425 protein-coding genes, 3 pseudogenes and 2 other annotated features (2 of these 430 cut by a window edge) are annotated in these 461,373 nt (G+C 52.2%); of the genes and pseudogenes, 338 read left to right on the top strand and 90 right to left on the bottom strand.

The window, feature by feature from the left end:
- The 18 genes from NSQ46_RS19110 to NSQ46_RS19025 form a co-directional block, all read left to right on the top strand.
- Positions 1 to 128: the final stretch of a menaquinone biosynthesis protein gene (locus NSQ46_RS19110; RefSeq protein ID WP_007129822.1), read on the top strand. It extends 736 nt beyond the left edge of the window; the window shows 128 of its 864 coding nt (coding positions 737–864); its start codon lies beyond the left edge, outside the window; the stop codon is at positions 126 to 128.
- Positions 125 to 1,099, top strand: a complete 975-nt coding sequence (locus NSQ46_RS19105) for a polyprenyl synthetase family protein (RefSeq protein WP_342574394.1) — start codon at positions 125 to 127, stop codon at positions 1,097 to 1,099. The genes NSQ46_RS19110 and NSQ46_RS19105 overlap by 4 nt, the downstream gene beginning before the upstream one ends.
- Positions 1,100 to 1,208: 109 nt before the next feature.
- Positions 1,209 to 1,652 (top strand): nucleoside-diphosphate kinase, encoded by a 444-nt coding sequence (gene ndk, locus NSQ46_RS19100; protein WP_028403634.1) that lies wholly within the window; start codon positions 1,209 to 1,211, stop codon positions 1,650 to 1,652.
- 54 nt (positions 1,653 to 1,706) lie between these two features.
- Positions 1,707 to 2,507, top strand: coding sequence for a protein-glutamate O-methyltransferase CheR (locus tag NSQ46_RS19095; protein ID WP_342574393.1), 801 nt, complete (start codon positions 1,707 to 1,709; stop codon positions 2,505 to 2,507).
- A gap of 250 nt (positions 2,508 to 2,757) precedes the next feature.
- Positions 2,758 to 3,927 carry a chorismate synthase gene (gene aroC / locus NSQ46_RS19090; protein WP_077565432.1) on the top strand — a complete coding sequence of 390 codons (1,170 nt, stop codon included), beginning with the start codon at positions 2,758 to 2,760 and terminating at the stop codon, positions 3,925 to 3,927.
- A gap of 1 nt (position 3,928) precedes the next feature.
- On the top strand, positions 3,929 to 5,029 hold the full coding sequence (gene aroB, locus NSQ46_RS19085; RefSeq protein WP_342574391.1) for a 3-dehydroquinate synthase: 1,101 nt from the start codon (positions 3,929 to 3,931) through the stop codon (positions 5,027 to 5,029).
- On the top strand, positions 5,026 to 5,412 hold the full coding sequence (gene aroH, locus NSQ46_RS19080; RefSeq protein ID WP_007129828.1) for a chorismate mutase: 387 nt from the start codon (positions 5,026 to 5,028) through the stop codon (positions 5,410 to 5,412). Before aroB ends, aroH begins: the two co-directional genes overlap by 4 nt.
- 367 nt (positions 5,413 to 5,779) lie before the next feature.
- Entirely contained in the window at positions 5,780 to 7,333 is a 1,554-nt protein-coding gene (gene trpE / locus NSQ46_RS19075) for an anthranilate synthase component I (protein ID WP_251536859.1), read from the top strand.
- Positions 7,334 to 7,352: 19 nt separating this feature from the next.
- Complete coding sequence (gene trpD / locus NSQ46_RS19070) at positions 7,353 to 8,393, top strand: anthranilate phosphoribosyltransferase (RefSeq protein WP_028403632.1); 1,041 nt, start codon at positions 7,353 to 7,355, stop codon at positions 8,391 to 8,393.
- A complete protein-coding gene (trpC, locus tag NSQ46_RS19065; RefSeq protein ID WP_342574387.1) occupies positions 8,383 to 9,189 on the top strand; it encodes an indole-3-glycerol phosphate synthase TrpC in 807 nt (268 codons plus the stop codon). Before trpD ends, trpC begins: the two co-directional genes overlap by 11 nt.
- 14 nt (positions 9,190 to 9,203) lie before the next feature.
- Positions 9,204 to 9,878 (top strand): phosphoribosylanthranilate isomerase, encoded by a 675-nt coding sequence (locus NSQ46_RS19060; RefSeq protein ID WP_341033829.1) that lies wholly within the window; start codon positions 9,204 to 9,206, stop codon positions 9,876 to 9,878.
- Positions 9,875 to 11,074 (top strand): tryptophan synthase subunit beta, encoded by a 1,200-nt coding sequence (gene trpB, locus NSQ46_RS19055; protein ID WP_342574384.1) that lies wholly within the window; start codon positions 9,875 to 9,877, stop codon positions 11,072 to 11,074. Before NSQ46_RS19060 ends, trpB begins: the two co-directional genes overlap by 4 nt.
- Complete coding sequence (trpA, locus tag NSQ46_RS19050; RefSeq protein WP_342574383.1) at positions 11,071 to 11,898, top strand: tryptophan synthase subunit alpha; 828 nt, start codon at positions 11,071 to 11,073, stop codon at positions 11,896 to 11,898. The genes trpB and trpA overlap by 4 nt, the downstream gene beginning before the upstream one ends.
- A gap of 53 nt (positions 11,899 to 11,951) precedes the next feature.
- Positions 11,952 to 13,049: a histidinol-phosphate transaminase gene (hisC, locus tag NSQ46_RS19045; RefSeq protein WP_342574382.1), complete on the top strand. Its 1,098-nt coding sequence runs from the start codon at positions 11,952 to 11,954 to the stop codon at positions 13,047 to 13,049.
- A gap of 69 nt (positions 13,050 to 13,118) precedes the next feature.
- The gene (locus tag NSQ46_RS19040) at positions 13,119 to 14,213 is read left to right on the top strand and encodes a prephenate dehydrogenase (protein ID WP_342574380.1); all 1,095 of its coding nucleotides are present in this window, start codon (positions 13,119 to 13,121) and stop codon (positions 14,211 to 14,213) included.
- Between the two features lie 402 nt (positions 14,214 to 14,615).
- Entirely contained in the window at positions 14,616 to 15,209 is a 594-nt protein-coding gene (locus tag NSQ46_RS19035; RefSeq protein WP_028403627.1) for a sigma-70 family RNA polymerase sigma factor, read from the top strand.
- Complete coding sequence (locus tag NSQ46_RS19030; protein WP_144871492.1) at positions 15,206 to 15,808, top strand: zf-HC2 domain-containing protein; 603 nt, start codon at positions 15,206 to 15,208, stop codon at positions 15,806 to 15,808. The genes NSQ46_RS19035 and NSQ46_RS19030 overlap by 4 nt, the downstream gene beginning before the upstream one ends.
- A 34-nt stretch (positions 15,809 to 15,842) precedes the next feature.
- On the top strand, positions 15,843 to 16,463 hold the full coding sequence (locus NSQ46_RS19025; RefSeq protein WP_341033822.1) for a histidine phosphatase family protein: 621 nt from the start codon (positions 15,843 to 15,845) through the stop codon (positions 16,461 to 16,463).
- A 113-nt stretch (positions 16,464 to 16,576) separates the two neighbouring features.
- Here NSQ46_RS19025 and NSQ46_RS19020 read toward each other — a convergent pair whose 3' ends face one another.
- Positions 16,577 to 17,335 (bottom strand): methyltransferase domain-containing protein, encoded by a 759-nt coding sequence (locus NSQ46_RS19020; RefSeq protein WP_342574376.1) that lies wholly within the window; start codon positions 17,333 to 17,335, stop codon positions 16,577 to 16,579.
- Positions 17,336 to 17,830: 495 nt separating this feature from the next.
- Between NSQ46_RS19020 and NSQ46_RS19015 the strand changes: the two genes are divergently transcribed.
- The 8 genes from NSQ46_RS19015 to NSQ46_RS18980 all read left to right on the top strand — a co-directional run bounded on the left by NSQ46_RS19015 (position 17,831) and on the right by NSQ46_RS18980 (position 23,869).
- The gene (locus NSQ46_RS19015) at positions 17,831 to 18,967 is read left to right on the top strand and encodes a hypothetical protein (RefSeq protein ID WP_342574374.1); all 1,137 of its coding nucleotides are present in this window, start codon (positions 17,831 to 17,833) and stop codon (positions 18,965 to 18,967) included.
- A gap of 111 nt (positions 18,968 to 19,078) precedes the next feature.
- Positions 19,079 to 19,258, top strand: coding sequence for an IDEAL domain-containing protein (locus NSQ46_RS19010; protein ID WP_007129842.1), 180 nt, complete (start codon positions 19,079 to 19,081; stop codon positions 19,256 to 19,258).
- 104 nt (positions 19,259 to 19,362) lie between these two features.
- Complete coding sequence (locus NSQ46_RS19005) at positions 19,363 to 19,779, top strand: DUF2487 family protein (protein ID WP_342574371.1); 417 nt, start codon at positions 19,363 to 19,365, stop codon at positions 19,777 to 19,779.
- A gap of 194 nt (positions 19,780 to 19,973) precedes the next feature.
- Positions 19,974 to 20,519: a ubiquinol-cytochrome c reductase iron-sulfur subunit gene (locus NSQ46_RS19000; protein ID WP_007129844.1), complete on the top strand. Its 546-nt coding sequence runs from the start codon at positions 19,974 to 19,976 to the stop codon at positions 20,517 to 20,519.
- Positions 20,520 to 20,534: 15 nt separating this feature from the next.
- Positions 20,535 to 21,206, top strand: coding sequence for a cytochrome b6 (locus NSQ46_RS18995; protein WP_006209500.1), 672 nt, complete (start codon positions 20,535 to 20,537; stop codon positions 21,204 to 21,206).
- Positions 21,207 to 21,227: 21 nt separating this feature from the next.
- Positions 21,228 to 22,112: a menaquinol-cytochrome c reductase cytochrome b/c subunit gene (locus NSQ46_RS18990; RefSeq protein WP_007129845.1), complete on the top strand. Its 885-nt coding sequence runs from the start codon at positions 21,228 to 21,230 to the stop codon at positions 22,110 to 22,112.
- 183 nt (positions 22,113 to 22,295) lie between these two features.
- On the top strand, positions 22,296 to 22,931 hold the full coding sequence (locus NSQ46_RS18985; RefSeq protein WP_028403620.1) for a DUF1405 domain-containing protein: 636 nt from the start codon (positions 22,296 to 22,298) through the stop codon (positions 22,929 to 22,931).
- 68 nt (positions 22,932 to 22,999) lie between these two features.
- On the top strand, positions 23,000 to 23,869 hold the full coding sequence (locus NSQ46_RS18980) for a sporulation protein YpjB (RefSeq protein WP_342574353.1): 870 nt from the start codon (positions 23,000 to 23,002) through the stop codon (positions 23,867 to 23,869).
- Positions 23,870 to 23,931: 62 nt separating this feature from the next.
- On the opposite strand, the gene NSQ46_RS18975 is transcribed toward NSQ46_RS18980, so the two are convergent.
- Positions 23,932 to 24,801, bottom strand: coding sequence for a YitT family protein (locus NSQ46_RS18975; RefSeq protein ID WP_342574352.1), 870 nt, complete (start codon positions 24,799 to 24,801; stop codon positions 23,932 to 23,934).
- Positions 24,802 to 25,027: 226 nt separating this feature from the next.
- Between NSQ46_RS18975 and NSQ46_RS18970 the strand changes: the two genes are divergently transcribed.
- The 30 genes from NSQ46_RS18970 (at position 25,028) to NSQ46_RS18825 (ending at position 55,511) form a co-directional block, all read left to right on the top strand.
- A complete protein-coding gene (locus tag NSQ46_RS18970; protein WP_028403617.1) occupies positions 25,028 to 25,357 on the top strand; it encodes a nucleotide pyrophosphohydrolase in 330 nt (109 codons plus the stop codon).
- Between the two features lie 51 nt (positions 25,358 to 25,408).
- A complete protein-coding gene (locus NSQ46_RS18965) occupies positions 25,409 to 25,975 on the top strand; it encodes a tetratricopeptide repeat protein (protein WP_342574350.1) in 567 nt (188 codons plus the stop codon).
- Complete coding sequence (gene dapB, locus NSQ46_RS18960) at positions 25,965 to 26,768, top strand: 4-hydroxy-tetrahydrodipicolinate reductase (protein WP_342574348.1); 804 nt, start codon at positions 25,965 to 25,967, stop codon at positions 26,766 to 26,768. The genes NSQ46_RS18965 and dapB overlap by 11 nt, the downstream gene beginning before the upstream one ends.
- A gap of 17 nt (positions 26,769 to 26,785) precedes the next feature.
- Positions 26,786 to 27,208: a methylglyoxal synthase gene (gene mgsA, locus NSQ46_RS18955; protein WP_028403615.1), complete on the top strand. Its 423-nt coding sequence runs from the start codon at positions 26,786 to 26,788 to the stop codon at positions 27,206 to 27,208.
- A complete protein-coding gene (gene bshB1 / locus NSQ46_RS18950; RefSeq protein ID WP_341033814.1) occupies positions 27,205 to 27,912 on the top strand; it encodes a bacillithiol biosynthesis deacetylase BshB1 in 708 nt (235 codons plus the stop codon). Before mgsA ends, bshB1 begins: the two co-directional genes overlap by 4 nt.
- Positions 27,913 to 27,944: 32 nt before the next feature.
- Positions 27,945 to 29,108 carry an N-acetyl-alpha-D-glucosaminyl L-malate synthase BshA gene (gene bshA, locus NSQ46_RS18945; RefSeq protein WP_342574344.1) on the top strand — a complete coding sequence of 388 codons (1,164 nt, stop codon included), beginning with the start codon at positions 27,945 to 27,947 and terminating at the stop codon, positions 29,106 to 29,108.
- 49 nt (positions 29,109 to 29,157) lie between these two features.
- On the top strand, positions 29,158 to 30,456 hold the full coding sequence (locus tag NSQ46_RS18940) for a CCA tRNA nucleotidyltransferase (RefSeq protein ID WP_342574342.1): 1,299 nt from the start codon (positions 29,158 to 29,160) through the stop codon (positions 30,454 to 30,456).
- Positions 30,443 to 31,432: a biotin--[acetyl-CoA-carboxylase] ligase gene (locus NSQ46_RS18935; protein ID WP_342574341.1), complete on the top strand. Its 990-nt coding sequence runs from the start codon at positions 30,443 to 30,445 to the stop codon at positions 31,430 to 31,432. The genes NSQ46_RS18940 and NSQ46_RS18935 overlap by 14 nt, the downstream gene beginning before the upstream one ends.
- Before the next feature lie 291 nt (positions 31,433 to 31,723).
- Positions 31,724 to 32,602, top strand: a complete 879-nt coding sequence (panB, locus tag NSQ46_RS18930) for a 3-methyl-2-oxobutanoate hydroxymethyltransferase (RefSeq protein WP_007129857.1) — start codon at positions 31,724 to 31,726, stop codon at positions 32,600 to 32,602.
- Entirely contained in the window at positions 32,599 to 33,489 is an 891-nt protein-coding gene (panC, locus tag NSQ46_RS18925; RefSeq protein ID WP_342574338.1) for a pantoate--beta-alanine ligase, read from the top strand. The genes panB and panC overlap by 4 nt, the downstream gene beginning before the upstream one ends.
- A complete protein-coding gene (gene panD / locus NSQ46_RS18920) occupies positions 33,482 to 33,865 on the top strand; it encodes an aspartate 1-decarboxylase (RefSeq protein ID WP_007129859.1) in 384 nt (127 codons plus the stop codon). The genes panC and panD overlap by 8 nt, the downstream gene beginning before the upstream one ends.
- Before the next feature lie 110 nt (positions 33,866 to 33,975).
- The gene (locus NSQ46_RS18915; protein WP_007129860.1) at positions 33,976 to 34,605 is read left to right on the top strand and encodes a hypothetical protein; all 630 of its coding nucleotides are present in this window, start codon (positions 33,976 to 33,978) and stop codon (positions 34,603 to 34,605) included.
- A gap of 228 nt (positions 34,606 to 34,833) precedes the next feature.
- Entirely contained in the window at positions 34,834 to 37,701 is a 2,868-nt protein-coding gene (gene dinG, locus NSQ46_RS18910) for an ATP-dependent DNA helicase DinG (protein ID WP_342574336.1), read from the top strand.
- A 68-nt stretch (positions 37,702 to 37,769) separates the two neighbouring features.
- Positions 37,770 to 38,432 carry a redox-sensing transcriptional repressor Rex gene (locus tag NSQ46_RS18905; protein WP_007129862.1) on the top strand — a complete coding sequence of 221 codons (663 nt, stop codon included), beginning with the start codon at positions 37,770 to 37,772 and terminating at the stop codon, positions 38,430 to 38,432.
- Positions 38,410 to 39,708, top strand: coding sequence for an amidohydrolase (locus NSQ46_RS18900; protein ID WP_341033806.1), 1,299 nt, complete (start codon positions 38,410 to 38,412; stop codon positions 39,706 to 39,708). Before NSQ46_RS18905 ends, NSQ46_RS18900 begins: the two co-directional genes overlap by 23 nt.
- 28 nt (positions 39,709 to 39,736) lie before the next feature.
- A complete protein-coding gene (locus NSQ46_RS18895; RefSeq protein WP_342574333.1) occupies positions 39,737 to 40,255 on the top strand; it encodes a DUF5590 domain-containing protein in 519 nt (172 codons plus the stop codon).
- 263 nt (positions 40,256 to 40,518) lie between these two features.
- Complete coding sequence (locus NSQ46_RS18890) at positions 40,519 to 41,052, top strand: hypothetical protein (protein WP_342574331.1); 534 nt, start codon at positions 40,519 to 40,521, stop codon at positions 41,050 to 41,052.
- On the top strand, positions 41,045 to 42,547 hold the full coding sequence (locus NSQ46_RS18885) for an AAA family ATPase (RefSeq protein WP_007129866.1): 1,503 nt from the start codon (positions 41,045 to 41,047) through the stop codon (positions 42,545 to 42,547). The genes NSQ46_RS18890 and NSQ46_RS18885 overlap by 8 nt, the downstream gene beginning before the upstream one ends.
- Positions 42,548 to 42,906: 359 nt before the next feature.
- Entirely contained in the window at positions 42,907 to 43,779 is an 873-nt protein-coding gene (locus NSQ46_RS18880) for a 3-hydroxyacyl-CoA dehydrogenase NAD-binding domain-containing protein (protein WP_007129867.1), read from the top strand.
- On the top strand, positions 43,776 to 44,984 hold the full coding sequence (locus NSQ46_RS18875) for an acetate kinase (protein ID WP_341033805.1): 1,209 nt from the start codon (positions 43,776 to 43,778) through the stop codon (positions 44,982 to 44,984). The genes NSQ46_RS18880 and NSQ46_RS18875 overlap by 4 nt, the downstream gene beginning before the upstream one ends.
- Before the next feature lie 29 nt (positions 44,985 to 45,013).
- Positions 45,014 to 46,309: an asparagine--tRNA ligase gene (asnS, locus tag NSQ46_RS18870; RefSeq protein WP_007129869.1), complete on the top strand. Its 1,296-nt coding sequence runs from the start codon at positions 45,014 to 45,016 to the stop codon at positions 46,307 to 46,309.
- Positions 46,310 to 46,327: 18 nt separating this feature from the next.
- Entirely contained in the window at positions 46,328 to 47,074 is a 747-nt protein-coding gene (locus NSQ46_RS18865) for a DnaD domain-containing protein (RefSeq protein WP_342574330.1), read from the top strand.
- 416 nt (positions 47,075 to 47,490) lie between these two features.
- Positions 47,491 to 47,763, top strand: coding sequence for a CD3324 family protein (locus NSQ46_RS18860; protein WP_007129871.1), 273 nt, complete (start codon positions 47,491 to 47,493; stop codon positions 47,761 to 47,763).
- Positions 47,764 to 47,899: 136 nt separating this feature from the next.
- A complete protein-coding gene (locus NSQ46_RS18855) occupies positions 47,900 to 48,925 on the top strand; it encodes a phosphotransferase (RefSeq protein ID WP_341341752.1) in 1,026 nt (341 codons plus the stop codon).
- A 238-nt stretch (positions 48,926 to 49,163) separates the two neighbouring features.
- Positions 49,164 to 51,689, top strand: coding sequence for a xyloglucanase (locus NSQ46_RS18850; RefSeq protein WP_342574327.1), 2,526 nt, complete (start codon positions 49,164 to 49,166; stop codon positions 51,687 to 51,689).
- Between the two features lie 279 nt (positions 51,690 to 51,968).
- Positions 51,969 to 52,775: a CPBP family intramembrane glutamic endopeptidase gene (locus tag NSQ46_RS18845; protein WP_342574326.1), complete on the top strand. Its 807-nt coding sequence runs from the start codon at positions 51,969 to 51,971 to the stop codon at positions 52,773 to 52,775.
- A gap of 361 nt (positions 52,776 to 53,136) precedes the next feature.
- The gene (locus tag NSQ46_RS18840; RefSeq protein ID WP_342574325.1) at positions 53,137 to 53,748 is read left to right on the top strand and encodes a sigma-70 family RNA polymerase sigma factor; all 612 of its coding nucleotides are present in this window, start codon (positions 53,137 to 53,139) and stop codon (positions 53,746 to 53,748) included.
- Positions 53,745 to 54,200, top strand: a complete 456-nt coding sequence (locus NSQ46_RS18835) for a hypothetical protein (RefSeq protein WP_007129876.1) — start codon at positions 53,745 to 53,747, stop codon at positions 54,198 to 54,200. The genes NSQ46_RS18840 and NSQ46_RS18835 overlap by 4 nt, the downstream gene beginning before the upstream one ends.
- A 25-nt stretch (positions 54,201 to 54,225) precedes the next feature.
- A complete protein-coding gene (locus NSQ46_RS18830; RefSeq protein ID WP_028403596.1) occupies positions 54,226 to 55,341 on the top strand; it encodes a hypothetical protein in 1,116 nt (371 codons plus the stop codon).
- A 29-nt stretch (positions 55,342 to 55,370) separates the two neighbouring features.
- On the top strand, positions 55,371 to 55,511 hold the full coding sequence (locus tag NSQ46_RS18825; RefSeq protein WP_007129878.1) for a hypothetical protein: 141 nt from the start codon (positions 55,371 to 55,373) through the stop codon (positions 55,509 to 55,511).
- Between the two features lie 64 nt (positions 55,512 to 55,575).
- Here NSQ46_RS18825 and NSQ46_RS18820 read toward each other — a convergent pair whose 3' ends face one another.
- The 8 genes from NSQ46_RS18820 to NSQ46_RS18785 all read right to left on the bottom strand — a co-directional run bounded on the left by NSQ46_RS18820 (position 55,576) and on the right by NSQ46_RS18785 (position 63,425).
- Positions 55,576 to 55,869 (bottom strand): SdpI family protein, encoded by a 294-nt coding sequence (locus tag NSQ46_RS18820; RefSeq protein WP_007129879.1) that lies wholly within the window; start codon positions 55,867 to 55,869, stop codon positions 55,576 to 55,578.
- A 128-nt stretch (positions 55,870 to 55,997) separates the two neighbouring features.
- A complete protein-coding gene (locus tag NSQ46_RS18815; protein ID WP_007129880.1) occupies positions 55,998 to 56,663 on the bottom strand; it encodes a methylthioribulose 1-phosphate dehydratase in 666 nt (221 codons plus the stop codon).
- Position 56,664: 1 nt separating this feature from the next.
- Entirely contained in the window at positions 56,665 to 57,345 is a 681-nt protein-coding gene (locus NSQ46_RS18810; RefSeq protein WP_342574323.1) for a 2-hydroxy-3-keto-5-methylthiopentenyl-1-phosphate phosphatase, read from the bottom strand.
- Entirely contained in the window at positions 57,342 to 58,556 is a 1,215-nt protein-coding gene (locus tag NSQ46_RS18805) for a 2,3-diketo-5-methylthiopentyl-1-phosphate enolase (protein WP_342574322.1), read from the bottom strand. The genes NSQ46_RS18810 and NSQ46_RS18805 overlap by 4 nt, the downstream gene beginning before the upstream one ends.
- Complete coding sequence (gene proC / locus NSQ46_RS18800; protein ID WP_342574320.1) at positions 58,553 to 59,422, bottom strand: pyrroline-5-carboxylate reductase; 870 nt, start codon at positions 59,420 to 59,422, stop codon at positions 58,553 to 58,555. The genes NSQ46_RS18805 and proC overlap by 4 nt, the downstream gene beginning before the upstream one ends.
- A gap of 42 nt (positions 59,423 to 59,464) precedes the next feature.
- Positions 59,465 to 60,712, bottom strand: a complete 1,248-nt coding sequence (locus NSQ46_RS18795) for a glutamate-5-semialdehyde dehydrogenase (protein ID WP_210094614.1) — start codon at positions 60,710 to 60,712, stop codon at positions 59,465 to 59,467.
- Between the two features lie 47 nt (positions 60,713 to 60,759).
- The gene (gene proB / locus NSQ46_RS18790) at positions 60,760 to 61,863 is read right to left on the bottom strand and encodes a glutamate 5-kinase (RefSeq protein WP_245255921.1); all 1,104 of its coding nucleotides are present in this window, start codon (positions 61,861 to 61,863) and stop codon (positions 60,760 to 60,762) included.
- 371 nt (positions 61,864 to 62,234) lie between these two features.
- Complete coding sequence (locus NSQ46_RS18785) at positions 62,235 to 63,425, bottom strand: pyridoxal phosphate-dependent aminotransferase (RefSeq protein ID WP_210094612.1); 1,191 nt, start codon at positions 63,423 to 63,425, stop codon at positions 62,235 to 62,237.
- 281 nt (positions 63,426 to 63,706) lie between these two features.
- Between NSQ46_RS18785 and NSQ46_RS18780 the strand changes: the two genes are divergently transcribed.
- Positions 63,707 to 64,519: a carbon-nitrogen family hydrolase gene (locus NSQ46_RS18780; RefSeq protein WP_028403590.1), complete on the top strand. Its 813-nt coding sequence runs from the start codon at positions 63,707 to 63,709 to the stop codon at positions 64,517 to 64,519.
- 118 nt (positions 64,520 to 64,637) lie between these two features.
- A complete protein-coding gene (locus tag NSQ46_RS18775; protein ID WP_007129888.1) occupies positions 64,638 to 64,823 on the top strand; it encodes a hypothetical protein in 186 nt (61 codons plus the stop codon).
- A 195-nt stretch (positions 64,824 to 65,018) separates the two neighbouring features.
- Here the strand turns inward: NSQ46_RS18775 and NSQ46_RS18770 are convergent, their stop codons facing one another.
- A complete protein-coding gene (locus tag NSQ46_RS18770; protein WP_028403589.1) occupies positions 65,019 to 65,948 on the bottom strand; it encodes a LysR family transcriptional regulator in 930 nt (309 codons plus the stop codon).
- A 182-nt stretch (positions 65,949 to 66,130) separates the two neighbouring features.
- Between NSQ46_RS18770 and leuC the strand changes: the two genes are divergently transcribed.
- The 20 genes from leuC (at position 66,131) to NSQ46_RS18670 (ending at position 96,051) form a co-directional block, all read left to right on the top strand.
- Complete coding sequence (gene leuC / locus NSQ46_RS18765; RefSeq protein WP_028403588.1) at positions 66,131 to 67,555, top strand: 3-isopropylmalate dehydratase large subunit; 1,425 nt, start codon at positions 66,131 to 66,133, stop codon at positions 67,553 to 67,555.
- A 19-nt stretch (positions 67,556 to 67,574) separates the two neighbouring features.
- Positions 67,575 to 68,177 (top strand): 3-isopropylmalate dehydratase small subunit, encoded by a 603-nt coding sequence (leuD, locus tag NSQ46_RS18760; protein ID WP_028403587.1) that lies wholly within the window; start codon positions 67,575 to 67,577, stop codon positions 68,175 to 68,177.
- Positions 68,178 to 68,434: 257 nt separating this feature from the next.
- Positions 68,435 to 69,865, top strand: a complete 1,431-nt coding sequence (locus NSQ46_RS18755; RefSeq protein ID WP_007129892.1) for an N-acetylmuramoyl-L-alanine amidase family protein — start codon at positions 68,435 to 68,437, stop codon at positions 69,863 to 69,865.
- A gap of 130 nt (positions 69,866 to 69,995) precedes the next feature.
- On the top strand, positions 69,996 to 70,697 hold the full coding sequence (locus NSQ46_RS18750; protein ID WP_028403586.1) for a GerMN domain-containing protein: 702 nt from the start codon (positions 69,996 to 69,998) through the stop codon (positions 70,695 to 70,697).
- A 202-nt stretch (positions 70,698 to 70,899) separates the two neighbouring features.
- Positions 70,900 to 72,279, top strand: a complete 1,380-nt coding sequence (locus NSQ46_RS18745) for an N-acetylmuramoyl-L-alanine amidase family protein (RefSeq protein WP_028403585.1) — start codon at positions 70,900 to 70,902, stop codon at positions 72,277 to 72,279.
- Between the two features lie 38 nt (positions 72,280 to 72,317).
- Entirely contained in the window at positions 72,318 to 72,914 is a 597-nt protein-coding gene (locus NSQ46_RS18740; protein ID WP_028403584.1) for a GerMN domain-containing protein, read from the top strand.
- Between the two features lie 77 nt (positions 72,915 to 72,991).
- Positions 72,992 to 75,718, top strand: a complete 2,727-nt coding sequence (locus NSQ46_RS18735) for an S-layer homology domain-containing protein (RefSeq protein ID WP_028403583.1) — start codon at positions 72,992 to 72,994, stop codon at positions 75,716 to 75,718.
- A 92-nt stretch (positions 75,719 to 75,810) separates the two neighbouring features.
- Positions 75,811 to 76,497 (top strand): endonuclease III, encoded by a 687-nt coding sequence (gene nth, locus NSQ46_RS18730; RefSeq protein ID WP_007129897.1) that lies wholly within the window; start codon positions 75,811 to 75,813, stop codon positions 76,495 to 76,497.
- A 25-nt stretch (positions 76,498 to 76,522) separates the two neighbouring features.
- Positions 76,523 to 76,804: a hypothetical protein gene (locus NSQ46_RS18725; RefSeq protein WP_007129898.1), complete on the top strand. Its 282-nt coding sequence runs from the start codon at positions 76,523 to 76,525 to the stop codon at positions 76,802 to 76,804.
- A 996-nt stretch (positions 76,805 to 77,800) separates the two neighbouring features.
- Positions 77,801 to 81,454: a dynamin family protein gene (locus NSQ46_RS18720; protein WP_342574316.1), complete on the top strand. Its 3,654-nt coding sequence runs from the start codon at positions 77,801 to 77,803 to the stop codon at positions 81,452 to 81,454.
- A 753-nt stretch (positions 81,455 to 82,207) separates the two neighbouring features.
- Positions 82,208 to 83,986 (top strand): ABC transporter ATP-binding protein, encoded by a 1,779-nt coding sequence (locus tag NSQ46_RS18715; RefSeq protein ID WP_007129900.1) that lies wholly within the window; start codon positions 82,208 to 82,210, stop codon positions 83,984 to 83,986.
- Positions 83,983 to 85,848 (top strand): ABC transporter ATP-binding protein, encoded by a 1,866-nt coding sequence (locus NSQ46_RS18710; protein ID WP_144879101.1) that lies wholly within the window; start codon positions 83,983 to 83,985, stop codon positions 85,846 to 85,848. Before NSQ46_RS18715 ends, NSQ46_RS18710 begins: the two co-directional genes overlap by 4 nt.
- Before the next feature lie 142 nt (positions 85,849 to 85,990).
- Entirely contained in the window at positions 85,991 to 86,452 is a 462-nt protein-coding gene (locus tag NSQ46_RS18705; RefSeq protein WP_007129902.1) for a GNAT family N-acetyltransferase, read from the top strand.
- A 232-nt stretch (positions 86,453 to 86,684) separates the two neighbouring features.
- Positions 86,685 to 87,425 (top strand): CAP domain-containing protein, encoded by a 741-nt coding sequence (locus NSQ46_RS18700; RefSeq protein WP_342574314.1) that lies wholly within the window; start codon positions 86,685 to 86,687, stop codon positions 87,423 to 87,425.
- A gap of 144 nt (positions 87,426 to 87,569) precedes the next feature.
- A complete protein-coding gene (locus tag NSQ46_RS18695) occupies positions 87,570 to 88,466 on the top strand; it encodes a GDSL-type esterase/lipase family protein (RefSeq protein ID WP_342574313.1) in 897 nt (298 codons plus the stop codon).
- A gap of 48 nt (positions 88,467 to 88,514) precedes the next feature.
- Positions 88,515 to 89,483, top strand: coding sequence for an ABC transporter ATP-binding protein (locus tag NSQ46_RS18690; RefSeq protein WP_028403577.1), 969 nt, complete (start codon positions 88,515 to 88,517; stop codon positions 89,481 to 89,483).
- Positions 89,476 to 90,465, top strand: coding sequence for an ABC transporter permease (locus NSQ46_RS18685; RefSeq protein ID WP_342574312.1), 990 nt, complete (start codon positions 89,476 to 89,478; stop codon positions 90,463 to 90,465). The genes NSQ46_RS18690 and NSQ46_RS18685 overlap by 8 nt, the downstream gene beginning before the upstream one ends.
- A gap of 243 nt (positions 90,466 to 90,708) precedes the next feature.
- Positions 90,709 to 92,688 carry a DNA topoisomerase IV subunit B gene (gene parE / locus NSQ46_RS18680; RefSeq protein WP_028403576.1) on the top strand — a complete coding sequence of 660 codons (1,980 nt, stop codon included), beginning with the start codon at positions 90,709 to 90,711 and terminating at the stop codon, positions 92,686 to 92,688.
- Positions 92,689 to 92,699: 11 nt separating this feature from the next.
- Entirely contained in the window at positions 92,700 to 95,159 is a 2,460-nt protein-coding gene (gene gyrA, locus NSQ46_RS18675) for a DNA gyrase subunit A (RefSeq protein WP_028403575.1), read from the top strand.
- A 460-nt stretch (positions 95,160 to 95,619) separates the two neighbouring features.
- The gene (locus tag NSQ46_RS18670; RefSeq protein ID WP_028403574.1) at positions 95,620 to 96,051 is read left to right on the top strand and encodes a MarR family transcriptional regulator; all 432 of its coding nucleotides are present in this window, start codon (positions 95,620 to 95,622) and stop codon (positions 96,049 to 96,051) included.
- Positions 96,052 to 96,218: 167 nt separating this feature from the next.
- On the opposite strand, the pseudogene NSQ46_RS18665 reads toward NSQ46_RS18670, so the two are convergent.
- The 5 genes and pseudogenes from NSQ46_RS18665 to NSQ46_RS18645 all read right to left on the bottom strand — a co-directional run bounded on the left by NSQ46_RS18665 (position 96,219) and on the right by NSQ46_RS18645 (position 102,427).
- A pseudogene (locus NSQ46_RS18665) lies at positions 96,219 to 97,579 on the bottom strand (lytic polysaccharide monooxygenase).
- A 466-nt stretch (positions 97,580 to 98,045) separates the two neighbouring features.
- Complete coding sequence (locus NSQ46_RS18660; RefSeq protein ID WP_144869464.1) at positions 98,046 to 98,780, bottom strand: RNA pseudouridine synthase; 735 nt, start codon at positions 98,778 to 98,780, stop codon at positions 98,046 to 98,048.
- Positions 98,781 to 98,784: 4 nt separating this feature from the next.
- Positions 98,785 to 99,648 (bottom strand): class I SAM-dependent methyltransferase, encoded by an 864-nt coding sequence (locus tag NSQ46_RS18655; protein ID WP_007129912.1) that lies wholly within the window; start codon positions 99,646 to 99,648, stop codon positions 98,785 to 98,787.
- A gap of 165 nt (positions 99,649 to 99,813) precedes the next feature.
- The gene (locus NSQ46_RS18650) at positions 99,814 to 100,332 is read right to left on the bottom strand and encodes an N-acetyltransferase (RefSeq protein ID WP_342574309.1); all 519 of its coding nucleotides are present in this window, start codon (positions 100,330 to 100,332) and stop codon (positions 99,814 to 99,816) included.
- A 76-nt stretch (positions 100,333 to 100,408) separates the two neighbouring features.
- Positions 100,409 to 102,427 (bottom strand): DNA mismatch repair protein MutS, encoded by a 2,019-nt coding sequence (locus tag NSQ46_RS18645; RefSeq protein ID WP_213615289.1) that lies wholly within the window; start codon positions 102,425 to 102,427, stop codon positions 100,409 to 100,411.
- Positions 102,428 to 103,026: 599 nt separating this feature from the next.
- Here NSQ46_RS18645 and pepF point away from each other — a divergent pair.
- Positions 103,027 to 104,826 (top strand): oligoendopeptidase F, encoded by a 1,800-nt coding sequence (pepF, locus tag NSQ46_RS18640; RefSeq protein ID WP_342574306.1) that lies wholly within the window; start codon positions 103,027 to 103,029, stop codon positions 104,824 to 104,826.
- Between the two features lie 57 nt (positions 104,827 to 104,883).
- Here pepF and NSQ46_RS18635 read toward each other — a convergent pair whose 3' ends face one another.
- Positions 104,884 to 107,913: a PAS domain S-box protein gene (locus NSQ46_RS18635; RefSeq protein WP_342574305.1), complete on the bottom strand. Its 3,030-nt coding sequence runs from the start codon at positions 107,911 to 107,913 to the stop codon at positions 104,884 to 104,886.
- Positions 107,914 to 108,331: 418 nt separating this feature from the next.
- On the opposite strand from NSQ46_RS18635, the gene NSQ46_RS18630 reads away from it, so the two are divergent.
- The 4 genes from NSQ46_RS18630 (at position 108,332) to NSQ46_RS18615 (ending at position 110,804) form a co-directional block, all read left to right on the top strand.
- Positions 108,332 to 108,676, top strand: coding sequence for a hypothetical protein (locus NSQ46_RS18630; RefSeq protein ID WP_007129917.1), 345 nt, complete (start codon positions 108,332 to 108,334; stop codon positions 108,674 to 108,676).
- A gap of 268 nt (positions 108,677 to 108,944) precedes the next feature.
- Complete coding sequence (locus tag NSQ46_RS18625) at positions 108,945 to 109,400, top strand: VOC family protein (RefSeq protein ID WP_007129918.1); 456 nt, start codon at positions 108,945 to 108,947, stop codon at positions 109,398 to 109,400.
- The gene (locus NSQ46_RS18620; RefSeq protein WP_342574303.1) at positions 109,367 to 110,191 is read left to right on the top strand and encodes a DNA alkylation repair protein; all 825 of its coding nucleotides are present in this window, start codon (positions 109,367 to 109,369) and stop codon (positions 110,189 to 110,191) included. Before NSQ46_RS18625 ends, NSQ46_RS18620 begins: the two co-directional genes overlap by 34 nt.
- Positions 110,192 to 110,219: 28 nt before the next feature.
- Positions 110,220 to 110,804 (top strand): TetR family transcriptional regulator, encoded by a 585-nt coding sequence (locus tag NSQ46_RS18615; RefSeq protein ID WP_007129920.1) that lies wholly within the window; start codon positions 110,220 to 110,222, stop codon positions 110,802 to 110,804.
- Positions 110,805 to 111,009: 205 nt separating this feature from the next.
- Here the strand turns inward: NSQ46_RS18615 and NSQ46_RS18610 are convergent, their stop codons facing one another.
- On the bottom strand, positions 111,010 to 111,963 hold the full coding sequence (locus tag NSQ46_RS18610) for an aldo/keto reductase (protein ID WP_007129921.1): 954 nt from the start codon (positions 111,961 to 111,963) through the stop codon (positions 111,010 to 111,012).
- Positions 111,964 to 111,985: 22 nt separating this feature from the next.
- Entirely contained in the window at positions 111,986 to 112,981 is a 996-nt protein-coding gene (locus tag NSQ46_RS18605; protein WP_040738639.1) for a Gfo/Idh/MocA family oxidoreductase, read from the bottom strand.
- Between the two features lie 126 nt (positions 112,982 to 113,107).
- Here NSQ46_RS18605 and NSQ46_RS18600 point away from each other — a divergent pair, with 126 nt between their 5' ends.
- Positions 113,108 to 113,944, top strand: coding sequence for an AraC family transcriptional regulator (locus tag NSQ46_RS18600; protein ID WP_007129923.1), 837 nt, complete (start codon positions 113,108 to 113,110; stop codon positions 113,942 to 113,944).
- A 163-nt stretch (positions 113,945 to 114,107) separates the two neighbouring features.
- Positions 114,108 to 114,698, top strand: coding sequence for a hypothetical protein (locus NSQ46_RS18595; protein WP_007129924.1), 591 nt, complete (start codon positions 114,108 to 114,110; stop codon positions 114,696 to 114,698).
- A 203-nt stretch (positions 114,699 to 114,901) separates the two neighbouring features.
- Here the strand turns inward: NSQ46_RS18595 and NSQ46_RS18590 are convergent, their stop codons facing one another.
- Positions 114,902 to 115,714, bottom strand: coding sequence for a hypothetical protein (locus NSQ46_RS18590; RefSeq protein ID WP_007129925.1), 813 nt, complete (start codon positions 115,712 to 115,714; stop codon positions 114,902 to 114,904).
- Between the two features lie 217 nt (positions 115,715 to 115,931).
- On the bottom strand, positions 115,932 to 116,546 hold the full coding sequence (locus NSQ46_RS18585; RefSeq protein WP_007129926.1) for a DUF1796 family putative cysteine peptidase: 615 nt from the start codon (positions 116,544 to 116,546) through the stop codon (positions 115,932 to 115,934).
- Between the two features lie 469 nt (positions 116,547 to 117,015).
- Between NSQ46_RS18585 and NSQ46_RS18580 the strand changes: the two genes are divergently transcribed.
- From NSQ46_RS18580 to NSQ46_RS18540, 9 genes and pseudogenes are all read left to right on the top strand, one after another.
- Positions 117,016 to 118,401, top strand: coding sequence for an MATE family efflux transporter (locus NSQ46_RS18580; protein WP_040738595.1), 1,386 nt, complete (start codon positions 117,016 to 117,018; stop codon positions 118,399 to 118,401).
- Between the two features lie 179 nt (positions 118,402 to 118,580).
- Positions 118,581 to 118,841 (top strand): metal-sensitive transcriptional regulator, encoded by a 261-nt coding sequence (locus tag NSQ46_RS18575; protein ID WP_007129928.1) that lies wholly within the window; start codon positions 118,581 to 118,583, stop codon positions 118,839 to 118,841.
- Positions 118,842 to 118,977: 136 nt separating this feature from the next.
- Positions 118,978 to 119,205: a sulfurtransferase TusA family protein gene (locus tag NSQ46_RS18570; protein WP_007129929.1), complete on the top strand. Its 228-nt coding sequence runs from the start codon at positions 118,978 to 118,980 to the stop codon at positions 119,203 to 119,205.
- A 63-nt stretch (positions 119,206 to 119,268) separates the two neighbouring features.
- The gene (locus NSQ46_RS18565; RefSeq protein ID WP_028403563.1) at positions 119,269 to 119,754 is read left to right on the top strand and encodes a DsrE/DsrF/DrsH-like family protein; all 486 of its coding nucleotides are present in this window, start codon (positions 119,269 to 119,271) and stop codon (positions 119,752 to 119,754) included.
- Between the two features lie 145 nt (positions 119,755 to 119,899).
- Positions 119,900 to 120,487, top strand: a complete 588-nt coding sequence (locus NSQ46_RS18560) for a sulfurtransferase TusA family protein (protein WP_251536819.1) — start codon at positions 119,900 to 119,902, stop codon at positions 120,485 to 120,487.
- A gap of 101 nt (positions 120,488 to 120,588) precedes the next feature.
- Positions 120,589 to 121,716: pseudogene (locus tag NSQ46_RS18555) on the top strand (MBL fold metallo-hydrolase).
- A 105-nt stretch (positions 121,717 to 121,821) separates the two neighbouring features.
- The gene (locus NSQ46_RS18550; protein ID WP_007129933.1) at positions 121,822 to 122,604 is read left to right on the top strand and encodes a sulfite exporter TauE/SafE family protein; all 783 of its coding nucleotides are present in this window, start codon (positions 121,822 to 121,824) and stop codon (positions 122,602 to 122,604) included.
- 174 nt (positions 122,605 to 122,778) lie between these two features.
- Positions 122,779 to 123,384 (top strand): class I SAM-dependent methyltransferase, encoded by a 606-nt coding sequence (locus NSQ46_RS18545; RefSeq protein ID WP_213615138.1) that lies wholly within the window; start codon positions 122,779 to 122,781, stop codon positions 123,382 to 123,384.
- Between the two features lie 58 nt (positions 123,385 to 123,442).
- Positions 123,443 to 124,444 carry a phosphotransferase gene (locus tag NSQ46_RS18540; protein WP_213615287.1) on the top strand — a complete coding sequence of 334 codons (1,002 nt, stop codon included), beginning with the start codon at positions 123,443 to 123,445 and terminating at the stop codon, positions 124,442 to 124,444.
- 407 nt (positions 124,445 to 124,851) lie between these two features.
- Here NSQ46_RS18540 and NSQ46_RS18535 read toward each other — a convergent pair whose 3' ends face one another.
- The 6 genes from NSQ46_RS18535 to NSQ46_RS18510 form a co-directional block, all read right to left on the bottom strand.
- Positions 124,852 to 125,457: a YjgB family protein gene (locus NSQ46_RS18535; RefSeq protein ID WP_213615134.1), complete on the bottom strand. Its 606-nt coding sequence runs from the start codon at positions 125,455 to 125,457 to the stop codon at positions 124,852 to 124,854.
- Between the two features lie 367 nt (positions 125,458 to 125,824).
- Complete coding sequence (locus NSQ46_RS18530) at positions 125,825 to 126,103, bottom strand: YxcD family protein (protein ID WP_007129937.1); 279 nt, start codon at positions 126,101 to 126,103, stop codon at positions 125,825 to 125,827.
- Between the two features lie 3 nt (positions 126,104 to 126,106).
- Positions 126,107 to 126,574, bottom strand: coding sequence for a hypothetical protein (locus NSQ46_RS18525; protein ID WP_213615132.1), 468 nt, complete (start codon positions 126,572 to 126,574; stop codon positions 126,107 to 126,109).
- Positions 126,575 to 126,654: 80 nt separating this feature from the next.
- Positions 126,655 to 127,212: a PadR family transcriptional regulator gene (locus tag NSQ46_RS18520; RefSeq protein ID WP_028403557.1), complete on the bottom strand. Its 558-nt coding sequence runs from the start codon at positions 127,210 to 127,212 to the stop codon at positions 126,655 to 126,657.
- A gap of 203 nt (positions 127,213 to 127,415) precedes the next feature.
- A complete protein-coding gene (locus NSQ46_RS18515) occupies positions 127,416 to 127,985 on the bottom strand; it encodes a carbonic anhydrase (protein WP_007129940.1) in 570 nt (189 codons plus the stop codon).
- Between the two features lie 34 nt (positions 127,986 to 128,019).
- A complete protein-coding gene (locus NSQ46_RS18510) occupies positions 128,020 to 128,349 on the bottom strand; it encodes an iron-sulfur cluster biosynthesis family protein (RefSeq protein WP_007129941.1) in 330 nt (109 codons plus the stop codon).
- Between the two features lie 135 nt (positions 128,350 to 128,484).
- Between NSQ46_RS18510 and NSQ46_RS18505 the strand changes: the two genes are divergently transcribed.
- The 24 genes from NSQ46_RS18505 to NSQ46_RS18390 all read left to right on the top strand — a co-directional run bounded on the left by NSQ46_RS18505 (position 128,485) and on the right by NSQ46_RS18390 (position 156,817).
- Positions 128,485 to 130,002: a carboxypeptidase M32 gene (locus NSQ46_RS18505; RefSeq protein ID WP_251536817.1), complete on the top strand. Its 1,518-nt coding sequence runs from the start codon at positions 128,485 to 128,487 to the stop codon at positions 130,000 to 130,002.
- Between the two features lie 249 nt (positions 130,003 to 130,251).
- The gene (locus NSQ46_RS18500) at positions 130,252 to 131,259 is read left to right on the top strand and encodes an ABC transporter substrate-binding protein (protein ID WP_251536815.1); all 1,008 of its coding nucleotides are present in this window, start codon (positions 130,252 to 130,254) and stop codon (positions 131,257 to 131,259) included.
- A gap of 40 nt (positions 131,260 to 131,299) precedes the next feature.
- Positions 131,300 to 132,073 carry an ABC transporter ATP-binding protein gene (locus tag NSQ46_RS18495; protein ID WP_251536813.1) on the top strand — a complete coding sequence of 258 codons (774 nt, stop codon included), beginning with the start codon at positions 131,300 to 131,302 and terminating at the stop codon, positions 132,071 to 132,073.
- Between the two features lie 5 nt (positions 132,074 to 132,078).
- Entirely contained in the window at positions 132,079 to 132,918 is an 840-nt protein-coding gene (locus NSQ46_RS18490) for an ABC transporter permease (RefSeq protein ID WP_007129945.1), read from the top strand.
- A gap of 121 nt (positions 132,919 to 133,039) precedes the next feature.
- Positions 133,040 to 134,020, top strand: a complete 981-nt coding sequence (locus tag NSQ46_RS18485) for an aromatic acid exporter family protein (protein ID WP_251536916.1) — start codon at positions 133,040 to 133,042, stop codon at positions 134,018 to 134,020.
- 129 nt (positions 134,021 to 134,149) lie between these two features.
- Positions 134,150 to 134,716 (top strand): outer spore coat protein CotE, encoded by a 567-nt coding sequence (locus NSQ46_RS18480; RefSeq protein ID WP_007129947.1) that lies wholly within the window; start codon positions 134,150 to 134,152, stop codon positions 134,714 to 134,716.
- A 107-nt stretch (positions 134,717 to 134,823) separates the two neighbouring features.
- Positions 134,824 to 136,080: a hypothetical protein gene (locus NSQ46_RS18475; RefSeq protein ID WP_342574296.1), complete on the top strand. Its 1,257-nt coding sequence runs from the start codon at positions 134,824 to 134,826 to the stop codon at positions 136,078 to 136,080.
- A 59-nt stretch (positions 136,081 to 136,139) separates the two neighbouring features.
- Positions 136,140 to 138,944, top strand: coding sequence for a DNA mismatch repair protein MutS (gene mutS / locus NSQ46_RS18470; RefSeq protein WP_213615128.1), 2,805 nt, complete (start codon positions 136,140 to 136,142; stop codon positions 138,942 to 138,944).
- 278 nt (positions 138,945 to 139,222) lie between these two features.
- Positions 139,223 to 141,202: a DNA mismatch repair endonuclease MutL gene (gene mutL, locus NSQ46_RS18465; RefSeq protein WP_251536807.1), complete on the top strand. Its 1,980-nt coding sequence runs from the start codon at positions 139,223 to 139,225 to the stop codon at positions 141,200 to 141,202.
- A gap of 17 nt (positions 141,203 to 141,219) precedes the next feature.
- A complete protein-coding gene (locus tag NSQ46_RS18460) occupies positions 141,220 to 141,999 on the top strand; it encodes a class I SAM-dependent methyltransferase (protein ID WP_007129951.1) in 780 nt (259 codons plus the stop codon).
- Positions 141,989 to 142,936: a tRNA (adenosine(37)-N6)-dimethylallyltransferase MiaA gene (gene miaA / locus NSQ46_RS18455; RefSeq protein ID WP_007129952.1), complete on the top strand. Its 948-nt coding sequence runs from the start codon at positions 141,989 to 141,991 to the stop codon at positions 142,934 to 142,936. Before NSQ46_RS18460 ends, miaA begins: the two co-directional genes overlap by 11 nt.
- 54 nt (positions 142,937 to 142,990) lie before the next feature.
- Complete coding sequence (hfq, locus tag NSQ46_RS18450) at positions 142,991 to 143,230, top strand: RNA chaperone Hfq (protein ID WP_007129953.1); 240 nt, start codon at positions 142,991 to 142,993, stop codon at positions 143,228 to 143,230.
- A gap of 262 nt (positions 143,231 to 143,492) precedes the next feature.
- Positions 143,493 to 146,174: a PBP1A family penicillin-binding protein gene (locus tag NSQ46_RS18445; protein WP_251536805.1), complete on the top strand. Its 2,682-nt coding sequence runs from the start codon at positions 143,493 to 143,495 to the stop codon at positions 146,172 to 146,174.
- 101 nt (positions 146,175 to 146,275) lie between these two features.
- A complete protein-coding gene (locus NSQ46_RS18440) occupies positions 146,276 to 146,833 on the top strand; it encodes a DUF402 domain-containing protein (protein ID WP_028403546.1) in 558 nt (185 codons plus the stop codon).
- A complete protein-coding gene (locus NSQ46_RS18435) occupies positions 146,833 to 147,492 on the top strand; it encodes a YdcF family protein (RefSeq protein ID WP_028403545.1) in 660 nt (219 codons plus the stop codon). The genes NSQ46_RS18440 and NSQ46_RS18435 overlap by 1 nt, the downstream gene beginning before the upstream one ends.
- Before the next feature lie 82 nt (positions 147,493 to 147,574).
- Complete coding sequence (locus NSQ46_RS18430; RefSeq protein ID WP_213615124.1) at positions 147,575 to 148,558, top strand: AAA family ATPase; 984 nt, start codon at positions 147,575 to 147,577, stop codon at positions 148,556 to 148,558.
- A 126-nt stretch (positions 148,559 to 148,684) separates the two neighbouring features.
- A complete protein-coding gene (gene hflX / locus NSQ46_RS18425; RefSeq protein ID WP_213615122.1) occupies positions 148,685 to 149,971 on the top strand; it encodes a GTPase HflX in 1,287 nt (428 codons plus the stop codon).
- A gap of 449 nt (positions 149,972 to 150,420) precedes the next feature.
- Positions 150,421 to 151,674 (top strand): methionine gamma-lyase family protein, encoded by a 1,254-nt coding sequence (locus NSQ46_RS18420; protein ID WP_251536803.1) that lies wholly within the window; start codon positions 150,421 to 150,423, stop codon positions 151,672 to 151,674.
- Between the two features lie 82 nt (positions 151,675 to 151,756).
- On the top strand, positions 151,757 to 152,167 hold the full coding sequence (locus NSQ46_RS18415; protein WP_007129961.1) for a MerR family transcriptional regulator: 411 nt from the start codon (positions 151,757 to 151,759) through the stop codon (positions 152,165 to 152,167).
- A gap of 51 nt (positions 152,168 to 152,218) precedes the next feature.
- The gene (glnA, locus tag NSQ46_RS18410; protein ID WP_007129962.1) at positions 152,219 to 153,547 is read left to right on the top strand and encodes a type I glutamate--ammonia ligase; all 1,329 of its coding nucleotides are present in this window, start codon (positions 152,219 to 152,221) and stop codon (positions 153,545 to 153,547) included.
- Between the two features lie 339 nt (positions 153,548 to 153,886).
- Positions 153,887 to 154,420 (top strand): RNA polymerase sigma factor, encoded by a 534-nt coding sequence (locus NSQ46_RS18405; RefSeq protein ID WP_007129963.1) that lies wholly within the window; start codon positions 153,887 to 153,889, stop codon positions 154,418 to 154,420.
- Positions 154,417 to 155,232 (top strand): hypothetical protein, encoded by an 816-nt coding sequence (locus NSQ46_RS18400; RefSeq protein ID WP_007129964.1) that lies wholly within the window; start codon positions 154,417 to 154,419, stop codon positions 155,230 to 155,232. Before NSQ46_RS18405 ends, NSQ46_RS18400 begins: the two co-directional genes overlap by 4 nt.
- Positions 155,233 to 155,515: 283 nt before the next feature.
- Positions 155,516 to 156,580, top strand: coding sequence for a YeeE/YedE family protein (locus tag NSQ46_RS18395; RefSeq protein WP_342577010.1), 1,065 nt, complete (start codon positions 155,516 to 155,518; stop codon positions 156,578 to 156,580).
- Positions 156,581 to 156,592: 12 nt separating this feature from the next.
- Positions 156,593 to 156,817: a sulfurtransferase TusA family protein gene (locus NSQ46_RS18390; RefSeq protein ID WP_007129966.1), complete on the top strand. Its 225-nt coding sequence runs from the start codon at positions 156,593 to 156,595 to the stop codon at positions 156,815 to 156,817.
- Between the two features lie 206 nt (positions 156,818 to 157,023).
- Here NSQ46_RS18390 and lexA read toward each other — a convergent pair whose 3' ends face one another.
- Positions 157,024 to 157,650 carry a transcriptional repressor LexA gene (gene lexA / locus NSQ46_RS18385; protein ID WP_007129967.1) on the bottom strand — a complete coding sequence of 209 codons (627 nt, stop codon included), beginning with the start codon at positions 157,648 to 157,650 and terminating at the stop codon, positions 157,024 to 157,026.
- A gap of 177 nt (positions 157,651 to 157,827) precedes the next feature.
- Between lexA and NSQ46_RS18380 the strand changes: the two genes are divergently transcribed.
- From NSQ46_RS18380 to NSQ46_RS18360, 5 genes are all read left to right on the top strand, one after another.
- Positions 157,828 to 158,199: a LysM peptidoglycan-binding domain-containing protein gene (locus NSQ46_RS18380; protein WP_342574288.1), complete on the top strand. Its 372-nt coding sequence runs from the start codon at positions 157,828 to 157,830 to the stop codon at positions 158,197 to 158,199.
- A 273-nt stretch (positions 158,200 to 158,472) separates the two neighbouring features.
- Positions 158,473 to 158,679, top strand: coding sequence for a DUF896 domain-containing protein (locus NSQ46_RS18375; protein WP_007129969.1), 207 nt, complete (start codon positions 158,473 to 158,475; stop codon positions 158,677 to 158,679).
- A 216-nt stretch (positions 158,680 to 158,895) separates the two neighbouring features.
- Positions 158,896 to 159,420: a hypothetical protein gene (locus NSQ46_RS18370; protein WP_007129970.1), complete on the top strand. Its 525-nt coding sequence runs from the start codon at positions 158,896 to 158,898 to the stop codon at positions 159,418 to 159,420.
- Between the two features lie 39 nt (positions 159,421 to 159,459).
- Positions 159,460 to 160,251, top strand: coding sequence for an HAD family hydrolase (locus NSQ46_RS18365; RefSeq protein WP_342574285.1), 792 nt, complete (start codon positions 159,460 to 159,462; stop codon positions 160,249 to 160,251).
- 278 nt (positions 160,252 to 160,529) lie between these two features.
- Positions 160,530 to 160,934 (top strand): FixH family protein, encoded by a 405-nt coding sequence (locus NSQ46_RS18360; protein WP_007129972.1) that lies wholly within the window; start codon positions 160,530 to 160,532, stop codon positions 160,932 to 160,934.
- A gap of 108 nt (positions 160,935 to 161,042) precedes the next feature.
- Here the strand turns inward: NSQ46_RS18360 and NSQ46_RS18355 are convergent, their stop codons facing one another.
- On the bottom strand, positions 161,043 to 161,579 hold the full coding sequence (locus NSQ46_RS18355) for a cupin domain-containing protein (RefSeq protein WP_007129973.1): 537 nt from the start codon (positions 161,577 to 161,579) through the stop codon (positions 161,043 to 161,045).
- 168 nt (positions 161,580 to 161,747) lie between these two features.
- On the opposite strand from NSQ46_RS18355, the gene metH reads away from it, so the two are divergent.
- The 24 genes from metH (at position 161,748) to NSQ46_RS18235 (ending at position 187,484) form a co-directional block, all read left to right on the top strand.
- On the top strand, positions 161,748 to 165,188 hold the full coding sequence (gene metH, locus NSQ46_RS18350) for a methionine synthase (RefSeq protein ID WP_007129974.1): 3,441 nt from the start codon (positions 161,748 to 161,750) through the stop codon (positions 165,186 to 165,188).
- Between the two features lie 87 nt (positions 165,189 to 165,275).
- Complete coding sequence (gene rnz / locus NSQ46_RS18345) at positions 165,276 to 166,205, top strand: ribonuclease Z (protein ID WP_007129975.1); 930 nt, start codon at positions 165,276 to 165,278, stop codon at positions 166,203 to 166,205.
- A gap of 413 nt (positions 166,206 to 166,618) precedes the next feature.
- Positions 166,619 to 167,407 carry a TIGR01457 family HAD-type hydrolase gene (locus NSQ46_RS18340; RefSeq protein ID WP_007129976.1) on the top strand — a complete coding sequence of 263 codons (789 nt, stop codon included), beginning with the start codon at positions 166,619 to 166,621 and terminating at the stop codon, positions 167,405 to 167,407.
- 53 nt (positions 167,408 to 167,460) lie between these two features.
- Positions 167,461 to 168,279 (top strand): DNA-formamidopyrimidine glycosylase, encoded by an 819-nt coding sequence (mutM, locus tag NSQ46_RS18335; RefSeq protein WP_007129977.1) that lies wholly within the window; start codon positions 167,461 to 167,463, stop codon positions 168,277 to 168,279.
- Positions 168,269 to 169,117, top strand: coding sequence for a deoxyribonuclease IV (locus NSQ46_RS18330; RefSeq protein WP_007129978.1), 849 nt, complete (start codon positions 168,269 to 168,271; stop codon positions 169,115 to 169,117). The genes mutM and NSQ46_RS18330 overlap by 11 nt, the downstream gene beginning before the upstream one ends.
- 18 nt (positions 169,118 to 169,135) lie before the next feature.
- Positions 169,136 to 169,477 (top strand): cyclic-phosphate processing receiver domain-containing protein, encoded by a 342-nt coding sequence (locus NSQ46_RS18325; RefSeq protein ID WP_007129979.1) that lies wholly within the window; start codon positions 169,136 to 169,138, stop codon positions 169,475 to 169,477.
- The gene (locus tag NSQ46_RS18320; RefSeq protein WP_007129980.1) at positions 169,474 to 169,821 is read left to right on the top strand and encodes a thioredoxin family protein; all 348 of its coding nucleotides are present in this window, start codon (positions 169,474 to 169,476) and stop codon (positions 169,819 to 169,821) included. The genes NSQ46_RS18325 and NSQ46_RS18320 overlap by 4 nt, the downstream gene beginning before the upstream one ends.
- Positions 169,818 to 170,591 (top strand): ATP-binding cassette domain-containing protein, encoded by a 774-nt coding sequence (locus NSQ46_RS18315; protein WP_007129981.1) that lies wholly within the window; start codon positions 169,818 to 169,820, stop codon positions 170,589 to 170,591. The genes NSQ46_RS18320 and NSQ46_RS18315 overlap by 4 nt, the downstream gene beginning before the upstream one ends.
- A 5-nt stretch (positions 170,592 to 170,596) precedes the next feature.
- Positions 170,597 to 171,661 (top strand): SAM-dependent methyltransferase, encoded by a 1,065-nt coding sequence (locus NSQ46_RS18310; protein WP_007129982.1) that lies wholly within the window; start codon positions 170,597 to 170,599, stop codon positions 171,659 to 171,661.
- Positions 171,662 to 171,816: 155 nt separating this feature from the next.
- Complete coding sequence (locus NSQ46_RS18305; protein ID WP_007129983.1) at positions 171,817 to 173,280, top strand: serine/threonine-protein kinase; 1,464 nt, start codon at positions 171,817 to 171,819, stop codon at positions 173,278 to 173,280.
- 27 nt (positions 173,281 to 173,307) lie between these two features.
- Positions 173,308 to 174,399, top strand: a complete 1,092-nt coding sequence (locus NSQ46_RS18300) for an SAF domain-containing protein (RefSeq protein ID WP_007129984.1) — start codon at positions 173,308 to 173,310, stop codon at positions 174,397 to 174,399.
- Between the two features lie 41 nt (positions 174,400 to 174,440).
- Positions 174,441 to 175,148, top strand: a complete 708-nt coding sequence (locus tag NSQ46_RS18295; protein ID WP_007129985.1) for a hypothetical protein — start codon at positions 174,441 to 174,443, stop codon at positions 175,146 to 175,148.
- On the top strand, positions 175,145 to 175,996 hold the full coding sequence (locus tag NSQ46_RS18290) for a hypothetical protein (RefSeq protein ID WP_007129986.1): 852 nt from the start codon (positions 175,145 to 175,147) through the stop codon (positions 175,994 to 175,996). The genes NSQ46_RS18295 and NSQ46_RS18290 overlap by 4 nt, the downstream gene beginning before the upstream one ends.
- A complete protein-coding gene (locus NSQ46_RS18285; RefSeq protein ID WP_342574276.1) occupies positions 175,983 to 177,887 on the top strand; it encodes an ATPase, T2SS/T4P/T4SS family in 1,905 nt (634 codons plus the stop codon). Before NSQ46_RS18290 ends, NSQ46_RS18285 begins: the two co-directional genes overlap by 14 nt.
- Positions 177,877 to 179,658 carry a hypothetical protein gene (locus tag NSQ46_RS18280; protein WP_342574274.1) on the top strand — a complete coding sequence of 594 codons (1,782 nt, stop codon included), beginning with the start codon at positions 177,877 to 177,879 and terminating at the stop codon, positions 179,656 to 179,658. The genes NSQ46_RS18285 and NSQ46_RS18280 overlap by 11 nt, the downstream gene beginning before the upstream one ends.
- Entirely contained in the window at positions 179,640 to 179,948 is a 309-nt protein-coding gene (locus NSQ46_RS18275) for a hypothetical protein (protein WP_342574273.1), read from the top strand. Before NSQ46_RS18280 ends, NSQ46_RS18275 begins: the two co-directional genes overlap by 19 nt.
- Positions 179,949 to 180,025: 77 nt before the next feature.
- Positions 180,026 to 180,484, top strand: coding sequence for a hypothetical protein (locus NSQ46_RS18270; RefSeq protein WP_007129989.1), 459 nt, complete (start codon positions 180,026 to 180,028; stop codon positions 180,482 to 180,484).
- A gap of 22 nt (positions 180,485 to 180,506) precedes the next feature.
- Positions 180,507 to 180,902: a hypothetical protein gene (locus NSQ46_RS18265; RefSeq protein ID WP_007129990.1), complete on the top strand. Its 396-nt coding sequence runs from the start codon at positions 180,507 to 180,509 to the stop codon at positions 180,900 to 180,902.
- Between the two features lie 6 nt (positions 180,903 to 180,908).
- Complete coding sequence (locus tag NSQ46_RS18260; protein WP_007129991.1) at positions 180,909 to 181,463, top strand: hypothetical protein; 555 nt, start codon at positions 180,909 to 180,911, stop codon at positions 181,461 to 181,463.
- The gene (locus tag NSQ46_RS18255; RefSeq protein ID WP_251536780.1) at positions 181,450 to 182,448 is read left to right on the top strand and encodes a hypothetical protein; all 999 of its coding nucleotides are present in this window, start codon (positions 181,450 to 181,452) and stop codon (positions 182,446 to 182,448) included. Before NSQ46_RS18260 ends, NSQ46_RS18255 begins: the two co-directional genes overlap by 14 nt.
- A gap of 114 nt (positions 182,449 to 182,562) precedes the next feature.
- Positions 182,563 to 184,116, top strand: coding sequence for an ABC-F family ATP-binding cassette domain-containing protein (locus tag NSQ46_RS18250; protein WP_007129993.1), 1,554 nt, complete (start codon positions 182,563 to 182,565; stop codon positions 184,114 to 184,116).
- Positions 184,117 to 184,521: 405 nt separating this feature from the next.
- Positions 184,522 to 185,319 carry an aminoglycoside phosphotransferase family protein gene (locus tag NSQ46_RS18245; RefSeq protein ID WP_244152697.1) on the top strand — a complete coding sequence of 266 codons (798 nt, stop codon included), beginning with the start codon at positions 184,522 to 184,524 and terminating at the stop codon, positions 185,317 to 185,319.
- A 127-nt stretch (positions 185,320 to 185,446) separates the two neighbouring features.
- Positions 185,447 to 186,511, top strand: coding sequence for a ThiF family adenylyltransferase (locus NSQ46_RS18240; protein WP_341342625.1), 1,065 nt, complete (start codon positions 185,447 to 185,449; stop codon positions 186,509 to 186,511).
- A 253-nt stretch (positions 186,512 to 186,764) separates the two neighbouring features.
- On the top strand, positions 186,765 to 187,484 hold the full coding sequence (locus NSQ46_RS18235; RefSeq protein WP_007129998.1) for a response regulator transcription factor: 720 nt from the start codon (positions 186,765 to 186,767) through the stop codon (positions 187,482 to 187,484).
- A 36-nt stretch (positions 187,485 to 187,520) separates the two neighbouring features.
- On the opposite strand, the gene NSQ46_RS18230 is transcribed toward NSQ46_RS18235, so the two are convergent.
- Positions 187,521 to 188,018 carry a C40 family peptidase gene (locus tag NSQ46_RS18230; protein ID WP_341033765.1) on the bottom strand — a complete coding sequence of 166 codons (498 nt, stop codon included), beginning with the start codon at positions 188,016 to 188,018 and terminating at the stop codon, positions 187,521 to 187,523.
- A gap of 269 nt (positions 188,019 to 188,287) precedes the next feature.
- On the bottom strand, positions 188,288 to 188,932 hold the full coding sequence (locus tag NSQ46_RS18225) for a thiamine diphosphokinase (protein WP_341033764.1): 645 nt from the start codon (positions 188,930 to 188,932) through the stop codon (positions 188,288 to 188,290).
- A gap of 135 nt (positions 188,933 to 189,067) precedes the next feature.
- Between NSQ46_RS18225 and NSQ46_RS18220 the strand changes: the two genes are divergently transcribed.
- Positions 189,068 to 189,709, top strand: coding sequence for a trimeric intracellular cation channel family protein (locus NSQ46_RS18220; protein ID WP_007130001.1), 642 nt, complete (start codon positions 189,068 to 189,070; stop codon positions 189,707 to 189,709).
- 93 nt (positions 189,710 to 189,802) lie between these two features.
- Entirely contained in the window at positions 189,803 to 190,267 is a 465-nt protein-coding gene (locus NSQ46_RS18215) for a low molecular weight protein-tyrosine-phosphatase (protein ID WP_007130002.1), read from the top strand.
- A 326-nt stretch (positions 190,268 to 190,593) separates the two neighbouring features.
- Here the strand turns inward: NSQ46_RS18215 and NSQ46_RS18210 are convergent, their stop codons facing one another.
- Positions 190,594 to 191,322 (bottom strand): alpha/beta hydrolase-fold protein, encoded by a 729-nt coding sequence (locus NSQ46_RS18210; RefSeq protein ID WP_007130003.1) that lies wholly within the window; start codon positions 191,320 to 191,322, stop codon positions 190,594 to 190,596.
- Between the two features lie 256 nt (positions 191,323 to 191,578).
- Here NSQ46_RS18210 and pdhA point away from each other — a divergent pair, with 256 nt between their 5' ends.
- The 8 genes from pdhA (at position 191,579) to NSQ46_RS18170 (ending at position 202,356) form a co-directional block, all read left to right on the top strand.
- Positions 191,579 to 192,646 carry a pyruvate dehydrogenase (acetyl-transferring) E1 component subunit alpha gene (gene pdhA, locus NSQ46_RS18205; protein WP_028403525.1) on the top strand — a complete coding sequence of 356 codons (1,068 nt, stop codon included), beginning with the start codon at positions 191,579 to 191,581 and terminating at the stop codon, positions 192,644 to 192,646.
- 149 nt (positions 192,647 to 192,795) lie between these two features.
- Complete coding sequence (locus NSQ46_RS18200) at positions 192,796 to 193,773, top strand: alpha-ketoacid dehydrogenase subunit beta (RefSeq protein WP_007130005.1); 978 nt, start codon at positions 192,796 to 192,798, stop codon at positions 193,771 to 193,773.
- Positions 193,774 to 193,803: 30 nt separating this feature from the next.
- A complete protein-coding gene (locus NSQ46_RS18195) occupies positions 193,804 to 195,129 on the top strand; it encodes a dihydrolipoamide acetyltransferase family protein (RefSeq protein WP_007130006.1) in 1,326 nt (441 codons plus the stop codon).
- A 3-nt stretch (positions 195,130 to 195,132) separates the two neighbouring features.
- A complete protein-coding gene (lpdA, locus tag NSQ46_RS18190; protein ID WP_007130007.1) occupies positions 195,133 to 196,548 on the top strand; it encodes a dihydrolipoyl dehydrogenase in 1,416 nt (471 codons plus the stop codon).
- Between the two features lie 191 nt (positions 196,549 to 196,739).
- Positions 196,740 to 197,534, top strand: a complete 795-nt coding sequence (gene thyA / locus NSQ46_RS18185) for a thymidylate synthase (RefSeq protein WP_028403523.1) — start codon at positions 196,740 to 196,742, stop codon at positions 197,532 to 197,534.
- 112 nt (positions 197,535 to 197,646) lie between these two features.
- The gene (locus NSQ46_RS18180; protein ID WP_342574265.1) at positions 197,647 to 198,138 is read left to right on the top strand and encodes a dihydrofolate reductase; all 492 of its coding nucleotides are present in this window, start codon (positions 197,647 to 197,649) and stop codon (positions 198,136 to 198,138) included.
- A 327-nt stretch (positions 198,139 to 198,465) separates the two neighbouring features.
- Positions 198,466 to 199,953, top strand: a complete 1,488-nt coding sequence (locus NSQ46_RS18175) for a glutamate synthase subunit beta (RefSeq protein WP_007130010.1) — start codon at positions 198,466 to 198,468, stop codon at positions 199,951 to 199,953.
- 120 nt (positions 199,954 to 200,073) lie between these two features.
- Positions 200,074 to 202,356, top strand: coding sequence for a type IA DNA topoisomerase (locus tag NSQ46_RS18170; protein ID WP_028403521.1), 2,283 nt, complete (start codon positions 200,074 to 200,076; stop codon positions 202,354 to 202,356).
- Between the two features lie 108 nt (positions 202,357 to 202,464).
- Here the strand turns inward: NSQ46_RS18170 and NSQ46_RS18165 are convergent, their stop codons facing one another.
- Together NSQ46_RS18165 and NSQ46_RS18160 are read right to left on the bottom strand one after the other, a co-directional pair.
- Positions 202,465 to 203,202, bottom strand: coding sequence for an HAD family hydrolase (locus NSQ46_RS18165; RefSeq protein WP_028403520.1), 738 nt, complete (start codon positions 203,200 to 203,202; stop codon positions 202,465 to 202,467).
- 60 nt (positions 203,203 to 203,262) lie between these two features.
- Positions 203,263 to 204,180, bottom strand: a complete 918-nt coding sequence (locus tag NSQ46_RS18160; protein ID WP_213615075.1) for a helix-turn-helix domain-containing protein — start codon at positions 204,178 to 204,180, stop codon at positions 203,263 to 203,265.
- A 129-nt stretch (positions 204,181 to 204,309) separates the two neighbouring features.
- On the opposite strand from NSQ46_RS18160, the gene NSQ46_RS18155 reads away from it, so the two are divergent.
- The 6 genes from NSQ46_RS18155 to NSQ46_RS18130 all read left to right on the top strand — a co-directional run bounded on the left by NSQ46_RS18155 (position 204,310) and on the right by NSQ46_RS18130 (position 210,423).
- Positions 204,310 to 205,488 (top strand): MFS transporter, encoded by a 1,179-nt coding sequence (locus NSQ46_RS18155; protein WP_341341779.1) that lies wholly within the window; start codon positions 204,310 to 204,312, stop codon positions 205,486 to 205,488.
- 87 nt (positions 205,489 to 205,575) lie between these two features.
- The gene (locus NSQ46_RS18150) at positions 205,576 to 206,295 is read left to right on the top strand and encodes an ATP-binding cassette domain-containing protein (RefSeq protein WP_007130015.1); all 720 of its coding nucleotides are present in this window, start codon (positions 205,576 to 205,578) and stop codon (positions 206,293 to 206,295) included.
- Between the two features lie 53 nt (positions 206,296 to 206,348).
- On the top strand, positions 206,349 to 207,677 hold the full coding sequence (locus NSQ46_RS18145) for a hypothetical protein (RefSeq protein ID WP_342574261.1): 1,329 nt from the start codon (positions 206,349 to 206,351) through the stop codon (positions 207,675 to 207,677).
- Between the two features lie 3 nt (positions 207,678 to 207,680).
- Positions 207,681 to 208,376 carry a response regulator transcription factor gene (locus tag NSQ46_RS18140; protein WP_007130017.1) on the top strand — a complete coding sequence of 232 codons (696 nt, stop codon included), beginning with the start codon at positions 207,681 to 207,683 and terminating at the stop codon, positions 208,374 to 208,376.
- Positions 208,376 to 209,827, top strand: a complete 1,452-nt coding sequence (locus NSQ46_RS18135) for a sensor histidine kinase (RefSeq protein ID WP_007130018.1) — start codon at positions 208,376 to 208,378, stop codon at positions 209,825 to 209,827. The genes NSQ46_RS18140 and NSQ46_RS18135 overlap by 1 nt, the downstream gene beginning before the upstream one ends.
- A gap of 65 nt (positions 209,828 to 209,892) precedes the next feature.
- Positions 209,893 to 210,423 (top strand): GNAT family N-acetyltransferase, encoded by a 531-nt coding sequence (locus NSQ46_RS18130; protein WP_213615071.1) that lies wholly within the window; start codon positions 209,893 to 209,895, stop codon positions 210,421 to 210,423.
- 175 nt (positions 210,424 to 210,598) lie between these two features.
- On the opposite strand, the gene NSQ46_RS18125 is transcribed toward NSQ46_RS18130, so the two are convergent.
- Complete coding sequence (locus NSQ46_RS18125; RefSeq protein WP_341341780.1) at positions 210,599 to 211,813, bottom strand: glucose-1-phosphate adenylyltransferase; 1,215 nt, start codon at positions 211,811 to 211,813, stop codon at positions 210,599 to 210,601.
- A 225-nt stretch (positions 211,814 to 212,038) separates the two neighbouring features.
- Between NSQ46_RS18125 and glgB the strand changes: the two genes are divergently transcribed.
- Together glgB and glgA are read left to right on the top strand one after the other, a co-directional pair.
- Positions 212,039 to 214,099, top strand: a complete 2,061-nt coding sequence (gene glgB, locus NSQ46_RS18120) for a 1,4-alpha-glucan branching protein GlgB (protein WP_342574256.1) — start codon at positions 212,039 to 212,041, stop codon at positions 214,097 to 214,099.
- Positions 214,096 to 215,529, top strand: a complete 1,434-nt coding sequence (glgA, locus tag NSQ46_RS18115) for a glycogen synthase GlgA (RefSeq protein ID WP_213615064.1) — start codon at positions 214,096 to 214,098, stop codon at positions 215,527 to 215,529. The genes glgB and glgA overlap by 4 nt, the downstream gene beginning before the upstream one ends.
- 108 nt (positions 215,530 to 215,637) lie before the next feature.
- Here the strand turns inward: glgA and NSQ46_RS18110 are convergent, their stop codons facing one another.
- Positions 215,638 to 217,386: an alpha-glycosidase gene (locus NSQ46_RS18110; RefSeq protein ID WP_007130023.1), complete on the bottom strand. Its 1,749-nt coding sequence runs from the start codon at positions 217,384 to 217,386 to the stop codon at positions 215,638 to 215,640.
- A 658-nt stretch (positions 217,387 to 218,044) separates the two neighbouring features.
- Between NSQ46_RS18110 and NSQ46_RS18105 the strand changes: the two genes are divergently transcribed.
- The 3 genes from NSQ46_RS18105 to NSQ46_RS18095 all read left to right on the top strand — a co-directional run bounded on the left by NSQ46_RS18105 (position 218,045) and on the right by NSQ46_RS18095 (position 221,101).
- Entirely contained in the window at positions 218,045 to 219,487 is a 1,443-nt protein-coding gene (locus NSQ46_RS18105) for an ABC transporter permease subunit (protein WP_341341781.1), read from the top strand.
- Positions 219,474 to 220,196: an amino acid ABC transporter ATP-binding protein gene (locus NSQ46_RS18100; RefSeq protein WP_341341782.1), complete on the top strand. Its 723-nt coding sequence runs from the start codon at positions 219,474 to 219,476 to the stop codon at positions 220,194 to 220,196. Before NSQ46_RS18105 ends, NSQ46_RS18100 begins: the two co-directional genes overlap by 14 nt.
- Positions 220,197 to 220,468: 272 nt before the next feature.
- Positions 220,469 to 221,101: a 3D domain-containing protein gene (locus NSQ46_RS18095; RefSeq protein WP_050954027.1), complete on the top strand. Its 633-nt coding sequence runs from the start codon at positions 220,469 to 220,471 to the stop codon at positions 221,099 to 221,101.
- 203 nt (positions 221,102 to 221,304) lie between these two features.
- On the opposite strand, the gene NSQ46_RS18090 is transcribed toward NSQ46_RS18095, so the two are convergent.
- Positions 221,305 to 222,162 carry a polysaccharide deacetylase family protein gene (locus tag NSQ46_RS18090; protein WP_342574253.1) on the bottom strand — a complete coding sequence of 286 codons (858 nt, stop codon included), beginning with the start codon at positions 222,160 to 222,162 and terminating at the stop codon, positions 221,305 to 221,307.
- Positions 222,163 to 222,324: 162 nt separating this feature from the next.
- Between NSQ46_RS18090 and NSQ46_RS18085 the strand changes: the two genes are divergently transcribed.
- The 7 genes from NSQ46_RS18085 (at position 222,325) to mobB (ending at position 227,970) form a co-directional block, all read left to right on the top strand.
- The gene (locus NSQ46_RS18085) at positions 222,325 to 223,347 is read left to right on the top strand and encodes an NADH:flavin oxidoreductase/NADH oxidase (RefSeq protein ID WP_251536772.1); all 1,023 of its coding nucleotides are present in this window, start codon (positions 222,325 to 222,327) and stop codon (positions 223,345 to 223,347) included.
- An 84-nt stretch (positions 223,348 to 223,431) separates the two neighbouring features.
- Positions 223,432 to 224,103 carry a PspA/IM30 family protein gene (locus tag NSQ46_RS18080; RefSeq protein WP_007130029.1) on the top strand — a complete coding sequence of 224 codons (672 nt, stop codon included), beginning with the start codon at positions 223,432 to 223,434 and terminating at the stop codon, positions 224,101 to 224,103.
- Positions 224,104 to 224,236: 133 nt separating this feature from the next.
- Positions 224,237 to 224,641, top strand: a complete 405-nt coding sequence (locus NSQ46_RS18075; protein WP_342577009.1) for a DUF350 domain-containing protein — start codon at positions 224,237 to 224,239, stop codon at positions 224,639 to 224,641.
- Positions 224,642 to 224,671: 30 nt separating this feature from the next.
- A complete protein-coding gene (locus NSQ46_RS18070; protein WP_007130031.1) occupies positions 224,672 to 225,178 on the top strand; it encodes a DUF4178 domain-containing protein in 507 nt (168 codons plus the stop codon).
- An 11-nt stretch (positions 225,179 to 225,189) separates the two neighbouring features.
- Entirely contained in the window at positions 225,190 to 225,921 is a 732-nt protein-coding gene (locus NSQ46_RS18065) for a DUF4247 domain-containing protein (protein ID WP_251536770.1), read from the top strand.
- A 256-nt stretch (positions 225,922 to 226,177) separates the two neighbouring features.
- The gene (glp, locus tag NSQ46_RS18060) at positions 226,178 to 227,467 is read left to right on the top strand and encodes a gephyrin-like molybdotransferase Glp (protein ID WP_341033753.1); all 1,290 of its coding nucleotides are present in this window, start codon (positions 226,178 to 226,180) and stop codon (positions 227,465 to 227,467) included.
- Entirely contained in the window at positions 227,464 to 227,970 is a 507-nt protein-coding gene (gene mobB / locus NSQ46_RS18055; RefSeq protein WP_007130034.1) for a molybdopterin-guanine dinucleotide biosynthesis protein B, read from the top strand. Before glp ends, mobB begins: the two co-directional genes overlap by 4 nt.
- An 11-nt stretch (positions 227,971 to 227,981) precedes the next feature.
- Here mobB and xerS read toward each other — a convergent pair whose 3' ends face one another.
- On the bottom strand, positions 227,982 to 229,067 hold the full coding sequence (gene xerS, locus NSQ46_RS18050; RefSeq protein ID WP_007130035.1) for a tyrosine recombinase XerS: 1,086 nt from the start codon (positions 229,065 to 229,067) through the stop codon (positions 227,982 to 227,984).
- A gap of 223 nt (positions 229,068 to 229,290) precedes the next feature.
- Between xerS and NSQ46_RS18045 the strand changes: the two genes are divergently transcribed.
- The 7 genes from NSQ46_RS18045 to NSQ46_RS18015 all read left to right on the top strand — a co-directional run bounded on the left by NSQ46_RS18045 (position 229,291) and on the right by NSQ46_RS18015 (position 235,930).
- A complete protein-coding gene (locus tag NSQ46_RS18045; protein WP_342574249.1) occupies positions 229,291 to 229,803 on the top strand; it encodes a GNAT family N-acetyltransferase in 513 nt (170 codons plus the stop codon).
- Positions 229,804 to 229,878: 75 nt separating this feature from the next.
- A complete protein-coding gene (locus NSQ46_RS18040) occupies positions 229,879 to 230,652 on the top strand; it encodes a 3-oxoacyl-ACP reductase family protein (protein WP_007130037.1) in 774 nt (257 codons plus the stop codon).
- Positions 230,653 to 230,774: 122 nt separating this feature from the next.
- Complete coding sequence (locus tag NSQ46_RS18035) at positions 230,775 to 231,662, top strand: aldo/keto reductase (RefSeq protein WP_007130038.1); 888 nt, start codon at positions 230,775 to 230,777, stop codon at positions 231,660 to 231,662.
- A gap of 466 nt (positions 231,663 to 232,128) precedes the next feature.
- A complete protein-coding gene (locus tag NSQ46_RS18030) occupies positions 232,129 to 233,475 on the top strand; it encodes an extracellular solute-binding protein (RefSeq protein WP_007130039.1) in 1,347 nt (448 codons plus the stop codon).
- 119 nt (positions 233,476 to 233,594) lie between these two features.
- A complete protein-coding gene (locus NSQ46_RS18025; RefSeq protein WP_007130040.1) occupies positions 233,595 to 234,452 on the top strand; it encodes a sugar ABC transporter permease in 858 nt (285 codons plus the stop codon).
- 21 nt (positions 234,453 to 234,473) lie between these two features.
- On the top strand, positions 234,474 to 235,346 hold the full coding sequence (locus NSQ46_RS18020) for a carbohydrate ABC transporter permease (protein ID WP_007130041.1): 873 nt from the start codon (positions 234,474 to 234,476) through the stop codon (positions 235,344 to 235,346).
- A gap of 167 nt (positions 235,347 to 235,513) precedes the next feature.
- Positions 235,514 to 235,930, top strand: a complete 417-nt coding sequence (locus NSQ46_RS18015) for a MerR family transcriptional regulator (protein WP_007130042.1) — start codon at positions 235,514 to 235,516, stop codon at positions 235,928 to 235,930.
- Positions 235,931 to 236,001: 71 nt separating this feature from the next.
- Here the strand turns inward: NSQ46_RS18015 and NSQ46_RS18010 are convergent, their stop codons facing one another.
- Positions 236,002 to 236,919, bottom strand: coding sequence for an NAD(P)-binding domain-containing protein (locus tag NSQ46_RS18010; RefSeq protein ID WP_285852552.1), 918 nt, complete (start codon positions 236,917 to 236,919; stop codon positions 236,002 to 236,004).
- Positions 236,920 to 237,326: 407 nt separating this feature from the next.
- Positions 237,327 to 237,788 (bottom strand): Hsp20/alpha crystallin family protein, encoded by a 462-nt coding sequence (locus tag NSQ46_RS18005; protein WP_251536766.1) that lies wholly within the window; start codon positions 237,786 to 237,788, stop codon positions 237,327 to 237,329.
- 119 nt (positions 237,789 to 237,907) lie between these two features.
- Here NSQ46_RS18005 and NSQ46_RS18000 point away from each other — a divergent pair, with 119 nt between their 5' ends.
- The 6 genes from NSQ46_RS18000 to NSQ46_RS17975 all read left to right on the top strand — a co-directional run bounded on the left by NSQ46_RS18000 (position 237,908) and on the right by NSQ46_RS17975 (position 240,479).
- Complete coding sequence (locus NSQ46_RS18000; protein ID WP_007130045.1) at positions 237,908 to 238,129, top strand: spore germination protein; 222 nt, start codon at positions 237,908 to 237,910, stop codon at positions 238,127 to 238,129.
- A gap of 17 nt (positions 238,130 to 238,146) precedes the next feature.
- Complete coding sequence (locus NSQ46_RS17995; protein WP_040738616.1) at positions 238,147 to 238,374, top strand: spore germination protein GerPB; 228 nt, start codon at positions 238,147 to 238,149, stop codon at positions 238,372 to 238,374.
- Positions 238,375 to 238,415: 41 nt separating this feature from the next.
- On the top strand, positions 238,416 to 239,030 hold the full coding sequence (gene gerPC / locus NSQ46_RS17990; protein WP_341033749.1) for a spore germination protein GerPC: 615 nt from the start codon (positions 238,416 to 238,418) through the stop codon (positions 239,028 to 239,030).
- A complete protein-coding gene (locus NSQ46_RS17985; RefSeq protein WP_007130047.1) occupies positions 239,008 to 239,193 on the top strand; it encodes a hypothetical protein in 186 nt (61 codons plus the stop codon). Before gerPC ends, NSQ46_RS17985 begins: the two co-directional genes overlap by 23 nt.
- Positions 239,190 to 239,609 (top strand): spore germination protein GerPE, encoded by a 420-nt coding sequence (locus NSQ46_RS17980; protein WP_341033748.1) that lies wholly within the window; start codon positions 239,190 to 239,192, stop codon positions 239,607 to 239,609. The genes NSQ46_RS17985 and NSQ46_RS17980 overlap by 4 nt, the downstream gene beginning before the upstream one ends.
- Before the next feature lie 243 nt (positions 239,610 to 239,852).
- Entirely contained in the window at positions 239,853 to 240,479 is a 627-nt protein-coding gene (locus NSQ46_RS17975; protein ID WP_342574241.1) for a LysE family translocator, read from the top strand.
- 78 nt (positions 240,480 to 240,557) lie between these two features.
- Here NSQ46_RS17975 and tlp read toward each other — a convergent pair whose 3' ends face one another.
- Positions 240,558 to 240,782: a small acid-soluble spore protein Tlp gene (tlp, locus tag NSQ46_RS17970; RefSeq protein WP_007130050.1), complete on the bottom strand. Its 225-nt coding sequence runs from the start codon at positions 240,780 to 240,782 to the stop codon at positions 240,558 to 240,560.
- Between the two features lie 212 nt (positions 240,783 to 240,994).
- Between tlp and NSQ46_RS17965 the strand changes: the two genes are divergently transcribed.
- From NSQ46_RS17965 to NSQ46_RS17915, 11 genes are all read left to right on the top strand, one after another.
- Complete coding sequence (locus NSQ46_RS17965) at positions 240,995 to 242,290, top strand: hypothetical protein (RefSeq protein WP_342574239.1); 1,296 nt, start codon at positions 240,995 to 240,997, stop codon at positions 242,288 to 242,290.
- 222 nt (positions 242,291 to 242,512) lie between these two features.
- Positions 242,513 to 242,911, top strand: coding sequence for a DUF2500 domain-containing protein (locus tag NSQ46_RS17960; RefSeq protein WP_342574238.1), 399 nt, complete (start codon positions 242,513 to 242,515; stop codon positions 242,909 to 242,911).
- 65 nt (positions 242,912 to 242,976) lie between these two features.
- Complete coding sequence (locus NSQ46_RS17955; protein WP_342574236.1) at positions 242,977 to 243,726, top strand: glucose 1-dehydrogenase; 750 nt, start codon at positions 242,977 to 242,979, stop codon at positions 243,724 to 243,726.
- A gap of 373 nt (positions 243,727 to 244,099) precedes the next feature.
- A complete protein-coding gene (locus tag NSQ46_RS17950; RefSeq protein ID WP_341033745.1) occupies positions 244,100 to 246,427 on the top strand; it encodes a helix-turn-helix domain-containing protein in 2,328 nt (775 codons plus the stop codon).
- Positions 246,428 to 246,558: 131 nt separating this feature from the next.
- A complete protein-coding gene (locus NSQ46_RS17945) occupies positions 246,559 to 248,181 on the top strand; it encodes an extracellular solute-binding protein (RefSeq protein ID WP_007130055.1) in 1,623 nt (540 codons plus the stop codon).
- A 112-nt stretch (positions 248,182 to 248,293) separates the two neighbouring features.
- On the top strand, positions 248,294 to 249,235 hold the full coding sequence (locus NSQ46_RS17940) for an ABC transporter permease subunit (RefSeq protein ID WP_050954030.1): 942 nt from the start codon (positions 248,294 to 248,296) through the stop codon (positions 249,233 to 249,235).
- 11 nt (positions 249,236 to 249,246) lie between these two features.
- Positions 249,247 to 250,128: a carbohydrate ABC transporter permease gene (locus NSQ46_RS17935; RefSeq protein ID WP_007130057.1), complete on the top strand. Its 882-nt coding sequence runs from the start codon at positions 249,247 to 249,249 to the stop codon at positions 250,126 to 250,128.
- Positions 250,129 to 250,142: 14 nt separating this feature from the next.
- The gene (locus NSQ46_RS17930; protein ID WP_251536756.1) at positions 250,143 to 251,270 is read left to right on the top strand and encodes a glycoside hydrolase family 88 protein; all 1,128 of its coding nucleotides are present in this window, start codon (positions 250,143 to 250,145) and stop codon (positions 251,268 to 251,270) included.
- A 355-nt stretch (positions 251,271 to 251,625) separates the two neighbouring features.
- Positions 251,626 to 252,291, top strand: coding sequence for a copper resistance CopC family protein (locus NSQ46_RS17925; protein ID WP_028403483.1), 666 nt, complete (start codon positions 251,626 to 251,628; stop codon positions 252,289 to 252,291).
- Positions 252,291 to 253,379, top strand: a complete 1,089-nt coding sequence (locus NSQ46_RS17920) for a CopD family protein (RefSeq protein WP_144878233.1) — start codon at positions 252,291 to 252,293, stop codon at positions 253,377 to 253,379. The genes NSQ46_RS17925 and NSQ46_RS17920 overlap by 1 nt, the downstream gene beginning before the upstream one ends.
- Positions 253,380 to 253,545: 166 nt before the next feature.
- A complete protein-coding gene (locus NSQ46_RS17915) occupies positions 253,546 to 253,995 on the top strand; it encodes a GNAT family N-acetyltransferase (protein WP_251536754.1) in 450 nt (149 codons plus the stop codon).
- Between the two features lie 102 nt (positions 253,996 to 254,097).
- Here NSQ46_RS17915 and NSQ46_RS17910 read toward each other — a convergent pair whose 3' ends face one another.
- Positions 254,098 to 254,391 carry an RNA polymerase alpha subunit C-terminal domain-containing protein gene (locus NSQ46_RS17910; protein ID WP_251536752.1) on the bottom strand — a complete coding sequence of 98 codons (294 nt, stop codon included), beginning with the start codon at positions 254,389 to 254,391 and terminating at the stop codon, positions 254,098 to 254,100.
- Positions 254,392 to 254,553: 162 nt separating this feature from the next.
- On the opposite strand from NSQ46_RS17910, the gene NSQ46_RS17905 reads away from it, so the two are divergent.
- The 4 genes from NSQ46_RS17905 (at position 254,554) to NSQ46_RS17890 (ending at position 258,596) form a co-directional block, all read left to right on the top strand.
- The gene (locus tag NSQ46_RS17905) at positions 254,554 to 256,257 is read left to right on the top strand and encodes a GAF domain-containing sensor histidine kinase (protein WP_342574226.1); all 1,704 of its coding nucleotides are present in this window, start codon (positions 254,554 to 254,556) and stop codon (positions 256,255 to 256,257) included.
- Positions 256,250 to 256,894 carry a response regulator transcription factor gene (locus NSQ46_RS17900; RefSeq protein ID WP_007130065.1) on the top strand — a complete coding sequence of 215 codons (645 nt, stop codon included), beginning with the start codon at positions 256,250 to 256,252 and terminating at the stop codon, positions 256,892 to 256,894. Before NSQ46_RS17905 ends, NSQ46_RS17900 begins: the two co-directional genes overlap by 8 nt.
- A 171-nt stretch (positions 256,895 to 257,065) precedes the next feature.
- Entirely contained in the window at positions 257,066 to 257,686 is a 621-nt protein-coding gene (locus NSQ46_RS17895) for an FMN-dependent NADH-azoreductase (RefSeq protein ID WP_342574224.1), read from the top strand.
- A 79-nt stretch (positions 257,687 to 257,765) separates the two neighbouring features.
- Positions 257,766 to 258,596 carry an NAD(P)H-binding protein gene (locus NSQ46_RS17890; RefSeq protein ID WP_007130067.1) on the top strand — a complete coding sequence of 277 codons (831 nt, stop codon included), beginning with the start codon at positions 257,766 to 257,768 and terminating at the stop codon, positions 258,594 to 258,596.
- Between the two features lie 261 nt (positions 258,597 to 258,857).
- Here NSQ46_RS17890 and NSQ46_RS17885 read toward each other — a convergent pair whose 3' ends face one another.
- A complete protein-coding gene (locus tag NSQ46_RS17885) occupies positions 258,858 to 259,760 on the bottom strand; it encodes an AraC family transcriptional regulator (protein WP_007130068.1) in 903 nt (300 codons plus the stop codon).
- 197 nt (positions 259,761 to 259,957) lie between these two features.
- Here NSQ46_RS17885 and NSQ46_RS17880 point away from each other — a divergent pair, with 197 nt between their 5' ends.
- The 6 genes from NSQ46_RS17880 to NSQ46_RS17855 all read left to right on the top strand — a co-directional run bounded on the left by NSQ46_RS17880 (position 259,958) and on the right by NSQ46_RS17855 (position 267,905).
- Entirely contained in the window at positions 259,958 to 262,636 is a 2,679-nt protein-coding gene (locus NSQ46_RS17880; protein WP_210094595.1) for a glycoside hydrolase family 78 protein, read from the top strand.
- A 317-nt stretch (positions 262,637 to 262,953) separates the two neighbouring features.
- Positions 262,954 to 263,178: a hypothetical protein gene (locus NSQ46_RS17875; protein ID WP_040738618.1), complete on the top strand. Its 225-nt coding sequence runs from the start codon at positions 262,954 to 262,956 to the stop codon at positions 263,176 to 263,178.
- A 1,422-nt stretch (positions 263,179 to 264,600) separates the two neighbouring features.
- The gene (locus NSQ46_RS17870; RefSeq protein ID WP_007130406.1) at positions 264,601 to 265,023 is read left to right on the top strand and encodes a cell wall hydrolase; all 423 of its coding nucleotides are present in this window, start codon (positions 264,601 to 264,603) and stop codon (positions 265,021 to 265,023) included.
- Positions 265,024 to 265,074: 51 nt separating this feature from the next.
- On the top strand, positions 265,075 to 265,503 hold the full coding sequence (gene gerQ, locus NSQ46_RS17865) for a spore coat protein GerQ (RefSeq protein ID WP_007130405.1): 429 nt from the start codon (positions 265,075 to 265,077) through the stop codon (positions 265,501 to 265,503).
- A 425-nt stretch (positions 265,504 to 265,928) separates the two neighbouring features.
- Complete coding sequence (locus tag NSQ46_RS17860) at positions 265,929 to 267,248, top strand: hemolysin family protein (RefSeq protein ID WP_342574216.1); 1,320 nt, start codon at positions 265,929 to 265,931, stop codon at positions 267,246 to 267,248.
- Positions 267,249 to 267,560: 312 nt separating this feature from the next.
- Positions 267,561 to 267,905: a hypothetical protein gene (locus tag NSQ46_RS17855; protein WP_232239339.1), complete on the top strand. Its 345-nt coding sequence runs from the start codon at positions 267,561 to 267,563 to the stop codon at positions 267,903 to 267,905.
- Between the two features lie 72 nt (positions 267,906 to 267,977).
- Here the strand turns inward: NSQ46_RS17855 and NSQ46_RS17850 are convergent, their stop codons facing one another.
- The 4 genes from NSQ46_RS17850 to NSQ46_RS17835 form a co-directional block, all read right to left on the bottom strand.
- Positions 267,978 to 268,793: a DUF4367 domain-containing protein gene (locus tag NSQ46_RS17850; RefSeq protein WP_342574214.1), complete on the bottom strand. Its 816-nt coding sequence runs from the start codon at positions 268,791 to 268,793 to the stop codon at positions 267,978 to 267,980.
- Positions 268,771 to 269,361, bottom strand: a complete 591-nt coding sequence (locus NSQ46_RS17845) for a sigma-70 family RNA polymerase sigma factor (RefSeq protein WP_007130401.1) — start codon at positions 269,359 to 269,361, stop codon at positions 268,771 to 268,773. Before NSQ46_RS17845 ends, NSQ46_RS17850 begins: the two co-directional genes overlap by 23 nt.
- A 366-nt stretch (positions 269,362 to 269,727) precedes the next feature.
- The gene (locus tag NSQ46_RS17840) at positions 269,728 to 270,957 is read right to left on the bottom strand and encodes an aminopeptidase (protein ID WP_342574212.1); all 1,230 of its coding nucleotides are present in this window, start codon (positions 270,955 to 270,957) and stop codon (positions 269,728 to 269,730) included.
- 177 nt (positions 270,958 to 271,134) lie between these two features.
- Positions 271,135 to 272,367 (bottom strand): aminopeptidase, encoded by a 1,233-nt coding sequence (locus NSQ46_RS17835; protein ID WP_007130399.1) that lies wholly within the window; start codon positions 272,365 to 272,367, stop codon positions 271,135 to 271,137.
- 152 nt (positions 272,368 to 272,519) lie between these two features.
- Here NSQ46_RS17835 and NSQ46_RS17830 point away from each other — a divergent pair, with 152 nt between their 5' ends.
- Positions 272,520 to 272,804, top strand: coding sequence for a hypothetical protein (locus tag NSQ46_RS17830; RefSeq protein WP_007130398.1), 285 nt, complete (start codon positions 272,520 to 272,522; stop codon positions 272,802 to 272,804).
- A gap of 139 nt (positions 272,805 to 272,943) precedes the next feature.
- On the opposite strand, the gene NSQ46_RS17825 is transcribed toward NSQ46_RS17830, so the two are convergent.
- Positions 272,944 to 274,296, bottom strand: a complete 1,353-nt coding sequence (locus tag NSQ46_RS17825; RefSeq protein ID WP_342574210.1) for a TrkH family potassium uptake protein — start codon at positions 274,294 to 274,296, stop codon at positions 272,944 to 272,946.
- 79 nt (positions 274,297 to 274,375) lie between these two features.
- Between NSQ46_RS17825 and NSQ46_RS17820 the strand changes: the two genes are divergently transcribed.
- From NSQ46_RS17820 to NSQ46_RS17790, 7 genes are all read left to right on the top strand, one after another.
- Positions 274,376 to 275,293, top strand: coding sequence for a DMT family transporter (locus NSQ46_RS17820; protein ID WP_342574208.1), 918 nt, complete (start codon positions 274,376 to 274,378; stop codon positions 275,291 to 275,293).
- A 120-nt stretch (positions 275,294 to 275,413) separates the two neighbouring features.
- Positions 275,414 to 276,550 carry an alcohol dehydrogenase catalytic domain-containing protein gene (locus tag NSQ46_RS17815; RefSeq protein ID WP_342574206.1) on the top strand — a complete coding sequence of 379 codons (1,137 nt, stop codon included), beginning with the start codon at positions 275,414 to 275,416 and terminating at the stop codon, positions 276,548 to 276,550.
- Positions 276,551 to 276,740: 190 nt separating this feature from the next.
- Positions 276,741 to 277,466 (top strand): AzlC family ABC transporter permease, encoded by a 726-nt coding sequence (locus NSQ46_RS17810; RefSeq protein ID WP_342574204.1) that lies wholly within the window; start codon positions 276,741 to 276,743, stop codon positions 277,464 to 277,466.
- Positions 277,457 to 277,783, top strand: a complete 327-nt coding sequence (locus NSQ46_RS17805; protein ID WP_007130393.1) for an AzlD domain-containing protein — start codon at positions 277,457 to 277,459, stop codon at positions 277,781 to 277,783. The genes NSQ46_RS17810 and NSQ46_RS17805 overlap by 10 nt, the downstream gene beginning before the upstream one ends.
- Before the next feature lie 206 nt (positions 277,784 to 277,989).
- Positions 277,990 to 278,706: a glycosyltransferase gene (locus NSQ46_RS17800; protein ID WP_342574201.1), complete on the top strand. Its 717-nt coding sequence runs from the start codon at positions 277,990 to 277,992 to the stop codon at positions 278,704 to 278,706.
- An 11-nt stretch (positions 278,707 to 278,717) separates the two neighbouring features.
- Positions 278,718 to 279,944: a glycosyltransferase family 4 protein gene (locus tag NSQ46_RS17795; RefSeq protein ID WP_342574199.1), complete on the top strand. Its 1,227-nt coding sequence runs from the start codon at positions 278,718 to 278,720 to the stop codon at positions 279,942 to 279,944.
- Positions 279,945 to 279,963: 19 nt separating this feature from the next.
- Positions 279,964 to 280,128 carry a hypothetical protein gene (locus tag NSQ46_RS17790; protein WP_007130390.1) on the top strand — a complete coding sequence of 55 codons (165 nt, stop codon included), beginning with the start codon at positions 279,964 to 279,966 and terminating at the stop codon, positions 280,126 to 280,128.
- A 93-nt stretch (positions 280,129 to 280,221) separates the two neighbouring features.
- Here the strand turns inward: NSQ46_RS17790 and NSQ46_RS17785 are convergent, their stop codons facing one another.
- Complete coding sequence (locus NSQ46_RS17785; RefSeq protein ID WP_007130389.1) at positions 280,222 to 280,848, bottom strand: DUF1796 family putative cysteine peptidase; 627 nt, start codon at positions 280,846 to 280,848, stop codon at positions 280,222 to 280,224.
- Between the two features lie 196 nt (positions 280,849 to 281,044).
- Here NSQ46_RS17785 and NSQ46_RS17780 point away from each other — a divergent pair, with 196 nt between their 5' ends.
- Together NSQ46_RS17780 and NSQ46_RS17775 are read left to right on the top strand one after the other, a co-directional pair.
- Complete coding sequence (locus tag NSQ46_RS17780; protein WP_007130388.1) at positions 281,045 to 281,380, top strand: hypothetical protein; 336 nt, start codon at positions 281,045 to 281,047, stop codon at positions 281,378 to 281,380.
- 12 nt (positions 281,381 to 281,392) lie between these two features.
- Complete coding sequence (locus tag NSQ46_RS17775) at positions 281,393 to 282,460, top strand: glycosyltransferase family 4 protein (RefSeq protein WP_210095280.1); 1,068 nt, start codon at positions 281,393 to 281,395, stop codon at positions 282,458 to 282,460.
- A 371-nt stretch (positions 282,461 to 282,831) separates the two neighbouring features.
- Here NSQ46_RS17775 and NSQ46_RS17770 read toward each other — a convergent pair whose 3' ends face one another.
- The gene (locus NSQ46_RS17770) at positions 282,832 to 283,749 is read right to left on the bottom strand and encodes an NAD-dependent epimerase/dehydratase family protein (RefSeq protein WP_210095281.1); all 918 of its coding nucleotides are present in this window, start codon (positions 283,747 to 283,749) and stop codon (positions 282,832 to 282,834) included.
- A gap of 190 nt (positions 283,750 to 283,939) precedes the next feature.
- Here NSQ46_RS17770 and NSQ46_RS17765 point away from each other — a divergent pair, with 190 nt between their 5' ends.
- The 6 genes from NSQ46_RS17765 to NSQ46_RS17740 all read left to right on the top strand — a co-directional run bounded on the left by NSQ46_RS17765 (position 283,940) and on the right by NSQ46_RS17740 (position 290,460).
- Positions 283,940 to 285,856: an LTA synthase family protein gene (locus NSQ46_RS17765; protein WP_342574195.1), complete on the top strand. Its 1,917-nt coding sequence runs from the start codon at positions 283,940 to 283,942 to the stop codon at positions 285,854 to 285,856.
- Positions 285,857 to 286,269: 413 nt separating this feature from the next.
- A complete protein-coding gene (gene bioB, locus NSQ46_RS17760) occupies positions 286,270 to 287,265 on the top strand; it encodes a biotin synthase BioB (RefSeq protein WP_342574193.1) in 996 nt (331 codons plus the stop codon).
- A 142-nt stretch (positions 287,266 to 287,407) separates the two neighbouring features.
- On the top strand, positions 287,408 to 287,797 hold the full coding sequence (locus NSQ46_RS17755) for a rhodanese-like domain-containing protein (protein WP_342574190.1): 390 nt from the start codon (positions 287,408 to 287,410) through the stop codon (positions 287,795 to 287,797).
- A gap of 179 nt (positions 287,798 to 287,976) precedes the next feature.
- The gene (locus tag NSQ46_RS17750; protein WP_007130382.1) at positions 287,977 to 288,315 is read left to right on the top strand and encodes an antibiotic biosynthesis monooxygenase; all 339 of its coding nucleotides are present in this window, start codon (positions 287,977 to 287,979) and stop codon (positions 288,313 to 288,315) included.
- 170 nt (positions 288,316 to 288,485) lie between these two features.
- Positions 288,486 to 289,736: an oligoribonuclease gene (locus NSQ46_RS17745; RefSeq protein ID WP_028405512.1), complete on the top strand. Its 1,251-nt coding sequence runs from the start codon at positions 288,486 to 288,488 to the stop codon at positions 289,734 to 289,736.
- Between the two features lie 181 nt (positions 289,737 to 289,917).
- Positions 289,918 to 290,460: a GrpB family protein gene (locus tag NSQ46_RS17740; protein ID WP_210095284.1), complete on the top strand. Its 543-nt coding sequence runs from the start codon at positions 289,918 to 289,920 to the stop codon at positions 290,458 to 290,460.
- 246 nt (positions 290,461 to 290,706) lie between these two features.
- On the opposite strand, the gene qoxD is transcribed toward NSQ46_RS17740, so the two are convergent.
- From qoxD to NSQ46_RS17715, 5 genes are all read right to left on the bottom strand, one after another.
- Entirely contained in the window at positions 290,707 to 290,994 is a 288-nt protein-coding gene (gene qoxD / locus NSQ46_RS17735) for a cytochrome aa3 quinol oxidase subunit IV (RefSeq protein WP_028405513.1), read from the bottom strand.
- A 1-nt stretch (position 290,995) separates the two neighbouring features.
- Complete coding sequence (gene qoxC / locus NSQ46_RS17730) at positions 290,996 to 291,592, bottom strand: cytochrome aa3 quinol oxidase subunit III (RefSeq protein WP_028405514.1); 597 nt, start codon at positions 291,590 to 291,592, stop codon at positions 290,996 to 290,998.
- Entirely contained in the window at positions 291,589 to 293,532 is a 1,944-nt protein-coding gene (gene qoxB / locus NSQ46_RS17725) for a cytochrome aa3 quinol oxidase subunit I (RefSeq protein WP_007130377.1), read from the bottom strand. The genes qoxC and qoxB overlap by 4 nt, the downstream gene beginning before the upstream one ends.
- Before the next feature lie 64 nt (positions 293,533 to 293,596).
- Positions 293,597 to 294,598, bottom strand: a complete 1,002-nt coding sequence (gene qoxA / locus NSQ46_RS17720) for a cytochrome aa3 quinol oxidase subunit II (protein WP_342577008.1) — start codon at positions 294,596 to 294,598, stop codon at positions 293,597 to 293,599.
- Positions 294,599 to 295,214: 616 nt separating this feature from the next.
- Positions 295,215 to 296,684 carry a PLP-dependent aminotransferase family protein gene (locus tag NSQ46_RS17715; RefSeq protein WP_034273380.1) on the bottom strand — a complete coding sequence of 490 codons (1,470 nt, stop codon included), beginning with the start codon at positions 296,682 to 296,684 and terminating at the stop codon, positions 295,215 to 295,217.
- Between the two features lie 140 nt (positions 296,685 to 296,824).
- Between NSQ46_RS17715 and NSQ46_RS17710 the strand changes: the two genes are divergently transcribed.
- Positions 296,825 to 297,445: a LysE/ArgO family amino acid transporter gene (locus NSQ46_RS17710; protein WP_007130373.1), complete on the top strand. Its 621-nt coding sequence runs from the start codon at positions 296,825 to 296,827 to the stop codon at positions 297,443 to 297,445.
- Between the two features lie 277 nt (positions 297,446 to 297,722).
- On the opposite strand, the gene NSQ46_RS17705 is transcribed toward NSQ46_RS17710, so the two are convergent.
- Both NSQ46_RS17705 and NSQ46_RS17700 read right to left on the bottom strand, forming a co-directional pair.
- Positions 297,723 to 299,483 (bottom strand): ABC transporter ATP-binding protein, encoded by a 1,761-nt coding sequence (locus tag NSQ46_RS17705; protein ID WP_232239343.1) that lies wholly within the window; start codon positions 299,481 to 299,483, stop codon positions 297,723 to 297,725.
- Positions 299,484 to 299,604: 121 nt separating this feature from the next.
- Entirely contained in the window at positions 299,605 to 301,341 is a 1,737-nt protein-coding gene (locus NSQ46_RS17700; RefSeq protein WP_028405517.1) for an ABC transporter ATP-binding protein, read from the bottom strand.
- A gap of 204 nt (positions 301,342 to 301,545) precedes the next feature.
- Between NSQ46_RS17700 and NSQ46_RS17695 the strand changes: the two genes are divergently transcribed.
- The 3 genes from NSQ46_RS17695 to NSQ46_RS17685 all read left to right on the top strand — a co-directional run bounded on the left by NSQ46_RS17695 (position 301,546) and on the right by NSQ46_RS17685 (position 303,563).
- Positions 301,546 to 302,475: a M15 family metallopeptidase gene (locus tag NSQ46_RS17695; protein WP_342574186.1), complete on the top strand. Its 930-nt coding sequence runs from the start codon at positions 301,546 to 301,548 to the stop codon at positions 302,473 to 302,475.
- Positions 302,475 to 302,996, top strand: a complete 522-nt coding sequence (locus NSQ46_RS17690; RefSeq protein WP_144870112.1) for a VanZ family protein — start codon at positions 302,475 to 302,477, stop codon at positions 302,994 to 302,996. Before NSQ46_RS17695 ends, NSQ46_RS17690 begins: the two co-directional genes overlap by 1 nt.
- A 159-nt stretch (positions 302,997 to 303,155) precedes the next feature.
- A complete protein-coding gene (locus NSQ46_RS17685) occupies positions 303,156 to 303,563 on the top strand; it encodes a hypothetical protein (RefSeq protein ID WP_007130368.1) in 408 nt (135 codons plus the stop codon).
- Between the two features lie 159 nt (positions 303,564 to 303,722).
- Here the strand turns inward: NSQ46_RS17685 and NSQ46_RS17680 are convergent, their stop codons facing one another.
- Entirely contained in the window at positions 303,723 to 304,631 is a 909-nt protein-coding gene (locus tag NSQ46_RS17680; protein ID WP_007130367.1) for a phosphotransferase, read from the bottom strand.
- A gap of 230 nt (positions 304,632 to 304,861) precedes the next feature.
- On the opposite strand from NSQ46_RS17680, the gene NSQ46_RS17675 reads away from it, so the two are divergent.
- Positions 304,862 to 305,803 (top strand): aminoglycoside phosphotransferase family protein, encoded by a 942-nt coding sequence (locus tag NSQ46_RS17675; RefSeq protein WP_210095291.1) that lies wholly within the window; start codon positions 304,862 to 304,864, stop codon positions 305,801 to 305,803.
- A gap of 7 nt (positions 305,804 to 305,810) precedes the next feature.
- Here NSQ46_RS17675 and mraY read toward each other — a convergent pair whose 3' ends face one another.
- The 3 genes from mraY to NSQ46_RS17660 form a co-directional block, all read right to left on the bottom strand.
- A complete protein-coding gene (mraY, locus tag NSQ46_RS17670; RefSeq protein ID WP_028405522.1) occupies positions 305,811 to 306,761 on the bottom strand; it encodes a phospho-N-acetylmuramoyl-pentapeptide-transferase in 951 nt (316 codons plus the stop codon).
- 338 nt (positions 306,762 to 307,099) lie between these two features.
- Positions 307,100 to 307,969, bottom strand: coding sequence for a cation diffusion facilitator family transporter (locus NSQ46_RS17665; RefSeq protein WP_007130364.1), 870 nt, complete (start codon positions 307,967 to 307,969; stop codon positions 307,100 to 307,102).
- Between the two features lie 248 nt (positions 307,970 to 308,217).
- Complete coding sequence (locus tag NSQ46_RS17660) at positions 308,218 to 310,170, bottom strand: TetM/TetW/TetO/TetS family tetracycline resistance ribosomal protection protein (RefSeq protein ID WP_007130363.1); 1,953 nt, start codon at positions 310,168 to 310,170, stop codon at positions 308,218 to 308,220.
- Positions 310,171 to 310,471: 301 nt separating this feature from the next.
- Here NSQ46_RS17660 and NSQ46_RS17655 point away from each other — a divergent pair, with 301 nt between their 5' ends.
- The 11 genes from NSQ46_RS17655 (at position 310,472) to NSQ46_RS17605 (ending at position 323,037) form a co-directional block, all read left to right on the top strand.
- Positions 310,472 to 310,915, top strand: a complete 444-nt coding sequence (locus tag NSQ46_RS17655) for a GNAT family N-acetyltransferase (RefSeq protein ID WP_007130361.1) — start codon at positions 310,472 to 310,474, stop codon at positions 310,913 to 310,915.
- A 231-nt stretch (positions 310,916 to 311,146) separates the two neighbouring features.
- The gene (locus NSQ46_RS17650) at positions 311,147 to 312,952 is read left to right on the top strand and encodes a sensor histidine kinase (RefSeq protein WP_007130360.1); all 1,806 of its coding nucleotides are present in this window, start codon (positions 311,147 to 311,149) and stop codon (positions 312,950 to 312,952) included.
- A complete protein-coding gene (locus NSQ46_RS17645) occupies positions 312,942 to 313,715 on the top strand; it encodes a response regulator (protein ID WP_007130359.1) in 774 nt (257 codons plus the stop codon). The genes NSQ46_RS17650 and NSQ46_RS17645 overlap by 11 nt, the downstream gene beginning before the upstream one ends.
- A gap of 209 nt (positions 313,716 to 313,924) precedes the next feature.
- On the top strand, positions 313,925 to 314,842 hold the full coding sequence (locus tag NSQ46_RS17640; RefSeq protein WP_007130358.1) for an ABC transporter permease subunit: 918 nt from the start codon (positions 313,925 to 313,927) through the stop codon (positions 314,840 to 314,842).
- 51 nt (positions 314,843 to 314,893) lie between these two features.
- Positions 314,894 to 315,769 carry a carbohydrate ABC transporter permease gene (locus NSQ46_RS17635; protein WP_007130357.1) on the top strand — a complete coding sequence of 292 codons (876 nt, stop codon included), beginning with the start codon at positions 314,894 to 314,896 and terminating at the stop codon, positions 315,767 to 315,769.
- A gap of 36 nt (positions 315,770 to 315,805) precedes the next feature.
- Positions 315,806 to 317,434, top strand: a complete 1,629-nt coding sequence (locus NSQ46_RS17630) for an extracellular solute-binding protein (protein ID WP_007130356.1) — start codon at positions 315,806 to 315,808, stop codon at positions 317,432 to 317,434.
- Complete coding sequence (locus NSQ46_RS17625) at positions 317,431 to 318,318, top strand: DUF6528 family protein (RefSeq protein ID WP_007130355.1); 888 nt, start codon at positions 317,431 to 317,433, stop codon at positions 318,316 to 318,318. Before NSQ46_RS17630 ends, NSQ46_RS17625 begins: the two co-directional genes overlap by 4 nt.
- Before the next feature lie 32 nt (positions 318,319 to 318,350).
- Positions 318,351 to 319,223, top strand: a complete 873-nt coding sequence (locus NSQ46_RS17620) for a sugar phosphate isomerase/epimerase family protein (RefSeq protein WP_007130354.1) — start codon at positions 318,351 to 318,353, stop codon at positions 319,221 to 319,223.
- 25 nt (positions 319,224 to 319,248) lie between these two features.
- Positions 319,249 to 320,283 carry a DUF6528 family protein gene (locus tag NSQ46_RS17615; RefSeq protein WP_007130353.1) on the top strand — a complete coding sequence of 345 codons (1,035 nt, stop codon included), beginning with the start codon at positions 319,249 to 319,251 and terminating at the stop codon, positions 320,281 to 320,283.
- Between the two features lie 161 nt (positions 320,284 to 320,444).
- A complete protein-coding gene (gene infC, locus NSQ46_RS17610) occupies positions 320,445 to 320,933 on the top strand; it encodes a translation initiation factor IF-3 (RefSeq protein ID WP_007130352.1) in 489 nt (162 codons plus the stop codon).
- A gap of 65 nt (positions 320,934 to 320,998) precedes the next feature.
- Positions 320,999 to 321,265, top strand: a binding site (T-box leader).
- A gap of 74 nt (positions 321,266 to 321,339) precedes the next feature.
- Complete coding sequence (locus NSQ46_RS17605; RefSeq protein WP_342574180.1) at positions 321,340 to 323,037, top strand: glutamine--tRNA ligase/YqeY domain fusion protein; 1,698 nt, start codon at positions 321,340 to 321,342, stop codon at positions 323,035 to 323,037.
- A gap of 74 nt (positions 323,038 to 323,111) precedes the next feature.
- Here NSQ46_RS17605 and NSQ46_RS17600 read toward each other — a convergent pair whose 3' ends face one another.
- Entirely contained in the window at positions 323,112 to 323,969 is an 858-nt protein-coding gene (locus NSQ46_RS17600; RefSeq protein WP_342574179.1) for a pentapeptide repeat-containing protein, read from the bottom strand.
- 199 nt (positions 323,970 to 324,168) lie between these two features.
- Between NSQ46_RS17600 and NSQ46_RS17595 the strand changes: the two genes are divergently transcribed.
- The 10 genes from NSQ46_RS17595 (at position 324,169) to NSQ46_RS17550 (ending at position 332,758) form a co-directional block, all read left to right on the top strand.
- Positions 324,169 to 324,594 (top strand): DMT family transporter, encoded by a 426-nt coding sequence (locus tag NSQ46_RS17595; protein ID WP_007130349.1) that lies wholly within the window; start codon positions 324,169 to 324,171, stop codon positions 324,592 to 324,594.
- 44 nt (positions 324,595 to 324,638) lie between these two features.
- On the top strand, positions 324,639 to 325,340 hold the full coding sequence (locus NSQ46_RS17590; protein ID WP_007130348.1) for a Crp/Fnr family transcriptional regulator: 702 nt from the start codon (positions 324,639 to 324,641) through the stop codon (positions 325,338 to 325,340).
- Positions 325,341 to 325,387: 47 nt separating this feature from the next.
- Entirely contained in the window at positions 325,388 to 325,867 is a 480-nt protein-coding gene (locus NSQ46_RS17585; RefSeq protein ID WP_007130347.1) for a DMT family transporter, read from the top strand.
- A gap of 2 nt (positions 325,868 to 325,869) precedes the next feature.
- Positions 325,870 to 326,274 carry an NUDIX domain-containing protein gene (locus tag NSQ46_RS17580; RefSeq protein ID WP_007130346.1) on the top strand — a complete coding sequence of 135 codons (405 nt, stop codon included), beginning with the start codon at positions 325,870 to 325,872 and terminating at the stop codon, positions 326,272 to 326,274.
- A gap of 258 nt (positions 326,275 to 326,532) precedes the next feature.
- Positions 326,533 to 327,777, top strand: coding sequence for an MFS transporter (locus NSQ46_RS17575; RefSeq protein ID WP_251535212.1), 1,245 nt, complete (start codon positions 326,533 to 326,535; stop codon positions 327,775 to 327,777).
- A 218-nt stretch (positions 327,778 to 327,995) separates the two neighbouring features.
- Positions 327,996 to 328,448 carry a hypothetical protein gene (locus NSQ46_RS17570; RefSeq protein WP_007130344.1) on the top strand — a complete coding sequence of 151 codons (453 nt, stop codon included), beginning with the start codon at positions 327,996 to 327,998 and terminating at the stop codon, positions 328,446 to 328,448.
- A gap of 27 nt (positions 328,449 to 328,475) precedes the next feature.
- Complete coding sequence (locus NSQ46_RS17565; RefSeq protein ID WP_007130343.1) at positions 328,476 to 329,102, top strand: TetR/AcrR family transcriptional regulator; 627 nt, start codon at positions 328,476 to 328,478, stop codon at positions 329,100 to 329,102.
- Entirely contained in the window at positions 329,099 to 329,560 is a 462-nt protein-coding gene (locus tag NSQ46_RS17560) for a DUF2269 family protein (protein WP_007130342.1), read from the top strand. The genes NSQ46_RS17565 and NSQ46_RS17560 overlap by 4 nt, the downstream gene beginning before the upstream one ends.
- Positions 329,561 to 329,836: 276 nt before the next feature.
- Positions 329,837 to 331,051 (top strand): Bcr/CflA family efflux MFS transporter, encoded by a 1,215-nt coding sequence (locus NSQ46_RS17555; protein ID WP_007130341.1) that lies wholly within the window; start codon positions 329,837 to 329,839, stop codon positions 331,049 to 331,051.
- Between the two features lie 60 nt (positions 331,052 to 331,111).
- A complete protein-coding gene (locus tag NSQ46_RS17550) occupies positions 331,112 to 332,758 on the top strand; it encodes an alkaline phosphatase family protein (protein WP_342574175.1) in 1,647 nt (548 codons plus the stop codon).
- Between the two features lie 16 nt (positions 332,759 to 332,774).
- Here the strand turns inward: NSQ46_RS17550 and NSQ46_RS17545 are convergent, their stop codons facing one another.
- Positions 332,775 to 334,193 carry a PLP-dependent aminotransferase family protein gene (locus tag NSQ46_RS17545; RefSeq protein ID WP_028405535.1) on the bottom strand — a complete coding sequence of 473 codons (1,419 nt, stop codon included), beginning with the start codon at positions 334,191 to 334,193 and terminating at the stop codon, positions 332,775 to 332,777.
- A 120-nt stretch (positions 334,194 to 334,313) separates the two neighbouring features.
- On the opposite strand from NSQ46_RS17545, the gene NSQ46_RS17540 reads away from it, so the two are divergent.
- Both NSQ46_RS17540 and NSQ46_RS17535 read left to right on the top strand, forming a co-directional pair.
- Positions 334,314 to 335,288, top strand: coding sequence for a DMT family transporter (locus NSQ46_RS17540; protein WP_341341805.1), 975 nt, complete (start codon positions 334,314 to 334,316; stop codon positions 335,286 to 335,288).
- 201 nt (positions 335,289 to 335,489) lie between these two features.
- Positions 335,490 to 335,840: a DUF2512 family protein gene (locus NSQ46_RS17535; RefSeq protein WP_007130337.1), complete on the top strand. Its 351-nt coding sequence runs from the start codon at positions 335,490 to 335,492 to the stop codon at positions 335,838 to 335,840.
- 103 nt (positions 335,841 to 335,943) lie between these two features.
- Here the strand turns inward: NSQ46_RS17535 and NSQ46_RS17530 are convergent, their stop codons facing one another.
- Positions 335,944 to 336,450: a DUF3231 family protein gene (locus NSQ46_RS17530; protein ID WP_007130336.1), complete on the bottom strand. Its 507-nt coding sequence runs from the start codon at positions 336,448 to 336,450 to the stop codon at positions 335,944 to 335,946.
- A gap of 183 nt (positions 336,451 to 336,633) precedes the next feature.
- On the opposite strand from NSQ46_RS17530, the gene NSQ46_RS17525 reads away from it, so the two are divergent.
- On the top strand, positions 336,634 to 337,488 hold the full coding sequence (locus NSQ46_RS17525; protein ID WP_007130335.1) for a manganese catalase family protein: 855 nt from the start codon (positions 336,634 to 336,636) through the stop codon (positions 337,486 to 337,488).
- Positions 337,489 to 337,735: 247 nt separating this feature from the next.
- Positions 337,736 to 338,257: a Crp/Fnr family transcriptional regulator gene (locus NSQ46_RS17520; protein ID WP_007130333.1), complete on the top strand. Its 522-nt coding sequence runs from the start codon at positions 337,736 to 337,738 to the stop codon at positions 338,255 to 338,257.
- Here the strand turns inward: NSQ46_RS17520 and hmpA are convergent.
- Positions 338,221 to 339,429, bottom strand: coding sequence for an NO-inducible flavohemoprotein (hmpA, locus tag NSQ46_RS17515; RefSeq protein WP_007130332.1), 1,209 nt, complete (start codon positions 339,427 to 339,429; stop codon positions 338,221 to 338,223). The two genes, NSQ46_RS17520 and hmpA, sit on opposite strands and share 37 nt — an antisense overlap.
- A gap of 338 nt (positions 339,430 to 339,767) precedes the next feature.
- Here hmpA and ric point away from each other — a divergent pair, with 338 nt between their 5' ends.
- The 11 genes from ric to NSQ46_RS17460 all read left to right on the top strand — a co-directional run bounded on the left by ric (position 339,768) and on the right by NSQ46_RS17460 (position 353,541).
- Positions 339,768 to 340,466 (top strand): iron-sulfur cluster repair di-iron protein, encoded by a 699-nt coding sequence (gene ric, locus NSQ46_RS17510; RefSeq protein WP_007130331.1) that lies wholly within the window; start codon positions 339,768 to 339,770, stop codon positions 340,464 to 340,466.
- Between the two features lie 270 nt (positions 340,467 to 340,736).
- A complete protein-coding gene (locus tag NSQ46_RS17505; RefSeq protein ID WP_007130330.1) occupies positions 340,737 to 344,411 on the top strand; it encodes a nitrate reductase subunit alpha in 3,675 nt (1,224 codons plus the stop codon).
- Positions 344,401 to 345,936: a nitrate reductase subunit beta gene (narH, locus tag NSQ46_RS17500; RefSeq protein ID WP_007130329.1), complete on the top strand. Its 1,536-nt coding sequence runs from the start codon at positions 344,401 to 344,403 to the stop codon at positions 345,934 to 345,936. Before NSQ46_RS17505 ends, narH begins: the two co-directional genes overlap by 11 nt.
- On the top strand, positions 345,929 to 346,498 hold the full coding sequence (gene narJ, locus NSQ46_RS17495) for a nitrate reductase molybdenum cofactor assembly chaperone (protein ID WP_040738713.1): 570 nt from the start codon (positions 345,929 to 345,931) through the stop codon (positions 346,496 to 346,498). Before narH ends, narJ begins: the two co-directional genes overlap by 8 nt.
- Positions 346,495 to 347,187 carry a respiratory nitrate reductase subunit gamma gene (gene narI, locus NSQ46_RS17490; protein ID WP_007130327.1) on the top strand — a complete coding sequence of 231 codons (693 nt, stop codon included), beginning with the start codon at positions 346,495 to 346,497 and terminating at the stop codon, positions 347,185 to 347,187. Before narJ ends, narI begins: the two co-directional genes overlap by 4 nt.
- Before the next feature lie 50 nt (positions 347,188 to 347,237).
- Complete coding sequence (locus NSQ46_RS17485) at positions 347,238 to 347,708, top strand: GAF domain-containing protein (protein WP_007130326.1); 471 nt, start codon at positions 347,238 to 347,240, stop codon at positions 347,706 to 347,708.
- The gene (locus NSQ46_RS17480) at positions 347,705 to 348,784 is read left to right on the top strand and encodes a sensor histidine kinase (protein ID WP_007130325.1); all 1,080 of its coding nucleotides are present in this window, start codon (positions 347,705 to 347,707) and stop codon (positions 348,782 to 348,784) included. The genes NSQ46_RS17485 and NSQ46_RS17480 overlap by 4 nt, the downstream gene beginning before the upstream one ends.
- Complete coding sequence (locus NSQ46_RS17475; RefSeq protein ID WP_007130324.1) at positions 348,781 to 349,428, top strand: response regulator transcription factor; 648 nt, start codon at positions 348,781 to 348,783, stop codon at positions 349,426 to 349,428. The genes NSQ46_RS17480 and NSQ46_RS17475 overlap by 4 nt, the downstream gene beginning before the upstream one ends.
- Before the next feature lie 172 nt (positions 349,429 to 349,600).
- The gene (locus tag NSQ46_RS17470; protein ID WP_342574166.1) at positions 349,601 to 351,124 is read left to right on the top strand and encodes an MFS transporter; all 1,524 of its coding nucleotides are present in this window, start codon (positions 349,601 to 349,603) and stop codon (positions 351,122 to 351,124) included.
- Positions 351,125 to 351,256: 132 nt separating this feature from the next.
- Positions 351,257 to 351,979 (top strand): YwiC-like family protein, encoded by a 723-nt coding sequence (locus NSQ46_RS17465; RefSeq protein ID WP_040738711.1) that lies wholly within the window; start codon positions 351,257 to 351,259, stop codon positions 351,977 to 351,979.
- Positions 351,980 to 352,221: 242 nt separating this feature from the next.
- Positions 352,222 to 353,541 (top strand): MFS transporter, encoded by a 1,320-nt coding sequence (locus tag NSQ46_RS17460; protein ID WP_007130321.1) that lies wholly within the window; start codon positions 352,222 to 352,224, stop codon positions 353,539 to 353,541.
- Between the two features lie 227 nt (positions 353,542 to 353,768).
- Here the strand turns inward: NSQ46_RS17460 and NSQ46_RS17455 are convergent, their stop codons facing one another.
- Together NSQ46_RS17455 and NSQ46_RS17450 are read right to left on the bottom strand one after the other, a co-directional pair.
- A complete protein-coding gene (locus NSQ46_RS17455) occupies positions 353,769 to 354,686 on the bottom strand; it encodes an aldo/keto reductase family oxidoreductase (RefSeq protein ID WP_213616859.1) in 918 nt (305 codons plus the stop codon).
- 174 nt (positions 354,687 to 354,860) lie between these two features.
- Positions 354,861 to 356,123, bottom strand: a complete 1,263-nt coding sequence (locus tag NSQ46_RS17450; protein WP_213616857.1) for a cytochrome P450 — start codon at positions 356,121 to 356,123, stop codon at positions 354,861 to 354,863.
- 246 nt (positions 356,124 to 356,369) lie between these two features.
- On the opposite strand from NSQ46_RS17450, the gene NSQ46_RS17445 reads away from it, so the two are divergent.
- Entirely contained in the window at positions 356,370 to 356,879 is a 510-nt protein-coding gene (locus NSQ46_RS17445) for a GyrI-like domain-containing protein (protein WP_342574160.1), read from the top strand.
- Between the two features lie 187 nt (positions 356,880 to 357,066).
- Here the strand turns inward: NSQ46_RS17445 and NSQ46_RS17440 are convergent, their stop codons facing one another.
- On the bottom strand, positions 357,067 to 357,687 hold the full coding sequence (locus NSQ46_RS17440; protein ID WP_341341814.1) for a flavin reductase family protein: 621 nt from the start codon (positions 357,685 to 357,687) through the stop codon (positions 357,067 to 357,069).
- Between the two features lie 99 nt (positions 357,688 to 357,786).
- Here NSQ46_RS17440 and NSQ46_RS17435 point away from each other — a divergent pair, with 99 nt between their 5' ends.
- Positions 357,787 to 358,488, top strand: a complete 702-nt coding sequence (locus NSQ46_RS17435; RefSeq protein ID WP_342574158.1) for a helix-turn-helix domain-containing protein — start codon at positions 357,787 to 357,789, stop codon at positions 358,486 to 358,488.
- Positions 358,489 to 358,601: 113 nt separating this feature from the next.
- Here the strand turns inward: NSQ46_RS17435 and NSQ46_RS17430 are convergent, their stop codons facing one another.
- Positions 358,602 to 359,144 carry an NADPH-dependent FMN reductase gene (locus NSQ46_RS17430; protein ID WP_007130315.1) on the bottom strand — a complete coding sequence of 181 codons (543 nt, stop codon included), beginning with the start codon at positions 359,142 to 359,144 and terminating at the stop codon, positions 358,602 to 358,604.
- Between the two features lie 267 nt (positions 359,145 to 359,411).
- Between NSQ46_RS17430 and NSQ46_RS17425 the strand changes: the two genes are divergently transcribed.
- Positions 359,412 to 360,584: a GNAT family N-acetyltransferase gene (locus NSQ46_RS17425; protein WP_341341816.1), complete on the top strand. Its 1,173-nt coding sequence runs from the start codon at positions 359,412 to 359,414 to the stop codon at positions 360,582 to 360,584.
- A 50-nt stretch (positions 360,585 to 360,634) separates the two neighbouring features.
- On the opposite strand, the gene NSQ46_RS17420 is transcribed toward NSQ46_RS17425, so the two are convergent.
- Positions 360,635 to 361,342, bottom strand: coding sequence for a DUF421 domain-containing protein (locus NSQ46_RS17420; protein ID WP_007130313.1), 708 nt, complete (start codon positions 361,340 to 361,342; stop codon positions 360,635 to 360,637).
- Between the two features lie 210 nt (positions 361,343 to 361,552).
- Positions 361,553 to 362,371: a TerC family protein gene (locus tag NSQ46_RS17415; RefSeq protein WP_007130312.1), complete on the bottom strand. Its 819-nt coding sequence runs from the start codon at positions 362,369 to 362,371 to the stop codon at positions 361,553 to 361,555.
- 517 nt (positions 362,372 to 362,888) lie between these two features.
- On the opposite strand from NSQ46_RS17415, the gene NSQ46_RS17410 reads away from it, so the two are divergent.
- Positions 362,889 to 364,625: an ABC transporter ATP-binding protein gene (locus NSQ46_RS17410; protein ID WP_007130311.1), complete on the top strand. Its 1,737-nt coding sequence runs from the start codon at positions 362,889 to 362,891 to the stop codon at positions 364,623 to 364,625.
- A 353-nt stretch (positions 364,626 to 364,978) separates the two neighbouring features.
- A complete protein-coding gene (locus tag NSQ46_RS17405; protein ID WP_007130310.1) occupies positions 364,979 to 365,539 on the top strand; it encodes a pyridoxamine 5'-phosphate oxidase family protein in 561 nt (186 codons plus the stop codon).
- An 18-nt stretch (positions 365,540 to 365,557) separates the two neighbouring features.
- Here NSQ46_RS17405 and NSQ46_RS17400 read toward each other — a convergent pair whose 3' ends face one another.
- Entirely contained in the window at positions 365,558 to 366,919 is a 1,362-nt protein-coding gene (locus tag NSQ46_RS17400; protein ID WP_007130309.1) for a PD40 domain-containing protein, read from the bottom strand.
- A 42-nt stretch (positions 366,920 to 366,961) separates the two neighbouring features.
- Positions 366,962 to 367,159, bottom strand: coding sequence for a DinB family protein (locus tag NSQ46_RS17395; RefSeq protein ID WP_342577007.1), 198 nt, complete (start codon positions 367,157 to 367,159; stop codon positions 366,962 to 366,964).
- 235 nt (positions 367,160 to 367,394) lie between these two features.
- Between NSQ46_RS17395 and NSQ46_RS17390 the strand changes: the two genes are divergently transcribed.
- From NSQ46_RS17390 to NSQ46_RS17350, 9 genes are all read left to right on the top strand, one after another.
- Positions 367,395 to 368,759, top strand: a complete 1,365-nt coding sequence (locus NSQ46_RS17390; RefSeq protein ID WP_007130307.1) for a helix-turn-helix domain-containing protein — start codon at positions 367,395 to 367,397, stop codon at positions 368,757 to 368,759.
- A gap of 108 nt (positions 368,760 to 368,867) precedes the next feature.
- Positions 368,868 to 369,278 (top strand): VOC family protein, encoded by a 411-nt coding sequence (locus tag NSQ46_RS17385; protein WP_050954036.1) that lies wholly within the window; start codon positions 368,868 to 368,870, stop codon positions 369,276 to 369,278.
- 223 nt (positions 369,279 to 369,501) lie between these two features.
- Positions 369,502 to 369,942, top strand: a complete 441-nt coding sequence (locus NSQ46_RS17380; RefSeq protein WP_040738708.1) for a DUF4652 domain-containing protein — start codon at positions 369,502 to 369,504, stop codon at positions 369,940 to 369,942.
- 243 nt (positions 369,943 to 370,185) lie between these two features.
- Positions 370,186 to 372,294 (top strand): BglG family transcription antiterminator, encoded by a 2,109-nt coding sequence (locus NSQ46_RS17375; RefSeq protein WP_342574149.1) that lies wholly within the window; start codon positions 370,186 to 370,188, stop codon positions 372,292 to 372,294.
- A 22-nt stretch (positions 372,295 to 372,316) separates the two neighbouring features.
- On the top strand, positions 372,317 to 372,748 hold the full coding sequence (locus tag NSQ46_RS17370) for a PTS sugar transporter subunit IIA (RefSeq protein WP_007130303.1): 432 nt from the start codon (positions 372,317 to 372,319) through the stop codon (positions 372,746 to 372,748).
- Positions 372,749 to 372,796: 48 nt separating this feature from the next.
- Positions 372,797 to 373,060, top strand: coding sequence for a PTS sugar transporter subunit IIB (locus NSQ46_RS17365; RefSeq protein ID WP_007130302.1), 264 nt, complete (start codon positions 372,797 to 372,799; stop codon positions 373,058 to 373,060).
- Positions 373,061 to 373,082: 22 nt separating this feature from the next.
- Positions 373,083 to 374,381 (top strand): PTS ascorbate transporter subunit IIC, encoded by a 1,299-nt coding sequence (locus NSQ46_RS17360; protein ID WP_007130301.1) that lies wholly within the window; start codon positions 373,083 to 373,085, stop codon positions 374,379 to 374,381.
- Between the two features lie 58 nt (positions 374,382 to 374,439).
- Positions 374,440 to 375,432, top strand: a complete 993-nt coding sequence (locus NSQ46_RS17355) for a phosphotriesterase (protein ID WP_007130300.1) — start codon at positions 374,440 to 374,442, stop codon at positions 375,430 to 375,432.
- Positions 375,433 to 375,442: 10 nt separating this feature from the next.
- Positions 375,443 to 376,189, top strand: a complete 747-nt coding sequence (locus NSQ46_RS17350; protein ID WP_007130299.1) for a creatininase family protein — start codon at positions 375,443 to 375,445, stop codon at positions 376,187 to 376,189.
- Between the two features lie 99 nt (positions 376,190 to 376,288).
- Here the strand turns inward: NSQ46_RS17350 and mscL are convergent, their stop codons facing one another.
- Both mscL and NSQ46_RS17340 read right to left on the bottom strand, forming a co-directional pair.
- A complete protein-coding gene (gene mscL / locus NSQ46_RS17345; protein ID WP_208604299.1) occupies positions 376,289 to 376,681 on the bottom strand; it encodes a large conductance mechanosensitive channel protein MscL in 393 nt (130 codons plus the stop codon).
- 383 nt (positions 376,682 to 377,064) lie between these two features.
- Positions 377,065 to 378,858 (bottom strand): hypothetical protein, encoded by a 1,794-nt coding sequence (locus NSQ46_RS17340; protein ID WP_007130297.1) that lies wholly within the window; start codon positions 378,856 to 378,858, stop codon positions 377,065 to 377,067.
- Between the two features lie 823 nt (positions 378,859 to 379,681).
- Here NSQ46_RS17340 and NSQ46_RS17335 point away from each other — a divergent pair.
- Both NSQ46_RS17335 and NSQ46_RS17330 read left to right on the top strand, forming a co-directional pair.
- On the top strand, positions 379,682 to 382,408 hold the full coding sequence (locus tag NSQ46_RS17335) for a carbohydrate binding domain-containing protein (RefSeq protein WP_245256117.1): 2,727 nt from the start codon (positions 379,682 to 379,684) through the stop codon (positions 382,406 to 382,408).
- A 372-nt stretch (positions 382,409 to 382,780) separates the two neighbouring features.
- Positions 382,781 to 383,458, top strand: a complete 678-nt coding sequence (locus NSQ46_RS17330; RefSeq protein WP_007130294.1) for a hypothetical protein — start codon at positions 382,781 to 382,783, stop codon at positions 383,456 to 383,458.
- 146 nt (positions 383,459 to 383,604) lie between these two features.
- On the opposite strand, the gene glsA is transcribed toward NSQ46_RS17330, so the two are convergent.
- The gene (gene glsA / locus NSQ46_RS17325; RefSeq protein WP_007130293.1) at positions 383,605 to 384,546 is read right to left on the bottom strand and encodes a glutaminase A; all 942 of its coding nucleotides are present in this window, start codon (positions 384,544 to 384,546) and stop codon (positions 383,605 to 383,607) included.
- A gap of 180 nt (positions 384,547 to 384,726) precedes the next feature.
- On the opposite strand from glsA, the gene NSQ46_RS17320 reads away from it, so the two are divergent.
- The gene (locus NSQ46_RS17320; RefSeq protein ID WP_342574145.1) at positions 384,727 to 385,140 is read left to right on the top strand and encodes a YugN family protein; all 414 of its coding nucleotides are present in this window, start codon (positions 384,727 to 384,729) and stop codon (positions 385,138 to 385,140) included.
- 404 nt (positions 385,141 to 385,544) lie between these two features.
- Positions 385,545 to 387,938 carry a polyprenyl synthetase family protein gene (locus NSQ46_RS17315; protein WP_007130291.1) on the top strand — a complete coding sequence of 798 codons (2,394 nt, stop codon included), beginning with the start codon at positions 385,545 to 385,547 and terminating at the stop codon, positions 387,936 to 387,938.
- A 23-nt stretch (positions 387,939 to 387,961) separates the two neighbouring features.
- Here the strand turns inward: NSQ46_RS17315 and NSQ46_RS17310 are convergent, their stop codons facing one another.
- Positions 387,962 to 388,084, bottom strand: a complete 123-nt coding sequence (locus tag NSQ46_RS17310; RefSeq protein ID WP_279615613.1) for a hypothetical protein — start codon at positions 388,082 to 388,084, stop codon at positions 387,962 to 387,964.
- Positions 388,085 to 388,159: 75 nt separating this feature from the next.
- Between NSQ46_RS17310 and NSQ46_RS17305 the strand changes: the two genes are divergently transcribed.
- Both NSQ46_RS17305 and NSQ46_RS17300 read left to right on the top strand, forming a co-directional pair.
- Positions 388,160 to 388,987, top strand: coding sequence for a MerR family transcriptional regulator (locus tag NSQ46_RS17305; protein WP_210095294.1), 828 nt, complete (start codon positions 388,160 to 388,162; stop codon positions 388,985 to 388,987).
- A complete protein-coding gene (locus tag NSQ46_RS17300) occupies positions 388,984 to 390,162 on the top strand; it encodes an MFS transporter (RefSeq protein ID WP_007130289.1) in 1,179 nt (392 codons plus the stop codon). Before NSQ46_RS17305 ends, NSQ46_RS17300 begins: the two co-directional genes overlap by 4 nt.
- Positions 390,163 to 390,316: 154 nt before the next feature.
- Here the strand turns inward: NSQ46_RS17300 and NSQ46_RS17295 are convergent, their stop codons facing one another.
- Positions 390,317 to 390,592, bottom strand: a complete 276-nt coding sequence (locus NSQ46_RS17295) for a hypothetical protein (protein ID WP_007130288.1) — start codon at positions 390,590 to 390,592, stop codon at positions 390,317 to 390,319.
- Positions 390,593 to 390,708: 116 nt separating this feature from the next.
- Complete coding sequence (locus NSQ46_RS17290) at positions 390,709 to 391,575, bottom strand: protein kinase (protein ID WP_007130287.1); 867 nt, start codon at positions 391,573 to 391,575, stop codon at positions 390,709 to 390,711.
- A 468-nt stretch (positions 391,576 to 392,043) separates the two neighbouring features.
- On the opposite strand from NSQ46_RS17290, the gene metE reads away from it, so the two are divergent.
- From metE to NSQ46_RS17260, 6 genes are all read left to right on the top strand, one after another.
- Positions 392,044 to 394,332, top strand: a complete 2,289-nt coding sequence (gene metE, locus NSQ46_RS17285; RefSeq protein ID WP_210095295.1) for a 5-methyltetrahydropteroyltriglutamate--homocysteine S-methyltransferase — start codon at positions 392,044 to 392,046, stop codon at positions 394,330 to 394,332.
- Between the two features lie 76 nt (positions 394,333 to 394,408).
- Positions 394,409 to 394,721: a binding site (T-box leader), on the top strand.
- 194 nt (positions 394,722 to 394,915) lie between these two features.
- Positions 394,916 to 396,001, top strand: a complete 1,086-nt coding sequence (gene asd / locus NSQ46_RS17280; RefSeq protein ID WP_077565737.1) for an aspartate-semialdehyde dehydrogenase — start codon at positions 394,916 to 394,918, stop codon at positions 395,999 to 396,001.
- A gap of 254 nt (positions 396,002 to 396,255) precedes the next feature.
- Complete coding sequence (gene ytxJ / locus NSQ46_RS17275) at positions 396,256 to 396,594, top strand: bacillithiol system redox-active protein YtxJ (protein ID WP_007130284.1); 339 nt, start codon at positions 396,256 to 396,258, stop codon at positions 396,592 to 396,594.
- A 26-nt stretch (positions 396,595 to 396,620) separates the two neighbouring features.
- On the top strand, positions 396,621 to 396,956 hold the full coding sequence (locus NSQ46_RS17270; RefSeq protein ID WP_007130283.1) for a thioredoxin family protein: 336 nt from the start codon (positions 396,621 to 396,623) through the stop codon (positions 396,954 to 396,956).
- A gap of 213 nt (positions 396,957 to 397,169) precedes the next feature.
- The gene (locus NSQ46_RS17265; RefSeq protein ID WP_007130282.1) at positions 397,170 to 397,331 is read left to right on the top strand and encodes a hypothetical protein; all 162 of its coding nucleotides are present in this window, start codon (positions 397,170 to 397,172) and stop codon (positions 397,329 to 397,331) included.
- Positions 397,332 to 397,525: 194 nt separating this feature from the next.
- On the top strand, positions 397,526 to 398,893 hold the full coding sequence (locus NSQ46_RS17260; RefSeq protein ID WP_007128374.1) for an MFS transporter: 1,368 nt from the start codon (positions 397,526 to 397,528) through the stop codon (positions 398,891 to 398,893).
- A 133-nt stretch (positions 398,894 to 399,026) separates the two neighbouring features.
- Here the strand turns inward: NSQ46_RS17260 and NSQ46_RS17255 are convergent, their stop codons facing one another.
- Positions 399,027 to 399,896: an AraC family transcriptional regulator gene (locus tag NSQ46_RS17255; RefSeq protein WP_007128373.1), complete on the bottom strand. Its 870-nt coding sequence runs from the start codon at positions 399,894 to 399,896 to the stop codon at positions 399,027 to 399,029.
- Between the two features lie 203 nt (positions 399,897 to 400,099).
- On the opposite strand from NSQ46_RS17255, the gene NSQ46_RS17250 reads away from it, so the two are divergent.
- From NSQ46_RS17250 to NSQ46_RS17235, 4 genes are all read left to right on the top strand, one after another.
- Positions 400,100 to 401,182: a glycoside hydrolase family 172 protein gene (locus NSQ46_RS17250; protein ID WP_007128372.1), complete on the top strand. Its 1,083-nt coding sequence runs from the start codon at positions 400,100 to 400,102 to the stop codon at positions 401,180 to 401,182.
- A gap of 225 nt (positions 401,183 to 401,407) precedes the next feature.
- On the top strand, positions 401,408 to 401,941 hold the full coding sequence (locus NSQ46_RS17245) for a hypothetical protein (RefSeq protein ID WP_007128371.1): 534 nt from the start codon (positions 401,408 to 401,410) through the stop codon (positions 401,939 to 401,941).
- 13 nt (positions 401,942 to 401,954) lie between these two features.
- Positions 401,955 to 402,701 carry a type I methionyl aminopeptidase gene (gene map / locus NSQ46_RS17240; RefSeq protein WP_007128370.1) on the top strand — a complete coding sequence of 249 codons (747 nt, stop codon included), beginning with the start codon at positions 401,955 to 401,957 and terminating at the stop codon, positions 402,699 to 402,701.
- 109 nt (positions 402,702 to 402,810) lie between these two features.
- The gene (locus NSQ46_RS17235) at positions 402,811 to 404,409 is read left to right on the top strand and encodes an amidohydrolase (RefSeq protein WP_007128369.1); all 1,599 of its coding nucleotides are present in this window, start codon (positions 402,811 to 402,813) and stop codon (positions 404,407 to 404,409) included.
- A gap of 171 nt (positions 404,410 to 404,580) precedes the next feature.
- On the opposite strand, the gene NSQ46_RS17230 is transcribed toward NSQ46_RS17235, so the two are convergent.
- Positions 404,581 to 405,528: a 2-dehydropantoate 2-reductase N-terminal domain-containing protein gene (locus NSQ46_RS17230; protein ID WP_007128368.1), complete on the bottom strand. Its 948-nt coding sequence runs from the start codon at positions 405,526 to 405,528 to the stop codon at positions 404,581 to 404,583.
- A gap of 277 nt (positions 405,529 to 405,805) precedes the next feature.
- Between NSQ46_RS17230 and NSQ46_RS17225 the strand changes: the two genes are divergently transcribed.
- From NSQ46_RS17225 to bahA, 4 genes are all read left to right on the top strand, one after another.
- Positions 405,806 to 406,378, top strand: coding sequence for a TetR/AcrR family transcriptional regulator (locus NSQ46_RS17225; protein ID WP_007128367.1), 573 nt, complete (start codon positions 405,806 to 405,808; stop codon positions 406,376 to 406,378).
- Positions 406,379 to 406,512: 134 nt separating this feature from the next.
- Positions 406,513 to 407,226 (top strand): response regulator transcription factor, encoded by a 714-nt coding sequence (locus tag NSQ46_RS17220; RefSeq protein ID WP_007128366.1) that lies wholly within the window; start codon positions 406,513 to 406,515, stop codon positions 407,224 to 407,226.
- Positions 407,223 to 408,389 carry a HAMP domain-containing sensor histidine kinase gene (locus NSQ46_RS17215; RefSeq protein ID WP_007128365.1) on the top strand — a complete coding sequence of 389 codons (1,167 nt, stop codon included), beginning with the start codon at positions 407,223 to 407,225 and terminating at the stop codon, positions 408,387 to 408,389. The genes NSQ46_RS17220 and NSQ46_RS17215 overlap by 4 nt, the downstream gene beginning before the upstream one ends.
- Before the next feature lie 96 nt (positions 408,390 to 408,485).
- Positions 408,486 to 410,744: a bacitracin amidohydrolase BahA gene (gene bahA, locus NSQ46_RS17210; RefSeq protein ID WP_007128364.1), complete on the top strand. Its 2,259-nt coding sequence runs from the start codon at positions 408,486 to 408,488 to the stop codon at positions 410,742 to 410,744.
- A 130-nt stretch (positions 410,745 to 410,874) separates the two neighbouring features.
- On the opposite strand, the gene tatC is transcribed toward bahA, so the two are convergent.
- The 3 genes from tatC to NSQ46_RS17195 are packed head-to-tail and all read right to left on the bottom strand — an operon-like array spanning position 410,875 to position 412,491.
- A complete protein-coding gene (tatC, locus tag NSQ46_RS17205) occupies positions 410,875 to 411,606 on the bottom strand; it encodes a twin-arginine translocase subunit TatC (RefSeq protein WP_007128363.1) in 732 nt (243 codons plus the stop codon).
- Entirely contained in the window at positions 411,603 to 411,788 is a 186-nt protein-coding gene (gene tatA / locus NSQ46_RS17200; RefSeq protein ID WP_007128362.1) for a twin-arginine translocase TatA/TatE family subunit, read from the bottom strand. The genes tatC and tatA overlap by 4 nt, the downstream gene beginning before the upstream one ends.
- Before the next feature lie 19 nt (positions 411,789 to 411,807).
- Entirely contained in the window at positions 411,808 to 412,491 is a 684-nt protein-coding gene (locus NSQ46_RS17195; protein ID WP_007128361.1) for a hypothetical protein, read from the bottom strand.
- Between the two features lie 193 nt (positions 412,492 to 412,684).
- On the opposite strand from NSQ46_RS17195, the gene NSQ46_RS17190 reads away from it, so the two are divergent.
- The 12 genes from NSQ46_RS17190 (at position 412,685) to NSQ46_RS17135 (ending at position 423,699) form a co-directional block, all read left to right on the top strand.
- Positions 412,685 to 413,392, top strand: coding sequence for a gluconate 2-dehydrogenase subunit 3 family protein (locus NSQ46_RS17190; protein WP_100085178.1), 708 nt, complete (start codon positions 412,685 to 412,687; stop codon positions 413,390 to 413,392).
- Between the two features lie 33 nt (positions 413,393 to 413,425).
- Positions 413,426 to 415,141 carry a GMC family oxidoreductase gene (locus NSQ46_RS17185; protein WP_007128359.1) on the top strand — a complete coding sequence of 572 codons (1,716 nt, stop codon included), beginning with the start codon at positions 413,426 to 413,428 and terminating at the stop codon, positions 415,139 to 415,141.
- A 42-nt stretch (positions 415,142 to 415,183) separates the two neighbouring features.
- Positions 415,184 to 415,594 (top strand): cytochrome c, encoded by a 411-nt coding sequence (locus NSQ46_RS17180; RefSeq protein ID WP_007128358.1) that lies wholly within the window; start codon positions 415,184 to 415,186, stop codon positions 415,592 to 415,594.
- A 174-nt stretch (positions 415,595 to 415,768) separates the two neighbouring features.
- Positions 415,769 to 416,551, top strand: a complete 783-nt coding sequence (locus tag NSQ46_RS17175; RefSeq protein WP_007128357.1) for an SDR family oxidoreductase — start codon at positions 415,769 to 415,771, stop codon at positions 416,549 to 416,551.
- A gap of 543 nt (positions 416,552 to 417,094) precedes the next feature.
- Positions 417,095 to 418,177, top strand: coding sequence for a Gfo/Idh/MocA family oxidoreductase (locus tag NSQ46_RS17170; RefSeq protein ID WP_007128356.1), 1,083 nt, complete (start codon positions 417,095 to 417,097; stop codon positions 418,175 to 418,177).
- Positions 418,178 to 418,326: 149 nt separating this feature from the next.
- Complete coding sequence (locus NSQ46_RS17165) at positions 418,327 to 418,716, top strand: VOC family protein (RefSeq protein WP_342574132.1); 390 nt, start codon at positions 418,327 to 418,329, stop codon at positions 418,714 to 418,716.
- 125 nt (positions 418,717 to 418,841) lie between these two features.
- Positions 418,842 to 419,366 (top strand): DUF3189 family protein, encoded by a 525-nt coding sequence (locus NSQ46_RS17160; RefSeq protein WP_342574131.1) that lies wholly within the window; start codon positions 418,842 to 418,844, stop codon positions 419,364 to 419,366.
- 145 nt (positions 419,367 to 419,511) lie between these two features.
- A complete protein-coding gene (locus tag NSQ46_RS17155; protein WP_251535165.1) occupies positions 419,512 to 420,501 on the top strand; it encodes a glycosyltransferase family 4 protein in 990 nt (329 codons plus the stop codon).
- Positions 420,501 to 421,073 (top strand): methyltransferase domain-containing protein, encoded by a 573-nt coding sequence (locus tag NSQ46_RS17150; RefSeq protein WP_007128352.1) that lies wholly within the window; start codon positions 420,501 to 420,503, stop codon positions 421,071 to 421,073. The genes NSQ46_RS17155 and NSQ46_RS17150 overlap by 1 nt, the downstream gene beginning before the upstream one ends.
- A gap of 39 nt (positions 421,074 to 421,112) precedes the next feature.
- A complete protein-coding gene (locus tag NSQ46_RS17145; RefSeq protein WP_342574130.1) occupies positions 421,113 to 422,219 on the top strand; it encodes a class I SAM-dependent methyltransferase in 1,107 nt (368 codons plus the stop codon).
- 30 nt (positions 422,220 to 422,249) lie between these two features.
- Positions 422,250 to 422,984 carry a galactosyltransferase-related protein gene (locus NSQ46_RS17140; protein ID WP_034272760.1) on the top strand — a complete coding sequence of 245 codons (735 nt, stop codon included), beginning with the start codon at positions 422,250 to 422,252 and terminating at the stop codon, positions 422,982 to 422,984.
- A complete protein-coding gene (locus NSQ46_RS17135; RefSeq protein ID WP_342574127.1) occupies positions 422,950 to 423,699 on the top strand; it encodes a glycosyltransferase in 750 nt (249 codons plus the stop codon). The genes NSQ46_RS17140 and NSQ46_RS17135 overlap by 35 nt, the downstream gene beginning before the upstream one ends.
- A 107-nt stretch (positions 423,700 to 423,806) precedes the next feature.
- On the opposite strand, the gene NSQ46_RS17130 is transcribed toward NSQ46_RS17135, so the two are convergent.
- Complete coding sequence (locus NSQ46_RS17130; RefSeq protein ID WP_342574126.1) at positions 423,807 to 426,290, bottom strand: glycosyltransferase; 2,484 nt, start codon at positions 426,288 to 426,290, stop codon at positions 423,807 to 423,809.
- 361 nt (positions 426,291 to 426,651) lie between these two features.
- On the opposite strand from NSQ46_RS17130, the gene NSQ46_RS17125 reads away from it, so the two are divergent.
- Both NSQ46_RS17125 and NSQ46_RS17120 read left to right on the top strand, forming a co-directional pair.
- Complete coding sequence (locus tag NSQ46_RS17125) at positions 426,652 to 427,071, top strand: hypothetical protein (protein WP_007128347.1); 420 nt, start codon at positions 426,652 to 426,654, stop codon at positions 427,069 to 427,071.
- Between the two features lie 27 nt (positions 427,072 to 427,098).
- Complete coding sequence (locus tag NSQ46_RS17120) at positions 427,099 to 427,299, top strand: hypothetical protein (protein WP_007128346.1); 201 nt, start codon at positions 427,099 to 427,101, stop codon at positions 427,297 to 427,299.
- A gap of 8 nt (positions 427,300 to 427,307) precedes the next feature.
- On the opposite strand, the gene NSQ46_RS17115 is transcribed toward NSQ46_RS17120, so the two are convergent.
- Complete coding sequence (locus NSQ46_RS17115) at positions 427,308 to 428,627, bottom strand: glycosyltransferase family 2 protein (protein WP_007128345.1); 1,320 nt, start codon at positions 428,625 to 428,627, stop codon at positions 427,308 to 427,310.
- Positions 428,628 to 429,125: 498 nt separating this feature from the next.
- Here NSQ46_RS17115 and NSQ46_RS17110 point away from each other — a divergent pair, with 498 nt between their 5' ends.
- From NSQ46_RS17110 to NSQ46_RS17070, 9 genes and pseudogenes are all read left to right on the top strand, one after another.
- On the top strand, positions 429,126 to 430,415 hold the full coding sequence (locus NSQ46_RS17110) for a M20/M25/M40 family metallo-hydrolase (protein WP_007128344.1): 1,290 nt from the start codon (positions 429,126 to 429,128) through the stop codon (positions 430,413 to 430,415).
- The gene (locus NSQ46_RS17105) at positions 430,412 to 431,206 is read left to right on the top strand and encodes a DUF3100 domain-containing protein (protein WP_007128343.1); all 795 of its coding nucleotides are present in this window, start codon (positions 430,412 to 430,414) and stop codon (positions 431,204 to 431,206) included. The genes NSQ46_RS17110 and NSQ46_RS17105 overlap by 4 nt, the downstream gene beginning before the upstream one ends.
- A complete protein-coding gene (locus NSQ46_RS17100) occupies positions 431,206 to 431,688 on the top strand; it encodes a hypothetical protein (protein ID WP_083832588.1) in 483 nt (160 codons plus the stop codon). Before NSQ46_RS17105 ends, NSQ46_RS17100 begins: the two co-directional genes overlap by 1 nt.
- A gap of 324 nt (positions 431,689 to 432,012) precedes the next feature.
- Complete coding sequence (locus NSQ46_RS17095) at positions 432,013 to 432,621, top strand: TetR family transcriptional regulator (protein ID WP_007128340.1); 609 nt, start codon at positions 432,013 to 432,015, stop codon at positions 432,619 to 432,621.
- A 19-nt stretch (positions 432,622 to 432,640) separates the two neighbouring features.
- Positions 432,641 to 433,664, top strand: a pseudogene (locus NSQ46_RS17090) (2,3-butanediol dehydrogenase).
- A 226-nt stretch (positions 433,665 to 433,890) separates the two neighbouring features.
- A complete protein-coding gene (locus NSQ46_RS17085; RefSeq protein WP_342577006.1) occupies positions 433,891 to 435,006 on the top strand; it encodes a type III polyketide synthase in 1,116 nt (371 codons plus the stop codon).
- On the top strand, positions 434,993 to 435,706 hold the full coding sequence (locus NSQ46_RS17080) for a methyltransferase domain-containing protein (protein ID WP_007128336.1): 714 nt from the start codon (positions 434,993 to 434,995) through the stop codon (positions 435,704 to 435,706). The genes NSQ46_RS17085 and NSQ46_RS17080 overlap by 14 nt, the downstream gene beginning before the upstream one ends.
- Positions 435,707 to 435,789: 83 nt before the next feature.
- A complete protein-coding gene (locus NSQ46_RS17075) occupies positions 435,790 to 436,941 on the top strand; it encodes an FAD-dependent oxidoreductase (RefSeq protein WP_007128335.1) in 1,152 nt (383 codons plus the stop codon).
- A 285-nt stretch (positions 436,942 to 437,226) separates the two neighbouring features.
- A complete protein-coding gene (locus NSQ46_RS17070) occupies positions 437,227 to 437,772 on the top strand; it encodes a DinB family protein (RefSeq protein WP_007128334.1) in 546 nt (181 codons plus the stop codon).
- 75 nt (positions 437,773 to 437,847) lie between these two features.
- Here NSQ46_RS17070 and NSQ46_RS17065 read toward each other — a convergent pair whose 3' ends face one another.
- The 3 genes from NSQ46_RS17065 to NSQ46_RS17055 form a co-directional block, all read right to left on the bottom strand.
- Positions 437,848 to 438,504, bottom strand: a complete 657-nt coding sequence (locus NSQ46_RS17065; protein WP_007128333.1) for a YitT family protein — start codon at positions 438,502 to 438,504, stop codon at positions 437,848 to 437,850.
- A gap of 219 nt (positions 438,505 to 438,723) precedes the next feature.
- Positions 438,724 to 439,590, bottom strand: a complete 867-nt coding sequence (locus tag NSQ46_RS17060; protein WP_342574121.1) for a phosphosulfolactate synthase — start codon at positions 439,588 to 439,590, stop codon at positions 438,724 to 438,726.
- 110 nt (positions 439,591 to 439,700) lie between these two features.
- Complete coding sequence (locus NSQ46_RS17055; protein ID WP_007128331.1) at positions 439,701 to 441,008, bottom strand: MFS transporter; 1,308 nt, start codon at positions 441,006 to 441,008, stop codon at positions 439,701 to 439,703.
- Positions 441,009 to 441,316: 308 nt separating this feature from the next.
- Here NSQ46_RS17055 and NSQ46_RS17050 point away from each other — a divergent pair, with 308 nt between their 5' ends.
- The 9 genes from NSQ46_RS17050 to NSQ46_RS17010 all read left to right on the top strand — a co-directional run bounded on the left by NSQ46_RS17050 (position 441,317) and on the right by NSQ46_RS17010 (position 452,486).
- On the top strand, positions 441,317 to 442,030 hold the full coding sequence (locus NSQ46_RS17050; RefSeq protein WP_251535137.1) for a 2-phosphosulfolactate phosphatase: 714 nt from the start codon (positions 441,317 to 441,319) through the stop codon (positions 442,028 to 442,030).
- A 197-nt stretch (positions 442,031 to 442,227) separates the two neighbouring features.
- Positions 442,228 to 442,890 carry a TetR family transcriptional regulator gene (locus tag NSQ46_RS17045; RefSeq protein WP_341341834.1) on the top strand — a complete coding sequence of 221 codons (663 nt, stop codon included), beginning with the start codon at positions 442,228 to 442,230 and terminating at the stop codon, positions 442,888 to 442,890.
- Positions 442,891 to 442,967: 77 nt separating this feature from the next.
- The gene (locus tag NSQ46_RS17040) at positions 442,968 to 443,336 is read left to right on the top strand and encodes a DUF4180 domain-containing protein (RefSeq protein WP_028404586.1); all 369 of its coding nucleotides are present in this window, start codon (positions 442,968 to 442,970) and stop codon (positions 443,334 to 443,336) included.
- Between the two features lie 17 nt (positions 443,337 to 443,353).
- Positions 443,354 to 444,031: an SUMF1/EgtB/PvdO family nonheme iron enzyme gene (locus tag NSQ46_RS17035; protein ID WP_342574117.1), complete on the top strand. Its 678-nt coding sequence runs from the start codon at positions 443,354 to 443,356 to the stop codon at positions 444,029 to 444,031.
- Between the two features lie 239 nt (positions 444,032 to 444,270).
- A complete protein-coding gene (locus NSQ46_RS17030) occupies positions 444,271 to 445,032 on the top strand; it encodes an SDR family oxidoreductase (RefSeq protein ID WP_007128326.1) in 762 nt (253 codons plus the stop codon).
- 417 nt (positions 445,033 to 445,449) lie between these two features.
- Positions 445,450 to 446,019, top strand: a complete 570-nt coding sequence (locus tag NSQ46_RS17025; protein ID WP_028404589.1) for a TetR/AcrR family transcriptional regulator — start codon at positions 445,450 to 445,452, stop codon at positions 446,017 to 446,019.
- A 139-nt stretch (positions 446,020 to 446,158) separates the two neighbouring features.
- On the top strand, positions 446,159 to 448,336 hold the full coding sequence (locus tag NSQ46_RS17020) for a cation-translocating P-type ATPase (protein ID WP_342574114.1): 2,178 nt from the start codon (positions 446,159 to 446,161) through the stop codon (positions 448,334 to 448,336).
- A gap of 406 nt (positions 448,337 to 448,742) precedes the next feature.
- A complete protein-coding gene (locus NSQ46_RS17015; RefSeq protein WP_342574112.1) occupies positions 448,743 to 451,922 on the top strand; it encodes a cytochrome P450 in 3,180 nt (1,059 codons plus the stop codon).
- A gap of 201 nt (positions 451,923 to 452,123) precedes the next feature.
- Positions 452,124 to 452,486 (top strand): helix-turn-helix domain-containing protein, encoded by a 363-nt coding sequence (locus NSQ46_RS17010; RefSeq protein WP_342574110.1) that lies wholly within the window; start codon positions 452,124 to 452,126, stop codon positions 452,484 to 452,486.
- Between the two features lie 82 nt (positions 452,487 to 452,568).
- Here the strand turns inward: NSQ46_RS17010 and NSQ46_RS17005 are convergent, their stop codons facing one another.
- Complete coding sequence (locus tag NSQ46_RS17005; RefSeq protein ID WP_342574108.1) at positions 452,569 to 453,132, bottom strand: NAD(P)H-dependent oxidoreductase; 564 nt, start codon at positions 453,130 to 453,132, stop codon at positions 452,569 to 452,571.
- A gap of 280 nt (positions 453,133 to 453,412) precedes the next feature.
- Here NSQ46_RS17005 and NSQ46_RS17000 point away from each other — a divergent pair, with 280 nt between their 5' ends.
- The 6 genes from NSQ46_RS17000 to NSQ46_RS16975 form a co-directional block, all read left to right on the top strand.
- A complete protein-coding gene (locus NSQ46_RS17000; RefSeq protein WP_007128320.1) occupies positions 453,413 to 454,228 on the top strand; it encodes a ZIP family metal transporter in 816 nt (271 codons plus the stop codon).
- Positions 454,229 to 454,334: 106 nt separating this feature from the next.
- Positions 454,335 to 454,970 (top strand): hypothetical protein, encoded by a 636-nt coding sequence (locus NSQ46_RS16995; protein WP_213613968.1) that lies wholly within the window; start codon positions 454,335 to 454,337, stop codon positions 454,968 to 454,970.
- 335 nt (positions 454,971 to 455,305) lie between these two features.
- A complete protein-coding gene (locus tag NSQ46_RS16990) occupies positions 455,306 to 456,214 on the top strand; it encodes a DUF4097 family beta strand repeat-containing protein (protein ID WP_007128318.1) in 909 nt (302 codons plus the stop codon).
- Between the two features lie 216 nt (positions 456,215 to 456,430).
- Positions 456,431 to 456,904: an IS200/IS605 family transposase gene (gene tnpA, locus NSQ46_RS16985; protein WP_213613863.1), complete on the top strand. Its 474-nt coding sequence runs from the start codon at positions 456,431 to 456,433 to the stop codon at positions 456,902 to 456,904.
- A 380-nt stretch (positions 456,905 to 457,284) separates the two neighbouring features.
- On the top strand, positions 457,285 to 460,521 hold the full coding sequence (locus NSQ46_RS16980) for a M60 family metallopeptidase (RefSeq protein WP_342574104.1): 3,237 nt from the start codon (positions 457,285 to 457,287) through the stop codon (positions 460,519 to 460,521).
- Positions 460,522 to 460,750: 229 nt separating this feature from the next.
- On the top strand, positions 460,751 to 461,373 hold the beginning of the coding sequence (locus NSQ46_RS16975) for an ABC transporter substrate-binding protein (RefSeq protein WP_340900652.1). 985 nt of this gene lie beyond the right edge of the window; 623 of the gene's 1,608 nt are visible here — the first part of the coding sequence; its start codon is at positions 460,751 to 460,753; the stop codon falls past the right edge of the window.

The raw sequence follows: 461,373 nt of genomic DNA, 5'->3' as shown, positions 1-461,373 counted from the left end.
ATTTTGATGAACGACAACAGGAAGGACTTCGCTTATATTTCAAATTCGCTTATGAGCTCGGCCTGCTGGATCATGTCGTCGTGCCGGAGCTGTGGAATGAGAAACGAAGCGTGCGGGTGAAGAAATGAAACGATTTGATATATTCGGAACTCTTAAAAAAGATATGGATGTCATCGAAAAAGAGCTTTACCGCAGTGTCGAAGGCGACAGTCCCGAACTGACGGAGACCTCGCTGCATCTGCTCCGGGCGGGCGGCAAGCGGCTTCGTCCCGTATTTGTTCTGATGGGCGGCAAGTTCGGCAGCTATGACATTGAGAAGCTGAAGCATGTCGCCGTGCCCCTGGAGCTGATTCACAGCGCTTCTCTGGTGCATGACGATGTGATCGACGATGCCAGCACGCGCCGTGGAAAGCCGACGGTGAAGGCGAAATGGGACAATCGGATCGCTATGTACACCGGTGATTACATATATGGCAAAGCGTTGGATTTGACCACCCGGCTAAAGCAGCCGGAAATTCATCAGATTCTGGCGAAAGCGATGGTGGAGATGTCTATCGGCGAGATGGAGCAAATCCGTGATTTCTTTAACGTCTCGCAGGATGTCAGAAGGTATCTGCTGCGTATCCGGCGCAAAACCTCTCTTCTGATCGCGATCAGCTGCCAGCTTGGAGCGCTGGCTGCCGATGCGGACCGGAGAATCGCTGCCAGTCTGTACCGTTTTGGATACAACGTCGGGATGGCTTTTCAGATCCAGGACGACCTGCTGGACCTGTGCGGCAGCGAGAAGCAGATCGGCAAGCCGCCGGGAAGCGACATGCGCCAAGGGAATATTACGCTCCCGGTCATCTATGCCCTCGAGGATCCCGAGCGCAGGGAGCCGCTGCTGAAGGAGCTGGACCGCATTCATGCGATGAACGGCCAGTGCGATGTCTCCGAGGCCGTTAAGCTTGTGACGTCGAGCAGCGGAATCGTCAGATCGGAAGCGCTGGCGGACCGGTATATTACCAAGGCGCTTGACGCCTTGTCGGACCTCCCGGACATCAAGACGAGAAAACAGCTGAAGGATATCGCACATTTTATAACCAAGCGGTCATATTAGTCATATCGACACGAGAAGCTTTCTGTTAAAATAAGGGTACACATGTAACATCACATGAGCATGATAAGATTGTTCAATATCCTGGCAGGAGAGGAAAGTGATGAGGGCTATGGAACGTACTTTTTTAATGATTAAGCCGGATGGTGTCCAGCGGGGACTGATCGGCCGCATTGTCGGCCGTTTGGAGGATAAAGGCTTCAAAATGGTCGCGGGCAAGTTTCTGCAGATATCGGACGAGCAGGCGAAGCGCCATTATGCCGAGCATGAAGGTAAGGATTTTTACGATAACCTCGTCGGCTTTATTACGTCGGGACCGGTATTCGCGATGGTATGGGAAGGCGATGACATTATTGCCCTGTCCCGTCAGGTCATCGGCAAAACGAATGTGAAGGAAGCGCAGCCGGGAACGATCCGCGGCGACTTCGCCTCCCACACGCCGCATAATCTGATCCACGGATCGGATTCGCCTGAAAGCGCTAAGCGCGAGATCGCCAACTTTTTCGATGAGTCGGAGCTCGTTCAATATGAGAAAACGCTTGCTCCTTGGCTGTAGCCGATAAGCGGAAGTTAAGCAAATTATAATAATTTACAGTAACAGGATGATAAGATGACGGAACATGGATTATTGCCGGAGGACCAGGATTATGTCGGCTTTGTTCGCAGCATCGAGCGGAGCACGGGAATTAATCTGGCGGATTACAAAGAAGCGCAGATGAAACGGCGGCTGACGACACTGCGTAACAAGAAGGGCTACTCGACCTTTGCGGCATTTTATGAAGCGATGATGAAGGACAAGCCGCTATTTCATGAATTTCTGGACCGGATGACGATCAACGTGTCAGAGTTTTGGCGGAACCCGAACCGGTGGGAAATTTTGAAAGAGAAGATCCTGCCTTCGATTACCGAGCAGAACCCGGGTACGCTTAAGCTGTGGAGCGCTGCCTGCTCCACGGGCGAGGAGCCGTATACCCTGGCGATGATCTTGGCGGAGAAGAAGCTGCTGAACCGGGCGCGCATTATGGCAACCGATATCGATGAGGGAGCGCTGCAAAAGGCGAAGGAAGGAATGTATCTTGAGCGTTCGTTAAAGGACGTGCCGCCGCAGGTGGCCTCACGGTATTTCACGGAAGAAGGCGCCTTGTACCGGTTCAGCGACAGCTTGAAGAAGGAGATCGTTTTTCAGAAGCAGAACCTGTTGACGGACCGGTTCGATACCGGCTTCGATCTGATCGTGTGCCGAAATGTCATGATTTATTTTACTGAGGATGCCAAGCATAAGCTGTATATGAAGTTTGCTGCAAGTTTGAAGCCCGGCGGATTTCTGTTTGTGGGCAGCACCGAGCAAATCTTCAATCCGGGCCAATACGGCTTGGAGAGCAACGAAACGTTTTTTTACCGGAAGCTCTAGCTCACTGTGTGCGAAGCGGCAGCCGGAGCGAACAGCCGGCATAAGGATCGATAACATCCAATCATGGCCCGCATCGCTATTGCGAGCAGGCTGACCGTATAGGCGAAGCGCTTTTCCATCCGGGGATGAGAGGCGCTTTTGCTGTATAGAGGGATTCTTGTCAAAGCGTATTAGCTATACTATAATGATCAGAAGATATTTACGGATTTTAGCGTTTTAACGCTTAAAAGTTTAAAGGGGGAAAAGCATCATGAGTTTACGTTTTCTAACGGCGGGAGAAACGCACGGGCCTCAGCTGACTACGATTATCGAAGGGCTTCCGAGCAATATGAAGATCGATTTCGATGCGCTGAATTTTCAGCTGCACCGGCGCCAGAAGGGGTACGGCCGCGGACGCCGCATGCAGATCGAGAAGGATACGGCCCAGATTCTCGGAGGGGTGCGCCACGGATATACGACCGGCGCGCCGGTTGCGCTTGTCGTGGAGAACAAGGACTGGACGCACTGGAGAAACATCATGAACGTGGAGCCGATCGAAGGCAATGACGAAGCGAAGCGGCGTGTGCACCGCCCAAGACCCGGCCATGCGGATCTGAACGGCGGATTGAAATATAATCTGAAGGATTTGCGCAACGTGCTGGAGCGCTCCAGCGCGCGGGAGACGACCGTACGGGTAGCCGTCGGCGCCATCGCCAGACAGTTTCTGGAGCAGTTCGGCGTGAAGGTTGCGGGACAGGTCATCCGAATCGGCGAGATTGAGGCGCCTCCGCACAATCTCCCCATTGACGAGCTGATCGAGCGCACGGAGGCCTCCTCGGTCCGTGTCGTCGACGCTGAGACGGAGAAGAAGATGGAAGCCTACATCGACCAGATCAAGCAGGAGGGCGATTCCATCGGCGGCGTTGTCGAGTGCATTATCGAGGGATTGCCGGTCGGTCTTGGCAGTCATGTGCAGTATGACCGCAAGCTTGACGGCCGCATCGCCCAGGGCGTGATGTCGATTAATGCCTTTAAGGGCGTCGAGGTCGGCATCGGATTCGAAGCCGGAGAGCTTCGCGGTTCCCAAGTGCATGATGAGATCATGTACAGCGAGGAGCGCGGCTACTACCGCGCAACCAACCGCTTGGGCGGCTTCGAAGGCGGGATGACCAACGGCATGCCGATCGTTGTCCGCGGCGTCATGAAGCCGATCCCGACGCTGTACAAGCCGCTTCAAAGCGTGGATATCGATACGAAGGAGCCTTTTACCGCCCAGGTGGAACGCTCGGATGCATGCGCGGTTCCTGCGGCTAGCGTCGTCATGGAGCATGTGGTGACTTGGGAGGTAGCAAAAGCGTTCCTGGAGAAATTCGGCGGCGATTCGATGGAGGAGATCCATGCGAATTACCAAAACTACCTGAAGCAGCTGGAGAGCTACTAAGATGAGGACGCTGCGAGTTGAATTGGGAGAGCGCTCATACCCCATTTACATCGGCTCCGGGATTTTGGATTCGATCGGTGAACTGAGCAGAAAGCACGGCATTAGCGTCAAGAGCCCCCAGCTGATCGTGACGGATGACAAGGTGGCGCCTCATTACTTGGCCCAGGTAGAACAAGCGCTGGTGTCGGAAGGCTATTCGGTTGTTACGCATACCGTACCGTCCGGGGAATCCTCCAAATCGCTGCAAGTGTATGAAGAGGTCATGACGACCGCGATCCGCGGCAAGCTGGACCGCAGCTCGGCGGTGTTTGCCCTCGGCGGAGGCGTCGTCGGCGATCTAGCCGGCTTCGTTGCGGCTACGTATATGCGCGGAGTCACGTTCGTGCAGATCCCGACGACCATTCTCGCCCATGACAGCAGCGTGGGCGGCAAGGTTGCGGTCAACCACCCGCTTGCCAAAAACATGATCGGTGCCTTCCACCAGCCGGCGATGGTGCTCTACGACGTGGATACGCTGAAGTCACTCCCGCCGCGCGAGGTCTCGTCCGGGCTCGCCGAAATGGTGAAGCACGGACTCATTTTGGACCGTGATTTCGCGTATTGGTGCAGGGCGCATGCCGAGGAGCTGCTCGCCCTTGTACCGGAAACATTGATCTACGGCTTGGAGCGTGGCTGTGCCATTAAAGCCGATGTCGTCTCCAAGGACGAGCGGGAAGGCGGCCTTCGCGCCATTCTGAATTTGGGCCACACGATCGGCCATGCGATTGAAGCAGTCGGCGGTTACGGGCGTTTCCTTCACGGGGAGGCGATTGCGATCGGAATGGCCGGCTCGGCTAAGCTGGCCGGCATGCTGGGAAGAGACCAGAGCCTGTATGCCGAGACGGTCGGCATGCTGCAGGCATTGAATCTCCCGGTGACGCTTCCTGCCGATATCAAGGTCGAGGACATTATGGACGCGATGCAGCACGACAAGAAATTCGCCGAAGGCCGGATGGTGTTTATCGTCCCCGAGGCCATCGGGTCAGTCAGCATCGTCAAGGATGTACCGGTCGATGCTGTTCGAACGGTCGTTGAACAGCTGAAGGGAGAGGTTAATACATGATGAATCGGGGAATCCGGGGAGCCACGACGGTGACCCGCAATGAAGAGCAGGAGATTTTGCAGGAGACGCTCCGCCTGTTGGAAGAGATCGTTAGGCGCAACGACCTTCAGCCGGAATATATAAGCAACATCTGGATTACGATGACGCAGGATTTGGACGCGGCGTTCCCTGCTCGCGCCATCCGCCAGCTGGAGGGCTGGGACCTCGTGCCTTTGATGTGCTCCGTCGAAATACCGGTGAAGGGCAGTCTTCCGCGCTGTATCCGCTTCATGGTGCAGGTCAATACCGACAAGAGCCAGAGCGAGATCAAGCATGTGTATTTGAACGAAGCGAAGCGGCTTCGCCCGGATTTGTCCGGCGCGGGCGCCGACAAGCAAAATTAAGGGTTGCAGATTACCGCCATCATCCTGTATAGTGGTATCAGAATATAGCTGAGTAGAGTTTAGGTTTCACAGATGAGTTGAGTTGAGAAGAGCAGAGTTAAGCATCCTAGGCAATTTCATATCGGGATTAGGAATCCGTGGTTCATTGATGATGATTGGGCTATTCTACCTTGTGCGGAAGGGATGCCGGCAGATGCCGTATTCTATGACGCGTCAGGTATACGAACAGCACGGCATTGGATTTGGTGAAGCCTTTGGGGATTTCTGTACCGTGCTCTTAATAAACAATTCTCATATGCAGACGAACCAAACCTCTACTTCGGTAGAGGTTTTTTTTGTATTTGATAATCATGAAGGAGGGTTTGGCATGGCACATCCATCGATGGAGCAAGTGGTGGCAATGGCAGGCGAATATAATCTGATTCCGGTAGCGATCCGGCTGTTGGCCGACATGGAGACGCCGATTCGCTTATTTCAGCGGTATGCGGAGCGGAAGCGGGCATTTTTACTTGAAAGCGTAGAGGGCGGCGTGCAATGGGCGCGCTATTCGTTCATCGGAACAGATCCCTTCTTGATGATTCGGGGCAAAAAAGGCGGCATCGAAATCGAAATGAACGGCGAGCGTTCCGTGCTGAAGGGAAAGCCGGTAGAGGAGCTCAAGGCGCTTCTGCGAAAGTACCGCAGCCCGCAGCTTAAGGATATGCCTCCCTTTACAGGCGGGGCGATCGGATTCTTCGGGTATGATCTGCTGCAGTATTACGAGAAGCTGCCGGCCCATGCGCTGGACGATTTGGGCATGGATGATATAAGGTTTATGTTCTGTGACCAGGTGATCGTGTTCGACCACGTGAAGCAGCAGATCATGCTCATCGGCAACGTGCACACCAAGCCTGGGGATACGGACGAGGACATCCGTCAGAAGTATGACCATGTGCGGCGCAAGCTCGAGGCGGCAGCGGAGCAGCTGCAGGAGGACGGGCCGAAGGAGAATGTAAATTCCAGAAGCATCCCGGCAGATATCGAGCTGGGAGACATTCAATCGAACATGACCAAAGAGAAATACATGGACAATGTAGAGAAGGCGAAGGAGTATATTCGGGCGGGCGATATTTTTCAGGTCGTGCTGTCCCAGCGGTTTCATATTGAGACGGACGTAACGCCGCTTCACGTCTATCGCGTGCTTCGCACGCTGAATCCTTCGCCGTATATGTATTACCTCAAATTGGACGACGACATTATCGTGGGAACCTCCCCTGAAGCGCTGGTCAAGGTTGACGGCCGGCGCGTAGAGACGAGACCGATTGCAGGAACCCGGCCAAGAGGCATCGACGAAGCCGAGGATCAGCTGCTGGCTGAGGAGCTGCTGCAGGACGAGAAGGAGCGGGCGGAGCATCTGATGCTGGTGGATCTGGGACGAAACGACCTCGGGCGCGTGTCGGAGTTCGGCTCGGTGAAATGCGACACCTTTATGGAGATTGAAAAATACTCGCATGTCATGCACATGGTATCCGGGGTTTCCGGACGCCTCAGCGAAAATAAGGACTTCTTCGATGCGTTCCTTTCCTGCCTACCGGCCGGAACCGTGTCAGGCGCGCCGAAGCTGAGAGCGATGGAGATCATTGCGGAGCTCGAGCGGGAAGCCAGGGGCGTTTATGCCGGAGCGATCGGATATCTCGGTTTTGGCGGCAACATGGATTCCTGCATTACGATCCGGACGATTATATTCCGCGGGGGAAAAGCATATGTTCAGGCCGGCGCCGGCATCGTATGGGATTCCGTACCCGAGAAGGAGTATGAGGAGACGGTCAATAAAGCCAAAGGCATGCTGAAAGCGATCCGGGTAGCGGAAGCGATGTTCCCTGCTAACAGCGGCGCTGAGGATTTCATTAATCAGGATTATCTGTATCAATACACACCTTAACTCAGAGGAGGAGAATGAGATGAACGTTATGGAACCGATGCAATCCAGCATTTCCAAGCTGATTGAAGGCCAAGACCTGAGCCGTGAAGAAGCGCGCGGGGTGATGCAGTCCATTATGGACGGGCAGGCCACTCCTTCTCAGATCGGAGGACTGCTGACCGCCCTGCGGATCAAAGGGGAGACTGTCGATGAAATCACCGGCTTTGCCGAAGCGATGAGAGGCGCCGGCGGGCGAGTCGTCACGGAGCGCAACCGGCTGCTGGATACCTGCGGAACCGGGGGGTCGGGCATTCATAAATTCAATATTTCAACGGTATCGGCCATCATATCCTCCTCGGTATCGGTCCGGGTGGCGAAGCACGGCAACCGCTCCGCCTCCGGGCGCGCCGGGAGCGCGGACGTGCTGGAAGCGCTGGGGGTGAACATTCACCTGACGCCGGAGCAGGCCAAGGCTTGCCTTGACGATATCGGCATCTGCTTCCTGTTCGCCCAGATCTACCATCCGTCGATGAAGCATGCGGCAGCGCCGCGGAAGGAGCTCGGGGTCCGGACGGTGTTCAATATGCTGGGGCCGCTGACGAATCCGGCCGGGGCGGACCGGCAGATGCTCGGGATATATGACATGAGCAAGACGGAAACGATCGCCCATGTACTGAAGGAGCTCGGATTGAAGAGAGCGATGGTTGTCACAAGCCATGACGGTTTGGATGAAATCAGCGTTTCGGCTCCGACCCGAGTATCCGAGCTTCGGGGCGGCGAAGTGCGGACCTACGATATACATCCTGCCGACCTTGGTTTGCAGGTCCATCCGATGGACGCGATTCTCGGCGGTGATGCCAAAGAAAATGCCGCGATTATCGGCTCGGTGCTCCGTGGAGAGAAAAGCGCGTACCGGGATATCGTCCTGGCGAATGCGGGAGCCTGCATCTACGTATCCGGGCTCGCCGACAGTCTGAAGGAAGGTGTGCAGCAGGCTGCGCACGCTATTGATTCAGGGCTTGCCCAGGCAAAACTGGAGCAGCTTATTATACGGACGGGGGAATTAAGCTATGTATCTTGATCGAATCGTAGCCACTAAGAAGCAAGAGGTCGCGAAGCTGCGCGAAACATTTTCCGCTGCGGAAGCGGAAAGCCGGATTCAGGAGCTGCCGCCGACTCGCGGATTTGCTAGGGCGCTTGCGGAAGGACGCAAACGCAGCATGGGCTTGATCGCCGAAGTGAAAAAGGCTTCGCCGTCCAAGGGGTTGATCCGGCCCGATTTTGATCCGGTCATGATCGCGAAGGCCTACGAGGCCGCCGATGCCGATTGCCTTTCCGTCCTGACGGATCGGGAGTACTTTCAGGGGAGCGGAGAATATTTAAAGGCCGTTCGCGAGGCCGTCCGTTTGCCTCTGCTTCGCAAGGATTTCATTATCGACGAGACGCAAATTTATGAAGCGCGCTTGCTTGGCGCCGATGCGATCCTGCTCATTGCTGCAATTCTTACGCAGGAACGAATGGCGGAATTTACGGACCTGGCCGCTTCCCTAGGACTTGACTGCTTGATTGAGGTCCATGACCGCGAGGAGCTCCAGACGGTCCTTAAGCTGAATCCGTCTTTGATCGGCATTAACAATCGGAACTTGCGTACATTCGAAACCTCGCTGGAAACGACGGCCGATCTGGCAGGCGAGGTGCCTAAAGACGTGACGCTTATTAGCGAGAGCGGCATATCGCGGCCTGCGGATATCTCGTATTTGCATTATGTAGGCGCACATGGCGTGCTGGTCGGAGAACATTTCATGAGACAGCCGGATGTATTCCGTGCCGTTAATGATTTGATGGGACCGCTGCCGGTGGCCGCTGACTCGGAGTAAAGGGGAGCAGCTGGATGAAAGATACGGCCGTAAAAATATGTGGACTTCAAAGCGTTGAAGTGCTAAAATCTATGATAAACTTACCTGTGGATTATATCGGATTTGTATTTGCCAAGAGCCGGCGGAAGGTGACGCCTCAGCAAGCCGGGGAGCTGATCGGCATATTAAAGGAGTGGAGCCCGGGACAGGCACCCGCCGCCGTCGGCGTGTTGGTTAATCCTGATTGGAGCGAGCTTGAGGAGCTGCTTTCGCATGCCCCGCTCGATATCGTACAGCTGCACGGTCAGGAAACGCCGCAATTTTGCCGGGAAGTGAAGGAGCGCTTCCCGGTTTCCGTTTTTAAAGTGGTATCGATCGGCGGGGAGAAGAGCGATGAAGCACGAATGGCTGCGCTGGATTCGTATGCAGGCTGCATTGACGGACTGCTCGTCGATACCTTCGATCCGGAATATGGCGGGGGATCGGGCAAGACATTCGCCTGGGACCTCATTCCGCCATACCAAGACTGGGCCAAGCAGCATGGAATTCCGCTCTTCGTGGCCGGAGGGCTCGATGCGGATAATGTATCGCAATTAATCAGCCGGTACGCTCCCGATGGCGTGGATGTATCCAGCGGCGTCGAGAGCGAGCCGGGCGTGAAGGACATACAGAAAGTGAAAGCATTCGTGGAAAGGGTGAAGGGCATATGAGAACAGAGCTTCCTGACGTTAATGGACGTTTCGGGGTGTTCGGCGGACGGTTTGTACCGGAAACGCTGATGAACGCCTTGATCGAGCTGGAGCAGGAGTATAACCGCTACGCGGAAGATGCTGAATTCAAGGAGGAGATCGCCTATCTGCTGAAGCAGTATTCCGGCAGGGAGACTCCGCTGTATTACGCCGAGCGGTTCAGCCGTCATCTCGGCAAGGCCAAAATTTATTTGAAGCGGGAGGACCTGAACCATACGGGCGCCCATAAGATTAATAATGCCATTGCCCAAGGCGTGCTCGCCAAACGGATGGGCAAGACCAAGGTAATCGCAGAGACCGGCGCCGGCCAGCATGGAGTGGCTACGGCCACCGTTGCCGCGCTGCTTGGACTGGAATGCAAAGTATTTATGGGCGAAGAAGACACGAAGCGGCAGCAGCTTAACGTATTCCGGATGAAAATGCTTGGGGCCGAGGTTATACCGGTCACGTCCGGAAGCCGCACGCTGAAGGATGCCGGCAACGAAGCGCTCCGATACTGGGTCAGCAACGTGGAGGACACGTTCTACGTGCTCGGTTCGGCTGTGGGGCCGCATCCGTACCCGATGATGGTACGCAACTTTCAGCGAATCATCGGAGACGAGACGCGCAGGCAGATTCTGGAGAGCGAAGGTCGTCTGCCAAGCATGATTTTGGCACCGGTCGGCGGCGGCAGCAATGCGATCGGTATGTTCTATCCGTTTCTGGAGGATAGCGAGGTCCGGCTGGTCGGCGTCGAGGCGGCCGGCAAAGGCGTTGAGACCGAGTTCCATGCCGCCACGATGACCAAGGGAACCCAGGGCGTATTCCAAGGCTCGATGAGCTATTTGCTGCAGGATGAGTACGGCCAGGTTCAGGAGGCGCACTCGATCTCGGCCGGCCTGGATTATCCAGGTGTCGGCCCAGAGCACTCGTATTTGAAAGATATTGAACGGGTTCAATATGAGCCCATCACCGATGCGGAGGCGCTGGAAGCACTACAGCTGCTGTGCCGGACCGAGGGGATCATTCCGGCACTGGAGTCCGCGCATGCGCTGGCTCAAGCCGTGAAGATGGCCCCGCAATGGACCGAGGGGGATCTGATCGTCATCAATTTGTCGGGTCGCGGGGACAAGGACGTAGAATCCATTATGGCATACACGGGAGGGAAGACGATATGAACCGGATCGATCAGACGTTTGAAACTTTGAAATTGCACAACAAAACGGCGCTCATCCCATATCTGACCGTTGGCGATCCCGACCCGGAAACGACCCTGGACATCATCGCCGAGCTTGAAAGCGCCGGCGCCGACATCATTGAGCTGGGCGTGCCGTATTCGGATCCGCTGGCGGACGGACCGGTGATCCAGCGGGCTTCCGAGCGGGCGCTCAAGAACAAAGTCACGATCCGCACCTGCATGGACATCGCGCTAAAGGCTCGGGAACGCGGCAGCCAATTGCCTTTCATCCTGTTCACTTATTATAACCCGGTGCTGCAGATGGGCCTGGACACCTTCTTCGAGGAGGTGCTGAAGCACGATATCAGCGGCCTGATCATCCCGGATCTGCCCGTGGAGGAATCGGCGGAGATCCGTAAGCGTTCAGCGGCGGCAGGGGTTCACCTCATTCCGTTAGTGGCACCAACCTCCCATGAACGGATCGCTACCATTCTTTCGGAGGCGACCGGCTTCGTATATTGCGTGTCCTCGCTCGGCGTAACGGGTGAACGTACGGATTTCTATTCCGGCGTTGAGGCATTCCTTGAGACGGTGAAGGAATACAGCCGTGTGCCGATCGCGATCGGCTTCGGTATTTCTACGGGGGAGCAGGTGGCCAGATTCTCCAAGATCTGTGACGGCGTCGTTGTCGGCAGCGCGATCGTGCGTACGATCGAATCGAATATTCCGCTGCTGGAGCGTGAGGAGACCCGCAGCCAAGGGCTTTCGCAAATCGGACAATTTGTGGCACAATTAAAAGGTGCGAAGCTTGCCCTAGACCGTTAGGGTGATTACAGAGTTAAGTTTAGAGTAGATATGAAAGGTGAGGCGAATATCAAATGAAACCAAAAGCGCAAATCGTGGATCTTCCCGTCTACCAGCCGGGAAAACCGATCGAAGAGGTGAAGAAGGAGCTTGGGCTGGATCACGTGATCAAGCTGGCTTCGAACGAAAATCCATACGGCTGCTCGCCGCTTGCAAGAGAAGCGATCACGGCGGAGCTGGAAACGCTCAGCCTGTATCCGGACGGCAGTGCAGCGGAATTGACAGCTGCGCTGGCGGAGCATTTGAACGTTGCAAGCCCTCAGATTATTTTCGGCTGCGGCTCCGATGAGATCATCGCGCTCATTATCCGGGCGTTCCTCGTTCCAGGCGACGAAACGATCATGGCCGATCAGACTTTTTCGGTATATAAAACGAACGCCGAGATTGAGGGTGCGGTCAGCATCGAGGTTCCGCTTGTCGATGGAAAACACGACCTTCAAGGCATGCTCGACGCGATCACGGATAAGACCAAAATCATCTGGGTATGCAATCCGAACAACCCGACCGGCACCATCGTTTCGGAGGCGGAGCTTGTTCAGTTCCTTGACGCCGTTCCTGAGCACATTATGGTTGTTCTTGATGAAGCTTATTTCGAATACGTCACCGATGCTTCGTACCCGAACAGCATCCCGCTGATGGGTCGCTACGCGAATCTGGTCATCCTCCGCACCTTCTCCAAGATTTACGGGTTGGCGGCGATGCGGATCGGATACGGGGTTGCTCAAGAAGAGGTGATCTCCCTCATCAACCGTGTACGGGAACCGTTCAATACGGGACGTCTAGCGCAGGCAGCAGCCAAGGCAGCGCTGAAGGACCAGGCGTTCGTGGCCGAGTGCCGCAAGCGGAATGAAGAAGGGATCAAGTACCTTCAAGGAGAACTGGACCGTCTCGGGCTGTCGTATTTCCCGGCACACGGCAACTTCATCATGATCGATGTGAGAAGATCCGGAAAGGATGTCTTCCAGTCACTCCTCAGAAAGGGCATTATTATCCGCCCGGGATTCGAGCGGTATCCGAATTGGATTCGGGTGACGGTCGGGTCGAAGGAACAGAACGATGCCTTTATCGGAGCGCTTGAGCAGGTAATCGCTGAAGTTAGCCCTGTCGTGTAACATTCAAGGAACAGATTAAAAATATTCATAATCAGCTTAAACATCGCAGTTTGAAACGAGTGAGAGAACATGACCATGCATATATCCATATTTGGTGTCGGCTTAATCGGCGGATCGCTGGCATTATGCTTTAAAGGCAAGCCGGGGATCACCGTTACGGGCTACGCGCATACCGAAGCCTACGCCGATCAGGTGAGGGCCAAAGGCGTAGTAGACCATGTTACATTATCGGTGGAGGAGGCTGCCCGGGACGCAGACGTTATTTTCCTATGCGTCCCGGTGGGCAGCTTAGAATACTACCTGAAACAGTTAAACGAAATTCAATTAAAGCCCGGCTGTATCATAACCGATGTGGGAAGCACGAAAGCAAGCATTGCCGAGTGCGCCTCGCAGCTTGAGCTAAAGGATGCCTGCTTTATCGGCGGACATCCGATGGCCGGCTCGGAGCGCTCCGGCGTCGGGGCGGCTTCGACGCTGCTGTTCGAGAATGCGTACTATGTGCTTACCCCGTCGGATAATGTCCCGGAAGAGAAGCTGGATACCCTTGCACGTCTTCTGGCACATACCCGGGCACATATCGTACGGGTCGAGCCTCGGCTGCATGATGAAATTGTGGGTGCCATCAGTCATCTGCCTCATATCATTGCTGTCGCGCTTGTCAATCAGATAAGCGCTTATAACGACGATAATGCGCTGTACCGCACGCTGGCTGCCGGAGGCTTCCGCGATATTACGCGGATTGCTTCGAGCGACCCGGTCGTTTGGCGGGATATTCTGCTGAATAACCGGAGCGTCATGCTGCCGCTGCTCCGTGATTGGAACGAGGGAATTCAGCGATTTATGGACATGCTGGAGGATGGCGACGGATCTGCCATAGAAGAGGCCTTCCGCAGAGCGGGCGAATTCCGCAGCGTGCTGCCGGAAAGACCCAAAGGCATGATTGTATCCCAGTATGACCTGTATCTGGATGTGCCTGACCATCCGGGAATTATCGGCCGTATTGCGACCGAGCTCGGGGCCAACAGCATCAACCTGAGTAATATTCAAATCATCGAGAGCCGGGAAGACGTGCCGGGTGTAATGAGGCTGTCCTTCCGAAATGAAGTGGACCAAGAGCGGGCGAAAGAGCTGCTGTTATCGAAAGGGCATCCCGTTTATCAATAGCTGCTGCGGTTGTTTTCAAACAACCGCAAATAAATACGTTTACAGTATTGACAAAATGAAAACGTATACATATAATAAAAGTACAGTATGGTTTCTCTCCACTCCTATCCAAAATATTGCACTATGTGCGGCCGTCTTCGGATGAAGGCGGTTTTTTTTTGTCATTTTCCTGAACATGCCATGAAATCTGGCATAAAACTGATTCTTTCTCCAATATGTGCTATAATGCTAGAGTGCTAGTGTAGAAGATTTGGGGAAATTGCCAAATACATAGAATAGTCAGTCACCAAGAGGCGTAACTATATATGGTTTGACGGTACTTTTACAGATCCTAATTGATCGTTTCCTTGGACATTCAAGGAAGTTGAGGCACCGATGGGAGAAGGAGGAACGAAAAATCATATGACGGATTCCCAGTTAATACAAGAAATCAAGCAGGGCAATACCGAGCTGTACTCGGAGCTTATGCGGCGCTACCAGAGAAAAATATTGGCATTTGTCTATCATATGTTAAAGAGCTCCAACATGGAGCTGATGGCGGAGGATTTATGCTCCGAGACATTCTATAAGGCTTTCCGCAGCCTGCATTCGTTTCGCGAGGTGGATGCATCGTTCTCGACGTGGCTGTATACCATTGCGCGAAATACGGTGCTGAGCGAGCTCCGGAAGCATCGCAGCGGTACGCTGCCGCTGGAGGAGAGCGGGGTCGTTCCCGTGGCGCCGATTGAGGTCGCGCCCGAGCAGGCGATTTTACGAAGCGAACGCGTACATATGGTAAGGGAAGCTATAAATAATTTACCGGAGAAGCAGCGGTCAGCGCTGATTCTCCGGGAATACGATCAGCTCGACTATCAGGAAATCGCAGACATATTAGGTCAAAGCGTCAGCTCCGTCAAATCCCTTCTGTTTCGAGCCAGAGGCAGTGTCAAAATTCAGCTCGAGCCTTATTTCTATGAACCGGTCTTGGAAGAGCTGAGAGGGATGAAGAGCAAATGAATTGCGAAGAAGCCCGAGAGCTGATGGAAAGTGTCTGGGATTTGCCTGACGAAGATCCGCGGCGACAGCGGCTGAATGCGCATGTAAAAACCTGCAGCGCGTGCGCGGCGGAGCACGAATTGTGGCTTCAGAGCTTGAACATGGTCCATGCTTTGGAGGAGGAGGATATTCCGGGGATCGACAGCGAACGAATCAACCGCAATGTCATGGACCGTATTTATCGGGATTTTCCTTGGCTGGTCGAGGAGACCTCAAAGAGCCGCGCAATAAGCCGAGTATTTCGCAAGCGGCTGACCTTATGGATTGCCGGATTTTTGGCACTGTTCGTGTGCAGCTTCATCTATTTTGCCGTCATCGGAAGTCCGGCCGAGCCGAAGCCCGAGGCTGTCGCTACCGGAATTATCCCGACGGGAATCGCCGATACCGGTCAAAGCCTGACAGCGAAGGATTATAACATTCCGAAGACCAACAGCGGAATTATCGATCCGTTTGTGGTTGGAATGAGTCCTACCGAGCCGCAGTATTGGATGCTGCTGTCGCTTCTGGGTGTGGGGCTGGCCATGTATTTCCTGATGAGGCTGAATCGGGTCAGACGATAGCGAATGCATCGAAATATACAAGAGGAGGAAGATCATGCTGATAGGGTTGGTTCGCCACGGTTTAACGGACTGGAATGCGATGGGCAAAATACAGGGACAGACGGATATTCCGCTGAATGAGGAAGGACGGCGGCAGGCACGGCTGCTTGGCGAGCGGCTTCGTCAGGAGCCCTATCATTGGGACTTTGCGATCAGCAGCGGTCTTTCCCGTGCCGAAGAAACCGCCCAGATCATCGCGTCCATGCTCGGCATTCCGGTAGCTGAGCCGGATCCCCGTGTAAGGGAGCGGAGATACGGCCAGGTGGAAGGGCTCACGGCGGAGGAGCGGGAGGCCCGGTTCGGAACCGACTGGCATCAGCAGGATTTGGGCCAAGAGACCGATGTGGAGCTGATGTCCAGAGGACTTGTCTTTTTGGACGATATGGCGATCAAGCATCGGAACAGCAATATCATCGTCGTAAGTCACGGCGGTTTCCTGGCACAGCTGTATAAGCTCGTCTGCCGCGGTCAACTGAGCCAGCGTATCGGAAATCTGTCGCTGACGATCGTGGAACGCAAGGATGATGACTGGTCGCCGCTGCTCTATAACTGCACCAAGCATTTGTTGACGGAACCAGCGGAAGGCCAGGACACGAATGTGCTGCCGACGAAGTAATAACCCTCGATACAGAATACGCCCCTGATCCGATGACTCAGCAGGTCATCGATCAAGGGCGATTTTTTTATTTAAAATGAGTTCGGCAGGGGGAAACCCTCCACAATATCAGTTTACAACGAGGCAATCATAATAAAACGATGCTGCCTCACCTCGAAGTAGCCCTGCGATTGGATCATCACGTGTATGTGGTGCAGCTCATCCCTAAAACGATCCACCGTGAAATCCGGGACCTGCCACGGAATGGCTGAAAGGTAGTAAATGAGCGCGCCGATATCGTAAAACCGCTGGACGGGGTAATCCTCGCGCGCGAACGTGACGTTAAACCCGTGATCCCGAAGCTCTGAGGCTGCGTAATCGAGGTTCCAATGGGCAAACTCGGCATTGAGCGGAACGCCGAACAGATCATTGATCTGGTAGCAATAGGTTCCGCCGACTTGCTGGGTAATAAATACGCCCTGCTCGGCCAGGATTCTCCGAATCTCGGACGGCGCATACGATTCGTGCTGGTTCATGACCACATCGAACAATCGATCAGGCAGCGGAAGCTTATCATCGTCTTCTACATATACGACTTGAACGCCGAGCGGCTCCAGCTTGCGGCGCGCAACAGGCACAATCGGGGGGTACCCTTCCGTGGCATAGGTGATCTTCGGGAACGGCTGCAGCGTCGATAAAAACTCTCCGCCTCCCGTTCCCATATCAAGCAGACTTCGCGCATCGCGGAAATAAGGGATCAAAATGCTTCCCAGCGACCAAGGAAGCAGCTGCGTCTGCATCCGGCCTGACCCGGTTATATAGGAGAAATCCCAGCCGGAGAATGCCCGTTGGGCTTCATTTAAGTATTGTTCAAAACGATCATCGATCTTCATTTTTATTCGAACCTCCATATGTTCATCACTAGATATTGTCGGCTGGCTGCTTGATGGACATAAAGCAGGGGGCCGTCGTCCGGAGGTCCTCGAATTCTGAATACGCGTTGTTATGTTTCGTGTTCCCGGGTCGCCATGACGGATCACCTCTTTCGTTCGCTAACCGTATTCGTGCATCTCATCGTTAACCATTCGTTGAGTCAAATATCCGTTACATGCACGGGCAGATGTTGTAATCCAGCTTATCATATATTCCCTTTCATTGAGAATATCCCAGATTCTATCATGGATTAAGAGGGCATAGAAATAGTATAAAAAAATACGCAATCTCACGTTTATGAAGCCGCTATTCCGTTAAAAATGATAAAACCACCATACAGATCAGTTTGATTCCGACGCTTACTAGGGACATGAAACTTCATGAAACGAGAGAGAAGAGGTATCAAATGATCGAAACATTCCCATAATGGATGTAAAACGGCGAGGCGATGAACGATGAATCTAGCGGATATGCTCACTTATGCCGATATTGGTCAGCTCAGCAGCATCGCGAATCACTATCAATGCGACGCCAAGAGAAACTCGAAGCATGAATTAATCCAGAGTATCTTAAGCAAGCTTGGAGGAAGGGAATTTTTAGAGGAGCAGATCGGCAGCTTGTCCCTGAGCGATCTCCGCTTTCTGAACCATCTGGTATTTGACGCCAGGAGCGGTTACAGTCTGGAAGAGCTGACGGCGGCCATCCGCCAAGCTGCGGATGTCAACAGCGACAATCCGCAGGGGAAGAGCGCAGCGGGACAAACCGAAAGCCCTCGCGAAGCCGTAGCGCGTTACCGCAGAAGCGGCTGGCTGTTTAACGGATTCACCCATTCCACGAAATATATGTTCCAGGTTCCTTCCGATTTGAAGCTGCGCTTCAGGGAAGTGCTGCGCGAACGCCTTCTTGAACCGCTGCAGCGGCTGCCGGGCGATCCGGAGGCCTACCGGGACGAGCAGGGGCTGATCGTGGATGATTTGCTGCTGATGCTCAAGTATATCGGCGGCCATGACATCGAGCTGAACCTCGAAGGTTTTATGTATCGGCGGAACCAACAACAGCTTATGGGCATGCTCCACATTGATGAACCGCTCTTAGCCAAAGGGGCGTGGAGGTTCGGATACGGCCGATCCTGCATTGCCTATCCCGACCGGCTAGCTTTGTTATACGATTATGCGTATGCAAGGCAATGGGTCAGGGAGAACGGCAGCCGGCTGGTGCTTACCGACAGCGGGGCCTCGCTTCTCGATGAAGGAAATCAAGTTAGCGTGATGCAGATATTCCGCTTTTGGTTAAGACTTTATAAAGGCGCAATTCCCAATATTACCTCGCTTGTATACTGGATCAGTCAATGCACACGGGATTGGGTAAGTGCCGCATCGCTCTACGAATCGCTGGGATGGCTCGTCCGCCCGTTCTATTATGACAGCCCGCAAAGCATTCTCGAACAGCGGCTGATTCGGATGCTGATGCATCTGGGCTTGCTGCGGATCGGGGAAAGCACGGCGCACGGCACAGCGTACAAGATGACAGCGCTCGGCTTAAAGGCAGCGGAGGCTTGCATCCACATCAACGATTCAAAAGAGTTGAAGTAAAGGCAGGAAATGGCCGTCCGGGTGACGCATGATATGGTGGTCGAAGGAGATTAGGAAAGCGAAATACGTGGAAAATTACTTATTTAAAATTTGGTTTGGAGGTGCATCCTAATGGATAAAATGAAGGTTACTTACGAAGTTATGTTAGGTCTGGCTGCTGAAATGGTATGGGACGAGGCATTGCGTAAGCATCGGAGTGAAGAACTGTATAAGGAAATCGACGCAGCGCTGGCATCCGGAGATGAAGTGGCTTTCAAAAACCTGACGGATGAACTGAGGACTTTGAACTGAAGAAATGCCTCCATGCATTTCTTCTTTTTTTTGCCTTACCTGGGCTCTCACTCGTATAATGATGTAAAAAGCGTTTGGCGTGAGAGAAAGGATGTAACTTTTAGATGAAATTTAGTGAAGTGGACGAGCAGACATGGCCGGAGCTGCAGCCCTATTTTGACACCTGCTTAATACCGTTCACCGGTTTGACCGGCCAGGAGCCTCCATGGGAAGCAACCAGCGCGCTCGAGAGACTGCGAGACTTCATGGATTTGGCGGAAATTCCGTTTAAGGGCAGAATCGTTACATATCCTGCCGTGCAATATGGAAAGACTGAGGATACGACGCTTTTAAATGAAGTATGTCACAATGTTAAAAAGGCCGGATTCAGATATGTCGTCGTTATGACGGCGGACGGTGATCTTAGCCCCGAGGATGTCCCCGAGAGTACGCTTGTGCTGTCCCGGCGCAGGATTGAGGAGGAAGGAAGCAAGGCCGCCGCAGCCGTTTCAGCGGGCATCAGTGAAATGTGGCAGGGGTAGTGAAAAACGGTGCATGAAATTGTGACAAAATACCAACAATTTATGAGAGGCCTGTTGGAAGCGAACCCATTTTTGGCCTTCACATTCTTGACGGTCTTGGGTGCCTAATATATTATTAGTATGTCCTAGTACGTCGTGTGATTTTAATCATTGATGACACTTAAGAACGGTTGACAAAGGGGGTTGAACACAGAATGAGCAGCAACCACAATGACGAGCATGAAGAATCGCACAATCCACCCCGCCGGAAAGAGATGTCCCGCAGACAATTTCTTACATACACGTTGGGCGGTGCCACAGCTTACATGGCTGCTGGGGTAGTTTTGCCAATGCTCCGTTTTGCCGTGGATCCAATTCTTCAGAACAAGGAAGAAGGAGCTTTCGTTAAGGTCGTAGAGGAGAGCAAAATTACCAACGAACCACAAGAGTTCCATTTTGAGCTGCAGCAGCAGGACGGCTGGTACAACAGTACAGCTACGCTGACGGCGTGGATTCGCAAGAATGATCAGGGTGAGATTATAGCGCTTTCGCCGATTTGTAAGCATCTGGGATGCCTTGTCGGATGGAACAGCAACAAGAATTTCCCGGATGAGTACCACTGCCCTTGCCACGGTGCACGTTATACGCCGGACGGCAAGAACCTTGCAGTCGCGCCGAAGCCGCTTGACCAGTACGAGACGAAAGTGGAGAACGGCTGGATTTACCTCGGCGAAATTGTACCAAATACCGTAGTATCATAGGAGGCGTAGATTCGGATGTTGAAGAATGTCTACAACTGGATTGACGAGCGTCTCGATATCACGCCGATTTGGAGAGATGTTGCGGACCACGAGGTCCCTGAGCACGTAAACCCTGCACACCATTTCTCCGCGTTTGTGTACTGTTTCGGCGGCTTGACGTTTTTCATCACAGTCATCCAGATTTTGTCGGGAATGTTCCTGACGATGTATTATGTGCCCGATATTATCAACGCGTACAACAGTGTTGAATATCTGCAGACGCAGGTCGCCTTCGGGCAAATCGTCCGTGGTATGCACCACTGGGGTGCTAGCTTGGTTATCGTCATGATGTTCCTGCATACGATGCGCGTGTTCTTTACAGGCTCTTACAAAGCGCCTCGTGAAATGAACTGGGTAGTCGGCATGCTTATTTTCTTTGTTATGCTTGGCCTTGGCCTGACAGGCTATCTGCTGCCATGGGATAACAAAGCTTACTTTGCAACAAAGGTTACACTCGAAATTGCGAACTCCGTGCCTTGGCTCGGTCCGATCATTAAAGAATTGCTGCAGGGCGGTACCATTGTAGGCGCCGAAACGCTCACACGTTTCTTCGCCATCCATGTATTCTTCCTCCCGGCTGTGCTCCTGGCCCTACTGGTAGGACACTTTATCATGATCCGCAGACAGGGTATTTCCGGACCACTATAAGAAGAAGGGAGGCGCAAATTTATGGCACATGGTCATAAATCTGATGAGAAAGTTGTTTTTGTCGGTGATTCCCGTGTACGCAAGGGCAACGGCTGGGTCGTACCGCCGGATTACACCGCTTACCCTGGCAAATCAGAAGCGTTCATTCCTAACTTCTTGTTGAAGGAATGGATGGTTGGTGTTGTCGTTCTGGTCGGTTTCTTAGTGCTGACCATATCGGAGCCGGCGCCGCTCGGTTATCCGGCTGACCCGGGGGCATCCGTAATTCCGATGCCTGACTGGTACTTCTTGTTCCTTTATGAGTATTTGAAGCTTCCGTACGCTTCCGGCGATTATGTGGTGCTCGGAACGATCGGCGTGACCGGTATTGCATTCGGCTCACTGCTGCTCGCGCCATTCCTGGATACAGGCAAGGAACGCCGCTTCTATAAGCGTCCGATCGCTTCATCGCTCATGATTTTGTCACTGATTTCCATCGTCTATCTGACGAACTCGGCATGGACGCACTATCAGCATGAGCTGAAAGAATCCGGTCAGAAGCCTGAGCATATTCAGCGGGAAGAAGAGGCTGAAGAGAAGCATGCCGCAGGTCTGCCGACTTCGAATGCGAAGCAGCCTGAGGACAGCGTGGTTGCGATTGTCGACAAGGACAATCCGGCCATGGAGACGTTCAAGACGGCTACATGCATCTCATGTCACGCAGCTGACCTGAAGGGAGCATCCGGTCCATCGCTGCGCGGTGTCGGTGATACCCATACAAAGGAAGAGATCGTTGCCATTATCGAGAAAGGTCAAGGCTCGATGCCTCCGATGAAAGACACTGCACTTAATGCCGGTGTAACGGAAGAGGAGCTCGACCAATTGGCCGAATGGCTTGCAAGCCAGAAGGCTGAAGCGGCCGAATAGCACAAAGCCAGAACCTGATCGCATCTTGCGGTCAGGTTTTTTTCTTTGAAAGGCTATCATTGATGATCCCGTGCGGTTGAACCGGAAACGAACTGCGACAGGTGAAAAAGAGAGTTAGATAGGTTATAATACCCGTTAGTCGCGAACAGCGAATGTATGTTAACACTTTGAGGGGGACGGAGATTGTCACTATCATATTTTTGGAGCAGGGAATTCATCGGAAAACGGCCGTTCCTGTGGCTGCTGCTGATATGCAATGTGCTCGGTACGATTTATGGATACATATGGTATGGCCATCAAATTTCCGACACGTTGAGCCGGGGCCAGATTTGGCAGGTCATCTTCGTGCCCGACAGTCCCACGGCCAGCTTGTTCTTCAGCATTGCGATCTTGCTGCTGCTTTATCCACCTAGGACGGCCTTAGGCGCGATGGTGCAGCAATGGATCGAAGCGCTGGCGGTCGTTACGTCGGTGAAGTACGGGATCTGGGCGGTCGCGATCATCTTCGCGGGACAAGCCCAAGGGGATGTTCTGGTGTGGCAGGACTGGATGCTGGTCGTATCCCATACGGCGATGGCGGTGGAAGCGCTCCTGTTCGTAAGGCTGTTTCATTATCGCTGGACCGCCCTTACCGGGGCGATTGCTTGGACATTCCTGAACGATACGGTGGATTATTCTTTTGGTGTTTTCCCTTGGCTGCCGGGTCAGCTGTACGACAACTTGTCGGCCGTTGAGCTGTTCACCTATCTGCTTACGCTGTTTAGCGGTCTTGCTGCTTGGTTGTCCAGGAAATACGCATTGCAAAAATCGAGCATGTAACCCAAGGCACCTTTCGGGTTCTATGGACATCCCTCCTGCCATAACATATACGGTAGGAGGGATGTCCCATGATACGAATCATGCCCAAACTGAGCCGATACGTGCCTGCGTTTCTTGTTCTGCTCATATTAGCGATCGGTACGGGGAATCCGATATGGGCGGGGTCGGCCGCTGTTAATGATGCAGACGAAACCTCACCTGCTGCCCCGATTCAAGCGAAGGCATTTAATAAGGAAGTGGAGCTGCTGTACCGCTACGTTGAGGAGGGCAATATCCAGGCGGTTTTGGAGCAGGTCAGGAAAGTCTCCGGCTTGTTCGAGTCCTCTTCCTTTCAGGGCATAGCCGGAGTTGAAGGCATTCATGTGCTGGCCGAGAGCATCATTGAAATGAAAGAAGCGACTGCGCATGCCTCCCAGGATCCGCAGCACTGGATGTTGACCGCGGGGAAGCTTCGGTTGGCCGCGGACAGCCTGACCCATACGAATGACGCGCTGTGGCTGCAGTATTTTAAGGTTGTGAGAGAAGACTTGGATAAGATGAGGGAGCTTGCGGGTAAACAGGATAAGGAGGGAATGGCGAGCGCATTCGAGAGCCTGCAGGGGCATTATGAGCTGATTCGTCCTTCGGTCATCATTCAGCGCAAGCCGGATGAAGTCAATATGGTCGAGTCCTGGCTATCTTATGCGGGGGGACTCGTGTCGTCCGGCGATACCGAGGGGGTTTTGCGGATCGTTCCGCAAGGGGAGGAACTTGTGAATACCTTATTCGGTAAAAAGAGGGATGAGCCTGCCCTGGCTCCGCTTGGCGAGGTAAAGGAGCCGTGGACCTGGCAGGTCATCATAGGCGCAATCATCCTGGCTGCATTAACCTTTGCAGGGTACCGGAAATACCAGGGACAACTGAACAGTACGAAGCCGCTGTTTCCGCCCAAGGTTTAAAAGCCTGGGAGCCGGGGGCAGATTGAATGAAAGCAATCAAGAGTAGCCCGGCGAAAGCCGGGCTATTCTTCTTTAAATCCTTCCCCATGCACATCATTGACATCGTTTATGATCATAAATGCTTGCGGGTCGACGGATTTCACGATCCCGGACAACCGCCTGATTTCCTGCCTGGAAACGACGCAGTAAATGATGTGCTTGGCTTTTTTGGAGTATACGCCAATCGCCGGGATCAATGTAACTCCCCGCTCCATGTCAACGGTGATGCGATCGGCGATTTTCTCCGCTTGATCGCTGATGATGGTAAAGGCCTTCGCGGCATATGCCCCCTCCTGGATAAAATCGATCACCTTGGAAGCGATGAATACGGCAACCAGGGTGTACAGAATTCGTTCAAGCGGGATAAAAAACAAGGACAGTCCGATGATAAGGATATCCAGACTGAGGATCACCTGCCCCATGCTAAAACCAAATTTGCGGTTAACGATTCTGGCGATAATATCGGAGCCCCCGGTCGTTCCGCCAAAACGAAAAACGATCCCGAGTCCTGCCCCGAGCGTGACTCCGGCGTAAAGGGAGGCGAGAATATAATCATGCTCCGTCCGGAAGGGGAGAATCCAGCCCTTGTCGATCAGAAGCTCGAACAGCCAGAGAAACAGCGTTAAGGACGCGATTCCGAGCCCGGTATAGATGGATTGGCGCTTGCCGAGAATTTTCATCCCGAGCAGAAACAGCGGGATGTTGATGACCATCGTAGAGATGGAGGGGGCGATATTAAACGCATAATTAAGAAGTACGGTAATGCCGGTAACGCCGCCTTCCATCAGTTCGTTCGGAATGATAAAGTACAGCAATCCGAAAGCATAGATCGCCGTCCCGAACATAATCGGGATGATCAACTGAAGCTGCCCGAGCCATTTGCTTGATCTCATATTACCCCTCGCATTCTGGTCTGTAATGTTCCGATATGATCAGGTTTCCAGATTAACCCGACTAGTATGTACCGATCGGGGAAGGGATAAAAAATATTTGTTTTCAAAACCGCTTTACGATAACATAGGTTTAAAACAATCTTGGGATCCCTTCATGGAATGAGGCGGATTCGGGAAGATTGGGCAAAGCCTGGAAGAAAACGAGCATTGAAGGGAGTTAATGATCTTGGGAAAATCAATGGCTGAAATGCAGCAGGAAGTCGATCGCTACATCTCGCAATTCAAAGAAGGCTATTTCAGCCCGTTGTCCATGATGGCCCGGATGTCGGAAGAGGTTGGCGAGCTGGCACGGGAGGTTAACCACCAATTCGGCGAGAAGCCGAAGAAAGCGGAAGAAGCGGACAATTCCATTGAGCTCGAGCTTGGCGATATTTTGTTCATCACGATATGCTTCGCCAATTCGCTTGGCATTGATTTGACCGAAGCCCATAATAAAGTGATGCACAAATTCACGACGCGTGACGCCGACCGGTGGACGAAAATAAACACCGATTAGGCCGCTGTTACATATGCTGTACCAAAACCCGCTGCGGGGGAGGGACAGCCAGTGAAATCGGAAACTTATATACAAAAAGCTTATCGATGCATACTTCAAAATGATTTCGAAGAGGCGCTCCGCTGGTTCGAAGAAGCGATCCAGGCCAATCCCGGGGATGCTGAGGTTCATTACCGCTGCTCGATCACGTACGGCCGGAGCAACCGACTGGAAATGGCAATCTCCCACGCGGAGGAAGCGGTGCGGCTTCAGCCGGACAAACCTGAATACACCCTTCACTTGCAGCATATAAAGGCAGCTGAGCTGGTTCAGAGGGCGAGAAGAATGGTTGAGGGACGTACGGATGTCACCAAGTCGGAGCTGTATCAGGCGGTTTCGCACCTAAAGTCAGCTGTCGCGATGGATCCCTTACACTCGCAGGCCTATGTATGGCTGGCCCTCGTTTATAGCGAGCTGAATGAACATGCCATGGCCATTGCCACCTTGAAGGAAGTGATTGCTTTATATCCGCAGGAGAGCAGTCTGCAGCATATTATGGAAGAGCTTAAGCAGCGTCTGAGATCATATTTGGAAGAACCGGCATCGGACGGAAAGAGAGGACATGAAAATGGCAGATAAAATATCGGTAATCGTTGTCGGCGCCGGCGGCCGGATGGGTAAAGAGGTTGTGAAGCTGGTGCTGGGGGATCCCGGACTTGAACTGGCGGCTGCCGTCGGGCGGTCGGATGCGGGCAAGGATGCGGGGACCCTGGTAGGTCTTCCGGCCTGCGGTATTGAAGTGACGTCGGATTTGGAAATGGCGCTGGTGGAGTCGAAGCCTGACGTTATGGTTGATTTTACGGCGCCTCAGTTCGCATACAGCAATACGGCGCTGGCGATTAAGCACGGTGTCCGTCCGGTCATGGGCACTACCGGCTTCACGCCGGAGCAGATCGAAGAGCTGGACAAGCAGTGCGAGGAGCGGGGAATCGGCGGTTTGATCGCGCCGAACTTCTCGATCGGCGCCATTCTGATGATGAAGTTTGCCGCCCAAGCGGCCAAGTACCTGCCGCATGTTGAAATCATCGAAACGCATGGCGATCAGAAGCTGGACGCACCGTCCGGGACATCGATCAAGACGGCCGAGATGATAGCCGCTAACCGCGAGGAAATCCGGCAAGGCAATCCGCAAGAGGAAGAGGTTATCGAAGGCGCAAGAGGCGGTTATTACAAAGGCTTCCGCATCCACAGCTTGCGGCTCCCGGGCGTATTTGCGCAGCAGGAGGTCATATTCGGCGGTTACGGACAAAGCTTGAAGATCCGTCACGATTCCTATGAGCGTGCAGCCTATATGCCGGGCGTGAAGATGGCAATCGAGAAGGTAATGGGATATACCGGATTAATCTATGGATTTGATCATTTTATCGACTAACATAGGGGAGAAATCAGATGAATATTGCATTTATCGCACATGACCGTAAAAAAGAAGAGATGGTCAACTTTGTTATCGCCTATGAGGGCGTTTTTAAAGACCATAACCTATATTCGACCGGCACGACAGGTACGCGCATTATGGAGCAGACCGAGCTGAGCATTCACCGTTTCGCTTCCGGCCCGCTTGGCGGCGATCAGCAGATCGGGGCGCTCGTGGCGGACAACGAAATGGATCTTATCATCTTCCTGCGCGATCCTTTAATGGCTCAGCCCCATGAACCGGACATTAACGCGCTGCTTCGCTTGTGCGATGTCCAGGGAATTCCGCTTGCAACCAATGTGGCGACAGCTGAAATTTTGGTCAAAGCACTGGACCGTGGAGATTTTGCATGGCGGGAGCTTGTTCACAAGTATAAGCCGGGCGTGGACGGACAATGAGCGACAAGCTGGATATTTTAATCTTCGGCGCGCATGCGGATGATGCGGAGATCGGCATGGCCGGCACGATCGCGAAGCATGTCGCGGCAGGACGGTCTGTCGGCATATGCGATCTGACGCAGGCGGAGATGTCGTCCAATGGAACGGTGGAGATCCGCCGGGGGGAAGCGGAGCAAGCAGCCGAGGTGCTGAACCTTAAGGTCCGGACAAACTTGGGACTGCCGGATCGCGGTTTATTCGCAACGCCCGAGCATGTCGAGCGGATAACGGCCGAGATTCGTAAGCATGCTCCGTCCATCGTGTTTGCTCCGTACTGGGAAGACCGCCATCCGGATCACGTGGCTGCCAGCCGGCTTGTTGAGGAAGCGGTGTTTAATGCGAAGCTGCGGCGGTATTTGCCTGAGCTTCCGCCAGTCAAAGTGGACGAGCTCTATTTTTACTTCATTAATGATATCGGCAGAACGGATCTGATCGTGGACGTGACCGAGCATTACGGGACGAAGGAACGGGCACTCTCCTGCTACCGCTCGCAATTTGAGAAGACGGACGAGAATGCGGTGTCCACTCCGTTAACCGAGGGTTATATCGAACGTGTGCGGGCCAGGGATTCGTTATTGGGCGCGCGCAGCCTTATTCCTTATGCGGAAGGCTTTGCCTCGAAAAGTCCGTATACCGTTCATCTATTCGGCTCCAAACAGGCATAATATACAGAAGGTGACGTTGAAGGAGGCCTTATATGAAACAGCAACCATTAAAAATAGGGATTACCTGCTATCCTTCATTGGGCGGGTCTGGCGTGGTGGCGACGGAGCTTGGGAAGCTTCTGGCGGAGCAAGGCCATCAGGTTCATTTTATAGCACACAGCATTCCGTTTCGTTTAGGCTCCTTTCATAAAAATATTTTTTATCATGAGGTAGAAGTAAACGATTATTATGTATTCCGGTACCCTCCTTATGATCTGTCGCTGGCGACCAAGATGGCGCAGGTGGCGAACATGCAGCAGCTTGACGTGCTGCATGTTCATTACGCGGTTCCGCATGCCGTCTGCGCTTTCCTCGCGAAGCAGATGGTGGGGGACCAGCTTAAAGTCGTAACAACGCTTCACGGGACCGACATTACGGTGCTGGCCCAAGACGAATCGCTGAAGGACTTGATCCGATTGGCGATCAACGAGAGCGATGCCGTAACGGCGGTTTCGGAGGATCTGATCCGGGAGACAAGGGAGCTGCTCGACATTACCCGCGACATCGATCTGACCTATAATTTCGTTGATCCGAGAGTGTATTACCCACGACATTCGGAATCGCTCCGAAGGGATTACGCCAACCCGGCGGAGAAGGTTCTGATGCATATCTCCAACTTCCGCCCGGTTAAACGGGTAGGGGACGTGCTGGATATATTCGATCGGGTCCAGCGGAACATGCCTGCGAAGCTGCTGCTGGTAGGGGAAGGGCCGGAGCTTCCGAAGATCCAATGCCGCATCAAGGAGATGGGGCTGGAAGATAAGGTTCATTTCCTCGGCAAGCAAGACGAAATAGCGCATGTCATCTCCATGGCCGATGTGCTGCTGCTTCCATCCGAGAAGGAAAGCTTCGGCCTCGTTGCGCTGGAGGCGATGGCCTGCGGCGTGCCGACGGTAGGCTCTACGGCCGGAGGGATTCCAGAACTGGTTACGCACGGCGAGACGGGGTTCTTGGCCCCGATCGGCGATACGGCGGCGATGGCGGAGCATGTGCTTACCATATTCAAAGATGCGGAGCTTGCGGAACGGATGCGCAAGGCTTGCATGCAGCGCGCCACAACGATGTTCTGCAATGAGTTGATTCGCGGCAAGTATGAGCAAATCTATTACCGAGTATTGGGGCGGGAGGTTAACGAGCTGAAGCCGATATGCGGCTGAAGCTCAGATCCTCTCGTCTATTTTTCGGATAAAGAAGGAACGTCAAATCATGAGAAATGGGCAGAAATCAATACAATGGCAATATGCGGATCAGGCGATGGCGGATCGGAGCGCGGAAGTCATCCGGACGCTGCTTCAGCATGGCTATGAGGCATATTGGGTCGGCGGTTGCGTTCGCGATGAGTACATGGGCCGCCGGGTCAGCGATATGGACATCACGACCTCTGCCCGGCCGGAGATAACGGCCTCGTTGTTCCCCAAAGTCATTCCGACCGGCATCCAGCACGGAACGGTGACGGTTCTGATGGAAGGGGAGGCCTTTGAGGTGACGACCTTCCGGATCGAAGGCGGATACGAGGATCACCGTCATCCGACGGAGGTGGCTTTTGTCGGGGATGTCGAGCAAGATTTGAGACGGCGGGATTTTACGATGAATGCGATGGCGATCGGGCTCGACGGTACATGGGTGGATCCGTTCGGCGGCCGGGCGGATATCGACCGGCGCAGGATCCGCTGCGTGGGCGAAGCATCCTTGCGCTTTCGGGAAGACGCGCTCCGCATGGTTCGGTGCATTCGGTTCGCTTCGGTATTCGGCTTCTCGATCGCGCCGCGAACGTGGAAGGGGATCCTTGCGGAGAGAGATACGCTGAGCTTTATCGCCATGGAACGGATCCGGAGCGAATTTGAAAAAATCATGACCGGTCCTTCGCCGCTGCGGGGCTTAAGCATGTTCGTCCGCAGCGGGCTTTATTCACGGATGAAGGCGCCGTTCCCTTATACCGGCCATGATGACAGCATGTTATCGGCGATCCCGCTCATTGACCCGGAGCATGCGTACATCCGTTGGTCGCTCCTCCTGCTGGCTTGCGATATCCGGTCCCAAGCCGCGGATGAGCTGCTGCGGGGATGGACGTTCTCCAACAAGCAGCGGCAGGAAATCGTGAGTCTGATGTCCATTCAAGAAGAGTGGCTTAAAATCACCGGAGCCGATAAAGATGGAATGGATAAGCTTCCATGGGTTCGCCTTGTGCTCACCCATGGGAAGGCGTCGGCTGGAGGCTGGCTGCGAATGCAGCATGCGCTTCATCATTCCGGTGCCGCAGCGACGACGGAGACTGCAAACAGGCAGCTTGCCGAATGGCTGGAGGAGATGCAGATCCAGAGCCTGAAGGATTTGGCAGTGACCGGCAATGAGCTGGTTCAGGTGCTAGGCAAACGCGGCGGCCCATGGCTTGGCGAGCTGCTCGGGCAGCTGCTGCTTCTTGCAGCGGCCGGCAAGATTAACAATGATAAAGAATCGTTGATTGATGAAGCAAAGCGGGTGGTAATGAATCATGAAGGATCATGATCAAGGGTATTCCTTGCTCCGTATGTTTCAGGAGCATCCCGGTCAGTTCCTGTCGGGAGAAGAAATCAGCCGCAGGCTGTCCATCAGCCGGACGGCGGTATGGAAACAGATCAACAAGCTGCGAAGCCTCGGCTATGAGTTCGAAGCGCTTCCGAGGCTCGGCTACCGTATGGTGGACGAGCCCGACGTGCTGGATGAACAGCTGCTGGGAGCCGGAATGAAGAGCCGCTACTTCGGCAAGCAGATCAAGCTGCTGGACCGAACCATATCGACGCAGGAGGATGCCCGGGAGTTGGCGGAGGCAGGCGCGCCTGAAGGTACGCTCGTCATCTCGGAAGAGCAGACCGGCGGGCGCGGCCGGATGGGGCGCAAATTCCATTCGCCCCGCGGCAAGGGCATCTGGATGAGCTTGATCCTGAGACCGAAGCAGCCGCTGCATTTAACCCAGCAGCTGACCCTGCTCACGGGGGTGGCGGTATGCCGCGCAATCGGAAAATCAGCGGGTGTGCAGACACAAATCAAGTGGCCTAACGATATTTTATATGAAGGCAAGAAGGTTTGCGGCATTCTGCTGGAATCCACCGCGGAGGACGGGCGGATCCGTTATTGCGTAGCGGGAATCGGGATCAGCGTAAACCTGAAGGAGACCGATTTTCCGGAGGAGCTGCGAAGCGTGGCGACTTCGGTAAGGATGGCTGGCGGGAACGTCGTCAACCGGACAGAGCTGATTCAAACGATCATGCAGGAAATGGAAGTTCTCTACGAATTATATAATGAGCAGGGTTTTGAGCCTATCGCCTCCGCATGGGAGGCGCTGTCGGGCACGGTCGGGCGCGAAGTCCGGGTACAGTCGGGGCAAGGAGATTTCACGGGAACAGCTACCGGCTTGAATAAGGACGGCGCCCTTATGGTGCGCAGCGACGCAGGTGAAATGGTTCCGGTGTACTCCGGCGAAATTCTTTTCAATACCAGGTAAATCAAACAGGGTGAAAAAATTTTCGGACTTTGTTATACTATAGCCAGAGGCGGTATCGCGATCGATTGCGAGCTGCACTCTTGGCAAGTAGCGTTAGGAATCATGCATTATTTTAGAACACCTTCATAACTGTTATGCCGGTTACGTTGGATTCTGCTCTGAGCCGAAAGGACCGAGACAGAAGGGACGATCGCGAGTGACTCTTTTTTGCCTTTCGGACCTTTTTAGCAAGCTGTGCTAAAAGGTTTTTTTGTTGTGCTTATACTTTTACGACAGGGAGGCTGTGTCACAATGACAGGCAAGCAACCATTGAACATTGTTAAGATGAGGAATATGAAGCGGGACGGCAAGCCGATCAGCATGCTGACCGCATACGACTACCCGTCCGCAAAGCTGGCGGAAGAGGCGGATATCGATATGATCCTGGTCGGGGATTCCCTCGGCAACGTCGTGCTGGGCTACAATTCAACGATTCCGGTTACGCTGGATGACATGGTGTACCATACGCGTTCCGTAGCCCGCGGTGCGGAGAATACGTTCATCGTTGCCGATATGCCGTTTATGACGTATCACGGGGGAATCGACGAAAGCCTGAAAGGCGTGCGCAGACTCATGCAGGAGGGACATGCACATGCCGTCAAGCTCGAAGGCGGCGCTGAAATCGCCGATACCGTCAAACGGATCGTTCAGTCGGGCGTGCCCGTGCTCGGTCACATCGGCCTGACTCCGCAGTCGGTCAACCAGATCGGCGGCTACCGGATTCAAGGCAAGGACGCCGAGGATGCCAAGCGGCTGATGAACGATGCCAAGGCGCTCGAAGCAGCCGGCGCATTTGCGGTCGTGCTGGAGCTAGTCACGGAAGAGGCCGCAGCCGAAATTACGAAGGCATTGAGCATTCCGACCATCGGGATCGGCGCCGGCCGATATTGCGACGGTCAGGTGCTTGTGTACCATGATATATTGAAATACGCTTCCCCCTACCGTGACAAACGGTTTGTCAAAACTTACGCGGACATCGGATCCGTCATCCGTGACGGAATCGCCCAATATGTAAGAGAAGTCAAGGACCGCTCGTTCCCGGCCGAGGAGCATGTATTCAAATCCGAGAATAAGCAAGCCTCCGAACCGGCGCTCTACGGCGGCAATAAGGAAAAGGTGGGCACTTCATGAACGTCATTCGCACCATAGCGGAAGCAAGAGCATTTATCCAAGCAAGACAACACGAAGGAAGCGGAGCCGTCGGACTTGTACCGACCATGGGCTATCTGCATGAAGGACACGCCAGTCTGATGCGCAAGGCCCGGGAAATGTGCGGAACGGTCGTTGTCAGCATATTTGTCAACCCGATCCAGTTCGGACCGGGCGAGGATTATGAGACCTATCCGAGAGATGAAGCGCGGGACCTTGCCTTGGCGGAAGCAGAAGGGGTGGATGCCGTATTCATCCCGTCCGTTGAGGAAATGTATCCGCAGCCAACGAGAACGAAGATAACCGTTGCGGAGATTACCTCGCTGCTCTGCGGCGCTTCGCGTCCGGGGCATTTTGACGGGGTGACTACCGTTGTATCCAAGCTGTTTCATATCATAAAGCCGGCCTATGCCTTCTTCGGGATGAAGGATGCCCAGCAGGTAGCCGTCATTGAGCAGATGGTTCGGGATTTGAACATGGACGTGAGCATCGTTCCTTGCCCGATTATTCGCGAACAAGACGGTCTCGCCCTAAGCTCCCGCAACGTTTATCTCAGCCCGGAAGAGCGGAAGCAGGCGCTCGTCTTGTCCGGCTCCCTTAGGGCGGCGCAGGCGATAGTTGAGCAGAACCACGAGGTGACGGCAGGCGAGATTCGTACGCTGCTTCGGGAGCATATTACGCAGTCGCCGCTGGCCGACATCGATTACGCGGAAGTGCTCACGTTCCCGGAGCTTTCTCCTATTGCGGATTCTGAGCAGGCTTTAGGGACAGATCGTGGAGTCATTATGGCGCTCGCTGTGCGGTTCGGCCGTACGCGCCTGATCGATAATGCGTTAATTCAACCGAAAGTGGGGGATTCCCATGTTTAGAACGATGATGAAATCCAAAATCCACCGTGCGACCGTAACGGAAGCGAATTTGAACTATGTGGGCAGCATTACCATCGATGAGAATCTTATGGAAGCGGCAGATTTGCTGGAGAATGAAAAGGTTCAAATCGTGAATAATAACAATGGCGCCCGTCTGGAGACCTATGTCATTAAAGGAGAGCGCGGCAGCGGCGTGATTTGTCTTAACGGAGCTGCGGCACGGCTCGTGCAGCCGGGGGACAACGTCATCATTATTTCTTATGCCATGATGTCCAAAGAGGAATATGAGAACCATACGCCGACGGTCGTAATCGTTGACGAGAACAATAAGCCTGTAACGACTTCATACCGGGAAGTACACGCAGCTGTGCTGTAATGACCAAAATGTGTCGGGAACGCAAAGGGATGAAAAGGACCACTTCTACAAAAAATGAGTTCAGGTCGACGCACTGATCTCATTTTTTCGCTAAGGGTGGGATGCACGCTATGTTTCAACATGTATTCGCCGAAATGAACAACATGTTAGATGAAATTGTGAAGCATTACCCTACCGCAAATGGCCCTAAAAAGCAGGCGCTTGTACAAAACTGGAATATGCTGAAGAGCATGAGCGACGGCATTATTGAGGAATGGCTCCGTTTCGAGGAACGGATGGCCGTCTTCCGTGAAAATGCCGTATCTCCTCCGGTTTTTCCGCCGACCGAGGCGCCTGAGCTGCAGCATGATGCCTTCATCCGGGGACAAGGGTATTATAAGCTGCTGATGTTTGAGCCGGCGATCGCGCAGTTCAAGCTCGCTGCAGCTGTGTATCCGGATAGTCTCTTGATCAAGCTGTACATTGCATTATCCCAGCTTCACTTGGGGGAGACTTCCCAGGCATCCGACGTGCTCATGTCCATCCTGCCGATGGCTGAAGACCGGAAGCTGCGGGCCATGGTGTATAACGCGCTCGGCTGCATTCAAGCCTTAAACGGATGCCAGGCGAAGGCAGAGGAATGTTTTACCCTTGCGATTCACAGCGACCCGACATTACCCGACCCGATAATCAATCTAGAGGTTTGCAAGAAAAACCGGGGTGATCTGCAGTACGGCAGTCAGCTGATCTCGCTGCTGTAAGCAGCAGTCTGAACAAGAAGCGATGCTAAGGCTCAGGGAATGAGCTGTTCAGCATCGCTTTTTTCCGTTGTTATAGAAGTACTGAATGCCTCTAGGGACATGCCAGAAATGTGAATTCCATGCAGGAGTCCGGGTCATGAGGAGCCGGTATTCTGTATGCCGGAATGTTCAAAAGCCGCAACTTCTGGTATGCTGTTAATTAGTCTGGAAGAAAGGGATTTTAACGAAATGAAATTTGCCGTATTGGATTTTGAAACCACGGGCAACCAGTCTGCCGATGAAATTATCCAGGTCGGGCTGGCCATCATCGAAGAGGATCGGGGCATCTCCCGCGTGTACGGCACGTACGTCAATCCCGGGATTCCGATTCCTCCGTTTATTACCGGTCTGACCGGAATTTCCGACAGCGATGTAGCCGATGCGCCGTCTTTGGAGGAAATGATGATGGAGCTCGTGCCCATGCTGGACGATGTGGTTCTGGTCGGGCACAATGTGGCTTTCGATTTTAACTTTTTGCAAAACGCGCTGGATCGCTGCGGTTATTTACCGTTCAGCGGCCGGATTTTAGATACGATGCACTTTTTGAAAATATGCTTCCCCTCGCTGCCATCTTATCAGCTCGGCATGGTTTCCTCGCATTTCGGCCTCGAGCATGACCGTCCGCACCAAGCGGACAGCGATGCGCTTGCCACAGCGAATGTGCTGCTGAAATGCCTGGAGGAGATCGATGAGCTTCCTCTGCTGACCATCCAGCGGCTGAGCGATCTGTTTGCGGAAGAGGACAGCGATTTGGCCTGGTTCTTTGACGGCATCCGTGTGGAGCGCGAGATGCAGGCCGTCCAGGATGGCAGCATTCATACCTACTACCGCCAATTCGCATTAGGCGTTGAGGATTGGACGGACATCGCTCCGGTCCGCGATGAAGCGGAGCCCAATCCGCTGGCGAACATGAGCTTTGATGAGTATATGGATGAGGTTCGGAGACGTTTGAAGGAAGTGCTTCCACAATATGAGAGCCGGGATGCGCAGGACATCATGTTCCAGGAAGTGATGCAGGCGCTTGATGAGGACAAGCATCTGTTGATCGAAGCCGGCACCGGTACTGGAAAATCGCTCGGATATTTGCTCCCGTCCATTTACCAAAGCGTCAAGCAGGAGCAGAAGGTGATGGTCAGCACGCATACGATCAACCTGCAGGAACAACTTCGAGACCGCGACATTCCTCTGCTTACCCAGGTAGTGCCGTTCCCTTTTAAAGCAGCCATCTTTAAGGGAAGAGGTCATTATTTGTGTTTGAGAAAATTTGAACATAAAATAAATAGGAGAGATTTTCATTCGCCGAAGGAGGACGTCATTACGGCGGCCCAAATGCTGGTATGGCTCACACAGACCGAAAGCGGCGATGATGAGGAGCTGAATCTCGGCGGCCGCGGAGGCGATTTCTGGGAAACGATCGCCAGCGATTCCGATTCATGCCTTGGACGAGGCTGCCCGTGGTTCCGCAAGTGCTACTACCATCGGGCGAAGCATGAGGCCGGCATTGCGGATGTTGTCATCACGAATCATTCCAAGCTGTTTACCGATGTAAAAGCGAACCACCAGCTGCTTCCGAGCTACGAGCGGCTCGTCATCGACGAAGCCCATCATTTGGAGGATGTGGCCGGCAAGCATCTCGGGCTGCAGATGAAATATTTTACGGTGGTTCATACATTGACGCGTCTATACAAGGACAGCCGAAGCGGGCAGCTCCCTGCGCTGCGGCAGCTGCTCCAGGCTTCTCCCCATGAGAAATCCGGGGAATGGTCGGCGGTCATCGACCGGATCTATCCTGATCTGATCACGGTGAAAGAAACTTGGGACCGACTCAGCGACCAGCTGTTCGGCCTGCTTCCGGAACGCGGCGATGCTTCTCCTGGAGATGCCGGGCAATACACGCTGCGGCTCTCGCCTGCGAAGAAGCCGAAGGATTGGGGAGCGCTCGCCGAGCTGGAACAGCAGATTCACGTGACGCTGGGAGACGTCGTTCGCAAGGGAGACAAGCTGATCGCCGAGATGAAGGAAGAGCTTGACGATTACAGTGCGGACAGCCTGCTGACTGACCTGTCGGGCTTGTTTAAGGATCTGGCTGCGCATCGCGAGGATTTGCGGTCCTTCATGGCTCTGAATGACGAAGGCACCGTATACTGGATGGAGGCCAACGGCAATTTCCGCAGCAAGTCGCTGCAGCTCTATGCCGTGCCCGTTGATGTGAGCAAGCATTTGAAGGAATTGTTTTTTGACAAGAAGCGGAGCGTGATTCTGACATCGGCGACGCTGTCGGTCGATAAATCGTTTCAATTCATGATCGATAATCTAGGGCTCCAGGAGGCGGCGGACGCAGGGAATCTGAACACGGTTCAGCTGCCGTCCCCGTTCAATTACAGGGAGCAGGCGCTTCTTGTCATTCCGCGGGATTTTCCAAGCGTGAAGGGCTCCGTGGGGGATGCGGTATTTGTGGATACGCTCGTGAAGTCGCTCTCTGAAGCGGCAATAGCTACCCAAGGTCGTATGCTCGTCCTGTTTACGTCGTACCGGATGCTTCGTCAGGTGCACGAGCCGCTGAAGGAAGCGCTGGCTGCCAGCGATATTACGGTGCTTGGTCAGGGAATGGATGGTACGAGCCGTACGAAGCTGATACGCCGGTTCCAGGATAGCAGCGCGTCGGTTCTGCTCGGGACCAGCTCCTTCTGGGAGGGTGTTGACATTCCCGGAGAAGCGCTGACCTGCCTGGCGATTGTCCGGCTGCCGTTCCAGCCGCCCAACCATCCGCTGGTCGAGGCGAAGAGCGAGCTGCTGCAGCAGCAGAAGAGGAACCCGTTCATGAAGCTGTCGGTGCCGCAAGCGGTCATCCGTTTCAAGCAGGGCTTCGGGCGGCTTGTTCGGACCGCCCACGATAAGGGAATCGTGATCGTCTACGATACCCGGGTAATCGAATCGTATTATGGAAAATACTTCTTGTATTCCCTGCCCGGACCGAAAATGGAGCATATGCCGACCGAGGGGATCGTCCCCCGTATTGCGCAGTGGCTTGAGGAAAGGGAGAATGAAAAAGAGTGAACCTAAAGGGGAGCAAGGCTTTATATTGGAAGCGATGAACTATCATCCTATTAATAGGGGGAGCATGCATGAAATCGGATAAAATTTCAGAGGCCGTAGTCCGCAGATTGCCAGTCTATTTGCGCTATTTGAATGAGCTTCATAAGCGGGAGGTGTCCACCGTCTCCTCACAGGAGCTTGGGCAGAAGCTCGACCTGAACCCGGCCCAAATCCGCAAGGATTTGGCCTATTTCGGGGATTTCGGCCGGAAGGGCATCGGTTATGATGTCTCCTATCTCATTGAGAAAATCCGCCAAATCTTGAAGCTAGACCAGAAGATCAACGTAGCGCTGGTGGGTGCGGGCAATCTCGGACATGCGCTATCCAATTACAACGCGTTTCTGAAAGATAATATGAAGATTGTGGCGATTTTCGATTCGTATCCTCCGAAAATCGGGCTGAAGATCAATAACTTGACGGTGCAGCCGATGGAAGAGCTGGACAAGACGGTCCAGGAATACGGCATTCGAATCGGGATCATTACGGTACCGGATTTTGAAGCGCAAAACGTAGCCAATCAGCTGATCAACGCCGGAATCGAGGCGATTTTGAATTTTGCCCCGACGATTCTGAAGGCGCCGCCTCATATCCGCATTCACACCGCGGATTTTACGACGGATCTGCAAAGTCTGGCTTACTATTTGGACAATGGGAAGGAGGATGCGCAGCATGACAACGAAGTGGATGGTTAAGAACGGAACATTTGCCGTGCTTCAGGAAGGACAGCCGGTTCTCCGCGGGTATATGGTTGTGGAGGACGACCGCATCACGTATTTGGGGGAAGAGGAGCCTCAGGTCGATGCAGAAACCCAGGTGATGGACGGAACGCATCTGTTATTCCTTCCAGGGCTGGTCAACACGCATGGACATGCAGCCATGTCGCTGCTTCGCGGTTTTGGCGATGATCTGGCCCTGCAAGTTTGGCTGCAGGAGAAAATGTGGCCGATGGAAGCGAAGTTTACGGCCGACGATGTATTTTGGGGCACTTCGCTCTCGGTGCTCGAGATGCTGAAGGGCGGTACGACAACCTTCGTTGACATGTATGACCATATGGATCAGGTCGCCAAGGTTGTCCAAGACTCCGGAATGCGGGGAGTGCTGACAAGAGGCGTCATCGGGCTGTGTCCTCCGGAAGTACAGAAGCAGAAGCTGGATGAGGCGATTGCCTTTGCAAAGGACTGGCACGGTCAGGCGGAGGGCCGGATTACGACGATGATTTCGCCGCATGCGCCTTACACCTGCCCGCCAGACTTCATTGAGAAATTCGTTCAAGCGGCGCATGATTTGAATCTGCCGATTCATACCCATATGTCCGAAACGGCAGCCGAAGTGCAGCAGAATGTGAATGACTACGGACAGCGTCCGGTGGCCCATCTAGAGAAGCTCGGCGTGTTCTCGCGTCCGACGCTGGTCGCGCATGCGGTGCATTTGACGGACGAAGAGATTGAAATATTGGCTAAGCATGATGTCGCGGTATCCCATAACCCCGGCAGCAACCTGAAGCTGGCCAGCGGTGTTGCGCGTGTTCCCGAGCTGTTGAAAGCAGGTGTGACAGTGTCCCTTGGAACCGATGGACCAGCGAGCAATAACAACCTGGACATGTTCGAAGAAATGCGCCTGGCCGCCCTTATCCACAAGGGCGTCAGCGGCGATCCGACGGCTATTCCGGCAGCCGAAGCGCTTCGAATGGGAACCGAGTATGGAGCACGGTCGGCATTTCTTGATAACGTAGGCAGATTGGCCGTCGGGATGAAGGCGGACATGATCGCACTGGATACCGATCAAGCGCATTTCCTGCCGCGCACGGACTACATTTCGCATTCAATTTACTCGGCCTCCGCCAAGGATGTGGAGCATGTATGGGTTGACGGCAAGCAGGTGGTTAAGCACGGCTCCTGCCTCACGCTGGATGAGGAACGGATCCGCCGTGAAGCCCAGCGTTCATTCGAGCGTCTTTCGACCCTTTAGGTCAGATTAAGGGGGAGGATCAGACGGTTTGAAAAAGAGAACAAAGTGGATTTTGCTTAGTATATCCGGGCTGCTGCTGGCGCTGCTATGCGTGCAGCTGTACTATTCCTACGTCATGAAGGACACGTGGAATGAGGAGAGCCTGGCGGTGCAAGCCGCTCGTCAGCATGGCAGCCTGGTGACGAAGGATAAGACCTACAAATCGGTATGGGGCGAGAACAACAATTATTGGGTCATCACGGGAACGAATCAGGACCAGCAGCAGATTATGGTCTGGGTGAAGTTTACGGATGATAACCTTCCTGTTGAAGGCAAGGATGCGGTTCAGGCCGTGCTGCTCAGCAGCGGATTGTCCGAGGAGCAGATGCGCGAGCAGATTCGCAATGAGATGCCGGGTGCTGTGATCAAGCGGCTACTCCCCGTCATGTATGAAGGCGAGTATACATGGCAGCTCCAATATGAGAATCAGGGCCAATTAGGTTATCGCTTCTATCGCTTCCAGGACGGACAGGCGATCGGAGAGGACATTATTCTTCCAAATCAATAAATCAGTTATACAGGAAAGAGGCTTTCTTGTACGCGATTGTACAAGGAAGCCTCTTTGTTTTGGGTTTGTAAGCGCTGTCTGAAAAATATGGAAAAACTGTTCTTAATATTTTCACAGGAAGGCATGAAAAAGTATAGATTATGTGATATACTCATTGTTGTACTCATTAGACAGAAAACGATCTATTAGTCATAGCATATGATACTGTATATAAATGTGATTTATTCTAATCTACAAATTACTACTACTGAAGGAGGCACTTCATGAAACTACGCATTGTCCCTATCATGCTGACGGTTGTCATTTCGGCATTGGTGCTCTTCGGCGGATGGTTTCTATATCAGCGTTTCGCTGTCCAGAGTCCGCTGGCCGATGTTGTTTCTCAATATGAAGGCGTGAAAAGTTCTCATATAGATATTAAACATGATGCCGTATCTTTGAAACTCGATTTGGCTCCGGACACGAATTTGCAGGGCTTGGTTCAACATATCAAGCGTGAAGGCAAATCCGTGATCGGCAGCCGGGAGCTTAAAATTCAAGTCGAGGACCACTCCTCGGAGGCGTTGGACGAGTGGTGGGAAAAGGCGATGCTGTCTGTTGCTGAGGCAATGGATAACAAGCAATACACCAACATCCAGAAATCCCTGGATCGGCTGGCCGCCGGTACGCCGAATCTGAGCGCAAAAGCGACGATCGACGACAACAATGTCTACATCAGCCTGTCGGATGGAAAGTCTGGTAAATTCATCATCCTGCCGCGTCAGCCCGGAACAATGGAGGTGTGGAGCCATGCCTAAATGGACGAAAGAAGTAGCGATCGGCTTTGTCCCGGTATTGCTGGTATTCCTGGCTTTTATCGGGGTGAATATCGTGCCGGTTATCATCGCGGTTGCTCTCGTAGGCGGATTGCTGTTCATCGCGAAGATGAGAGGCGGGATCGCCGTCGGAGCAGGCAATGAACGCAAACGCAAGAAAGCGGGCCCCTCGAAGCTGACCTTTGAGGAGATCGGCGGGCAGGACAATGCCAAGCAGGAGCTTCGGGAGGCGCTTGATTTTCTGATCCGTCATGAAGATATCAAGAAATTCGGAATCCGTCCGCTCAAGGGCATTCTTCTCACCGGTCCTCCGGGGACGGGGAAGACGCTCATGGCCAGAGCGGCAGCCCATTACACCAATTCCGTATTCGTGGCTGCATCGGGCAGCGAATTCGTTGAAATGTACGTCGGCGTCGGAGCTGGACGCATCCGGGATTTGTTTAAGGATGCCCGCACCCGGGCCGAGAAGGAGAATAAACAGAGCGCAATTATCTTTATCGATGAGATCGACGTCATCGGTGGGAAGCGTGAAGGCGGGCAGCAGCGCGAATATGATCAGACGCTGAACCAGCTGCTGACCGAAATGGATGGGATCTATTCGACCGAGGCGCCGCGTATTCTCGTCATCGCCGCCACGAACCGCAAGGAGATGCTGGATAGCGCCCTGCTTCGTCCGGGAAGATTTGACCGCCATATTCAGGTGGATCTGCCGGATAAGAAGGGACGAGCCCATATTCTAAGACTGCATGCGGCCAACAAACCGCTGCATGAGGATGTGGACCTTGAGAAAATCGCCGAGGAAGCGTACGGCTTCTCGGGCGCCCAGCTGGAAAGCGTCATGAACGAAGCGGCGATTTACACGATGCGAGAGAATGAGCAATTCATTCACCAGCGCCATCTGTCCATGGCCATCGATAAGGTCATGATGGGTGAGCGGTCAGACCGCGAATCCAATATCGAAGAGAAGAAGCGGGTGGCGATCCATGAGCTGGGTCATGCCATTATGGCGGAGCTCGTACGCCCCGGCAGCGTGAAGCAGGTGGCGCTCAGCCCCCGCGGCAAAGCTCTTGGCTATGTGCGTCACAATCCGCAGCAGGAGCAGTATCTCTATACGAAATCGTTCCTGGAAGAGCAGATTATGATCGCGCTTGGCGGAGCCGCCGCGGAAGAAATCTATTACGGCGGGCGGAGCACCGGCTCCAGCAATGACTTTGAGCAATCGCTTAACATTGTGGAGACGATGATGAAATCCGGTTTAACCTCGCTTGGCATCATCAACATGAATATGGTTACGACCGAGGAATTGATGCGCGAGAACAATATGATCCTAGAAGAGCTCATGTCCCGGACGAAAGGCCTGTTGGAACGGAATCGGGCGATATTCGACAATTCGCTTGACATCCTGATGAAAGAGGAAATTTTGTCCGGTGAGCAATTTCGTTGTCAATTTCGTGAAAACGCGCTTTTACCAGCATAATTTGTTATGCTGGTTATTTTTTTTTACTTTTTTCTCATGCTAAGATATTATTATATTTTGTGCTCTAAAAATGCATGTTCAAAAAAATCGGGTTTTCAGCACCAAGAAGGTTGGAAGAAGCTAGGGATTGAGGAGCGGAGCGTACGTACTGGGTACGTGAGCACCTGAAATGTTTTCGCAGAAAACATGCTTCGGAAGCTGCTACTTAAGCCCGGCTGAATTCAAGATTCGATGCCGAGTTTCTTCTTGAATCACTTCGTGATCAAAAGACGATTTTTTGGACAACCTCTAAAAATGCATTTTTCGACAAATAGGGGTACAATACTGTATAGAGATAAGGAAAGGGTGGAGTAGAAACCATGTACTTCAAAAAAATCGGCGTTGTCGGCGGCGGTACGATGGGGCAGGGCATTGCGGAAATGCTCGCCGCCAAAGGGCTCGACGTGCTGCTCGTTGAGAAATCTCCAGAGAGATTGGACTATTCATACCGCATGATCGAAACCAGTCTGGATAAACAGCTGGAGAAATGGGGCATCACGCAGGCGGAGAAGAAACTTATACTTAGCCGGATTCAGAAAGTGACGCATATCAAGGAGCTTGGCACCTGCGATATGGTCATCGAGACGATTATAGAAGATTTGGATGCAAAAAAAGAAGTATTTGAACAGCTTGACCAAGTATGTCCGAGCAATGTCATCTTGGCGAGCAATACATCCACGCTCAGCTTGACGGAGCTTGCCAGCTCCACGAAATATCCGGAGCGTGTTATTGGCATGCACTTTATACATCCCGTATCCAAGGTGGATCTCGTTGAAATTATTCGCGGCTTGAAAACGTCCGAACAGACGTTTACCGAAACGAAGCGTTTTGTCGAGGAAGTGGCTGACAAGAAGGGCATCATGGTCTATGAATCTCCGGGCTTCGTAACGACGCGCATGATTACGCTGATGATCAACGAAGCGCTGCATCTGCTACAGGAAGGCGTTGCGTCCGCGGAGGATATCGACGACGCGATGCGAATCGGCTACAACTTCCAGCACGGGCCGCTCGAGATGGCGGACCGTTTCGGTCTTGACTCCATTCTTGCCGCGCTCGAACGCATGTTCCGCGAATACGGCGAGCTGAAATACCGTCCGTCCATCGTGCTTAAGAAGATGGTGCGTGCCGGACAGCTTGGCGTGAAGACCGGCGAGGGCTTTTTCAAGTACGACAAGGATGGTGACCGGATATGAATATTCTCGTAATTAACGCGGGCAGTTCCTCGCTTAAATATCAGCTGTATAACATGACGGATGAATCCGTGCTGGCCAAAGGCCTGGTGGAGCGGATCGGGATGGATTCCTCGATTCTGACCCATAAGCCGACCGGGAAACAGGAAGTGACCGAGGTCAGTGAAATATTGGAGCATACGACCGCGATCCGCAAAGTGCTCGGCATGCTGACGAATGAAGAGCATGGCGTCATCGAATCCATCGATAGCATTCAAGCCGTCGGCCATCGGGTCGTACACGGCGGCGAGTCCTTCAAGGAATCGGCCCTGGTGGACAGCGAAGTCAAGGCGGAAATCCGCCGCCTCTTCGACCTGGCTCCGCTTCATAATCCCGCTTCCATGATGGGGATCCGGGCAGCGGAAACGAATATGCCGGGCGTTCCGCAGGTCGTTGTGTTCGATACCGCCTTCCATCAGACGATGCCGGAAAAATCATACCTGTACGCTATCCCGAGAGTTCTTTATAATAAATATAAAGTACGTCGTTACGGTGCGCACGGTACGTCCCATGCTTATGTCAGCCAAGCGGCAGCCGAGTTTCTGAACCGTCCGATCGAGGAGCTCAAGATCATTACCTGCCACATTGGCAACGGGGCTTCGCTGACTGCCGTAGACGGCGGGAAGTCGGTCGATACATCGATGGGGATGACGCCGCTTGAAGGCTTGATGATGGGGACGCGCAGCGGCGACCTGGATCCTGCCATCGTTCCTTTTGTCATGAATAAGGAAGAGCTTACCGTCAATGAAGTGAACTCGATGCTGAACAAGCACAGCGGTTTGCTCGCGATTTCCGGAATCAGCAGCGATATGCGCGAAATTACGGAAGGCATGGAAAAAGGCGAGCCGAATACGACTCTGGCATTCAACATGTACGAGTACCGGCTCCGTAAATATATCGGGTCCTACGCTGCGGCAATGAACGGCGTGGATGTCATCGTATTTACGGCAGGCGTAGGGGAAAACTCGATCGTCCTCCGCAAAAAGGTGCTTGAGCAGCTTACCTATCTCGGCGTAGAATTGGATGAGGAGCTGAACAGCATTCGTTCCGGCGAGCCTCGCCGCATTTCCACGGCGAATTCAAAGGTCGAGGTGCTTGTCATTCCTACCAATGAGGAATTGGTTATCGCTCGGGATACGCATCGTATCGTACAAGCTTTATACCGTTAATTCGCAGTGATAAAGGGAGAGATTTTAGCATGGCCACCAAAAGTGTGATTCGTCACGTCAGCCAGCATGTCGGTGAGACGGTAACCATCGGCGCCTGGATTAACAACAAGCGTTCCAGCGGCAAGATTCAATTCCTGCAGCTTCGGGACGGTACCGGATATATTCAAGGCGTAGTCGTTAAGAATGAAGTGTCCGAGCAGGTATGGAATGATGCAAAAAGCCTGACGCAGGAGAGCTCGCTCTATGTAACGGGCGTGATCCGCGAGGAGCCCCGCAGCCAATCCGGTTATGAGATGACGGTAACGGGCATCGAAATCATCCATCTGACAGAGAATTATCCGATTACGCCTAAAGAACACGGCGTCGATTTCCTGATGGATCATCGCCATCTGTGGCTTCGTACGCAGAAGCAGCGCGCGATTATGGTCATCCGCGCGGAAATTATCCGTGCGATTCAGGAGTACTTTGATACGAACGGATTTACGCTGGTGGATCCGCCGATTTTGACGCCGACATCCGCGGAAGGAACGACGAACCTGTTCCATACGAAGTATTTCGACGAGGATGCCTACCTGACGCAAAGCGGACAGCTGTACATGGAAGCGGCCGCCATGGCGCTCGGCAAGGTCTATTCCTTCGGTCCGACATTCCGGGCAGAGAAATCCAAAACCCGCCGTCACCTGATCGAGTTCTGGATGATCGAGCCGGAAATGGCCTTCACGGATCACGAGGAGAGTCTGAAGGTACAGGAGCAGTTCATCGCTCATGTCGTGCAATCGGTCGTTAAAAACTGCCGCCAGGAGCTGGAGGCGATCGGCCGCGATATTTCCAAGCTGGAAGCGATCCAGGCTCCGTTCCCGCGGATTACGTATGACGAGGCCATCGAATTCCTGCACACGCAAGGCTTCGATATTCCTTGGGGTGAGGATTTCGGCGCGCCGCATGAGACGGCCATTGCCGAAAAATACGATAAGCCGGTCTTTATTACGCATTATCCGGCCGGCATCAAGGCTTTCTACATGAAGCCGGATCCGAACCGTCCGGAAGTCGTGCTGTGCGCGGACATGATCGCCCCGGAAGGCTATGGCGAGATCATCGGCGGTTCGCAGCGGATCGACGATCCGCAGCTGCTGGAAGAGCGTTTCAAGGAGCATGACCTGTCGATGGACACCTATCAGTGGTATATGGATCTGCGTAAATACGGAACGGTTCCACATTCCGGCTTCGGGCTTGGACTGGAGCGGACGGTAGCCTGGATCTGCGGTCTGGATCATGTGCGTGAAACGATTCCGTTCCCAAGAACATTGTATCGGTTGTATCCATAAGCCGTGAGAGGTGAGTCTATGGATCACGGCAACGCCGGAGGCAACCGGGGATCGTGGGCCGATGGCGCGGCAGCGGGAATGAGCCAGGGCATGGCGATTATTCCGTATTCGCTCCTTCGCCACTACCGGAAGCTGGGCCTGACGGACCGGGAGGCGATGCTGCTGATCCATTTGATCGGATTTCAGCAGGTCGAATTCAAGGCATTTCCGTCCCTGGAGGAGCTGTCGGATGTAACCGGCATTCCGGCCGCGTCGATCGCGCCCAGCCTGCAGCGGCTCATGAAGGATGGGCTGCTCGGTATCGATGAGTACGTCGACGGAGCGCAAGGAATCCATTATGAGCGGTACAACCTGAACGGGTTGTACAAGAAGCTGGCGGATTGCATGGCCGAAGAGGATATGACCCCTCAGCCGGACCGTATCAAACCGCAGTCCCCGCTCTCGGGCCGGGGAGGGTCCGCGCCGATGGATCCCGCAGGAGCCTGGACGGTTCCGGAGAAGGAAGAGCGCAATCTGTTCACCATTTTCGAGAAGGAGTTCGGCCGCCCGCTGTCTCCGATGGAACTCGAGACGATTTCCGGGTGGGTGGATGCGGACCGTTATCCGGATGAGCTGATCCTGCTGGCCTTGAAGGAAGCGGTGTTTGCCGGAAAGCTGCATTTCCGCTACATCGACCGGATTCTGCTGGAATGGAGCCGCAATCGCGTGCGCACGGCCCAGGATGCTAAAGCCTATACGCAGAAATTCAGAAATATCGGAAGATAGACAAGCAGCACGTCCTTAGCGGGCGTGCTGTTTTTGTTTTGTGCGGGCAATCGATGCATTATTGGGGGTGGAAGTACAATTTCTTGAAAGAGCCGCCACATTCGTTTCATGAACCATGCATGGCACATGTGTTGATCCCGAGCAAGCCGTCTCAATCACTCATGTGTACTTCGGGCACGGATTTCGCTATAATGAACGTAACCTGTCGGAATTCCATTATCTTGAAGGGAGGGGCCAAATATGAAGAAGTTGACAGTGTGCTCTATGCAAAGTCTATTTGATGAACAACGGCGGTTGTTTGCATGGAGCGAGAAGATGGTTACCGCCTGATTTCCTCTTGGTGAAAAGAGGCCGTTTATCACGTGGACTTTGCATCCTTAAAATTTCGAACTTACATTTTAAGGAGCAAGGATGCCATGAAATATATAAACGCGGATATTATACTTCCTGAGGAGTTGCTGAAGGAAGTGCAGAAATATGTGCAAGGCAAGATGGTGTACATCCCGAAGCCCGAGGGGCTGCGGAAGAAATGGGGAGAGAACTCCGGAAGCAGGGCCTATTTGAAAAATAGGAACGAGGAAATCCGCCGGAAATTCACGGAGGGTGCTTCCATCGACGATCTGTCCTCACAATATTGCTTGTCGTGCGATTCGATCAAGAAAATCGTTTATACCAAAAACAACAAGTAAGCGCAAGTCACATTAGATCCACGTTCTAATGTGGCTTTTTTGTGTTTACATTGGTTCAACTCATTTGCTGCATATCCCTGGGCATGGTTGGCCGGTTAGAATCGATGATGAAGAACCGGGACGAAGAGGTGTAGATATGGAGCATGATATAAAAGTGGGGGCGGAAGAAACACGGGCAGCTTTACTGAACCAGGCTCAGAAGCTGGCAGGGTCCGCGTGCAAGCATTATGAATTGGAAGGCGCCGATGTGGAGTTTATCGGATTTTCCGAGCATGCAACCTACCGTATTCGTACGGCAGGGGAGGACAAGCATCTATTGCGGATCCACTTGGATGAGCGAAGCCAAGCGGAGATCCAGTCGGAGCTGCTCTTTCTCGAAGCATTACAAGGAGTCGAGAGCATACACGCACCCTCAGGTGTTCCTGACCGAAACGGAGAAACCGTGATAGAGCTTCGTACGGACGATGGCAATGCCTCTTCATATATAACGCTGATGAAATGGGTTGATGGGCAACCTGCTGAAGGGAGGCTCACGGATCGGCAGGTGCATAACATCGGTAAATTGCTTCGCAGCCTTCATCAGGCTGGAGAGCAGTTCGTTCCTCCATCCGGTTTTATCCGGCCGCACTGGGGAAGACAAAGCTTTGACATGGCAATGACCAGACTCTCGCGATACTACAGCAGCTTTTTAACGAAGCCGGATTGGCGTTTGTATGGACAAGCTGCAGCAAAGATCCAAACAGAGCTGGCAGGGATGAAGAAGGACAGGCATAGCTATGGACTGATCCATGCCGATCTGCACATTGGAAATATCGTATTCGACGAGGATGACCCTCGTCCGATCGACTTCGGAAGATGCGGCTCTGGATATTTTCTGTACGATACGGCAGCAATCCTGCTCGCACTGGGGCCCGAACAGCGACGGGATTTGCTCCGGGCATATGATGAAGCCCGCGAAGTGCGCCAGGATGAAGTGAGGAAATTGGAGTGCTTTTTTATCATGACGATGATGGAGAACTATAGTCACCACGCTCCCAATCCGCTGGAGTGGGAAGGCATGCGGGCTGAACAGCCGTACGCCTTGGCCTATATTCAGGCGTTTCTAAAGGGTGAGTCCTTTCTGTTCCGCAAGCTAGAACCGGTGAGAAGGCAGGATCACTAATTTTCACATGAAAATATATCCAAAATGGCAGGTGTTATTGCGGCTCCATTCCATATAGAATAGGTGGCGTAATACACAGCCGTCCTTTTTGGCAAGCGCTTTCAATTTATACAGCGCATTTGGATTTCAACCAGTCATGAATGGCGCAATAAGAGGGGGGAGCATCGAACCGATTCAACGAAAAGTTATCGAAAGGCTCGCAGTTTATGGTCGTCTACAACGGTACAGGAGGGATTTCATGTTCAAAAAGCTATGTAATATCACCTTAGCCGCTTCGCTGTCATTCTCGGTCGGTGGAGCTGCTTTCGCAAGCTCGCCGGGAGATCAGGCCAAGGAAGCACCAGGAAGGAAAGGCATCCAGGAACAAGCTTACAGCTGGGACCGCGCAAAAGTGGTCGGCGGCGGCTTCATTCCGGGCATTGTATTCAATCCGAGCGAGAAGGACCTCATCTATGCACGTACCGATATTGGCGGTGCTTATCGCTGGAATCCGGAGACCGGCTCCTGGATTCAGCTAATGAATTTCGTAGGCTTCGACGAATGGAATATGCTCGGTGTGGAAAGCTTGGCAACGGACCCTGTGGATCCGGACCGATTGTATATCGCGGCCGGTACATACACGAACGACTGGACGGATATGAACGGTGTGCTGCTTCGATCGAAGGACCGCGGCGACAGCTTCGAGCGTACAGCGCTTCCATTCAAGCTTGGCGGCAATATGCCGGGCCGGTCCATGGGTGAGCGGCTCGCGATTGATCCCAACGACAATCGGGTCCTGTATTTGGGGGCGCGCAGCGGAAACGGGCTGTGGAGAAGCACAGATTACGGGAAAACCTGGGGCAAGGTGGCCAGCTTCCCGAATGACGGCAGCGCAAAGGATTATTATGGCGATATCGTCGGACCGGTATGGATTACATTCGACCCGACAACGGGCAGCCGGGGAAAAGCAACGCAGACCATTTACGTCGGAGTTGCCGATACGGTCAACAGTATTTACCGGAGCACTGATGGCGGCCAGTCATGGGAGCTGCTTCCCGGGCAGCCGCGGCAAAATTTCTTTCCGCATCACGGCGTATTAAGCTCAAATGGGAATTTGTATATTACGTATAATGAGTTTATCGGTCCATATGACGGCGGAACGGGAGCCGTATGGAAGTACAATACGAAGACGGGCCAGTGGACGGATGTCAGCCCGACAGGCAGCACCGAGCATCCGTATGGAGGCATCTCAGTGGATGCCAGACATCCGGATACGCTGATGGTGGCGACGATGAACAAGTGGTGGCCGGACGAGTTCATCTACCGCAGCACGGACGGTGGCAAAACATGGACATCGCTATGGACGCTTGACTATTCGAAGGATCCGGTAAGAGAAAACCGGTTTACGATCGATTACGCGATATCTCCATGGCTGGACTGGGGAGAGAAGAAAGCGCTGCCCGAAATTTCGCCTAAGCTGGGCTGGATGATCGGCGATCTGGAGATCGATCCGTTCGATTCGGACCGCATCCTGTATGGTACGGGGGCGACGCTATACGGGACCGATAACATGACCGCACTTGATCGGGGGCAGAACGTCAACATTTCCGTGCAGGCGAACGGGATCGAAGAAACGGCGATTCTCGGCCTGATCAGTCCTCCATCGGGAGCCCCGCTGCTGAGTGCGATGGGGGATATCGGGGGCTTCCGGCATGAGGATTTGACAAAAGCGCCGCAGATGATTACCAATCCGTATCTGGGTACCAGCACCGATATCGACTATGCGGAAAAGAACCCCAACATCATCGTTCGGGTAGGGAATGCGGAAGGAACGGCCCCAAGAATGGGCGTTTCTATGGATAACGGGAAGACCTGGACACCGGCCGCCAATGCCTGGCCATCGGCCGAGGGCGACAAAACCGAAGGCGGATGGGTGGCCGTCGGCGCGGACGGAAGCCGGATTGTCTGGAGTCCGATAAGCAGTTCATCCGAGAGCGTACGCCCTGTAAGCTACACCAAGGACCGGGGAGTTACCTGGCATGCTTCGCAAGGGATACCGGAAGGAGCGATCATTTCTTCCGATCGGGTAAATCCGAGCAAGTTCTATGGCATAGCCAACGGCAAGTTCTATATCAGTAACGATGGCGGCGCAACCTTTACAGCCTCTCAGGCGACGGGGCTGCCGCAGACCTTGACCAGCAAATTCAAAGCGGTTCCGGGAGCGGAAGGGGAAATATGGATTGCGGCGGCCAAAGACAACAGCAACACGCAAAGCGCTTATGGTTTATGGCACTCCACGGATTCCGGCAATAGCTTCGTCAAGCTGGAGGGTATCCAGGAAGCGGCTACCATCGGCTTCGGCAAGGCTGCACCTGGACAAAACGTGATGGCGCTATACAGCTACGCCAAAATAAACAACAAGTACGGGGTTTACCGTTCGGACAACGGGGGAGCCAGCTGGATTCGAATCAATGACGATGAGCATCAATTCGGATCGGCCAATCGCGCCATAACCGGCGATCCGCGGGTATACGGAAGGGTGTACATCGGGACCAACGGTTTGGGCATCGTGGTCGGAGATATCCAGTCCGATTCCAAAGGAAACGCGAAGCCTGGCAAACAGGATAAAGACAAAGACAAGGATAAAGATAAAACAGAAAAGCAGGACGATAAAAATAACAAGGACAATAAGAACAATAAGAACAATAAGAACAGTAAAAACAATCAAGGGAATAAGAACAACGGCAAAAATAACAAAAACAACAACGGCAATAAGAACAACTAGCAATAAGGTCTTCAGCAACATTAACAAAAACAGTTGAGCGTTAGACGAAACGTCTACGCGCAGCGGGCCGGGAAGGTATTCCTTCCTCGGCCTTTATTTTTTGGCAGCTGTTCGAATTAAGATTTAAGTTTTGACTAAACCTGCTTCATCCTATCCATGAATACGCAAGCTGCTGCCTGATCGTCGAAGGCGAATGCCAACATTTGCTTAGTGTATTGAATATGAGCCGCTTCAAGCGTATCATGAAAAGACGACAGTATTTCGGATGGGGAGAACAGTTTGCTGCATAAGAAAAGATCAGGCGAATGGACCGCCTGTTTGTTATTGATGGTTATTACCATCATAGGTGCCCAGATGGCTGCACCTGGAATGGCATGGCTATGGGGACTGGGCCTCATTCTGGCGGGTTATGCTCTCCGTAACGCCTCGGAGGAGTTAGGCAGAGCCACGATAACAGCTGCTTGCATTACGTTTGGATACCGGATGTACAGCGCGCTGGGAGACTACATAAAAGAATGGCTCGCCGATGACATGGGACTGGCAGTGGGGTTGTCAAGGCTAAGTTTAATCGCGTTCATTCTGCCCATGGCCATCTTCAGCTGCTTCCAAAAGAGCAAGCCCCGTTATATGGCCGTAGGGAAATGGAGCAATCCGATCTATTTCCCATGGATCATGCGAGGGTTATACAAGGAACCGATCTGGCGATTTATCCTCATATTTACGGCCGTAACGGGAGCCGTGTTTGCCTTCCTCATCGATTGGGGGCAGCCTGGACTCATCGCTCTGATCGGATATGCGCTCCTATTCGCATCCATCAATGCCGTTCTGGAGGAGCTGCTGTGGCGCGGTTATATTCTAAGCCGCCTAACGGAAGACTTCGGCGAAATCCAAGGACTGGTGATTGCCGGAGCTGCCTTCGGTTTCTACCATCTGCACTTGGGCTTCCCGTGGATCGTCTGCCTGTTATTTTCCTTCTTTGGCATGATGATGAGCGGCGTAGCCATCCGCTCACAGGGTCTGGCTCCGGTCATCACCATGCATTTCGTCATGAATATGTGGTTTGTTCTCAGCGGGATGATCCTCTGACGGCAGCCGGTGCAAGGAATAGACGGTTAACAGCTGCGGCCGGAATCTCAAATCGAACGATTCTCCATTTCATGCCATTGTCATCGCGGACAAAATGCTTGCGGAATCATCCGGCAATTGAACATGAATTAACCGAAATCGAAAATAGCGGCAGATCTAGGGCGCCTTCGGGCCGCCCTCTTTTTATGGAGTCCGGACTCTGCGTCCAAGCACATCCTGCAATATGGTCGATTCCGTCTGTCTGAGACAAACTAGGCGCTTACTGGCAGTGCAAGCTTCTGCTTCCACGCCAAAGGGGAGACTAATTTCCCCTGTCTTGACGCACGATTTTTAGAAGTAACGAAAAATTTTTTTAAAAAAGTTGCAGGGGCAGGCATGTAGTCTTGCGTCAATTGATATTGGGAAGGAGGGGAGAGTTATTGAAGCTGAACGATTAATAAGACGCATCCTTCAAGGCGAGCAGGAGGCCTTTCGGGAGCTGGTTGATACGTACAGCCAGCATGTGTTCCATACCGCATACTCGGTGCTTCGAGATATCAAGGATGCGGAGGATGCGTCGCAGGAAGTCTTCATCCAAGTCTATAGAGCTCTCCCCCAATACCGTTCCGAAGGCTTTAAGACCTGGATCACCCGCATTGCCTTAAATAAAGCGATCGACATGAAACGTAAGCGGGATCGTAAACCGCCTGAGCATGGGGCGGGCGGAAGTGAAGAAGTATTAGACAAGCTCCCCTCCGCGGAAGAAGATACCGTTACTTTGCTCATTCATAAGGAGCGTAGGGAGACGCTGCGGGCGCGAATTGATGAGCTGCCTGCCAATCACCGGGAGATCATATCGGCATTTTATTTGGAAGAGAAGAATTATGAGCAGATTAGCTCCGAGCTGAACGTTTCGGTCAAAACGGTGGAATCAAAGCTGTACCGGGCCCGGCAATGGATCCGGACGCACTGGAAGGAGGAAGAGTGGAAATGACATGGTCGATTCAAGAGCGCAAAGCAATGACAGAGCGTTATATAAAAGGGGAAGCCGCCCCGGAAGAACGGGCTTTGTATGAAGAGCGCCTGTTGTCGGACGATTCGTTGCTTGAGCTCTATATGGAGGCGCTTAGCCGCCAAGACGGACTGCCGGATCTGCCGGACCCGGCCTTATTCGCGGATCGAGTCATGAATCACGAAAAGATTAAGCCGTATCCGCGAAGAGCAGCCGCATACGCATCGGACCGGCCGAAGCGATGGTATGAGAAGGCGATCGTTCACTATGCGATTGCCGCATCCGTCACACTGCTGTTCCTGTTTACCGGTGCGTTCGAAAGACTGCAGTCGGTCAGTCCGGAGCAAGGGGCGCCGCTTTCCCAATCGCCGTCCTACAGCGATCAGCTGGTAGAAAAAACATCGGGCTGGATTGACAGCCTGCTGCCCAAATAAGGATTTTTGGAAAGGAAGATGAACTGTGCAACCGCAGCGTAGCAAAATGCTTGCATTCATATTGAATTTTGTCCCTGGCCTCGGCCACTATTACTGGGGGAGAAACGGACGGGCAGTCCTCTATCCGCTGCTCTTCTTCGGCGGCTTGTTGGGAGGATTGGTGCTCACGTTTATGGCTGGCTCCAATACCGTGTTTGTCATGAGCATCCTTGGCGCATTGCTGATCTGGGGCATCAGTATGCTCGATTTACTAATGGCTCTGCTTCGTTACACGCCGGTTTCCTACGTTTATGATGAATATGGCCGGCCCATGGAAGTGCCGAACGAACGAAGCGACGATTCCGAACGCTTCTTCACGATCCTGCTGTCGTTTATACCCGGGCTGGGACATTTCCAGCTTGGCTTGATGCAGCGCGGATTGTCTTTTCTGATCGCATTCTTCGGGCTTGGCACCATCCTGGTGTTTCTGACCGGATTGACGCACGAGTCGGTATTTCTGCTCTTTCTGGGCATCTTGCCGGTGATCTGGCTGTACTGCATGTTCGATGTCGTTCAGCTCCTTAACCGTAAGCAGGCAGGAGAGTTCTTGATGGACCGGACGCTGTTCGAAGAGCTGGAGAGCGGTCGTGAGAGCGGACGGCGCAGCAAAGTGTTTGCTACGATGCTGTCTGCATTCCCTGGAGCGGGGCAAATGTACCTCGGACTGCAGAAGCGGGGCCTCCAGCTGATGATCCTGTTTCTGGGCAGCATCTATGTGCTGGATGTGCTTAGACTGTCCTTGTTTCTGTTTATGATTCCGCTGATCTGGTGCTATGCCTTTTTCGACGGCCTGCAGCAGGTCAGCCGCTACGGCCGGGAGCCGCTGCGCGACCGGCCGATCATCGCCAGCACATCCGGCCAGCAGCGCTGGCTCGGTTTAGGACTTGTGCTGCTGGGCATTTACTTCGTATTTTCCAGTGTGGTCCTGCCGTATCTCGAGACGCTGTTCCCGAATCTGTACCTGGATTCCCGGATCCGGGATTTCATGAAGACGGCGATCGTTACGGTGCTGCTGATCGGCGGCGGCATCAAGCTGATGATGGCACCGAAGCAGGGAGCACGGTTCGAGGACCGGCCTTACGATGATTTCGACCGCGATTAATCGGCGGAAGGGATGAGGAGGAGATATTTGTGGTTAAAAATTTGGCGTATGTGCTGTACATTTTACTGTTTGTGGTGACATGCCTGTTCGTCGTAAACCATTACCTGCCATCGGATCCGGAGCCGTATGCGAGGATTTCCTACGTAGAGTATGAGCAGGGACATTTATAAAGGCATCCGTTAGTCATATCCAAGAAGCAAAAAACATGTAAAACGATCCTGGAGAAGGATCGCTTTACATGTTTTTTAATTTGCGTTCAACCAGGATGTAAATCAGGATAAACACGACGAGCGTTGCAATACCCGTAGCCGTAAAGCTGCCGGTCAGCCTCGCGATGGCGAGCAGGACGACCCCGAAGATCATGAGCAGCAGGCTGACGTAGGCGTTGGCGACTTTAAAACGCCGCTCGCTTTTAAGCGAAGACGTTGTTTTGTAGGCATAAAAGCTCTTGATGCTCTTGGGAGGAACCAGGTATAGGAGCAATCCATACAAAATAAAGATGATGCCTATGGCTAATCCTTGAATCACGGAATACACACTCCTCAGGAAAATGATGCCCGCTCTGTGCCCCGAGCGTCTAGAAACAATCGGGGCGCAGCGGACTTAGCGTAAAGCGGTTTGCCCGGCGTCCGGGCTCGCTCACTTAGGGTTAGGGTTTACCTTGCCTGGTTACTGCCTGCAGCGTTCAGGAGAAGGCGGCGGTAGGTGTATTCAAAAATAAATTCAAACGCCTCCAGATGCTTCTTCGCCTCGAAGGCGTTCCGCCCCCAGGCATAGATGCCGTGATTCCGCAGAAGGATCCCGGGCACGGAGGGATCAAGAGCATCCGGGACAAGCGCCGCGATTTTCGGGATGTCCGCATAGTTGGGCAGAATCGGTATGGAGATGGCGGCATCCTCTTCCCAAATATTGAACGCCTTGATCAGCTCGATGCCCTGCGCAGGAACGAAGCCCTGATCACCGTACCATTCGCTGACCAGGTTGTTGTCGATCGTATGCACATGGAAAATGGCCCCGCAGCCGGTCTTGCGATAAATTTCGCAGTGGATCAAGGTTTCGGCGCTAGGCTTGAGCCCGGTCGTCTCGCACGGCTTCCCGTTACGGTCAACAAACAGATAATCCTCCGGCGTATGTACGGACTTGTCCTTTCCGCTCGCGGTTATAGCAAAGTAAAACTCCTCGGGCGTAAAGTCGCCGACGCGGACCGAGAGATTTCCGCTTGTTCCGGGAAACCAGTTGCGCGAGGCAAAAAGCTCCTTGACGCCGCGCAGGTCGTCAAGGGCTGCTTGTTTTTGTTCCAGCAGGATATCGGCAAATGCCATATCACAGCACCCCCTGTTTCAGCTTGTCGTTCAGATCGGCATAGATGTCGGTAAAGGTCTCGAACGGCACATGATGCACGCCCAGCTTCCGGCACTGCTCCGTGAGCGTGGAGCGCGAGTACACCAGATCGGCCTGCTTGGCCCCTTCGAAATCGGTGAGGCTGTCTCCGATCAGAATCCGGTAATATTGATCCGCCGGGAATCGGTCCATCACGGTAACCTTGCACATGCCGCAATCGTTCGTGCACGAATCCTTGCATGGATGCGGCCATGTAATCTCGATCGTGTCCCCCTCAAAATTGGAGCCGTTGCAGAATATATGGTCTGCCGGAATGCCGTACGGCTTCAGGATCGGATCGACGAAGAAATCGATACCGCCGCTCGTGACGAAAAACTCGATGCTTTCTTGCTTCAGATACTCAAGAAAAGCGTCGAAGCCTTCGCGGATGCCGGCATGCTCGAGCACGAAGGATGTAATCTCCTCTTTCATGGAGGAAGGGAAGAGGGCGAACATCCGCCCGACCCCTTCCCGGATCGAGATCGTCCGCTCGACCGTATCCTTCATGATTCCCTCATAGCCTTCCGGTTTGAAATGCTTCATAATGGCTACAATATTGTCGTTGTTCGTGATCGTTCCGTCAAAATCGCAAAAAATGACGGGCGTTTTTCCTTGAGCTGTCATGCTTCTCCTCCCCAGATGTCCAGCGCGGCTTTCAGTTCTTCATGCTCCTCCGCATAGTGGGCAAGCGGCACGGATTTCATCGTCGCTTCGATCGCCTGAACGAAGGCTCTTCCGCCGGCTTCAGTGCCCAGCGGATGGCCGTGTATGCCTCCGCCGGCATTCACCACGACATCTGTTCCGAAGTCGCGGATAATGCGCGGTACGAGTCCAGGATGGATGCCTGCCGACGGAACCGGCATGCTCCGCTTGACGCCGAGCTTGACGGTATGCAGCTCGTCCCGAATGCCGAGGTTCTCTTCCCGCGGCATCGTGACCGAGCCGTAAGGCGACGGGAACAGGACCAGGTCGGCGCCGGCGATCCGCATCAGCTGGCCGAGCAGAACCGGCGCGGCGATTCCGTGATGCGGAGACGGGTAGATGGCCCCTGCCAAAGCCGGATGAGCTTCGATCGGCACGTTGATGTCCGGATCGGAGCTGAGCTCGTGCAGGACGTCATATCCGTAGGACAGGACGTTGAACAGCAGCGCGTTGGCGCCGGCGTCGATCGCTCGCAGCGCCTGATCCCGCAGCTTCGAAGTATGTCCTGTCAGATTGGCTGCATACAGCAGCTTTTTGCCCGTCTGCTGCTCGACCTCGCGGGCAGCTTCGATACATAAGCGAACCCGTGTCTCGATCGGGGTCAACTCATTTTCGAACAGGATTTCATCATCCTTAATCAGGTCAACGCCGCCGAGGGCCTGGCGAATGAATTGCTCCCTAAGCTCATCTGCGCTTAGCCCGATCACCGATTTGAAGATGCTCATCAAGAGCGGACGGTCATGAACTCCGAGCAGGTCGCGCACGCCGTCGATCCCAAATTTCGGCCCCGGGAATGCTGACAGGAAATCCGGCGAAAGATCCAGGTTGGTCAGCTTGATGCGGCCGTCCATGGATATCTTGCCGAATACCGTCACAAGCAGGGCTGGAATGTCCCGGCTGAAGTTGATATCCGGATAGGCGATGCTGATATCGGCATAACGGCTGCCGGGCTCCCAGCCTTCATGGACCTGGATGTCCACCACTTCGCCTAGATGCTTCTGCATGGCTTCCTGCTTGGCCGCAGGCAGCTCGGTCCAGCTCCCGACCGTCATGCCAACGGCGATGGAGGTCGCCTTTTTACGAAAATCCGCCTGGTCGTCATAAATTCTGTAGGTTGCGATTGAACGGCTCATAGGGCTTGCTCCTTCAGCATCGCGCCCATTTCTTTGGAGCGCTCTGCGCAGCGGTTGACGGCAGCGATGACCGTCTCAAAGAAATCGCCGCGGTCCAGCGTTTCAAGGGCTGCTTGCGTGGAGCCGTTCGGCGATGTGATTTTTGCCCGTAGGGCTGCCGGCTGCTCGCCGGTTTGCTGCACCATTCGGGCTGCGCCCAGAATCGTCTGGAGCGTCAGGTCGCGGCTTTGTTCAGGCGATAAGCCGCCGCGGATGCCGGCAGCCGTCATCGCTTCCATCATATAGTAGAAGTAAGCTGGACCGCTTCCCGAGATGCCGGTAAGAATGTCCATTTTCTCCTCTTCAATGACGGTCACCTGGCCCACCGCTTCAAATAATGTTAGGACGAGCTGGCGCTGCTCCTCGCTGATTTCCTTGGAGAAGGAGATGCCGGTCGAGCCCAGTCCGATCGAAGCGGACGTATTCGGCATCGTGCGTGCTATTGGCTGATTCGTGCCGAGCAGCGTTTGGGTCGTATGAATCGAGAGGCCGGCAATGACCGAAATGATCAGCTGATCGGCGGACAGGATCGACCCTAGCTCCTTCAATACCTTTGCAGCATCCTTTGGTTTCATGGCCAGCACGATGACTGGGGAGGTTTTGAGAATTTGATGCTTCGCGTCCGCATCGCTGTTAAACTGGACGCCGTAGCGTTGACTGAGCTCCTCGAGACGCTGGACATTGCTGCGGTTCAGCATCGTAATGCGCTCGGGCTGTACGACATGGCGGGTTACAAGGCCCTTCACGATCGCTTCAGCCATCGAGCCCGCCCCGTAAAATGTAATGGCTTTATCGATCAGCGGGCGGTTCTGTGGGGTTTGGCACATAGTAGGTTTCCTCCTTCATGGATGATATGAATGAATGTATTTTTATTCTCGTATTTGGCCACTACCGATAATAACATATTTGGAGGAAGTAAGCGCAGGAAGGCCCATAGGTCCCCGGGCGTGCAGCTTCTGGGTGCTGATACCGATTTCGGCCCCGAAGCCGAATTCGAATCCGTCGGTAAAGCGCGTCGACGCATTATGATACACGGCGGCGGCATCGACTTCCTGAAGGAAGCGCTCGGCATTCTGCCCATTCTCCGTCACAATGCATTCGGAATGCTTGGTGCCGTATTCTGCAATGTGCGCGAGAGCCTGATCGAGATCGTCCACGATTTTAACATTTAAAACATAGTCGTTGTACTCGGTCGCATAATCCTCGGAAGAGGCTTCGCGGGCCCAAGGTGCATAAGACAGCGTGCGCGCGCAGCCGCGAAGCTCTACATTCCGTTCCTTGAAGGCTTCGGCCAAGGAATGAAGATGGGATTTGGCAAACGCCTCATGGACGAGCAGCGTCTCCATCGCATTGCAGACCGAAGGGCGCTGAACCTTGGCATTGAGGCTGATCGCGGCAGCCATGTCGGGCTGAGCCGACTCGTCGATATACGTATGGCAGATGCCGGCACCTGTTTCAATGACGGGCACGGTGGAATTCATAACGACATTCTGAATCAGCGAGCTGCCTCCGCGAGGAATAATGACATCGAGCAGCCCGTTCAGCTTCAGCATCTCGTCAACGGACGAGCGGTTCGCGTCCTCGATGAGCTGCAGGGATGCCGCAGGGAGCGCGGTCCGCTCCATCGCTTCGTGGAGGACCTCCACGATTTTGCGGTTGGACGAGAGAGCGGAGGAGCCCCCGCGGAGCACGACGGCGTTGCCCGTCTTTAGACAGAGTCCCGCCGCGTCCACCGTTACATTCGGGCGGGCTTCATAGATGATGCCGATGACGCCGAGAGGGACGCGTTTCTTTACAATATGCAGGCCGTTCGGACGCTCAATCGTCTCGAGCGTGTCGCCGATCGGGTCCGGAAGCTCCACGATCTGCCGCAGCCCCTCGGCAATGCCGAGGATCCGTTCTTCATTCAGCGCAAGCCGGTCCAGCAGGGAGGAGGACGTTCCGTTCTCCTTGCCGCGCCGGAGGTCTTCGGCATTCGCCTCCATGATATCACTGGCGCGCGCGATCAGCGCGTCGGCCATTTCAAGCAGAGCCTTATTCTTTTCATTCGTGGTCAGCTTGCCGAGCACGGCGGCGGTTTGTTTGGCAAGCTGTGCTTTTTCCCTTACTTCACTCACGGTTCATTCCTCCTTATAATCAAGCGATCGTTATGATCCAATCATCGTTATTTCAGGGTAATCCATTCGTCCCGGTGAATCACCTCAAGCCGGTGCACGTCGCCGATCAGCTCGAACACGCGGCTGCTCGGCAAGCCGATGACGGCCTGCAGCTGCTCCTCGTCATAATTGACGATGCCCCTTCCGAGCCGTTCCCGGTTCATGTTCAGCACTTCGACGACATCTCCGGCATGGAAGCTGCCTTCCAGCCGCTTGATGCCGACCGGCAGCAGGCTGTGCCCGCCGTGAAGGAGCGCTTCCTCCGCGCCCTCATCGACGATGATCCGTCCCAAGGGAGATGACATAAAGCCTAGCCACTGTTTTTTCATCGGCAGAGAGGAGAGTTGTGTTGCGAAATACGTGCCCTTCCCCTGATGCTCGTAGGCCAGCAGCAGATCTCCCGCCGCGTCCGCTCTTCCGATGAAGACCGGAACGCCGCCGCGCGTTGCGATTTTGGCTGCGTCGATCTTGGAACGCATCCCGCCGGTACCGACGCTGGTGCCTGCGCCTCCGGCCATGCCGTATATCTCTTCGGTAATTTCCTCGATCTCCTCATACCGGGTGGCATCGGGAGATTTGCGCGGATCCGCCGTATACAACCCGTCGGTATCCGTCAGGATGATGAGCTGCTGCGCTCGAACGAGGTTAGCCACGAGGGCGGAAAGCGTATCATTGTCTCCGAATTTCAGCTCATCAATCGAGACGGTGTCATTCTCGTTAATGATCGGTATGATGCCCTGCTTCAGCAGCTCCGAAATGGTCATATTCGCATTGTTCATGCGCTTCCGGTTCGCAAAATCAGTCCGGGTCAGCAAAATCTGCGCCGCCTTCAGCCGGTGCTCCGCTAGGGCATTCTGGTATGCCCTCATCAGCAGCGCCTGGCCGAGCGCAGCCGCGGCCTGCTTCTCATGAAGCAGCTTCGGCCTGCTCTCATAGCCGATCTCCCGGAAGCCTGCGGCAACCGCGCCGGAGGTCACGAGGAGAACCTCATGGCCGGCACCGCGCAGGGCTGCCAGCTCGGCAGCGAAGAAGGCGACGGAATCCAGATTCAAGCCGCCTTCCTCGGTTGTGAGGGAGCTGCTTCCGATCTTGACGACGATGCGTGAGCTCATCGCAATCACTTCCTTGTACGTATTTTTAGTCTCTAGCATTGATGGATGCATGATCATAGAAATAAAAAAACTTCCGTCCTTGAAAAAGGACGAAAGCTAGTCTTCCGCGGTACCACCTTTATTGATGAGCTATTTCATGCCCATCCGGCTTTGGCCTTGTAACAGAAGGCGCTGTCCTGCTTGAAGCAGGCCGCTCGGGGGTAGGTTTCGGAAAGGGGCCGCGCCGAGCCCTCTCAGCCAGTGGAGCTCGTTCTCTGGTTTGCGCGCCGTATGCTTTCGTACTGGTCCCGTCATCGCGTTTGACGATTCAATGTTCATGTATTGCAAGAATATCATATTGATGCCGTTTTTTCAAAGCAAAAACGAAGCTTCTAGAAGAGGCCCAGCTTGCCGATTCGATATGCCGCTTCCTGCATCCGCTCCTCACTGCTCAGCAGACCGACGCGGACATACCCTTCGCCGTGATCGCCGAAACCGACTCCCGGGGCAACGGCAACCTTGGCTTCCTCAAGGAGCAGGTTTGCAAACGCAACGGACGTATAGCCCTTGGGAACAGGCAGCCAGCTAAAGAACGAGCCTGCCGGCTTCGGCGCATCCCAGCCGATCTCCGACAACGCTGCGAAGAATGCGTCCCGCCGGCTTTGATAACGGCTTACCAGCGTTTGGACGCAATCCTGGGGGGCAGTCAGGGCAGTAGCCGCTGCTGCCTGAATTCCTCCGAACAAGCTGACGTAAATATGGTCCTGAAGCAGGTTGATCAACGAGATGATCTTCGCGTTCCCGAGAGCGAAGCCAACCCGCCAGCCGGCCATATTATACGTTTTGGACAGCGTATAGAACTCCACGCCGACGTCCTTGGCTCCCTCAGCCTGCAGAAAGCTGACAGGCTGCTTGCCGTCGAAGCCGATCGCGCCGTAAGCGAAATCGCTGGCCACAACGATTCCGTGCTTTGCGGCAAAGTCCACGGTCTCCTCGTAAAAGGACAGGGGAGCTACCGCCGAGGTCGGGTTGTTCGGATAGTTCAGGAACATCAGCTTAGCCCGCTCCCGGTCGGACGGGGCGATGCGGCTATAATCGGGAAGAAAGCCGTTGTCCGCCGTAAGCGGCATAAACTTCATTTCAGCGCGGGCAAGAGCAACGCCGGACCAGTAATCCGGATAACCCGGATCGGGCACGAGACAGACGTCCCCGGGATTAAGGAGCACTTGCGGGAGCTGGACGAGCCCGGTCTTTCCGCCGAACAGAATGGCGACCTCGGTTTCCGGATCCAGATCCACGTTATAATCCTCCTTATAACGATGGGCAATCGCTTCCTTAAGAAACGAATAGCCGGTAAACGGCGAGTATTTATGATATTGAGGATTGTCGGCTGCCTCCTTCAGGCTTGCCACGATATGAGGAGGCGTCGGCTGATCGGGATTCCCCTGGCCGAGATTAATGACGTCGTGACCCTGGGCCACCTGCCTGTTGACATTCGAGACCAGCGTCGCGAAAAACTGGGTCGGCAGCGTCGGCATTATCTCGGCCGGCTCGATATGGAATGGTTGATTAGGTTTGCTCATGGCGGATTCATCACTCCGGTTATTGAATTGCGCTTGATTCCCCTTCATTATGCATGGTTGTATCAGCGGTCTTAAAACAATTAGCATTAATTTATCACGATTTATCCGGGGTGTATAGAGGGAAATGGCGTACAGGGTTGCGGCGGCAGGCCCTTCGGGGCTATGATGATGTCAAGAACAGCCGAGGGTTCGTTTGGACAAGGACCGCTTGCGCTAAACCATGAGTATTTGACCTGATTCCTAATTCAAAAGAATATAGGCATGACAAGGGGGAACCGAAAGTGACTGGAGGAGCTAAGCCTCAATTGAATATCGCGCTCATTCAAGCTTATATCGAGATAGGCGAACCGGGCGCCAATACGAACCATTTGGCGGCGATGATGGAGAAGGCCGTATCCGCAGAAGAAAGGCCGGACGTGATCGTGCTGCCGGAAATGTGGAATACCGGGTATGCGCTGGACCGGATTGGAGAGCTTGCCGACCCGAACGGGGAGGAGACGAAGCGGCGGCTGAGCGACTTCGCCAAGCGGCATGGCGTTCATATCGTAGGCGGATCGGTAGCGGAGAAGATCGGCGATCGGATATACAACACGATGTACGTATTTGGAAGGGATGGCGAGATTACCGCAAGGTATTCGAAAATGCATCTGTTCCGTTTGATGGATGAAGAGAAGTTTCTTCATGCCGGAGAGGAAGCGGTCACCTTTGATCTGGAGGGCTTGAAAGCCGGGGCATCGATCTGCTATGACGTCCGATTTCCTGAGCTGTCCCGTACGCTGGCGCTGGCAGGCGCGAACGTGTTGTTCGTTCCGGCCGAGTGGCCGCATCCGAGACTCCATCACTGGAGGACGCTCCTGACGGCCCGGGCTATCGAGAATCAAATGTATGTCGTTGCCTGCAATCGGGTCGGCCGCAGCGGAGAGACGGAGTTTTTCGGGCATTCCTTGCTGATCGATCCTTGGGGTGAAGTGATTGCCGAAGGCGGTGAAGAGGAATCCATCGTCACCGGCACGCTGGATTGCACCCTACCAGGTGAAGTGAAGGGGCGGATTCCGGTGTTCGAGGACCGGAGGCCTCACTTGTATTTTAAGTAAGGTTTTTGCAAAAATCCAAAGCAAAAGAAAGCAAGGATGCGCACCTGAAATTTCAGTTTCATATGCGGTCAGGCGGGTATACTATGGGTAATCCGACTGAGAGGAGGTTTTCGAACGCATGGCAGAGAACAACCAATTCGACAGCCGCGGCATTGAGCAGGAAGATCAGAAGGCGCAGTTTCGCAGCTTCGTCGAGCAAGTAACGGGCGGCGGAAGCAACAGCAGGAACGAGTCCTTACAAGATCAATCGCGCACGGCGGATGAGCAAAATCGGATGATCGACCAGCACAATCTGCGAAAATAGCTCGCCGATCAAAATTCACGGCAGCTGACGCTCTTTCGCAGGTTAGGATGGCAGGCACGGTACTAGGACAGAGAAAAATAAAAAAAGCAGGCCCTTGTTATAGGTCATTGACCTTGGCAAGGGCCCTTTGCTGCGGGTTTATACGAATAGAAGGAACCCGTTTCCGATTTCGGATGAATCAGGACGGACTCCCGATTACTCACGTACGCTTTCCACCACGAGTTTATCCATGACCTGCTTGAAGGTATCGATGAAGGCGTCCGCCGCCTTCGACAAATACCGTCCATTGCGGAAGGCAACGACGAGCGTCCGGCTGGGGACCGGCTCGGCAAGCGGCAGATAGACGGGGATAAACTCGCTTCGCTTCGCTCTGGCAATGAATCGCGGGACTAGCGTAACCCCCATGCCCGTCGCGACCAGGGACTGCAAGGTTTCGATGTTATTGCTCTCGAACACCACCTTCGGCTCGAAGCCTGCTTCGCGGCAAATATCGAATGTAAGCTTCCGAAAGCCCTGACCCTTCTTCAGCACCACGAATTCCTCGTCCCGGATTTCATCAAGGGAAATCGGCCGGACCGGGTCATGCGCCGCCCGCCGTGCCAGCTTATGCTGCGGCGGAACCGCGAGATCGATCATCTCTTCGCCGATCGGAATCCAGGATAGCGAAGGCTCGGTGAGCGGGAGCGCCAACAGGCTCAGATCAGCCTTGCCGCTCGCCGTCAGCTTCTCCAGGTTCATGGAGGAGTCCTCCAGGAGCGTGATTTCAATATCCGGATACCCTTTCTTGAACGCCGGCAGCACCCTTGGCAGCAGATGGGACCCCGTGATCGGCATGCTGCCGACGACGACCTTGCCTTTGCGAAGCTGGGAAATGTCGGACATCTCCTGCTTCAGCTGCTCGACCGCGTCCATGATCTTCTGGGCATGCTCCACAAAGCTTGCGCCTGCGTGCGTCAGCTCGACCGAGCTGGTGTTGCGCTGAAACAGCAGAACGCCAAGCTCCTTCTCCAGCTTGGACAGCTGCTGGCTCAGCGAGGGCTGGGCGATGTGGAGCTTCTCCGCGGCCCGGGAAAAGTTCTTGTCCGCTGCGATTTGCAGCGTATATTGCAGTTGTCTAAGTTCCATGAAGATCATCACCCCGTTATAGCTGTATCCTATTACATCTATAGTTATTATATCTTGGAACAATGAAGATGGAAATGATATATTACTATCAACGTAAGGATGATGCGCTGCAAAGCTTGTACCACAAGGCGATCAAGGGCGGTCATCCTGTCAATGGACGATAGAACAATGGGGTGATATTGATGGGTAAGAAGACAATGTTCGAGAAGATTTGGGATAATCACGTTATTCATCAGGAAGAGGGTAAACCGGGCATTTTGTACATCGACCTGCATCTCGTTCACGAGGTGACTTCGCCGCAGGCGTTCGAGGGACTGCGTCTCAGCGGCCGCAAAGTGCGCCGTCCGGAGCTGACATTCGCTACGATGGACCACAACGTGCCGACTAAGGACCGCTATAACATTACGGATCCGATCTCCAAGCAGCAGATCGATACGTTGACCAAGAACTGCCAGGACTTCGGCGTAACGCTGTTTGATCTGGACACCATCGATCAGGGCGTCGTTCACGTCATGGGACCGGAGCTGGGACTGACGCATCCGGGGAAAACGATCGTGTGCGGCGACAGCCACACCTCCACGCACGGGGCATTCGGAGCGCTAGCTTTCGGGATCGGCACAAGCGAGGTTGAGCATGTGCTTGCAACGCAGTGCCTTCAGCAGGCGAAAGCCAAGACGATGGAAGTGCGCTTTGTAGGCAAACGCAATCCAGGCGTAACGGCTAAGGATATGATTCTTGGCGTCATCGCAAAATACGGAACGGATTTTGCGACCGGATACGTCATTGAATACACGGGCGAGGCGATCCGGGAGCTGTCGATGGAAGAGCGGATGACGGTCTGCAACATGTCGATCGAAGGCGGAGCGAGAGCAGGGATGATCGCACCGGATGAGACGACCTTCGAATATTTGCGCGGACGTCAATACGTGCCGCAAGGCGAAGCCTTTGATGAGGCTGTAGCAGCTTGGAAAGAGCTCGTAACCGACGAGGGTGCCGAGTTCGACAAGGTTGTGGAATTCGACGTTGAATCGCTGATTCCGCAAGTAACCTGGGGAACAAGCCCGGGCATGGGAACCGACATTACGTCAACCGTTCCGAATCCGGCCGATTTCAAGACGGAAAACGAACGGAAAGCTGCTGAAAAGGCGCTTGAATACATGGCGCTCGTTCCTGGTACGCCGATGTCGGAAATTCCGATCGATTACGTGTTCATCGGCTCCTGCACCAACGGACGCATCGAAGACCTGCGTGCAGCGGCGGCGGTTGCCAAAGGCCACAAAGTGGCGGATAACGTGACGGCAATCGTCGTTCCGGGCTCGGGACGCGTCAAGCTCCAAGCCGAGAAGGAAGGGCTTGACAAAATTTTCATCGAAGCCGGTTTTGAATGGCGTGAAGCGGGCTGCAGCATGTGTCTTGCGATGAACCCGGACGTGCTTCAGCCAGGACAGCGCTGCGCTTCGACGTCGAACCGGAATTTCGAAGGACGTCAAGGCCGCGGCGGCAGAACGCATCTCGTATCTCCTGCCATGGCGGCAGCGGCGGCCGTGAAAGGCCATTTCGTTGATGTTCGCGACTGGAATTTTGTTGCTGAAGAAGTTGTAAGCTAAGAGGACGGAGGAGAAACGTATGCAAGCATTTACGAAATTAACCGGTATCGTGGCGCCTGTCGACCGCGTGAATGTCGATACCGACGCAATTATACCTAAGCAATTTCTGAAACGGATCGAGCGCACAGGGTTTGGGCAGTTCCTGTTCTATGAATGGCGCTTTGACGAGCAGGGGGAGGAAATTGAAAGTTTCCCGCTTAACCAGCCGCGTTATCAAGGCGCTTCGATCCTGATTTCGCGGGCAAACTTCGGCTGCGGTTCCTCCCGGGAGCATGCGCCTTGGGCAATCCTGGATTACGGCTTCCGCGTTGTCATTGCACCGTCGTTTGCCGATATTTTCTATAACAACTGCTTCAAGAACGGCATTCTGCCGATCAAGCTTTCCGAGGAGCAGGTGGAAGAGCTGTTCCAGCGCACCGATGCCAATGCCGGTTATCAGCTGAACGTCGATCTTGAGAGCAAGACGATTACCGATAATCAAGGATTTCATATCGACTTCGACCTTGATGAGCACCGCCGCCAGTTTCTGCTTCAGGGCTTGGACGATATCGGCTTGACGCTCCAGCACGAGAGCGAGATCGACGCTTACGAGAAGAAGCACGCATCCCGTCTGTTTGCCTAATTGCGAAGGTTTGCTCGTCAAAAGATTACAAGATTATTAAACTTCCATTTCTTATGTAGGAAATGGAAGTTTTTTTTGGTATGATGGAAGTAATATGCAGCAATTGTTCACAGAAGAGCGTGAATGTCGGTATTTGTCCGGTACATTTTTTCTCCGAAAATGCCGATTTACATAAATGATAGATTGTAAGTGGCGGTTTGTCGGTATGTCGGTTCTATATGTAGAAAATTCAATCATGGGATGATCGAGGTGGATTCATGAAGAAGTTAGGTTTTTTGTTGGCGCTGATTCTATGTTTGCTGGTGTTTCCTAAGTCCGTGGACGCGGCTTCTTCCGGCGCAGCCATTTATCTGGACGGACAGCAGCTGAATTTGTCGTCCGGCGTCAAAGTCGACAACATCAAGGGAAATGTGATGATACCGATCCGGGTCGTATCGGAGAACCTCGGATTTGACGTGCGCTGGGACAAGTCCTCGCGGTCGGTGACGGTGTCGAGTAGCGACAAGAGCGTGCGCATGGTTGTCGGCAACGCTCAAGCGGAGCTGGACGGCGAACTGGTCGATTTAAATCTTCCTCCGGTATTAAGCGGGGACACGACGCTGGTCCCGCTGCGCTTCGTCAGCCAACAAATGGGCCTGGACGTCAAGTGGGACAACGCAGCAAAAGCGGTCTACCTGACATCGCCCGTTCCTTCGTCTCCGGATGCAGGTACCTCGCCGGGGAGCGGAGGAGGTTCGGGGACGGACTCGTCTGCTCCTGGGAATAACGCCGATTTATCGACCTTGACTGGGATTTCTTTCAGCGACAATCGTTTGATGATCTCCACAGAGGGAACGGTTGCTCCGAGTGTATTTCCGATGAAGGGGCCGGACCGCATCGTGGTGGATTTGCCGAATACGGCATTTTCCGAAGCCTTTCTGGCCGATCACGTAATGAATCCCAGCAGCGGCGGCGAGATGGCCGTAACGGATTATCCCGACGTAGCCAAGATCCGGTTTGCGCTTTTCAGCCATAGCCCGTCAACAGTACGGGTTGTCATTGATTTGAACGGACCCGCGAGCTACGGGGTGACTCATGAATCGGGGCTGACGATCGTGGATCTGAATGCAGAGGGAGATATGGTGATACCGCCTGTTCCTCCGGTATCCGGAAGCGGCAAGAAGATTGTGGTCATCGACGCCGGACATGGCGGCAGTCAGCCGGGGGCGACCAGCGTGACGGGCAAATCGGAGAAGGTCATGAACCTTGACCTGGCACTCAAGGTTGAGGCCCTGCTTAAGAATGAGAAGAACATTGAAGTCGTGATGACGCGCAGCAATGATTCCACGCTAGGACTCAAGGATCGGGTGAAGATCGCCAACGATTTGAAAGCGGACATTTTCGTCTCGATCCACGGCAACAGCAGCACGTCCAGCAGTCCGAACGGCACGGAAACATATTATACGAGAGATGCGAGCAAACAGCTCGCCAATGTGATCCACAAGCATTTGGCCAAAGCGACTGGGCTGTTCGACAGGGGCGTTAAATACAGCAGCCTGCATGTAACCCGGGAAACGAAGATGCCGGCGGTCCTCCTCGAAATCGGCTTCCTGAGCAATAAGGGTGATGAAGCCCAGTTGTTTAACGAAGATTTTCAGAATCGTGTTGCACAAGGTATTGTTGAGGGTATAAAAGAATATCTTAAGTGAGGTTTTTACTTGAGGCTCATCGAACCGCAGCTACTTACATAGGACGGATAAAAAAATGATGAGACCTGAATACTTCCTTCACGTACAATTACCTGTACAAGATTTTATGAACCTAGAGGGGGACACAACGATGAACAAGAAATATTGGATGACAGGAATGCTGGCGCTGCTGCTTGTTTTTAGCGCAGGCTGCGGCCAGAAGCCGGCTGCAGCCCCCGCCGATACTCCGGAACAGACCGTGGATGCGGATCAGGCGGATCCAGGCGATCAGGCGGCTGGCCAAGATAACGAGGATGAGGCAGTAGAACCGGTTAACGCTGGAGTACCGGAGGGAACAGGCCAGACTGCGTCCGGCGGGGAAAGCACAACACCACCGGCCAGCGGAAAGGATACGCCTCCGACTGAACCTGAGAAGGTAGATGCTGCCGTCAACCCTGAGAATAAGTCGAGCATCAAGCTCTACTATACCGACCCGGAGGTAATGGAGCTTAAAGAGGCAAGCCGTGAGATCACCTACTCGGGTGACGAGGATAAGTATAAAAAAGCATTCGAGGCTCTCCAAACGAGCTCTGACGCATCCCTTAACCCGTTATGGTCGGATAAAATTACGTTGAAATCGTTAAAGTTCGATCAAGGTGCATTGACGCTCGACATCAGCAAGCCGGCTGAGGCGAATCTGGGCGCGGGAGGTGAAATGTTCGCCATTGACGCCTTGCAGAAGACCTTTTTCCAATTTGAAGAGGTCAAATCGATCGAACTGCTGGTCGACGGACAGCAGATCGAAAGCTTGATGGGGCATGTGGAGATTGAACATCCTATGACTCGAAAATAATACTGTTGAACTACTTGGTTTCTCATATATGAAAGCCGAAACTCCTATTTCAGTGATGAAGTAGGAGTTTTTTTTGGTAATATGGGAACAATTTCGCAACTTTCAGCCAGGGTCAGCGTCTAAAGTTTGTCAGGTAATGTCGGACAGGCCGATTGCAGAAACGCCAATCTATGGCAAAATAATAGGATGGTAGGGGTGAAGGATGAAGAAGTTCGGTTTTTTATTGTTTCTGGTTGTCATGATGATTGCGTTTCCTAAGATGGCGGATGCAAGTTCGTACAGCGCAAAAATTTACCTGGACGGTCAACAAATCAATGTGTCATCGGGTGCCAAGGTGGAAAACATCAATGGGACGGTCATGGTGCCGATTCGAATCGTATCCGAGAATCTTGGCTTTCAGGTTGATTGGAGTAAGGCAACCAAAACGGTAACTGTCCAAGACGGATCCCAGAAAGTAACGATGACTATCGGAAGCCAGTATGCCGACATCAACGGGCAGCGGGTCCAAATGACCAAAGCGCCGGTTCTTCGAGGCGGGACGACGATCGTTCCGATTCGATTTGTCAGTGAACAGATGGGGATGCAGGTTCGATGGGACAACGGGACAAAATCGGTGCATTTGACTTCCGGCAATGCAGGAAGCAACCCGGATGGAGCCGATGGGGCCCACACGGCCACGGTAGACGGCATAAGCTTCAGCGACAATAAACTGATGGTTGCTGTCACAGGCAATGCCAAACCGAGCATTTCGAAGCTGGGCAATCCGGACCGTATCGTCATCGATATGGTCAATACGGAGTTTTCTGACAGCTTCGGCACCATGAACGATTATGACGAAGTGAACAAATTCGGACAGATGGCGGTGTCCGGGTACTCCGACGTGAAGTCGGTTCGTTATTCGCTCTATAACAGCAGCCCTCTCACGGTTAGGATCGTGCTTGATCTGAACCAACCGGCAAACTATACGGTTTCCGGGCTTGAGAACGGCTCCGGGATCTTGACCGTGGCACTGACTGCTGCTACAGATCCATCACCGGGTACAAGCGGCAAAAAGATCGTCGTGATTGATGCCGGTCATGGGGATCATGATCCGGGGGCAATCGGCGTCACGAAGAAGAGGGAGAAGGATTTCAACCTTGCCATGGCGCTGAAGGTCGAGAAGCTGCTTGCGAATGAACCGAATATTGATGTTGTGTTGACCCGAAGCACGGATAAATTTCTCGAGCTGAAGGATCGCGCAAAATTGGCGAACGATCTGAAAGCGGACGTTTTCATATCGATACATGCGAACAGCGGCCCTTCCGCCGCAACGGGCACGGAAACGTATTATTACGACCAATCCGACAAAGCGCTGGCAGCCGCCTTGCACAAAGAAATCGTCAAGGCCATGGGCTTGAAGGACCGCGGAGTAAGATACGGCAATTTCCATGTCATTCGCGAGACGAAGATGCCGGGAGCGCTGCTGGAAGTCGGCTTCATGAGCAACAAGACCGATGAGAGCAAGCTGTTTGATCCCGCAACCCAGGATCGTGTGGCAGCGGCCATTGTTCGCGGTATTAAAAATTATTTGAATGTGAATTGATGAGACGAGTCCAGTGTAATTTGCAGGAGGTGGCGATTTTGAACAAAAAAATATGGTCGGCCGGATTTCTGGCAGCCGTCATGCTGATCGGCGCCGGCTGCGGACAGAAGCCCGGAGCTGCGCCGGACGACACGCCGGAGCAGGTAACTCCTGCACCCGAAGATCAGACAGGCCATGGAAGCGGCGGCGTGACGAACGGCTCGGGCGGGACGTCAGGAGCCGGAAACGAAGCGACTGCGCCCGAAATGAAGACGGAGAGCATCAAAGCGTATTATACCGACCCCGAGATGATGGAGCTGGTCGAAGGTAGAGCTGAGATTTCCTATAAGGATGAGCTTGGGAAATACGAGGCCGCATTCAAGACGCTCCAGCAGAGCAGCGATGCGGACAAGCTTCCGCTGTGGGAGAAAATCCAGCTTCATTCGGTACAATTCGAAAGCGGCAAGCTGACGATTGATGTAGCCGTTCCGGACGAAGCCAATCTGGGGGCCGGCGGAGAGTCGTTTGCTGTCGATGCGCTCAAGAAGACATTTTTCCAGTTCGACGAGGTGGAATCGATCCAGCTTCTCGTCGACGGACAGCAGACGGAGTCCTTGATGGGGCACGTCGATATGGAAAATCCGATGACTCGGTAATGATGGTTGAAGGAGATCACGATCTGCTGTCGAATAGTAGTATATGATGAAGCAGTAGTTAGGAGAGGGGAAAGAGAATGGTACTTAGACACAGCAAACATATTCATTCCAAAAAAGTGGTCTCCGCCGTCATGGCCGGACTTATAGCATTGGGGGGCGGCGCTTCCGCCGTATCAGCAAATGAAACGTCGGGAGGCACGGCAGCAAGCACAACGCAATCAAGCCTAAGAGCATTCAGTGATGTCGCTGCAGGCTATTGGGGAGAAAAGTACATTTATCAGTTGGCGGCACAAGGGATCGTTACGGGGAGTAGCGGAAAGTTCAGACCGAATGATCCGGTTACACAGCAGGAAGCTGTGACGATGGCGATCCGCTTTTTAAGCATGCAGGATCAGCTAGGCAGCGGCGCTGCGACATTACCGACAAATATTAAAGTTAACGATTATTTCACGCAGTACGTTCAACTGGCTTTTCAGCAAAGCCTGCTCGACAAGCAAAAGGAGTCCGGTTATTCGGACGAAAAGGTCATCTGGGGTGCGCAGAAAGCATCGCGGGAATGGGTTACCGAAATGCTGGTGCGTTCCATCGGACGTACCGCGGAGGCAAATGCCGCCAAGAATAATGCGACAGGCTTTGCAGATAATGCCAAAATTTCTCCGGATCGCCTTGGCTATGTGAACGTAGCGGTAGAGTTAGGGCTGGCCCAGGGCGTCAACGGCAATAAGTTCGATCCGCAAGGAGCTGTGACGAGAGCCCAGCTGGCAACGTTCTTCAGCCGTGCGCAAGCGTATATCGATACGAAATATGTCAACCAATACGAAGGCTATATCGCTTCCTTGGATAATGGCAAGCTCGAATTGTACGTTGACGGCAAGCTGCACTCGTTCAAGCTGGATGCATCGACCGCGTACTTTACTTCGGATTCCGCGAAGAGACAGCAATTCTCCGATCTGAAACCTTATACGAAGGTTGTGGTCGTAGCGAATAACGGAACTGCGGCTTATGTGGAAACCAAGGATCCTGCACAGCAAGTGGAGCGTTTCGAGCGTACATATGCACGACTGTCGCCAAATCATGTCATTTGGTTCGATACAGGCAGCACCTTTGAGGAGCTGAGCTATGATGCCAATACGCTGTTCCTCGATCAAAACGGGAATAAAATTGATCCGAAGACCCTTGCAGCAGGCAGCCTGCTTACCATTGAACGCGAAACCTTCAGCCCGCAAAAACGAATCGTATCGATTCGCGTTAAGAGCGGGCTGGTGAATAAGTCGTCTGAGGGCGTCATCACGAGCATCGACACCGTAAATAAGACGATCACTCTGAAGGACAGCACAGGATACGAGGATACGTTTGCCTGGGACGAGAAGACCGTGATCCGTTACCAGAATCAAATTCTGACTCCGGCTGAGCTGAAGGCGGGCTACACGGTGAAATTCTTGGTGGAGAACAGCGTTCTTCAGTCCGTGGAAGTTGCGCAAAGCGTAGAACGTACCGTTCAAGGCATGCTGTATGCGGTTGAAGAGAACGGCAAGACGATCACCTACAAGCGGAATGGCAGCACGCAGCTCGAAACGAAGTTTTTGGCTGACAAGCCTGAGATTATCGTCAGCGGCGTAGCGAAGCCGGTTCTCTCGGATCTGCTGGCAGATGCCGTTTCCGGAGACAAGGTTTTGCTGACGATCAATGGGGAAGAGCAAGTGACCAAGATTGAGGTAACCGGCCGGCAGATGGAACAGCTCGATGCCGCTACCATCGTGAACTATGATCCAAAGACGCGTTGGTTGACCGTTCGTGATGCGAATAACCAGCCGCGGGTCATCATTTTGGATGAGAAGACGAAGCTCGAAGCAAGCACGGGAACGACGCTCGATAAAGTGGAGCCGCTCTTGGGCGCAGGACGCAAAGTGAGCGTGTCGGTTATCGGGACCCGGGCACTGTCGCTGGAAGTTGTATACAAGGTCGAAGGCAAGGTCAGCAGCATCAATACGTCCAAGAAAATCATCTCGATTGTGGACGCGAACGGTAAAGTGGAAGAAATTCCGTATAACACCACGCTGATCGTTGAAATTTTCGGCAAATCTTCCGCATCGCTGGCGGATGTCCGAGTAGGTGACGAAGTGTCAGCTCAATTGTCGACTAACCAGGATTATCTGCAGACGTTAAAAGTGAAGACGGCAGCCCAGTTCGAGGTTGTCTTTACGGAGCCTTCGAAGAACCGGATTCGTGTAAAAGCAAACGGAACGACCAGCGATATTTATACCGATAAAGCAACGCTGACGGGCGAGAGCGGACAAGCTATCCTGCTTGCCGACCTCCGTCCGGGCACGCTGGTCAACATATCCCTTCAAGGTAACACGGCCGTGGCCATATCTGAAGTGAAGCTGACGCTTGGCGAGATCACGAATGTGGACGCATCCGGTAATGTGGTGACCGTGAAGGATTATGCCGGCAACAGTCAAGCCATTGGGGTAAGCGCAGGAGTGAAGGTCGTCCGCAACGGCTCGACGGCTACGAACTTGAGCACGCTTGCCGCTTCAGATCGCGTTGAAATCCGTAAGGATATTCAAGGCGTGACGATTATTAATGTGATGGAAAAGCTGGAGCGCTCCTTCTGGCAGTCCAGCAATTCCGAAATCCAGGTGAAGCGCAAATCGATCAACGATAACTATCGCTTCGCCCTGTCGGATAAAGTATTTGTTCATCAAGGTGACACGACTTTATCCGTGCAATCCCTGAAGGAAAATGATAATATTGTACTGTACCTGAACAACGGTGTCGTTGTGGAGATTGTAAAACAGTAGGATTTATCATCCGGGGATTACTTGAGACACACCGTCTTGATGCGGGGGCTTCTTCGCATCAAGATTTTTTTTTGCGGGAGGGAATTCATATTATGAATGCGGCAACGGTACGTCATATTCTGGATACAATGGCAACGATGTTTCCGGATGCACACTGCGAACTGAATCACAGCAATGCGTTTGAGCTGACCATCGCTGTGCTGCTGTCCGCCCAGTGTACGGATGAAACCGTGAATAAAGTGACCAAGGATCTGTTTCAGAAATACAAAACTCCGCTGGATTACGTATCGGTGCCGCTCGAGGAGCTGGAGCAGGATATCCGGCGGATCGGCTTATACCGTAATAAGGCGAAGCATATTCAGAACCTGTGCGCGATCCTGATCGAGCAGTACGGCGGCGAGGTGCCGGAAGCTCATGACGAGCTGGTCAAGCTGCCGGGCGTTGGACGGAAGACGGCGAATGTCGTCGTATCGAATGCTTTCGGCGTTCCGGCCATCGCTGTGGATACGCATGTCGAGCGAGTGTCCAAGCGTCTTGGTCTGGCTGCGTGGAAGGACTCGGTGCTGGAGGTGGAGAAGAAGCTGATGAAGCGGGTGCCTCGTGAGGAATGGACGATAACGCATCATCGGATTATTTTCTTCGGCAGGTACCACTGTAAAGCACAAAATCCGCAGTGCCAGATTTGCCCGCTCCTTGATGTCTGCCGTGAAGGAAAGAAGCGTATGAAAACATCGGCAGTCAGGAAGAATAAGGAACAGCCGAGAGTAAGCAAGACATAGACAAGATAAGAGGATGGGATAACACATGAAATGCATCTCCGTTTATACCGACAACTTTGAATTGTTCTCCGATATTTTCGAGCATGTGGTGGAGAGCCAAAACCAACTGAACGAGAATGAAGAGCAAGAGGTGGAAGGCGTGACCTTCAGCCATTCCGGGGACGCGCCGGAACACTATTTGGAAAGAATGTCGCAAAAGCCCGAAGTCGTGGTTATGCGCGACAAATCCCGCGGTTTAACGATTCTGCAGCACGGCAGCGTGTTTGAAATTTTGATTCCGGCGGAAGACGGAACCGTAGTATCGTAAAGCTCGTTTGACTGCGCTTCGCAATTTGGTTCATTTAAGCTGAGCACAGCGGCACGGATTTTCATAAGCGATACTTCTTCAGGACCTCAGGAAGGCGCCTGAGAGAACTTCGGGTAGCGAAAGGCGGCAGGGCATTGCTGCTAACCGTTCCCGATGTTTACGAGTGAGGTATCCAATCGATCCGATGTTTGACAAGAGGCTGTCCCGTAAGGTCTATGACCCGGGGTAGCCTTTTCGTATGTTGAGGAAGCAACGGGGGAAATGCTTGCGGGGGATATGACGTATCGTTCACCCGATGACGTAATCTCGAAGAAGCAAACGGGCACGGGGAACGAGAGGAGCATGTCGGTTAATTAGAGTCCTCTCCGGATGCGTTGTTTTCTTTCATTAATATAAGAATATAATAAGATGATCTCTGGACCGAAGGAATCGTAAACAACGGACATGTGGATAGAAAGCCGGATACATACACATCGAACAGGAGATCGGAAGACGATGAGTTAGAACCATACGAATGATTATAACGAACGGTAAGCGAGCACTGTATCTGAAGAAGGGAATAGCTTTTCCGTCGCATTCCGAACAGAAGGCAGCGACCGGAAGCATAGACTTTCGTTCGCTTTTGCAGGCGGATATCCCCACCTCCGTAACAACAGGAATCGGAAGAACCATTCATGCATCTCCTTAACATAGGGGAGTGAAATCAACCACCGCATGTAGTGCATTGTACTTTAAAGTCACAAGCAAGTAGTTCACCCACCATCCACGGGGGATCAGGCTGCATAATTTTTGATAACGAGGCATGTCCGCTTCACGAAGCATGAAAGGATGGATTCGGGGAGGAGCTTAACGTGTTCTTCGCTCATGAAATGTCGCAAAATCGCAGCGGGATCGAAATGCGATGATTCCTTTAATGCCCAAGCGATGATACAATAAAAAGATGTGAATAGAATGTGTCAGAAATATAAGATTCATGGATTGGAGCGAGAAAGGACATTGAAGATAGCCGAACGTGAACTGGGAGCCCATGAGCTTAGCAAGACGATGACAACGGTTAAGGACCGCTTTTTGGATTGGAATGACGAATCATCAGCGGCTCTAGCCGAGGATTTGATACGCAAGGGAGCGAGCGGGGAGCTGACGCTGGCGTTTTGCGGCCACTTCTCGGCCGGCAAGTCCAGCATGATCAATGCGCTCTGCGGCAAACCAGTGCTGCCATCCGGTCCGGTGCCGACCAGCGCCAATATCGTCACGATCCGCAGCGGCACACCGAAAGCCCTCATTCATCGCGCAGCCGATGATCATGGCGAGCCGATGACGGTGACGATCGAGGAGCTGGCTGATTATTGCAAAGAGGGCAGAGCCTATTCAGCCATTGAGGTATGGGAGGACATTCCGCTGCTCGGGGAATCCGGCGTTCTGATGGATACGCCGGGGGTAGACTCAACGGATGACGGTCACCGTTTGGCTACCCACTCCGCGCTTCATATGGCCGATGTCGTTTTTTACGTGATGGATTACAACCATGTGCAGTCGGAGAGCAATCTCTTGTTTGCGAAAAGCTTGTCGGATTGGGGAAAGCCGCTGTATCTCATTGTGAATCAGGTCGATAAGCATCGGGACCAGGAGCTGTCGATAACGGATTATTTGCAGGACGTGAAAAAGGCCTTTGCGCAGTGGAAAATTGCCTATAAAGGACTTCTCTGCACGTCGCTTAAGGTGAAGGAGCATCCTTATAACCAATGGGAGCGGCTCAAGTCGCTGATTCGTGAACTTATCGCGATTAAAGATCCGCTTCTTGGCTACAGCGTATCCTGCTCCATGCATCATGCGGCGGATCAGCATGTGGACGCTTTCGCCCGCTCTCTCCAGCCCGAGAAAGAACGGCTGCTTGAGGAAATGGGCGGTGAGGAGGCGGCAGCGGCCCTTAAGGCGCGCCTTGAAGAGCTGGAGTCACGGAAGCGGGAGGCGGAATCGCTGCCCGGAACTGCCCGCCAAGCGCTTCGCAGCGAGGCGGATTCTCTTCTTGCCAATGCGAACTTAACGCCAGCGGATGTGCGCGAGCTCGCCCGCCTGTTCTTGGAGAGCCGCCGCAGCGGGTTCAAGGTCGGATTCCTATTCTCGGGCGGAAAGACCGAAGAAGAGAAGCGCCGCCGTCTGGAAGCGTTCCATGCCCGATTGAAGGAACAGATCTCCGCTCAGGTCGATTGGCATGTCCGGCATTTGTTCCGCAGCATCACCGAGAGCTATACGGAGTGGAATACGGAATGGGAAAGCATGCTGGATCATGAGCTGCCGACGGTTCAGGAGGATATGGTTACAGGCGGGATCCAGTCGGATGCGATTGTTTCCGGGGAGTATGTGCTGAACTATTGCCGGGAGCTGGCCGAGCGCATCAAGGCCAGCTATCGCCGTGCCGTGTCGGAGCTGGCCGACCGGCTGCAGGCGGTGCTGACGGACGCTTCAGCCGTTCGTCTGCAGGAGCTGGGGCGCCAGCAGGAGGAGCTGCTGGCGCAATCAGCGGCTTCCGCCCGCTATGCTGCGCTGCAGCAGGCGGAAGCCGCCCGCGCGGCGGAGCTGGCGCAGCTGCTCCCGCCGCGCGCCTCCCTCACCCCCGGCCTCCTGCCGGAGGTGAGGGAGCCGGAAGGGCAGCCCGCCCAGGCGGCTGCCCAAGGCGGCGCCCCGGCTGCGCAGCCGGGGCAGGGGCGCACCGCGCCGCGCCGCAGCAGCGCTGCGCCGGGGGCGCCCCAGCGGCGCCAGCAGCTTGACGCTGCGGCAGCGCAGCTGCAAGCGGCCGCCGCGCTGCTGGCGCCGTACCCCGCGCTGGGCTCCGCCGCGCGGGATTTGACCGCCCGCGCCGAGGCGCTCGCGGGCGGCTCGTTCACGATGGCGCTGTTCGGAGCGTTCAGCGCCGGCAAATCCTCCTTCGCCAACGCCTTGCTTGGCGAAGCGGTGCTGCCGGTTTCACCGCACCCGACGACGGCAGCGGTAAACCGCATTCTCGCGCCGGCTGAAGGAAAGCCTCATGGGACCGCAGCCGTGCGCATGAAGACCCGCGAGATGTGGTGGGACGATCTGAAGTATTCCTTCAGCGTGCTGGGATTGCCAGAGCCGAGCCCGGACCGCTGGCGGGCGGCAGCGGAACAGCTGACACCATCGGGGCTGCATCCGGCAGCTTTGCCGCATTACGGATTTCTGAAGGCGGCGGCCGCCGGCTGGGAAGAGATGGAGGGCAGGCTCGGGACGACGGAGCTTGTGCAGCTGCCGGAATACCGCGGATATGTCGCCGATGAGCGGAAATCCTGCTTCGTGGACGGGATTGATCTGTATTACAGCTGCCCGCTCACCGAGCAGGGGATCGTCCTGGTCGATACGCCGGGAGCAGACTCGCTGCATGCCCGGCATACGGGCGTCACGTTCAGCTATATTAAAAACGCCGATGCGATTGTCTATGTGACGTATTATAATCATGCCTTTTCCAAAGCGGACCGCCAGTTCCTGTCCCAGCTCGGACGGGTGAAGGACAGCTTCGCGCTTGATAAAATGTTCTTTATCGTAAATGCCGCCGATCTTGCCCAGTCTGAAGAGGAGCTGGGGGAAGTCATCAAGCACGTGCGCAGCAATTTGACGGCGAACGGCGTCGGCAGTCCGCATCTTTATCCGGTGTCGAGTCAATCGGCCTTAACCGGGAAGCTGCAGAACGATGAGGAAGTCCTCGCCGTATCGGGGTTTCCGGCATTCGAGGAGGCGCTTGGGCGCTTTGCCGCGGTTGAATTGCCGAAGCTGTCGCTGCGCGCCGGGTATGATGAGGTGGCTTCCATCCGGGACCGGATTCGGACATGGGCCGAGCTGGCCGCTCAGGACGCTACGACGCGCCAGCAGAAGATCCAAGCGATGGAAGAAGTGCGAAGACAGGCGCTTGTTCGGCTAGAGCGGTTAACGGAGGATACGATGGCCCGCGATATAACGCAGGAATGCAGCGAGCTGTTGTTCCATGTGCGGCAGCGGCTCGATTACGCGATGAACCGATTCTTCCAGGAATCGTTCAACCCGTCCGTCCTCCGCGAAGACAGCGGAAATATGAAATCGGCATTTGCCGCGTGCGGCCAGGATTTGCTGCGTACGCTGTCCCTGGAGCTGGATCAGGAGCTGTGGGCGACAACGCTACGTTTGGAGCAGGCGGGACGCAAGCTGACCGAAGGCGCAGCCGGAAAAGCGGCAGCCGATATTCAAGCGATGGAGGAGGGATTGGCGCTCACCCTCCGGCGGGAGCCGGATTGGCCGTCTCCGGAGCTTGCCGAAACGGAGCTTTTGATCGACGGAGGCTGGCTGGCATTCTGGTCCTTGTTCAAAAATCCGAAGCACTTTTTTGAGGGCAGCGGCAGCGTCAAGCTCCGCGAAGCGGCCGAGCCGAAGGTGAAGGAGGCGATCGCCGCCGTCGTCAGCAAGCGCGAGGAGCAGCTGGCGGAGCATTATGCCCGCATGGTCGCCAACTCCTTGCGCCATCATGCAGGAGCGCTTGAGGAACAGCTTCAGGAGTCGGTTGAAGCCATCATCGACTCGCTGAAGGACGGGCAATCCCCGCAAGTGTGGAATAAGCTGGCTGACGATTTGCAGGAGCTGACGGCGGCCGGACCTCTTCAAGGCTGATTCCGGCATCCTTGTTTCAACCGAGTGGGGACGATATTCCCAAGCCAATTGAACAAATACGGGTCACGGATAAATCCGAGCCAAGTATGTTCCAGGTTTTGAATGGATGACGGTAGGTCCGTAAAAACGTTACACGCACCGAACGGAACATGCAATGGTGCGTAAAAACGGTCCATTGCTTTGCAGAATAAACATCCATAGCGCAGACGTCTTCCGAGCCATGCATCATGGCGGCGGAGGCGTCTCTTTTTATGGAACCGTGAATTACCTTTTTATGTAACTTTATTTCGCGTGATTGAAGAGCAATGGCTGCACAAACCCCATGTATTTGGCGCCTGCCCCTGCACTTGCCATGTTCTAATGATGACTGCTGCCGATTAACAGCGTCGACTAATGACTGCTGTACGATCAACAGATCAACAGCGTCGACGTTCGGACGACAAGCATAGATGCTGGCTCCTGGGGACAGAAATCATAGAAAACCAACCTTCCGATACCCTTCTCCAAAAAGTCCTGAACCGGGACGAAATGCACAGTGGCTGCCCGAAGCGGTCGCTTCCGGGAGAAAGAGTAGCATAGGTGAGAATTAACGATTATTTAATCAGTAAACAAAGATAAGTTTAACTATTTGCCTTCATTAGGTCCTTTTGGCTCATTTATGACCGTTATTTCTCTTTGCCGCCCGTTCAGGTCGATGATAAACTTCATAAATGCTACATAACCTGAACGAAAAAAATCCTACGGAGGAAAATCATGAATGTTCTTAGGCAACTGCAGGGCTTCTTTTGGGAGAAACGGAGTTATCTCTTTCTCTCCATTCTCTGTCTGGCGATTGCAACGGCGCTGGGACTTGTGTACCCGTACCTCTTGCAAGTCCTGATTGACGATGCGATCAAGATGGAGAACTTCGGCATGGTTCCGCAGCTGGCACTGACCGTATTGGGGGTTGTCATCCTCAAAGCCTCCATGCAGTTTCTGCACGGCTTTTTTGGAGGGAGGCTGGGCAACTACCTCGCCTACTCGCTGCGTAACGCCTGCTACGAAAAATTGCAATTTTTATCGTTCCGTTACTATGACACGGCACGCACCGGGGACTTGATGTCGCGGCTGACCGGCGATCTGGAAGCGATCCGGATGTTTATCGGCTTCGGCTTCGCCCAGCTGCTCAATCTGGTGCTGATGGTCACCTTCGGGTCCATCATGATGTTCACGATCAGCTGGAAGCTGACGCTGATCACGCTTGTCGCGATGCCGTTTCTCGTCGTCGCCGCGCTCAAATTCGAATCGAAAATTCATCCGGCGTTCCAGGAGATGCGGCTTGCGCTCAGCTCGCTGACCACGGCCGTACAGGAGAACATTACGGGTGTCCGCACGGTCAAGTCTTTCGCCCGCGAGCCGCATGAAGTCGAGAAGTTCTCGGAGCGCAACGAACGCTACAAGACGAATCAGATCTTTGCATCTTCCTTGTGGGCACGCTACTTCCCGATGATGGAGCTGTTCGCAAACATCAGCGTCGTTATATTGCTCGGCGTCGGAGGAAGCCTGGTCATTAACGGATCGATGTCGGTCGGACAGCTGGCGGCATTCTTTACCCTGATTTGGTACATCATTGGACCGCTGTGGGGGATCGGCTTCCATATCAACAACTATACGCAATCGAAGGCGTCCGGCGAACGGGTGCTGGAGCTTCTGAATCAGCCGATTGACGTGAAGGACCGCGAGAATGCCGTGGATTTGGTGCCTAGCGAAGTGAAGGGGCATGTCGAATTCAACGAAGTGACTTTCGCATACGGAAACAAAATGGCGGCTGTCAAAGACATTAATTTGAATGCGCCTCCAGGCTCGGTAATCGGCCTGCTGGGCGGAACCGGATCCGGCAAATCGACGATCATTCAGCTGCTTATGCACGCGTACAACGTGAACCAGGGGACCATCACGCTGGACGGCATCAATATTAATGACATCAAGGTGCGCAGCCTGCGAAGCCAGATCGCTACCGTATTCCAGGAGACCTTCCTGTTCTCGTCGAGCATTCGCAACAACATCGCTTACGGCATGAAAGACGTGAGCATGGAGGATATCATTCGGGCTGCAAAGCTGGCGAAGGCGCATGATTTTATTATGGAAATGAAGGACGGCTACGATACGATCGTAGGCGAGCGGGGCATGGGGTTATCCGGCGGCCAGAAGCAGCGGATCGCGATTGCCCGCGCCCTGCTGAAAAATCCAAAGATTCTGATACTGGACGATGCGACGAGCGCGGTCGATATGGAGACCGAGCATGAAATCCAATCCGGTTTCCAGGAGGTCATGAAGGGAAGAACGACCTTTATTATCGCCCACCGCATCTCCTCGCTGCGCCATGCCGACGAAATTCTCGTTCTCGACGAAGGCCGGGTCGTTCAGCGCGGCAAGCATGAGGAATTGATTGCAGTACCGGGGCCATACCAGGATGTATACAAAATACAATATGCGGACCTTATCGCGAGGCAGGCTCAAGCGGGAGGGAAGCAAGGGCAGGTGCAAGCATGAACGCCAACGTAAATACAGAACCCCATCATAGGAGAAAGGCTCCCAAGTCCGAACAGGACCCGGGAGCGAAGAACGAACGCTTTGTATACAAGGATGACGATGCGATCGAGAAACCGTTTAACTGGAAGCAGCTGACGCGGTTGATCTCGTACATGAAGCCTTACGCTAAGCAAATTTTGCCGCTGGTCGGGCTGATGATGATCATCGGAACGATCACGAAGCTGGCGATTCCTTTTCTGACAAGTCAGGCCATTGACCATGCCATCGAGCCGGAAAACGGAAGTCCGAGCCTGACGCTGCTCTATCAGATTACGATAGCCGTGCTGGCCATGTACGTGATTCAATGGATCGCAGGCATCTTCCGGATCAAGTACACGAATATTATCGGGCAGCGGGTCATTTACGATCTTCGCGCCGACTTGTTCAGGCACATTCAGCGGCTTTCCTTTAACTTCTTTGACAAACGGCCGGCAGGATCGGTGCTCGTGCGGGTGACGAATGACGTCAACTCGCTGCAGGATCTGTTCACGAACGGGGTCGTCAATCTGATCATCGACTGCGTTCAGCTCGTCGGCATTGTCGTTATTCTGCTCGTTATTAACTGGAAGCTCGGTCTTGCGGTAATCGTTACGGTGCCGATCATGTTCTTCATTTCCACGAAGCTTCGCGTACGGATCCGCCGGGCGTGGCAGGACGTGCGGATCCGGAACTCCCGCATCAACTCCCACTTGAACGAGTCGATTCAAGGGATCCGGGTGACCCAGGCGTACACGCAGGAAGAAGAGAACATGAAGTTCTTCGATCATATGAACCTGGACAGCAAAAAGTCTTGGGATAAGGCCTCGGCCATGAACCAGTCCTTCGGTCCGCTGATTGAAATAACGGGCGGCTTCGGAACGCTGATACTTTTCTGGCTCGGTGCAACGCTTATACAGCAAGGAGAGCTGACGATCGGTCTCTTGATCGCCTTTACCCAATATGTCGGTAACTTCTGGGAGCCGATCAACCGACTCGGTCAAATGTATAACCAGCTGCTGGTTGCCATGGCTTCGTCGGAGCGAATCTTCGAGTTTATCGACGAGAAGCCGAGCATCGATGATAAGCCGGGCGCAGTCAAGCTGCCGAAGATTCAAGGGGACATCAAGCTTGAGAACGTTGTGTTTGAATACGAGAAGGGCCGCCAGGCGCTGAAAGGAATCAACCTGGACGTAAAGGCCGGGCAATCGATCGCCCTCGTCGGTCACACCGGCTCCGGCAAGAGCACCATTATCAATCTGCTGAGCCGTTTTTACGACATTACGGACGGCAAGCTTACCATCGACGGCTATGATATTCAATCGGTCACGGTGGAGAGTCTGCGCAACCAGATCGGCATCGTGCTTCAAGATACGTTTATCTTTTCCGGAACGATTCGGGACAATATCCGTTTCGGCCGGCTGGATGCAACGAACGAGGAGATCGAGCAGGTGGCCAAAGCCGTCGGCGCTCACGAATTCATCGTTCAAATGCCGAGCGGCTATGACACCGAGGTCGAAGAACGCGGGAACATGCTGTCCATGGGTCAGCGCCAGCTGCTGTCCTTCGCCAGAGCGCTCCTTGCCGATCCGAGAATCCTGATTCTGGATGAGGCGACGGCGAGCATCGATACGGAAACCGAGCTCAAAATTCAGGAAGCGCTAAAAGTCCTGCTTAAAGGCCGCACCTCCTTCATCGTGGCGCACCGTCTCTCGACGATCCGGCATGCGGATCATATCGTCGTTCTGGACCACGGACGGATTATCGAGGAAGGGAACCATAACCAGCTTATGCAGAAGCAGGGAACCTATCATGGACTTATTGAAGCGCAATACCGCTTTTTGTAAAAACGTCTTAACAAAGGTTTAACAAAACCGACACAAATGTAAAAAAAATGTCGCCTGACACTTGCAATCTTCTTCATAAACTTACAAAATAGAAATAGAGTGATTCAAGAATTTCATAGAAGAAGGGAAGCATGAGGGTATAATGAGCATCGAAAGCGTATTGTCTGCGCCTGCACTGCTGATTCGAAACTTTGAGAAGAATGATTTGGAAGCTGTCACATCCTTGATGCGAGAACTGAATTATCCGACCACGCTGAATGTGATGCGTGAACGGATGGAGAACATGTCGTGCAATCCGCTGTACTGCAATATGGTTGCTGAATTGGACGGAACCGTCGTCGGCATGATCATGCTTCGTCAAGTCAAATCCTTCGTTATGACCGAACCGGTCACTCAAATTACTTCGGTTATTGTAACCTCAAGCTGCCGCCGCCAAGGCATTGGCAAACGATTAATTCAAGCTGCAGAAACTTGGGCAAGACAGCAGGGCAGCGACCTCTTGTTTCTCACGAGCGGCAACCGGGAAGAATTAGCCCCGGCACATGCATTTTATGAACATATCGGATTTGAAAAGGCAGGCTATCAGTTTAACAAAAAGCTGTAGCCGCATCCCTTTTGTTAACCCATCCCGGGCACGGGATGGGTTTTTTCTTGTTTGATCTGAAGGATTTCCAACAATTGTGCACTTGTCGCGGGTATCAATTATGTTACAATGTGTTCGTAGATGGTTACAAAAATGTTACCAACGCTTGATCCTCTGACACCAAGAACTCACCCTCTAGAATCTATGAGGATCAAGCGGCCCAACAACAAGACTACAGGAGATGATGAATTTCATGAATAAGCAATGGATGAAGAAAGTCGCAGGCGGCAGTATCGCCGCGGTAATGGCCGTAGGCATCATGCTTCCTACAACAGCTTCCGCTGCACCGGCTGAGAACAGCCATGTTGTAAGCTGGCAGCAAAAGATTCAGCAGTTTCTGGAGTCCCAAGGCTGGGAAGGACAGTTCAAATGGGTAACTCAAATGCCTCAGGCAGAAAAGCCTGAAACCTCGAAACCAGCGGTGCCTAAACCGGAAGCGTCCAAGCCGGAAGACGAGAAGCCGCAAACTCAGCAGCCTGCGGAGAAGCCGCAAACGAGCAAGCCGGGAACAAGCACGCCGGCGAAGCCGTCCGAACCATCCGGATCGACGGGCACGAGCGAGCAATCGAGCTTTGCTTCCCAAGTTGTCGAGCTCGTTAACCAAGAACGCGCGAAGGCAGGCTTGAAGCCACTTACCGTACATGCTAAGCTGACGACAGTTGCGCTGGATAAAGCGAAGGATATGAACAATAACAATTACTTCAGCCATACTTCCCCAACCTACGGCTCGCCGTTTGATATGATGAAAGCTTACGGAATCTCTTACGGCTATGCCGGCGAGAATATTGCTAAAGGCCAGCGTTCGCCGCAAGAAGTTATGGATGCATGGATGAACAGCCAGGGACACCGTGAAAATATTTTGTCTCCGAACTTTACGATGATCGGGGTAGGATACTACAACGGTTACTGGGTGCAAGAATTTATCAGCCAATAATACGGAATAATCTACAGGGGACTGTCCTGATCGCGAGAGCCTGCTCTTGCGTTTCGGGACGGTCTTTTTTTGGCTTTATGATTTGCAAATTTTTGAAAGAAGTTTTATGGTAGAGTACATGAGGATTTTTGCAGGGGGAGAGTCATGAGAACATCGTCATGGATATGGAGGATTACCGCTTGCGCCTCGGCATTGGCAACCATTGTGCTCGTCATTGGCTTTATATATGCATGGAATGATATCAACTATCCACAAGGAGAGCCTCTTGCCGCAGGGAGCGATTCGGGATCCGAATCACCCTCAGCGCCTGGTGCCGTGCCGGGGAATGGAGCCGGGGCGGATCAGGAGGAGCAGGCGGGCAAGGACGAAGACACGACGACTGCACAGCCGCTGCCGGATCACCTGAACGTCACGGCGATCGGCGATTCTCTTGCCAAGGGAACGGGGGACAATACCGGGAGCGGGTTTGTCCGGCGGAGCATCGATCAGCTGAACGGGGACGGGCGATCGGCCAAGCTGCTTGCTAACTTGGCGATCAACGGGATGACAACCGAGGCGCTTCTGCCCAAGCTCGACGACAAAGGCATCCGTTACGCCCTGCAGCGGGCAAACGTAATCATGCTGTCGATCGGCGGCAACGATTTGTTTCAGAACAGCGGCCTTTTGAGCGAAGAGACCGACCCGGATGCGCTCGAGATCGACCCGGTCAAGCTGATGGCTTCGCTGCCTGAGGCCTCCGAGCGCCTGCAGTCGATTCTGCAGAAGCTTCGGGCCATTAATCCGGATGCCCGCATCATTTATGTCGGGCTGTACCACCCGTTCGCTGATTTGAAGGAGTTGCAGATCCCGGGGAATATCGTCGTATCGACATGGAATCATAGCGTAATGGAAATCGTGAATCAGGACCCGAATATGACGCTGGTCCCCACGTTTGATCTGTTTCAGCACAAGCTGGATGCCTATTTGTCATCCGACCATTTCCATCCGAACGGTGCGGGATATCAGGCCATTGCGGACCGGATCGTACAGGGCTTGAAGTAAAACGGGGATACAGGGAACCCATCGATTCATAGAAGGAGTTGGGGCCGCTTGAATGACCATTTCTCGGAAATCGTGTTATCTGTAAAGAATGTGACGAAGAAAATCGGACGAAAATGGATTATACATGATGTGACCTTCGACGTTCGCAAAGGGGAAATTTTCGGATTTCTTGGCCCGAACGGAGCGGGGAAGACGACAACGATTCGGATGCTCGTCGATCTGATCAAGCCGACCTCAGGAACGATCAAGGTGTGCGGCTATGATGTCAACCGGCAGCAGGAGCAGGCGCTGCGTCACATCGGTTCCATCGTTGAGAATCCCGAGATGTATTCTTTTCTGACCGGCTGGGAGAATCTCGAGCATTTTGCGCGCATGCAGCAGGGAATCGACCGTCAGCGGATCGCCGAAGTGGTGGATATTGTCCGGCTGGAACGGAGAATACATGATAAGGTAAGCACGTATTCGCTCGGCATGAGGCAGCGGCTTGGAATCGCACAGGCGCTGTTGGGAAGACCGAAGCTGCTTATCCTGGACGAGCCGACCAACGGACTGGATCCGAAAGGCATTAAGGAGATGCGCCATTTCATTCAACAGCTGGCGGAGGAAGGCCTCGCGGTATTCGTTTCAAGCCACCTGCTGAGCGAGATCCAGCTGCTGTGCGACCGGGTTGCCATCATTAGCGGAGGACGAGTGCTCGCCGTCGGCGAAGTCGATGCACTGATCTCCGGGAGCAACGATTATGTCGTATGGGAGCTGAAACCGGCTGCGCAAGGGAAGCGGATACTGTCAGGGCTGGAATACTGCGACATCGTGGAAGAGCCTGAGTCGGTGCTCGATGATAACCTGCTGGCAGGCATGTCGGCTGAGGCGATCGTAACGCTCATTTCTCCCGAGCATACCTTCCGCGCGGTCGAGCGGCTGGTTGCCTCAGGGGTAGAGGTTCGGGAAGTCCACCGCATGAATCCTACACTGGAGCAGCTGTTTCTCCAAATGACGGAGGGGGAGAGCCTTGAGTAACCTTGTCCCGTTGATACAGAACGAATGTTTGAAAATTATGAAAAGGAAGCGTTTTTACGGCGTCCTGCTCGTCCTGCTCGTTCTGGTGCCGATGTTTACCTATGCGCAGATGAAGGCGGCGGAGCGGAGCCAGGAGAAGTTCAACAGTGACTGGCGCCTGGAGCTTCAGCAGCGGATCACGGACAATGAAAACTCGCTCAGCAGCGATCGGGTGCCGGATGAATGGAAGAGATACCGGCAAATTTTTATTCAGCAAATGCTGTATTATTTGGAGCATGATGTGAATCCTAATCATCCAAACGGGGTTACCTTTACCCGGGAGTTCCTGAATAATGCGATATCATTATTCATTCCGCTATTGATTATGGCGATCGCATCGGATATCGTATCCGGAGAGCGCACGTCAGGAACGATCAAAATGCTGCTTACGCGGCCGGTAAAACGGTGGAAAGTGCTTCTCAGCAAGCTGGTCGCCCTGCTGATGTTCGTGTCGTTGATCGTCTTATCAACGTTTATCATCGCCTATCTCATTTCGGGACTGGCTTTCGGATATAAAGGCTTTGACATCCCTGTATTTACCGGTTTTCGGATTGTCGGCTCGGAAGTGGATATGACCGGGGTGCATGCGGTGCCGCAGTGGATGTATCTGCTGATGCAAGGCGGCTTGGTTTGGTTTGTCGGCATTTGCGTGGCCATGCTGGCGTTTATGGTTTCGGTCCTTGTCCGGAGCACGGCGGCGAGCATCGTCATCATGATGGCGGCCCTGATCGCCGGCAATATCCTGACCAATATGGCCTCTGCATGGAGCAGCGCAAAATATTTGTTTATGGTAAACCTGAATTTAACGGATTATTTGGCCGGCAATTTGCCCCCGATCGAAGGGATGTCGCTGAATTTCTCCCTTGCCGTACTGGCGGTCTGGGCAGTCTGTGCGGTGATCGTTTCATTCAGCGTCTTTACGAGAAGGGATATCTTGAATTAAAATGGACAAAGCACGAAACATTTGTTTGCATTTTTACGGGAGGATATTGCAAATACCCAAAGCACGGCTTTCAATCCGCAATATATACACGAATTGGTTTGGTTCGTCTGTATATTGTACACTGGAGCGGCTGGATTCGAATTTTGCATGATCCTTGACCGAAGCATTTAAAGCTTGGTGTAAACGGATGGCACAATGAATAGAACTGAACATGATACGCGAAAATTTGAAGGAGGAGCATGAATGGTCGAACAGATCGATTTGTTTGCAGAGTCATCACCGAATGGCGGTGAAAGCCGTTCAGGATACGATGCTGACGACATTCAAGTGCTCGAAGGCCTTGTTGCGGTACGCAAACGGCCAGGCATGTACATAGGGAGCACAAGCTCGTCGGGCTTGCATCATCTAGTGTGGGAAATTGTAGATAACGCTGTCGACGAGCATTTGGCCAAGTACTGCTCGAGAATTGAACTTACATTGCATAAAGACGGGTCCGTTACCGTGTATGATAACGGACGGGGCATTCCGACCGGCATGCATAAGACCGGCATTCCAACGCCGCAGGTCGTATTTACGATCCTGCATGCGGGCGGCAAGTTCGGCGGCTCCGGATACAAGAAGTCCGGCGGCTTGCACGGTGTCGGCGCTTCGGTAACGAACGCATTATCCGAGTGGCTGGAAGTGGAGATTTACCGCGAGGGCAAGATCCACCGCCAGCGTTTCGAATATTGGCAGGACAAGAAAGGGAAAGAGCATGTCGGGGAGCCGGTTACCGGACTTGAGGTGCTTGGCAATACGTCGAAGACCGGAACGAAAGTTACGTTCAAGCCGGATGCGCGCGTTTTCTCGTCCGGCATCCAATTGAATTACGACACGCTTGCGGAGCGGCTGCAGGAGATTGCGTTCCTGAACTCGGGGCTTCGCATCGTCTTGAAGGATGAGCGCAGCGGAAACAGCGACGAGTTTTTCTACGAAGGCGGGGCCAGCCAATTCGTTCAGTTCCTGAACGAGGGCAAGGATGTGCTGCATGACGTCATCCATTTCTTTGCCGAGAAGGACGATATTGAGGTGGAAATTGCCCTTCAATATAACGCAGGTTATACGGAGACGCTGGCATCGTTCGTCAACTCGATTCCAACGCGCGGCGGCGGCACGCATGAGACCGGCTTCAAGACCGCATATACCCGCGTAATGAACGATTATGCCCGCAAGAATAATCTGTTGAAGGAAAAGGACAAGAATCTTGAAGGCAACGATCTGCGGGAAGGCATGATGGCCGTCATCAGCGTGAAGATGGCCGAGGTGGAATTCGTCGGGCAGACGAAGGACCAGCTCGGGAGCGCTTCGGCGCGCAGTGCGGTTGACAGCATCGTCACCGAGAAAATGCAAATCTTCCTCGAGGAAAATCCCCAGGTTGCCCAGACGCTGCTCAGGAAGGCCATCCAGGCTTCGAAGGCGCGCGAAGCGGCGCGGAAAGCCCGGGATGAAATGCGAAGCGGCAAGAAGCGGAGCGAAAGCTCGAATCTTGGCGGCAAGCTGACGCCGGCGCAGTCGAAGGATTTTTCAAGAACCGAGCTGTTCATCGTCGAAGGCGATTCGGCGGGCGGTTCGGCGAAGCAGGGGCGCGATTCGAAGATCCAGGCCATCCTGCCGCTTAAAGGAAAGCCGATGAATCCGGAAAAATCAAAGCTGGCCGACATTTTGAAGAATGAAGAGTACCGGGCCATCGTTTCGGCGATCGGCTCAGGAATCGGCAATGAATTTTCCTCGGCGGACAGCAATTATTCCAAGATCATTATCATGACGGACGCGGATACGGACGGCGCCCATATTCAAGTGCTGCTGCTGACGTTCTTCTACCGGTACATGAAGCCGCTGATCGACGAAGGCCGTGTCTACATCGCACAGCCTCCGCTGTATAAAATCGCCAGCAAATCCGGCAAACTGGAAACGGTCCGTTATGCGTGGACCGAAGAGCAGCTTGCGAACTACTTGAAGGAATTCAAAAATTACGAGCTGCAGCGTTATAAGGGACTTGGCGAGATGAATCCGGAGCAGCTGTGGGAAACGACGATGAATCCCGAGACGCGGACGCTGCTTCAGGTGCAGATCGAGGATGCGGCCAAGGCGGAAAGACGCGTATCAACCCTGATGGGAGATAAGGTCGATCCCCGCAAACGTTGGATCGTAGAGAACGTTAATTTTGCGGAGTTTGAGGAATAGAAGGTGGAAGCATGAGTTTATCTGAACAATTTTTGCCGGCTTACCTGGAAGAGGTTGTAGGGGACCGCTTCGGCCGGTATTCGAAATATATTATTCAGGACCGGGCGATCCCCGATGTTCGCGACGGCCTGAAGCCGGTTCAGCGCCGCATTTTGTATGCGATGTACGACTCCGGCAACACGCCGGACAAGCCCTACCGCAAATCCGCCAAGACCGTCGGTGACGTCATGGGTAATTATCACCCGCACGGTGATTCGTCCATTTACGAGGGTATGGTCCGGATGGCCCAGCCTTGGAAGATGGGGCATGTACTGGTCGACGGACATGGCAACTGGGGCTCCCAGGACGATGACCCGGCTGCAGCGATGCGTTATACCGAGGCGCGGCTCTCGCCGATCGCGATGGAGCTTCTGCGCGATATCGAGAAGCGGACCGTGCTGTTCAAGGATAATTTCGACAATACGGCGAAGGAACCGGTCGTTCTGCCGTCCCGGTATCCGAATCTGCTTGTCAACGGGGCAAGCGGAATCTCGGCGGGCTTTGCGACGGAGATTCCGCCTCACAACTTGCGGGAAGTAATTGATGCCTGCATTGCGGTCATGCAAAAGCCCGAGATCGAGCTGTCGGAAATTATGACCTTTATCAAGGGACCGGACTTTCCGACAAGCGGCATCATCATGGGCGGCGAAGGCATCCTGGATGCCTACCGCACCGGCAAAGGCCGCGTTTACCTTCGCTCCAAGACGGAGATTGAATCGCTTCGCGGCGGCAAGCAGCAGATCGTCATTACGGAGATTCCGTATCAGGTCGTCAAGTCGAGACTGGTAACCGCGATGGAAAACATCCGGCTGGAGAAGAAGGTCGAGGGCATTGCCGAAGTGAGAGACGAGAGCGGACGCGAAGGGCTCCGCATCGTGGTTGAGCTGAAGAAGGACGCCGATGCGAACGGCATTCTTGCTTATTTGTTCAAGAAAACCGATCTGCAGATTACGTACAATTTCAATATGGTGGCGATCGTAAACAAAACCCCTCAACAGCTGGGCCTTAAAGCGATGCTGGAGGCATACATTGAGCACCAGCGCGAGGTCGTCACGCACCGAACGCAGTATGAGCTGGAGAAGGCGGAGGACCGGGCGCACGTATTGGAGGGCCTGGTCAAGGCGCTGAACATTTTGGATGAGGTCATCGCGGCGATCAAAGCATCCAAGAACCGCCAGGATGCACAGAATAACCTGCAGTGGATGTTCGGCTTTACGGAGCGCCAGGCGGATTCTATTCTAACTTTGCAATTATATCGCCTAACGAATCTTGAGATCCATTCGCTGCAAAAAGAGCTGGACGAGCTCATGAAGAAAATCGACAACCTGCGCGGCATTCTCGCCAGCGACAAAAAGCTGATCGGGGTAATCCGCAAGGAGCTGCTCGAAATTCGCGAGAAATACGGTGTGGACCGCCGCTCCCTCATCCAGGAAGAAGTGGAAGAGATCAAGGTGAATCTTGAGGTGCTCGTCAATGCGGAGGACGTGCTTGTTACGATGTCCCATGACGGGTACATTAAGCGGACCAGCATGCTCTCCTTTACGCGAAGCGGTGGCGAGCTGGAGAGCTCAGGTATCAAGGAAGGGGACCACATCACCCGTTTATTCGAAGTGAACACGCTGGACAACCTGCTGCTGTTCACAAGCCGCGGGCAATATTTCCTGCTGCCGGTTCACCAGATACCGGAATATAAGTGGAAGGATGCCGGAACGGCGATCGTCAATGTCATCCAGCTTCCGAAAGAGGATTCGATCGTATCCGCCATTCCGGTAACGAATTTCGAAGAGCCTGGAAAATCGCTCGTCTTCGTTACCCGTAAAGGGCAGTTGAAGCGAACCGAGCTGAAGGATTATGTCACCAAACGATCAGGAGCCGTCGCCGCAGCGAAAGTCGCAGCGGATGACAGCGTCATCCAGGTCGTGATGAGCGACGGAACGAAGGATATTGTGCTCATCTCCAAAGACGGCATGAGCATTCGCTTCAAGGAGCAAGAGGTGAACCCGATGGGACGCGTGTCCGGGGGCGTCCGGGGGATCCAGCTCCGTGAAGGGGACGAGGTGGTGTCCGCCCTGTGGGTGGAAGAGGATGAAGGCGAAATCTTGACGATTACCGATCTCGGTTACGGCAAACGCAGCCTGCTGATTGATTATCCGGTCCAAAGCCGAGGCGGCAAAGGAATCGCCACATTCGAGTTCAAGGAAGGCAAGCGGGTGAAGCCGAACGGCAGCACCATCGCCGGAGCATTCTATTGCAGAGAACCGATCGACATTACGGCCTACGCTGATGACGGGCAAGCCTATCCGATTCATTCCGAGAAGGTTCCGATCGCTGAACGGAAATCGACAGGCAAGCTTCTGGCCGATGTCGGCAAAAAAGGACAGATTGTGAGTCTGGTCCATTTGCCTAACAACGGACAGGACAAAGAAGTTTAGTTTCGCTAAGCTTTTGATGTAGACAAAGCATCCCTTGCGGGTCACATGTGCGTCTCTATGCGCAAGTGCGATTCGTGAAGGGATGTTTTTAATATTTTGATTTGAAGCACCGAGCGCTCCTAGGAAGTATAGACAGGGGATAACTAGATAGCGGAAAAGTTACTCGCTGTGGCTTTTTAATTTATACTTTTTGACATATGTCTTGCCATGTCGAAGGAATGTGATTATTGAAAAATGCCGTCATATCAAGGCTGGTGGGTTTTGTCGCATCGTTGGAAATTATATTTTTTAACGAAAAAAGAAGGATATTGGTAGGCGATCCGCGAACAATTAATCCAATAAACGACTTAGGAGAGTTGGCAGCCCGCACCTAACAACCGGCGGTCCATGGAGATGAGATGCAGATATCGAATGATTTCGAATCAGGTTCGATCAGACATAGCAGAAGGGATGGATGAACATGCATACTGCTGAATTCGCGAAGGTATGGTCCAAGCTGGCCAAGGATTATAAGCTTCATATGGAGGCCGGACTGGCGCCTACGTTGACCGAAGCGCAATTGACCGTGCTGGAGGTGCTTCAGGAACAGGAGCGGATGAAGCCCTCGGATTTTATCCCGTATATGGCCACCAGTCCGGCTGCGGTCACGATGCTTCTTGATCGCATGGAGAAGAATGGCTTGATCAAGCGGGAGCGTGATGAGCATGATCGGCGCATTGTGTGGGTTACGATTTCCTATAAAGGAAGCGAGGAATACAGCCGGGGCATGCGGGTGCGGGATGAGTATCTGTCACAGGTGTTGAATCGCATTTCATCGCATAATCAGCAGCTGCTGGTATATTTGCTCGGTAAGATCAGCACGTCTCCGCAGGAAGCTTTAGTGGAGGTATAGCGGCTAGCCTATCATTCGGATGACGCTATCATCCGGATGATCCTCACGCCGGCTGAAATGAAAGCAGCCCCACCCGTGTCGAGCCGAAAACGGTTCGCGAATGGGGGGCTGCTTCTTTTTTGCTCTATGCGCTGCCAGATTTTACTCTAGCGGCCATTTAGCATCCATTATTTCAGGAGCCATAAAGCAGGGACATTGGCTGGCTCCCAGCCCGGAAGAGACGTATGGGCTTGGCGGCATTCATACGTTTTCCCGTCATAGGTTACAAGCGCCCCCTGCTGATAGGAGGTATTTGGAGCCCATGCAGGGATTTCCGGTGCCGACCCGTCCAGCGTCGTTACCTCCAGCGAATTGCTGGCGGCCGATACATTGCCGGCAGCATCGCGTGCTTTCACGGTAAACGTATAGGCTGTACTCGGCGTCAGGCCGGTGACCGTGTACTGAGGGCGGTGCCGGAAACGGTCGTAACCAAAGCGTCTCCGCGGTATACTTCGTACCCGGTTACGCCGACATTATCGGTTGCCGCATTCCATGCCAGCGATACGCTGGTCGATGTAAAGCCGGCGGCTCTCAGATTGGCTGGTGCGGAAGGAGCCTGCGTGTCGGGGAGCGGATCGCTTGTCGAGGCGGTCAGCGGAGCGCTTGCGGCCGAGACGTTGCCTGCCCCGTCGTGCGCCTTCACGGTAAACGTATAGGAGGTTCCTGCTTGTAACCCCGTAACCGTATGGCTCAGGGTAGTCCCGGATACCGTGGCGACCCGGGAGGAGCCTTGGTAGACTTCATAGCCGGTTACACCGACATTGTCCGTTGAGGCGTTCCAAGCGAGCGAGATAGAGCTGCTGGTCGCTCCGGTCGACCGAAGGCCGGTCGGGACGCTCGGAGGCTGTGTATCCTGATTGCCACCGCCATTGTTCAAATTCACGTCGATGACGTTATAGAAGGCGTTGCCCGTATCGGCGATTTCCCATACGGCGAGAATCAGATAGTAGCCGCTGCGGTCGTTCGGAACGTTGCATGTATGCGTTACCGTGTTCGGCGGTCTTTTGCCTCCGTCATTGAAGGAGCAGAACAGCTCGAGATCGGCTCTTGCCAGCGGCTTGTTGGAATCCCAGCCCTTCTTCGTAATATAATACTTCCAATCGGATGTCGCATGCGGGGCAGTCAACACCCATTTAAAAGTGTTCGGACCGCCGTTCATGTTCACTTTGCTCCAGCGGGTCGGGGTTTGCTCATAGAGCTCGGTAAATATGCCTGCGCCCGTGATTTGCCCGTCAGCCGGTCCGCCCGTCGGGAAATTTCCTTTCCCTTCCAGGGACTGCGGTTCATAAATAATCCGGCCGCAATTTTTATTCTCGCCGAGCTTGCATTTGTAGGCACGACTGGCAGGCGATTCGATATAGCCATGTGCGGATGCAGTATTCGCCGTGAAGACCATCACGAGGAAGAACAGCAGCAAACTTCCGAGAAAAATCCACAGCGGTTTCAACGACAGGCGGCGTGGAGCTTGAACGTGAACGTTTTGAATCATGAAAATCCCTCCTTCAACATGTGTACTTCTTTATGAATAGTCTGGTTGCAAGCTTCAGCCATTCTTAGGTCAAGTGCAGCGCTTTGATAACGACCAACGATGCAAATGACAGGCTGACTTCGGATCTCTCACCTCCTTAAAAATTGAATTCTATATAAACTCAAAGGGAATGAGTTTATACCATGATTGTACAAATTAACTAAATAATGTTAAACTATTCTGATTACTATTCTTCGTTATTCCTCGGGTCGTGTAAAGGATAATATTGTATTTTTGAGGGATAAAATATTTGAGTTTGATCGGGTGGCCATATAAAAAGACGAGATCCGCTTCGAAGTGAGCAGCGGATCTCGTCTTTTATGTCCAGCATGGAAAGCCGTTGGTCATGCTGTTGGTTATCATCAAATATTTCTTGTCCAACGATTCAAACGAAAGGAAATGAGCTTGATAGAGTTCCTTCTTACGATCATTGGCTTTGGAGCGTTCGCATCAACGCATCCATGGAGAACTGGGACCATGGATGAACGGCAGGGGGCGTCGATAAAATGTTAACTTCGTCTTTGGTGGTAGGGTGGGGGAATCCGACCCGTACAGACCAGAGCGCAATTTGCTGCCCGGCTTGATTCACCTTGCTGCCGTATTTTTGATCCCCATAGAGGGGGTTTTCCGCATGGCTGAATTGCACGCGGATTTGATGCGGCCGGCCCGTGTGCAGCTCGATCAGCACAAGACTTAGGCCATTCTTGGATTCAAGGACGGTGTAATCCAATAGCGCTTCCTTCGCTCCATCCGTGCCTTTGGGAACGACCCGGACCGTGTTTGTCTTCGTATCCTTCAACAGGTAATCGTGAAGCCTTCCGGAAGGCTTTGACGGAATACCGTGAACGATGGCCGCATACTGCTTATGAAAGTTCCTTGAGCGGACGGCTTCCGATAAACGGGAGGCTGCCTTGGAGGTTTTGGCAAACACCATGGCTCCTCCGACCGGACGGTCCAAGCGGTGCACCAATCCCAGATACACATTGCCCGGTTTGTTGTACCGTTCTTTGATGTCCTGCTTCAGGATGGTCAGCATATCGGGATCGCCCGTAGCATCCTCTTGGGACGGCACATTGACCGGCTTGGCTACACCGAGCACATGATTATCCTCGAAGAGAATCGGTACGCTCGGGTGCACGCGGTTAGAATCCCGGTTACTCATCGCATCAGGACTCCCATCTGCCGAGAATGCCGCATGGGAGGTTCAGTCCGGAGCGTGTGATCGGAAGACCGATTTCACCGGCGCTGATCGTACCGCCATACTTGGGCTTCATCGTCATGGAGAGCATATTGTGCAGAACGGTCGGTGAAATGCCGGTCGTATAGGAATTGATCAGCATAAACAGCGGCTGATCGGAGACGATGCTCATGCAGCTTTCGAGGAACGGGTACAGGCTCTGCTCGAGCTTCCATGTTTCGCCTCCCGGTCCGCGGCCGTAGGACGGCGGGTCCATAATGATCGCATCATATTTGTTGCCGCGGCGCTGTTCCCGCTGCACGAATTTAAATACATCATCGGTGATGTACCGAATCGGCTTATCGGCAAGGCCGGATAGAGCGGCATTTTCTTTTGCCCACTGGACCATGCCCTTCGCCGCATCGACATGCACGACCTGGGCGCCGGCATAGGCTGCCGCTACGGTTGCACCGCCGGTGTATGCGAATAGATTAAGCACCCGAATCGGCCGCTTGGCCGCTTGGATTTTGTCCATCATCCAGCGCCAGTTCGCCGCTTGCTCCGGGAACAGGCCCGTATGCTTGAAGTTCGTCGGCCGGATGTGAAATTTTAATTGATCATAGGAGATCGTCCAGCGTTCCGGCAGCTGCTTCTTCATCTCCCACTGGCCGCCTCCGGACGAGCTGCGGTGGTAGTGGCCGTGCACGTTCCGCCATAATCCGTCCTCCCGTTCGATAGGCCAGATGATCTGCGGATCCGGGCGCCGAAGAATAACATCGCCCCAACGCTCCAGCTTCTCGCCGCCGCCGGTATCAAGAACCTCGTAGTCTTGCCAATCCTGAGCTACATACATGTTGAAATCCATCCTTCAAATAGTCATTTAGATTTTATTGTACAACAAACAGGAAGCCGAATGCCACCTAGTACAGCCGGTGAGCGTGAAGGGATAGTGCTTGCTTTTACGGCCTGCTGGAATAGACGGCGCGATCCTGTCCGGTGCGCGGCTTCCGTGCTTTTTTTAGCCGAGTTCTTCGAATGCAGAGTGGAAACGAAATTCCCCCTGCATCGATTCAAGAACGCCTCGTTGAAGCTCTGCTACCATAAAGACCTCGTCGGGCACCGTAAATTGGTTGATCTCGAAGCCGTGGGCTCTGGCCTGAACAAAGCCAAACCGCGGGTAATAGTCCTTGTGGCCGAACAAGAAGACGAGCGGATAACCGTGTGCGCCGCATCGTTTCTTGCCTTCTGCGATAAGCTGTCGGCCGACGCCCCGCCGCTGGTATTCGGGAAGAACCGCAAGCGGTCCGAGGGCGGCCACCTTATGCATCGTCCCCCCGTCATCCAAGGTGGCAGGACTGAACATAATATGGCCTATCAAGATGCCGTCATCTTCAGCAACGATGGATAGCTCGGGGTCTATTTCGGGATCCTTGCGCAGCCGTTCCATTAATATTATCTCCTGCTGGCCGCCAAAGGCACGCTGCAGAAGCTGGTGGACGCTTTCGATATCGCCTTTGTTCTCCGTACGAATCATCATATCAAAATCTCTCCCTATCAGCGTTGGAATCGGTTCAATGCTCTATACTTGGTTGACGGTAACTCCGCCGGCATATTTATATTTCATCCGGCTTTGTTTCGATTGTAAGTCCATCAACATGTTTCCGTTTCATTAAATTTCGTTTCTTGCGGTTCTCTTTGCTCTCAAATACGATGTCGAGATCATAGTCATCCGGATACAATTCTTCAGCGGCGATGAACGGCTTCAGCCGCTTGTGGTTGATCCGATGCTTAGCCTGCTGGATCATTACGCCGACATTCCCCTTGGCATCCATCGTCTCATACACCGTGCCGCTTCGCTTCAAATAAGGCACATAGACCCGGTCACCGAGGCGGAAAAGGGGAGGAGAGTCGGCCTCTACGTTCTCCGCTGCTGTCGCTCTAGTGCCTGAACCCGAGGACGCTGGGGCCGTAGTCGAAGCTTCATCTGCCTCTGCAATCTCCGGAGCCTCTGTGGATGCCGAGCCTGCTTGTGGCAAGGCAGCTGCAGAGTCGATCTCAGCGGCTTCAGCGCTCGTCTCCCCGGCTTCCGCGATGCGGGCCGTTACCGCTTTGGCCTCCGTAATTTCACGGGATCTCACGATAATCGATTCCGGAATCCCGAGTTTTGCCGCGATAACAAAGGCATAGCTGTGACCTGCCTCGCCAATGCGCAGCCGGTACAGCGGCTCCAGCGTCTCGGTATCGAATTCCATGCGCGCATTTTCAAATCCCGGGGTGCGTGCGGCAAAGTTTTTAATCTCGGTAAAATGGGTGGTTACGACTACAGTTGATTGACGCTTATGAAGTTCCTCCAATATGGCGATCGACAAGCCGACTCCTTCTCCGGGATCTGTCCCTGAGGCCATTTCATCCAGTAAGATCAACGTGGAGCGGCCGGCGGTTTGGAGGATCTCCCGGATGTTGCGAATATGCGCAGAGAAGGTGCTGAGCGCATGCTCGAGGCTTTGCCCGTCTCCGATATCGACCGCAACCTCGTCGAAGACGGCGCACTGGCTGCCTTCTCCAACGGGAACGAGCAGCCCTGATTGCACCATCAGCGTAATGAGTCCGACGGTTTTAAGCGCCGATGTTTTTCCGCCGGTATTGGGGCCTGTAATGATTAACGTCTTATACCGATCGCCGATCGCAAAATCCAGCGGCACCATGGAAGCGCCGATCAGTGGATGCGTGGCGCTCCGGAGCCGGATCAAGCCTTCCTGATTGATGCCGACGTTCCTGCCACCGATGGACAATGCATATTTGCCTCTGGCGATAATGAAATCATATATGCCGACGGTATCCGCATTCATTCTCAGCTCGTGCTCATACTGCTCGGTCATCGAGGTCAGCTCGCTCAGCACTTTGGTCTCCTCACGGGCTTCATCGGCATGCAGCAGATTCAGCTCCATCTGCAGCGTTTGGAGCTCGGAGGGCTCGATAAACACCGTTTGGCCGCTCGCGGATTCATCCAGCACGCTGCCATTCAACATTTTCCGGAACTCCTTCTTGATCGGCAGGACATACCGGTCGCCGCGCTTACTGATGACATGCTCCTGCATGATCCCTTTATAACGGCTGACAAGACTGTCGAGCTTGCGCTTGATCCGTTCTTCGGCAACAAGGATTTTCTTGCGGATTTTGGCCAAATCTTTGCTGGCGCCGTCAACTACCCGGCCGGCATGGATGCTGCGCTCAAGCTCGGACAGCAGCGGCTTCAGCTCATGCATGGAGGAGGCGTAAGAGCTGACGGTCGGTGCGATGGCGCTCTTGTTCTCCATATATTTGATCAGCTGACGGCAGCTGCGAAGGAACTGGATCAGATGCCCGAAATCCCGTTCGGTTAGCACATACCCGGTACCGATCAGGTCGAGAATCAGCTCGATCCCTTCAAGCGACGGTATGGGTACGCTGGCACCCGCATTCAGCAGCGCACGGGCTTCCTCGGTTTCATCCAGCCTGTGGCGAATGGCTTTCAATTGCGTGAGCGGAGTCATGTTCCGGATATGCTGGATACCCAGATACGACATAGCGAAGCGTTCAAGCTCGCCCTGGATCCGGTAATACTCTAATTTGTTTAATGCGGCAGGATTCATGTTCTTCGATTCTCCTTTTTTGTTCATAATGGCTAGGCAAGGCTTGGTGATCGTCTCACGGGAAACGCAAATAGGGCGGAAAGTGAACATGGGGTTCACTCTCCGCCCGGGCGTGAGGCTATTCCGATTCGGTATGCTCTTAAGCTGCGCCTAAATAACCCTTGGCCTAGGCAAGGGATGACGAACCCAAAAAATCCACGCCAAAACTGCAGCGCGGATGAGCATAGCATATCTGAATAAAGCCTAAAGGGGCTTCAATTGATATCCGCAGTTCTTAACTAATTCACCGGAGGAAATGTAGATACGCATCAAGAAATAAACATTAACCTCTACAGGTTATGTCCATTATTTACCAATCTTGACGATCATGCATTCCATCCATATGAAATTGGCTTAGTTAAGAACAACCACCGACATCAAAATCTCTCCTTTAGATAAGGTATGGTCCTACTATAAACATATTCCAGATTAATTGTCAAGGGGCAGGAGGGAAATGGCTGTGTTGGTCGAAACTGTGATATGATGAAAATGGTTTCTTAAACGAAAGATGAACAGACGGGATCCATTCGATCGCACAACATGTGAGAGGAGCTGTAGCCATGGGGAAAATGCTGGCTAGAAATGAGGTTAAAGTCGAAGCAACCTGGAATCTGGACGATTTATTCGCGTCGGAGGAGGAATTCGAATCAGGCTTGCAGGACGTGGAAGCGCAGGCGGCCCGATTGACGCGGTTTAAAGGGAGACTGGGCGAGGGGGCGCATGTGCTTCTTGAATGCTTGAACGAGCATGAAGCGCTTATGGAGCGAATCGGGAAGATATCGGCCTATGCCCATCTCCGGCAATCGGAGGATGGGACCAATCCGGCGAATCTTGCGAGAGCTGCCAAGACGGGCGACTTGGTATCGCGGATCAAATCCTCGCTGACATTCCTTGAATCGGAGCTGCTGGAGCTAGAGGAAGGCGTCATCGATACATATATCCATCAGGAGGAAGGGCTTAAGTCGTATGCTCGCAGCCTGGGGCTGCTCCTGGAAACGAAGCCGCACCGGCTCAGTCCCGAATCGGAGCGCGTTCTTGCATCGCTTAGCGAAGTGCTTGGAGCCCCGTACCGTATTTATTTGCGGGGCAAGCTGTCGGATATGACGTTCGACGATATTTCGGTACGGGAAGAAACGATGCCGGTTTCGTTCCGTTTATACGAGAACGCGTATGAGATGTCGGAGGATACCGAGCTCCGCCGTGAAGCGTATGCTTCGTTCACCAAGTCGCTCCTAGGCTCCCGGCACACATTTGCCGAAGCTTACGCGACCGAGGTGAAGAAACAGGTCGTGCTGTCCCGCTTGCGCGGCTACGAGTCCGTGACGGACATGCTCCTGCAGCCGCAGCAGGTGACCAAGGAGATGTACAATCATATCCACGATACGATTCTTTCCGAGCTTGCTCCCCATATGCGCAGGCTCATGGCCCTGAAGAAGCGGGTGCTCGGTCTGGACCGCATGCTGTTCTGCGACTTGAAGGCGCCGATGGATCCGGACTTCAATCCAAGCATAACCTATGAGGAAGCATGTGCTGCAATTACCGATTCCCTGGCGATTCTGGGTTCTGAATATACGGATATCGTCGAGACCGCATTTGCGAACCGCTGGGTGGATTATGCCGACAACATCGGTAAGTCGACGGGGGCCTTCTGTTCCTCGGTTTACGGCGTGCATTCCTATATTCTGGTGACGTGGGCGGACAACATGCGAGGCGCCTTTACGCTGGCGCATGAGATCGGCCATGCCGGCCATCTGATGCTGGCGGCCCGCAACCAGCGCATGACCAATGCTCGGCCTTCCATGTATTTTATCGAAGCCCCGTCAACGATGAACGAGCTTCTGTTGGCAGACCATCTGATGAGCAAATCCCAGGATAAGCGGATGCGCCGCTGGATCATTCTTCAGCTGCTCAGCACCTACTATCACAATTATGTTACGCATCTGCTGGAAGCTGAATTGCAGAGAAGAGTATATGCGCATGCGACGGCGGATCAGCCGATCACAGCAGATACGCTCTCGTCTTTGAAAGGCGCCGTGCTGTCCGACTTCTGGGGAGATGCGCTGGAGCTGGACGAAGGCGCTAAGCTGACCTGGATGAGGCAGCCGCATTACTATATGGGCTTGTACCCGTATACCTATGCGGCAGGTCTGACGGCTTCGACGGCCGCGGCACAGCTCATTCGCGAGGAAGGGCAGCCTGCGGTCGATCGCTGGCTGCAAGTGCTTAAGGCTGGCGGCAGCATGACGCCGCTGGAGCTGATGTCACTCGCCGGAGTCGACATGACGACATCCGAGCCGATCTCTAGAGCCGTAGCCTATGTCGGATCGCTGGTGGATGAGCTGGGGTCCTTATACGCTTAAGCTATCACAAAAAAAAGGAGAACCGAAGGCGCGTCTCATGCCAATCGGTTCTCCTTTTTATTCATATGCTTCCTCAACGGGAGTGAGGGACGTGTCCTTTGGCTCTACGGCCCGTGTCGGTATGGAGAAATAGAACGTGGAGCCGCCGAATTCCCGGCTGTCTACCCCGATGATACCGCCCATGAGCTCGACAAGCTTCTTGCTGATCGCGAGTCCCAGCCCGGTGCCGCCGTACTTGCGGTTTAACGATGGATGGAGCTGTGAGAAGGAGAGGAACAGCTGATGCTGACGGTCGGCCGGAATGCCGATCCCGGTATCCGTAACTCGAATCGTCAGCGTAAGCTCACGGGTGCCGATGCGCCGGACGGCGTCGGCAGTCAGCGTCACGCTGCCTTGCTCCGTAAATTTGATGGCATTGCTGATCAAATTGACGAGCACCTGTCGCAGCCGCAGAGGATCCGCAACAATGACATCAGGGACGCTGACTTCGTTCACGCTCCATGAAAGGGTTAGTCCTTTCTCGCTGGCTTTGGCATTGAACAAGTCTACGACGCTTCCCAGCAGGCTGCGGACATCGATCGGTTCCTCGCCAATCGACATTTTACCGGTCTCGATCCGGCTAAAATCGAGGATATCGTTCAAAATATGCAGGAGCGATTCACCGCTCTCCTTAAGAATGTCCGTATAATTTGCCTGTTCTTCATCGAGGTCGGTCGTCTTTAGGAGATCGATCATCCCCATTATGCCGTTCATCGGCGTACGAAGCTCATGGCTCATCATCGTCAAAAACTCCGTCTTGGCCTGATCTGCCCGCTCAGCCGATTCTTTGGCGCGTATGATCTCTTTCTCATCGGTAATATCGCGGAATACCATCACGGCACCTTTGCGCTCGCCCCGATCCCAGATCGGATTGACTTGGTAATTGGCCAGGAAGCTGGTTCCATCGCGCCGCCACAGCACGATTTCGGTTCGAAGGAGAGGCGTTCCTTGCAAGAGAGCCATCTCAAGGGGGGAGTTCCTCCCGCGGTAAAAGCTGCCGTCATGCCGAATCTCCCTGATGATTTGATCGCAGGATCTGCCGATGACATCACCCGCATCTTCCCCCAGCATGGACGCACCGGCCGGATTGATGAAGGCGACTTTGCCGTTAATGTCCAGCCCGATAATGCCTTCGGACACCGTGTTCAGCAGCAGCGTGAGCTCGCGGCTCAGCTTCTTGATCTCCTCCATCGAACGGTTGCGCTCCGTAATGTCCCGGGTAATTCCATAAACGCCGACAACCTCTTCATCCACGATGATCGGAATGTTAACGGTATTGATTTCGATCGGATGACCATCCTTGTGAATGATCGACAGGTCATAGCTCTGCGGGTTTCCTTCCTTCGCTTGGTTAAAATGGTACTGCGTCCGCGGCAGATCCTTATCCGCCACGATGGGACCGTAATACATGCCGACAAGCTCGTCCAGCGAATAACCGGTTAATTTCTGCAAATTCGGATTGGCCGTCAAATACTCGCCTTCCAGATTCATGGAGTAGACGGCAAGCGGATTGTACTCGAACAGCGATCGATACCGCTGCTCGCTTTCCTTCAGCTTGAATTCGATACGCTTCCGTTCGGATATATCGCGGGCGATGGAGATGATTTCACGATGCCCGTCCTGTCCCGTAATGAACTTGCAGTTCACTTCGAACCAAATGTGCCTGCCGTCTTTATGTAAGTAACGGAAGGTGATCGGGGTAAGGGAGGTCTCGTCTAAGGTTCGCTGCAAATACGCTTTGAGCGGCCCGATGTCCTCCGGATATACGTAATCGAATGCACTGGTCCCCACAAGCTCTTCAGGATTATAACCGAGGAGCGAATAACAGGAAGGTGAGCAGTATAGAAAGGTACAGTCGTCAATCGTATTCCGCGATATGAAATCCAGCGAATTTTCCGTGATCAGCCTGTATTTCTTCTCGTTCTCAACCAATTGCTGCGCGATCAGTGATTCTTCGGTAATATCCTGGGCCATTCCGACCAGTTCGATCGGTTTGCCTTCGCTTCGGGCCGATACTTCCCACTGTGCCCGGAGCGTACGAATGGTGCCGCCTTCAACCTGAATCCTGTAAATAATCTCGTCGGGTTGTCCCTTGATTGCCGACAGGATCGCACGCCGGAGACGTTTGCGGTCTTCGGTGACAACCGCGGAAAGAAGGGATTTATGATCACGCTCAACCGGCTCCAGTTGGTAGCCGTAAATTCGGCGTATTTCTTCGCTGAAGGATAATGTCCGGGTCACAAGATCCCATCTCCAGGAACCGATTTTGGCGATCCGCTGGGCACGGGCGAGCGTGTCTTCATCGATTTTGCGCTTGGTAATATTGCGTGCGATCGCCAGCACCTTTGTTATTTGACCTTCGGCCCCCCGGATGACGTGGAAGGAGGTTTCAAACCATAGATAGTGTCCGTCTTTATGGCGGATACGCCTGTTGAATATTTCGCTATCCGAGAACAGCTTTCCGGGCTGTTTCATTTCTTCGGAGTCGGCCGAATGGTAAAACTCGGCGCGATGCCTGCCAACCATCTCTTCCTGACGATATCCTAACAAGTGGGTTGCGGAAGGGGAGATGTATTCAATGATTCCATCGGCATTGCTGATCGAGATGAGATCTTGTCCGCTCTTCAGGATGAGCGCAAGCAGCTCCTCCTGACCGATCATCGGCAAGGGGGCTTCCTTGATCTCCGCTCGGTCAATGCAGCACAGGATGAGCGGTTCTTTCCCGTTTGCCGATGACGCCAAGAGAGAGAACTCCGCGGTTATGGACATTGCCCGTCCATCCGCGGACTGAAATGAAATCGTCTCCTGAAGTCCATTGGCGACATCAAAGCTTTCAATTCGCTGCAAAGCTTTTTGGGAGAGGCCCTTCAGAACCAGGAGCTCGCGAGGTTTTCGCGTCAGCAGCTCGGAACGCGTGGATCCAAGGATTTCGCAGAAGCGTTCGTTCATCATCACAATCTGCTCTGTCTTTAAGGATATCAAAACCGCCCCGACAGGCAGTTTGTTAAACATGGGTTCCCAGAACCAATCTTCCGTAAAATTCCTCATATCATAGGCTGCCTCCCTGAGAAATGCTCTACCACTTGATCATAGTGGATCGTTCATTGTTCTAGCAATAGATAAAAGGATACAAATCAACATGACAAAACTTATGCGAAAGAGCTTACCGGTAAGCCCTGCGCGTACGAGGTTTGGTGCAAATATGTAGGATGGTACCGAACATGCTCGCCTTTAGCGGGTATTGACACATTTTTATGGGAACCTCCGGTTTCCGCCCTTCAGAAAATAGCTCCTGCGTCTTGTGATAATCCCGCATATGTGTGCTTATACAATTCGTAACCTCCTTGTTTGGTTGTACTATACCCGTATCATTCTGCGTTTAAACTGCTTTTCAGTTGTAGGCTAACACCCTATGCGGGCTAATTGCATACTATGCAGGGTAGAAGATAACGAAGGAGGAAGTTTCATGAACACATATCCATCTCAACAACAAATGCTGTTTCAATGCGATCATCATATGGCCCATTCCATGAAAAAGCATAAGGAGAACGCCCATGCTGCCTTGAAAAAGGCGATGAAGCACAAAGTTCGCGTAGAGACGCTGGATGATGAAGTCTTCGAGGGGGTCATCATCAATGTAGACGCTAAATACGTATATATCCAGATCGAGCAGGAAGGAAGCAGAGGCTTTTATCCCGGCTATCCATATCCGAGACCGCCGTTTGCGCCGTATCCGTACAATCCGTATTACAGCAACGTTATCCTGCCATTGGCGTTGTTTGACCTGCTGGCCGTCAGCCTGCTGTGGTAATTATTCATTAGTGCGCGGGGTGCTCCTGAAGGTTCTTGGACCTGGTGCACCCCTTATTTGATAGAGCGATGAAGATCGGCACCCCGCGTGTCAGTGAATAATGGCATTGACGAAAAATACGAGAAAACTGCCGTTGGTTCACGCAGCTTCTCCTCCATCTAGCGTCGATTTTTTGAAGGGAACAGAAAAAAAATAATTTCAGCTATTTACATACATGCTGTATGTATGTTAAATTTAAGCCAATCATGAATAAGGAGTTGTTGATCCAGTGAACGTACAAGGCTTTTACCCGGTTATTATGTCCGGGCACATGGAGGAGAGTAAGGATTTTTATACCCGTTTATTTGGCTTTGAGGTTGTCTTTGAAGCGGACTGGTACATAAGCTTGAAAAGAAATGCCGGACCGGACAAGCTGTACGAGCTCGCCGTATTGTCTTGGAATCATGAAACGGTGCCGGCTGCTTTTCAGAGAGAGGTGCAGGGATTGATTCTCAATTTTGAGGTGGACAATGTCGACGCTGAATACGACCGGCTGATCAAGCAAGAGGGTCTCCCGCTTCATTTGGACATTCGCGACGAGGCGTTTGGCCAAAGGCATTTCATCACAAGCGACCCGAGCGGCGTGCTGATCGACATGATCCAGATTATTCCGCCATCCGAGGCCTTTGCGGACAATTACAAGGAAGACGTATGGACCGATCCGGAACCCAAGGCCGTCCAATGACACAATCCCAACCCTTAAAGAATTATTTCGGGAGGGAGCTTGCCCTGATCCTATCGGATTTGATTCAGCCGCTCGTTGCCCGGTTTCCAGCCGACTCCTTCGTGGAGGCCGTAACCCGGCAATCCGAATCCCTTGAGCTCAAAGGGAGAGTTGCGATGATCGCGGCCGAGCTTCATCAAGCGCTGGCCATGCCGTATAAGGGCAGTCTGGAAGTGCTGCTGGACATCCTCGGCCCGGAAAATGAAACCGAGCAGGGCATGTTCACGAACGGCTATTTTTTAATGCCGGTTGCGTACTATGTCGAGCGTTACGGACTTCAGCATTTTGAACTATCCATGCATGCCTTATATGAAATCACGAAGCGGCATACTTCGGAGTATGCCATCCGCCCTTATTTGCTGAAGTATGAGGATCAGTGCCTTGAACGATTGAAAGCGTGGAGAACGGATTCCAGCCTGCATGTCCGCCGACTCGTCAGCGAGGGGACACGTCCCCGTCTCCCTTGGGCTAAGCGGATTCCGGTTATAAAGGGGGATCCTTCGCATCACCTTGCTTTGATCGAGCCGCTGCTGAATGATCCATCGTTGTATGTCAGAAAATCCGTGGCCAATCATCTGCACGACCTAAGCAAGGATTACCGGGATTTCGTCATTACTTGGCTGGCGGAGCGACAGCACAGCGGCGGGGAGCATTTTCCTTGGATCGTCCGGCATGCGTGCAGATCATGGATGAAGGGCAGCGAAATGAAGAGCATGCACGAGCTTTTCTCTTCTGCTATATTTACAACATAGAATGAAGATTTGAAGAGAGGCATTTACGATGAAAAGAAGCAAGACGGAAGCGCAGGAGACGATGGAACGTCTGCTGCAGGTTGCAAGAGAAGAGTTCGCGGACAAAGGCTATGCAGACACCGCACTGGAGATGGTCGCGGATATCGCCCAAGTAACCCGGGGCGCGCTCTATCATCATTTTAAGAATAAAAAAGGGCTGTTTCTCGCCGTCCTGGATCTCGTACAGCGCGAAGTTTCAGAACGCGTCGCCTCGGAGGCGGGCCGTTCAAGCGAACCCTGGGAGCAGCTTCTGCTGGGCTGCCGGGCTTTTATCGCCGCGGCGGTAGAACCGCAGAACATGCGGATCATGCTGATCGATGGTCCGGCAGTCGCCGGCTGGGAGACTTGGCGCCAGATGGACGAAATCCATTCGATGCGTCATCTGCGGGAACAGCTGGATGGGATGCAGCAGAAGGGGGAGATGAAACAGCTGCCCGTCGATGCGATGACCCATGCGTTATCTGGCGCAATGAATGAATGCTCGTTGTGGGTGGCGGAAGCGGAGGATACGGCTCAGGCAGCTGATGATTCGATGCGGATTATTGAAACGATGCTGACGGGATTTAGGCGCTGACAGGCCATACTCCGATCGCGGATATCGAAATAGGAGATAAGCAGCCGGCCGGCAAGGAAAAAGCACCCGAATGGAGGGGTTCTCCAAAGTTCGGATGCTTTTTTTTTAAAAAAAATTTATGCTCAGCAGAATTATGTGTGCTGCGAGGGAGGCTCAGGTCTGCAGCGTTCGAAAACCTCCTGCTGCCCTTCATCCATCCGGTCGATCAGCTTAACGATAGAGGGAGTTGTTCGCTCGTAAGATCAAGCCAATCCAATTCTTCCCGCGTCAGCTTGATCTTCGCTCCCTCATCACAGGATTTTAGTTCTTCCGCGTTTTGGGCGCCGATCAGCGCGCAGGTCGGGAAGGGCTGATTCAGGACATAAGCGAGTGCGATCTGAATCGTCGTAACCTGCTTGGCTTCGGCAAGCTTCTTGGCCCGCTCGAGCCGCTCCCAGTTGGCATCGCTATAGAACACACGGACCAGATCTGCGTTGTCCCGCACCTCGGGAGTGAATCGCCCCGTGAAAAATCCTCTGGCCTGCGACGACCAGGACAATAGCGGGAATTGCTCGGCTTCATGCCATGCGCATGTCTCTGCATCCGCAGATACGCAGCCTTTCCAGAAAGGCTCATTCGGTTTCGCAAGGCTCAAATTCGGACTGCTGAAGGAGAAGCCGACGAGTCCGTTCGCTTCCGCATATTGATTTGCCTCCCGGATCCGTTCCCAGGTCCAGTTGGACACGCCGATCGCTTTCACGGTTCCGGATTCGATATATTCGTTGAGCGCCTCCACTACCTCGCCAGCCGGAACATTCGGATCGTCGCGATGCAGTGCGTACAGATCGATATAGTCGGTCTGCAGCCGCTGCAGGCTGTCGGTGATGTCATTCTTGATATCCTTCCGGGTCACGCGCGGTCCGTTCTGGTCGTGGTGAGCGCCCTTGGTCAGAATAACAAGCTGCTCCCGGTTGCCACGCTCCTGCATATAACGACCGATCACTTCCTCGCTTTGGCCGCCGCAATAAATATGGGCCGTATCGATCGAATTGCCACCGATGGCCAGAAATGCGTCCAGATTGGCAGCTGCCCGCTCGTAGGAATCATGGTAGAAGTAGTCCGATCCTTTCATCAGCACGGAGACGGGTTTGTTCAATCCCTTGATTGAAATATACTTCATGTTCATACCTCCTTTAAAAATGTCACAGTACGATTCTTGACCGCTCATGGGCGGATTTCAGACATGCGTCAATGACCCTCATATTACGGACGGCATCTTCTGTTGTGTATCGGAGCGGCTTGCCGTCCAGTACCGCTTCGGCGATACGGTCACCCTGCTCGCTGTATGCGTTGGCGGAAGGAACCTCGATTTCCTTCCGGCCTTCACCGGTCGTCAAGAAGAAATTGGCCCCGTTCTCGGGCAGGCTGTATGCATACGGCACCTCGATTAGCCCTTCGGTCCCCACGATTTCAAGCGGATTACGGTAGGCGGCCCACATGCCGCAGTCAAAGGTCAGCGATACGGCACCTTCAAATTCGACCAGTCCGGATGCCATCATGTCGACATGATCATGCTCCGGCGAGAAGAAGGCCTGGACGGTAACGGCTTCAGGCTCTTTATCGAGCAAAATCCGGGCTGCGTTAATCGGGTAACAGCCGACGTCATAAATGGAACCGCCGCCCCAGTCCTTACGGAACCGGACGTTGCCTTGGTTGGCCGAGCTGTTAAAGGTGAAGGCGCTGCGGATGCCTCGGATCTCGCCGATCGCTCCGGATGCGATATATTCCTTCAAGATATCGTACCGCGGGTGGTAACGGTACATGAACGCTTCGGCCAGAATCACGCCGGCCTTCGCTGCGGCATCAGCCATCTCGGCGGCTTCGGCCTCCGTCAGCGCGATCGGCTTCTCGCAGAGCACATGCTTTCCGGCTTCGGCCGCTCGGATGCTCCATTCTTTATGTAAATGGTTAGGAAGGGGAATGTAGACCGCATCAATGTTAGGATCCTCGAGCAGGGCTTCATAGCTTCCATACGAGATATTTATGTTAAGCTCTTCGGCGAGTTGCCTTGCTTTATCCTCCTGCCGGCTCGCGATGGCTGCAACTTCATTGCGACGGGATTGCTGGAGTCCGGGAATGACCGCACGCTTGGCGATGCTGGCGCAGCCCAAAATGCCCCACCGTAGTTTCTTGCTCATCTTCATCAGTTCCTCCTTCGTTACTTGAGTAAGATTATATTGCGATTATAAGAGAGAATAATTAAAATTAATATAATATTATTTTGTATTGGATTAAAACAATATTGTCATCGAGGAGACCTAGGAATGAAACGCCAAATCCACTTGCTGACCCTGCCGGAGATGCCGTTCTTCTGCTTTCCCGAATCGGTGGGCATTTACCGGGAGGAGCCGGAGCACTCGGTTACGCGGGCTGCCGGGGCACTGAACAATTTCAACATTCATTACGTCGCTTCCGGTACGGGGTATGTGGAAATCGATCAGCAAGTGCATACGCTGGGGCCCGGCGAAGCCGTCCTGTATTTCCCCATGCAGGCACAGCGTTATTACAGCAGCGAAGATGACCCATGGGACGTCCGCTGGTTCCATTTTTACGGGAGCGGGCTGCAAAATTATTTGATCGAACGGGAATTTCATCGCAGTCCGCTGTGGAGTGTCCGTCAGCCTGCTGCATTTGAGGAGGCGCATGAAACGCTGTTAAAGGAGGCGGAGAGGCATCGGATGCTGAACCCGGCCCAGCTGTCGACGCTAACCTATTCGCTGCTGACGGTCTTCGTGGAGCAGGCATCCGCGCTCTCTGACCATAAATCCAGCAACTCGGGCAGCCGTATTCTCGAATTGCTGCCGATCATTCAGCAGGAAGCCGCCAAGCCGTTTATACTGGAGGAATGGGCATCAAGGATCGGGGTAAGCACCTATTACTTCTGTAAGCTCTTTCGAAACGTCATGGAAATGACGCCGATGGAATTCGTCACCAGGTGCCGCCTGCAAATGGCCAAGCAATGGCTGCTGGAACACAAGGACAAGACGATCGGACAAATTGCCGTTGAGGCTGGATATCCGAGCGTCAGCTACTTTAATAAGCGGTTTATGGAGCATGAAGGGATGACGCCGTCTTCCTACCGGCGCTTGCACGGAGGATAGTCTGGTCGTCCTGTTCCCACGTACGGGAACGAGCCCGACTTAGGTCCAGGTTCTAATCACTTCTAGAGTCGGTTTTGGCTTTGGTTTAACCGGATTACAATGGAGTTAACGAGGGATTTGACGAAATCCTGACCGATGATCAAGTTAAACGGGGGAAAGACCAATGTCCGATACAAAGAACTTATATATATTGCTAACCGATACGGGAACGATGTTTACGAGGCTGATCAAGCGAATTACGGCTGCGCCGTATAACCACGCTTCCATTGCATTGGATGGCCAGCTTAATGAGGTGTTCAGCTTCGGCCGGAAATGTGCCGATAATCCTTGGGTGGGAGGCTTTGTGGAGGAAGACGTATATGAAGGAACCTTCAGCCATTTTCCGGGTACGCGATGCGCGTTATTGCGCTTTGAGGTGACTCAGGAGCAATATGATCAGGTCCGCGCGGTGATCCAGCGCTATAAAGACGAGGAGGACGCCTACCGGTATAATCTGATCGGATTGTTCGGTGTTCTAATGAGGCTGGATATTACGAGAGAGCGGTCCTACTTCTGCTCTCAATTCGTTGCCGAGACGTTGCGCCAGAGCGGGATTCGCCTGTGGGACCGTTCGTCCACGCTGGTGACGCCGCATGATTTTCTGCTGCACCCCTCGATGGAGGTAGTGTATGAAGGCATGCTGTACGACTATCCGCTTCTAGATCAGACGAGACTGGCAAGCTTCCATCATCCGCTTCAATCGGCGGCACAGTAGAAGGCATCCTGAGGTGCTTGGCATACAGTTGGATAGGATAACGATCATCCTCTGCCGTCCGGCAGAGGATGATTTATTGTGGCCGCTACTCTCCAATGGGAGTCGAGCCGATCCTCATTCGAATCGTGTCCATACTTTCCTATTGAAGTTGTGTCGATACTTTTCAAGCTTGATTCGTCACTAGCCCATAGACAGGGATGCCGTTATTTGATGTGACCATTAGCCTGCCGGATTATCGTTTCGATCCGCTGTTCGTGTTGGAAAACGCTCTTCTTCTTCGCCAGAATTTGGCCGGAGAGGGTGAGCATCCGTGCCAAGGTATCCGATGTCCGTGACGGATCCTGCGACTTTACGGCGGCTTTAAAGTTCTTCCATTCGGTGTTCAACAGCTTGTTCGGGGTCGAGATCGCACTCTTGTCGCTTTTGATTTTGCTCTTATACGGCTCGATCCCGGATAGCACGGACCGCACTTTGGCCGCCTTGCCGGTACGTTCCTTCTTGGCTGCCGTCAGCGCCGCTTGCTTCTGCTTGATATCCTGCCTCCCAATATTCACCAGCAGCTTCATGCTGTTAGCCTGCGTCTGCAGCATCTTGGATAACGTCTTGTCCTTCAATTTCTTGGCTGCCGCAACCTGCCTGTTTAGCGCCGTGTAGCTGTCGAATAAAGGCTGATATTTACGCTTCGCCGCATTCAGCTGTTCCTCCAGATTGCGGATCTTGTCTTTATCCAGATCGCTGATCCTTCTGCGCACTTCCGAAGCCTTGGCTTCGTTGGCATAATGCAGCGAAGCGATTTTATCATCCCATTCCATGGTCTCTTTCCGTTCGGCTTTAAACGTATCATACTGCTTGAGCAGCCTGGTACCGCCCGACCCGCCGGCACGGCCTGCGGTTTCGCTTAGCTGATGGTTGATCGCATCCGTGAATTCGATCGCTGCGGCCGCGGCCTCCCGGACCGGCACTAGACCAATTATCAATTGCATCGCAAGATAGATCATGAACATTTTCTTCATCATGACAGTAATGCCCCTTCCATCCATTGGATTCGTTCCGAAAAGCCGCTCGTAAGCTCATACGAAGTCCGGGTAACAACGCAAAAAAGCACCCGGGCAGCAGGCGTCAATGCCTGGCTTACGGGTGCTTCCTTCGTAAGAATCCAGAATTAGTTTAGTAAAATATACAATATATAACCTATATTTGTCAATCATGTCTATGGTAAATTCTTTAAAAAGTTTAAGCGAGTCGAATCTTTGACAGAATCGCTGCCCATGCTTCCGTATCGCCTTCCCACGTCCTGCCTTTCGGGATGCGAACAAGCCTGGCATCTTCAGCGAACGAAGGCAGCTCCACGATGTCCGAGTCTTCTCCATGAAGAATAAATAGCATGGAAATATGGGGATTGGCATACGTTTCATGGATGGAGGCATAGATGGCTTCGGCATCCTGCTGATGTTGAATGATCCGCACGAGAAGAACGCTTTGGCCGGATGCCAGGCAATCATTAAACCGTGCGATTCTTCGATCCAGCCGTTCCCGAAATTCGGCATAGTCGTGTAGCGGCGGCTGGTCGGGCGTATTTTTAAAATCGTGAAATGACAAACAGGTTGACTGCCGATCGCGCACATAGTAGGTGTTTACGGATTTGCCGTAGATCTCCAAATGCTCGAGCTGCATAAAGCCTTCAAGCCGTCTGCGGATCATGCCGCAAAAATCGGCGGTCGATGCGAAATTGAACCAATCCCAGGGACCTGCCTGACGCCGCAGACCGTTTCGCTTGAGCTGAGCGGCAACCTGGCAGTTATGCCCTAGGCTGAAAATTGCCTCGTACCGGTACGGTTGTGTCTCCATTTCGAAGACCTCCCTTCCAATCTATCATTTCTTATTCTATGTTGATTGATAGAAAGGGTAAGGGCGCAGGAGAATTACAAGGAGCGCTTTAACCTCCTTAACCAACCGTCACAGGTAATTGTTTCGGTAAGCGGATGCGGACCGTTTCGGGCAATCTTCTTTCATTTCCGGCATTTGCATTATTGTGATAGCGGGAAGCTCCCATATACGGCGGTTTACGGTCTATTACTATGGAGCCGGCTCATTGACAGGAGTAGAGGTCAGGTGATATTCTCCAATCAAACACGGGGTTTATCCGGGAAGACAACGAAACGATCCGAATCTGCCCCCTTGCCGCGGGCCCTGCTCCGGCTTGTGAGGTCGGTTACGGCGGCAGCGAATATACCGTTAACCAGAAGCTCTTCACTTACGAAGAGTTTTTTTCATGGCGGAAGAACCGTGTACTACAGCGAAAAGAATGTGATGACAGATGTTGGTTCGACTACGAACCCGAATGAACGGTTTACTACAAAATCATTTTTCCGGAGAGTCGATGGACTACCGGCAAATCTTTGCACTCATGCTTCCGATTCTGATCGACCAGGCTTTTATCATCGGCCTTAACTTGGTCAACACGGCGATGATCAGTTCCTCGGGAGTGGCGGCGGTCAGTGCCGTCAACATGGTCGATGCGCTGAATATTTTTCTGATCAACGTATTCGTAGCGGTGGCTACCGGAGGTACGGTCGTGGTCGCACAGTATAAAGGCAGCGGCAATGGGCAGATGGTGTCCAGGGCTTCTGCGGCTACGGTCACCTCGGTGACGTTTATTGCACTAGCGATCGCGCTGCTTATCATCGGGCTGCATAATCCGATACTCCAGCTTCTGTTCGGCTCCGCTTCGCCGGAGGTATTGGAGAGTGCCCGGATCTACCTGATCGGCAGCGGAACATCCTTTCTAGGAATTGCGGTCGTACAGGCGGTATGCGGAGCGCTCAGGGGCATCGGAAAGACGCGGGCCTCGCTTGCGCTGTCGCTGATTATGAATCTGCTGTATGTGGTGCTGAATATTTTATTTATTACGCTGCTGCATATGGGGGTCTTCGGCATGACCCTGGCCATTAACATTGCCCGTTTTGCGGGCGCGGCCTGCGCGCTGTATTATTTATTCAAGGTCGACGCAACGCTGCATATCCGGCTGAAGGACTTGTTTCATTTTCCATTGTCGATGCTTCGCAAAATCATGTTTATCGGCCTTCCGTTCGCGGCAGAGCAGATGTTCTTCAACGGGGGAAAGCTGCTGACGCAGGTGTTTATCGTAAGCTTAGGCACCTATGCGATCGCTACGAATGCGATCGGCGGATCACTCGCGATGCTGACGCAAATACCCGCGAGCGCCTTGTCGCTGACGATCGTAACGGTAGTCGGCCAATGTATCGGCCGGGGGGATATTGCGGATGCCCGGAAGTTCATCCGGTCATTTCTATGGCTGGGTGCCATCTCTCTGGCGGTAATGGGACTTATCCTGATCCCGCTGTTCAATCCGCTCGTCGGATTGTTTAATCCGCCGCAGGAAATCGTGCATGAACTGTTCGTTGTCATGCTGATCAACGTGATCATTCAGGTCCCGCTGTGGTCGATCAGCTTCATACTCCCCTCCGCACTCCGGGCGGCGGGAGATTCACGGTTTACTTCCATTACCTCCATGATGACCATGTGGCTGTTTCGGGTCATCCTCGGTTACATCATGGGGATCGTGCTCGGCTGGGGCATTCTCGGCGTCTGGCTCGCCATGAACTGCGAGTGGGGCGTGCGAGGCGCGCTCTTCCTATGGCGGTTCCGCGGCAAAAAGTGGTATGCGCATAAACTGATTTAGCTATCATCCCTATATGAGCTAAGCCCCTATCGTGGGGCTTTTTTTATTTCTTCGGCTGACCTGGATCATTTTTCTAACTTGACTATATACCCGGTGGGGTATATATTATAAGCGTGCCGCATCCGTATTCTTAAGCTTAATCCTTGAATTTGGATGGAATAAACCGAGGAGGTATGAGGGTGAGATACGATGATCAGATGAAGAACCGGGTAAAACGGATCGAAGGCCAGCTCCGCGGCATTCTGAGGATGATGGAGGAAGGGAAGGATTGCAGGGAAGTCATTACGCAGCTATCGGCGACGCGCGCAGCGATGGACCGGGCGATCGGCGTCATCGTCAGCGCCAACCTCGTGGACTGCGTCAAAGAGGCTGTGGAGAAAGGCCGGGATACGGAGCAGCTAGTGGTTGAAGCGGTGAATCTGCTCGTCCAGAGCAGATAACGTCACAGGCTATCTAAAAGGGCATTTGACCCAGGGATCAGAATTCGCAAAGGGTTGATGTCCGTTTGTTTTATCATATTATATACCCATGGGGGTATAAATTAAATGGTTGAAACTACGAAGGAGGAATTTTGGAATGCGTGCTGATCAAGTATTGGATGCCAAAGGCTTGGCATGCCCAATGCCAATCGTTAAAACGAAGAAGGCAATGAAAGACATGGAGCAGGGACAAGTGCTCGAGATTCATGCTACTGATCCGGGCGTGAAGAGCGATTTGACGGCCTGGGCCCAATCGATGGGGAACGAACTGCTCGAGCACCGCGAGGAGGACGGCGTGTTGAAGTTTTGGATCCGCAAAGGATGATTTTTGTATCAATAAATATACCCATAGGGGTAGAAGATCACATAAAAAGGAGGAAGAGATATCGTGACCGAACAGAAGCGAACGACCATTATCTTATTCAGTGGGGATTATGATAAAGCGATGGCGGCCTACATCATTGCTAATGGCGCGGCTGCGTATGACCATGAAGTGACCATCTTTCACACCTTTTGGGGGCTGAACGCCCTGCGGAAGGATGAGGATGTGCTGCTGCCTAAGAAAAAAGGGTTCATGGAGAAAATGTTTGCCAAAATGATGCCGAGAGGCGCCAACAAAATGGGGCTGTCGAAAATGAATTTTGCCGGCATGGGACCTAAAATGATAAAGGATGTCATCAAAAAGCACAATGCGGTTCCGCTGCCGCAGCTGATCGAGATGGCGCAGGAGCAGGATGTCAAGCTGGTTGCTTGCACGATGACGATGGATCTTCTCGGCCTGCAGGCGGAAGAGCTGATGGACGGGATCGAATACGCGGGAGTGGCAGCCTATTTGGGAGATGCCCAGGATGGGAATGTAAATTTGTTTATTTAAAGAATTAGGTTCCGTGGCAATTGCGAAAGTGTTCTGAGAATTAAAGCCGTTTTTCTCTAATGAAATAAGATGCATATTAACATTTTTTTATTCGAAATTATACCCCTAAGGGTATATGAAAATCCGAATGGAGGCTAGATCTTTAATGACTACAATACAATCCGATGCGAAGCTGGACGCGAAGGGGCTGGCATGTCCAATGCCGATCGTACGTACGAAGAAAGCGATGAAGGATCTCCAAGCTGGCCAGGTGCTCGAGGTGGAGGCGACGGATCCGGGATCCAAGGCCGATTTGAAAGCCTGGGCGGAAAGCGCCGGGCATCAGTATTTGGGCACGATGGAGGAAAATGGCGTACTGCAGCATTATCTTCGCAAATCGTCCGAGGAGGAAGGAGGAGAGCTCATGTATTCCAATGTGTGCGAACCTGCTGAACTGCAGAAAATGCTGGATTCCGGCGAGCCCGTTGTCCTCTTGGACGTGAGGGAGGCAGCCGAATATGCTTTCCGACACATTCCAAGCTCGGTTTCGATTCCGCTCGGAGAGCTGGAGTACCGTTTAGGCGAGCTGAACAAGGATGACAGGATCTATGTAATCTGCCGGTCGGGCGCCCGCAGCGACTTGGCGTCGAAAAAGCTTGCAGACAGCGGCTTTACGCATGTCGTTAATGTCGTACCCGGCATGAGCAGCTGGAGCGGGCAGACGGCCGGCTTGGACAATGGGCAGATGAAGTAACCGGTATAAGTGACGGGAATGGTAGCTCGCACCTCGGTATTCAAAAACGATAGAGGAACTTGATGAATAACCAAACCTCACAATAGAGAGGAAGATACAGGATGGCAATTAGAGCTATGCTTCCGCAGGAAGCGGCAGAGAAGGCAATTCGCAAGGAGCCGTTATTCATTCTTGATGTTCGCAACCCCGCCGATTTTGCAGATTGGAAGATCGAGGGCGAACGATTCAAGCATCTCAACATTCCGTATTACGAGCTGATCGACGGGGTGGAGGAAATATTGGAGCAACTTCCGGCATAAGAAGAGATTGTGGTCGTTTGCGCCAAGGAAGGCTCGTCCGTTATGGTCGCCGAATTGCTGGCCGAGCAGGGACGGAACGCTGCTTACTTGAAGGGAGGCATGAAAGCATGGAGCGAGCTTCTCATGCCGCTTAAAATCGGAGATTTGAAGGAAGGCGGCGAATTGTACCAGTTCGTTCGGATCGGCAAAGGGTGCCTGTCGTACATGTTGGTGTCCGGCCATGAAGCCGCATTGTTCGACGCGACACGGATGACCGAGGTATATACTGATTTCGCTGCAAAAATGAATGTGCAGATCAAGCACGTCTTGGATACGCATCTGCATGCCGATCATATTTCGGGCGGGCGAGCCATCGCCGAGGCTGCAGGCGCAAAGTACTGGCTGCCTGCAAAGGACGCCGGAGAGGCGGCATTCAAGTATGAGCCGCTCGAAGACGGAGACGAGATTCTGCTTGGGAGCAGCGTGATCCGGATCGAAGCGCTCCATACCCCTGGTCATACGGCTGGTTCTACCTCATTCCTAATCGATGATCAATATTTGCTGACCGGAGATATCCTGTTCATCGATTCGATCGGCCGTCCGGACCTTGCTGGACATGCGGAGGATTGGGCGGGAGATTTGAGGAAGACGCTGTACTCCATATATAAGGAGCTGTCCGGGGAGCTAGTCGTGCTGCCGGCTCACTTCATGATCATGGACGAGCTGAGCGCGGATGGGACTGTAGCGAAGAAGCTTGGCGAGCTGTTTGAAGAAAACCATGGTCTGAACATCCGGGATGAGAAGGAATTCAGATTGCTGGTCACGAAGAGCCTGCCGCAGCAGCCGAACGCCTACTTGGAGATCCGGCAGACCAATATGGGAATGATGCAGCCGAATGCGGAGCAGCAGCGGGACATGGAGATTGGGCCGAACCGATGCGCGGTTCGGTAATAAGGGCATGGAAATATGACCGTGTAAACGGTCATGCCTGATTGCAAAAGCGAAAAGGGAACCGGATGACGGTTCCCTTTTTTAAAGAATAAAGGGGGCATGAACATGGAATGGACTGTAACTTACATCTTGGCGATATTCCTCATCGGTTTTATCGGTTCCTATATTTCGGGCATGGTAGGCATCGGCGGTTCCATCATCAAATACCCGATGCTGCTGTATATTCCGCCATTATTCGGCTTTGCGGCATTCACGGCGCACGAAGTATCCGGCATTAGTGCTGTACAGGTGTTTTTTGCCACGATCGGGGGCGTGTGGGCTTACCGGAAGGGCGGGTATTTGAATAAAACCTTAATTTTGTATATGGGTTCGGCGATTTTACTTGGCAGCCTAATTGGAGGCTTCGGTTCCAACCTTATGAGCGAAAGTTTCATCAATATCATGTACGGCATATTGGCATTGCTTGCTGCCGTCATGATGCTGATCCCCAAGAGGGGAGTGGACGAAATTCCGCTGGATCAGGTGACGTTCAACAAATGGCTTGCAGCCGGACTGGCCCTTGCGGTCGGTATCGGCGCAGGGATCGTCGGGGCGGCAGGCGCGTTTTTGCTCGTGCCGTTGATGCTGGTCGTCCTGAAAATTCCGACGCGGATGACGATTGCCACTTCGCTCGCAATCACCTTCATCTCCTCCATCGGGTCAACGGCAGGCAAGCTTGCGACAGGGCAGGTCGATTACGGCCCGGCCGCCATTATGGTCATTGCCAGCCTGATCGCTTCCCCGCTTGGCGCTTCCGCCGGAAAGCGAATGAATACGCGTGTGCTGCAGTTGATCTTGGCCATTCTCATTTTGGCGACAGCTATTAAAATTTGGCTCGATATATTGTAGCTCCGCTGTATCTTAGTATAATGGCAATAACGGATTTACCGCTGAGGAGGGCGAGCTAAATGACCCGATGCAGCTGCAGGGTTTGCTCCTAATTTGGATATGATGGGGGCAGTCCTTCATTGAAGCGGCAAGATGAGAGCGATGGAATCCGAATAAGAAGGCGGGTGGCAGGAGATGAATCCGTGGAACGAGCGTTTCCAAGGAGAGGAATATGTATACGGAACGGAGCCGAACGCTTTTGTGGTCGACATGCAGAGCCGGCTTTCATTAACCGGCCAGACACTTGCGATTGCAGAAGGGGAAGGTCGAAATGCGGTATATCTGGCCGAGCAAGGTCACGATGTAACCTTGTGGGATTACGCAGAAGCGGGGCTGAACAAGGCGAATAAGCTTGCGAAGGAGAAGGGCGTTAAGATTGCTGCCCGTCTTCAGGATCTGGAGGATGCGGCGTGGACGCCGGATCAATGGGATCAGATCGTGTGCATATTCGGACATTTTCCGAAGGCGCTGCGCCTGCGAACCCTTCGCGGCGTTAAAGAAGCGGTGAAGCCGGGGGGGTATTTCATAACCGAAGTGTATTCGATGAACCAGATTCCGTATCAAAGCGGCGGTCCGCAGGAGATGGACATGCTGTATGAGCCGGAGGATTTTTTGCGGAGCTTTGCGGATTGGAGAATCATTCATTTTTTTATGGGAGAGGTTCATCGCAGCGAAGGAGCGCTGCATCAAGGCTTGTCCCATGTCATTCAATTTGCCGGGCAGAAGCCTGCTTTCACGTAAGCACCGGAGGAAAGGAATGTGAAGGGTGTTTTCAAAGATTAGGCAAGAACCTCATGTGATGATTGAACGTTTGATCCAACAGTTTTGGCCGGAGTGGGTCGGGACGGTCAGTCAAGGCGCGGGCGGCTGGAACAATACGACGCGTTTCATCCATCAAGCAGACCGCGGCTGCGTGCTGCGCATCTATAACACCCACCGCGACAAAGACAAAATCGAATTCGAGCTTGCCGTGCTGGAGTCACTGCGGCAGAGCAAGCTCTCCTTTGACACGCCGATGCCGATCCCCTCGGCAGCAGGGGAACGGATCGTGCAGCTCCCGGACGGAAGCGAACGATATGCGGTGGTGTTTGGATTCCTTGAAGGAGAGCGACCGGAAAGGAACAGCCTCCAAGCGGCTTATTCCTTCGGGGAGAAGACGGGAGAGCTATTGAAAGCACTGGAGCGGATTGACATACCCCGTCCTCCCGCATACCGGCCGTATTATGAACTGCTCCAGTCCTATCCCGCTTGCACGAGGGAAACGATCGAGGCGTTCTGTTTGCAGCCGGAACCGGCATTTCGCGATCTGCACCAGGAGCTTCTGCGGTTACTTGATGCGTACGACGACATCTGCGGCAGACTCGGAGAGCTGAGGAAGCTCCCGCAGCAGCTGGTCCACGGGGACCTCAATTTCTCCAATTTGCTGGTCGATCCCCGTCAGCCCGAGAAGGTTACGGCGCTGCTGGACTTTGAATTTTGCACCCGGGATGTCCGGGTGATGGAGCCGGCGGTGGCGATCTCCGGATTCCTTGGATTCGAGGAGGAGCGTGAGGCCATCAGCCGATTCTGCCAAGGATTCGGGAGCCGGATCCGCTTGAGTCCGGAAGAGATTGAGGCGATCCCGGTGTTAATCCGGCTGCGTATGGTGGATGTATTTCTCCACTTCATGAGCCGGTACCATGAAGGCACGGATAGTGCCGCGGTGCTGCAAGAGCAGGTCCCGATGCTGGCGTCAGGCTTGAGGCAGCTTACGGACAGCATGGCGTGGATCCGGGAAGCTGCGGCGAGGTTTCTGCTTTGATTGCTTGAAGACAGGATTTACAGATGCAGGTCCTTCCAGCGTATCCCACGGGAACGCTATTCAAGACGCGATCCGGAAAGCTCTCCCTCATACACCAGCATTCATTTGCATCCGGGAGCTTCGCTGCGTATGCGCACTGATTGGGCTGCCGGCAAATCGGACAGGTCGTCTGATCGACGCCAGCCTCGTCTTTCGGCTCGACAGGTTTAGTATCCATCGAATAGGAGCACCTCGATTCATGGTTCATCATTCTTAAGCGTATTCGGATATGGCCACGTTGTCCAGTAAGATCTCTGGTATGCGACCATCACAATAACCCGGCCCTTCACCATGGAAGAGCCGGGTTTCTTAGCATTTCGTCGGTCGGCAGAAGACAAAAGCGTTACGAGAGCCGCTGGGGGAGGGCGTTATTTTTTCAACAAATTGATATGATCCAAATCCGTGCTGCTGTTAAAGATGAACTCCAGCTTGTACGCACCCCGATGATAAGTGAGCTTGGTCTGCGTGATACCGCCGTTCTTGAACGTCGTGGTGGACGCTGGGGCATACCAGTTCTGCTTCAGCATCTTCATCGTAATGCCGCCGATATTCGTTTGCCGTTCCACATTCGTGCCGAAATAACGAATCTCCCGAATCTTGTTCAGCTTATATGAAATTGCGTAACCGGGATTACCCATATTCGCGCTATATAGATCAAAATCATCTGCATGCTTGCGCGAAATGGAAGGTTCTCCGATCGTGTTGATCACGTCCTGACGGGTGCTCTTGCCAACGGTCAGTTGGCCGACCACGCCGGGAAACTGGCCTTTCAAAGCGGGTTTATAGAAGCTGTTCAGCGTCTTTAACGCTTCCTTGGCTGCATAGCTGTCGGCAGCGGCTGCCTCGGTGTGCCCGGCCGCCTCGGCATGTGGCGCGGAGAAAACGGCCGGAGTGAATCCAAGCCCCGCCAAACCGACGGTCCCTGCCACCGTAAGTGCGATGACGGCTTTTGAAATACGCTGTTCGTTGTTCATGATGTATCCTCTCCTTGTAACATGACATTACCACAAGTGATCTTCTTTAAACAAAATCTATGTTTATCGTAGTGGAAGAGAGGAGGGATTGGGTTACGAATCCATGAAAATGAAATTTCAGAATTGTGACCAATGGATAAGGGAGTATACATAGGTATCGTAGGACCTCCCGTTCTGATGGATGTACTTCCGAAGGAGGCCTTCCTTCTCAAAGCCTAAGCGGTTGAGCAAGGCATGGGAAGCTTCGTTGTCGATCAATGCGCTTCCGTTTCGAGGATCGGAAACATGACTAACCTCCCGTTATAAAAAACTGCCGCTCCGCTAAAGAGCGAAGGGCAGTTTGGGTTGAATGAATGTTAAGGCTATGCTATTGCTGCACGATGGCGATAATTTCGTCTTCCAGCTCCAGTCTGACCTGTTCGCTGTATGCACGAATGTTATATTCGGAGTGCAGATAACGGAGGATGGCTTCGATCAGGTTCGCTTCGATCAAATACTGCGTTCTTCCGTTAACCCATACTTCCGCCGTATATCCGGTATCCTCATCCCAGCTCAGCTCGAGCGACACGTCCGTCGGTTTCACGCCTCTGCGCTCCGCCTGATGCAGGCAGACCGCATTGACGATTTCGTCCATGCTAAGAATCATGGCTTAGTACCTATTGTTGTTATTGTTGTAACGGTCATCATCATTACGATGATGCTCGACAGCCGGCTTGCGGCGGTTTCTCACGGCGCGTACAACCATCATGATCACCATGATGAGCGCCCAAATCGCAATGAGGTTAATCAGCAAGCCCATAATCTCGCCCATGAAGCCCATGCCTGCGAACATGCTGCCGAACAGGAGTCCTGCCAGACCGCCGATCATCAAGCCTTTCATCAAGCTGCCGCCGCTGAAGAATCCGCGGTTTGCTGTATTTCCTGCAGTAGTCCCGGATTTATTCGAGTTGCTCGTGCTGTTGGATTGCTGCACGTTGCTATCGTTCTTTTTCGGGGTGTTCGAGTAGGACTTCGTTCCGGATTTGAAGCCGCCTCTGCGGGCATCCACGGAATCGACCGGCGCGAGCGCTACAAAGAACAGGGTAAACGCAACTAGAATCGTAAGTACTTTTTTCATCTTGTACTGTCGTACCTCCCGGTAATTAAAATTAGAGAATGATTCGTAATACGGACGGGTCACGATAAGGTTTCAAAAAATTAATCACCATGCTTCGCTGCCGATGTACGCTGATGCTCCTTCAGCAAGCCAAGCACCCAGTCGCACCATTTCAGCTCGGTTTCGGCCATCATCAGGCCTTTGGTTGCCAAAATGTAATTGCTGAACGCTTTGCTTCCGATTTCCCGGGTATCCTCGGGGATCCCGGCCAGAATCTGCTCGAAGTAACGCTTCTTCTCTAAATAACTGCTTCTGCGGTCCTCGTAGATATCAATCGCGATGCCGATCTCGGTTAGCCACAGGCAGAAGGTGCGCAGAGAAAGCTCATCCTTGGTGACGGCAGGCGCAATGGGCTGGTACATCCATTCGCGCAGCTTTTGCATGCCTTTCTCCGTAATCGCATAAATCTTTTTGTCCGGTTTGTCGGTCTGCTGAACCCAATGCGAGGATAGCAGCTGCTTCTCTTCCATACTGGCAAGCAGAGGATAGATTTGACTGTGCTTGGCCTGCCAAAACGGTTGGATCCGAAGCATGAGGTCATAACCCGACGACTCTCTTCTGGCGAGCAACCCTAACAAGCCGTATGACAACGTATTCATGGACATGACTCCCTTTGAAACGCATATCGTGGACACAAGGCAATGATGTTCATTGACTAGGGGTCCGATTGATAAAAAGTGTACACTGAAACTGTATGGTTTGACAACAGGGGAGAGGGGTTACGTGATGGTTTTTGGTAAAATTGTGACTAAAAAAGCACAAACGCAGCATGCGTTTGTGCTTGGAATTGACTTTTATTGCTTTATTTGCCTTCGTAACCATCGACAACAAGATCCAAAGCCCCGGTGTTCGGGTCGATGACCATGCCGTGTACCGCCACGCTTTTTGGCAGCAGCGGGTGGTTCTTGATAAGACTGACGGTGTTCCGCACGCCCTCGGTTACGTTATCGAAGCCGCGAAGCCATTTCGTGAGCCGAATGCCTGAATTTTCAAGGGTGGAGAGTACTTCGTCCGAAATGCCGCGCTCCTTCATATGGGAGATCATGACGTCAGCATCCAGCGCAGCCATGCCGCAGTCATGGTGACCGACGATGATCACTTCCTCAGCTTGAAGCTCATACAGCGCGACCAGCACGCTTCGCATGACGCTGCCGAATGGCTGGGAGATGATGGCACCGGCGTTCTTTATGATTTTGACATCGCCGTTCTTGAAATTCATTGCTTTCGGAAGCAGCTCAACCAGTCTTGTATCCATACAGGTTACAACGACGAGCTTCTTATCAGGGAAGCGGTCGGTCAGGTAAGGCTCATACTCTTTCTTCTCTACAAAGCTGCGGTTATGCTCCAGAATGCGGTCCAAATGTTTTTCCATAGGGTATCTCTCCTTCTGTATCTAAGAGTTAGGTTTAAACACGGGTGTCGGTTGCTATGATATTTGTTCCATACGTCTGATTGCGGCTTGTGAGACGAAAACTAGCGGTGCCGGCGTGCAAGTCCAGCTTAAGCTCTTCCTCGAAAAAAACCTCCTGCTTGCCATGAATGACCAGAGGGATCGAGGCGTTTGTTTGAATCACGGTATCGCCGTCGGCAGCACCGTCCACGACCTGCAGTCCCGGGACGCCGTTAACGGCACATCCGCAGCCCTCGGTATCATAGATCAGTCTCACGGCCCCAGGCCTGCTCCCGAGCATTTCCTTAAGCTTCAGGTCGGCCTCAGGGGATAGTTGGATGATCACAGTTCTAGGCCTCCCTCTATGCAGCATCTGATTTTGCTGTTTCTGAAAGTTGATTATATACCTAGCAGAACGTATCATCAATAGAGTAGTTATGAATCCAATCCAAAAAAATTTAAAAGAGCAGGTGAGCTGATTATGGAAGTGCAGGTATCTCAGCAATGGGAGCAGTTTCAGCAATTGGTACGCAAAATCATGAGCTATTATGAAGCGCTCGGGGTCCTTCATTGGGATCTGCGGACAGGCGCCCCGCGCAAAGGCACGGACATCCGCTCGGAGACGATTGGCATATTATCGACGGAAGCTTTTAAACTGCAGGTCTCGGAGAAGATGGGACAGTTTCTGCAGTTTTTTGCGGATCCGAAGCACGAGGGGCAGCTGGACGAACGCCAACGCCGCATGGTAGCAGAGATACGCAAGCTCTATGAGCAGAACAAATCGATTCCGCCGGAACGCTTTAAGGAGTACTCCATTCTTGCCTCACAGTCGGAGACGAAGTGGGAGGAAGCCAAGAAGAACAGCGATTTCGCCGGATTCGAACCATACTTAACGAAGATCGTGGCATTCAAGCAGGAGTTTATCGACTATTGGGGAGTGAAAAGCACCCGATATGACACGCTTCTGGATATGTATGAGCCGGATTTGACGGTGGAGAAAGTGGACGCGATCTTTGACCGGCTTAAAGCTCGGCTTGTGCCGCTTGTGCATGCGGTTTCGGAATCGTCCTTCAAACCGGAGACCGGCTTTCTGAAGCAGCTGTTCGATATCGGCCAGCAGGATAAATTCAGCAGGTTCCTGCTTGGGCAGATGGGATATGACTTTGAGGCCGGCCGGCTTGATGAGAGCGTCCATCCGTTCGCTACCGGACTCAATCCCGGCGATGTCCGGATCACGACCCATTATTTGCAGGATGACGTTCTAAGCGCGGTGTTCAGCTCCCTGCATGAAGGCGGTCACGCCTTGTACGAGCAAAACATCGACAAGAGCTTGGCGGGCACGCCGCTGTCTTCAGGGGCATCGATGGGCATCCACGAGTCCCAGTCGCGCTTATGGGAAAACATGATCGGTCGCAGCCGGCCGTTCTGGCGCCGATACTTCGGCGATCTTCAGCAGCATTTCCCTGAACAGCTGAAGGATGTTTCGTTGGAGGATTTCTATCTGGCCGTCAATAAAGTCGAGAACTCCCTGATCCGGATCGAGGCCGATGAGCTGACTTATAATCTCCATATCATTATCCGTTATGAGATCGAGAAGCAGCTCTTTAACGAAGGGCTTTCCGTGAAGGAGCTTCCGGAAGTATGGAATGCGAAGTACAAGGAGTATCTTGGCATCATGCCTCCGAATGACGGACTCGGCGTCCTTCAGGATGTGCATTGGTCCGGCGGGGATTTCGGTTATTTCGCTTCGTACTCGCTCGGCAATATGTACGCAGCGCAAATGCTGCATACGCTCCGCAAGGAAATGCCGAATCTCGATGAGCTGATCGAGCAAGGAAATTTGGCGCCGATCAAGGAATGGCTGACGGAGAAAGTCTACCGGTTTGGAAAAACGGAAACCCCTTCGGAAATTATTTTGCGTGTAACCGGTGAAGAACTGAATCCGGACTACTTGGCCGACTATTTGGAGGCAAAATATAAAGAGATTTATAAGCTTTAATCTCAACATAAACAAGAAGCCGTATCACGGTTCCCGAAGAAATGAGCGTTAACGGGACGGTACGGATGAATTGAATGAAGCATGATAAGAAGCGGCGGTGCATAGGGATGATGTCCCAGCACCGCCGTTTTTTTTATGGTGAAAGAGCACGATTGCGGTCCTTCCACCTCTATGATGGCTAGTTAACCATTGGGCGAGTGGGTGCATATGCTGAAATGAAACGGTAGGTTAAGGGAATGGAGGGGTAGCATGAAGCGTCGAATATGGCGGGCGCTGGCGGCAAGCCTGCTGCTTGTGTGTGCCGCAGCGCTGGCAGGATGTGGAGGCGGCAGCGGCTCGGCAACGAAGGTCAAGGTGGGCGAAGTCACGCGCTCGATTTTCTATGCTCCGCAGTATGTCGCACTGGAGAAAGGTTTTTTCAAGGAAGAGGGGCTTGATGTCGAGCTGCAGACGACTCCCGGCGGCGATAAAACGATGACGGCGCTCCTGTCGGGGGCCATCGATGTTGCGCTTGTCGGATCGGAAACTTCCATTTATGTGTATCAGCAGGGCTCGGAGGATCCGGTGATTAACTTCGGGCAGGTGACGCAGACGGACGGCACGTTTCTCATGGCGCGGAACGAAGGCGGCGAATTTGATTGGGATCAGCTGAAGGGGAGTGTGTTCCTCGGCCAGCGCAAAGGCGGGATGCCGCAGATGGCCGGAGAATTTACGCTGAAGAAAAAAGGCATCGATCCCCATGCCGATCTGGAGCTGATTCAGAATATTGATTTTGCAAACATCGCCTCGGCTTATGCCTCGGGGACAGGGGAATACGTGCAGCTGTTTGAGCCGCAAGCCTCGATATTCGAGAAAGAAGGGCGCGGCAAGGTGGTGGCATCCTTCGGCGTCGAGAGCGGAAACTTGCCGTACACCGTGTTCATGACCAAGCAAAGCTACATCGATAACCATGAGGCTACGGTGCAAAAATTTACGAATGCTCTATATAAAGCCCAGCAGTGGGTGGACGCAAACAGTCCGGAGGACATCGCCGATGCGATCATGCCGTATTTCAAGGACAGCGACCGGGATATCGTCGTCTCGTCTGTGAAGCGTTATAAGGAGCAGGGAAGCTTTGCGACGGATCCGATCGTGGATGAAGCCGAATGGAACAATCTGCTGGATGTCATGGAACAGGCGGGGGAGCTGAGAGAACGGGTCGCCCCTGACAAAATCGTCAACAACAGCTTTGCGGAGAAGGCCAAACAGGCAAAGTAGCGTTTCATCTCCCATCCATGGAATGAAAGGAGAGTGCACCATGGTACCGGTAGTAGAACTGAACGATATCACGCATGTATACGTGACGGATCGGGAAGCCTCTCTGGCTGTGGAAGGAATTGATTTGAGCGTCGAGCCGGGCGAGTTCGTCAGCTTGGTCGGGCCGAGCGGCTGCGGCAAGACAACGATATTGTCCGTCATTGCCGGTCTGCTCCAGCCTACGAAAGGAACGGCGATCGTCAACGGCAAGCAGGTCAGCGGCCCGTCGCCGGAAGTCGGCTATATGCTTCAGCAGGATTACTTATTCCCGTGGCGGACCATCATGGACAACGCCTTGATCGGATTGGAATTGACGGAGCGTCTGAATCCGGACAGCCGGAGCGAGGTGCAAAGCCTGCTGAAGGAGATGGGGCTTGCGGGCAGCGGTCCATTGTACCCGGCCCAGCTGTCGGGAGGCATGAGACAGCGGGTAGCCCTGGTGCGTACGCTGGCGACAGATCCGGGGCTGCTGCTGCTCGACGAGCCTTTCTCCGCGCTGGATTATCAGACCAAGCTGCAGCTGGAGGACCTGATTGTCGAGACGCTGAGGGAGCGGGGAAAAACCGCGATCCTGGTAACCCATGACTTGTCCGAAGCGATCGCCATGAGCGACCGGGTCGTCCTGCTGAACCGCAATCCGGGACGCATTCACCGCATGTTCGCAGTGCCGGAGAACATAAGGGCTGTACAGCCGTTTTATGCCCGCAAGGAATCGGGGTTTAATGAATTATTTCATGAAATATGGGGCGAAATGCAGCGAATCGGGAAGGAGTGAAGCCATTGACAACCAATCGAGAGCGGAAAGAGCCGGCTTCTTCTTCAAACCGCTGGCTCCAGGATATTTATGATAAGCATAGGAGGAAAAAGCGCAGCATCCAGAGCCGGGTGCTCACCGTCCAGCTCAGCTTGCTGCTCCTGTTCTTCGCGTGGTGGGAGGCGGCGGGCAGAATGAAGTGGATCGATGTCCTCCTCTTCAGTTATCCAACCAAAATCTTCTCGAATATTTGGGATAACATCGTGACCGGGGAGCTGTGGGGTCATCTGGGGATTACCGTCGGAGAGACCGTTGTCGGATTTCTTCTCGGGACCCTGGTCGGCACCCTGCTTGCGGTCATCATCTGGTGGTCGCCTTTCTTGAACAAGGTGCTCGATCCTTACATGGTTGTATTCAACAGTATGCCGAAGGTGGCGCTGGGGCCGATATTCATCGTCATGTTTGGCGCTGGATTTACGGCGATTGTCGTGACGACGCTGTCGATCACGGTGATTGTGACGACTCTCGTTGTATACAACAGCTTTAATGAGGTGGACTCCAATCTGATCAAGGTGGTCCGCACCTTCGGCGGCACGAAGCGGCAAGTATTCCAGCGCGTCATTCTGCCTGCTTCCTATCCGGCTATCGTATCGACCTTGAAGGTAAATGTGGGCATGGCCTGGGTTGGCGTGATCGTAGGTGAGTTCCTGGTTGCCAAATCCGGGCTTGGATATTTGATTATGTACGGATTTCAGGTATTCAACTTCACGCTCGTGCTGTCGAGTCTCCTCATTATTGCAGTCGTGGCAACGGCGATGTACCAAATCGTCGTATATATTGAAAGAAAGCTGCTGGCCCACAGGTAGCATCACGTTCAAAGACTCGCTTCCACGGCAGAGGCTGAAGCCGGTTGTGAATGACATGAAAATAAGCTAGGATGGAACAAGATTGAACTTGATTATCCACGCTTGGGGGCTTTTGATTTTCATGGGATTTCGTGTCATTAAAACCGCTGTGGCAAGCCTGCTTGCCATCCTAATAACCGATGCTTTCAATATACCGGGGGCTACGTCCGCCGGTCTTCTTGCGATCCTTGGCGTCGACGTCACCCGCAAGCGCAGCGTTATCTCCATCTCGTCGCGTTTCTTTGCGTCGCTGCTGGGGCTGGCGCTGGCTTGTATTTTATTCTATCTGCTCGGGTTCCATTATTGGGTACTCGCGCTATACATACTGCTCGCCTTTCCTCTCATATCGAGGGCGAATTTCAAGGAAGGCATCGTCACCAGCTCGGTTGTTGTGTTCCGGGTGTTCCAGGGAGAAGAGATGGCGCCGGACATTATGCTCACTCAGGTTGCGCTGCTCGTGATCGGCCTCGGCTCCGCAATGCTTGTGAATCTGGTGTACATGCCCAATAGCGAAGGAACCATGATGGACATCCGGCGTAAGGTGGACGGGCTGTTTTCCGTGATCTTCAGTCATTTCTCCCTGACTTTAAGAGATCCGGAGCATATCTGGGACGGAAAGGAAATGATCGAGGCCAACCGTCAGATCGACCGGGGGATTGAGGAGGCGAAACGGGCATCGGAGAACCAGATGATCCATCCGGACGGAGCGTGGAACATCTATTTTTATATGAGAAAGGAACAGATGGAGAATATCCAGAGCATGATGCATCAAATCTCTCAGGTATACGAGAGGCTGCCGCACGGGATTCTCGCTGCCGAGGTATTCGAGCAATTAAGCAAGGATGTCATATCCGAGGGATATACCGGCAAATCGGAAGCTTTGCTTAATGAGCTGGAGGAACGTTTCAAGAAGATGGAGCTGCCGGCCACGAGGGAGGAGTTCGAGGTCCGGTCGGCGATTCTCCAGCTGTGCCGCGAGCTTGCTTATTACTTGAATATTTCAAAGAAATACAAGGCCCCTACGGCCAAAAAACCGCAGAAGCATGCGGGTTCCGCAGGCTGAATGCGATAATTCTGAACGTTTCTTTCAATTTTTTTGGCATCATCCGAATTTATTTGGACCACTTCATTCAACATTCGCCCATGTCGTGCATACACATGTATGGAATGAGTGTAAGGAGGAGGTTCGAAGATGTCATTGAGTCATAAACACCAATGTAGAGAAATCATCACGAAGGCGATCTGCGGCAAGGGTCGTAAGTTCTCTACCGTAACACATACCGTGACTCCGCCTAATAATCCGACCAGTATTTTGGGGGCTTGGATTATAAACCATCAATACGAGGCGGTTGCCGCCGGAGACGGAATTGAGGTTATTGGTACTTACGATGTGAACATCTGGTATTCCTATGACAAAAATTCGCAGACCGACGTGGCTAAAGAGACGGTATCTTATGTAGAACGCGTACCTCTCTCCTATCTGGATCCGAAGCATCGTGCTTCAACGGTTGAAGTGTCGGCGGAAGCGACACAGGAGCCGAGTTGTGTGGAAGCTAGCGTATCCTCCAATGGCACGAGTGTCATTCTACGGGTAGAGAGAGAGTTCGCGGTAGAGCTTGTTGCCGAGACGAAGGTGGTCGTCAAAGTGTGCAGCCACCATCACGGCGACTATGAAGACAAAGAGTTCGACTACGTCCTGGGAGACGGAGACGACGATTACGAAGACCTGGACTATGAAGGTCTGGAAGATGAATTGTAAGTTAACCCTCCATCAGGGAAGCTTATAATCCAGCATATGCGGTGAAAGCAGCTTTGCGGAGGGCGGATGCCCTCTTTTTTATTTTATTTTTGAGGGGGCCGGCTAATATGGCGCTGACCATGGGAACAGCAGGGGAACAACGCGGATTTGCCGTTCTTGACGGCTCTGCTGCAGCGCGCGCTGCGGCTAGATTGTCGAGAGCCGGCATACCGTGCCGGCTTACCGCAAGGCCCGAGCCGGCAGCCGGCTATGCGGCCAGATACTCGGTGCGCGTACGGGAGCTGACGGCCGAATGGATAAGGCATGATCAGACCGGAGGCGGCAGCACGCGCCATGAGCCGGAGCATGGCAGCGGAGGATATGCCGACGGCCTTCACCGGAGGCTGGAGAAGGCTGCCGTGCGTTCGCTGTACACATTGGGTGCCGAGGAAGGGGAAGTCGTTATCGCGGCTCGGCCCGGCCGCAGATATGTAGTGGAGGAAATTCGGCTCCATGGATCTCCCGGCGGGGCCGTTATGAGCGCCAAGGCTGCTCCAGCAGGACGGTACGATCGCCGGAGCTTGGGAGGTACGGAGGCGGGAGAGGGGAATCTGCTGCTCGGAATGGACCCCGAATTTATTCTGATGAAGGATAACGGGGAGATCGTCCACGCATCGGAGTTTATGCAGCGCGGGGGTCTGGCCGGCAGTGATGCCGTACGGTTTCGCGGAGAAGTCATTTACCCGCTGGCAGAGCTGCGGCCTGATCCCAAGGCGCAGCCGAAGGAGCTGATTCGCGAGCTACAGCGGGCGATGCGTGAAGCGTATGCCCTCATAACGGACCGGACGCTGTCGTGGCGGGCGGGGGCATTGCCTTATAGGGATTTTCCGCTCGGCGGCCATATCCACTTCAGCGGCGTGCCGCTGAATATATCGCTTCTACAAGTGCTCGATAATTATTTGGCACTGCCGCTGGCTCTACTGGAAGACCCGCAGGGACGGCAGCGCAGGCCGCGCTACGGATTTCTGGGCGATTTTCGCCGCCAGCCGTACGGCGGATTCGAATACCGGACGCTCCCCAGCTTCCTGATCTCGCCCTTCGTGACCAAGTTTTCGCTAGCGATCGCATACTTGGCGGCCAAATACAGCGACCTGCTGCCTGCCAGGCCGCTGAATGCCGAGCGGTACCACCGCGCGTACTATGAAGGCGACAAGGCCGTGCTCAGGGAATGTGTTCCCGGCTGGCACCGGGATCTGTCAGCGCTGCCGGAATACCCGCAGTTTGCCTTCGAAATCGAAAAGGCGCTGTCGTATATCGAAAGCGGCCGGACGTGGGATGAGAGCAGGGATATCCGGCCGCTTTGGAATATTCCTTCGATGCCGTGAGACAAAGGATGCATTTCTGTTATAATAGAGTTCAGCTATAAACGGCATGGAGGTAAGTCATGGCTAAATATACGCCGATGATCGAGCAATATTTGAAAGTGAAGGAACAAGCGCAGGATGCGTTTCTTTTTTTCCGTCTGGGCGATTTCTATGAAATGTTTTTTGATGATGCGATTTTGGCTGCCAAGGAGCTGGAAATTACGCTGACCGGCCGCGAGGGCGGAGGCGCCGAGAGGATTCCGATGTGCGGCGTGCCTTATCATTCGGCAGAAGGCTATATTCAGCGTTTGATCGAAAAAGGCTACAAAGTGGCTATATGCGAGCAGATGGAGGATGCATCCGTCACGAAGGGCATGGTCCGCCGGGAGATCGTCCGGGTCGTCACGCCGGGAACGATCATGGAAGGCAAGGCGGTTAGCGATAAATCCAACAACTATATGGTGTGTGTAACGGAGGCGGGAGGTCTTCTGTCTCTTGCCGCATGCGATCTGTCGACCGGGGAGCTGTACGTCACCTCGGTGCCATTCTCCGAGGAATGGCTGAGGGATGAGATTAATATTTACGAGCCGTCCGAAATTATCGGGGATGCCAAGCTGCTGGAGATCATTGCTTCCCAGGCGCTTCCCGGCAGCCGCAACGTGGTGCATACGGCATGGGAACGCCGGGAGGACGGTCTGGTCAAATCGCAATTCGGCGAGGCTGCCTGGGCCCGTCTTGAGGAGGAGCGAAGAGCGTGCATCTCTCTCTTGATCTCGTACCTCAGCGAAACCCAGAAGCGTTCGCTCGGCCAGCTGACCCAGATCGATTCCTATGAACCGGGGCAATTCATGGTTCTCGATCCGTTCACCAGACGCAATCTGGAGCTGGTCGAAACGGTGCGGGAGCGGTCGAAGAAAGGCTCGCTGCTGTGGCTTCTGGATCAAACCGAGACGTCGATGGGAGCGAGGCTGCTGCGCCGCTGGATCGATAAGCCGCTCTTGTCCCGTGCGCGGATCGAGGAGCGGCTAGAGGCTGTTGAGCATCTGTACAACCAGTACATACTGCGTGAAGATTTGCGGATGGCGCTGAAGGAAATTTATGATCTCGAGCGTTTGGTAGGCCGGATCGCATTCGGCAGCGCCAACGGCCGCGATCTGAATGCGCTGAAGCTGTCGCTGCGGCAAGTCCCGGCGCTGAAGGAGCTGTGTGCGCAGTCAACCTCCAGTACGCTTCGCCGATTGGCGGAGGAGACCGATACATGCGAGGAATTGTATCAGCTTATCGAGGATGCCATCGTGGATGAACCGCCGGTTTCGGTGCGGGACGGGGGAATCATTAAGCCCGGTTACCATGAGCGGCTCGACGAGCTGCGGGAAGCGAGCACGAACGGCAAACGCTGGATCGCGGAGCTTGAAGCGAGGGAGCGCGCCGCAACGGGGATTAAGTCGCTTAAGATCGGCTACAACAAAGTGTTTGGCTATTATATTGAGGTCACGAAATCCAATTTGTCCTCATTGCCGGAAGGCCGGTATGAGCGCAAGCAGACGCTGGCGAATGCCGAGCGGTTCGTCACGCCTGAGCTTAAGGAGAAGGAAGGACTGATCCTTGAAGCGCAGGAGAAGATGGTCGATCTCGAATATGCTCTGTTCACCGAGCTGCGGGACAAGCTGAACATGCAGGTGTCCAGATTGCAGAAGCTGGCCGAAAGAATCGCTGAGATGGATGTGTATCAATCGCTGGCTGCGGTCAGTGCGGAGCACCGGTTCGTGAAGCCGGAGCTGAGCGATGGCTATGATTATATCGTCGAAGGCGGACGCCACCCGGTGGTGGAGGCGGTGATGAAGGATTCGGCATTTATCGCCAATGGAACGGAGCTGCGCAAGGAGGGTTCTTCCATCCTGCTGATCACCGGTCCGAACATGGCGGGAAAAAGCACGTATATGCGCCAGGTTGCGCTGCTGTCGATTCTGGCCCAGATCGGCTGCTTCGTGCCGGCGGAGCGCGCCGTCATTCCGCTGGTTGACCGCATCTTTACCCGGATCGGGGCCGCTGACGATCTGATCGGAGGCCAGAGCACCTTCATGGTGGAGATGGCCGATATTCAGGTCATGACCGAGAAGGCGACACCCCGAAGCCTCATCATTATTGACGAGCTGGGACGGGGAACCTCCACGAGCGAGGGGATGGCGATCGCCCAAGCCGTGATCGAATATGTGCATGACCATATCGGCTGTAAGGCGCTTGTGTCGACGCATTTCCATGAGCTGGCCCATCTGCAGGAAAGCCTTAAGGGGCTTAGCAACTATTCGATGGCCGTTCAGGAAAGCGGGGACAAGGTGCATTTTCTGCGCAAGCTGATTCCGGGCGCCGCCGACAGCAGCTACGGCATATACTGCGCACGGCTGGCAGGTCTTCCGGGCAGCATCATCGATCGTGCCTACGGACTGCTGCAGGGCCTGGAGCAGGCTTCCTTGGCCGCTGTCGCTTCCGAGCATGGCGCTGCGCTCCAGCGTATCGAATCAGCACAAGGAGGCACTGTAGGAGGTTATGCCAACACGCGACAGCATGACGTTGTCAGGGAAGCGGTGGAGGCAGCCGAGCCATTGGCGAGGGCAGGATCAGAAAGCCTTGAGAGCCGCGAAAACGGCAGAACCGGAGAGGTGATTCAGCTCTCGATTTTTGACGATGAGGCTGTCAGAGAGCCGCAAAATGCCGCAATCGGCAAGGAGAAAGCGGCTTTTGAGGAGGCAGGCGCCTCCGCTTCGCAGGATCCGTCCGTTCGGGCGCTCATCGAAGCGGTGAAGGGTGCAGACCTGATGAATATGACGCCGCTGCAAGCGATGCAGCTATTAAATGATCTGAAGATGAAGGCGAAGGATATGTAGCGGTGATTAGCCGAATCGCAATCGTAACCAGTCTGCATTGTGATTCAAAGCTGATTTGCATTGAGGCTCAAAGTATTAGCAGCTGCACAGAGCTCCATTGTGACCCAAAGCTGTTTTGCAATCTTAGCTACATTGTAGTCACATTGTAGTCACATTCTAGTGAAAGCTGCGCTGTAATTACAGAAGTTTTGTTCACGAAGTAAGTAATGGTAATTGAGCCTGCAGTTTATAAGACGAAATTGCATTTAAATACAGCAAGGAAACGGAGGTAGGGGATCATGGGAAAAATTCGCGTATTGGACGAGCATATTGCGAACCAGATTGCAGCCGGTGAGGTGGTTGAACGGCCTGCCTCCGTGGTGAAGGAGCTTGTGGAGAACGCGATCGATGCCGGCAGCACGAGAATCGACGTGGCCGTCGAGGAAGGCGGCCTGGACAGCATCCGCGTAACGGATAACGGCTCCGGCATCGATCCCGACGATTGCGAGACCGCCTTCTACCGGCATGCGACGAGCAAGATTGCCGAGGGGCGAGATCTGTTCCAGATCATCAGCCTCGGATTTCGGGGCGAAGCGCTCCCTTCGATCGCGGCGGTGTCCAAGGTGCGCGTCGTGACGTCGAATGAACAGGACGGCCGCGGGCGTAAAATCGAAATCGAGGGCGGCAACCTGCGTGTGAACGAAGAGACCGCTGCGCCTAAAGGGACGGATTTCCTTGTCAGGGAATTGTTTTACAACACGCCGGCAAGGCTGAAATATATGAAGACGATTCAAACGGAGCTGGGCCATATTTCCGATTATATGTACCGCTTGGCGCTGTCGAGACCGGATATCGCGTTCACGCTGCGCCATAACGGCAACACTCTCCTGCAGACGCTCGGAAACGGAGATGCCCTGCAGGTCATCGCGGCCATTTACGGCACCCAATCCGCGAAAGCGATGATGAAAATCGAAGCGGAGAATATGGACTATACCCTTCAGGGGTATATTAGCCGCCCTGATTTTACCAGGGCCAACCGGAACGGCATGTCCTTGATCGTCAATGGACGATATATTCGAAACTACGGTCTGATGCAGGCGGTGCTGAAGGGATACCATACGCTCCTGCCGATCAACCGGTACCCGCTCGTCGTGCTTCAGCTGTCGATGCACCCGTCGCTAATCGACGTAAACGTCCATCCGTCCAAGCTGGAGGTCCGCTTCAGCAAGGAGCCGGAGCTGTTCTCGTTCATAGAAGAAGCGGTTCGGAATGTGCTCCGGCAGGAGATCCTCATTCCGCGCCCGGCTAAGCAAACGATCGGCAAGAGCGATAACGCTTTTATCCAGGAGCAGCTGAATTTTCCTGCTCCATCCTATGGAGCGCCGGCTCGCGGGGAGCGTGCGGAGATCCCTCAAGACGGCTTGGGCGGCAAGCCCCCGGGTGAATCTTCTGGGCGTGAATTCCGGCGGGAGACGCCGCCGAGACCGGATTCGCTGCAAGAATCCGTAACGGGCTCTTCCGGAGACTACAAGGAATGGACTGCACAGCAGCCGCAGACGAGGGAAACGGCTGCGGCGGCCGCGTATCCTTCGAAGCCAAGCTATGAGGACCGTGCGGCGGATCGCAGATCGGCCAATGTGCCGGCCGTCACGAAGGAATGGATGGCGGCGGCATCGGGCCCGGCTCCGGACATTCCGCCGTTTCCGCAGCTAACCTATATCGGGCAGCATCATGGAACCTATATTATCGCGCAAAATGAGACCGGCCTGTATCTGATCGACCAGCACGCGGCTCATGAGCGCATTAACTACGAATACTACTATGAGCAATTCGGCAAGCCTGCGGATGCCTCGCAAGAGCTGCTGCTGCCGATAACGCTGGAGTTCACGCCTTCGGAAACGGAGAAGGTGAAGGAACGCCTGCATTGGTTCGAGAAGGCCGGCGTATACATGGAATTTTTCGGAGGGAACACCTTCCTGGTCCGTTCCCATCCGTTCTGGTTCCCGAAAGGCGATGAGAAGGGCTTGATCGAGGAAATGGCCGAGTGGGTGCTGAACGAGCGGCACATCGATATTGCCAAGCTAAGGGAAGCTTCCTCGATCATGTGCTCCTGCAAAGCCTCGATTAAAGCGAACCAGAAGCTGACCGAGCAGGAGGCCATGACGCTGATCCGGCGTTTGGCCGAGTGCCGGCAGCCGTATACCTGCCCGCACGGACGACCGATTGTCGTCTCCTTCTCCCCGTACGATTTGGAGAAAATGTTCAAGCGCGTCATGTAACAGCAAGGAGGAAATTCATGATTATTACAACTGGAGAAGCGGAAGCGCCTGACATCGTGGAACGCGCCAAGCGCCTAGCCCAGGAAACCGGCTGCCGGTATGTTCCAAGAGGCGGCCAATCGTTAAGAAAGCTGGCCCGCCGGATGGGCGAAGAGGACGTGCTGGTCGTCTTGCACGAGCATGTCCGCTTAAGCGGTCCGGATGGCTCGGTCACGGAGTTTCACCCCAGCATGGGCTTTGTAAGGCTGAAGCGGGTGCTTCGCGGCAAACCGGACCCGATGCTGGAGGCTTCGCGCATGGAGGAGGGCGACTCGGTGCTCGACTGCACGGCAGGGCTGGGCGCGGACGCGCTTGTTTTTTCCGGAAAAGGCGGGCCGAACAGCCGCGTGGTTGCACTGGAGAGCTCCCTGCCGCTGTTCGCGATGCTGAAAGAGGGGCTCAGGACCTATAAGAGCCAGTTCGAGGCGAGTGATCAAGCGATGAGGCGCATTATGGTCAAGCATGGACATCATTTGGAATATTTACGGTCGCTGCCGGACCGAAGCGTCGATATCGTCTATTTTGATCCGATGTTCCGTGACCCGATTACAAGCTCCGACTCGATGAATCCGCTCAGACTCTATGCGAACGGCGAGCCGCTGGATGAGGAAAGCGTGAAGCAGGCGGTCAGAGTGGCCCGCAAAACCGTTGTCATGAAGGAAACGCGGTACAGCGGCGAGTTCGAGCGATTGGGCTTTACGGTCATGCAGCGGGGGCAGTCGAAAACTACGTACGGAGTGATATCCATTGACAGTTGAATCCAAACCGAGATTGCTTGTTCTGATCGGTCCTACAGCCGTCGGCAAAACGAAAATGAGCATCGAGATCGCCAAAGCCTTTAATTGCGAAATTATTTCCGGCGATTCCATGCAGGTATACCGCGGCATGGATATCGGGACCGCCAAAATTACGAAAGACGAGATGGAGGGGGTTCCCCACCACTTGATCGATATCCATGAACCGGATTACCCTTACTCGGTGGCGGAATTTCAGGAGCAGTCCCAGCGCTTGATTACCGAAATTACGGAGCGCGGCAAGCTGCCCTTCATCGTCGGCGGCACAGGGCTTTATGTCGAATCCGTCTGCTACGGCTACCAATTCAGCGAGAGCGGAGCGGATGAGGAATTTCGCAAGGAGCAGTTCCGTTATGCGGATGAATACGGGGCGGAGGCGCTTCACCGGAGGCTTGCGGAAGTGGACCCGGAGAGCGCGGAGCGGCTGCATCCGAACGATCTGCGCCGGGTCGTTCGTGCTTTGGAAGTATTCCATGTGACCGGCATCCCACTTTCGTCCCAGTTGGCCCCTCAGAAGAAGGAGTCTCCGTACCGATTATGCCTGGTCGGTTTGACAATGGACAGGCAAATGCTATATAACCGTATTGAAGAGCGAATCGATCTGATGTTGAAGCAGGGGCTCGTCGAAGAGGTGGCAGCGCTAATGGAGAAAGGGTTCGGCCCCGGGCTTGTTGCGATGCAGGGTCTTGGCTACAAGGAAATCGTTTCGTATCTTCAAGGGGAATGCAGCTATGAGGAAGCGGTGACGCTGCTCAAGCGCGATACCCGCCGGTTTGCGAAGAGGCAGCTATCTTGGTTCCGCCATATGAAGGACATCGAGTGGGTAGACGTCACCGACTCGGGAAATTTTTCTGCGAACTATCAAAAAATCCGTGCTATAATAGCAGGAAAGTTTCACTAATATCTTGAATATATTCTTCAAAACAATCTAATTGAACCATTGGGGGTACGGCTAATGAACAAGTCCATCAACATCCAAGATACGTTCTTGAACCAACTGCGCAAAGAGAACATCCCGGCTACGGTATACCTGACCAACGGCTTTCAGATCCGTGGAACGATCAAGGCTTTTGACAACTTTACCATCGTGATTGACAGCGACGGCCGTCAGCAAATGGTGTACAAGCATGCCATCTCCACGTTCATGCCGCAGCGCAATGTTTCCCTGATGCAGGATAGCAGCAACGATCAATAAAATTCACGGATTTTTGCACGATATGCTTGGGATAATGTCTCTATACCTGGATTTCCCTAATCATCGCTGCAATCATGAGGTCATTAGCGGCCCTGGCTTCTTGGAATGATCGCGTCCTGATTAACTTGAAACTTTTTGGTTTATATTTCGTTTAGTTTATAAGGAGTGCAGAGAGCAACCTGAGAAGGTTGTTCTTTTCTTTCCGAGAGTCTGTAATGTGTACAGAGTTTTGTATCCCGCAAGGGAGCAAGGAGGGGGACAAATGGCTGGAAGAGATAACGAGATGTCCAGGGTGAACAAAAACAAAGATAACCCGAAGGCATCCAAAGGATCCAAATCAGGGTCGAAGAAGAAGAAAAAAGGCAGAGGCAAGCGGATTGCATGGGCTTTGTTTTTTACGGCGGTTATCGCCATATTTTGCGCCCTGGCAGGGTATCTGTTTATCTTGGTCAGCGGCGAGAAGCTTCTGGATCAGAATAAGGATAAACTGACCGCTTACGGTACCTCGAAAGTATATGATCGACAAGGCAATTTAATGGGCGAATTGTCGATCCAGAAGAGCGATCCGGTTGAATACAAGGATATTCCGGAGCAACTGGTTAATGCATTTATAGCAACAGAGGATAGACGATTCTGGGAACATAACGGCGTCGACATTTGGTCGATCGGCCGCGCTGCCGTGAAGGATATTATGGCCCGTTCCATGGTGGAGGGCGGAAGTACGATCACCCAGCAGCTGGCGAAAAATATTTTTCTGACCCGGGACAAAACCTTCTTCCGCAAAGCGACCGAAATGTCGATCGCGCTGGCGCTGGAGCGGAAGCACAGCAAGGAAGAGATCATTGAAATGTATTTGAACCGGATTAACTTCGGCGGACCTTACTACGGCATTAAGGCGGCTTCCGAGCGTTATTTCGGCAAATCGGATCTTAAGGAGCTTGAGTTGTGGGAAATGGCAACGCTGGCCGCCATGCCGAAGGGGCCTTCCCGGTACAACCCGCTGAAAAATCCGGAGCTGTCCAAGGAGCGCCGTGCGGTCGTGCTGACGCTGATGGAGCAGCAGGGCTATATTACGGCCGAAGAGGCCGAGAAGGCGAAGAAAGTCGATTACGACTATACGCCGCCGGAAAGAAAGCAGAAATATACGGCCTTTATCGACTACGTCATGGATGAGGCTGAGGAGAAGTGGGGGCTTACCGAGGACGATTTGAATATCGGTGGCTACCAGATCTATACGACGATGGACGCGAACGCCCAGCAGGCGATGGAGGAAGAATTCAACAATCCGGCCAACTTTGAAGAGAGCCCGGATGAGGAGATCGTTCAAGGCTCCATGGTTATCATTAATCAGGAGAACGGCGGGATCGTGGCGATATCGGGCGGCAGAGAGTATATGCGCGGCGGATTCAACCGTGCGACCGACAGCCGTCGTCAGCCGGGCTCGGCACTGAAGCCGATCGTGTCGTATGCGCCGGCTCTGGAATCCGGCAACTTTACGAAGGATTCCAGGCTGAGCAACAAGAAGCAATGCTTCGGGGATTACTGTCCGAACAATCTGCATGGATACTCCGATACGATCAGCATGCCGGAAGCGATTCAGCGCTCCGAGAACATCCCGGCGGTATGGCTGCTGAACCAGATCGGGGTTAAAACCGGGGTCGAGTTCGCCAAGAGTCTGGGCATCCAGATGACGGAGGCCGACGCGAACCTGTCCCTGGCTCTTGGCGGCATGAATTCCGGAACGAACACGTTCGAGATGGCTCAAGCGTTCAGCGCATTCGCCAATGGCGGCGAGCTGAAGGAAGCATTCGCAATTAAGGAAATACGGAATAATCAAGGCAAAGTCGTGCATGAGAATAAGGGAAGCAAGGGCAAGCGAGTCATGAGCGAGTCGACGGCTTCCCAGATGACGGAAATGATGGAGCGTGTCGTTCAGGACGGAACGGGCCGGAATGCCCGGATCAGCCGTCCGGTTGCCGGTAAAACCGGCACGACGCAAAGCGGCTACGAAGGCATCAGTTCCAACCGTGACGTCTGGTTTGTCGGTTACACGCCGGAACTGACGGCGGCCGTATGGATGGGATACGACAAACCGAACAAGCAGCATCTGCTGAAGCGAAGCAGCTCAATGTCCGCAGCGCTCTGGGGCAAGATTATGGAGAGGGCGGTTCAGTCCTATGAGCCGAAAAACTTCCCGAGCACCGAGCCGGCCCCGCCGGTGGTGGAGACGCCGAAGCTAGAGCCTGTCAGCGGCCTGACCGGATCTTATGACGGCGCGAATCAGACCGTCTATCTGAGCTGGAATGGCGTTCAGGGCAGCGGCATTCAATACCGGATTTACCGCCGGGAAACCTCGGAGAGCGAATTCACGCGGATTCTGAATGCGGTGAACAGCACCTCCACGGATGATATGAGCGCGATGGAGGGGCTGACGTACGAATATTACGTAACGGCCTATGACCCGGCAACGGATCAAGAATCCGAGCGCTCGAACGTGCTGCAGATCGCTGCCGTATCCGAGCTGCCGCCGGATGATCTTGAGCCGGATCCGGGGGATATTGAGGATGTGATTCCGCCGGATGAAGGAGATGCCGGCGATGGCATCGACATACCAAATGGCGAAGACAACGGTAACGGCCAAGATAACGGCAACGGCCAAGGCAATGGAAACGGCCAGGGCAACGGCAATGGTCAAGGCAACGGAAATGGAAACGGTCAAGGCAATGGCCAAGGAAACGGCCATGACAATGGCGGTACCAATCCGCCTGCGGACGGCGGACAGGGCGATGGATCCGGGTCGGATGCGGGTGATGGCACGGGCGGCGAGGATTCGGGAACGATTGAAGGCACCACCGATTCGGGCAACGTCACGACGGTTCCCGGAACCATCGTGGAGCCGGATGTTCCGGCCACCGAGTCTGATCCTAACCAAGTTAGTCCATAATGAACAAAGAAGCCTTCGCGGATAAAGCGAGGGCTTCTTTGTTTTGAGTGTGAAACCTAAATGTGGTAAGCTGGGAATACGATATGGGGAGGAAGAGTTCCATGAAACGTAAATTCGGAGATCGGGCAAATTGGCGCCGTATCACCCGCCGGCACTTCACTTCCCGGTATGTGGATTCCGAGCAATTCACAGGGTACCTGACCTTATACACCATATATGGCCTGAAAGAACCATTATGGAAAACCTATGGCCGCCATACATACCGCATTGCGGACAAAGGCTACTCTTGGCTGCAGTATTATCCGAAGGACAGCCATTATATCGTTACGGCCATGTTTGACGATAAGCGAAACATCGTGCAGTGGTATATCGATATTTGCAAGAAGCAGGGCGTAACCGACCAGGGCGTACCGTGGTTTGATGATTTGTATCTGGACGTTGTGGTCGTCAGCAACGGCGAAGTATTTTTGCTGGATGAGGATGAGCTGGAGGATGCCCTGAACCGCAATGATATTACCCGCGACGACTATCGGTTGGCCAAAGTAACGGCGAAAAGCCTGCTCCGGGCGATCGATGCCCATGAATTCCCCTATTTCATGATGTCTCTGGAGCATCGGCAGCAGCTATTTCATAACGGCGAATTCAGGAGGAAGTCATAATGCGGCAGGAAATAAACGGAGAAGAGCGGGTTATACGTTCCAAGACCGGGAAGAAACTATGGATGAAGAGGGCTCTGTATGCGCTGCTTACCCTCGTTGCGGCTGGCGTATTATGGTCAGGGTATGCGTATTGGAAAATCGAAAGCGCCGTCAGCAATCCGGCTGACAAGGCGGACGTCGGCATCATACTCGGGGCATCCATGTGGGGAGATCAGCCGAGTCCGGGGCTCCGCGAACGGCTTGAGCATGCTCTCACCGAGTATAAGGAAGGGCGGTTTGGCACGTTTATCGTAACCGGCGGACTCGACAAGCCCGGCTATCCTTACACCGAAGCCGAAGGGATGCGCAATTATTTAGTAGCGGCGGGTGTTCCGGAGAGCGACATTTTTTTGGAAAACGAAGCGACCAGCACCTATGAGAATTTGCTGTACAGCCAGGCAATTATGAAAGAGCAGGGATGGAAGACCGCGATCATCATCACGCATGATTATCACGGCACTAGATCGATGGAAGTGGCGGCGACGCTCGGCTATGAGCGGCCAACGGTTTCGCTGACGAAATCTACCGTGCTGCCGATGGCGAAGCATAAATCCAGGGAAGTGCTTGCCTATACGAAATGGACGGCCGATCGGCTTCTGATTGCAGCCGGGCTCCTATGAGGACGAAACTTCTAATAAGCAGGCTGTCAGTAGAATACATTGGAATAGATAGTCAGCCCTTTGGATAAAGAGGTGAGGAGCTATGAACGGGCGAGTAACGGCCGCAAACGGCCGATCTGAAGGACGGCCATCCAGACAGATTAATGTCGTGCTCCGCAGCGCGGAACCTCCGCTTATCAGCAGCGCAGTTCCCGAGCGGGAACCGTCCCCTTCGCCAAACCCTGTTTCCCAGCACAGTCTATTCCAGGAAATACAGAAGGAGCTGGATCAGCTTGTAGGTTTGGATCAAATTAAAGAGCTGGTTTTTGAAATTTATGCCCTGCTTCAGGTGGCCCAGATGAGATCAGAGGCGGGCTTGCTCAGCGGCGGTCATGTATTCCATATGATTTTCAAGGGAAATCCCGGAACTGGCAAAACGACGGTAGCCCGCATCATCGCTAAGCTGTTTCAGAAGATGGGGGTGCTCAATAAGGGGCATCTCGTCGAGGTAGAGCGGGCGGATCTCGTCGGCGAATACATCGGCCATACGGCACAGAAAACGAGAGATTTGGTGAAGAAGGCGCTGGGCGGTATTCTGTTTATCGATGAGGCGTACAGCTTGGCGCGGGGCGGCGAGAAGGATTTCGGCAAGGAAGCGATCGATACGCTGGTAAAAGCGATGGAGGATCACAAGAATCAGTTTGTGCTCATTCTGGCCGGCTACAGCGATGAGATTGATTTTTTTATGAGCACGAATCCCGGCCTGCATTCCCGTTTTCCGATTCAGATGGAATTCCCGGATTATAATTTGGATCAGCTGATCCAAATCTCCGAGCTGATGGCGAAGGAGCGCGATTACATCCTCATGCCCCAGTCGCTCGGGAAGCTCAAGGAGCATCTGCAGAACGAGAAGGAGCAGCGGCTGCATGCGTTCAGCAACGCCCGTTATGTTCGCAATTTGATCGAGAAATCGATCCGCAATCAATCGGTCCGTCTTCTGAATCAGTATGTCACGGGGAACCCCGGAAAGCTGGAGCTGATGACGCTTCGGCCGGAAGACTTTAAATTAAACGGAAAATTACAATGATTTGCCGCGGTTTTTCGGCCATAATGAAGAGGTAACGCAGCATTCGCTTTGAAGGGTTGGTTTAGAAGGGGCGAATGCGGGTTGTATATGTTTTAAGGTACGTTATTGTTCAAAGGAGCTGGATATATGGCAAATATAACACATGATACCTCGACCGAGATTGAAGATAAAGCGATATTGGTGAGCTTGGTGACCGATGCGGTGAAGCGCTCAGGCATCAATCCGGAGCATTCGCTGCAGGAGCTGGTGCAGCTTGCCGAGACGGCAGGCGTGACCGTGCTGGATGTCATCACGCAGAACCGGGAAACGCCGGATTCGAAATGGTTTATCGGTAAAGGAAAAGTAGAGGAGCTGCGCATGGCTGTTGACGGCCTCGGAGCGACTACGGCTATTTTTGACCAGGAGCTTTCAGGGGCCCAGGTTCGTAATCTGGAGGAAGCGCTGGATGTGAAGATCATTGATCGGACCCAGCTGATTCTCGATATTTTTGCACAGCGGGCCAAGACGCGAGAGGGCATCATCCAGGTTGAGCTGGCGCAGCTCACCTATTTGCTGCCGCGTCTGTCGGGTCACGGCAAGAACCTGTCGCGCCTCGGGGCAGGGATCGGGACACGCGGACCGGGTGAAACCAAGCTGGAGACGGACCGCCGGCATATCCGCGACCGGATCAGCGATTTGAAACGCCAGCTGGATGAAGTAACGCGGCATCGCAATCTTCACCGCGAGCGCCGCAAGAAGAGCGGTGCCGTCCAGGTAGCCTTGGTAGGCTATACGAATGCGGGGAAGTCCACCCTGCTGAACCGTCTGACCAATGCCGACGTTTACATTGAGAATCAGCTGTTCGCAACACTCGACCCGACCTCCAGAGTGCTGGAGCTGCCTAGCGGCAAGGAAGTCGTGCTGACGGATACGGTCGGATTCATTCAGAACCTGCCACATGATCTGGTAGCGGCATTCCGCGCAACGCTTGAGGAGGCCAACGAAGCGGACCTGATTCTCCATGTGGTCGATGCGTCCTCCACGATGCGGGAGGAGCAGATGGCGGTCGTCCAATCGATTCTGGAGGACCTCGGAGCAGCGGATAAACCGCAAATTGTCCTGTTCAATAAGAAGGACGCCTGCCAGCCGGAGCAGCTAGAAATGCTGCCTTCCGGAGACGGCTACTTGAAGATCAGCGCTTATGATGACGAAGATTTGACCAGCGTCCGCGAAACGATCCAGGAGCGTTTATCTGGCGGGAACGTGACGTTCCGGATTCCGGCTGACCGGGGCGATTTAAGCTCGGTTGTGTACCGGGTAGGAGATGTCATTGAGCAAACCTTTGACGAGTCCGATATTTTGTACGAGGTGAGGATCAACAAGGCCGATTACGAAAAAATGGGATATCTTCTGGAGGATTATGTCCAGCAATGAGCGGCATAGCGGCAGCGATCGTCTACATGGTTGTTGTCTATAGTCATGGTTGATTGTCTATCGTTAGGCCGCATGCCGGCGGTGAAACCGCGGATGATAGTATGCTTGTTGCGGGATGAAGGACGGATCGTGAAAGTAAGCGAGGCATGAATCAGAATACGAAATCAATTGCAAGTAGAGCCCCAATTCCGGGGCTTTATTTGCGGTTGGGCGGAGTTGGCCGACCCGGATACTCTTAAAAGAAATGGTTGGACCAATGATGGAATCAAGGGGAACCGCGGGTGACAGGGCAGGCCTGTCCGTGCGGCGTTGTAAGGTGGTCCGCTGCCTTATGCCTGAGGAGAGAAGTAGATCATGCAAACGGATCGAGAGGTCAACGGTCGCAACCACCAAGCGAAATATGTTAAGATGTGAGACATGATGTGTTATAGAGGAGAGAGCTGTACGAGATGGTGAAATTTTCGCAAGATTTAATGGATTTAAGCGAGCAGATTGAATGGAACATAGCAGATCGGGTACGTGAGATCGACCGGATCGTAGACTTTAACCAGTGGAAGGTGATCGATGCTTTCCAGAAATACCAGGTGAGCGACTATCACTTCGCGAATTCCACCGGTTATGGATATAATGATCGCGGGCGGGAAGTGCTGGACGAGGTGTATGCGGAAGTGTTCGGGACCGAGTCCGCGCTGGTACGTCCGCATTTTGCTTCCGGGACCCATACGATTTCGGCTGCGTTATTCGGCGTGCTGCGCCCGGGGGATGAGCTGCTGTATATTACCGGACGACCCTACGATACGCTGCATAAGGTCATCGGACAAGCGGGCGACGGCACCGGCTCGCTGCGGGATTTCGGCATCGGGTATGGAGAGGTAGCGCTGACCGAAGAAGGCGGCATCGACTGGGAAGGTGTGGAGAAGGCGATTAAACCGGAGACGAAGGTTATCGGGATTCAACGCTCCAGAGGATATGATTGGCGCTCTTCTTTCACGGTGTCCCAAATTGGCGAGATGGTCAGCCGGCTCAAAGCGATTCGCGAGGATTTGATCGTGTTTGTCGACAACTGTTACGGTGAATTTACGGAAACGATGGAGCCTACCGAGGTTGGCGTGGATTTGATGGCCGGCTCGCTGATCAAAAATCCAGGAGGAGGCATTGCAGAAACCGGAGGGTATATTTGCGGCAAGGAATCCTACGTGGAACTGGCCGCTTACCGCTTGACCGCTCCCGGTATCGGACGCGAAGTGGGGGCTATGCTCGGAACGACGCGCTCGATGTATCAAGGGCTGTTTCTTGCCCCTTCCACGGTTGGACAGGCGGTGAAAGGAAGCGTATATGCAGCGGCTATGTTCGAAGCGGTCGGCTTCATAACCAAGCCAGGCTGGAAAGAGACGCGGACCGACCTGATCCAAGCGGTGTCGTTTACAAGCCCGGAGCATCTGATCGCTTTCGTGCAAGGCATTCAGAGAGCGGCAGCGGTTGACAGTCACGTCGTGCCTGAGCCGTGGGACATGCCGGGTTATGAGCATCCGGTGATTATGGCGGCAGGAACCTTTATTCAAGGAGGAAGCCTGGAGCTGTCCGCAGACGCGCCGATTCGTGAACCCTATATCGGTTATATGCAGGGCGGGCTAACCTATTCTCATGTTAAATACGGGGTACTTATGTCACTTCAACGAATGAAGGATCGCAATCTCTTGTGAGTTATTCTTACATGCGGTTGACGCAGCTGATCAGGAAATGTACAATAAGATCAGAATAGACCACTTGGAAGGTTGATGAGATATGGGTGATGAGATTCGGAGGAATATGGCGTTATTTCCGATTGGCATCGTGATGAAGCTTACGGATTTATCCGCCAGACAAATTCGTTATTATGAACAGCATAATTTGATTGTCCCCGCACGCACATCTGGTAATCAGCGCCTGTTCTCCTTCAATGATGTCGAGCGTCTCCTGGAGATCAAGGCATTGATTGAGAAGGGCGTCAATATCGCCGGCATCAAGCAGGTCATGAACCCTGTCACGAAGGAGTCCGAGGAGGCTACCGTGATCACTGCGGATACGGAAAGCAAACGCCGGGAAATGTCGGAGTCTCAGCTGCGGCGTTTACTGAAGCAGGAATTGATTACCGCTAAAAGACCGGGTCAGGTTTCATTGATTCAAGGGGAGTTATCCCGGTTTTTTAATAAATAAAGAAGCAGTTTAATTCTTGACCAAGCCATTCATGACAAAGGAGAGGGTAAAGTGAGTTATACCAAAGAGGACATACTACGCATTTGCAAAGAGGAAAATGTTCGTTTTATCCGCTTGCAGTTCACGGACTTGCTCGGGACCATTAAGAACGTTGAAATTCCGGTAAGCCAACTGCCTAAAGCGCTTGATAATAAAATGATGTTCGACGGCTCTTCCATCGAAGGTTATGTGCGTATCGAGGAATCCGATATGTATCTGTACCCGGACCTGGATACGTTTATGATTTTCCCATGGGTATCCGAAGATCGCGTTGCCCGTATGATTTGCGACGTGTATCTGCCTGACGGCACGCCTTTTCCAGGTGATCCTCGCGGTATACTCAAGCGATGCCTGAAGGAAGCCGAAGAAATGGGCTTCACCTCGATGAATGTCGGCCCAGAGCCGGAGTTCTTCTTGTTCAAGACCGATGAAAAAGGCAATCCGACGATGGAATTGAACGACCAAGGCGGATACTTTGACCTCGCCCCTACAGACCTTGGCGAGAACTGCCGCCGCGATATCGTATTGACCCTGGAAGAGATGGGCTTCGAGATCGAAGCTTCCCACCACGAGGTAGCTCCGGGGCAGCATGAAATCGACTTTAAATATGCAGACGCCGTAAAGGCGGCCGACCAGATTCAAACCTTCAAGCTGGTAGTTAAAACCATTGCCCGCCAGCATGGTCTGATCGCTACGTTTATGCCGAAGCCGCTCTTCGGTGTGAACGGTTCGGGTATGCACTGCAACCAATCGCTGTTCAAAGGCGCGGAGAATGCATTCGTTGACGAGTCGGATGAGCTCGGCCTGAGCAAGACGGCGCGGCATTACATGGCCGGTATCCTGAAGCATGCCCGTGCATTCACGGTGATTACGAACCCGACGGTCAACTCGTATAAGCGTCTTGTACCAGGCTATGAAGCTCCTTGCTACGTGGCATGGTCTGCGAGCAACCGCAGCCCGATGATTCGTATTCCGGCTTCCCGCGGACTGAGCACGCGGATTGAGGTTCGTAACCCGGATCCGGCCGCTAACCCGTACCTGGCCCTGGCGGTTATGCTGAAAGCCGGATTAGACGGCATTAAGCGCGAGCTGGCGCTGCCAGCGCCGATTGACCGCAACATTTACGTGATGAGTGAAGAGGAGCGCATCGAGGAAGGCATTCCAAGCTTGCCGGCCGATCTGAAGGAAGCGCTGAATGAGCTGGTCCGCAACGAGGTGATTTGCGAAGCGCTCGGCGACCATGCGCTGGCTCACTTCTACGAGCTGAAAGAAATCGAGTGGGATATGTACCGTACGCAAGTTCACCAATGGGAACGCGATCAGTACATCACCATGTATTAATAGAGGAATCCCTTGCGCCGTATGGCGTGGGGGATTTTTTTGCTTGGGGGCAATTTAATTATTGAGGTTATTTCGAAGGGTGTGCCCCCAAAACACCCCTAGAAAATCTGTTTTCTATGCCTTGTGGCAAATTCAAGCTTGGACGGCATATCCATCCATCTGAGCTCATCAGAACCAGGAAAATATTGCTAGAACATTTGTGGAAATTCTGGGTCGCTCGGAGGATACGGCATGCACCTGCGAATGACAGTTATGCTCGCTGCGGGAAGGATAAATTTTTCTTCAATAAAAGGGAACTTTTTGCCCTGAGTTGGACTCTAATTGGATGAGGTGAATCGGTTGGAGTTCGAATACGTCAAGCACATGGCTTCCATGGATACCGACACGTTAGACGCGATCATGGAGCATTACGGTAGTGACATCTGGAATTATGCATACTTTTTGACGGGGCAGCACGCGCTTGCGGACGACATTGCTCAAGAAGTCTTTATCAAAGCTTATTACGGCATACATACCTTTCGCGGACAATCCAGTTTGAAAACTTGGCTGCTTACGATCACGCGGCATACGGCTTTTCGGCACAAGAAGTCATTTTTTCTAAGGCGCGTAACCTTATTGGATCGGATTCAACCGGCAGGGCACAGCATCTCGGCGGAGACGGAGTATCTGGACAGACAATATACGGACGATATCTGGGATATCATCATGGAGCTCCCGGTTAAATTCCGAGAGGTGCTCGTACTGGATCTTCATTATGATATGCCGATTCAACAGATTGCCGAGCTGCTGGGGATTGCGGCCGGAACGGTTAAATCCAGGCTGTATCGGGCTAGGCAAAAAGTACAGAACAAACTGGGGGAGCATCAGATATGAACGAGCATAAACCTGGGTGGTATGAAAGGGCGAAGAATGGGCCGTTTGATGCCGAGTTGTTGCTGCCTGATCTAAAGAGGCGGGTGCATAAGCGTCTGAAGGAGGGGGAGGGCCGGAGTACAAGGACGCTCAAGCGTCGCAGGAATTGGACGGCAGCCATCGCCGGCGTTTTGTTGATTATCGCTATCCTTTGGATGGGGGGAGGAGATCCATTTTCGCCAAAGTCGAAGCCAGAGACGGTTCCGCTGGCGACGGAGGCAGCAAACCGGCAAGCCGGAACGGTTCGTGCGCAAGGGACCGGGCCGGAAGGGAAGCTGCTCGTCGTAGCGGAAGGAAGCGAGGCCGTTCAACGGCTCGGTGCTCCAAGCTGTTTCGGAATTGAAACGGATCTTTCTTTTTCGGGAAGGTATCATGTCATCCACGCAGCTGCAGATGGCAGCGAAACCGAAATCGGAGTGTTGGAAGATCGGACATTTATCCAGCCGAATTCGGAACCGGTTGAAATGATCCGCTTGCCGCTTCAGGATGCGGACGTATTTTTGCTTGCCCCGCAATATCGGGATTGCCATGCCATCGAAATTTATGCTTTCGCCATGGATCGGGGAACCGGCGAAGCCTTCCCGCTTTCGTTCAAGGAAGGAGTGGGCAGCTTTGTCACTTCCTACTACAAGCCGCTGAGCCAGCCTATGGTAAGAATGAATCGATTGGTGCTGGAATCAACGGAAGGGCCGGGAGGCGAAGGCTCGCCCGATTTTGACGGGGAGCGCGAGTACAGGCTTGATCTCCGGGAGAGAGCCCTTATTCTGGAATGATGTGCAAAATATAATGAGCATCCTTCGGGGTGCTTTTTTTAATAACTTTTTTAAACCCGGTTAGCTTTTAGTGCAGATTCCCAGGGATATTCAAACTAGAAAACAAAACATGCATGTGAAACATGCGGTTGATTAAGACGACTAAGAAAATATCGGGATTTGTAACTTTTTTCCTGATCAAAAATCATTGACTCCTTGGATTAGTGTAAGTAAAATCGTATAGTATACAAAGTATATTGAATTAGTCGGATTAATAGATAAGGGGGCATCGAATTTGGCACAAATGATTGTCACAGGGTTATTATGCGGTGCTTTACTCGGATTTGTTATGCAGCGGGGTCGCTTTTGTCTGACAGGTGGATTCCGGGACATGTATCTTACAAAAGATAACCGGATGTTCTACGCCTTGCTGATCGCGATCAGCGTACAGAGTATCGGCGTATTCGCATTGATCCAGATGGGACTTATTCAGTTCCAAGCCGGCGAGTTTAACTGGCTGGCTACGATCCTCGGTTCTTTCATATTTGGAATCGGCATTATATTGGCCGGCGGCTGTGCGACAGGAACATGGTATCGGGCAGGGGAAGGGCTTATTGGAAGCTGGATGGCTCTTTTCGGGTACATGGGGATGAGCGCTGTTATGAAATCCGGGGCCCTGTCGCCGGTGAACAACAGCCTCAAAGGAATTTCAACACCAACGAACTCCATTCCGGCCACGTTCGGTTTATCGGTATGGCCATTTATCGCTTTACTTGCTCTGATTACTATTTTTCTTGTCGTCAAGCAGCTGCGCAAGCCAAAAGTGTTTATTCCGTCGCTGCCGCCGAAGCGTAAAGGCCTTAACCATCTATTGTTCGAGAAACGATGGCATCCGTTCGTCACCGCGATTCTCGTCGGATTGGTTGCGCTGTTGGCATGGCCGCTCAGCGAAGCGACAGGCAGAATGTCGGGGCTAGGAATTACCACGCCTTCCGCTAACATTCTTCAGTATCTGGTAACCGGAGATGGCGATAAATATTTGAATTGGGGCGTGTTCCTTGTACTGGGGATATTCCTCGGCTCGTTCATCGCAGCCAAAGGAAGTCGCGAGTTTCGCTTTCGGGCTCCTGATGCCAAGACGGCCGTATCCAGTTTTTCCGGCGGCATTTTGATGGGCTTCGGGGCCAGCTGGGCAGGCGGCTGCTCTATTGGAAACGGTCTGGTCATGACGGCGATGATGACATGGCAAGGATGGGTTTCATTATTCTTCATGATTTTAGGTACGTGGGCAGCTTCTTATTTTGTATATGTGCGACCACGTGCCAGCGCCAAGAAGAAGGCGGCAGTTTATCAAACGACAACGGCTTAGGAGGTTATATTAATGAAACAAAAATTAGCTGTGCTTGGAATGGTATGTCCTTTTCCTTTGATAGAAGCGAAAGAAGCGATGGAATCTCTAAAAAGCGGCGACGAACTGGAGATTGATTTTGACTGCACGCAGGCAACGGAAAGCATTCCGCGTTGGGCTGCTGAAGCGGGCCACAAAATTACTAATTTCGTTCAGCTTACGGATGCATCCTGGTCGATTACGGTTCAGAAGAAGTAACGGATCATATTAGGTCGTGACTGAAGTTATCAACGGATAAAAAAAATATATATCAAAATGGCCGGTCATTTGTTTGATCGGCCATCCCTATATCAGCCCAACTTGCTAATTTCCTTTCGTCAACGTGGAAATCTCCGCCCGAATAATAAAGCCCGCTCATCCTCTTGTTGAAAGAGGGAGCGGGCTTCTAATGTGTAGATTTTATGCTAGTGAACATCGCGGAACAATCCAATGACTTTGCCGAGGATCGTCACATGATTAAGTCGCAGCGGCTCATAACTAGGGTTCTCCGGCTGCAGCCGGATATGGTCCTTCTCCTTGTAAAAGGTCTTCACCGTTGCTTCGTCTTCTTCGGTCATGGCCACCACAATATCGCCGTTATCGGCGGTCTGCTGTTGACGTACGATCACATAATCGCCGCTGTGGATGCCTGCTTCGATCATACTGTCACCGACGACGGACAACATAAACACCTTGTCGTCCCCGACATAGTGCTGCGGCAGAGGGAAGTAATCTTCGATGTTCTCGGTCGCCGTGATCGGAACACCTGCTGTAACTTTGCCGACCACGGGAACCCGGGCGATGGTGTGGGTAAACAGGTTGCTGCTCTCGGATTCTTCCTGGCCAAGCAGCTCAATGGCTCTTGGCTTCGTAGGGTCGCGGCGGATCAAGCCTTTCTTCTCCAGGCGGTCAAGATGGCCGTGGACCGTTGAACTGGAAGCTAGTCCGACAGCCTCGCCGATTTCCCGGACAGAAGGCGGATAGCCTTTGCTACGAACTTCGTTTCGGATAAACTCTAAGATCGCCAGCTGGCGGCTGGATATTTTCGACATGCCGTATCAACCCCATTTAGTAACGTTTGGGAAAATTATAACATAGAACTGCCGTTCGTACAAACATAAGTTCTAAATTTATTGGAACAAATGTTCGATTGGGTATTGAAACAAACAGGTGTTCGTGTTATTATCGATTTGTAGTTAAGAGAACACTTGTTTGGGGGATGATATTTCATGTTGAAATATAGTACATACCGCAGCATTTATGAGAACATACCGACAGAGACGGATTCCGGCTCCGAAGCCTGGATCCATCAGATAAAGTCAAGGATCGTTTCACTTCCATTAACGAAACTGCTGATCATTCTGCTCATCGTTGTATTCGGCTGGACAGGCGCATATTCCGTGTTCGCAGGAGGAACGGAAGAGCCCACCGGAGAGAAGCTAGTTATTGTTCAATCGGGTGACTCCTTGTGGAAGATCGCTTCCGTTCATAAGCCAGAGAATGTGGACATACGGGTATATATCGATACCATTCGCAGAAATAACGGGCTGAAGGGTCCGGATATTCAGGCAGGCGACGTATTGTCATTGCCGGTATGGTAAGCGTCCATGGAGGTAACGGCACTCTTAGTCGTTCGGTTTAGATCTTAATATATAGTAGGAAGTGAAATTCGCCATTTCACAGATCGATGAGGTCGTATTTGAAATCTACTATATAATGATTGAATTTGTCGCACTCTTTATGATATAGATCATGACATTCAATCCTTAATATGTTTATATTCGCTGAATGCAAGAGCTTGCAAGGGTGGTCGCCTTGACAAGCTCTTTTTCACATGGTTAAGTTATAATGATATTTGAAATGGAGGAGAAACCATGGACATCGATACTTTGGTAGAACGCATCAATCTATTGGCACGTAAGCAGAAAAGCGAGGGTTTGACCGAAGAGGAAATGAAGGAACGCGCAGAGCTTCGGGAAATCTACCTTAACAATATCCGCAGAAACTTCAGACAGCAGCTGGAATCGATCGAGTGGGTCGATGAGAACGAGCAAAAAGGCGGCCCCCGTCTGAAGCACTAGGTTTTGTCGATTCATCCTAAAGGACTCATTAGGGCTTCAAATGATGTTTTATTATCAAGCCGGGATGCTGCATGAACGAAGCATTGCTGCTTCCCGGATATAAATGAGTTGAGTTTAAGAAAACGATGCAGGCAAGGGAGTATATTGCCATAACATCCATTCGTTTATTCAACTTTTATAGATAGCGCAGGCGATATCAGATTTGGGAGGAACGATATGTCAAGATCTTGGGAACGAAAAGTCAGCAAAAATATGCAACAACTGAACAAAAAACGGAAGAAGCAGGGAATGTCCACCTATCAGGGATCTGCCATTTCCGATACAATGGACGTGTTTAAGGGACGGAAATATGTGCTGCCGATCGTATTGCTTGCCCTTGCGGCTCTTTATGCGCTTCTCGGCTCCGCGGCAGCTAAAGCGACGGGCGATAGCAATGGGGTCCTGAACTGGGTCGGTGTCGGCTTGTACATTCTGCTTGCATTGATGATTTTCCTGCGCAAGCCTTATCTGAAGATCGAACGCGCATCCGTGTCCACCATGAAGTTTAATCGGGAGCGAAGATTGGCCGCTTCGGAGATCGAGAAGATTAAAATTGCTTCTGGCTCTGTCGTCATACAAGGCAAGGGGAAAGCAGGCAACTGGGTGTTTTCGCGTATGATCAATTTGTACGACACTCAGGCGATGGGAGAACGGCTTGAAGAGTTCGCGAAGGCCCATCATATTCCGGTAGAACATCATTAATATATATAGCGCCTAAACGAACAAAGGGAGAGGGAGAACATGCCGATTACTGCCGTATTGTTTGACTTGGATGATACGTTGTTGTGGGATGAACGAAGTGTGGAAGAAGCTTTTGAAGTGACAGCCGAAGCAGGTGCCGCTGCAGCTGGGGTTGATGCCAAGGAGTTGCTGAATGCGGTACGGGAAGAAGCAAGATCGCTGTACGCATCCTATGACACCTTTGCATTTACCCAGATGATCGGGATCAATCCATTCGAAGGGCTGTGGGCGAATTTTACGGCTGGGTCGCAGCCGGAATTCCGGAAATTGCAGGAGCTCGCACCGATGTATCGGAAGGAATCCTGGCGTCGCGGTCTTGCTCGTGTTGGCGTTGAGAATGAAAGCCTTGCCGAAACGCTGGCGGAGCGGTTTGCGTCAGAGCGCAGATCCAGACCCTATGTGTATGAAGAAACATTCGACGTGCTGAAGGAGCTGCAAGGAAAGGTGCAGCTGCTGCTGCTCACAAACGGCAGCCCTGATCTTCAGCAGGAAAAGCTTGATGGTGTTCCCGAGCTGATTCCTTATTTCGACCACATTGTCATTTCAGGCGACTTCGGCAAAGGCAAGCCGGATGTGTCGATCTTCCAGCATGCGCTTGAACTGCTTGGCGCGAAGCCTGGAGAGGCTGTCATGGTCGGCGATAAGCTGACGACGGATATCAAGGGAGGCAATGCGGCCGGACTGCATACCGTTTGGATTAATCGGGTAGATCGGCCCAAGGATCCGGCCATTGTTCCGGAATTTGAGATTAAGCATCTGTCCGAGCTACACGCCATCCTGGCTGCGCTTTAAAAACGAAAATGTCAATCGATACGTCCGAAGAAGCAAATCGTTAGTGACGAGTACATATGGCACAGCCTGGACGCGGTAATCGCGAATCCGGGCTGTTTTTCTATCGAGATCTTGTCATCACGACCCGTTAAATCCCTGTGAGAAACGTCACACAATTGTAAGCTTCGTGAGATCGAAAAAAAAGGTTCTTGGGATATAATGATGGTGAGCAGATTCTGTAAGATCCGGACCATGGCGTGCAGCATACATAGGCACGATATTGTAAAGAGGTGTAGTGCATGACAAGAAGAAAGATAGCATTGATCGCGGCGATGGTATTGATGGCAGTCGCCCTTGCAGCATGTAACGAAAGTAAGGCCGATATTGATGAAGACACGCTCGCCGAGCCGATTATCGTCGATCTGACGATAAACCCGGAAACGGTTGCAGCAGGGGAGAAGGTTTTTATTGAGGCGAAGGTCACGCAGGCCGGTCAGCCTGTGGAAGACGCGGATTCGGTTGAGATCGAAGTCACCCAGGAAGGCGGAGGCTTGTCGGCAACGGTGCCGATCGAGCATGACCAGGGAGGAATATACAAGCTGGAGAAAACCTTCGACCAGCCTGGGACCTACCGCATCATATCTCATGTAACCGCGAGAGGACAGCATTCCATGCCGCTTAAGGAGCTAACGGTAACGGAATAAACGATCGGAACATTTCAAAAAGGCAGCACCGGTACGCCGTTTTCGGGTCCGTGGGCTGCCTTTTCGTATGGAAGCATTAAAAAGCGTTCATCCATCAAGCGCTGTCGATTATTGGAATTGCGGATCCGCCACCGGTGTAGCAATCCAGCCATTCTCTTCAATAAAGAGACGTACGGCCACAATTTGCTTGTTGTCCATCAGCGTGAAGAAGTGAGGCGTATTTTCCGGAACGGAAATGACATCGCCCGGCTCAAGCTCCACATTGAAATAACCTACGTCCTCGGAGCCTTTGATAATGAAAATACCTTTACCGCCTACAATCGCCCGGATTTCATCCTCGGAGTGCGTGTGTACCTCTTCGAATTTTTGGAGCAGATCCTCAAGATTCGGAGTGGATTCGGAGAGCGTGATGATATCCCAAATTTTGTAGCCGCGTCTAGCAGCCAGGTCACGAATTTCAGGATCGAATGCGTCGAGAATACGCTGCTTATCCTCATCGCTTAGCTGAAATTTCTCTTGAAGATCAGCCGGGAACTTATCCATATTCCAATGCTCGTACAGCACTTCTTGTTTTTTCAGGAATTCACGAACATTTTCTTCCCCGCTAATGCGTTCGTTCGTATTACGAATCACGATTTCTGCCATAGGTCTAACCCTCTTTCTCCAGTTGGTTTAATATGTATTATAGACGCGTCACCGCGTTTTGTCATCTGTAAATCATGAATAATACGCGCTGTGGCGCATATTTCGCCTTTTCTATTGAAAAGGATTCTGATACACTAAGATTTAACGTTTTCCGGGGAGGTTTATGAGTTGAACAAGCCTAGCTTACAGGAAGTACTGAAAGAACGAATATTAATCCTTGACGGTGCCATGGGTACGATGATCCAGCGAGAGGACCTCACGGCTGACGATTTCGGCGGCGCCGAACTGGAAGGATGCAATGAAACACTCGTCATTTACCGGCCGGATGTCATCCAGAACATTCATGAGCAGTATCTGGCTGCAGGTGCCGATTTGATCGAAACCAATACCTTTGGCGCAACGTCGGTTGTGCTGGCGGAATACGATATACCTCAGCTTGCCCGGGAAATCAACTTGGAGGCTGCACGGCTGGCTCGGGCCGCTGCCGATAAATATTCGACGCCCGAGCAGCCGCGTTATGTTGTCGGGGCAATGGGACCTACGACAAAGACGCTGTCCGTAACGGGAGGCGTAACCTTCGCGGAGCTGATCGCAAGCTATGAAGAGCAAGCGATTGCGTTAATCGAGGGCAAGGTGGATGCCCTTCTCCTGGAAACATCGCAGGATACGCTTAATGTGAAGGCAGGCAGCATTGGAATTCGCCAAGCTTTTGAGAAGACGGGCATTACGCTGCCGATCATGATTTCCGGAACGATTGAGCCGATGGGCACCACGCTCGCCGGACAGAATATAGAAGCTTTCTATATATCACTTGAGCACTTAAATCCGATCTCGATCGGTTTGAACTGCGCGACAGGACCGGAGTTCATGCGGGACCATATCCGTTCCCTGTCCGAAATGTCCCGCAGCGCCATCAGCTGCTACCCTAATGCCGGTTTACCGGATGAGAATGGCCAGTATCACGAATCCCCTGAGTCGCTGGCACAAAAAATGGCCGCATTTGCGGAAAAGGGATGGCTGAACATCGCCGGAGGCTGCTGCGGGACGACGCCGGAGCATATCAGCGCGCTGAAGGATGCCATGAGCCGGTTTAACCCGCGCCCGCTGACGGGGACGCATCTGCCGGCGTTGTCGGGCATTGAGCCGGTGTACATTGAGCAGGACAACCGTCCTTATATGGTGGGCGAGCGCACCAACGTGCTGGGCTCCCGCAAATTCAAGCGCTTGATCGTGGAAGGGAAATACGAAGAGGCTTCCGAAATAGCAAGGGCGCAGGTTAAGAATGGTGCGCATATTATCGATATTTGCGTGCAGGATCCCGACCGCGAGGAAGCGGAGGATATGGTTAAATTTTTGGAACTGGTCGCCAAGAAGGTCAAGGTTCCACTCATGATCGATACGACGGATCCGGCGGTTATTGATATCGCGCTGCAATATTCCCAGGGTAAAGCGATTATTAACTCCATTAACCTTGAAGATGGTGAAGAAAAATTCGAAAAGGTCATTCCGCTGGTCCATAAATACGGAGCTGCGGTCGTTGTTGGAACGATCGATGAGAAGGGTCAAGCGATTACCCGCGAGGACAAGCTGAAGGTTGCGAAGCGTTCGTATGACCTGCTCGTTCATAAATACGGCGTTTCGCCGGAGGATATTATTTTCGATACGCTGGTATTTCCGGTAGGAACAGGGGATGAGCAGTACATCGGATCCGCGAAGGAGACCATTGAAGGGATTCGGCTTATTAAAGAAGCGATGCCGAAGGTCCATACGATTCTTGGAATCAGCAACGTCTCTTTTGGCTTGCCGGAGGCTGGACGCGAGGTGCTGAACTCGGTATATTTATATGAATGCACCAAGGCAGGTCTTGACTACGCGATTGTCAATACCGAGAAGCTTGAGCGTTATGCGTCGATACCCGAGGAAGAGCGGAAGCTTGCGGAGGATCTGATTTATCGCACCAACGATGAGACGCTGGCGGCATTTGTTGCGGCTTTCCGGGATAAAAAGGTGGAGAAGAAAGAGAAAGTCTCCAATCTAAGCCTGGAGGAGCGCCTTGCTTCCTATGTTGTTGAAGGCTCCAAGGAAGGTTTGATTCCCGATCTCAATGAAGCGCTGAAGAAATACGGACCGCTGGACATTATCAACGGCCCGTTGATGGCTGGAATGACCGAGGTTGGCCGCCTGTTTAACAATAATGAGCTGATCGTAGCCGAGGTGCTCCAAAGCGCTGAAGTTATGAAAGCATCGGTCGCCCATCTCGAGCCTTTTATGGAAAAAAATGAGACGTCGGTTAAAGGGAAGATCATGCTGGCGACGGTGAAGGGCGATGTCCATGACATCGGCAAAAACCTGGTCGAGATCATCCTCTCCAACAATGGTTATGAAATTGTGAATTTGGGTATAAAAGTACCACCGGAGCAAATTATCGAGGCATATCGGCGCGAAAAGCCCGATGCGATCGGGTTGTCCGGACTGCTTGTAAAGTCCGCTCAACAAATGGTCCTAACCGCGCAGGATTTGAAAAACGCTGGCATCGACGTGCCGATCATGGTAGGCGGAGCGGCGTTGACGCGAAAATTCACGAAAACGCGTATTCGTCCCGAATATGACGGCATGGTGCTGTATGCAAAGGACGCGATGGAAGGTCTGGATCTGGCAAACAAGCTGAGCGACCCGCAGCAGCGGGCCGAAATGGCCAAGGATATCGAGGCCGAGATGGAGGCGGATGCCGCTGCCCCGCAGGCCGTTAAGGTTATGCCGAAGCTTTCCCAAGGGCTTCGTTCCAAAATATCAACCGAGGCGCCGGTGTATATCCCGCCGGATATGGAGCGCCATGTGCTCCGCAATTATCCGATATCGCATATTTTGCCGTATATCAACATGCAGATGCTGTTAGGACATCACCTTGGTTTAAAAGGGTCTGTTGAGCAGCTGCTGAAGGCGAATGATCCAAAGGCGGTCTCGCTGAAGGAAACGGTTGACGGAATCCTGAATGAAGCGATCCGATCGGGGATCATTCAAGCGCATGCCATGTACCGCTTCTTCCCGGCACAGGGGAGAGGCAACGACATCATCATCTATGATCCGTCGGATCATTCAAAGATTCTGCATACGTTCACGTTCCCGAGGCAGCAGGTCGAGCCTTATCTATGCCTGGCGGATTTCTTGAAGCCTGTGGACAGCGGCATTATGGACTACGTGGGCTTTCTGGTGGTCACGGCGGGTCATGGTGTCGGCAAGCTGTCCAGCCAATGGAAGGACAAGGGAGATTATCTGCGTTCCCATGCGCTTCAAGCCGTCGCGCTGGAGACAGCCGAGGGGCTTGCCGAGCGGGTCCATCATATGATGCGGGACACGTGGGGCTTCCCGGATCCGGCGGACATGACCATGAAGCAGCGTCTTGGTGCGCGATATCAGGGAATCCGGGTATCGTTTGGGTATCCGGCTTGTCCGGATCTGGAAGATCAAGAGCCGTTGTTCCGCTTAATGCAGCCTGAGGATATCGGCGTGGCGCTGACGGAAGGATTCATGATGGAGCCGGAAGCGTCCGTATCCGCAATGGTATTCAGTCATCCTGAGGCCCATTATTTTAATGTAGATAAAGCTTAACTTGACTATACCGGTGCATCCGGTTCGAAATCCTCCGACCGTTTCGGAGGATTTCTCCGGTTTGCGACCGAAAGGGAGTAGAGAGGGATGGAACTGTATTTTTTGGGAACCAATGCCGGCGTTCCTTCACTCCAGCGCAATGTTACGTCCATTGCCCTGCGTCTCCTTGAGGAACGCAGAAGCTTATGGCTGTTTGATTGCGGGGAAGGAACGCAGCATCAAATATTGAAATCCCCTCTCAAGCTGTCCAAGCTTGAAAAGGTATTCATTACACATATGCATGGGGATCATGTCTTTGGATTGCCCGGATTGCTTTCAAGCCGAGGAGCACAGGGGGTAACCGCACCCCTGACGATCTACGGTCCTCCGGGAATCAAATCGTTCATCGAAACGTCGCTCTCGATCAGCCAATCCCGTGTGCCGTATACAATGGAAATCATCGAGCACACCGGCGGAATTATTTTTGAAGACAAGTACTTCCGCGTGGAGGCCGCAGGGCTTGATCACCGAGCGGACAGCTATGGCTACCGGGTCGTGGAGAAGGATCTGCCCGGAAGCCTCGATCCCAAACGGCTGGAGGCCTATGGTTTGAAGCCGGGTCCGCAATACGGGAAGCTGAAACGAGGCGAAAGCGTAGAGCTAGGGGACGGAAGATGGATTCATCCCGCGGATGTGCTGCTTGCACCCAAGAAGGGCAGAGTTGTGACGATTCTCGGAGATACGCGTCCTTGCCCTGGAGTAGAGGTGCTCGCGAAAGATGCGGACATCCTTGTCCATGAGGCGACCTTTATGGAGGATTTGGCCGAGTTGGCTCATGAGTACTACCATAGTACGGCCAAGCAAGCGGCAGAAGCAGCGGTGCGGGCCGGCGTGAAGTCGCTGTTTTTAACGCATTTCAGCTCAAGGTATAAAGACGTGGAGCATTTGCAGCCGCTGCTGCAAGAAGCGAAGGATGTATTTGAGAATACACGGCTCGCCGAGGATTTCGGCCTGTACCCGGTGCAGCGCAGCACCTAAGCAGGCATTTCCCCAGGAAATGAAGCATTATTTTCCGGGAAAGCGCAGAATATGACAAAGCGATTGCAGAAACGATCAAGCACGGACAGCCTTCGATTTCTTTCGACCGCCCTAGAAGCGGAAGCGAAAAAAACGAAGGCTGGTTTCGTCAAACCCTTGTCGTCTATACATCGTCCATGAGGACGGAAAGGACTCGAACGGAGGATTCCTTGCAACAGGCTGTCCCCTTCTTTACAATGGTACTAGGCTGTTTCAGGATAGCGCGAAGGACAGGACGGAATCCTGCGGGTTCGGCCCAGCTATACATAATCTCATTAAGATTCGAAGAAGCTGACCTTATACGAAATGCCAACGCTTTACGATATGAATCATTCATCGGATGAAAGACAGGAATAAAGAAGGTGCATACATCAATGGAACAACCGAAAGGGATTCTGATTGATTTGGATGGAACCCTATATCATGGAAAGATGCGAATCGAAGGGGCGGATCGACTGATCCTCCGTTTGAAGGAAAGAGGCATTCCGTACTTGTTCGTAACGAATAACTCGTCTAAAACCCCGGAGCAGGTAGCAGCCCATCTTCGGGATATGGGCATACCCGCTTTACCGGAGGAGGTCTGTACCTCATCGCTAGCGGCTGCGAAGCATATTGCGGAGGAGACGCCGGGGGCGAGAGTTGCGATGCTGGGTGAGGAAGGGCTTCGGCAAGCACTGCTCGAGCAGGGGCTTCACATCGTTGAGGAATCGCCGCAGTATGTCGTTCAAGGGATCGATCGTTCGTTTGATTATAACGCGCTTGCCCGGGCCGTTCGCTGGATTCAGGAAGGTGCCGCGTCGGTATTGACCAACCCGGATTTGCTCCTTCCATCCGACGCCGGGCTGATGCCGGGAGCGGGATCGCTTGGAGCGGCCGTGGAAGCGGCGTCCGGTGTGAAGCCGCTGGTCATCGGCAAGCCTTCATCGATTCTGATGAAATTCGCCGCGGATCGTCTCGGGGTTCAGACCGAGGATATTTACGTGGTTGGAGATAATATACGCACGGATATTGCCGCAGGCGTCCACGCCGGATGCAAAACGGTACTTGTGTTAACAGGAATTACGACGGATCAAAATATGCAGTCTCATATCGACGCCGCCGGTGTTTCGCCGGAATATATTTGCCGGGATTTAGATGAAGCGGCCCGGCTGCTGTGTCCGTAGGTAACCTTATTGAATTAGCTGATGATGCTGATGGACGAAAGGGAAGATGAATCATGCCTGAACTGCCGGAAATGGAAAATTACCGAAGATTATTGACTCAGACGATCGTTAATATTCCGATCACGAATGTCGTCGTGAACCGGGAGAAATCGCTCAATGTAACGATGGAGCAATTTACGGAGGCCCTCATGGGAAGCAGGGTTATTTTTGTGGAACGAAGAGGCAAGCATCTCGTGTTTCACCTCAATAATGGTGGCCGTCTGCTGCTGCATCTCATGCTGGGCGGCATGCTGTATTTAGGACGGAAGGATGAGGAGCGCCCATCGCGTTCTACACAGGTTGAGATCACTTTTGGAGACCAGATATTGTATTTCATCGGACTCCGCCTCGGCTATTTGCATTTTCTGACGGCAAGAGAGACCGATGAGGCGCTGAAGCATCTCGGGCCGGAGCTGATGGATCGCCGGATGAACAAAGCTCGCTTTGTCGAGCTGATCGGCAAGCGCCGGGGTGCGCTGAAGAGCACCATGGTCAATCAGCAGGTGATGGCTGGAATCGGCAATTGCTATGCGGACGAAATCGCCTTTGATGCCCGGATTCATCCGCTCTCGAAAATCCAAGACCTGTCTGCAGAGGCGCTGGAGCAGCTGTATGACAGTACGGTTAAGGTGATGACGGAAGCGACGGACGGAGGGGGCTACATGGAAATGCCGTTTCAAGCCGGCGACGCCTTGACCGGATCTTACAATGACAGGTGCAAGGTATATGACCGTGAAGGAGAGCCCTGCGTCCGTTGCGGGACACCGATTATAAAAACGGAGCATACCGGGCGGAAGGTATTCTTCTGTCCGAATTGCCAGCATGAAACCTAAGCTGCGGATCGGAAGCCATGTCAGTACCCGGGGCGGGTTTCTGGCCGCCGCCCAGCATGCCCTTTCCCTGGGATCGCTGTCGTATCAGTATTTTCCGAAAAATCCGCGCAGCCTGCACTTAAAAGCACCTGATTTTACGAATGCCGCTGCATGCGCAAAATTTTGCCGCGAGCAAAATTTGGTCTCGATCGCCCATACGCCGTACCCGACGAACATGGCGACGGGGTTCACGCGCGGTGAAGAGCATTACAGGCTGACGGTGGATTCTCTCAAGAACGACCTGGTAATCGCAGAAGCCTGCGGATCCCTTGGCATCGTCGTTCATTTCGGGCACCTCAAGAGCGATAATCCGCTGGCAGGGTATCAGAATATTATCCAATGCTTGAACGACGTGCTGGCGGATTGGAAGGGACAGACCAAGCTCCTAATTGAGAATCAGGCAGGCGATCATGGTCCAATGGGCATAACGCTGGAGGAGTGCGTGAAGATTAGGCAGCTTGCGAAATACCCTGAAAAAATAGGCTTTTGTCTCGATACCTGCCACTTGTTCGCCGCAGGGGGCTGGGATCCATCCAATACGGAGGAGCTGCTTGCCAGAGGACGCTCGCTGCAGTATTGGGAGCATCTGATTGCAGTGCACCTTAATGATTCAAAATACGGTGCCGGCTCCAGGAAAGACCGCCATGCCCGGATCGGTCAAGGGAAGATCGGTGCGGACGCGCTGAAACAGCTTGCGCTGGCGCCTGAAATTGCCGGCAAGGCACTTGTTCTGGAAAGCGAAAAAGGACCGGACGGTACGCATCGGGAAGATATCGCCACGGTATTGTCCTGGTCTTAAATCAAGGGAGAGTAGGCAATGAAGATCCATCTATATTTGGATGACTGGCGCCCCCATCCGAAAGGATTTGCTTTGGCGCGAAACGGGGAAGAATGTCTGATGATGCTCCGCGAATGTGAAGTGGACGTGCTGTCTCTGGATTATGAGCTGGGACACGATCAGATGAACGGTGGTGACGTGGTGGCGGCCATGATCGCTGAGAAGCTGCGCGCAAAAGAAATATACCTCCATACATCGAGTCCATACGGCCGCCGCAAAATGTACGAAATGCTCTATGAGCATATGCCGGAGGATGTCCGTGTCCATAATGGACCGATGCCGGAAGCGCTGATCCGCGAGATCGCCGAGGGAACGAGATGAAGGCAGTGACGGAGCGGGAATTGCTGGATCGGCTGGAGTGGCTCGAGAGGCTTGCCGGCAGAAAGATGGAAGGCGAGCCGGTCGTAGTCTTTCTGCACACGCCATTCTGCGGTACGTGCGCGGCAGCCCGCAAAATGCTCCATATCGTGGAGCATATTCTCCCGGACGTGGAGATTTTGGAGGCCGATGTCAACTTCCTTCCTGCGGTTGTAAACCGGTATCAGATTCGAAGCGTGCCTGCCTTGATGACGGCCGGCAGCACGCCGAATAAGGAGCCAGAAGTGCTGTACCGGATGGGATCGGTCGAGGATATTTTGAACTTTGTCAGGAGGGTGAAGCCATGATCAAGATGCAGTATGTATCTCTGGTTCGCGGAGAACGCCAAATCCTGCATGATGTTTCGTTGACGGTGCGGCCGGGAGAGCATTGGGTTATTCTGGGGAGGAACGGCTCCGGAAAAACGACGCTCCTCGAGCTGATGACCGGCTATCAGTTTCCCAGCAGCGGTAGGATTGAGGTGCTCGGGAATGTGTATGGTCAATGCGACGTCCGGGAGGTCCGCAAGGAAATCGGCTATATCAGCCAATCGTTAATGGAGAAGCTGACGCTGCATGATCCGGTATGGGAGGTTGTGTCCACAGGCGCCTATGCGTTCTTGCGGTTTTATCAGGAAATCCCGGCAGATGTCCGCGGTAAGGCTTACGCTCTGCTAGAGGAGATGGGCTTTGGACACCTGGCCGAACAGCCGCTTGGCACCTTATCTCAAGGGGAACGGAAAAAGGTGATGCTGGCACGTGCCTTAATGCATGACCCGAAGCTTTTAATTTTGGATGAGCCTTGTGCCGGCCTGGATCTGTACGAGCGCGAGCTAATGCTGGAGGAGATTGGCCGATTAGGAAAACGGGACGTTGCCGTCATTTACGTAACCCATCATATTGAGGAGATTGTCCCGCTATTCACCCATGTAGCGCTAATTAAGGAAGGACGGCTTGAAGGAGCCGGCCTGAAGGAAGACGTATTGAACAGCGAACTTATTAAACAAACTTATGATATCGACGCCCGGCTGGAATGGGAAAGCGGTCGTCCCTGGATCAAAGTTATTTCTGGAGGTTAATCCGATTGGACGAATGGAATGTGAATGATGAGCGGGAGCAGCAACAGGATTTCCACAGCAAGCTGGTATGCACGGCGAATCACGGTTTCGCCCCCTATGCCCAAGAGGAGCTGCGCCGGATGTTCGGCAGCTTGAAAAGCTCCGTGTTAATACCCGGCGAAGTATTTCTCGTTACATTGGCAAGATCCGTAGAAGAGGCGGTGAGGATGATTCAATCCCAGCCTCCAATATTTCTGAGGCATCTGTTTCCAGTGAATGTTGAGCTGCCTGCCGGTCAAGCGGAAGAAGCGCTTAACGAGGCGGAGCAGTATTTGCTGAATCGTGATGAGATTGGCAGGAGCCGGGTTGCGATCCAGATCCGTAAGAGTGAAAATAGCTCATGGACGGATAGTCCGGGGGCGTTACGCGATATGCTGCAAAGCCGATTGTCAGCGCTTGAGCTTGAATTTACCGTACAGGAGCCGGAGTGGATCATCTCAATCTTTGCCGATGAAGAAACCTGGTATTTGGGCGTATCGAAACCCGAGGACAATTTGTCCGACTGGAACGGAGGTGCTGTTCGCTTCCAACGCGAGGAGGGTCAGATCTCCAGAGCAAAGTTTAAGCTTCTCGAAGCCGAAAAGCAGTTCGGGATTCCTTTCCGCAGCTTCCGCCGAGCATTGGATATCGGTGCAGCCCCCGGCGGTTGGACCTCGTTTTTACTGGAGCAAGGCTTGGAGGTGACGGCTGTGGATCCGGCGCGCATGCACCCTTCCTTAGAGGGGAACCGGATGCTTCGGGTCATTCATAAAAATGCGGCGGACGTATCCTTTAAGGAGCAGGAGTTCGATCTGCTGGTCTGCGATATGAGCTGGAGTCCGAAGCAAATGGCCAGATTGGTGACAGGCCTGCTGTACAGTCTTCAGACTGGAGGGACGGCCGTCATTACCGTCAAGCTCCTGACCAAGAAGCCAATGGCGCTCATTAAGGAGATTATCGCGGTATTTGAGGAAGCCCGGATGCAGATTCAGGGTGCGAAGCAGCTGTTCCACAACCGGGATGAGATCACGCTCTATATGATTAAGTATTAAAAAAGTCTTTACAAATGAGATCAACCTGGTCTATAATGATTCCAAAATTAACCAAACAACCAAAGGGAAAGCATCCCGTTTCGTATCAATTATCGATACGACGGCGTGCCTTCCCTTTTTTTGTTGCCTATGCAGGGCGAAGGAGTGGACGAAGAATGACGCATGCTTCGAAATTGGTGCACGGCGAAGTGCTGGGCGGACGCTATGCGATTGATCGCGTTATCGGCCAAGGAGGCATGAGCTGTGTATATTTGGCGGAAGATTTGAAGCTCCCAGGAAAACGATGGGCGGTGAAGGAAAGCCAGTCCGAGCCGGCCATGCAGCGCACGGTCGAGGAGGAAGCTCGGCTGCTGGTCAAGCTCAACCATCCCCGCCTGCCGCGGATCGTCGATTTTTTTCGTACTGAAGACACCGGTTGCACCTATTTGGTGATGGATTATATTGACGGTGTAACCTTGGAGAAGTATTTCCGGGAGCGGCGGGCGGATGTCCCGCCCGAGTTTATCATGTCCCTTGCGGATCAGCTGCTGGAAGTCTTGGCTTATTTGCACAGCCATGAGCCGCAGGTCATATTCAGGGACTTAAAGCCATCGAACATTATGTTGACGAGAATGCTGGAGGTCCGATTGATTGACTTCGGGATCGCCCGTAGCTATAAGTCGGCCGGAAGCGAGGATACCGTTAAGCTCGGCACGGTCGGGTTTGCGGCACCGGAGCAGTATGGGGGGAGGCAAAGTGATGCGAGATCAGACTTATACGGTCTAGGCGCATTGCTGCTGTACCTTGCGACTGCAGGCCGATTCAGCGAATGGATCACCGGCGTGGAGCGGCATATTCGGGGAGACTTGCCGAGAGAAATGGTGCCGGTGATCCGAAAGCTGCTGCAGTATGCGCCCGAGCAGCGGTACCAGTCAACAGAAGAGGTTCGCAAAGCATTATTCCGCCAGCGAACGTTTGCGGCCGTTCAGGAGCCCAGCCCGGGGTCTGCAGCCGGAACGCTGGTTGCGGCGGTTCTAGGCGCGTCGCCGGGAGTTGGCACGACGCATACCTGCATCGCACTTGGACATTTCCTGGCAACGAAATACGGTAAAGTCGCAGTCGTAGAGATGAGTGTTAAAGCCAATGCCTTCAGCCGCATTCAGGACATTGCCGAAGGGGGGCAGGGAGGGACTAGCCGAACGTTTGAGCTGAACGGCATAGATTTCTGGCGACAAACCTCCAGGGGCGAAGTGATCCGAGTGCTCGGAGGGTGCTATGAGGCGGTCGTGCTGGACTTGGGAGCCTACCGAGATAGCGAGCGGCTGGAGGAATTTCTTCGCGCGGATTTGCCGATCGTAATCGGCTCGGGGGCGGAGTGGAGGCAGCATGACTTAGTGACCTTGGCCCGGATGCTGTCCAGACATCCTCAGCCGCATCGGATCTACGCGCTGCCGCTTGCAGGTGCGGATTCCGTTCAGCGGGTGAAGCGTGCGCTCGAAACGGAGAAGGTGGTCGGGCTTCCGCTACAGCTGGACCCTTTCGAAATGCTGGAGGATAGCGAGCGTACATACGCCGGAATTTGCCGGGATTTTATACCAACAACCGGGCGGAAACGCAAATTTCTCTTCCGCAAGAAATGACCGGATTATCGAGAAGGAGATGAAGCAATGCCGATAATTAGACGGCGCAGCCGTAAGCTGATCGTAGCCGGACTGGCGGGAGCGGCTGTAATGGGGGCGGTAGGTGGCGGCACCACGATGTATTTTATACAAGACCTGAAGGAGAAGCAGAGTATGGAGCGCTCCAAATACGAGCAGCGGATCACCGAGCTCGAACAGTCCCAGCTGCTGCATTTGAACACGATGAAGACGGCTTGGGTTCCATTGAAGGATATCCCGCCCGGACATCGGATCGAAGCGAAGGACCTAAAGGAGGTTCGCCTTCCAGCCGACGCTGCACCAGCGAATTTAGCGTCGCTTAAGGATGAGGTCGAAGGCAAGGGAGCCAAGATCGGCCTGCTGAAAGGAACACCCATTACCCGATCGATGCTGTTCGAAGAAGCGCCGACGCCGGACGATCTCAGACACCGCGAGATGAAAGCCGTGTACCTGCCGAGCAATTTAATCAAAGGGGACGTTGTTGATATCAGGGTCCAATTCCCGACGGGCCAGGATTACATTGTTTTATCCAAGAAGAAAATTGATAAGCTGCAGACTCCTGCCTTCTGGACGACCTTGAGCGAGCAAGAGATTCTACTTCTATCGAGCGCGCTGGTGGATGCATACCTGCACCAGGCCACCATCTATGCGCTGACTTATGTCGAGCCTGAGCTGCAGGCGAAGGCAATTCCGACCTATCCACCGAATGAGGAGGTGGCGAAGCTGATCGCAAGCGACCCGAATATCGTCCAGAGGGCCGAGAAGCAGCTGGAGACAGCGGTGCGGAGATTACTAGAGGAGGATTTACGCGAAAGGAATACGGAACAGCAGGTTCAAATGAGCGAGATTCATGTTGTACCGGCTTTGGCCGGAACGGCGAGGAGTCCTGATTCCTGGAGCCCAGCAAGCAGCGGCGGGCAGACCACTAGCGACAGGAGCACTGGATCTTTTCCAGCCGGCGGGAGCGAGGAGGTGAATGAGCCTCGTGTCGAGAGGGACGTTGAGGCCGAGCAAATATTGGGAGGCTATGGATTGGAGACTTCCGCAACGACAGCGGCTGAAGGCACCCAAGATGATGAGCTGATATTTTCCGCTCCGTAATCTGGTGGAGTGAACGAGTAAATATGAAGGGGGCAGCATGCGTGAAAAAGTGGATATTTACGGGGATATGCGACAAAAGCGACCTGCTATTGTATATGTGCAAAATACTAGCCCATGGCGACAAAAGGGTTCTGCTTGTGGATGCCGCGCTGGATGCAAAGTATAGGTACTGTATCGGATACCAGCACCCGCAGCTTCCTGTTACGGAGTTCGCCGGGTTCGACGTGGCCGGAGGGTTCGCTACACTTTCCAGTCTTGAGCAACATTTGCTCAATGAGGACGAAAAGGACTACGACTACATCCTTATGGATGTGGAGAGAGCCGATTTTCTACATCCTGGCGATTGGCTGGACGCCGATGCTTGTATCTGGGTTAGCGGATTCGATCTGACGGGTCTGAAGAGAAGCGCGTCTCTGCTGGAGGAATTAAGTGGACAGTGGTCGGATCAAGTCTCCCCCTCGTTTCACCGTGTGTATTTGAATGTGATCGAGGATATGACGGATGAAGCCTATATTGAAGGCTATCTGAATCCGGGCAGGATGGCCTGGCTGGGCCAGCCGGTAAAAATGCCGTGGGACGAGCTGTTCTTTGGCTTGAAAATTCAAAACGAGCATGCGGGGAGATTGGTTCTGAAGCCTCTGTCCAGGCATTACAAGCGCTCCTTGATCGAGCTGATTCTTCAACTGTCCGAATGGGATCGCAGGCATGTTCGACGAGCCATGAGGCATGCGGAGAGGAGACGCGCATGAGTCTAGTTGCTGTTTGGAGTCCGTTGAATGGCGGTACCGGGAGCACAATGCTGGCCGCCGCGCTGCCAATCGTGCTAGCAATGGAATATCAGACGCGAGTCCTGCTGACCCATGGCGGACATGCCGGCGAACGGGTCGAGTTGGCATTTTCCGATCGTAAGGAAATGATGGACAATGCGCTTTCGTTCCACGATAACGGCATGGATGCTCTGGAGCGTCTTAGCACAAGCGGCAGACTGAATCCGGAAAATGTTCGTAATTATTCGGTTCCGCTTATCGCCGGGCGTCTGGATCTGCTGGGTGGGTCCCGGGTATTGAGGACAGACTTAAGTGCGAATGAGCAGGGGGCTACCTTGATGTCGAGGGTTCTGGAGGCATCCCGGCATAGCCATGATGTTACGGTAGCCGACGCAGGCAATGGTGCTCCAGGCGCTGCCGACCGGGCAATCTTAAATGCCGCCGACCTTGTTGTCATCGGTATGAATCAGAACCTGCATCTATTGGAGACGGTTCTTTCCAAGGGAGGATTGCCGGATGAAGTTAAGGAGAAGCCTTGCTTCTACAGCATCGGCCGATATGACCGGGAATGCAGTGCAACCTTGCAGAATATCAAGCGGCGTTTTGGCCTGAAAGGATATGCGGCTGGGGTGCCTTACTGCTCCGGAATGACGGATGCGTGGAATACGAGAAACGTATTAATGTACATGCAGCGCAGCCGCGGAGGATACGGACGAAAAAGATGGAATTCACTGTACTTGGCCATGCAGGGATTGGCACAAGGGATTGCGGAGGAGTGCGGACTCCCAGCCGTTCCGGCGAAAGCGAGGGCTATGCATGCTCTTGGGTAGCGCGATGAATATGGTGTGGATCATCGTTATCCTCCTATTTTTGCTGCTGCTGGTCTATTTGCGGTATCTGGAGAGAAAAGGGGCTCCTTCAGCGGTAGTCCATGACACCGATCCATACTCTATACCGGCGATGACAGCATTCGTGAAAGAAACGCTCCATCAGCTGACCCACAGTCAATTATCCGACCTGGGCTTGCATGAGGAGGAATACCGCCGGAGGTTGAATAAGCGAAGCGAGCTGCGGCGGGCGCTTAAGGGATGCGTAACCGGGGACGTTCTGGATAAAGCCTACGTGAAGGATTTCATGAAGGAGCTGCTCGTGAACAATCTGGGCGTGAACGAAACCAATATCGATCAGGCAATCCCTTTTGAGCACCCAGCCATGCTAACTCCGCAGGACCAGTTTGAGATTATCCTGTATTTGTATAAACAGAATCATGGGCAGGACGCTTTGTCCATGCTGCTCGAGACCTATGATCTTGCACGCCCGCGTGTATTGCCTGGCTATGGCAACGACAGTGTCTATGCCGTCACAGCCGATGATATTGCCTATATCTATGAATCGGAGCAGCGCCCGCTTCGGTTTCAGGAGAAGCTGGACATTGTGGTGCAGCGTATTTATCAGGAGTATAAGGGCTTTTCCGTCATCGATGAACTCCGGGACCAGCGCATAGACGGGGTCAGCGGAGGGGTCAGCGGCGTACTCGAAGACAGCCGTATGGAAACATTTCCTTACGGGCACGATGGGTTCGGATGGTGGAGGGGGAACTTGGAACAGGAACAGCAGGCCACCGGCTGTGAAAGCGTGTGGGTGTTCTACCGCGGGATTTCCTTGCATTTATCCTTCCTGTCTTTCGGGAGCATGTTGGAGCTGAAACGGGTCTGCCAAAATATTTATAAATATAACCATCCCGGCCAATTATCGGAGGCAAGCGGGTATAAGGTGAACGAAATGAAGGACGGATCGAGGGTTGTGGTGGTTAGACCTCCTTTTGCAGAATCGTGGGCTTTTTTTGTCCGTAAATTCGATCTGCCCAAAGCCTCGCTGGATCAGCTGATAACAGGAGACGGGTCGGAGCTCGCGGTCGGACTGCTTCAATATTTAATGAAGGGAAGCCGGATCACAGCGATTACAGGTGCGCAAGGCTCCGGCAAAACGACCCTTCTAATGGCAATGGTTGGGCATATCTATGCTACCTACACCCTTCGGGTTCAAGAGATGGCATTTGAGCTTCATTTGCGCAAAATTTACAGCAGACGGAACATTCTCAGCTTTAGGGAAACGGAGCATATAACCGGGCAAGCAGGTCTTGATCTCCAGAAAAAAACGGACGGAACGGTCAATATCCTGGGGGAAGTCGCCAGTGATGAGGTTGCGGCATGGATGATCCAGATGTCGCAGGTAGCCAGCCTATTCACCGTATTTACCCATCATGCCAAGACTTTCAAAGACCTGGTTCAATCTCTTCGCAACTCGCTATTGAAGAGCGGGGTGTTTAGGCAGGAACGAATTGCTGAGGAACAAGTTGCCGGTGTCATAAACTTTGATATTCATCTTAAGCGCGATGCTTTCGGCAATCGATATATCGAACGGATTACGGAGTGCATTCCTCTGGATCGGGGGATTCATCGTAGCGGTCGCCTCACCGCTTCCCTCAATATCGAGCAGGAAACGATGGAAGGTCAGCCGGAACCTGAGCTTCAGCTTGATGATGCGGGGGCTTGTTATATATCGCGCAACGTGATCGAGTATCGAAACGGCGCTTACGTACCGGCTGCGCGCTTGACGGATCGCAGCATTCGCGAAATGACCGAGCAGATGCAGCCGGAGGATGCAAGCCGGTTCAGAGCGTTCCTTGCGGCAGGTTGGGGGGAGTCAGTTGGCACTTAAACCTATTTTGATGATTGTGTTCTTGCTGTCGCTGGCCTGCTTCGCAATTGCTTTGGGGATATCGGCTTGGATCAGCCGCAGCAGGCGGCGATCGCAGATTGGCCCTTCCAATACAAGCAAGGGCGAAGGCAAAACGCTGCGCGAGTTGTATCGGCAGTGGGCACAGCTTGCCTATCAATACGGGATAAAATTGCCGTTCATCAAATCTTACATCAAGCGCATCCGGCAGCGGATCGTCCTTATTCATCCATATGATGAAATTGCGCTTCGCTACGAGACCATGAAGCTGACCTTGGCCATTACAGGAACGATCGGTTTGACGGCGCTGCTGCTTATATGGAGCCGTCCTGATTGGAGCTTTATCGTCATTGTCTTGATGGCTGCGGTCGTTATCAGCAATATGCTGGTTGAAATGTTTATCCTAAGGCTTGAACGGAAACTGTTAGGACAGGCCGTCGAATTGTTTTCTGTCGTCCGCCATCATTACCAGCAGCACGGCATGGTAGAAGAGGCACTGTACGAAGCGGCTGAGAGCGCCGGGCATGAAATCTCCCTGCATGCCAACCGGATCTACAATGCTCTAGTATCGCAAGATCCTGACGACGCGCTTGAGCGTTATTATGAAATTGCTCCGAACCGGTATCTGAAAGCATTTGCCGGGATCTCTCATCTTGTGATGGAGTTCGGAGATCAGGCACGAAAACAAGGCTCGATCTATTTGCAGGGATTGAGCGGATTGTCCAAGGAAATTCAGCTCGATATCTTGAGAAGGGATAAGCTCGACTACCTGATGAAGGGATTGCATGTTATTACCCTGGCACCGGTTTTTTTTACCAAGCCGATTGAACGTTGGGCGAGAAGCAGCTTCCCCTCCATGGATGAATTTTATATGAGCAAGCTCGGCTTTGTGACGAAGATATCCATTTACGTCATTATCGTAATTTCCTATATCCTGCTCCAGAAGCTTCAGCAGCACCGGGAGACGGACTATCGTGCCGGATTGGAACACCCTTCCTGGGAGGAGCGGTTATATCGAGTTCCTATTGTCAGAGCCCTTGTCCGCATGGCGGCCCCGGGAATCGGGACAAGCATCTTTCACCGCCAGCTGCGCTTATTGAAGGAAAGCAATGCGCGAATCAAATTCGAATGGCTGTATGTGAGGAGATTGATGCTGTTCTTTATGGTTTTCATCCTATCGTTGAGCTTGGCCATTGGTCTGCATGTGCAAGCAAGGCATCACTTGCTCTATACCCCGGTCCCTCCCCATCCATCTTTGTTTGGTCAGATGAACGAAGTGGAGCGCGTTCAAGCAGAGAAGACAGCAGAACAGGATCGGAACGTGATGAGAAGGATAGGCATGTCTCCTGATGCGACCCCTGAACAAGTACGGCATGGGATCAGCCAATCCGGACATACGGGATTATCCGCAGAGCAGATGGATGCTGCGGTGAAGCGCATATTGTCCAAGATTAGCCGATATGAAGGCGAGTATCTAAGATGGTGGGAGCTGCTGTTCTCACTGTGCTTGGGCTGGCTCGCCTATTGCTCGCCGCTGTGGCTGCTGTATTTTCACCGCAAAGTGCGCAATATGGAGATGCGGCATGAAGTATATCAATTCCAGACGGTTATTTCGATCCTTCGCGGAATGGAGCGTATCTCGGTTGAAGGAATCCTCGAATGGATCAACCGTTTTGCTGTCATATTTAAGGTTCGATCCAGAAATGCCTGCTTCATTATGAGCATGGTGCCCAGATGGCGCTGGAGGAGTTGAAGGAGGACGTATGGTTTCCCGAATTTCAACGATTGGTGGACAAGCTTCTGCTCGCCATGGACAAAGTGCCGATCAAAGACGTGTTTGATGATCTTGAGGGGGAGATGATCTTCAGCTTTGAGCAGCGCAAGCAGCAATATGAGGCCATGATCGACACCAAGGCTGCATGGGCAAGGATGATCGGTTTTACCCCGATGTATGCTCTGATCTTTATGTATCTCGTCATTCCATTAATCGGGATGAGCTTCACCCAGATGGAAGTTTATTATGAACAGATTCAACGGCTTTGAACGAGGGATGGAACGGAGCTCGCAAATGGCTGTCTCAACAAAAGTATAAAAATATGTAAAGAAATGAGGAGAATCAAATGAATAACGCTTCGTCTGCTTTAAAAGTCGCTGCCGGAATTTTTCTGACCATTGCCTTGATCACGATCGTAGTCATCCTGTTTATTTCTGCACAAGAAGCCACCAAAACGGCGCAAAACAACTTCTCGGACATTCAGACCGAGCTGTCGCAAGCCGCATTCACCGTATATGACGGCACGACGATTAGCGGCTCGCAAGTGACAAACGCGCTGCGCAAGTATAAGGATAAAGATCAATTCGGCATATTTATCGCTACTGGCAAGAATAGAGCGGGACAATGGTACGGGAATGTGCTGGATAACAGCGGGATGATTCTGAATCCGGATTCGAGGCAGGGCAATATCAGCTTGACCATGAACGAGAAGAGCGCGGAGTATGTAAATCCAAGCGGGAAGTTTCAGGCGAGTATCGTAAAGGATGATTCCAACGTGATCCGGGGGATCAAATTTATTCAGTAGATTGGGATAGAGGGTGATAGGATTGCGCGAGCAAACGATCCGCGGGATAGAGCTCGCAGCCGGGCTGGCTCTTTTTTTGAGCGCCTGCTTGTATGCCATGACCATGCTGTCCGTACTTGACTCCGGATTGACGGCGGCAGCCGCGATGACGGAGGAGCAAAATGCCGGGGTATCTTCGTTTTCAGCCGTATCTCAATCAATTGAACCATATTTTACGGGCAGTGAGGTGCTGTTTACGCTTCGCGAAGTACAGTCAGGGCAGCTTGAAGCGGTTATAGACGGGTTGCGATTCGCTCCAGGGACCGAGCTCGAATCGATGGATCTCTCGGTTATCGATTTGGATGGCCGTTATGCGGCGGACTACCACCGGGAAAGCAACGGGGCGGTGGACTTAATTCGGTTTGTTAAAGTGAGGTAGGGCGAAGTGTCGAACTCGGTATCGAAATGGTTTGCAGCTTTTCTCGCACTGCTGCTTTTGTACATCGTCCCTGCAGGGGAGCTGGCCAGAAGGCAGGATGACCTATCTCGGATCGTCGTTTACCAGGCGGTGACCAAATTTGTGGATAGTGTCCGTACGAAAGGGTATATCACGCCGACCATGTATCAGGATTTTCTACAGGAGCTTGCAGCGACAGGCAATGAATATGACGTCCAGATGGAGCATCGCCATAAGAAATACCAGCCGGAGTATGCGGATCCCGCCGACCCGGACACATTTCTTAACCGGTATGTCGTTGTATATGATGCTTACTATCAGGAAGACCTCGCAGCCTATCTGTTTCCGCAGACGGATATGCCAAGGGATGACGAACGGCGGGTGTATCGTCTGACAGCCGGGGACTTGTTTCAAGTCCGGGTGCAGAGCCTAAACAGAACGCCGGGGATGCTGATCATGGATGCGTTAACCGGGACGGATTCGAGTGGAAAAGCAGCTATCGTTTTTCCTTACGGAGGGCTTGTGCTGAATGAAGATTACTGACCTGGCGATCGTGTTCACAGCCATATTCTTTCCGCTTCTTCTCATCCTTGGCTTCCGTTACGAAAGCCTGGAGGATATCCGCTATGTTGAAATGAAATATACCGCCGCACTGCGATCCGCTGTGCAGGACGGCAGTACAAATTTAAACAGGAACGAAACCCAGTCTTTCGAAGCAGCCTATGATTCGAAGAAATTCATGCGGGCAGATAAAGATCAGGCACTGAAGGCGTTTGCCCAAACATTGTACATGAATATGGGCATAGAAGACGGCGATTCGGCGTCACAGGCTGCTCTATGGTGGTATATCCCCGCTCTCGTCGTATTGGACTATGACGGGTATTTCATCTACGCCTTACAGAGCTATACCAATGCAGCCGGTGAAGAGGAGATGCGCCACCAATGGACTCCGAAGCTGCCGTATGCATGGTCGGATGGCGAGGGCAATAGCGTGCAGTTCACTTTGGATTCGTTTGTTCGCGTCTATGAATCAAGCTCTTCCCGCTGGTACGCCGGGTGGCGGCATGAATTGGCCGGTCAATCAGGCGTGTCCCTGCTCCAGAATGAGGAGACGTTTGAACATATTCGGCGAATCACGATCGTGAACGCCGTTCAGGATCGGCTGGCGTATTACATACAGCGTCATAATGAATCGGCTCTGCGCAACGGCATGACCTACATCTTTACGCTACCCGTCATCTCGCAGGAGGAGTGGGTGAATACGATCGATGATGTCGGCATGCTGGCCTTTGTTCAGGGAATTCCGCTGGGGGATCGCTATTATAACAACTATGCAATTGGCGGGGGAAGACTGGTTAAGTCCCCGGTATATTTCGGTGGTGTTGACGAGCGGGGGCTGAAATATTATTTCCGGGATGACTGTTCGTTTCCTTTCCAGGTAGAAGAGACGTTTTCCCATCCGAAAGAGGCGGCCGCAGCAGGTTATCGAGAGCGGAGCTGCCGTAATCCGGGGGTTCTGGCCCCCTGAAAGTTGTAGTTTCAGGGGAGAGGCTTGGTGTGATACAATAAATTCTTGACTGTGTACTTTTCGCTAACTACCAAGAAAGAATTTCATATTATACAGACAGGAGTTACTATAGCCATGAGTTTATTGACTGTAGAGAACGTATCGCATAACTTCGGGGACAGGACTCTTTTCAAAAATGTGTCCTTCCGCTTGCTGGCTGGAGAGCATGTCGGTCTTGTCGGAGCCAACGGGGTTGGCAAATCGACATTGATGAATATTTTAACCGGACAGCTGTTAAAGGACAGCGGCAAGGTAGAGTGGACGCCAAAGGTGCGCTACGGCTATCTGGACCAGCATACGAAGCTTACGCCGGGCAAGACCGTGCGTGATGTTCTTAAGGATGCGTTTCTTCCTCTGCTAGAGCTGGAGAAGGAAATGATGGAAATTACGAACAAGATGGCTGATGCCTCTCCCGAGGAGCTTGAACTGCTGCTTGAGCAAATGGGCGAGATTCAGGAGCAGCTGGATATGGGGGATTTTTATCTGCTGGACGTGAAGGTAGAAGAGATGGCCAATGGACTGGGCCTGTCTGCCATTGGACTCGACCGCGACGTCGCGACGCTGAGCGGCGGACAGCGGACGAAGGTGCTGCTCGCGAAGCTATTGCTGGAGAAGCCGAATGTGCTTCTGTTAGACGAGCCGACGAACTATTTGGATGTGGAGCATATTGAGTGGCTGACGCAATATTTAAAGCAGTATCCCTATGCTTTCATCCTGATTTCACACGATACGGAATTTATGAATCAAGTCGTGGATGTCATCTATCATTTGGAATTTGCTAAATTGACCCGTTATACCGCCAACTATGAGAAATTTCTCGAGATGGCGGATATTAACAAGAACCAGCATATCGATGCGTACGAGAAGCAGCAGGAGTTTATTAAGAAGCAAGAGGATTTCATACAACGGAACAAAGCCCGGTATTCCACTTCAGGGCGGGCCAAAAGCCGGGAGAAGCAGCTTGAGCGTCTTGAGCGGATTGACCGGCCGGAGGAAGCGGCCAAACCGGTCTTCAATTTCAAAGAAGCTCGTGCCAGCGGCAAAACCGTATTCGAAGGAATCGAGTTTGAGATTGGCTATGACCGCCCACTGCTGCCAAAAATGAGCATGACCATTGAGCGCGGAGAGAAAATTGCGATCGTGGGCTGCAACGGCGTCGGTAAATCGACCCTGCTGAAAACGATTTTGGGCAAGCTTGAGCCTTTCAGCGGCAAAACGTATCAAGGGGATTTCCTGTATCCGGCATATTTCGAGCAGGAGGTGCGCCCAGGCAACTTGACGCCGATCGATGACGTTTGGAACGAGTTCCCGCATTTGAACCAGCACGAGGTACGAGCCCATCTTGCGCGCTGCGGCCTGAAGAATGAGCATATTACCCGTCCGTTAAAGGCGCTCAGCGGCGGCGAGCAGGCCAAGGTGCGTTTGTGCAAGCTGCTGATGCGTGAAAGCAATTGGATATTGTTTGACGAACCGACAAACCACCTGGACGTAGCTGCAAAGGATGAGCTGAAGCGGGCTTTGAAGGAGTATAAGGGAACGATCCTGCTCGTCTCCCACGAGCCGGACTTTTACGAGGATTGGGTCACGAAAATCTGGAACGTCGAGGACTGGTCCAACCAGCAGGCTTAATCACCGCGTTCTTACATGAAACATTCAGGAGCGTAAAATTGCCGATCTTGAGAGGGAAATTCGCAATGGGTGTTTCGCTTGAAGGAAGGACCAGTAGATTAACAATCCATGATTTCAACATAGAAGTAGGCGGTGCTAAGGATCTCGATGTCCCTGCACCGCTTTTTCTTGTTCTCATTATTAATGAGCAAGTGTTTGATCCGATGAAATCGCTGAGATTAATGTGTGATGGATCATGTCGTACCTTCACGCAGTTTGTGATATGCTAAAGTCAATTTAACGAAGAACGGAGGGATCGTGCATGGAAGAGTTGGATCCATGTTGGGGGCTGTCATCATTATGGGGGTTCCGCATTACTAGCCCCTGCCAGACCGTGCGGATATCCCCGCCGAAAGGGGAATGACCTTGGAATCGAATAAGAATGGAAATGATGGAGAGAACGTCCTCCTTTCCGAGGAGAAGTCGGTGGTCCTTCGCGGCGGCGTGGTCTACCGGCCGGCGGGTCCGTGGACACCCAGTATACATGCCTTGCTAAGGCATTTGCGGGCGGCGGGCTTCGAATCGCTGCCGACTGTCATTGGTGCCGGCACCAATGAGGAAGGACAAGAAATGGTAAGCTATATTGAAGGAGAATTCATCCATCCCGGACCTTGGAGCGATGATGCGATCGTGGAGGTAGGCCGAATGGTTCGAAGGCTCCATGATGCTTCGGCTTCATGGAGCCCGGGTCCGCATGCGTTGTGGAAGCCCTGGTTTCTAAGGAGACTCGGGGGATCCAACCTGGTCTACAGCCATGGGGATATTGCACCGTGGAACATGGTAACGAAGGATGGTCTGCCTGCCGCCTTGATCGATTGGGAATACGCGGGGCCGGTCGATCCGCTGGTTGAGCTTGCCCGCGTGTGCTGGCTGTTTCCGCAGCTGCATGACGATGACGTCGCTATGATGAACGGACTGCCTTCACCGGAAGCGCGTGCAAGACAGGTTCGGCTGCTCGTGGACGCTTACGGTCTGGAGCCTGGCGGTAGAGCGGCTTTGCTTGATTTGATCGTTGCCGTCGTCGTCACGGAAACGGCAGAGGAAGCGATTGAAATGAAGGTCACGCCCGATAGTCTGGGGCCTCTTTGGGGGCTGGCTTGGAGAGCGAGAAGCGCAGCCTGGATATTGCGTCATCGCCGTTTGATCGAGCAAGCGTTCGAGTAAGGCGGATAAGCTCGGAACAGTCGAATGGAATCTACGGTTTAGGGATGCTTGAGAAATTGCAGGAGGGGTCTACTTGAACGGTGCGGATGAGAACAACGGAACAGTTCAGAGCAGCAAGGATATAGAGGTGGAGGGCGAAAAAGACAAGGAATATCCGGGTTCGGATCACAGCCAGCGGTATTCAAGGCAGGAACGGTTTGCTCCTTTCGGCAGAGAGGGGCAGAAGCAGCTCCTAGCCAGCCATGTTCTGGTCGTTGGAGCAGGAGCCCTTGGCAGCGCCGTGTCGGAAACGCTCGTTCGTGCGGGTGTGGGACGCGTTACGATCGCCGATCGCGATTATGTGGAGTGGAGCAATCTGCAGCGTCAGCAGCTGTTTACCGAGCAGGATGCCGAGGAACGCCTGCCTAAAGCTATTGCGGCACAAAGGCGCCTTTCCCGGATCAACTCCGGTGTCGAGGTGATCGGGAAGGTAACCGACGTTCGGGCTCAGGAATTAGCGGAGCTTTCCCAAGGTGTTCATGTGATCATGGATGCTACCGATAACTTTGAGACACGGCTGATCATAAACGACATCGCTTATAAACGCGGAATCCCATGGATCTATGGCGGCTGTGTGGGAAGCTCCGGCATGAGCTTTACGTTTTTGCCGGAGGAGACGCCTTGCTTGAACTGCCTGCTCGGTACGATTCCAATGGGCGGCGATACATGCGACGTTCATGGCATTCTTCCACAAGCGGTCCAGATGGTTGCTGCACATCAGACGATGGAGGCGATGAAGCTGCTGGCCGGGCAGCGTCACGTCCTCCGAAAGAAGATGCTTTCTTTTGACGTGTGGCGCAACGAGCGCGTGGAATTCGGTGTGGAGCGGGCAAGGAGAACGGACTGTCCCACTTGCGGCGAGCATCCGGTATATCCGTATTTGTCGGCAGCCAATGTTGAAAAAAGCGAAGTGTTGTGCGGGAGAGATACCGTTCAAATCCGGCCGGCCAGACCGAAGCGGCTTGCCCTTCGACAGCTGGCGGAGCGGCTGAACAGTCTTCGGGAAGGCAAAGCGACAGCGACTCCTTTTATGGTCATGTATCAGGTTAAAGGGCATCGTCTTGTCATTTTCGAAGACGGACGAACGTTAGTTCACGGCACGTCCGATATGGCCGCAGCACGAACGCTGTACAATAAATACGTCGGAGGCTAAGGGGCGCAAGAGCCGAGTATACTGTTAATCTGTGAGAGGATTGCTGCAATTGTCTCTTAGGCCTTCGATTGATAGGGAAGTGGAGTGTTCAAGGTCGTTGGACCTTTGGGCACTCCTTTTCCGTTTTGGGTGAAATTAAGCCGCCTCAACGCCATAGAGTAAAGAGCCTGGCAGCATCGCCATTCATGAGTGAAAACGGCGGAAATCAGACATACTTACTGTATGAAGCAGGGAACGAGTGGGAGGAGGAATTGTGGAAATATTGATCCTTATTGCGGCAGATCCATCGGATCGCTCCCGGGCGGTGTCCGGAATGCTTGAAGAGGCGGGATACCAGATCGCATTCGCTCATCATTATTCCGAAGTGGTCTCTGCCATCGAGCGCATGGACCCGGACATTCTGCTAATCGACAGCAAGCTGCCGGGGATGAGCCGGTTTAATCTGGTGGAACGGTTGACGGGGAATGGGAAGGCCGTTCCGATTATGGTGTTAGGGAATGACGGACCGGAAGAGGCGGTGCAAGCACTGGAGGCCGGCGCCCATGATTACATCCCGCAAGAATGGGATCCAAAAGAGATGCTCGCGCGCATCGCGAATTTGCTCCGCATCTTCCAGCCGGTTCAACGCGAAAATAACGAGGCAATCCAGATCGGCGATCTTGCAATCGACCCGTTAAAAAGGAGCGTTGTCCGGGGAGAGGAGCCCGTCGAGCTGACGCAGCGCGAATTCGACCTGCTGCTTTTTTTGGCTAAGCGGGCGGGACAGGTCTGTACACGTGAAGATATTTTGCGGTATGTTTGGGACTATGATTTCCATACCGGAACGAATGTGGTAGATGTATATATTCTCCATTTAAGAGAAAAGGTCGACAAAGGAAGGAAATTAAAACTGCTGCGAACGATTCGGGGCGCAGGCTATAAGCTGATGGCTCAGGATGAGATTGAAGAGACCGCAAAAAACCGCCTTCCTTGATTAGGAAGACGGTCGGTCGCTTGCTATTCAGCTATATTAAAGTACGCGGCGTGCTTTCAGGTAAGTCTTCTTCCAGTTGCCCGAGTTCAGGTTAGAAATCGTAACGCCCGGCTTGCCATAGGTGTGCAGGATTTTACCATTGCCCATGTATACGGCCACATGCGTTACGTTTCTGCCGTTAGCGCGGCTTCCGCTGGAGAAGAATACCAAATCGCCGGCTTTCAGGTTGGACTTGGAAACAGCTTTACCTACTTTGGACTGTGCAGCAGATGTCCGCGGCAGATTTACGCCATACTTCTTAAAGATATGCTTCATGAAAGAAGAGCAGTCAAACACTCTTGTTGTGGATGTGGATGCGCCGAATTTGTAAGGTGTTCCCATATATTGTTTGCCGTAGTTGACGACATGACTTCCCTTGCTGACGGATGCGGCTTCTACAGGAGCCGGTGGAGCAACGGTAAGCACCGCCCCTACGCCCAAAGTTGCGCTCAAGCTAACGACTACAGCTTTCTTAATCCAATTCTGTCGATTCATGTTGTATAGTACCTCCATGCGTTTTTGTTTTTTGCGATGAACCGAGTATAGCAGATTTGAAACCGACTAAAATGTGGATAATCGGCGCAATCGCTTGGTGCGCATGGAATGAAAGCGAATTATTAAAAAACGATTAAAAGTTACAAAAAATTAAGAAATAGCAGTTGGGCCAAGCTGAAAAATTAAGAAAAACCCTTGCGGGGCAAGGGTTTTATCGATTGTTACGAATGGGTTAAATCCACCGAATAAAGATGACAAAAAAGTAACGATTACTGATCTTTGCTCTGGATGATGAGAAGCAGCCCGCCTTCGATATGCACGATGCCTTTTTCCTGGGACAGCCGGTTGCTGACCCCGAGTGATTGTCCCATGCGAAGCGAAGCGTTATGAAGCGGATATTCAAAGCCTTCCAGTTCGATGCCTGTGACCTCGGTGGTGAGGGGGAGCAGAGAGACGTACTTAAACCCGCGATCCTCCACAACGCAGCTTGAGCCTGTTAAGGTGATGTAATTGTTCTTATCTAATATGGAGCATGGAATGTGGTGCTGCAGCCCGCGGATCAGCATATGGATGTTAGCCAACGTATGATCCAGCCGGGTGCCGCTTGCTCCCATGATCAAGATGGATTCAGGCGACTGTTCGAGCGCCAGGTCAAAGGCAAGTTCGGTATCGGTTAGGTTTTTATCGATCGGATCGCATTCGATGATTTTTCCGCTCATCGCTTGAACCTTCGCCATTTCTTCGGGGGTGATGGAATCGAAATCCCCGACCGACAAATCCGGTTTGATCCCGTGCTCGATTAAAAACAAAGCGCCGCGATCTGCGCCGATAATGAAATCCCCGCTTCGGATCTCCTCTAAAAATTGTGCAGACAACTCCCCTCCGGTAAAGATCAGAGCGCGTGCAGGCAACATGTCATTTCCTCCTTTATTAAGAGAATTGCCATTTCATCTAGTATATAGCAGGATTCATACTTGCACAATTTAATAGGCGTGACTACAATGTAGTAGGTAATTTTTCGCGGAGCGGGGGAATCGGGAATTGTGGACATGCATGTGTTTGATGTATTCAGTATTATTGGGACGATAGCGTTCGCCATGTCCGGAGCCGTTGTGGCAATGGAAGAGGATTATGATATTCTGGGAGTTGTGGTCCTTGGTCTCGTAACCGCCTTCGGCGGAGGCATCATTAGAAACGTGCTGATCGGGGTTCCCGTGACGACCCTGTGGGGCCAAAGCGATCTGATTATACTGGCCTTGATTTCGGTATTTTGCGCGTTCGTGCTTCCTCTCGGATGGCTCCACCATTGGAAGAGAACCGAAGCGTTATTCGATGCGATCGGATTGTCCGCCTTCGCGATTCAAGGGGCGCTCTATGCGACGCAAATGAATCACCCGCTAAGCGCAGTTCTTGTCGCAGCCGTGCTGACAGGAAGCGGGGGCGGCATGGTTCGCGATCTGCTTGCCGGGCGCAAGCCGCTTGTCCTGCGGGACGAGATCTATGCAGTCTGGGCGATGGCGGCAGGAGCGGCCGTCGGTCTCGGCGCTGCGACGACGACGTGGCAGTTGTTGACGTTGTTCGTGGTCGTCATTGTATTCCGAATGCTGTCCGTTCATTATAAATGGAGACTGCCCAGAAGATCGCTTTCGCATGGAGGCGCATCGGGCGGCGGCATGAGTGCCGGCAGCTGAGAATCACTCGGGTGACAACTTTGGAGAATGATCGAATATCATCCGTTTAAACGATGTTTTTAAGGTATGATTGATGACGAGGAGGTGGAAGCGATGGTATCCGTCTTGTTTGTATGCTTGGGCAATATTTGCCGCTCGCCGATGGCGGAAGCGGTGCTTCGACACAAGATCGCTGCAAAGGGCTTGCAGGATAAAGTTAAGGTGGATTCGGCAGGCACCGGAGACTGGCATGTCGGCAAAATCCCCCATGAAGGGACACGCAAGCTGCTGGACAGCTGGAACATCAGCTATGAGGGGATGACGGCACGGCAGGTGATGAGCAAGGACTTGGAGGCGTTCGATTACGTGATCGGGATGGACGACTCCAATGTAGCTAATATGCGGAAGCTGCCAGGCGGCGGTGATGCAAGCATCATGAAGTTTATGGATTTGCTGCCTGACGAAAAGCTGAGAGAGGTGCCGGATCCTTATTTCACAGGGAATTTCGAAGAAGTGTACCGTCTCATCGATGCCGGATGCGACATCCTGCTGGACAAGATCATCCAAGAAAAGCTATAATCGATTCGAATAAAGCGGTCTGTTTTCTAAGCCGCTTATTCAACGAACCGGATTGAAAGCGTAACCAAGAAGGATGTTCCATAAGATGAACAATGCACATTCCATAATAATGCGCGGTTGTTCATCTTTTTTTACAGACGAAAGCGAGGGTAAGATGCGGCAGGACCTCCCTAAATTTTTTGCCGGAATGAATCAGTCACAACAGCCATGCAGAACGTAAAATGGCCCGACTCCCTGTAGAAGGGATCAGGCCATAGCCGCAAAGCGTAACGAATCCTTATGGATAGTCTGTACCTCTTAAGGAACGACCATCATGTCAGCCCGAATTAGCCCAAAAAGTACATAAGGGCAGCAGGCAGCTCTTTTTGCCAGAAGCCCCAAAGGTGACGCCCGTCTTTCTCATAATAGGCTACTTTAGCCCCGCGATCTTCGAGCAAAGCCTTGGTCTGGCGATTCAATTCTACGAAATTGTAGACGCCCGTATCGGTAGCGTAATTGTCTTCTTGCAGACCTACGATCATATAGATGTCGAGCCATGACAAATCCTGCTCCTGCTTGATGATGCTCTGGGACATCTCGTAGAAGGCACCGGACAAGCTGATCACTCGCGTGAACAGATGCGGGTAGCGGAGCGCCAGATGCACGGATACGCTGCCGCCAAGGGAGTCGCCTGCAAGCAGCCGCTCGCCAGCTTCTCTTCGAACAGGATAATTCTGTTCAATGAAGGGAATAATCTCTTCGGCGAAGCAGGATACGTAGGCATCGAACCGGTTGCCGAACGGTGCGTATTCTTCGGTACGGACTTTGGTATTCACTTCGACTCCGACGATAATAAAAGGTTCAACCCCTTCGTCAAGGATCAGCTGGTTAGCCCAGGTTGCAATCCGGCCGAAGTTGAAAAATTCCTCGCCGTCCTGGCAGTAGACAACAGGATAGCTGAGAATTTCGTTATAGCCGGGTGGAAGGTAGATGCGCAGCGTCCGTGATTCTTGAAGAAACCGGCTTTCAATCGTTTCCTTCACAATGGTTCGCTTCAATAGTCGTTCATTCGTCATCACTCGTCACCTTTTTCGGGTTAGTTTTTGAAATGGAGTACACAATAAGTTAAAATTACCCTATTCGTACATTCCTGTCTGCTGTACTATGATGTTTGTCATACTGTTATAGTGTTATACACCCGCTGTTATACATACAAACGTTAAGAAATCTGAAATTTTATGAGGTATTTCTTTGACGAATGGAGTAAAACAGGTGTATAATAATTCTATAACAGCGGAACTTGATATTCAAATATTTATTGAGGTGAAAAAAATGACCAAGGTTCCTTATGAAGTATATACCGAGGAAGTGGATACTCTATCTGTACTTTCCCCGGATGGCGAAATCGTAAACCAGGATCTTCTGCCAGAACTGTCGGACGATCAACTGAAAGAAATTATGTACCGCATGGTGTTTACCCGTACTTGGGACGATCGTGCCGTTAACCTCGGCCGCCAAGGTCGCCTCGGCTTCTACGCGCCGGTTTCCGGTCAAGAAGCAACGATGGTCGGCAGTGAATTTGCAATCGAGAAAGACGATTTCATCTGCCCGGGCTACCGTGATATGCCGCAGATCGTATGGCATGGTCTTCCGCTTTACCAAGCGTTCTTGTATTCCCGTGGACATCAGCATGGCGGACAAATTCCGGAAGGCGTTAACGTCCTGATGCCGCAAATCATCATCGGTGCGCAAATTTTGCACGCGATGGGTATTGCTATGGGTTATAAATTGAAGAAGCAAAAGCAAGTTGTTATTACTTACACCGGTGATGGCGGTTCGTCCGAAGGTGATTTCTATGAAGGCTTGAACTTCGCTGGCGTTTACAAGCTGCCTGTCATCTTCTTCGTACAGAACAACGGCTACGCGATTACGACTCCGTTCTCCAAGCAAACAGCAGCGCTGTCCATCGCGCACAAAGCGGTAGCTGCCGGCATCAAGGGCGTTAGAATTGACGGCATGGACGTGTTCGCGGTTATCAAAGCGGTTCGTGACGCTGCTGAGCGCGCTCGCAACGGCGAAGGCGCAACGCTGATTGAAGCCGTAACCTACCGTTTCCGTCCGCATTCCCTTTCCGACGATGCAACCAAATACCGCACGAAGGAAGAAGAGGGCGAATGGAGCGAGAAGGATCCGATCGCGCGTCTTGCGAAATATCTGGAGAAGAAGGGTCTTTGGACAGAAGAAGATACGGCTCGCGTGAAAGAAGAAGCGAAAGCGAAAGTCAACGAGCAGATCAAGAAAGCAGAACAAACGGAGAAAATGACGGTCCCAGGATTGATCGACAGCATGTTCGAGCAAACTCCGAAGCATCTTGAAGAGCAAAAAGCCGATTTCCAATAAGGAAGCTTAACCGATAATTGTTCACGGCCAATGAACGGACAATTATTCGGTTTTGTCATGGGTGCAAAGGATCAGGGATTGAATATAGCGTAAACGGCGCCTAAGTCGCTGGAATAGTGAACTGTAACACTTAAGGAGGAAATCAAGCAATGGCACAAATGAACATGAAAGAAGCGATTCGCGACGCCATGCGCGTTGAATTGAGCCGCGATCCGAACGTTGTCATCTTCGGTGAAGACGTGGGTAACGTCGGCGGTGTGTTCCGGGTAACAGAAGGCCTTCAGAAGGAGTTTGGCGAGGAACGCGTATTTGATACGCCGCTTGCCGAATCCGCGATCGGCGGTCTTGCGGTAGGTCTGGGTATTCAAGGCTTCCGTCCGATTGCCGAGATTCAATTCGTCGGTTTTATTTTCGAAGCGCTGGACCAAATCGCCGTACAGGCTGCCCGTATGCGTTACCGTTCCGGCGGACGCTACAATTCGCCAATCGTATTCCGCACCCCGTTCGGCGGCGGGGTTAAAGCGGCTGAGCTGCATACCGACGCTTTGGAAGGTTTGCTTGCACAAACACCGGGTATTAAAGTTGTAGTTCCTTCCAATCCTTATGATGCAAAAGGACTTATGATCGCAGCGATCCGCGACAACGATCCTGTATTCTTCATGGAGCACTTGAACCTGTATCATGCGTTCCGCGCTGAAGTTCCGGAAGGCGAGTATACGGTCGAGCTCGGTAAAGCAAACGTGGTTCGCGAAGGCTCCGACGTAACGATTATTGCGTACGGTTTGATGGTTCACACCGCAACGAAGGCGGCTGAAGAGCTCGAGAAGAACGGAATCAAAGCGGAAATCATCGACCTGCGCACCATCGCGCCGATCGACATCGACACGGTGATTGCATCGGTGAAGAAGACCAACCGCGCGATCGTCGTGCAGGAAGCTCAAAAATCCGCCGGCGTGGCAGCAGAAGTCATTGCACAGATCAATGAAAAGGCAATTTTGCATCTGGAAGCTCCAGTTCTGCGTGTAGCACCTCCGGACACCGTGTATCCGTTCGCTCAGATCGAGGATGCTTGGCTCCCTACCCCTGCGCGGATTGTAGATGCCGTTAATAAAGTCATGAATTTCTAATTGCAGCAAATATTTAGGGAGGTTTTTCAGTTGGCAAAATTTGAATATCGTTTTCCAGAGCTGGGCGAAGGTTTGCATGAAGGTGAAATCATCAAAATGCATATCAAGCCGGGCGACAAAGTAACAGACGACGACATCATCATGGAAGTGCAGAACGACAAAGCGGTCGTAGAAGTTCCTTGTCCCGTGAACGGTACGGTTCAAGAAGTTTTTGCCAAGGACGGCCAGGTTTGCCGCGTCGGTGAAGTGGTTGCGATCATCGATGCCGAAGGCGACATTCCTGAGCAAGCAGGCGGCCATGCGGAAGAGCAGTCCGCTCAAGAAGCTGATGCTGCAAAAGGAAGCGCGGATACCACTTCCTCGCCTGCACAAGACGCTCCGGCTGATGCGAAGCAGGGCGGAAACGGCAGCGCTAGCGCGCCTGCAGCTCCGAACCGCGAAGTGCTTGCAACGCCTAGCGTGCGCAAGTTCGCTCGTGAGCAAGGCGTGGATATTACACAAGTGCAAGGCTCCGGCAACAATGGCAAAGTGACCCGCGAAGATGTGGAAGCCTTCAAGAACGGCGGCGGTCAAGCGGCAGCAGCTCCTGCACAAGAAGCGGCTTCCGAGACGAAAGCAGCTCCTGCAGCAGCATCCGCAGCAGTGGATCCACGTGCCGAAGAAGAGCGCGTGCCATTCAAAGGCATCCGCAAAGCGATCTCGAATGCCATGGTTAAATCGGCTTACACTGCTCCGCACGTAACAATCATGGACGAAGTGGACGTAACCGAGCTTGTGGCATTCCGTACCCGCATGAAGCCGATTGCCGAGAAGAAAGGCACGAAAGTTACGTATCTGCCGTTCATCGTGAAGGCTCTTGTTGCGGCTTGCCGCCAGTTCCCTGCCTTGAACGCGATGATCGACGAAGAAGCGAACGAAATTGTGTACAAAAAGTACTACAACATCGGTATTGCAACCGACACCGATAACGGCTTGATCGTACCGGTTATCAAGGATGCCGACCGTAAGAGCATCTGGATGATCGCCGACAGCATCCGTGATCTGGCGGCACGCGGCCGCGAAGGCAAGCTGGCTCCTAACGAAATGAAAGGCAGCACGATTTCCATCACGAACATCGGTTCCGCAGGCGGCATGTTCTTTACGCCGATCATCAACTTCCCAGAAGTTGCGATCCTCGGTACCGGCCGCATCAGCGAAAAAGCGGTCGTGAAGAACGGTGAAATTGTAGCGGCACCTGTCATGGCGCTGTCCCTCAGCTTTGACCACCGCATCATCGACGGCGCTACAGCTCAAAACTTTATGAACTATATTAAACAACTGCTCGCTAACCCTGAGCTGCTTGTTATGGAGGTGTAACTAATGGTAGTTGGAGATGCTTCTCTGGATATTGATACATTAGTCATTGGTGCAGGACCTGGCGGTTACGTGGCGGCGATTCGCGCCGCCCAGCTGGGCCAGAAAGTTCTGATCGTGGATAAGTCCGAGCTCGGCGGCGTCTGCTTGAACCGCGGCTGTATCCCTTCGAAAGCGCTGATCTCTGCTGCTCATCAGTATGAGGCTGCCAAGCATGCCGATGCATTCGGTATTTCCGTGGAGAACGTAAAGGTTGACTTCGCGAAAACCCAGGAGTTCAAAAACGGCGTCGTTAAAAAAATGACCGGCGGCGTTGCCGGCTTGCTCAAAGGCAACAAGGTCGAAGTATTTAACGGCGAGTGCATGTTCATCAACGAGAACGAAGCGCGCGTATTCAACGATCATGAATCTCCGCGTTACCGTTTCAAAAACTGCATCATCGCAACCGGCTCCCGTCCGATCGAGCTGAAGCCATTCCCATTCGGCGGCCGCATCCTGTCGTCCACCGAAGCGCTGAACCTGCAAGAAGTGCCTAAGAGCCTGATCGTTATCGGCGGCGGCTACATCGGCGCAGAGCTTGGCCAAATGTACTCCAAATTCGGTGCGAAGGTAACGATTATCGAAGGTATGGACAGCGTTCTTGCCGGATTCGATAAGGATATGACGAGCCTCGTAACGAAAAACATGAAGAAAACCGGCATTGAGATCATCACCGGTGCAAAAGCTGAAAGTGCGGAGCAAAACGATAAAGAAGTTACCGTTAAATACTCCGTAAACGGCGAAACCAAAGAAGTAACGGCTGAGTACCTGCTCGTAACGGTTGGACGTCGTCCAAACACCGATGGCGAGCTTGGTCTTGACCTCATCGGACTTGAGCTTGACGAGCGCGGCTTCGTGAAAGTTGACCATCAAGGCCGCACCAGCATTCCGCATATCTTCGCAATCGGCGATATCGTTGCCGGACCTGCGCTTGCCCACAAAGCTTCCTATGAAGGCAAAGTGGCTGCCGAAGTTATCTCCGGAATGCCATCGGTTGTCGATTACAAGTGCATCCCTGCCGTTGTATTTACGGATCCTGAGTGCTCCAGCGTAGGTTACACCGAAGCTCAAGCGAAGGAAAAAGGCCACAAAGTGAAGGCCGGTAAATTCCCTTACGCTGGCAACGGACGTTCCGTATCCCTGAACCACCCTGAAGGCTTCGTGAAGATCGTTGCCGAAGAAGGAACAGGACTTGTACTCGGCGCGCAAATCGTAGGTCTGGAAGCTTCCAACCTGATTGCCGAGCTTGGCCTTGCGATCGAGATGGGTGCTACGCTTGAGGATCTGGCATTGACGATCCATGCACACCCAACGCTTGGCGAAATCGTAATGGAAGCTGCGGAAGTTGTTATGGGTCATCCGATCCACATTATCTCCCGCTAATCCGTTCGAATTTTAACGGATCATCATATATTTGCCAAGGAGGCAGAGAACGCTATAAAGGCGCGATCTGCCTCCTTTTTTAGATAACAGAAAGTATAAACCTCGGAGGAGCGGGAGGAATTTTCGTCTGCCCAACCTGCCATGAACATGATAGACTATGCATATGAGATACCAGAGAGGTGAGTTTGAAGATGAAGCAATATTTGGAGCTGCTGCAGGACATTCTGGAGCATGGAGTAGAAAAGGAAGACCGGACGGGAACAGGGACGCTGTCCGTCTTTGGAAGGCAGCTGAGGTTCGACCTGTCGCAGGGCTTTCCTCTCGTCACAACGAAACGGATCCATCTAAAATCGGTCATTCACGAGCTGCTGTGGTTTTTGAGCGGCGAAACGAATATCCGGTATTTAAAAGAAAACGGCGTACGGATCTGGGACGAATGGGCGGATGAGAACGGTGATTTGGGTCCGGTATACGGCTCGCAATGGCGTGCGTGGGAAGCGCCGGATGGCCGCCGAATCGATCAGATCGCGAACGTCATCGAATCAATCAAGACGAATCCGGATTCGCGCCGGCATATCGTGAACGCCTGGAATGTGGCGGAAATCGACAATATGAAGCTGCCGCCGTGCCACTTCGTATTTCAATTTTACGTGGCGGGAGGCAAGCTCTCCTGCATGCTGACGATGCGCTCGGTAGACAGCTTCCTCGGCCTGCCGTTCAATATTGCGAGCTATGCGCTGCTCACGCATATGGTAGCCCAGCAGTGTGACTTGGAGCCAGGCGAATTCATCTGGTCCGGCGGGGACGTCCATATTTATTCGAATCATTTGGAGCAGGTTAAAACCCAGCTGCAGCGGGAGCCGTACGATCTTCCGAAGCTGATTATCAAACGCAAACCGGAGAGCATCTTCGACTATACCTTCGAGGATTTCGAATTTGAAGGCTACCGGCATCATCCAACGATTAAAGCGACGGTTGCGGTCTAGTGGATTAGCCGGGCATCCAGTTGCCGGAAATGCAGGACAGACCGGAGGAATAGACAGTATTGCATCGGAGGGGGCAAGCATTGTGCCCCCGAAGAAAAGGGGGATGGCTGACATGATTTCGATGATATGGGCCATGGGCAAGGATCAGGTGATCGGACGCAATGGAACGATGCCTTGGCATTTACCGAGGGACCTTGCCTTTTTCAAGGAGAAGACGCTTGGCAAGCCGATCGTTATGGGAAGGAAAACATGGGAATCATTCGGAAGCAAGCCGCTTCCGAAACGAACGAATATCGTACTGACCCGGGATGAGAGCTTCGCGCTTCCGCCGGAGCAGGGGATCGTCATTCACGATCTGCAGGACGCGTTGCCCTATGCCCGGGAGCAGGAGCTGATGGTGATCGGGGGCTCCCAGATATACGAGCAGATGCTGCCGCTGGCCGATCGCTTATACTGTACTTTTATCGATGAAGAGTTTGAAGGCGACACCTTTTTCCCGGAAATTGACTGGGAGCAGTGGCAGGTTGTTGAGGAAACGCCGGGAATTACGGATGAGAAGAACCCGTACGCGTACCGATTCGCCATTTATGACCGTAAGCGATAATCGATTATCGTAGATATCCTATTCTCTCCCATCTATTACCCTTGTTCGATTATGGCAGGATAGTACAAATGATCATGCATATAATCCATTTAATTGGCGAAAAGCGAAATGCTACTATATTTTTAATGTTTGTAGGTACAATTGCTTGAATTGCCTTATACTGCGCGGATTTCGGAACTGATACAAACTTTTATTAAGGATAATAAAAAAGATGAATCAGGAAAAGTGCCGTTTCTAGGCAGATTTGACGCTCGTTAGTATGCGATTATGATATGATATTTTGTGCATGGAAATCAGAATAGATAGAACGGATGGGGGAAAAGCAGGATGTCTACACCAACAGGCTTTATGGAATATCAGCGTCAGCTTCCGGCAGACCGGGACCCGGCAGAACGAGTAAAGGACTGGGAAGAGTTTCATAAACATCTAGAAGAAGAAGAGCTCCAAACCCAAGGAGCGCGCTGTATGGATTGCGGCACGCCATACTGCCATACGGGAATTGACATGATCGGGGGCACCTCGGGCTGTCCGATCCACAATCTGATCCCTGAATGGAACAACCTGGTGTATCGCGGACTGTGGAGAGAGGCCTTGGAACGTCTTCACAAAACGAATAATTTCCCTGAATTTACAGGCCGGGTATGTCCGGCGCCATGCGAAGGCTCTTGTACGGTCGGACTGATCGGCGAGCCGGTTACGATAAAATCGATTGAGCAGGCGATCATCGACAAGGGCTTCGAGGAGGGCTGGGTCGTACCTGAGCCGCCCGAGAAGCGCACAGGGCGACGGGTAGCGGTTGTAGGCTCTGGTCCTGCCGGTCTTGCGGCTGCTGCCCAGCTCAACAAGGCAGGGCATAGCGTAACCGTATACGAGCGTGCAGACCGGATTGGCGGGCTGCTGACGTATGGCATTCCCTCGATGAAGCTCGATAAGGGAGTCGTTCAGCGACGCGTTGACTTGCTGCGGGCCGAGGGGATCGAATTTGTGGTAAACACCGAAATCGGTAAAGACATTCCGGCGCAGAAGCTCACTCAGGACTACGACGCCGTCGTATTATGCGGAGGGGCGACGAAGCCTCGCGAATTCAACATCGAGGGCAGCGATCTGAAGGGCGTCCATTATGCGATGGACTACCTCAACGGAACGATTAAGAGCTATCTTGATTCCGGTCTTGCCGACGGCAACTATATCTCTGCAAAAGACAAGGACGTTATCGTCATTGGCGGAGGCGACACCGGCTCCGACTGCGTGGCCACAGCCCTCCGCCACGGCTGCAGAAGCGTGACCCAATTCGGTACGCATAAGCGGGCGCCGCTTACACGGGATCCGATCGCGAATCCTTGGCCGCAGTTCCCGAATGTGTATACGCTTGACTATGCGCATGAAGAAGCCAAAGCGCTGTTCGGCAGCGATCCGCGTGAATTTTCCATCATGACCACGAAATTTGTCGGTGATGAGGAAGGCAATTTGAAGGAGCTCCATACCGTTCAAATCGAGCGGATTGTCGACGAAACCGGTCGCAAAATCTACCAGCCGATCCCGGGAACCGAGAAGGTGTTTCCTGCCCAAATGGCACTGATTGCCATCGGATTTGACGGACCGGAGCAGACGCTTGTGCAGCAGCTCGGTCTGGAAACGGATCGCCGCTCCAACGTAAAGGCTCCGTATGGCAAATATACGACGAATGTGGATAAGGTCTTTGCAGCCGGCGATATGCGCCGCGGTCAAAGCTTGGTCGTATGGGCCATCAACGAAGGCCGCGAGGTTGCCCGCGAAGTGGATAAATATTTGATGGGTGCAACCGTTCTGGTTTAAAAACATTCTTAAATATGCTATAGTTTGTATTAGAAGAAGGACTTCGCAGCCGCGAAGTCCTTTTTGGAGTTAGCGGCCTATAGCATATTGCTGCGAACTCGGCCGGGAGGAGAATGTCAGATGAAAACACTGGTCATTGCCGAAAAGCCGGATATGGGACGGAATATCGCGGCGGTGATCGAGCCACGGGCGAAGAATCACCGCACCTATCTGGAGGGCGAGCAGTATATTATCACTTGGGCAATCGGACATCTCGTAGGTCTGGCGGAGCCGGATGCCTATGATCCGAAATACAAGCGATGGAATTTAAGAGATTTGCCAATCATACCGGAGCAATTCAAAATCGTTCCGAATCCGAAAACGAAGGATCAGCTGAAGGTCATCGGGGAAGTGGCCAAGCGTTGCAGTCACATCGTCAATGCATGCGATGCGGGGCGCGAAGGACAGTATATCTTTGCTCTGATCCAGCAGCAGCTGAAGTTAAGACAGCCTGTCAAGCGGCTGTGGATATCGGACTTAACGCCGGAAAGCATCGCTAAAGGCTTCGCCGAGCTGAAGGACGGGGCGGAATTCGAGGATTTGACGCAAGCGGCGCGTGCCCGCAGCGAGGCGGATTGGCTGATCGGCATGAACGCATCCCGTGCGTTCACCACACGCCATCAGACCCTATTATCCGTCGGACGGGTGCAGACGCCGGTGCTGGCTTTGATCTATGACCGGCAGAAGGAGATCGAGGCATTCGAGTCCCAGACCTTCTATGAAGTCAAAGCCTTGTTTCGTCAGGAAAAGCTTGAATATACGGGAACATGGCAGGGGGAACGGCTAACCTCGAAGGAGAAGTCGGACGCGATCGCTGCAAAGGTTCAAGGCAAGCAAGGGGCGGTCGCCAAATATGAAGTCAAGGAAACGAAGGAATACCCGTTCAAGCTGTATGATCTGACCTTGCTTCAGCGCGAGGCCAATGCGAAGTATGGCTATTCGGCCAAGAAGACGCTGGACCTCGCACAAGCGCTGTACGAGCGGCATAAGGTGATTTCTTATCCGCGTACCAATTCCAACTATGTGAACGAGCAAAATATCGAAGGCATGCACAAGGCGCTCCATATGCTGAAATCGACCTCCTACGGACAGATGGCGGAAGGAGCGGATCCAAAGCGTGTCCATATCAATAACAAGGCGGTTTGTAATCCGCAGCGGGTAGAGGATCACCATGCAATCCTGCCGACGCTGAAGCGGCCCGGCAATCTGAGCAAGGAAGAAGCGCATATTTACGACCTGATCATCATCCGCTTTCTTTCGCACTTTTATCCGCCTGCATTGTACAAGCAGCATACGGTGTTGACCGAGGTTGAAGGCGAAACGTTCAAGACCGGGATCAAGGAGCTGCTGTCATTAGGCTGGAAGGTGCTTATCGAGAAGGATAAGGAACAGAAGAAGTCGAAGGGATCGTCCCGCAAAGGTAAAGACGAGGAGGAGGACGAAACCCAGGAATGGAACGACCGTTCATTTGATATCGCACCGGACCGTCCGGTGTTTTGCCGGAAATCGGAAGTAAAGGAGAAGGCCACACAGCCGCCGAAGAGCTATACCGAAGGAACCTTGCTTAAAGCGATGGAGAGTGCCGGCAAGTCCATTGAGGACGATGAGCTGAGGGATGCAATGAAGGACAGCGGCCTCGGAACGCCGGCCACCCGAGCGGCAACGATCGAACGGCTGAAGAAGGTCGGTTATATTACGATGCAGGGCAAGAAAATCACGGTTACGCAGAAAGGGAGGACTGCCGTCGAGCTGATCCGCCACGCCGGCGTCGAGCTTCTTGCTTCGCCGGAAATGACCGGGCAGTGGGAGCGGAGGCTTCACCAAATATCCAAGGGAGAGGCGTCTGCAGAAACGTTCATGCAGAATGTCCAGAAGTTTACGGTTTCCATAATCAATAAAGTGTCTTCGCAGCCGCCGGCACCGCCCTCCCTGTTTGGCGGAGATGAGGACAAGCCGAAGGGAAAAGGCAGGGGAAGAAGCAGTAAGGCGGCCGCCGGGAATCCTTCGGCGGCTCGAAAGCGTCCGGAGCGGTCGCCGAATAAGCCGGATACTCCGGTTCCGTCCATTCGCGAGCCTCTTGGCCGTTGTCCAAGGCCTGGCTGCGGCGGTCAAATTATTGAGGGCCGGAAAGGATACGGCTGCGCCAACTTCAAGTCCGGATGCTCATTCGTCATCTGGAAGGAGTTTGCCGGCAAATCGATATCCCAGGCCATGCTGAAATCGCTGCTCGAGCAGGGCAGAACGAAGCTGCTGGCATTTAAACGCGAGGACGGAAGCACGTATAAAGCCCGAATGGTGTTGTCATCCGGAGGCGACGGCAAGCTGTCCCTCGAAACCGAGGCGGGGACAGCGGTTCGACAGTAATAATAGCATCGATGTTAGTATAGGGATAGAATCGACTTTTAAAATAATGAAAAAAAAGGGGTACCCTGCTTAAGGTTTGTAACAACCTTCAGGGTACCCCGATTGAATTTACATGAAATGATGATGAATGACATCCGGGACTTCGGTCAGCGCGGACACCGTATACAGAACGTTATGAGGCTCTTGCTTCAGCTCTACGAGATTGTATTCCCATTCCCGCTGCTGCTTGAGATAGATGCTGTTGATGCCGGCGGTAAGTGCAGGCACGACATCGGTGCGAAGGGAATTGCCGATCATCCAGGTATGGGAGCGGTCAAAGCTTCCGGCACTGACTATTTCCTCAAGGGCTTCTATATTTTTATGCCGGCGGATGTAGATCCGGTCTCCGAAATAGTCGGCGAGCTTCATCTGCTCGATTTTACGCTGCTGAATGCGTGCTTCCCCGCCGGTATACAAGTACAGTCGATGCCCGTCGGCTTGAAGCCGCTCCAGCGTTTCCACCATACCGGGATAAGGTTCAACCTCCTGATCATAGACGCTCATGCCGAGAACGAATAGCTGCTCTTCCTCGATAGTCGACAGAGTCCGTCCGTGAGCTTCGCAGTAATGCCGATAAGTGGCGATCAAGGATTGCGGGAAGTTCGTACTGGCGAAGCCGAGCTGTTTCGTTCCGGCAATATCGATTTCGATTTGCTTGCTCCGGACCTCCTCGGTCGTCAAGCCAAAGGGTGAAAACCAATCGGTCATCCATTCGAAAAAATCCCCGAGTATCAAATCGAAGTATTTATTGCAGTGGATCAAGGTATCATCCATATCGAAGATGATATGCTGTGGTGTTATGCTCATGGTTGTCTCCTTCTTGCGGTTATTTCATGTACATCGTCGTCCGCGTCACCTTACGCGGGATCACGTCAAACGGATATAATCCTCCAGGAACATCTGAAGCTCGGAGGCTCCATCCGGACGCAGGCTGAACCGCTCGTTGTTCTCGGATTTCAAGTGGGAGCGCAGCAGCCCCGCCGCCCGAAGAATCATCAGATGATGCATCAGCTCTTCGTAAGGCTGGTTCAGATCAGCAGCCATCTCCGACACGGCCTTCGGCTCATCGGCGATGTAGCGGAGCAGGCGCAGACGCTCCGGATCGGCCAACGCTTCGGTCATGCGCAGCAGGACGACAGGCGGCTCGTCCTCATCCTCTTCCGGAATATCGATCGGATACTGAAGCAGCAGCGTATTTTCATAGAAGCAATATGTATTGATCGGGCGGAAATGGGTGCCGGGAAACAAAATGACGTTCTCCTGGGGCACCTGATCCAGAATAACGCCGCTCGTCGCGTATTCGATCAGATGCTCATCGTCCATCTTCGGAAGCAGCGTTTGCTTCTCTTCGGCATCCTCCTCAAGCAGCTGACGCAGCTCGTTCTCGACGGAGGAGAAGTAATGCGAATGCCAGAGCTTCATTAGCGGTATATAGCTTTCGCGGATTCTTGCGATTTCATCCCGGGACAAGGACGGAAGATGAGGATACAGCAGCTCGCCTAATGCATCGATTGAAGAGTTTTCGATCCAGTCCAGGAAATCGGGGATCTCCTGATGGTCGCCCCGGAGCATGACCAGCGCATACAGCACGTCGTAATCGGATAAAGGCCACTGCCGGGCCGCGATGAACCGCACCCTTGCATCCTCCGGCATGCGCTCGTCCATTTCGGTGATGAGCCGCTTGCCGATGTCCAGGTTATCGGTCCATTTTCTCGTTGCATATATCATGAAGCTGCCCAGCAGCTCGTATACCATGGATACATCGATACGCACTTTATATTTCATTTACAGATACCCTCCCAATTGATGGCATTGTTATTATTATGGCTTGTATCGATTGGGCTTGTCCACTATAATGTTCATTTGGCTGTTTAAATTCATTGTTTTTTCTACATAGAGGAGGCCTTGTTTTACGTGACAGAAGCTGCACAACCCCGTCAAGGGAGAACTCATTATTTCATATTAATTGCCGTCGTTGTAGCGGCGGGCCTGAGCCAGGGACTGCTGCTGCCCGTGCTGGCGATATTTCTAGAACGAATGGGGATATCATCCTCGATGAACGGCTTGAACGCCGCTGCGCTGTACGTCGGCTCTTTCGCGATGACGCTGGTTGCGGAGAGGTTGCTGGGCTTGATCGGCTTTAAAAAGCTGATCGCGTCCGGACTTGTTTTGGTGATGCTGTCACTGCTTGCGTTCCCGCTGATCCCAAGCGTTGCGTTTTGGTTTGTGCTTAGGTTGCTAGTTGGAATCGGTGACAGCGCTCTGCATTATGCAGCCCAGCTATGGGTGCTGATGATGTCAACGTCTAAGAACCGGGGCAGGAGCATCTCCTTCTACGGCATGTCTTACGGGCTAGGCTTCAGCATCGGGCCGCTTGGGATTCCGCTCCTCAAATACGGAGAGGCCGTTCCATTCGTGGTCCTTGCGGTGCTGTTTCTGTTCATACTGATCATTGTGCTCGTCAAGCTGCCGAACATCAAGCCTGAAAAAGTCGAAGGCGGCGATCAGACGTCATCCGGAAGATATATGAGAAGCTACCGTTTGGCATGGTACGCTTTGCTGCCGGCATTCCTGTACGGGTATATGGAAGCCGGTATGAACAGCAATTTTCCCGTTTACGGGTTAAGAAGCGGGTTTACGCTGGACGAAATATCGATGCTGCTGCCTTTTGTCGGGATCGGAGGGCTGCTGCTCCAGCTCCCGCTCGGCATATGGAGCGATAAGTTCGGCCGCAAGCGCGTACTGGCGATCGCAGGGATCTCCGGCGGACTGTGCTTCGCGCTCATTCCGCTGGCAGGAACGAATTTTTGGGCAACCCTTATATTGTTAACGGCTGCCGGAGGCCTCGTCGGCTCCTTCTTTTCGCTAGGACTTGCTTACGCGGCTGATATATTGCCGAAGCTGCTCCTTCCGGCAGCTAACGTCGTCGCCTCTTTTCACTTTAATGTCGGGAGCATTGCGGGCCCTAATGCGGGCGGAGCATTAATGGAGACCGGGTGGAATGGCGGCATATTTTTCCTGCTCGGAGGACTGTACATTCTATTTGGATGTGCGGGGGCGCTGTTTAAACCTGCTGCTGATTCAAAGCTGTAAATGCGAATGTTTGTTCTCATGGCAATTGCCCTCGCTTTCTTCTAAACTAGAGAGTAGGAATACGCACTTGACGGGAGAGACGATGACATGATTAAAGTGGATCGGCTGAAGAAAACGATAGGTCCTGACCGCACGCCGGTGCTGAAGGATATCACCTTTCAGATGGAGCGCGGGGAAATGATCGGACTCATCGGTGCGAGCGGAAGCGGAAAAAGCTTGATGATGAGCTGCCTGTCCATGCAGGAAAAATGGGACGGCGGCAAATTGACGATTGACGGCGAAGATATGATGAATCCCGCGGGTAAACGTAAAATTCGCCGGGAATGGGCGTATCTCGAGCAAAACCCTTCCTTAAACGTCAATCGCACCGCACTTAAAAACGTGCTGATCGGACAATCGAGCCAGACGCCATGGTGGCGGATGCTTACCGGCATGGTCCGCTCGGATGATTATATGGGAGCCATGGATACGATCGAGCATTTGGGGCTTTTGGACAAGGCCCACCGCAAAGCAGGGGAGCTAAGCGGGGGAGAAAGACAGCGGATCGCGATCGCCCGGGCGCTTGTGCACGGAGCGAAGGTGATTCTTGCGGACGAGCCCGTCACTGGCCTGGACCCGGGATCGGCCGAGCACGTGCTCAAAACGTTAAAGACCCTATGTGATGAAGAAAGGCTTACGGTCGTTACGGTGATCCCGCTGGAGCTGGCGGAAAAATACTGCACCCGCGTGATGGGGCTCGCCGGCGGGGAGCTGGTCGTCGACGTGACGGGACGGCGTTTAACTCATGGCGAGAAGTCAAGACTGTAATTATCTGTAGGTTTTATAAATGAGGCTATGGAATAGAAATGAGATGATCTGGATTGAAATATAGAGTGATACAAGCCTTGCTGTCCGGCTTGCTGCTGTTTCTGCTTAGCGGCTGCACGTTTATTCAGGATCCGGTCTCGCTGATGAAGAAGCCGGAACTGCCTGCGGATAAAGCGACGCTGCACGGCGCGATCCAGACAGCCCTTCAGAAACGGAAGACCGATACCGGGGCAATCATCAGACCAAGGAGCGACGTGGACAGCAGCTCGATCCGCATTCAGGATCTGGACAATGACGGTGTGCTGGAAGCGGTCGTCTTCTATCAGACGCCGGATGAAGAAGTGAAGATCCACGGCATGATCATGCAGCAGCAGGGAGATGCCTGGGTCAAGCTGCTGGATTTTGACGGGGAAGGGACCGTGCTGGAATCGTTTGATTTCGTAGATTTCACGAATGACGGCAAGGTCGATATCGTTGCAGGCTTCTCCCGCGGCGAGGAGAATCTTCAGAACCTGTTGATCGTCTATTCGTTCTCGGGCAACTCGCTCGAGAAGGTAGCTCCGCTGCCTTATACCCACTTTAATATCGGGGATTTGAACGGCGACAAGATCAAGGATATTACCGTCGTTTATCTCCAGCAGAAAGAGCTGTCGTACGTCAGCACGTATCAATATGACAAGTTCGAGGAAGCCTTCGTTGATCTGGATAAGCTGGATCTCGGACCGAATATTGAAAGTTATTACAATGTTGTCGCAGGGAAAGTGGCTAAAAATAAAGAAGGTATAATTCTCGATGCTTCGGTTATATCCAATTCCTCCTATTCGAAGCTGATCATCATGGAGGATAATAAGTTTGTCGATATCCTGCAGGATGAGCTGCTGACCTTCAAAGAGCTGCCGATCGAGAGCGAAGACGTAAACGATGACGGCACTCTGGAGATTGGATTGCTGGAAAGACCGGCAGGCTGGGAGGACCGGCTCTTCGAGGAAATCCCTTACTTTACCACCTATTATCAGTGGGACGGAGAAATTCGCGAAGTGAATGAAAATGAAGGACTGCAATTCGTGCTTCAAAGATACTATGATATCAATAACCACTTCTATTTGGATTTCCCGGCCGACCTGTACAACCAGATTACGATTACCCCGGAATCCAACAAAGATTCCTATCTGAATTTCGTGATGATCGATTCTGGTGAATCAGTGGCGGAGATTAAATTTTTCACGATGGCCCAGTGGGCGGAGGCTGAGTCCGATTGGGAGATTTTAGTGAAGGAAAAAAGCCGCGTTATCGCGTACCGAAGCCACGGCGATCTAAAGCTTAGCAAAAAAGAGAACAAGCCAAGCAACAATGTGGCTCCTATCGAAAGAAAGGGGAACTAGATCTTGAGTAAAGTACTCATATTGGAAGACGAAGAATCCATTCGCAGTTTTATCGTGATCAATCTTAAACGCAACGGGTTTGAAGTTCTCGAGACCGGAGACGGTAACGAAGCGCTGCGCCTGTTGCAGTCGACGCCAGACATCGATATCGCATTGCTGGACGTCATGGTTCCCGGGATCGACGGGTTCGAGGTGTGCCGGAGAATTCGGGAGACGAATGAGCGAATCGGCATTATCTTTCTGACCGCCAAGGTTCAGGAGCAGGACAAGGTATATGCGCTGTCCGTCGGTGCCGACGACCATGTCAGCAAGCCGTTCAGTCCGACGGAGCTGATTGCAAGGCTTCAGTCCCTGCTGCGCCGGGTCAACGTTCAGCGAGCCGGAGCCGCTAAGGTATCGTTCCAGTCCGGTCCGTTCACGCTTGACCTGATATCCAAGCAATTCAAGAAGAACGGCCAGTCCGTCGAGCTGACACCGACCGAGTTTTCGCTGGTGCAGTTTTTCCTGGAAAAAGAAAATACGCCGCTTAGCCGTGATGTCCTGCTGGACCATGTTTGGGGCAAAGAATATATGGGCGATCCCAAAATCGTGGACGTCAATATTCGGAGACTGCGCCAAAAAATCGAGAGCAATCCTTCCGAGCCGGAATATCTCCAAACGGTATGGGGACACGGCTATAAATGGAAGGGTCAGGGCTAATGATCAAAAAAGGCATTCGGCGGCAAATCGTGCTGCACTACTTCCTGGTAGTGTTCATCGCCTTGCTGCTGGTTGAAGTAATCTTTCTAATCGCAATCCGAACCTATTATTACGATACGGTGTATAACCATGTCAGCAACCATATCCGCCTCTCGAACGAGTTCTATCAGCCGTTCCGGGTCACGTCGTCGGATAATGTGAATCAGCTGAGCGAGATGGTTCGGCATTTTGAGCTCTACAATACCGAGTTGCAAATTTTGAACACGTCCGGGCAGGTGCTGACGACATCGGCCGGCTTCGATCTGGAGCAAACGATCAAGACAAGTGACGTGACGCAGGCGCTCGCGGGCGACACCAGCCGTTGGGTCGGCAAACAGCCCGGTACCGGACAAATCGTAATGGCTGTTTCCCAGTCGATTCAGAACGGCTTCGATCAAACGTATATCCTTCGTTACGTAACGTCGCTGGATCTCATTAACGATCGACTGCTCAAGCTGACGTTATTCGCCGTCAGCATCGGGGCAGCGGTGCTTGCGATCGTGCTGGCGTTCAGCATCGGTCTGGCCAACTCGATCGTGAAGCCGATCAATAATATTACGACGGTATCCACCCAGATGGCCAAGGGCAAATTTAATGTCCGCATCAAGGGGGATTACAAATACGAGCTTGGCGAGCTGTCGTCAACCCTGAACTACATGGCCCAGGAAATCGTGCGGAGCAACCAGGTCAAGGATGATTTTATCTCCTCGATCTCCCATGAGCTCCGGACCCCGCTCACCAGCATCAAGGGCTGGAGCGAAACACTCGACTCGGGCGGCTATGATCCGGAGGAAACAAAGATCGGGATGCAGATTATTGCCAAGGAGACCGACCGCTTGATCGGGCTTGTGGAAGAGCTGCTGGACTTCTCCAAGCTCCAGCAGAATGAAATGAAGCTGGTGAAGGGGATCGTCAATCTGCGGGAGCTGCTGCAGGAGATCATTTTGAATCTGTGGGCGAAGGCCGAGAAGAAGGGCGTCACCATCAAGCTGGAGTCGGAAGAGAAGCCGATCATATACGGCGATGCCAACCGGCTGAAGCAGGTGTTCCTCAATATTGTGGACAATGCGGTGAAATTCTCGCATGAGAACGGCGTCATCAACCTGTACTTTACGATGGAGGAGAAGTTCGTCACGGTGACGGTCAGGGATTATGGGATCGGCATTTCGGAGGAGCATCTGCGCAGGGTGAAGGATCGCTTCTTCCAGGTCAATCCGCTCAACGGTGGCACCGGTCTTGGCCTTGCGATCACACAGCAGCTCGTTGAGCTGCACGGCGGTACGATGGAGATGGAGAGCGAGCTCGGGCACGGAACATCCGTCATCGTCAAGCTGCCGCTTCCGGAAGGGAAAATTCCGGTGGCCGGCGGGCTGGAAAACGGGGAGGAAGGCATGCCCGGCCCGACCGTATAAGGCTTTGCCGAAGCGATTCGGCAAAGCCTTTTTTTTAGATGACTATGAGAACGGGGGAGAACAGGATGTCGAATAAGGCATTGAAGATTTTTACCACGGCAAAAGGCAGCTTTCAGCTCGGGATGGCTGTGCAGGAGGACGCCGGCGATATGCTGTCCATGCTGCGGGAGACAGCCGAGCTGATGGTGAAGCAGGGGCTTGGGCAATGGACGCCATCCCTGTTCACGATGGAGCTTATGCAGCAGTATTTGAAGGAGCGCGAGGTTTTTCTGCTGCGGCAAGATGGTGAAGCGGCCGGGATGTTCACCCTTCAATACGGTGATCCCTCGTATTGGGGGGAGCGGGATGACCCGTCGTTCGGTTATTTGCATCGATTGACCGTTCGGCCGCAATTCCGGGGATTATCCCTCGGAGCGGGCATGCTGTCGTTCGCGGAGGAGAAGCTGCGCGCAGAGGGCAGGGCAGGCTTTCGCCTGGACTGCGTGTCCCATCTCCCGGGGCTGAACCAGTTCTATGTGGGGCAGGGATTTCAATTTGTGGCCGAGCAGGATATGGGCGGCCGAATCGTGAATTTGTACGAAAAGGTGTTTGTCTGATCACGGGCTGCATGCTTAGGTAAAACAGGAAGCGGCATTGAGCTGAGCTGAAAGCACTGGGGCAATTGCGCGAAATCGGCGAAAGTATGTTTAACATCAAAAAAAGCGATCCGGCCGGATCGCTTTTTGATTATTATGGCTGGCTGCATCGATCGTCCATGGGAACGATACGATGTTAGGAAGAAGAGACGTTGGCCCGCAGCCGTCCCTTTTCGTATACATCCTGCAAAAGGCGGCTTGGCTGGGTCCGGATCGTCGGCTTTGGAAGCACGGTTTCGTAAGGGCCGACAACCACGACGTTGCCCGGCGAGCCTTTGACGACGGCGCCATCTCTGATTACGGCTCCTTCGCCAACGATGGCATGCTCAATATGGACGCCCTTTCCCACCCTGGCATTCGGCATAATGACGCTGTCCTTGACGATGGAATATTTGCCGATTTCCGCGCCGCAGAATACGACCGAATTCTTCGCCTTGCCTTCGAACGAGCAGTGCTCGTGTATAAGGCAGTCGGCGTACTCGTGATTACGGGTGCGGGTCGTGGAAGGCTTCGACATCCACGGGCGGGTGTACATTGGCCAATCGGTTCGTTCCAGCACGAGTTCGCTGGCGCGCAGCACATCCATATGGGCTTCCCACAGGCTTTCGACCGTGCCGACATCGCGCCAATAGCCCTGGAAACGGAAGGCCAGCAAGGATTCATGGCCGGACAGCATTTTAGGGATGACGTCTTTCCCGAAGTCATGGCTGGAGTTCGGGTCGGCGGCATCCTCGAGCAGGTGCTGCTTCAGATAGTCCCAACGGAACAAATAAATTCCCATCGAAGCCAAATTGCTTTGCGGCTCTGCCGGCTTCTCCGCAAATTCGATAATATTCAGATTGTCGTCCACACTCATGACGCCGAACCGGCTGGCTTCTTCCCATGGAACCTCCATCACAGAGATCGTTGCAGGCGCTCCCTGCCGCTTATGGGCCTCCAGCATCTCGCGGTAATCCATCTGATAAATGTGGTCCCCGGACAAGATCAGCACATGCTCCGGATCCTGCTCGTCAATGAATGGTATGTTTTTATATATGGCATCTGCAGTCCCTAGATATTCCTGAGTTTCCGTGTTGTGCGAAGGAAGGAGCGCAATGCCATTTGCGTTTGTACGGGCCATGCCCCAAGGCTCGCCTTCTCCGATATGCTCGTGCAGCGATTCTGCCTCGTACTGCGTCAAAACTCCGACAGTGTCAATACCGGAATTGGCGCAATTGCTGAGAGGAAAATCGATTATGCGGTAGCGGCCGCCAAATGGAACAGCGGGTTTTGCCAGCTTCGAAGTCAGAGGAGCCAATCGTTTGCCCTCACCTCCGGCTAAAAGCATAGCAATACAGTCTTTTTTCTTCATCACGTTTCCCTCCCAATGTATTTTCGAGCGTTGTACATACATAAACGTCATTTCCGGGGTTTGAAACGATTATATTGAAATGTGAAATTGAAAATTACAAAATTATTTTTCAAGGACATTTTTTATTTTCAACATGGTTAGAATGGGGTAATAGCATTAATAATCTATGGATTTTTATGACAAAGCAGGTGAAGAGTATTGAGCCAAGCAATTAGGGAAGGAAACATGACTCCGGAACAAGTGTACTTGTTTCATGAAGGAACCTGGTTCCACAGCTACCGATGCATGGGAGCGCACCCCACCCGGGAAGAAGGGGAGGAGGGCGTCCGGTTTACCGTGTGGGCTCCGCACGCTAAGCAAGTCGGGCTTGCCGGTGATTGGAACGGTTGGGACGGCAGCAAAGACACGTTATATAGGATACCCGATTCGGGAATTTGGAGTCGTTTTTTCCCCGGCATGCAAGCTGGAACATTTTACAAATACCAGCTTATGGGCCCTTATGGTGAAACATTCCTGAAAGCCGATCCTTACGCTTTCCAAGCCGAAGTCAGGCCGGCAACGGCTTCGGTGGTCACGGATTTGTCCGGTTACCAATGGAATGATGGGGCGTGGCGCCGCAGGGGCAAGTCCCCGTTAAACAAGCCATTGAACATCTATGAGATGCATATGGGCACATGGCGGCAAAAGGACGACGGCTCTTTTTATACATACCGGGAAATGGCAGAGCTTTTAATCCCTTATTTGCTGGAAATGAGCTACACCCATGTGGAATTCATGCCGCTTGCGGAGCATCCGTATGATCTTTCATGGGGGTACCAAGGCACCGGCTTTTACGCGCTGACCAGCCGGTACGGATCGCCTCACGATTTCATGTATCTGGTCGACAAGCTGCACCAGGCCGGAATCGGCGTGCTGCTGGATTGGGTGCCGGCCCATTTCGCCAAGGATGCTCACGGTCTTCGCCAATTTGACGGGACGCCGCTGTACGAATACGAGGACCCTCAGAAAGCGGAGAAGCCCGGATGGGGAACATTGTCTTTCGATTATGCCAAGCCGGAAGTCATTTCATACTTGATTTCCAATGCATTATTCTGGATGGATATGTATCATATTGACGGGCTGCGCGTGGATGCGGTGACAAGCATGATCCGGCTTGATTTCGAAAAGCCCGCAGGCCAGTACAGCATGAATGCGCAAGGGGGCTTGGAAAATCTGGAGGCGATCTCGTTTTTGCAGCAGCTGAACAAAACGGTGTTTCACTATTACCCGAATGCGCTCATGATGGCGGAGGAATCAAGCGCATGGCCGGGCGTCACCGCCCCCGTACACGAAGGCGGACTAGGCTTCAACTATAAGTGGAACATGGGCTGGATGAACGATACCCTCTCCTACATCGAGCACGATTTTGATCAGCGGCCTTCGAAGCATAACTTGCTGACTTTTCCGATGATGTACGCCTACTCCGAAAATTTTACGCTGCCGCTTTCCCACGATGAGGTAGTGCATGGCAAAAGATCGCTGCTGAACAAAATGCCGGGGAGCTACGAGCAAAAATTTGCCGGACTTCGGATCTTGCTCGGATATCTCATGACCCACCCGGGCAAAAAGCTGCTGTTCATGGGCGGCGAGTTCGGCCAGTTCATCGAATGGAAGGATGAGGAGCAGCTGGATTGGCTGCTGCTGGATTATGAAAGCCATCGGAAGCATATGTATTACACAACAGCTTTAAACCGGTTATACGTTAATGAGAAAGCGCTGTGGGAAATGGATCATGACATTCACGGATTCGAGTGGCTGAGTGCGGACGATGACAGTCAAAGCGTGATTTCCTTTATGCGAAAAGGGAAGAAGCCGGGCGATACCCTGCTCGTTGTCATCAACTTTCAGCCGCGTTCCTATGCAGCCTACCGCATCGGTGCCCCGCGTCCGGGGCAGTACATCGAAATCTTTAACTCGGATCATGCCGATTTCGGAGGAGAGGGTCTGCTGAATGTCGGAGAGATCAAAACGGAGAAGCTGGCGTGGCATCAGCAGGCGCAAAGCCTGGAGATTAAGCTTCCGCCGCTCGGCATGGTGATCTTGAAGAAGAAGCCTCCTAAGACGCGCAGGATGAAGGAGACGAAAGAGGGGAAAGAGGCGAAAGAGACGAAAGAGACGAAAGAGACGAAAGCAGTTAAAACAGCTAAAGCAGCCAACACTGCGGTAACCGCAAGGGCGGGAGCTAAGGTAAAGCCGTCCGGACGGCTAATAACAAACAAGAACAGCAAGAGGGGGGAGCAGGCATGAAGCTATTATACGCCGCTTCGGAATGCGGACCATTCATCAAGACCGGAGGCTTGGCGGACGTCATCGCCGCCCTGCCGAAGGCATTGCGCAGCCTCGGCACCGATATTCGGGTCGTGCTCCCGAAATACAAGGATATCCCCGGAGAATACCGGGAACGCATGACACATCTCGGGGAGACCCGGGTACAGGTCGGCTGGAGGCAGCAATACTGCGGGATCGAGTCTTTGGTGGAGGACGGTGTCACGATTTACTTCATCGACAATGAGTATTATTTCGGACGGGACGGCATTTACGGTTATATGGACGATGGCGAACGGTTTGCGTATTTCAACCGGGCGGTGCTCGATATGCTGCCGGTTATCGACTACCAGCCCGATGTGCTCCACTGTCATGATTGGCACACGGCGATGATCCCGCTCTTACTCGAGGACATTTACCGCCATGACCCGTTCTACTCGGGCATTAAGACCGTCTTCACGATCCATAATTTGCTGTATCAAGGTGTGTTTCCTTATGAGGTGCTTGTGGATCTGCTGGGCATTCACAGCCGTTATTTCACGTCGGACGGCGTGGAGTACTACGGGAACCTGAACTTCATGAAAGCCGGGATCATTTATTCCGATCATGTAACCACGGTGAGCCCGACCTATGCATCCGAGATCCAAACGGGATATTACGGCTACGGGCTTGATGGTCTTCTTTCGGCGCAAGGAGCCCGGCTCAGCGGCATCGTGAACGGGATCGATACGAAAAGCTACAATCCGGCAAACGATCCCCATCTGGCCGTCAAGTACCGGAGCGATCTGCAGAAGAAAACCCAAAATAAAATCGAGCTCCAGCAGGAGCTCGGCCTGCCGGTGGCTCCGCATGTACCGATGATATCTATGGTGACCCGCCTCGTAGATTCCAAGGGGCTCGATCTGGTGATCCGGATCCTTGATGAGCTTTTATATTACGACGAGGTTCAGTTCATCGTCCTGGGAACCGGTGATCCTTCCTATGAGCATTGGTTCCGGGAGGCGGCGAACCGCTATCCGAACAAAATGTCGGCCCAGATCCGCTTCAACGAGCCGTTATCACGGCGGTTTTATGCCGGCAGCGATCTGTTTCTTATGCCCTCCAAATTCGAGCCTTGCGGCATCAGCCAGCTGATTGCGATGCGGTACGGCAGCGTGCCGATCGTTAGGGAAACGGGCGGGCTGAACGATACGGTCCAGTCATATAACGAGTTTACGGGAGAAGGCAACGGTTTCTCCTTCAAGAATTATAATGCGCATGATATGATGCATACCATCCGCCGCGCGGTATCCTTGTACCGTCAGCCGGAGCACTGGCGCAAAGTGACGAAGAATGCCTTGAGCGGCGATTACAGCTGGAGCGCTTCGGCCAAGCAGTATATGGATATTTATGAGCAGATCATAACCGGTTAAGTAGGCTGTACGAGCAAATCGAAAGGGACTGAATGAACAGGCGGTTGATGGCAACCTGCCTGCGATTCAGTCCCTTTCTTTTTGTTAAAATGCAAGGGGTGGATCAGTTTAGTTCTTCAGCTTTCTGCGTATAATCCGGAACCCGAACGGCTCAAGCTCGATATGCATGGTTCCTTTCTCAGGCTTGACCGGCTCCTCCGTCAAGGCATCCACCCAATCCGTCGTGACGATGGGATGGGAGAGGGTACGCGGACGGTCACTGTTGTTCATCCAAATGATAAAGTGCATCTTATCATCCGCACGCTCATAAACAATACTCGGGTCATGGTGCCGGGCTTGAAGGAATCGGAAGCGTCCTTGTCGCAGGGCGGGGTGTTTTTTTCGCAGAGCGATCATGCTCCTGTAGAACTCATACAGATCCCGGTCCTGCTTGTCCGGATCCCACTCCATGCATTTGCGGCAGTCCGGATCCCCGTCTCCGGTCAAACCGATCTCGTCCCCATAGAAGATGCAAGGCGTTCCCATGAACGTGAACAAAAATGCCACCGTCAGCTTCATCCGGCGTGTATCCCCGCCTACGCGGGTTAGCAGCCTCGGCGTGTCGTGACTGCAGAGCAGGTTGAAGACGACTTCGTTCGTTTGCTGAGGGTACCTCATCAGCAGCGCTCCGATCCGGTTCGCGAAGGTAAGGCCGTCCATTTGTCCGTTGAAGAACTCAAGCACCTTGTCGGCAAACGGATAATTCATGACGGAATCGAACTGATCCCCGATCAGCCACAGCAGGGAGTCGGACCATACCTCGCCTACGATGTAGGCATCCGGGTTGGCCTTTTTTACCACCTGTCTGAAATCTCTCCAGAAATGATGATCAATTTCGTTGGCCACATCCAGGCGCCAGCCGTCCAGCTTGATCTCCTTGATCCAATATTCCGCCACATCGAGCAGATACGCCTTCACCTCGGGGTTAGCGGTATTGAACTTAGGCATATTGCCGAAAAATCCGAAGGTGTCATAAGTCGGTATGCCGTCCCGGATTTCACACGGGAAATCATTCACATGAAACCACTCTGCATATCTGGATTTTTCGCCATTCTTCAGCACGTCCTGAAACGGCGGGAATTGGTCGCTGCAATGGTTGAACACCGCATCAAGCATGACACGGATCCCCTTGGCATGGCAGGTGTCGACGACCTTTTTAAGCAGCTCATTATCCCCGAAATGCGGATCAACTTGTTTGTAATCAACGGTATCGTATTTATGATTGGAAGGGGAGCGAAAGAGCGGGGTGAAGTAAATCGCATTGACTCCGAGGTGAACGAGATCATCCAGATGATCCAGCACCCCCTGCAGATCGCCGCCAAAAAAATTATCAACCTTCGGCTGGCCTCCCCAAGGCTCCGTTCCTTCCGGGTCATTGCCGGGATCCCCGTTGGCGAAGCGTTCGGTCATAATTTGGTAAAATACCGCTTCCTTCGCCCATTCCGGTACCTTGAATACATCGATTTCATGTATGTAAGGGAACTCGAAATAACCAGCCGGGGGATGAGGATAATCCCAGCCGATGCCGCTGTCGACCATATAAACCGTTTCATCGCCGGCATGAATGCGGAAGCCGTAGGATAATCGTTTATACTTCGGTTTGACGTGACATTCGTAGTAATCAAACATATCGTCGGAGGCGGACTTCTCCATGGTGATTTCGAAGTACGTCCGGTCCCAATCGTATTTGTCTCCGGTCATGGCCACAACCGAATCGATATCGTTTTTCTTGGTTCGCACCCTTAAATGGATGGTATGAGGATCATAGGCATAAGCCCATTTATCCCTTGGAACGTGATACAGCGCTTCTAACAGCATGGCTACACCTCCTTGAATTTAGCTATTAAATAACCATTCGACCAATAAAATGAAACAAAGTAGGAAAGCGCGGCCGTGCCGGTGCTGCTGCATCCCGGTGCTGCTGTCAAGAAGCTCAAGCACCCATGCGGTGCTCGTCCAACATGCGGATCCACCCCTCATGCGAAGCGGCTTACCGATCAAACGATTATAAGATGTGGCACGCCAGGGCAGATTATGCATCAAGATGCTGATGCTTAAGAGACCGTGCGTTAAACGAACGGATGCAGGATCGTTGCGCTGATGATTCAGGACATGACTCAAGAACTAGTCCTTGCTGCTTGATAAGAAAACAGTTTTCAGAAACTAAATCATCGTCCTGCTCTAATTTATCTGTAAATATATGGAATTAAATAAATGTTCTGCATGTGCTGCTTGTCTCAAAAATGATTTATGTTAGCACAATATCTTTAATGGTATATGTACCAGCCTAAATTACATATTAACCGTTGTATGATAATTTTGCGGTATGAAGCACGTTTGAAAACGGTCACATAGCAGCTATGGAAAAATCCATGAATTTTCATTGCATATTCATGCATCGTGTTTTATAATGTCTCAGTCGCAGGTTTAAGGAAGGGAATTATGAATTGGATCAGTTAGGGGAGAAAGCACTCAAATGAAACGTAAATTTATAGCTTGGATGACCCTGTGCATGGCGGTTGTGCTTGCTTTCGGAAGCATCGTGCATGCAGAGGGCGAGAAGAAGACCATCATTCTCGGCACTAGTGCCGATTATGCGCCTTATGAATTCCACAAAACGATCGACGGCGTAGATACCATCGTCGGATTTGATATTGAAATCGCGAAGGAGATCGCCAAGGATCTTGGCGCAGAGCTCATCATCAAGGATACGTCCTTTGATGCGCTGCTGCCGGAGCTGACAAGCGGCCGGGTCGATTTCGTGATCTCGGGCATGAACCCGACGGAGGAACGGCGCAAGAGCATCGATTTTTCCGATCCGTATTATGCTGCCGAGCAGTCGGTCGTTGTCCGCAAGGGCGATGAACAGAAATACAACACCGTTGAGAGCCTGGAAGGCGCGCGTATCGGCGTTCAGAAGAGCTCGATCCAGGAGACGATCGCGAAAGAGATACCGAATGCGCAGGTCGTCTCCCTGGATAAAATACCGGATCTGATGCTCCAGCTGGACTCGGAGCGCGTGGACGTCGTGTTGGCGGAGTATCCGATCGCCCTTACGAACATGAATGTCGAAACGATGGCGATTACAGACGCTAAACCGACGACGGAGAATGACGAGTATGCCATCGGCGTCCGCAAAGGCAACCAGGAGCTTCTGGACAGCATTAACGCAACGCTCAAACGGCTGAAGGAGAATAACCAGATCCAGAAGTTCGTGGACGAGGCCAGTGATCTTGCCGCCGGACGTACGAAGGAGAACCTCAATACCTTCGAATTTTTCTGGAAATACCGCGACTATTATGCGCAAGGCATTCAATTTACGCTGCTCATATCGGCTCTCGGCGTATTCTTCGGATTTATTCTCGGTCTCGTGATCGCGCTGATGCGCATGTCCGGGGTCGGTATCCTGAAGTTCTTAGCTACAGCCTATATTGAGATTATGCGCGGCACGCCGATGCTCGTTCAGCTGTTTATTATCCACTACAGCCTGGCGGCATTTGACATTAAATTTACCCCGATTCAATCGGGTATTCTGACGCTGTCGTTGAACAGTGCGGCGTACTTGGCCGAAATTTTCCGGGCAGGTATTCAAGGCGTCGACCGCGGACAGCTGGAAGCGGCTCGTTCGCTCGGGATGACGAAGGGCAAGGCAATGCGTCATATCATTCTGCCGCAGGCATTGAAAGGGGTACTCCCGGCGATCGGCAACGAGTTCGTGGTCATTATCAAGGAATCGTCCATTGTCTCGTTCATCGGGGTATTCGATATCATGTACCAGGCTCAGATTTTGCGCGGGATGACGTATGCCGCACTGAATCCGCTGCTTGTTGCCGCATTGATTTACTTTATACTGACATTCGTTCTTTCGAAGCTTCTGGGTGTCTGGGAAAGGAAGTTGAGTGCAAGTGATAACCGTTAAGGGACTTTATAAATCGTTTGGCAAGCTGGAAATTTTAAAAGGCATCGACGTTGAAATCGCAAAAGGGGAGGTCGTCGTGGTCATCGGTCCCAGCGGCTCCGGCAAAAGCACGTTCCTTCGCTGTCTGAATCTCCTGGAGATGCCGACCAGCGGCGAGATTTCGTTCGAGGGCGAGCTGATTACGGCCAAGAACCACAATATTAACGCAACCCGCGAAAAAATGGGCATGGTATTCCAGCAGTTCAATCTGTTTCCGCACAAAACAGTGCTGCAAAACATCACGCTGGCTCCAATGCAAGTAAAGGGCGTCTCCGCTAAAGAAGCTGAAGCTACCGCCGACGAGCTTCTAAAATCTGTGGGACTGCTGGACAAGAAAAAGGCATATCCTGCCCAGCTGTCCGGCGGACAGAAGCAGCGGATCGCGATCGCAAGGGCACTCGCCATGCAGCCGCATGTCATGTTGTTCGATGAGCCGACCTCAGCGCTTGATCCGGAAATGGTCGGCGAGGTGCTTGAGGTCATGAAGAAGCTGGCAGAGGGCGGGATGACCATGGTCATCGTCACACATGAGATGGGCTTTGCACGCGAAGTCGGCGATCGGATTTTATTCATGGACGGCGGAAAAATCATCGAAGAGGGAACGCCGGAGGAATTGTTCGGCCAGCCTTCCCATCCGCGCACAAAGGAGTTTCTAAGCAAGGTTTTGTAACTTTTTTTAATGAATCGAAAATTTCGATAACAGCGTCATACCTGAATTATTGAGGTATTGACGCTGTTTTTTTGTGCCTGTTGGTAACAATTGCATGCGCTATTGGTTACAAAATTGTGATATATTCAGTTCCGTCAGATGAACCATCGAAAATTGCTTGATTCATACATAGGAGGCATCGACATATGACACCATTGAAACAACGACCATTTAAAAAAGCACAACATGATAAGATTACCCGATTCGCCGGAAAAACGGCAAAGTGGTTCACCATGACCGCACTGGCGATTGGACTGACATTCAGCGGTGGTATGCTCCAAGCCCATGCAAGCTCTGTTCATGTCGCTAAGCAAGGAGATACCTTCTACTTCCTGTCGAAGCAGTACGGCGTGAAGCTGGACAAGCTGATGAACGCGAATCCGACCATCAAAGCGACGAATATCTACCCGGGCCTCAAGATCAAAATTCCGGGCACCGTATCCGCTAAATCGGTTGCTTCGGCAGCTCCGGTGACAGGGTTCTCGCCAACCCTGAACGTATTCCATGAGAAAAACATCGTCGAAGCTTGGGGCAAGACCTTCAACTACAGCAAGACCTTGTCCGTAAAGGCTACCGCATACTCCGCAGCAGCCAGCGAGAACGGCGGATGGGGAGCGGTGGATTACTTCGGCAACAAGCTGGAGATTGGCACGATTGCCGTTGACCCGAAGGTCATCCCGCTTGGCACGAAGGTGCTCGTCACCGGACATGAGCATCCGGGGCTTCCGAAAAAAGCTTTTGTCGCGGAAGCGCGCGATATCGGCGGAGCCATTAAAGGAAACAAGATTGATATCTTTATTCCAGGCTCGCAGTCTTTCGTCAGCAAATTCGGCATTCAGGATATCAAATTGTACATTATCGAATAGAGATTTAACCCGTTGAATAGGGGATTGTAAATGAACATGAAAAAGGCGGCGCTGCAGGAAGATCTCTGCAGCGCCGCCTTTTTATGCGATAGGGCGCTCGGAAATCGTGGCAGGCTGGTGTCCATGATTCCAAGTGTCTCTTGAACTGTTCTATGCTTGTCGCTTGCGAACTAGAGCGGAAGCATTGCGATACTAGAGGCTTTCTAATGCTTGAAGCTCTCAGGCAATCCGAGCATTTCCGGGAGGGTGACAAAGGTATACCCCTTGCTTCGGAGCTCTTTAATGATACCGGGGAGCGCCTCGATCGTTCCGGTCAGATCGGAGCCGACTCCGCCCCCTGCGTGCTGCAGAACGATCGAGCCCGGCCCGACCGTGGATAGAATATTGCTCATGACCTCATCCTTCCCAAGACCCTTCCAATCCAATGAATCTACGTTCCAGTTTACGACTTTGAAGCCGTTCTTCCGGGCCCATTGGAGCTGCTCCTCGTTAATCTCGCCATATGGCGGACGGATAAGCCTTGGCTCGATTCCTGTAATTGATTTGATGACTTGATTGGTCCGCTCGATCTGATCCTTGAATTTATGGAGGCTCAGCTTGTTAAGCTGTGCATGGTTATAGGAATGGTTCCCGATGGCATGCCCTTCTTGATGCATGCGTTTGACCAGACCCGGATGTTTCTTGGCCCGCTCGCCGACGGCAAAGAAAGTAGCTTTAACATGATGTTCCTTCAGAACATCCAGCACTTTTCCGGTAAATCTGGGATCGGGGACGTCATCGAACGTCAAGGCGATTTTTTTTACGCGGGGCCCGCTGGTCCGGAAGGTATCCGGGTATTTTTTCATTAATTGGCTTAGCGACAGGTGTTCTCTTGAACCGCCGCCAGCGCGTTTCGCATGGTCTTCGATGGATGTGCGGGACTCGGACATGACGGAGGAAGTTTCATCCGGCTGCGAAGTCAGTCCGTTCAAAGCCGCGGCATGGCCAGGGAGAGCCGGCATGGCGAGCAGGATGCAAATCATCCCAAGGATGCGAAACCCTGCATGAATTCGGTTGAACATCTCGATCAGCCCCCTATAGCATTTTCTGTATGGTATTCCCAACCACCTTCAACTTTATCCATGCAGGCCTTTCGGGGCCCCTTTTTAGTTTTTGGGCGAAAAAGGTGTATAATAACGGTTGAGTGTTCATCACATATTTGGATTCGGAAGGGAGATATTCGATTGGCAGACTTATTTACACCCTATAACTTTAAAAATTTGACGCTTAAGAACCGGATCGTGATGCCACCGATGTGTCAATATTCCGTGAAAGCGGAGGACGGAATCCCGAACGACTGGCATTTCGTCCACTATGTCAGCCGCGCCGTAGGCGGTACCGGCCTGATCATTGTTGAGATGACAGGGGTCCATCCTGACGGACGCATAACGGACCAGGATACAGGCATTTGGAGCGATGAACATATTCCCGCCTATCGCCGGCTCGTTGATGCCGTGCACTCCTACGGCACGAAGATCGGCATTCAGCTCGGCCATGCCGGAAGAAAAGCGCAGGATGCGGAGCCGTCGGTAGCACCGTCAGCCATCGCGTTCAGCTCCCAATATAAAATACCGAAGGCGCTGTCGGCCTCCGAGATCGAAGAGCTGATCCAGGCGTTTAAGGACGCGGCCCGCCGGGCGGTTGAAGCCGGATTCGACACCGTTGAGATCCATGGAGCCCACGGCTATTTAATTCACCAATTCCATTCCCCGCTGACCAATCAGCGAAGCGATGAATATGGACAAGATCTTCCCCTGTTCGGCGAACGGGTCGTTCAGGCTGTGAAGGAAGTGGTTCCGGAAGGCATGCCGGTCATCATGCGCGTGTCCGCGAAGGAGTATGTCGACGGAGGCTATGACGTGGAATACTGCGCCGAGGTTTGCCGGAGATATAAGGACGCCGGGGTGGACATCTTTCATATTTCCTCAGGCGGTGAGGGCCCGATCGGATCAGGCGGAGGGCCGGAGGCAGCGCCGGGATATCAAGTGGACTTGGCTGCGGATTTCAAGCGATTGCTGAAGGTACCCGTCATTGCCGTCGGACTGCTGGATGATTATGAAGTCGCCCAAGATGTAATTTTGTCAGGCAAAGCGGATTTGGTTGCGATCGGCAGAGGCATGCTGAGAGATCCATATTGGGCCGTGCATGCTGCGAAGGCGCTCGGCGGGGAGCAGAAGGTTCCGAAGCAATATCAAAGAGGTTACTAAAAAATTTTTGAAACGTTTTGACGCGGACGGCGTAAATAATAACCATACAGCGATTATTAATGTAAAAGCGGGAGGAAGAATAAGATGTCCATATTTAAACGATTGCGCGATTTGACCATGTCCAATATTAACGCCATTATCGACAAGGCCGAAGACCCGATCAAAATGACGGATCAATATATTCGGGATATGACGGAAGACCTTGAGGATGCGGAGAAGGCCGTCGCCGCTCAGATTGCGATCGAGAAGCGCTTCAAGGCGCTATACGAAGAGCAGGCAGCTCTTGTCGAGAAGCGTACGCAGCAAGCGCATACGGCCGCCCAGGCCCAGAACGTGGAGCTTGCCCGCCGGGCGCTTGAAGAGAAGAAAGCGGCTGAAGCCAAGCGCGACGAATACAAGGCCAGCTACGATCAGAATAAACTCGCGGCAGACAACCTGCGCTCCAAGCTGGAGGAAATGCGCAAGCAGCTGACAGCTATGAAGAATAAGCGCGAAACGCTGGTTGCCCGTTACAATGCAGCCAAAGCGCAAACCGAAATCAACAAGGCGATGAACGGCTTTGGCTCCGATACGGCAGCTGCCGGCCTTAAGCGAATGGAAGAGAAGATGCTGGCAATGGAAGCAAGAGCGGAAGCGAGCAATGAAATGTCCCAGCGCGAAAAGTCCCTGGATGAAGAGTTTGAGAACCTCGGCAAAGACAAAGCGGTTGAAGATGAGCTCGCCGCTTTGATGAAGCAGTACGAGAATAAGCAATAACACATTCCGGGCAACGGACATTGGAATGACTAGGCGGGGGAGGAAGAGCTAAAGCTTGAAACAGCTTGGCTCCTCCTTCGTTTTTGTTTTCGAGATGTCGTTATCGATGAATGATCATGTGGAGGTTTGGGCGATGGATTTTGAGATGATCTTGAGCGTTCTGGTTTGGACCGCTGTTGGCGCTCTGCTGCTGTTCGTACTGATGTTCGTGGATTCCCTGTTTACGAAGTACAATGATCTGGAAGAGGTCAAGACCGGCAACATGGCCGTAACGACCCGATTGGTCCTAAAGCTTGCGGCTCAGGGATATATATTGTCCGTGTCCATCGGAACATCCTACCATCTGCTTGAGGCGATCATGGTATCTGTGGTTTCTTTTGTCATTTTATTCGTGCTTGAGGCCTTGACGGAAAGGCTGCTGCGCCACTTTGCCAACCTCAACCTGGATAAGGGGACTCGTGATGGAAAAACGGGATACGGCTTGTTTGCAGGTTCGCTTCATGTGGTAGGCGCGTTAATCATTACCGCTTGCTTATAGAACGCATAATGGAGATTGGAGACAGGAAAGATGAGTGTGTGGAAACGAATCAGCAACTTATTTGCGAAACCTGAACCGCCCAAAGCTGAGAAAAGCATGCTGCAGCTGGCGCCGGGGGATATATGCGAAGTATCTTTGGTAACGTACGAAGTAACGGGCCGGGTACATAACCGGGGCCGGAATGCGGTTGTCCTGACGCTTCAGGATGGCGCCCGTATCGCGTATTTGCACATTGAAGAACGGGAAACGGTGCAATACGCGCTATATACGCCGATTGACGGACGCCTTGACTCTCCGGATGAAGTACCGTCCATCATTGACCTGGACGATCATGTCTTCCATCTGGAGGAGGAATACGGCGGACATGTCTCCATTGCGGGGCGAACCCCTTTCATGCAGGGCGGTGAGCAGCATGTGTGGCAATACCAATCCGATGACTACAAGCTCTTGCGAATCGAATGGCAGAACGGAAGATTTATGCTGTATGAAGGAGAGAAAGTGATCCCGGGGGATGTACGAGTCATCCGGGCGACGTAGGGAGTGGTGACATGAAGGAACGCTCTTTTTTAACGATCAAGGTGCTGCTGGTGGTCAGCCTGTTCGTATCCTTGCTCAGCGGATGCGGAGCGCCGAATGTTACGGAGACGTATCCGCTCGAATCCGTGAACCGGGATGGGAACGCGACATCCTACGTGTACCGTGCGGCGGATAAGAGCGTACCGGAGGTTGCTGACGAGCTTATGTCCGCAGGCACGCCGGACCAGTCTTCACCCGTTGACAATGAGCGAATGTTTCTCGTCTACGGGGATGAGTATTACCATCTGCAGCAGGATCCGCAAAAGCCTGAGGATACGCTGATTGAAATCGATTCCAAGGAATATGTGCAGCGTAATTATGATTCAAGCTTTCTACAGGGCTACTTAACGGCGGTCCTGATCGGCAATTTGTTTGATACGTTCGGCGGCGGGAGCTACCGCGGGTATACGAGCAAAGACGTGTATAAACCGAGGGAAGGCAATTACCGCAAGCCGACGAGTCAGGACAAGAAGGCAGCGCCTCCGCTTACGGTTGACCGCAGCGGGAAGATTACCCGCAGGGGTCAGGACAAGGTCGGGACGGGAGGCGGCTTGTTTCAGCGAACTCCTGACAACGGGGGCACCCGAGGTTCGATTGAGCGAGGCGAGCGGGGAGGCGGTTTGTTCGACTCTCCTAAACGATCCTACAAAAAACCGAAAACGCGAACCGGCTCGGGCAAGATATACAGGCGGGGCCGAAGATGAATAAACAAAGAAAGCGTGCGGCAGGTTGTCCGTGCGCTTTTTTTCGTCACTGATCGTCATATGCTGCCTTGTCAGCATGAGATGACTGTCCGGTTCAGATTTAGGAAAACCTGCTCAGGTTTTTCGGATATCGAAACACCGATTAGCTGCAACTTCCGTCGTTCACGGTTTCGTTGTTTGCCACGGATACGTGGTTCGCGTTATAACTGAATGGAGAAGTTCGTTTGCAAGCTAACAGGAAAGCGAGGTTTTTTACATGTCGGAGCATAACGCGATAGACGACTTGAGCCATCGTCGTAAATTCAAGCGCCGGCCAATGCAAGTGGCGGATGCCCAAGAGCTAGCGGTTTCCTATGCAGCTACAGGATTGACGGAGCATATCCGGCTTCAGGAAAGCGACGGACGCGTGCTGGCTGCCGATATGATCGCCCCGCATCCGTTCCCGGCGTTTGCCCGGTCGGGGATGGACGGGTATGCGATCCGTTCGGCGGATACGAGCCGGTGTGAGCTTGGAGAGACCGTCTGGCTGAAAGTGGTAGATGAAATTCCATGCGGATACGTATCTTCCATTCCGATTGAATCCGGTACCGCTTCGCGAATCATGACAGGCGCTCAGGTACCCGAAGGAGCGGATGCCGTTGTGATGCTGGAAGCGACGGAGATTCGGCACGAGGGTTCCGAGACAATGGTCGGGATCAAGCGGCCGCTTGCCCCAGGCAAAAATATTACCCCAATGGGCTTCGAGCTGCAGGAAGGCGATCTCATCCTGCGCAAGGGAACGAAGATCGGCGCCGGGGAAATCTCGGTCTTGGCTACTTTTGGACTTCACCAGGTTGAGGTATACCGCAAGCCCGTTGTCGGAATTTTCTCTACAGGGACGGAGCTGCTGGATATCGAATCGCCGCTGGAGCCCGGCAAAATCCGCAACAGCAACACGTATATGCTGGCTTCGCAAATCAGGGAGGCTGGCGGGGTGCCGGTGATCATGGAGGCGATTCCGGATCGCATCGAGCTCGCGAAGCAGAGGGTCGAGGAAGCGCTGGCCGAATATGATCTCGTCGTAACGACAGGCGGCGTCTCTGTCGGCGATTACGACATTATGGGGGAGCTTGTGACCTCCGGCAGTATGGAGATGCTGTTTAACAAGGTGACGATGAGGCCAGGAAGCGTGACAACCGCTGCGGTGAAAGACGGAAAGCTGTTGTTTGCCCTCTCCGGCAATCCGGGCGCGTGTTACGTCGGATTCCTGCTGTTCGTCCGGCCAGCAATTCGAAAAATGCTTGGCATGGAGCAGTTTTACTTGAAGGAATGGACGGCTGAGCTTGGAGCCGACTATGCCAAGGTGAACAACTTCACCCGGTTTGTCCGGGGACGGCTCGAGGTGCAGGGCGGGAAGCTGATAGCGACACCGGCGCTGCTGGATGAATCGAGCGTGATGATCACGATAAAGGACAGCGATTGTTTGATCGTCATTCCGCCGGAGCTGAAGGGTGCTGCGAAGGGACAAGCCGTGCAGGTTCTTGTGCTTCCGGGGGCATGGACATGAACGTTGTTCAAATATGCGGGTATAAAAACAGCGGAAAGACAACGCTGATTGCCGCCCTGCTGCCGCTCCTGAAGGAGCAGGGATTACGGGTCGCGGTGATTAAGCATGACAGCCACGGCTTTGACATCGATCATAAAGGGACGGATACCTTTCGGTTCCGCGAAGCGGGAGCGGAAGGGGTAGCGATCGCTTCGCCTGGCAGAACCGCTATCATGAAGGAGTCCGAGGCGAAACTGGAAGACCTGCTGGCCAGCTATGACGATTTCGATCTGGTTCTGATCGAGGGGTATAAGCGAGAGGGTTACCCGAAGCTGGTGCTGCTTCGGAATGCGGATGACTTGGCACTGCTGGATGAGACGGTGGCGGTACAAGCCGTCATCGTTCGCCCGGCCATGCTGAAAGAACCGTCCGTTCTGCCGAAGATCCGGCAGCGGCAGACGGTTCCTGTTCTAACCTGGGACGATACTTCGCAGATCGCTGCAATGATAATGAAGCTGTGCTGATCGCCCGTATTTTACAATTCACCGGAGCGGCGTTCAATGGCCTCGGACATCGTTTTGTCCGTCAGATGGGCGTATACTTCCGTCGTCTCCGTTGAAGCATGGCCAAGCTGCTCCTTGGTCTTGTAAATATCATTTTGCAAATAATAGTCGGTAGCAAAGGAATGCCGCAGCTTATGAACCGTCAGGGAAGGCTTGCCAAAGCGTTTGGCGTATTTGATGATCATGGCCTGAATCGCACGCTTGGTCATCCGCTGGCCTTCCTGCTGCCCGTTGCGGAGCGCGACGAACAGCGCTTTTTCCTTCTTGGGCACCTTATATCGCGATTGCCGGAGCTGCAGGTAGCATTCCAGATCGTCCTTGGCCTGCGCCCGGAAGTAGACGGGCGTTTTAAAGGTCTCGTCATTGTTGCCTTTGCGGAACACATGGAGCAGCTTGTTGCTCAGATCGATATCCGACAAATTCAAATTGACGACCTCGGACACGCGAAGTCCCGAGTTCAGGATCAAGCTGGCAATGCATGCGTCCCTGACCTTATTCTGTTCATGGGCGTAGAGCGCTTGCTTGTTGTTCGCGACATCCTGACCATAACCTTCGTGAATATACGTGATAAAGTCCTGGAGCTCTTCCTCCTCGAGAATTTTGCCCTTCAGCTTGGCGGCCGTATCCTTTGGCTTATGAATGCGTTTAATTTCCACCTTGGCCATGATGTTGCGCTTCAGCAGCGGATAGAAATCCTCATCCTCGGCAATCTGACTTAGGTAATGAAACAGAGACCGCAGGGAGGAAAGCTTGCGGGATACGGTAATTCTGGAATTGGCCCCTTCCCTGCGCGTGGTAAGGTACAGCCGATAACCCGTAATGCTGTCCATTCGCAGACGTTCCAGCTCGGCCAAGGTCACCTCGGCATTGGAAGCGGCTTCCGATAAACCTTCCGAACGCAGCCAATTGAAGAAGGTTTCATAGTCCCGCACGTATTCAAGCAGGGTTGAGGGGGACAGGTCCGGCAGCTTGTAGTCGATGAATTGCTGTACATACCAGGGCATGGTTGGAGATTTTTCATCCAGCTTCGCCCGGTCCATATCTTTTTGTATATTCATATGAGCCACCTCGATTTTGAATCATTGTTGTGTTGATTCCTATTATACGATTATACGTTCTAGTGTAACATATGGAAAATTCCTAGTCTCATAACCTCCTGCCGCGCGCTAATGTGATTTACGATTGCATTGCCTCCTTGATTGAAATGCCGTTCATCGCATAAGATGGATATGCATGGCAGTCGGCACATAATACATAACAAAATGCTTGGGAGGCGGCAGCGTGATATCCATCCAATCGGAGCGGAAAGGGATCGAACTGGTCCCAAGAAGGAAGCAAGCCGTAATCGAAAATTTGATGCAGCTGTACCTGTATGACTTTACCAAATATTTGGATATTTCCGTGAATGATAAAGGATTGTTTCCGCCCTATCCGGATTTGGATGAATTCTGGAAAAAGCGGGACAGGAGATTTCCGTTCTTGATTAAATATGACGGCAGACCCGCGGGATTCGCTCTGATAGAGCGGGTGACGGATGATCCGAAAGCGGATTATTATATGACGGAATTTTTCATCATGCAGAAATACCGGCGAAGCCGGCTCGGCACATGGGCTGCAACCCGGCTGTTCGAGCACTTCCAGGGGCGCTGGAAGGTGACGCAGGTGAGCATTAATTTTCCAGCCCAGGCTTTCTGGAGAAAGGTGATCGAGGCATATACAGGCGGAAAATACGAGGAAGTCATCGAGTCGCCGCATAATAACCCGAGCCAGTATTTTCAATCCAAGCGTTACTAGATTTGTCTAACGTTATAACCGTGCACACAATCGATCCAATTTACAACCGGGAAACAGCAAACGGAGGGATAGTTGATGTATTTACCAAGCTTCAATCTTGAGGGGAAGAGAGCCTTTGTTACGGGTGCCGGACGCGGAATCGGGCGCGCGATTGCCATCGGGCTGGCGGAGGCCGGCTGCGTTGTCGGGCTGATGTCCAGAACCCGAAGCGATTTGGAGGAGACGGCTGCGATCATTCAGAGCTTGAATAAAGGTGGAAGCATCGTGCTGCCGGGAGATTTAACGAAGCGAACGGAGATGGAAGGGGCCATCGCGGAATTCGTTTCGCAAGCCGGCGGGATCGATATTCTGGTCAATAATGCCGGAATGAATATCCGCACACCTGCTCTTGAAGTGACGGACGACGAGTGGGAGCTGATCGTGCAGACCAATCTGAAATCTGCTTTCGTTGCTTCCCAGGCGGCTGCAAGGTACATGAAGGAACAGAAGGAAGGACGCATCATCAACATCGCTTCAGTCGGCGGACATACCGCGCTTCGAACCGGGGTTGTGTACGGATCAACGAAGGCGGCCCTCATTCATATGACCAAAGTATTGGCCATGGAGTGGGCGCAATACGGCATCCAAGTCAATGCGGTCGGCCCGTGGTATTTCCGCACGCCGCTGACGGAGAAGCTGCTTAGCGACGAGGCCTATCTGAAGGACATATTGGACCGTACGCCGATGAAGCGGGTCGGGAAGCTGGAGGAGGTCGTCGGTCCCGTTGTTTTCCTGGCATCCGATGCCGCGAACTACATGACGGGACAGACGCTGCTTGTGGATGGCGGGATGAGCATTTACGGCTTTTAGAAAATTTGGGAATCCCAACTGACCCCTGTTAGAAAAGGGTTCAATAATGGGTAATAAAGTATGGAACTTTGTTAAATTTTAAGATCGGATGCTGCGATCAGACAGTAGAGGAGCGTGAAGGGATGGAACGGAGAGCGTTTGGAAACACGGATATGTCTGTCAGTATTTTGGGATTCGGCGGTGCGGAAATCGGGGAGGCCGACCAGCGCACGGTTGATCGGCTGCTGCATAGCGCCATGGATGCAGGACTGAATATGATCGATACGGCGGAATGCTACGGCAACAGCGAGGAACTGATCGGGAAGGCATTGGCCGGCAGACGGGATGATTGTTATCTGTTTACGAAATGCGGTCACGCGTCAGGGATGGATTATCCGGATTGGGATCCGGTGCTGCTTGCAAGAAGCATTGACCGCAGTCTGAAGCGCCTCAAGGTAGACTATGTCGATGTCGTCCATCTCCACAGCTGCTCTGAAGAAATTCTCCGGCGAGGAGAAGTAATCGAGGTGCTGCAGAGAGCCAAGGAGCAGGGGAAGACGCGATATATCGGATACAGCGGCGATTCGACGAGCGCCCGATATGCGGTTGAGACCGGCGTCTTTGACAGCTTTGAGACCTCAGTGAACATCGCGGATCAGGAAGCCATCGAGCTGACGATCCCCTTGGCGGTGAAGCAGGGAATGGGGATCATCGCCAAGCGCCCTATAGCGAATGTAGCCTGGAAGCATGAGCGTTTAAGCGAGGATGATTACGCGTATCCGTATTGGCTGCGGCTTCAGGAATTGAACTATGATTTTCTGAATGATGTGCAGCAGGGCGTCGAAATCGCGATGAAGTTTACATTAAGCACGCCAGGCGTCGCTACGGCTATCGTCGGTACGGGCAATCCGGACCGATGGCACCAGAATGCGCAGCTCCTGCGAGATGGCATGCTGCCCCAAGAGACCTATCAAGCGATCCGAAGCCGGTGGAAAGAGGTTGCCGGAAGTGATTGGGTCGGCAAAGTATAATGATTTCGATATTTTAGTCGCAAAAGCTCGATTCGGGATTGATGGTGACAAAGTCAGCCTTCCGTGCCCGATCCGGGCTTTTTTTTATGGTCAGAATCGGCATGGTTCTAAGCAATATTAGCACATCAACACATCTACTTATTCCAATATTACACAATATGAAAAATTCACAATAGAAACGATATTAACCTCCCTCGTATCTATCTCCTGTGCTCCAATCACGGTTACCCAAGCCTCACCTATTTACGTTTGAACGTTGCATTTTTCGTGCTAAACAGGAGTCCTTCCGTGCAATATTCAATCAGGAGGGAAATGGAAATGAATTGGATATCCCTTGATTCCCTTGGAAATATTTCCCCCATCAGAAGATGATTATCCCCCTTTCGGTCCAACAAGGCATGGACTAAAATGCTGGTAGACAGCAAGTAATACATACGTCATGAAAAAATACTTAGGGGGATTCCAAATGAAAAGGTCTTCAATGTTACTTCTGAGTGTCATGCTGATGCTCACGATGTTCCTTGCCGCTTGCGGAAACAACGGGAACAACGGTGGCACGACGCCGGCGGCGGATGGCGAGAAGCAGAACACGGAAACGCCTGCGCCTGATAAGAAGGATGACGCAGCTCCCGTTTCTCTCCGCGTGTTCTCGACGTTCGGCGGCACGGACGCAGCACGTGAAGCATTTCAGTCCGCACTGGACGAATTTACGGCAGCGCATCCGAACGTAAAGATCGAGAATGATACGATGTCCGCCAACGATGACGGATTCAGAACGAAGGTCAATACCGATATGAACAGCGGCAATGAGCCGGACCTGCTGTTCTACTTCATCGGGGCTGATGCTGAAGGCTTCGTGAATGCAGGCAAGGTCGTTCCTTTGAACGAACTCCTTGATGCCAACCCGGACTGGAAGAACGGCTTTATCCCGGATGCGCTGGAGCTTGCAAGACAGAAGGATGGCAACATCTACGCGGCTCCACTGACCGGTTTCTATGAAGGGTTGTTTGTTAACAAGAAGATTTTCGAGGAGAACGGCTTGGAGCTTCCTACCGACTGGGAGAAGCTGACGACAGCTGTGAAAACGCTGTCCAAGAAGGGCATTATTCCTTTATCCGTACCATTTGACCAATCCCACTATCTGATCGAGCATACGATTCTGTCTGCAGCCGGTCCTGAAAGCCAGGCCAAGGGCCTGATCGACAGTATCGATCCGAACTGGGAGAAGGGCTATGCAGCCATGAAGGAACTGTATGACCTTGGAGCGTTCCCGAAAGACGCGGCTACGATTGACCTGGGCATGGCAGGAAACTACTACAGTGAAGGCCTTGCAGCCATGATTCTGGAAGGATCCTGGGCTGTCGGCGGCTGGAGCGACGAGACTCGCGACAATTCGACCGTCGTGCCATTCCCGACTGTCCCTGGCGGCGCCGGCAGCGGCAACGATATCGTCGGCGGTTTCGGATCCGGCTTCTATCTATCGAAGAAAACCTATGATGATGCAGCCAAGAAGGATGCTGCGGTTGAGCTCTTGAAGCATTTGACTTCTCCGGCAACCATTCAAAAAATCGCTTCCGCGAACGGCGGTACGCCTGCAGCTGACGTTGAAGTAACCGGCTTGCCGCAGGTTGCGCTTGACGGCTTCGCGATGGCAGCGAAGGCGAATTCGATCAGCTCTCCGGTAGACAGCAAAGTGTCGCAGGAAACATTCAGCAATCTGCGTGCGAGCGTTCAGCCAGTCGTTGAGGGCAAAAAATCGCCAACAGATGCGATCGCCGAAGCGAAAAAGGTTGAAGACGCCAACAAAAAATAATTCATGTTTGTAGAAACGGTAGAATTATAAGTGACGAAACGCCGCCCCTGTTGTTTTTCATTCGGGCGGCGTAGTCATTTCGAGAGAATTGCACAAAATAACCTCAAAGGTGATGAAAAATGAAGGGTGATCGAAAGTATATCGTACTGTTTTTATTGCCTGCGGTAGCGATCATGACAATCTTTCTGTACTATCCGTTCTTTAAGAGCTTGTACCTGAGCTTCTATCGGACCACCGGTTTCTTCGACAAGAAATTTGTCGGCTGGGCGAACTACGAGAGACTGTTCACGGATAAATTGCTCGGCGCGGCAACCTTGCATACCTTAGAAATCATGCTGTATGTTATCGTGTTCCAGGTCGGTATTGCCCTCGTGCTCGCCGTCCTTGTTGACAATATTTCCAAGCTGAAATCATTCTACCGGACCGTTTTTTTCTTCCCTGTCGTCATTTCCGGTACGGCTATATCGCTATTGTTCGTCCTGTTCTACAATTACAATTTCGGCTTGCTAAACAATTTGCTTGCCCAGTTCGATATCGAGAAGGTGCTGTGGCTGGATGATAAGAATGCGTTAAAAGCGGTATCCATTCCGACCGTATGGCATTATGTCGGGTTTTATTTCGTTTTGTTCCTCACAGCGATGTCCAAAATTCCTTCGGACTATTACGAGGCAGCAAAACTCGAAGGGATATCGGCCTTCAAGAGAACGACGATGCTGACCATTCCGCTGATTATGAGCGATATCAAGGTTGTGATCACACTGGCGATCACCGGTACACTGAAAGTGTTCGAGTTCGTATGGGTGATCACGAGCGGCCAGAATGGGACCGAGGTGCTCGGAACCTATATGTACAAAAAGGCCATGGTAGACCAGAACTTCGGCTACGGTTCGACCGTGGCGATCTATATGGTGGTCTTCGGCGTCCTGCTGGCGGTCATCGCTAACCGATTGCTGAAGAGAGATGAGATTACATACTAAGCATTATAGGGGTGTACAGTTATGGAGCCAACCATCGTCGTTGAACACAAAACGCAGCGAGTGAAAAAGCGTCGGTTTAAAATAAGCACCGCTGTGATGTATATCGTATTGACCCTATGGTCTTTAACAACGATCTATCCGTTGTTCTGGATCGTCAACAACTCCTTCAAGGTTTCCAGGGACGTTATGAATAATTCCTTTGCCATCTCCTGGGATCCGGTGTTCGTAAATTATCAAAATGCGTTTGACCGTATCAATATCGGGCGCAGCTATATCAACAGCTTGATCATGTCGTTCGGCACCGTATTTCTGGTGCTTCTGCTCGGGGGATTAGCCGCCTACGTGTTATCCCGATTCAACTTTAGAGGAAAGAGAACGATTTATTCCATTTTGTACGCGACGCTGCTTATTCCTGCGTTTGCAACGGTCGTTCCCGTGTACGAGCTTCTGATCAAAACGAGTCTCGTCAATACGTACTGGGGGTTAATCTTCCCTCAGACGGCTGGCAATCTGACCTTTGCCACTCTCGTGATTGCGGGGTATATGTCCACCATTCCGAAAGAGCTGGAGGAAGCCGCCTTTATGGACGGCTGCAATCGGTGGCAGATGTTTGCCAAGATCTTCGTGCCGATCTCTCAGCCCGTATTTGCATCGGCAAGTATATTTGTTTTCATGTGGTCTTATAACGATCTCTTCTCGGCGTTGATCTTCGTAAACAAGGAGAATGTTCGCCCGATCGTGGCGCTCCTTAACGAAATCAGCTCCCAATACGGGACGGACTTCGGCTTGATGGCTACCGCCGTTTCCTTGACTGTCATCCCGGTGCTTATCGTGTATCTGTTCATATCAAAATATATTCAAAAGGGATTGACGGAAGGCGCGGTTAAAGGCTGATCCGAGCTGCGGAACCAACGAATAGGCAAGTCAAGAGCCGACCTTTGGGCCACTCGGTTGACTTGCCTATTCGTTGTGGGCTAAGAGTGCAAAATATTCGTTGACCTTGACACTAGTGTCAAGGTTTATAATGGAAGGGAATCCCTGTTTACCGAGGAGGTTTCTTCATGAAAATTAGCCAGCTGTCTAAACTGACAGGTGTAAGCGCCCGGTCGATACGCCATTACGAGAAGAAACGGCTGATTCGCCCGAAGCGCCTGGATAATGATTACCGGGAGTTTGATGAGGACGCGGTCGAAAGGGTCAAGGCCATCCAAATCTATTTGGGAATGGGATTGACGACGGATGAAATCGCGGAGGTTCTGGACTGTAATGATGATTATTCGGAAGTATATGAATACTGCGAAGAGATGATGGATTTCTACGAAGACAAGCTGGACGAAATTAATGCCAGGATTCTAAGGCTCGCTGCCGTCAAGCAGAGGCTTGAGGAGAAAATCGGCGAGATGAACCGGATGAAAGACGATGTGCCGCAGATGGCGGAGGACCGCATGTCCGAAGCCGGCTACGGCGTTATGAATTGAGGCCCGAACGGCGTTTAAAACGCCGTTCGGGCTTTTTTTCCTCCGTTCCGAGCGTTGATTCGAGAGCATCGTCACCGTTTATGGAACTCAACGAGACGCGAGAAGCCTTCCTCCCCGAACCCTGCCTGAATCGCCTTGTTGGCGACTGTCAGTCCCGCACCAAGTATGCTGCTGTCAAGGCCGTGATGCTCCGCAACGTGCGTGATATGCTCCATTGAGGCAGCCGCAGAGATAATGTTCGAGCGGTCCCCCGGATAGACGCCGCGGTCGGCTTCTTCTGCAAGTTGGGTCATGATGGCAGGCATGATCTCTACGATACCATGGGCATAAGGAGCCAGATCAGAGGCTGCAATGTTCTTGGCCCGTGCAAGGGCAAGCGAATGCATATAACCGTTCATGGCCGTCCAGTAAAGATTAAGTAAGGTAATGTCGTAAGCGGCCGCACGCCCGGGATCCCTGCCGAGGTAAGACGCCTTTCCTCCCAAGCTGGCCAATGTTTGCCTATGCCGCAGGTATACATCCTCCGAGCCGCTGTATAAAATGACAGCCGTGGCCTCGCCAATGGTCGGGGTTGGCGTCATAATGGCCCCGTCCACGTAATCAATGCCGTTGGCAGATGCCCAGCCGGCCATCTCCCTGGCCCGTTCCGGCGTGTCTGCCGTCAAATTGATGACGGTTCGGCCTTTCAGTTCTTCCACAGCCGGTGATAGAATGGAGCGCACGGCATTATAATCGAGCACGCAGATAATGATCAGCTCGCTTGCGGCTGCTGCATCCGTCACGGATTCCGCAAGAACAGCCCCTTGCCGGGTCAGTTCATCCGATTTGCCGGGCGTGCGATTCCATACGGTCACCGGATGACCGTTCTTCAGAAAGGCGCCTGCGAGCGCTTGACCCATAGGCCCAAGTCCGAGCACCGAGACGGCTTCTTTCGTTTGCCGTTCTGAATCATTGTCAATAGGGCTGGAAAATCCCCATTCGTTACCCATTAGATGTTCCTCCTTATATGTGTCATCCGGTCTTATTCTAAACCTTGGCACTAATGTCAAAGTCAACATGGTATTCGCGAAGGCAGCAAAAAACGAGTCGCGTCACGATCTCAACGCAATTAAAAACGAATGGCATATCGACTGCTACCGGTCCGGAGCGATAGGATGTAGATTTTGAACAGAAACAACCTGATAAAAACACCATGTGAAAAATTCATAATAGAAAAAAGCATTTCTCTCTCCCTAGTTCTTTTCCACAACTTCCCACCATTAGATCTTACCTAATGCATATCGAGCATGTTTTAAATGGAGGGGTTAGAGACCCCATATTAAACAGCTTGCTGCGCGCCATCGGTGTAATGGCCCGATTTGACGGTGATGGCGCGCATTTCGCTGCTCCCGAACAATCATAGAAACCGGATCTGTACGTCGTGATAGCGTCCGCTGCTCAATTTAGGCATTTTGATTTGCAGGGAGGACTGTTTGTACGTAGCGATGCTTTGTGAGGGCTGCACGGGCGCAGGAAGCTGAATGATCTGGACATGCTCTTTCGGAAGTCCATTGATTTTAATATGTGTCCGGTTCACCTGCACCCATAAATTCTCAGGGTGAATGCGCATGGGAACATGGCATTTCACAACAAGGAATTTATGGGTATCAAAGGTTTCATAACGCAGCTCGGACGGTTTCGAGAGAATATCATTTCCTGATATAGCCTGATTGATGGTGTTTTTTACATAATCCTCTATCATGGCCGCATCCAGCTGAACTTCTTCACTCAGATTGTTCAAGTCTTTGAACGGAAACGGGTTGCTGCTGAAGAAGGAATCCTGGGTCAGCCATTCGGGACGTCGATTCTTGGAGCTCAAGTATGCTTCACCCCCTTTTGCCATTGATTCATTGTATGGGCGAATGAAGGTCGCAGTGACATCTGGGCATATATCTACATAACCTATTTAAGGACGATTCTGATTAAAGAGGTGGAATTGTGGTTTCGATTATCGGCAATATGAAGATTGTTAACGTGGGCCCCAGTTCTACGGTCTTGGTTGGAAATACCGGCGCTATTGTATTGAACAGCTCCGCGAAAACCTATTCGGGCTCCAACTCGTTCAATACCGGCGACAATATCGGTCTCAATATCGCGAATAACCAGGGCAACAGCTTAAATACGGTGGATCCGGACCTTATCGATTCCGCGAATGCTTAGTAAGGTTGTGATACATTGTGAATGTGACGGTTCATCAGAGCATTACGATTCATCAACTGCGCGTGGAAGCCGTAACGAATTCATCCGTGCTCCAGATTGGGACTGCGGGAGAAATCAGAGCCTTATCCAATATATATAATACCGGTGGTTTTACCGGACCTGCGCCAGAGTTCGAGCCTATCGATAACGCCAGCCCGATCGTTCCCCTGCCTGCTCCCGAGGAAGGATTGTACAGGCAAGAATGACGCGATTCCACCCTGCATACAATTGCAGGGGAGGGGGTTCTATGTACCCGTATCATTTACAGCAGCTGCTGAACGGTCTTCAACTCCAAGCGGAGCAGTTACGTCGGATCGAGCAAATGGTGAAGGATTTGAGGACAGAAATGGATACGCTGCGCCAGTCCAAATCGAGTGCTGCCGACCGGATTGAATATCATTTTGATTTATTAAAAATCGAGAGGCTGGAAGGAACATTGAATATCGGAGTCATGCCTACAGGCGGCAAGCCGGAAGGGGATATTGAGGTTAACGGTCAATCTCTGGTCCCGCCGCAAGGGGGCAATGGCGGAAGCGCAGCATATACCGATATTTACGAAGACGTTACGCAATATCTGGATAATGATATCGCCGGGGAGCTTGACAGGAGTCTGAAAAAGCTTCCGGTCGATTCAGCAGGAACTAGTCTTTCCATTATTCTCGAGGACATTCGCAAACAAGTCGGGGAACGCATCAAGGTATATATGGACCAATACGGCCGGAGCGGCGAAGAGCCGGACGCCGTGCTGATGAAGCAAACCATTGCGCAGCAGGTCAAAAAGGAGATTGCTTACGCAATCAATCAGCATCTTCAACAAGTGCAGGGGAAGTGGAAAAGGAATGAAGCTGACAGTCATCAATAAGGAGCTGCATGTGGGCTCCATCCGGGTAACCGCGGTATCCAGCTCGTCCGTACTGTTAATCGGAGATACGAAAATCATCAACAGCTCATCGATATACGATACGCCATCGGAGTCGTTACTCGTCAGTCCGCTCGTACCGTTAGCATCGGGATCCGCTCCATGAAGCGAAACGTATTTGTGGAGAACATGCATATCATTAACATCTCGGACGGCTCGGCATGTATTTGCGGTAAATCCGAGGATCTTCATGCGTATACACAGGCACTCGCCGTACAACGGCAGGTGCCCGTCTTTTACGAGGATGAAGGCCGCTTTGAAGATTACCCTATTTTTACGAGAGATATCCCGAAATTACCGGACTCATCGGATGTAGATATGGACGTCATCCAAGAGCATAATCTGATCCGTGTGAATCGTGTCGATGTCTTGTCTGTCGCATCCGCGTCCACGGTCCAAATAGGAACCACGGAGCAGCTTGATCTGGAAGCGCGGGTCAAGGCCATTCGCCATTTTATAACAGACCAACCGATGGCGCTGGAACGTTATAAGGGCATCATTATTTTGCCCTATCCTGATTGAAAACGAATAGGAGAGTCTGCTCGGGTAGGGGGAAGCGCCCTGCCTGATGCAGGCTCTTTTTACCGGAAGATGCAGATGGCCCAGGACAGTAATGATTCCATTTATCATTTTTCCCGCCAGTCATGACGCTCCTGTGTTAAAATATGTTGTGGTTAAATAACGTAATCATTCAATGCAGGGGGATCGATTCACCCTTTCCATGGCAGGATCGCAGCTCAACATGATAGAGAGAGGACCGAATATATGTTTACCATCGCTTCTTTAATGCTGTTTCTAGGATCGGCGATATTGCTTATTCTGGTGCCGGGTCCGGATCTGCTGTTTGCCGTAACGCAGGGCATGACCAGCGGCAAGCGGGCCGGCATTTTAAGCGCCGTCGGCTTGAGCTTAGGCAATATCGTACATACGCTTGCAGCTGCGCTCGGCGTATCCATCATCATTAAAGCGTCTGCGACGGTGTTTACGCTGTTTAAAATCGCGGGCGCCTGTTATTTATTCTATCTTGCCTATAAGTCGTTTAAGCACCGGAAGGATCCGATCGGTCTTCGGGAAGGCAGTCCTGAATCCGGCCGGAATTTGATCTTAAAGGGGTTTCTCATGAACGTGCTGAACCCGAAGGTGGCGATTTTCTTTCTCTCTTTCCTTCCGCAGTTCGTCAATGATAAGCAAGGTCATGCCGGTTTACAGCTCTTTATCTTAGGCATGATGTTCCTCATCCTGACCGGTCTGATATTCGGGATCTTGGCGTACTTTGCGGGGGCATTCAGCCAGCGGCTTCTATCGAAATCGCGTTTTGGCGAATGGATGAACATCCTGGGAGGCTGCATTTTCACCATCATCGGCATGAAGCTGGTATTTACCCGATTATAGGAAGGTTCATGTATTTACAAAAAAATCAGGAGGCGCATAAGAAGCGAACCTCCTGATTTTCTTATTGCAACATCCCGATTATTCGCCCTGATGGGCGGCCTCGTCTTTAATTTCCTCACGGAAGCCGGAGATGCTTCTCTTGCGGCGCTCATTGCGATCCTCGATTTGCTCCTTCTCCGAGGCAGGAATCTCATCGCCGAACTCTTCCAAATAGTCCTCAGCTTCGCGGAAGTTTTCAATGGTGTTCTGCACGGCATCCTGCAGATGCTCTACGTTATCTTCGCGATTGTCCGGTTTTGCCACGAAAATCACCCCCTGGGCATGATATGGTTTCTTGCACCTCAAAAGTTTTCCAATCCGAGGGCTCCCTTATGCATCTTGACGAACAATATCCGTAAAAAGCTACAGGATTGTAAATATTGCAAGCCGGATCTGTACTTATCTGATCGAATGAATATGTTATAATGTCGAAGAAACGCAACCTGGCTTAGTGGTATGGAAGAGGAGGAACCGTTTTGAGACCACGACGTTTTCTATTGCGGCTTAGCACGCTGGCATTCATTGTATGCATGTTAGCGTCATGTACCTCGGAGCCGGTAAAAAAACAACAGCAGCCTTCGACAGAAGGACCTCCTGAACCGATCATGCAGGATGCAGCGGAAGAAGAAGGACAGCTAATTACGCTTGTAACGCCGGAGACTAGCCAGAAAGCTCCGGAGGAGAAGAGCAAATACCAGATACATACCCGGCTCACCGACTTTCACCTGTTAAGCGAAACGACAGGCATCGCCTGGGGAATCACCAACGCTTCGCTCCGACTCTATCAGACGCAGGATTATGGTGAAACGTGGATGGACATCTCGCCTTCGTCCAATGTCGAATTCGGCAGCAAGCTGGTGTATGGGAAAGATATCGTATTTACCGATAAGGATCATGGATGGATCATACGGAACATGCAGGGCTCGACGGAGACCGTGCTGCTTCACACCTCTGACGGGGGAAAAAGCTGGAAAATATCGGCGCTTCCTAAATCCGGCACCGTGACGGCGCTATCCTTTGTGTCCTCAGAGCAAGGCTGGATCATGGCTTCAGGCAGTTCCTCCAAAGGCTTGGAGGAGAAGCTGCTGTATCGAACCAACGACGGGATCGTATGGCATGAGGTTATGCAGAATACAGAGTACCCAAGAACCCGTATACCGGGAACGGTGATTCCAAGAACAGGCTCCATGATCGGCATGAGGTTCACCAATCCTCAAGTCGGGTTTGCAACGGTGCAGGAGCTGCAATCGTCCAAGCTGTACATCACACGCGACGGCGGGAGTCAATGGAAATCTTCCGCTCAGGTATTCCAGAGCGATTCGCTTGACCGCTGCGGTTCGGTCTATGCAGGTACGCCCCAAGCGCTCGGTTTCGTTGGCGAAGAGGTCTATATCCCCGTTGTGTGCATGGTCAAAGATGCCCCTAAGTACATGGGTTATTTTACAGCCGATACTGGGAAGTCATGGAATTTGGTTTCGTTCCCAATGACGGGGGATCCGAACAAAGGCAGCATCCAACCGGTGTTCCGCAGACTGCATGACGGATGGGCAATGGTGAACGGCATCGTGTACCATACAACCGATATGGGCCGGAATTGGAAGCCGTATCCAAGGGATGAGCTGTTGACAAGCAATTTGAAAAAGTACCCGAAAGTGGTGAAAATGCAGTTTATTTCATCAAACGTCGGCTGGCTCCTGATTGAAACGGAAGACAAGAAACGCTCCCGTCTGATGATGAGCACGGATGGCGGGGTATCTTGGCAAGGTCTATAATCATGAATAAGCAAGGCTTTACCGGCGGGAGATCCGTGACGGTGAAGCCTTTTTTATATGGAATATCGAAAAGCGACGCGAACAACGCTCTCTGGTGGACAACTTTCCTAAATTTTTCGCTAAAACTTCCCTTTCGAAGGAGTTAAATTGTCCGAGTCTAAGCATATACATATTTCAAGACAAGGTGGAGGGGGGAGCCGCATGGGATAAGGATCGGAGTGGATGTTCGATTTTTTCGGCAGCGTTATGCCCATATTTTTCATCGTCGTCATCGGGATTATTATACTGTCGGCAGGGAAAGGAATATTGCAATGGAGCCAGAACAACCGACAGCCTTTGCTAACCGTCGGTTCTAAAATTGTGAGCAAGCGGACCGAAGTGAAGCATACGCATCATACAGATGAAGCGATGTCGAGCCGTACTCGAACCACCTATTATTTAACGTTCGAAGTCGAAAGCGGCGACAGGATGGAGTTTGTCGTGAATGGCGAGGAATTCGGCATGTGTGCGGAAGGGGATGAGGGACTGCTGCGTTTTCAGGGGACCCGCTATTACAGCTTCGTCCGGCATCCGAAGTCGAATCGTGATACCGTCCGAGGCTATGGGCATCACAAAACCTAATTTGCAAGGATTTTAGTCGGGCTCCTCCTGTGGTATATAATGAAGGAGATAAAGGAGGAGCTCGCATGAAATTTAACAATAAATCGGTGATCATAACCGGTGCCGCAAACGGTATCGGACGCGGATTGGCGGAAGCGTATGCCTCCAGAGGCGCGCAGGTCGTATTAAGCGATATCGATGAAACGCGCGGTGAGGAGACGGCAGCTGCCTTGAGGGAGCAGGGATTTACCGCGCTCTTTGTACCTTGCGATGTCCGCAAGGAGGAGGATATCCGCCATCTGATGAATGAAGCGGTAAAGCAGTTCGGCGGAATTGACATTTTGATCAACAATGCGGGGGTTTCGCGTTTCAAGTCGCCTTTTGATTTGACCGTCCAGGATTGGGAGGATGTGCTGAACACGAATGCAAGAAGCTGCTTTTTGGCTACCCGGGAAGCGGCTGTGCATATGAGGAAATCCGGCCGTGGCGGTGCCGTTGTCAACCTGTCTTCCACCCGCTCCATGATGTCGGAGCCGAACTCGGAGGCTTACGCCGCATCCAAGGGGGCGATCGTTGCATTAACCCATGCCATGGCGGTCAGCCTGGGACCGGATCGAATCCGGGTGAACTGCATCAGTCCGGGGTGGATCGAGACCGGCAGCTACGAGGAGCTTCGCCCGGAAGACCACAGCCAGCATCCGGCCGGCAGGGTCGGGGTTCCGTCCGATATTGCGAAAGCATGTTTTTATCTGACCGATCCGGAGAACGATTTCGTCACGGGCACACATCTGGTCGTCGACGGCGGAATGACACGTAAAATGATATATGAGCCATAATAATGGATCAAGAGAGGGAGCCTACCCACGGAATTTGCTGTTTGGGGACGGGCTCTTTTTGCATTTATTTTTATGGTCAGCGGTGGGATTCTAAAGCCCTAGCCTGAATGCATGGATGATTAGCGCCATTCTCTTCGCCTAAAACCCTCCTATAGTATTTTTATATTCCCGTAAGGATTTTACATAATCCTCGTAAAGAAATGGTGCGGCATCCCGCTTGCCGAAAGACGCCTTCCAGCGGGAATGATACGATTTCGTGATCGATTAACATTTTTCAAGAAAGTCTGTTCATGAAAATTAATTCCAGTATGATGGAATTAATCTAATGTGGTCATCATGAATCATTCAAATCGAACTGGAGGGAAGAAAGTAGATGGGAGTATTTCCAACTAGATTGAAAGCCGAACGATCGAGCCGTACGTCCGTATTTGTTACATTGCTCCTGTCCTATCTTGTAGTGCTGCTCATTCCGGTGATCGTATTCGGAGGGCTGTATACGAGAATCGAAAGCATCATGGTCGAGAACGCCAACAACGCCAATATGGCCCTGATTGAACAGGCTAAGCAAGTGGTGGACGGTCGGCTGGATGAGATGCATCTGATCTCCCGGAATACTTCATCGCATCCGAAGCTGGACACCCTGCTCAAGTCTGGAACGCTCCAAACCGCCGAGGAACGGTATGATTATTTGAGCTTTATGAAGGAGCTGGAGCGTTATCGGAACAGCAGCAGCTTCATAACGGATTTTTATGTGTATCTTCGGAAGAGCGATACGGTGGTGAGCCCGGGCTTCAAAACGAATTCATCCATTTTGTTCTCGGAAATCTACGGCTACCCCAATTTAACGTATAAGCAGTTTCAGGACGATATCCTTCACGGCGTTCATTTTAATCGCTTTCTCCCGGTAACCGAAGTCGGCAAGGGCTTAAACAAGAAACGAATGCTAACCTATTTGCAAACGCTTCCATTCGGGGAAAAGAGCAGCCCGAAGGGCGCTTTGGTGATTCTCATCGAAGAACGGCAAATCATGGGATTGCTTGAGGAGATCGTGAAAGCGAATCACGGCACGATCTACATCAAGGATGCGGAGGGGCAGGTCCTGCTCAGTGCGGGTGAGAGGAGTGAGCTCGCTAACGGGGCATCAGCTTCGGAGAGCGGGATGATGACCGTGTCTACCACTTCAGCTCGTAACGGCTGGGAGTATGTATCGCTCGTTCCCGAAAATGTATTTATGGCGAAGGTGATCATGGTCAAGCGAATGGCGGTCGGTGTTCTGGCCTTATGTCTGGCTGCCGGAATTATCGTGTGCGCATATATGACCTATCGGGCTTATCATCCCCTTCGTGACATCATTCGTTTTATCCGGCAATCCCATCCGACTAAAGGAGGGAATATCCGAAACGAATATGAGTTTATCAAATCCACCATGGCGGATTCCTTCGGCAAGCAGGTGGAGATGGAAGAGCAGCTGTTCAGGCAGACGCCGGCCATCCGCGCGAATTTCCTGCTTCGCCTGTTAAAGGGGCATGTCGATACGGATGATATTTCGCAGCAGTCCCTTTCATTCATGGGCATAACCTTCCCGCACTCAAGCTTCGCCGTGGCGCTGATTGAGCTCCGGGACGCAAGCGGCTTTATTCATCATGATTGTGAGCGGGAATGGGCGTTAATCCGATTCGTGACCGGGAAAGTGGCGGAAGAGATGCCGGGTTATGCCGCCTACGCCGTTGAGCTGGAGAAGAACGAAGTCGCCATTATTCTGAACGTTCCTGAGGAATGCGGTAAAGGAGTTGAGCTGTATGAATGGGCCGAGCAGGTGAAAAGAGTCATCGAGCAGCGCTTCCGGACGGTGACCACGATCGGAATCAGCAGCATCCATGCAGGGATGGGGCAGCTGCCAAGCTGTTATGCAGAGAGCGTAAGAGCGCTGGAGTACTCGATCTTTACAGCCTATAAACCCATTCTGTTTTATGAAGAAATGAAACGGGAAGCGGAGGTGTATTATGACTTTCCGATCGAAACGGAAATCCAGCTGATCAATGCGATGAAGAGCGGGGACGCGGTGAAAACGAAGGACATCATTCAGCAGCTGTATGAAAACAACTTTACAGGGAAGCAGATTACCCCGGAGCATGGGCGGCTGCTGTTTGCGAATCTGCTCAGTACCTTGTTTAAATTGCTGAATGCTTTGAATTTAAAGTATGAGGATATCTTGGGGACGCCTGCAAAGCCCATTGAAAACATGACGGAAGCGGGTTCTCTGGAAGAGCTGTATTCGGAGATGCAGTTTATGTTCCATCAGGTTTGCCTGTATGTAAAACAGCAGAGGGGCGATTCCTCAACGCTGCTGCTGGAAAAAATCAAAAAATACATTATCGAGCACCACGACGACGCGATGATCAGTTTGGCATCCATTGCCGAGCAGTTCAATATTACGCCGCCGTATTTATCGGCTTTCTTCAAGAAGAACAGCGGCTCGAATCTGACCGATTATTTGGCGAAGATCCGAATTGAGCGCTCCAAGGAAATGATGAAGGATGCGGGGAGCACCATCTCGCAGATCGCCCGATCAGTCGGGTATACCAGCGACGTCGGCTTTATCCGGGTATTCAAGAAATACGAAGGGATTACGCCCGGAAAATATAAGGAAACGCTGCATTCCCTATCATCCACATTAAGAAAAGATCATGCCGAATCTTAATTGGTGTTTACCGATATTGAAAATGTATGATGTACGATCCCGGCGCTTTCTCCCTAATATTAGGCAAGGGCGGCAGAGCTGTCCCGAGGCTGACACGAAAATCATGCATTCAAAAAAAGGAGGCGTCGACTATGGGAACCATTCGAAAACGTACGGCAAAAATGGCGATCTTGATCTTAATCGTGGCGATGATCGCCGGCTGCAGCGGTAAAGGCTCCGGGGCGGAGGAGCAGGGAGGCGAACAAGGCAAGGAGGTTGCATCCGGCGGTGAGGTCGGTTATCCCGGCAAGCTGACTTATTGGGTGACATTAAATGCAAACGCTTCCGCGACCATGCAGGACATGAATGGCATCGCTGCCTATCAAGAACTGGAGAAGACGACAGGTACCAAAATCACCTTCCAGCACCCTCCGGCCGGGCAGGAAGCGGATGCCTTCAATATTATGGTGTCCTCGGGCAATTTACCGGACGTCATCGAGTATGGGTGGGCAAACGTATCCGGCGGTCCGGATAAGGCGATCTCAGACGGCACGATCATCCGACTCAATGAATTGATCGAGGAGCATGCGCCGAATTTAACCAAGGTATTGAATGACAACCCGGAGTACCGGAAGCTCATCACGACCGATGACGGCAATATATACGTGTTCCCGTTCCTGCGGGGAGACGAATACTTGCTGACGTTCAACGGGCTCATTATTCGGCAGGATTGGCTGGACCAGCTCAAGCTTGAGGTCCCTGAGACGATCGATGAATGGTATGAGGTTCTGAAGGCGATCAAGACGGGCGATCCGAACGGAAACGGGAAGGCGGATGAAATCCCGCTGCTGCTTGACCTGGACATGACGGGGATCAACCATGCTTTCGTGGGTGCGTGGGGAATTACGACCGGATTCTATCAGGTCGATGGTCAGGTGAAGTACGGTCCGATCCAGCCGGAGTTCAAATCTTATCTGGAAACGATGAGCAAGTGGTATGCCGAAGGGCTGATCGATCAAGATTTTGCCGCCACGGACGCCACACTGAAGGACGCAAAGGTCACGAACAGCCAAGTGGGCGCTTTCTCGGGCTACATGGGCAGCAGTTTGGGCCGTTATACCGAGCTAATGAAGGCATCCAATCCGGATGTCAAGCTGGCCGCAGCGCCAAACGTCGTGCTGAAGAAAGGAGATATGCCGATTCTGGGTCAGAAGGACTCGGCGTATAATGGCTTTGGAGCAGCGATTACGAAGGCCAACAAAAATCCGGCCGAAACGGTGAAATGGCTCGATTACAAATACGGCGAAGAAGGGCATATGCTGTTTAACTTCGGCGTCGAAGGCGTCAGCTACGAGATGAAGGACGGGTACCCGACGTATACGGATGAAGTGATGAAGAATCCGGACGGGCTGTCCATTACCCAAGCACTGGCCAAATACAATTTGGCGAGCTACTCCGGTCCATTCGTGCAGGACCGCCGGTATATCGAGCAATATTCCGCGCTGCCTGAGCAGAAAGCGGCGATCGAGACCTGGATGAAGGCGGACAACAGCCGCCTGATGCCGGTCATTTCCCCTACGGCTGAAGAGAGCACGCGGTATGCATCCATCATGAACGATGTAAACACCTATTACGAGGAAATGGTGAACAAATTCATTATGGGCGTGGAGCCGATCAGCGGATTTGACAAGTTCGTCGAGACGATTCAGGGTATGGGGATCGAGGAAGCGGTGAAGATCCAGCAGGCGGCGCTGGACCGTTTCAACAGCCGTTAAGCCCGTTAGGGCATGCTTCGCCATGCGGGAGGGCAGCCGGATTGCCGCTTGTCTCCCGCATGGTTCTATTTTCCAAGTCAGGGGAGGGCTGAAATTGCAGCTTAAGCAGGAGATGAACCCAATCGTCAGACCGGTGAAAAAAGAAAGCTTCAGGACCAGGGCAGCAAGGGATTTCCGGCGGAATTCCGTGATTTATCTCATGCTGCTCCCGGTGGTGGCATTCTATGCCGTATTTCATTACGGGCCCTTGTACGGCCTGCAAATCGCGTTTAAAAACTTTTCGGCCGGACTTGGCATATGGAACAGCCCCTGGGTGGGCTTCGATCATTTCATTGAATTTTTCAACGGCTTCTTCTTTGAACGCGTCGTCACCAATACGATCGTCCTGGGGCTCTATGACCTGATCTTTGTATTCCCGGCCTCGATCGTGCTGGCACTGCTGCTCAATGAAGTGAGGAATCGGATGTTCAAGCGGACGGTTCAGTCCATCACGTATATTCCGCATTTTATCTCGGTTGTGGTCGTCGTCGGCATGCTGGTGGATTTTTTGTCCGTTGACGGGCTGATCAATCAGTTGATCGCTTATTTCGGCGGCAAGCCGATATCGTTCATGCGGCTGCCGGAATGGTTCCGCACCATATATACCTCGTCTGCAATATGGCAGGGAATCGGCTGGGGCTCGATCATTTATCTGGCAGCCATATCGAACATCGATCCGTCGCTGTATGAAGCGGCGAAGGTCGACGGGGCGGGACGCTGGAAGCAGATGCTTATGATTACGCTGCCCGGCATCATGCCGACGGTGATCATTTTGCTGATCCTGCGGATCGGTTCCTTCATGGCGCTGCAGGATGAGAAAATACTGATTATGTACAATCCGGTCACGTACGAAACGGCGGATGTGATCGGGACTTATGTCTACCGCAAGGGCATCTTGGAGGCGAGCTACAGCTTCAGCGCCGCGGTCGGCATGTTTAATTCCTTAATCAATTTTGTACTGCTTATAGGGGCTAATTACCTCAGCAAACGATTTACCGAAACGAAGCTGTGGTAGGGAGGGGAAGCATGCGAACTTCGAGATCTGTGAGTGAAATCCTATTCGATACGGCCAACGTCGTCTTGTTGTGCCTGTTATCCATCGTGACCTTGTATCCGTTTCTGTACGTCTTGTTTGCATCCGTCAGCACGCCCTCCGAATTCGTTCAGCATCGCGGGATTCTGCTGTGGCCCAAGGGCTTCTCGCTGGACTCCTACCGGATGGTGTTTGAGAATCCGAATATTATCCGAAGCTATCTCAACACGTTGCTGTACGTGGTTGTCGGAACGACGCTGAACATTTTCATGACCGCGCTGGGCGCATACGGCTTATCCCGGAAAAATGTCATGTGGAAAAGCACCATCATGATGCTGATCGTGCTGACGATGTTTTTTGACGGCGGACTGATCCCGAAATATTTGCTCGTAAAAAATATCGGCCTGCTGGATACGTACTGGGCGCTCATTATTCCCAGCGCCATGACGACATGGAATCTGATCATTATGCGTACGGCCTTTCAGGGGGTTCCGGTGGCACTCGAGGAGTCGGCACGGATCGATGGGGCCAATGATTGGACGATTCTGTTCCGCGTCATTATTCCGCTATCGCTGCCTGTCATCGCCGTCATGATTTTGTTCTATGGCGTATGGCATTGGAATAAATGGTTTGATGCGCTTATTTATTTGAGAGACCGAAATTTGTTCCCGCTGCAGCTGATCCTGCGCGAGATCCTCATCCAGAACGACACGAACAGCATGATGACATCCGTCGGAGGCGGCGATCGGATGCCGGTGGGCGAAACGATCAAATATGCGACCATCATGGTGGCGACGCTGCCGATTTTGTTCTTGTATCCATTTTTACAGAAATACTTCGTGAAGGGCGTCATGATCGGCGCGATCAAAGAATAGGAGGTCTTTAGGTTATGTGGGAGCAAGCGATTCGCGATGCGGTTGAGAAGACGAGAATAAATCTGGAACGACACCCGATGAAATTTCCGCATATCACGCAGGAGCAGCGTTATGAGTGGGGGGAGAGCACGGATTGGATCGAAGGCTTCTACACAGGGATGGTCTGGCTGTGCTATGAGCACACGCAGGACCCGTTCTTTAAGGAAACAGCGCTTCTGCAGATGGATGATTTTAAAATAAGGCTGCAGGAACGCAAGCATCTGGATCATCATGATATCGGCTTTCTATATCTGCCTTCCGCATTGGCCGCATGGATCGTGGACGGCCGGGATGAGGGGAGGGAGCTCGCGCTGAAGGCAGCGGATCACCTGATGCTCCGTTTCCGGGAAGGCGGGCAGTATATCCAGGCTTGGGGGCCTAAGGGAGACGAGAAGAACGGCGGCCGCATCATTATCGACTGCATGATGAACATTCCGCTGCTGTACTGGGCGCACCAGCAGACCGGGGAGGAGCGGTACTTTAACGCCGCCATAGCTCACGCAGAAAAGAGCCGGCGCTACTTGATGCGCGGGGACGATTCCTCCTACCATACCTTTTATTTCGATCAGTCCGACGGCACGCCGGTTCGGGGAGGAACGCATCAAGGCTATCATGACGGTTCTACCTGGACACGCGGACAGGCTTGGGCGATCTATGGATTCGCGCTGTCGTACCGGTACACCCGCAATCCGTTGTATCTGGAAACGGCGAAGCGTGCGGCTCGTTATTTTATTCAGCATTTGCCGGAGGATCACGTCGCGTATTGGGATTTCGATGTGCCGATCGAGCCGGGGACTCCGCGTGACAGCTCGGCTTCGGCGATTGCCGCATGCGGGATGCTGGAAATCTTGGAGTTTCTCGACGAAGGAGACGCAGACCGGGCGCTGCTGAACGATGCGGTGCAGAAATCGATGAGCTCGCTTGTCCGGTCGTATTCTACAATGCATGAGCCTGAAGAGGAGGGGCTGATCAAACATGGCTCTTATTATGTAAGAGGAGGCATGGGACCCGACGATTACATGGTCTGGGGCGACTATTATTATCTGGAGGCGCTGATGAGGCTAACGTCCGGTATACCGGGTTATTGGTATGAGCGAGAGTAGCTATATAAGATGAACTTAAGAATACGATGCAGCCAATAGAGAAGAGGATTGTCGAAAAAGTCGAAAGCTTTCTAATGGAAACAGCTACATCGGAAGCAGATGCAGTAATTGATGGGAGGATATCCGATGTCAATGGCCATTAAGGGCTACCTCTCTTATGATCAGGTCATCCGAACGATTCGGGTGGCCTTCTTGTTGTTCACGAAGATACGGCGTTGGCCGGGAAAATGCGGGCTGCCCCTGCCTATCCGATCAGGTAAAGAACGTTCACAAATTACTCGATAGCTTTAGGATAATCTCTTTGTTATGATGGGGATGATTAAAATTTAAGATACGTGGTGTGGAGGAGATTAGCATGTTGAAATCATTAAAGACCTCATTCTTATTAACGTTGGGTCTCCTGCTTGTGCTGGTATTTCCTACAGCAACCTGGGCCCATTCCAAACTAGAGACCAGCAGCCCGGCTGCGGATGCCAAGCTCACCGAAAGCGTGAAGGAGTTCAGCCTTACTTTCAATGAGAATATAGACGAGAATCTAAGCACGCTCAAAGTGAAGAACGAGAAGGGGGAAGAGGTCCAGCTATCCGGAACGCAGGTAAGCGGAAAGACGTTGTCCGCAGCGGTTGACGAGCCGCTTCCTTCCGGAACCTATACCGTGGAATGGAAAATTGTAGGCGGCGACGGACATCCGGTCGACGGAACCTATTCCTTTCAAGTGGATGCTCCCGAGAAAGAGCCTGTCCTGGAAGAAGAGCCTGCTCCTGATGCGGCAGCAGGTACCGATAATGCATCAACGAATGGCGGCACGGCTTCGAATGGAGAAGCTGACGCGGGTCAAACGGACAGCGCAGCAGATACGGATCAGCAAGCAGATAACGGGGCGGATACCGAGCAGCAAGCAGATAACGGCGAGCCGAAGCAATCCGAAGGCGGAAATTCGACGGTTTGGATTGTAGTCGTTGTTATCGCAGTATTTATTGCGGCCTACTTCGCTATTAAAGCTTCGCGCAAGAGAAAATAATGTCTTACTATTGGATAACCGAACCGCTGCTGTATTTCGCCTATGCTCTTCTTGCAGGACTGACCGTCATGGCACTGATTCCAAGAAGCAGCACGCCTGGCGTGTCCGTTCCGGCCTGGCTGGGACCGGCTGCCTCCATTACGGTGGCGGCATGCAGCTTTATCCCGCTTCTCAAGATCATTATGTTCTTTAAGGATGACATCGGATTCTGGCAGTCCTTCAACAGCATCATGTTCAAATTCAGCGAAGGCGAGCGCTATGCATGGATTTTGGTGCTTTCCATCGTGATGGCCGTGTTGACGGTAACCGTGCGGCGGAACCCGGGGTCGATGCTTCGCTGGCTGATGCCGGTTGCTTTGCTGGGCATAGCGGCGGCGATGTCCTCTTTTAATCATGCGGCATCGTTGTTCGAAAGCGCCGGGCAGCTGGCCTTCTTCGGGCATTTTACGGCCATGGCGATATGGTCGGGCACCCTGCTGCTTGCGGGATGTTTCGGCAAGGCGCTGGACCGTTGGGACGCCTTTTTGAGATGGTTCCACCCGATGGCCATCATTTGCGTTATCACCGTCATTGGTTCAGGTCTGTTTCTGATGACAGGCGTCACGCCGGACCCTGTAAATAGCTGGGCTTTATCTTACGGGCAAGCGCTGCTGGTCAAGCATATCCTGATTCTGCCGCTGCTCGTGTTCGGGTTCGTTAACGGGTATTTGGTGAAGCGGAAGCTGTCCCGAGACCGGTCCTTCCAGCCGGAGCGCTGGGCGAAGTGCGAAGGAATCCTGATCGGACTGGTGTATATCGTGACCGGATACATGAACCAGCAGCCGGCACCTCACGAGGTTGCCGATACGCTCGTCGTATACGGACCGGCACCAACCTTTGAATGGTTTCACCCGGGGTATGCATCCGGTTCGCTTACTTTTGGCTGGAGCTGGTACGGGATCGTTAGTCTAGGGATCGGCTTGGTGCTTCTATGGAACGTGATCCGGGCCTTTCGCAAAAACCGGAGCGCTCTTGAAGGGTTGCTCAGCGGGATGGCTGCCGTTATCCTTCTGTATTCCGGTCTGATGTTTTCGGTAACCGCCGTATAACCAAGGTCATGACAATGAAGGTCCTTGCTGCCTGGTGCAGCAAGGACCTTTTTTATGCCTCTGTTAATTACGGATGAATCACTCGTGGGCTGGACTGGATAATGATGGTATACTAATAGGGATTCTTGCATTCAGAAGACTTCGGGAAACGTTGGGAGTGGATTTCATGAATCGAGTACCAAAGGTGCGTTTGGCCACAAGCTCGGATGCGCCGGCTCTGGTTAACTTAAACGATGAATTTAATGGGGGAAAGATGCCTGTCGCTACCGTGGAGCGGCGCTTGCAGCATGGAGACGAGATCGTCGTGATTGCCCTTCTGAACGATGAACCGGTCGGCTTTGCTTGCGCGCAGACCTACACGTCGTTCTGCTATGAGGAGCTGCTGGGGGAGATTACGGAAATGTACGTGCAGGAACAGGCCCGGGGCATCGGGCTTGCGGGGATGATGATCGAATGCATTGAAGAGCAGCTGCGTACGCAGGGCGTCGCTACCATTAAAGTGCTGACTGGCTGCGATAATGATGCGGCGATCCGTGCTTACGGGAAATCAGGCTTCGTCAAGGAAGATGAAATCATGCTTGAAAAGCAGCTATATGTGAGCCCGGATCAGGCATAGGAAAGAGGGCTCTTTAAGCTGAGCCCACTTGAGAGGGACGCGCGCACCGATTTTTCCTCAATCGGTATGCAGACAATGAAATTCAGGCAGCATATTCCGTTGCTACTCTTTGAACGATAACCCCCTGGCTTCCAAAGCCGTTCGCAGCTTCGGCAGTGAAGCGGGTCCCATCCCGTGAAGCTTCAAAATGTCCTTCTCGCTGTAGTTCGACAGCTCCTGCAAGGTCGTGATTCCGTGATTCTCCAAGGCCCGTCTTGCAGGTGCCGAGAGCATGGAGAGAAATCCGTTTTCAGGCTTTAGATCCTGCTCGCAAATGGGACAGGTCGGACAATCGCTGCTTTTATAATAAGTATGGCCTTGGCTGCATGTCCTTTTATTTTTGCTTGAGGTTGTCATTGCCTTTAGCTCCTTCATCTTAAAATGGGTGCTGACCGTGTTATCAACTTCACTTTCGAATACTACTTCGCTATCAGCACGAAACTTCCTTTTCCAAATTCGAATGAAATGATCCCTATTTATTATAAGTTACTATTTTCCGATAGACGAGGTGTGGCCTTTATGTTAGAGCATCCGGAGCAGCATGTAAGAGAGCTTACGATCCTTAAGACCATCGCAGAGACGCTCAACCAAAGCAGCGACATGGTGCAAATGCTGCAGACTACGCTTGAGAAGCTGCTGGCTTTGACTCAGCTTGAAACGGGCTGGCTGTTTCTGGCCGGCGATAAACCGGAGTACAGCATGATGGCAGACCGTCATTTGCCCCCTGCCTTAACTTGGGAGGGGAAGAAGCCTATGCGCTGCGGCGACTGTCTATGTCTTCGAATGTACTGGTCCGGCAGCCTGACAGAGCCGGTTACGATCATTGAGTGTGAGCGGCTGCATAATGCAATTAAAGAGAACTGGGGCGAAACTCATCAATTAACGCACCATGCGACGATCCCTCTGACAGTGCAAGGGAACCGTATCGGGATTCTCAATGTGGGTTCTCCAGGCAAAGAGCATTTTTCGGAAAGCGAGCTTGCGCTCCTGCAATCGGTCGCTTACCAGATCGGAACCGCTGTCGAGCGGGCCAGATTGTATGAACTGAGGGAGAAGCAGGCGGTGAGCAGCATGGCCCGCTTCATTGTTGATTATTATGCGAAAGCAACGAGGGTGACCAGATATCTGTGGAAGATCAACGATTTAAATCGGATGTATACGGCGATCGTCGAGCAACTGTGCGCCTCCTTTGACTGGCCGAGCGTCGCCTTGATTACGGCCCAGAAAGATGATGAGCTTTACCTGCATACCCTTTGTCATCATGGTGTGACGCACTGCCCCATGAAGCCGGTCCGTAAAAGCATGCGAAAGTCCGGCAAGGGTGAAGGAATCGTCCATCGAGCTTTTGCTGAGCAGCAAGTCGTAGCCCATGAAGGTCCTGTACGGGTTCTGCCTGGTATTGGGCCCCATCCCCATTCGGCGGCCCTGCCGTTAACCCATCAGGAGCGAACTTTTCAGACCAAGGAATCTATAGGCGTGCTTTTCATCGGGCGGGATAGCGTGCCATTCAGCGAGCTGGAAATGGAAATTCTCGAGATGCTTGCCGAGCATATTTCACTTGCAATAGAGAAAATTTGCATTTATTACGAATGGCAGGAATTGCTTCTGGCTGAGGAGCGTAATCGTCTTGCCCGTGATCTCCATGATTCGGTCAACCAGAAGCTATTCTCCTTATCGCTGCTAGCGCAAGGGGTTCGCGAGCGGACGCTGATCGAGGATCCGAATACCGCAGAAGCGATCCATGATATCGGGCAGTTAGCCCAAGAGACGCTCGCAGAAATGCGCTCGCTTATTTGGCAGCTGCGTCCATTCGGGGAAGCGAGCGGGATCTTGTCCTCCCTAAAGGATTATGCTGAAAAGCTGGGCATCCAGATCACTTTCCTCATGAAAGAGCTCCCCGAGCTGGCGAAGGAAGTGGAAGAGGCGCTGTACCGGATCGGACAGGAGGCGCTTAACAATATCAGCAGGCATGCGGGCACGAATCGTGCCTGGATCCGGATTGCGCGGGAAGGCTCCAATGTATTCATGAAAATCTCGGATCAAGGACGGGGATTCGTCCCGGGGACCATCGAGAAAAAGCAGCGTTCACTTGGGCTCACCAGCATGAAGGAGAGGGCTGAGGAAATCAATGGCACCTTAAGCATTAGCAGTGAGGAAGGCATGGGGACCGTTCTTACGGTGACGGTTCCTCTACAGGCCAGGAAAGAGGGTACGGATGAATAAGATAAAGGTATTGATCGTGGATGATCATCTGGTAGTATTAAGAGGTTTGCGATATTTCCTGCAGACGCAGCCCATGATCGAAATCGTGGACCAGGCACTGAACGGGCTCGAGGCGCTTGAAAAAGCCGAGCTGCTGCAGCCTGACGTTATTCTGATGGATCTGGTAATGCCGGAAATGGACGGGATTGAAGCGACGAAGCAAATTATGGCCCGTTTTCCCAAAATGAAGGTCATTATACTTACCAGCTTTGCCGACCGTGATTCAGTTCTGCCGGCGATTAAAGCAGGAGCGATCGGGTACCAGCTCAAGGATATCGAGCCTAGGGTGCTGGTTGAGACAATCATCGCGGCAATGAACGGAAACCGCACGCTCCATCCGCAAGTGACGAATCAGCTGATCGCCCATGTGGCAACAGGCGACGAAGCGGCCAAAGGCATCCACATCCTGACTGCCCGCGAGCGGGATGTGCTGGAGCAAATTACGATGGGGCGAAGCAACAAGGAAATTGCGGCTGCATTGCATATTACCGAGAAGACGGTCAAGACGCATATTTCGCATATCCTCGGTAAAATGGAAGTCCAGGATCGGACCCAAGCCGCGCTGTACGCAATCAAGAATGGATGGTTCAAGACATAAATCCTTATACGACCAAGGTCGTAGATCAAGGTCTTATCTTCGGATAAGGCCTTTTTGGTATGCCAAGGTTAGACTCGTGCTGGACGTTCCGCTCCGGATTTTTCGATTTAATAGAGATAAGCACTTCACAGGATTTCTTTAAACAAATCTAGATACCGGAGGGAAACAGGGATGAGTACCGTATTATTCGTCAAAGCAAATGATCGTCCGGCGGAGGAGTCTGTCAGCGTCAAAATGTATGAGGCGTTTTTGAAGCATTACAAGCAGACGCATGCGGAGGACACGATAGTCGAGGTTCATTTGCACGAGCAAGAGCTGCCGCTGCTGGGCTGGGATATGATCCAGGCTAATTACAAATCGGCCACCGGGAAGGAGCTAAGCGGGAAAGAAAAGCATATCCGTTCCATTGTGGAGAAGCATCTGGAGCAGTTCATTTCCGCTGACAAAATCCTCATAGCGTTCCCGCTGTGGAATTTGAGCGTGCCTTCCGTTCTTCATGCGTACCTGGACCTCATGCATCTTCCGGGTAAAACATTCAGATACACGGAGGCAGGACCTGTTGGACTGTTGTCGGATAAAAAAGCTGTGCTGCTGAATGCACGGGGTGGTGTATATGGGGAGGATGCCCCGTCCGAAATGGCCGTTCGTTTCGTTAAAAATCATTTGAATTTCTTCGGAATTACGAACATTTCGACCGTCATCATCGAAGGACATCATCAGTTCCCCGACCGGGGGGCAACCCTTATTGAAGAGGGAATGCGGAAGGTCGTCATGGAGGCGAAACGGTTTTAACATGAGCAGGCTGCTGGTGGAATTTTGGTGGAGTGAGTCACACATAAGTGCTCAAACCGAATATAAGAGGAGGATTACAATGACTATTTTAGTTACGGGCGCGACGGGAAGAGTGGGCCGTCAACTTATCCAAGAGCTGCTGAACGAAGGGCACCGCTTAAGAGCGCTGACCCGGAATCCGGCTTTGGCTAAATTTCCTTCGGAGGTTGAAGTATTCGCAGGTGATCTTAGCGATCCGGCAACGTTGGCGCCAGCGCTTCGTGGCGTAACCGCCCTGCATTTAATAACGACCGGGGCAGGTTATATTCCGCTTACGACAGGGGATGAGATCATACGGATGGCTGAGAAAGCCGGCGTAAAGCGCGTGACCATCCTGTGGGATGGAAGGAAGGGAACGATTGAGCAGGCCGTTGAAGCAAGCGACTTGGAGTGGACGCAGCTGCAGCCGGTGGACTTTATGTCCAATGTGTCTAGTTGGAAGGAGTCCATTCAAACGGAAGGCGTCGTTCGGGATCTATTCGGGGATTCTTTACAGGCTTCCGTCCATGAAGGAGATGTGGGTCGTGTTGCAGCTGCGGCCTTGACGAGAGACGGTCATGCAGGTAAAACGTATTCGCTCACCGGACCCGAGGTTCTGACCGTTCCCCAGAAAGTGGACATTCTGAGCAAAGTCATTGGTAAGGACATCCGGTTCGTTCAGCTAACGGAAGCAGAGGAACGTGCACGCATGGCAAAGATGGGCGTTGAGGAAGAGATTATTGACTACGTCATCAATTGGCATAAGCATCCGCCGGTCGAGGCCTATACCGTCAACTTCACAGTGGAGCAGGTTACCGGCACACCTGCCAGAACGTTCACCGATTGGGCTCGGGAGCATGCGGGTTACTTTGCAGGAGAGTCTTCGGGATAACCTTCAACGGATGGGCAATTACGCGGGGGAACCTCAAATCTTGAAACAGGAAGGGGAGATCCACGAATCCCGCGGGGAGTAGAAAAAGGCATTCCCAATCAGAGCGGAAATGACGCCTATTGCACGGCGACATTTTTCCGCTCTGATTGCGTGACATAAGCTCGTATATTGTGATGCGGTGAAACATAAACATGGTCGCCATGTTGAAAAAATCAGGGAGAGTGCGAGCCCTTTAAGACCGCTTTCACGTAGATACTCCATTTAAAAAGGGTCCATCAGTCCCCGGGTCTCCATGGAGCGACGAATATCTTTACGGTATTGTCCCGGGGTAAGCCCCATCCGCCGCTTAAATACCCTGTTGAAGGAATGGATGTCTTGATATCCGACCTGCTCGGCAACGGCACTGATCTTGGACGATGTGCTGCGCAGCAGCCTGCGGCTCATACGGATGCGAACCGTCTGCAGGTAATGATGCCATGTCATCCCGGTATACTGCAGAAACAAGCGCTGCAAATGACGCTCGCTGAAGCCGCTCGCATGCGCAAGATGCGTTAACGTCAGCTCCTTCATATAATGGTTCTCCACGTATTGCAGGACATCCTGAAAGGAATGATCGTTTGCCGGCATGGATCCGGCAGGTTCGAGCTCGGCTTTGGCTCGTTTCAATTCGATAATAAGCTGCAGCAGAAGCGCATGCAGGTAATCATTGGAGCCGGACATGGACCTGGCATTCTGCTCATACAGCGCATCGAATAATTGCTCGAAGCGATCATTTCGGTCCGCAACGGAGAGATGACCGATAACCCCCTCCTCCATCTGCTTCAAGAAGGAGACAATGCCCGGATCCGACACAAAGGCGATCAGCTTCGGCAGGAGAAGGACCGAGAAGATGCAATTGTTGACAATGAGCGTTTTTCCGTTAGCGGAGGTGGGCCTGAACACGTGAGGCACGCCGAGCGGGATGAAAAACAGCTGCCCTTTGCGGACCTTTTGCACCTGATCCTCAATGTGATGAAAGCCTTCTCCCTCCGCAATGTAGGCAATCTCCAAAAAGTCATGATTATGGTAAGAAACCGAGAAGCTTTCCGAGCTCCGATTCACAAATACCATGGCACCCTGCCGGAAAAAATAGTCTCCGCGGTACGTTTCCATCGGTCGCTTCATGGCTTGTCGCCCCTTATTCATTATCGTAAATTATGTCCATTATACCTCATCTAAATGTCCTTTTTACAATCAATACTGAACATAGCAATCCCTATAATGGAAGTTGAGCCTCTCCTTGCAGAGGAGTCTAACGAGGAAACTTTTATCTGAAAAAACATTCAAAAACGCGTACATCACTCATGAACGGAGGTATGAACATGTTGGAAGTGACGGATCTTCGGTGCGAATATTGGCATAATCCGATTGGCATCGGGGAGAGACATCCAAGATTAAGCTGGCGGCTGCAATCGGATAAGCGGGCTGTCTCGCAAAAGGCTTATGAGCTTGAAGTGGCCGAGGACGAGCAGTTTACGATCCCATGCTGGAAGTCAGGGAAGGTGGATTCGGCGCAGTCGGTTCATGTAGAACTCAGCAATTTCGAGGCAGTATCTTGTAAGCGCTATTACTATAGAGTGCGGGTTTGGGATCAAGAAGGGGAATGCTCCGAATGGTCGGAAACCTCCTATTGGGAAATGGGCAAGCTGGAAGGGGATGCATGGGATGGTCAATGGATTGCAGCCCCTTTGTCTCTAATCCCGGAGGATTCGACTCAACTGCCGCTGCTGCGGCGAGACTTTCGTCTTGAGGCCGCCGTGAAGGAGGCTAGAGTGTACGCAACCTCGCTTGGGCTGTATGAGCTGGAAATGAACGGACAGCGGGTAGGAGACAGATACTTTACGCCGGGTTGGACGAGTTACACACATACGATCCAGACGCAAACCTTTGATGTAACCCGAATGCTGAAGCAAGGTAATAATGCCATGGGCGCATGGCTGGGTAACGGCTGGTATAAAGGCAATTTAGGATGGCAGGGCGGTCGCAATATCTACGGGAGCCGGCTCGCGCTTCTGCTTGAGCTTCACGTCGTTTACGAGGATGGCCGGAAGGAGATCATCGGAACCGATTCCAGTTGGATGGCTGCGCCGGGACCGATCCTGATGTCGGAGCTCTATCATGGGGAAACCTACGATGCCCGGTTGGAGATACCCGCATGGAGCACTGGGGATGATGAAAACGGTGGGTGGCAGGCCGCTGAGGTGATTGATCATGGGTACGATATGCTGAAGCCTCAGATCAATGAACCTGTACGTGCGATCGAAACGATCCGCCCGGTACAAGTGGTCACGACCCCCGAAGGAGACACTGTCCTTGATTTCGGACAGAATTTGGTTGGCTGGGTCCGGTTTCGTGTTGCGGGTCCGGCAGGAACGTTGGTGACGCTGCAGCATGCCGAGGTGCTAGATGCAGACGGAAATTTTTATACCGAAAATCTTCGGACGGCGAAACAGACTATTTCTTATACGCTTAAAGGTGAGGGAACTGAAACGTATGCCCCGCGGTTTACGTTCCAAGGATTCCGGTACGTTCGGCTCGCGGGGTTCCCGGAACCCATTGATATGGAGGCGTTCGAAGCCGTCGTTCTTCATACCGATATGGAAGAGACGGGGACGTTTCGCTGCTCCGAGCCGCTTGTCAATCAGCTGCAGAGCAATATCCGCTGGGGCTTGAAGGGGAATTTCCTGGATATCCCGACGGATTGTCCGCAGCGCGATGAACGTCTCGGCTGGACGGGAGATGCGCAGATGTTCATCCGGACCGCCGCGTTCCTGTCGAATACGGCACCGTTCTTTACCAAGTGGTTGTCCGACTTGGCTCATGATCAGCGGGAGGATGGGGCGGTTCCGTTCGTGGTGCCCAATATTCTCGGTGATTCGTTCGGATCTGCGGCATGGGGAGATGCCGCCGTGATCTGCCCATGGACGGTTTATGTCAGCTACGGCGATGGACGGATCCTGGAGCGACAGTATGAGAGCATGAAGCAATGGGTGTCATATATTCAAGCGCAGGGCGAGCAGGAGTTTTTATGGAATACGGGGTTTCATTTTGGAGATTGGCTGGGGCTTGATGCCAAATCGGGCGACTATGTCGGCGCAACGGAGCGGGACATTATCGCTTCGGCTTATTACGCCTATTCGGTGGATTTGCTTCAGAAAACGGCAGTTGTGCTGGGTAAAGAGGATGACGCCCGGAAGTATGCCGATCTTCGCAGCAATGTAGTGAAGGCGTTCCGGGAGGAATTCGTGACGCCTGCCGGACGGCTTGCCGCTTCCACTCAAACGGCGCATGTGCTCGCGATCTTCTTCAATCTGCTGGATGAGCCGGCGGAGAAGCGGGCGGCGGCCAAGCTGCACCGCCTGCTTGAAGAGAGCAAGTTCCACTTGACGACAGGGTTTGTCGGCACGCCTTACATCAGCCATGCATTAAGCAAACATGGCATGCACGAAGCAGCCTACAAGCTGCTTCTGCAGCAAGATTTTCCATCTTGGCTGTACCCAGTCACGAAAGGCGCGACAACCATCTGGGAGCATTGGGACGGCATTAAGGAAGACGGAAGCTTCTGGAGCAGCGACATGAATTCATTCAACCATTATGCATACGGCGCCATCGGCGATTGGTTATACCGGACTGTGGCCGGCATCCAAACGGTGGAGGCTTCTCCAGGGTATAAGCACATGGTAATAGCTCCTATCCCGGGACCGGGCCTGACATGGGCGGAGGGCTCGATCAATACCATGTACGGGCCAGTGCGGTCGTTCTGGAGGCTGGAGGAGGCCGACGGCCTTATGCAGGTGGAGGTAACCATTCCGCCGAATGCGACGGCTGAGGTTCGATTGCCGGGTACAACCGATCCTGCAAGCATTACAGAGGGCGGGGGCGTGCCGCTAAGCCAAGCGGCAGGCATCCTTTCGATTAGCGCTGGTGAAGAGGATGTCGTAGTCCAAGCCGGCTCTGGGGAGTACAGCTTTCAGTACAAGTATCGTTTGCAGGTGTCGTAAGGTCACGGGGAATCGGATAACACATCCGGCTGTTTCAGACTTAGGATTCTCGTGAGTTGAGATGTGTTTGCTTAGGAATCGTGATGTTTGCGATTGTTGTTAAAGCTTGTGGATACCATTTGAAATTGTTTGCAGTGATCGAATGCTCAGTAGTGGTAAAATCTCAGGGATCGCAAAGCCTCAGTATGATAAAGTCTCAGTAATTGTAGAGTTTCAATGATTGTATAGTCTGATTGACCGTATTGTCTTTAGTACCTTAATAATTGGTTAGAGAGCCTCCTCTTGAACGGGTGTTCCGTTCGAGAGGAGGTTTTTGTTTGTATCATTTTAGAGGTGTGAAGTTCCAGACCCTTGTTTCGAGCTCCGCAGGCGCAGCAAGTCCTCAAAAGGGACTTGTGCGGGAGAAAGGGAGCTCCGCAGGCGCAGCAAGTCCTCAAAAGGGACTTGTGTGGGAGAAAGGGAGCTCCGCAGGCGCAGCAAGTCCTCAAAAGGGACGTGTGCGGGTGAAAGGGAGCTCCGCAGGCGCGGCAAGTCCTCAATAGGGACTTGTGCGGGAGAAAGGGAGCTCCGCAGGCGCGGCAAGTCCTCAAAAGGGACTTGTGCGGGTGAAAAGGAGCTCCGCAGGCGCAGCAAGTCCCTAAAAGGGACGTGTGCGGGTGAAAGGGAGCTCCGCAGGCGCAGCAAGAGCCCAAAAGGGACGTGTGCGGGTGAAAGGGAGCTCCACAGGCGTGGCAAGTCCTCAAAAGGGACTTGTGTGTGCATCTTGCGTGCCGCTAAAAGTTAAACTTACTTCATGTAGTGAGTCGCATCATCGGCTAGTGTATATCGGTGATAGCGTTTTGCATTTGGATTAAGCGGTTTAATAAGCCCCTTAGCGAGTAAACTATGCATGATTTTAATAGACTTGTTTCGAGAAATTTTGAAGTGTCGCCGTACGTCCGCAAGGGCGAATGGGGTGTGTAACGTGCTGAAATATCGCATGGCCTCTCGTTCATATAAGGATAACTCTGCTATTTTGGGCATGGTGTGACTGTAGTAATCAAGAATATCGGCCAATGAGTTTCTGCAAGTCTCCGGGCGCTTCTCGATATCATCCATGCTGAATGGCAGGTAGGATATCCCGAGCGCTGCCATGGTTCGAATTTTGCTTCTTTCGAAGCTGAACCGTTCACGGGTTATCGTTTCGGCGTGCGCAGCGAATCCCTCACATTCCAAACCAAGCCGAAGCGGAGTATAAAAGACATCGATAAACAATGACACACCCGCGGAGTTCTTAATTCGATACTCCAGATCCACTCCTTGAAGGGTTGCCGAGGACTGGCAAGACAACATTCTTAATTAGAAGCTTAGTACCTGTCATATCCCGATTCAGCATTTCAAGGCGGCGTTTGTCGGTTGTGCTTTTTTGTTCCTTGAGAAATAAATTGAACCTATCTTCAAAGCTAATCATAATGTCCTCCTTTTCAATCAGAGTACAAAAAAAGCCTCGATTGTTCCTGACGGAACTTTCGAGGCGTTCTTCGCTAACGGTAATACTCTGCAATATTTACTTGATTTCATTCTACTGCATTTAGTTTACCAAGTAAATGAATATGAAATTGCATTCTGTTCCGGGCAAGGTAAATGCGTAGCTTACAAATGAATTGTTGTGAAGGTCATCTGCCAGGTATGAGTGTGCGCCGTAAAAGTTAGCTAGCAAAGATCTAAATTGGACGGAGCAGCAGCGAGTATTTCAAGTAAGCGCCCTATCCGGAACGAAAATTCCCTTGTTCCTCAGCGAAATGAATACCGGCGGAAATGGTACATAAACGGGATCAAGGTTATGCTGTTGGTCCCCTGACCGCGCATGAATATACACAACTCCCCGCTCAAACCATTACAGCAAAAATTTTGCGAGCACAGGCACATTTCTGGGCGAATGCACATACGATACAGAGTGATATCAAGGAAGCGAGGGGAAATCTGTGGCAGTCATCAATGTCAACTCAAACGATGTGGATCTGCTGGCTAGACTCATTCGCGCAGAGGCGGAGGGCGAAGGAGAGCAGGGGATGCTCATGGTGGGGAATGTCGGCGTAAATCGCATTCGCTCCAACTGCTTGGACTTTCAAGGCATCCGCACCATGAACCAAATGGTGTTTCAAAACCCGGGAGGATTTGAAGCCACACAAAAGGGATACTTTTATCAAAGAGCCCGGGATAGAGATCGGCGGCTTGCTCAACGAGTCATCAACGGGGAACGAATCTGGCCTGCTTCTAACGCCCTCTGGTTCTTCCGCCCGGCTGGAGAATGCCCGGCAACCTGGTACAATCAGCAGAATACAGGGCGTTTCAAAGCGCACTGCTTCTTCACCCCGTCCTACGCCGATTGTCCGAGTGTGTTTTGATTTATTCTGTAAACCACCGCATCTTGCGGGCATATAGAAGGAGGAATACTTATGTTTAATCAAGGCGTGCCACCTGTGAATTACATGAATGGAGTTCGTTATCCGGGCGTACCAAGCCGTGGAACCGCAGGGTATACCGGAAATGTACCGCCACAAGTTTCAAGCGGGAGCCAAATTACGCAGGGAGGCGCCGTCATGCCGATGCCTCAATTCGAGCAGTCCTACGTTGAGAACATTCTTCGTCTGAATCTAGGCAAAACCGGCACCTTTTACATGACTTATGAAAATAACTCGCAGTGGAACGCCAAAGTGTTCACTGGCGTAATCGAAGCCGCTGGCCGCGATCATATCATTATCAGTGAGCGCTCAACCGGCCGTCGCATTCTTCTCCTGATGGTCAATCTCGACTATGTCGTGTTTGACGAGCCGCTTCAATACCAATATCCGGGTGTGATCGGCAACCCGCCGACCGGTCGGTAAATCCGATCATATTCACCGCACGCTAATGTAACCTTCGCTTCCCTGGGAAAGCGAAGGTTATTTAGCATGTGCAACGGGCTGCAGAGAAACCAGTGCTGACGTTTATCGAACATGAGGAACCAATTCTATCTGTTATTAATAGAATATATCAATTCCCGGGAAACGAGGGTTAAGTGAAGAAAATCAAAACATAGCTTGTAACAACGCGTTTTAATGTCATAAGACAAAGTTTGACTGTGTATCGTAGTACTATATAATTACTTATATAGCTCGTAAACGTCGGAATAAGATAAGGAGATGAGTCCATTGGGAAGTTGACGCTTTGTCCGAACAGGTCGTTATGCTTAATGGCGCCACACATTTTTAATAACCGAAGGAGGTGTTCCTGTTCGTCATCGCATCTGGAATGACGGATAGGAGATCGATTGAGTGACCCCTTACCGAGTTTGATTAGTCTTACCTTGGTATTGTTTCTCGTATTGTTAAACGGTTTTTTTGTATCGGCTGAAATCGCTTTGGTTAAAGTGAAGAGCAGTCGAATTGATGCATTAGCTGAAGAAGGGCATCGGAACGCAAGGTATGCCCAGAAAATATTAAGAAATCTGGACGGATATGTATCGGCCTGCCAGTTCGGCATAACCTTGGTGTCGATTGGACTCGGGTGGATCGGCGAACGGACGATATCCTCCCTGATCTCGCCATGGTTTACCGGAATCGGCTGGAGCGAAACGGCCATCCATGCGGTATCTCTGGTGATTGCATTCGTACTTATCTCCATCATGCACATTGTGTTCGGGGCGCTAGCGCCAAAAACGGTTGCTGTCCGCAAGGCAGAACGAATTGCGCTGTTATCTTCAGCACCGCTCAGCATATTTTACAAGATCATGTTTCCTTTTATCTGGTTCGTCAACGGATTCTCGAATACCATTCTGCGCTTGTTCCGCATGCAGCCGGTGGTTGAACGGAACGTTCACACCGAAGAAGAGCTTCGGGATATGATGAAGGAGAGCAGTGAGATCGGCCTGATCGATAATACGGAAATGACGCTGGTCGACAATATCTTCGAATTCTCCGATACGACAGCCCGAGAAATCATGATTCCCCGAACTGAAATGATCTGTCTCTACAACAATTTGCCGATGGAAGAAAATATGAAGATCGCCAGCGAAGGCATGCGGACCAGATATCCCGTCTGTGATGAAGATAAAGACCATATTATTGGCTTCATTCATATTAAAGACTTGATGCGTGGACACATCCGTGACCAGCTTTCCTTGATTCGTCCGATTCTCGCCGTGCCTGAATCGATCAAGATTAGCGAGCTTCTGCGCAGAATGCAGCGAAGCAAGACGCAGATCGCAATTCTCATTGATGAATACGGCGGTACTTCCGGTCTGGTAACATTGGAGGACATTATGGAAGAGATCGTCGGCGAAATTCAGGACGAATTCGATGAAGAGCGGCCGGGAATTGAGTTGGTGGGGGAGGATGAATACTCCATCGACGGATTGATGCTCATTGAAGAAATTAACGAACAGTTTGGTCTGGATATGGAAACGGAGGACTACGACACCATCGGTGGATGGCTGTCATCGCGTCTGGAAGTTTTGCATCCGCATAAAGGCCAATTCGTCATGTACGGAGATTATTCGTTCATGATTGAGGAGACGGAAAATAAACGAATCTCGCGCATCCGCCTTGCAAGACAGCAGCAGGAGCTGCTGCAAGAGGAAGCAGGGGCTTAAACTGGGTGTTATAAGAAACAACGACAATAAATGTCGTTGTTTCTTTTTATTTGCAGAAAAGTTTCAAAAAATATATCAAAAGATGAAGAAAACGATAAGATTGCATTGATAGACTATGTTAAAATATGGATGTTCCTATCAAATTGAGAGAAAGGTGATGTTATGTCAAACGTACGCAGTCCTAAACGTATGGTCTCCGCTCTTGCAGTAAGTGCACTTTTAAGTTTAACCTTGGCGGGAGGGGCTTACGCGGATTCGGCTACAGACATTGCACCCGGTGCCTTAACTCCTCCGCCACCAGTGGAATTGAACGTGAATTCTATGAATCTGATGGCCAACAACTATCTTACGAGTTACTACTCTTCGATCAGCAAGGCTAGCAGCTCGCAGGTCAGCGTTTATGGCTCTACGAGTGCCGGACAAGCCGTCGACGCCATTGGCATCCAGTTCGTCCTTCAGCGATGGACGGGAACCGCGTGGGTCGATGCAGGCGCGTCTTCCGATAACGGGACGAACAAAGCTTCCCACAGCGCTACCAAGACATTCAGCGTGACTCAGGGCTATTATTATCGTGCCAAGACTACGCATTGGATCAACGAGAATGGTACATATGAAGATGGGGTTTATTATACGAATTCCTTGCTGGTAGAAAAATAAGCATAATGAAGAAGAGCACCCAATGAGGTGCTCTTCTTCTATACAACCGACTTCACACGCCTTGCGTGTGGCTTACCGGATGCCGTTCGCGATCTTGAGAAACTCTTCCTTCGAAATAAACCCGCTGATCATAACAAGGATCTGGTCATTATTATGCAGGAAACGAAGGTTTGTTTCCGTGATATAAGCAGCAGCTCCGGAATCCAGCTTCAGTGTGCCCGTTACCTCGCCGCCTACGCTGATGGCTTTATCGGCGGTTATTTCGATAAAGCTTACATGGATTACTTTACCGTCCCCATTCATATATTCGAGTTTCAGATCCTCGATAGGGCCGTCTTCTGAATTGGAAATTCCTGACGCCTGGATGAACTCATAGCCATTAGGAATATAGCCGACTTCAGGAATCTTGAAATTCACGCGTTTCTGGGATTCGGTTAGGGATGCATCCGAATCGGTGAACTCATAGGTCTCGGTTTCAATCAGTTCGGCAGGTGGCACATATTCTTGACCAGGTACAGACGATACATCCGGCGGAGGCGGGGTGAGGGCTTTGCTCTCGTCAACAGGTGCTTTCTTGCCAAAGATTTGACCGGCTAAACCGTTGCCCCAATCCACAATCTGCTGATAAATCGGTGATACCGCTTGCGTGACCGTAGGCTGCGAGAACATGAAGGCGCCGAAAGCCATCGAAGCGGCAACAATTCCGGCATATTGAAATCTGCGCCGGTGTTTCTTGCGCTGGTTCAGCTTCTCAAGCTGCATCTTGACTTGCTGCCAGGATTGACGCTTGCTATCGTCGTTCGTAGGGTATGAGGAGCTAGAAGCTGCACGATCGAAGGCTTCATCAAAAGCCTCATTAAACCAATCATCGTATTTTTCGTTGCTCATCTAATTCACCCCACTCTCTATATAGCATTTTCTTTACGGATTCCCTAGCTCGAAACAATCGCTGCTTGACGATCTCTTCCCGAGTATCGAGCAGGTCAGCAATTTCCTTGTAAGTCATGTTATGCTTCCAGCGGCACTCGATCAAAAGCCGGTATTCCGGCTTTAACTGATCCAGGTATTGCACAATCGCCTCTTCCAGCATATTCGACTCCACCTGCTGCTCAACATTGGTGGAAGAAACCACCATTTCTTCTTCATTAATAAAAACACGTTCAACATCCACTTGGTTACGGTATTTTTTATTTTTTCGCAAATAATTCATGGTCGAATTTTTGGCGACGACCCGAAACCATCCGCGCATCTTGCTCTCCATGTCAAATGTAGGCTTACTGGTAATGACTTTAATAAAGGATTCTTGAATTATATCCTCAACAGCAGCATGATCCCGGACTACATACAAAATTTGTCCATACACAAGATCATAAAATTCATAATAGATTTCTTCCTGAATAGGTTCACTGAGTTCCGTGAAATCTGCTGCAAGGAGGAGTTGTAATCGGTTAGACACGCGATATTCCCCTCTCTGGTGTAACCATCCTATTTCTCTCATCATTTTACAACACATTGAAAGAAAAAGCCCTATGATTTCAATTAACAATTACAGTAAGAGACTCTTATAAGAATATGCCGGCGGTCTTCACGATATTATCGGGTAAATCATTCAGGGTCGAACAAGCTGGGTTGAATAGAAGGGGATAGGCAGGACATGAGAATGCTGGAACACCAGTTAAGGAGGGCATGAGTATGCTGAAACAGCAATCAAGCAAAAGAGGCCGTCCCGGTAGAAAACTCCACGTTTGGACAGCCCCTGTGCCACATTCAGATGAGGTTGTAACGATGATCAAGTTGAGCCAAGGCTTTTTAGAGAATGAGCTTATGCCCAGTTTCCGTTAATGAAGACAGGCTCTTCTCTGCCGTCACGGGTAATGCCGGTAATTTGCAAATCTTTGGAGCCCATCATGAAATCGACATGCGTAATACTGGAGTTCAAACCGTGTTCCTGAAGCTGTTCAGGTGTCATCGTCTTGCCTCCTTCGAGGTTAAAGGCATACGCGCTGCCAATGGCGAGATGACACGAGGCATTTTCATCAAACAGGGTGTTGTAGTACAGTATTCCGCTTTCGGAAATCGGTGAGCGATAAGGCACGAGAGCTACTTCACCCAAGTAATGCGAGCCTTCGTCCATAGAAATGAGACGGGACAGCGTATCCTCGCCTTGCTCAGCTGAGAAGTTGACGATACGCCCGTTCTCGAAGGTCAGGGAGAAATTGTCGATAATGTTACCGCCATAGCTGAGCGGCTTCGTGCTGCGAACCGTTCCGTTGACTCCGGTTTTGAGCGGAGCCGTGAATACTTCTTCTGTCGGGATGTTGGCCACAAAGCGCTCGCCCTTTTCATTATGACTGCCGGCTTGTGCCCAAATATGCCCTTCCGGCAGCTCGATTGTGAGATCGGTCCCGGGGGATGTAAACCGCAGCTTGCTGTATTTCTTTTGGTTCAACTCATCAGATTTGCGCTGGAGCGTTGCGATATGATCTTCCCAGGCTTGGATCGGATCTTCAAGATCGGCACGCACGGCGTGAAAGATGGCATCCCACATTTTATCCACCTGTTGTTCTTGGGGAACGTCAGGGAACACCTTGGCGGCCCAATCGGGCGAGGCGTAAGCAAGACCCGTCCAGCTCATTTTATCCGCTTGCTGGTATTGACGGTATTTCGACATGGCGGCGCCGTACGTGCGTTGATAATTGGAAATCCGCTCCGGGTCTACGCCTTTAAGCAGATCCGGATTTGAGGACAGGATCGTTAGAAATGCGGCCCCCTGCTCCGCGAGCTCCGTAACTTCCTCCGCATAGTATCTCGGCGGTTCAAGAAAGGATTCGTCCGGCGCCAAATCGTAACGGATCCGGTTGACAACCTCATCACTGTAATTCACCTTTACCAGCTTGGCACCGATCTCATAAGCCTTCTTCACGATCAGGCGCACGAGCGGGGCAGCATCAATCATGGCATTGACGACAAGCGTCTGGCCAGGCTGCACATTGGCACCGACTTTTACGGCAAGTTCTGCGTAATTTTCTAATTTTTGTTCAAAGCTTAGCATGGATGATCCTCCAATTCTTAGCGTATTTCCGAAGGTCCCCGCAAAAGTTATGGAATTATGCTTGCGCCTCCACAATCTCTTTACGAATCGACCTCAGGTCAATAAAAGGTGAAGCTTAGCTTGTTAAGAAAGCAGCTGCTTAGGAAGCAGCTGCTTTATGTACGATTCATCGAGTGCTTAAAATGCCCAATTTCCTTTCAGAAACACAGGCTCTTCACGTCCATCCTCGGTAATGCCGTAGATATCCATTTCGGCCGAGCCGATCATGAAATCCACATGGGTAACGCTCGTGTTCAGGCCCTTCTGAGCGAGCTGCTCTTGATTCATGTCTTTACCGCCCTCGAGGCAGAAGGCATATGCGCTTCCTAAGGCGAGGTGATTGGAGGCATTTTCATCGAACAGGGTATTGTAGTATAAAATGTTGGACTCGGAGATTGGGGACTGGTGGGGTACCAGCGCGACTTCGCCAAGATAACGGGCACCTTCGTCCATGTTCAGGAGACGTTCCAGTGTTTCGTAGCCCTGCTCTGCCGTGAAGCTGACAACCTTGCCGTTCTCAAAGGTAAGCGAGAAGTTGTCCACGATATTGCCGGCATAGCTCAATGGCTTCGTGCTTGCGACCGTCCCGTTGACACCGGTCTTCAGCGGCGCTGTAAACACTTCTTCCGTCGGCATATTCGCAACAAAGGAATGGCCGCGCTCATTGATGCTGTCGCCTTGCGCCCAAATATGACCCTCCGGCAGTTCAATGGTGAGATCCGTACCCGGCGCGACGTAATGGAGCTTCTTGTACCTCTTAGCATTCAGCACGGAGGACTTTTGCTCCAGCACAGCCAAATGCTTGTTCCAAGCTTCTACAGGATTCTCCTGGTCCACGCGGACCGTATGGAAGATGGCATCCCACAGCTTCTGTACTTGCTCCGATTCAGGAACATCCGGGAAAACTGCGGCTGCCCATGCTGGCGACGGAATCGCGATCAAACACCAGCTGAATTTATCAGCTTGCTGGTAAGCACGGTATTTCTTCATTGCCTCGCCGCGAGTTTTGTAGAAATTCGCGATTCGCTGCGGGTCAATTCCGCTCAGCAGGTCCGGATTCTCCGACAGCACGTGCAGAATAGCGGCACCGTTCTCGACAAGCTCCGTCAGCTCCCCGGCATACCATTTTGGCGCTTCGGTGAACACGTCATCGGCTGCCTTCTCGAATTGTAGACGAGTGATGGCTTCATCGTTCCACATGATCTTTACCAGGCGCGCACCTGCTTCATATGCCTTCTCGGCAATCAAACGGGTAAAATCGGCGGCTTCTACAGGGGCATGCACGACCAAAGTTTGCCCTTCCTGTATGTTAACCCCAACCTTTACGGCCAGCTCGGCATACTTGTGGAGTGATGTATTCAAATCGGACATTTGGTACCCTCCATTGCGAAAATTAATTTTAACACTCATATTATATACTAGACCAAGCATCATATGAAAAACAATAATCAGGAGCAAATAAAAGTGATATACTAAAATTCTATGATGAGTCATCATCGGATAACCGAAGGAGAGTGAAACACATGTCACAAGTCCGGATTGAACGTGCGGACATGAAACGTGATGAAGAGGATCAATTCGTGGGATACACCGTGTTTTCCATAGATGGACATGCAGCATCCTATGAGATTACATTCCTGAGCAAGAACGGCCGGGATTGGGATTACAGCCTGAACTTTGCGGCCGAGCCCGGGCTTGAAGAGCAATTCCTGCAGGTGGATGAACGTCTTGAAGAGGACGACGAGCTTTTTGACGATCTGTTGGACGCCGCGATTGATGCGGGCAATTTCGATGACGCATCGGAATGAAGCATTGCCGTTCCCGGGTAATTCACCGTTAGCCGTTTGAAATTCTTGACGATGAGAAACAACAAACCGTACACTTCCGGTTCATGAGGAGGCGTACGGTTTGTTTTTCGCGTGTACGAAGGCAAATGACTTCAGCCGTCTAACCGATTGTGATACGGCCTTCCGGGTGCCGGTACAGCTCTTTGCTGTTCTTTCTGCTGATCGCATACGCCAGTGTCAGCGGCCCAAGACGGCCCAGGAACATGAGTAATGCGATCGTGATTTTTCCGATCCCGGACAGCTCGCCGGTGAGGCCCATGGATAATCCGACGGTACCGAATGCCGAGACGGCTTCGAACAATATTCGCAGAAATTCGCCGGATTCGGTGATGGACAGGAACATTGAAGCACCGACAAGGAGCAGCAGGGACAGAATGGTTAGCGTAACGGAACGGTAAACAACGGCTTGTGAAATTCGGTGCCGGTAGAGGACCACATCGCGTTTCCCCTGAATCATCGTAATGACCGCGCCGATCAGAACCGCAAACGTTGTTACTTTGATGCCTCCGCCGGTTGAACCCGGGGCAGCTCCAATGAACATGAGCAAGATCATGAAGAATTGGGTCGACTGCTCCAAGCTTGCAATATCGAGCGTGCTCACGCCACCTGAGCGCGGCGTAATGGACTGAAAGATGGCGGCCATCCATTTCGCCGGGTACGATAACGGACCAAGTGTCTTCGCATTATGATATTCCAGCACGAAAATCATGAGGGCTCCGATGACGATCAGGAGTGAAGTGACGGTCAATACCACCTTGGAATGCAGCGACAGCTTCCGGCACTTCGGATATTCAATCAGGTCGAAAATGACGATAAACCCGATGCCTCCGAGAAAAATCAGCACCATCAATACAATATTGACGAACGGATCTGTCACGTAGCTGGCAAACCCGGCAAAGGGTCCGTGAATTTGGCTCATGAGATCAAATCCGGCATTATTGAATATGGAAATACTTTGAAATATACCGAAATAGGCAGCCTCGGATAGCGGCATCATCGATGAGAACCGCAGTGTCAGCAGGAGAGCGCCGGTGCCTTCGATGATCAAGGTGTAGATCAGAACCCGGCGAATCAGATCGACGATACCCTGGATTTGATATTGTCCCATGGCCTCTTGAAGAATCATTCTTTCCCTCAGCGAGATTCGCCGGTTAAACATCAGGGCGACCCAGGTTGCAGAGGTCATGAATCCCAAGCCTCCAAGCTGAATCAGCAGAAGCATGACGACTTGTCCGAATCCGGACCAGTGCAAGCCGGTGTCTACGACCGCCAGGCCGGTTACGCTGATGGAGGATACGGCCGTAAAGAAAGCATCGATGATGGGCGTCGATGTTCCGTCTGCCGTTGAAATTGGAAGCTTAAGTAAAAACGTACCCAACAAGGTGATCGCCGCAAACCCGATCGCAAGAAATTTTGGCGGGGTCATTTGGTTTCGCAGATCTTTCTTTTTCATTCCCTTTTGATCCTTTGCATGTAAAATAATATTGAAATCTTTCTCTAATATAACACGAAAGGTGAATCATACAACTAACATGAAGGCAGACAGAGCACCTATCCCCGTATTCATCCCTTTATTTATAGGCATTATTGCCATTTCATTCTCTTCCATTTTTGTGAAATGGTCCGACAGTCCTGTATCCGTCCAGGCCATGTACCGCCTGATGATCACAGCGATCATGATGCTGCCCTTTGCGGGCAAGTATGCGGGCGATGCCAGATCGTTAAAGCGCTCGGAATGGGGGCTCTTGGCTCTCTCTGCTGCGATGCTGGCCCTTCATTTTCTATTGTGGATGGGCTCCTTGCAGTGGACCAGCGTCGCGAGTTCCACGATCATTTTAGCGCTTCAGCCGGTATTTGTCATGATTGGAGCGTACTTATGGTTCAAGGAGAGAACCTCGCTCGGAGCGCTGTTTGGGATGTCGATTGCATTCCTGGGCGTATTTCTGCTGATCGGCAGCAGCGGCTTCGGCGGACAGGAAGGACATTTCAAAGGCGATCTCATGTCTCTTCTCGGTACGGCTGCCGTTGCGGTCCATATGCTGCTCGGACAGCTTCTGCTAAGACGTCTTCCTTCCTTTCTGTACAGCTGGCTCGTGTTTGTGATGGCGTCACTAATTCTTGCCGTCTATAACCTGATTCAAGGCTATTCCTTTACCGGATACTCGGGCAGGGAGTGGGGAATCTTCCTGCTGCTTGCCATCGTGCCCACGGTCTTCGGGCATTTGCTGTTCAATTGGCTGATGAAGTTTGCATCGGCTTCAACCGTGTCCATGAGCGTGCTGGGGGAGCGGGTTGGAGCAAGCGTGCTGGCTTTTCTTATCCTTCACGAAACGATGTATCCGCTGCAGGCTGCCGGCGGAGCGCTTGTGCTGCTTGGGCTTATTCTGTTTTTGCGGGTCGGAGCATCCCCTAAGCGTCCGAAAGAGTTTGAGCAGAAGGGAGCGGCTTAAAAGCGCTTCGCCTCTTGCTGCCGACTAGTTACGAGTGTAATGGCGCACACTGAGATTATATTGCCCGATGCCATATATTTGTTCGCAGGGGCTGCGGACGGTCAAAGGAGAATCTTGCGTGTGAAAGCTGTTACCTATCAAGGCCGGCATAACATCAAAGTCAAAGAAGTGAAGGATGCATCGCTTCTCCGCAGGGATGACATCGTGATCCGGGTTACAACGACGGCCATATGCGGCTCGGATTTGCATTTGTACAATGGCGAGCTCAGACAGATGACCGATGATTATATTATCGGGCATGAACCGATGGGCATTGTTGAAGAGATCGGGCCCGAAGTCGGCAAAGTGAAAAAAGGGGACCGCGTCGTCATCCCGTTCGTCGTCTCTTGCGGGAAGTGCCTATACTGCCTGAACCAATTGGAAAGCCAATGCGATTATGCCAATGACGCGAGGGACACCGGAGGCTTCTTCGGCTACAGCAGCGCTTTTGGCGGTTTTCAGGGCGCGCAGGCTGAGCTTCTGCGGGTCCCCTACGGAAACTTCATGCCATTTGTCATCCCGCCGAGCGCCGAAATCGAGGATGAGAAGCTGCTGATGCTATCCGACGCGCTGCCGACGGCACTATGGAGCGTGGAGAATGCCGGCGTGATGCCTGGCGATACGGTTGTTGTCCTCGGATGCGGTCCTATCGGTTTGTTAACCCAGAAGTTTGCCTGGCTCAAAGGCGCCGAGCGTGTCATTGCCATTGACCATGTAGATTACCGACTTGAGCATGCCAAACGGACGAACCTTGTGGAAACCTACAATTTTCAAAGCTTCAAGGAGATCGAAGGGTATATCCGGGAAATTACCAAGGGCGGGGCCAGAATTGTCATCGACTGCGTTGGTTTGGATGCCAAACGGACGGGGCTGGAGATGGTAGGCACGTTGATGATGGTGCAGGGAGGGTCACTCGGAGCATTCCGGATGGCAGCCGGCATGGTCCGCAAATTCGGGACGATTCAGCTGACCGGGATTTACGGGCTGAAGTATAGCGCATTCCCGCTTGGTCAGCTGTTCGAACGGAATATTACCCTGAAGATGGGGTTGGCTCCCGTGACTCACTACATTCCGGTGATCTATCAGATGCTGAAGGACGGAATCGTCGACCCTTCGGATATCATTACGCACCGGCTGCCAATTGATAAAGCTCCGCATGCGTATGACATTTTCAATGAGCGCAAGGACGGATGCATTAAAGTCCTATTAAAGCCTTGACGGTGCGAGACCTGCGGGACCGGAGGACCGAAGGATATAGAAGATTTGAAAATGCTGCGTTTCGACAGATTCCCAATCTGATCGAAGCGCTTTTTTGTGCGAAGCGAAAAGAAATAAGGCCGTTGACAGAATGTTTGGAAGTATTATAGTTATTAGAAAAAGAAATGGGAGTAGGAGAGGGATCACCAACATGAGCATCAGATACAGCGAGCTCACGCCGGATGCGGCAGAGCACTCGTTTCTGCAGGGGGTTAAAGACTGCATTCCGACCTTGCTCGGATATTTAAGCATCGGCTTTGCAGCGGGGGTCGTTGAGCGCACGGCAGGCTTCAGCCTGCTTGAGATTGCGCTGATATCGCTCCTGCTGTATGCAGGTTCAGGACAATTTATCGCGGCCGGCATGGTTGCCGCAGCTAGTCCGGTCATCTCGATTATTGTGACCATTTTTTTTGTGAATGCGAGGCATTTTCTCCTTAGCGCGGCCCTAGCGCCCTATTTCAAAGGCTTGTCGCTAGGAAAGAGCTTCTTCATCGGATCCCTGCTGACAGATGAAACCTTCGGAGTGGCATCGGCGAAGGCGGTCGAGGAGAAGAGACTGGGTTATAAGTGGATGGTCGGGCTTAATATAACCGCTTATCTGTTCTGGTGCGCAGCGAACGTTGCTGGTGGATTGGTCGGAGAGTGGATACCGAATCCGGAGCGGTACGGGCTGGATTTCGCGTTGCCGGGCATGTTCATCGGCCTTCTGGCGCTGCAGCTGATCAGTCGCAAGAAGTATAAGCTGGATTTGCTGGTTGTTGTCGTTTCAGTGCTTGCCGTCATGGCAGCAAGCACAATCGTGCCTGGCAGCGCTGCGGTAATTATCGCGATTATGGCCGCGGCTACGGCGGGATTGGCGGTGGAACGATGGAAATAAGATGGCATATCGCTCTTCTCATTATCGGCTCAGCCGTGGTCACGCTTATACCGCGTGTGCTGCCGCTTATGATTCTTAGCAAGCTCCGTATCCCCGAGTTGGCGATCCGTTGGCTCGACCATGTGCCGATCGCCGTGATGTCCGCGCTGCTTGCCTCAGAGCTGCTGCTTTCGGACGGCCGGGTTGATCCCGGCAGCCATTTGCTTGAGCTGATCGCCGCTGTGCCTGCTTTTCTTACCGCCTTTTTGACAAAGAGCTTGTTCGCCACGGTGGTGGTCGGCATTCTATCCTTGGTAGTGCTACGACTGATCGTTTGATATCAAGCGCTCACCAAGTCACAACAGCTATTCTTGTCTGCCGGACAGCAGACAGGAATAGCTGTTTTTATATGAAACAGGGATGAATTGGTCTAATGTCAGGGGACAGGGGTCCTAGCGGACAGCGGAGGCGCTGCATATGGTGTACTAACCCATGATGTGTTAACACGAGGAAAGAAACAAGGCAGAAGGAGGAGAGACGGGGGATGATGCCGACGGTTACGATAGTCGTACCTTTCTATAACTGCCCGTATATACAGCAAGCACTGGATAGCGCGGTCCAACAAACGTATCCCGCGGTTGAAATCATCGTGGTGGACGACGGGTCGACGAGTCACGCAGATCTGATCGCTCCTTACACGAACAGGGTCTACTATATGGGGAAAAGCAACGGGGGGACGGCCAGCGCCTTAAATCACGGAATTTTGCATGCTTCGGGAGAATACATTGCTTGGCTCAGCTCGGATGACCGGCTGGTTCCCCAAAAGGTCGAGCGACAGATGGCGTTCATGTTGAGCCGGGGGCTCGATATCAGCTACACTGGTTTTTCCTTAATCAATGAGTATACCCACATGATCAAGCCCTATGAGGGAATCCCGATGGCCAGCACAGCCGATCTATGCCGCAAGTTCATCTATTCCAATCCCATCAACGGATGCACCGTTATTGCGAAAAAAGACTGGTTCCTCCGAGTAGGCATGTTCAACGAGCATCTTCGTTACACCCATGATTACGACTTGTGGATTCGACTATTAATGAGCGGCGCGGCCTTCGGCTTCTTACCGGATATGCTTACGCTGTACCGCGTGCATTCACAAATGGGAACGCTGCGTTATAACGCGACGATTGCAAAGGAATATGAAATGGTCAAAAACAATTATCGGGGCATTCTTGAGCATCTTGCTCGGAAGCACGGCGGATAGCGGGGGATACGATGAAGATTTTGCTTGCAACCCATTGGCTGGTCCCTCATGTAGGCGGCGTTTGGAACTTCATGCAGCAGCTCAAGTACCGACTCGAGCTGCTCGGTCATGAAGTCGATTTGCTTGGCAACAGTCCGGACTATAAAAAAATCCATATCGTCAACCGAGGACTGGAGCTCTCTAAAGACCACCTGGTGCCTATGCTTGAGGCCAAGCTGACTCCCCAGGCGGCGCCGGGATTGAATCAGCACTTTGCTATTCGCCATTATGAGCTCGAGCGCTATTGCATGGAACTGGCGGCAGCCTACTTCGGGCTGGAGCAATACGACTTGATCCATACCCAGGATATTTTCTCGGCTAGATCACTGGGCCGCGTAAAGCCGAAGCGCACCCCGCTCATTTCCCATGTCCACGGTTCCGTAACACAAGAAATGATCGACTATTACCGGGATCACCCTGAAGCCGGCGTCAACGAGAGCAGCCCGGCTTGGCGTTATTTTCCGGCTGTCGAATATCATGCTGCTATGGGCTCTGACCTGATGATCACGGCAAACCAATGGTGTAAAAACATCCTGGTCCACCGGTGCGGGATCCCGGATTACCGAATCACCGTGTTTCAATACGGCCTCGATGCCGAAGCATTCTGGGCCAAATACCGGGAAGGAAGCACACTGCGGAGACCACCCGGCAAAAAGGTTATTATCTGTCCTGCCAGACTTGTTCACGTCAAAGGAATCCACGTCCTGATCTCTGCACTTGCGATCCTCAAGCAGATGCGCAGCGATTGGGTTTGCTGGATTGCCGGGGACGGTGATCTGCGCAGCCAGCTGGAGGCGCAAACGTACTCGGCTTCCTTGCAGCATGACGTGTTCTTCCTTGGCGAGCATCATAATGTTCCGAGTCTGTTGAAGGAGGCGGATATATTCACGCATACGTGCATTCAGGACAATCAGCCGTTCTCGGTCATGGAGGCGCAGATGGCCGGTCTTCCCTCCGTCGTTTCTTCCGCAGGGGGCCTGCCCGAGATGGTTACGCACGGCCAGACCGGCTTGATTGCCCCGGTAGGCGATCCGCTGGCAACGGCGCAGTTCTTGTATCTCTTGTTGGAGAAGGATGAGTACCGTAAACAGCTGGGGCAGAATGCGAAAGCCTTTGCGCTGCAGCATTGGTCCATGGATAAGATGATCAGCAGGATGCTGAAAATATACGAGGGCGCAATCTTGCAAAAATCGGGATAGAGAGGAGCAGGTGCACGGCATGAACCAGCAGTCTTTTACGGTAATGAGCGATCTGTACAATCGAATCTTCGTTAATCAGGTGTCAACGCCGGAGCTGCTTGTGGATTACACGGTGTGGAACCGGATTCTTCAGTCGCTGCCTAAGGAATACAAGCTGCCGGACGAACCGGTCAATTACGTCTAGCCATCCGCAAGAGCAATGGAAAGGCAGACCATGTTGATCATGGCCTGCCTTTTATACTGTAAACGAAGCGAGAACGATACATAAGCTTTTTCATTAGACGACGAAAATGTCCCGAAATAAAAAGCTCCACCGATGCCTGTTGCTGATCCATATGTCGACGTTCGGCATCAGGACAGGGCATACATGTTTCAAATTCCAGTCCTGCCATTCCAACTCGACGACCGGAGCATGGTTGACGACAAGCACGTGGAATGGGCCTGTACACAGCTCTTTCAGCACAGCTTCCAATTCTTTGACTTCCTCGTAGTTGGAATCCGTTCGGATAAAGAGAATTCGTCCCCCGCTCTCCACGTATTGTAAAAATCTAGCGATGCGCCGGTCATATTTTGCCTTGATTTCAGGAAAAGCGGCAAAATGAGGGGGGAAGTTGTTATGCGTGTAAAAATCATGGTTCATGTAAAGCTCGTATTCCCGGTCCAATACGTTATACAGCTCATCGCTGGCTTGATTGACGAGAACCAAATTCGGGTAAACGAGCATCCCTTGAAAACGATTGCGGAGCATTCTCGAGATTTGAGGCAGCACGGGAGTTCCCATCCAATCAATGGGACCGGCGAACTTGCGAAGGCCGTGTGCCTTCATTTCCATACCCGGTAAGCAATTTGACCCTAGGCTGAATACTGCCGAGTACACGCCCTTGATATCCTGCAGCGTTGCCATGAGAAGACACAGCTCCTTTCATTTTTTGATATTTTATTCTTTCAATATATTAAATGCGGGCCGGAGGGAAGCGGCTTGGACCGGGTGTACCCTTCAACAGAATTGGTCGAACGTCCTCAATGGATTGGCCCTTCCGCCGATAGGTCGTCATACATACCCTGTTATTAATGATCCTTCAATAGCAGGGGGGAATACGATGTCCATCTTTCGATTAGATGCTGCAGAGTACGGAAGTATTGATGCGCGTTATATCCAGTCGGTCGATCTGACGATTACGAACACGGGCGGGGAGGACTTTGACGTATTGATCCACGGGTATTATCCCCATGGCGTTTATTACGTCGGGCTGGTGCATGCCGCAGCGGGGGCTACCGTATTTGTGCCAGATATCACGAACCAAAATATGACATTCAGCTTGCTGCTGGTAACGAACATCAACTATTCATACTCCACGCAAATTACGGTTCATGCCAAAAATCAGGGCCAGCTTGTGGCTGTATTTTCAAAATCCGATTTTTATACGATTGAATAAGGAGGGCGCGACATGAAGGTGCTGTTCGTATACTATGTACCGAGCGGAGGCGTCGAGACATTGAACAGACAGCGGTGCCGTGCACTCCGCCTCGCAGGGATTGAATCTCATTGCCTGTATTATTCCTGGGGCTCGGGTATGCAAAATCCTGCGGACTTTCCGATATATGTGACCCGGAACGATATCGAGATCAAGCATATTTTGGACTCGTGCGGTTTTAATTGCATCGTTGTGACGACGGATCATGCAAGCTTTCCAAGATTCCGCATGCTGGGTTACCAAGGGAAAATGCTGCTGGAAATCCAAGGCTACGGACCAAGGAGCGTTGCCCAAGCACAGCTGACACAAGCCATTCCTTATGTCAATGCCTATGCGGATGGGCTGCTCAATCCGAACACGCCGCATATTTCCGCGTTATTCCGGGATTTATATCCCAACAAACCGCAATTCAATTTCAATAATTGCTTTGATGGCACCGAATTCACATACAGGCCGTCCGGGATTCATGCCAGCCCGATCATAGCGTGGCTCGGGCGCATCGAGGACAATAAGAACTGGCGCGAATTTCTTCATATTGGACATCAGCTTATGGCTCACGTACCGGATCTGCAATTATGGATGTTCGAGGATAATCAGCTCAGCATTCCATCGGAACGCGAGCAGTTTCATGCACTGATCGCCGAGCTCGGCTTGTCCGACCGGCTTACGATCCGTGCGAATGTCCCGAATGCACAGATGCCGTACTATTACTCCATCATCGGGGACTCCGGCGGCTTTCTGTGCAGCACATCGAAGGTGGAGGGAGCGCCGTACGCGGTGCTGGAGGCGATGAGCTGCCGTTGTCCGGTGCTTACGACGGATTCGGATGGTGTCTCAACCTCGGTGTATCATAATGAAACAGGAAAGTTCTATGTTCTGGGGAACATCCAGCATGCGGTACAGGAGGGGCTTGAGCTGATGAGGAGTCCGGGATTGCGTGAGCACATCCGGACACGGGCGAAGAACCATGTGCACGAGAGTTTTAATCCGCATTTGTATGCGATGAACTTTGCATCCATGCTTCAGGCTATCGGGCTGTGAGGGGCGCGAGCACGGCCTGCTTTGTACGAAGTGTCGTACAGAGCAGGCCGGTTTGCATGGGTTTTGGCCGGAATGGTCCGGAAGAACATGCAAAGTGGGTCAGTTCGGGTGAACAATTACTTGATCTTTACGGAGCTCTGAAGGCGGATCACGTCCCGAAAAGGGACTTGTGCGAGAGAAAAGGAGCTCCAAGGGCGCAGCACGTCCCGAAAAGGGACTTGTGCAGGTGAAAAGGAGCTCCAAGGGACTTGCACCGTGACCAATAGCCCGGCTCATTCCACTTCAGGAATCGAGCCGGGCTATTTTTTAAGTGATTACCGTCAGCTCTACCCGCCCGAAAAGGGGCTGCGGAGAAGGGGCTTCGGGCCTTCCTATGTCGGCTGCACCCAGGAATGGTAGGTTTCCGCAATGCCTTCCTCAAGCCGGTAGCGGGGATACCATTCCAGGATCTCGCGAGCTCGGGAATTGTTCAGGCAGCTATGGACGATGTCACCCGGCTTAGCCGGGTGATATTCAATATGGATCGGTTCGGGATGATTACAGCGAATCAACTCGACCAGGTGATTGATCGGTTGGCTGCTTCCGGTGCTGACGTGCAGAATCTCTTGATCGCCATGATGGATGGCTGCGAGATTGGCTTCCACAACGTCCTTGACAAAAATAAAGTCCCTCGTCTGGCTGCCGTCCCCATATATGTGCAGCGGCAGCTTCTGCAGCAGTCGAGCCCCGAAAACGGCAACGACGCCGCCTTCGCCTTTGGGCGTCTGACCCGGACCATATACGTTGCCGTAGCGCAGAATCGTGTAAGTCAAGCCGAAGAAACGGTGATAGAGCCGCACGTAATGTTCGCCTACCATTTTCGATAACGCATAGAAGGAGATTGGCGATAGCGGGTCGGTTTCATGCAGCTCGGGCTTTTCAAGATCGCCATATACGCCGGCGGTCGAAGCGTACACGAACTTTCGCACACCCGCTTTGCGGCATGCTTCAAGCAGGTTCAGGGTGCCCATGATGTTCGCATCCGCGTCCAGTCTGGGACTCTGAATGGATCGCTGCACATCGGCCTGGGCGGCTAGATGAAAGACGACGTCCGGTTTTAACATCGCGATATATTCCGTAGTATGGAGGCTGTTCACATCGGCCACATGCAGAATCGCCTCACTGTGAAGGCGGCCGGGATCACCGGTTGTCAGATTATCTATAACATGAACCTCGTATCCGCGATTAACGAGTCCGTTCACCAGGTGGTACCCGATAAAACCCGCTCCGCCGGTTACAACCATCTTCATGAATGGTCCCTCCAGCCTTATAGTTTAGGATGCTCTATCCTACGCTGAACGGGGCCCTTCCGCTTGAGACAATTGACCCCACATGGAAAGGATTGGGCGGGGGGAGGCCTTGGAATTAGATCGGATTTTACATTCCTGTTATAATGGAGGCTGCACGTTTAAATTCATTTTACAAAAGAGGGATCGAGTCATGGATCGGAATCATGAGCAAAGGTTAAAAATATATATTTTTATGTTTTTGACGTTATTTTTGAAGCTCATCCTATTAAGGGTATTCTTGTTTAACGGGGTGGCATGGGGAAAGGTGCTAACGGATGCGTTGTCCCTTCTGGTCCTGCTCAGTTTGCTGGAGCTGCTTCTCCCGATAAAAGGCAAGAAAACCGCCTATGGGGTGATCAATCTTGTCTTCTCCTTCATTCTGTTTGCCTCGGCTGTGTATAACGTTCATTTCGGGTCAATCCCGACGTATACAGCCATGGCCGGTTTGGGGCAGGTGAATCAGGTGAGGTCCAGCATTATTCCTTTGCTGGAGCCGGCGCATTTTTTATTCTTTCTGGATTTGCTGATCATTCTGCTGGTCATTATTTTTCGGAAAATCCGCTCAAGAACCCATAGAGGACTGCACTTCAGCACACAGCGCTCTTATATTTCCTCGGCCAGATCAGGAATGAGATGGCGTTTGGCCATGGGAGGCATTCTGGTCCTAGCCCTGGTGCTCTCTACTCTGATCGTAAGGAAGGCATGGGGGATCGAGAATGAAATTGTCCGAGCAGAGAATATGGGCTTCATGAACTATCAGGTATCTGCCGTCGTCCGGCAATCGCAGGAGAACCGCGCACTGGCACAAGGAAATCTGCAAGAGAAAATCGGGGAGATCCGGCAGCTGCAGGCATCGTATCCCTACGGTGAAGACAAAGGGAAGCAGCCGGAAGGATTTGGTGCCGCAAATGGCAAAAACCTGATCATCGTACAGATGGAATCGCTGCAGCGATTCCCGATCGGGCAGTCCCTGGACGGTCAGGAAATTACACCGGTTATGAACAAGTTGACGGAAGAAGGCTTGTATTTTCCGCATATCTTCCAGCAGATCGGCCAAGGAAATACGTCGGATGCCGAGTTCGCCGTCAATACCTCCATCTATCCGACGGGCACGGTTGCGATGTCGACCGGCTTTGGCAGCAAGGAACTGCCAAGTCTTCCGAGACTCCTGGGGCAGCAAGGGTATGTCACCAGCACATTCCACGTAAACGATCTGAAGTTCTGGGATCGGAATAAACTGTATCCTGCCCTGGATTTTCAACATTTTTTTGATAAGCCTTATTATAAAAATGATCATTTTAATGACTTCGGCCCTTCGGATGAAGAGCTGTTTCGCGTCGGGATGGAAAAGCTGCTCGAGAACCGGCAGCAGAATAAGCTGTCATATGCGCATATGATTACGGTCTCGAATCACTCCCCGTATACCGTGAAAGAGGAGTACGCGAAGTTGGCCCTGCCTGCAGAGCTAAGGGGAACCCATCTCGGGAACTACCTGCAATCGGTGAACTACTCCGATTATGCGCTGGGCACTCTGGTGGATCAGCTTAAGCAAAGCGGGATGTGGGACGAGACAGTGCTCGTCGTGTACGGCGATCATTTCGGCATCAATCCGGCGGAAGCCGATGCGAATATGATCTCGCAGACATTGGGCATTCCCTACCATGAACGGATTAGCCGCTTTAACATTCCGCTGATTATTCATGTTCCGGGTATGGACAAGGGGCGCACGATTGAACAAGTGGGAGGGCAGGTTGATATTCTCCCGACCGTAGCAAACCTGCTCGGCATTTCGCTGGCGGACGAAAAGTTTACGGCATTCGGCCATGATCTGCTGAATGTGAAGCGGAATGTGATTGGCATGCGTTACTATCTGCCGACAGGCTCGTTCTTCAATAACGACATTCTGTTCGTTCCTGGAGATGGCTTTGAGGATGGGTCCGCCGTATCCATCAAGACGATGGAGCCTGTTGAGGACCTATCACCCTACCGGCAGGATTATGATTATATATTGCAGTTAATGAAGCTGTCGGACGACTATGTCAAGATGCTTCCGAAGCGGGAACCCTGAGTTAAGGGATAGGTAATGACTAAGAGCTGTTTCACGAAGCGTTAAGCGCTTGTGGAGCGGCTCTTTTGTTCGTTCATAAACAACAATATCTCTTAAAAGAACAAGCAGCTTGGGCAGTAGGCAGAGAATAACGGAAAATACATGTGCTCTGTGCAAAGAGCTCAGTATCAGGCAGCACAGAACTGTCAGCACAGTACCTAGCCTCCCTGCATCAGTCCGCTTTGCGTCAACCGCTCTGTATTAAGCCGTGTTTGATTGGGATGTAGCAGCCTATCGAAGGCAGATCCGTGTTTAAAGACAACGCATAAGTATTGTTGTCCCCGCTGATCGTGTGGTATGATTACCCATATTGTCAACCTATAATCGAAGTTTTTAGGTTGACATTCATTTGATTGGTAGAGGAGAAGTGAGAGATGACGACTTCCGTTCAGTTGGATTGGCTTAAGCTGGCAGAGCAAATTGTGCAAGGGTATTCTATAAAGCCGGAAGAAGCGCTGGCGATCCTGCAGAGTGACGATGCAGAGCTGCTGACGGTAATGCAAGCCGCTTACCGGATCCGCAGAGAGTATTACGGCAATAAGGTAAAGCTGAATATGATCGTAAACGCCAAATCGGGGATGTGTCCCGAGGATTGCGGCTATTGCTCCCAGTCAATCGTATCCGAAGCCCCGATCGAGAAATACGCATGGCTGACCAAGGAGAAAATTCTGGAGGGGGCCCGGGAATCGATCCGCCGCAAAGCCGGTACCTATTGCATTGTTGCTTCCGGCCGGCGTCCGTCCAACCGGGAAATGGAGCATGTTGTTGAAGCAGTGAAGGAGATCCGGGCGACAACGGATTTGAAGGTTTGCTGCTGTCTGGGCTTTCTAAGCGAGCAGCATGCGGCACAGCTTGCTGAAGCCGGGGTGCACCGGTACAACCACAACCTTAATACGTCCAAAGACAATTATGCGAATATCACAACGACGCATACCTATGATCAACGTGTGGAAACGGTCAAGCAGGCGGCAACCTCCGGCATGTCTCCGTGCTCAGGCGCCATTTTCGGAATGGGCGAAAGCCTGGAGGAACGGGTGCAGATTGCATTCGCACTGAAAGAGCTTGATGCGGATTCGATCCCTTGCAATTTCTTGAATGCGATTGACGGCACGCCGTTGGAAGGGAGGAAGGAGCTGACTCCGAGGATGTGTCTAAAAATTCTTGCGATGATGCGCTTTGTCAATCCGTCGAAGGAGATTCGGATTGCCGGCGGAAGGGAAGTCAATCTCCGATCCCTGCAGCCGCTCGGATTATATGCAGCCAATTCCATTTTCATCGGTGATTACCTCACAACGTCCGGCCAGGCGCATACAGCCGATTGGGGCATGATTGAAGATATGGGCTTTGAAATTGAGGAATGCGCATTATAAACATGGGTTGACAATTGGCAGGGAAGCACATACTATATACCCGTAGGGGTAGAGAGGCGTGGGAGATAACCATCGCTTGATCTATCGGTTCCTTGGCGAGTATCTGCCAGGTACGAAATAACAATTACGGGGGAGTGCTTCCATGCTGATTGCATTTGCCTTTTTAATAGCGGCCTTCGTCGTTCTATACCGGCGCTATGTGCCAATCGCCGACTTGCAGCTGATGAAGTGCAGCGACCTGCAGCAAGCAAGGAAGGAATGCCCGGATTTGAAGCTGTTGGATGTCCGCGATGTCTCTGAGTTTACGCCGGACCCACATAAAGAAATGATCAATATATCGCTCGGAAGATTGCCTTATGTATGGGAGAAAGAGCTTCGCCCAGGCGATCATGTTGTAATCGTAACACCCAAGCGCTCCGACGGCTTCCTTGCGGCCCGGAAACTGAAGAAAGCAGGGTTTCGTACCCTTTCCTATCTGCAGGAAGATTGCAAGGGTTGTCAATCCGTGCGGCGTCCAACGCTAAATTCATGAAGGTCTGGTCAGCAAACTGATTGCTGACCAGACTTTTTTCAATCCGAAACATACGCTTAATTAACCGGCGAGCTTGAACAGCTGTCTCCATTGGTGCTGGTTTGACAATGATAATCGTTATCATCTAGAATGGAGTTATTATGTAAATCGTATTATTATCAAAGGAGTGCTTTTTGAATATGTTAATTGAAACGAAAACCATCGTCGTAAAAGCCGGCACCTCGCATCTGGTTGTCGAGCGCTTCAGCAAGCCCGGGCCGATTGAAGAAATCGAAGGATTTATCGATCTGAGCGTTCTCGTTAAGAATGCCAAGCGGAGCGATGAGACCGAAGAAGTGATCGTCATGATCCGTTGGGAAGACAAGGAAGCCTGGAAGCGCTGGGAGACCAGTCCAGCTCATATCCAAGGGCACCGCGATTCCCGCGGCAAGCCGCAGCCCGAACATGTCATCAGTTCGAGCCATGCCATGTATGAAGTTAAGGCAACGAAAGGTCCGAGATCTGTTCAACAGGCTTAATTAGATCATAGCTGCATTTGTGAACGAGGAAGCGTATTCGCATACGCTTCTTTTTTTTGTTGATCACGGTCATCTGATCCGGAGATTAAAACGGAAGATATTAGGGAATCGTATGGTGTGGAGATTGTCCTGATTGATTCTATATACGACCTGCAAGGAGGATGCTGGATATGTACCATCTCTACAGTCACAACGACCTGGATGGCGTTGGCTGCGGCATTATTGCAAAATGTGCGTTCGGCGATGGAGTCGACGTGCGCTACAACACGATCAATGGATTGAACCAGCAGGTTGCAAGATACTTGAACCGCTTCTCCTTAGAAGAGCATCCCTACGACATGTTATTCATAACGGATCTGTCGGTAGCACCCGACATTGAGAAGCAGTTGAATCTGTTCGTAGAGGAAGGCGGACAGGTACAGCTTATTGATCATCATAAAACCGCGCTCCATTTAAATGATTATATGTGGGGCCAGGTGACGGTAACGCACAGGGACGGACGATTGGCATCGGCAACCTCCCTGCTCTACGAGTATCTCATTCAACACGGGCATCTCAGCCAATCCGAATCCCTCGATCAATTCGTGGAGCTTGTGCGGCTGTACGATACCTGGGAATGGGAGGAAGCCGAGAAGCCGGAGGCCAAGCGGCTGAACGATCTGTTCTACATGCTGTCCATCGATGAGTTTGAATCGAAGATGGTCGAGCGTCTGCGCAGTGCGGAAGAGTTTTATTTCGACGAGTTCGAAGAAAAGATTCTGGACATGGAGGAGGACAAGATTGGCCGCTATATTCGGCGCAAGCAGCGGGAGATCATTCAAACCTTCATTGATGAGTACTGCGTCGGCATCGTATATGCAGAGTCCTATCATTCCGAATTGGCCAGTGAGTTGGGGACGATCTACCCGCATCTGGACTATATCGCCATTTTGAATATGGGCGGCCGGAAATTGAGCCTGCGGACGATTCACGACCATGTCGATGTATCCGAAGTGGCAATGCGTTACGGAGGCGGTGGCCACTCCAAGGCATCCGGGTGCACGATCACGGAGGAGGTGTACAGGCTGTTTGCAGCCGAGCCTTTCGAATTGGAGCCGATCCGGCTGGATGCGCACCGGAATCAATTCAATCTCAAAGGCTCCGAATCGGGAGTGCTGTATGAGAGCTGGGGAGAGGACCTTGTTTTCGTATACTGCCGGTCCGGAGAATGGATCGTGGAGTGGAACGGGGAGGAGCTGCCTTTTCGATTCGGTTCCTTCGACGAAGCGGAGCGGCACTTGAAGCGGCAGTATGGCGTCTGGCTCGCCCGGGACGATGCATTCGTCCGGATGCTCAAGGATCAGCTGATGCAGAGGCGCTCCGGCGAACGGTTAGCCCTGTCAACCGATATGGAGGAGGAAAAGCTGCTCGAAGAACTATAATTCTCGTGCTCGATTTTAAGGGAGGCTGTCCTATAAGATCTCTAGATCTTTGGGGGGCCTCCTGTTTTTGTTTGGAAAGACACTCCTTATGGCTGGATATAATTGACAAAGCCATCATCAAATGATACTCTTGGAGGTCCTGTTATATTTAGCGCCCTGATAAGGGAAGGAGGATGAATCAATGTCTAAGTATGTGGTCAAAGTAGTATCTTACAAAACGGAATGGTCTCTGGAATTTGAGAAAGAGAAAGACCGATTGCTTAACGCTCTGGCCCCTCACATCGTCACCATCGAACATGCAGGCAGTACGTCGATACCGAATCAAGATGCCAAGCCAATCATCGATATGTACGCGGCCGTACACCCATTGCTTCAAAAACAAGACTATGCAGCTTTGCTTAGCAATTCAGGCTACCGCTTTATGGAGAACGGCATGACCGGACGCTATTTATTCATAAAAGAACATGCAAGGGTGCGCACGCATCACTTGCATATCCTGCCGAAGGAGGGATTTTACGAAAGAAAGGAATTGCTGTTTCGCGACTACCTCCGGGCTCACCCCGATTTGGTCCTGGAATACGGCGAACTTAAACGCATGTTGGCTGAACGGTATCATGACGATCCGGAAGAATACACGAAGGCAAAAACAGCCTTTATCCAGCGCGTTGTTGATTTAGCGCGAACAGAACGGGGACTTCCCCTTGAAAGCGTATGGGAAACGTAAGGTTAGGGCAATCGTAAGACTAGTACTCTTACATAAATGCTACAGGAATCGTAAGATCGGAAATCCTGCAAATGCTATGTCGAAAACGTAAAGACGGAGAAGAGCAGCCCCATGGCTCTCAATATCCACGGGTTTGATCGACAACATAAAAAAACTGTCCCGCCGTAGAAAACCTACGAATGGGACAGTTCCTTGCAGTCTAGATCTATTCTCATATTCATTTGCCGCGCTGCGGCGGACTCCCGTTTAGGAGTACCAGCCCCATACAAAGATGAACAGCGTACCCAGGATGGTCACTAGCGCAACGAAAAGGGCATAGGCGATATTGATGTAGACGGACTTCTTATCCTCGCTTTCTCCGACGTGCATGAAGAGCATAAGCTGAACGGCAGCCTGCAAAACTGCAGTTACCAGCAAAATGGCCATTTTCGATCCTGCCGGAATATCCAGCAGGACGACAAGGGCGACGGCTGAAAGGACGAGGGACGAGATATAACCCGCTACATGCTTAATAGGAAACAGCTGTTTTAACATGTCACATCAGTCCTTTCAGATAAACAAAGCTGAAGATAAAGATCCAGACAACATCAAGGAAATGCCAGTACAGCGAGAAAATGAAGGACTTGTTCGCTGTTGAATGATCCAGCCCGTATTTCTTGAGTTGAATGAGGATCGCGGTCCCCCAGAGCAGACCGAAGGTCACGTGAGCTCCGTGCGTACCCAGAAGGGTGAACAAGCTTGATGCGAAGGCACTGGTAGACAGCGTGACGCCTTCGTGCACATACGTAAAGAATTCGAAAATTTCGATTCCGAGAAAGCCTGCTCCCAGGAGAAGCGTGATGATCATAAAGATCATCATCTGCTTCTTAAGGCCAAGGCGCATCGCGTGAACCGCAAGGCCGATGGTAAAGCTGCTTGTCAGGAGCACGAACGTTTCAAGCAGTACCGGCGTAATTTCAAAGATTTCCGCTCCGCTCGGACCGCTGGCATGGCGGTCTGCGAGGACGAAGTAGACGGTAAACAAGGTAGCAAAGAGCGCAATTTCAGCTCCGAGGAACAGCCAGAATCCAAATATGCGATTACGGTTCTCCTCTGTTCCATATTCCAGCGGCTGAGAGGCATCTATTTTCATACCGTATCACCCCGCAGTTTCTGTTCGGTTTGAACGATCTCTTCAACCGGAATGTAATAACCATGATCACGGTCAAAGGACATGGTAGCCAATATGATCAGCACGGCAATACCGGCGATGATGGACGGAATCCACCAGCTGAATACCAGGAAGAAGCCAAGGAAGAAGAAGGCGATGCCCAGAATAAACGGCTTTCCGGTATTGCTCGGCATATGAATCTTCGTAATTTTCTCATTCGACAGCGGTTCGTTATTCTTCTTCGAGAACCAGAATGCATCGCGGCCTTTAACCTCAGGCGCAACCGCAAAGTTATAGACTGGCACTGGGCTTGGCGTAGACCATTCAAGTGAGCGTGCATCCCATGGGTCACCCGTTTTATCCCGCGGCTGATAACGCGTACTCCAGTAAATGTTGTATACCAGCAGGATAAATCCGATCGCCAGGCCGATCGCACCGACCATCGACAGCATGTTCAGCGGACCGAAGCCGGTCTCGGCCGAATACGTGTACGTCCGGCGCGTCATACCCATCAGTCCCAGGAAGAACAGCGGGAAGAAGGTGACGTTGAACGAAATCGCGATGAACCAGAATGCCGTTTTGCCAAGCTTTTCGTTCAGGCGGAAGCCGAATACTTTAGGGAACCAGTAATGGAAGCCGGCAATGACGGCGAATACGGCACCTGGAATGAGCACATAGTGGAAGTGGGCAACCAGGAACATCGTATTATGATATTGGTAGTCTGCGCTGGCCATAGCCAGCATGACGCCGGTCACGCCGCCAATCGTAAAGATCGGGATGAAGGCGAGTGAATAAAGCATCGGTGTTGTAAAGCTGATTCGGCCCTTATGAAGCGTAAAGAGCCAGTTGAATATTTTGACACCCGTCGGAACGGCAATCGCCATCGTGGTAATGGAGAAGAAGCCGTTGACCATTGCGCCTTGACCCATCGTATAAAAGTGGTGGGCCCAGACTAGGAAGGACAGGCCGGAGATGACAACCATACTCGCGACCATTGAGCTGTAGCCGTACAGATTTTTCCGCGAAAACGCCGAGATAATCTCACTGAAAATCCCGAACGCCGGGAGAATAACGATATAGACTTCAGGGTGACCCCATACCCAGAACAGGTTGGCCCACAGCATATCCATACCGCCATTGGCCATCGTGAAGAACTGGGAACCGAAGATACGGTCGAACATCATCAGCAGCAGGGCGATCGTAAGGACCGGGAATGCAAAAATGATGATGACACACGTAATCAGCACGGACCAAGTAAACATCGGCATGCGCATCAGAGTCATGCCTTTCGCACGCATCTTCAGGATGGTTACGATAAAGTTAACCCCCGTCAGCAGCGTACCGATCCCTGAGATCTGAAGCGCCAGGGAATAGTAGTTGTTACCGACTGTCGGACTGAATTCGATACTTGCCAATGGGAAGTATGCGGTCCAGCCGGCATCCGGGGATCCTCCAATCACGAAGGAGATATTGAACAGCATCGCTCCGGCAAAGAACAACCAGAAGCTGATCGCATTCAATTTGGGGAACGCAACGTCGCGCGCGCCGATCTGCAGCGGCACGACAACGTTCATGAGACCGAAAATAAACGGCATCGCCATAAACAGAATCATGATGACGCCATGGGTTGTAAATACCTCGTTATAGTGCTGTCCGTCAAGAAATTTCATATCCGGCGCAGCGGTCTGCGCGCGCATCATGATTGCGTCCACGCCGCCGCGGAACAGCATGATCAGTGCACAGATGATGTACATGACACCGATTTTCTTGTGATCCACGGTGGTCAGCCATTCCCGCCAAAGATATCCCCATTTCTTGTAATAGGTCAATCCGAAGAGGATTGCGAGCGAGACGAGAACAATGCTCACCATGGCACCGTAAATTAACGGTTCACCGGTAACGAAAAATTCGTCCCATTTCATAAAGGCCTAGCTCCTTTCTAGATGTATGAAGTCGATCGGACGCTTCGCATCAAAAGCTTCCAAATTAATGTCCATCATGTTGATGTGTTGAACTTTCTTCAGCCGGGGAAGTTGGCAGCGGCTCATCCGGATTGACGTTGCTCTCCCTGTCGAACTCCGTTTCTTCCGTTGTGGCAGGGTCCGGATGCAGCTCTTTATGTCCCTGGTGCTCTTCATTGCCGTTACTGTCGCCGCCATGATGATGACCTTCAGGCGGAGGACTGAACTCCAAGTGGTTGGTCGAGAAAGTCATTCTTCCGACATGCTCGGTTTTCAGAAGCTTGTTGAATTCGTCCTGTGTCAGCTCAGGAGCCGTATCCTTCACGTCCTTGACCCATTCTTCGTAATCGGCAGGCGACATCGCCAGCGCCTCGAATTCCATGTGGGCGAAGCCTTCGCCGCTGAAGTTTGCGTTCCGGCCCAGCATGGAGCCCGGCTCGTCGGCAACCATGTTCAGCTTAGTGACCATATCGCTCATCGCGTATTTCTGGCCGTGCAGCTGCGGGATCCAGAAGCTTGTAATCGGGCCGAACGAGTAGAGTCTGAACTCGATCGGTCGGTTGGTCGGGATGTTAACGTAATTGACGGTTTCGATCCCTTCTTCCGGATAGCTGAAGTGCCATTTCCAGTTGGATGAGGAAGCATAAATGACGAGAGGCTTCTGATTCTCGTAGCCTTCTGGCACTTTTTCAACAGCCACCGTTGTCTTAACCGTGACGACAGACAGGATCGCGACGATCACAATCGGGATGGCCGTCCACAGGATTTCCAGCCATTTGTTCCCTTCCTCGTGAGGAGGCTCATATCCCTCGTTGGATTTTCTCGCCCGGTATTTGGTGAGCATGAAGATGTAAAGCACATAAACTACAACCAAAATTCCGATCATCATCAGAATGGAGAATATGATTGTATCGGATAGGGTTCTGGCAGCCGGTCCTTTCGGATTTAATACCGTAAGCGAGCTGCATCCCGATAAGAGCAAGGTAAAAATTACAAACATTGCAAATAACGGCCCTTTTTTGTTCATGATGTACCCCTTTCCTTGAAACGGCTTCGTTCGATTCAATGTTCTTGTCACCTATATACTAGGAAGTTCTGCAATGCTTTGCAAAAGACATAAACAGGTTTTGCTAACATAAAAATCCAGATATTTGTCAATGTGTTTAACGTTATGTGTGCAAATTGTTACAAAACGAGGGGGCTATGAGAGAAATCATTGTAATGGCGCGGTTTTTCGGCAGTTCATACTTTGTTCAAAACTTCACGAGAGTTACCAGTTTCGTCACAAATCCGGGCGTGTTTTTGCTTGATTTAGAGGAGGAATACAACCTAGAGAGCCCTTTGTTTATAAGGCTCCGAGCGGGTATGTTGATTATTTCACAAACCATGGGGAGTCAAAGATTCGTTTCCAATTTGACGTGTTAACCGACCCTGGGGCGTATGATATGATCATGCTGAACTAGCAATTGGTAAAATAATGAATGGAATGATCGGTTGATTGGAATGTTTCCCAAGTGATCTACGGCATGAATCGTCCCGTCATGATAACATCATTCAATATCACAGGATCGATACAGCTGGGTATTGGCGATCCGACATAAAAAGGGCAACCGGAAGTCATTTAATCCGGCTGCCCTTCATTGTTATCCATCAATCCGATCCTCCAGCTGCATCAACCCGCGGATCATGCGGGAAAGACGCTGGAGCCCATCGCGCAGCTCCTCCATGGATGCATAGGCATAGGAAAGCCTGAGGTGCTGCCGGTCGTTCCGGTCGTAGATCATGCCGGGGTTAAGCAGTATGCCCTCCGCCAGGGCATGATCGAACAGGGACCGAATCGAGAGGGCCCGTTTGAAACGGAGCCATATGTAAAATCCGCCCTGAGGGCAGCTCCAATCCGCAAGCTCGCGATAATCCTCCTCCAATAAACGAAGGGTATAATCTCTGCGAAGCTTCAATACTCTGCGAATCCGTGTCAAATGCTCCTCATACAGCCCTTCTGACAGCCACTGCGCTACAGCATGCTGTGACAAGGCGCTCGAGCCGTAATCGGTCTGCATTTTAATGTCCGCCAGACGGTCAATGACCGGTTCCGGTCCGACAATCCAGCCGATGCGAAGGCCGGGACCTAGTGTCTTGGACATGCTTCCCAAGTAGAGCACAAGACCTTGCTGATCCCTTGCTTTTAACGGAAGCGGCGCCGGCTGCTCCAACCAGAGATCACCGTAAACATCATCTTCGATGACAGGAAGCCGTTCCCGGGAGCATAAATTCAGCAGCTCCTGCCGTCTTGCGGATGACATATGCGAGCCGGTCGGATTGTGGAAGGAGGGGATGGTATAAAGCAGTGAAGCGTTATGCTGCCGTTTCAATCGGCTGATCGACTCTGTCCGCAGCCCTTCCTCGTCCATGGGAAGCCCATGCATATGCACGCCTGCCGATTGGAATACATGAATGGAATTTAGATAGGACGGATTTTCAACGAATATGGTGGAGCCGCGGTGCAGCAGGCCTAATGAGATGAGCTGAAGCGCTTGGAGACCGCCGGATACGATCAAAATAGATGCGGGCGATGCGATAATCGCTTTGCTGCGCAAATAACGGCTGACGGCTTCTCGTAACGCCAGGCTGCCTTTCGGCTCGGAATAGCCTAGTGAAAAGGCTGCGGCATGGCTCCGGTTAAGCTTATCCAGCATCTCGCCGGCAGGCAGCAGTTCCGAAGAAAGCTCGCCCGTCCCGAGGCGAACGATGCCGGGATCGGCCTCTGCCTTATTGATGGCCTGAATCATCCGAATATTAGGCTGATAGAAGCCCGAGCTCACATATCGGTTCCAATCAGGCGAAGGTGCGGAAGACAGCAGATTCCAGGTGTTGTTGGCAACGACGGTTCCCCTGCCGGTCATGGCTTCAATCAAGCCGTCGGCAGCAAGCTCGCCCAGCGCATACACCACCGTGCTCCGGTTCACCCCGAACCGCTCGGCCAGCTCCCGCTGCGGTGGAATCCGGGTGCCGACAGGCCACTCCCCGTTCATAATCTTCTCTTTGATACGGTCATAAATTTGCTGATGAAGCGGTATGCCTGCTGACTTGTTCAAGCTCCATTCTTCTGACACAGTTACCCCAGCTTTCCGTATGGTGATTCCACTATTATATCGAATTGGTTGGGTGAAATGCCAACCAATTGGACGGAGACACCAGGGCAACCTTCCCCTACAATGAGGTAAAAATGGAGCTGGAGGCGTAATGAAATAAAATGGCCGGCGTTATTGTTCATGGATTTATATTGGCATTGGGTCTGATTCTGCCCTTGGGGGTGCAAAATGTGTTTGTATTTAATCAGGGGGCGGTCCAACCGCGACTTATTAGGGCGCTGCCTGTGATTATCACCGCAGCGCTGTGTGATACGCTGCTCATTACATTGGCCGTTATGGGAGTATCGGTGGTCGTTCTACAATACGATTGGCTGCGCATGACCATGATCACGCTCGGGATCGGGTTTCTAATCTACATGGGGCAAGCGACATGGAAGAGCAAGCCCCGGAAGCAGGAGGAAGGCAGTCCCCGTTCGTTAACCCCCAAGAAGCAGATTGCCTTCGCGATGTCCGTATCGCTGCTGAATCCGCATGCACTGCTTGATACGGTCGGTGTTATCGGCACCAGCTCTCTTCAGTATGCAGGAGTGCAGAAAGCGGTTTTTGCTGCAGTGTGCATCGGGGTATCCTGGTTGTGGTTTATAGCCCTTGGAATCGCCGGGAAGGCTGTGGGAAGCATGGACACCTCGGGCCGACTGCTTACGGTGATCAACCGGATTTCGGCGGTAATCATGTGGGGGACGGCTGCTTACCTTGCCTTTGGGTTGATTGCGGGTTCTTAAGCTGCAGTAAAGTCACACGGACCCGCAAAACGTGAATGGGGATCGATCACACCTTTGTAGGGAAGTTATAGCGTAACATGTCTCCTGGGGACTTCTAAACGGAGACAGATACTCGAATCGCTTCTGTTCTCCCTGAAGTGACTTAACGGAATGGACTAAGGATATCCGGGCAGGGCCCACATAAGCCAGCTTAATGGAATACGTTCACAAGCTAGGGCTCTTGTACGCTAAGGCGGCGCGAAAAAATCCCCATGCCTATGCATGGGGATGCCTCGCGTTACCCGGGAAGCTTGAATTGGCTGTTGTACAGATCGTAGTAGAAGCCGCGCTTTGCGAGCAGCTGCTCGTGCGATCCGCGCTCCGCAATGCCGCCCTGGTGCATGACGAGAATTTCGTCCGCTTCGCGGATCGTGCTGAGACGGTGCGCAATGACAAAGCTGGTTCGACCCTGCATCAGCGTGCGCATCGCGGACTGGATATGCATCTCGGTCCGCGTATCGATGCTGCTGGTCGCTTCGTCCAGGATCAGAATGACCGGATCGGCGAGCACAGCTCTTGCAATGGTCAGGAGCTGCCGTTGCCCTTGGCTCAGGTTGCTCCCGCCGGATACCAGCATCGTGTCATAGCCCTCCGGCAGCTTCATGATAAAATCATGGGCGTTCGCCAGCTTGGCCGCAACCTCGATCTCTTCATCCGTTGCATCGGTTCGACCGTAGCGGATGTTCTCCCTGATGGAAGCGGAGAAGACATAGGCTTCTTGCAGCACGATGCCCAGCTTGCGGCGGAGGCTGTCTTTATCGAGCAGTCGGATATCCATGCCATCCAGCGTAATGCTGCCCGAATCAATCTCGTAGAAACGGGTGAGCAGGTTGATGATGGTTGTTTTGCCCGCGCCTGTCGGGCCAACCAGTGCGATGGTTTGTCCTGGGCTGGCTGTTAGCGACACATCGTTCAGAACCGTCACATCTTCCTTATAGCTGAAGGATACCCGATCAAATACTACCTCGCCACGTAGGCGGCCGGCGTCCTGCATTGGTTCTTCATTCTCGTACTCGGATTCCGTATCCATGATTTCAAATACGCGCTCGGCTCCTGCGACGGCTGACTGCACGAGGTTGAACTGATTCGCCAGATCGTTCAGCGGACGCTGGAACTGCTTGGAATAATTCAGGAAAGCTACGACGATTCCAACGGTGGTCCAATCCTGGAAGGCCATGTAACCCCCAACCGCAGCGATCAAAGCGAAGCTGACGTTGTTCAGCACGTTCATAACGGGACCGACGGTGCCGGCATAGATCTGTGCCTGGATGCTCGCTTCGGTCAGCTTTTTGTTATACGCGTCAAACTGCTCCCCTGCATGCCGCTCTCTCCGGTAGATCTGGACCACCTTCTGCCCGGAGACGGTCTCTTCAATAAACCCGTTAAGCTCACCCAAATTTGCCTGCTGCTTGGAGAAATACTTGCGGGTACGTCCGGCTACCGTCTTCGTGAACAGCATCACCAGTGGTATGGTTACCATGCTGAGCAGAGTCAGCCATAGGTTTAAGTAAAGCATAATGCCAAGCGAGCCGATGAGAGACAGGATGCTGGCGATCAGCTGCGTTACGCTTTGGTTCAGCGTCCCGGAGACGTTCTCGATATCGTTTGTTGTGCGGCTCATCAGTTCTCCGTGCGTCTTGCTGTCAAAAAAACGAAGAGGGAGGAGCTGCAGCCTAGCAAAAATATCCCGGCGCATGTCCTGAATGGACAATTGGGAAACCTTCACCATCACATGCTGCTGCAGCCAGGCAAAGAGGGCTGTCCCTGCATACACGGACAATAGAACCGCACATAAACCGGCAAGCCCCTTATAATCCCCCGGGATAATGTAGTCATCCACAGCGCTCCCGAGCAAGTATGGAGCGATGAGGGAGAGCACCGTACTGACCAGGGTGAACAGGAATACGGCTGCCATTCCTGCCCTGTAAGGCCGTATATAGCTCCAAATCCGGCGAATGGTGCCGAATGTATTCTTGGGCTTGCTTTTTGCTACGGTCATGCCATGCGTCGGTCTTCCGCCCCGCATGCTAAGATCCGGGGCATGATCCGAACGCTGCGTTCTTTCCTGTTCCGATCCACCCTGTTCCGATCCATCCTGAGCCGATCTTTCCTGATCCGTTCTAGCCATGGGCGGACACCTCCTTGCCGTATTGGGATTGGTAAATATCCCGATACAGCTCGCAGGAAGCGAGAAGCTCGGTGTGCGTGCCTTCCGCCACGATTCTTCCGTCATCCATGACCAGGATTTTGTCCGCGTCGATTACGGACGAGACCCGCTGCGCGATCATAAAGCAAGTCCGGCCTGACATGAGCCGGGACAATTCCTGCTGCAATCTGGATTCGGTGCTCATATCGAGCGCGCTTGTGCTATCATCGAGAATTAAAATGGACGGCCTTACAAGCAAAGCCCGGGCAATCGAAATCCGCTGTTTCTGCCCGCCAGACAGATTGACGCCCCGTTGTCCGAGTACCGTATCGTAACCATCCGGCATGGCGGCGATAAAATCATGCGCTTGGGCTGCTTTTGCCGCAGCAACAACCTCCTCGTCGGATGCATCCGGTTTGCCGTAACGGATGTTATCACGGATCGTGCCGGTAAAGAGAATGGTCTCTTGCAGAACGATGCCGATCCGCTCGCGCAGCGCAGCCAAATCGTATTCCCGCACATCCACGCCGTCGATCCGCACGCTTCCGGCCGATACGTCGTACAGACGAGGAAGCAAGGCAACCAAAGAGCTCTTGCCTGATCCGGTTGCACCCATGATGGCGATTTTCTGTCCGGGCTGTGCCCTGAACTGGATATCTTGCAGAACAGGCTTTCCGCTGTCAGCTCGATAAGCGAATGAAACCTGGTCAAATACCACCTCGCCATGAGGCTCCACCTGTTTAACCGGAGCGGATGGGGAGACAATATCAGGCTGGGTGTTCATTACTTCCTGGATCCGGTCGGCCGAGACCTTGGCGGTAGATATCCTCACCAGCATCATGGCGACGGATGAGACGGCAAACAGCACCTGGGTGACGTAATTGATGAATGCGACAAGGCTGCCGACTTCAAAGCTGCCATCGATGGCATTTTTTCCGCCAAACCATAAGACGGCAACGATGCTGACATTCAAAATCATCGTCAGGATCGGCATATTCAGCGCCACAAGGCGCTGGGTTTTGACGGAAGCATCCGTGAAATCCGCGTTTGCCTCGTGAAATCTCCGCTTCTCGTATCCGGCCCTGACAAAGGCCTTGGATACGCGGATGCCTGCAAAGTTCTCTTTAAGTACCGTATTTACCTTGTCGAGTTTGTTCTGAACCTTGGAAAACAGCGGCAAGGTTGCCCGGATCAGCAGAAACATGACAATGAACAGCAGCGGTACGGCAAGAGCCAGGATGCCTGCAAGCTTGGGGCTGATGATTACCGCCATGATCATGCTGCCAATGGCCAGCAGCGGGGAGCGTACGAAAATGCGGAGCAGCATTTGGACCATTGTCTGGAGCTGCACGATATCATTTGTCAGCCGCGTAATCAGCGAACCGGTCGACAGCTCATCCAGGTTACGGAAGGAGAGGGTCTGGACTTTGCGGAACAAATCCCGCCGCAGGTCGGCTCCGAAGCGCTGGGAAGCGATCGAGGAATAGACGGTGCATCCGAGACCGCCCAGCAGCCCGACTCCGGCACATCCTAGCATAAGCAAGCCTGTATGCAGGATGCGGGTCGTATCATTCTGCATGACTCCTTCGTCGATAATGCGCGCCATGAAAACCGGCTGAAGGAGATCCATGGCTACCTCCAGCAGCATGAGCAGCGGTGCTAGAACAGCCGCGACCCAGTGGGGGCGCAAGTAACGGAATAATTTGAGCAAGAGTGCGATTCACCTTCTTTTAGTGTATGGTGTATGGTATTTGGGGTATGGTCTAGTTACCAAGTTAAGCCATTCTCTCACGGATTGTCAAAGGGATATATTTTTATCGTGGGCGACCGCTTCTTAAGAAAATCTTTAGGTTTCATCTGCTATTTTCTTAATAGTTGTCACGTAATCTGAGGGAGTTAATGACGACAGAGGGAGATGCTAAAGTTGAAGAAATGGATCATGCTGTTGATCGTATTCATGCTGGCCGGCTGCGAACCGACCGAGGAACCGCACCCTACGGGGAGTGCCGGGAACGAGGGTTTGGGTCAGGGTTCCGGTGTTCATCCAGCCAAGCAGAAAAAAGATGAAAATCAGACGAATCAAAAACCGGATGCCGAGGTGCAGACCGTTCTAGTAGAAGAAGATCAAGTTCGCCGAGGTAATCTGGTCCTGGTAAACAAGGAGTTCAAGCTGGATGCCGGGGCAATACCATCCGATATCGTTAATCTGAACGATACGCCCGAGCTCTTGCAAGGGTATGTGCTGCTGGACAACTCGATCCGGCTGTCACGACAAGTAGCCGAGCAATTCAACGGGATGATGGAAGCTGCCGCGGAGGATGGAGTTGTCCATTTCATGCTCAGCAGCGGCTATCGGGACATGGAGGAACAGGCGCAGCTGTATCGTGAAAAAGGGGCTGACTATGCGCTGCCCGCCGGCTACAGCGAGCATAATCTCGGCCTGTCCATGGATATCGGCTCAACCCAGATGCCGATTGACCAATCGCCGGAAGGCAAATGGCTTCAGGAGCATGCCTGGAAGCATGGCTTTATTCTCAGGTATCCGAAGGATAAGACTGAAATTACGGGGATCCAATATGAACCTTGGCATTTCCGGTATGTCGGCTTGCCGCACAGTCTGATCATGGAAGAGAAGCGGTTTACGTTAGAAGAATACTTAATGTTTTTGAAGAAGGAGAAAGCGTACTCAACAACCGTCGAAGGACAGCAGTACGATATTCGCTATGTACCCGTTGCAAACGGCGGCACCGTGATTGAGCTTCCTCAGAATAGCCAATATGAGCTCTCCGGCAGCAATATGGATGGTGTTATCGTCACGGTGAAACGAAGCGGGGGTGACCGATAATGAAGGCATTGCCCAAATGGACGTTAATGCTGCTGTATTGCGGATATTTGTATGTACTGCTCAAGGTTATCCTGTTTAAGTTCGGTGCGGTGGATGCATCGTTTCTGTTGAAACAGCTGGCTCGCGCGATGCAGCACCCCGATATGATACAGAATGGGCTGGAGTCCGCTAATTTCACGCCTTTTCTAACGATTCGACTGAATATCCGGCGGATCTCGGACCCGCATCATATGATTAATTTTCTGGGAAATCTGGTCATTTTTATGCCGAACGGCATATTCCTGGGGCTTCTGACCAAAAGGAAAGCCGTAGGAGCCTTGGTCGCTTCTCTGGCTGTCAGTCTTGCGCTGGAATGCTCGCAGCTGCTCTTCTCCTTAGGGAGCTTTGATGTGGATGATCTGATTCTCAACGGTTTCGGGGGACTTCTCGGTTATTTCGGTTATTGGCTGATACTGCTGCTATGTACCGATCACTCATCCAACCAAGGCACCGTGAGAGCTTCCAATCGTCCTGCAACCTAGGGAACATGCAGCTCTGCCATTTACCGTAATCGGAAGATTTACGCGATTCTTCGCTCTCAAAGTATACGCATACCCTGCTTATAAAGGCACAAGAAATAAAGCAGGAGCCGGCATAGGATGTAGTAACTACTAGAGTGGGAGCGAGGTGAACAGTGCAGGATGCCTTCAAGACGGAAGAGACGTGCAACATCCAGATCCGAAACGGCCAAGCGATGGGTCGGCCACCCGGTCGTTGTGGTGCTGAAGGACGGCAGCTGTTATGTCGGCGAACTGAATAAGGTGCACGGCAAGGAAGTCACCCTGTCGGGATTCCGGGTTAATGACCAGATGGCGGCCCGAATCGCCAAGAACGGCGAACGTGCTCGAATTTCCGGATTATTCAGCGATTTATTCGGTGCCGGCGCGTTCAGCAGCGGTTCTCCAGCTGCTGCCGGAGCTGCCGCCGAAGCCGAAAACCGAGGTGGCCCGGGACCACTCGGATTCATCGGCGATATCTTGCCTCACATCAAGCTTGGCGTGAATGTAATCCAGTCTATCATGCCTCTCCTCAATATGTTGAAGATTTGAGGTCGTTCCACAGATTCTCCATGTGAAAGAAGCTTGATCGAATCAAGCTTCTTTCTTGTTTGCCTGCATGGTTTGTCGTCCGAGCGTCGACGATAATCGCGCAGCAGTCATCATTACACCTTCGCGCCGGGAGAGGCACGCGGTAAGTAAATGGGCCGTTTACGCGAGCGCACGCAAAATGGTCCGGGTTGCCTCGAGCTTGTTTCGTTCATCCCGGTCGTCGATGGACTGCAGCAAAATGAGCATCGGCATAAATACAGCGAGCATGCGTGCCAGGACATGAGTCTCATCGTCGACCTCACCATACGTTTCAAAGAAGGCGGGCCGGGAAGACGGGGGCAGGAAGCTATAGGCTACGCTTAAGTCGCATGCGGGATGCCCCACATTAACGTCGCCCCAATCGATGATCCCGGATATGATCCCGGTGTTGTCGACCAGCATGTTTTTATAATGCAGATCACCGTGAATCAGGGCTTTCTGCGTGGAAGCCCGGCCGAGCGTGATCGTATGGATATAGCTTTCAAGCGCGCCGGCCGTTTCGCTTCCGAGATGCGGGCTCAGCTTCGGCAGAAAGCCCAGCATGCGTTCTTTGCGTCCAGCGATATCCGATAGATTTCGCTGATCATGCGGAACCCCTTCCGCTTCGGCCGTATCCAGGGGGAACGCGTGAAGAGACTTTAGAAATTGCGCAAGAATCTGCGCGGAACGAGCGCGCTGAGCGTCGCTTAAGCCGGTTGGAAGCACGCCGGGTACATGGGTATAGCCCAGAAAAGGTGCCGGATAGTCCGTGCTTTCCTTGCCAAAATAAAGCGGTTTCGAATAAGGTACGGTTATGTAATCAGATAGCTTCGGCAGAATCCGTGCTTCGGTTTGCAGTAGAGGCACGGCGGCCCGTCTTCTTGGAAACCGGAAAACATAGTCGGACCCGATGCGGTAGACGATATTATCCCAGCCATGGCCCAGCCGCTCAACCGTTTCAGCAGAGAGCTCCGGGAACTGGCGGTCCAGCAAACGCCGGACGAGTCCGGAGGATACATCCCACTCGGGATCCCAAGGATTTGCACACATGGTATTACCCCCTTTGATTGGCTGCAGCTTCAAGGACGGAATGGTTTATCCATAATGGAAATGGCTCATTCATTGTAAGCCCAAATTCGTTCGTCTGCAATGCAGCGTAAGATTCCAAAAGCGATTGAATGTGTAACTGGTACGGAGGGCGGGATTCCGGCATGGAATACGGATCGACGTATTGGAGCAGGGGAGGTTATACTAATTCATGAAAGGGGGGAAACGTTAGGATGCAACGGATTCAGTCCATTATGAAAAATCACTACGGCATCGAAATAAGTGGTGTCAGGCCGCAGCAAGGCGGCTGGGCCGCATTGGCATTTAAAGTGAGCGATGATCGCCGCGCCTATTTTCTTAAGCAATATGAGAAGAGCCGCGCCTCTACGCCGAAATGGACGGCGGCCATTCGGGAATACATCCCGATCCTGGCGTGGCTTTCGGAGCAGGAATCCTTTCGCGGAAAGGTGCCGGTGCCTGTTCAAACCCTGGACGGCCAGTACCGCTGTGAGGATGAACACGGGATCTATCTGCTGTTTGAGTATATTGAAGGCGAAACGATTGGCGAGAACGAATTGACGGGAGAGCAGGTCAAGCAGCTGTCCGAAATCGTCAGCGAGCTTCACCTGCTGGGAGAGGAAATCCCGTATTCTACGCAAGGCATTCGCGAGAGCTTCGAGGTTCCGTTTCTGCGCAAGCTGGAGGATCGCATGCAAGAAGGCTTGCCGGATGATATGGAAGCAGCAATAGCCCCGGCTCGTTCGCACTTGGTCAAAGGGATGCGTACGGTTCGCACGCTATCAGAGCGTTTAGCAGGCCGCAATCTGCGCATGGCGCTCTGCCATATGGATCTGCACCACTGGAATCTGATGCAGAGCGGGGATGAATTAGTGCTTCTCGACTGGGAAGGAATGAAATTAGCGCCGGTGGAATCGGATCTGATGTTTATGACGGATACGCCGTATTTTGAGCAATTTATGCATATTTATCGTTCCCGGCATAACGGCTACCAGATGGATGAAGATGCGCTGCGGTTTTATCAAATCAGGCGTCGGCTTGAAGATATTTGGGAATTCATGGAGCAGCTGTTGTATGACGAACAGGCCGAAGAAGAACGCAGGAATACGCTGGACAGTCTGCGTAAAGAGCTGCTCGAGTTCGAAGCCGAGATATGAAGATCCCTCACATTACATAACGAGCAATCAGCCAGCTGGTGAACACCATAAACCATGATACAAATCCGAAGATTACAACAATTTTGTTCTCGCTCCAGCCGTATTTCAAGCTGAAATGAAAATGGATGGGTGTCATTCGGAATAATCTCAGCTTCGTGCGCTTGTAATACCAGACTTGCAGAATGACTGAAAGCTGCTCGGCTAAATAAACGAAAAATAGAAGCGGAATTAAAATTTCAACCTTCTCGATAACAGCCAGGAATGAAAGGGAGCCGCCGATGGCAAGCGATCCCGTATCCCCCATGAACGCTCTGGCAGGATAAATGTTGTACAGCAGCAAACCGAGAAGACAGCCGATCATGACAAGCGAGAATGCTTGTACCTCCGGCTTGTCGGATATGAGAAAAAAGAAGAAATAAGTGGGAATGGATACGTTGATCAGCAGCCCGTCCAATCCGTCAGTAAAATTGATCGCATTGGCGGATCCGACGATAAAGAGCAGCATGATAATCACGTACGCGGCAATCGGCAGCTGCAGGGAATATCCGCCCAATAGTTCGATATCGCTTGAGAGCGAGAAATACCGGAATAGTACGAGCAGCAGCCCGCCGGTAAACAGAAATTGAAACACCAGCTTCATCCGCCCGGATATGCCGGAGGGATCCTGAAAGACAGCCTTTTTAAAATCATCCATGAAGCCGATCGAGCTGAACAGAAGAAAGGTCGAGCATAAGAAGATCATGAGCGGATCGGGATGAAATTGCAAAGAGACGATGATTCCGATCAAGAGGATAAGACCGGCCATGAGAGGCGTTCCGCGCTTGGCTTGATGATCGGGAGGAAGCTCCGTGCGGATCGGCTGCATCAGCTTCAATGTGCGCAGCCCCCAGATGAGGAGCGGCGTAAATAAGGTTACTAATAAGAACGCAAGTCCGGATACACCAAGCATACTGCTCATTTCCTATGCACCGCTTTCTTTAGAAAAATTATGCAATATGATTATATTGTATTTCTTGGTGATAGACAATTATGCCAAGCTGAAGGACTAGAAGGCATAAAAGCAGGAATCCAAGCTTCCAACATGCAAACAATTTCGCATCGTTTAGTCGGAGCATGTGTGCGGACAGGTTCGAAGGACGCCTTCGTTATCGCGGAGATGCTGGGGGCTAAGCAGGGGGCGGGTATCCATTCCATGGCTGACAAGGGATGGATGGAAGTGAGTTTGTGATCATGAAAAAGGGACGGCCGTTCGATGACGGCCGTCCCTTTTTACAAGTTCGCTGCTGACTTTCCCTCTCAATTGGGCTCGATATGAACATGAACATCATAGACGCCGTGCGAGAGCTTTAATGCATGCTCCACCTCATCGGCGATATCATGAGCAACCCGAATGTCCATATTGGATTTCACGAGAATGACGACATCGACCACGGCGTTACTGCCGTAATTCCTGGCGCGGATGTTTTTAACGCCTTTAACGCCCTGAACGCGCTGCACCGTTTTTCGGAAGGCGCTGATCTTATCCTCATCGAAACCATCGGTTAAGTGGTGGGAGGCATCGCGAAAAATATCCCATGCCGTCTTGCAGATCAGGAAGCCGACAAGCACGGCCGTCACCGGATCGAGCCAAGGCAAGCCGAGAGCGGCGCCGACAATACCGACAACGGTGCCGATGCTCACCCAAGCATCCGACAGGTTGTCCTTGGCTGCAGCCATGACCGCTTGGCTGTTGATTTTGGCGGCGAGGCGCTTATTGTACCGATAGACAAAGTACATCACAATGGCGCAGAATGCTCCGGTCCACGCAGAGATCAGGTCAGGCGCCTCATGCTTGCCTTCAAATATAGAAGAAACCGCCCCAAAGAGCACCTGTATACCGACCGCCATCATGATGAAGGAGGCCATTAAGGAAGCGACCGTTTCGGCCTTCCAATGTCCGTACGGATGGTCTTGATCCGCTGGCTTCTGCGATAAGCGGAGCCCGATCAGCACCGCAATCGAGGCAACGATGTCTGTTGCATTATTCAATCCGTCCGCCCTTAGGGCTTCGGAGTTCCCGGCATAACCTATTACGAGTTTAATTGCAGATAAGCACAGATAAGCAATTATACTGATAATGGCGCCCTTTTCACCTGTTTTCAAATCTTCGTAACGCTGTTGTTCCACATCTAGCCGACTCCTTCCGCATCCCTCAAACAATACTTGACTATATTATCAAGGCGATGACGGGTGGGTCTAGAGCAACGTTGTTTCCTATCACTTAATAAGTGACGAGAGGCAAAAAGAGTTGCACCGGACTAAGAAAAATAGAGAGGGGAAATCATAGCCGCCGGTTTGCGCGCCTCATAGACAGCAGCTGCTCGAAGCTCGCCACGGACGGCTGAGCAACTCGCGAAGGACGGATTAGGGTCCGGTCACATGATGTTGTTCAAGTAGAGCATATACTCCCCGCGATGAAGCGGGTTTACCTGCTTGCGGCTGTTCTCCGGAATATTGCCGCGAACACGAACGTGGCCCCCGGGCCTGATGGTCAGCAGACCTTCGCCGCTCGTCAAGGCATGAACCTCGGCTTTGAGCTGGTCAGAGGTGCGAACAGGGATCGTTCCGTTGATGTGGACGATGCCGTTCACAAACCGCGGCTCCTCGAAGGTTCCTTCTAATGCACCCAGGGACGATAACACCTTGCTCAAGCTAAATTCCGGTACGATGAATTGAAGCTTGTTCACCGGTTCATAGACATTCGTTCCAGCCTCGTTCAAGGCCTTCATCAGCACGAGCGGCGTCAGACTCCGGAAATCCTTGGCCGTCGAGACGGGACTTGCATAGCCGGTATGAGTTAACGTTACGACAATATCCGTGACGGACCATCCAAAGAGCCCTTCCTGCAGGACCTCGAACACGGTATCTTTGATCGCTTTCTGAAAGGACAGCGGAAGGGAGCCAAGCTCGACCTCCAATCGGTATTGCAATCCCGATCCGTCGATTCCCGGCTCCACCCGGAAACCGACGGTTGCATAGAAGGGGTTCTGAGGCTCTCCCATCCGCTCCACGGCCGCTCCGATAGAAACCGGCTTCTCCAAACAAATCACTTTTGGAGCGGAGAAGACGGCTTCGATGCCGTACTGCTCCCGTATGATTTCAAGCAGGATTTCCTGCTGGACCTTGCCGAATACGTGAATGAAGCTTTCTTGCGTTCTTGAATCGCGCGTATATTGCAGGAAAGGGTCCTCCATGGTGAGGTCGCTCAATGCGAGATGCAGGATAGGAGCATCCTTTGAATCCATAGCGGATACCTTGACCTGGATCGGGGGGCGTTCAAAGCGGAAGGACTTCATCCGATCGGATACAACGCCGATCACGTCGCCTACCTTCACATCCACGCCGCCCAGCACCGCGATGTCCCCGGCATAGACGCCGTCCGTTGGCACGATGGCTCCATGCATCAGGCAAAACAGCTGTTTTACCTTCATATACGTTGTGTGCCCGTCTTTCGAAACGACCGGTATTCGCTCCCGCTTCCGGATGCTTCCGGCGAACAGCCGGAGATAGACAAGACGCTCCCCATTTGCCTGCTTCATGACCTTGAATGCAAGGCCGGATAAAGGATCGGCGCTGTCCTCGACGGGAGTATGAACAGGCAGGAACGACTGTAATGCCTCCAGGAGGGGGTCGATCCCTACGCCCCTGGCTGCGGATCCCGCAAATAGCGGATAAGCTGCAGCATTCTTGGTCTGCTGGCGCAATTCCGCCTGCAATCGAACCGCAGAAACAGGGATGTCATGCGCATAATGCCTCAGCATATCTTCGTTGTTCGAAGCCAGAATCTCGAGCCAGCCAGCTTCATGTGGGTCGGCGGGACGGACCGTGGCCCACGCCGTACCTTCCTCCGATGGGACCGACATCTCGCAAACGTTCCCGCTCAGCCGCTGACGGATCATGCTGCAGACTTTGCGGTAGTCCGCCCCCATCCGGTCGAGCTTGTTTATAAATAAAATGGTCGGGATGCCCTGTTCCTTCAACGTTTGCATCAGTACCCTTGTTTGTGCCTGCACGCCTTCAACGGCAGAAATAACCAGGATAACGCCGTCCAGAACGCTTAACGAATGCTCGACTTCCGATATAAAATCCGCATGACCTGGCGTGTCGATCAAATTGACCTTCAATTCTCCCAGCATAAACGAAACCGCCGCGGATTTGACCGTAATTCCCCGACGGCGCTCAATATCGAGCGAATCGGTCGTTGTATTGCCTTGATCAACCGAGCCGGCTCGGTTGATCACGCCTGTCTTAAAGAGAATCTGTTCGGTTAATGTCGTTTTGCCAGCATCAACATGGGCCAACACCCCGATATTCAATATGTTCTTCATATATAGCAGCCCTCATTATTAAATTCATTGTGATCGTTCCTTTCGATTGCGCATTCTGTTTCAGTTGCCGCATCAATACCGCCTCCATATTCAATAAAGTTACTAATAGTTTATCCACCCAGCCGTACTCTGGCATATGCCGAGAACATTTATAATGAATCATTCTCTTGCTCCTGACGCTTCATCCTCCGATGTTGAGGTTTCCAGGTGAATTATTCAGTTATATCTGATTAATACCGTGAACGGCTTCCCGGTTTGGATTAGGATAGACCCATACACCAGATAAAAAGGAGTCTTGCGTATGATTTCACTTCATGCGATCAATAAAAACAACTGGGAGGATTGCATTCGCCTCAAGCCGAAGGCTGAGCAAGCAAAGTGGATTGCCCCCAACCTTTACTCCATCGCTGAGGCGCAGTTTATGGAGGGATTCCGAACAAGGGCCATTTATCATGATGAGGACATGATCGGCTTTGTCATGTACGGGGTTCATACCTACGATGATAATTATTGGATTTACAGGTTCATGATCGATGAGCATTATCAGGGGCTGCATTATGCGAAGCCGGCCCTGCGGCTAGTGCTCGAAGAGATCCGCAGCGCGCCTGATCAGACGAAGCATGTGATGCTTTGTTATAAGAAAGAGAATGAGCGGGCGGAGAGATTATATCTCCAGACCGGTTTTCGGAAAGCGGGGATCGCACCTTGGGGAGATATGATGGCAAGATATACATTTGCCGGCTAAGGAAACGTTCGTATGAACCCTGAGTCTTCCAATGGATCGATATGAACAACAGGCAATCGTTCCCCTTTCAGATGGCGGTTTCAGCGCATAAGAAGATGAACCTCATGATATATATGGCACCGAATCATCTTGTGCTAGAATACGGAGTTAGAAGAGGGATATGTTCCGTGGTCCGTAGCGGGGGTGACTCCGCTTGCAGAATGATAACTTTCATAGAACGGAGGAGCGTTCGTGATCACTATACTCCGGAAGTATTCCATCCGCGTTCAGCTGCTTACCATCGGTGGGGCGATGCTGCTGTTATTGTTCGGGACTTTTCTATGGAGTTATGACCAAATGCGGGGAATCACCTACAAACGGAACAGCGAATATACCCTGGAGCTGATATCAACGATTCAGAAAAATATCGCGGACAACGCGGACTCCATTAACCGCATTTTGCCTAATATCGCTTATAATGAGACGATTCAGCGATTTTTGATGGAGCGCGAGCGCCTGGCTCAGTTCGAACTGCAGGGAGCAGTTGAAGCACTTCTTGTTAATCTTCAGTCCATGAAACAGGGGATCGATAGAATCGTGCTCCTCTCTACGGTAGGGGGAGGCTTCTATAATTGCGTAAACTGCAAGGATTATATTCCTTTTGACGATATTCCCGACCAGACCAACGCCTATTATTCAGGACTTTATCACTATAAGCTCTCAAGTCCGACGAAGAATGTGGTGTATGTGGGTACGCCTGTGTATGATAAGAAAAACGTTGTGACAATCGGGAAAAAAATCGGTTATGCCGTCATCGTTCTGGAGGCCGATGCGATCGCACCCCAGCTCGGCTCGATGTCGACTCATCTTGCCGGGAAATTTTATGTACTGGACCGTAACGGAATCGTAGTGACAAGTAACGACGCTCCAAGCATCGGCCAATCGGTTGGCGGAATGGCAGAGGATGCTGCTCGTGCGCTTCAAGTCAAGGAGGGCGAGCCCGTTAAGTTTCAGAACGAAGAGGGAGATTTCATCCTGCATGCCAGGCCGGTGCCGGCGATCGGCGGAAGTATCGTAAGCGTGTTCGAAACAGGTGAGCTATTCAGCGGATTGAAGGATATGCTGACCCTTGTTCTTGGCATCTTTTCGTTGTCCATCGTAATCTTATATGCCTTTTACACCGCTATAAGCCGCAACATCCTTAACCCGATCCGCGCTTTCATGAAAATTATCAGCGGCCTGCGATCGCAAGGATTAGATAATCCGAACAAACGTGTATCGCTTGACGGGTATGCGGAGATTAGCATCATGGCCAGGCAGTTCAATACACTGCTCGATGAGATCGACGATCTGGCTGCGAAGCTTGTCGATTCAAAAACATATATTTATGAGCTGAAGCTTCTTAGGAAGCAAGCGGAGCTGCAATTTTTAAAGAATCAGATCAATCCCCATTTTCTTTACAATACGCTCGAAACCATTAAAGGAATCGCATATGTGAAGAACGTCCCCGAGATTCGGGAAATGACGGATTCTCTTGGACTCATCTTCCGCTACAGCATTAAAGGCGGAGACGAAGTACGGCTCAAGGAGGAGCTTGCGATCGTTAATGCCTATATCCGGATTCAACAGATTCGATTCCAGGATCGGTTTGACGTTGTGTATGATGTGGATGAACGAAGCTTGCGGGTTTCGGTCATCAAGATGATTTTGCAACCGCTTGTGGAGAATGCGGTGTTCCATGGAATAGAACCGAGCCTTGAGCGATGCCTCCTAACGGTAGGAAGCCGGATTGAGGGCAGCAGCATGCTGATATGGGTGCAAGACGATGGTGTAGGCATGGAGCCTGCCCAGCTGGATGAAATCCGTGCTCATTTAGAGGACAAGTCTGGCCCGGACCTGACCTCGGATACAAAATTTATCGGCATGTTAAACGTAAACAACCGAATCCGATATACCTATGGGCCGGCGTACGGCATCGTATCGGTCGATAGCGAACCGTCGAACGGAACCAGAGTAGTTATCAAGCTTCCGCATGGAGGAATGACAAATGCAGTATAAGGTTTGGCTTGCAGATGACGAACCCTGGATCTTGGAAAGCTTGAAGCGAATGCTTGACTGGCCGTCCCACGGTTTTGAAATTGTGGGGGAATCCAGCAACGGACTGGATGCTTACCGGCAGATGAAGCACCATCGACCGGATGTTGCGTTCATTGATATCCGGATGCCGGGCATGAACGGAATCGAATTGATCCAGAAGCTGTATGAAGAAGAGACCGGGGTCTGTTGCGTGGTCGCCAGCGGATACGCGGAGTTTGAGTACGCCAGGCAAGCTATGCATTACGGTGCTGGCGGATATATCCTTAAACCATTTCGTAACGAAGAAATATCCGAAGTGCTGCAGGGTTTGAAGAATCGTCTGAAACGCGAAAAGCAGCCCGAAGCCATTCGGCCATCTGACGCGATTACGGATACGGCAGATTCGCGCCCGGGGGACGATACACTGCGCTCGATTGAGCAGTACATTCGCGGGAATTTCCGGGAGCCTCTAACGGTTCAGGATATTTCCAGACAGTTCTTTCTCCATCCGAACTATTTAAGTTCGCTGTTTAAACGGGAATTCGGGGTCAATTTCACGAAGTTTCTAAACGATATCCGAATGGAGCACGCTTGCAGCTTATTGCTCAACAGTCGCTTATCCGTCCGAGAGGTGGCGGAACAGGCCGGGTACAAAGACTATTTCTATTTCGCAAAAATGTTTAAACGGCACACGGGCTTGACGCCGACCGAGTACCGTTCCATAGATGCATCGACAAAACCATAGATTCGGATCAGCCCCGCTGAATGCCTCGGAACACCTAGTGTGTCCGGGGCTTTTTCGTGCGACTGAAGCGGATTTGACACGCAAGGCTTTGAGCGAATGATGTTAGAAAAGTACATAGCATATCTGAGGATCGTACATATGGTTTACCTTCAGCGCACCGTATACTTGGAGCATTAAAAGATAACGCCATGAAAGAGAGGGCAGATGCGATGGAGAAAAGCTTATGGGCGCGGATGGTGGAGCATAAATACATGTACTTGCTCGTGTTTCCGCTGCTAGTGTTCTACATCCTGTTCGAGTATGTCCCGCTGTATGGCCTGCAGCTTGCCTTCAAGGAATTTAATTTCGCCGAGGGCGTATGGGGCAGCGAATGGATTGGACTGGCCAATTTTCAAGAGATCTTTTTATTGGATGACTTTTGGACGGCGTTCCGAAACACGGTCATCATTGCACTTGGCCGGCTAATCTTTGAATTTCCCGTACCGATTGTAGTTGCACTGCTTCTGAATGAAGTCCGAACGGCCAGACTAAAGAAATTTTATCAGGTTGTGTACACGTTTCCGCACTTTTTATCTTGGGTTATCGTTAGCGGAATTCTCGTTAATTTTCTGGGCTCGTTCGGCGTACTGAATCAATTGCTGGACATATTGGGGTTTGAAAAAGTCAGCCTGCTGGTAGACCCCGAATCATTTCGCGGTCTTTTGTTCGGCAGCAGCATTTGGAAGGATATGGGGTGGGGGACGATCATTTATTTGGCGGCCATCGCCGGGATTAATCCGTCACTCTACGAAGCGGCCAGCATCGATGGAGCCAATCGGTTTCACCAGATGCGATATATTACCTGGCCGTCTCTAAAGAGCACGGTTGTGATCCTGTTGATTCTGCAAATCGGCAATACGATGAGTTCCGGTGGGAGCGGGTTTGACCAAATTTTTAATCTGTACAACCCGGCTGTTTATGAAAAAGCGGATATTCTCGATACCTATGTCTACCGAAGGACTTTTTCGGTCGGCGACAGCTATGGGACGTCAACGGCCGTCGGCTTGTTTAAATCCATCATCAATCTTGCGCTGCTGGTAGCGGCAAACCGCGCGGCCAAGAGGTTGGGCCAGGATGGTCTCTACTAAAGCATGCCAAGCTGCGTTGCTGCTTGTATTTCGGGTGAAAGGAGGACGCCAATGAAACCGAAAGCGAATGGAGCCGATTACATGATTCACATCCTGCTTATGCTGATGGCCGTCATGACCATTCTGCCCTTTTACAATGTATTCATCACTTCATTTGCCGATCCGGCGTCGGTCGTTAAGCAGCAGTTCTATTTAATTCCCACCAGCTTTAATCTCAGCTCATACCGTATGCTGCTTGACGGCAGTTATGTCGGGAAAGCGCTGTTGAACTCCCTCATTGTCACGGTGTTCGGAACGTCGGTTAATATGCTGGTGACCACATGCGGAGCTTATGCCTTGTCCAAGAAATCCATGCCCGGCCGCTCCATTATGATGGCAGGCATCGTATTTACGATGCTCTTTTCGGGAGGACTTATTCCATATTATTTGACGATTAAGGGGCTTCAGTTGATCAATCACTATGGAGCCATGATATTCCCTGTAGCAGTCAGCACCTTCTTCTTGATTGTCATGATCAATCACTTTCGCACGATCCCGCCGAGTCTCGAGGAGTCCGCTAAGATCGATGGGGCGAATGATCTGTATATCCTCTTTCGCATCGTCATTCCGATTTCCAAGCCGACGATTGCTGCGATTACCTTGTTTTACGCGGTCGCCAGATGGAACGAATGGTATAATGCGATGCTGTTTATGACTGACACCGATAAGCATCCCATGCAGCTGTTCTTAAGGAACATGCTGGCAGACGTAACCAAGATGGCCAGGGACGATATGGGCGCGGCCATGATGTCGCAGCTCAATCAGGGCTACCCCGACGGGATCAAAATGGCAAGCGTCATTATAACCATGGTGCCGATTATGCTGGTGTATCCATATCTGCAGAAACACTTTTCGGCAGGCGTAACATTGGGTGCTATCAAAGAGTGACACATATTCACGAATATCGATGGGGGAGGTTTTACTATGCAAAGCGTCCGCTGGCAAGGAAAATCCGTTTTGATCGCGATCATGATCCTGGCACTTGTCATTACAGGCTGCACCAGGAAGGCAGGCAATAGCGATGCTGGAGAAGGTGGATCCGGGGGAGGGAAGAACGGGAAGAAGCTGGATATATCGGTCTCTTTTTTTAACATCGGGCTCGCCTTTCCGAACCGTGAAACAGACGAATATTTGAAGCAGCTCGAAAGCAAATTTAATGTCCGTTTCGTTGACAAAGTGATCAGCTATTCGGATTACAAGGAAAAATACCAGCTCTGGAGCGCCTCCGGCGAGCTCCCCGATGTGTTCAGTCACGATATCATTAACTCGGAGACGTATTATTCCTGGATTAAACAAGGGATCATTCGCGCACTTCCAGACGATCTCAGTCCCTATCCGAATGTAGCCAAGGTGCTTTCGCTCGACGAAACCAAGTCGCTTCGTGTGGACGGGAAGGCCTATATGATTCCGCGCCTGACGTACCGGGATTATGATACATGGGCGATGGAACGTTCCTTGATCGTCCGCAAGGATTGGATGGAGAAGTTAGGGATTGCGGATCCCGTTACCTACGATGATTATTTGAATATGCTGAAGGCTTTCGCCAAGGATGACCCGGACGGAAATGGCAAGAACGATACGGTTGGTCTTACCTTCCGGTCGGCTGCGATGCTGGCTCCCATTGCCGGAGGCACCTTTCCACACCTGCTGAACAGCTCGTGGGTGAAGGAGAATGGAACGTATATCCCTTACTATGCCTCCGATAAGATGAAGACGGTCGTCAAGCAGATGCGCCAGCTCTTTACGGAAGGCGCGATCGATCCGGATTTTGCCATTATGAAAACAAACGACGGGATTGAAAAATTCGGCCAGGGTAAAGTGGGCGCGATCTCCATGCAGGCTACTCCGAACGGTTTAGCCAAGCTCAATGCGGCATGGAGCAAATATAACAAGGACACAAAGTTTGAGGATATTGCCCACATCATTCCGGTGACATGGCAATCGGATGACGGAAACCGATACCGCTATACGGCCGTTACGTTCTGGTCGGAAAGCTATTTCAGTGCTCGAGTGAACGATGAGAAGATGGACAGAATCCTGCAAATATACGATTATCTGCTCTCTGACGAATTTATCAGAGATAAACAGTACGGAATTGAAGGGAAGGACTATACCATAGAAGGCGAGAAGATCACGATTACGCGTGAGAAGAATGAAGAGGGCGAATTTAAAACGATTGGCAGCTTGTATCCGTCCTTCAACCTGTTTGGTTCGCTCGCGGCTTGGGGACAAGAGCTCGAATTCGTAGAGAGTGAAGTCAACAATATTGCATATGGAGAGAAGCTGTCGAGGATGTCGAGGGAAGGACTGAAGCAGCGAATTGCCGAGCATGTCCCCGTGCCGACCAATTATCAGCTGGAACTGCTGTATACCCCGGCCAAATCGAAGCTGAGCGCCATAAATCCGACGGAGGATTTGACTAGGGTCATGCTATCCAAGGAGGACCCGGTAGCGATGTGGGAGAGCATTGTGGCAGGTTACGAGAACAAAGGCTTGTCACAGGCTATACAGGAAGTAAACGAAGCTGTGCGAGAGCAGGGGCTCGACAAATGAGCGGCAGTCAGAGCATGGATTATCCGATTGCCTGCACAGACCAGAAAAGCCATCGAATCCTGGTTTTCGCCCCGACAGCGCCCGATTGGAACATGGACGAATCATTGATATGGTCCTGGTCTCTCTTAGACGTGGACGGATTCAGCGAGCTCCTTCCGGCATGGGGGCTGCCGACTGAAGCCAAGCTTCGGCATGATCCGATTCGCGGTGGGCAGTGCATGATCGTTACGGATTCTTGCGGGCTTGCAGCGATCCTTCCTTATCCCGGAGGAGAATCCCTCATATGGGGGGCCTGCGTAGGCGGCAATCCTCACTCGGCCGAGCTGCTTCCTAACGGGAATCTGGCTGTGGCGGCCAGTACAGGCGGTTGGGTCAGGATCTATGCTTCTTCCCAAGGGCTAACAGATCAAGTTTATGCCGAGCTTCCGCTTCCTGGTTCGCATGGTCTGCATTGGGATTCTCGCCGAAATGTATTATGGGCTCTAGGCGATCATGATTTGGTAGCCCTCCGTCTCGAAGGAACAGATGATCAACCGGAGATCGCGGTGGACGATCGGGTTCCCCTGCCAAGCAGGTACGGTCATGATCTCCAGCCCGTGTGGGGAAACGACGATCGCTTGTGGATCACTACGGTTTCGCATGTCTACCAGTACGTCATATCATCCGGTCGGTTTGTGAGTGAATATGCGGATTGCCCGTTTGTGGATTGGCATGATGTGAAGAGCATCGGCAATCAACCTTCTGGCGTAATCGTTTCTGCTGCGCCCAAACCGGGAGGACTTTATGAATGGACGACGGACGAGATCCGCTTACACGGGACATCGAATCGGATCCGCAAAGGGACAGCGATATACAAGGCTAGGATTTGGGCCCCGGGATATTAGCCCGTCTATGATCACAATAAGGAGGCTGGAGCATGACTTCACTAAAGAAGCAGCGTTCTGTCCTATCGGATCATCCTTCCAGGTGGCCGCTTGGAACATCGCTCTCGTTAAATGATTGGGCCGATGGTCATGTCGATATTGAAGCTGTTCAACAAGCCGGCATTAAGGTTATCGAGCTGGCTTGGCGAAACGATGCCTTCGATCTGTTCAATCCGGTGAATGAGCGGACCTGCAGATTTTGGATCGAGAATAGTCGAGAGCTTGGAATCAGCATTTGGACGCTGCATCTGCCTTATGGCCCCGCCTTCGATATATCGGCCGTCAGTGAAGCGGCTTCTGTCGAGGCTTCCCGCTTATTATGTCGGTTGATGCAGCTTGCCCATGAATGGGGCATTCCCATGGTTGTACTCCATCCAAGCTGGGAGCCAATTACGGATGAGGAACGTCCGCAACGGCTGGAAGCGTGCAGGAGGGCATTATCGGTGCTGGCAGATGAAGCGGAAGCGCTCGGCATACGGATCGCAGTTGAATGCTTGCCGCGCACGTGCCTCGGGAATTCGGGCCGGGAGATCGCAAGTCTGCTTGCAGCGGATCCTCGGCTCGGCATATGTTGTGATGTCAACCATCTTCTGCTGGAAGCCCCGGAATGCTTCATCAGAGAACAGGGCGAACGCATCTTCACGGTCCATATGTCGGATTGCGACGGTCGAGATGAAAGACACTGGATGCCGGGCATGGGCTCTATTCGGTGGAACGAGGTTTTGCGAGCATTGGTTCTGCACGATTACCAAGGTCCGTTTATGTTCGAGGTCCGCAGACCTGTTCCTTCGGAAGTGGCAGCTTGCTGGGAACGATTGATCGAAGGCTATGATCTTGCTTATCCGAAAGCAATCGAACTTCCGTGAACACATGATGAAAGGAAGGGATCGAATGAATAATCGGAAGAAGATGACATCCCGGCTGCGCCATTTGCTGCTCGCTGCTGGTATCTCTCTGGCTGCCCTGACTCTCTTTATTACCGGGGATAACCTAAGAATGAGCTGGGTGGACGCATCTTCGCCTCTCCAGGAGGATTATGATATCGCTATGAGCGATCAAGCGTCCAAAAAAATATTGGTGATGGACCCTGGCGTCTCTGATTGGAATGATTCCATGGCCGTTAAATGGTCTTGGGCACCCATTGCATCCAACGGCTTCGCTGAGTTTACCGCCTATTGGGGATTGCCGACGGAAGCACGGATTAGAAACAGCGATTTCTTCGGAACCCAGGTTATGCTCGTTACCGACTCAAGGGGATTGGCCGCGATTATTCCATATCCTGCAGGAAATTATAAGCTCTGGGCAGCGAATGTAGGCGGCAATCCCCACTCCGCCGAACTTCTGCCCAACGGCAACATTGCCGTTGCAGCAAGCACTGGAGGCTGGGTACGGATTTATACATCGTCTCAGAGCTGTCATTCAACGACATACGCAGAGTATCGTTTGGAGAGCGCTCACGGCGTATCTTGGGATCCGCATAATGAAATATTATGGAGCCTGGGAAATGGGGCGATCGTTGGGTTGAAGGTAGGGGGAACAACCGCGAGCCCGACGTTGACCGAGCATGTTCGACTGGATGTTACCCGCTTGAACGGGCATGACATACAACCGGTGTATGGAGACCTTGACCGATTGTGGGTGGCATCGGGTGGGAAGGTATATCAATACGTCAAATCGACCAATTCGCTCGATCTTACGTATGCGGGAGCTGACGAGATCAGCCGGGTGGGCGTAAAGGCTGTCGGTAATCAGTCATCAGGCCAGGTGGTGCAAACGGTCGCGGATGTCGCGAAGAATCCGGTCGGCGGCTGTACGCTTTACACGTGGTGTACGGATTCGGCAGACTTTTTCCTTCCGAGTGCAACGCGTACCAAGACCGGTGCTGCATTCTACAAAGCACGGATACTGAATCCTAACTATCAGTAGTTGAAGATAGCCGGGATCGAGAGCCCATATCCCTTTCAAAAGCTCGACTAGTGAGGAGATGCTGCTGAGGATCGTTCAAGCGATGTGCTTGGGCGATCTTTTTTTGCCGGGTATGGTATGCTATCCTTACGTATCAGGATGGATCTGAAGGAGGCAATCGGATGTTGATGATGAACGAGAAAATAAAGGCACGCGAGGTTGAACTGACGGGACTCGACGGCGAGGACCTCGGCATCATGCCACGGGACGAGGCATTAGCGCTGGCGAAAGCGAATAAGGCGGATTTAGTGTGCACTTCGCTGTTCAGCAGCCCTCCGCCATGCAAGCTGGTCAGCCGAGGAATGGCCAAGCAGGAGGCCGCGAAGGAGAAGAAAGGACAGAAGCCGGCCAGCGGTCCGATCAAAGTGAAAGAATTTCGCCTCACCGTACATATCGAGGAGCACGACTATGATACCAAGCTGTCCCAAATGCAGCGCCTGCTTGAATCGGGCAAGGCGGTCCAGCCGATCATCCGCATTCAGGGCAAGGAGGGCGATGCCGCCCGGAAGCTGCTGGAACGGTTGATCCACGATCTGGCCGGGAAGGGAACGAAGGAAACCGGCATCCAAGTGAGCGGCAAGCAGGCGACGGTGAAGCTGCTCCCGGTGTAAATGCCACCAGGCGTGCAATTCCATGATTTACTTTTGCGTTCTTTGATGATACTATAATTCAAATTATAAACGCGATGAAGAGAAGAGTAGACGAGTCAGGATTCCCTACAGAGAGCCCCAGCAAGCTGAAAAGGGGCGGGAAACCCTTCGTTGAACCAAGCCTCTGAGCGGCGCATCGGAACTTGTGGTTTACATAAGCAGATGGTGCGACAGGAGCTCCTGTTATAGAGCTAGGGTATAAGCCGTCAGCCGATGGCCGTACCTGATGAGGCCGGTATCGTGAGATATCGGCAAATAGGGGTGGCACCGCGAAATCAAATCTCGTCCCCAAGACATTTGTCTTGGGGGCGGGATTTTTTGTCGTTCCAGAGGAAATGAACATGTTAATTTAGAGGAGGTTTTACCCATGAGCACTGACAAAAGAAACGCAGCTATGAAGTCCGACTTTCTGACGGACATTGTGCGGGAGGACATCGCGAGCGGAGTGTACAGCAGGCCGATCGCGACGCGTTTCCCGCCCGAGCCGAACGGTTACCTTCACATCGGAAGCGCATATGCCATCCAGGTTAACCATTCGATCGCTGACAGGTTTGACGGCAGGTTTAATCTGCGCTTCGATGATACGAACCCGCTTAAGGAAGACGTTAAATATGTGGAGGCGATCAAACAGGATATTGAATGGCTTGGATTGAAGCCGGATGTATATTTCGGATCGGATTACTCGCAGCAAATCTGCGAGGCCGCAATCAAGCTGATTCGCAAGGGCAGGGCCTATGTCTGCGACCTTAGTCCGGAGCAGATGACTGCTTACCGGGGAACGCTGACCGAGCCGGGGAAGGATAGTCCATACCGAGGCCGGACGGTGGAAGAAAATGAGTCCTTATTCAAGCAGATGAAGAATGGAGAGTTTGCAGCCGCCTCGAAGGTGCTTCGGGCGAAGATCGATATGGCATCGCCTAATCTCAATTTGCGGGATCCCGTACTGTACCGGATTATCCATGCGGAGCATTACCGAACCGGAAATGAATGGTGTATCTACCCGATGTATGACTTTGCCCATCCGATCCAGGATGCCATTGAAGGGATTACGCACTCCTTATGCTCGGCAGAGTTCAAGGATCACCGCCCGCTGTATGAATGGGTACTGAGGGAGCTTGATATTCCGGAGCCTCCCAAGCAGAGGGAATTCGGCCGGCTGAATATTTCGGGAACGGCTACGAGCAAGCGATATTTGAGGGAGCTGGTTGATGGGGGTTATGTCGACGGTTGGGATGACCCAAGACTGCCGACACTGCAAGGGTTGCGCCGTAGGGGCGTGACTCCGGAAGGGCTTCGACGATTTCTCGAAGAGCTTGGCGCGCTAAAAAATCCTAGTACCGTGGACTCGGCGATGCTGGAGCACTTTGTCCGCCAGGATTTGAAGATGCGGTCCCTGAATGCCATGGCTGTGATGCACCCGCTGAAAGTGGTCATCACGAATTTTCCGGCGGACCGGACGGAAATGCTTGTTCTGCGGAACCATGAAGGCGATGAATCCCTGGGAACCAGGAAAGTCCCGTTCACCAGGGAACTGGTGATCGAACGGGAGGATTTCATGGAGGATCCGATCGCAGGGTTTCACCGGCTGTCGCCGGGGCAGGAGGTGCGGCTGAAGGGAGCTTACTTTATCCGCTGCGAGGAAGTCGTAAAGGACCCGTTAACCGGTAAAATAACCGAGCTGCACTGCACCTATGACCCGTTGACACGAAGCGGAAGCGGGTTCAACGCAAGGAAAGTCAAGTCGACGATTCACTGGGTATCCATGAGTTGCGGGATCCATGCAGAATTGCATCTGTATGATCGCCTTCTGAAGGAGACCGCTGTTTTTGCAGAATCCGGCAACGATTGGAAGGAGCTCCTGAACCCGGCATCGTTGATTCGGGTGGAGAAGGCTTTTCTTGAGCCGAGCCTAAGCAATGCCTCTTTCCATCAAACCTACCAGTTCATCCGACACGGCTACTTCTGTCTCGATAACAAGCACGCCCATTCCGGGCATCTTGTGTTTAACCGCGTTGTGCCGTTGAAGGATTCGTGGAAGAGGCAGAACAGCGACATGTTCAAATGACCATGTATGCGATGCATTAAGCTTTGCGAACGCTAGGAATAGAGTTGCATTCGCTGCATTCCATCGGGAACGTATTAGGCTGGCCAATGCTCAGGATGCGTTAACGAAGGCGGGAGCTTCGTGCTCGCATCCCCGATGGCGGCTTGGACTTGGGCTTGGGTTAGGAAGAGGCATCCGGTCAGATTGGCTCCCCGAATGTCCGCATCCCGGAAATCCGCGCCGATCAGATCGGCTACCCTCAGATCCGCGCCGCGCAGATCAGCTGCGATGAGATAAGCCCCTCTCAGATTGGCATATCGAAGATCGGCGCCCTTAAGCTTGGCGCCGATCAGATCCGCACCCCGGCCGCCGATGTTCTTCCTGACGGGAGGACCGGTGTGCTTACGGCGGGCATTCTCCCGGACAAGCTCGCTTGTCCGAAGCAGGAGCAAATTGACTTCGGCCCGATGAGCTGCCACATCGAGCTTCAGCAGAGCTGGCGGAGGGAGAAGCGTCATGCGCTCGGTCTCCTCCAGCGCTCGTTCGATATCGGCATGAATTTCTTGCGCCGGCTGTTGTTCCAATGCTTCGCTTAAATACCATAACAGCTCGTGGAGCTGCCGCATTATCGGGAATACCTCGAACATTTCCTTGGCGGTCTCAGTTGACTGCCGCCAGTCGCGTCTCTGGTAAGTAAGCTGGGATACCTTCTGTCCTGCGCCAAAGCAATCGAACACGGTGCAGCCGCGGAAGCCCTTTTGTCTAAGATGATCGTGGATGGCGCAGCGGAAATCGGCTCTCAGATTGCTGCAGGGTGTTCCGGCGTCCTTATTCACCGCAAAATCCGATGATGCCGCGAAGGGCAGCGCCACGCAGCATAAGCCGAAGCAGCTGGAACAGTCCGATTGCAGACTATGCCGCAGCGATTCGGATGAGGTTTGTTTGTTCGTCATGAATGATATGAATCTCCTTCCACATGGGCGATGAACATGAATACATAGATTCTATTTTAGACCATAGAGAGGGTAAAGTCATAGATGCAATCGGAGTTTTATCATTTTCGCCCCATTTAGGACATATGTCCTTTTCCCCAATGCCGGATATACTCTTTAATAATATACAGATCAATTACGACGCGAGGAGTTTATACGCATGAGAGGAATTGTATTTGCTATACTGGGCGGTGCATGCATAACGCTGCAGGGTGTGGCGAACGCAAGGATCAGTCAGGATATGGGAACATGGCCGGCGGCATCCGTAACGCAGCTGACGGGGTTTTTGATGGCATTGGTAATTTTGTCGTTTGTCCGTGACAGCAAGCAGTATTGGGTTAGGCAGGTCAACCCGCTGTATGTATTAGGAGGCGCTTTGGCGGCACCGATCATATTCAGTGAAGTTACCGCGATCCGGCATATCGGGGTAACCTTGACGATATCGGCGCTGTTGATCGCACAGCTGAGCCTGACGTTCGTGATTGACGCCGGCGGATGGTTCGGCGTGGCCAAGAAGAGGATTACGGCAGCTCAATGCATTGGCATTGCCATGATGATCGCCGGTGTGCTGTTCCTTAAAATGTAGCAGCAAAGGACAGAATCATGAACAGATGGGAAGTGAACTGATCGATGAAAGAAAGTCGCGATCCGGAACGCCTGCGTTCCTTAATTCGCGAGCACCAGATGGAGCATGTGTTCCCGGAAGAACTGGAGCCCCATCTGCTGCTGTGTGAGTACGAACAGGGAGAGAGCATTTGCAAGCAGGGGGAGACCGCTGAATACCTTTATGTGCTTGTTGGAGGGAAAATCAAGGTGTTTACAACGTCACCGGAAGGCAGGGCGCTCATCCTGTCCTTTAAAACGCCGCTGGAGGTGATTGGTGATATTGAGTATATTCAAGGAAATCCATTCATCAACACGGTGCAGGCGGTGATGCCTTCGACCATGGTTGCCGTTCATCATCGTTGGCTGAATAAATACGGTCAGTCCCATCCGCCGCTGCTGCAGTTTCTGTTGCAGATCGTCACCCGCAAATTTTATATTAAGTCCAATTTTATGAGCTTTAATCTGATGCATCCGGTGGAAGTTCGTCTGGCCAGTTATCTGCTTTCGGTCTCGCAAGGCGATTCCGGAGCGTTCGCAACCGATCCTCCAGATGTCTTCCAGCTGTCAGATATTGCGAATCTGCTCGGGACAAGCTACAGGCATCTGAACCGGGTGATTCATAAATTTTGCAAGGACGGCTTGATCGAGCGCCGCCGCGGCATCATCCTGATCAAGAATCGGGAGAAGCTGTTCGAGGTGGCCGGGGGCAATATTTACGAAGAATAAATGACCGCTAAGAACGCCATATGAGGAAAGTGAAGGAGGAGCGGAATGTGGCCGGAGGATTGGTATTGGCGCTTATAGCCGGCGCTCTGGTAAGTCTGCAAAATATATTCAACAACCGGGTTAATGCTGCCACGGGACTATGGTCAACGACAACATTGGTGCTTGGATTGGGCTTTGCTGCATCCTTCATCATAAGCTTGGCAGTTGAGGGTACCGCCACCTTCCAGCTGGACCAGATGAAGCCCTGGTATTGGATCAGCGGGGTCATCGGCGTAGGCGTGGTGATCTGTCTGGTTCAAGCTACGAAAATGCTCGGACCGACGTTCGCCATATCGATTGTCATGACGTCACAGCTCGGGTTCGCCCTCTTGTGGGATTCCATGGGATGGCTCGGTCTTGCTAAGGTTCCTTTTACAATAAACCAGCTGATTGGAGTTCTGGTTATCATCGGCGGCATTCTGGTGTTTAAATTAGGAGGATCACAAGAGAAGCAAGAAGCTCGAAAAGTTCGCGAAGGAGGAGAGTAAACATGGGATCGATCATTGATAAAGTCGCATGGCTGCATGTGGTTGACGGACGCATCTTATGCGCCCGTTCCAGAGGCAAGGATACGTACTATGTTCCCGGCGGAAAGCGTGAGGCCGGCGAGACGGAGCTCGAAACGCTTGCCAGGGAGATTGAAGAGGAGCTGTCCGTTCGGATACAACCGGAAAGCGCCGTGCACTACGGAACCTTCGAGGCGGAGGCTCATGGTAAAACCGATGGAGCCATCGTGAAGATGTCCTGTTATACGGCAGAGGCGGACGGAGAGCTGTCGCCAGCCTCGGAGATCGAGGAGCTGGCATGGTTGACATATCAAGATAAAGGACGTGTGTCCGAGGTGAGCCGGCTGATCTTCGAGCGGTTATACGAGACCAAGCAGCTGAACGATTAACCAGAGAACGATGATGCATTTAAGTCTAAAAAAGACGCCTCCGCGGAGGCGTCTTTAATCATTAGATTTAGAACGTACGTTCGATTTAAGGAACATTTGAATCAAACGGGGTCTTATTCGATTTTCATATTATTAGTATAAACGAACGCCTAATATAAGTCTATATTTTGCCAGGAAATTATTTTATAGTAGGTGATACCCGGCCGGGAAGTCAGAGCTTAGCCATCGCGTTGTATAGCTAAAGGGAGCCTATTTCTTATGCAAATTCGATTATGGAATACCAATTTAAAAGTTCGCTTATTTGGCGAAGCGCTGTTCAATATGCTCGTGTGGATGTACTTTCCGTTTATCGCGGTTTATTTCGGGAATGCGTTAGGAAATGATATCGCGGGGATGCTGATGACGGTTCCCCCGTTATTCAGCATGGCAGGGAGCTTGATCGGAGGCGCTTTGGCGGACCGGATCGGACGCCGTCCCGTCATGCTGACGGGCGCTGCGCTCCAAACCTTGATGTTCGCCGTATTCGCCTTGTCATCTTCCCATTGGCTCGATTATGCGGCGTTTATTGCCATTGGCTTCGGCGGTGCCATTTATCGGCCGGCCAGCACGGCCATGGTGGCGGACCTGGTTCCGGCACAGGACCGGCGTCAAGTGTTCGCTACGTTCACGACCGCCAATAATATCGGGGCAGTGTTAGGCCCGGCGCTTGGAGCGGTATTCTTCTTCCATTACCGGCAGGAGCTGCTGTGGACCTGCTCGTTCATCCTGCTGCTGTATTTCATCGCTATCTATTTGATCGTTAAAGAATCCATGCCGCCTGGGGAGGGAAGCGCTGGCCGTTCAGCAACGGTTGGCGAAATATGGAGGGAGCAGTGGAAGGGATACGGCGTTATTTTTCGCGACAAGGTGTTTCTGGTGTACATACTAGCAGGGATATTCGCGCTGGTAGCGATTATGCAGCTGGATTTGTATTTAGCCGTCTACGTCACGAACTACGTGCCTGCTCAGGCTTTGTTCTCCTGGGAGGAGGGCAAGCTGATGCTTTCGAGCACCGAGATATTGGGCTGGCTGCTCGGCCTGAACGGTCTCTTGTTTGTGCTGTTTATCCTGCCGGTAACCAAGTGGCTGCGCCATTGGAAGGAGCGCGACGTATTCATTATGTCATCGCTGTTATCCGGATTAGGGACGTTTGCCCTCGGCTTCAGCACCAATCTATGGTTCTTGTTTATCGTTACGATCGTGTTTACATTCGGCGAGATTGTCCGCTCACCGGTCATGCAAAGCTTTATCAGCCATTATGCTCCGGAGCATGCAAGAGGACAATACATGGGCGCTGACAATCTGCAGTATACGATCGGGCGATTTTTGGCGCCGGTCACTGTGTTTTTATCGGCGTGGATTCCGCCAATGGGAATATTCAGCCTGATCCTGCTGTCAGCACTTATTAGTGTCGTTCTATACGTACATTTGTTCAGAATATACCCCGCCTCGTCAGAACAATAGATGGTCCCATGCCGGATAGATTGGGGAATCCTCCGGGCAATCAAACAGATCAAATCAAAGCCGTCAGATTTACAGCTTGCTCATATGTCGTCGCGGCGATCGCATGACATTGTGAGCGGGTTGTAAATTTGGACGGCTCTCATTTATTGTCGTTCGTATTTACAAACCGATGGTCGGTATATATAATAAGGAGCAAAGAGGATGAGGAGTTGGTGGAGATGGCACCATTTATAGGCATGGTCATTTCGTTTCTCGTTTTTCGGTCACTCGGTTTAGCCGGCTGGGAGTACATGAACGACACCGTCATATCGCTTCGCTTTGCAGCAGCGGTGATGCTGCTGATCGCCGCGTCGGCTCACTGGGGCAGAATGCGTCCCGATTTGATTGCGATGGTACCGCCATGGATCCCGAAGGCGGGGATGATCGTAAGTTTGACAGGCATTTTTGAAATAACGGGTGCCTTTCTGCTGCTCTTCCCGTCGACGACAACGATAGCAGCAACCTTGCTGGCACTGCTGCTGATTGCCATGTTTCCAGCTAACATGCATGCAGCCCGTCATAAGCTCAAGCTAGCGGGCAGGCCGGTTCCACCGATAGGGATCAGAACGGTTATTCAAATCGTGTTTATAGCCGCTATATTAATTGCAGGCTGGCTGCCTTCGCAAGGATAATGCAGTACCTATAAGGAGGAATCGCATATGAAGCAAGAAGAACGCCGAGAGCAAACGCAGCACATCCTGCTGGAAGCAACAGAGGAATTGATTCGGGAGAAGGGCTGCAGTCAAACGACGTTGACGGACATTATGAAGCGCACCGGACTCTCCAAAGGCGCGATCTTTCATTACGTCTCCGGCAAAGATGAGCTGTATATCAATGTATTGAAAGCGAAGCTCGCGGAATCAAACGAACGGTTTATGAATGAAGTAAACAAGCAGGGGAAGAAGAAGCAATTTGAAGGGCCCATGAACGCCATCGCGCATGGAATGACGAAGCTGGAAAGCCGCGATGACGTCAGCAACCAGATTTTGATGTATTTGATCGGAAAGAGCGATCAGCCGGGGATTGCCGAAATTGTAGCCGGGTTTTACAGGGAATCGACGGCCACCTCGAGGAAGTGGATCGAGACCGGGCAGGAAGCGGGCGTAATTCCAAAATCCATCGATGCCGAGCGGACGGCTGAGCTGTTCGAATTGCTGTCTTTCGGGCTGCGGGTACGGGGATTGATCGGGGCCAAGAGCGACGTCTTCGGTACGAACGAGTACGAGGATTTTATCATCGGTATTCTCCAGCCCGGAGAAGCCGGGAAGGGGGGCAGGAGCAGATGACGGTATGGCTGTTTCTTCATATAACCGGAAGCGTGCTGTTTGTCGGGAATATCATAACGGCAGCGTTCTGGAAGGTAAGGGCCGATATCGAGGGCAATCCGTCCCACATCCACCGGACGGCGAAGAATGTGATGCTGGCCGACTACGTGTTTACCCTTCCGGGATTATTGCTGCTTATCGTTTCCGGCATCGTAATGGCTGGTCGCTCCGGATTCGGGATTGGCGGAATGAATTGGCTCACCGCATCGCTTTTCTTGTTTGGCGTGACGGGGCTGATTTGGGGAGGCGTATTGATCCCTTTACAGAAAAGCATGATCAGGCATAGCGGGCATTCCGTAGAATGCGGAGCGGTCACGGCAGGGTATAAGAAGGCCTCAAGGTATTGGGCGATATTCGGAACGATCGCAACCCTGCTTCCCCTAGCCATCCTTTATTTTATGGTGTCAAAGCCATTTTGATAGAAGAGATGGTCAACTCGTACTCCGCTAGGATTCCATGTAAGGAAAAGGAAGGAAACTGAATCATAAGAAGAAGGCGAGCGCACGGTAAAACATTACCGTGTGTTTTTTTTATAACGAACACTTAACAAAAAGAACGGAACCCCTTATAATGGTCAAAGTCTTGTCGTCCGGGAACCAACATGCTTGAGCATGCATTTACTTGCTCGGCAAGCTATGGCTTGGCTTTTACATTCATAGTTTAAGCTAAATTCTTCGTAAAGGTGTTTGATACGCATGCTTCATAATCCAACAGGAAGAGAACGCCTCGGCCTAGCATTTCTACTAAGTTTGCTGGGGATATTGGGACCATTCAACATCGATATGTATCTGCCCAGCTTCCCCGATATATCGGCTGACTTGGGAGCGCGAGCCTCACTGGTGCAGCTGAGTTTGACTTCGTGCTTGATTGGTCTGGCTTTGGGACAAATGATCGTGGGTCCAATCAGTGACGCACGCGGACGAAGAATGCCCTTAATCATCTCTTTGGGGCTGTTCGCATTGTCTTCTCTGTTTTGCGCGCTTGCCCCGAATATTACGACACTGATTATCGCTAGATTCTTGCAGGGATTTACTGCTGCTGCCGGCCTTGTCATCTCCCGTGCGGTCGTGCGGGATGTGTTCAGCGGCAGGGAGCTGACCAAGTTCTTTGCGCTGCTGTCGGTCATCAATGCCGTTGCGCCGATGGTCGCCCCAATGTCGGGCGGAGCGATTTTGCTGCTTCCATCCGCCAGCTGGCATTCGATCTTTTATTTTCTAAGCTTATTCGGTCTGTTTATCGTGCTCACCATTACGCTGCGGTTGAAGGAAACCTTGCCGCCCGAGAGACGGATGTCAAGCTCGATTGGCCACTCGATAAAGACCATGGGGGATCTGTTCAAGGATCGTTCCTTCATCGGATACGCCTTGACGGTCGGCTTCATCCACGGCGGGAGCTTTGCTTACGTGTCAGGCACTCCGTTTGTATATCAAGGGATATATGGTGTATCGCCGCAGGTGTTCAGCATTCTGTTCGGCATCAATGGCCTCGCGATCATCTTCGGCAGCTTTCTGATCGGACGTTTCGGCGGCATCATTCCGGAACGGACATTGCTGCGCTTCGGCGTATGGACGGCGGTAAGCGCAACTTCATTGCTGCTTATCATGACGGCGATCCGAGGTCCGCTGGCCCTCATCGTCATCTTAATCTTTATATACATGATCACGATCGGAATCGTCGCAACCAGCACATTTACCTTGGCCATGGAGAAGCAGGGACATCGGGCTGGTAGCGCAAGCGCTGTGCTTGGATTGGTACCGTTATTGCTGGGCTCGGCGGTATCGCCCCTGGTCGGCATTGACGAGACGACAGCCGTGCCGATGGGAGCGGTGTTGTTCGTCACCTCGTGCCTTGGCGCATGGGCGTTTACCAAGCTGACAAGAGCGAACGGGGATGGAGCATCGGCAAGCTAAAAAATCCCTCGAATGACATTTCGTTATCCGTTGCAAAATGTAGGTAAGGCGGGTGACGATATGCGAACAATGGGAATGAAATGGTTTGCTGTGGTTCTCATCCTGGCGGCTGCGGTAGGCTGTGGGAATAAAGAGACGAAAGAGCATGATTTGCTGCATGTGAAGTCCAAGCAGGGGGCCGATAAGAAGAAAGTGATCTTTCTTATGATAGACACTTTGATGGCCCAATCCATCGATGAAGGGATCCGTCAAAAGCAGCTTCCAACCTTTCAGTATCTTATCGAGAATGGACAGTATCATAGGGATATGGTCAGTTCGTTTCCGACGATGTCGGTGACGATTGACAGCTCGATGCTGACCGGACCCTATCCTCATGAACATCGAGTACCCGGGCTTCTTTGGTATTCGGCCGAGGAGAAACGGTTAATCAACTACGGAACCGGTCCGATGGAGATTCTGAGGCAGGGCGTGAATCATGTGCTTGAGGATGCCCTAATCAACCTGAACGGCCGGCACCTCAATCCGAAGATTCCTACGATCTATGAAGAAGCGGCCAGACTCGGGTTGACTTCCGGCTCGATCAACGGTTTGGTGTATCGGGGAAAATCGGAGCATACCCTCTCCATTCCAACGTGGATCGAGGTACCGACCTCACTTCATCGCAACATCAAGGTCAAAGGCCCCGATCTGTTGACCTTGGGTGCCCTCTCCAATCCGCTGAACGGCAAAAAGAATATGCCTGATAGCATTGCCAACCGATTGGGAATGGATAACAAATTTGCGCTGGAAGCCTTGGAATACTTAATCAAGGAGAAGAAGCTGCCGGACTTTTTATACGTGTATTTGCCGGATCTGGATCAGAAGCTTCATAAGAAAGGGCCTTCGGATTTGGAAGGCGTCAAGAAGCTTGACGCTCAGCTTCATTCCATGCTGCAAGCCTTCGGATCGCCCGAACAAGCGCTGGATGAAGCCGTGATCATCATTGCGGGCGACAGCGGCATGACGCAGCTGCTGCCGGCTGATCAGCATTCGGAAATCGACCTTCCGGCCATACTGAACGGGTACCGTATCCTGCGTCCGGGCGAGCGGCCGACGGATGAAACCGATGTGATCCTCGCCGTGAATGAAACGATGGCTTACGTATACAACGCGAATGGGAAGTACTCGCTGCAAGAAATTGCAGGCAAGCTTCTTAAGGACAATCGTATCGACATGGCCGCATGGAAAGATGACGGATGGATTCATGTCACCCGGAGTTCTTCAGGCAAGAAACTGAAATATCGTGCGGATGGTCCGTTCTCGGACACCTATGGGCAGAAGTGGGAGATCGAAGGGGACATGGACGCTTTGAATCTGAAAGCAGGCAAGAATGATGGGGACGGGGGACAATCCATAAGCTATGGTGAATACCCTGATGTTCTGCAAAGACTGGCGAGCGCTCTTCATTCCCACGCCGGGAGCTATATGGTTGTAACCTCGAAACCGGGTTATGAGCTCAAAGACCGAAGCTCTCCGACGCATGAAGGAGGAGGCGGGCACGGATCTATAAGGAAGAAGGAATCGCTTGTGCCGCTCATTATTTGCGGAACAGACCGTGAACCCCGGTACTTGCGTGTGATTGATCTAAAGGCGTTCCTGCTGGATTTGCTGGTGGAGCCATCACAAGGCGAGAAGCAAAGGAAGATCGACGGAGAAACCGCGCGATAGTGCGGTTTTTTCATGGTTATTTAAGGGGGGCAAGCCGAGCGGATGACATATATCCCCGGGCAATCAGAAATTCTTTCAGCACCGCAAGCCCATCTTCGATCTGTTGAGGTTCCAGGTGACCATAGCCGAATAACAGCTTATTGGCGTGAAGTCCTTTGGCAATCGCGTGATATTCAACAGGTGTTATCCGGATCCGGTTGCTCCTGCACATGTCTTTAAAGGACGGATCGAACTGCATATCCTCGAATTCGACCGCAAGATGCAGTCCGGCTGCATCGCCCCATAGCCGCCAACGGTCACCGAATGATGCCTTTAATGCTGTCAGGAGCGCTTGTCTACGTTCACGATACAGCTTGCGCATGCTTCGGATATGCCTGTCAAATTTCCGTGTCCGTAAAAATTCTGCTAATGCCTCTTGCTCGAAGGGAGGGTTCTGCACATCCGTATGCGTGCGCAAATAACGCCATCGCTCCTGAAGGCAATGCGGAAGAATGACATAGCCGATCCGAAGGGCCGGGAACAGTACTTTACTGAACGTTCCGATATAGATCACGCGATCCGGATCCACGGCATAGAGGGGGGAAACCGGGTCTCCTTCATACCTAAATTCACTGTCGTAATCATCCTCAACGATATAGCTGTCATTTTCCCTCGCAAACCGAATCAAAGCCGCACGACGATCGGCAGGCAATATTCCGCCAAGCGGGAATTGATGCGAGGGGGTTACATAGACAGGGCCGCTAATTCTTGGGAGCTTGTCTGTTAATAAGCCAAACTCATCCACCGGAACGCGTTTCACTTGATAGCCTTTATTGATGAACGACTGGAGCATTTCGATGTTCGTCGGATCTTCAACGATAATCGCCTGATCCTGCCGGTACAACAGGTGGGCAATGACACTCAAGGCGTGGGTCGCGCCTGCCGTTATGAAAATATCCAGCGGATCTACCACAAGTCCTTTACTCCGGTACAGCCAGGAGGATATTTCAAAACGCAAGCTTGGCAGTCCCTGGGGGCCCGTATACCCGAGCATATCGTTAGACATCTCGCGGAAAGCCTTGATCGAGATTTGCTGCCACAAATAATTAGGGAACCGCCGGAGCTCCGGTTGGCCAGTACGGAAATCGGCGAGGAGGGGAAGAGGCTGTTCCTCGCGCTGCCGAGCAACCTCCTTTTTCTCCGTATGGACAGCTACGCCTTCCGCGATCCTTGTTGGAGCTCCCTGGCGGCTTACAACGAATCCCTCAGCCAACAGCATATCAAAAGCCTCATTCACCGTATTTCGGGAGATCTTCAGTTCCTCCGCCAACTGACGGGTGGAAGGAAGGGCTTCCCCTGCACGAAGCTTTCCGGCAACAATTTGTTCCTTGATTGCCAGATAAATTTGACGCTTAAGCGGAACCTCGATTTCTCGCCGCAATTCGAATCCCCACATAATTCCTCCAACTGGTTTGTATAAATTCAAGCTGAACTGGTTCTTCAACCAACTCCGATAAGATTGTACCATGTTGAGGATATCAAGCGACTATTGTTTTTTGTGAGGATGTGAACTCGGGTGGAAAGATGGAAAGGGATGTTGTATCTGTTCGGGGCGTTTACGCTGGCAGGTACTTCGGTTATTACGGCCTGGCTGTTGAACGGCAAGCTGGGCGCGTTCACGATTACGGCGATCAGTCTTCTGCTCGCGCTTATGATTCTAGTACCGATGCGATTGCAGGCGCTGGTTCGTACGCTCAGGAGCCGAGCCGGCACAAACTGGCGTCAACTGCTGCTTCAAGCTGTCTTTGGCATGTTTTTGTTCCGCATGTTTATGCTCTTTGGCCTCTCCCATACCAGCGCTGCGGAAGCGGGGATCATTACTGGGGCAACGCCGGCTATTACCGTAGTGCTGGCAAGGCTTGTTCTGAAGGAGCGGGTAAACCGCTTCAGTCTGCTCGGAATCGCTAGCACGGTCAGCGGAATTATTCTGATTCAGGGGCTGTTCTCGCAAGATTATCCCTTTACCGTACAGCACTTAATCGGAAATGTGCTGGTGCTCTGCGCGGCTTCTAGTGAATCGGTATTCAATATCCTGTCGCGTATGAGCTCGACAAAAAATGACGGACGATCACAACAACCGGTGGATCCGGTTGTGCAAACGACGCTGGTATCTGCGATAGCGTTCCTTCTTTGTCTTATACCGGCGGGGTTTGAACACCCGCTTCGGTCCCTTGCAGGGATCGCATGGGAGGAGTGGCTAGCGCTGATCTGGTACGGTCCCTTTGTGACGGCACTTGCCTTTGTGTTATGGTATGCGGGAATCCGCCGATGCGATGCTTCCACGGCGGCGGCATTTTCTGGAATGATGCCGTTTACCGCCCTGGTGCTGTCCGTGGTCTTGCTGGGTCAGCGGGCAGGAGTGGAGCAATGGGCCGGAGGGCTGCTGGTGGCGGGTGGCATGGTGCTGATCGGCGTGAACCAGAAACGAATAGGAGGTGAACGTAACATTGGCAAATCCGGACTGAATCTAAATACGGCTAAAAGAACTTAACAGTAGCAAACAACGGAGCGGGGAGAGAGGGTTATTTAATCGATAGCTTGTATTTTCCCTGTATCCCCGATTTCAACGATGAAAATAAAACGACAGGGCATGCACACGGTTCCATTAGAGATCATTCTTGCTGTTTGATTGCGCTGAAACGGGTTATAAATGTAACAATTGGATAACCTAACTTCAGAAGGAGTGATAATTATGGAAAAGCTGTTGGTTAAGCTGCTGGTTCACGGCGTCATGATCACGGGCTTGCTGCTCGCTCTTTCAAACGCCACGCTGATTGCGGCCCTGATCACCGCGCTGGGCATAGGCATTGTTGCTTATCTGCTCGGGGATCTTCTAATTCTGCCAAGGACGAATAACATGGTAGCGACCATCGCGGATGCAGGCTTGGTATTCGTCATGCTGTGGATCATTGCCGATGCCGCCAATTGGACGCTAAGCTTCCCGGAGATACTGCTGCTTACGGTTTTGGCAGGAGGCTTTGAGTATTTGTTCCATATGTGGCTCCTGCGGGATCATACCCCGGTTCGAAGACAGCGCGCTTAAGCCTTGTTGGAAGCCGCATTAAACGACCGTCCATCGATCAAAAGGAAGAGACTCAGCTTGGCTTTGATCCTGCTGAGTCTCTTTGCTATTCGTGCGGCTGCTGCTATTCAGGCCTCTTCGCTTGGAGCGGCGGAGGAATAAGCCAGCCCTTCTCCTTGTTCATGCGAAGAATCCGAAGGCCGAGGGCCGCTTTGGTTGTATGGTATTTCGCAAACAAAGCGCCGATATCTTCCCGGATGCTCATTCCCATCACTTTGCTGCAAGAAGCGAGTCCTAGCGCATTCTCGGCAGCGATTTTGGCGGCGATTTCCGGATCGGTGAACCGGGCGCCCATCGGGATTTCCTCGAGCTTGGCAGGAGGCCGTTCAGCCAGCGCCGGGGCTGGCGTAATGCCGTTGTCGGTCAGCAATTCGTCGCATTCCTTCATTTCAAGTCTCGCTTGGTCGAGCAGGTCCTCAAGGATCTTCTTCAGCTCCTTGTCTCCTGCATGATACATATACGCCTCATAGCAAGAGATGGTGCCCTTGGCCATCATGGACGTTTCCCATACGCTGAAGATTTCGCCGTAATGCATAGGCTCATCTTTCGGATTGCCGCTTAAAATACCCAATATGATTCGCTCCTTTATATTTATTGAACATCGTCATTATGTACAGGAACCATGTATTTCATGCTGCAACTTCTTGGGCGTGCACAGCAGGTAATTATTACATAATCCCCAGCGTGCATGAAACTTGTCCCTGGGAATGAAACTGAAGGCATCAATACAATCCAGGAAAGCGGAGGCATCGCCATGTATTTCTACAAAGAAGACCTGATCAATTTGATCGTGCCGGATCAACCCGATCCCGCTGCCGCAAAGGTGCTGCAGGAAACGCTTGGCGGACGGTTCGGCGAGATGCGCACGATGATGCAGTTCTTTTTCCAGAGCAATAACTTCCGGGGACTGGACACCCAGTTTCGGGATTTGATACGAGGCGTGTTTTTGGAGGAAATCAGCCACGTCGAGCTCGTCCAGCATACGATCAACCAGCTGTTGACGGGAGCCGGCGCTGATGGCGCGGGCAATGCCGGAATCGATGAAGCTCCGCTGGATGAGGCGGTCAAGCACGCGAACCCGCATCACTTTATTATGGGAGCTCAAAGCTCGCTGCCGGTCGATGCGGCAGGCAATCCTTGGATGGGCAATTATGTGTACGACCACGGCAATCTGGTGGCGAATCTGCTCGATAATCTCGTGCTGGAATCAACGGGAGTTTTGCAAAAATCAAGAATCTATGAGATGAGTACGAACAAAACGTTCCGGGAAACGCTGGCCTTCCTGATCGTTCGCGACAACGCCCATCAGAACGCGTTTGCCAAGGCGCTGGAGACGCTTGGCGTCGAGTGGGGCAAGCTGTTCCCTGTACCGAATTACGATATCAATAAGTATCCGGAGTGTAAAAAATATGTGGATATGGGCTTCCATAATGCCCAATTCAATTTTCGGCTGGATAACACGCGGATCGGTGAAATTTTCAGCGGCCAGACGCCAAGCCGAAACGGCGGCAGTCTCCAAGTCATTCCGCCGCCGGAAGGCTTCCCGGTACCGAACTTGCCTGAGCTCCCTAACGAGCATAGCCCCGGAACACGCGATCTGAATGCCTAACTTCGCGTTTCGCAAACAAAACTGCCTTTTGGTTCAAGGCGGTTTTGTTGCGTGAATGTACCACAGTACCAAGCAGCAGGGAGATCATGGAATCTTTATTAAACGGTAACAGCCCGGTTCCTCAGGAAAACCAGAGAAACCGGGCTGTTACCATTACATCTTCGCCTACAAATAAGGCCTTCTTGATCATATCATGACGCTTACGCTATGATTAGAGACAGTGTCATGATTGAGGAGGTACCTGTTTATGATCCTTCATAAAGGAGAAACCTTATTTCGGCAAGGCGAATCCGGCCCGCTGTTTCATGTGAAGAGCGGCATGCTCAAAATCGAGCGTGTACACCAGGACGGCAATGCTTTGCTAGTGAATTTGATTGTCCCCGGGGAAACGATTCCGCATCATTCATTAATTACGCCCAAGCCCTATTTCGGAACCGCGGTTGCATTAGTGACAAGCGAGATTCAAGTTTACCGTCCGGATGAATGGTATGGTTCCTTGGAGCAGGACCCGGTACGATATCGTTCCATAGCGCTTCAGCTGCAGGATAAGCTGCGAATGATGCAGGAGCGGATTGATCAATTAAGCGAAATCGAGCCCATTGAGCGATTACACAAGCTTCAGCGGTGGTTCGAGCAGTATATCTCACCTGCGCGTCTTACGGATGTCCTGACCCAAGTGGAAATCGGACAGCTGATCGGGCTGCGACGGGAAACGGTCAACCGGCTGCTCCGTCAGGAAAGGCTTGCAGCAGGACCAAAGAACTCGTAATGGATCCGGTCGGAAGGAATATCCATTGCCAGAAGCGCGTCGTTGATCGTCTTCATGAACGGGATCGGACCGCAGAAATAATAGACTGCCGATGACCCGGGTACGGTATCTTTTAACCATGCCAGGTCGATCAATCCGCTCTTATGGTATCCGCCATCCTCTGCGCCCGGGTTGCTGTAGCACCACCGGTAAGAAATATTCGGATTCATTTCCGCGAGCTCCTCGACATGCTGCTTCATTGCATGGACATTGGCATTTCGTGCTGCGTGGATAAACATCACCTTACGCCCCGGTTGTGCTTCAACAGCGGTGTTCAGCATGCTGATCATCGGAGTGAGCCCAACACCGCCGCTGATGAGGACGAGCGGAGACGAATTCTCCAGGTTCAATGTGAAATCGCCGGCAGGAGCCGAAAGCTCCACGATCCCGTTCTCTTCAACGGACTGATGGAGATAATTCGATACTTTCCCTTCCGGAGTATCAATGCCTTCGGCCTCCCGTTTTACTGAAATCCGGTAGTATGGCTTGCCAGGCGCATCAGACAAACTGTACTGGCGGTTCAAGGTATAAGTTTCGCCGGGTATTTGCAGCCTGATGCTGACATATTGTCCAGGCTCAAAAGCGGCCAGCGGGCCTCCGTCCGCCGGAACGAGATAGAAGGACGTAATAACTTCGCTCTCCCGTACTTTTCGCTCGACCCGGAACGGTTTGAAGCCGCTCCACCCCCCGACCTGCGTCTCCGATTGCTTATACATCTCATCTTCAACTGAAATGAATGCATCCGCAATGACGCCGTATGCTTCCTCCCACGCCTGCAAAATTTCTTCGGTTGCTGCATCTCCAAGCACCTCTTTAATTGCTCCTAGCAGATGCTCCCCGACAATAGGATAATGCTCCGGTTTGACGCCAAGACTCCGGTGTTTATGCGCGATTTGCTTAACGGCAGGCAGGATAGCCTCCAAACGGTCGATGTGCAGTGCCGCTGCATACACCGTGTTTGCAAGGGCGGTTTGCTGGCGGCCTCGCTGCTGGTTGGCATGGTTGAAAATATTCAACAGCTCCGGATGCGCTTTGAACATATTCCGATAGAAGGTGGAAGTGATGGTAACGCCATGTTGTTCCAGGACAGGAACCGTTGATTTGATGGTTGCGATCGTTTTTTCGCTTAGCATAAAGCTGCGCCTCGCTTTCATAAAGTGGATGATATCATTATAGATAACCCGTTTCGCATGGTATTGTGATTTGAATCACATAAAATCGCAACAATTTGTGACTTTAAAATTTGAACAGGAACATTTACAGGTACATTTTAAAGAAGGTTTGCCGTTTCCTTTAGGGCTCCATACAGGGTTTGAATGGGTGCTTCTGCTTCGGGGCCTGCCGTTCACAATTTGTCCCCAATCCGTATGATTGCAATCACTGAGGCGGAAATAAAGGGCTGTCTATACTTGAGGCGTGAGAAACGGCCAGTTGCTAAGCTATGGCCACAAATGACAGGAGGTTGTTTTCTATGAGCACCATTACGCTTCATACCCATGTCTCGGATATCGTTTCCTCCGTGCCTCAGACGGCTGATTTATTCCGTTCGCTTCGCATCGATTTTTGCTGCGGCGGCCAGATTCCCTTGGAGAATGCGGCCGCACAGCGGCAGCTGGATCCCGAAGCTGTCCTGAATCAGGTCAAGCTGCTGCAGGACAAATTTGAGAAATACCAGGAGAGTCGTCCGGCCTCCCTGGGCGCTCTTGAGCTCATCGAGCACATTCAGCATAAGCATCATGCATTCTTGCGTGATGAATTGCCGGCTCTGACCCCATATGTTACTAAGCTTGCCCGTGTCCACGGAGAACGGCATCCTGAGCTTTTGCGGGTTCAAGAGCTGTTCACGCAGCTCAAGAAGGAACTGCTGGAGCACACGCAGGATGAAGATCAGAATGTCTTCCCGCTTATGGTCCGGGTCATCACCGAATCCGAGACGGATGCTGGACCGCAATTGCTGCACCTGATAACCGGGCTTGAGGAGGAGCACTCCAGTGCAGGCGGCATATTGCAGGAGCTTCGAGAGGTCACCAATGATTGGGAGCTGCCGGATGATGCATGCGGCACATACAGACTTGTCTACCAACGCCTTGCGGGTCTTGAGAAAGACACCTATGAGCATATCCATTTGGAGAACAACGTTCTGTTCCAAGAGATTCGCACGCTCCTATAGCAATGCCCATCCTGTTATTATAGATACCCATTCAAGAGCCTTTGCCCGCCGGGCAGGGGTTCTTTTTGCATCTGCATCTTCCCAAGATGGGGACCCCAGTGCGTGCCTGAAAAAAGGCTGCCGCCAGCATGACGAGGGATTTCCCCTGCGAATATAGGAGTTTCCCTAGTAGGATGCCTCCAGCGATACCTGCATAATGAATGCATACGAATGGACGATACATGGATTCCCCAACCATGGTCATTCAAGCAGAAGGAGTTGACGCGTCCTATGATACGCAAATCGGGACTGAAATTCTTCAAAAGAGTGGAGAGCTACTCGGACAATTGGTCCGTCCTGGAAGAGAAAAGCCGGGAATGGGAGGATATGTACCGCAAGCGCTGGTCGCACGATAAGGTCGTTCGGACGACCCACGGCGTAAACTGTACCGGCTCCTGCAGCTGGAAGGTGTTCGTGAAGAACGGAATCATTACCTGGGAGAACCAGCAGATCGATTATCCGTCATGCGGTCCGGATATGCCGGAATTTGAGCCGCGAGGCTGTCCGCGTGGAGCCTCATTCTCATGGTATGAGTACAGTCCGCTTCGAATTAAATACCCTTATATCCGAGGTAAGCTTTGGCGGATGTGGAGCAAGGCTTTGGAGTTGCACGAGGATCCGGTTGCGGCTTGGGCCAGCATTGTGGAGGACCCGGATCAAGCCAAGGCTTACAAGCAGGCTCGAGGAAAAGGAGGGCATGTGCGCGTAACTTGGCCGGATGCAACAAAGCTCATCTCCGCACAGCTGATCTATACAATTCGTAAATACGGCCCCGACCGGATTGCCGGATTTACCCCGATTCCGGCGATGTCAATGATCAGTTATGCGTCAGGAGCCCGGTTTATTTCCTTGCTGGGCGGAGAAATGCTCAGCTTTTATGATTGGTATGCAGATCTTCCGCCCGCCTCGCCGCAAATCTGGGGGGAGCAGACCGACGTTCCGGAGTCCAGCGATTGGTACAATGCCGGCTACCTCATCATGTGGGGCTCCAATGTGCCGTTGACCCGGACGCCGGATGCACACTTTATGACCGAGGTGCGTTACAAGGGAACCAAGGTCGTGTCCGTGGCTCCGGATTACGCGGAGAATGTGAAATTCGCCGATAACTGGCTCGCACCGAATCCTGGAACGGACGCAGCTCTTGCCCAGGCAATGACGCATGTTATCTTAAACGAATATTATCGGGAGCGCGCGGAGCCGATGTTCCTGAATTATGCGAAGCAGTATACCGACATGCCGTTCTTGATCATGCTCGATGCGCATGGAGACAGCTTGAAAGCCGGACGTTTCTTGCGGGCAAGCGATCTGGGAGACGCCTCGCCGAATGCCGAGTGGAAGCCGGTTATTCTGGACGCGGAAACGGGTGAAATCATCGTCCCGAACGGCACGATTGGCCAGCGCTGGGAGCAGGGAGAGAAATGGAATTTAATGCTGGAGCGGGAAGACGGGACACGAATCGAACCGGCTCTTTCGATGGAAGGTCATAATGCGGATTGGCATATCATTTGTTTTCCCTATTTCGATTCCAGCGGCAGCGGGATATTCGAACGGATGATTCCTGCAAGGACGGTGCGTTTGGCCGATGGAACAACATGTCTCGCGACGACTGTCTATGACTTGATGCTCAGCCAGTATGGAATCCGGCGGGTCGGGAGCGAGCTCGAGGCGGCAAATTACGAGGATGCAAGCTCGTATTATACGCCGGCATGGCAGGAGGCGATCACCGGTGTAAAAGCCTCGGTCGTCATTCAGATCGCCCGCGAATTCGCCCAGAACGCGCTGGATACCGGCGGCCGGTCCATGATTATCATGGGGGCCGGGATCAACCATTGGTTCAACAGCGACACGATATATCGCTCCATCTTGAATCTGGTGATCCTTACGGCATCCCAGGGAGTGAATGGCGGGGGCTGGGCGCATTATGTAGGCCAGGAGAAATGCCGGCCGATCGAGGGCTGGTCGACTGTCGCCTTCGCCAAAGACTGGCAAGGACCTCCGCGCCAGCAGAATGCGACCTCCTTCTTCTATTTCGCCACCGACCAGTGGAAATATGAGGAGTCGGGGGCGGATGCGCTGAAATCCCCGACCGGCGGGGATATCCGGTACCGCCATCCTGCTGATTATAACGTATTGGCTGCACGGCTCGGGTGGCTGCCTTCCTATCCGCAGTTTAACAAGAGCAGCCTTGCTTTTGCGGAAGAGGCGGAGAGAGAAGGGAAGAGCACAGCTGATGAGATCGTTCGGCATGCGCTTGATCAGCTGGTTAAAGGTGAGACGCGATTTGCGATTGAGGATCCCGATGCTCCGGAGAACTTCCCCCGCTCGCTGTTCGTATGGCGTTCAAATCTGATATCCAGCTCGGCAAAAGGTCAGGAATACTTCATGAAGCACCTGCTGGGCGCCTCCGACAATCTTCTGTCGGAGCCGAATGAAGAAGAAAAGCCGGAGGAAGTGGCGTGGCATGGCGATGTGGAGGGCAAGCTGGATCTGCTTGTTGCGCTTGATTTCCGAATGACAGCCACGCCGATGTACGCGGACGTGGTGCTCCCTGCAGCAACCTGGTATGAGAAGACGGATTTATCCTCAACGGATATGCATCCATTCGTCCATCCGTTTAATCCTGCGGTAGACCCGCTCTGGGAATCGCGTTCGGACTGGGACATTTATCGAACGATCGCCAAAGATTTCTCGGATATGGCCAAGACCCATCTGCCGGGCGTGTACAAGGATCTGGTTGCTACTCCGCTTGCCCATGACAGCAAAGGGGAAATCTCGCAGCCATTCGGTATGGTTAAGGATTGGAAGGCCGGTGAGGCCCAGGCGATACCGGGAATAACGATGCCGAATTTGACGGTGGTCGAACGTGATTATACGCAAATTTACGATAAATTTATCACGCTTGGTCCGAACTTGGCCGCCGGCAAGGTCGGCGCCCACGGCGTGAGCTTCCCGGTGGCTGAGGAATTCGACGAGCTGAAACGAATCAACGGGACGTACCAGGATGGAACGATCAAGGATGGGCTGCCCAAACTGTACACGGCCCGGCACGCAGCGGATGTCATCCTGAATATATCATCAGCCACGAACGGGAGGGTTTCCCAGCGAGCTTGGGAGGCGATGGAGGAAGACACCGGCATCAAGCTGAAGGATATTTCCGCAGACCGGGCAGCAGAGCGAATCACCTTCCAGAGCATAACCGCTCAGCCGCGCGAAGTCATACCGACCCCGGTGTTCAGCGGTTCCAACAAGATGGGCAGGAGATACTCGCCGTTTACGACGAATATCGAACGTTTGGTTCCATTCCGTACGCTAACAGGAAGACAGCACTATTACATCGACCATGAGCTGTTTCTGCAGTTCGGCGAAGCGCTGCCGGTCTACAAGCCGACGCTTCCGCCGATGGTGATGGGTCCCCGCGACAAGCAGGTCGCCGGCGGGAAGGATGCACTTGTTCTCCGGTATCTAACACCGCACGGGAAGTGGAACATTCACAGCACCTATCAGGATAATCTGCATATGCTGACGCTTTTCCGCGGCGGGCCGACGGTATGGATCAACAATGATGACGCGGATGCTCATGATATTCAGGACAACGATTGGCTCGAGGTATACAACCGTAACGGGGTCGTTACCGCACGGGCGGTTGTCAGCCACCGGATGCCGAAGGGCACGATGTACATGTACCACGCCCAGGATAAGCACATCAATGTGCCGGGCTCGGAGATTACGAAGGACCGCGGCGGCAGTCATAATGCGCCCACGCGGATTCACGTGAAGCCGACCCAGATGGTGGGAGGCTACGCGCAGCTCAGCTATGGCTTCAACTATTACGGACCGATCGGAAATCAGCGGGATGTGTACGTGGCTGTCCGCAAAATGAAAGAGGTGGATTGGCTTGAAAATTAAAGCACAGGTCGCCATGGTCATGAATTTGGATAAATGCATCGGCTGCCACACCTGCAGCGTGACTTGCAAGAGCACCTGGACCAATAGACCGGGCGCAGAATATATGTGGTTCAACAATGTAGAGACGAAACCGGGAGTCGGCTATCCTGTCCGCTGGGAGGATCAGGAGAAGTACAGAGGCGGCTGGACGCTGAACAAAGGCAAGCTGGAGCTCAAATCCGGCAGCAGATGGTCCAAAATCGCGCTCGGCAAAATCTTCTACAATCCCGATATGCCGGAAATGAAGGACTATTATGAGCCTTGGACTTATAACTATGAGCATCTGACCGCATCGGGGGAGAAGAAGCATCAGCCGGTCGCCCGGCCGAAATCGGCCGTGACAGGTGAGACGATGGATTTGGAATGGGGACCGAACTGGGAGGACGATTTGGCTGGTGCCCATGTAACGGGGCCGCGGGATCCGAATATTGAGAAGATCGAAGAAGAAATCAAGTTCAACTTCGAGCAATCGTTCATGGTGTATTTGCCCCGCCTGTGCGAGCACTGCCTGAACCCAAGCTGCGTCGCTTCCTGCCCGTCCGGAGCGATGTACAAGCGCGATGAGGACGGCATCGTGCTGGTGGACCAGGAAGCATGCCGGGGCTGGAGATATTGCATGACAGGCTGTCCGTACAAAAAAGTCTACTTCAACTGGAAAACGAACAAGGCGGAGAAATGCACCTTCTGCTTTCCTAGAATCGAGGCTGGACTGCCGACGGTATGCTCCGAAACGTGCACCGGGCGGATTCGTTATCTGGGCGTGCTGCTCTATGACGCAGACCGAGTTCAGGAAGTCGCGTCTACTCCCGACGAGCAGGATTTATATGAAGCTCAGTGCAGTTTGTTCTTGGATCCGCACGATCCTGAGGTCATCCGGCAGGCGCGGGCGGACGGGATCGCCGAAGAGTGGATCGAGGCGGCGCAGCAATCCCCGGTGTATAAGCTCGCAATCGAATACAAGCTGGCATTCCCGCTTCACCCGGAATATCGGACATTGCCGATGGTATGGTATGTTCCGCCGCTTAGTCCGATTATGAATGTGTTTGAGGGCAAGGATTCCGTAGCGAATCCGGATCTGATCTTTCCGGCGATCGAGGAAATGCGCACGCCGATCCAATATTTAGCGAACCTGCTGACGGCAGGAGATACCGCCGTAGTCAAAGGAGCGCTGCAGCGAATGGCGATGATGCGTTCCTACATGCGGGCCGAATCCTCGGGAGCCGAATACGATGACAGCCGATTGGAGCGGGTAGGGCTTACCACGCAGCAGGTGAAGGAAATGTACCGCTTGCTGGCTATCGCAAAATACGAAGACCGGTTTGTCATCCCAACCTCGCATAAGGAGCAGCATCTGGACGTGTACCGCTCACAGGGATTTGAAGGCTTTGAGTCGGGCTGCGGCGGCTGCGGGCCGGATAATCCTTTCGATAAGAGCGGCAAGGAGTTGTATGAAGAAAACTTCTACGGGGGGATATGGCGTGATTGATCTTGATAAGCTCCAGATGCAGCAACCGTCATTCGGTTTTTTTGCACGGCATCTCACCTATCCGGATAAACTGGACTTTCACCCTTCGCTCTTGGAGGAGGCCTGGGATGCGGGCCACCCGGCTTATGCTTCAATCAAGCGATATTGGGACAGCATGCATGAGTTCAGCTTGGAGCAGATTGAAGAATTGTATGTTCAGACGTTTGACTTTCAAAAAAAGACGACCCTGTACATGACCTATTTCAAGATGGAGGACAGCAGGGAGCGGGGGCAAATGCTTGTCAGGCTAAAGGAGACCTACGAGCTGTTCGGTCTGGAAATAGCCAGCTCCGAGCTCTCGGATTATCTGCCCCTAATGTGTGAATTTCTATATGCCGCCCGGTGGGAAGGGCACATGAAGGAAGCGACGGAGAGCCTGTCCCTTATGCTGGCGGTCTTGGAGGACGGAACGTATCATCTGTTGAAGGAGCTGGAACGGCTGGACAGCCCGTACTCCGGATTAATACGTGCGCTTCGCGACACGCTCAAAATGTGCACGATTCAGGAGGCGGAGCTCGGATGAACATGATGGATCAGCTCTTGTGGGTCATTGTCCCTTATGTCTGCATCGTGGTCTTTATTGTCGGACATATCTACAGATACCGGACCGATCAGTTTAACTGGACGGCCAAATCCAGCGAGTTTATCGAGAAGAAGCGGCTGAAAGCAGGCAGCCTGATGTTCCATCTGGGCATCATCCCGGTCATCGGGGGACATGTCGCGGGACTCGGCATCCCCCAGTCATGGATGGAGGCGGTCGGCGTTAATGAGCATTTGTACCATATCGGAGCGGTGTATGTCGGCGGCGCTTTCGGCATGCTGACATTGGCAGGCATGGTTCTGCTGACATCGCGCAGGTTTACGCTGCGAAGCGTTCGGAAGCTCAGCACGGCATCGGATCTGATCGTCAATGTGCTGCTGCTGTTCATCATTATTATGGGGATGTATAGTACGCTCGTTACGAATGCAGTGGAGCCGGATTTCAATTACCGGGAGACGATATCGGTATGGTTCCGCCAATTGTTCGTCCTTCGTCCGGATGCGTCACTAATGACAGAGGTGCCTTTGTCTTTCAAAATCCACATTCTGGCCGGGCTCGGTATTTTCGCTTTATGGCCGTTCACCCGTCTTGTCCATGTCTGGAGCGTTCCGTTGAATTATGTCGGAAGAAGATATATCCTTTATAGGAAGCACCGTAAATATGAATCGTAGACGAGAGAAGGCTTTGCGGCCTTCTTTTCTACATCAGAGGAGTTAGGGCTATGACGGTAATAGAACAGTCTGGCTATGATTATCAGCTGGAAATCGATAGGCTGCGGGATCGGTTTCAATTCGATTTCGTGTCGCTAGCGCTCGTCCAGCCTGCCGAAGACCGGTTTGTGCTGACGTGGCAGTATGCTTCAGGTAATCACAATGAGCGGTTTAAACGGATCGTGCTCCATTCGGGCAAAGGCGTCGCCGGAATTGTGTTCAAGACCGGAAAATCGATGCTCATTCAAAACGTTAACGCCGATATTGGTGCACGCGACTTATTTAATTTTCCGATCATTGCCGCCGAGAAGCTCAAGAGTCTAGGGGCCCTTCCGCTGTGGGTGGAGGCCCGGGTAATGGGCGTTTTGCTGGCCGGGTTCCGGGAGGAGAACCGGATGAATCCGGCGGTTTTTAACGATTTCCGGGAGCAGCTCGGGGTGACGTTAGGAGCTTTTCGGATCAGGGAGGTGTCGCAGACTTGATTACCATGACCGGGGATCGATTGAGCGAAATGCTGGATAAGCTGTACCGGAACGGTACGGAAGCCATCTTCTTTATGGATCAAAAAGGCGGCGTTGTCGGCATGAATCCGGCTGCCGAGCGGATTCTGGAGGTCGATGTCATTGAGCGGATTCAGTCGGGGATTGACGACTCGTTCTGTCAAACCTGCGAGGGATACACGGATGAACAGGAGCTGATGTCCTGCTCCCGATGCTATTTGAATTATCCTAAGGGAGAGTTTTCTTCCTTTCAAGTATATCTAAGGACAAGGGACGAAGGCATCGTGCCGTTCGCGGCAAGCTATCATACGATTGACGAAGAACAGGGCATCCGCGTATTGATGCTGCTTGATCTTACCAAACAGCTGAAGACGCAGGAAATGCTGCAGCGTAACCATATGCTGAAATACGTGATCAAAGCCCAGGAGGATGAACGCAAGCGGATTTCCCGTGAGCTGCATGACAGCGTCGCGCAGGAGCTCCTCAGCTCCCTGGTGGATTTGCGCGTGCTGAAATACATGAACGTAAGCGATGATGTGCTCAATAAAATCCAGCAGACGGAGCAGTCCTTGACGCGGCTGCTGGACGATATTCGGCATTTATCGGTAGAGCTTCGTCCCGCATCGCTGGACGATCTGGGCCTCGAAGCTGCGTTCAGATCGCACTTTAAATGGATGGAGAAGAATTATGGCCTGCTTGTGCATTTTTCCGCCGAGCTTGCGGCAGCCCGGTACAGCAACGAAATCGAGACCGTCGTTTACCGGGTATGCCAGGAGGCCGTGCTTAATGCGCTAAAGTATTCCGGGCTGGATGAGGTTTACGTGCGGCTGTGGGAGGAGAATGGGGGGCTTCAGCTGACCGTCCGGGATGAGGGCGTCGGCTTTAATATGTTTATTAACGAGGCGCAAGGGACCGGGCTCGGATTGTACGGCATGAGGGAGCGCGCGGAGCTGGTTGGCGGGCAGTTTACGCTGACTTCGTCGGCAGGCGCAGGCACAACGGTGCAGCTCAGTGTACCACTGTCTCAAGATGTAATGCAGGAGGGGGACCGTTCATGAAGATTGTCATTGCCGACGACCATGCCGTCGTTCGCAGCGGGTTCTCGATGATTATCAACTATCAGGAGGACATGGAGGTTGTAGCTACGGCAGCGGACGGGCTGGAAGCATACGCGATGGTAGCCAAACACAGGCCCGATGTGCTGCTGATGGACCTGAGCATGCCGCCTGGCGAGAGCGGACTTATCGCAACCGGCAAAATCAGTGCCGATTATCCAGGCACCAAGATTATCGTTCTGACCATGTACGACGATGAGGATTATCTGTTTCATGTGTTGAAGAACGGCGCGTCCGGATATGTTCTCAAGAACGCGCCGGATGATGAGCTGATCTCCGCCATACGGATGGTCTACGCCGGAGGCACGTACATTCATCCGCAGATGGCCACTTCACTGGTGCGGGAATTTATCAAGAAGGACAGCGAAAGTCCCGAGCAGGATCCGCTTAGCAGTCTTTCGCAGCGGGAGCTTGAGATTTTGCCTTTGATTGCCAAGGGTTACGGGAATAAAGAGATCGCGGAGATGCTGTATGTATCCGTGAAGACGGTAGAGGCGCACAAAGCGAAAATTATGGAGAAGCTCAATTTAAAGAGCCGGCCCCAGCTGGTTGAATATGCGCTCAAGAAGAAGCTGCTGGATTTCTGATACTGCTACGGACATTAGCCGTCGAAGGGAAACCATCTGCCTATGAATAGGGAAGTTCCTTGTCAAGGATCAGGGAACTTCCCTATTATCTTTGTGAATACATGCACTTACAATGGAATTGGGGATCCATGATACGAAAGCCATTCATTTTTCGAGAGAAAAGGTGATGGGGATGATCAAAAAAATGCAGCTGCCGCTGCAAACGATGAATCTGGTGCTCGGTTTTATGGTATGGGTGATCATATCCGCGCTGCTGCCGTTTATCCGCGAGGATATTCCGGTTCCTGCTGACCGCGTTGCCATCCTGACGGCCATTCCGGTGGTGCTGGGCTCCGTGCTGCGCATTCCGCTCGGCTATTATGCCAATATCGTCGGGGCAAGAGTTGTATTCATCGTCAGCTTTATCGCGCTTTTATTTCCGGTATATTTTATCAGCTCGGCTTCCACGTTTACCCATCTTGTGATCGGAGGGCTGTTCCTCGGCATCGGCGGCGCCGTATTCTCCGTCGGCGTCACCTCGCTTCCCAAATATTATGCCAAAGAAAAGCTTGGGCTGGTGAACGGCATTTACGGCATGGGCAACCTGGGCACCGCCGTAACGACTTTTGCCGCACCGGTGATTGCCACGCAGATCGGCTGGTCGAAAACGGTGCAACTGTATCTGGTTCTGCTGCTAATCTTTGCGGGGTTGAACGTGTTCTTGGGAGACCGCAAGGAAGTCATGGTTCGGACACCGATCATGGAACAGATTCGGGGCGTGTACAAGAACGACAAGCTGTGGTATTTCTCGCTCTTTTATTTTATTACCTTCGGTTCATTTGTCGCATTTACCGTCTACCTGCCGAACTTCTTGGTCACGCATTTCGAGCTTGCCAAGGTCGATGCGGGACTCCGCACTGCAGGATTCATTTTGCTTGCAACATTGATGCGGCCGATCGGCGGCTTTCTTGCCGACAAATTCAAACCGCTGTTCCTGCTGATGGGCGTGTTTATCGGACTTACGGTCGCTGCGATCCTTTTGGCATTCTCTCCGTCGATCGGTTTATATACCGTCGGTTGTTTAACGATTGCGGTCGGTGCGGGACTGGGAAACGGAATCATCTTCAAGCTGGTTCCGCTGTATTTCAACAAGCAGGCCGGGATCGTGAACGGCATCGTGTCCATGATGGGCGGTCTCGGCGGTTTCTTTCCGCCGCTGATGCTGTCGTTCATCCATTCGGTTACGGGTCAGTATGCGATCGGATTCATGGCCTTATCTCAAGTAGCCCTCGCCAGCTTTATCATCGTCGTCTGGATGTACTTTCAGGACAAACTTTCGGTCTCCTCGAAGGTGTTTAACTCGACAGGCCAAGGCATTCTTGTCACGGATCCGAATGGAAAAATCCATGCGGTCAATCCAGCATTCACTGCGCTGACGGGATATACCGAGGAAGAGGTGGTCGGGAGAAATCCGAGCATCCTGAAATCCGGACGTCAATCTAAGGACTTCTATACCGAGATGTGGACGGAAATTGCAGAACGGGGCAGCTGGCAGGGTGAAATTTGGAACCGCAGAAAGAACGGGGAAGAGTATCTTGAACTGCTTACGATCAATGCCGTAAAGGACGAAACGGGAGATATTATTCATTATGTAGGCACATTCAGCGACATTACGGAACAAGCGGCAGCGGGCCGAGCAACGGCACGGACAACGTAGGGGCAGGAGCGTCATCGCTGCGGCAGTGATTCCTTGATGAAGCGAAAGCCTTGGGAAAACCTGCAAGTATCTTCAAACATTTGTTGCCTGGAGTCAGGATCGAATATCAGTTGGAAAGCGCAGGGGAGAAGGATGAACCGAACGAAGATCGTGATACCTCGGGAACACGGAGGATGGGCGATGCTCATCGTCCCCTATATGATCGGAATGACGGCGGCCAAGCCAACCGTTCTGCATGTTCCGCTGTTTTTGGCATGGCTGCTGCTGTATTTCGCTTCGTATCCATTGTTACAATCGCTCAAGAGGAAAAAACAGACCTCAGAGGTGTATTGGGGAATCGGGTACGCTGCAGCCGGAGCGGTGTTTCTCATTCCCGTCATCTGGCATGCCCCGTGGATGCTGTGGTTCGCCCCGGTGCTGCTTGCATTGATCACCGTTAACATATGGCATGTCGTACGGCGCAAGGAGCGTGCGCTTCTGAATGATCTATGCGCGATTCTGCTGTTCTGCACAGGCGGTGCGGCTGCCTATATGCTTGGCGGCGGAACTGTCGGTAAAGAGCTGGCGGTTGTAGCCCTGGTGAATGTGGTCTATTTTGCCGGCACCGTTTTCTTCGTGAAATCCGTCTTCAGAGAACGGAAGAACAAGCGGTATACGGTCTATTCGCGGGCGTATCATGTCGCTGCGCCGGCCGTTCCTCTGATCCTCGGCTTACCCTGGCTCGCTGCTGCGTTTCTGTTTCCGCTTTGCCGAAGCTGGCTGTTTTCCGGAAAAGTCATCAAGCCGATGAATGTTGGCATTATCGAAATTATAGGTTCCGTGCAATTTTTAGGGATCAGCATGATGGTTCTTTAACCGTAAAGGGGGCAGCTCGCTGTGAACGCCTCCCAGGCAGCCGGCATTTGTCAGGGGTGGCGGGGGAAGGTCGAAGAACACAATTTGATCCCATACAAAGCCAAACAGCCTTGGGTGCATCGACCACCGAAGGCTGTTTTTCGTGCCGGATTCCATCAGGGGACATCTTTTGAAAAAAACAGGGTAGCGAGGAGAGAAATCTATGGTATTCTGAGGAATAGCATACGAAAGGGGAGCGGATCATGCCGAAACTACCGGAACGTTCTGGAAGAGAACAAGCACTTCCAAAGATTCAGAAGTACATAGAATCTCCCGTTCTTCAAGAACGGCTGTACAAGCGAACGCTTATTATCGTGATCCTGTCGCAAATATTCGGCGGAGCGGGGCTAGCGGCAGGCTTAACCGTCGGAGCGCTGCTTGCCCAGGAAATGCTTAAAACCGCTAGCTTTGCGGGTATTCCAGCCGCACTGATAACGGTAGGCTCCGCGCTAGGTGCTTGGTATGTCGGACGGCTTAGCCAGCGTTTCGGGCGGGGGCCGGGTCTCGCAACAGGGTTCCTTGCCGGCGGGATTGGAGCAATCGGGGTCATTATTGCAGCGTCCTTACAGAACATCATTCTGCTGTTTGCTTCATTGCTGATCTACGGTGTAGGCACAGCCACTAATTTGCAAGCGAGATATGCAGGGACGGATCTGGCTAAGCCTTCACAGCGTGCATCGGCGGTCAGTGTGGCAATGGTATCGACGACATTCGGCGCTGTTGCCGGCCCCAATCTGGTCAATGTGATGGGCCGGGCCGCAGAGTCGATCGGCGTGCCCGCTTTAGCGGGACCGTTTATCCTAGCAGCTGCGGCATTCATACTGGCTGGCCTGGTGCTGCTGGTGTTGCTTCGTCCCGATCCTTACGCTATAGCGCAAGCGATCGCTCAAGCGAACCGTACCAGCGCTGGGCCATCTTCGGATTCAACAACTGGGGACGGGAACAAACGGGGGCTCGTGGTCGGGACAGCCGTGATGATATTGACTCAAGTGGTGATGATCTCCATCATGACCATGACGCCGGTCCACATGAAGCATCACGGTCACGGACTAGGTGCTGTCGGCTTAGTGATCGGCATCCATATCGGGGCCATGTATCTCCCGTCGCTCATTACCGGTTATCTCGTGGATAAAGTGGGACGGCTTGCCATGTCCATCGCATCCGGCATGGTCCTGTTGATCTCCGGGATCTTGGCAGCGTTCGCGCCGGCCGATTCGCTTGTGCTGCTCATCCTTGCCCTCGCCTTGCTTGGCGTAGGCTGGAACCTGGGCTTGATCAGCGGAACGGCGATGATCGTTGACGCTACGCATCCAACTACCCGGGCTAAGACGCAGGGAACGATTGATGTGTTGATTGCCCTTGCCGGCGCTTCGGGCGGCGCGTTGTCCGGCGTGGTCGCAGCCAGCACGAGCTACAGCACGCTGTCCCTGGCCGGAGGCTTGCTATCGCTGGTATTGATCCCAGTCTGCCTGGGATCGATCAAGCTGGGTAAAACGGCAGCGCAATCAAGCAAAAGCGCTTAATCCGGCAACGGGTTTCATAGGAATAAAACAGCCTCCGGTCTGCTTGGTCCGGAGGCTGTTTTTACGCTGACAGAGTTTATGATTCGGCAGTGCTTGCGCTCTGACCGTAATTATGAACTGACAGTGCTAATGTACTGCAGTGCTTATGCTCTGACTGTAATTATGAGCTATCAGTGCTAATGTTCTACAGTGTTTATGCTCTGACCGTAATTATGTTCTGCTAGCGCTTATGGAAGAATATTGCCTGCCGCGCGGTAGATCGCATACCATTCCTCACGCGTCAGCACGATATCGCTCGCCTTGATGCAGTCCTTTAAGCGATCGATATTCATTGTGCCGATCACGGGCTGCATGCGGGCAGGGTGGCGAAGCAGCCAGGCAATGGCGATGGTTGTATTGCTTACGCCATATTTATCTGCGATCTCATCGATCTGCCGGTTCAGCTCAGGGAATTTGTCGCTTCCCAAGAATACCCCTTCGAAAAATCCGTATTGGAATGGGGACCATGGCTGAATCGTAATATCATGCAGCCTGCAGAAGTCGAGCACGCTGCCGTCGCGGTTGACGGCGGATTCATTCTCCATATTCACATTGATTCCGCTTGAAATCATGGTGGCATTCGTGATGCTGAGCTGAAGCTGGTTAGCCACGATCGGCTGCTTCACGGCTTTTTTCAGCAGCTGAATCTGCATCGGGTTTTGATTGGATACACCGAAGTGTCTTACTTTGCCCGAGCGCTCAAGCTGATCAAATGCTTCGGCAACCTCTTCCGGCTCAACAAGGGCATCCGGACGGTGCAGGAGCAGCACATCGAGGTATTCGGTGTTCAGTCTTTTCAAAATGCCGTCAACCGAATTCAGAATATGCTCTTTCGAAAAGTCGAACATCCCTTGACGAATCCCGCATTTCGACTGCAGAATGATCTGCTCGCGGACGCTCGCACTCATATGTATAGCTTCGGAGAAGATTTCCTCGCAGGCTCCGCCGCCGTAAATGTCGGCATGGTCGAAAAAGTTGGCCCCTTCCTCAAGCGCCGTTTGAACGAAACGCTCGGCCTCCGCTTTATCCAGCGAATTTATTCGCATACAGCCGACGGCTACGACAGGTACTTCAAGCGAACTGCTTCCAAGTTTAATCGTTTTCAAATCAAGACCCTCCGATTCATAGTAGGTTTAGTTGCTGTGGCAAAAGTCTCTCTTGTTATTGTGACATGTTCAATGGAGGTTGTACAAGAGTTATTTGTCCTAAACAACTCCGACATCGTGCAGCGCTTTGTACCATGGATACGGATTGGGAGGATTTTTCGTCCAGACTCTTGATTACGAATTTAAACGCTTCACGTTGCGGATGATGATGCGGTTGTGCGGCAGGGACGGCATGTCATGAAAACGGAAGCTGAGGTCCTGCAAAGGCACTTCATACCGAATCCAGTTAGCCAGAACATCCGCGCTTTCCTTCATGATCTCGAGCGTAATCCATTCACCGGCGCAGCGGTGACCGGCATCATGATCTCCACCGCCTTGGGGAATAAAGCTGAACGGGCTTCCGTTCCAATCCTTGAACCGATCGGGATTGAACAGCTCGGGCTGGTCCCATAGCTTTGGATGATGATTCGTTCCGTACAGGTCAAGGATCGTCAGCACACCTTCGTTAAATTCATAACCCTTCCACGTAAAATCCCGGATTGCGCGGGCGGGGACAAAGGGGAAGAACGGATAGAATCTTCGAACCTCTTGAACAAAACGCTGAAGCTTGTCTTCCTCAGAGGACATCAGCTTCTCGCGCTCTTCCGGCTGCTGAATGACAGCAAGTGCTGTAAAGCAGACGTAGACTGCAACGGCTACGATCGGACGCAGGATATTCAGGATTTCGACCGCTGCGACCTTCGGGTCGAGCCTATTACCGGCCAGATCCCGATGCTTGGAAAAAACGGAGAGGGCCGTTCCGTTCGCCGGATGCATTCGGCCTTCGCGCACGTCCAGCACCAAGCCCTCCAGCCACTGCTCTGCCTTCGAGCGGGCCATTCTTCCACGCCGATGCTTGATGCCGATTGCAGCCGCGGACTCAATCATGGCACCGAGCCATTCCGTCTTCTCCTTCACCTCCTCCCCGGAAATGGGGATGCCGGCCCATTCACAGGCAGCACGGCAAAGAAGCTCCTTGGCTTCATCGTAGATAACAATCTGCTCCAGCTCCTCAAAGCGTTCGACAGCGAGCATCCACTGCTTTCGAGTGATCTCGCGCATAGCCAGAAGGCCATCACGGTTCATGATAGACATAAACATCGCTTTCCGGTGCCGGTGCTCCTCACCGTCAAGGGTTTGCACGCCGTTTTCACCGAACAAGGTCTTCAGCACACGCTTCGGTGCCGCGCCATGCCGCTGAAATTTCTCCCCGTCGTAAAAAAGCTTGGCCGCCTCTTCGCCTCGCATACAGATGGCGCGTTCGCCTAAGAGCCGTGTTTCAAAAATGTCGGATTGAAAGCCGATGGCCCGGTTGGTCACGTAGAGATAGCCTTCGCGGAGCACGCTCAAGCTGTTGTCTATGCCTTCTTCTTTTGGAATCGGTCTTGATGTTTCCATATGAAACCTCCTGCTGATTTAAATTGGGAAGCGATCATTGCTGGTGAACGAATACTACCTTAATACCAGCCGAGCTGCTGTTTGAATAAATCATGGACTTGATCGCCAGTAACCGATTGCCTGATTCCGCGAGATTTCTCTGTTCAAAAATGTATAAGTTGGATGTCTATTGCAGGAAATGGAGATGGCTTCATCGAAAAATAAAGGATTGGGAGACCATTCTAAATTAGGAGGTTGTTAGGAGAGATGGCGGCTGAAGTCATTAAGGTTTATCAGGAGCATTTGCCGGCGCTGCGGCTGATCGGCAAACGATATACAGATCGGGACCGCGATGCTGTAGGCAGCTTTGGGGAGAAGTGGGGGGAATGGATCGCGAGCAGTTGGTTCGATGAGCTTGTTAACCTTGGTCCCCTGCCGGAGTCGGAAGGGGTTTCTTACGGAATGATGCGAATGGAGGGAGGACAGTTTGAATATTGGATTGGCATGCTGTTTCCCTCTGAGACCGAAGTTCCGGAAGGTTATGCGCATGCCGATATTGCGGAGAGTGACGTAGGCATCTGCTGGCTGCACGGATCTGATGATAGCGGGGAGCTGTACGGCATTGGCCCCCACAATCAATGCATGGACCAATTGGCCGAGCTAGGCTGGAAGCTTAAAGAAAATCCGTGGTTCTTCGAGAAGTATCACCCGCAGCGCTTTGCTTCGCCGGATGACAAGGGAAAGGTTATTTTGGATTATGGGGCGTATATTCGTTAATATCGTATGATTGATACATAACGGGCCTTTTGGACTATAAGGCCTGTCATCGAAGAATATAAACCAGCCCGCATCCTAGTCAGGAGCGGGCTCGCTCATATTTGATTAGAGGATCTCTACAAGTAGAACGCTGCATATAGGATGGGGACCTCGCTTTGGAAGGACAGCCATCGGTAGATCTTTCGCTTTAGGTCTCCGCACGAAACGTCTTTCCAAGCCGATCGCCAAGACCAAAATAGTGCCGAAAATTATAAATGAGCGGACTCCATTGATTTGGATCAATGTGGTTCTCGTCACGTACGATATCTTCGTGGGCGTGCACATGGATTGCTTCCGTTTCAACAATGGCAAATAATGAAGCATTGGCAGGGCTGTGGATGTTGCTGACGCGGGCCTCAATTTGTATCGGACATTCCAGAATACGTGCAGGCGTGACCGACAGGGAGGGGACTGGGGTCAACCCGGCGATGCCATACTTATCTTTTTCGTGCCGGAATCCGTTTCGAAGCTTGAAGTCCGGTACGGGATCTTTACCGGTATACGGAGCAAGCTTCTCAACCTGCTCCCATAGTGAAGGATCCGGTACGTTAATCACGCATTCCGGGCGATTCTTAAGGTTCTCGATCGCTTTTCCCCCAAGCCCGATGCCTAGCACGATGGAGTGTCCTAGCGCCCATGATGAAGACAAAGGTGAAATGTTCATGCTATCGTCCTCATTCAATGTTGTTAGAAGAATAACGGGTGTACCATAGTAGAGGATGCTTGGATGAATGGTCTTGATAAGCGGTTTTTCTGCAGATGTGTGCATGGTTTCTCCTCCTGATTCATTTCGTTCTTCCAGAATCATTGTAGTCCAGGGATGTTTCGATTATCATCGAAATATGGATGACATGGGAGGAGAAATGAAATGAAGGCACAGGCAAACGCCAATCTGGCGATCGTTGCATCGCTTGTTAGCGAGGGGTCGCGTGCGGCCATGCTCACCGCGATGCTCGACGGCCGCTTTCACCCGGCAAGCGAGCTGGCTTATATGGCGGAAATCAAACCGCAAACGGCGAGCTTCCATCTGTCTAAAATGACGGATGCGGGCATCGTCAGCGTTGAACAGCAGGGGAGGCATCGATATTATGGCATCCGGGACCCGGAGGTCGCACGGATGCTGGAGTCCTTATTGTCAATCGCGCCCCCGGTGGAAATCAAATCGCTCAGGCAAGCTGACGAAGACCGGGCGATTCGTTCCGCAAGGACCTGTTACGATCATTTAGCGGGGAAGCTGGGAATCCAGCTGACGACTTCCTTATTGGAGATGGGAGTTCTTGACGAAAACCATAAGCAATTTGAGGTAACCGCTGCAGGGGAAGCCTTCTTTAGGGATTTCCGCTTGGATCTGGACCGGGCGAGAGCAAAGCGCCGTTCCTTCTCGCATAAATGCCTGGATTGGAGCGAAAGACGCCATCATCTGGCGGGATCGCTGGGAAGCGTTTTGCTTGAGAAGCTGCTCGAATTGAAATGGATCGAACGTTTGCCAAAAACACGGGCCGTGCGCGTCACGGAGAAGGGGAAGAAGGGCTTCAAGGCAACCTTCGGGATCGATGTTGAGGGCCGTTAATTCCGTTTGAGATGAGCTTCTCTGCAGCTATTTATTTCCTTATGTAAGCCGGAAAAATAAAAAAGGACTGCACGCCATCATCACCATGATGTCGCAGCAGTCCCTTATAACGATTATTGACGCAGGGTTTTCAAAGCACCGCTCCATGCGAGCACTTGGTCCAGCATGCCGTTCACGTTCGTGAGATGGAGGTCGGCCGGCTTAAACACCGTTCCGTTCTCGAAATCCGTGAACAAGGACAGCGCAGCGTGAATGCGAACGTCCGCAACGGACAATTCGCCCAAAATGCCGCGCAGATGCTCGGCAGCGCGAGCACCGCCGACGGAGCCGTAGCTTACGATGCCCGCAGCTTTGTTATTCCAAGCTTCGCGTGCGTAATCGAGGGCGTTTTTCAGCGCGCCTGTAATACTGTGGTTATACTCTTGCACGATGAATACGAATCCGTCGAGGCTGGCAAGCTTTGCATTCCATGCGGCTGCCTGCTCGGACGCATCGGCCTCACCCAACAGCGGAAGCTTGTAGTCGGCGATGTCTACGATCTCATAATTCGCGTCCCCGCGTTGATCGGCGATGCTCTTCACCCATTCGCCTACCTGTGGGCTCAAGCGGCCTTGACGTGTGCTGCCCAAAATAATACCGATGTTCAATTTCGACACTGTAATTCCCTCCTGATTATTGAAATTGTATTTTATCTTTGTTGGTGTCCTGGTTGCATGAGATAATCATAAACTCAGTCGGTTATTAATGTCAAGTAGCTAACAAAAAGTTTGTTAATTATCCTTAAATCAAGAGAGTTTGTGTCTGTAGCTCGTTGCCATGTAAATGCTATAGTAGAGTAATCGGACCCGCTGTCCCTTATGATAAGATCTTTATCTTGTCGATACCCTTGGGAGGCGCATACCAGAAATTGCGAGGTGGATAACATGATGATCAGACAGTTGAAAACGGACGAGTTCGAAGCCAGCACATCATTAGGTGAATATGCATTTCAATACACATTGACACCCGAGGAGAAAGAAGAGCGGAAAAGCCGCTTCAAACCCGAGCAGACCTGGGGAATTTTCTATGGGGCGGACCTGCAGGCGAAGCTGACCATTCTGCCGCTGCGAACATATCTTCATGGCAAGGCTTTTGACATGGGCGGCATCGCAGGAGTTGCGACATGGCCGGAGAACCGCAGGCAGGGCCATGTTTCAAGGCTTCTGAAGCATGCTTTGAACGAAATGAAGAACGCGGGTCAGACGGTCTCCTTCCTGCATCCGTTCTCCATCCCCTTTTATCGCAAATTTGGGTGGGAGCTGTATGCGGAGTATAAGAAATACGTCATCCCTGTACATAAATTTCCGCCTAAGACCGAGTCGCCGGGACGGATCGTTCGCGATGCGGCGGATCTGCCGGCACTTGATTCCGTCTATCGCTCATTTGCAAGCGGGTATAACGGGACGCTGCTTCGGACTGAAGAGTGGTGGAAGCAATCCGTTCTGGATGATGACGGGCACAATGTGATCTATTATTCGGCTGACGGGGAGCCTCAGGGCTATGCATTGTACCAGCTTAAGGACAAGGAGCTGACATGCGATGAGTTTGTCTTTCTGAATGAAGAAGCCCGCAGCGCCCTGTGGACCTTCTTCGCCAATCATGATTCGCGCATTGAGCAAGTAAGCCTCAAGATGGTTCCTGTAGACGACGAGCTGCCATTCCTGCTTCCGGACCCGCGGGTATCGCAAGAGACGGTCCCATATTTCATGGCACGGATCGTCGATCTGAAATCACTTCTGGAGGAGTATCCGTTTATGAGGGATGTGGAGGTTGGAATTACGCTCAAGGTGCAGGATGCCGCCGCTCCTTGGAACGACGGGGTGTGGCGCTTATCCGTCAATATCGATGGCAGGGGAGAGGCAGAATTGCTGGAGACGAAGGAAGGTGCGGAAGCTGACCTGACCCTGGACATTCAGGCGTTAAGCGCTATTCTAACGGGATATAAGAGGGTGCAAACCCTGCACAAAGCCGGCCGCATTCAAGGGGAAACGCAAAAGGCGGCAGAGCTGGATTCGGTTGTTCCTGTTCGGCAGACATTGCTGATGGACTTTTTCTAAGATTCCGTAACAAAAAGCCTGATCCCAAGGGATCGGCTTTTTTACGTTTATCACCCGTCACGGCGTCCATTCCGGACTTCATGCTTGGAGTAGATGCGGAGTTCTCCGTCATCGCCGTACTCGGCGTAGGCGATGTCATCCATGCGCTCGAAGCCTTGTTCCCGTGCTTTTCTCTTCACGAGCTCGGGATCGATCCTCCGGCCCAGCATGGATTCCTCCAGGATCTTACCTTTATCGATCACCGTTACGGTGAAGGCGTCAGGCCCGGACGAAACGCCTAGGTCCTTGGCGGAAGGAGGCTCGAATTCAGGCTTCTTCATGACAGACAACGAGCCGTCCGTTTCCAGAATCGCAAATTTAACCTCCTGGAGCGAGAAAATGTTTTGCCGCCGAAGCATGGATAATAGCTGCTTGTATTCAATATCGTATTTGTCGAGCCACTTCTGGTTCAGTCTCCCATTGTCGATGAGCAGAACGGCCCGGCCTTCCGTTAAATAACCGAACTTTACGAAATGCGTCGTTGCCTTCTCGAAGAGGTAGGAAAGCGAGGTCCATAGCGTCAGCGCGAATAACAAGTGCGTAATGTGAACGCCGTCGTCGTACAAGGTGTTGCCTACGATTTCGCTTAATATTAAGGAAGACAGGAAATCAAGCGGCGTTAGCTGACTGAGCGTTTTCCGTCCTGTAATGAACGTGATGACCCATAACCCGAAGAAGCTGATCACCAGTTTCATACTCAAATCTATAAACATGTCCATGGCTAAAGCCTCCTAAGCTTGGGATGAAGGAATCGAATTTGCTAATGTATTAAACGGGAAGCGAGCCCCGTAAACAAGTAGGCTGGCATGGCTTTGCCGCGTAAAGGGGACTGCCTGTATACTGTCATATAAAAACGGCCTGTCAACAACCGGTTCTATTCCGGATGACAGGCCGTTTCATTATTAATTTGCTGTATGGAGCTTGAATGATCAGAAGGAATTTCCCGGCTGCTGCTCTTCCACTTCTTTAACGGCATTCTGGTCACTGCTGACTTCCCGCTTCGAGGAGGTGAACCACCCAATGAGCGCAATCAGGACAAGAACGACATAGAAGATCGCTTTCCAGATCGGATTCTCAGGGAAATGATGATTAATGATTGCAACATCCGGATGCGCCAAGGTAATCACGGCGAGCTTGATACCGACCCAACCGACAATAATAAACGCCGCAACTTCAAGTCCAGGGCGCTGCTGCAGCAGCTTAACGAAATAGGACGCTGCAAAACGCATAATGATCAGACCGATGAATCCGCCAAGGAAGATAACGATGAATTGTCCTCCATCCAGGCCTCCGATATTCGGGATGCCGCTCGGCGGAAGCGCGACCGCAAGGGCAACCGCTGCGAGAATCGAGTCCACGGCAAAGGCAATGTCGGCTACCTCGACCTTGAATACGGTCATCCAGAAGCCGGATTGTTTCTTCGGTTTCTCCGGCTTCGGTTCCGCGTCCTCGGTTGGCTTCTTGCCTTTAATGAAGTGCTTCAGGGTGTGATTGATCGAAATGTACAGAAGGTAGAGGGCACCGATTGCCTGTACCTGCCATACGTCCACCAAGAACGAGATGACAAACAGCGATCCGAGACGGAACACAAACGCACCGAGCAAGCCGTAAAAGAGCGCCTTTTTGCGCTGAGCTTCAGGCAGATGCTTGACCATGATCGCCAGGACCAGCGCGTTATCCGCCGCCAGCAGTCCTTCGAGCGCAACGAGCACAAGCAGCACCCATCCGTACTCTAATAATAGCTCCATTCCACATCCTCCTAAGACTTATTGACGAGCATAAAAAAAACCTTCACCGCAGGTGAAGGTCTCAAACACACAAAAAGAGACCTTCACCACAGTGTCTGTGTGGTAAAGGTCTCGCTAACAACGAATCGTTGCCAACAAAGCCGGAGAATAATCTCGAACTGACGACTTTGTTGTAGCAGCTACTCCCCTTTAATCACGTTCATGCTTAGCAAACATTTGGATCAGCTAAGCCGTGATATAAAGATATAAAATTCGAAGCGGGAAGTCAAGAAATTTTTTATAGAATATGTCCGAAGCTAAAAGAATCGATCGGTTGAAAGATAGGGACGTTCCCTTGAATCACGGGATTATTCAAATATAAATATTTGTTACATATATGCGTCGGCCAAATTCGGCGTATGATGTTAATAACCATAAACAGGAAGGGTGTTGAAAATGAGAAGAACAGGATACGCCACCATCAAAAAAAGCAGGAGGGGTATGACAATCTAACCCTCCAACGCGGAGGAGATCCTATTTGAATTCCCGAACGAGAAAATTCTTGTCGTATTACAAGCCGTATATCGGGCTGCTCGCGGCTGATTTGGCCTGCGCATTCATCGTATCGGCCATTACGCTCCTGCTGCCGTTATGCGTAAGGTATATTACGATCAATGTCCTGGAGGAACAAAGGCCGGATGCGCTCAGTCAGATCTACTTGATGGGGGTGGTCATGCTGGGTATGGTGATCATCCACACCCTGTGCGATATGTTCATCTCCTATAAAGGGCATATGATGGGCGCTTACATGGAACGGGACATGAGAAGTGAATTGTTTGACCATTTCCAGAAGCTTTCGTTCAGCTTTTACGACGAGCATAAAACCGGGCAGCTGATGACCCGTGCCACCAATGACATCCTTTCACTGACCGAATTGTATCATCACGGTCCGGAGGACCTGGCGATATCCGTGCTGAAATTTACCGGTGCCTTCATCATTTTGATGTATATTGACGTAAAGCTTACATTCATCGTTTTTATGTTCTTTCCGGTGATGGCCGTGTTCGCGTTCTATTTCAATAAGAGAATGAACAAGGCGCTCCGGGTCAGCAAGGACCGGATCGGGGACATCAATGCCCAAGTAGAGGATTCCTTGTCCGGCATCCGGGTCGTGAAGTCGTTTTCGAACGAGCAGGTGGAGAAGGAGAAGTTCGAATACGAGAACCGCCGCTTTGTCGACAGCAGGAGAGAAGGGTATAAGAGCGAGACTTATTTTCATGAAGGCTTGGTCGGGTTTACGCAGCTGATCACCATTGCAGTGATCGTCTTCGGCGGTGCGGCGATCGTGGATGCTTCGCTTGAGCTTGCGGACCTGCTGACCTTTTTCCTGTGCATCGGCATCCTGATTGAACCGATACAGCGGCTGGTAAATTTTGCGAGGTTATACCAGGAGGGCATCACCGGATTCGACCGGTTTATGGAGATTCTGGAGGTCGAGCCGGACATCGTGGACGCCCCTGATGCCATTGAACTGGCCCATGTGCGCGGCAGCGTGGAATTCCGGAATGTAAGCTTTAAGTATAAGGAGGATTACGGCGAGGTCCTTAAACATGTGTCGCTCCACATCAAACCCGGGGAGTATATTGCCCTTGTCGGGCCGTCCGGGGTCGGCAAAACCACCTTCTGCTCCTTGATCCCAAGATTCTATGAAACGAGCGAAGGCAGCATTCTCATTGACGGCATCCCCATCCGCGATGTTACGCTGCGCTCGCTTCGGAGAAGCATTGGCATCGTTCAACAGGATGTATATTTGTTCTCCGGAACGGTTGCAGACAATATTCGGTATGGGAACATGGAGGCAAGCATGGAGGAGATCGTGGAGGCGGCAAAAAGGGCGAATGCCCATGATTTCATCATGGCATTGCCCGGCGGGTATGACACGGATATCGGTCAACGCGGCGTCAAATTGTCGGGCGGACAGAAGCAGCGGCTCAGCATTGCGCGTGTGTTTTTGAAGAATCCGCCGATTATCATTTTCGACGAAGCGACAAGCTCATTGGATAACGAGAGCGAGCGGGCAGTCCAGCAATCGCTGGAACAGCTGAGCGAGAACCGGACAACAATCGTCATTGCCCATCGTCTGTCGACCGTCCGCAACGCGCAGCGGATTATCGTCCTATCCGATGACGGAATTGAGGAGCAGGGAACGCACGAAGAGCTGATCGGGAAGAAAGGGCGATACGCCCATTTATATGAAATGCAGCTGCGCGTTTGAGGATCAGTTAAGGCATGCAAGGCAGGGGCTTGAAAAAAACACCATCGCGGTGCGTTGGCATGCTGTTAACCGGTTGCCGGCGCGATTTTCATGGAAAGCCTGCGAAAGCAGGCTTTCTTCCTGTTCCATCTGACAGGACATTGGATCGCTATTCCTCGGGGGCCAAAATATGGTTTATTTGTCTTCCTTCATCGAGTACAATGTACATAATTTATTCGAAGTACGCTCTATAGCGTAAACATTGCCGCAGCGATAAGGGCTGAACATGCCTGTATACACTGCCGTATTTTATTAGTATGGGTGGCAGGGCGGCTTTGGGCGTGATGCCAATCTATAAGAGGAGGCCTATTGAAATGGGGAAACAATTTCCGTCCATGCTCCCGGAGCATATGGCGTTTATCCGGAAACAGCATCTGTTTTTTGTCGGGACTGCGGCATCGTCGCCTGATGGGCATGTGAATCTGTCGCCGAAGGGGTATGATACCTTTCGCATCCTGTCCGAGAATCAAGTTGCATACCTGGATCTGACCGGGAGCGGGAATGAGACAAGCGCTCATATTGTGGAGAATGGCCGGATTACGGTTATGTTCTGCGCGTTTGAAGGCCCTCCTAACATTTTGCGCCTCTATGGGACCGGAACGGTTCTGCTGCCTGGAGACGAGCGATGGGAAGAGCTGTACAGCCGCTTCGAGCCAATTGCCGGCGCGAGGCAAATTATTGTCGTTGACGTGCACAAGGTACAGACTTCATGCGGTTATGCCGTGCCTTTCATGACTTATGAGAAGGAACGGGACACACTCCAGCGATGGGCGGAGCATAAAGGGGAAGAGGGGCTCGCGAGTTATTGGCAGGAGAAAAACATGCATACCATCGACGGATTGCCAACCCCTCTGGGAAGGAGAATCGGTAAGTAGAACTAGGGAGTTTTTTATTTAACGAATGAACTTGAGCGTCCGGCTGAGCTGAAGGATGTGGCCTCGATCCGCCCATAAAATAAAATAAGGATAAGAGCTGCCTTGAATAACAACCGGCTCCGGATATTTAACGATCAGTGCGGACTGGTTCCCCATTTCGGCGGGCTGATCTGCGGAAGGGAATATATAGCAGGCAGCTTGAGACTGAATGACGGCCGGGATGATCCTCGGATTGCTGCCATAGGGTCTTAAGGGATGAAATGCCTCCGATCTGCACACTTCGTGGATGTCCGCTTCGGACATGATGGCGGATATTTGGAAAAAACCGTCCGGGCCTTCGTATCGCTCATCGGTCACCCGCACCCAATTCATTGGGTAGTAGAATGATACGTTGTACGCTGAATTGCGATATAAGCGGTACGGATGGATAGCCGGTCTTGGCGGTGACCACGCTAAAGCCGTAATTCGTCCTGCATCAACGATTTTAACAGGTGGTAAGGAGGCTGCTGTATCCACGATCCAAATTTGAGATGCAGGCTCTTGTTCGCCGCAGCCCGATAAATAAGCGATGCGACTGCCGTCCGGCGACCAGCTTACCGGCGTTGCGAAGCAGCTTGAGATCGCCAGAGTTCGCTGCTGCCCCCCATTCCGAGCATCGGTCTGGATGTAAGAAATATACTGATTCTGAATCAAATCCGTCGCACTATACGAGATTAGAGAGGAGTCCGGCGACCATGCGGGATAATAGTTTTTGGCCTGCGGACCGCCTTCGAGCTGACGGCGCTCGCCCGTTGCCAGGTTGACAACCGATATCAAGGATATGCTGACTCCCGGCGATGTATAGAGCGCAAACTGCCCGTCAGGGGAAATCCTGACGTCGTGAAGCGGACCTTCGGTATTCTGCGTTAATTGAACCCTGTCTGTGCCAGCTATGTCGGTTCGGAATAGCTGCACGTTTCCCATTTCATCCGGGGCGGCATAGAGGAGCGCTTCCCCGGAAGGAAACCACTGGACATCGGCGGCCCCCTCGTGAACGATCGCAGTGCTGACATGTAAGCGAATGTCGTAGATGACGATCCGGCTGCCCTTTACGTAGGTCAAATACCTGCTGTCCGGCGACCAGCTCAGCAGCGTATAGGGCTCGATCTGATCGATGCGGGCCAGGTTGCCGTCCTGCATATCCAACACAAACACAATACCGTTACGGCCGATGAAGGATACAAAGCGGGTGTCCGGCGACCAGTATGGAATGGAATGCGCTTCGCCCAGATTCTCGGTCAGCCTGAATATGCGGCCGTCTGCAAGCCGGTACATCCAGATGTCGTAAGCCGTGCTCCCAGAAGCTGCCGTAAATAGAATTGCATCTTCCATGTTATTCATCCCTAGGGACCACCTTTCGTGAACGATGATCCTATAGTGTATTCATTCGTCCGAAATAGGCGAATCGGAAGCCTCGGTTGCGCATTTTATTTCATGCGGATCCATTTTTTCTTTAGTGAGCACCTGGATCCACAGGTATTGATCGAGAAAGATATGGCCTGCATTCCACCGTATATTGTTATTGAAACCCGAAGGGACTAGATCGGCTTCCTCATCCGTAACATCCCTCAGTGCGTCCATAACCGTGCTGCGACAGCTCTCTAACTGTTTGAATAAAATCTCGTGCCGTTTTTTCATCGGTGGGGACCCTTATCTATTCGCAATCATCTTATGCATTTTCAATACCAGCTCCGCATTTCCTTTCCCGAAGAGATTCTAAAAATGAGAAAATTGTTCAGTCGCATCGCAGCTAAGTTTGCTATCATAGTTTCAAAAGATCATGATTATCAACGTTGCAAGCGGGGAGATAAGCAGCATGCATACAAGCAACATTGTCAGGCGAGCCATGGATTATATGGAGGAGTTTCTTGACGAGCCCCTGGATCTGTCCGATATCGCCAAGACGGCTGGGGTCTCGGTAGCCCACCTGTACCGGGTGTTCTACAGCTTGACCGGCCATCCGGTCAAAGAATACATACGCAAACGCAGAACCAGCGAGGCTGCCGGCTTGCTGCGTACAACCGACTTGGGGGCAATGGATATCGCAATCCGATGCGGTTTCGAGACCTATCGAGCTTTCTTGAAGGCATTCAAGCGATACACGGGACTGACACCGACCGAATATCGGGACGCGGAATCCTTCTTCAGCTTCGAACGCCTCCCGCTCGAAGATAGCGGCACCTCCCATGAGAAGCAGGTGTTCGGCCAGCATGCGCATTCGGATATCCGAATTGTCCGGCTACCGCCGCGGAAAGGAATCGGATACTTGCATGTTTCGGAGCGAGAGGATGGACTGGAAGAAGATGCCCTGAAACGTTTTCGCGCATGCTTGGCCGCAAGGGGACAGGAGCTTTGTGACATGAGTGTATTCGGCTGGAACGTCGATCTTGACGAGGGGAGGCCTTTGTTTGGGTATCAGCTGCTTGCTCCTGATATCCCGTTCGGTCCGGGAGGCATCGTTCATCCGGAGCTAAAGCCCGTTGATCTTCAGGGTGGGGTGTTTGCCAGCTGCAGAGCCCGTGCTTTGTCGGCTGAGCAGATTGTCGAGGACTGGAACAGGCTCTATTCCGGCTGGCTTCCGGGGAGCCGGTTCGAACCAGCCTCGGACCGGCTTTTTGAACAATTTGTGTTCAAGGGAGATCAGATCATGCAGGTGCATCTTTATCTCCCGGTGGTACGCAGCCGGAAGACACAACCCATAGAAATCGTTGAGCTCAAGCCGGTCGACGTCTTGGCGTTTCGGGCCGAAGGGTCCGGGTCGATAATACGTGCCGACCAGGCTGCGATCGAGTGGTTGAAGAGCAGCGGATGGGACGGGGATGACGGCTTCGCAGTGTTTATGAGCTGGCGGAAAGCTACGACAGATGATGAACCATCCGCTTGCGAAGTCTTCATAGCTCTCCCGCAAGGATACAGGCGATCACCAGCGGATAACGGTAGGCTTACCCGGCTTGATGGGGGCTTATACGCATGCTTGGCTTCAGAGGCGGGCGGTACGATGACTGGTGTGCTGGCGGTCTTGAATCGCTGGTTGGAGGCCTCGGCAGACTATAGTCCAGACGCTGGCCGATCTTGGCTCATTCGTTATCTGCCTCAATCGAACGGATCTACGCAGCTCTCTAGTTCTCGCTTCCGATCGTATGCGTTCTGCTGCGTGCCGATAACCCGATCACATGGATAAGGAGAGACGACTATGAATCCGCTGAGGAGAAAAGAACAGGAAATGCCCGAAGGATACCGCCCCTTCAAGGCACCTCGAGTGATGAAATTGCTGAACGGAGGAACTAGTATGAACGGATCTCGGAAAGAAGCGGATGGACTGTCATCCGCCAGCCCGATCATGAATAAAGTAGGGAGCATTTTCGTGCCGGTCCGCGATATCGAACGATCCCGTGCCTGGTACTGCCGCATGCTTGGATTAAATGAAGAGGAATGTTCGATCCTGAACGGTCATTTATGTCCGCTGCCGATGGAGGGGACCGGGATTATCCTGGATACGATGCCAATGTGGAGTGGCGGTCGGGAAGAGGGAGCGCCGCATATCGAGACGCCTGCCTTCATGCTCCTGACGCAAGACTTGCAAGGAGCTTATACGTACATGAAGGAGCTGGGCGCAGAAATCGTAACGGAGATCGAGCACGACCACTGGTTCGTAGTCAAGGATCCGGATGGAAACAAGCTGATGATCTGCAAAGAATAATAAGATTTCGTCCACACAAGAAGATCCCATCAAAGATGAATAAAGCCGGCGGATACCGCCGGCTTATTCGGCATATGCAGAACAGCAATCACATTGCCGACCAGCGGCTTGTTCAGGACGGCGAGAGAATTGCTACATGCCATTGTTTGCACTTTCGATACCGAAACCTCATCTTCTCGTAACCTCTGACGAGCCGTACCCGTTTATAATGTGGTAAATCATATTGGCCAGCGCTTTTCCATCCAAACCGATGGTTTCGCCGGATGGACTCAAATTAGCTTTTATCGCTCCGTTCGAATTCGAATTGTCGGGCGAAATTTGGCTGTACGATCATACCCGGAACAATACGAACAAAATATTGTCATCGGATGACTTTCCTTCTGATCTTTCGCCGAAAAGAGTGTATTGGCTGGATGACGCACATCTGCTGATCTCCACGGGCAATAAATATGGAACCATTCCTTCCACAAGGCAGCTTTTTGTCTATTCGTTGAATAGCGAAAATATGCAGGAGAAATATGCAGTTCAAGAAACGCAGCATATCGCCTCGATTACCCTGCAAGAAGCCTTGATCCAATTAAAGATCGAAACCTATGACAATAATTTTATGGAGATTACGGGTACTCAAAACGTCAATTTCCCAGTTAGTAAATTTCTGGAATAATCCAATATAAATAGCGAAAGGACCTCGCAGGCATTTTATCCCGCAGGTTCTTTTTTTGATGCCGGCCTTAACGCATGTTATGCTGGACTTCCCAAAAGCCGAATATGGGGATCCGTATAATTTTGCACACGAAACCGTACGAGGTTTGCGCTGTTGTCATGCCTCGCTGCTAACGTATAATTCATTGCAAGCAGGGATACCCGCAATAAGAAAGGAGGGGTCACCATTCTTGATGAACGCAGCATGTCGATCCTGGAGCTTCTGCAGAAAACGGCCGACTACGTTCCGATCCAGGAAATGATGGATACCTTCAACATCTCCAAACGAACGGTTTATTACGATATGGATAAAATCAACGGATGGCTGCGCTTTCAGCAGCTGCCGCCGGTCGCATACGTTCGGGAAACCGGGTACCTGCTGCCTCAGAAAACGCGGTCGGAGCTGCCGAAACGGATGAAAGACGTTCCGGCGACCCACTACTATCTTTCCCGCGAGGAACGCAAGGCATGGCTCGGCCTGCACTTGATCAGCCGCAGCGAGCCGATGTATCTGCATCATATGGAGGAGCTGCTGCAGGTCAGCCGGGGCACCGCCCATTCGGAGCTGAAGGAGCTTCGCAGCGAGTTGAGACGTTTTTGCTTACAGATCGTTTATGAACGCAAACGGGGCTATACCGTGCAGGGGAACGAGAAGGATGTAAGAGCTGCGATATCCTCCTTTTTGAATGATTTGCTTCCCTCCGTCAGCACCGAAAGGATTCGAGTTCGAATCGAGCAGCTGATGACGGAGGAACTGTTCCGCGCATCTGCGATGATGCTGGAAACAGAGCAGTGGTCCGCGGTATATGACATGATCGCATCCGGCGAACGCTTGATCGGTATGGAATTGTCCGATGAGACCATTGCCCATCTGGCGTCCCGGTTAATCCTGTACACGAGCAGATTTCTCCAAGGGCACCCAGTCGAGCTGGATGACGAGGAGAAATCGGCGCTGCTGCAGGTCCCGCAATACCGGGCGGCTCAGGAAATCGCGGGACGCCTGGGGTCATTGGCAGGAGCGGATTTGCCGGAAGATGAGGTGTGTTATATTACGATCCAGCTGCTGACGGGCAAAGTGAACAAGCTCGAGGTCGAACCGGACAGCCAGGAAGCGAGGCGGGTCCGGGAAGCGGTTCGACGGATGATCGAGGCCTTTGAGCATCAGGGCTGCGTTCATTTCCGCAACCGGGCGGAGCTTGAGAAGCCGCTCGTGCTTCATGTGAAGTCATTATATTACCGTGCAAAGTACGGGATCCCGGCAGATAATCCGTTGGCGGAGACGATCATGGTGAAATACCGGGAGATATTCGAGCTGACGAAGCAATCGGCTCAGCCATTGGAAGGGCTGCTGGGCCGTCCGCTGAGCGAGCATGAAATCTCATATCTGACGATGCATTTCGGCGGCTGGATACGCAGTCAAGACATCGTATTGTCGCCCCGGAAGACAGCGGTCATCGTATGCGTTAACGGCATATCCGCTTCCCGGCTGCTCAAGGTTCAGATCGAGCAGCTGCTCCCGTCCGTTGATTTGGTTGCGATCCTGTCGCTGCGGCAATACGAGACGTTTGAACGAAGCGTTGATTTCGTCTTTTCCACAGTCCCGCTTCATGGCAGCAAGGTTCCCGTATTTACCGTTCCGGCGGTTCTGAACGATACCGAGAAGGTTCACTTGCTGAATCAGCTGACCCCTTACATTAAAGGGAACGGCGGACCGCTGCCCGGACCTTCCGCGCAGGCCATCGTCGATCTGGTAGGAAAGCATGTCGAGATTCCCGACAAAGCGCTGCTGCTGGAAGAGATTCAGCGGTATCTGACGGCGGCGAAAAGCATCGCACCCGCAGACTACAAACCAACGCTTGCGGAGCTGCTGCCTGCATCGCGAATACAAATACTCGACAGCGTTTCCGATTGGCGAAGCGCGATTCGTACAGCCGCCGATCCGCTGGTGAAAGAAGGGTGTATCCAGACGCAGTACGTTCAGGCGATGATCGATAACGTCGAGCGGTACGGACCGTACATCGTCACTGCACCAGGAATCGCCATTGCCCATGCGAAGCCGGAGGATGGAGCCTTCCGTCATGCGATGGCGTTGATCAGCATCCGCAGCGGCGTGCCCTTCAGCGATGAATCCAGGCATTTGGTTCACGGACTGTTCGTCATGGTGAGCGCGGACGGCGAGTCGCATCTGAAGGCATTGTCGCAGCTAACGCATCTGCTTAGAGACGACGGCAACCGCATTTTGATGGGACAAGCGGACAGCAAAGAGGATGTGCTGCAGCTCATCCGCAAGTATTCGACGACCTCAGAAGAATGAAGAGACATGAAGGAGGAGCAAGATGCGTTTGTTTGATAAAAGCCTGGTAAATCTCGATATCGAAGTTAAGGATGCGGAGGAGGCCATCCGCGGTGCCGGACAGCTGCTGGTGGACAGCGGCGCGGCGGAGGCATCCTATGTGGAAGCCATGTTGGCGGCCTACCGAGAGAAGGGGCCTTACATCGTGATCGCCCCGCATATTGCGCTTCCCCATGCCAAAGCGGAGAGCGGCGTCCATGAAGCTGCGGTCGCTTTTGCCCGATTGAAGGAGCCGGTCAAGTTCGGCCATGCCGACAATGACCCGGTGGATCTGGTCTTCGCGCTAGGATCATCGTCAAGCTCTGACCATATCAAGCTGCTGCGCACCTTATCCTCGCTCCTGACCGATCCGGCGAATATCGAAGCGATCCGCAGCGCCAAAAGCGCGGAGGAGCTTGAGAATTTATTGAAGTAATCCGTCATGGATATCCGTATCAAACCTAAATTACAGGAGGTAATCGAAATGAAAATCATATGTGTGTGCGGACTAGGACAAGGCACGAGTTTGATTCTGCGAATGAACGTGGAGAATGTGCTGAAAGATCTCGGTGTTCAAGCGGACGTCGAGCATACGGATGTCTCAACGGCTTCAGGGATGTCTGCTGATTTTATCGTGACCAGCAACGAATTGGCGCAAAGTCTGCCGGGCCATTCCGCTACGATTGTCATCGTCAACAATTACTTCGACCTGAACGAAATCAAGGAAAAGCTTCAGGAAGCTCTATAAAAAGTAACGAGGGGGAACGCTCGTGAGTGTTATATCCTGGATTGCAACGAATATTTTCGGGACTCCTGCCGTTCTGCTTGGTTTCATTGTTCTGCTCGGATTATTACTGCAGAAGAAATCGGCAAGCCAGATCGTCAGCGGCACCTTCAAGGCGATTATCGGCTTCTTGATCATCGGCGCAGGATCCGACGTTATTGTGAAAGCACTCAATGTTTTCGAACCGATGTGGAAGGAAGTGTTCGGCCTTAAATCGGAATCGCTAGGGCAGTTTCTGGGCCAGGATTCGTTTAATGCCCAATACGGAAGCGCGATTACGCTGGCGATGCTGGCCGGATTTATGATCAACGTCCTGCTCGCCCGGTTTACCCGGTTCAAGTATATTTACCTGACCGGACATATGATGTTCTGGACCACCACCGTATTTGCGGGCATCGTCGTGCACACGGCAGGCGGGAGCGTCCCGCAATGGAAGCTTGTGCTGTTCCTAGCGGTTATCCTTGGCCTGTACTGGACGTTTCAGCCTGCGCTCACGCAGCCGTTTATGCGAAAAATTACCGGAAACGATAACATCGCGCTTGGGCACAGCTCGGCATCCGTCGCGCTGCTTGCGGCCCTGCTCGGGAAGTGGATCGGCAATAAGGAGAATGATTCGGAGAAGATCAAGGTACCGAAAGGGCTTGAATTCCTAAGGGATTCGAACGTCATCACGGCGCTTAGCATGGGTGTGCTGTTCCTGATTGGCGCGATCATTCTCTCGCTGAAAGGAACGCCTGCTGCACAGGAGCTGATCGCCCAGTCCGGAGAGCAGAACTTTTTGGTCTATTCCATCATGCAATCGTTTACTTTCGCCGGGGGCATCGCGATCGTGCTGCTGGGGGTCCGGATGTTCATCGGCGAGCTGGTGCCGGCTTTTAACGGGATTGCGACGAAGCTCGTGCCTGGCGCGAAACCTGCGCTTGATTCACCGGTGACCTACCCTTATGCCCCGAATGCCGTCGTGCTCGGATTCGTCGGCGCATTCGCCGGTGCGTTAATCTGGCTTGTCGTCCTTGGGAACACGATGTCGTATATCTTTGTTCCGACGATGATCGTCCTGTTCTTCCATGGCGCCACCGCCGGCGTGTTCGGCAATTCGACAGGAGGCGTCCGCGGAGCGCTGCTAGGCGGATTCATCACATCTACCGTCGTGGCATGGGGTCAATTCATCATGGTGCGATTCCTGATCTCGACCACCATCCCGGATACGGCCATGTGGGCCGCCGATTCGGATATGTTTATCCTCGGACCGATCATCCGCTTCTTGTCGGAGCTGTTGTTCTGAATCGGCGTGCCGATCTTCCTGATCGGAATCAATTATGGAGAAGAAAGGGGAACACAACATGAGCTTTATACGAACGCTTGACGCGGATATTCCCAAAGAAGAACTAGGCTTCACCTATTCTCACGAGCATATCGTGTGCCGCCCTGCCTACTGGTCCGAGCGGGGGGAGGATGATCTCCTGCTCGATGACCCGGCTAAATCCAAACAGGATGTCCTTGATTTCAAAAAGCACGGGGGACAGACGATTGTAGACGCCACGGCCGTCGATTACGGACGTGACGTGCCTGCCGTCCACGACATCATGGAACAAACGGGCGTCCGGATCATCGGGACGGCAGGCTTTAACAAGAGCTTCCTCTGGGATGCGTCTATCAAGGAAGAGCTCAAGCCGATCATCGGTAATTACCGTACGTACTATGAATGGATTGAGAGTGCTACCATCAATGAATTGGCTGATTTCGTCATCCGGGAAGTGGAAGAAGGTCTGGAAGGAACGCCGTTTCGCGCCGGTCAGGTGAAATTCGGAACCGGATATAACCGGATAACCCCGCTCGAGGAGAAGACGCTGCGCGCGGTAGCCCGGGCCCATCATGAGACGAAGGCTCCGGTTCATTCCCACACCGAAGTCGGCACGATGGCTTTGGAGCAGATCGAGCTGCTGCGAAGCGAGAACGTGGACCTGAGTTACTTAAGCCTCGGTCATATGGATCGTAATCCGGATCCGTATTATCATGAACAGATTGCAAGAACAGGGGCCTACTTGTCGTTCGATGGCATCGGCAAAATCAAATACGCTCCAGAGAGCACCCGGATCGAGCTCATTCTGGAGCTTGTCCGCAAAGGATACGCCGGTCAAATTCTGATCAGCGGGGATACCGCCCGCAAATCGTATTACAAGCACTATGACCACGGTCCCGGATTGGAGTTCATCATTGCCAAGTGGGTGCCGCGATTCATCGATGAGGCCGAGCGGGCGGGGTTTGACGGACAGGAGCTGATCCGCCGGTTTTTCGTCGATAATCCGGCAAACTGCTTCGCTTTTAAGCGATAGGGGGATTTGGATGGATTATCAACAGCAGAATGCTTACGACATCGGCGAGCTGATTAAACGCAAGGGCTGCGCGATATTGCCGGTCGGCGCCGTTGAGGCGCATGGACCCCATCTGCCGCTAGGAACGGATAATCTGCTGGCGGAGCGTCTGGCCGAGCGTCTGGCAGAACTTACGGACAGCCTGGCGCTGCCGACGCTGCCTTACGGGCAGGTTTGGAGTCTTCAGCATTTCCCCGGCAGCCTGAGCGTATCCAATGAAGCGCTGATCCGAATCCTCTATGATATCGGCGAGAGTCTGGTACGGCAAGGCTTCCGAATTTTTGTCATGCTGAACGGACACCTCGGGAACATGCCCGCATTAAAAGACGCCGCCCGAATGCTGTACAATGATCACCCTGAATTGAAAGTCTATTATTTCTTCTATCCGGGTACCGGAGAGGCCATATCCAGGATTCGCGAGACGCCGTCCACCCACGCATCGTATTTTCACGCATGCGAGCTTGAGACCTCCTACATGCTCTATCTTGCCGAAGAATATGTCGACATGGACAAGGCGATCCGGGATATACCCCAAATCGGGCTTGAAGCCGATTGCACCCCAACACCATGGGAAACCTTCACCTCTTCGGCTGTTTTGGGCGATGCGACGCTGGCTACGAAAGAGAAGGGAGAGCAAGTGATCGAGGCGTCGCTGGCCGCGATGACCGCCATGATCCTTGGGGCGAAGCAGCGGCTTCAACAGCGCAGGGAAGCTTAATGGAGCTGCTCGGTGCCTTTATGAAGGGGGCGGCTTTAACAGGCTTCATCAAAAAAGGGAGTATGTTTTCGATTAATCGAAAACATACTCCCTTAGCGCTTACGAGCGGCCTGCTTCGTTTTGCTGCTTCAGCAGATCGCGGATTTCGGTTAGCAGCACCTCTTCCTTGGATGGAGCAGGAGGCTCGTCCGGTTTGGCTTCTTCTTTTCGCTTGAAGCGGTTGAGGGTTCGAATGAACATGAAAATCGAGAAAGATACGATCAGAAAGTCCACGACCGTCTGCAGGAATATCCCGTACGTAATCGTTGCGTCTCCAAGGGTTGTCTTCAACCCGGATAAATCAACGCCGCCGATCAGCAAGCCGATCAGCGGCATGATAATGTCGCTAACCAGCGAGGATACGATTTTACCAAAGGCGGCACCGATGATGACCCCGATGGCCAGATCCAATACGTTCCCCTTCAGCGCAAAGGCTTTAAATTCTTTTAACAGATTCATAATTAATCACCTGCTTTCCTTCTTTAGATGAAATAGCGTTCATCCATGCGCTGAAATTCTCTGACCCTAGCATCAGATCTATGTACGGGGAATCGAGATTATCCTTATCTGATATGTGCTTGGTTTCAGAAGTTTTGCGCTGTTCAAACGCCAGCCGTTCGATGATCGGACCTATTTCGAGAGAAGAATGCCCCTTACGAAATGTCCTTCATCATGGTAGCGTCAAGATTTCGGTTCGTCAATCTTTTTTCTTTCAACAACCATAGACACAAATAGACAAGTTCACACCCTTGATGACGATTCTCGCCAAACGGAACAAGGGGCGCCCTCCAGATCCGAGATCATGCGGGACACCCCAAATTATTTACGCAAAACCGTCAAGGCTTAGCGTTCTTCCAGTATTCGTAAGCATGAACCACATTGCCGGCGTAAGCAGGGGAATCCTGCAGCAATTCAGGCAGCTTTGCCAGCTCTTCTTCCATGTAGGCCGCGCCTTCTTCATAGAAGGTGATATGGTTGCCTTCATGGCTTGCTTTCATTTCTACAGAGAGGATGATCGGCTTTCCAAGCTCATTAGCAAATCCGATTTCCTCTTTGGAGACGCTGACGATCCCGTTCGAGCCTGCTGCGGTGTCACGGAAGGCCATCAACGATACATGATCCATCCGGTCGATCATCCATTTGCTGAGGGATATGTCTGAGCCGGGAGCCTTGTGCTTGTCAAGCCAGACGGCCATATCCATGCTGGCTTCAAGGCTGGAGTCCTTCTTCAGCTCGCTTACGAAGGCGTCCAAATTGGACGTCCATTCCGCAATAACCCGGTCCGAATCGGCCCACCAGGCGGGCAGGACATACGGCTCGATATCCAGATGAATGCCATGGAATCGTTCATCGCCGGCAACGGAGCGGTTATATTCTTTTACATAGTTCACCAGTTTCATCATCCGTGGACGGTTCTCCTGCAGCGCCCATATCGGATGGCCGCCCATGGCATGTACTTCAATGCCTGCTGCGGAGGCTTGTTTGACAAAAGAAGAATACGAATCGAACGGCTGTTCCAAATCCAACCTTACATACAGCCAATTCAGTTTCTTCTCCTTCGCAAACGCCAAAATGCCTTGACCGTCTTCAACCACGTCACGCGCTTCCCAAATATAGGTGCCTCTTACCCGGGAATCCCGCTCAATCGGGTCCGCATCCGGAACCGTCCCGCCGCCACCAGGATCAGGGGTTGTAGGAGGGGTCGGATTCGGCGCAGGGTTCTCTCCGTTAGGGGGTGTAGCCCCGTCACCGCCTGTCGGCATGTCCCTCCAGCTTCGGGCGTCGTGGATAGCCAGTCCCGCGAATGAGCTGTAAGAGCTCAGATCGGCGGATAATTGTTCCAATGTGCTGGACAGATATTCCCGGCCAAGTCCATGGAATGTCGTGTGGGCTTCGCCGGGCATCTCCTTCGTATTCACCGCCACTACGACCCGCTTTCCGAGCCGATCCGCCAGCTCGAGCTCAGCCTGGGTCAGGGACCGGATTCCATGCTCGGAATCCAACTGGTTCCGGTAAGACATAACGGTGACATGGTCAAAGGATCCCATGAGCCATTCATTGATCGGAGTGCCGTCTTCCAGGGTGTATGAATCAAACCAGAAGGGGATATCGATCCCTAGCTCTAGCCCGCTTCCCGAGATACGGCTAAGAAAAGCGCTTATATTGCTCTTCCAGGATGATATAACCTCTTCCTGACGAATTTCCCATTCGGGCAGCACGTAGGGCTCGATATCAAGATGGAGCCCGTCAAACCGGCCGTTCTCCGGCACGCCTGCGTTATAGTCATTCACCCAATCGGCAAGGCCCAGCATATCCGGCAAATGCTTCTCAAGCGCCCACCCCGGATCGCCCCCCAGCGCGTGGACTGCAATATTAGCCGCATGGGCCTTCTCGACAAAGGTTTGATAAATCTCTGCAGACATTTGACGATTAATTTGCAAATAGATCAGGTTAATGCCTTCCTCATGCGAATAATCAAGGAGCTCTTCACCGCCATCCTTGATCCATTCGGTCTGCCATACCCAGGTAGCTTTCACCTTGGCCTGCTCTGCATATGCCGGTGTCTGCAACCCTACCAGAAGCAGTGCCATTAGAAGGCCGGCAAGCTTCTGGCATGCTCGTACATTCATAGTTTCCCTCCATTCCTCCAAAACTCTTTCTTTGTAAACGGGGTTATTATATCACTGATGATTTGGAAAGGGATGAGCCCTTGTTCTTACAGGACTCTGCCTATCGCACAATCAGGAATATACGTTCGGGTAACATGGAACTAGTCCCTGATTAAAGTGAAATAACGCTGAAAGAGAAAATTGATAAAACTGGAAAATTTGAGGCTAACCGCTCAGGTAAAAAGTTACGGGGCCAGAGTCCGTCCTTAACCATGCGTCATGGTTTCCGCTGTTCGCCGTTAAAAGGTCCTAGAGTCTAACCCGGGGAAGATTAAATCCGAATGTGTTTATGTATTTCTATCCATTTAGCAAATTCCACAAGCCGAATGCCCGTTGTTTGGAATACTGCGCAGGTTCGAAATTGCAACGGGTGCGAAAAATCACAGATGGTGGAAATACGCTCCTTTACGAAAAAAAGAAGGCATTCATATACTAAAGGTGCCTATAGCTGCTTCTAGGTTGGTGATGGAGGAGCTGAACCGATGCAGCCCCAGCAACTCATCTTGGAAGGCGAATGGCGGGACGTCCAATAGATTACCGATCATGACGGTCGTGATGGTGAAGGTCGTGATCACGAAGGGGGGAAGAGGCGAAATCGAATCCAACGGTTTGACATTGAAATTGGACGCGTTACACGCGGATTACGGTACGAGGAGGGGGATAGCGAACTTATAAGGTAAATTTTGCTGACGAATGGATGTAAAGCGCTTTCACAAAAGACAAGAAACGGGGGATCTCATTTATGCAAAAAAGGGTCGTTTACGCAAAAAAGAGCTTGGTTTTCATGCTTGCGCTCATGCTGGTTCTCGTATCGCAATGGTGGCTCGCCGCTCCAGCGGATGCACGGGTGGACAAAGCATTCGGCGAACCGGTAACCATCGGTTCCCCAATTGAGAATGTAGCCATTTTTGATGCAGCTTTCGGCAAAGAAGATGGCAGGGATGTCATGTATACGACGGTAACGGGCAAGCCGGCCATCTTCCAGGTTGTTGATCTGGTCAGCAGGGAGGTGCTGCGCAAATACAGACTGGAAGGAACCGAGAGCTCCTGGACTCATGTAACCCTGCCGGACGGTACAGTCTATATTGGCGGTAACGGCAAGCTGTATACGTATTCGCCTGCAACGAAAGAGCTGCGCGATCTGGGCGGGATCGGAGAGAGCGTTGTTTATGGGCTGACATATGACGAGCAGGGCAGGGTCTATTTCGGTTCTTATCCGAATGCCAAGGTAGGCCGCTATGATCCCTCCACCGGCGAGATGAGAGATTACGGCAGCGTGATGCCTGGCCAGAGCTATACCCGGGCCACGGCCTACCATAACGGATACTTGTATGCTGGGATCGGCATTCAGGGAAGCCTTGTGAAAGTGAACGTGGAAACGGGGGAGAAAGAGCCTATTCCGCTGCCGACATACGGCGGTGCGGTGCAGAATGCGCAAGTCTATCAGCTTGATGCTGCCGGCAAGTATATCGTAGCCGGCTTGAGCGGAGGGAATAACGCACTGCTGTTCTATGACACGGAAGCCGGGGCTTGGAGCGACACCTATTTTCTGGACAATAAGGGGATTCGTTTATCGTATGGCGAGCCGGGCAGCAATAAGGTGTATTTCGTACAGAACAACCGATTGATGGAGCTGGATCTCATCTCGATGGAGGCGGTCGACACCGGAATCGAATATACCACCTATCTTCGCAATACCGCTTGGATCGAGATGCCGAATGATCCGGATCTCCCGGGAAAATCGCTTGCGACCGTCATGTGGTCGGGGGCGGTTGCTTATATGAATTTGGAGACGAAGAAGGTCAAGTCGGTTACCTACCCGTTCTCTGGTAATCCGATTCCGATCCAAACGCTGGAGAAAGGGCCCGACGGCAAGCTGTACATGAGCGGCTATCCTGGAGGAAAAGGGGCTTCATATTCCCCGATCACCGGCGAAATCGAGACCTTCTCCTTAGGTCAGGCCGAAGGCATGGCTGCACTCGGTGACAAAATGTACTTCGGTCTCTATCCGGGAGGCCGCATTTGGGAGCTGGACGTCAATCAGCCGATCCAGGATGGGGTGAATCCGAAAGAGATTTATAAAATTCCCCACCAGGACAGGCCGTTCATCATGACGCCTGGCGATGGCAAGCTGTTTATCGGCACGATCCCGGACTACGGCGAGCTGGGAGGCTCGCTGACCGTGTATGATCCTTCGCTCGGGCCTGAGCAAGGGTTTACCGTCTATGAAGATGTCGTGCACAACCAATCGATTGTCGGCCTTGCCGTCCGCAACGGGAAGCTGTATGGTTCGACTACCGTGGCCGGCGGGCTTGGCATCGATCCGACGGAGACGGCAGCCAAAATATTTGTGTGGGATATCGCCAGCGGTAAAAAGCTTCAGGAATTCGTTCCTTCGATCCCGGGCGCAACCGTTCAACCAGGGATGATCAGCGGACTCAGCATCGGCCCTGACGGATTGCTGTGGGCAGCGGCGGACGGGACGATCTTCGCCATGGACCCGGAGACGATGAACATCGTGAAGAGCGCGAATATTTATCCGTCCGTATCCAATTATGGAAGATGGCGCCCGGCACACATCCGGTGGGGCGAAGACGGTTATATGTACACCACGCTTGCGGGCAGGATTACCGTGATCGATCCGAACGAGCCGGAAGCGGCGGTCACGCTGTCGACAACGCCATTGATGACGCTCGGTGATGACGGACATATCTATTATTCGGATGATACCTTACTTAAAAAAATCGAAGTGACGAAAGGCGACGGAGCCGTTCACATTCCGATCGAGCTCCCAATCTTGAACGGAAGCTTTGACCAATCTGCAGAGAACGGCATGATCCCCGGCTGGAGCCCCTTGTTCAATAAAACGCCGAACGTGTCTTTCGGATTAAGCAATGAGCAGAGCGTAAGCGGCCCGAGCAGCTTGTACATCACGGATGCTTCCGCGACGGAAACGGTGGCCGTTGCATCCGATTCCGTTCCCGTGAAGCCCGGGACGGCGTATACGGCGAGATTCCAGGTTTACCTTAAGGAAGGACGCACCCTTGCATCAATGAACTACTATGATGCCAACCATAAGCAAGTGGGCGGGACCTCGCTTCAAATTACAGCAGGCAGTGGCAAATGGCAGCAGCTTGAGATGAGCGCCGTCGCTCCGGAGAATGCAGCTTACGTAAGATTGGTCTTGTTCTGCTCCCAGCTGTGGACGACGAAGGCGTATTATGATGATGCATCCATATCCTATACGGAGACAGTCACGCCGGATCAGCTGCCGGATTGGCTGGAGTCCCAAATCGACCAAGGGAAGGTTCGACACCCGCTCGCGCAGCAGCTTACAAATGCAATTCGGCAAGCGCATTTCCACTATGGGGAGGGACGCCTCGAACAAGCCGTTCATCAGTTGGAAAATGCGCTGAAGCATCTGGAACGCTCGGGGGAGGAGGACATCCAGGCAAATGCCCGGAATGGGATCCAAAGCGTAATCCGCGCGTTCATCCAGTCCTGGCAATGAAATAGTTATAAGAATTCATTTTATTTGGTCCATGAAGAGAGAGCTGGAAATTAACCCTTTCCATGCTCTCTTTTTTGTGCGAATGGATCGTATGGGTGCTCATTTCAGGCATTTGCCCAGAATTTCGTCTAGCGTTTATACTAAGAAGGTGAGTTGAAGAGTATAATATATGATCTGATACAAGTAATAACCAAGAAGCTGTCCAGGATCGGCAATGGAACGCTAGCCCTTATTCCGATTGTTGCTTGTCAAAGGTCCCGCACGGCATTTACAGTCATAAGTGGACAAGCACAAGTGCGAGCCTGCAAAACGCTGATCCTTTCGAGCGTAAAGATCTATGCAAGTTATGCTGATAGCCAAATGAGGTGGCTTATGAACACGGAAGAATGGAAGCAGGCTGAAAAGGCTTTATCCAGCATGGAGGTCATGAAGCAGGGAACTAACGATCCGGTGACCATTGAAGGCGAATCGAATGACCTGCACTGCATCGGGATCGGCACAGATGCTGCGGTATTTGTCTATGAACCGCTGCCACACTATGCTTACAAGTTGTACGCGGCAGAAGCGCTTCCCAAAAAGGAAGCCGAAATTCGCGTGTACAGCTCTCTGCAAGGAAGCCCTTATTTCCCTACGTTTTACGGTGCGGGAGAGCGTTATGTGGCGATCAGCCGGGAGAGCGGGATGACATTGTATGATTGTCTACTGTACGGCGTGCCGGTACCGAGGCAAGTCATTGATGATGTGGAGGCAGCACGAAGCTTCGTCAGGGAGAAAGGGCTCAATCCCAGAGATATTCATTTGAAAAATGTGCTGCTGCAAAACGGCCGTGGCAAAGTGCTGGATGTTTCAGAGTATATCCAGAGCGGTAACGACAGGCGATGGGAGCATCTTCTGTGGGCGTACGACAATGTGTATCCGCTCATCGAAGGCAAGAAGCTGCCGCTGTGGGTATTGGAGGCGGTGAAGAACGGGTATTATCGGCTCGATCCGTCCAGCGTTAATCTGCAGGAATTCGCCGAGCGGATCAAAAAGCTGTTTTTCAACCGGTAGCTTGCAGAACGGATGTCCCTGTCAATTGAAGAAACCGCGTATGCTGCGCGGTTTCTTTTTTATGTAAATGTGAGAGCTCTTACCCCTGGCGGTATCCATCGAACGGACATGCCCTAATCAGGTGCACAGCTGGTCCCGTTTGGTTGTCAAAACATGCTCCAATCAAGCTCTCTCGATATAACCTCCAGTAAATGCACGCCAGCTTGGCTGTTTCCCTTGTCGTTAAGCGCGGGGCCGAATACGCCAATGCCGTACTGTCCGGGGACAAGCGCTAAGATGCCGCCGGAGACCCCGCTTTTGGCGGGCAGCCCGACCTGAATGGCGAATTCGCCTGACGCATTGTACATTCCGCATGTCGTCATGAAGGTTTTGGCGATCTGAACGTATCGCCTTGGGATCAGCCGGTTTCCCGTGAGCGGATCGAGACCTCCGCAAGCAAGGACCAGCCCCATGCGGGCCAGGTCGGCGCAATCGGCCTGAATGGAGCAATGCCGGAAGTAGACGTCAAGCACAGCCTCGACATTTCCCGAGAGCACCCCGTTTTGTTTGAGAAAATAAGCAATGGACCTGTTCAGATTGCCGGTTTCGGATTCGGAGCGGTACACTGCCTCATCGCAGCTTAGCTGCCGGTTGCCGGCAAGCACCCGCAGGAAATCGAGGATCCGTCCGTATACCTCCTCCGGGCTGCTGCCCCGGATTAGCGATGAAATCGTGATGGCCCCTGCGTTGATCATCGGATTGAACGGAATGCCCGGGCGAACGAGCTCCAGCTTCAGCATGGAGTTGAAGTTGTCGCCGGTCGGCTCCATGCCGACCTTACGGAACACCTCCTCTTCACCGTTATCCATCAATGCAAGTATCAGCGTAAAGACTTTAGAGATGCTCTGCATCGTGAACTTTTTTCCGCAATCACCTGCAGTCGCGGATTCGCCGCTTGCATGCAGCAGGCTGACACCGAGGGCATTGTGCGGGGATTTGGACAGTTCGGGAATGTAGGACGCAACTCTTCCGCTTGCGGCGTATGGACGGCTCGCTTCCACCCATTCCGCCAGCCGTTCTCGTATCGTTCCGATGTCATAAGATGGCACGTTCCCATCTCCTTTGGCAAATATATAAAGAATTGGTCATAGCATTCGTTGATGGAAGCCGCTTTATCCCTTCATTATGCATTTCATAGTTTTGGTTCATGGATTTCTGCCGCTTGAAAAGTATAGCAGCAGCTGCCTGAGTCCATCCTTTAATATATAACGGGCAAGGGGGCTAAGCGAATGAGAAACCTGGAATCTAGGCTGGAGAACATCGAAGGCAGATTCGACGAAATCGATAAATACTTTTGCACCCATCAGTTCTCTTTAGCGGGCAACTGGGATTATAAGCACGGGTATTTGGACAAGCGCCTGGATCATGAACGAATGGTATGGCTGCGGATCCCGTTTCATGTCACGAGGGGCAGCCTTGACGGGGAATGCGGCGGGTGTAAGGCAAAGGTCAAACTCGGACGTCCCTTTGTGTTCCGTCATATCTACAATACAGGGACGGACAAGCATGCGAGGCCGCGATTGATCGGAGCGTTGTTTGATCAGTTTCAGTCGCCGATTGATCCGGATGCCTCTTTGGATGACCAATGGGTTGAACAAGCCAAGCAAGCACTGCAGGAAGTAGAAGCAGGATATCTTCAATAAACGGGAGAACGCAGCGGCAGGACGTTGATCCTGGCTGGTTCCGATTTGAGAGATAAGTAAGCATCATACCTGAACGATAAAGGCTGCTGATCATCGGCAGCCTTTATTGTGTATGCTAAAAGATACAGCAATAGACCCCCCGGATGTTATCACGATCACGGAAAAAACGATAACGAAAAGGTTTGCTGCTTGAGGTAGAGGGAACGGAACATGCATAGACTGGATATGAAAGACGATTCAAAGCGTTTTAGCTGCGCGGCAGGCTGGCGTATCCCGGATTTTGGACGATCGCTGATCTTCTGATGACGATTTCGTAACCGATGGAGTTCTTTCACGTATAAAGGAATGAATATGTTCGGACGTTTAACGTATCTAATCCAATTAGAAGCTGAGGTAATGCATCAATGAATGTGGAGCTTACAGATTATGCCGACCTGTGGTATCAGCAAGCAGAGCAGAAAGCTGCCCGGTATTTTGAGACCTTGCATGCACAGGTTACGGATCAAACCTATGTGGACGGTCTGGCAGAAGATATCCGATTGTGGAGCAGGAAGCATATCCGCCGTCAACCGTGGCTGTCCTTTATGAGCCGGGGAACGGGCAAACCTGATTCACGGGATTATCATCGATATATGAGATGGCTGAATTATACTGGGAAATTGAAGGACTACCTGGATCGCAGCGTGTCCTATATTTATATGAGAGATCTTGGCAAAGCGCTGGATTGTCCGAAGACCCAGTCCCGGATCAAACAAGTCGTCAATGGTCTTGAACAGTTTCTGATCCGCTCTGCCGGGACCGGCGGGGGGCAGCAGCCGCCGTTCATAAGCTTGGCTGGCCTGTACCGCTGGGCCCAGAAGGAAGGCGTTGAGAGCGCCGTGATCTGGGTGATGAACAAGCTGAAAAACGTTGCGGGCCATATCCCGGAAGACATGAATCCGGAGCATGCCCAGCGCAAGCTCATCAAAATCATCGTCGGCGTCGTGATGCATGCCATCGAAGAGGTGGAAGAGTCCCCCGGCGAAATATTTCCCGCAGAGCGTGCACGCAGGCTGGATCATGCCATCCGACTCGGCTATTCTTACGGATTGACTTACCCGTATATTGACGATCTTCTCGATTCCGGGGTGCTGAATGATCAGGAGAAGGAGCGTTATTCCCGCATGATCCGGAGCGCGCTGCTTACGGGCACGGTACCGGCGCTTGGAACGTGGACCGGCACCAATATGAACCTGATCCGCTTTATACACGCCGAGCTTCGCGAAGCCTTTGAATACATTAAAGGACATCAACGGCCGGAATTCAGAATGCTGTTCTTCGAGCAATCCTATGTATTCTTTCATTCCCAGCATCTGGACCGCGTGAAGGATTTATCGAATGCCGATTACACCAATGAAGAGCTTTATTTGCCGATTATTTTGAAATCCTCCTCCTCCCGATTGATTGTTCGTTCGGTATTGAGCGCTCCGGAGGACGAGGGCTTCGACCAGCGTACATTTTATTACGGGATTTATAACCAGCTGGCCGATGACTTCGCGGATATGTTCGACGATATGAGGGATGGAGCGGTAACGCCGTATACTTATTTCTTGAAATACAGGGAGCAGCGTCCCGATTTAATCAACCCGTACGAATTGTACTGGACGGTCATTGCGCATTTGATTCGAAACGTATACCGTTCGGACGCCATGACGCGCGAGGTGATCCTGGATCGTGCCATCAACGGTCTTAAACGATGCAAAGCGCGGCTCGGTTCAGACCAATATAACGAGATTATGAGCGTGCTCGCCTCCGGACAGCCAGAGCTCCACCGCCTTATTCAGCGGATGGTCCGAAAAGCGGACGATGTGGATTTTCTCGATAAACTGCTTCGGGACCAGATGGTCACGATACTGAAAAATGAAAGACAGCAGCAGGAAGAGTTCTTCGATACGGTTCAGTCGGTCCGCGAGCAGATTAATAATCAGCTCCGCATAGCAGAGCCGGAGAATCTTCCTCCGATGAAGACCTCGCTGATTGAAGCGGCCAACTACAGCCTGGATGGGGACGGAAAGCGGCTGCGGCCCATCCTGACATGGGTGATGGGCGTGAAGGAATACGGGCTTGATGCCTCAGCGATCATCCCTCTTTTAAAATCACTGGAGTATATGCATACCGCTTCCTTGATTTTTGATGATTTGCCATCGCAGGACAATGCGTCCACCCGCCGGGGAAGAGCAACCCTGCATGAGGTGTATGACAGCTCAACAGCCGAGTTAACCGGTCTGTACCTGATCCAGAAGGCGACGGAAGAACAAGCGTCCCTGAGCGGTTTCGATCCTAAGGTCGTCCTCCGCTTGATGCGCTATTCTTCGCAGAAAGCCGGGGAGATGTGCATGGGGCAGGCGATGGACCTTCAATCCAAGGGAGCGGCGCTCACGCTTCAGGAGCTGAACCGGATCTGCTTCTACAAAACCGGCATTGCATTCGAGGCTTCACTGGTCATGCCGGCGATCCTCGCCCGTGTCAACGAGACGGAGATCTCCGCCTTGAAGCGGTATGCCTACCATGCCGGCATCGCATTTCAAATCAAGGATGATCTGCTTGATGCGGAAGGCGATCAGGTTGTCCTCGGGAAGCCGACGCGTCAAGATGTAGAGAACAATACGTCGACTTTTGTGACCATCCTTGGCATAGAGGGCGCCAAACGAGAAATGTGGGAGCATTATTGCCTGGCGATGGAAGCGTTGGATGAACTTCCCCGTCCGATCGCCTTTCTCACGCATCTCCTGAATTATATGGTGAATCGCGAAAATTAAAAGGACCGCCAACGTGCTCAAGGCTAGTGATTCATCCGGCGATGTCGATCAGGTTGGGCGATAACAATATGCGCTGATGCAAATGGAACCGCGAGCTTCGCGGTTTTTATTTTTTCATGGGTATTGATCTCAAAGCCTTTCATCATGAAATTCCCTCTTGACTTTATAGTCGACTCGAAGGTATATACTCAATCCGACATTCATAGGAGGAAGGTGAGATATTGTTTAAAATCAGCGAATTTTCGAGGCTGAGCCGGATCCCGATCCAGACATTGCGCTATTATGATCAGATCGGGTTATTCAAGCCTGCACGGATCGATAGATCGACCGGGTATCGGTACTACGCCGCCGAGCAGCTTCTGGAGATCAACCGCATTGTCATTTTCAAGGAGCTTGGGTTCACGCTGCAGCAAATGGTTCAGCTGCTTCAAGAAGATATATCCGCGGAACAGATCCGCGGTATGCTGAGGTTGAAAGAAAGTGAGATTCAGCAGCTGTTGGAGAACGAAATGTCCAAGCTATCACGTATTAAAAAACGAATGCAGCTCCTGGAACGAGAGGGAAGGATGGAGATGGAGCAGGAGGCCGTCATCAAGCAGGTTGATGCCCTGCAATTGATTTCGTATGCGTCGTTTGGTAATGCCGAAGAAATTCCACAGCTATTTCAACATTTTGAAAGTCTTCTTGAAGGAAGTATACGTTCTGTCCTGACTGGGCCACAGACGGTGCTTTGGAAGGAAAGCAGCCGTCAAGATGATGAATTCGAGCTGGAGGTCGGCTTTGCCGCCAAACCGGGAACCTACAAGCTTCCTGTCGGTCTTGAACAGCGCTTCATGCCTGCTGAGACGATGGCTACGCTTCTGTTCCGCTCCGATTCTTCATTCTCGGAAACGGCTTGCGCTGACCTTGCCGCCTGGATCGAACATAACGGCTATCTCATCCGGGAGGATCGGCCTGGAAGGGAAATCTATGTGCCCTTATCGGATGAACCGGGCATGTGCCTGGTCGAGGTTCAAATTCCAATCATCGATGCGGGGGCAGCCGAATGAACAATAAATGGGTCGTGTATTTGCTCGCTTTGGCGGTTTTTCTGATTGGGACAGTTGAGTATATTATCAGCGGCATTATTCAAATGGTGGCTTCCGAACTAAGCGTAACAACCTCTGCCGCCGGATTGCTTGTCACCGTGTTTGCCCTTTCGGCTGCCATTGGCGCCCCTGTCGTCATTGCGGTTACGATCAATGCAGACCGTAAAAGCGTGCTGCTTACCATGCTCGGCATTTTCATTTTAAGCAGCCTTATGGTTTATGCAAGCCATTCATTTGAGATGATGCTGGTTACCCGCATATTCCAAGGGGTTAGCGGAGGGGTGGCCACCGTCGTTGCGATGGCGGTAGCCACTAGGCTTGCCGGAGAGCAGCATCGAGGGAGAGCAATCGGTATCATATTGATGGGATTGAGCGGTTCCCTGGTGCTTGGCGTACCCGTCGGCACGTTCTTGAGCGAATGGCTGGGCTGGAGAGCACTGTTTATCGTAATCGGTCTCTTGAGCTTGGTCCCGCTGTTCGCCGTTTACCGTAAAGTTCCCTCGATGCGGGAAAGGAGTGCCGTCACGCTCGGGATGCAGCTGTCGATTTTGAAGGATAGAAAGATTGCCCTAGCACTCATGATAACCCTGTTGTATATCGGCGCTTACTCTACCTTATTTACGTATATCACGCCTTATTTGCAGGCCAACGCCGAGCTTTCGGCAGCAGAGCTCTCCATCATTCTGTTCGCAGCAGGCATTTGCAGTTTTATCGGCTCGAAAATGGGAGGCGCGATGGCGGATACCAAAGGATCGAAGTTCACCATCTATTTGGGACTTTCCCTACAGGCAGCCATGCTGTTTATGCTCTCGATGGTCAACGGGTGGTTGTGGGGTGTCATTGCAATGATCATGCTATGGATGGTGGCGACATGGGCGACATCACCGGCACAGCAGTTATATCTCGTCACTCGGGTGCCCCGGTCCCCGGATATCGCCCTCAGCGTGAACACGTCCTTTATTCAATTTGGATTTGCATTAGGCTCGGGCATTGGTGGAGTGGTGATGAGTCGCGCATCTGTAGAGGTTCTAGGCTGGGCGGGATTCTTCGTCGTGTTGTTGGCATTGCTGCTGGCGATCGGGTTGTTTGCGGGTGGCCGGAAAGCCGGTCGAGAGCGGCTGTCAGAGCCAATGTAAAGGGATCGATGACGAAAACAGCGGTTGAAGTCGACTGCCCGGGCGGGTGTATGAATCATTAGAAGGGATGCAAGGTGTGGTCCCTCGAGGCTTGGCGGTTAAAAGCATGAAAAAACCCTCAATAATTAAGAGGGTAAGAAGAGCTTCTTACGGGTTAGCTGGAGCTGTATTTTCTGCCTTTGTAGTAGCCGTGCCCACGGTGACCATGCTGATGCTTGAAGTCTGAGGAAGAGGCTTTGCGGCGAGAAAATCCGTGGCTGCTGCTGTAGCGTTTGCCGTAGTGTTTTCCTGAGCTGCTGTATCGCTTACCAAGGTGTTTTCCTGAACTGCTGTAACGTTTGCCATAGTGCTGTCCCGAGCTGCCGTAACGCTTCCGTCCATGCGTGCTGGATGCGGAGTGAAGGAGCTTATTGACGATTTTTTTAAACATTCTGTTTGGCCTCCTGTCTTGTTCGAGGTCATTCCATCGTGCTAATCGGATATTATCATAGATTAATCCCCGTATTCAACTTTACCCGGCGCTGTGGAGGTTGAAATGAAGCATCGTCATTTATCGGTCATGCCGCTTATTGTTGGATCATATGACGAATAAAGCTCACGCAGCTCATTCATGAAATGCGAGGATCCCTGGTATGGTTCCCGGATCCCAAGCAAGCGTTCAATCATCTGGTGCAACTCAGCGGAAAGAATCAATTCTTCCTGCCAGCTTCGCTCACTTTGATCCGGATCGTCATCAACGTCATAAGCAGAGTACAGCATGAACAGCATAAAATGACCGATATCCGCCAAATCCGAGTTTTCTTCGGCGCTCTTGGCCGGTATAGAGATATCCAAACGGGATCTGCGGGTCCATCGTTGTTTTGGCTTTTGCAGCGGCGGGGGTTCTCCGACTCTCCGTGCGAGGCCAAAGTCGATTAACTGCAGCTCTCCGTTCTTAAACAGCACGTTCGGTATCCGAAGATCGAGATGAATGATTCCTTGATCATGAATGTAGGTCACAATCTCCAGAAGCTGCAGCGTAATTCGCAGGCATTCTTGTTCCGTGTACCGGAAGCCTTGGTCAAAGATTAAATCCTCCAGGGTATCCCCCTCGATATAGGACATCACCAGAAAGTCCTTATTCTTGTACGTAAACAAATCTTTGTATGCCGGAATATGAGGATGTGCTAAGGACTTAAGAAGGGCTGCCTCCCGGCGAAGCAGGTTTTTTGCAAAAGGGCCCTTGCTCGGTCTTGCCTGCTTCACAGCTACGAGCTCCTTGCTCTCCAAGTCTTCGCATCGGTAGGTTATTCCGTAGCTTCCTTCGCCAAGCAAGCCTTGGACGGTATATCGGTTTCCGAGTATGGAATCCGCTTCTGCCGGGTAATCCCGCCATGCGGCGATGAAGGAAGCTGCATATGAAAAAAGACGCATTCCAGTTCGTATCTCCCTTAGTATCCATGACATGAGGTGATTGATGATCGATGATCGATCGGATCGCTTACCGTATCATTATAACAGGCACAGGCAGCATTTGCCTCAGGTCCAATCGAACATGTGATATTCAAGACGTTGCGAACTAAAACTGAGCCTCGGCCGAACGATTGATTACTGCTAGAATTAGAGGGAAACCGATTCGGACCGATCATGCGGCTTTGGCATCGCATCGTTCCTGTGAGCAAGGATCTTGATGGCCATTTTTCGTTTCTTACCGGTTTCCAAACCCTCCGGACTCATACAAGGAGCCAGGAGGGTTTTTTATGGTGTGGCTATATTTTAAGGCCTAAAGGCTTGCTATAGCTTTTGGCTATAACTAGATATAGCTTAAAACGGTTACTGCCCGCCAGGGGATCCGTGATATCTTACATGTAATCAAATATGTGTGTAAGGGGTGTTACGAGAATGGCAATTAGCAGTATTTTGGGATACCCGCGAATTGGCGCGGACAGGGAATGGAAGAAAGCGCTCGAGGCTTTCTGGTCGGGCAAGCTGGATGAGCCGTCATTTCAGAGCAGATTAGAGGAAATCCGGCTAGGGCACTTGCTCAAGCAGCGGGAAAAGGGGATCGACCTCATTCCGGTAAATGATTTCAGTTATTACGATCACATGCTGGATACAGCCGCCATGTTCGGCATCATTCCCAAGCGCTTCCGATATGAAGGAGGCACGGTTCCTCTCTCCGTATATTATGGAGTTGCCCGTGGCACGAAGGATGCCGCAGCCAGTGAAATGACCAAGTGGTTTAACACGAATTATCATTATATTGTGCCGGAGCTCGAAGGGGCGGTTCCTGTCATCACCGAAAATAAGCCGCTGGCCGCTTATCGCGAAGCGAAGGAGAAGCTCGGGATTGAAGGGAAGCCGGTGATCGTCGGGCCGCTGACCTTCTTGAAGCTATCAAAGGGCTACGCAGAAAGCGAGACGGACGCTTGGCTTGGCCGCCTGCTGCCATTATATGTACATATTCTTCAGGAGCTCGAACAAGAAGGGGTGAAATGGGTACAGCTGGATGAGCCGATATTGGTTACAAAATTGGAGGATGCGGATAACAAGCGATTAAAGACTGCTTATGAGACAATTGCGGCATCCGTACCCGGACTGAATATTATGCTGCAAACCTATTTTGAATCGGTGGAGAATTACCAAGATATCGTGAGCTTGCCGGTTCAAGGCATCGGTCTTGATTTTGTACATGGCTTGAAAGGCAATATCGCTTCCTTGCGAGCCTTCGGTTTCCCGAAGGATAAAATACTCGGTGCCGGGATCATTGACGGCCGTGGAATCTGGAAAGCCCCGCTTCGTGACAAGCTCGGCCTGCTGCAGGAGCTTACGAATGTGGTAGCGCCCGAAAGGCTCATCGTGCAGACCTCATGCAGCTTGCTTCATGTGCCGGTGACCGCAAAGCGCGAGGCCAAGCTCCCGCCCGAGCTGCAAAATGCCCTGGCATTTGCGGACGAGAAGCTGGACGAGCTCAAGCTTCTGACCAGAGCGCTATCGTCAGGCGTCGAGTCCATTCGAGATGATCTGACTCATTGCGATCATGATCTTGAAGCCTTGGAGCTGTCCGATGCCCGCAATCGGCAGGACGTGCAGCACGCCGTCCTCGAGCTTCGCTCGAAGAAGCCGCAGCGAAAGCAACCGTTTGAGCAGCGGCACATCGCGCAGCAGAAGAAATGGCGGCTGCCGATTCTGCCTACCACGACGATCGGCAGCTTCCCGCAGTCAGCGGAGGTGCGGAAAGCACGGCAGCAGTGGCGCAAAGGCGAATGGTCCGAGGAGCGTTACGAGGCCTTCATTCGAGAGCAGATCGACATATGGATCAAGCTGCAGGAGGAGATCGGACTGGACGTTCTTGTGCACGGCGAATTCGAGCGTACGGATATGGTCGAATTTTTCGGGGAGAAGCTTGCCGGTTTCGCATTCACACAGTTTGGCTGGGTACAGTCATACGGCTCCCGCTGCGTGAAGCCGCCGATCATATTCGGGGATGTTGCGTTTGAACAACCGATGACGGTCAAGGAGACGAAATATGCTCAATCGCAGACGAAACGTCCGGTGAAGGGCATGCTGACCGGACCGATTACGATTATGAACTGGTCTTTCGTCCGAGAGGACATCCCGCGCGAGCATATCGCGTATCAGCTGGCTTATGCGCTCCGTCAAGAGGTTGAGGAGCTCGAACGAGCCGGAATCGGGATGATTCAGGTCGATGAACCGGCTGTTCGCGAAGGACTCCCGCTGAAGGCGGAGGAGCAGGCCGAATACTTGTCCTGGGCGGTAGCGGCATTCCGCATGACGACATGCACGGTCCAGGAAACCACGCAAATCCACACCCATATGTGTTATTGCGAGTTCCATGACATGATCGATTCGATTGAAGCGATGGACGCGGACGTCATCTCGATCGAAACGTCGCGCAGCCATGGGGAACTCATCCACAGCTTCGAGGAGAACACTTACAAGCTCGGCATCGGCCTGGGGGTATATGATATCCATAGCCCGCGCGTTCCGAAGGTGGAGGAAATGACCAGTATGATCCGGCGCGCCCTGCGCGTGTTGGATCCGAAGCTGTTCTGGATTAATCCGGATTGCGGCCTGAAAACGAGAGGAATCGAGGAAACGGTCGATTCATTGCGCAACATGGTGGAGGCCACCCGGATCGCCCGCGGCAAGTATACTCTTAAGGTGTGAGCGGAGCGTACAGGTTCTTGATAAAATTTTTTAAAAATTGGATTCCCCAGATCCCGATTTATGTATTATAATCTTATTAAATGCGATGAAGAGATGAGTAAATATTGAATTCTTTGTGCAGAGAGCTCCGGCAGCTGAGAAGGAGTAAAGAATTCCTTATTGAATAAAGCCTCTGAGCAGCACATCGGAACCTAGGTTAAAGTGTGAGTTGAAAAAGTCGGTTTGACGACTTTTTGAACAACCTCTTAAAGGGGATGGTGTGACAGGCGCTCCTGTTACAGAGCTAGAGTATATACATGCAGGAAGCATGCCGTACTCGATGAGGCCTGGTATGGCGACATGCCGGCAAATCTGGGGTGGTACCACGAGAACTCAATCTCGTCCCTTTAGACTTCGGTCTTGGGGGTGGGATTTTTTTATTTGTGCCGGCAGGATGGATGGAATCCCTGTAAGAAACGTGCACCATTTCAGACGATTTGAATAGTAATCTAGAGAAAAGCTTACTGCATGACCTCCTTCGCTAACGGAAGCTGGTCCGTGCACCCGAATCAAAGATGCCATTACGAAAGGATTTGAAGTACACATGTCACAAAAACTTAAAGTTGGTATTGTTGGCGGAACAGGAATGGTCGGTCAGCGCTTTATCCAGCTGCTGGATGGCCACCCTTGGTTTCAAGTAACGGTCATTGCAGCAAGCAGCAACTCGGCAGGAAAAACGTATGAGGAATCCGTGCAGGGAAGATGGAAGCTGGCCACTCCGATACCGGAGGATGTGAAGCCGATCGTCGTCCAGGATGCTTCGCAGGTGGAGCAGGTTGCCGATCAGGTGGATTTTGTCTTCTGTGCGGTAGATATGAAGAAAAATGAAATCCAGGCGCTCGAAGAAGCATACGCCAAAACGGGAACGCCTGTCATCTCCAACAATTCGGCTCACCGCTGGACGCCGGACGTGCCGATGGTGATCCCGGAAATAAACCCGGAACATATCGAAGTGATCGCGGCGCAGCGCAAACGGCTGGGAACCTCGACAGGCTTCATCGCCGTGAAGCCGAACTGCTCGATTCAGAGCTATGTGCCAGCGCTCCATGCCCTGCTTGATTACAAGCCGACGCAAGTGGTGGCATCGACGTACCAGGCCATTTCCGGTGCGGGCAAGAACTTTACCGACTGGCCGGAAATGCTCGATAACGTCATCCCGTACATCGGCGGCGAGGAAGAGAAGAGCGAGCAGGAGCCGCTGCGGATTTGGGGACGTGTTGACAACGGGGAGATCGTGAAAGCCGCTTCCCCAATCATTACAACCCAATGTATTCGCGTACCCGTTACGGACGGACATTTGGCTACCGTCTTTGCTTCGTTCGAGAATAAGCCGTCGAAGGATGAAATCATCGACCGCTGGCGGCAATATAAGGGCAGACCGCAGGAGCTCCGCCTGCCAAGCGCCCCGGAGCAGTTCATCACCTATTTCGAAGAGGAGAACAGACCGCAGACGAACCTGGATCGCGATATCGAGCGCGGCATGGGCGTTTCGGTCGGAAGACTGCGTGAGGATACCATCTACGATTATAAATTCGTAGGGCTGTCTCATAACACGCTGCGCGGCGCAGCCGGCGGTGCGGTTCTGATCGCGGAGCTGCTGAAGGCAGAAGGCTATATTCAAGCAAAATAAAAACGGCGGATACCCAAAGAACCAGGCGGCGCAAGTATGCCCTGGTTCTTTGTGCTCTTGAGCTAAGTTCTTCAGCCATAGCCTGCTTCCAAGAGAGAATGTCTTTTTATGCGAAGTGCTGCTTCGGAAGCGAAGCGTTTTGCAACTTGATGTGTGGGCCATTTTCCGCTATCATTACTCGTAATGTTAGATTGCATCGTGCAGCGAAGAGAGCGGCATGCGTTTATTTTTATAGCAGAAGGAGAAGAACATATATGAATTGGACAGAAATCACGACCCAGGATGAATGGAAGAACATATTGGAGAAGTCGGCGGAACGCGGACAAGTTATCCTTAAACACAGCACAACATGTCCCGTGAGCGCGAACGCTTTGAAAGAATATGAGCAATATTTGAAAGATACTCCGAACGCCGATGTGGATTATACACTTGTCAAGGTGATCGAATCCAGACCGGTATCGAATCAGATTGCCGAGGATCTGAATGTAAAGCATGAATCCCCGCAAATTATCTACATCAAAGACAAGGCGAAATACTGGACCGCCTCGCATTGGGCCGTGACGACCGAGCATATCAAAGCGGTTCTGGATTAAGGAACCGAAAGCCGATGGAGCTCCCAATGAAAGAGTTGCATGAGCTGAACTCGGTCAGAGCCATTGATGCATTTATCCATGATCATCCGTTAAGCTTTGTGTATGTTTCCCGGCAGGATTGCAGCGTGTGCCATGCCATCCTGCCGAAGCTGAGATCGCTGTTAGCGGATTATCCGCAAATTCGATTAGGTTTGGTCGATGCGGAAGTCGCCCGAGATATTGCCTCCGAATTTCTGATATTCTCCGTGCCTGCATTGCTCTTGTTTGTGAATGGCAAGGAGTTGATCAGGGAAGGGCGATTCGTGAAATTTGATTCCTTAAGGACACAGCTCGACAGGATTTATGAGGCGTATGCGATCTGAATGATGGAAGTCGATGAGCGGGAAGCTCATCGACTTTTTTTGGGGCTAGGCCAAAGAGTTAGACCAGTTTTTTCACCCCACCGGGCTCTCTGGGGCGTCTGGTTACTTTAAACAGGAATCTTTGAGGCGTTCCATCCTGATCAAGATTGAATTGTTTTACATAAGCGTATCGGATATAATGTCCGTATCTATGGGAGAGAGGAGGCAACAAACGTGAGATCCGTATTCGTATCTGCTTATCTGGATCAATCCGTAAAAAAATCCGGCGATATGACGCTAACGGGATACGTCTGCCCATTTTGCCGCATTGTTTATGGCTTTGAAGAATACGGTGCCCGGAAGCATGTTGCCTTCGTGACGGACAAATCTCGCTGATCATGCGTGATTTCCAGCGAGTCAAACGCTTCACGCAGGGGCACCGATGAGTCGGTGCCTCTTTTTTCGTTGGCTGATGTTTGCCAAGAGAGACCATCGATGCATCTCGTCATGAAATGGAGTGAGAAACCGGTGAAGAAGGCAGTGGACGCAGCCTCCTAAAAAAGAATTTTATTTTTTAGGAGGCGTATAGAATGACTCATGATACGAATACAAAAGCTTTGACTTCAACAATAAGACAGGGCGGAGCAAGGCTCTTTATCGCAACATTCGCGCTATCTGTGCTCGTGGCTGCAATAACGGTTGACATGGTGAACCCAGTGCTGCCGATCTTAATCGATCAATTTGAAACTACTAAAGCAGAGGTCAGCTGGGTGGTCAGCGGCGTTGCGCTTATGCTGGCTTTCGGCGTTCCCCTATACGGGCGGATGTCCGATGTTGTGGAGCTGAAAAAACTGTTTCTGATTGCGGTTTGTATTTTAGCGCTAGGAAGTTTGATTTGTGCCCTCGCAAGGGATCTTATCGTACTGGTTGTGGGAAGGATGGTCCAGGGAGCGGGGATGTCAGCCATTCCCGTGTTGTCCATTGTCGCCGTTTCGAAGGTGTTCCCGCCGGGCAAGCGCGGCGGGGTTCTAGGCATCATGGCAGGATGCATCGGCGTGGGAACTGCCGGCGGCCCGATCTTCGGCGGCATGATCGGTTCGATGTTTGCGCTGCCGAAGCTGGAGCCATTGCCGGAAGGAGCAGGTGGCCGAAGGTTTGACCTGCTCGGCGGCGTGCTGCTGGGGCTTTCCGCAGGTATGCTTCTGCTAGGCGTCACACTTGGAGAGAGCTCCGGGTTCGGTTCCTTAGCGTCATTAAGCACGTTTGCCTGCTCGCTGTTAGCCTTGGCCGGTTTTATCCGGAGAATTACCATCGTAGACAACCCGTTCGTTCCTCCGGCATTGTTTGCAAACCGGTATTACGTCTGTTCCATCCTGGTTTCTGTCTTTTCAATGTTCGCTTATTTTGCAGTGCTCGTGTTCGTTCCGCTCCTAGTCGCAGAATCGAACGGGCTTACGCCGGGGGAAGCGGGGCTGGTCCTGCTGCCGGGAGGGGCAGCAGTTGCGCTCCTGTCCCCTTGGATCGGTCGGATATCGGATCGGGTGGGGACGAAACGACTGATCCTTGCCGGTGTCAGCTTGATGGGCGTCTCCACATTATTCTTGTCAACGTATGCGGCAGGATCTCCACCAGCGATCGTATCCGTGGGTGTTCTCGGAGCAGGGATCGCATTCGCGCTGACCAATTCTCCGGCTAACAGCGCTGCGGTCAGTTCGTTGTCTAAAGAGGAGGTGGGCGTTGGAATCGGCATATACCAAGGTGCGCTGTATCTTGGTGCAGGAACGGGGGCAGGCATTATCGGGGCGGTGCTCTCTTCTCGCCGCACTGCCGGCGATCCGCTCAATCCCCTCTACACGCTGAGTGCCATACCTTATTCCGACGCATTTCTGGTAACGAGTGCAGCCCTGATCGTTGCACTCATCGCCGGATTGGGATTGCGAAACGACAGCATAAAATAGCCCGCGGCAATAACGGATGGATAGCTGCTGAAAACGGATAGTTGCTTCTAATGAAGCTTTAGACCATCATCCTGATCAAAATAGGATGATGGTTTTTTCATGTTCATATCGGTGGCTCATGCTTAAAGCGCGATCAGCTCTTCTTCCTGTAATAGGAAGGGGGAACGTTCTCTAGCTTGCGGAATGCCCGGCTGAAGGCGTAAATGCTTTGAAAACCGAGCATTTCGGCGATATGGGAGAGCGGCAGGTCGGTAAATTGGATCATCTGCTTGGCTTTCTCCAGTCGGACGGTCACATGGTATTGAATCGGGGTCATGCCATAAGCCTGTTTGAACAGGCGGCATAAGTAAAATTTGCTGAGATTGGCGAGTCTGGCGAGCTCATCCAGCGTAATTTCGTGGTCCGTATGATGGCTGAGATATTGCTTGACGCGGTCAAGCAGCTCCTGCTTCGATTGCAGGTGCGGGTTTCGGTGCCAATGCACCTCGCGCAGCAGCTGAATCCACAGCTGAATGAATAAACCTTTGGCGGCAATGTCGTGGTAAGGAAATTTTCGCTCCTGCTCGTGAATGATATCAAACAGGAGCTTCTCAATAATGATCGGCTGATGAAGCCGGATGTGATTGGGCAGCGGCAGATCAAGCAGCGGGGTTAGATCCTCGCGAAAGCTTCTCCGTTCTTCCTGGGTCATCGCCTTCAGAGGTTTGAAGGATACTTTGACTTCAGGGCTGTCGGGCTGATAGAACAAGTCGAAGTGAATATGCGGCTGGCGAAGGCGTTTGCCGTTAAGAAGCCGAATGGAATGCGGCTGCTTCGGCTTGAACAGGAAAAGGTCTCCAGGGATTCCGTGAAACGTTTGTTCCTCCACAGTAACCTCGACCTCGCCTTCCTTGACGTACATCAGCTCGTAATCATAGAGAACACGCTCCGGGATGATGAAAGGCGGTTCCACGATACTATCCCAAGCTACGCGTATGTAGGGTGAAAGCATGTTCATATCCATAATGAAACCTCCTGTGGCCAATATGCATAGGATCCCAAACGGGCAGGCGATATAATGAGCAATTTTGGTTAAAAAATTGACTTGATCGGATCTGTCATGCAATCGCGGAATATTTTAAACTCGGTACAAAGTCAACTATATCATAAGTTTGCATTGTCGAAATCATTAGCAATAGAACGCTTACAAATGGAGGGTGAACAAGCATGTCAGCATTCAACGGCCTGGATATGGGTCTGGGAAGTTTGCCGCGCTTATCTAAAGCGGTCACACGTTCAATCAGCCCGGAAAACTTCACTGGAGAAAAAGGGAAAGGAGCGATGGCGACGGAAGGAACCGGGGCAGCATGTGCCCGCGATCTGGGCCAAGGCTGGAAGGTATCGCCATCCGTATCCATTCCGGCAGGAACCACCTTTGTGTTGGCCGACATCACCGGTCCGGGAGCGATCCAGCATATGTGGATGACCACGTTTCCAGGCCATTGGCGGAATTTAATTTTACGCTTTTACTGGGATCATGAAGAGGCTCCATCCGTTGAGGTGCCTATTGGCGATTTCTTCTGTAATGGCTGGTGTGAGCGCAGCAATGTGAATTCCATGCCGATCTCCGTAAATCCGGCAGGAGGAATGAACAGTTACTGGCTGATGCCGTTCCGCCGTAACGCGCGATTGACCGTGGAGAATCGGGCGACAGAGGATGTCATCCTGTATTATCAGATTAATTACACGTTGACTGAGGTGCCCGAGGACACCGCCTATTTCCATGCTGCATGGAACCGAAGCAATCCCGTGAAATATAAGGACGTTCATACGATTATCGACGGAATTCAAGGAAGAGGACACTATGTCGGCACTTATTTGGCGTGGCAGGTGAACAATACCGGCTGGTGGGGCGAAGGTGAGGTTAAGTTTTACATGGACGGCGATGGCGAATTTCCGACCATCTGTGGAACCGGAACGGAGGATTATTTCGGCGGGGCCTGGAATTTCGAGCATCCGACCGGCGAATACGGTACCTTCTCGACGCCGTTCTTGGGACTGCCGCAGATCATTAAACCGGATGGCTTGTATCGCAGTCAGCAGCGCTTCGGCATGTACCGCTGGCATATCATGGATCCGATCCGGTTTGAGGAGGATTTGCGGGTGACGGTTCAGGCTCTCGGATGGCGCTCGGGTGGAAGGTATTTGCCGCTGCAGGACGATATTGCGTCCGTTGCGTATTGGTACCAGGCCGAGCCGCATGCGACATTCCGTGCTCTGCCGGATAAAGATCACCTGGAAGTGATCTGACAAGGGCAGCATGATCATGTCACCGTAACCGAGAAATGCTTTGAACAAACACATAGCGTGTAATAGACGGGATGGGGTGCGGCTTACATAGCCGCGCCTTTTGTCTGTGCTCTTTTTAGTGAATCGGGTTAGAATTGTTGAAATTCAGCTATATTAATGGTATAAATGGATTGAATCCATTTATCCATTGAACGGGGAGCATCGATGAAGGAGGAGGCGTCTGGTATGTGTCCGATACTATCCCGAGAGCATTATTTTCTGCAGGTGATCAATGAGCTGAATCAGCATAGCGTGGAGAGCGGAAGCTTGGAGGAGAGACTCCGGGATATGCTGCTGGAATTGGCCGAATCGGTTCGGGACGGAAAGCGGCTCGGCATGGATACGCTCCATCGCTTGAATAAGCTCTTCGAGCAATATCAGGCCATACGGCTGAAGGTGAGCTTAGTTCCAAGGGCGGCTTCACTGTTTGCTGGTGAAACAGACGAGCATACCAGTGATACCGGTGAAGAAGGACAGCAGCTGCTGCTGCACTCGGAGTTCTTGGATGGACCGGATCAGTTGAGACGAAAATACATGGAGTCGATCATCAGCCTGCTTGAGGCTATGGAGAAGAGCACGCTTGCGCTGCAGACCTGTGTACAATGCGATCGCTGGTTCATTCCCTATCGCAGGGCCCAGGTCACTAAGTTTTGCGGCTCGGCTTGCCGCAACCGTTATCATTATGAACGCACTAAAATGGGCAGCCAAAGGCTGATATAGGAGGAAACCGATCATGATCACACTAAAATCGAATAGGGAAATCCAATCCATGCACGAAGCGGGCAAGCTGCTCGCCGCATGCCATCGCGAGGTCGCGAAGTTAATTAAGCCCGGCATCTCAACCTCGGCCATCGACCGTTTTGTTGAAACCTATTTAAAGAAGCACGGGGCTGTTCCGGAACAGATCGGATATAACGGTTACCAGTATGCAACATGCGCGTCGGTAAACGATGAAATCTGCCACGGGTATCCCCGGAAGGAGCCGCTTGCAAACGGGGATATCGTTACGATCGATTTCGTCGTCAATTTGAACGGCAGCTTGGCGGATTCGGCCTGGACTTATGCGGTCGGCGACGTTTCCGAAGAGGCGAAGGGACTGATGGACGTAACCCTCGAATGCCTCTACAAAGGAATTGAGCAAGCTCAGATCGGAAACCGGATCGGTGATATCGGCCATGCGATTCAGACGTATGCCGAAGCTCGGGGATACGGGGTTGTCCGCGAGTTCACCGGTCACGGCATTGGGCCGCGGATCCATGAAGAACCTCAAATCCCTCATTTTGGATCTCCGGGAAAAGGGCTGCGTTTAAAGGAAGGCATGGTCATTACAATCGAGCCGATGATTAATGTGGGGGTATGGGAAAGCAAGATGGATGCAAACGGCTGGACCGCCAGGACGGCGGATGGAAAGCTATCCGCGCAATATGAACATACCATTGCCATCACAAAGGACGGACCGCTCATATTGACGATGCAATAATGCCAGGTGTTGGAAGCAAAGGCTTCGGGTTGATTCCCGGGCCTTTTTTGCGTCTTCGGTAAGCCTATGATTTTGATATAATGAGGAAAAACATTCGGAGGACATACCCATGAAACCAGTCCTATTTATGAATGGAAAATTATGGACGAGGCAGTCCCCCACAGCTGCGGATGCCGTATTTGTGGAGGATGGCGTCATTCGCGCCATTGGCAGCGCGGCCGATCTGCGGCTTCAGCTGGCAGGTAAAGACTATCGCATAGTGGATTGGGAAGGTGCCTGGGTGCTTCCGGGCCTTGTCGATGCCCATATGCATCTGGGCATGCATGGATTGAAGCTTGGCATGCTCGACTTTACGGAAGTGACAAGCAAAGACGAAATGCTGGATATGCTGAGGAAACGTGCTGAGGTAACGCCGCCGGGAGATTGGATTCTGGGGCTGAATTGGAACGAGAACAGCTTCCGGGAAGGCACGGTGCCTCATCGGCTGGAGCTGGATGAAATCTCGACGGTTCATCCGATCTTTTTAACGAGGACCTGTTTTCATGCTTATTTGGGCAATTCGGCAGCATTTCGCCAAGCAGGCATTCCCGAAGGGGCTCCGGATCCGGAATCCGGAGCCTTCGGCAGGGATCCAAGCGGACAGCTGAATGGATGGATCTATGAAAATGCATCGATTCCTTTTTTTGACGTTCAGCCGCAGCCCGAGGCTGCAGCTTTGAAGCACGCACTGCATGAAGCTTGCCGGGATGCGCTCCGTCTTGGCCTCACGGCTGCGCACACGGAAGACCTGCGGCTTCTCGGCAGTGCGGACGACATGCTTCGCATCCATCGGGAGCTAAGAGAGATGGGATTGCATTTTCGCACCCATCAGCTCATGTATCATGCGTTTCTGGCAGAAATAGAGGATCTTCAATTGAAGGCTGGCAGCGGAGACGAATGGAATCGCATCGGTGCAATCAAGCTGTTCGTCGATGGAGCCGTCGGCGGAAGAACGGCATTGTTAATGGAACCCTATGACGATGCCCCGCATACCTGCGGGCTCGCAATGCATTCGCCGGAAGAGCTTGCACATATTGTCCGAAGCGCGCGCAAGCTGGGTTATCCGGTGGCCTTCCATGCGATCGGTGACGCTGCTGCCGAACGCATGGCAGAAGTGCTGGAAGCCAACCCGCTTCCGATGGATGCTAAGCTTCCGGACCGTTTCATACATGCCCAGATTGTTCAGCCGCCTACAGTTGAGCGGATGATGAAGCTCCGTCTGGCCGTCGATCTGCAGCCAAGGTTCGTTGCCAGCGACTTCCCTTGGGTGCTTGAACGGGTCGGCTCCAATCGGACAAACTATCTGTATGCATGGAAGAAATGGCTGCGAAGCGGGCTGCCTTGCTCGGGCGGGAGCGATGCGCCGATTGAACCGTTGGATCCGTTTCTTGGCATTCATGCCGCCGTTACAAGACGAAAGCCGGGTGAGCGGCATGAGGGCTACATCCCGGAAGAAAAGCTTAGCGTAACCGAGGCCGTGGAGCTGTTCACCACGGGCAGTGCAGCAGCGGCGGGTGAAGCAGGGGAGAGAGGGAGCATCGAGGTCGGGAAATATGCTGATTTCACCGTCGTTGACCGAATGATACATAATGATATGGATCCGGATGATCTGCTAAAGATCAAGGTGCGGATGACGGTTGTGAATGGCGAAATAGGGTATATGGCCTAGGACATGCCGGTTCGCAGAGCGCTTAGTTTATTAACTAAGGGATGATCCAGGTCGAACTGGGGCAGCTCCGGCTGTCTCTTTGATCCGGATCTGATCGAATGTTTATGAAATCTCTGCTCGCTGGTCGAGCAGAGATTTTTTCTATGAAAAAGCTTATTTAAATTGACGAAGCTACTTATTCGGACTATCAACGGGGGAATACCGTTGAAGCTCGTCCCAAGCGGGTGTGGCCATGTTCGCCCGTTTCTTCAATTGATTGAAGGCATGCTGTAAAGCGGTCGTCTCGCTTGCCGATACGGCCTTATCGCTTAACAGGATTCCGCTAATCGGGGTTGACAGCATTATCTTTAACAGGAAGTAAAACAGCTTTCTTTGTTTGCGGGCGAATTGCTTTTGAGCGGCGGGAGTAACCGTATAACCGTTCTTCTCCAACACTTGATGTCCCTCATCTACAGCATCGATCACGAGATGAAGGAGCTTCTTGTCTTTTGCGGCTCTCCGCAGATGGCCGTTATAGGAAGAAGCTATGAAATTCAGGGGCAAGATGAACACAAAATGACTTTTCAGCCAATCATCCATATCTTTCTGATAAGACCACTTAAATTTGGTGTTAACCAAAGCCTGGTCGATTACCGAACGCCAAGACAGGTCCTGGCCTAAACCTCCGATGTTGATTTTGGTTCTTGGGCTGCGGACGCTTATAACAAGACCATTCTCTCTCCAGCCAGCGATCGACTGAAAAGCGAATGCAACCTTTTTGGGTACCGGACTATGGGTTTGCAAATACTCCTCCATTGGCCCTGGACTTGCATTGTTGCCCATCAAGACGATATGGCGGCTGTGGTTTGCTGCAAGCGCAGGCAATACCGACTCGAAATCCGGGTATTTCATCACGACAAAAATCAGGTCATAAACATCGTCCGGCTGGAGTTCGCGGATGACCCGTACGTTATGTACCGTGGTCCGAAATTGTAAATAGTGCCGGATGACATTGCCGTTCTTCTCCAACTCATCCGCCCGTCGTCCTCTGGCCAGCATTGTGACCTTGTGTCCTCCGCGCTCCAGCTCGTGGGCTAAATAACTGCCCAGCACGCCTGCGCCGTAAACTAATATTTGCATCGCGGATCCTCCTTTAGCGTCCTCTCCCATCGTCATGTCGGATTGGACGGTTGATTGAGTTGAATCATTTGATCCAACCCGTGTTTGCTTATGCGCTTATTTGTTTCAACAAAGTTTTTAAATAATCGTAATGAAATTTAAAAATTAACAGCTTGATTCTATATGGACATCAACCAGGATGTCAAGAAGTTTTTAAATATTCCCGATTAAATTTAAAAAATATTCGATTTATGTTAAAATACCTGAAGTGATGAAATTTGGAAGCGGGTGAAGGCGGATGAACAAATTCGAAATCAGAACGCAGCAAAAGAAGGATGCGATCATTCATGCGGCATTAAAGCTTTTTAAAGAAAAAGGCTTCATCCATGTCAGCATTAAAGACATTGCTGAAGAATCCGGCGTTTCATCGGTATCCCTGTATAACTACTTCGGCAGTAAAGAAGGGGTGGTCAAAGAATGTGCAAACGTTCTGATGCAAAACACCATCCGAAGAGCCAAGGAGCTTTTGCAGCAAAATATCGACTTTAAGGACAAGCTATCCCAAGTACTGGAGATCTGTGCCGAACAAGACTACCAGTTGCTTGGCACACCGGGTGCCGTTGAAGATCAGGTGCTGGCAAGCTTATATAGCGAAAACACCAATCAAATCAGAATCGAGCTTATTCAGGAATATATTGAGCTGGGGAAGAAGGAAGGGGCGATTCACGCTTCGGTTTCCGTGGAGACCCTCTTGGAATTATTAAATGCCGTAGGGTCACTCCAAGCCTCATGGGCAAGATCGGGGAATTATAAAAAGAAGATGGCTGAGCTTAATCAGCTTCTCTTGTATGGTTTTGTTGGACGCCGCTAAATGGTTAGATGGAAAGTGCCTTTCCGATTACGGAGGGTGCTTTTTGTTATTTACCAACTTGTTCTTGAATCCACGCAAAAAAGGAAATTCGCCTCCCAAGGAGAACCATATACTACTTGGAGGAGGATGCATTAATGCCAAAAACCATACTTGTAGTCGATGATGATCCGGATATTATCGATATGCTTAAACTTTATCTGGACGCAGAAGGATATCAGACACTGGAAGCTTTCGACGGTAAAGCAGCCTTAGCGCATTTGCGAAGCAAGCACGTGGATCTGGCGCTGTTCGATATCATGATGCCGTTCATCGATGGGTTTCAGCTGCTCCGCATGATGCGGCAGGATTATAAGATCCCGGTCATTCTCATTTCGGCCAAAAATCAGGAGCTTGATAAAATAACCGGTCTGAAGCTAGGGGCAGACGATTATGTGTCCAAACCGTTCAGCCCGCTGGAAGTGATGGCGAGAATACAGGCCCAGTTGAGACGTTCATATGAGTTCAATGAGCTGCCTGAAGCTCCGCGGGTATTCGACACGTGCATCGGGGACCTGCAGCTGGATCACCGGGAATGCACGTTATACATCAAGGGAACGCCGATTTCGCTGAGCGCGATCGAATACAAATTATTGAAGCTGTTCATGGGGGAGCCGGGGCGCGTATTTACGAGGAAGCAAATTTTTGAGTATGCCTGGGACGAGCATTATCTTGCTGACGATAACGCCGTCATGGTCCAAATCAGCAGGCTGCGCGACAAAATCGAGGCTTGTCCGAGGAAGCCCGTCTATATCAAAACCATTCGCGGGCTCGGTTACCGGTTTGCGAAGAAAGATGAGTTACAGCCATGAAATCGCCTAATCGCCTGCAGCGTTCGCTGATCCGCCAATATATTTTTTTCTTTATAACGATTGCGCTCATTGCCGCGTTTTCACTGTTCGTATTAAATGCGCAAATGGTGAATTACTTTAGGGAGGCTTCAGGACCGATCAAGTCGGTGGAGGCTGAAGTTATGGGCGATCCAGCTGCCGCGCCTGGAGTGAACAGCGAACAGCATGAGCAAGAGAAAGTGAAAGTATTTTATGGAATGGCTCTGAAAACGCTTCTGCTGTTTCTCGCTTTGTTTGCAATCATCGTATATGCCTTCGGAAGGTGGACTGCATCCCGGGTAACCACTCCGCTTCGGTCGATCGCAGACGGCATCCGGAGCATTGCCCGCGGACATTACCACGAAAGGCTGAATTTTCAAGCGAGCTATGAGCTTGCGCAAATTCAGGATGATTTCAATGAAATGGCAGCGCGGCTCGAACAAATCGAGAAGGAGAAGCGGGAGCTGGAAGAGAGTAAGCAGCGAATGCTGATGGACATTTCTCACGACTTAAAAACACCCATGACCACCCTTCGGGGATATATCGAAGCGATGGAGGTAGGGCTCGTTGATTCTGAAGAGAGAAGGGCGCAAATCCTGAGCATGATCTCCAATAAAGCCAGTTTGATGCTAGAGCTGATCGACGGGATCTTTGAGCTGTCCAAGCTGGATAGCCCGGAGTATCCTTTTGACGTGCAGACCTCGGACATAACGGAATTTACGAGGGCCATCGCGGCCGAGTATTACGAGGTATTCGAGGAGCATAAGTTTTATTTCCATTACGATATTCCCGATCGGGAAATCTGGATCCCATTTAACGCGACCTGGTTATACCGGGCCGTTTCCAATATCCTGTCCAACGCCTTGAAATACAACCCGCCCGGAACAACCGTCGGCTTGAAATTGGCAGCTGCGGGTAACGGGGTGGAAATTCACCTGTCGGACGATGGAGTCGGCATTCCGGAAGACATACAGGGGAAGGTGTTCGATGCATTTGTTCGCGGAGACCTTGCCCGGAAAAGCGATGGCGGTACGGGGCTTGGCCTTGCTATTGCCAAACAGGTCATTGAAAAGCATGGGGGAACGATCACGCTGACCACGAACGGGCAAACGACATTCGTTCTTTTTCTGCCTGAAGAAATGTAAGATTACTGAAAGAATAGGGAAAGCGAAGTGAAAGAGTTGTCCGGTAATCTCTGATGTAGAACCAACTATAAAGGGTATACAGGAGGACTGGAGAGTTTGGAGACACAAGAAGAGAAACAAACAGAGAAGGGCCCGATCTTGATTCGAAGATGGATCACTGGCCGGAAACGCATAAAGCCGCTAACGCCCGGTTGGAAGGGAGCGTCACTCGGGCTTGGCGCCATCGCATTGATCTTGGTCCTTATTCAGGCAAGGTATCTATTGACGGGGCAAAGTTTCGTCCGCTTTTTCACAGGTACATTCCTGTTTGTCTTCGCCGTAGCGTTGATTAGCGGATTGGCTGCATGGCTGCTGCACGGGGTAAAAAAGCTGCCAAGTCGTTATATTTGGATATTGCTGTACTCCCTCAGCATGCTTTTATTTTGCTTCATTGGACCGTTGGAAGTATCGGTAGTTTTCATCGTGTTGTTTGCAGTTGTTTTTTCTTTGTTTGGTGCATTGGTTTATAATGTTGCAACCGGAAGATACAAGCAGTCTTCCAAAACCAGGAAAATTGGTGCCGTGGCCTGTTTAACCCTGATCGCATTCGTGATCGGCTCCGGCAGCTTCTGGTTGATTCGTGCGGGGGATGAAGCCGCTCCGGACGTGACCTTGAAACAGCTGAAAACTTCAGCCCGGTATGATGGCACGGCGATGAAAAACCCTGCCGAGCAAGGCGAGTATCCAGTCAAAAGCCTGCTGTACGGAAGTCCGGACAACTATCGAAAAGAGTTCAATCAAAGCGGTTCGCTGACTACCAAGACGGTGGATGCTTCCGAGTTTGTCGATAAATGGTCATCCGTTCGCACGAAGTCGCTTGGATTTGGCCCCGATGCCATGCCGTTAAACGGAGAAGTGTGGTATCCCGAAGGGGAGGGCCCCTTTCCGTTAGTTCTCATCGTCCATGGAAATCACTTGATGAACGATTATTCGGATGCGGGATATGATTACCTGGGCAAACTGCTGGCGAGCAAAGGGTATATATTTGTGTCGGTGGATGAAAATTTCCTGAATTTCTCACCGTATGAGGATCTGTTCCTGCTTAGCCCGCTGCTGAATGAAAATCCGGCAAGAGGTTTGCTGCTGCTGGAGCATTTGAAAACCTGGAAGGGCTGGAACAGCGATCCGAACCATCCCTTTTATCAGAAAGTCGATATGGAACGAATCGCCCTGATCGGACACTCCCGAGGCGGGGAAGCGGTCACTATCGCCGCTGCCTTCAACAGGCTCTCGAGTCATCCGGACCGCGGCCATATCAAGTTTGATTATAACTTTTCGATCCGGTCTTTGGTGTCCATCGCCGGCACGGACGGGCAATATAAGCCTCAAGGCAAACCGCTGCCGCTGAAAGATGTGCATTATTTGGCTCTGCATGGAGCTCATGATATGGATGTCAGCAGCCTGGACGGTGCCAAGCAGTATCATCGGATTCGGTATACGGAGGGCACGGATTACATGAAAGCCCTGGTCTATATTTATGGCGCCAACCACGGCCAGTTTAACGGAGGCTGGGGCAGAGGAGACGTGGCAGGCTTGGGGAACCAACTGTTTAACGTCCGTCAAATCATGCCGCGGGATGAACAGGAAGCGATTGCGAAAGTGTTTATAGCCTCGTTTTTAGATGCCACGCTGAAGGACCAAGGGCAATATCGAGAGGTGTTCAGAGATTTGGGGTACGCCAAGGAATGGCTTCCCGATAATCTGTACGTCGGCAATTATAACGATTCGCAAACGATCCTGCTTGCGGATTATCAAGAAGACATTGATCTCCAGAGCACCACGTTGCCAGGCGGCAGCATAATGGGCGAGAACCTCCAGCAATGGAAGGAGGAGAAGGTGAAGGCCAAAATGGGTGAAGCGGATTACAGCGCAGTCCGTTTAGGTTGGAATTCAAAAGCTTCGGCTGAACCCGCAGCCTATACGGTTACGCTCCCTGAACGAGCGGTGAAGACAGGCGAGGAGAGCTCCATCGTATTCTCGCTGGCGGATGCCCGCCGAAAAGAAGATAACGGCGATCCGAAGGAGCTGATCAATTTTACGATTACGGTAGAAGACAAGAAGGGCCGTCAGGCAAGCCTTCCCCTCAGCCATATATCCAAACTGCCGCCTGTCATTAAGGGCAAACTGCTGAAATGGCCATTATCTAATTTTGGGGAGACCTCGGAACCCGTCTTTCAGAGCTATGATCTCGGGCTAGGCGATTTCAAAAAAATGAATCCGGATTTCAATCCGGAGCAGTTAACCAAGATCCGTCTCCAGTTCAACCTGACCAAGCGCGGAACCATCCTGCTGAATGATGTAGGCATCCGTCCATAAACCTGCAGGGACGCTCTGAATGAAGGCTTGAAGCTTAACGAACCTACAAAATTATAGACACGCTAAAGAGCCGCCGGCATGGCGGCTTTTCTCCGTTGTCATCAATGCACTGCCGCACCCGAGCCACCATTCACTCGCTGATCGGATTGAGCTTTGTCAGCCTTCTTTGATAGACGAGACGGGAGAGTCCCACACTAATCTCATACAAAAGGAACAGCGGGACGATCACGAGAATGTCGGACACGAAATCAGGGGGCGTAATGGTCACGGCGGCAATGGTCAGCAGCAAATAAGCGACTTTTCGCATTTTGGCCAGCCGCAGCGGATTCAGGATACCGAGTGACGTTAAGAACATGATGACGACGGGCATTTCGAATAGAACGCCGAACGGTACGGTCATATTGATCATGAAGCGGAAATACTTCTCCGCCGTGTATGCGGTCATAAAGTTGCCGGACAGCGAATCCAGAAAGGAAAGCACCATCGGATAGATCACAAAATAACCGAAGGAGAGACCCAGGACAAACAGCCCTGCAATCGCCGGAATATAAGCAAGCGTGATGCGGCGTTCAACAGGGCGAAGACCCGGCACGACAAACCGCCATACCTGATAACCTGCGACCGGAGTCGTTACCGCCAATGCGATCACGCCTGCGATCATGAGATACACCCAGATAACATCCGTAGGCCCCAGAACCTGAAGCTGACCCTCGACATCGCGGGTCAGCATCTTGTACAGGGGTTCTACGTACAGGAAAGCGGCACAGAGGGCAACCAAGAAGGTGCCCAATGTAATCATAATCCGCTTGCGAAGTTCCATAAAATGCTCCGTCAGATGCTGCTCCTGCTCCCGATCCGTCATTTCAGCTTGTCTCCTTCTTCCGTATCGTTCGCGGATACGAGCTCGCGCGTCGAGTTTTTAAACTCGCTGAGCGTCCGTCCGAAAGCCCGCCCCAGCTCAGGCAGCTTCGATGGCCCGAAAATAATCAAGGCGATCAACAGGATCAGAATCAATCCGGTTACTCCGATGTTTCCCAGTGGCATAAGATCAACTCCCCTACATTTATTGTTCTTTCGAAGTCATTTGCAGAAGCTTGGTGATATCACCGGCGATGGATGCATCTCGCGGCGAATCATGCAGCTTGGATGCGATCCGGTCGATCAGGCCAGGCGCCTCCGGATGGGTCACGGTGAGAATTTGCACATGCTTATTAAACATATTCCTCACTTCTTCTCTCGCCTGAGACAGATTATCGGTCTGCGAGGTTTCTTTCCCTGTAACGCCTGGATCCGGCTCGCCTTTACCAGACAAACCGTCCATCTGGCTTAATACCCTCCTCTGTATATGGTCATATTGGTTTGAAGACACGGTGGATTCGGCTTGAGCCAGAATGATCGTGTCATTCACGACAAATGCCTTAATGCCTTCAATGCCCAGCCCCGCGAGTCTTGATTGGACGTGGGAGGACACGCCCCCTTCATGCAGGCTGGAGGAGCCGATCAAGCTGTATACGGTCGTGCCCATTTCGCTTGTCGTCTCCCCATTCTCATTGGTTGTACGTGTTTTCATGCCATGGTAGCTCGGGATGAGATCCGGATCCTGCACATGATGCGCTGCATTGGGATGCACATTCTGAGCTTTTTGCGTGTTCTGTTGATTGTCCGTTTGATTTTGACAGGCTGTGAGCGCAAGCAGCAGCGCAGAGCCTAGAATCGGAGCTTTGCAGCGACTCCAGAATGGATTCATAACTATTCGCCTCCATATGGTTTGGTAAATGTAGCATGCCCGGATGGAGAATAATGTATGAATGGAATTTTGCTGGGGACAATAACGGTATCCAAATGAACTAGAGTAGGGGTGCAAAGCCTTGAGCGAACAAGATCAACATTCACAACAAAATGAAAACCGTGAAGCAACCAAAACCAAAGAGTCCCAAAGAATGTCACGACGGAAATTCTTGACGAGATCCGGCTATGCAGTCGGAGGCGTCGTCCTGGGCGGCTTGCTAGGGTATCTGATCCCGAAGGAGAGAGCGAAGCCTGCAACACCGCCGGCACCACAGAAGCAAGAAGCGAACTACAATGAAGCTTTGATGTTCTTCACGCAGGAGCAGTATGCAATTACGCAAGCAGCTGTGGAGCGAATATTCCCGGCGGATGACAACGGCCCGGGAGCCAAGGACCTCGGCGTAGCCTTCTTTATCGACCACCAGCTGGCCGGGGATTGGGGCTTCAATGCCAGAGACTATATGCAGCCGCCATTCTATGTCGGCGAAAAGACGCAAGGCTATCAGGGGCGGATTAACCGACGCGAGATATTCTATATCGGCTTGAGGGAGATCCAGAACTACAGTCAAAAGAAATACAAGAAGGACTTTCCGGCCCTGTCTCCTGAAGAGCAGGATGCCGTATTGACCGCATTTCAGAATGATGAAGTGAACGTAACGACGATATCCGCAAGCGGATTCTTTAACCTGCTGCGCAGCAGTACCCTGGAAGGGGTCTATAGCGATCCTTTATATGGAGGAAACAAGAATATGCAGGGCTGGGCGATGAGGGATTATCCCGGCAACCAGATGACCTACACGAATATCATCGAGAAAGATTTCACCGTCGTGCCGCCACAGAGTCTGAGAGATCACTTGTAATTCAACCACTATACACGTAAGCGAGGTAAACATATGGCCAAAAAATTGCCTAAGACGGATGTTGTCATAATCGGCGTCGGCTGGGCCGGCGGTATTATCGCATCGGAATTGACGAAACAGGGACTGTCTGTTGTCGGATTGGAACGAGGAAAGGAGAGGGTGACGGAGGATTACTATATGGCGCATGACGAGCTGCGTTACGCGCTTCGTTATGATCTGATGCAGGATCTGTCCAAAGAAACGATTACGTTCCGGGGCAATGAGAAAATTCGCGCCCTGCCTATGCGGCAGTATGGATCCTTCCTTCTCGGAGAGGGGGTAGGCGGGGCCGGCGTACACTGGAACGGGCAGACGTACCGGTTCCTTCCCTATGATTTTGAAATCCGCAGCATGACGGAAGAGCGATATGGGAAAGATAAAATACCGCCGGGCATGATGATTCAGGATTGGGGAATAACCTACGACAAGCTTGAGCCGTACTTTGATAAATTCGAGAAAATGGCGGGCATCTCAGGCGAGGTGAACCCGCTCGCGGGTAAGCGTTCGAATGATTACCCGACGCCGCCGATGCTCCATACGCCATCGATGAAGATGTTCGTAGAAGCGGCTAAAAAGCTCAATCTCCACCCGTACACGGTACCTTCCGCGAACCTATCCGAAAGCTACACGAACCCGGACGGCATTTCGCGGGCGGCGTGCCAATATTGCGGATATTGCGAGCGGTTTGGCTGCGAATACGGTGCGAAAGCCGATCCTGTCGTTACCGTGATCCCAGTTGCGAAGAAAACCGGTAAGTTCGAGATCCGGACGCACTCCTACGTAAGAAGGATCTTACATAGCGGAGGCAAAGCGACCGGAGTAATGTACACGGATATGACAACGGGCGAGGATATTGAACAGCCTGCGGATATTGTGGTCTCAACGGGGTATGTATTTAATAACACCCGCCTGATGCTGCTGTCCAAGATTGGCAAGCCGTATGATCCGGCCACCGGTAAGGGAGTCATTGGCAAAAACTACGCCTATCAGGTTATCAAAGGAAATGCGGTCGGCTTTTTCGACGATCAGAAGTTCAACCTGTACGCCGGTGCAGGCAGTCTCGGCGTCTGCGTGGACGATTATAACGGGGATAATTTCGATCACTCCGATCTGAAATTCATCCATGGCGGAAACATCGCCCATACGTTTACGGGCCAGCGTCCTATTCAGAACAACCCGGTGCCGGAGGATTCACCGCGTTGGGGCAAAGAGTTCAAGGCCAATTCCTTGAAATACGCCAACAGCGTGCTTACGATCGGTTCCCAAGGCTCCTCGATGCCGTTTCGGCATCACTACCTCGATTTGGATCCGACCTACAAGGATGCGTTCGGGGATCCGCTCATTCGGATCACCTTCGACTTCGAGGAGCAGGACCGGGAGCTGGCACGTTATCTATCGGACCGCTGCGGGGACATTATGAAGGAGATGGGCACCGACCGCATTTTGAAAATGAAAGAGCTTGGGCCGTACGAAATCACGACTTACCAATCCACGCATAATACCGGCGGCGTCATCATGGGGGCAAGCCCCGACACTTCGGCAGTGAACAACTATATGCAGATGTGGGATATGGAAAACTTGTTTGTCATCGGGGCGTCCGCCTTCCCGCATAACAGCGGCTACAATCCGACAGGCACTGTGGGAGCTTTAGCTTATCGCGCGGCGGAGGGGATTGTCCAATACAGCAAAAAGGGCGGGTTGTTGGTATAACCTGCAGCTTGCACATCACACTTCAAGGAGGTAGTACACACCATGTTCAAAAAAGGTTGGTTCATAGCGGCACTGATCACCGTGCTGGTTCTATCACTGGCAGCCTGCGGCGGTGGAGGGAACAATGCAACAGAACCCGCTCCGGCTGACGGAACCGAACAGGCTCCGGATACGGCGAATGGCGGAAATGCAGGTAACGGCGAGGGAGCGACTGGCGGGGATGTCAGCGCTCAAGCGCAGTCGCTGTATAATGCAAACTGCATGGCTTGCCATGCAACGGATTTGGGCGGAGGCGGCAACTTTCCAAGCCTTCAGAAGATAGGCGCGGAACATTCCGCCGAAGAGATTGCCGGCATCATTTCAAACGGCCGCGGAGGCATGCCGTCGTTCAAGGACAGACTATCGGAAGACGATATTACGGTGCTGTCGCAATGGCTGGCACAGAAGAAATAGAAGGATCAGCATATAGCAGAACAAGCCGGTGTCCGATCAAGGGCATCGGCTTTTCCTTTATTGCCGGAAATCATTATTGCCGAAATTCATATTGCCCGCATGGCTCAAATGATAAAATGATAGGTGAAAGACATTATCTTACATGAATGATGGAATCGAAAGGAGCTCAAAGAGATGGACTTAGGACTTCAAGGCAAAGTTGCTCTCGTAACCGGCGGGAGCAAGGGCATCGGGTTGGAAACGGCTGTCACGTTCGCTGCGGAAGGAGCGATGGTTGCCATTTGCGCCCGGAACGAGGAGCAGCTGGAAGACGCGGCCGCGATCATCAAGGATCGGACAGGAGCGGATGTCCTGATCATCAGCGCCGACGTGACGAAGCCGGCGGACTGTGAGCGGGCGGTAGCGGAAACCGTCAAGCGCTACGGCCGGCTCGACATCGTCATCAATAATGCTGGAACCGCTGCTGCGAAGCCGTTTGAAGGGATCGATGACGAAGCATGGACAGCCGATTTGGATCTGAAGCTGTTCGGAGCGATCCGCATCTCACGGGCGGCGGTACCGTATTTGCGCGCGGCGAGCGGCGGCTCTATTATTAATGTCACGACATCTTCAGCCAAGACCCCGCCTGCCTCATCGATGCCCAGCAGTGTAAGCCGTGCCGCCGGACAAGCCCTGACGAAGGCCATGAGCCGTGATTTGGCGCAGGACGGAATTCGGGTCAACACCGTTTGCATCGGCATGATCCGAAGCGACCAGCTGGAGCAGCGCTGGAAGAGGGAAGAACCGGGTCTCACATGGGAGCAATACGCCCGGGATCCCCGTCACCACATTCCGCTCGGCCGGATCGGCGACACCGATGAAGCGGCGAAAGTCATCGTGTTCCTAGCTTCCGAAGCAGCTTCTTACGTCACAGGAACATCGGTGAATATCGACGGGGGAGCTGGACCGTCGCTATAAAAAGCTTGCATGCAGCCTTCAAGACAATAGCAGTTTGCAGTGGACGCGCTCCCTGCAGGCAACCACAGAACAGCGGGCAATCCGCTGTTTTTTTGTGGTTCGTATCCGAAGAGCTGAGTTGATTGGAAGGGGACTGGAAAATATTTCAACCTGGCCGGTCGAAAGTGAAGAGCGATGCGAGAGGATGATGTATGTGCCATGGCACCTGCGGTAGGCACCTAGAGTGCCTATTTTTTTACTTCCGATGATTGAAGGATGTCGTAATTTTATAGTCGAACATGTCGCATAGTTGGACTAAAAAAAATCGCAAGATGTGGTACCTTATATTTGGATGTCAGGATTCATGGCGCTGCCGCTTACAGAGGACCTGAGGCCGGCCCGTCTCTCATGATCGGCTCAGGCCGACTTGCCGATGGCGGATAACCCTAGCGGTTCAATGTGGCAGAATTACATAGAAGAACGTATACCTGACCCGTCTGCACCTGATGCGTGCGCATTGGATTCATACCGATTACATTTTATGCAAAGAGATGGTGATGATTGATGAGTAAAGTATATCGTATCGGCATTATCGGCTGCGGCGGCATTGCAAACGGAAAGCATCTGCCGAGCCTTAGCAAATTGAAGAACGTGGAGCTCGTTGCGTTCTGCGATATCGTGAAGGAGCGCGCGGAGGAAGCTGCCAAGACGTACGGAACCGCGGATGCCAGCGTGGTTACCGATTATACCGAGCTTCTGAAAGACGAGACCATCGATATTGTCCATGTTCTGACTCCGAACGATTCCCATGCCGACATTTCGATTGCTGCATTAGAAGCGGGCAAGCATGTCATGTGCGAGAAACCGATGGCCAAGACGGCGGCGGATGCCAAGCGCATGCTGGAAACAGCAAAGCGCACAGGCAAGAAGCTGACGATCGGTTATAATAACCGGTTCCGTGAAGACAGCTTGTATTTGAAGCAAATGTGCGAAGCCGGCGAGCTCGGCCACATCTACTATGCAAAGGCACATGCGGTGCGCAGAAGAGCCGTGCCGACTTGGGGCGTGTTCTTGGACGAGGAGAAGCAAGGCGGGGGGCCGTTGATCGATATCGGTACACACGCGCTTGACTTGACGTTATGGATGATGGATAACTACAAGCCGAAGGTTGTGCTTGGCACTACCTATCATGAGCTGTCCAGTAAGGAAAATGCGGCAAATGCATGGGGGCCATGGGATCCTAAGAAATTTACGGTTGAAGATTCGGCCTTCGGCATGATCGTCATGGAGAACGGTGCGACCATCATTTTGGAATCGAGCTGGGCGCTCAATACGCTCGAGGTCGATGAAGCGAAGTGCAGCTTAAGCGGCACCGAAGGCGGCGCGGACATGAAGAACGGGCTTCGGATCAACGGGGAACAATTCAGCCGGTTATACACGAAGGAAATCGAGCTGAGCTCCGGTGGCGTCGCTTTCTATGAAGGACGCAAGGAATCGGCGCCTGATATTGAGATGAGAAAATGGATTGAAGCAATCGAAGAGGATAAGGATCCTGTCGTGACGCCGGAGCAAGCGTATGTGGTATCCCGCATTCTTGAAGCGCTGTACGAATCCGCACGCCTTGGTCAGGCGGTATACTTGGATTAAATTTGCATTTTCATATCCATAAAATCTGAGGAAAGCTCTGAATAATCAGAGCTTTCTTTGCATTTATAGCAATCGGGAAGAATTTATGAGTGAGCGATTGAATTAATATTGTGCTTAGATGATGGATATATGGAAAGCGAGGTAACCGTGTGATTTTTGAAATAACGATACAGGTTCGCGTTGCGAATTATCCGGAGGGGCTGGAATGGTACCGAATGTTGATGAACCGGGAGCCCGATTTTATTCCCCATGAAGGATTTGCAGAATGGGAGCTGATTCCCGGGTGCTGGCTTCAGGTAGCGGAAGGCGAACCGGCTCCGGGGAGCGGTCCGATCCGTTTAGGTGTACAACATATCGAACGGGAGCGCCAACGTCTTGCCCAGCATTTAAAGACGGAGAGCTTCACCATCCACACTCGGGATGAAGTTCCTGTTAAATGGGGAACGTTTACCGATCCATGGGGGAATCGAATCGGCTTATTTGAATATATGAACAAAGATGAAGAGAGAGAACGGATCCGAATGATCGCCAGTAAATGAAATCGTGAAGGTTTCCCGCTGGCCCCGTCCATGAGCTGCAGAATATCGGAACGCCGATACTGGCGAATGAGAACCACCTGTTTGGCAATAATATACTTAATAGCCTAGGCAGGAGGGACGGCGGGATGATCTTCATATACCACGATTACGGCGGGACCCATACGACGTCGCTGGCGGCCGCTTACCATTTGAATAAGCTGCCGACGCACCGGAAGCTTACAAAGGAAGAAATATTGGCCGTTGATTATTTCAATCAGCTCACGGCTTCAGATATGGGCAAGCTTATCTTTCGTGGACTGGATGAGGACGGAAATCCGGTATACACGGTTGGAAAGGGAAATTCCAAAGCCGTCCTCCCGGCAATGGTTCATATGGCTTCCATGCTTCAGGATAAATTCAAGAACGATGAACCGATCATTTTCTCCAATACGTCGCCTACCGTGCCGATGATGATGAGCATTGGAGGATTTCTGTCCCGGGGACTGAAATTGGATGTGATTGGCGTTCCGTTTCTGGTTAATGGGGCTCAGCAATGCTGCAGGACGATTTATGAGCTCGTGCTTCACACGAAGGATACGGCGGCGGCCAGGGCAGCCACGGATTCGGTGATCATTCTCGACAACCAACATTTTAAACGTAAAAGACAGTAACAAAGACCTTGATCCGTCGGGGTCTTTTTTTGATGCCTTTCAAGTGAGAGGTTAACCGATTTGTCCGATGAAATAGACCGATTCATCAATTTTGTCCATCACGTAACTAGGGGATACACCCTCGAATATAATCCAAAAAGGAGGCATGTCGAACGTAAAGGATAAAGGGGGAGTCAGACTGCCAAAAGATCTTCTGCTGTACGATGTAGACTGGTGGATTCTGGGGAAAACAGCCCGGGTTCTGCAGCGTTATCATCCGAATCTCGAGCTGATGTCGTTTGCTGAAGCAGAAAAGCTCGTTGAATCCGTCGGCGCCCAAGAAATCAATCAGCGTTATTGCGTTATCAGCTCGATGTGCTTAGGAATTGCCGCCTGGGCGATCTTCAAGCATATCCGAGTCGATTCTTCCGCTGCCGTTTCTTATTATTATTTCACTCGAAATTATGAAGCCTTTCGGGAATGGATGGATCCGATCATTCCGGACCCTGAATTCCTTCGGTTGGTGCTTTCCCGCATTCCCGTCATCGGTGCCATGAACCGCAGGCTGACGGCTGCTCTTCAGGATTTGGTTCCTCAAGCACGTATCGATTTTATCGGACATTTTGTCGACACGTTGCATTTTACCCCCGCGGAATCCGTCCGTGGTCCAGATCAACCGTTTGTGATCGGGTGGGCCGGCGACAAGGGGAAGAAGTCGAAAAACTATCATTCGCTCGTTGAACCGATTAAGCAGTATTTTGACCGTCATCCGGGAATCCAGTTCGTGGAAACAAGCGGAGCGTATGCCTATGAAGATATGCCGCGCTTTTACCGCTCCATTGATCTTCTTCTGATCACCTCATCGAGTGAAGGCGGCGGGGCGCCGGCGCTGGAGGCTTTTGCCTGCGGCACGCCGGTCCTGTCTACGGACGTCGGATACATTATGGAAGCCGCCGGCTCTGATTTATATCCTCTCATTTTAAAAACCGATCATCCGCTTGATTTCATCCACGCCATTGAGCACTGGATGCATCATAGGGAAGAGCTGAACTTGATCGGTCAACAGTGCCGGAACAACGTAGAGTTGAACTGGAACATCGAATCAGGGGCAAGGCGCTGGTTATCCCATCTGTTTAACCGAACGGAGGTGAAGTGATGGGAACTTCGAATTGGCAAAATATTTCGTATTGCGTGGAGCTTATCCGCAGGGTGGCGCCGTCTAGCGTGCTTGATGTCGGCGTGGGCTTTGGGCGCTGGGGCATGATATGCCGCGAGTTTCTCGATGTATGGCAGGGAAGGGTGTTCCGGGAGCAATGGACGACAACCATCGAAGGGATTGAGGTGTTCGAGCGAAGCATCGACGATTATCACGATTTCTTCTATAACCGGATTTACCGTACGGAAGCCTACGACTTTTTAGTGACTCAGAAGGAGCAGAGAAAGTACGATTTGATTATTCTAGGCGATGTTCTTGAGCATTTTACGAAACGGCGGGGCGATGAGCTTCTGCGATCTTGTCTGGAGATCAGCCGTTATGTCCTGCTTAATATTCCGATCGGGCAGGATTGGCCGCAGGGAAGCGAGTATGGCAATGAATATGAAACCCACCGCAGCGATTGGAATGAAGCGGACTTTCAAAAATATCCGGTCGTGGAAAAAAAGATGTTCAAGGATTACATTGGCCGCGACTTTGCAACGATGCTGCTGCAAGGAAGCCTGCTTCACTGAGCCTAAACCGAGACGAATGGTTGAGAGGAGCAACTTGGAATGGCTGATCAAACCAGCATGAACCCGCATAAGGTGGTATGCTCCGTGCCGATTGAGCTAGTATTTACGGATACCGATGTGAAATCATCACGTACGGAGCATAGGATTGATCATTACACGGATGCCTGGTTCGAGCATCATTTGCTGCATAGCGATATATCCATTATGCGCTTTACGCCTCATCGGGACCTATATTCGTATTTCATGGGGCATCAAAGTTCTCCCGAAGCCTATCTGGAATGGCACGATAAGATCTACACGACCCGAGGGCTGAAAGCTCCGGACAGGGAGGCGGTGCTCCGTCAGAAGCAGATGGAGTTCATGAATATGAGGAATGAACTCCTCAGAAATAGCAGCTTTTTCATGGATCATCCCATACAAGCGCGATATAATCCTGCGGGATATTTCAATATCAAGGACGGTCATCACCGAGCCTCCTTCCTGTACGTCTTCGGCTTTCGCCGGGTGTATTTGGAAATGAGCTCATCAGACTATGCACAGTGGCTCAATGAGGATCAGGCCGGAGCGGTCCGCGCTACGATCCAAGACCAGCAGCGACAGCTAATCTATACGCCGATCCTGCATCCGGAGTTTTATTCTTGGAGCAGTGAGAGAGACCGTGTATACCCGACCAGACTCGATTATATGATGCGTTATTTGGGAGTGTCTCCTTTGCGCGGAACCCGCGTTGTCGATATCGGCTGTAATATCGGGTATCATGCACGCTGCTTTACCCGCGAGGGGGCTTCCGTGACAGGTATTGAACATGATGCCGATCATTGCCGGATGTTGAAGGCGTTGAACGATTTGGAGCATACGCATTTTCAATGGATTCCGGAGCCTTTCGAAGGTGCCAGCATTGGGAGCTATGATATCGGAATTATGCTGACCGTTTTCTATCATGTCATGAAGAATGAAGAGGTATGCCGAGCGTTTCTTGATAAATTGGATCAATCCGTCGAGCAGCTGCTCTTCTGGGAATCCGGAGACGATCCTCGGAAGGAGAAGAGGCTGATCCAGGAGAATACCGGCTTCACACGATATGAGAAGCTCGCCGACACGTTCGGAACCGGCAAGCTGCGGGAGCTCGGCGTGTTTCAGAAATGATTACCTAACTGAGGCGAAGGGGTGAGCACGATGTTCGAAGGCATTTCTGTGCTGATACCGTATCAGCCGGATGGAGGTCCTCGGGACGAAGCTTTTCGCTACGTAAAGGAGTTCTACAGGCGTCTGCTGCCAGGGGCCGAAGTATGTGTCGGAGACCTGATGGAGCACGAGCGGTTCAGCCGCTCCAAAGCGATCAACAAGGCTGCGGCGTTGGCGAATGGCGACCGGTTCATTATTGCGGACGGGGACTTGATCTATGATCCGGAAATGATGAAAGAGGCTGTGCGTGGGCTGGAGGATCATGAATGGATCATTCCGTTTACCAGCATTACTCGACTGACCCTGAATAACTCCCAAAGCATTCTGCGTGCGGAGATCGGTTGGCCGCTTCAGATAGAGCTTGAAACGCTTCCGCACGATGCCCGTTTGTTTGTCGGGGGCTTAAACCTCGTTACCCGGAACGCCTTCGAGGCAGTCGGGGGGTATGATGAGCGGTTTGTGGGATGGGGCGGGGAGGATGAGGCTTTTGCCTATTCCCTGGATACGATTATCGGAAAGCATATTCGGCTGGAAGGGAATCTGCTGCATTTCTGGCACCCGTTTGTGGGACCTGAGGGAAATCCGAATTATGAGTCCAATTATGCGCTCTATCATCGGTACAAGGCCGCACTTGGCAAACCGGAAGAAATGACACGGCTAATTCAGGAAAAAAGGAAGGAGTCTGACAGGGATGCGATTGTCATTGATCGTCCCGGTACTGAATGAAGAGACGTTCATACCGCTTTATTTGGAAAGCGCTGCAGCTTACGCGGATGAAATCATTATGGTGGATGGCGGCAGCACGGACCGTTCAGTGCCGCTGATCGAGGAATACAAGCGCCATCTTCCCATTCGCTTGTATCATATGCACCAAACCGGTCTGCCCTATACGGAGGACTGGAATGAATCGAAGGTCCGCAACTTTTTGATCGAACAGGCGACCGGTGACTGGATCATGAATTTGGATATCGATGAAATGGTCGACGACCGTTTCATCGAAGTTCTGCCTGAGCTGATGCGTCGAACCGATGCGGATATTTTTCAGTTTCCATTCGTCAACTTCTGGGGCGATCCCTGGACACTCCGTGTGAACAGTCCGGGGGATGAGCGGTGGTCCAACGATATTACCCGAATGTGGCGAGCGAAGATCGGCATAAAGTATCGCGAGGAGAGGCATCACTGCACGCTTGAAGCAAGCGGGGGCCAGAGCATATGGAGCGTGCCGCGCAGCCGGATCGATGTGAATATTTATCACTACCATTACGCTCTCGGCAAAAAAATCAAGTTCAACGATAATCGGCGCGGAGATGTCAACCTTCTGACCAACGAGGGGGAACCGGACTGGAATTTTGCGCATGACGAATACAGCATCGCAACGTTGCCGTTCACGGGGACTCATCCGGAGGTTATACAGCGGTATCTTTATGATGATGTACAATAAAGAACGGAATGTCATATCAACGTAATACGAATAAGCCTTCGCATCCCGGAACCGCTGCAATCCGGTCCGGGATGACGAAGGCTTTATTATGCTTGGTGGACTTGAAGTCACGAGCTGGGCTGGGGCTCCTTGGACCCAATCGATCCCCGTGCCAGCTGGGCAGGGCAAAGTTCTTCCAGCACTTCGGCATTCTCGAGCTTTGCAGTCAAATCGCGCAGCTGGTGTGCATGGTAGGAGGGGCCGTCGATAAGTTCACGCCGCGCATGGACATCGGGCTGTTGTTCGGTTTCGCCGCAATAGATTACGCTATCGAAACGGACACGGCTGAACAAATCCAGCCGATTCGTGAAATAAACCTGCGGACCGGCTTTCCGTATGCCAATGACATCTTGTTGATGATATTTCATCAAGTGAACCACGATGATACGTTTCCGATCGGCGGCGAGCTGCTTAACGATCCGCTTCCATCTGGGATCCTGACGACTCCACTCGCGCTCTCCGAGCACCAGTACGCACTCGACGGTAATGTTCGCAAGCCTCGCGGCCACTTCCTCAGAAGATACTGCCCCGGAAAACCGATTTTCCGGCGGTTTAGGCATCTGCCAGACTTTATTCCATTTCCGTTCATAATAGGACTTGTTGTTGCGCCAAAGCTGATCATACTCGCCCGGCTTCAGCTTTTTGATCGTGGCGCTGCCATGGTGATAAACAAAGGCGTCCTCGATGATTGCCAGTTTGTAACCGGCCCGCTTGACCCGCTCGCAATAATCATCGTCCTCAAACATGCCGACCCCATAATTGCTGTCCAAGTCTCCGATTTGTTCGATCACGCTGCGTTTTATGGCTACGCAGAAGAAGCCAAGCAGATCGGTATACCGACTCCCTCCTTCATAAAACTCGTAAAAATCGCGCAGCCAATCCGAATGGGCGCCTTCTACCGGATTGCCGACGAAATGGTCCACGGTCTGATCGTTACCCACATGATTAGACATAGGTCCGGTCATGCCAAGATCCGGGTCAATCGCCAATGGGTGGATCAACCGCCTGATCCAGCTCCCATCGGGTACGATGGTATCATTGTTCAGCAGAATGATATATTCGCCGCTGGCTTTGCGGCATCCCAGGGAATTCCCTGCGGCAAAGCCGAGATTGGTCGAGGAAAACATGATCCGGAACAGATCGGAATCGAGTTCGGCCAGGCGCTGCCTGGTTTCGTCCGTGGAACCGTTATCGATAACAATGACCTCCATATTGGGATAACGGCCCGGTTTCTGAAGGCTGGTCAGACATTGGCGCGTGTAAGCCCAGTTGTTGTACGTCAAAATGACAACGCTCACTTTCGGGAACAGCCTTGACAAGATCTGCTCATGGAGCTCTATATATCTCATTTCCCATGTATGAGACCGCGCAAATTGCATTCTGGCTTGGACCTCACGGGGGCCCTGCTGCTGCAGGGATCGTTCGATCGCTTGTTCGAAGTCTTCAGGCGTACAGGCGACGAGGGTTAAGCCGGCCGCCACGGTTTCCAGCTCAGGCAGATAAGTGGAAACAACCGGCTTGCCTGCAGCCAAATATTCATAGAGCTTCACCGGATTGGTTGCGCGGGTAAGCTCGTTTTCCAGAAAAGGAATCAAGGCAACATCAAAGCGGTGGAGGTAGGATGGAAGCCGTTCATATGGCTTCTCGCCAAGGAGCATGACGTTCGGGAGGTTCTCAACGACCGATGTGTCGCACCCAAACGTGTGCCCGATCAGGACAAATGTCCAATCCGGCCTTCGTGCTGCCAGTTGGCCAATGAGCCGGATATCAAACCAATCGGAAATCGCTCCATAGTATCCGATGACCGGTCCCCGAATCGACGTGAGCTCCGGTGCGACGGGCATAGGATTGTAAAAATGGGAAGCATCCGCCGCATTGCGCAGAAGCAGGGTGGAAGGATGAAGTTTCTTCATTCGGTCATACAATGCCTGGGATGAGGCCACAACCAAGTCGGCGCTGTGTACTAATTGCTCCTCCTGGCTCAGTATGGCTTTGTCATTGGTAGAGAATCCTTGATGTTCGTCCATGCAGTCATACACGAGCTTGTGATTGCCGATGGCTGTTACGAGCGGTGTCCAGAACGGAAGGTCGACGATCGAAACAAGATGCTCTATCTGAAAGCGAGCCCGGACATAATCGATGGACCAGCTAAGATATCGGATATCCGTCTCATTCATCAGGTCTCTGTACAGATTCAGCTTGCGGGTGGCACAGAGCGTAATGAGCCATATGTTCGGCTCGATCCGTTTAATTCCGACATGCCGTGCCACATCTTCATAAACGGGTTCTTCCATTGGAAGCACTGCGATGTCGGTCGTTATATAAAATACCCTGTGGCCATGAAGGGCGAATTGCTCCGATATTTGCTGAGGCCTTTGCCACCGGAAGTCCCAATCAATTACCGGAAACCGCAGCACGTCATATTCCCCGCGCGCTCCTGCCGGCGGGTTTGAACGTATTTGCACAGCTTCCGATCGATTCTGCTGCTTGCCTTGGGACACGCCAACAGGGCTTAGAGGCAGCGGCTGGGCCGTATGTGGCTTCAGATGCATAGAGGTGCTCGGAAGTGAAAACGGGACATTCAGCCTGCGATTACGAATGGATCTGTTGCGTTTTCCAAGTTTCTTAACCGATAGAGACACTCGTTTTTTTATTGGCTTCCGGGACCTCTTCCGTGGTCTGTTCAACACCATTCTCCTCCCTACGCGATTGTCTATGGTCTTAAATTATGTCTCCATATGGACTTCCGCTTGGGTAGATCACCATTTTTGCACTCGAATGGGTAGGGGGCCCTGGCATTCTTTCTAATAGTGGACAGATCGGTAGGTCATTTGACTATCTTTAGAACGACAGGTATCCACTTGCACCGCGCCGACATATTGTACTCATGACCAAGTGAAGGGGGTAGAGGCCGTGAAATTGCGCAGAACTTTTGTATACCGTTCCGATTGCATTCCAGCCGTCCGGAGCAGAAATTCGTCACTCCGTAAAAGGAAAAAAAGCACCCTTCAAAAGCATTGGGTGCGACTGAAAAAGTTCGTGGTCGCGAGGCTGGCAAGACTGGCGGACCAACTGGGACTTCTCAGACAGCAGGTGGATCGCTTGTCCGTTCAAGTGAGCGCGCTTCAGAGTCGGGTAGACGCTCTGACACCCGCCCAAGGAGGCATCGTATCCTTCTTAAGGGCACGGGTTGGAACTCTCGCAACAATCGAGACGCCTGCCGGGACGTTGTTCGGTACGATTATCCTGGTCGGGGAGGATTTCGTTCAATTGCGGGAGGCAGACGGAAGCATAGTACTCATCCCGCTTCGTAATGTGTTGTCCGTTGTCTGAATACGATAATGGGAGGGGAGTTTATCCATGAACTTCATTGAGGCGTTAAGAAGTTTCATCGGGAGATCCGTTGAACTCGTTCAGCCGGGACAGTTTCTGCAAGGGAGGCTGGCATCGGCCGCCGACGGGATTGTGACGATCGAGATCGCAAGCACCAGCTATATCCCTGCAGCGGAAGTGGTGACGGTATTCAGCAATAACATCACGTTCATCCGCATCCTGCCTTAAGCTGTGATTTAAAGGGAGCGAGGGTCGCCCTTACGTATTTCGTTACGTATTTCGGCCGACATGGACCGGCTCCACGGTTTATAAAGGCGCTCATGCATTCGCGTCATGCTGCCGCTCCGAATTCGCCGGTGATAAAGCGGCAGTGGGAGGTAGCGGATCGTTTCTTCGAGGGCGAGCCGGGCCAACAATTCAATATCCTCGTATAATCTTCCTCCTTGCGGCACCGAAGTGCTCCATCCGTTAAGCTTGATTAACAGACCGACACGGAACATCCGGGGAGCCAGGGCAGGTCCTTCTTCTAGAAGCCATTGACGGGAGAGCGCTTCCGGCGGTTTCTTGACGCCACGGAAGACCAGCTCTCCGCTTCTGCGTTCGGTCCATTCATAATGGTCCGCGTAGATCGCCCCTGAATCCTCCGAGTTTAGGGCCTCTTTTGACAGACGCGCCAAGCACTCCGGCGCCAGCCAGTCGTCGGCGTCCAGCTCCAGCAGCCACTTGCCGCGGGCCCTTTGCAGGGCCGTATTCAGGCAGGCGGCTTTACCAACGTTTCGGTGCTGCCTATAACAGCGAATTCGCGAATCCTCTTGCAGCGTCTTCAAATACGACGGGGTTGCATCGGTCGATCCGTCATCAATGATTAGGAGCTCCCATGCAGGATCATTCTGGGCCATAACGGAACGGACAGCCCAGGGCAGATAATCGGCGTTATTGTAGGTGCAGATCACAACCGATATGACAGGGGAAAATAAAACCTCCGGCCGCTCTTCTACCTGAGTCTGGCTGCGCAGGATGATCGGCATAATCTCTCTGGCTTCCACCTCAGGATTTCTGGCAGGCCGTTCAGGATAGGCTCTAGCGGGAATATAAGCGTCTGTGCTGACCATTTTCCAACGATAAGCATGCCTAATCCGGACATATTGGTCGTAGAGCACCAATGGATCGAAGGGCATGAAATTTCGTCCTGCAAATCCCGGGCACGTGCCAGTCAGCACCGCCGAGGTCCGCCATAGAACCGCGCAATCTTGGATCGTGTCCTGGGTTCGCGTTGTGTACGATCGTCGAGGCTGAATGACGATTCCGCCATCCCCGTCCTGCAGCTCTTGCGACCAGGCTTGAAGCTGTTCCATAAATTCGGGCCGGAGGATATCGCCGCCATGCAGGGTAAGAAAAAACGCTTCGTCATAGCTTTGAAGCGATTGATTCAATCGATCGGCTGTGCCTGTCTCGGGGATCGTGATCACTTCCCAATCAGGCAGTACAGCTTTCAGGGATTTTTCCGTCTGTAGGGTTCCTGAATGACTTCCCCTAGAAATGATAAAAGCGATCATGAAATCTCCTTTTCCTATCGGTGGTTATTGAATCGGTTCTTTCATGCTACGTTAACCATTGTATGCAGCAAATGCCCAAGTGACACGCAACTGAAGAGGGATTTGGGGGGCTGTTTCAATCTCCAACAGCAACCTTGCATGGAGCGCAGGCGAATCATGCATAAGTGCAGAAATCGAGGAGTGAACAACGAATGCGAGGACAAAATAGTAGTTGATGCAAAAAAAAGAAGCATAGCGATGCCCGCCAAAAGGAGTCTAAAACACATTGTATAAAGCTTGACGATATTCATCGTCCATGAATGTGAGGTTTCATAACTGATAGGGATTACAGTATCTTCCATTTAGCGATCAATCGTCGATATATGGAGACTGGCATAACCGGTATCTTATTTCATTACACTATAAAGTTTATAGAAAAATAATATAACGTGATTATTATTGACATAATCAAAGGAATTAAAATAACATTAGGATTATTTCATCATGAAGGAGGCAGCTATGAGTTTTAAGGAGCAGTACGAAGAAATTGCGCAGATCGCCCGGACGATATTCGAACATCCCGAGCTTGGGTACAAAGAATTCAAGACAAGCGGGCTGGTTGAAGAATTCTTGAAGAAAGTAAATCCTGAAGCCGAGCTTCAGACGTTCAGCACGACGGGGCTACGGACCTCGCTCGGAGCCGGGAAACCGCTCAACATCGCCTTCATTGCGGAGCTTGACGCCGTTTATGCACCTTCCCACTGGCGTTCCGATCCGGCGACTGGCGCTGCGCATAATTGCGGACATTACACTCAGGTGGCGATTGCGCTTGCATTGTACAAGCACTACGTGGAGACCAACGCTTATGAAAATCTTGATTATACGCTGACGTTCATTTTCGTTCCCGCGGAAGAGTACCTGGATCTTGCCTACCGGGATGAGCTCCTTAAGAAAGGAACAATTTCGTATTACGGCGGAAAACCCGAAGCGATGAAGCTTGGGGTCTTCGACGATATCGATATCGGGCTGTGCGTGCACGCCATGGGCGGCGAGTTCGACAAGCGTACGATCGAAATCAACTGCGACCTGGCAGGCTTCTTGTACAAGCAGTATACATTTACGGGTAAAGCAACGCATGCCGGGTTTGATCCGTTCTCCGCCAAAAATGCTTACAGTATGTCAACGCTGTTCAATGTGGCGCTCGGGCTTAGCAGGCAGCAAATGAAAGACAGCGAGAAGGTTCGAATGAATCCGATCGTCCTTGATTCGGATATGTCGACGAATGTCGTTCCGAACCGGATTACGGTCGGAAGTGACTTGCGGACTCTTTCGGTGGAGTATATGAAGGAAGCTGCAGAAAAGATGGACGATGCGGCGAGAGGGAGCGCGCTGGCGCTGCAGGGCGAGGTTGAGATCAAGACGCAGATGGGATATCTGCCGTTCGTTCAGGATCGATATTTGTCGGAATTTGTAATGGAAGCATTCCAGCGCAATGATGAAATCGAGGCGATCTGGAACAACAATGCCATCAGCGCAGCGGGTGATATCGGGGATCTGGCTTTTATGATGCCATGCATACAAATCGGTTACAGCGGCTTTACGGGTACGATTCACGGGGATGATTTCAAAGATATTGACCCCGAATATATTTATGAGGTGTTCCCGAGATTTCTGACCCAGGTGCTTGAAGGGATGAACGGCCGAATCGATCGCTCGAAGCTGTACCGGAGATCTTTCGCCGAATACGAGCAGCTGCTAGAGTCCATTGTAAGTGCAAAGCCGATAAACGGAAATGAGGTCAAGGCATGAAGTCGAAACAATCATTCATCTATTTACTCGCATTCGTACTGATCGTCATTGCGGTTTCCGAATTTATCGGGATTCAGGCGGTAAAGGTCGGGTCTGTTAAAATAAGTTTGCTGCCGCTCGTGTTCGCGATATTGATTACAATGATCCTTGGTTTGTCGATCTTCCGCAAAGGGTTCATGAAGAAAATATACAGCGAAGCGAATGTCGCTTTCTCAAGCAAGTACTTGATTTTCATCATGCTGCCGCTTATGGCAAGATACGGCGCGGATGTCGCTCCGAGGATCGAGGAAATTTTAAAGGTCGGCTGGGTGTTCATCATCCAGGAAATCGGAAATCTGGGGACGATTTTGCTCGGACTCCCGATCGCCATTCTGCTCGGCCTGCGAAGAGAAGCGATCGGCTCGACGCTGGGACTCGGGCGTGAAGGCGAGCTGGCCTACATATCCGAAAAGTATACGCTCGACTCCGACGAAGGGCGGGGCGTCCTTTCCTTGTATATTATCGGCACCCTGTTCGGTACGTTGTTCTTCAGCATTATTGCTCCTATTATGCATGCCTCCGGCTTCTCAATCGAAGCGTTGGCGATGGCTTCCGGGGTCGGATCGGCAAGCATGATGACAGGCTCGTCATCAGCTCTGATCGCAACAGCGCCTGATATGGAACAAACCATCAACAGCTATGCAGCAGCGAGCCAGTTGCTTACAAGCTTCCTGGGAACCTACACGATGGTATTCCTGGCGGTGCCGCTGCAGCGGTTCATGTACAAATTGTTAGTCAGAGGTGATAAATGATGAGCACCGGCATGAATAAATATGCTAAATACGCCCTCGTCCTCCTGCTCAGCGTCAGTCTCATCCTGTTTACGGAACAGATGAAGTTCATAAAGAGCGGTGAAGGCCATATTACATTCGGGACGATTACCGGTTTGGCCGTTTTGTGGCTGTTTTCCTTTATCGGGGTCATCATCTCAACGTTAATGAAGAAAGTGCCGGTAAAGTTCTTGCAGGAGTTCCCGGTCCTTGGGTGGGTATCCATCGTTTCGCTCATCTGCTGCCTCATATCGGACGTATTCGTTGATGCTATTGCCAATGTCAATTTCCTCTCCATTACGACGCCGATTTTGGCTTTCGCGGGCATCTCCGTTGCCGACCGGCTGGCCGATCTTCGCAAAACGTCATGGCGAGTCGCGATTGTTGCGGTCTTCGTATTTACAGGAACCTATGTAGGGAGTGCTCTGCTGTCGGAGCTCGGTCTTTACTTATCGGGTAAATAACATTCATGGGAATTTTAGATACAACCCGCCTTATCCATCGATAAGGCGGGTTGTTTTTGCTTGCAGCGGATAGCAACATGTCCTTAATTCACTTCCTTCGGTTTATCGCCGATCAAGCCCAGCAAAAACATTTGGGAATATGTGAAGCCTTTATAGATTTTGGTAACGCACGCTTGTAAAAGATGATTTGACAGGCAAAAAAACGAGGAGTAGAATGAATTTGCAGCTGCTTGAACACTTGTTCAAAACGATCGTTCAAAAATTAAAAATGCAACTTATCGAAATAGAGAATCGCAAATACATGAAGACAGGAAATGGAGATCGATGGTAAACGAAGAACAGGAGCAGGCTCAGGAAAAGGACGTCAAAGAGAAAATTTTGGGGGCGGCCAGGAAGCTTTTTGCCGGTAAGGGCTTTGAAGGCACCAGCGTCAGGCAAATCTGCGACGAAGCCGGCGTAGCCTTAGCGCTTGTATCCTACCATTTCGGAGGAAAAGACAAGCTGCTATATGCGCTGTTTGAGCCGCTTAACGAGCACTTTGCCAAGTTGTCCTTCCATTTGGAGGAACCGGTTGAGGCGCTTAAACAGTTTATTCGCGGATTTGTTGCCTACCGTTACGAGAACGAAGAGCTTATTCATATCCTGCAGCAGGAAATGATGATGCAAAGTCCCCGGCTGCGGATGCTATCGAACGCCTATTACCCGTCATGGGAGCATCTACGGGCGATATTGGAGGCAGGCAAGAGGCAGGGGGAGCTTCATTTCGAATCGATTGTACATGCCGTGCATTTTGTGATGGGTGCCGTTATTTTTTCCAGACAGATTCCGTTTCTCGAGCCGGTGTTCAGCGATTTGCCGCCTGTAAAGGACGATGCAGCGCAGGCGGCGGAGCATATCATTCGCCTGGTCTTGCACGGTTTGCATTCAAGATAACATCAAAGGGGATAACACCATGAAAGCAGCAAAAATTTACGGAGCGAAAGACATTCGGGTTGAAGAGACATCTGTTCCGTCTCTTGAAGCAGGCCACGTGCTCATCAAGGTCGATTATGCAGGCATTTGCGGAAGCGATATGCATGAATATATGGCAGGGACCTTTCCGATCCGGACACAGCCGGTGCTTGGACATGAATTCTCCGGCACGGTCGTTGAAATTGGCGAGGGCGTTACGGAAATGCAGCCAGGCGACAAGGTGGCCGTTGAACCGCTGATTGCCTGCGGGCATTGCGCCAATTGCCGAAGAGGCATGGCCAACCTGTGCACGAACAGCAGCGGTTACGGCTATTCGCTGTCGGGCGGCTTCGCGGAATATGCGGTTGTACGAGAAGCAAAATGCGTTTAAGCTTCCGGAAGGAATGGACGTAAAGCTTGGCGCGCTTGTCGAGCCTACAGCCGTAGCGGTGCATGCCGTACGGCAAAGCACCCTGCGACTGGGCGATACGGCAGCTATTTTCGGTGCGGGTCCTATCGGGCTGCTGCTTCTTCAAGCGGTAAAGGCGGCGGGAGCAAGCGAAATCATTGTCGTTGAGGTTTCCGATGAACGCCGGGAGAAAGCGCTGGAGCTCGGTGCAACCCATGTTATCCATCCGGTCGAAGCCGATGCGGTTCAACAAATCAAGGAACTGACGGGCGGCGGAGTCGATGTGGCCTTTGATGCAGCCGGCGTTCAGGCCACATTCTTAAGCGGTGTCAGCGCGGTTCGAAAAGGCGGAGAGTTTAAGGTGGTGAGCCTATGGGAACAGCCGGTTACCTTCAGTCCGAACAGCTTTGTAAAAACCGAAGCGAAAATTACCGGGTCATACGCTTATGTCAATTTGTTCCCTGAGGTGATCCGGCTGCTCGCTCGCGGCATCATCGATGGAAATAAGGTCATTACAAGTCTCATCCCGCTTGAAGACATTGTTGGAAAAGGCTTTGAGGCCCTTGCTAGTGACCGAAAGCAATGCAAAATTTTAGTGGATATGCAATTGTCATAAACGAACAGTCCTGTCATGGATCCTATTCTATGGCAGGGCTTTTTTTGGTTTTAAGATAAATTGGTTCGATCTGGATACGATTCAACCTCATTGGGATATCCTAACCCTATCCATATTCGAAATTTGGAATTCAATATGTCCGAAATAGGGTATACCATGAATACATTCCAAGTTTGTACAGGAGGTTGGCGAAGTGAGATCATCGACCGATATTGCGATTCTGGGGATGGGGACAGCCCTGCCCGCCCATTCGGTTGCCCAGTCCGATATTGCGGATTTAATAGCCTCATCTTTGCAGGATCGACCGGATTTGGCCCGATTTGCGAAAAGGGTGTTCAAGTCATGCGGCGTAGAGAGACGGTATACCTGTGAACCCAATTACTTGGGGCCGCTTGAGGATTGCCGTTATTTGCCGCTCCGCGAGGAAATGGACGTACCGTCCACGGAGGAGCGAATGCGTACCTATCAGCGAGAGGCGCTTCCGCTTGGATTGGAGGCTGCTGAGCAGGCATTGAACGATGCCGGCATTTCCCGTGAAAAAGTATCACATATGATTACGGTCAGCTGTACGGGGCAATTTCAACCGGGTCTTGATATTATGCTGATTCGGCACTTAGGTCTATCGCCTCGGGTCAATCGGCTGCCATTGATTTTCCAGGGCTGCGCCGCCGGGCTGAAAGCGATTCAGATGGCGCGGGATGTCGTTCAGGGTGACCCGAGTGCCCATGTGCTGATTGTATGCGTGGAGCTATGTACGCTTCATTTTCAGCCGGTGAAGGAGAGGGAGGCGTTGTTTGCCGCTTCGTTCTTCGGGGACGGAGCGTCCGCCTGCGTCATCGGCTGCCCGGAGGCTTGGCATCAGCATGTTCTGAAGCTGGGCTACGGCTACTCGGTACTTCTCCCGGACTCAACGGAGGACATGACATGGGAGGTTGGGGATATTGGCTTCGAGCTTTATTTATCTCCCCGAATTCCTAAGCTGCTGGCTGCTCATCTCGAGGAAGAGCTTCGACTCCTGCTCCATGAAGACCAGCTCCCTGAGCTGTGGGCGATCCATCCTGGAGGAAGAGGCATCGTCGATGCGGTACAGGATGTGATGCGTCTAAGCGATGAACAGACACACTACAGCAGAGAGGTTTTAAGGACGGCAGGCAATTTGTCTTCCGTCACCATTATGTTCGTGCTGAACGCCATGCGCATGGATATGAAAAACCGGAATGAAGCCTCTACAGAAGGGATTGCCATGGCATTCGGACCCGGACTGACGGCAGAGCTTATGCGCTTTAGCTACGTTCCAGCATATTCTTCATCCTTAAGTGAGCAGGACCATGTCCTTCTTTAGACCATTGTCCATGCGGGCGCAGGAAGAAGAGCTGATGGATGACTTTTCCCGGGGCGGCGAAGAATTAAGCGAGGCACTCAAGCATTTAAGGCGGCTGAACAAACTGTTTGCTGCGCCGGGACCCACGCTGACCGGGGTGGATCAATTATGGAAGCGCATCGGAAGTCCAGGCAAGCTCAGCATTCTGGATGTAGGGGCAGGCTCAGGCGATATTAACCGGAAGCTGATCCGATGGTCCGAACGAAAGGGGATCCAGTTGACGATTACCCTGGTTGATCTGACGGAGGAAGCATGCGAGGAGGCCAGACGGTTATTCAGCAGGGAACCAAGGGTACGGGTACAGCGTGCGGACGTGAAGGAGCTCCCCGAAGCCACGGCTGATATTGTGACAGGCTCTCAGTTCGTTCATCATTTTGACGGCGAGCAGCTGATCGATATCGTATCCCACATGCTGCGGGCCTCCGTCCACGGAGTCGTGATCAATGATATCCATCGGCATCGGCTGTCCTATGCAGCGGTTTGGTTGGCAACGCGTCTCATTTCCCGCAACCGGTACATTAGGCATGATGGACCGTTGTCAGTGGCCAAGGGCTTTAACGGAAGCGATTGGGAGCAGCTGAAACGGCAATTGGCACACGAGACGATGACTTACGAATGGAGGCCTCTGTTCCGATATTCCGTTGTCATCCCCAAGATATGAGGTGCCAAGCGACTCACGGTAGCAGATCGTAAATCCATCGGTCCAAAATTGTCCCCAAGCATGATGAAAGGTGGTGTGTATCCATGACGGTAGAAACGGACGTCATCGTGATCGGAGCTGGAGTCTCGGGCACCAGCTGTGCGCTGCAGCTCGCCAGGCAGGGCCGCCGCACCCTCCTGCTGGACCGTCAGCATTTCCCGCGTCATAAAACTTGCGGCGAGTTCTTGTCGCCCGAAACGAAGGAGATGCTTGAGTACTTAGGCATCCGGCACGATAAGCTGGCGATCGGAACGAGTATCATGGATCACGCCATGATTATTATGCCTCACGGCGGCGAGATCACAGCTCCGTTACCTGGGCAGGCATACGGCTTTAGCCGTTATGAGCTGGACCGGCTCTTGCAGCAGCATGCCATGCGCGCTGGAGCGGATATTGTCACGGGAACGACCGTGACCCATATTCGGCTGCTGGACGACCAGCGGTACGAAGTAGACGCCAAGCAAGGGGACGAACGCGTTCGGTATGTGGCCAGGGCTGTTATTGGCGCGCACGGGACCAAAAAGCCGCGCGGCGCGGCTTCCGCCGGTGATGAACGGGATGATCCCGTATACGTTGGTTTAAAGTCCCATTATCATGGCGTGACGCTGCATCCTCGGGTTGAGCTGTATTTTTGCGAGGGTGGTTATGTCGGAATATCGCCGATTGAGAGCGGAAGGGTTAATGTAGCTGCGTTGTTGACCTTGAAATCGGTGCAGGGAAGCGGGAAATCGGTGCCGGAAATTCTCCGGTCTGCTTCGCGCTCGAACAAAAGGCTAGCCGATCGGATGGCTGAAGGGGAGCCTGTTCCTGGAACTCAGGTATCGATCGCCCCGCTTCGTTTATCCGACCTGCCCGAGCCATGGTCGCAATACCCGCACATCGGTGATGCCATGATGATGCTTCCGCCGCTTTGCGGGGACGGGATGTCCGTTGCGCTGCGCTCCTCACGCCTATGCGCGGACTGGACCGGCAAGTATTTAGACGGAGACATTCCTTTCGATGAATGGAAATATCAATATTCGCTCGAAGCCAACGCTGCGTTTACGCAGCTCCTTCGAAGAGCGAGGAGAATTCAGAGCCTGGCATTTGCCAGAACCAATCGCTTCTATCCCGCCATCGCCCGAATGATTCCTGGACTGGCGACTTATTTGGTCAAAGCGACCCGGCTGTCCGAAACGGGGATCGGCACAAGGTAAAGCCGCTATCATGCGGCTTTTTTTGATTAGCATTTTTTATCATCTAGTCATCCATTCTTCGTTGAGTTTGAGTTCTCCGTAGTTTTGTCGTCCGAGCGTCGACGCAGAGTATCGTGCAGCAGTCATCATTACATTTTATAAAATTATTGAGGCGGATTGCACGACAATCCATTGGACTTTCGTTTAGACCTTCCATTGACATTTAATCAGACGATAACTTAATATGTTTGTAAATATATAGACAGATTAAATTAATGTTTACAATAAAGAGAGGAGGTGACTCGTATGGCTGATGCCCCTCCGTCAAATCCAAACTGCCTGATTCGCAGCACGCTTGATTTCCAGTTCCAAATGGCTTGGCAGCTGCTCGACCTGCATCTAACCGGGCTGGAAGACGAGGAGTTTCATTGGCGACCCGCCTCGAAAGGACTTCATGTGCATCAAGAATCCGGAATATGGCGGGCGGAATGGCCGGAATCGGAGAATTACGATATCGGACCACCAAGCATAGCTTGGCTGACTTGGCATATTGCGTACTGGTGGTCGATGGTACTGAACCATTCGTTTGGCAGCGGAACTCTGGCCCGGGAAGATATCTTTTCGAGCGGCGGCATACAAGAGACCCGGGATAGGATCAATCAATTGAGAAGCGAATGGAACCGTGAAGTGTCGGCGCTCACGGATGAAGAGTTCCTGTCTTCGGAACGAACGCGGTGGCCGTTTGCGGGGAGACCCTTTCATGAACTGGCGGCATGGCTGAACGTGGAGCTGATGAAAAATGCGGCCGAGATCGGCTATTGCCGCTTCCTGCATGCTGTTAGCGGTAGATAATCGTATCGGCTGATAAGCGCGACTCCATTGCTTGGATCGGCATTTGAAGCCACTCGTCTTCGTTTCAAGCACGTATTATTTTTTACGCCATGCGGGTGCATAGGTTGTCTTCGGGGCGGGAAACTGGTGGATCCAGTTAATGATCCGGGTGGACATCCATTGGCATCCCACGGCTAGTATTATGATTTTCCAATCAATCACATAGGCGGTCAGGGCAAAAATGATGCCGTTCATCCAGAACAACGATGTTCCGGGGTTGATGCCCTTGTATTTATAAATTGCCAGGGCCACAAAACCGATTCCTCCGTTCGAGACCCGCTGCCTGATCAGCATGGCGACGCCGGTTCCGAGAATCACCGAACCGAAGAGAAGATCAATCCATACATTCTTGAACGGCGGATCTACAAACACCTCGAAGAAATTGACGGATACGGAAGTGACTGTTATGACATATACGGTCCCGAAAGCGCTGATGCTGCCTAGATATTGGACGGTGAATACTAGAAAAATCGTATTGGCAAGCCAAAGCCCGAAGCTCATCGGGAGGCCGAATGCATGGTTAAGCAGCACCGCGATCCCCGCGCCTCCTCCGGACGGAATGGCGTGAGGGAACAAGAATACGGCCATGGCGAAGCCCTGTATGATAGCTCCGGCCGTAATGAGAAGAAACCTTATCGCTATTCGACGAGAAAACAAGAGTCTCCAACGATCGGGAAAGAACGGAATGCTCACACTGAAATCTCCTTCATTGGTTGAAGTGACAAGCCTATCCTGATATTGTAGTGTATGCTTGTCACTTGAAGGGGATGCCGGGTTATCGTTAAAAAGCTCATGCCGCTCTAAGCCCCTGTTTGGAATTACCATCATGTCAATCGAACGTATAATAAATGGGCAGTCCGGAATCCTACCCGGGCTGCCCTTATTCGTAACCGCCGTTATTTCGGCTATGTGTTAAATGACATAACAAAACTTATCCGCTTCCTGCGCCCTCAACCCAAATTCAAACGTATCCTGACGAAGCCCGCGGCGCATCGTTTCAAGCGCAAGAACCTCGGAAGGCGGAATATTCCCTAAATGTACATTGGAGCCGAATTTACGCAAAAGCATGGCTTGCTGGTGTTTAAGAGGCGCTTCCCAAATCAGCTTTCTCGTATCCAGAACGAATTTAATGATATCATCGATCAATTCTTCCCGACATTCGCCTTGCTTATCGAAAATGCCGACGCCCATTCCCGTCTCGCGAGCTTCGATCGTGATAAACTCGGCGCCTGCGGACAAATCCGTTTCCATCGTTTTGGCAAGCATTGCTGCGTCTATGAGGGAGCCGGACAGCTTTTTGCCATACTCCGTAAAAACGCGGAATCCCCGTTGTTTGCCTTCCCGGATCAGAGCCGTTCGTTGTTTGCGGGACAACTCGATGGTACCGTCGGATACTTCGACCGCATTGAATCCGAGGCTGCAAATGGAATTGAAGAATGCAGGGACAATATCCTGCTGCACGGCCGTCTCGAGCAGGGTACCGCCCGGCATAACCATGATCCCATGCTGTTTGGCCAAGCCGATTTTATACAGCAGCATATCCATTTTATACAACGGAGCCGTGCCAAAACCGAATTTGATGCAATCGATATAATCCGAAGAGGTTTCGATCAGATCCGTAAACGCATGACGGCCAAGACCCTTATCAATGACCATCGTTATCCCGCGGCCTGTGCCCCCATAGGCGTCGCGGTCTTTTCTTCCCATGGCGGGATTGCTGCGCTGCCCGCTCGGGTCACTTAACTCCGTGGGCCAAACTGCACGCAGGGAATTGTTCATGTTAAAATCTCCCCAATTCATTTTTGATTTGTCGATATTCCAACTGACACTGGTATCATATGCGCAACCCTAAAGGCAGGTGCCCATCTTTAACCATATTGGAATGCCGATCAGGCAATCTTGCGAGGGGGCCGAATCAAAAAGAACACAAGACCTAATGTCACCAAAGAAAGGGAAGAAACGGTGATAAACACCACATGATCGGATTTGTCCATCATCCACCCGAATAAGGGAGGACCCGCTGCAACGCCCAAAAACCGCAAGCTGTTATACAGCGATGTGATCATCCCCCGTTCGCTCTTTTCGACCGCGCCGGTAATGATTGTGTTCAAGCAGGGGAGAAGCATTCCGGTTCCAATGCTGCTGACCGTCAGCAATGCAATGAATACATAGATGTTCTTCAAAAAGAACAGGGTAGCGGCTAATGAAACCGTCATGGCGATTAAACCGATGTTCATTAACCAGCGCATCAGCAGCCCTTTTTTCTTGATCAGGCTCCCGGTTGTATAGGAAGTGATAACCATCCCCAGCAGCGGGATGGCCAGAATCAACCCCTTCATCACGCCATCGATATTGTAGGGCTTCTCCTCAAGGATGTTGGAGAGATAAAACAGCACGCCGAACAAAATAAACAGCCCCAGCGATCCGGCAAAAAACGCAGTGATGAGCCAGCGGCCTTTCTCCTTGAAGATATCCTTGATCTTACCCAGATATTTCTTGAGCTCCTGCTTTTGGTTACGCTTCGGCTCTTTAATCAAGAAGATCACAGCCAGGAGCGATAAAGCGCAAAAAACGGGAAAAGCGAAAAAGGAGGCATACCAAACAATCAGCATCAGCAGAGAGCCTATAATAGGGCTAAGCACTTTGCCCGAGCCGTTGGATGCTTCGATAAGACCCAGCGCTTTACTCTCGGTCCCGCCATCGTATAAATCGCCGACGAGCGCCATCGCGATCGGTGCCGTTCCCGCCGCTGCGAACCCTTGAATCGCCCTGGCGGAAATAATGACCGCATAAGAATTCCATATCGCGCCGAAACCCGCGAGGATACCGGCTCCTCCGTACAGGATCAAGGCGGGAATGATGATGACCTTGCGGCCGAACCGATCCGACAGATACCCGATCAACGGAATAAACAGGCCTGCCGCCAGCGAGAAAATGGTGATGATCAAGCTGCTCTGGAATTTGCTGATGCCAAGCTCCCTTTGCATTTCGGGAAGTCCCGGGACCAGCATGGAATTGCCGAATACCAGCACGATCGGAATGGTCGCCAGCGCGATGAATTCCCAGACTTGTCCCTTAGAACCGCCTGCCGATTTGGCTTTGGCCTTTGAATCTTCGTCCGTTGTCTCCGGAGAGTCCTCCAGGTCGATATCGCTTTGGAAGCTGATGTTCAGTTTTCGTTTTTTTGTCTTTTCCATGATGTGGCTCCTCGATGTGGAGATTTAACAGAACATAAGGGTACCCTTTCAGGTTGTGCAGTAAATGTACATATCATCCTAATTATGACCACATTCGGATTATATATTCCGCGGCTGATTCCGAGTTCAAGGCTGCGAGAAGGTGCGGCTGGATCACCTCCTTTCTATGGAGTACCTCGCTTCCGTAGCGAAGCGGTACAAATACGGTCAGCGTAATTAGAGCTTGCGATTAGACAAATCACCTCTTATGCCGGCGAAAATATACTGTTTATTAAACTGCCTAATTCGCAGGGTAAGGGGGATGCAACATGAAAATTCGAATGCTCCAAGGACATAACCAGCCACCCGAGGCTGCTCATATCAATGTTGTCATTGACGTGATCCGCGCGTTTACCGTGGCTCACCATGCATTTCTGAGAGGGGCTCAAGGCATCATTCCAGCAGCGACAGTCGATGAAGCTTTGGAACTAAAGCGCTTAAACCCTGATTTCATATTGGCTGGTGAAATTAAGGGGCTTTTAATCCCGGGATTTGAACTGGATAACTCGCCTGCTCGTTTGCAGGAGTTCGATCTCCAAGGGAAGCTTCTGATCCAGAAGACAACCAACGGAGTGACTGCTGCTTTAAATGCGTTGAATGCCGAGCATGTATTGGTTACTGGATTTTCGAATGCCAGGACTACCGCTGAAATTATTAAGGATCGATGGTTGCGGGATGAAGAGACGACGATTAACATCATTGCCTCCCATCCCTCGGGGGATGATGACCTGGCATGCGCCGAATATATCGCCGATCTCCTCCAACGGTCAGACTGCGTAACGCCGGAAGCGACCATCCAGCGGATTCGAGCTTCGGAAGCAGCCAAGAAGTTTTACGACAACGGGCAGCCTGAGTTTTTGGAGGAGGATCTATCGCTATGCACCCAGGAGGTTCCGTCCGATTTCGTGATGAAAGTGAACATTCGAAATGGGATGCCGTTGATTGAAAAGGTGATGGCGGGTTCCATCCATGCACATGTATGATGAAGGTTCCAAATAGCGGGGAAGTCGTTATAACCAGCAAGAATCGAGCGGTTAAATTCTAGGGAAGCCGTCTTTTTTAGGAGTTCCGCTACTCAGAGTTTCGAAGGTTACGCAGCCGAATTTGACGCATAGGGAATATTTGGATATAATCTTTTTATTCTGACCGTGCAGTATAAAAAAACAGGAGAGATATGGATATGCCAAAGATCGGAATGGAACCGAAACGCCGGGCGGATCTCATCAATGCGACGTTAACCTGCATCAGCAGGCATGGAATCGACGGCATGACCCTGGATAAGGTAGCTGAGCATGCAGACTGCTCAAAGGGGGTTGTCACGTATTATTTTAAGAACAAAGAGCATTTGACCATCGAAGCCTTCAAGGCATTCCTTGCCTATTACGGGCTTAAGATTGAATCGGACATCAAAAGCTCCATGACGGCGATGGAGATGATGGAGGTGACAATGAAGCATTTATTGCCTCCCTACCGTGACGATGAGGCACCGAGCATTAACGTATCGCAGCTGGATGGAATTGAAAGGATGCATATTCCTCATATCGATCAAGCCAGGCTGTTTGTTCAATTTTTCTCGAAGGCCGCATTGGACCCGAAATTTCAGGAGGTTGTCGCCGAGAGCTACAGCAGGGATTTCCATGGGATCGCCAAAATCATTGATTTCGGCAATCAGACGGGAGAAATGTCCGTTAAGGATACCTACAACGCGGCTTACGGATTGCTGGCGATGGTGATCGGTTTAAGCTTCTTCAGGGTAGCGGACGTACCGCTGATCCATGGGGGAGATAACCGGACGATTGGCGAGGATTATGTACGATCATTTACCGGCCGCAAGGGGGGATAGCAGTTGCAACGCATGCATTTCTCGCATATATAACCATGCGTGCTTGGAAGACCACCATACACTTGGGAGGATGTAAAATGAAGATAACGAAGCTCGAGGCAGGCGGCAGGGACATTGCCCTCGTTACTGGCAGCGGTATATTAATTAGTGACGTTCAGTCCGCATTGGATCTGATGGCAACCGTACAATATGAGACGGGCAGCGATCGGATCGTCATACATAAATCATTGATCAGCGAGCGTTTTTTCGATTTAAGCACACGTTTAGCCGGCGATATCCTGCAAAAGTTCATCAATTATAGAGCGAAGCTTGCCATTGTTGGGGATTTCACCATCTATTCAAGCCGAAGCCTTCGTGATTTCATATACGAAAGCAATAATGGCAGTGATTTTTTCTTTATGCCGACTGAACAACAGGCGATAGAGAAGCTGAGCTCCATTAAGTAGATTGGGGGGATACATGGATGGCGCAGCTTCATTCTCGAGAACAATACCCCATGGTTACGATTCCTGCGGGTCGCGTTAAACTTAGGGACGACCGGATCAAGAAGACGTGGACGGTGGAGCTGGATTCATTTGGCCTTTCACCTGTACCGGTTACGGAAGCATTTTATTCTATGGTCATGCAAACGAAAGAGCGAAGATTCCAGGACTCCAACATCCCTGTCGCTAATATTTCTTGGTATGATGCTATACATTTTTGTAATGCGTTGTCTCGGCAATTCGGCTTGAAGGAATGCTACTCCGTAACCGATGGTGGTGAACAGATTCATGTTGATCGTGAAGCGAACGGCTACCGTCTTCCCACTGAGGCGGAATGGCAATATGCATGCCTTGCTGGAACGACTGGCTACAGATACGGTGAACTCGATGATATCGCTTGGTATCACGGCAACTCGGAGGGCAGGGCTCATGCTGTCGGTGTAAAGGAGCCGAATGCTTGGGGGCTGTTCGATATGATCGGCAATGTGTGGGAGTGGTGCTGGGATCAATATGATCCCCTCGTATACGGCTCTTATCGGTTATTTCGGGGAGGGAGCTGGGCCGAAGAGGCCAGGGGATGCGGCGCGAGTTGCCGCCGTCGCAGTCATCCTGCTTTTAAAATAGACGATCTGGGCTTCCGCGTTGCAAGGTCGATATGAGGCTGGATAAGCCATGATAACTTTTACCTAAGGAAATTCACATAACTTTTATAATAACGGAGCTGCCGGGATGATCGGCAGCTCCGTTTACGTTAAAACGGAGATTATCTAAGCAAAAGACTGCGGATTCGCCAGGATGACTCGTTCCGTAGTCCACAAATCTCTGGTTTGACAAAGACGTGCAAGCTTTTCTATAATTTAAATGAACAACTGTTCAATAAATATGCGGAGGGATCGTTATGCGGTTGAAGGATAAAGTGGCTGTCGTTACAGGTGCAGCATCGGGAATGGGTAAAGCAATTGCTGAGCTGTATGCACAAGAAGGGGCGAAGGTGATTGTCTCCGATTTAAATAAAGAAGGCGCGGAAGCGGTTGCAGCCGGGATCAAGGCTGCCGGCGGAGAAGCCATCGCAATAAGAACGAATGTTGCAAATTTGGAGGACATCAATGCCATGATCGATACCGCCGTTCAACAGTATGGAACCCTGGATATCCTTGTGAATAATGCCGGGATCATGGATAATATGGCGCCGGTAGGCGAAGTGGATGATGAGAAATGGGATCTGATTTTCGATATCAACACGAAAGGCGTCATGCGTGCGATCCGCAAGGCGATTCCAATTTTCCTTGAAAAGGGCAAAGGCGTGATCGTAAACACGGCTTCGACGGGCGGATTCAGCGGTGCGCATGCCGGAGCAGCCTACACTGCTTCGAAGCACGCGGTGATCGGCATTACGAAGAACACCGGATTCATGTATGCGCAGAAGGGAATCCGCTGCAACGCCATTGCGCCCGGTGCAACGATCACCAATATTGGTTCGACGATGAAAAATCTGGACGAGTTCGGTGCTTCCCGCACGAAAGTAACCCAAGGCGTCATTCCGCGTGCCGGTCAACCGGAAGAAATCGCTCAAGTCGCTTTATTCCTGGCATCCGATGAATCCAGCTTTATTAACGGTGCCGTCATCGCCGCGGACGGAGGCTGGACAGCCGGCTTCTAATAGATTGAGCGTAATTATAATAACCTCATATCGATCAGACACGGAAGAGCTTCCCGTTGTAGATTGTTCTACTGCGGGACGCTCTTTTTTTCTTGTGCTGGCGGTTACGATCTTGCAGAGGAGTTTTCGTCCCCAACCTTTCTTGGCCAGCAGCGATTGGGGATAGTGTACGGAACGGGAAGCGGCTACCGCGTGTCTCTCTCGGCGCGCGTTGTAATGATGACTGCTTCACGATGACCTGCGTCGACGCTCGGACGGCAAAGCCATAGGATAGATGGAAAGACGTTTAGTGTACTTTTTGCAGCGATCGGTATATAATTCTTGTCATTATTCAGTTATTGAACAAATTGTCGGATTAACGTTCATTAACAATACGAGGAGTATACATCTGTGTATGCGTGGAGAGGTGAACAGGCCATGAACGAAAATGATTTAAGGGTCATCAAGACCAAGAAAGCACTGCATCAAGCGTTATTGCGTTTATTACGAACGAACACGTTGGAATCAATCTCAGTGTCCGCGCTTTGCCGTGAAGCGGGCGTCAATCGGGGCACCTTCTATTTGCATTATAAAGACGTCGGGACTTTATTTGACGAGCATCTCCATCATTTGCTTAAAGATTTGGAGGAATCCTATTATGAGCCTTACCGTCATGTAGCTATGCTGGACCCTAGCCATCTTGATCCTTCAACGATCCGCATCTTTCACCATGTGAAGAAATACCAGCCGTTTTATGAAATTGTGTTTGATAAAAAATCTTCGTTGTCTTATTACTACTCGTTGTTTGAGAAAATTAAAGGCTTAATGCTGGAAAGCACATCCGCACCAAATGAGGACTCCATCGACATCCCGCTGGTCATCGCGTATCAGGCCAATGCCATTATGGGCTTGCTGATTCAATGGCATGAGGACGGCTTCACCCGCAGCCCGGAATATATGAACGAGCAGCTCACGAATTTCCTGAAAATGAAGAACAGGCAACATTAGAAGCAGGCCGCGGGACAGCTGGGCTCTGTTCATCTCACATATCCGGTTTCCATCCTGGCCATTCTGATTATTCGGGCAGCCACATAGAATGTATGGACAAGCGAATTCAGAAGTGAGCAAAGGATGGGGAGGAAGCATTGTGAAGCTGGATCAAATCCATGTCAGCGGGATGACTTGCGCGGCTTGCGCAGCGCGGATCGAAAAAGTCCTTCGCAAGATGGACGGCGTACAGTCAGCCCGCGTCAGCCTCGCCTTGTCACGGGCGACGATTCATTATGAACCGAAGCGGGTCGGCATGAACACCATCCTGGAAAGAATCGAAAAGCTTGGCTATGGTGCGTCCGACAAGCTGTCGAATCCGCATACAGGAATCGAAGCGGAATCAGGAGCGTACCGCATCCGCTTCATCGTCGCGGCCTGCTTGTCGCTCCCGCTCTTATGGGCGATGGTGGCCCATATCGCCGATTTGCCGATGGGGTGGACGCCGGCTCTGCTGATGGACCCAGTAATTCAGTGGGTGCTAGCCACCCTGCTTCAGTTCGGTGTAGGATATCCATTCTATTATGGCGCCTACCAGGCGATGATCCACCGTACGGCCAATATGGATACCCTTGTGGCGTTAAGCACCTCCGTAGCGTACTTTTACAGTCACTATACGCTGTTCCAATCAAGGCACGACTTGACGCATACGATGCTATATTTTGATACGATCGCAATGGTTATGACTACAGTTCTGCTGGGAAAATGGCTCGAAACGGTAGCGAAAGGCAGAGCGTTAAGGCAGCTGAGCGCGCTGTACGAGCTTCAGGTTAAATCGGTGAGGGTAATTCGCGGTCATGGCGAAGAATGGCTCACCACGGATCAGGTGCAGACCGGGGACCGGATCCGCGTGAATAAGGGGGAATGGATTTCCGTTGACGGCTTCGTGCATTCGGGAACGGCGGATGCCGATGAATCCATGCTGACAGGTGAAAGCGCAGCAGTGGCCAAAAAGGCGGGCGACCGGGTTTATGCCGGAACGCGCTGCCTCATCGGAAGCTTGAACATTGTCGTCGACAAGCAGCATGAGGAGACCCGCTTATCGCAGATGATTGGCCTTATCGAGTCTGCGCAGCAGGGCAAGCCGGAAATTCAACGCGTTGTTGATCGAATTGCTGCCATTTTCGTTCCTATGATGATCGCATTTGCTGCCCTCACCTATGCGGGATGGCAGATATTGTCCCATGGCCATGATGCTTCCGAAACCGCCATGCGTCACGCGCTGTCCGTATTACTGATCGCATGTCCTTGTGCGCTTGGTCTGGCTACGCCGGTATCCATCCTGATTGCCACCGGGTCCTCCGCCCGAAGAGGTATTCTGTTTAAGGAAGGCAGCTCTCTGGAAAGGCTTCGGCAGACCGATGTCATATTGATGGATAAGACAGGCACGTTGACGGAAGGATGGCCCCAGCTCAAGGAGATTCACGCATACCGCGGCGGCGGCGCATACGTGCTTTCCAGGGCGGCAGCGCTGGCCGTTCGATCCGCTCACCCGTTAGCGCAAGCCATCGTAAGAGCCGCGCGGGACAGAGGGACTCTTCTACCGGAAGTCCAGCAGTTCCATGAATGGGCAGGGAAAGGGATGGAAGGCCATGTAGAAGGAAGCCGCGTCCGTGTGGGAAACCGGAAATGGCTGCTGGAGCAAGGAATCCATCCGGATCGCCATGAAGATCTGCCGGGTCATACAAGACTATATATTGCCTTGAACGGGGAGTGCGTCGGTTCGTTTGTATTGAATGATAAGCTGCGCCAAGATGCCCGGAAGGTCGTACAGGTATTGAAGGAAAAAGCGGATGTGTGGATGGTCACAGGCGATGAAGAGCCCGCTGCAGCAGCGGTGGCTGCAGCGGCGGGGATCCATCAGGTTCGTGCGGAAATGCTTCCCGAAGACAAGCTGGCGTTTATCCAAGAGCTGCAGGGACGCGGCCGGAAGGTAGCCATGATCGGAGACGGCATCAACGATGCGGCCGCCTTAGCTGCGGCAGATGTCGGGTTAGCGATGGGGGGCGGGACGGATGCAGCCAAACAGGCCGGTGATGTGGTTTTGATCGGGAACAGGCTCTCCAGCATCATCGGGGCCTACACTTGGAGTCGACTAACCATGCGGAATGTGCACCAAAATTTGCTGTTTGCCCTGCTGTATAATGCGATTACCGTACCATTGGCTGCGCTGGGATATTTGGACCCTCGCATCGCATGCATCGGGATGGCGGCGAGCTCGCTCCTTGTAGTCGGGAATGCGCTTAGATTGCAGCATCAAGCCGAAAAGACCGAGTAATATCAACGAAAGCATGCTTCCCTGCACAAAGAGCGTTCTGGGGTTTAGTTGCCGCTAGTTCAGCGGTTGTTATCCCATCTGGAGGCGTATCCGAAAAAACGCCGATTAGTCCTTAAGATTCAATCAGGGAGTGGTTCCTGGTTGAAAAGTAGCACTGCGAGACCCGGCTAGGGCTGGATAATTATGGACCTCCGGCTGATATGCGAGACCATCATATCATGATAGGGTATAGGCTAGGATAAGACAGCCATGCTATAGAGATACTGCGAAACTGCTGTCACATCCTCCTTTTTTACCGCGAATTGACCGTATTACGATTTCGGTCAGTTCGTACCGGACCAGGGTGGAACCCGCCGGGAGAAGGGCGAATAACAGATGAAAATTCGGAAGATGGAGGGAAACGAAGATGCTAACAAAAGGGATACCTCAACCTAAAACTTACGGACCGCTTGGCAATTTGCCCCTGCTGGATTCGTCCGCACCGGTTCAGTCGCTAGTGAAAATCGCTTCGGAGCTCGGCCCGATCTTTCAGTTTCAGTATCCGGGCGGTCGCAGGGAACTGTACGTCTCCGGCCATGAATATGTAAGAGATGCTTGTGACGAGAAGCGCTTCGACAAGCGGATATGGGCACCGCTGCAGAATGTACGTGCCTTTGCGGGCGATGGATTGTTCACAAGCGCAACGCATGAACCCAATTGGAAGAAGGCCCATAACATCCTGCTTTCGAGCTTCAGTCAGCGCGCGATGCAGGGCTACCATACGAAAATGCTCGATATTGCCATGCAGTTGATCCAGAAATGGGCCCGTCTCAATCCGGATGAAACGGTGGACGTTCCTGCCGACATGACGCGGCTCACGCTGGATACGATCGGCCTGTGCGGCTTCAATTACCGGTTTAACAGCTTCTACCGGGAAGACAATCATCCGTTTATCGATAGCATGGTGCGTGCGCTTGATGAGGGAATGAACCAGCTTCACCGGCTGGGCATCCAAGACATGTTCATGTTGAAAAAGAAGCGCCAGTTTCAAGACGATATTCAGTTCATGTTCTCTCTTGTGGATGAGCTTATTCGAGAACGCCAGAAGCATGGCGGAGATGAAGGGGACCTGCTGGCCCATATGCTGGAAGGGGTAGATCCTGATACCGGCGAGCGGCTGGATCAAGAGAACATCCGCTACCAGATGATCACGTTTCTGATCGCCGGGCATGAGACGACAAGCGGCTTGCTTTCGTTTGCTATTTACTTTTTGATGAAAAACCCGGATAAGTTGCAAAAGGCGGTCAGCGAAGTGGACCGGGTGCTTAAAGATCCCGTACCGTCCTACAACCAGGTGAGGGAGCTCAAATACATCCGCATGGTTCTAAACGAGTCGCTGCGTTTGTGGCCGACCGCGCCCGCCTTCTCGTTGTATGCCAAGGAAGATACAACGATCGGCGGCACCTATTCGGTCAAGCAGGGGGACAGCGTGACGGTCCTCATACCGGGACTGCACAGAGACTCCCGCGTCTGGGGAGACGACGTGGAAGCGTTCAGACCGGAGCGCTTCGAAGATCCGAGCAAGGTGCCGCATGATGCGTACAAACCGTTCGGCAACGGACAGCGCGCCTGCATCGGGCAGCAATTTGCGCTGCAGGAGGCAACCTTGGTGCTTGGTTTGGTTCTCAAATATTTTGAGCTTATCGATGATCAGTCTTACGAGCTGAAGGTGAAGGAGACGCTTACGCTGAAGCCGGAAGGGTTCCATATTAAAATCCGGAACCGTCAAGACGGAACGGCCCTAATGATTCCGGGAGGAGGCGCAGCCGCTTCTACCGAATCGGAGAAGCGGCAATCCACAAGTCCTGAACCTGTAACCCATGCACATCATACGCCGCTTCTCGCTTTGTACGGATCCAATTTGGGCACGGCCGAGGGAATTGCCAGAGAAGTGGCCGATGCTGCGAAGCATTTAGGATTCGACAGCCAGGTAGGCACGCTGGATGACTTCGCTGGAAGGCTTCCGAAGGAAGGAGCGGTCGTGATTGTATCGGCATCTTACAACGGGCAGCCGCCTTCGAATGCCAAGAGTTTCGTGGAATGGCTGGAGAATGCGGATGAGTCCGAACTCCAGGGTGTGCGGTATGCGGTATTCGGCTGCGGGGATCACAATTGGGCAAGCACGTACCAGCGCATCCCCCGTTTGATCGACGAGCAGCTGGCTATCAAAGGGGCACAGCGATTGCTGCCGCGAGGCGAGAGTGATGCAAGCGGTGATTTTGAACGTGAAGTCGATGCATGGACTGCGGAGCTATGGCCGGATCTGATGCAGGCCCTCGGCCTGCCGGTGATAGCCGTCAATGAGACGAAGCGCAGCTCTTTGTCCGTCCAGTTCGTACCGGGTGCTGCCGCCGTACCGCTGGCCAATACCTACCATGCTGCGTGCGGGCGCATTGTTCACAGCCGGAATCTGCAGCATGAAGACAGCGGACGCATAACACAGCATATCGAAATCTCCCTGCCGGAGGGAACTGAATACCATGAAGGAGACCATCTTGGCGTTCTTCCGGTTAACCCGGCGACGCTGGTTCAGAGAGTCCTCCGAAGATTTAAATTGGACGCGGGGGCGCATCTTATTTTATCGGCTGAAGGAAGAAGCGGCGCTCATTTGCCGACCGGCGTCCCGGTTCGCCTGGACGATCTGCTCTCCCGCAGCGTAGAGCTGCAGGAACCCGCCACGCGTGCGCAAATTCGGGAAATGGCCGAATGTACGGTTTGCCCGCCCCATGCCAAAGAGCTTCTGGAACTGCTTGAGGATCCGACATATCAGGATGAAGTGAGAGCCAAACGGATCAGTATGCTGGACCTGCTGGAGCGGTATGAAGCCTGTGAGCTTCCGTTTGAACGGTTCCTAGAGCTGCTGCCGCCGCTGAAGCCGAGATACTATTCAATATCCAGCTCGCCGCGAGTCAGCCGGAATACGGCCAGCATCACGGTCAGCGTCGTGCGGGACAGCGCCTGGAGCGGCCGCGGCGAATACCGGGGAATTGCATCCAATTATTTGGCGGAATTAGAGGTAGGCGCAGAGGTGTTGATCTTTATACGTTCCCCGGAATCCGGCTTCGAGCTCCCGGAAGACCCGGCAACGCCAATGATTATGATCGGGCCGGGAACCGGCGTTGCTCCGTTCCGGGGATTCATCCAAGCAAGGCAAGCGCTTCGGGATGCCGGGCAGGAGCTGGGTGCTGCGCATCTGTACTTCGGCTGTCGGAATCCGGAGCATGATTACCTTTACCGCGACGAGCTGGAGCAGGCGGAGAGAGCAGGGCTGGTCACCTTGCATTCAGCCTTCTCCAGGGTAGACGGTGTGGAGAAATGCTATGTCCAGCATTTGATGAAGCAGGACGGATCCTTATTGCTGTCACTGCTGGAGGCGGGAGCGAAAATGTACATCTGCGGGGACGGTTCAAAAATGGCGCCGGATGTGGAACTGACGCTGATCCGTTCATACCGGGATCAGCATGGCGTGAGCGAAGAAGAAGCTGCCGTCTGGTTATCCGGGCTGGAATCGTCCGGTCGATATGTAAAAGATGTGTGGGCTGGATGATCCATATGTCAGCATGTACCCGTCCTAGTAAAGCATGACATAACGATATCCAGGCAGCCATGAGCGAGAATTCGTTCGTACTTGCTGCCTGGATTTTTTGTTGAAACAAGATGAAGCTATCCCCATTATCGGCTTGTATTTGTGATAAGATTTATCATACAAGAAATATTAGGCAAGCAGACTAGAAGGAGAGTGACCCTTGTGCGTGAAACCTGTGTTCCTACCGGAGTAAACCCCCGAGACACCGGCTTTGGGTATACGCTGTCCTTGATCGGCGGTAAATATAAGATGATCATTCTGTATTGGCTGGCCGAAAATAGGGTTATGCGGCATAATGAGCTGAAGCGAAGCATCGGTACGATATCCTTTAAAACTCTGAGCATGATGTTAAAGGAGCTGGAAGAGGATGGCCTGATCGTTCGCACGGAATATCCGCAAGTTCCGCCAAAGGTGGAATACACGCTATCGGAACGGGGGCATTCCCTCATTCCCGTGCTGTATATGATGTGCGAGTGGGGCGAGAACCATATGCCCAGGCCCGAATCTGTACCGCAAGAGGCCTGACAGGTGGCCGGACTCAAAAAAAGAAGTATTCCCCAATTCAAGGAATACTTCTTTTTTTTAATCATCCACACCGCTACCCCGATTACAGGCTGTCGACGAACTTCACATAATCGCGGGCGCTTGCTTCCAATGCGCTTTGAGCAGGATCCGGTTCCATACCGGGCACGTTCCCGCCGGGTTCATTTTCTTGACCATAAAACGCATAGAATGAACGGTAATCCGCATCGCAGTATCGGAAGGTCGTCTCAAACGGAGTCAGCAGCTGTTCAAGCGTATAGCGATACCTTCCTTCTTTTCGATAGTCTTCTTTTCTAATGCCGGCGGATACCGCCAGGGCAACCTTACGCTTCTTTAATTTATCTCCGCCTTTGGAACCATATGCCCATCCGTAGGTGAAGACGTCATCAAGCCATTTTTTGAGAAGCGGCGGGCAATTAAACCAATAGATGGGAAACTGCAGGACAAGATTGCCGTGCGTTTCGATTAGCTGCTGTTCTTGTTCAACATGAATGATGCCGTCCGGATAAACCTTATGCAATTCATGAATCGTGTATTTTTCCGGGTATTTCCGGAGTTCATCGACCCATCGCTTATTTACGACCGACGTTTCCAGATTAGGGTGTGTTACGATGACTAGCGTTTTCAAAGCGTTGTCCTCCTTGCAAGATGAATTGTCTTGAGTATAAAGCGATAGCCGAAATTATGTAAGTATGCACTTTTAGTTCAGGTACTTACCAAAAGGTAAGTGTTAATGATACGGAATATTTGATATATAATTTTGATGGGCTGTATGGGGAGTAACCCTCTTGGGTACATATTCTCTAGATGTCTCTAACAAAAGTCGGCATATGCATGCTAGGATTTGATGGGGAAACCCTAACTTTATCATTAGCATAATCACTTACATAAAAAGGAGCTCATCCATAATGGTAGATGTATTTATGAACTTGAATCCCATCCTCCAAGCACTACTCGCTACTCTGTTTACATGGGGAATGACCGCATTAGGGGCTACGCTTGTGTTTGTAACCAAAACCTTGAACCAGCGCTTGTTGGACAGCATGCTGGGGTTTGCCGGCGGTGTGATGATTGCGGCCAGCTACTGGTCTTTATTGGCTCCGGCCATCGAAATGTCGGAAGGCAATCCGATCGGGAACTGGTTTCCGGCAGCCTTCGGATTTTTATTGGGAGGGGTATTCATCTGGGGGATCGATAAGATTTTGCCGCATCTTCATCCCAATGCCCCAATCGGAGGAGCAGAAGGGTACAATCCCAAAATGAGAAAACGGAGCACGCTGCTGGTCCTTGCAATCACCCTTCATAACATTCCGGAGGGGCTGGCGGTTGGGATCGCATTTGGCGCGTTAGCCAACGGGGGGACGGAAGCGTCTCTTGTCGGCGCTATGACTTTGGCGCTTGGGATCGGCATTCAAAACTTCCCGGAGGGCGTTGCGGTATCCATGCCGCTGCGCGGTGACGGAATGTCGCGGAGAAAGAGCTTTTTCTATGGGCAGTTCTCCGGCATGGTTGAACCGATCGCTGCGGTCATCGGCGCAGTGGCCGTATCCGTTATTGAGCCGATGCTGCCGTATGCGTTAAGCTTTGCAGCCGGAGCGATGATCTTTGTCGTAGCCGAAGAGGTTATTCCTAGCTCTCAGGAAAAGGGCAACCGAGACTTGGCCTCGATGAGCCTAATGTTCGGTTTCGTTTTGATGATGATTCTGGATGTTGCATTGGGATAATGCTGAAATTTGTCAATTTCCAATATACGGATTAGCAAATATCGGATAAAATAGGAAAGGATCGGACCTGGTTTAGGCATGACGAATATTTCTATGGGAGGAAACGATGGAGACAGAGAAGAAAAATGTATTGGATGAAGTAACAAAATCAATGAAGCAGGTGGACGGCTATTTGATCCTGAATCTGCTGAAAAATCCGCTGAACAGCATTCATTTGACGGAAAAACATTTCATCTACGGAATCCTGGGGCTTGCCAGCTCATTGGTAGGATTTCTACTATGGACGTTGCTTACGGGAAAGCGGATAGCATCGCTTTTTTTCGCCATGTTTGGCTTTGGAGGGGGAGGCTTATTTAGTGAACTTCCATCCTCCGTGTATGGTGAAGTATTCGGTAGAATGCTCTTGCTCGGACTGCTCTCGACCGTTGCGCTGCTGGCGGCTGTATGGCTGATCGGCTGGTGGGGAAGCGGGAAGCAGCCTGAGCTGAAGCTGTTTATTACGCGTGTCGGAGCGGCGCATTACATTGGGGCTGTCGGTTTTGTTGTAGCAGGCATTCTGTCCTTCAGCTTTAATATTTCCTTTTTATTGCTGCTCATTACGCTGTTGTCTCTGCTTGCATTAACGCTGCATGCCGCCATGGAAGCGAGCGGAGTCGTGAAGGAGCGCACCGCCGGTTATTTGATTCTATCCGTGTCAGCCTACGTCTTGCTGATGAGCATTCTAACGAAATTGATCCTGTAATTGTTTTGAGGAACTAGCATCTACATAAGCTATAACTTCAGTAAATGTTGTACATAATGAAGCGATTCTTAGATCGAAGAAGGAGCTGTCCCCGGTAAAGATTTTCTGCTGGGGGTCGGTTCTTTTTTTTTCGTAATCTTACGAATTCCCAAAGGTAATCCGTGCTCCTATTCGGCATACCCCCAGGAGGTTTGCGGTACTAGACTTAAGTCGGGGTTTCAATCATTCGCGGGACTAATGTTCATGTTGATTATGCGTGCTATACTGAACAGGAATCGGAAACCTGGAAAGATAGAGAGAATTTGGAATGACGGAAGGAATGAAGGTAAACGAAAATGAAGAGACGTACTGGTGTGTGGATCGTGGTGGCGGGCGTGTTGCTGTTGATTTTTACGTGGAATCCCATGAATATCTTCTCAAATGTTAACTTTGGCTTCTCCTTCTCTACGAAGGAAATTCACGAGGAACAGGCGGTCAGCCCGGAAGAAATCGAGAAGTTGGATATTCGAACAGGAAGCGGCGATATTGAGGTCGTCCAGGGAAGCTCGGATGAGATCATGATCAGGCTGGATGGGAAAGTGAGCAAGCAGATTGCGGACCAAGTCAAATTGAAGGTGGAGTCGAAGGGCGAAACGCTGAGCGTGGGGATCGACGCACCGGATCATATCGGCATCGGTGTACGGATTATGGATACGGATTTAACGGTGGAACTGCCTGAGAAAATGTGGGCAGGAGCCGACATTGAAGCAGGCAGCGGTGATATAGAGATTGCGGGATTGCAAGGAGAGGATATCTCCATCAAAGTGGGCAGCGGTGATATTCATATCGAGGATATTGATGCGGTCACAATTGGCTTGAAGTCAGGCTCCGGCGATATATCGGCTGAGCGCTATAAGGCTTCCTTGATGAAGTTCGAGGCAGGCAGCGGCAGCGTTGATCTGCAGGACGGAGAAGCCGAATTGCAAGGCGAGGCCAGCTCTGGCAACATTCAACTGGAAGCGGATGAGCTGCTTCAGGATGCCGACCTGCGGGTGGGCAGCGGCAACGTGACCGTTGATTTGGATCAGGAGCCTTCTTCCCTGACCGTTGATTTTAAAGGGGGCTCCGGCACTGGCGAGGTTAGTTGGGACGGATTCCAATACGAGGAGAAAGACAAGGATAAAGGCGTGCTCAGAGGAACGTTCGGAAACGGCGATGTGCTGCTGAAGGTACGCACGGGCTCTGGTGATTTCACCCTGGAATAATGGGATTTCGTGATCCGTTCATATTAGTAGTAGTCGAGAAGGCATCCCTATGCGGGATGCCTTCTTTATTATTGCGGCTTTAGCCAGTTGAGCTCGCGAAGCGTGCGAAACAAAAAACCACCCGCTATGCGGGTGGAGGGATCGAGGGTTTGACCAACAAGACCATTCCGATAAAATTGAGATGTTCAGGCTCAATAATGAAAGGAATGGTCTTAGATGGCAAACAAGAGCTATAGTTTAGCTCACACGAAGTGGATGTGCAAGTACCACATTGTGTTCACCCCGAAGTATAGACGGAAAGAGATTTATAATCAAGTGAGGAAAGACTTAATCGAAATTTTCAAACGATTATGCAAATACAAGGGAGTGGAGATAATCGAAGGTCACATGATGCCCGATCATGTACATATGTTGGTAGCAATTCCCCCAAAAATCTCAGTATCATCATTTATGGGATACCTGAAGGGGAAAAGCTCACTCATGATATTCGAGAAGCATGCTACCTTGAAGTATAAATATGGTAATCGAAAATTTTGGGCGGAGGGATACTACGTCAGCACAGTGGGCTTGAATGAAGCCACCGTGGCAAAATATATCCGTGAGCAAGAAGCACACGACCAGGCAATTGATAAACTGAGTGTGAAAGAGTATGAAGACCCATTCAGCAAAAACAGTAGCAAGAAGAAGTAAACCAGTTTAACTGGTAAGTGAAAGTGACAAATTACACTGAGCCTGAACAATTTTATTGTCAGGCTAGCGTCTTTAGGCGCAGTTTGGCAACAAGGGGTTATACCCCAAGAGCAAACCACCCGTTTGACGGGTGGTTCTGATTGTGTTTGTGAACAAATTCGAATGGTTCCCTGTTAATTTTATGCCATTCAATATTAAAAAAGATCAGTGCCGATCAGAGAAAATACAGTTGGATCTTAAAAATAGACGGTTGGGAGCAGCGGGCGGCCGTTTTATAGTTGGGTTGTATCGAAAAAAGATCCGAAGGTGAGGTGAGAAGGAGGAAGGTTTAGTTTCATCATTGCTTTGATAAATTTGACGGCAAAGGAGTTGAATGGTTAATGGTTTTTCACACCAAGAAGCGGTTGAAGCTGTTGTTGGCAGTTGCGTGCGCGCTTGCAGCCGTTCCGACGGCAGGAAAAACGCTGACGGCTGCGGAGGTCATGACAGGGCAAGCTGATGTACAATTATTAGGCGCCAATACCGACGTGAGAAAGGCGACCCAGCATGACCTTGATGTGATTTATAAGGATCTGACCGGTTATCCGACAGTATCAGCCACCTATAACGGCGGCGTCGCTGCTATCGGAGATCAAGCCTTCGTTCTGGCGGTCAACCCCGACACGACGCCGATACTAGCAGCTGCCCGCTACGGAAAGGGCAAAGTCGTCGTTGCAGGCGATGATTCCTATTTCAAGTTCACTTCTGATATTACCGATGAGCGGACAACGGTTGCCCGCAACATTCTTCTGTGGTTGACGGAGGATTCCGAGACGTTGACCTATCAGGAGGCATTGGAAGGCAAAGGTCGATTGCCCATGTTGTCCGCAACGTGGAAGAATTATTCCATCGAAACCGATGTACCGATCGATTTGGTCCGATTGGACCAATTCACGCCGGAGCAGTTGGATCCGTCCCGCTACCCCGTAGCTTATGTTGACGGGACGCTGAAGGATAGCGAGGTCGACGCCGTCGAGAATTACGTCGCACAAGGAGGTCATGTCGTTGTCCCCTTAAAGGGATGGGTGATGGAACAATATCCGCATGTCTTTCTAGGGAATGAATATCAGGGACTTTCAGGCAAGCTCAGTGAGGATTACCCGGTGCAGCGCCTATTGAACCGGATGGGTCTTGGTCTGATGAACAATACGGCATCGACTCGAACGGAAACCCTGCCCAAATTGACACCGGAGCAATCCGCCAATTATCATTCGCAAAAGCTGCTGGAACAGGCCGAAGCAATTGAGGCCGGGACACTGTCACCGGATCAGGTAAACGTCGGGCGGCCTGGTGCCGGCGCGGATAAGAAGCTGCAAGTCATCGCTTCGGTGACCGGTGGAACCGTCAGCAGCATCACTCCGCAGAGTCCGCTGTATGCCGTGATCGAGCAGGATGCGAGCGATTTGGAATCCAATCTTACGTTTCCGCTCGACCGTTCCAAAGCGCCCTATACGAGCGCATTATTAGCGTTTCAATTGGGACGGATCGGAAATGACCTGACGGCCCCCAAATCCCCTTATGCCGATCAATTCCCCGGAGCCGTTCCAGCAGAGGCCCCTCGTGTGACGGGACTATCCGTCCACGTGAATTTTGATTATTCAACCTTTGACTATTTGCGTCAAGGGACGGTTCCTAAAAATTGGATTAGTACAGGGCTGTACGCGCCGGCCGGAGAATGGGTAACGGTTCGTGTGCCCGAAGGCACTCAGCATCTAGACGTTCAGGTTGGGGCGCACACGGACAATCTGACAAGTAAAACGGAATGGGAACGACCGCCGGTCATAACGCAGCGAAAGACCCTCTCTCCGGGTGAGAATCGGATTCGCAGTCCTTTTGGCGGTTTGATTTACTTGATTCCAACCAAGCCTCAGCCTGGCGTTGCGAAGGATATTGAAATCAGCGGCGGAGTTCGCGCACCGCATTATATCCTTGGCGAGACCTCTAAGGCCGAATGGGAAGATACGATTCGGCATCATCCCGCCCCCTGGTCGGAGCTTCAGGGACGCAGGGTGATCTTGACGCTGCCGTCCGAGTATATCAGGCAGCTAGAAGATCCACAGCAATTAGTGGAGAAGTGGGATGCGATCGTGGACTACACCGAGGAAGTTGCGGGGCTTTCCCCGGATCAACCGCTGCCGCACAAAAGTATAGACCTTCCGTTCCGTTATGTTGCGGATCGACAGATTAGTGCTGGTTACATGCATGCCGGCTATCCGATCATGTTTCACATCGATCCTTCAGCGGGCCACGCCGTGGACATATCTCGAGTTACACAGGGAGGATGGGGCTTCTGGCACGAGACGGGCCATGAATATCAGCAAGGAGCCTGGAACTGGAACGTAACAGGTGAAATCACGGTTAATATTTACTCCCTTTACGTTCAGGAGAAATTCGGCAACAGCAGCAACTTATTGATTCGCAATGCCGATGGAAAGGACTTCTATGATTTAGCGTTTGAATATATGGAAAGCGATCTTCCAGGTAAGTCGTTCGGTGCTTCCGGCCAGCTGGATCTCTTCGGCTATCTCGTGATGTTCCGCCAGCTTTCCTTGGCTTATGGATGGGACTTTTACGCTGACCTTCATAAGGCGTACCGAGAGCTGCCGGCATCGCAGCTGCCTGCGACGAACCAGGAAGAGATCGATACGTTTGTCGTGATGGCATCCATTACGGCAGGAGAGAATCTGACGGAGTTCTTCGATAAGTGGGCGCTGCCGTATTCCAAAGCGGAGGTTAAATCCCGCATCGAGGCGTTGAACTTACCGTCCCCTGCGCAGGAATTGTGGCGCTTGAGGGAGACGCATTCGCTTAAAGACCCACCAGAAATCAAGGTCGATTCGGAAACCGAATGGAACCGTGACTCGGTGCAGGTCTCCATCGCGATGACTCCGGAAGCTGAAGCTGCAGGCATGCGGAGCCAATTTAAGCTAGGATCCAAAGGCACATGGACGAATTATACGGCTCCCATACTCTTGGAAACAGAGGGAGAGACAACCGTATATGCCCGAATGGCCGCTTTGTCTGGCGTGACAAGTGACGAAACCTCCAAGACAGTGAGGATTGATCGGAGCGGACCGGAAATAAAGGCAAATGTGCCACAGTCCGTATACCAAACCGAGCGTGTAACCATTTCGCCTCAAATCACGGACACATTAAGCGGCGTATCGGACTTTAGCTTGGAGCTGGATGGCAAGGAAGCTTCCGAAACACTGGTAAGAGAGCCATTAACGCTGACAGCCGGACCGCATATTCTTCGTATAACGGCAGAAGATACGGCCGGGAATGTCACGGTTCGTGAATATCCGATCGTAGTTGTTGTCGATCAGGAACAGCTCGACGATATCGTGAGAGCAGGGGAAGAGAAGGGCTGGATTGATAATCACGGCATCACGCTAAGCCTATTGGCCAAAATTGCAGATCTCCAGCAGCATCCTCCTGGAAGCGAAGGAGCCGATGAAGCGCTCACTTCGCTGGAGAACGCCATCAAAGCACAACGGGGCAAGCATATCGATTCCGGTTTTGCGGAGCTGCTTCTTGGAGACATGGACTACATCCGAAACCAAGTCTCGGCTTCATAGCAGCTTATAATTTGCAAAGGGCGGCCGTTTCGGCCGCCCTTTATTTCTGTAGTGACCGTCCATCATGAAATAAATCAGTCCAAGATTAAATTTAGACAATGTACTGCTTTAAAAATATACTGCACAATTAGAAAATACGGCGGTGTTCAATCGCCAAAATGTTCTGTAAGGTGGTGCTTAACAAACCAGAAATCCGCACAACAAGCAAATGAAAAGGGAGGCAAAGATAATGAAGGTCAACAGGCTTAAAGTATTCTGGATTGTTTTGCTTGCCGCCACCATGTCCATGACAGCGGCAGGCTGCGGAGGCAGTGCCAAGGAACAACCGGAGGCAACGTTGGACCCGGAATCCCCTCCGGTTCTATCGGAACTGACGTATTGGGTGCAAATCGTTAGCCAGGTGTCCGCTACGATGAAGAGTTACAACGAAATCGAGGCTTATAAGGAATTGGAGAGTTTAACCGGAGTGAAAGTGGACTTTCAGCATCCTCCGCAGGGCCAGCAAGCCACGGAGCAGTTTAACCTCATGATGACCTCGGAAAAGCTTCCGGATGTGATCGAATATTCTTGGGCCGGCTATCCTGGGGGACCGGAGAAGGCGATCAAGGATGGCAAAATCATCAAACTCAATGATTTGATCGACCAGCATGCACCAAACTTTAAGAAGGTGCTCGAGGAGCATCCGGAGTGGAAGAAGGAAATTATGACCGATGACGGCAGCATATACGTGTTCCCGTTCCTGCGTACCGACGACAAGCTTAAGGTATTTCTCGGACCGACGATCCGGCAGGATTGGCTCGATAAGCTGGGGCTTTCGATGCCGACGACGATTGATGAATGGTACAACGTGTT

This window comes from Paenibacillus sp. FSL M8-0142 (assembly GCF_038597315.1).
Taxonomy (GTDB): Bacteria; Bacillota; Bacilli; order Paenibacillales; family Paenibacillaceae; genus Paenibacillus_AQ; species Paenibacillus_AQ lactis.
Note: the sequence above shows the minus strand (reverse complement) of the source record. Positions and strands in the feature narration are given on the sequence as shown.

What these genes read in the sequence shown, in the direction of transcription:
- qoxC (WP_028405514.1), bottom strand. Translation starts at nt 291,592, where the DNA reads ATGAAAATAGATGCCTCTCAGCCGCTGGAATATGGAACAGAGGAGAAC.
- NSQ46_RS17550 (WP_342574175.1), top strand. Translation starts at nt 331,112, where the DNA reads ATGCGAACAATGGGAATGAAATGGTTTGCTGTGGTTCTCATCCTGGCG.
- NSQ46_RS17935 (WP_007130057.1), top strand. Translation starts at nt 249,247, where the DNA reads ATGCGAACTTCGAGATCTGTGAGTGAAATCCTATTCGATACGGCCAAC.
- NSQ46_RS18615 (WP_007129920.1), top strand. Translation starts at nt 110,220, where the DNA reads ATGAAAAGAAGCAAGACGGAAGCGCAGGAGACGATGGAACGTCTGCTG.
- NSQ46_RS17460 (WP_007130321.1), top strand. Translation starts at nt 352,222, where the DNA reads ATGCCGAAACTACCGGAACGTTCTGGAAGAGAACAAGCACTTCCAAAG.
- NSQ46_RS17805 (WP_007130393.1), top strand. Translation starts at nt 277,457, where the DNA reads ATGGAAATAAGATGGCATATCGCTCTTCTCATTATCGGCTCAGCCGTG.
- trpD (WP_028403632.1), top strand. Translation starts at nt 7,353, where the DNA reads ATGAACGTTATGGAACCGATGCAATCCAGCATTTCCAAGCTGATTGAA.
- NSQ46_RS17945 (WP_007130055.1), top strand. Translation starts at nt 246,559, where the DNA reads ATGGGAACCATTCGAAAACGTACGGCAAAAATGGCGATCTTGATCTTA.
- NSQ46_RS18305 (WP_007129983.1), top strand. Translation starts at nt 171,817, where the DNA reads ATGACGCATGCTTCGAAATTGGTGCACGGCGAAGTGCTGGGCGGACGC.
- NSQ46_RS18975 (WP_342574352.1), bottom strand. Translation starts at nt 24,801, where the DNA reads ATGAGATCAAGCAAATGGCTCGGGCAGCTTCAGTTGATCATCCCGATT.
- NSQ46_RS17215 (WP_007128365.1), top strand. Translation starts at nt 407,223, where the DNA reads ATGAAATCGCCTAATCGCCTGCAGCGTTCGCTGATCCGCCAATATATT.
- NSQ46_RS17105 (WP_007128343.1), top strand. Translation starts at nt 430,412, where the DNA reads ATGAAGTCGAAACAATCATTCATCTATTTACTCGCATTCGTACTGATC.
- pdhA (WP_028403525.1), top strand. Translation starts at nt 191,579, where the DNA reads ATGACCAAGGTTCCTTATGAAGTATATACCGAGGAAGTGGATACTCTA.
- NSQ46_RS17310 (WP_279615613.1), bottom strand. Translation starts at nt 388,084, where the DNA reads ATGATGAAAGGCTTTGAGATCAATACCCATGAAAAAATAAAAACCGCG.
- NSQ46_RS17620 (WP_007130354.1), top strand. Translation starts at nt 318,351, where the DNA reads ATGACTTCACTAAAGAAGCAGCGTTCTGTCCTATCGGATCATCCTTCC.
- NSQ46_RS17505 (WP_007130330.1), top strand. Translation starts at nt 340,737, where the DNA reads ATGATACGCAAATCGGGACTGAAATTCTTCAAAAGAGTGGAGAGCTAC.
- NSQ46_RS18420 (WP_251536803.1), top strand. Translation starts at nt 150,421, where the DNA reads ATGGTGAAATTTTCGCAAGATTTAATGGATTTAAGCGAGCAGATTGAA.
- NSQ46_RS17775 (WP_210095280.1), top strand. Translation starts at nt 281,393, where the DNA reads ATGAAGGTGCTGTTCGTATACTATGTACCGAGCGGAGGCGTCGAGACA.
- NSQ46_RS17370 (WP_007130303.1), top strand. Translation starts at nt 372,317, where the DNA reads ATGCGTTTGTTTGATAAAAGCCTGGTAAATCTCGATATCGAAGTTAAG.
- NSQ46_RS17800 (WP_342574201.1), top strand. Translation starts at nt 277,990, where the DNA reads ATGATGCCGACGGTTACGATAGTCGTACCTTTCTATAACTGCCCGTAT.
- NSQ46_RS17340 (WP_007130297.1), bottom strand. Translation starts at nt 378,858, where the DNA reads ATGAATGTACGAGCATGCCAGAAGCTTGCCGGCCTTCTAATGGCACTG.
- NSQ46_RS19005 (WP_342574371.1), top strand. Translation starts at nt 19,363, where the DNA reads ATGAAATTTAGTGAAGTGGACGAGCAGACATGGCCGGAGCTGCAGCCC.
- NSQ46_RS17545 (WP_028405535.1), bottom strand. Translation starts at nt 334,193, where the DNA reads ATGTGGGGATTCGAATTGCGGCGAGAAATCGAGGTTCCGCTTAAGCGT.
- NSQ46_RS18010 (WP_285852552.1), bottom strand. Translation starts at nt 236,919, where the DNA reads ATGGGTAACGAATGGGGATTTTCCAGCCCTATTGACAATGATTCAGAA.
- NSQ46_RS17485 (WP_007130326.1), top strand. Translation starts at nt 347,238, where the DNA reads ATGACGGTAATAGAACAGTCTGGCTATGATTATCAGCTGGAAATCGAT.
- NSQ46_RS17130 (WP_342574126.1), bottom strand. Translation starts at nt 426,290, where the DNA reads ATGCATCTGAAGCCACATACGGCCCAGCCGCTGCCTCTAAGCCCTGTT.
- hfq (WP_007129953.1), top strand. Translation starts at nt 142,991, where the DNA reads ATGAACAAGTCCATCAACATCCAAGATACGTTCTTGAACCAACTGCGC.
- NSQ46_RS17035 (WP_342574117.1), top strand. Translation starts at nt 443,354, where the DNA reads ATGGCGCAGCTTCATTCTCGAGAACAATACCCCATGGTTACGATTCCT.
- NSQ46_RS18785 (WP_210094612.1), bottom strand. Translation starts at nt 63,425, where the DNA reads ATGAGCAAACCTAATCAACCATTCCATATCGAGCCGGCCGAGATAATG.
- NSQ46_RS17245 (WP_007128371.1), top strand. Translation starts at nt 401,408, where the DNA reads ATGTGTCCGATACTATCCCGAGAGCATTATTTTCTGCAGGTGATCAAT.
- NSQ46_RS18990 (WP_007129845.1), top strand. Translation starts at nt 21,228, where the DNA reads ATGGCACATGGTCATAAATCTGATGAGAAAGTTGTTTTTGTCGGTGAT.
- bioB (WP_342574193.1), top strand. Translation starts at nt 286,270, where the DNA reads ATGACGACTTCCGTTCAGTTGGATTGGCTTAAGCTGGCAGAGCAAATT.
- NSQ46_RS17520 (WP_007130333.1), top strand. Translation starts at nt 337,736, where the DNA reads ATGATCCTTCATAAAGGAGAAACCTTATTTCGGCAAGGCGAATCCGGC.
- NSQ46_RS18035 (WP_007130038.1), top strand. Translation starts at nt 230,775, where the DNA reads ATGGAACGGAGAGCGTTTGGAAACACGGATATGTCTGTCAGTATTTTG.
- NSQ46_RS17980 (WP_341033748.1), top strand. Translation starts at nt 239,190, where the DNA reads ATGAAGCGAAACGTATTTGTGGAGAACATGCATATCATTAACATCTCG.
- NSQ46_RS18320 (WP_007129980.1), top strand. Translation starts at nt 169,474, where the DNA reads ATGAAGGCAGTGACGGAGCGGGAATTGCTGGATCGGCTGGAGTGGCTC.
- NSQ46_RS18860 (WP_007129871.1), top strand. Translation starts at nt 47,491, where the DNA reads ATGAAATATATAAACGCGGATATTATACTTCCTGAGGAGTTGCTGAAG.
- NSQ46_RS18600 (WP_007129923.1), top strand. Translation starts at nt 113,108, where the DNA reads ATGAAACGCCAAATCCACTTGCTGACCCTGCCGGAGATGCCGTTCTTC.
- NSQ46_RS17960 (WP_342574238.1), top strand. Translation starts at nt 242,513, where the DNA reads ATGTTCGATTTTTTCGGCAGCGTTATGCCCATATTTTTCATCGTCGTC.
- NSQ46_RS18865 (WP_342574330.1), top strand. Translation starts at nt 46,328, where the DNA reads ATGGATCACGGCAACGCCGGAGGCAACCGGGGATCGTGGGCCGATGGC.
- NSQ46_RS17950 (WP_341033745.1), top strand. Translation starts at nt 244,100, where the DNA reads ATGGGAGTATTTCCAACTAGATTGAAAGCCGAACGATCGAGCCGTACG.
- NSQ46_RS18495 (WP_251536813.1), top strand. Translation starts at nt 131,300, where the DNA reads ATGGTACCGGTAGTAGAACTGAACGATATCACGCATGTATACGTGACG.
- NSQ46_RS17595 (WP_007130349.1), top strand. Translation starts at nt 324,169, where the DNA reads ATGAGAGGAATTGTATTTGCTATACTGGGCGGTGCATGCATAACGCTG.
- NSQ46_RS18435 (WP_028403545.1), top strand. Translation starts at nt 146,833, where the DNA reads ATGCGGCAGGAAATAAACGGAGAAGAGCGGGTTATACGTTCCAAGACC.
- glgA (WP_213615064.1), top strand. Translation starts at nt 214,096, where the DNA reads ATGAAGCTATTATACGCCGCTTCGGAATGCGGACCATTCATCAAGACC.
- panC (WP_342574338.1), top strand. Translation starts at nt 32,599, where the DNA reads ATGAACGTCATTCGCACCATAGCGGAAGCAAGAGCATTTATCCAAGCA.
- rnz (WP_007129975.1), top strand. Translation starts at nt 165,276, where the DNA reads ATGGAACTGTATTTTTTGGGAACCAATGCCGGCGTTCCTTCACTCCAG.
- NSQ46_RS17150 (WP_007128352.1), top strand. Translation starts at nt 420,501, where the DNA reads ATGGGAACTTCGAATTGGCAAAATATTTCGTATTGCGTGGAGCTTATC.
- NSQ46_RS17750 (WP_007130382.1), top strand. Translation starts at nt 287,977, where the DNA reads ATGTTAATTGAAACGAAAACCATCGTCGTAAAAGCCGGCACCTCGCAT.
- NSQ46_RS18580 (WP_040738595.1), top strand. Translation starts at nt 117,016, where the DNA reads ATGTTGGTTCGACTACGAACCCGAATGAACGGTTTACTACAAAATCAT.
- NSQ46_RS18150 (WP_007130015.1), top strand. Translation starts at nt 205,576, where the DNA reads ATGATTAAAGTGGATCGGCTGAAGAAAACGATAGGTCCTGACCGCACG.
- NSQ46_RS18530 (WP_007129937.1), bottom strand. Translation starts at nt 126,103, where the DNA reads ATGATTCTTAGCATGGACGAAATCGTCAATGCGGTCTGCCTGCATCAG.
- NSQ46_RS17915 (WP_251536754.1), top strand. Translation starts at nt 253,546, where the DNA reads ATGAATCGAGTACCAAAGGTGCGTTTGGCCACAAGCTCGGATGCGCCG.
- ndk (WP_028403634.1), top strand. Translation starts at nt 1,209, where the DNA reads ATGGAACGTACTTTTTTAATGATTAAGCCGGATGGTGTCCAGCGGGGA.
- NSQ46_RS18355 (WP_007129973.1), bottom strand. Translation starts at nt 161,579, where the DNA reads ATGGCAGAAATCGTGATTCGTAATACGAACGAACGCATTAGCGGGGAA.
- NSQ46_RS18070 (WP_007130031.1), top strand. Translation starts at nt 224,672, where the DNA reads ATGAGTGTGTGGAAACGAATCAGCAACTTATTTGCGAAACCTGAACCG.
- tnpA (WP_213613863.1), top strand. Translation starts at nt 456,431, where the DNA reads ATGGCAAACAAGAGCTATAGTTTAGCTCACACGAAGTGGATGTGCAAG.
- NSQ46_RS17830 (WP_007130398.1), top strand. Translation starts at nt 272,520, where the DNA reads ATGTCACAAGTCCGGATTGAACGTGCGGACATGAAACGTGATGAAGAG.
- NSQ46_RS17940 (WP_050954030.1), top strand. Translation starts at nt 248,294, where the DNA reads ATGAACCCAATCGTCAGACCGGTGAAAAAAGAAAGCTTCAGGACCAGG.
- NSQ46_RS18025 (WP_007130040.1), top strand. Translation starts at nt 233,595, where the DNA reads ATGAAGGGTGATCGAAAGTATATCGTACTGTTTTTATTGCCTGCGGTA.
- NSQ46_RS17445 (WP_342574160.1), top strand. Translation starts at nt 356,370, where the DNA reads ATGGCGGCTGAAGTCATTAAGGTTTATCAGGAGCATTTGCCGGCGCTG.
- NSQ46_RS17895 (WP_342574224.1), top strand. Translation starts at nt 257,066, where the DNA reads ATGAGTACCGTATTATTCGTCAAAGCAAATGATCGTCCGGCGGAGGAG.
- NSQ46_RS17820 (WP_342574208.1), top strand. Translation starts at nt 274,376, where the DNA reads ATGAAGGCAGACAGAGCACCTATCCCCGTATTCATCCCTTTATTTATA.
- NSQ46_RS18475 (WP_342574296.1), top strand. Translation starts at nt 134,824, where the DNA reads ATGGCGCTGACCATGGGAACAGCAGGGGAACAACGCGGATTTGCCGTT.
- NSQ46_RS18545 (WP_213615138.1), top strand. Translation starts at nt 122,779, where the DNA reads ATGAATCCGTGGAACGAGCGTTTCCAAGGAGAGGAATATGTATACGGA.
- NSQ46_RS18230 (WP_341033765.1), bottom strand. Translation starts at nt 188,018, where the DNA reads ATGAATCGACAGAATTGGATTAAGAAAGCTGTAGTCGTTAGCTTGAGC.
- trpB (WP_342574384.1), top strand. Translation starts at nt 9,875, where the DNA reads ATGAGAACAGAGCTTCCTGACGTTAATGGACGTTTCGGGGTGTTCGGC.
- NSQ46_RS17900 (WP_007130065.1), top strand. Translation starts at nt 256,250, where the DNA reads ATGAATAAGATAAAGGTATTGATCGTGGATGATCATCTGGTAGTATTA.
- NSQ46_RS17260 (WP_007128374.1), top strand. Translation starts at nt 397,526, where the DNA reads ATGACTCATGATACGAATACAAAAGCTTTGACTTCAACAATAAGACAG.
- NSQ46_RS17890 (WP_007130067.1), top strand. Translation starts at nt 257,766, where the DNA reads ATGACTATTTTAGTTACGGGCGCGACGGGAAGAGTGGGCCGTCAACTT.
- NSQ46_RS18525 (WP_213615132.1), bottom strand. Translation starts at nt 126,574, where the DNA reads ATGAAAAAAGTACTTACGATTCTAGTTGCGTTTACCCTGTTCTTTGTA.
- NSQ46_RS19015 (WP_342574374.1), top strand. Translation starts at nt 17,831, where the DNA reads ATGAATCTAGCGGATATGCTCACTTATGCCGATATTGGTCAGCTCAGC.
- hmpA (WP_007130332.1), bottom strand. Translation starts at nt 339,429, where the DNA reads ATGCTAAGCGAAAAAACGATCGCAACCATCAAATCAACGGTTCCTGTC.
- NSQ46_RS18180 (WP_342574265.1), top strand. Translation starts at nt 197,647, where the DNA reads ATGATTTCGATGATATGGGCCATGGGCAAGGATCAGGTGATCGGACGC.
- dinG (WP_342574336.1), top strand. Translation starts at nt 34,834, where the DNA reads ATGAAATTTGCCGTATTGGATTTTGAAACCACGGGCAACCAGTCTGCC.
- NSQ46_RS17270 (WP_007130283.1), top strand. Translation starts at nt 396,621, where the DNA reads ATGAAAGAGTTGCATGAGCTGAACTCGGTCAGAGCCATTGATGCATTT.
- NSQ46_RS17590 (WP_007130348.1), top strand. Translation starts at nt 324,639, where the DNA reads ATGAAAGAAAGTCGCGATCCGGAACGCCTGCGTTCCTTAATTCGCGAG.
- mutS (WP_213615128.1), top strand. Translation starts at nt 136,140, where the DNA reads ATGGCTAAATATACGCCGATGATCGAGCAATATTTGAAAGTGAAGGAA.
- tatC (WP_007128363.1), bottom strand. Translation starts at nt 411,606, where the DNA reads ATGACGGATCGGGAGCAGGAGCAGCATCTGACGGAGCATTTTATGGAA.
- NSQ46_RS17645 (WP_007130359.1), top strand. Translation starts at nt 312,942, where the DNA reads ATGCAGTATAAGGTTTGGCTTGCAGATGACGAACCCTGGATCTTGGAA.
- NSQ46_RS17190 (WP_100085178.1), top strand. Translation starts at nt 412,685, where the DNA reads ATGTCACGACGGAAATTCTTGACGAGATCCGGCTATGCAGTCGGAGGC.
- NSQ46_RS17580 (WP_007130346.1), top strand. Translation starts at nt 325,870, where the DNA reads ATGGGATCGATCATTGATAAAGTCGCATGGCTGCATGTGGTTGACGGA.
- NSQ46_RS18810 (WP_342574323.1), bottom strand. Translation starts at nt 57,345, where the DNA reads ATGACAGCTCAAGGAAAAACGCCCGTCATTTTTTGCGATTTTGACGGA.
- NSQ46_RS17390 (WP_007130307.1), top strand. Translation starts at nt 367,395, where the DNA reads ATGCATACAAGCAACATTGTCAGGCGAGCCATGGATTATATGGAGGAG.
- NSQ46_RS18605 (WP_040738639.1), bottom strand. Translation starts at nt 112,981, where the DNA reads ATGAGCAAGAAACTACGGTGGGGCATTTTGGGCTGCGCCAGCATCGCC.
- infC (WP_007130352.1), top strand. Translation starts at nt 320,445, where the DNA reads ATGTTGATGATGAACGAGAAAATAAAGGCACGCGAGGTTGAACTGACG.
- NSQ46_RS18285 (WP_342574276.1), top strand. Translation starts at nt 175,983, where the DNA reads ATGCTCTTGGGTAGCGCGATGAATATGGTGTGGATCATCGTTATCCTC.
- NSQ46_RS18375 (WP_007129969.1), top strand. Translation starts at nt 158,473, where the DNA reads ATGGACATCGATACTTTGGTAGAACGCATCAATCTATTGGCACGTAAG.
- NSQ46_RS18980 (WP_342574353.1), top strand. Translation starts at nt 23,000, where the DNA reads ATGATACGAATCATGCCCAAACTGAGCCGATACGTGCCTGCGTTTCTT.
- NSQ46_RS17840 (WP_342574212.1), bottom strand. Translation starts at nt 270,957, where the DNA reads ATGCTAAGCTTTGAACAAAAATTAGAAAATTACGCAGAACTTGCCGTA.
- mraY (WP_028405522.1), bottom strand. Translation starts at nt 306,761, where the DNA reads ATGAGCAGTATGCTTGGTGTATCCGGACTTGCGTTCTTATTAGTAACC.
- NSQ46_RS17040 (WP_028404586.1), top strand. Translation starts at nt 442,968, where the DNA reads ATGAAGATAACGAAGCTCGAGGCAGGCGGCAGGGACATTGCCCTCGTT.
- NSQ46_RS18460 (WP_007129951.1), top strand. Translation starts at nt 141,220, where the DNA reads ATGATTATTACAACTGGAGAAGCGGAAGCGCCTGACATCGTGGAACGC.
- NSQ46_RS17680 (WP_007130367.1), bottom strand. Translation starts at nt 304,631, where the DNA reads ATGTGTGCAAATCCTTGGGATCCCGAGTGGGATGTATCCTCCGGACTC.
- NSQ46_RS18330 (WP_007129978.1), top strand. Translation starts at nt 168,269, where the DNA reads ATGAAACCTAAGCTGCGGATCGGAAGCCATGTCAGTACCCGGGGCGGG.
- NSQ46_RS18725 (WP_007129898.1), top strand. Translation starts at nt 76,523, where the DNA reads ATGAAATGCATCTCCGTTTATACCGACAACTTTGAATTGTTCTCCGAT.
- NSQ46_RS17175 (WP_007128357.1), top strand. Translation starts at nt 415,769, where the DNA reads ATGGACTTAGGACTTCAAGGCAAAGTTGCTCTCGTAACCGGCGGGAGC.
- NSQ46_RS19025 (WP_341033822.1), top strand. Translation starts at nt 15,843, where the DNA reads ATGCTGATAGGGTTGGTTCGCCACGGTTTAACGGACTGGAATGCGATG.
- NSQ46_RS17885 (WP_007130068.1), bottom strand. Translation starts at nt 259,760, where the DNA reads ATGAAGCGACCGATGGAAACGTACCGCGGAGACTATTTTTTCCGGCAG.
- NSQ46_RS17475 (WP_007130324.1), top strand. Translation starts at nt 348,781, where the DNA reads ATGAAGATTGTCATTGCCGACGACCATGCCGTCGTTCGCAGCGGGTTC.
- NSQ46_RS17985 (WP_007130047.1), top strand. Translation starts at nt 239,008, where the DNA reads ATGAAGCTGACAGTCATCAATAAGGAGCTGCATGTGGGCTCCATCCGG.
- NSQ46_RS17710 (WP_007130373.1), top strand. Translation starts at nt 296,825, where the DNA reads ATGGCCGGCGTTATTGTTCATGGATTTATATTGGCATTGGGTCTGATT.
- NSQ46_RS17560 (WP_007130342.1), top strand. Translation starts at nt 329,099, where the DNA reads ATGACGGTATGGCTGTTTCTTCATATAACCGGAAGCGTGCTGTTTGTC.
- NSQ46_RS18220 (WP_007130001.1), top strand. Translation starts at nt 189,068, where the DNA reads ATGCATGTGTTTGATGTATTCAGTATTATTGGGACGATAGCGTTCGCC.
- NSQ46_RS18440 (WP_028403546.1), top strand. Translation starts at nt 146,276, where the DNA reads ATGAAACGTAAATTCGGAGATCGGGCAAATTGGCGCCGTATCACCCGC.
- NSQ46_RS18650 (WP_342574309.1), bottom strand. Translation starts at nt 100,332, where the DNA reads ATGATGATTCGTACGGAGAACAAAGGCGATATCGAAAGCGTCCACCAG.
- NSQ46_RS17415 (WP_007130312.1), bottom strand. Translation starts at nt 362,371, where the DNA reads ATGGAGCTATTATTAGAGTACGGATGGGTGCTGCTTGTGCTCGTTGCG.
- NSQ46_RS17605 (WP_342574180.1), top strand. Translation starts at nt 321,340, where the DNA reads ATGAGCACTGACAAAAGAAACGCAGCTATGAAGTCCGACTTTCTGACG.
- NSQ46_RS18200 (WP_007130005.1), top strand. Translation starts at nt 192,796, where the DNA reads ATGGCACAAATGAACATGAAAGAAGCGATTCGCGACGCCATGCGCGTT.
- NSQ46_RS18250 (WP_007129993.1), top strand. Translation starts at nt 182,563, where the DNA reads ATGAGTTTATTGACTGTAGAGAACGTATCGCATAACTTCGGGGACAGG.
- NSQ46_RS18560 (WP_251536819.1), top strand. Translation starts at nt 119,900, where the DNA reads ATGACTACAATACAATCCGATGCGAAGCTGGACGCGAAGGGGCTGGCA.
- gerQ (WP_007130405.1), top strand. Translation starts at nt 265,075, where the DNA reads ATGTTTAATCAAGGCGTGCCACCTGTGAATTACATGAATGGAGTTCGT.
- NSQ46_RS18670 (WP_028403574.1), top strand. Translation starts at nt 95,620, where the DNA reads ATGCATACTGCTGAATTCGCGAAGGTATGGTCCAAGCTGGCCAAGGAT.
- NSQ46_RS17755 (WP_342574190.1), top strand. Translation starts at nt 287,408, where the DNA reads ATGCTGATTGCATTTGCCTTTTTAATAGCGGCCTTCGTCGTTCTATAC.
- hflX (WP_213615122.1), top strand. Translation starts at nt 148,685, where the DNA reads ATGGCAAATATAACACATGATACCTCGACCGAGATTGAAGATAAAGCG.
- NSQ46_RS18300 (WP_007129984.1), top strand. Translation starts at nt 173,308, where the DNA reads ATGCCGATAATTAGACGGCGCAGCCGTAAGCTGATCGTAGCCGGACTG.
- NSQ46_RS19095 (WP_342574393.1), top strand. Translation starts at nt 1,707, where the DNA reads ATGACGGAACATGGATTATTGCCGGAGGACCAGGATTATGTCGGCTTT.
- NSQ46_RS18880 (WP_007129867.1), top strand. Translation starts at nt 42,907, where the DNA reads ATGTACTTCAAAAAAATCGGCGTTGTCGGCGGCGGTACGATGGGGCAG.
- NSQ46_RS18080 (WP_007130029.1), top strand. Translation starts at nt 223,432, where the DNA reads ATGTCCATATTTAAACGATTGCGCGATTTGACCATGTCCAATATTAAC.
- NSQ46_RS17120 (WP_007128346.1), top strand. Translation starts at nt 427,099, where the DNA reads ATGAACTTCATTGAGGCGTTAAGAAGTTTCATCGGGAGATCCGTTGAA.
- NSQ46_RS18610 (WP_007129921.1), bottom strand. Translation starts at nt 111,963, where the DNA reads ATGAAGTATATTTCAATCAAGGGATTGAACAAACCCGTCTCCGTGCTG.
- NSQ46_RS17095 (WP_007128340.1), top strand. Translation starts at nt 432,013, where the DNA reads ATGGTAAACGAAGAACAGGAGCAGGCTCAGGAAAAGGACGTCAAAGAG.
- NSQ46_RS18380 (WP_342574288.1), top strand. Translation starts at nt 157,828, where the DNA reads ATGTTGAAATATAGTACATACCGCAGCATTTATGAGAACATACCGACA.
- NSQ46_RS17400 (WP_007130309.1), bottom strand. Translation starts at nt 366,919, where the DNA reads ATGAATAACATGGAAGATGCAATTCTATTTACGGCAGCTTCTGGGAGC.
- NSQ46_RS17050 (WP_251535137.1), top strand. Translation starts at nt 441,317, where the DNA reads ATGAAAATTCGAATGCTCCAAGGACATAACCAGCCACCCGAGGCTGCT.
- NSQ46_RS17045 (WP_341341834.1), top strand. Translation starts at nt 442,228, where the DNA reads ATGCCAAAGATCGGAATGGAACCGAAACGCCGGGCGGATCTCATCAAT.
- NSQ46_RS17230 (WP_007128368.1), bottom strand. Translation starts at nt 405,528, where the DNA reads ATGCAAATATTAGTTTACGGCGCAGGCGTGCTGGGCAGTTATTTAGCC.
- leuC (WP_028403588.1), top strand. Translation starts at nt 66,131, where the DNA reads ATGGGTAAGAAGACAATGTTCGAGAAGATTTGGGATAATCACGTTATT.
- NSQ46_RS17565 (WP_007130343.1), top strand. Translation starts at nt 328,476, where the DNA reads ATGAAGCAAGAAGAACGCCGAGAGCAAACGCAGCACATCCTGCTGGAA.
- NSQ46_RS17320 (WP_342574145.1), top strand. Translation starts at nt 384,727, where the DNA reads ATGAGAAACCTGGAATCTAGGCTGGAGAACATCGAAGGCAGATTCGAC.
- NSQ46_RS17930 (WP_251536756.1), top strand. Translation starts at nt 250,143, where the DNA reads ATGTGGGAGCAAGCGATTCGCGATGCGGTTGAGAAGACGAGAATAAAT.
- NSQ46_RS17780 (WP_007130388.1), top strand. Translation starts at nt 281,045, where the DNA reads ATGTCCATCTTTCGATTAGATGCTGCAGAGTACGGAAGTATTGATGCG.
- NSQ46_RS19060 (WP_341033829.1), top strand. Translation starts at nt 9,204, where the DNA reads ATGAAAGATACGGCCGTAAAAATATGTGGACTTCAAAGCGTTGAAGTG.
- NSQ46_RS17225 (WP_007128367.1), top strand. Translation starts at nt 405,806, where the DNA reads ATGAACAAATTCGAAATCAGAACGCAGCAAAAGAAGGATGCGATCATT.
- lpdA (WP_007130007.1), top strand. Translation starts at nt 195,133, where the DNA reads ATGGTAGTTGGAGATGCTTCTCTGGATATTGATACATTAGTCATTGGT.
- NSQ46_RS17470 (WP_342574166.1), top strand. Translation starts at nt 349,601, where the DNA reads ATGATCAAAAAAATGCAGCTGCCGCTGCAAACGATGAATCTGGTGCTC.
- NSQ46_RS17600 (WP_342574179.1), bottom strand. Translation starts at nt 323,969, where the DNA reads ATGACGAACAAACAAACCTCATCCGAATCGCTGCGGCATAGTCTGCAA.
- NSQ46_RS17435 (WP_342574158.1), top strand. Translation starts at nt 357,787, where the DNA reads ATGAAGGCACAGGCAAACGCCAATCTGGCGATCGTTGCATCGCTTGTT.
- NSQ46_RS18160 (WP_213615075.1), bottom strand. Translation starts at nt 204,180, where the DNA reads ATGAAATATAAAGTGCGTATCGATGTATCCATGGTATACGAGCTGCTG.
- NSQ46_RS18395 (WP_342577010.1), top strand. Translation starts at nt 155,516, where the DNA reads ATGATTGTCACAGGGTTATTATGCGGTGCTTTACTCGGATTTGTTATG.
- NSQ46_RS17220 (WP_007128366.1), top strand. Translation starts at nt 406,513, where the DNA reads ATGCCAAAAACCATACTTGTAGTCGATGATGATCCGGATATTATCGAT.
- bshA (WP_342574344.1), top strand. Translation starts at nt 27,945, where the DNA reads ATGAAACAGCAACCATTAAAAATAGGGATTACCTGCTATCCTTCATTG.
- NSQ46_RS18065 (WP_251536770.1), top strand. Translation starts at nt 225,190, where the DNA reads ATGAAGGAACGCTCTTTTTTAACGATCAAGGTGCTGCTGGTGGTCAGC.
- NSQ46_RS18170 (WP_028403521.1), top strand. Translation starts at nt 200,074, where the DNA reads ATGAAAACACTGGTCATTGCCGAAAAGCCGGATATGGGACGGAATATC.
- leuD (WP_028403587.1), top strand. Translation starts at nt 67,575, where the DNA reads ATGCAAGCATTTACGAAATTAACCGGTATCGTGGCGCCTGTCGACCGC.
- thyA (WP_028403523.1), top strand. Translation starts at nt 196,740, where the DNA reads ATGAAGCAATATTTGGAGCTGCTGCAGGACATTCTGGAGCATGGAGTA.
- NSQ46_RS18885 (WP_007129866.1), top strand. Translation starts at nt 41,045, where the DNA reads ATGCCTAAATGGACGAAAGAAGTAGCGATCGGCTTTGTCCCGGTATTG.
- NSQ46_RS17835 (WP_007130399.1), bottom strand. Translation starts at nt 272,367, where the DNA reads ATGTCCGATTTGAATACATCACTCCACAAGTATGCCGAGCTGGCCGTA.
- asd (WP_077565737.1), top strand. Translation starts at nt 394,916, where the DNA reads ATGTCACAAAAACTTAAAGTTGGTATTGTTGGCGGAACAGGAATGGTC.
- NSQ46_RS18745 (WP_028403585.1), top strand. Translation starts at nt 70,900, where the DNA reads ATGAAGAAGTTCGGTTTTTTATTGTTTCTGGTTGTCATGATGATTGCG.
- NSQ46_RS17055 (WP_007128331.1), bottom strand. Translation starts at nt 441,008, where the DNA reads ATGGAAAAGACAAAAAAACGAAAACTGAACATCAGCTTCCAAAGCGAT.
- NSQ46_RS17675 (WP_210095291.1), top strand. Translation starts at nt 304,862, where the DNA reads ATGCAACGGATTCAGTCCATTATGAAAAATCACTACGGCATCGAAATA.
- NSQ46_RS17925 (WP_028403483.1), top strand. Translation starts at nt 251,626, where the DNA reads ATGTTGAAATCATTAAAGACCTCATTCTTATTAACGTTGGGTCTCCTG.
- glgB (WP_342574256.1), top strand. Translation starts at nt 212,039, where the DNA reads ATGACTCCGGAACAAGTGTACTTGTTTCATGAAGGAACCTGGTTCCAC.
- NSQ46_RS18935 (WP_342574341.1), top strand. Translation starts at nt 30,443, where the DNA reads ATGAAGGATCATGATCAAGGGTATTCCTTGCTCCGTATGTTTCAGGAG.
- NSQ46_RS18030 (WP_007130039.1), top strand. Translation starts at nt 232,129, where the DNA reads ATGAAAAGGTCTTCAATGTTACTTCTGAGTGTCATGCTGATGCTCACG.
- NSQ46_RS18415 (WP_007129961.1), top strand. Translation starts at nt 151,757, where the DNA reads ATGGGTGATGAGATTCGGAGGAATATGGCGTTATTTCCGATTGGCATC.
- NSQ46_RS17910 (WP_251536752.1), bottom strand. Translation starts at nt 254,391, where the DNA reads ATGACAACCTCAAGCAAAAATAAAAGGACATGCAGCCAAGGCCATACT.
- trpE (WP_251536859.1), top strand. Translation starts at nt 5,780, where the DNA reads ATGGCACATCCATCGATGGAGCAAGTGGTGGCAATGGCAGGCGAATAT.
- NSQ46_RS18940 (WP_342574342.1), top strand. Translation starts at nt 29,158, where the DNA reads ATGAGAAATGGGCAGAAATCAATACAATGGCAATATGCGGATCAGGCG.
- NSQ46_RS17170 (WP_007128356.1), top strand. Translation starts at nt 417,095, where the DNA reads ATGAGTAAAGTATATCGTATCGGCATTATCGGCTGCGGCGGCATTGCA.
- qoxA (WP_342577008.1), bottom strand. Translation starts at nt 294,598, where the DNA reads ATGAACAAAAAAGGGCCGTTATTTGCAATGTTTGTAATTTTTACCTTG.
- NSQ46_RS17770 (WP_210095281.1), bottom strand. Translation starts at nt 283,749, where the DNA reads ATGAAGATGGTTGTAACCGGCGGAGCGGGTTTTATCGGGTACCACCTG.
- NSQ46_RS16995 (WP_213613968.1), top strand. Translation starts at nt 454,335, where the DNA reads ATGGAGACAGAGAAGAAAAATGTATTGGATGAAGTAACAAAATCAATG.
- NSQ46_RS17355 (WP_007130300.1), top strand. Translation starts at nt 374,440, where the DNA reads ATGAGCTTTATACGAACGCTTGACGCGGATATTCCCAAAGAAGAACTA.
- lexA (WP_007129967.1), bottom strand. Translation starts at nt 157,650, where the DNA reads ATGTCGAAAATATCCAGCCGCCAGCTGGCGATCTTAGAGTTTATCCGA.
- NSQ46_RS17810 (WP_342574204.1), top strand. Translation starts at nt 276,741, where the DNA reads ATGAGCATCAGATACAGCGAGCTCACGCCGGATGCGGCAGAGCACTCG.
- gerPC (WP_341033749.1), top strand. Translation starts at nt 238,416, where the DNA reads ATGTACCCGTATCATTTACAGCAGCTGCTGAACGGTCTTCAACTCCAA.
- panD (WP_007129859.1), top strand. Translation starts at nt 33,482, where the DNA reads ATGTTTAGAACGATGATGAAATCCAAAATCCACCGTGCGACCGTAACG.
- NSQ46_RS18905 (WP_007129862.1), top strand. Translation starts at nt 37,770, where the DNA reads ATGAAATCGGATAAAATTTCAGAGGCCGTAGTCCGCAGATTGCCAGTC.
- mutM (WP_007129977.1), top strand. Translation starts at nt 167,461, where the DNA reads ATGCCTGAACTGCCGGAAATGGAAAATTACCGAAGATTATTGACTCAG.
- NSQ46_RS17085 (WP_342577006.1), top strand. Translation starts at nt 433,891, where the DNA reads ATGGGGACAGCCCTGCCCGCCCATTCGGTTGCCCAGTCCGATATTGCG.
- NSQ46_RS18715 (WP_007129900.1), top strand. Translation starts at nt 82,208, where the DNA reads ATGAATGTTCTTAGGCAACTGCAGGGCTTCTTTTGGGAGAAACGGAGT.
- NSQ46_RS19020 (WP_342574376.1), bottom strand. Translation starts at nt 17,335, where the DNA reads ATGAAGATCGATGATCGTTTTGAACAATACTTAAATGAAGCCCAACGG.
- NSQ46_RS17000 (WP_007128320.1), top strand. Translation starts at nt 453,413, where the DNA reads ATGGTAGATGTATTTATGAACTTGAATCCCATCCTCCAAGCACTACTC.
- metE (WP_210095295.1), top strand. Translation starts at nt 392,044, where the DNA reads ATGGCAATTAGCAGTATTTTGGGATACCCGCGAATTGGCGCGGACAGG.
- NSQ46_RS17335 (WP_245256117.1), top strand. Translation starts at nt 379,682, where the DNA reads ATGCTTGCGCTCATGCTGGTTCTCGTATCGCAATGGTGGCTCGCCGCT.
- NSQ46_RS18015 (WP_007130042.1), top strand. Translation starts at nt 235,514, where the DNA reads ATGAAAATTAGCCAGCTGTCTAAACTGACAGGTGTAAGCGCCCGGTCG.
- NSQ46_RS17385 (WP_050954036.1), top strand. Translation starts at nt 368,868, where the DNA reads ATGAACGGATCTCGGAAAGAAGCGGATGGACTGTCATCCGCCAGCCCG.
- NSQ46_RS18520 (WP_028403557.1), bottom strand. Translation starts at nt 127,212, where the DNA reads ATGAATACGTTGTCATACGGCTTGTTAGGGTTGCTCGCCAGAAGAGAG.
- NSQ46_RS17905 (WP_342574226.1), top strand. Translation starts at nt 254,554, where the DNA reads ATGTTAGAGCATCCGGAGCAGCATGTAAGAGAGCTTACGATCCTTAAG.
- NSQ46_RS18550 (WP_007129933.1), top strand. Translation starts at nt 121,822, where the DNA reads ATGGAATGGACTGTAACTTACATCTTGGCGATATTCCTCATCGGTTTT.
- NSQ46_RS17440 (WP_341341814.1), bottom strand. Translation starts at nt 357,687, where the DNA reads ATGCACACATCTGCAGAAAAACCGCTTATCAAGACCATTCATCCAAGC.
- NSQ46_RS17575 (WP_251535212.1), top strand. Translation starts at nt 326,533, where the DNA reads ATGCAAATTCGATTATGGAATACCAATTTAAAAGTTCGCTTATTTGGC.
- NSQ46_RS18570 (WP_007129929.1), top strand. Translation starts at nt 118,978, where the DNA reads ATGCGTGCTGATCAAGTATTGGATGCCAAAGGCTTGGCATGCCCAATG.
- NSQ46_RS18590 (WP_007129925.1), bottom strand. Translation starts at nt 115,714, where the DNA reads ATGATGAAGAAAATGTTCATGATCTATCTTGCGATGCAATTGATAATT.
- NSQ46_RS18735 (WP_028403583.1), top strand. Translation starts at nt 72,992, where the DNA reads ATGGTACTTAGACACAGCAAACATATTCATTCCAAAAAAGTGGTCTCC.
- NSQ46_RS18645 (WP_213615289.1), bottom strand. Translation starts at nt 102,427, where the DNA reads ATGAATCCTGCCGCATTAAACAAATTAGAGTATTACCGGATCCAGGGC.
- NSQ46_RS18040 (WP_007130037.1), top strand. Translation starts at nt 229,879, where the DNA reads ATGTATTTACCAAGCTTCAATCTTGAGGGGAAGAGAGCCTTTGTTACG.
- NSQ46_RS18365 (WP_342574285.1), top strand. Translation starts at nt 159,460, where the DNA reads ATGCCGATTACTGCCGTATTGTTTGACTTGGATGATACGTTGTTGTGG.
- NSQ46_RS19030 (WP_144871492.1), top strand. Translation starts at nt 15,206, where the DNA reads ATGAATTGCGAAGAAGCCCGAGAGCTGATGGAAAGTGTCTGGGATTTG.
- NSQ46_RS18130 (WP_213615071.1), top strand. Translation starts at nt 209,893, where the DNA reads ATGTCGAATAAGGCATTGAAGATTTTTACCACGGCAAAAGGCAGCTTT.
- NSQ46_RS18835 (WP_007129876.1), top strand. Translation starts at nt 53,745, where the DNA reads ATGACATGGTCGATTCAAGAGCGCAAAGCAATGACAGAGCGTTATATA.
- NSQ46_RS18630 (WP_007129917.1), top strand. Translation starts at nt 108,332, where the DNA reads ATGAACACATATCCATCTCAACAACAAATGCTGTTTCAATGCGATCAT.
- NSQ46_RS17185 (WP_007128359.1), top strand. Translation starts at nt 413,426, where the DNA reads ATGGCCAAAAAATTGCCTAAGACGGATGTTGTCATAATCGGCGTCGGC.
- NSQ46_RS17630 (WP_007130356.1), top strand. Translation starts at nt 315,806, where the DNA reads ATGCAAAGCGTCCGCTGGCAAGGAAAATCCGTTTTGATCGCGATCATG.
- NSQ46_RS18875 (WP_341033805.1), top strand. Translation starts at nt 43,776, where the DNA reads ATGAATATTCTCGTAATTAACGCGGGCAGTTCCTCGCTTAAATATCAG.
- glp (WP_341033753.1), top strand. Translation starts at nt 226,178, where the DNA reads ATGTCGGAGCATAACGCGATAGACGACTTGAGCCATCGTCGTAAATTC.
- NSQ46_RS18225 (WP_341033764.1), bottom strand. Translation starts at nt 188,932, where the DNA reads ATGTTGCCTGCACGCGCTCTGATCTTTACCGGAGGGGAGTTGTCTGCA.
- NSQ46_RS18270 (WP_007129989.1), top strand. Translation starts at nt 180,026, where the DNA reads ATGAATAACGCTTCGTCTGCTTTAAAAGTCGCTGCCGGAATTTTTCTG.
- NSQ46_RS17110 (WP_007128344.1), top strand. Translation starts at nt 429,126, where the DNA reads ATGAGTTTTAAGGAGCAGTACGAAGAAATTGCGCAGATCGCCCGGACG.
- NSQ46_RS17350 (WP_007130299.1), top strand. Translation starts at nt 375,443, where the DNA reads ATGGATTATCAACAGCAGAATGCTTACGACATCGGCGAGCTGATTAAA.
- NSQ46_RS19105 (WP_342574394.1), top strand. Translation starts at nt 125, where the DNA reads ATGAAACGATTTGATATATTCGGAACTCTTAAAAAAGATATGGATGTC.
- NSQ46_RS18110 (WP_007130023.1), bottom strand. Translation starts at nt 217,386, where the DNA reads ATGCTGTTAGAAGCGCTGTATCACGTTCCAAGGGATAAATGGGCTTAT.
- NSQ46_RS17825 (WP_342574210.1), bottom strand. Translation starts at nt 274,296, where the DNA reads ATGAAAAAGAAAGATCTGCGAAACCAAATGACCCCGCCAAAATTTCTT.
- NSQ46_RS18915 (WP_007129860.1), top strand. Translation starts at nt 33,976, where the DNA reads ATGTTTCAACATGTATTCGCCGAAATGAACAACATGTTAGATGAAATT.
- NSQ46_RS18855 (WP_341341752.1), top strand. Translation starts at nt 47,900, where the DNA reads ATGGAGCATGATATAAAAGTGGGGGCGGAAGAAACACGGGCAGCTTTA.
- nth (WP_007129897.1), top strand. Translation starts at nt 75,811, where the DNA reads ATGAATGCGGCAACGGTACGTCATATTCTGGATACAATGGCAACGATG.
- NSQ46_RS18370 (WP_007129970.1), top strand. Translation starts at nt 158,896, where the DNA reads ATGTCAAGATCTTGGGAACGAAAAGTCAGCAAAAATATGCAACAACTG.
- NSQ46_RS17195 (WP_007128361.1), bottom strand. Translation starts at nt 412,491, where the DNA reads ATGAATCCATTCTGGAGTCGCTGCAAAGCTCCGATTCTAGGCTCTGCG.
- NSQ46_RS17330 (WP_007130294.1), top strand. Translation starts at nt 382,781, where the DNA reads ATGAACACGGAAGAATGGAAGCAGGCTGAAAAGGCTTTATCCAGCATG.
- NSQ46_RS17425 (WP_341341816.1), top strand. Translation starts at nt 359,412, where the DNA reads ATGATGATCAGACAGTTGAAAACGGACGAGTTCGAAGCCAGCACATCA.
- NSQ46_RS17535 (WP_007130337.1), top strand. Translation starts at nt 335,490, where the DNA reads ATGGAAAAGCTGTTGGTTAAGCTGCTGGTTCACGGCGTCATGATCACG.
- NSQ46_RS18020 (WP_007130041.1), top strand. Translation starts at nt 234,474, where the DNA reads ATGGAGCCAACCATCGTCGTTGAACACAAAACGCAGCGAGTGAAAAAG.
- NSQ46_RS18445 (WP_251536805.1), top strand. Translation starts at nt 143,493, where the DNA reads ATGGCTGGAAGAGATAACGAGATGTCCAGGGTGAACAAAAACAAAGAT.
- NSQ46_RS17655 (WP_007130361.1), top strand. Translation starts at nt 310,472, where the DNA reads ATGATTTCACTTCATGCGATCAATAAAAACAACTGGGAGGATTGCATT.
- NSQ46_RS18095 (WP_050954027.1), top strand. Translation starts at nt 220,469, where the DNA reads ATGACCGCACTGGCGATTGGACTGACATTCAGCGGTGGTATGCTCCAA.
- NSQ46_RS17635 (WP_007130357.1), top strand. Translation starts at nt 314,894, where the DNA reads ATGAAACCGAAAGCGAATGGAGCCGATTACATGATTCACATCCTGCTT.
- NSQ46_RS17955 (WP_342574236.1), top strand. Translation starts at nt 242,977, where the DNA reads ATGAAATTTAACAATAAATCGGTGATCATAACCGGTGCCGCAAACGGT.
- NSQ46_RS17135 (WP_342574127.1), top strand. Translation starts at nt 422,950, where the DNA reads ATGCGATTGTCATTGATCGTCCCGGTACTGAATGAAGAGACGTTCATA.
- NSQ46_RS17115 (WP_007128345.1), bottom strand. Translation starts at nt 428,627, where the DNA reads ATGATCGCTTTTATCATTTCTAGGGGAAGTCATTCAGGAACCCTACAG.
- NSQ46_RS18315 (WP_007129981.1), top strand. Translation starts at nt 169,818, where the DNA reads ATGATCAAGATGCAGTATGTATCTCTGGTTCGCGGAGAACGCCAAATC.
- map (WP_007128370.1), top strand. Translation starts at nt 401,955, where the DNA reads ATGATCACACTAAAATCGAATAGGGAAATCCAATCCATGCACGAAGCG.
- NSQ46_RS17145 (WP_342574130.1), top strand. Translation starts at nt 421,113, where the DNA reads ATGGCTGATCAAACCAGCATGAACCCGCATAAGGTGGTATGCTCCGTG.
- NSQ46_RS18710 (WP_144879101.1), top strand. Translation starts at nt 83,983, where the DNA reads ATGAACGCCAACGTAAATACAGAACCCCATCATAGGAGAAAGGCTCCC.
- mgsA (WP_028403615.1), top strand. Translation starts at nt 26,786, where the DNA reads ATGAATATTGCATTTATCGCACATGACCGTAAAAAAGAAGAGATGGTC.
- NSQ46_RS18430 (WP_213615124.1), top strand. Translation starts at nt 147,575, where the DNA reads ATGAACGGGCGAGTAACGGCCGCAAACGGCCGATCTGAAGGACGGCCA.
- NSQ46_RS18805 (WP_342574322.1), bottom strand. Translation starts at nt 58,556, where the DNA reads ATGAGCCGTTCAATCGCAACCTACAGAATTTATGACGACCAGGCGGAT.
- NSQ46_RS18125 (WP_341341780.1), bottom strand. Translation starts at nt 211,813, where the DNA reads ATGAAGAAAAAAGACTGTATTGCTATGCTTTTAGCCGGAGGTGAGGGC.
- NSQ46_RS16990 (WP_007128318.1), top strand. Translation starts at nt 455,306, where the DNA reads ATGAAGAGACGTACTGGTGTGTGGATCGTGGTGGCGGGCGTGTTGCTG.
- NSQ46_RS17060 (WP_342574121.1), bottom strand. Translation starts at nt 439,590, where the DNA reads ATGAACAATTCCCTGCGTGCAGTTTGGCCCACGGAGTTAAGTGACCCG.
- NSQ46_RS17880 (WP_210094595.1), top strand. Translation starts at nt 259,958, where the DNA reads ATGTTGGAAGTGACGGATCTTCGGTGCGAATATTGGCATAATCCGATT.
- NSQ46_RS17525 (WP_007130335.1), top strand. Translation starts at nt 336,634, where the DNA reads ATGTATTTCTACAAAGAAGACCTGATCAATTTGATCGTGCCGGATCAA.
- NSQ46_RS17365 (WP_007130302.1), top strand. Translation starts at nt 372,797, where the DNA reads ATGAAAATCATATGTGTGTGCGGACTAGGACAAGGCACGAGTTTGATT.
- NSQ46_RS17685 (WP_007130368.1), top strand. Translation starts at nt 303,156, where the DNA reads ATGCCTTCAAGACGGAAGAGACGTGCAACATCCAGATCCGAAACGGCC.
- NSQ46_RS19040 (WP_342574380.1), top strand. Translation starts at nt 13,119, where the DNA reads ATGACCATGCATATATCCATATTTGGTGTCGGCTTAATCGGCGGATCG.
- NSQ46_RS18255 (WP_251536780.1), top strand. Translation starts at nt 181,450, where the DNA reads ATGAAGATTACTGACCTGGCGATCGTGTTCACAGCCATATTCTTTCCG.
- proC (WP_342574320.1), bottom strand. Translation starts at nt 59,422, where the DNA reads ATGTGCCAAACCCCACAGAACCGCCCGCTGATCGATAAAGCCATTACA.
- NSQ46_RS17615 (WP_007130353.1), top strand. Translation starts at nt 319,249, where the DNA reads ATGAATAATCGGAAGAAGATGACATCCCGGCTGCGCCATTTGCTGCTC.
- aroB (WP_342574391.1), top strand. Translation starts at nt 3,929, where the DNA reads ATGAGGACGCTGCGAGTTGAATTGGGAGAGCGCTCATACCCCATTTAC.
- NSQ46_RS18090 (WP_342574253.1), bottom strand. Translation starts at nt 222,162, where the DNA reads ATGTTCAACCGAATTCATGCAGGGTTTCGCATCCTTGGGATGATTTGC.
- NSQ46_RS18165 (WP_028403520.1), bottom strand. Translation starts at nt 203,202, where the DNA reads ATGAGCATAACACCACAGCATATCATCTTCGATATGGATGATACCTTG.
- NSQ46_RS17375 (WP_342574149.1), top strand. Translation starts at nt 370,186, where the DNA reads ATGTCGATCCTGGAGCTTCTGCAGAAAACGGCCGACTACGTTCCGATC.
- NSQ46_RS18900 (WP_341033806.1), top strand. Translation starts at nt 38,410, where the DNA reads ATGACAACGAAGTGGATGGTTAAGAACGGAACATTTGCCGTGCTTCAG.
- NSQ46_RS17405 (WP_007130310.1), top strand. Translation starts at nt 364,979, where the DNA reads ATGGGGAAACAATTTCCGTCCATGCTCCCGGAGCATATGGCGTTTATC.
- NSQ46_RS18105 (WP_341341781.1), top strand. Translation starts at nt 218,045, where the DNA reads ATGAAACGTAAATTTATAGCTTGGATGACCCTGTGCATGGCGGTTGTG.
- tatA (WP_007128362.1), bottom strand. Translation starts at nt 411,788, where the DNA reads ATGCCACTGGGAAACATCGGAGTAACCGGATTGATTCTGATCCTGTTG.
- NSQ46_RS17295 (WP_007130288.1), bottom strand. Translation starts at nt 390,592, where the DNA reads ATGTTTAAAAAAATCGTCAATAAGCTCCTTCACTCCGCATCCAGCACG.
- trpA (WP_342574383.1), top strand. Translation starts at nt 11,071, where the DNA reads ATGAACCGGATCGATCAGACGTTTGAAACTTTGAAATTGCACAACAAA.
- NSQ46_RS17765 (WP_342574195.1), top strand. Translation starts at nt 283,940, where the DNA reads ATGGATCGGAATCATGAGCAAAGGTTAAAAATATATATTTTTATGTTT.
- NSQ46_RS17140 (WP_034272760.1), top strand. Translation starts at nt 422,250, where the DNA reads ATGTTCGAAGGCATTTCTGTGCTGATACCGTATCAGCCGGATGGAGGT.
- NSQ46_RS18325 (WP_007129979.1), top strand. Translation starts at nt 169,136, where the DNA reads ATGAAGATCCATCTATATTTGGATGACTGGCGCCCCCATCCGAAAGGA.
- NSQ46_RS17850 (WP_342574214.1), bottom strand. Translation starts at nt 268,793, where the DNA reads ATGAGCAACGAAAAATACGATGATTGGTTTAATGAGGCTTTTGATGAA.
- NSQ46_RS18210 (WP_007130003.1), bottom strand. Translation starts at nt 191,322, where the DNA reads ATGACGAATGAACGACTATTGAAGCGAACCATTGTGAAGGAAACGATT.
- NSQ46_RS17015 (WP_342574112.1), top strand. Translation starts at nt 448,743, where the DNA reads ATGCTAACAAAAGGGATACCTCAACCTAAAACTTACGGACCGCTTGGC.
- ric (WP_007130331.1), top strand. Translation starts at nt 339,768, where the DNA reads ATGAGCACCATTACGCTTCATACCCATGTCTCGGATATCGTTTCCTCC.
- NSQ46_RS18175 (WP_007130010.1), top strand. Translation starts at nt 198,466, where the DNA reads ATGTCTACACCAACAGGCTTTATGGAATATCAGCGTCAGCTTCCGGCA.
- mutL (WP_251536807.1), top strand. Translation starts at nt 139,223, where the DNA reads ATGGGAAAAATTCGCGTATTGGACGAGCATATTGCGAACCAGATTGCA.
- NSQ46_RS19010 (WP_007129842.1), top strand. Translation starts at nt 19,079, where the DNA reads ATGGATAAAATGAAGGTTACTTACGAAGTTATGTTAGGTCTGGCTGCT.
- NSQ46_RS18075 (WP_342577009.1), top strand. Translation starts at nt 224,237, where the DNA reads ATGGATTTTGAGATGATCTTGAGCGTTCTGGTTTGGACCGCTGTTGGC.
- NSQ46_RS18620 (WP_342574303.1), top strand. Translation starts at nt 109,367, where the DNA reads ATGGACCGATCCGGAACCCAAGGCCGTCCAATGACACAATCCCAACCC.
- NSQ46_RS18890 (WP_342574331.1), top strand. Translation starts at nt 40,519, where the DNA reads ATGAAACTACGCATTGTCCCTATCATGCTGACGGTTGTCATTTCGGCA.
- NSQ46_RS17100 (WP_083832588.1), top strand. Translation starts at nt 431,206, where the DNA reads ATGAGCACCGGCATGAATAAATATGCTAAATACGCCCTCGTCCTCCTG.
- NSQ46_RS18215 (WP_007130002.1), top strand. Translation starts at nt 189,803, where the DNA reads ATGGTATCCGTCTTGTTTGTATGCTTGGGCAATATTTGCCGCTCGCCG.
- NSQ46_RS18850 (WP_342574327.1), top strand. Translation starts at nt 49,164, where the DNA reads ATGTTCAAAAAGCTATGTAATATCACCTTAGCCGCTTCGCTGTCATTC.
- qoxB (WP_007130377.1), bottom strand. Translation starts at nt 293,532, where the DNA reads ATGAAATGGGACGAATTTTTCGTTACCGGTGAACCGTTAATTTACGGT.
- NSQ46_RS17080 (WP_007128336.1), top strand. Translation starts at nt 434,993, where the DNA reads ATGTCCTTCTTTAGACCATTGTCCATGCGGGCGCAGGAAGAAGAGCTG.
- NSQ46_RS17180 (WP_007128358.1), top strand. Translation starts at nt 415,184, where the DNA reads ATGTTCAAAAAAGGTTGGTTCATAGCGGCACTGATCACCGTGCTGGTT.
- NSQ46_RS18360 (WP_007129972.1), top strand. Translation starts at nt 160,530, where the DNA reads ATGACAAGAAGAAAGATAGCATTGATCGCGGCGATGGTATTGATGGCA.
- NSQ46_RS16980 (WP_342574104.1), top strand. Translation starts at nt 457,285, where the DNA reads ATGGTTTTTCACACCAAGAAGCGGTTGAAGCTGTTGTTGGCAGTTGCG.
- NSQ46_RS18135 (WP_007130018.1), top strand. Translation starts at nt 208,376, where the DNA reads ATGATCAAAAAAGGCATTCGGCGGCAAATCGTGCTGCACTACTTCCTG.
- NSQ46_RS18505 (WP_251536817.1), top strand. Translation starts at nt 128,485, where the DNA reads ATGGAAGTGCAGGTATCTCAGCAATGGGAGCAGTTTCAGCAATTGGTA.
- qoxD (WP_028405513.1), bottom strand. Translation starts at nt 290,994, where the DNA reads ATGTTAAAACAGCTGTTTCCTATTAAGCATGTAGCGGGTTATATCTCG.
- NSQ46_RS17160 (WP_342574131.1), top strand. Translation starts at nt 418,842, where the DNA reads ATGATCTTCATATACCACGATTACGGCGGGACCCATACGACGTCGCTG.
- NSQ46_RS17025 (WP_028404589.1), top strand. Translation starts at nt 445,450, where the DNA reads ATGAACGAAAATGATTTAAGGGTCATCAAGACCAAGAAAGCACTGCAT.
- aroH (WP_007129828.1), top strand. Translation starts at nt 5,026, where the DNA reads ATGATGAATCGGGGAATCCGGGGAGCCACGACGGTGACCCGCAATGAA.
- dapB (WP_342574348.1), top strand. Translation starts at nt 25,965, where the DNA reads ATGGCAGATAAAATATCGGTAATCGTTGTCGGCGCCGGCGGCCGGATG.
- NSQ46_RS18340 (WP_007129976.1), top strand. Translation starts at nt 166,619, where the DNA reads ATGGAACAACCGAAAGGGATTCTGATTGATTTGGATGGAACCCTATAT.
- NSQ46_RS17290 (WP_007130287.1), bottom strand. Translation starts at nt 391,575, where the DNA reads ATGCGTCTTTTTTCATATGCAGCTTCCTTCATCGCCGCATGGCGGGAT.
- trpC (WP_342574387.1), top strand. Translation starts at nt 8,383, where the DNA reads ATGTATCTTGATCGAATCGTAGCCACTAAGAAGCAAGAGGTCGCGAAG.
- bshB1 (WP_341033814.1), top strand. Translation starts at nt 27,205, where the DNA reads ATGAGCGACAAGCTGGATATTTTAATCTTCGGCGCGCATGCGGATGAT.
- NSQ46_RS17690 (WP_144870112.1), top strand. Translation starts at nt 302,475, where the DNA reads ATGAAGGCATTGCCCAAATGGACGTTAATGCTGCTGTATTGCGGATAT.
- NSQ46_RS18700 (WP_342574314.1), top strand. Translation starts at nt 86,685, where the DNA reads ATGAATAAGCAATGGATGAAGAAAGTCGCAGGCGGCAGTATCGCCGCG.
- asnS (WP_007129869.1), top strand. Translation starts at nt 45,014, where the DNA reads ATGGCCACCAAAAGTGTGATTCGTCACGTCAGCCAGCATGTCGGTGAG.
- NSQ46_RS18695 (WP_342574313.1), top strand. Translation starts at nt 87,570, where the DNA reads ATGAGAACATCGTCATGGATATGGAGGATTACCGCTTGCGCCTCGGCA.
- NSQ46_RS17030 (WP_007128326.1), top strand. Translation starts at nt 444,271, where the DNA reads ATGCGGTTGAAGGATAAAGTGGCTGTCGTTACAGGTGCAGCATCGGGA.
- NSQ46_RS18705 (WP_007129902.1), top strand. Translation starts at nt 85,991, where the DNA reads ATGAGCATCGAAAGCGTATTGTCTGCGCCTGCACTGCTGATTCGAAAC.
- NSQ46_RS17640 (WP_007130358.1), top strand. Translation starts at nt 313,925, where the DNA reads ATGGAGAAAAGCTTATGGGCGCGGATGGTGGAGCATAAATACATGTAC.
- NSQ46_RS17790 (WP_007130390.1), top strand. Translation starts at nt 279,964, where the DNA reads ATGAACCAGCAGTCTTTTACGGTAATGAGCGATCTGTACAATCGAATC.
- NSQ46_RS18500 (WP_251536815.1), top strand. Translation starts at nt 130,252, where the DNA reads ATGAAGCGTCGAATATGGCGGGCGCTGGCGGCAAGCCTGCTGCTTGTG.
- narI (WP_007130327.1), top strand. Translation starts at nt 346,495, where the DNA reads ATGAACATGATGGATCAGCTCTTGTGGGTCATTGTCCCTTATGTCTGC.
- NSQ46_RS17300 (WP_007130289.1), top strand. Translation starts at nt 388,984, where the DNA reads ATGAACAATAAATGGGTCGTGTATTTGCTCGCTTTGGCGGTTTTTCTG.
- NSQ46_RS17465 (WP_040738711.1), top strand. Translation starts at nt 351,257, where the DNA reads ATGAACCGAACGAAGATCGTGATACCTCGGGAACACGGAGGATGGGCG.
- NSQ46_RS18290 (WP_007129986.1), top strand. Translation starts at nt 175,145, where the DNA reads ATGAGTCTAGTTGCTGTTTGGAGTCCGTTGAATGGCGGTACCGGGAGC.
- NSQ46_RS18480 (WP_007129947.1), top strand. Translation starts at nt 134,150, where the DNA reads ATGTCATTGAGTCATAAACACCAATGTAGAGAAATCATCACGAAGGCG.
- NSQ46_RS18755 (WP_007129892.1), top strand. Translation starts at nt 68,435, where the DNA reads ATGAAGAAGTTAGGTTTTTTGTTGGCGCTGATTCTATGTTTGCTGGTG.
- NSQ46_RS17975 (WP_342574241.1), top strand. Translation starts at nt 239,853, where the DNA reads ATGTTTACCATCGCTTCTTTAATGCTGTTTCTAGGATCGGCGATATTG.
- NSQ46_RS17420 (WP_007130313.1), bottom strand. Translation starts at nt 361,342, where the DNA reads ATGGACATGTTTATAGATTTGAGTATGAAACTGGTGATCAGCTTCTTC.
- NSQ46_RS18585 (WP_007129926.1), bottom strand. Translation starts at nt 116,546, where the DNA reads ATGGAGACACAACCGTACCGGTACGAGGCAATTTTCAGCCTAGGGCAT.
- NSQ46_RS18275 (WP_342574273.1), top strand. Translation starts at nt 179,640, where the DNA reads ATGGCGCTGGAGGAGTTGAAGGAGGACGTATGGTTTCCCGAATTTCAA.
- NSQ46_RS18750 (WP_028403586.1), top strand. Translation starts at nt 69,996, where the DNA reads ATGAACAAGAAATATTGGATGACAGGAATGCTGGCGCTGCTGCTTGTT.
- NSQ46_RS18535 (WP_213615134.1), bottom strand. Translation starts at nt 125,457, where the DNA reads ATGAACAACGAACAGCGTATTTCAAAAGCCGTCATCGCACTTACGGTG.
- NSQ46_RS18995 (WP_006209500.1), top strand. Translation starts at nt 20,535, where the DNA reads ATGTTGAAGAATGTCTACAACTGGATTGACGAGCGTCTCGATATCACG.
- NSQ46_RS17250 (WP_007128372.1), top strand. Translation starts at nt 400,100, where the DNA reads ATGTCAGCATTCAACGGCCTGGATATGGGTCTGGGAAGTTTGCCGCGC.
- NSQ46_RS17395 (WP_342577007.1), bottom strand. Translation starts at nt 367,159, where the DNA reads ATGGACGCACTGAGGGATGTTACGGATGAGGAAGCCGATCTAGTCCCT.
- NSQ46_RS18770 (WP_028403589.1), bottom strand. Translation starts at nt 65,948, where the DNA reads ATGGAACTTAGACAACTGCAATATACGCTGCAAATCGCAGCGGACAAG.
- NSQ46_RS17745 (WP_028405512.1), top strand. Translation starts at nt 288,486, where the DNA reads ATGTACCATCTCTACAGTCACAACGACCTGGATGGCGTTGGCTGCGGC.
- NSQ46_RS18635 (WP_342574305.1), bottom strand. Translation starts at nt 107,913, where the DNA reads ATGAGGAATTTTACGGAAGATTGGTTCTGGGAACCCATGTTTAACAAA.
- parE (WP_028403576.1), top strand. Translation starts at nt 90,709, where the DNA reads ATGGTCGAACAGATCGATTTGTTTGCAGAGTCATCACCGAATGGCGGT.
- NSQ46_RS17795 (WP_342574199.1), top strand. Translation starts at nt 278,718, where the DNA reads ATGAAGATTTTGCTTGCAACCCATTGGCTGGTCCCTCATGTAGGCGGC.
- panB (WP_007129857.1), top strand. Translation starts at nt 31,724, where the DNA reads ATGACAGGCAAGCAACCATTGAACATTGTTAAGATGAGGAATATGAAG.
- aroC (WP_077565432.1), top strand. Translation starts at nt 2,758, where the DNA reads ATGAGTTTACGTTTTCTAACGGCGGGAGAAACGCACGGGCCTCAGCTG.
- NSQ46_RS18485 (WP_251536916.1), top strand. Translation starts at nt 133,040, where the DNA reads ATGGGATTTCGTGTCATTAAAACCGCTGTGGCAAGCCTGCTTGCCATC.
- NSQ46_RS17695 (WP_342574186.1), top strand. Translation starts at nt 301,546, where the DNA reads ATGCTAAAGTTGAAGAAATGGATCATGCTGTTGATCGTATTCATGCTG.
- NSQ46_RS17625 (WP_007130355.1), top strand. Translation starts at nt 317,431, where the DNA reads ATGAGCGGCAGTCAGAGCATGGATTATCCGATTGCCTGCACAGACCAG.
- NSQ46_RS17235 (WP_007128369.1), top strand. Translation starts at nt 402,811, where the DNA reads ATGAAACCAGTCCTATTTATGAATGGAAAATTATGGACGAGGCAGTCC.
- NSQ46_RS18595 (WP_007129924.1), top strand. Translation starts at nt 114,108, where the DNA reads ATGTCCGATACAAAGAACTTATATATATTGCTAACCGATACGGGAACG.
- NSQ46_RS17920 (WP_144878233.1), top strand. Translation starts at nt 252,291, where the DNA reads ATGTCTTACTATTGGATAACCGAACCGCTGCTGTATTTCGCCTATGCT.
- NSQ46_RS18400 (WP_007129964.1), top strand. Translation starts at nt 154,417, where the DNA reads ATGAACGAGCATAAACCTGGGTGGTATGAAAGGGCGAAGAATGGGCCG.
- NSQ46_RS17740 (WP_210095284.1), top strand. Translation starts at nt 289,918, where the DNA reads ATGTCTAAGTATGTGGTCAAAGTAGTATCTTACAAAACGGAATGGTCT.
- NSQ46_RS17255 (WP_007128373.1), bottom strand. Translation starts at nt 399,896, where the DNA reads ATGGATATGAACATGCTTTCACCCTACATACGCGTAGCTTGGGATAGT.
- NSQ46_RS17570 (WP_007130344.1), top strand. Translation starts at nt 327,996, where the DNA reads ATGGCACCATTTATAGGCATGGTCATTTCGTTTCTCGTTTTTCGGTCA.
- NSQ46_RS17660 (WP_007130363.1), bottom strand. Translation starts at nt 310,170, where the DNA reads ATGAAGAACATATTGAATATCGGGGTGTTGGCCCATGTTGATGCTGGC.
- NSQ46_RS17155 (WP_251535165.1), top strand. Translation starts at nt 419,512, where the DNA reads ATGTCGAACGTAAAGGATAAAGGGGGAGTCAGACTGCCAAAAGATCTT.
- NSQ46_RS17705 (WP_232239343.1), bottom strand. Translation starts at nt 299,483, where the DNA reads ATGACCGTAGCAAAAAGCAAGCCCAAGAATACATTCGGCACCATTCGC.
- NSQ46_RS18660 (WP_144869464.1), bottom strand. Translation starts at nt 98,780, where the DNA reads ATGAGTAACCGGGATTCTAACCGCGTGCACCCGAGCGTACCGATTCTC.
- NSQ46_RS17070 (WP_007128334.1), top strand. Translation starts at nt 437,227, where the DNA reads ATGGCTGATGCCCCTCCGTCAAATCCAAACTGCCTGATTCGCAGCACG.
- NSQ46_RS17075 (WP_007128335.1), top strand. Translation starts at nt 435,790, where the DNA reads ATGACGGTAGAAACGGACGTCATCGTGATCGGAGCTGGAGTCTCGGGC.
- NSQ46_RS18815 (WP_007129880.1), bottom strand. Translation starts at nt 56,663, where the DNA reads ATGGCATTTGCCGATATCCTGCTGGAACAAAAACAAGCAGCCCTTGAC.
- NSQ46_RS19000 (WP_007129844.1), top strand. Translation starts at nt 19,974, where the DNA reads ATGAGCAGCAACCACAATGACGAGCATGAAGAATCGCACAATCCACCC.
- ytxJ (WP_007130284.1), top strand. Translation starts at nt 396,256, where the DNA reads ATGAATTGGACAGAAATCACGACCCAGGATGAATGGAAGAACATATTG.
- NSQ46_RS18515 (WP_007129940.1), bottom strand. Translation starts at nt 127,985, where the DNA reads ATGGAAAAACATTTGGACCGCATTCTGGAGCATAACCGCAGCTTTGTA.
- NSQ46_RS19035 (WP_028403627.1), top strand. Translation starts at nt 14,616, where the DNA reads ATGACGGATTCCCAGTTAATACAAGAAATCAAGCAGGGCAATACCGAG.
- NSQ46_RS17315 (WP_007130291.1), top strand. Translation starts at nt 385,545, where the DNA reads ATGAATGTGGAGCTTACAGATTATGCCGACCTGTGGTATCAGCAAGCA.
- xerS (WP_007130035.1), bottom strand. Translation starts at nt 229,067, where the DNA reads ATGAATATACAAAAAGATATGGACCGGGCGAAGCTGGATGAAAAATCT.
- mobB (WP_007130034.1), top strand. Translation starts at nt 227,464, where the DNA reads ATGAACGTTGTTCAAATATGCGGGTATAAAAACAGCGGAAAGACAACG.
- hisC (WP_342574382.1), top strand. Translation starts at nt 11,952, where the DNA reads ATGAAACCAAAAGCGCAAATCGTGGATCTTCCCGTCTACCAGCCGGGA.
- NSQ46_RS18775 (WP_007129888.1), top strand. Translation starts at nt 64,638, where the DNA reads ATGGCAGAGAACAACCAATTCGACAGCCGCGGCATTGAGCAGGAAGAT.
- NSQ46_RS17450 (WP_213616857.1), bottom strand. Translation starts at nt 356,123, where the DNA reads ATGGAAACATCAAGACCGATTCCAAAAGAAGAAGGCATAGACAACAGC.
- NSQ46_RS18655 (WP_007129912.1), bottom strand. Translation starts at nt 99,648, where the DNA reads ATGTATGTAGCTCAGGATTGGCAAGACTACGAGGTTCTTGATACCGGC.
- gyrA (WP_028403575.1), top strand. Translation starts at nt 92,700, where the DNA reads ATGAGTTTATCTGAACAATTTTTGCCGGCTTACCTGGAAGAGGTTGTA.
- NSQ46_RS18390 (WP_007129966.1), top strand. Translation starts at nt 156,593, where the DNA reads ATGAAACAAAAATTAGCTGTGCTTGGAATGGTATGTCCTTTTCCTTTG.
- NSQ46_RS17785 (WP_007130389.1), bottom strand. Translation starts at nt 280,848, where the DNA reads ATGGCAACGCTGCAGGATATCAAGGGCGTGTACTCGGCAGTATTCAGC.
- NSQ46_RS18540 (WP_213615287.1), top strand. Translation starts at nt 123,443, where the DNA reads ATGATTGAACGTTTGATCCAACAGTTTTGGCCGGAGTGGGTCGGGACG.
- pepF (WP_342574306.1), top strand. Translation starts at nt 103,027, where the DNA reads ATGGGGAAAATGCTGGCTAGAAATGAGGTTAAAGTCGAAGCAACCTGG.
- NSQ46_RS17555 (WP_007130341.1), top strand. Translation starts at nt 329,837, where the DNA reads ATGCTTCATAATCCAACAGGAAGAGAACGCCTCGGCCTAGCATTTCTA.
- proB (WP_245255921.1), bottom strand. Translation starts at nt 61,863, where the DNA reads ATGAGCTCACGCATCGTCGTCAAGATCGGAAGCAGCTCCCTCACAACC.